The organism is Peribacillus sp. Bi134, from assembly GCF_918698065.1.
GTDB lineage: Bacteria > Bacillota > Bacilli > Bacillales > DSM-1321 > Peribacillus.
This window is the reverse complement of sequence record NZ_CAKKLN010000001.1, coordinates 173015-631807: the sequence shown is the minus strand read 5'-3', so window position 1 is coordinate 631807 and position 458793 is coordinate 173015. Positions and strand designations below refer to the sequence as shown.

408 protein-coding genes, 1 other RNA gene, 31 pseudogenes and 3 riboswitches (1 of these 443 running past the window's edge) are annotated in these 458793 nt (G+C 38.8%); of the genes and pseudogenes, 94 read left to right on the top strand and 346 right to left on the bottom strand.

Annotation, left to right across the window (positions count from 1 at the left end; translation table 11 throughout):
- Positions 1–141: 141 nt before the first annotated feature.
- Both LQ188_RS02975 and LQ188_RS02970 read right to left on the bottom strand, forming a co-directional pair.
- Positions 142–1548 (bottom strand): HNH endonuclease, encoded by a 1407-nt coding sequence (locus LQ188_RS02975; protein ID WP_230175993.1) that lies wholly within the window; start codon positions 1546–1548, stop codon positions 142–144.
- A 134-nt stretch (positions 1549–1682) separates the two neighbouring features.
- Positions 1683–1825 (bottom strand): annotated as a pseudogene (locus LQ188_RS02970) (stage V sporulation protein R); the annotation flags it as partial.
- 289 nt (positions 1826–2114) lie between these two features.
- Here LQ188_RS02970 and LQ188_RS02965 point away from each other — a divergent pair.
- Complete coding sequence (locus tag LQ188_RS02965) at positions 2115–3152, top strand: serine hydrolase domain-containing protein (protein ID WP_230175992.1); 1038 nt, start codon at positions 2115–2117, stop codon at positions 3150–3152.
- Between the two features lie 131 nt (positions 3153–3283).
- On the top strand, positions 3284–3682 hold the full coding sequence (locus tag LQ188_RS02960; RefSeq protein WP_230175991.1) for a hypothetical protein: 399 nt from the start codon (positions 3284–3286) through the stop codon (positions 3680–3682).
- Between the two features lie 889 nt (positions 3683–4571).
- On the opposite strand, the gene LQ188_RS02955 is transcribed toward LQ188_RS02960, so the two are convergent.
- From LQ188_RS02955 to LQ188_RS02890, 14 genes are all read right to left on the bottom strand, one after another.
- Positions 4572–5027 carry a hypothetical protein gene (locus LQ188_RS02955; protein ID WP_230175990.1) on the bottom strand — a complete coding sequence of 152 codons (456 nt, stop codon included), beginning with the start codon at positions 5025–5027 and terminating at the stop codon, positions 4572–4574.
- A 302-nt stretch (positions 5028–5329) separates the two neighbouring features.
- Entirely contained in the window at positions 5330–5644 is a 315-nt protein-coding gene (locus tag LQ188_RS02950) for a hypothetical protein (protein WP_230175989.1), read from the bottom strand.
- Between the two features lie 263 nt (positions 5645–5907).
- Complete coding sequence (locus tag LQ188_RS02945; RefSeq protein WP_230175988.1) at positions 5908–6963, bottom strand: HupE/UreJ family protein; 1056 nt, start codon at positions 6961–6963, stop codon at positions 5908–5910.
- Positions 6964–7062: 99 nt separating this feature from the next.
- The gene (locus LQ188_RS02940; protein WP_230175987.1) at positions 7063–8604 is read right to left on the bottom strand and encodes a phosphoesterase; all 1542 of its coding nucleotides are present in this window, start codon (positions 8602–8604) and stop codon (positions 7063–7065) included.
- Between the two features lie 172 nt (positions 8605–8776).
- Positions 8777–9052: an adhesin gene (locus LQ188_RS02935; protein ID WP_230175986.1), complete on the bottom strand. Its 276-nt coding sequence runs from the start codon at positions 9050–9052 to the stop codon at positions 8777–8779.
- A 16-nt stretch (positions 9053–9068) separates the two neighbouring features.
- Positions 9069–10838, bottom strand: a complete 1770-nt coding sequence (arsA, locus tag LQ188_RS02930) for an arsenical pump-driving ATPase (RefSeq protein WP_230175985.1) — start codon at positions 10836–10838, stop codon at positions 9069–9071.
- A 26-nt stretch (positions 10839–10864) separates the two neighbouring features.
- Positions 10865–11230, bottom strand: coding sequence for an arsenite efflux transporter metallochaperone ArsD (gene arsD, locus LQ188_RS02925; RefSeq protein WP_134783030.1), 366 nt, complete (start codon positions 11228–11230; stop codon positions 10865–10867).
- 86 nt (positions 11231–11316) lie between these two features.
- Positions 11317–11736, bottom strand: coding sequence for an arsenate reductase (thioredoxin) (gene arsC, locus LQ188_RS02920; RefSeq protein WP_230175984.1), 420 nt, complete (start codon positions 11734–11736; stop codon positions 11317–11319).
- A gap of 37 nt (positions 11737–11773) precedes the next feature.
- A complete protein-coding gene (locus LQ188_RS02915; protein ID WP_230175983.1) occupies positions 11774–13072 on the bottom strand; it encodes an arsenic transporter in 1299 nt (432 codons plus the stop codon).
- Positions 13073–13089: 17 nt separating this feature from the next.
- Positions 13090–13437: a metalloregulator ArsR/SmtB family transcription factor gene (locus LQ188_RS02910; RefSeq protein WP_230175982.1), complete on the bottom strand. Its 348-nt coding sequence runs from the start codon at positions 13435–13437 to the stop codon at positions 13090–13092.
- A 360-nt stretch (positions 13438–13797) separates the two neighbouring features.
- Positions 13798–14268, bottom strand: coding sequence for a DinB family protein (locus tag LQ188_RS02905; protein ID WP_230175981.1), 471 nt, complete (start codon positions 14266–14268; stop codon positions 13798–13800).
- A 40-nt stretch (positions 14269–14308) separates the two neighbouring features.
- Entirely contained in the window at positions 14309–15400 is a 1092-nt protein-coding gene (locus tag LQ188_RS02900; RefSeq protein WP_230175980.1) for a nitronate monooxygenase, read from the bottom strand.
- Positions 15401–15434: 34 nt separating this feature from the next.
- A complete protein-coding gene (locus tag LQ188_RS02895) occupies positions 15435–16640 on the bottom strand; it encodes a YbfB/YjiJ family MFS transporter (protein WP_230175979.1) in 1206 nt (401 codons plus the stop codon).
- Between the two features lie 46 nt (positions 16641–16686).
- Positions 16687–17076, bottom strand: coding sequence for a tautomerase family protein (locus LQ188_RS02890; RefSeq protein WP_230175978.1), 390 nt, complete (start codon positions 17074–17076; stop codon positions 16687–16689).
- Positions 17077–17243: 167 nt separating this feature from the next.
- Here LQ188_RS02890 and LQ188_RS02885 point away from each other — a divergent pair, with 167 nt between their 5' ends.
- Positions 17244–18137, top strand: coding sequence for a LysR family transcriptional regulator (locus LQ188_RS02885; RefSeq protein ID WP_230175977.1), 894 nt, complete (start codon positions 17244–17246; stop codon positions 18135–18137).
- Positions 18138–18317: 180 nt separating this feature from the next.
- On the opposite strand, the gene LQ188_RS02880 is transcribed toward LQ188_RS02885, so the two are convergent.
- From LQ188_RS02880 to LQ188_RS02850, 7 genes and pseudogenes are all read right to left on the bottom strand, one after another.
- Positions 18318–19697: an FAD-dependent oxidoreductase gene (locus LQ188_RS02880; RefSeq protein WP_230175976.1), complete on the bottom strand. Its 1380-nt coding sequence runs from the start codon at positions 19695–19697 to the stop codon at positions 18318–18320.
- Between the two features lie 64 nt (positions 19698–19761).
- Positions 19762–20217 carry a MarR family winged helix-turn-helix transcriptional regulator gene (locus LQ188_RS02875; RefSeq protein ID WP_134783037.1) on the bottom strand — a complete coding sequence of 152 codons (456 nt, stop codon included), beginning with the start codon at positions 20215–20217 and terminating at the stop codon, positions 19762–19764.
- Between the two features lie 85 nt (positions 20218–20302).
- Entirely contained in the window at positions 20303–20503 is a 201-nt protein-coding gene (locus tag LQ188_RS02870) for a hypothetical protein (RefSeq protein ID WP_230175975.1), read from the bottom strand.
- A gap of 22 nt (positions 20504–20525) precedes the next feature.
- Positions 20526–21011, bottom strand: a complete 486-nt coding sequence (locus tag LQ188_RS02865; protein WP_230175974.1) for an arsinothricin resistance N-acetyltransferase ArsN1 family A — start codon at positions 21009–21011, stop codon at positions 20526–20528.
- Between the two features lie 278 nt (positions 21012–21289).
- Complete coding sequence (locus LQ188_RS02860) at positions 21290–22369, bottom strand: CopD family protein (protein WP_230175973.1); 1080 nt, start codon at positions 22367–22369, stop codon at positions 21290–21292.
- Positions 22366–22908 (bottom strand): copper resistance protein CopC, encoded by a 543-nt coding sequence (locus LQ188_RS02855; RefSeq protein WP_230175972.1) that lies wholly within the window; start codon positions 22906–22908, stop codon positions 22366–22368. The genes LQ188_RS02860 and LQ188_RS02855 overlap by 4 nt, the downstream gene beginning before the upstream one ends.
- A 9-nt stretch (positions 22909–22917) precedes the next feature.
- Positions 22918–23289: pseudogene (locus LQ188_RS02850) on the bottom strand (class I SAM-dependent methyltransferase); the annotation flags it as partial.
- Between the two features lie 267 nt (positions 23290–23556).
- Here LQ188_RS02850 and LQ188_RS02845 point away from each other — a divergent pair.
- Positions 23557–23727 (top strand): hypothetical protein, encoded by a 171-nt coding sequence (locus LQ188_RS02845; protein WP_230175970.1) that lies wholly within the window; start codon positions 23557–23559, stop codon positions 23725–23727.
- A gap of 646 nt (positions 23728–24373) precedes the next feature.
- Here the strand turns inward: LQ188_RS02845 and LQ188_RS02840 are convergent.
- On the bottom strand, positions 24374–24700 hold the full coding sequence (locus LQ188_RS02840; protein ID WP_230176017.1) for a DUF5661 family protein: 327 nt from the start codon (positions 24698–24700) through the stop codon (positions 24374–24376).
- A 27-nt stretch (positions 24701–24727) separates the two neighbouring features.
- A pseudogene (locus tag LQ188_RS02835) lies at positions 24728–25285 on the bottom strand (cupin domain-containing protein); the annotation flags it as partial.
- Between the two features lie 350 nt (positions 25286–25635).
- On the opposite strand from LQ188_RS02835, the gene LQ188_RS02830 reads away from it, so the two are divergent.
- Positions 25636–25980 (top strand): hypothetical protein, encoded by a 345-nt coding sequence (locus LQ188_RS02830; protein WP_230175969.1) that lies wholly within the window; start codon positions 25636–25638, stop codon positions 25978–25980.
- Between the two features lie 190 nt (positions 25981–26170).
- Here LQ188_RS02830 and LQ188_RS02825 read toward each other — a convergent pair.
- A pseudogene (locus LQ188_RS02825) lies at positions 26171–26704 on the bottom strand (GNAT family protein).
- A 382-nt stretch (positions 26705–27086) separates the two neighbouring features.
- Here LQ188_RS02825 and LQ188_RS02820 point away from each other — a divergent pair.
- The 3 genes from LQ188_RS02820 to LQ188_RS02810 all read left to right on the top strand — a co-directional run bounded on the left by LQ188_RS02820 (position 27087) and on the right by LQ188_RS02810 (position 30019).
- Positions 27087–27419 carry a helix-turn-helix domain-containing protein gene (locus LQ188_RS02820; RefSeq protein ID WP_230175968.1) on the top strand — a complete coding sequence of 111 codons (333 nt, stop codon included), beginning with the start codon at positions 27087–27089 and terminating at the stop codon, positions 27417–27419.
- Positions 27420–27545: 126 nt separating this feature from the next.
- Positions 27546–27911 carry a hypothetical protein gene (locus LQ188_RS02815; RefSeq protein WP_230175967.1) on the top strand — a complete coding sequence of 122 codons (366 nt, stop codon included), beginning with the start codon at positions 27546–27548 and terminating at the stop codon, positions 27909–27911.
- A gap of 1694 nt (positions 27912–29605) precedes the next feature.
- Positions 29606–30019, top strand: a complete 414-nt coding sequence (locus LQ188_RS02810) for a hypothetical protein (RefSeq protein WP_230175966.1) — start codon at positions 29606–29608, stop codon at positions 30017–30019.
- A gap of 141 nt (positions 30020–30160) precedes the next feature.
- On the opposite strand, the gene LQ188_RS02805 is transcribed toward LQ188_RS02810, so the two are convergent.
- From LQ188_RS02805 to LQ188_RS02780, 6 genes are all read right to left on the bottom strand, one after another.
- Positions 30161–30595 carry a helix-turn-helix transcriptional regulator gene (locus LQ188_RS02805; protein ID WP_230175965.1) on the bottom strand — a complete coding sequence of 145 codons (435 nt, stop codon included), beginning with the start codon at positions 30593–30595 and terminating at the stop codon, positions 30161–30163.
- A gap of 85 nt (positions 30596–30680) precedes the next feature.
- A complete protein-coding gene (locus LQ188_RS02800; protein ID WP_230175964.1) occupies positions 30681–31571 on the bottom strand; it encodes a hypothetical protein in 891 nt (296 codons plus the stop codon).
- An 847-nt stretch (positions 31572–32418) separates the two neighbouring features.
- A complete protein-coding gene (locus LQ188_RS02795; protein WP_230175963.1) occupies positions 32419–33645 on the bottom strand; it encodes a Ger(x)C family spore germination protein in 1227 nt (408 codons plus the stop codon).
- A complete protein-coding gene (locus LQ188_RS02790; protein WP_230175962.1) occupies positions 33642–34736 on the bottom strand; it encodes an endospore germination permease in 1095 nt (364 codons plus the stop codon). The genes LQ188_RS02795 and LQ188_RS02790 overlap by 4 nt, the downstream gene beginning before the upstream one ends.
- Positions 34733–36280 carry a spore germination protein gene (locus LQ188_RS02785; RefSeq protein WP_230176016.1) on the bottom strand — a complete coding sequence of 516 codons (1548 nt, stop codon included), beginning with the start codon at positions 36278–36280 and terminating at the stop codon, positions 34733–34735. The genes LQ188_RS02790 and LQ188_RS02785 overlap by 4 nt, the downstream gene beginning before the upstream one ends.
- Positions 36281–37127: 847 nt before the next feature.
- Positions 37128–37742 (bottom strand): SET domain-containing protein, encoded by a 615-nt coding sequence (locus LQ188_RS02780; RefSeq protein WP_230175961.1) that lies wholly within the window; start codon positions 37740–37742, stop codon positions 37128–37130.
- Between the two features lie 1038 nt (positions 37743–38780).
- Here LQ188_RS02780 and LQ188_RS02775 point away from each other — a divergent pair.
- A complete protein-coding gene (locus tag LQ188_RS02775; RefSeq protein ID WP_230175960.1) occupies positions 38781–39812 on the top strand; it encodes an acyltransferase in 1032 nt (343 codons plus the stop codon).
- Positions 39813–40279: 467 nt separating this feature from the next.
- Here LQ188_RS02775 and LQ188_RS02770 read toward each other — a convergent pair whose 3' ends face one another.
- The 3 genes from LQ188_RS02770 to LQ188_RS02760 all read right to left on the bottom strand — a co-directional run bounded on the left by LQ188_RS02770 (position 40280) and on the right by LQ188_RS02760 (position 43938).
- Positions 40280–40921 carry a glycosyltransferase gene (locus LQ188_RS02770; protein WP_230175959.1) on the bottom strand — a complete coding sequence of 214 codons (642 nt, stop codon included), beginning with the start codon at positions 40919–40921 and terminating at the stop codon, positions 40280–40282.
- Positions 40922–41567: 646 nt separating this feature from the next.
- Positions 41568–42545 carry a bile acid:sodium symporter family protein gene (locus LQ188_RS02765; protein ID WP_101222164.1) on the bottom strand — a complete coding sequence of 326 codons (978 nt, stop codon included), beginning with the start codon at positions 42543–42545 and terminating at the stop codon, positions 41568–41570.
- Positions 42546–42549: 4 nt separating this feature from the next.
- Positions 42550–43938 carry an FAD-linked oxidase C-terminal domain-containing protein gene (locus LQ188_RS02760; RefSeq protein ID WP_230175958.1) on the bottom strand — a complete coding sequence of 463 codons (1389 nt, stop codon included), beginning with the start codon at positions 43936–43938 and terminating at the stop codon, positions 42550–42552.
- A gap of 523 nt (positions 43939–44461) precedes the next feature.
- Here LQ188_RS02760 and LQ188_RS02755 point away from each other — a divergent pair.
- The gene (locus LQ188_RS02755; RefSeq protein ID WP_230175957.1) at positions 44462–45250 is read left to right on the top strand and encodes a FadR/GntR family transcriptional regulator; all 789 of its coding nucleotides are present in this window, start codon (positions 44462–44464) and stop codon (positions 45248–45250) included.
- A 159-nt stretch (positions 45251–45409) separates the two neighbouring features.
- On the opposite strand, the gene LQ188_RS02750 is transcribed toward LQ188_RS02755, so the two are convergent.
- On the bottom strand, positions 45410–45589 hold the full coding sequence (locus tag LQ188_RS02750; protein WP_101222167.1) for a hypothetical protein: 180 nt from the start codon (positions 45587–45589) through the stop codon (positions 45410–45412).
- 268 nt (positions 45590–45857) lie between these two features.
- Between LQ188_RS02750 and LQ188_RS02745 the strand changes: the two genes are divergently transcribed.
- On the top strand, positions 45858–46229 hold the full coding sequence (locus LQ188_RS02745; protein WP_096339513.1) for a cyclic-phosphate processing receiver domain-containing protein: 372 nt from the start codon (positions 45858–45860) through the stop codon (positions 46227–46229).
- Between the two features lie 386 nt (positions 46230–46615).
- Here LQ188_RS02745 and speD (LQ188_RS02740) read toward each other — a convergent pair whose 3' ends face one another.
- The 8 genes from speD (LQ188_RS02740) to LQ188_RS02705 form a co-directional block, all read right to left on the bottom strand.
- A complete protein-coding gene (speD, locus tag LQ188_RS02740) occupies positions 46616–47005 on the bottom strand; it encodes an adenosylmethionine decarboxylase (protein WP_157830986.1) in 390 nt (129 codons plus the stop codon).
- A 267-nt stretch (positions 47006–47272) separates the two neighbouring features.
- Positions 47273–48199 (bottom strand): spermidine synthase, encoded by a 927-nt coding sequence (locus LQ188_RS02735; RefSeq protein ID WP_157830987.1) that lies wholly within the window; start codon positions 48197–48199, stop codon positions 47273–47275.
- Between the two features lie 280 nt (positions 48200–48479).
- Positions 48480–48944: a hypothetical protein gene (locus LQ188_RS02730; RefSeq protein ID WP_230176015.1), complete on the bottom strand. Its 465-nt coding sequence runs from the start codon at positions 48942–48944 to the stop codon at positions 48480–48482.
- Between the two features lie 184 nt (positions 48945–49128).
- Positions 49129–50046: an EamA family transporter gene (locus LQ188_RS02725; RefSeq protein WP_230175956.1), complete on the bottom strand. Its 918-nt coding sequence runs from the start codon at positions 50044–50046 to the stop codon at positions 49129–49131.
- Positions 50039–50734, bottom strand: a complete 696-nt coding sequence (locus LQ188_RS02720; RefSeq protein ID WP_230175955.1) for a GntR family transcriptional regulator — start codon at positions 50732–50734, stop codon at positions 50039–50041. Before LQ188_RS02720 ends, LQ188_RS02725 begins: the two co-directional genes overlap by 8 nt.
- Before the next feature lie 690 nt (positions 50735–51424).
- Positions 51425–52243 (bottom strand): methyltransferase domain-containing protein, encoded by an 819-nt coding sequence (locus tag LQ188_RS02715; protein WP_101222174.1) that lies wholly within the window; start codon positions 52241–52243, stop codon positions 51425–51427.
- A 172-nt stretch (positions 52244–52415) separates the two neighbouring features.
- Positions 52416–52871 (bottom strand): HEAT repeat domain-containing protein, encoded by a 456-nt coding sequence (locus LQ188_RS02710; protein ID WP_230175954.1) that lies wholly within the window; start codon positions 52869–52871, stop codon positions 52416–52418.
- A 303-nt stretch (positions 52872–53174) separates the two neighbouring features.
- A complete protein-coding gene (locus tag LQ188_RS02705; protein ID WP_101222176.1) occupies positions 53175–54002 on the bottom strand; it encodes a TrmB family transcriptional regulator in 828 nt (275 codons plus the stop codon).
- A 140-nt stretch (positions 54003–54142) separates the two neighbouring features.
- On the opposite strand from LQ188_RS02705, the gene LQ188_RS02700 reads away from it, so the two are divergent.
- Positions 54143–54772, top strand: a complete 630-nt coding sequence (locus LQ188_RS02700) for a homoserine/threonine efflux transporter (protein ID WP_101222177.1) — start codon at positions 54143–54145, stop codon at positions 54770–54772.
- A gap of 304 nt (positions 54773–55076) precedes the next feature.
- On the opposite strand, the gene LQ188_RS02695 is transcribed toward LQ188_RS02700, so the two are convergent.
- Both LQ188_RS02695 and LQ188_RS02690 read right to left on the bottom strand, forming a co-directional pair.
- Positions 55077–56408, bottom strand: a complete 1332-nt coding sequence (locus tag LQ188_RS02695) for a (Fe-S)-binding protein (RefSeq protein WP_230175953.1) — start codon at positions 56406–56408, stop codon at positions 55077–55079.
- The gene (locus LQ188_RS02690; protein ID WP_230175952.1) at positions 56405–57811 is read right to left on the bottom strand and encodes an FAD-linked oxidase C-terminal domain-containing protein; all 1407 of its coding nucleotides are present in this window, start codon (positions 57809–57811) and stop codon (positions 56405–56407) included. The genes LQ188_RS02695 and LQ188_RS02690 overlap by 4 nt, the downstream gene beginning before the upstream one ends.
- Positions 57812–57925: 114 nt before the next feature.
- Between LQ188_RS02690 and LQ188_RS02685 the strand changes: the two genes are divergently transcribed.
- Positions 57926–58567 carry a hypothetical protein gene (locus LQ188_RS02685; RefSeq protein ID WP_101222180.1) on the top strand — a complete coding sequence of 214 codons (642 nt, stop codon included), beginning with the start codon at positions 57926–57928 and terminating at the stop codon, positions 58565–58567.
- A gap of 64 nt (positions 58568–58631) precedes the next feature.
- On the opposite strand, the gene LQ188_RS02680 is transcribed toward LQ188_RS02685, so the two are convergent.
- The 16 genes and pseudogenes from LQ188_RS02680 to nirB (LQ188_RS02605) form a co-directional block, all read right to left on the bottom strand.
- Positions 58632–59438, bottom strand: coding sequence for an ABC transporter permease (locus LQ188_RS02680; RefSeq protein WP_094246734.1), 807 nt, complete (start codon positions 59436–59438; stop codon positions 58632–58634).
- A complete protein-coding gene (locus tag LQ188_RS02675) occupies positions 59438–60382 on the bottom strand; it encodes an ABC transporter permease (protein ID WP_230175951.1) in 945 nt (314 codons plus the stop codon). Before LQ188_RS02675 ends, LQ188_RS02680 begins: the two co-directional genes overlap by 1 nt.
- On the bottom strand, positions 60346–61506 hold the full coding sequence (locus tag LQ188_RS02670) for an ABC transporter ATP-binding protein (RefSeq protein ID WP_230175950.1): 1161 nt from the start codon (positions 61504–61506) through the stop codon (positions 60346–60348). The genes LQ188_RS02675 and LQ188_RS02670 overlap by 37 nt, the downstream gene beginning before the upstream one ends.
- 18 nt (positions 61507–61524) lie before the next feature.
- Positions 61525–62625, bottom strand: coding sequence for an ABC transporter substrate-binding protein (locus LQ188_RS02665; protein WP_230175949.1), 1101 nt, complete (start codon positions 62623–62625; stop codon positions 61525–61527).
- Between the two features lie 19 nt (positions 62626–62644).
- Entirely contained in the window at positions 62645–63652 is a 1008-nt protein-coding gene (locus tag LQ188_RS02660) for a TAXI family TRAP transporter solute-binding subunit (protein ID WP_230175948.1), read from the bottom strand.
- A gap of 162 nt (positions 63653–63814) precedes the next feature.
- Positions 63815–65191, bottom strand: a complete 1377-nt coding sequence (locus LQ188_RS02655; RefSeq protein WP_230175947.1) for a sigma-54 dependent transcriptional regulator — start codon at positions 65189–65191, stop codon at positions 63815–63817.
- Positions 65192–65215: 24 nt separating this feature from the next.
- The gene (locus LQ188_RS02650) at positions 65216–67159 is read right to left on the bottom strand and encodes a transporter substrate-binding domain-containing protein (RefSeq protein WP_230175946.1); all 1944 of its coding nucleotides are present in this window, start codon (positions 67157–67159) and stop codon (positions 65216–65218) included.
- Between the two features lie 742 nt (positions 67160–67901).
- Positions 67902–68491 (bottom strand): annotated as a pseudogene (locus LQ188_RS02645) (YdeI family protein).
- Positions 68492–68572: 81 nt separating this feature from the next.
- The gene (locus LQ188_RS02640; protein ID WP_230176014.1) at positions 68573–68965 is read right to left on the bottom strand and encodes an SRPBCC domain-containing protein; all 393 of its coding nucleotides are present in this window, start codon (positions 68963–68965) and stop codon (positions 68573–68575) included.
- Positions 68966–69292 (bottom strand): annotated as a pseudogene (locus tag LQ188_RS26790) (metalloregulator ArsR/SmtB family transcription factor); the annotation flags it as partial.
- Between the two features lie 745 nt (positions 69293–70037).
- On the bottom strand, positions 70038–70499 hold the full coding sequence (locus LQ188_RS02630) for a hypothetical protein (protein WP_230175945.1): 462 nt from the start codon (positions 70497–70499) through the stop codon (positions 70038–70040).
- A gap of 312 nt (positions 70500–70811) precedes the next feature.
- Positions 70812–71132 (bottom strand): hypothetical protein, encoded by a 321-nt coding sequence (locus tag LQ188_RS02625; protein WP_063593579.1) that lies wholly within the window; start codon positions 71130–71132, stop codon positions 70812–70814.
- Between the two features lie 356 nt (positions 71133–71488).
- A complete protein-coding gene (locus LQ188_RS02620) occupies positions 71489–71914 on the bottom strand; it encodes an OsmC family protein (protein ID WP_101222189.1) in 426 nt (141 codons plus the stop codon).
- Between the two features lie 674 nt (positions 71915–72588).
- Complete coding sequence (locus LQ188_RS02615) at positions 72589–74205, bottom strand: family 14 glycosylhydrolase (protein WP_230175944.1); 1617 nt, start codon at positions 74203–74205, stop codon at positions 72589–72591.
- 446 nt (positions 74206–74651) lie between these two features.
- Positions 74652–74969, bottom strand: coding sequence for a nitrite reductase small subunit NirD (nirD, locus tag LQ188_RS02610; RefSeq protein ID WP_101222192.1), 318 nt, complete (start codon positions 74967–74969; stop codon positions 74652–74654).
- Between the two features lie 17 nt (positions 74970–74986).
- On the bottom strand, positions 74987–77401 hold the full coding sequence (gene nirB, locus LQ188_RS02605; protein ID WP_230175943.1) for a nitrite reductase large subunit NirB: 2415 nt from the start codon (positions 77399–77401) through the stop codon (positions 74987–74989).
- A gap of 195 nt (positions 77402–77596) precedes the next feature.
- Here nirB (LQ188_RS02605) and LQ188_RS02600 point away from each other — a divergent pair, with 195 nt between their 5' ends.
- Entirely contained in the window at positions 77597–77932 is a 336-nt protein-coding gene (locus tag LQ188_RS02600; RefSeq protein WP_286141290.1) for a MerR family transcriptional regulator, read from the top strand.
- Between the two features lie 180 nt (positions 77933–78112).
- Here LQ188_RS02600 and cobA (LQ188_RS02595) read toward each other — a convergent pair whose 3' ends face one another.
- From cobA (LQ188_RS02595) to LQ188_RS02580, 4 genes are all read right to left on the bottom strand, one after another.
- Positions 78113–78883 carry a uroporphyrinogen-III C-methyltransferase gene (cobA, locus tag LQ188_RS02595; RefSeq protein ID WP_230175942.1) on the bottom strand — a complete coding sequence of 257 codons (771 nt, stop codon included), beginning with the start codon at positions 78881–78883 and terminating at the stop codon, positions 78113–78115.
- Between the two features lie 110 nt (positions 78884–78993).
- Positions 78994–81144: a molybdopterin oxidoreductase family protein gene (locus LQ188_RS02590; RefSeq protein WP_101222195.1), complete on the bottom strand. Its 2151-nt coding sequence runs from the start codon at positions 81142–81144 to the stop codon at positions 78994–78996.
- A gap of 87 nt (positions 81145–81231) precedes the next feature.
- Entirely contained in the window at positions 81232–83553 is a 2322-nt protein-coding gene (nirB, locus tag LQ188_RS02585) for a nitrite reductase large subunit NirB (protein ID WP_230175941.1), read from the bottom strand.
- Between the two features lie 54 nt (positions 83554–83607).
- Positions 83608–84813 (bottom strand): nitrate/nitrite transporter, encoded by a 1206-nt coding sequence (locus LQ188_RS02580; RefSeq protein WP_230175940.1) that lies wholly within the window; start codon positions 84811–84813, stop codon positions 83608–83610.
- Positions 84814–85504: 691 nt separating this feature from the next.
- On the opposite strand from LQ188_RS02580, the gene LQ188_RS02575 reads away from it, so the two are divergent.
- Entirely contained in the window at positions 85505–86047 is a 543-nt protein-coding gene (locus tag LQ188_RS02575) for a ribonuclease H-like YkuK family protein (RefSeq protein WP_230175939.1), read from the top strand.
- 146 nt (positions 86048–86193) lie between these two features.
- Here LQ188_RS02575 and ssrS read toward each other — a convergent pair.
- The 5 genes from ssrS to LQ188_RS02550 all read right to left on the bottom strand — a co-directional run bounded on the left by ssrS (position 86194) and on the right by LQ188_RS02550 (position 91397).
- A non-coding RNA gene (ssrS, locus tag LQ188_RS02570) (6S RNA) lies at positions 86194–86380 on the bottom strand.
- Positions 86381–86503: 123 nt separating this feature from the next.
- Complete coding sequence (locus tag LQ188_RS02565) at positions 86504–87985, bottom strand: UDP-N-acetylmuramoyl-L-alanyl-D-glutamate--2,6-diaminopimelate ligase (protein WP_230175938.1); 1482 nt, start codon at positions 87983–87985, stop codon at positions 86504–86506.
- Positions 87986–88197: 212 nt separating this feature from the next.
- Positions 88198–89451: an MFS transporter gene (locus LQ188_RS02560; RefSeq protein ID WP_101222199.1), complete on the bottom strand. Its 1254-nt coding sequence runs from the start codon at positions 89449–89451 to the stop codon at positions 88198–88200.
- 649 nt (positions 89452–90100) lie between these two features.
- Positions 90101–90982: a mechanosensitive ion channel family protein gene (locus tag LQ188_RS02555; RefSeq protein WP_230175937.1), complete on the bottom strand. Its 882-nt coding sequence runs from the start codon at positions 90980–90982 to the stop codon at positions 90101–90103.
- Positions 90983–91004: 22 nt separating this feature from the next.
- Positions 91005–91397: a sporulation protein gene (locus LQ188_RS02550; protein ID WP_230175936.1), complete on the bottom strand. Its 393-nt coding sequence runs from the start codon at positions 91395–91397 to the stop codon at positions 91005–91007.
- A gap of 663 nt (positions 91398–92060) precedes the next feature.
- Between LQ188_RS02550 and LQ188_RS02545 the strand changes: the two genes are divergently transcribed.
- Positions 92061–92591 (top strand): IseA DL-endopeptidase inhibitor family protein, encoded by a 531-nt coding sequence (locus LQ188_RS02545; RefSeq protein WP_230175935.1) that lies wholly within the window; start codon positions 92061–92063, stop codon positions 92589–92591.
- Positions 92592–92729: 138 nt separating this feature from the next.
- Here the strand turns inward: LQ188_RS02545 and LQ188_RS02540 are convergent, their stop codons facing one another.
- The 4 genes from LQ188_RS02540 to LQ188_RS02525 all read right to left on the bottom strand — a co-directional run bounded on the left by LQ188_RS02540 (position 92730) and on the right by LQ188_RS02525 (position 96715).
- Positions 92730–93722, bottom strand: coding sequence for a hypothetical protein (locus LQ188_RS02540; RefSeq protein WP_230175934.1), 993 nt, complete (start codon positions 93720–93722; stop codon positions 92730–92732).
- A complete protein-coding gene (locus tag LQ188_RS02535) occupies positions 93709–94056 on the bottom strand; it encodes a PadR family transcriptional regulator (protein ID WP_034306796.1) in 348 nt (115 codons plus the stop codon). Before LQ188_RS02535 ends, LQ188_RS02540 begins: the two co-directional genes overlap by 14 nt.
- 160 nt (positions 94057–94216) lie before the next feature.
- Positions 94217–95563 (bottom strand): GntP family permease, encoded by a 1347-nt coding sequence (locus LQ188_RS02530; protein ID WP_101222202.1) that lies wholly within the window; start codon positions 95561–95563, stop codon positions 94217–94219.
- A 6-nt stretch (positions 95564–95569) separates the two neighbouring features.
- Positions 95570–96715, bottom strand: a complete 1146-nt coding sequence (locus tag LQ188_RS02525; RefSeq protein WP_230175933.1) for a glycerate kinase — start codon at positions 96713–96715, stop codon at positions 95570–95572.
- A 301-nt stretch (positions 96716–97016) separates the two neighbouring features.
- On the opposite strand from LQ188_RS02525, the gene LQ188_RS02520 reads away from it, so the two are divergent.
- Together LQ188_RS02520 and LQ188_RS02515 are read left to right on the top strand one after the other, a co-directional pair.
- Positions 97017–98111, top strand: a complete 1095-nt coding sequence (locus LQ188_RS02520) for a sugar diacid recognition domain-containing protein (RefSeq protein WP_230175932.1) — start codon at positions 97017–97019, stop codon at positions 98109–98111.
- 144 nt (positions 98112–98255) lie between these two features.
- Entirely contained in the window at positions 98256–99863 is a 1608-nt protein-coding gene (locus LQ188_RS02515) for an FMN-binding glutamate synthase family protein (protein ID WP_230175931.1), read from the top strand.
- A gap of 221 nt (positions 99864–100084) precedes the next feature.
- On the opposite strand, the gene LQ188_RS02510 is transcribed toward LQ188_RS02515, so the two are convergent.
- Together LQ188_RS02510 and LQ188_RS02505 are read right to left on the bottom strand one after the other, a co-directional pair.
- The gene (locus LQ188_RS02510; RefSeq protein ID WP_230175930.1) at positions 100085–101023 is read right to left on the bottom strand and encodes an MBL fold metallo-hydrolase; all 939 of its coding nucleotides are present in this window, start codon (positions 101021–101023) and stop codon (positions 100085–100087) included.
- Positions 101024–101263: 240 nt separating this feature from the next.
- Positions 101264–101857: a branched-chain amino acid aminotransferase gene (locus LQ188_RS02505; RefSeq protein WP_101222207.1), complete on the bottom strand. Its 594-nt coding sequence runs from the start codon at positions 101855–101857 to the stop codon at positions 101264–101266.
- Between the two features lie 173 nt (positions 101858–102030).
- Here LQ188_RS02505 and LQ188_RS02500 point away from each other — a divergent pair, with 173 nt between their 5' ends.
- On the top strand, positions 102031–103143 hold the full coding sequence (locus tag LQ188_RS02500) for an FAD-binding oxidoreductase (protein WP_101222208.1): 1113 nt from the start codon (positions 102031–102033) through the stop codon (positions 103141–103143).
- Between the two features lie 398 nt (positions 103144–103541).
- Positions 103542–103856 (top strand): annotated as a pseudogene (locus LQ188_RS02495) (transposase); the annotation flags it as partial.
- 244 nt (positions 103857–104100) lie between these two features.
- On the opposite strand, the gene LQ188_RS02490 reads toward LQ188_RS02495, so the two are convergent.
- From LQ188_RS02490 to LQ188_RS02470, 5 genes are all read right to left on the bottom strand, one after another.
- The gene (locus LQ188_RS02490; RefSeq protein WP_230175929.1) at positions 104101–104862 is read right to left on the bottom strand and encodes a uracil-DNA glycosylase family protein; all 762 of its coding nucleotides are present in this window, start codon (positions 104860–104862) and stop codon (positions 104101–104103) included.
- A gap of 348 nt (positions 104863–105210) precedes the next feature.
- Complete coding sequence (glaH, locus tag LQ188_RS02485) at positions 105211–106149, bottom strand: glutarate dioxygenase GlaH (RefSeq protein ID WP_230175928.1); 939 nt, start codon at positions 106147–106149, stop codon at positions 105211–105213.
- Between the two features lie 328 nt (positions 106150–106477).
- A complete protein-coding gene (locus LQ188_RS02480) occupies positions 106478–106819 on the bottom strand; it encodes a DUF3870 domain-containing protein (RefSeq protein WP_230175927.1) in 342 nt (113 codons plus the stop codon).
- Positions 106820–106846: 27 nt separating this feature from the next.
- A complete protein-coding gene (lhgO, locus tag LQ188_RS02475) occupies positions 106847–108064 on the bottom strand; it encodes an L-2-hydroxyglutarate oxidase (protein ID WP_230175926.1) in 1218 nt (405 codons plus the stop codon).
- A 14-nt stretch (positions 108065–108078) separates the two neighbouring features.
- Positions 108079–108753 (bottom strand): GntR family transcriptional regulator, encoded by a 675-nt coding sequence (locus LQ188_RS02470; protein WP_133346415.1) that lies wholly within the window; start codon positions 108751–108753, stop codon positions 108079–108081.
- Positions 108754–109043: 290 nt separating this feature from the next.
- On the opposite strand from LQ188_RS02470, the gene LQ188_RS02465 reads away from it, so the two are divergent.
- Both LQ188_RS02465 and LQ188_RS02460 read left to right on the top strand, forming a co-directional pair.
- Positions 109044–109439 (top strand): effector binding domain-containing protein, encoded by a 396-nt coding sequence (locus tag LQ188_RS02465; protein ID WP_230175925.1) that lies wholly within the window; start codon positions 109044–109046, stop codon positions 109437–109439.
- Positions 109440–109761: 322 nt separating this feature from the next.
- Positions 109762–110472 carry a diphthine--ammonia ligase gene (locus tag LQ188_RS02460; RefSeq protein WP_230175924.1) on the top strand — a complete coding sequence of 237 codons (711 nt, stop codon included), beginning with the start codon at positions 109762–109764 and terminating at the stop codon, positions 110470–110472.
- A 589-nt stretch (positions 110473–111061) separates the two neighbouring features.
- Here LQ188_RS02460 and LQ188_RS02455 read toward each other — a convergent pair.
- From LQ188_RS02455 to LQ188_RS02405, 11 genes and pseudogenes are all read right to left on the bottom strand, one after another.
- On the bottom strand, positions 111062–111634 hold the full coding sequence (locus LQ188_RS02455) for a tyrosine-type recombinase/integrase (protein WP_206665233.1): 573 nt from the start codon (positions 111632–111634) through the stop codon (positions 111062–111064).
- 759 nt (positions 111635–112393) lie between these two features.
- Positions 112394–113365: a UV DNA damage repair endonuclease UvsE gene (gene uvsE, locus LQ188_RS02450; RefSeq protein ID WP_230175923.1), complete on the bottom strand. Its 972-nt coding sequence runs from the start codon at positions 113363–113365 to the stop codon at positions 112394–112396.
- 185 nt (positions 113366–113550) lie between these two features.
- The gene (locus LQ188_RS02445; RefSeq protein ID WP_230175922.1) at positions 113551–114054 is read right to left on the bottom strand and encodes a PCYCGC domain-containing protein; all 504 of its coding nucleotides are present in this window, start codon (positions 114052–114054) and stop codon (positions 113551–113553) included.
- A gap of 772 nt (positions 114055–114826) precedes the next feature.
- Positions 114827–115336 (bottom strand): annotated as a pseudogene (locus tag LQ188_RS02440) (DUF1641 domain-containing protein); the annotation flags it as partial.
- Positions 115329–118292, bottom strand: coding sequence for a formate dehydrogenase subunit alpha (gene fdhF, locus LQ188_RS02435; protein WP_101225344.1), 2964 nt, complete (start codon positions 118290–118292; stop codon positions 115329–115331). The pseudogene LQ188_RS02440 and the gene fdhF (LQ188_RS02435), both read right to left, overlap by 8 nt.
- 176 nt (positions 118293–118468) lie before the next feature.
- Positions 118469–120343: pseudogene (gene pulA / locus LQ188_RS02430) on the bottom strand (type I pullulanase); the annotation flags it as partial.
- A gap of 398 nt (positions 120344–120741) precedes the next feature.
- Positions 120742–122871 carry an ATP-dependent Clp protease ATP-binding subunit gene (locus tag LQ188_RS02425; protein WP_230175921.1) on the bottom strand — a complete coding sequence of 710 codons (2130 nt, stop codon included), beginning with the start codon at positions 122869–122871 and terminating at the stop codon, positions 120742–120744.
- A 764-nt stretch (positions 122872–123635) separates the two neighbouring features.
- Positions 123636–124079 carry a C40 family peptidase gene (locus tag LQ188_RS02420; protein WP_230175920.1) on the bottom strand — a complete coding sequence of 148 codons (444 nt, stop codon included), beginning with the start codon at positions 124077–124079 and terminating at the stop codon, positions 123636–123638.
- Between the two features lie 484 nt (positions 124080–124563).
- A complete protein-coding gene (locus LQ188_RS02415; protein WP_101225347.1) occupies positions 124564–125190 on the bottom strand; it encodes a metal-dependent hydrolase in 627 nt (208 codons plus the stop codon).
- Between the two features lie 498 nt (positions 125191–125688).
- A complete protein-coding gene (locus LQ188_RS02410) occupies positions 125689–126594 on the bottom strand; it encodes a hypothetical protein (protein WP_230175919.1) in 906 nt (301 codons plus the stop codon).
- Positions 126595–126832: 238 nt separating this feature from the next.
- A complete protein-coding gene (locus tag LQ188_RS02405; RefSeq protein ID WP_230175918.1) occupies positions 126833–127726 on the bottom strand; it encodes a selenium metabolism-associated LysR family transcriptional regulator in 894 nt (297 codons plus the stop codon).
- A gap of 133 nt (positions 127727–127859) precedes the next feature.
- On the opposite strand from LQ188_RS02405, the gene LQ188_RS02400 reads away from it, so the two are divergent.
- The gene (locus tag LQ188_RS02400; protein ID WP_230176013.1) at positions 127860–128882 is read left to right on the top strand and encodes a YeiH family protein; all 1023 of its coding nucleotides are present in this window, start codon (positions 127860–127862) and stop codon (positions 128880–128882) included.
- A gap of 23 nt (positions 128883–128905) precedes the next feature.
- On the opposite strand, the gene speD (LQ188_RS02395) is transcribed toward LQ188_RS02400, so the two are convergent.
- The 6 genes from speD (LQ188_RS02395) to LQ188_RS02370 form a co-directional block, all read right to left on the bottom strand.
- Entirely contained in the window at positions 128906–129742 is an 837-nt protein-coding gene (gene speD, locus LQ188_RS02395; RefSeq protein ID WP_230175917.1) for an adenosylmethionine decarboxylase, read from the bottom strand.
- 161 nt (positions 129743–129903) lie between these two features.
- Positions 129904–130566 (bottom strand): ABC transporter permease, encoded by a 663-nt coding sequence (locus LQ188_RS02390; protein ID WP_230175916.1) that lies wholly within the window; start codon positions 130564–130566, stop codon positions 129904–129906.
- 17 nt (positions 130567–130583) lie between these two features.
- Positions 130584–131501, bottom strand: a complete 918-nt coding sequence (locus tag LQ188_RS02385) for an osmoprotectant ABC transporter substrate-binding protein (RefSeq protein ID WP_290370088.1) — start codon at positions 131499–131501, stop codon at positions 130584–130586.
- Positions 131502–131512: 11 nt separating this feature from the next.
- Positions 131513–132166 carry an ABC transporter permease gene (locus LQ188_RS02380; RefSeq protein ID WP_133346510.1) on the bottom strand — a complete coding sequence of 218 codons (654 nt, stop codon included), beginning with the start codon at positions 132164–132166 and terminating at the stop codon, positions 131513–131515.
- Between the two features lie 12 nt (positions 132167–132178).
- Positions 132179–133342 (bottom strand): betaine/proline/choline family ABC transporter ATP-binding protein, encoded by a 1164-nt coding sequence (locus tag LQ188_RS02375; RefSeq protein WP_101225354.1) that lies wholly within the window; start codon positions 133340–133342, stop codon positions 132179–132181.
- 208 nt (positions 133343–133550) lie between these two features.
- The gene (locus LQ188_RS02370; RefSeq protein ID WP_101225355.1) at positions 133551–134726 is read right to left on the bottom strand and encodes an acyl-CoA dehydrogenase family protein; all 1176 of its coding nucleotides are present in this window, start codon (positions 134724–134726) and stop codon (positions 133551–133553) included.
- A gap of 480 nt (positions 134727–135206) precedes the next feature.
- Here LQ188_RS02370 and LQ188_RS02365 point away from each other — a divergent pair, with 480 nt between their 5' ends.
- The gene (locus tag LQ188_RS02365; protein ID WP_101225356.1) at positions 135207–135839 is read left to right on the top strand and encodes a 2OG-Fe(II) oxygenase; all 633 of its coding nucleotides are present in this window, start codon (positions 135207–135209) and stop codon (positions 135837–135839) included.
- A gap of 249 nt (positions 135840–136088) precedes the next feature.
- Here the strand turns inward: LQ188_RS02365 and LQ188_RS02360 are convergent, their stop codons facing one another.
- Positions 136089–136868 (bottom strand): hypothetical protein, encoded by a 780-nt coding sequence (locus LQ188_RS02360; RefSeq protein ID WP_230175915.1) that lies wholly within the window; start codon positions 136866–136868, stop codon positions 136089–136091.
- A 222-nt stretch (positions 136869–137090) separates the two neighbouring features.
- On the opposite strand from LQ188_RS02360, the gene LQ188_RS26785 reads away from it, so the two are divergent.
- Complete coding sequence (locus tag LQ188_RS26785; protein ID WP_286141460.1) at positions 137091–137216, top strand: hypothetical protein; 126 nt, start codon at positions 137091–137093, stop codon at positions 137214–137216.
- A 189-nt stretch (positions 137217–137405) separates the two neighbouring features.
- Here LQ188_RS26785 and LQ188_RS02355 read toward each other — a convergent pair whose 3' ends face one another.
- The 8 genes from LQ188_RS02355 to LQ188_RS02320 all read right to left on the bottom strand — a co-directional run bounded on the left by LQ188_RS02355 (position 137406) and on the right by LQ188_RS02320 (position 143852).
- Complete coding sequence (locus LQ188_RS02355) at positions 137406–137831, bottom strand: VOC family protein (protein ID WP_230175914.1); 426 nt, start codon at positions 137829–137831, stop codon at positions 137406–137408.
- Between the two features lie 1055 nt (positions 137832–138886).
- Positions 138887–139495 (bottom strand): ATP-dependent Clp protease proteolytic subunit, encoded by a 609-nt coding sequence (locus tag LQ188_RS02350; RefSeq protein WP_101225359.1) that lies wholly within the window; start codon positions 139493–139495, stop codon positions 138887–138889.
- A 412-nt stretch (positions 139496–139907) separates the two neighbouring features.
- Positions 139908–140336 (bottom strand): DoxX family protein, encoded by a 429-nt coding sequence (locus LQ188_RS02345; RefSeq protein ID WP_101225360.1) that lies wholly within the window; start codon positions 140334–140336, stop codon positions 139908–139910.
- 71 nt (positions 140337–140407) lie between these two features.
- Positions 140408–141259 (bottom strand): M56 family metallopeptidase, encoded by an 852-nt coding sequence (locus LQ188_RS02340; RefSeq protein ID WP_230175913.1) that lies wholly within the window; start codon positions 141257–141259, stop codon positions 140408–140410.
- Entirely contained in the window at positions 141259–141675 is a 417-nt protein-coding gene (locus tag LQ188_RS02335) for a BlaI/MecI/CopY family transcriptional regulator (RefSeq protein ID WP_101225362.1), read from the bottom strand. Before LQ188_RS02335 ends, LQ188_RS02340 begins: the two co-directional genes overlap by 1 nt.
- A gap of 519 nt (positions 141676–142194) precedes the next feature.
- Complete coding sequence (locus LQ188_RS02330) at positions 142195–142866, bottom strand: NAD(P)H-binding protein (RefSeq protein ID WP_230175912.1); 672 nt, start codon at positions 142864–142866, stop codon at positions 142195–142197.
- Positions 142867–142907: 41 nt separating this feature from the next.
- Positions 142908–143480, bottom strand: coding sequence for a histidine phosphatase family protein (locus LQ188_RS02325; protein WP_230176011.1), 573 nt, complete (start codon positions 143478–143480; stop codon positions 142908–142910).
- Between the two features lie 27 nt (positions 143481–143507).
- The gene (locus LQ188_RS02320; RefSeq protein WP_101225364.1) at positions 143508–143852 is read right to left on the bottom strand and encodes a n-acetylglutamate synthase; all 345 of its coding nucleotides are present in this window, start codon (positions 143850–143852) and stop codon (positions 143508–143510) included.
- A 241-nt stretch (positions 143853–144093) separates the two neighbouring features.
- On the opposite strand from LQ188_RS02320, the gene LQ188_RS02315 reads away from it, so the two are divergent.
- Positions 144094–144615: a DUF2179 domain-containing protein gene (locus LQ188_RS02315; RefSeq protein ID WP_101225365.1), complete on the top strand. Its 522-nt coding sequence runs from the start codon at positions 144094–144096 to the stop codon at positions 144613–144615.
- A gap of 42 nt (positions 144616–144657) precedes the next feature.
- Here the strand turns inward: LQ188_RS02315 and LQ188_RS02310 are convergent, their stop codons facing one another.
- The 14 genes from LQ188_RS02310 to LQ188_RS02250 form a co-directional block, all read right to left on the bottom strand.
- Positions 144658–144936: an HNH endonuclease gene (locus tag LQ188_RS02310; RefSeq protein ID WP_101225366.1), complete on the bottom strand. Its 279-nt coding sequence runs from the start codon at positions 144934–144936 to the stop codon at positions 144658–144660.
- A 15-nt stretch (positions 144937–144951) separates the two neighbouring features.
- A complete protein-coding gene (locus tag LQ188_RS02305) occupies positions 144952–145356 on the bottom strand; it encodes a cytosolic protein (RefSeq protein ID WP_230175911.1) in 405 nt (134 codons plus the stop codon).
- A gap of 63 nt (positions 145357–145419) precedes the next feature.
- Positions 145420–146175, bottom strand: a complete 756-nt coding sequence (locus LQ188_RS02300; RefSeq protein ID WP_230176010.1) for an exodeoxyribonuclease III — start codon at positions 146173–146175, stop codon at positions 145420–145422.
- A gap of 75 nt (positions 146176–146250) precedes the next feature.
- A complete protein-coding gene (cls, locus tag LQ188_RS02295; RefSeq protein WP_230175910.1) occupies positions 146251–147756 on the bottom strand; it encodes a cardiolipin synthase in 1506 nt (501 codons plus the stop codon).
- A 127-nt stretch (positions 147757–147883) separates the two neighbouring features.
- Complete coding sequence (gene glgA / locus LQ188_RS02290) at positions 147884–149320, bottom strand: glycogen synthase GlgA (protein ID WP_101225370.1); 1437 nt, start codon at positions 149318–149320, stop codon at positions 147884–147886.
- Between the two features lie 16 nt (positions 149321–149336).
- Positions 149337–150443 (bottom strand): glucose-1-phosphate adenylyltransferase subunit GlgD, encoded by a 1107-nt coding sequence (glgD, locus tag LQ188_RS02285; protein WP_230175909.1) that lies wholly within the window; start codon positions 150441–150443, stop codon positions 149337–149339.
- A 17-nt stretch (positions 150444–150460) separates the two neighbouring features.
- The gene (locus LQ188_RS02280) at positions 150461–151627 is read right to left on the bottom strand and encodes a glucose-1-phosphate adenylyltransferase (protein ID WP_101225372.1); all 1167 of its coding nucleotides are present in this window, start codon (positions 151625–151627) and stop codon (positions 150461–150463) included.
- The gene (glgB, locus tag LQ188_RS02275; RefSeq protein ID WP_230176009.1) at positions 151627–153555 is read right to left on the bottom strand and encodes a 1,4-alpha-glucan branching protein GlgB; all 1929 of its coding nucleotides are present in this window, start codon (positions 153553–153555) and stop codon (positions 151627–151629) included. The genes LQ188_RS02280 and glgB overlap by 1 nt, the downstream gene beginning before the upstream one ends.
- 257 nt (positions 153556–153812) lie before the next feature.
- On the bottom strand, positions 153813–154826 hold the full coding sequence (locus tag LQ188_RS02270) for a glycoside hydrolase family 15 protein (RefSeq protein ID WP_101225374.1): 1014 nt from the start codon (positions 154824–154826) through the stop codon (positions 153813–153815).
- Between the two features lie 285 nt (positions 154827–155111).
- Positions 155112–155456, bottom strand: coding sequence for a hypothetical protein (locus LQ188_RS02265; protein WP_230175908.1), 345 nt, complete (start codon positions 155454–155456; stop codon positions 155112–155114).
- 366 nt (positions 155457–155822) lie between these two features.
- Positions 155823–155969: an AzlC family ABC transporter permease gene (locus LQ188_RS26925; RefSeq protein WP_363320533.1), complete on the bottom strand. Its 147-nt coding sequence runs from the start codon at positions 155967–155969 to the stop codon at positions 155823–155825.
- A 140-nt stretch (positions 155970–156109) separates the two neighbouring features.
- The gene (locus tag LQ188_RS02260; protein ID WP_230175907.1) at positions 156110–156628 is read right to left on the bottom strand and encodes a mismatch-specific DNA-glycosylase; all 519 of its coding nucleotides are present in this window, start codon (positions 156626–156628) and stop codon (positions 156110–156112) included.
- Positions 156629–156872: 244 nt separating this feature from the next.
- Positions 156873–157088, bottom strand: coding sequence for a hypothetical protein (locus LQ188_RS02255; RefSeq protein ID WP_101225378.1), 216 nt, complete (start codon positions 157086–157088; stop codon positions 156873–156875).
- A gap of 13 nt (positions 157089–157101) precedes the next feature.
- Positions 157102–157446: a DUF2642 domain-containing protein gene (locus tag LQ188_RS02250; protein ID WP_101225379.1), complete on the bottom strand. Its 345-nt coding sequence runs from the start codon at positions 157444–157446 to the stop codon at positions 157102–157104.
- A 449-nt stretch (positions 157447–157895) separates the two neighbouring features.
- Here LQ188_RS02250 and LQ188_RS02245 point away from each other — a divergent pair, with 449 nt between their 5' ends.
- Together LQ188_RS02245 and LQ188_RS02240 are read left to right on the top strand one after the other, a co-directional pair.
- Positions 157896–158183, top strand: coding sequence for a hypothetical protein (locus LQ188_RS02245; protein ID WP_157831144.1), 288 nt, complete (start codon positions 157896–157898; stop codon positions 158181–158183).
- Complete coding sequence (locus tag LQ188_RS02240; protein WP_101225381.1) at positions 158180–159325, top strand: glycosyltransferase; 1146 nt, start codon at positions 158180–158182, stop codon at positions 159323–159325. Before LQ188_RS02245 ends, LQ188_RS02240 begins: the two co-directional genes overlap by 4 nt.
- A gap of 286 nt (positions 159326–159611) precedes the next feature.
- Here the strand turns inward: LQ188_RS02240 and LQ188_RS02235 are convergent, their stop codons facing one another.
- The 15 genes from LQ188_RS02235 to pdxS form a co-directional block, all read right to left on the bottom strand.
- Positions 159612–160511, bottom strand: coding sequence for a sulfite exporter TauE/SafE family protein (locus LQ188_RS02235; RefSeq protein ID WP_230175906.1), 900 nt, complete (start codon positions 160509–160511; stop codon positions 159612–159614).
- 160 nt (positions 160512–160671) lie between these two features.
- The gene (locus tag LQ188_RS02230) at positions 160672–161286 is read right to left on the bottom strand and encodes an NAD(P)-binding protein (RefSeq protein ID WP_101225383.1); all 615 of its coding nucleotides are present in this window, start codon (positions 161284–161286) and stop codon (positions 160672–160674) included.
- Complete coding sequence (locus LQ188_RS02225) at positions 161267–162028, bottom strand: sirohydrochlorin chelatase (RefSeq protein ID WP_101225384.1); 762 nt, start codon at positions 162026–162028, stop codon at positions 161267–161269. The genes LQ188_RS02230 and LQ188_RS02225 overlap by 20 nt, the downstream gene beginning before the upstream one ends.
- Positions 162028–162804: a uroporphyrinogen-III C-methyltransferase gene (gene cobA / locus LQ188_RS02220; protein WP_101225385.1), complete on the bottom strand. Its 777-nt coding sequence runs from the start codon at positions 162802–162804 to the stop codon at positions 162028–162030. The genes LQ188_RS02225 and cobA (LQ188_RS02220) overlap by 1 nt, the downstream gene beginning before the upstream one ends.
- A gap of 19 nt (positions 162805–162823) precedes the next feature.
- Entirely contained in the window at positions 162824–163039 is a 216-nt protein-coding gene (locus LQ188_RS02215; protein ID WP_101225386.1) for a DUF3906 family protein, read from the bottom strand.
- A 20-nt stretch (positions 163040–163059) separates the two neighbouring features.
- Positions 163060–164685 carry a nitrite/sulfite reductase gene (locus tag LQ188_RS02210; RefSeq protein ID WP_230175905.1) on the bottom strand — a complete coding sequence of 542 codons (1626 nt, stop codon included), beginning with the start codon at positions 164683–164685 and terminating at the stop codon, positions 163060–163062.
- Between the two features lie 16 nt (positions 164686–164701).
- Positions 164702–165301: an adenylyl-sulfate kinase gene (cysC, locus tag LQ188_RS02205; RefSeq protein WP_230175904.1), complete on the bottom strand. Its 600-nt coding sequence runs from the start codon at positions 165299–165301 to the stop codon at positions 164702–164704.
- 42 nt (positions 165302–165343) lie between these two features.
- A complete protein-coding gene (sat, locus tag LQ188_RS02200) occupies positions 165344–166492 on the bottom strand; it encodes a sulfate adenylyltransferase (protein ID WP_101225389.1) in 1149 nt (382 codons plus the stop codon).
- A 29-nt stretch (positions 166493–166521) separates the two neighbouring features.
- Complete coding sequence (locus tag LQ188_RS02195; RefSeq protein WP_101225390.1) at positions 166522–167238, bottom strand: phosphoadenylyl-sulfate reductase; 717 nt, start codon at positions 167236–167238, stop codon at positions 166522–166524.
- A 168-nt stretch (positions 167239–167406) separates the two neighbouring features.
- A complete protein-coding gene (locus tag LQ188_RS02190) occupies positions 167407–167550 on the bottom strand; it encodes a YezD family protein (RefSeq protein ID WP_072273036.1) in 144 nt (47 codons plus the stop codon).
- A 170-nt stretch (positions 167551–167720) separates the two neighbouring features.
- Positions 167721–167829: riboswitch (SAM riboswitch) on the bottom strand.
- A 281-nt stretch (positions 167830–168110) separates the two neighbouring features.
- Positions 168111–168644 (bottom strand): NADPH-dependent FMN reductase, encoded by a 534-nt coding sequence (ssuE, locus tag LQ188_RS02185; protein ID WP_230175903.1) that lies wholly within the window; start codon positions 168642–168644, stop codon positions 168111–168113.
- 190 nt (positions 168645–168834) lie between these two features.
- Positions 168835–169422, bottom strand: a complete 588-nt coding sequence (locus LQ188_RS02180) for a TetR/AcrR family transcriptional regulator (protein WP_101225392.1) — start codon at positions 169420–169422, stop codon at positions 168835–168837.
- A gap of 174 nt (positions 169423–169596) precedes the next feature.
- Entirely contained in the window at positions 169597–170343 is a 747-nt protein-coding gene (locus tag LQ188_RS02175; protein ID WP_230175902.1) for an SDR family oxidoreductase, read from the bottom strand.
- Between the two features lie 154 nt (positions 170344–170497).
- Positions 170498–171094, bottom strand: coding sequence for a pyridoxal 5'-phosphate synthase glutaminase subunit PdxT (gene pdxT, locus LQ188_RS02170; protein WP_290370089.1), 597 nt, complete (start codon positions 171092–171094; stop codon positions 170498–170500).
- A 4-nt stretch (positions 171095–171098) separates the two neighbouring features.
- On the bottom strand, positions 171099–171986 hold the full coding sequence (pdxS, locus tag LQ188_RS02165; RefSeq protein ID WP_230175900.1) for a pyridoxal 5'-phosphate synthase lyase subunit PdxS: 888 nt from the start codon (positions 171984–171986) through the stop codon (positions 171099–171101).
- A 135-nt stretch (positions 171987–172121) separates the two neighbouring features.
- Between pdxS and LQ188_RS02160 the strand changes: the two genes are divergently transcribed.
- On the top strand, positions 172122–173513 hold the full coding sequence (locus LQ188_RS02160) for a PLP-dependent aminotransferase family protein (protein ID WP_230175899.1): 1392 nt from the start codon (positions 172122–172124) through the stop codon (positions 173511–173513).
- A gap of 524 nt (positions 173514–174037) precedes the next feature.
- On the opposite strand, the gene LQ188_RS02155 is transcribed toward LQ188_RS02160, so the two are convergent.
- The 8 genes from LQ188_RS02155 to LQ188_RS02120 all read right to left on the bottom strand — a co-directional run bounded on the left by LQ188_RS02155 (position 174038) and on the right by LQ188_RS02120 (position 185677).
- Positions 174038–175369, bottom strand: coding sequence for a D-serine ammonia-lyase (locus LQ188_RS02155; RefSeq protein WP_230176008.1), 1332 nt, complete (start codon positions 175367–175369; stop codon positions 174038–174040).
- Positions 175370–175470: 101 nt separating this feature from the next.
- Complete coding sequence (gene pabB / locus LQ188_RS02150) at positions 175471–177219, bottom strand: aminodeoxychorismate synthase component I (protein ID WP_230175898.1); 1749 nt, start codon at positions 177217–177219, stop codon at positions 175471–175473.
- A gap of 92 nt (positions 177220–177311) precedes the next feature.
- Positions 177312–178334 carry an LLM class flavin-dependent oxidoreductase gene (locus LQ188_RS02145; RefSeq protein ID WP_230175897.1) on the bottom strand — a complete coding sequence of 341 codons (1023 nt, stop codon included), beginning with the start codon at positions 178332–178334 and terminating at the stop codon, positions 177312–177314.
- A gap of 93 nt (positions 178335–178427) precedes the next feature.
- Positions 178428–179426: an LLM class flavin-dependent oxidoreductase gene (locus tag LQ188_RS02140; RefSeq protein ID WP_230175896.1), complete on the bottom strand. Its 999-nt coding sequence runs from the start codon at positions 179424–179426 to the stop codon at positions 178428–178430.
- A gap of 287 nt (positions 179427–179713) precedes the next feature.
- Complete coding sequence (locus LQ188_RS02135) at positions 179714–181960, bottom strand: AAA domain-containing protein (protein ID WP_101225400.1); 2247 nt, start codon at positions 181958–181960, stop codon at positions 179714–179716.
- 230 nt (positions 181961–182190) lie between these two features.
- Complete coding sequence (gene pepF, locus LQ188_RS02130) at positions 182191–183987, bottom strand: oligoendopeptidase F (RefSeq protein WP_230175895.1); 1797 nt, start codon at positions 183985–183987, stop codon at positions 182191–182193.
- A 117-nt stretch (positions 183988–184104) separates the two neighbouring features.
- Complete coding sequence (locus tag LQ188_RS02125; protein WP_286141462.1) at positions 184105–184779, bottom strand: FMN-dependent NADH-azoreductase; 675 nt, start codon at positions 184777–184779, stop codon at positions 184105–184107.
- A gap of 163 nt (positions 184780–184942) precedes the next feature.
- On the bottom strand, positions 184943–185677 hold the full coding sequence (locus LQ188_RS02120) for a YqcI/YcgG family protein (protein WP_101225402.1): 735 nt from the start codon (positions 185675–185677) through the stop codon (positions 184943–184945).
- A 213-nt stretch (positions 185678–185890) separates the two neighbouring features.
- On the opposite strand from LQ188_RS02120, the gene LQ188_RS02115 reads away from it, so the two are divergent.
- Positions 185891–186145, top strand: a complete 255-nt coding sequence (locus LQ188_RS02115) for an alpha/beta-type small acid-soluble spore protein (protein WP_230175894.1) — start codon at positions 185891–185893, stop codon at positions 186143–186145.
- A gap of 122 nt (positions 186146–186267) precedes the next feature.
- On the opposite strand, the gene LQ188_RS02110 is transcribed toward LQ188_RS02115, so the two are convergent.
- Both LQ188_RS02110 and LQ188_RS02105 read right to left on the bottom strand, forming a co-directional pair.
- Positions 186268–187479 carry an iron-containing alcohol dehydrogenase gene (locus LQ188_RS02110; RefSeq protein WP_230175893.1) on the bottom strand — a complete coding sequence of 404 codons (1212 nt, stop codon included), beginning with the start codon at positions 187477–187479 and terminating at the stop codon, positions 186268–186270.
- A gap of 125 nt (positions 187480–187604) precedes the next feature.
- Positions 187605–188492, bottom strand: coding sequence for a R2-like ligand-binding oxidase (locus LQ188_RS02105; RefSeq protein WP_230175892.1), 888 nt, complete (start codon positions 188490–188492; stop codon positions 187605–187607).
- Positions 188493–188629: 137 nt separating this feature from the next.
- On the opposite strand from LQ188_RS02105, the gene LQ188_RS02100 reads away from it, so the two are divergent.
- Positions 188630–189316 carry a LuxR C-terminal-related transcriptional regulator gene (locus LQ188_RS02100; protein WP_101225406.1) on the top strand — a complete coding sequence of 229 codons (687 nt, stop codon included), beginning with the start codon at positions 188630–188632 and terminating at the stop codon, positions 189314–189316.
- Between the two features lie 351 nt (positions 189317–189667).
- Here the strand turns inward: LQ188_RS02100 and LQ188_RS02095 are convergent, their stop codons facing one another.
- Positions 189668–190756, bottom strand: a complete 1089-nt coding sequence (locus LQ188_RS02095; protein WP_101225407.1) for a branched-chain amino acid aminotransferase — start codon at positions 190754–190756, stop codon at positions 189668–189670.
- A 643-nt stretch (positions 190757–191399) separates the two neighbouring features.
- Between LQ188_RS02095 and LQ188_RS02090 the strand changes: the two genes are divergently transcribed.
- Together LQ188_RS02090 and LQ188_RS02085 are read left to right on the top strand one after the other, a co-directional pair.
- Complete coding sequence (locus LQ188_RS02090) at positions 191400–192668, top strand: OFA family MFS transporter (RefSeq protein ID WP_230175891.1); 1269 nt, start codon at positions 191400–191402, stop codon at positions 192666–192668.
- A 502-nt stretch (positions 192669–193170) separates the two neighbouring features.
- The gene (locus LQ188_RS02085; RefSeq protein WP_101225409.1) at positions 193171–194238 is read left to right on the top strand and encodes an AI-2E family transporter; all 1068 of its coding nucleotides are present in this window, start codon (positions 193171–193173) and stop codon (positions 194236–194238) included.
- Between the two features lie 243 nt (positions 194239–194481).
- On the opposite strand, the gene LQ188_RS02080 is transcribed toward LQ188_RS02085, so the two are convergent.
- A complete protein-coding gene (locus tag LQ188_RS02080; protein WP_230175890.1) occupies positions 194482–194934 on the bottom strand; it encodes a YueI family protein in 453 nt (150 codons plus the stop codon).
- 220 nt (positions 194935–195154) lie between these two features.
- Here LQ188_RS02080 and LQ188_RS02075 point away from each other — a divergent pair, with 220 nt between their 5' ends.
- Positions 195155–195898 (top strand): L,D-transpeptidase family protein, encoded by a 744-nt coding sequence (locus LQ188_RS02075; protein WP_101225410.1) that lies wholly within the window; start codon positions 195155–195157, stop codon positions 195896–195898.
- Between the two features lie 400 nt (positions 195899–196298).
- Here the strand turns inward: LQ188_RS02075 and LQ188_RS26780 are convergent, their stop codons facing one another.
- The 11 genes from LQ188_RS26780 to LQ188_RS02025 all read right to left on the bottom strand — a co-directional run bounded on the left by LQ188_RS26780 (position 196299) and on the right by LQ188_RS02025 (position 203578).
- Positions 196299–196421: a hypothetical protein gene (locus LQ188_RS26780; protein WP_260357754.1), complete on the bottom strand. Its 123-nt coding sequence runs from the start codon at positions 196419–196421 to the stop codon at positions 196299–196301.
- 110 nt (positions 196422–196531) lie between these two features.
- Positions 196532–196975 carry a nucleoside 2-deoxyribosyltransferase gene (locus LQ188_RS02070; RefSeq protein WP_363320539.1) on the bottom strand — a complete coding sequence of 148 codons (444 nt, stop codon included), beginning with the start codon at positions 196973–196975 and terminating at the stop codon, positions 196532–196534.
- A gap of 604 nt (positions 196976–197579) precedes the next feature.
- Positions 197580–197900: a hypothetical protein gene (locus LQ188_RS02065; RefSeq protein WP_137020179.1), complete on the bottom strand. Its 321-nt coding sequence runs from the start codon at positions 197898–197900 to the stop codon at positions 197580–197582.
- 110 nt (positions 197901–198010) lie between these two features.
- The gene (locus LQ188_RS02060) at positions 198011–198292 is read right to left on the bottom strand and encodes a DUF4190 domain-containing protein (protein ID WP_101225483.1); all 282 of its coding nucleotides are present in this window, start codon (positions 198290–198292) and stop codon (positions 198011–198013) included.
- A 67-nt stretch (positions 198293–198359) separates the two neighbouring features.
- Positions 198360–198608 carry a hypothetical protein gene (locus LQ188_RS02055; protein ID WP_230175889.1) on the bottom strand — a complete coding sequence of 83 codons (249 nt, stop codon included), beginning with the start codon at positions 198606–198608 and terminating at the stop codon, positions 198360–198362.
- 15 nt (positions 198609–198623) lie between these two features.
- Positions 198624–199274 carry an amino acid ABC transporter permease gene (locus tag LQ188_RS02050; RefSeq protein WP_034307000.1) on the bottom strand — a complete coding sequence of 217 codons (651 nt, stop codon included), beginning with the start codon at positions 199272–199274 and terminating at the stop codon, positions 198624–198626.
- A 14-nt stretch (positions 199275–199288) separates the two neighbouring features.
- Positions 199289–199927 (bottom strand): amino acid ABC transporter permease, encoded by a 639-nt coding sequence (locus LQ188_RS02045; RefSeq protein WP_048687123.1) that lies wholly within the window; start codon positions 199925–199927, stop codon positions 199289–199291.
- 106 nt (positions 199928–200033) lie between these two features.
- On the bottom strand, positions 200034–200861 hold the full coding sequence (locus LQ188_RS02040) for a transporter substrate-binding domain-containing protein (protein ID WP_101225415.1): 828 nt from the start codon (positions 200859–200861) through the stop codon (positions 200034–200036).
- Positions 200862–200880: 19 nt separating this feature from the next.
- A complete protein-coding gene (locus LQ188_RS02035) occupies positions 200881–201609 on the bottom strand; it encodes an amino acid ABC transporter ATP-binding protein (protein WP_230175888.1) in 729 nt (242 codons plus the stop codon).
- 420 nt (positions 201610–202029) lie between these two features.
- The gene (locus LQ188_RS02030) at positions 202030–202440 is read right to left on the bottom strand and encodes a hypothetical protein (protein ID WP_101225416.1); all 411 of its coding nucleotides are present in this window, start codon (positions 202438–202440) and stop codon (positions 202030–202032) included.
- A 235-nt stretch (positions 202441–202675) separates the two neighbouring features.
- On the bottom strand, positions 202676–203578 hold the full coding sequence (locus LQ188_RS02025) for an AEC family transporter (protein WP_230175887.1): 903 nt from the start codon (positions 203576–203578) through the stop codon (positions 202676–202678).
- Between the two features lie 258 nt (positions 203579–203836).
- Between LQ188_RS02025 and LQ188_RS02020 the strand changes: the two genes are divergently transcribed.
- From LQ188_RS02020 to LQ188_RS02010, 3 genes are all read left to right on the top strand, one after another.
- The gene (locus LQ188_RS02020) at positions 203837–204289 is read left to right on the top strand and encodes a nucleoside deaminase (protein ID WP_101225484.1); all 453 of its coding nucleotides are present in this window, start codon (positions 203837–203839) and stop codon (positions 204287–204289) included.
- Positions 204290–204320: 31 nt separating this feature from the next.
- A complete protein-coding gene (ade, locus tag LQ188_RS02015) occupies positions 204321–206072 on the top strand; it encodes an adenine deaminase (protein WP_230175886.1) in 1752 nt (583 codons plus the stop codon).
- A gap of 149 nt (positions 206073–206221) precedes the next feature.
- Positions 206222–207280, top strand: a complete 1059-nt coding sequence (locus tag LQ188_RS02010) for a lactonase family protein (protein WP_101225419.1) — start codon at positions 206222–206224, stop codon at positions 207278–207280.
- A 59-nt stretch (positions 207281–207339) separates the two neighbouring features.
- Here the strand turns inward: LQ188_RS02010 and LQ188_RS02005 are convergent, their stop codons facing one another.
- From LQ188_RS02005 to LQ188_RS01985, 5 genes are all read right to left on the bottom strand, one after another.
- On the bottom strand, positions 207340–208137 hold the full coding sequence (locus LQ188_RS02005) for an endonuclease (RefSeq protein ID WP_101225420.1): 798 nt from the start codon (positions 208135–208137) through the stop codon (positions 207340–207342).
- 94 nt (positions 208138–208231) lie between these two features.
- Positions 208232–208846, bottom strand: coding sequence for a CoA pyrophosphatase (locus LQ188_RS02000; protein ID WP_101225421.1), 615 nt, complete (start codon positions 208844–208846; stop codon positions 208232–208234).
- 285 nt (positions 208847–209131) lie between these two features.
- The gene (locus LQ188_RS01995; protein WP_101225422.1) at positions 209132–210472 is read right to left on the bottom strand and encodes an aspartate aminotransferase family protein; all 1341 of its coding nucleotides are present in this window, start codon (positions 210470–210472) and stop codon (positions 209132–209134) included.
- Positions 210473–210541: 69 nt separating this feature from the next.
- Positions 210542–211999 carry a CoA-acylating methylmalonate-semialdehyde dehydrogenase gene (locus LQ188_RS01990; protein WP_101225423.1) on the bottom strand — a complete coding sequence of 486 codons (1458 nt, stop codon included), beginning with the start codon at positions 211997–211999 and terminating at the stop codon, positions 210542–210544.
- A gap of 195 nt (positions 212000–212194) precedes the next feature.
- The gene (locus LQ188_RS01985) at positions 212195–212743 is read right to left on the bottom strand and encodes a GNAT family protein (RefSeq protein WP_230175885.1); all 549 of its coding nucleotides are present in this window, start codon (positions 212741–212743) and stop codon (positions 212195–212197) included.
- Positions 212744–212864: 121 nt separating this feature from the next.
- Here LQ188_RS01985 and LQ188_RS01980 point away from each other — a divergent pair, with 121 nt between their 5' ends.
- A complete protein-coding gene (locus tag LQ188_RS01980) occupies positions 212865–213821 on the top strand; it encodes a D-2-hydroxyacid dehydrogenase (protein ID WP_230175884.1) in 957 nt (318 codons plus the stop codon).
- A 184-nt stretch (positions 213822–214005) separates the two neighbouring features.
- Complete coding sequence (locus LQ188_RS01975; protein WP_029714163.1) at positions 214006–214206, top strand: cold-shock protein; 201 nt, start codon at positions 214006–214008, stop codon at positions 214204–214206.
- A 219-nt stretch (positions 214207–214425) separates the two neighbouring features.
- Here the strand turns inward: LQ188_RS01975 and LQ188_RS01970 are convergent, their stop codons facing one another.
- From LQ188_RS01970 to LQ188_RS01930, 9 genes and pseudogenes are all read right to left on the bottom strand, one after another.
- On the bottom strand, positions 214426–215280 hold the full coding sequence (locus tag LQ188_RS01970) for a crotonase/enoyl-CoA hydratase family protein (RefSeq protein ID WP_230175883.1): 855 nt from the start codon (positions 215278–215280) through the stop codon (positions 214426–214428).
- A 205-nt stretch (positions 215281–215485) separates the two neighbouring features.
- The gene (locus LQ188_RS01965; protein WP_048679436.1) at positions 215486–216478 is read right to left on the bottom strand and encodes an oligopeptide/dipeptide ABC transporter ATP-binding protein; all 993 of its coding nucleotides are present in this window, start codon (positions 216476–216478) and stop codon (positions 215486–215488) included.
- A 13-nt stretch (positions 216479–216491) separates the two neighbouring features.
- Complete coding sequence (locus LQ188_RS01960; protein WP_057277523.1) at positions 216492–217505, bottom strand: ABC transporter ATP-binding protein; 1014 nt, start codon at positions 217503–217505, stop codon at positions 216492–216494.
- 49 nt (positions 217506–217554) lie between these two features.
- Entirely contained in the window at positions 217555–218484 is a 930-nt protein-coding gene (locus LQ188_RS01955) for an ABC transporter permease (RefSeq protein WP_101225426.1), read from the bottom strand.
- Entirely contained in the window at positions 218484–219413 is a 930-nt protein-coding gene (locus LQ188_RS01950) for an ABC transporter permease (RefSeq protein WP_063235007.1), read from the bottom strand. Before LQ188_RS01950 ends, LQ188_RS01955 begins: the two co-directional genes overlap by 1 nt.
- 133 nt (positions 219414–219546) lie before the next feature.
- The gene (locus LQ188_RS01945) at positions 219547–221181 is read right to left on the bottom strand and encodes a peptide ABC transporter substrate-binding protein (protein WP_230175882.1); all 1635 of its coding nucleotides are present in this window, start codon (positions 221179–221181) and stop codon (positions 219547–219549) included.
- A gap of 695 nt (positions 221182–221876) precedes the next feature.
- Positions 221877–222311 (bottom strand): DMT family transporter, encoded by a 435-nt coding sequence (locus LQ188_RS01940; protein ID WP_137017639.1) that lies wholly within the window; start codon positions 222309–222311, stop codon positions 221877–221879.
- A gap of 154 nt (positions 222312–222465) precedes the next feature.
- Positions 222466–223044 carry a GNAT family N-acetyltransferase gene (locus LQ188_RS01935; protein ID WP_230176006.1) on the bottom strand — a complete coding sequence of 193 codons (579 nt, stop codon included), beginning with the start codon at positions 223042–223044 and terminating at the stop codon, positions 222466–222468.
- 64 nt (positions 223045–223108) lie between these two features.
- Positions 223109–224281, bottom strand: a pseudogene (locus LQ188_RS01930) (FAD-dependent oxidoreductase).
- 394 nt (positions 224282–224675) lie between these two features.
- Here LQ188_RS01930 and LQ188_RS01925 point away from each other — a divergent pair.
- The 4 genes and pseudogenes from LQ188_RS01925 to LQ188_RS01910 all read left to right on the top strand — a co-directional run bounded on the left by LQ188_RS01925 (position 224676) and on the right by LQ188_RS01910 (position 227702).
- Positions 224676–225302 carry a CAP domain-containing protein gene (locus LQ188_RS01925; protein WP_101225430.1) on the top strand — a complete coding sequence of 209 codons (627 nt, stop codon included), beginning with the start codon at positions 224676–224678 and terminating at the stop codon, positions 225300–225302.
- 282 nt (positions 225303–225584) lie between these two features.
- Positions 225585–226466, top strand: a complete 882-nt coding sequence (locus LQ188_RS01920; RefSeq protein ID WP_230175881.1) for a helix-turn-helix domain-containing protein — start codon at positions 225585–225587, stop codon at positions 226464–226466.
- Between the two features lie 327 nt (positions 226467–226793).
- Positions 226794–227033 (top strand): annotated as a pseudogene (locus LQ188_RS01915) (transposase); the annotation flags it as partial.
- A gap of 69 nt (positions 227034–227102) precedes the next feature.
- The gene (locus tag LQ188_RS01910; RefSeq protein ID WP_101225432.1) at positions 227103–227702 is read left to right on the top strand and encodes an exonuclease domain-containing protein; all 600 of its coding nucleotides are present in this window, start codon (positions 227103–227105) and stop codon (positions 227700–227702) included.
- A 196-nt stretch (positions 227703–227898) separates the two neighbouring features.
- On the opposite strand, the gene LQ188_RS01905 is transcribed toward LQ188_RS01910, so the two are convergent.
- The 8 genes from LQ188_RS01905 to LQ188_RS01870 all read right to left on the bottom strand — a co-directional run bounded on the left by LQ188_RS01905 (position 227899) and on the right by LQ188_RS01870 (position 240853).
- The gene (locus LQ188_RS01905; protein WP_230175880.1) at positions 227899–230295 is read right to left on the bottom strand and encodes a YhgE/Pip domain-containing protein; all 2397 of its coding nucleotides are present in this window, start codon (positions 230293–230295) and stop codon (positions 227899–227901) included.
- A 406-nt stretch (positions 230296–230701) separates the two neighbouring features.
- Positions 230702–231700, bottom strand: a complete 999-nt coding sequence (locus LQ188_RS01900) for a nitronate monooxygenase (protein WP_230175879.1) — start codon at positions 231698–231700, stop codon at positions 230702–230704.
- 172 nt (positions 231701–231872) lie between these two features.
- Positions 231873–232622, bottom strand: coding sequence for a Cof-type HAD-IIB family hydrolase (locus LQ188_RS01895; RefSeq protein WP_260357994.1), 750 nt, complete (start codon positions 232620–232622; stop codon positions 231873–231875).
- Between the two features lie 162 nt (positions 232623–232784).
- Positions 232785–233780 carry a cation diffusion facilitator family transporter gene (locus tag LQ188_RS01890; RefSeq protein WP_101225435.1) on the bottom strand — a complete coding sequence of 332 codons (996 nt, stop codon included), beginning with the start codon at positions 233778–233780 and terminating at the stop codon, positions 232785–232787.
- Between the two features lie 286 nt (positions 233781–234066).
- Positions 234067–234819: a hypothetical protein gene (locus LQ188_RS01885; RefSeq protein ID WP_230175878.1), complete on the bottom strand. Its 753-nt coding sequence runs from the start codon at positions 234817–234819 to the stop codon at positions 234067–234069.
- Positions 234820–235411: 592 nt separating this feature from the next.
- Complete coding sequence (locus LQ188_RS01880; protein ID WP_157831147.1) at positions 235412–236830, bottom strand: amino acid permease; 1419 nt, start codon at positions 236828–236830, stop codon at positions 235412–235414.
- A gap of 816 nt (positions 236831–237646) precedes the next feature.
- A complete protein-coding gene (locus LQ188_RS01875; protein WP_230175877.1) occupies positions 237647–238777 on the bottom strand; it encodes a histidine kinase N-terminal domain-containing protein in 1131 nt (376 codons plus the stop codon).
- 243 nt (positions 238778–239020) lie between these two features.
- On the bottom strand, positions 239021–240853 hold the full coding sequence (locus LQ188_RS01870) for a sigma-54-dependent Fis family transcriptional regulator (protein WP_230175876.1): 1833 nt from the start codon (positions 240851–240853) through the stop codon (positions 239021–239023).
- Between the two features lie 515 nt (positions 240854–241368).
- Here LQ188_RS01870 and LQ188_RS01865 point away from each other — a divergent pair.
- Complete coding sequence (locus LQ188_RS01865) at positions 241369–242850, top strand: aldehyde dehydrogenase family protein (protein WP_230175875.1); 1482 nt, start codon at positions 241369–241371, stop codon at positions 242848–242850.
- A gap of 187 nt (positions 242851–243037) precedes the next feature.
- On the opposite strand, the gene LQ188_RS01860 is transcribed toward LQ188_RS01865, so the two are convergent.
- The 4 genes and pseudogenes from LQ188_RS01860 to LQ188_RS01845 all read right to left on the bottom strand — a co-directional run bounded on the left by LQ188_RS01860 (position 243038) and on the right by LQ188_RS01845 (position 248196).
- Entirely contained in the window at positions 243038–243742 is a 705-nt protein-coding gene (locus LQ188_RS01860) for a TerC family protein (RefSeq protein ID WP_101225442.1), read from the bottom strand.
- Positions 243743–244064: 322 nt separating this feature from the next.
- Positions 244065–245552 (bottom strand): tagaturonate reductase, encoded by a 1488-nt coding sequence (locus LQ188_RS01855; RefSeq protein ID WP_230175874.1) that lies wholly within the window; start codon positions 245550–245552, stop codon positions 244065–244067.
- 80 nt (positions 245553–245632) lie between these two features.
- Positions 245633–246646 carry a zinc-binding alcohol dehydrogenase family protein gene (locus LQ188_RS01850; protein ID WP_101225444.1) on the bottom strand — a complete coding sequence of 338 codons (1014 nt, stop codon included), beginning with the start codon at positions 246644–246646 and terminating at the stop codon, positions 245633–245635.
- Positions 246647–246691: 45 nt separating this feature from the next.
- Positions 246692–248196, bottom strand: a pseudogene (locus LQ188_RS01845) (altronate dehydratase family protein).
- A 194-nt stretch (positions 248197–248390) separates the two neighbouring features.
- Between LQ188_RS01845 and LQ188_RS01840 the strand changes: the two are divergent.
- Positions 248391–249257 carry an AraC family transcriptional regulator gene (locus LQ188_RS01840; RefSeq protein WP_230175873.1) on the top strand — a complete coding sequence of 289 codons (867 nt, stop codon included), beginning with the start codon at positions 248391–248393 and terminating at the stop codon, positions 249255–249257.
- A gap of 68 nt (positions 249258–249325) precedes the next feature.
- Here the strand turns inward: LQ188_RS01840 and LQ188_RS01835 are convergent, their stop codons facing one another.
- From LQ188_RS01835 to LQ188_RS01800, 8 genes are all read right to left on the bottom strand, one after another.
- Entirely contained in the window at positions 249326–250567 is a 1242-nt protein-coding gene (locus tag LQ188_RS01835) for an MFS transporter (protein ID WP_101225447.1), read from the bottom strand.
- A gap of 159 nt (positions 250568–250726) precedes the next feature.
- Positions 250727–251728 (bottom strand): substrate-binding domain-containing protein, encoded by a 1002-nt coding sequence (locus LQ188_RS01830; protein ID WP_230175872.1) that lies wholly within the window; start codon positions 251726–251728, stop codon positions 250727–250729.
- 186 nt (positions 251729–251914) lie between these two features.
- Positions 251915–252751 (bottom strand): SDR family oxidoreductase, encoded by an 837-nt coding sequence (locus LQ188_RS01825; RefSeq protein WP_230175871.1) that lies wholly within the window; start codon positions 252749–252751, stop codon positions 251915–251917.
- On the bottom strand, positions 252748–253824 hold the full coding sequence (gene uxuA / locus LQ188_RS01820) for a mannonate dehydratase (protein WP_101225450.1): 1077 nt from the start codon (positions 253822–253824) through the stop codon (positions 252748–252750). The genes LQ188_RS01825 and uxuA overlap by 4 nt, the downstream gene beginning before the upstream one ends.
- Positions 253825–253836: 12 nt before the next feature.
- Complete coding sequence (locus LQ188_RS01815; protein ID WP_101225451.1) at positions 253837–254457, bottom strand: bifunctional 2-keto-4-hydroxyglutarate aldolase/2-keto-3-deoxy-6-phosphogluconate aldolase; 621 nt, start codon at positions 254455–254457, stop codon at positions 253837–253839.
- A gap of 13 nt (positions 254458–254470) precedes the next feature.
- Positions 254471–255490 carry a zinc-binding alcohol dehydrogenase family protein gene (locus tag LQ188_RS01810; RefSeq protein ID WP_101225452.1) on the bottom strand — a complete coding sequence of 340 codons (1020 nt, stop codon included), beginning with the start codon at positions 255488–255490 and terminating at the stop codon, positions 254471–254473.
- Positions 255491–255498: 8 nt separating this feature from the next.
- A complete protein-coding gene (gene allD, locus LQ188_RS01805) occupies positions 255499–256509 on the bottom strand; it encodes an ureidoglycolate dehydrogenase (protein WP_101225453.1) in 1011 nt (336 codons plus the stop codon).
- 26 nt (positions 256510–256535) lie between these two features.
- Positions 256536–257492: a sugar kinase gene (locus LQ188_RS01800; RefSeq protein ID WP_230175870.1), complete on the bottom strand. Its 957-nt coding sequence runs from the start codon at positions 257490–257492 to the stop codon at positions 256536–256538.
- A gap of 393 nt (positions 257493–257885) precedes the next feature.
- Between LQ188_RS01800 and LQ188_RS01795 the strand changes: the two genes are divergently transcribed.
- On the top strand, positions 257886–258803 hold the full coding sequence (locus LQ188_RS01795) for a DMT family transporter (RefSeq protein WP_101225455.1): 918 nt from the start codon (positions 257886–257888) through the stop codon (positions 258801–258803).
- A 377-nt stretch (positions 258804–259180) separates the two neighbouring features.
- On the opposite strand, the gene LQ188_RS01790 is transcribed toward LQ188_RS01795, so the two are convergent.
- The 23 genes from LQ188_RS01790 to LQ188_RS01685 form a co-directional block, all read right to left on the bottom strand.
- Positions 259181–259819: a DUF4833 domain-containing protein gene (locus tag LQ188_RS01790; protein ID WP_230175869.1), complete on the bottom strand. Its 639-nt coding sequence runs from the start codon at positions 259817–259819 to the stop codon at positions 259181–259183.
- Positions 259816–260292 carry a nickel insertion protein gene (gene larC / locus LQ188_RS26730; RefSeq protein ID WP_137017611.1) on the bottom strand — a complete coding sequence of 159 codons (477 nt, stop codon included), beginning with the start codon at positions 260290–260292 and terminating at the stop codon, positions 259816–259818. Before larC (LQ188_RS26730) ends, LQ188_RS01790 begins: the two co-directional genes overlap by 4 nt.
- Positions 260289–261215, bottom strand: a complete 927-nt coding sequence (larC, locus tag LQ188_RS26725; protein ID WP_253074056.1) for a nickel insertion protein — start codon at positions 261213–261215, stop codon at positions 260289–260291. The genes larC (LQ188_RS26730) and larC (LQ188_RS26725) overlap by 4 nt, the downstream gene beginning before the upstream one ends.
- Complete coding sequence (gene larB, locus LQ188_RS01780; RefSeq protein ID WP_101225459.1) at positions 261196–261966, bottom strand: nickel pincer cofactor biosynthesis protein LarB; 771 nt, start codon at positions 261964–261966, stop codon at positions 261196–261198. The genes larC (LQ188_RS26725) and larB overlap by 20 nt, the downstream gene beginning before the upstream one ends.
- Positions 261963–262778 (bottom strand): ATP-dependent sacrificial sulfur transferase LarE, encoded by an 816-nt coding sequence (gene larE, locus LQ188_RS01775; protein WP_101225460.1) that lies wholly within the window; start codon positions 262776–262778, stop codon positions 261963–261965. The genes larB and larE overlap by 4 nt, the downstream gene beginning before the upstream one ends.
- A 175-nt stretch (positions 262779–262953) precedes the next feature.
- On the bottom strand, positions 262954–263586 hold the full coding sequence (locus tag LQ188_RS01770; protein ID WP_101225487.1) for a bifunctional 4-hydroxy-2-oxoglutarate aldolase/2-dehydro-3-deoxy-phosphogluconate aldolase: 633 nt from the start codon (positions 263584–263586) through the stop codon (positions 262954–262956).
- Between the two features lie 13 nt (positions 263587–263599).
- Positions 263600–264556, bottom strand: a complete 957-nt coding sequence (locus LQ188_RS01765; RefSeq protein WP_101225461.1) for a sugar kinase — start codon at positions 264554–264556, stop codon at positions 263600–263602.
- Positions 264557–264577: 21 nt separating this feature from the next.
- Complete coding sequence (locus LQ188_RS01760) at positions 264578–265441, bottom strand: fumarylacetoacetate hydrolase family protein (RefSeq protein WP_101225462.1); 864 nt, start codon at positions 265439–265441, stop codon at positions 264578–264580.
- A 14-nt stretch (positions 265442–265455) separates the two neighbouring features.
- Positions 265456–266415, bottom strand: a complete 960-nt coding sequence (locus LQ188_RS01755; protein WP_230175868.1) for a C-terminal binding protein — start codon at positions 266413–266415, stop codon at positions 265456–265458.
- 34 nt (positions 266416–266449) lie between these two features.
- Positions 266450–267397: a U32 family peptidase gene (locus tag LQ188_RS01750; protein ID WP_230175867.1), complete on the bottom strand. Its 948-nt coding sequence runs from the start codon at positions 267395–267397 to the stop codon at positions 266450–266452.
- Positions 267394–268305, bottom strand: a complete 912-nt coding sequence (locus LQ188_RS01745; protein ID WP_230175866.1) for a dihydrodipicolinate synthase family protein — start codon at positions 268303–268305, stop codon at positions 267394–267396. Before LQ188_RS01745 ends, LQ188_RS01750 begins: the two co-directional genes overlap by 4 nt.
- A 17-nt stretch (positions 268306–268322) precedes the next feature.
- Positions 268323–269471: a galactonate dehydratase gene (gene dgoD, locus LQ188_RS01740; RefSeq protein ID WP_230175865.1), complete on the bottom strand. Its 1149-nt coding sequence runs from the start codon at positions 269469–269471 to the stop codon at positions 268323–268325.
- A 67-nt stretch (positions 269472–269538) separates the two neighbouring features.
- Positions 269539–271008: an alpha-ketoglutaric semialdehyde dehydrogenase GucD gene (gucD, locus tag LQ188_RS01735; protein WP_230175864.1), complete on the bottom strand. Its 1470-nt coding sequence runs from the start codon at positions 271006–271008 to the stop codon at positions 269539–269541.
- A 22-nt stretch (positions 271009–271030) separates the two neighbouring features.
- The gene (locus LQ188_RS01730) at positions 271031–272188 is read right to left on the bottom strand and encodes a UxaA family hydrolase (protein ID WP_230176004.1); all 1158 of its coding nucleotides are present in this window, start codon (positions 272186–272188) and stop codon (positions 271031–271033) included.
- A gap of 4 nt (positions 272189–272192) precedes the next feature.
- A complete protein-coding gene (locus tag LQ188_RS01725; RefSeq protein ID WP_230175863.1) occupies positions 272193–272492 on the bottom strand; it encodes a UxaA family hydrolase in 300 nt (99 codons plus the stop codon).
- Positions 272493–272503: 11 nt separating this feature from the next.
- Positions 272504–273391, bottom strand: a complete 888-nt coding sequence (locus LQ188_RS01720; protein WP_101225469.1) for a fumarylacetoacetate hydrolase family protein — start codon at positions 273389–273391, stop codon at positions 272504–272506.
- A gap of 31 nt (positions 273392–273422) precedes the next feature.
- Complete coding sequence (locus LQ188_RS01715; RefSeq protein ID WP_101225470.1) at positions 273423–274190, bottom strand: IclR family transcriptional regulator; 768 nt, start codon at positions 274188–274190, stop codon at positions 273423–273425.
- Between the two features lie 63 nt (positions 274191–274253).
- A complete protein-coding gene (locus LQ188_RS01710; RefSeq protein WP_230175862.1) occupies positions 274254–276458 on the bottom strand; it encodes a dihydroxy-acid dehydratase in 2205 nt (734 codons plus the stop codon).
- Between the two features lie 64 nt (positions 276459–276522).
- On the bottom strand, positions 276523–277773 hold the full coding sequence (locus tag LQ188_RS01705; protein ID WP_230175861.1) for a lactate racemase domain-containing protein: 1251 nt from the start codon (positions 277771–277773) through the stop codon (positions 276523–276525).
- Between the two features lie 24 nt (positions 277774–277797).
- Entirely contained in the window at positions 277798–278835 is a 1038-nt protein-coding gene (locus LQ188_RS01700) for a TRAP transporter substrate-binding protein (protein WP_311735944.1), read from the bottom strand.
- Positions 278836–278901: 66 nt separating this feature from the next.
- Positions 278902–280179 (bottom strand): TRAP transporter large permease subunit, encoded by a 1278-nt coding sequence (locus tag LQ188_RS01695; RefSeq protein ID WP_101225474.1) that lies wholly within the window; start codon positions 280177–280179, stop codon positions 278902–278904.
- A complete protein-coding gene (locus tag LQ188_RS01690; RefSeq protein ID WP_101225489.1) occupies positions 280176–280703 on the bottom strand; it encodes a TRAP transporter small permease in 528 nt (175 codons plus the stop codon). Before LQ188_RS01690 ends, LQ188_RS01695 begins: the two co-directional genes overlap by 4 nt.
- An 81-nt stretch (positions 280704–280784) precedes the next feature.
- Positions 280785–281801 carry a TRAP transporter substrate-binding protein gene (locus LQ188_RS01685; RefSeq protein WP_101225490.1) on the bottom strand — a complete coding sequence of 339 codons (1017 nt, stop codon included), beginning with the start codon at positions 281799–281801 and terminating at the stop codon, positions 280785–280787.
- Positions 281802–282672: 871 nt separating this feature from the next.
- Here LQ188_RS01685 and LQ188_RS01680 point away from each other — a divergent pair.
- Positions 282673–284409 carry a HAMP domain-containing methyl-accepting chemotaxis protein gene (locus LQ188_RS01680; RefSeq protein ID WP_230175859.1) on the top strand — a complete coding sequence of 579 codons (1737 nt, stop codon included), beginning with the start codon at positions 282673–282675 and terminating at the stop codon, positions 284407–284409.
- A gap of 71 nt (positions 284410–284480) precedes the next feature.
- Here the strand turns inward: LQ188_RS01680 and LQ188_RS01675 are convergent, their stop codons facing one another.
- The 5 genes from LQ188_RS01675 to LQ188_RS01655 form a co-directional block, all read right to left on the bottom strand.
- Positions 284481–285440 carry a DUF4822 domain-containing protein gene (locus LQ188_RS01675; RefSeq protein WP_230175858.1) on the bottom strand — a complete coding sequence of 320 codons (960 nt, stop codon included), beginning with the start codon at positions 285438–285440 and terminating at the stop codon, positions 284481–284483.
- A 75-nt stretch (positions 285441–285515) separates the two neighbouring features.
- Positions 285516–286217 carry an ankyrin repeat domain-containing protein gene (locus LQ188_RS01670; protein WP_230175857.1) on the bottom strand — a complete coding sequence of 234 codons (702 nt, stop codon included), beginning with the start codon at positions 286215–286217 and terminating at the stop codon, positions 285516–285518.
- A gap of 270 nt (positions 286218–286487) precedes the next feature.
- Entirely contained in the window at positions 286488–287174 is a 687-nt protein-coding gene (locus LQ188_RS01665) for a response regulator transcription factor (RefSeq protein ID WP_101225055.1), read from the bottom strand.
- Positions 287171–288619, bottom strand: coding sequence for a HAMP domain-containing sensor histidine kinase (locus LQ188_RS01660; protein WP_230175856.1), 1449 nt, complete (start codon positions 288617–288619; stop codon positions 287171–287173). The genes LQ188_RS01665 and LQ188_RS01660 overlap by 4 nt, the downstream gene beginning before the upstream one ends.
- A gap of 614 nt (positions 288620–289233) precedes the next feature.
- On the bottom strand, positions 289234–291492 hold the full coding sequence (locus LQ188_RS01655) for a metallophosphoesterase (RefSeq protein ID WP_230175855.1): 2259 nt from the start codon (positions 291490–291492) through the stop codon (positions 289234–289236).
- Positions 291493–292212: 720 nt separating this feature from the next.
- Positions 292213–292391: riboswitch (Lysine riboswitch) on the top strand.
- Between the two features lie 132 nt (positions 292392–292523).
- Between LQ188_RS01655 and dapA the strand changes: the two genes are divergently transcribed.
- Positions 292524–293420 carry a 4-hydroxy-tetrahydrodipicolinate synthase gene (gene dapA / locus LQ188_RS01650; RefSeq protein WP_101225060.1) on the top strand — a complete coding sequence of 299 codons (897 nt, stop codon included), beginning with the start codon at positions 292524–292526 and terminating at the stop codon, positions 293418–293420.
- 261 nt (positions 293421–293681) lie between these two features.
- Here the strand turns inward: dapA and LQ188_RS01645 are convergent, their stop codons facing one another.
- Positions 293682–294173 (bottom strand): Lrp/AsnC family transcriptional regulator, encoded by a 492-nt coding sequence (locus LQ188_RS01645; RefSeq protein ID WP_230175854.1) that lies wholly within the window; start codon positions 294171–294173, stop codon positions 293682–293684.
- A gap of 236 nt (positions 294174–294409) precedes the next feature.
- Here LQ188_RS01645 and LQ188_RS01640 point away from each other — a divergent pair, with 236 nt between their 5' ends.
- On the top strand, positions 294410–295324 hold the full coding sequence (locus tag LQ188_RS01640) for a DMT family transporter (RefSeq protein ID WP_230175851.1): 915 nt from the start codon (positions 294410–294412) through the stop codon (positions 295322–295324).
- A 137-nt stretch (positions 295325–295461) separates the two neighbouring features.
- Here the strand turns inward: LQ188_RS01640 and LQ188_RS01635 are convergent.
- The 12 genes and pseudogenes from LQ188_RS01635 to LQ188_RS01575 all read right to left on the bottom strand — a co-directional run.
- Positions 295462–295739 (bottom strand): annotated as a pseudogene (locus LQ188_RS01635) (DNA alkylation repair protein); the annotation flags it as partial.
- 231 nt (positions 295740–295970) lie between these two features.
- Positions 295971–297533, bottom strand: a complete 1563-nt coding sequence (gene sdaAA, locus LQ188_RS26920) for an L-serine ammonia-lyase, iron-sulfur-dependent, subunit alpha (RefSeq protein ID WP_363320530.1) — start codon at positions 297531–297533, stop codon at positions 295971–295973.
- 70 nt (positions 297534–297603) lie between these two features.
- On the bottom strand, positions 297604–298785 hold the full coding sequence (locus LQ188_RS01620) for an amidohydrolase (RefSeq protein ID WP_101225064.1): 1182 nt from the start codon (positions 298783–298785) through the stop codon (positions 297604–297606).
- 14 nt (positions 298786–298799) lie between these two features.
- Positions 298800–300035 carry an MFS transporter gene (locus tag LQ188_RS01615; RefSeq protein ID WP_230175849.1) on the bottom strand — a complete coding sequence of 412 codons (1236 nt, stop codon included), beginning with the start codon at positions 300033–300035 and terminating at the stop codon, positions 298800–298802.
- 162 nt (positions 300036–300197) lie between these two features.
- Positions 300198–302516 carry a helix-turn-helix domain-containing protein gene (locus tag LQ188_RS01610; protein WP_230175848.1) on the bottom strand — a complete coding sequence of 773 codons (2319 nt, stop codon included), beginning with the start codon at positions 302514–302516 and terminating at the stop codon, positions 300198–300200.
- Positions 302517–302738: 222 nt separating this feature from the next.
- Positions 302739–303299 carry an HPP family protein gene (locus LQ188_RS01605; protein WP_101225067.1) on the bottom strand — a complete coding sequence of 187 codons (561 nt, stop codon included), beginning with the start codon at positions 303297–303299 and terminating at the stop codon, positions 302739–302741.
- Positions 303300–303493: 194 nt separating this feature from the next.
- Positions 303494–304026: pseudogene (locus LQ188_RS01600) on the bottom strand (GNAT family N-acetyltransferase).
- Between the two features lie 183 nt (positions 304027–304209).
- Positions 304210–304509 (bottom strand): annotated as a pseudogene (locus LQ188_RS01595) (zinc-binding dehydrogenase); the annotation flags it as partial.
- A 26-nt stretch (positions 304510–304535) separates the two neighbouring features.
- Positions 304536–305714 (bottom strand): sulfate adenylyltransferase, encoded by a 1179-nt coding sequence (sat, locus tag LQ188_RS01590; RefSeq protein ID WP_230175846.1) that lies wholly within the window; start codon positions 305712–305714, stop codon positions 304536–304538.
- Positions 305715–305782: 68 nt separating this feature from the next.
- A complete protein-coding gene (gene cysC, locus LQ188_RS01585; protein ID WP_230175844.1) occupies positions 305783–306379 on the bottom strand; it encodes an adenylyl-sulfate kinase in 597 nt (198 codons plus the stop codon).
- A 12-nt stretch (positions 306380–306391) separates the two neighbouring features.
- Entirely contained in the window at positions 306392–307264 is an 873-nt protein-coding gene (locus LQ188_RS01580; protein ID WP_230175843.1) for a sulfite exporter TauE/SafE family protein, read from the bottom strand.
- A gap of 330 nt (positions 307265–307594) precedes the next feature.
- Complete coding sequence (locus tag LQ188_RS01575) at positions 307595–308314, bottom strand: glycosyltransferase (RefSeq protein WP_230175842.1); 720 nt, start codon at positions 308312–308314, stop codon at positions 307595–307597.
- Between the two features lie 300 nt (positions 308315–308614).
- Here LQ188_RS01575 and LQ188_RS01570 point away from each other — a divergent pair, with 300 nt between their 5' ends.
- The gene (locus LQ188_RS01570; RefSeq protein ID WP_101225074.1) at positions 308615–309694 is read left to right on the top strand and encodes a glycosyltransferase; all 1080 of its coding nucleotides are present in this window, start codon (positions 308615–308617) and stop codon (positions 309692–309694) included.
- Positions 309695–309755: 61 nt separating this feature from the next.
- Here the strand turns inward: LQ188_RS01570 and LQ188_RS01565 are convergent, their stop codons facing one another.
- From LQ188_RS01565 to LQ188_RS01555, 3 genes are read right to left on the bottom strand one after another with little or no spacing between them, the layout of a single operon-like run.
- Positions 309756–310481, bottom strand: a complete 726-nt coding sequence (locus tag LQ188_RS01565; RefSeq protein WP_230175839.1) for a sulfotransferase family 2 domain-containing protein — start codon at positions 310479–310481, stop codon at positions 309756–309758.
- Between the two features lie 35 nt (positions 310482–310516).
- Positions 310517–311230, bottom strand: a complete 714-nt coding sequence (locus LQ188_RS01560) for a glycosyltransferase (protein WP_230175837.1) — start codon at positions 311228–311230, stop codon at positions 310517–310519.
- A gap of 57 nt (positions 311231–311287) precedes the next feature.
- Positions 311288–312193, bottom strand: a complete 906-nt coding sequence (locus LQ188_RS01555; protein ID WP_230175836.1) for an NAD-dependent epimerase/dehydratase family protein — start codon at positions 312191–312193, stop codon at positions 311288–311290.
- Between the two features lie 539 nt (positions 312194–312732).
- Here LQ188_RS01555 and LQ188_RS01550 point away from each other — a divergent pair.
- The 3 genes from LQ188_RS01550 to LQ188_RS01540 all read left to right on the top strand — a co-directional run bounded on the left by LQ188_RS01550 (position 312733) and on the right by LQ188_RS01540 (position 315687).
- The gene (locus LQ188_RS01550; protein ID WP_101225078.1) at positions 312733–313173 is read left to right on the top strand and encodes a hypothetical protein; all 441 of its coding nucleotides are present in this window, start codon (positions 312733–312735) and stop codon (positions 313171–313173) included.
- Between the two features lie 233 nt (positions 313174–313406).
- Positions 313407–314627, top strand: a complete 1221-nt coding sequence (locus LQ188_RS01545; RefSeq protein WP_230175834.1) for a glycosyltransferase family 4 protein — start codon at positions 313407–313409, stop codon at positions 314625–314627.
- Between the two features lie 145 nt (positions 314628–314772).
- Positions 314773–315687, top strand: a complete 915-nt coding sequence (locus tag LQ188_RS01540) for an NAD-dependent epimerase/dehydratase family protein (protein ID WP_230175830.1) — start codon at positions 314773–314775, stop codon at positions 315685–315687.
- 545 nt (positions 315688–316232) lie between these two features.
- On the opposite strand, the gene LQ188_RS01535 is transcribed toward LQ188_RS01540, so the two are convergent.
- From LQ188_RS01535 to LQ188_RS01520, 4 genes are all read right to left on the bottom strand, one after another.
- A complete protein-coding gene (locus LQ188_RS01535) occupies positions 316233–317081 on the bottom strand; it encodes an SDR family oxidoreductase (RefSeq protein ID WP_230175829.1) in 849 nt (282 codons plus the stop codon).
- A gap of 1 nt (position 317082) precedes the next feature.
- Complete coding sequence (locus LQ188_RS01530) at positions 317083–318069, bottom strand: polysaccharide biosynthesis protein (protein WP_230175828.1); 987 nt, start codon at positions 318067–318069, stop codon at positions 317083–317085.
- Positions 318062–319153, bottom strand: a complete 1092-nt coding sequence (wecB, locus tag LQ188_RS01525) for a UDP-N-acetylglucosamine 2-epimerase (non-hydrolyzing) (protein ID WP_101225083.1) — start codon at positions 319151–319153, stop codon at positions 318062–318064. The genes LQ188_RS01530 and wecB overlap by 8 nt, the downstream gene beginning before the upstream one ends.
- 393 nt (positions 319154–319546) lie before the next feature.
- Positions 319547–321262: an ABC transporter ATP-binding protein gene (locus tag LQ188_RS01520; protein ID WP_230175827.1), complete on the bottom strand. Its 1716-nt coding sequence runs from the start codon at positions 321260–321262 to the stop codon at positions 319547–319549.
- Between the two features lie 220 nt (positions 321263–321482).
- Between LQ188_RS01520 and LQ188_RS01515 the strand changes: the two genes are divergently transcribed.
- On the top strand, positions 321483–322709 hold the full coding sequence (locus LQ188_RS01515; RefSeq protein WP_230175825.1) for an MFS transporter: 1227 nt from the start codon (positions 321483–321485) through the stop codon (positions 322707–322709).
- 208 nt (positions 322710–322917) lie between these two features.
- Here the strand turns inward: LQ188_RS01515 and LQ188_RS01510 are convergent, their stop codons facing one another.
- The 8 genes from LQ188_RS01510 to LQ188_RS01475 all read right to left on the bottom strand — a co-directional run bounded on the left by LQ188_RS01510 (position 322918) and on the right by LQ188_RS01475 (position 331609).
- Entirely contained in the window at positions 322918–324180 is a 1263-nt protein-coding gene (locus LQ188_RS01510) for a LysM peptidoglycan-binding domain-containing protein (RefSeq protein ID WP_230175823.1), read from the bottom strand.
- A gap of 176 nt (positions 324181–324356) precedes the next feature.
- Positions 324357–325106: a (S)-benzoin forming benzil reductase gene (locus LQ188_RS01505; protein ID WP_230175821.1), complete on the bottom strand. Its 750-nt coding sequence runs from the start codon at positions 325104–325106 to the stop codon at positions 324357–324359.
- Between the two features lie 340 nt (positions 325107–325446).
- Positions 325447–326904, bottom strand: coding sequence for a cardiolipin synthase (cls, locus tag LQ188_RS01500; protein WP_101225088.1), 1458 nt, complete (start codon positions 326902–326904; stop codon positions 325447–325449).
- Between the two features lie 207 nt (positions 326905–327111).
- The gene (locus LQ188_RS01495; protein WP_054395644.1) at positions 327112–327375 is read right to left on the bottom strand and encodes a metal-sensitive transcriptional regulator; all 264 of its coding nucleotides are present in this window, start codon (positions 327373–327375) and stop codon (positions 327112–327114) included.
- A 171-nt stretch (positions 327376–327546) separates the two neighbouring features.
- Positions 327547–327990: an SRPBCC family protein gene (locus LQ188_RS01490; RefSeq protein WP_101225089.1), complete on the bottom strand. Its 444-nt coding sequence runs from the start codon at positions 327988–327990 to the stop codon at positions 327547–327549.
- A gap of 154 nt (positions 327991–328144) precedes the next feature.
- Positions 328145–328672, bottom strand: coding sequence for a DUF4309 domain-containing protein (locus LQ188_RS01485; protein WP_230176002.1), 528 nt, complete (start codon positions 328670–328672; stop codon positions 328145–328147).
- A gap of 493 nt (positions 328673–329165) precedes the next feature.
- Complete coding sequence (aspA, locus tag LQ188_RS01480; RefSeq protein WP_101225091.1) at positions 329166–330596, bottom strand: aspartate ammonia-lyase; 1431 nt, start codon at positions 330594–330596, stop codon at positions 329166–329168.
- Positions 330597–330619: 23 nt separating this feature from the next.
- Positions 330620–331609 carry an asparaginase gene (locus LQ188_RS01475; protein WP_101225322.1) on the bottom strand — a complete coding sequence of 330 codons (990 nt, stop codon included), beginning with the start codon at positions 331607–331609 and terminating at the stop codon, positions 330620–330622.
- Between the two features lie 229 nt (positions 331610–331838).
- On the opposite strand from LQ188_RS01475, the gene LQ188_RS01470 reads away from it, so the two are divergent.
- Positions 331839–332213, top strand: coding sequence for a helix-turn-helix transcriptional regulator (locus tag LQ188_RS01470; protein WP_230175820.1), 375 nt, complete (start codon positions 331839–331841; stop codon positions 332211–332213).
- Between the two features lie 431 nt (positions 332214–332644).
- On the opposite strand, the gene LQ188_RS01465 is transcribed toward LQ188_RS01470, so the two are convergent.
- The 7 genes from LQ188_RS01465 to LQ188_RS01435 form a co-directional block, all read right to left on the bottom strand.
- Complete coding sequence (locus LQ188_RS01465) at positions 332645–332812, bottom strand: hypothetical protein (protein WP_162878727.1); 168 nt, start codon at positions 332810–332812, stop codon at positions 332645–332647.
- A 231-nt stretch (positions 332813–333043) separates the two neighbouring features.
- Positions 333044–334006, bottom strand: coding sequence for a homocysteine S-methyltransferase (gene mmuM / locus LQ188_RS01460; protein ID WP_101225093.1), 963 nt, complete (start codon positions 334004–334006; stop codon positions 333044–333046).
- Positions 334003–335391 carry an S-methylmethionine permease gene (gene mmuP / locus LQ188_RS01455; protein ID WP_230175819.1) on the bottom strand — a complete coding sequence of 463 codons (1389 nt, stop codon included), beginning with the start codon at positions 335389–335391 and terminating at the stop codon, positions 334003–334005. The genes mmuM and mmuP overlap by 4 nt, the downstream gene beginning before the upstream one ends.
- Before the next feature lie 83 nt (positions 335392–335474).
- Positions 335475–335577: riboswitch (SAM riboswitch) on the bottom strand.
- 224 nt (positions 335578–335801) lie between these two features.
- Entirely contained in the window at positions 335802–336410 is a 609-nt protein-coding gene (locus tag LQ188_RS01450; RefSeq protein WP_230175818.1) for a flavin reductase family protein, read from the bottom strand.
- Between the two features lie 17 nt (positions 336411–336427).
- Positions 336428–337036 carry an alpha/beta hydrolase gene (locus tag LQ188_RS01445; RefSeq protein WP_230176001.1) on the bottom strand — a complete coding sequence of 203 codons (609 nt, stop codon included), beginning with the start codon at positions 337034–337036 and terminating at the stop codon, positions 336428–336430.
- The gene (locus LQ188_RS01440) at positions 337036–337983 is read right to left on the bottom strand and encodes a ring-cleaving dioxygenase (RefSeq protein WP_101225097.1); all 948 of its coding nucleotides are present in this window, start codon (positions 337981–337983) and stop codon (positions 337036–337038) included. Before LQ188_RS01440 ends, LQ188_RS01445 begins: the two co-directional genes overlap by 1 nt.
- Positions 337984–338007: 24 nt before the next feature.
- On the bottom strand, positions 338008–338985 hold the full coding sequence (locus LQ188_RS01435; RefSeq protein ID WP_230175817.1) for a ring-cleaving dioxygenase: 978 nt from the start codon (positions 338983–338985) through the stop codon (positions 338008–338010).
- Positions 338986–339235: 250 nt separating this feature from the next.
- On the opposite strand from LQ188_RS01435, the gene LQ188_RS01430 reads away from it, so the two are divergent.
- Positions 339236–339835 carry a nitroreductase family protein gene (locus tag LQ188_RS01430; RefSeq protein ID WP_230175816.1) on the top strand — a complete coding sequence of 200 codons (600 nt, stop codon included), beginning with the start codon at positions 339236–339238 and terminating at the stop codon, positions 339833–339835.
- Between the two features lie 182 nt (positions 339836–340017).
- On the opposite strand, the gene LQ188_RS01425 is transcribed toward LQ188_RS01430, so the two are convergent.
- Genes LQ188_RS01425 through LQ188_RS01415 form a run of 3 tightly spaced genes read right to left on the bottom strand, consistent with a single transcriptional unit; the run spans position 340018 to position 342355 of the window.
- Positions 340018–341070, bottom strand: coding sequence for an alpha/beta fold hydrolase (locus LQ188_RS01425; protein WP_230175815.1), 1053 nt, complete (start codon positions 341068–341070; stop codon positions 340018–340020).
- Entirely contained in the window at positions 341063–341566 is a 504-nt protein-coding gene (locus tag LQ188_RS01420; RefSeq protein WP_101225101.1) for a hypothetical protein, read from the bottom strand. Before LQ188_RS01420 ends, LQ188_RS01425 begins: the two co-directional genes overlap by 8 nt.
- A 27-nt stretch (positions 341567–341593) precedes the next feature.
- On the bottom strand, positions 341594–342355 hold the full coding sequence (locus LQ188_RS01415) for an SDR family oxidoreductase (protein WP_230176000.1): 762 nt from the start codon (positions 342353–342355) through the stop codon (positions 341594–341596).
- 315 nt (positions 342356–342670) lie between these two features.
- Between LQ188_RS01415 and LQ188_RS01410 the strand changes: the two genes are divergently transcribed.
- Positions 342671–343120 (top strand): OsmC family protein, encoded by a 450-nt coding sequence (locus LQ188_RS01410; RefSeq protein WP_101225103.1) that lies wholly within the window; start codon positions 342671–342673, stop codon positions 343118–343120.
- Positions 343121–343174: 54 nt separating this feature from the next.
- On the opposite strand, the gene LQ188_RS01405 is transcribed toward LQ188_RS01410, so the two are convergent.
- Positions 343175–343426: a YkuS family protein gene (locus tag LQ188_RS01405; protein ID WP_101225104.1), complete on the bottom strand. Its 252-nt coding sequence runs from the start codon at positions 343424–343426 to the stop codon at positions 343175–343177.
- A 98-nt stretch (positions 343427–343524) separates the two neighbouring features.
- Here LQ188_RS01405 and LQ188_RS01400 point away from each other — a divergent pair, with 98 nt between their 5' ends.
- A complete protein-coding gene (locus LQ188_RS01400; protein WP_230175814.1) occupies positions 343525–343659 on the top strand; it encodes a YuzL family protein in 135 nt (44 codons plus the stop codon).
- A gap of 90 nt (positions 343660–343749) precedes the next feature.
- Here the strand turns inward: LQ188_RS01400 and LQ188_RS01395 are convergent, their stop codons facing one another.
- Positions 343750–343911 (bottom strand): hypothetical protein, encoded by a 162-nt coding sequence (locus LQ188_RS01395; RefSeq protein WP_157831130.1) that lies wholly within the window; start codon positions 343909–343911, stop codon positions 343750–343752.
- Positions 343912–344008: 97 nt separating this feature from the next.
- Between LQ188_RS01395 and LQ188_RS01390 the strand changes: the two genes are divergently transcribed.
- On the top strand, positions 344009–344200 hold the full coding sequence (locus LQ188_RS01390; protein ID WP_101225106.1) for a hypothetical protein: 192 nt from the start codon (positions 344009–344011) through the stop codon (positions 344198–344200).
- Positions 344201–344446: 246 nt separating this feature from the next.
- Here LQ188_RS01390 and LQ188_RS01385 read toward each other — a convergent pair whose 3' ends face one another.
- The 3 genes from LQ188_RS01385 to LQ188_RS01375 all read right to left on the bottom strand — a co-directional run bounded on the left by LQ188_RS01385 (position 344447) and on the right by LQ188_RS01375 (position 347117).
- On the bottom strand, positions 344447–345385 hold the full coding sequence (locus LQ188_RS01385) for a magnesium transporter CorA family protein (RefSeq protein WP_101225107.1): 939 nt from the start codon (positions 345383–345385) through the stop codon (positions 344447–344449).
- Between the two features lie 318 nt (positions 345386–345703).
- The gene (locus LQ188_RS01380) at positions 345704–345976 is read right to left on the bottom strand and encodes a hypothetical protein (protein WP_101225108.1); all 273 of its coding nucleotides are present in this window, start codon (positions 345974–345976) and stop codon (positions 345704–345706) included.
- Between the two features lie 61 nt (positions 345977–346037).
- Positions 346038–347117, bottom strand: a complete 1080-nt coding sequence (locus LQ188_RS01375; RefSeq protein ID WP_230175813.1) for a nitric oxide synthase oxygenase — start codon at positions 347115–347117, stop codon at positions 346038–346040.
- Positions 347118–347379: 262 nt separating this feature from the next.
- Between LQ188_RS01375 and LQ188_RS01370 the strand changes: the two genes are divergently transcribed.
- Positions 347380–347703, top strand: coding sequence for a winged helix-turn-helix transcriptional regulator (locus tag LQ188_RS01370; RefSeq protein WP_101225109.1), 324 nt, complete (start codon positions 347380–347382; stop codon positions 347701–347703).
- 140 nt (positions 347704–347843) lie between these two features.
- Entirely contained in the window at positions 347844–348761 is a 918-nt protein-coding gene (locus LQ188_RS01365; protein WP_101225324.1) for an NAD(P)/FAD-dependent oxidoreductase, read from the top strand.
- A 92-nt stretch (positions 348762–348853) separates the two neighbouring features.
- Here the strand turns inward: LQ188_RS01365 and LQ188_RS01360 are convergent, their stop codons facing one another.
- Positions 348854–349000, bottom strand: coding sequence for a lmo0937 family membrane protein (locus LQ188_RS01360; protein WP_157831131.1), 147 nt, complete (start codon positions 348998–349000; stop codon positions 348854–348856).
- A gap of 238 nt (positions 349001–349238) precedes the next feature.
- Here LQ188_RS01360 and LQ188_RS01355 point away from each other — a divergent pair, with 238 nt between their 5' ends.
- Both LQ188_RS01355 and LQ188_RS01350 read left to right on the top strand, forming a co-directional pair.
- The gene (locus LQ188_RS01355) at positions 349239–349559 is read left to right on the top strand and encodes a YckD family protein (protein ID WP_101225110.1); all 321 of its coding nucleotides are present in this window, start codon (positions 349239–349241) and stop codon (positions 349557–349559) included.
- Positions 349560–349729: 170 nt separating this feature from the next.
- Positions 349730–351703 (top strand): S9 family peptidase, encoded by a 1974-nt coding sequence (locus tag LQ188_RS01350; RefSeq protein ID WP_230175809.1) that lies wholly within the window; start codon positions 349730–349732, stop codon positions 351701–351703.
- Positions 351704–351745: 42 nt separating this feature from the next.
- On the opposite strand, the gene LQ188_RS01345 is transcribed toward LQ188_RS01350, so the two are convergent.
- The 7 genes and pseudogenes from LQ188_RS01345 to LQ188_RS01315 form a co-directional block, all read right to left on the bottom strand.
- Positions 351746–352177 (bottom strand): CBS domain-containing protein, encoded by a 432-nt coding sequence (locus LQ188_RS01345; RefSeq protein WP_101225112.1) that lies wholly within the window; start codon positions 352175–352177, stop codon positions 351746–351748.
- Positions 352178–352257: 80 nt separating this feature from the next.
- A pseudogene (locus LQ188_RS01340) lies at positions 352258–353089 on the bottom strand (MBL fold metallo-hydrolase).
- Positions 353090–353661: 572 nt separating this feature from the next.
- Positions 353662–354642: an ABC transporter permease gene (locus tag LQ188_RS01335; protein WP_230175808.1), complete on the bottom strand. Its 981-nt coding sequence runs from the start codon at positions 354640–354642 to the stop codon at positions 353662–353664.
- Positions 354635–355549, bottom strand: a complete 915-nt coding sequence (locus tag LQ188_RS01330; RefSeq protein ID WP_230175807.1) for an ABC transporter ATP-binding protein — start codon at positions 355547–355549, stop codon at positions 354635–354637. The genes LQ188_RS01335 and LQ188_RS01330 overlap by 8 nt, the downstream gene beginning before the upstream one ends.
- A complete protein-coding gene (locus LQ188_RS01325) occupies positions 355546–356337 on the bottom strand; it encodes an SGNH/GDSL hydrolase family protein (RefSeq protein ID WP_230175805.1) in 792 nt (263 codons plus the stop codon). Before LQ188_RS01325 ends, LQ188_RS01330 begins: the two co-directional genes overlap by 4 nt.
- 390 nt (positions 356338–356727) lie before the next feature.
- Positions 356728–357924 (bottom strand): MFS transporter, encoded by a 1197-nt coding sequence (locus tag LQ188_RS01320; protein WP_230175804.1) that lies wholly within the window; start codon positions 357922–357924, stop codon positions 356728–356730.
- 68 nt (positions 357925–357992) lie between these two features.
- Positions 357993–360125, bottom strand: a complete 2133-nt coding sequence (locus LQ188_RS01315; RefSeq protein ID WP_230175803.1) for a PAS domain S-box protein — start codon at positions 360123–360125, stop codon at positions 357993–357995.
- A 374-nt stretch (positions 360126–360499) separates the two neighbouring features.
- Between LQ188_RS01315 and LQ188_RS01310 the strand changes: the two genes are divergently transcribed.
- Positions 360500–361414: a YitT family protein gene (locus tag LQ188_RS01310; protein ID WP_230175802.1), complete on the top strand. Its 915-nt coding sequence runs from the start codon at positions 360500–360502 to the stop codon at positions 361412–361414.
- 85 nt (positions 361415–361499) lie between these two features.
- On the opposite strand, the gene LQ188_RS01305 is transcribed toward LQ188_RS01310, so the two are convergent.
- The 4 genes from LQ188_RS01305 to LQ188_RS01290 form a co-directional block, all read right to left on the bottom strand.
- Positions 361500–361694, bottom strand: a complete 195-nt coding sequence (locus LQ188_RS01305) for a cold-shock protein (protein WP_034307294.1) — start codon at positions 361692–361694, stop codon at positions 361500–361502.
- 842 nt (positions 361695–362536) lie between these two features.
- Positions 362537–362743, bottom strand: coding sequence for a cold-inducible protein YdjO-related protein (locus tag LQ188_RS01300; protein ID WP_061463486.1), 207 nt, complete (start codon positions 362741–362743; stop codon positions 362537–362539).
- Between the two features lie 126 nt (positions 362744–362869).
- Positions 362870–364996: a DNA helicase RecQ gene (recQ, locus tag LQ188_RS01295; RefSeq protein ID WP_230175999.1), complete on the bottom strand. Its 2127-nt coding sequence runs from the start codon at positions 364994–364996 to the stop codon at positions 362870–362872.
- A gap of 156 nt (positions 364997–365152) precedes the next feature.
- Positions 365153–365986, bottom strand: a complete 834-nt coding sequence (locus LQ188_RS01290) for a LysM peptidoglycan-binding and 3D domain-containing protein (protein ID WP_230175801.1) — start codon at positions 365984–365986, stop codon at positions 365153–365155.
- A 257-nt stretch (positions 365987–366243) separates the two neighbouring features.
- On the opposite strand from LQ188_RS01290, the gene LQ188_RS01285 reads away from it, so the two are divergent.
- From LQ188_RS01285 to cotJC, 3 genes are read left to right on the top strand one after another with little or no spacing between them, the layout of a single operon-like run.
- Positions 366244–366477 (top strand): spore coat associated protein CotJA, encoded by a 234-nt coding sequence (locus LQ188_RS01285; protein ID WP_063234475.1) that lies wholly within the window; start codon positions 366244–366246, stop codon positions 366475–366477.
- On the top strand, positions 366478–366744 hold the full coding sequence (locus LQ188_RS01280) for a spore coat protein CotJB (protein ID WP_063234474.1): 267 nt from the start codon (positions 366478–366480) through the stop codon (positions 366742–366744).
- A 12-nt stretch (positions 366745–366756) separates the two neighbouring features.
- Positions 366757–367326 carry a spore coat protein CotJC gene (cotJC, locus tag LQ188_RS01275; protein ID WP_101225121.1) on the top strand — a complete coding sequence of 190 codons (570 nt, stop codon included), beginning with the start codon at positions 366757–366759 and terminating at the stop codon, positions 367324–367326.
- 45 nt (positions 367327–367371) lie between these two features.
- Here the strand turns inward: cotJC and LQ188_RS01270 are convergent, their stop codons facing one another.
- The 5 genes and pseudogenes from LQ188_RS01270 to LQ188_RS01255 form a co-directional block, all read right to left on the bottom strand.
- Positions 367372–368244, bottom strand: coding sequence for a S1-like domain-containing RNA-binding protein (locus tag LQ188_RS01270; protein WP_230175800.1), 873 nt, complete (start codon positions 368242–368244; stop codon positions 367372–367374).
- A 121-nt stretch (positions 368245–368365) separates the two neighbouring features.
- Positions 368366–368662, bottom strand: a pseudogene (locus tag LQ188_RS01265) (response regulator); the annotation flags it as partial.
- Entirely contained in the window at positions 368662–368760 is a 99-nt protein-coding gene (locus LQ188_RS26915; protein WP_363320527.1) for a diguanylate cyclase, read from the bottom strand. The gene LQ188_RS26915 and the pseudogene LQ188_RS01265, both read right to left, overlap by 1 nt.
- Before the next feature lie 12 nt (positions 368761–368772).
- Entirely contained in the window at positions 368773–369021 is a 249-nt protein-coding gene (locus LQ188_RS01260; RefSeq protein ID WP_230175797.1) for a hypothetical protein, read from the bottom strand.
- Positions 369018–369221: a response regulator gene (locus LQ188_RS01255; RefSeq protein ID WP_101225124.1), complete on the bottom strand. Its 204-nt coding sequence runs from the start codon at positions 369219–369221 to the stop codon at positions 369018–369020. Before LQ188_RS01255 ends, LQ188_RS01260 begins: the two co-directional genes overlap by 4 nt.
- A gap of 147 nt (positions 369222–369368) precedes the next feature.
- Here LQ188_RS01255 and LQ188_RS01250 point away from each other — a divergent pair, with 147 nt between their 5' ends.
- Complete coding sequence (locus LQ188_RS01250; RefSeq protein ID WP_230175796.1) at positions 369369–370559, top strand: alanine--tRNA ligase-related protein; 1191 nt, start codon at positions 369369–369371, stop codon at positions 370557–370559.
- Between the two features lie 356 nt (positions 370560–370915).
- Here the strand turns inward: LQ188_RS01250 and LQ188_RS01245 are convergent, their stop codons facing one another.
- A complete protein-coding gene (locus tag LQ188_RS01245) occupies positions 370916–371332 on the bottom strand; it encodes a hypothetical protein (RefSeq protein ID WP_101225126.1) in 417 nt (138 codons plus the stop codon).
- A 77-nt stretch (positions 371333–371409) separates the two neighbouring features.
- The gene (locus tag LQ188_RS01240) at positions 371410–371601 is read right to left on the bottom strand and encodes a hypothetical protein (RefSeq protein WP_034307314.1); all 192 of its coding nucleotides are present in this window, start codon (positions 371599–371601) and stop codon (positions 371410–371412) included.
- Positions 371602–371742: 141 nt separating this feature from the next.
- Between LQ188_RS01240 and LQ188_RS01235 the strand changes: the two genes are divergently transcribed.
- The gene (locus tag LQ188_RS01235) at positions 371743–372264 is read left to right on the top strand and encodes a GNAT family N-acetyltransferase (RefSeq protein ID WP_230175795.1); all 522 of its coding nucleotides are present in this window, start codon (positions 371743–371745) and stop codon (positions 372262–372264) included.
- 40 nt (positions 372265–372304) lie between these two features.
- Here the strand turns inward: LQ188_RS01235 and LQ188_RS01230 are convergent, their stop codons facing one another.
- Positions 372305–374563 carry a UvrD-helicase domain-containing protein gene (locus tag LQ188_RS01230; protein ID WP_230175794.1) on the bottom strand — a complete coding sequence of 753 codons (2259 nt, stop codon included), beginning with the start codon at positions 374561–374563 and terminating at the stop codon, positions 372305–372307.
- A 321-nt stretch (positions 374564–374884) separates the two neighbouring features.
- Here LQ188_RS01230 and LQ188_RS01225 point away from each other — a divergent pair, with 321 nt between their 5' ends.
- Positions 374885–375124 carry a hypothetical protein gene (locus tag LQ188_RS01225; protein WP_101225129.1) on the top strand — a complete coding sequence of 80 codons (240 nt, stop codon included), beginning with the start codon at positions 374885–374887 and terminating at the stop codon, positions 375122–375124.
- A gap of 184 nt (positions 375125–375308) precedes the next feature.
- On the opposite strand, the gene LQ188_RS01220 is transcribed toward LQ188_RS01225, so the two are convergent.
- Positions 375309–375710 carry an RDD family protein gene (locus LQ188_RS01220; RefSeq protein ID WP_230175793.1) on the bottom strand — a complete coding sequence of 134 codons (402 nt, stop codon included), beginning with the start codon at positions 375708–375710 and terminating at the stop codon, positions 375309–375311.
- Positions 375711–376053: 343 nt separating this feature from the next.
- Between LQ188_RS01220 and LQ188_RS01215 the strand changes: the two genes are divergently transcribed.
- Positions 376054–377673 carry an ATP-binding cassette domain-containing protein gene (locus tag LQ188_RS01215; RefSeq protein WP_101225131.1) on the top strand — a complete coding sequence of 540 codons (1620 nt, stop codon included), beginning with the start codon at positions 376054–376056 and terminating at the stop codon, positions 377671–377673.
- 198 nt (positions 377674–377871) lie between these two features.
- Positions 377872–378144: a hypothetical protein gene (locus LQ188_RS01210; protein ID WP_034307327.1), complete on the top strand. Its 273-nt coding sequence runs from the start codon at positions 377872–377874 to the stop codon at positions 378142–378144.
- A gap of 587 nt (positions 378145–378731) precedes the next feature.
- Here LQ188_RS01210 and LQ188_RS01205 read toward each other — a convergent pair.
- Positions 378732–379370, bottom strand: a complete 639-nt coding sequence (locus tag LQ188_RS01205) for a LysE family translocator (protein ID WP_230175792.1) — start codon at positions 379368–379370, stop codon at positions 378732–378734.
- Between the two features lie 266 nt (positions 379371–379636).
- Positions 379637–380269, bottom strand: coding sequence for an FMN-binding negative transcriptional regulator (locus LQ188_RS01200; RefSeq protein ID WP_230175791.1), 633 nt, complete (start codon positions 380267–380269; stop codon positions 379637–379639).
- Positions 380270–380387: 118 nt separating this feature from the next.
- Between LQ188_RS01200 and LQ188_RS01195 the strand changes: the two genes are divergently transcribed.
- Positions 380388–381773 (top strand): PLP-dependent aminotransferase family protein, encoded by a 1386-nt coding sequence (locus tag LQ188_RS01195; protein WP_230175790.1) that lies wholly within the window; start codon positions 380388–380390, stop codon positions 381771–381773.
- 408 nt (positions 381774–382181) lie between these two features.
- Here LQ188_RS01195 and LQ188_RS01190 read toward each other — a convergent pair whose 3' ends face one another.
- The gene (locus tag LQ188_RS01190; RefSeq protein ID WP_230175789.1) at positions 382182–382793 is read right to left on the bottom strand and encodes an FMN-binding negative transcriptional regulator; all 612 of its coding nucleotides are present in this window, start codon (positions 382791–382793) and stop codon (positions 382182–382184) included.
- Between the two features lie 392 nt (positions 382794–383185).
- Here LQ188_RS01190 and LQ188_RS01185 point away from each other — a divergent pair, with 392 nt between their 5' ends.
- Positions 383186–384109, top strand: a complete 924-nt coding sequence (locus tag LQ188_RS01185; protein WP_260358001.1) for a LysR family transcriptional regulator — start codon at positions 383186–383188, stop codon at positions 384107–384109.
- A 116-nt stretch (positions 384110–384225) separates the two neighbouring features.
- Positions 384226–384864 (top strand): HD domain-containing protein, encoded by a 639-nt coding sequence (locus tag LQ188_RS01180; protein WP_230175787.1) that lies wholly within the window; start codon positions 384226–384228, stop codon positions 384862–384864.
- A gap of 460 nt (positions 384865–385324) precedes the next feature.
- On the opposite strand, the gene LQ188_RS01175 is transcribed toward LQ188_RS01180, so the two are convergent.
- From LQ188_RS01175 to LQ188_RS01155, 5 genes are all read right to left on the bottom strand, one after another.
- Positions 385325–386368 (bottom strand): aldose epimerase family protein, encoded by a 1044-nt coding sequence (locus LQ188_RS01175; protein ID WP_230175786.1) that lies wholly within the window; start codon positions 386366–386368, stop codon positions 385325–385327.
- Between the two features lie 272 nt (positions 386369–386640).
- Positions 386641–388035, bottom strand: a complete 1395-nt coding sequence (locus tag LQ188_RS01170) for a sugar porter family MFS transporter (RefSeq protein ID WP_230175785.1) — start codon at positions 388033–388035, stop codon at positions 386641–386643.
- Positions 388036–388351: 316 nt separating this feature from the next.
- Complete coding sequence (gene araA / locus LQ188_RS01165) at positions 388352–389776, bottom strand: L-arabinose isomerase (protein ID WP_230175784.1); 1425 nt, start codon at positions 389774–389776, stop codon at positions 388352–388354.
- A 52-nt stretch (positions 389777–389828) separates the two neighbouring features.
- Complete coding sequence (locus LQ188_RS01160) at positions 389829–390524, bottom strand: L-ribulose-5-phosphate 4-epimerase (protein WP_230175783.1); 696 nt, start codon at positions 390522–390524, stop codon at positions 389829–389831.
- Positions 390525–390546: 22 nt separating this feature from the next.
- Positions 390547–392157 (bottom strand): FGGY-family carbohydrate kinase, encoded by a 1611-nt coding sequence (locus LQ188_RS01155; protein ID WP_230175782.1) that lies wholly within the window; start codon positions 392155–392157, stop codon positions 390547–390549.
- 337 nt (positions 392158–392494) lie between these two features.
- Between LQ188_RS01155 and LQ188_RS01150 the strand changes: the two genes are divergently transcribed.
- Positions 392495–393583, top strand: a complete 1089-nt coding sequence (locus LQ188_RS01150; protein WP_101225144.1) for a GntR family transcriptional regulator — start codon at positions 392495–392497, stop codon at positions 393581–393583.
- A 44-nt stretch (positions 393584–393627) separates the two neighbouring features.
- On the opposite strand, the pseudogene LQ188_RS01145 reads toward LQ188_RS01150, so the two are convergent.
- A pseudogene (locus LQ188_RS01145) lies at positions 393628–393817 on the bottom strand (IS110 family transposase); the annotation flags it as partial.
- A gap of 269 nt (positions 393818–394086) precedes the next feature.
- Here LQ188_RS01145 and LQ188_RS01140 point away from each other — a divergent pair.
- Positions 394087–394263: a small acid-soluble spore protein H gene (locus LQ188_RS01140; protein ID WP_286141452.1), complete on the top strand. Its 177-nt coding sequence runs from the start codon at positions 394087–394089 to the stop codon at positions 394261–394263.
- Positions 394264–394382: 119 nt separating this feature from the next.
- On the opposite strand, the gene LQ188_RS01135 is transcribed toward LQ188_RS01140, so the two are convergent.
- Together LQ188_RS01135 and LQ188_RS01130 are read right to left on the bottom strand one after the other, a co-directional pair.
- Positions 394383–394643 carry a hypothetical protein gene (locus LQ188_RS01135; protein WP_101225145.1) on the bottom strand — a complete coding sequence of 87 codons (261 nt, stop codon included), beginning with the start codon at positions 394641–394643 and terminating at the stop codon, positions 394383–394385.
- 78 nt (positions 394644–394721) lie between these two features.
- The gene (locus tag LQ188_RS01130; protein WP_101225146.1) at positions 394722–395165 is read right to left on the bottom strand and encodes an Lrp/AsnC family transcriptional regulator; all 444 of its coding nucleotides are present in this window, start codon (positions 395163–395165) and stop codon (positions 394722–394724) included.
- Positions 395166–395284: 119 nt separating this feature from the next.
- Here LQ188_RS01130 and LQ188_RS01125 point away from each other — a divergent pair, with 119 nt between their 5' ends.
- Positions 395285–395848 (top strand): cysteine hydrolase family protein, encoded by a 564-nt coding sequence (locus LQ188_RS01125; protein ID WP_101225147.1) that lies wholly within the window; start codon positions 395285–395287, stop codon positions 395846–395848.
- A 225-nt stretch (positions 395849–396073) separates the two neighbouring features.
- On the opposite strand, the pseudogene LQ188_RS01120 reads toward LQ188_RS01125, so the two are convergent.
- From LQ188_RS01120 to LQ188_RS01065, 11 genes and pseudogenes are all read right to left on the bottom strand, one after another.
- Positions 396074–396343 (bottom strand): annotated as a pseudogene (locus LQ188_RS01120) (flotillin family protein); the annotation flags it as partial.
- A gap of 336 nt (positions 396344–396679) precedes the next feature.
- Positions 396680–398215 carry a glycoside hydrolase family 32 protein gene (locus tag LQ188_RS01115; protein ID WP_230175997.1) on the bottom strand — a complete coding sequence of 512 codons (1536 nt, stop codon included), beginning with the start codon at positions 398213–398215 and terminating at the stop codon, positions 396680–396682.
- 105 nt (positions 398216–398320) lie between these two features.
- Positions 398321–399784, bottom strand: a complete 1464-nt coding sequence (locus LQ188_RS01110) for a glycoside hydrolase family 68 protein (protein WP_230175781.1) — start codon at positions 399782–399784, stop codon at positions 398321–398323.
- Between the two features lie 140 nt (positions 399785–399924).
- Positions 399925–401199 carry an ABC transporter substrate-binding protein gene (locus LQ188_RS01105; RefSeq protein WP_230175780.1) on the bottom strand — a complete coding sequence of 425 codons (1275 nt, stop codon included), beginning with the start codon at positions 401197–401199 and terminating at the stop codon, positions 399925–399927.
- Complete coding sequence (locus LQ188_RS01100) at positions 401199–402365, bottom strand: response regulator (protein WP_230175779.1); 1167 nt, start codon at positions 402363–402365, stop codon at positions 401199–401201. Before LQ188_RS01100 ends, LQ188_RS01105 begins: the two co-directional genes overlap by 1 nt.
- Before the next feature lie 5 nt (positions 402366–402370).
- The gene (locus tag LQ188_RS01095; protein WP_230175778.1) at positions 402371–404173 is read right to left on the bottom strand and encodes a sensor histidine kinase; all 1803 of its coding nucleotides are present in this window, start codon (positions 404171–404173) and stop codon (positions 402371–402373) included.
- 258 nt (positions 404174–404431) lie between these two features.
- A pseudogene (locus tag LQ188_RS26775) lies at positions 404432–404749 on the bottom strand (iron chelate uptake ABC transporter family permease subunit); the annotation flags it as partial.
- Positions 404750–405372: 623 nt separating this feature from the next.
- Positions 405373–405725: pseudogene (locus LQ188_RS01080) on the bottom strand (VOC family protein).
- Between the two features lie 254 nt (positions 405726–405979).
- A complete protein-coding gene (locus LQ188_RS01075) occupies positions 405980–407077 on the bottom strand; it encodes a major royal jelly family protein (protein WP_230175777.1) in 1098 nt (365 codons plus the stop codon).
- Between the two features lie 409 nt (positions 407078–407486).
- Positions 407487–407870 (bottom strand): VOC family protein, encoded by a 384-nt coding sequence (locus LQ188_RS01070; protein WP_230175776.1) that lies wholly within the window; start codon positions 407868–407870, stop codon positions 407487–407489.
- A gap of 415 nt (positions 407871–408285) precedes the next feature.
- Complete coding sequence (locus LQ188_RS01065; protein WP_230175775.1) at positions 408286–410745, bottom strand: SpoIID/LytB domain-containing protein; 2460 nt, start codon at positions 410743–410745, stop codon at positions 408286–408288.
- A gap of 189 nt (positions 410746–410934) precedes the next feature.
- On the opposite strand from LQ188_RS01065, the pseudogene LQ188_RS01060 reads away from it, so the two are divergent.
- Positions 410935–412327, top strand: a pseudogene (locus LQ188_RS01060) (IS4 family transposase).
- Between the two features lie 198 nt (positions 412328–412525).
- Here LQ188_RS01060 and LQ188_RS01055 read toward each other — a convergent pair.
- The 3 genes from LQ188_RS01055 to LQ188_RS01045 all read right to left on the bottom strand — a co-directional run bounded on the left by LQ188_RS01055 (position 412526) and on the right by LQ188_RS01045 (position 414968).
- Complete coding sequence (locus LQ188_RS01055; protein WP_230175774.1) at positions 412526–413098, bottom strand: DJ-1/PfpI family protein; 573 nt, start codon at positions 413096–413098, stop codon at positions 412526–412528.
- Between the two features lie 55 nt (positions 413099–413153).
- Positions 413154–413867 carry an iron-sulfur cluster assembly protein gene (locus LQ188_RS01050; RefSeq protein WP_230175773.1) on the bottom strand — a complete coding sequence of 238 codons (714 nt, stop codon included), beginning with the start codon at positions 413865–413867 and terminating at the stop codon, positions 413154–413156.
- A gap of 75 nt (positions 413868–413942) precedes the next feature.
- Positions 413943–414968 (bottom strand): amidohydrolase family protein, encoded by a 1026-nt coding sequence (locus LQ188_RS01045; protein ID WP_048689574.1) that lies wholly within the window; start codon positions 414966–414968, stop codon positions 413943–413945.
- Between the two features lie 516 nt (positions 414969–415484).
- Here LQ188_RS01045 and LQ188_RS01040 point away from each other — a divergent pair.
- Both LQ188_RS01040 and LQ188_RS01035 read left to right on the top strand, forming a co-directional pair.
- Positions 415485–417500 (top strand): sigma 54-interacting transcriptional regulator, encoded by a 2016-nt coding sequence (locus LQ188_RS01040; RefSeq protein WP_230175772.1) that lies wholly within the window; start codon positions 415485–415487, stop codon positions 417498–417500.
- Positions 417501–417748: 248 nt separating this feature from the next.
- Positions 417749–418076, top strand: a pseudogene (locus LQ188_RS01035) (IS3 family transposase); the annotation flags it as partial.
- Between the two features lie 74 nt (positions 418077–418150).
- On the opposite strand, the pseudogene LQ188_RS01030 reads toward LQ188_RS01035, so the two are convergent.
- From LQ188_RS01030 to LQ188_RS01005, 6 genes and pseudogenes are all read right to left on the bottom strand, one after another.
- A pseudogene (locus LQ188_RS01030) lies at positions 418151–418264 on the bottom strand (hypothetical protein); the annotation flags it as partial.
- Between the two features lie 645 nt (positions 418265–418909).
- Positions 418910–419935 (bottom strand): LLM class flavin-dependent oxidoreductase, encoded by a 1026-nt coding sequence (locus LQ188_RS01025; protein ID WP_230175771.1) that lies wholly within the window; start codon positions 419933–419935, stop codon positions 418910–418912.
- Between the two features lie 159 nt (positions 419936–420094).
- Positions 420095–421096 (bottom strand): annotated as a pseudogene (locus tag LQ188_RS01020) (LLM class flavin-dependent oxidoreductase).
- A gap of 31 nt (positions 421097–421127) precedes the next feature.
- Positions 421128–422093 carry a TIGR03571 family LLM class oxidoreductase gene (locus LQ188_RS01015; RefSeq protein ID WP_230175770.1) on the bottom strand — a complete coding sequence of 322 codons (966 nt, stop codon included), beginning with the start codon at positions 422091–422093 and terminating at the stop codon, positions 421128–421130.
- Positions 422094–422113: 20 nt separating this feature from the next.
- Positions 422114–422437 (bottom strand): metalloregulator ArsR/SmtB family transcription factor, encoded by a 324-nt coding sequence (locus LQ188_RS01010; protein WP_098186435.1) that lies wholly within the window; start codon positions 422435–422437, stop codon positions 422114–422116.
- Between the two features lie 1308 nt (positions 422438–423745).
- Positions 423746–424111, bottom strand: a complete 366-nt coding sequence (locus LQ188_RS01005) for a winged helix-turn-helix transcriptional regulator (RefSeq protein ID WP_230175769.1) — start codon at positions 424109–424111, stop codon at positions 423746–423748.
- A gap of 208 nt (positions 424112–424319) precedes the next feature.
- Between LQ188_RS01005 and hxlA (LQ188_RS01000) the strand changes: the two genes are divergently transcribed.
- Complete coding sequence (hxlA, locus tag LQ188_RS01000) at positions 424320–424952, top strand: 3-hexulose-6-phosphate synthase (protein ID WP_098371994.1); 633 nt, start codon at positions 424320–424322, stop codon at positions 424950–424952.
- An 8-nt stretch (positions 424953–424960) separates the two neighbouring features.
- Positions 424961–425144 (top strand): annotated as a pseudogene (locus tag LQ188_RS00995) (6-phospho-3-hexuloisomerase); the annotation flags it as partial.
- A gap of 250 nt (positions 425145–425394) precedes the next feature.
- Here the strand turns inward: LQ188_RS00995 and LQ188_RS00990 are convergent.
- Positions 425395–425829, bottom strand: coding sequence for an OsmC family protein (locus tag LQ188_RS00990; RefSeq protein ID WP_230175768.1), 435 nt, complete (start codon positions 425827–425829; stop codon positions 425395–425397).
- Positions 425830–425986: 157 nt separating this feature from the next.
- On the opposite strand from LQ188_RS00990, the pseudogene LQ188_RS00985 reads away from it, so the two are divergent.
- Positions 425987–426221: pseudogene (locus tag LQ188_RS00985) on the top strand (recombinase family protein); the annotation flags it as partial.
- A 9-nt stretch (positions 426222–426230) separates the two neighbouring features.
- Complete coding sequence (locus LQ188_RS00980; protein WP_230176019.1) at positions 426231–426389, top strand: hypothetical protein; 159 nt, start codon at positions 426231–426233, stop codon at positions 426387–426389.
- A 165-nt stretch (positions 426390–426554) separates the two neighbouring features.
- On the opposite strand, the gene LQ188_RS00975 is transcribed toward LQ188_RS00980, so the two are convergent.
- The 5 genes and pseudogenes from LQ188_RS00975 to LQ188_RS00955 all read right to left on the bottom strand — a co-directional run bounded on the left by LQ188_RS00975 (position 426555) and on the right by LQ188_RS00955 (position 429983).
- Entirely contained in the window at positions 426555–427445 is an 891-nt protein-coding gene (locus LQ188_RS00975) for an aldo/keto reductase (RefSeq protein ID WP_230175767.1), read from the bottom strand.
- A 251-nt stretch (positions 427446–427696) separates the two neighbouring features.
- Entirely contained in the window at positions 427697–428413 is a 717-nt protein-coding gene (locus LQ188_RS00970) for an SDR family oxidoreductase (protein WP_230175766.1), read from the bottom strand.
- Positions 428414–428509: 96 nt separating this feature from the next.
- Positions 428510–429030, bottom strand: a pseudogene (locus tag LQ188_RS00965) (type 1 glutamine amidotransferase domain-containing protein).
- Between the two features lie 145 nt (positions 429031–429175).
- Positions 429176–429405 (bottom strand): annotated as a pseudogene (locus tag LQ188_RS00960) (YitT family protein); the annotation flags it as partial.
- Between the two features lie 212 nt (positions 429406–429617).
- A complete protein-coding gene (locus tag LQ188_RS00955) occupies positions 429618–429983 on the bottom strand; it encodes a winged helix-turn-helix transcriptional regulator (RefSeq protein ID WP_230175765.1) in 366 nt (121 codons plus the stop codon).
- Positions 429984–430213: 230 nt separating this feature from the next.
- Between LQ188_RS00955 and hxlA (LQ188_RS00950) the strand changes: the two genes are divergently transcribed.
- From hxlA (LQ188_RS00950) to LQ188_RS00940, 3 genes are all read left to right on the top strand, one after another.
- Positions 430214–430861, top strand: coding sequence for a 3-hexulose-6-phosphate synthase (gene hxlA / locus LQ188_RS00950; protein WP_230175764.1), 648 nt, complete (start codon positions 430214–430216; stop codon positions 430859–430861).
- A 7-nt stretch (positions 430862–430868) separates the two neighbouring features.
- Positions 430869–431426, top strand: coding sequence for a 6-phospho-3-hexuloisomerase (hxlB, locus tag LQ188_RS00945; RefSeq protein ID WP_048686231.1), 558 nt, complete (start codon positions 430869–430871; stop codon positions 431424–431426).
- A 137-nt stretch (positions 431427–431563) separates the two neighbouring features.
- Positions 431564–432280, top strand: coding sequence for a 3-ketoacyl-ACP reductase (locus LQ188_RS00940; protein ID WP_230175763.1), 717 nt, complete (start codon positions 431564–431566; stop codon positions 432278–432280).
- Between the two features lie 168 nt (positions 432281–432448).
- Here the strand turns inward: LQ188_RS00940 and LQ188_RS26910 are convergent, their stop codons facing one another.
- The 7 genes and pseudogenes from LQ188_RS26910 to fdhF (LQ188_RS00920) all read right to left on the bottom strand — a co-directional run bounded on the left by LQ188_RS26910 (position 432449) and on the right by fdhF (LQ188_RS00920) (position 437743).
- The gene (locus tag LQ188_RS26910; RefSeq protein ID WP_363320538.1) at positions 432449–432670 is read right to left on the bottom strand and encodes an IS3 family transposase; all 222 of its coding nucleotides are present in this window, start codon (positions 432668–432670) and stop codon (positions 432449–432451) included.
- Positions 432671–433017: 347 nt separating this feature from the next.
- Positions 433018–433080, bottom strand: a pseudogene (locus tag LQ188_RS26905) (IS3 family transposase); the annotation flags it as partial.
- Between the two features lie 61 nt (positions 433081–433141).
- Positions 433142–433387, bottom strand: a complete 246-nt coding sequence (locus LQ188_RS00935) for a hypothetical protein (RefSeq protein WP_230175762.1) — start codon at positions 433385–433387, stop codon at positions 433142–433144.
- A gap of 503 nt (positions 433388–433890) precedes the next feature.
- Positions 433891–434022 carry a hypothetical protein gene (locus LQ188_RS26770; RefSeq protein ID WP_290370087.1) on the bottom strand — a complete coding sequence of 44 codons (132 nt, stop codon included), beginning with the start codon at positions 434020–434022 and terminating at the stop codon, positions 433891–433893.
- Between the two features lie 13 nt (positions 434023–434035).
- Complete coding sequence (locus LQ188_RS00930; protein WP_095394836.1) at positions 434036–434269, bottom strand: heavy-metal-associated domain-containing protein; 234 nt, start codon at positions 434267–434269, stop codon at positions 434036–434038.
- Positions 434269–434787: a DUF1641 domain-containing protein gene (locus tag LQ188_RS00925; RefSeq protein WP_063575957.1), complete on the bottom strand. Its 519-nt coding sequence runs from the start codon at positions 434785–434787 to the stop codon at positions 434269–434271. The genes LQ188_RS00930 and LQ188_RS00925 overlap by 1 nt, the downstream gene beginning before the upstream one ends.
- A complete protein-coding gene (fdhF, locus tag LQ188_RS00920) occupies positions 434762–437743 on the bottom strand; it encodes a formate dehydrogenase subunit alpha (RefSeq protein WP_230175761.1) in 2982 nt (993 codons plus the stop codon). The genes LQ188_RS00925 and fdhF (LQ188_RS00920) overlap by 26 nt, the downstream gene beginning before the upstream one ends.
- Positions 437744–438003: 260 nt before the next feature.
- On the opposite strand from fdhF (LQ188_RS00920), the gene LQ188_RS00915 reads away from it, so the two are divergent.
- Both LQ188_RS00915 and moaA read left to right on the top strand, forming a co-directional pair.
- The gene (locus LQ188_RS00915) at positions 438004–438222 is read left to right on the top strand and encodes a hypothetical protein (RefSeq protein ID WP_048683094.1); all 219 of its coding nucleotides are present in this window, start codon (positions 438004–438006) and stop codon (positions 438220–438222) included.
- A gap of 432 nt (positions 438223–438654) precedes the next feature.
- Positions 438655–439668, top strand: a complete 1014-nt coding sequence (gene moaA, locus LQ188_RS00910) for a GTP 3',8-cyclase MoaA (RefSeq protein ID WP_230175760.1) — start codon at positions 438655–438657, stop codon at positions 439666–439668.
- Between the two features lie 184 nt (positions 439669–439852).
- Here the strand turns inward: moaA and LQ188_RS00905 are convergent.
- The 7 genes and pseudogenes from LQ188_RS00905 to LQ188_RS00875 form a co-directional block, all read right to left on the bottom strand.
- Positions 439853–440555: pseudogene (locus tag LQ188_RS00905) on the bottom strand (GntP family permease); the annotation flags it as partial.
- Positions 440556–440700: 145 nt separating this feature from the next.
- Positions 440701–440874, bottom strand: a complete 174-nt coding sequence (locus tag LQ188_RS00900) for a hypothetical protein (RefSeq protein ID WP_230175759.1) — start codon at positions 440872–440874, stop codon at positions 440701–440703.
- A gap of 223 nt (positions 440875–441097) precedes the next feature.
- Positions 441098–442561, bottom strand: coding sequence for an NAD-dependent succinate-semialdehyde dehydrogenase (locus LQ188_RS00895; RefSeq protein WP_230175758.1), 1464 nt, complete (start codon positions 442559–442561; stop codon positions 441098–441100).
- 57 nt (positions 442562–442618) lie between these two features.
- Positions 442619–443914, bottom strand: coding sequence for an MFS transporter (locus LQ188_RS00890; RefSeq protein ID WP_230175757.1), 1296 nt, complete (start codon positions 443912–443914; stop codon positions 442619–442621).
- Between the two features lie 133 nt (positions 443915–444047).
- Entirely contained in the window at positions 444048–445292 is a 1245-nt protein-coding gene (locus LQ188_RS00885) for an iron-containing alcohol dehydrogenase (RefSeq protein ID WP_230175756.1), read from the bottom strand.
- Positions 445293–445409: 117 nt separating this feature from the next.
- Positions 445410–446615 (bottom strand): hydroxyacid-oxoacid transhydrogenase, encoded by a 1206-nt coding sequence (locus tag LQ188_RS00880; RefSeq protein WP_230175755.1) that lies wholly within the window; start codon positions 446613–446615, stop codon positions 445410–445412.
- Between the two features lie 18 nt (positions 446616–446633).
- Complete coding sequence (locus LQ188_RS00875) at positions 446634–448076, bottom strand: aldehyde dehydrogenase family protein (RefSeq protein WP_230175754.1); 1443 nt, start codon at positions 448074–448076, stop codon at positions 446634–446636.
- A gap of 586 nt (positions 448077–448662) precedes the next feature.
- Between LQ188_RS00875 and LQ188_RS00870 the strand changes: the two genes are divergently transcribed.
- On the top strand, positions 448663–449328 hold the full coding sequence (locus LQ188_RS00870; protein WP_230175753.1) for a GntR family transcriptional regulator: 666 nt from the start codon (positions 448663–448665) through the stop codon (positions 449326–449328).
- Between the two features lie 79 nt (positions 449329–449407).
- A complete protein-coding gene (locus LQ188_RS00865) occupies positions 449408–449662 on the top strand; it encodes a topoisomerase C-terminal repeat-containing protein (RefSeq protein ID WP_230175752.1) in 255 nt (84 codons plus the stop codon).
- Positions 449663–450098: 436 nt separating this feature from the next.
- On the opposite strand, the gene LQ188_RS00860 is transcribed toward LQ188_RS00865, so the two are convergent.
- The 3 genes from LQ188_RS00860 to LQ188_RS00850 are packed head-to-tail and all read right to left on the bottom strand — an operon-like array spanning position 450099 to position 451841.
- The gene (locus LQ188_RS00860; RefSeq protein WP_230175751.1) at positions 450099–451235 is read right to left on the bottom strand and encodes a zinc-dependent alcohol dehydrogenase; all 1137 of its coding nucleotides are present in this window, start codon (positions 451233–451235) and stop codon (positions 450099–450101) included.
- Between the two features lie 15 nt (positions 451236–451250).
- The gene (locus LQ188_RS00855; RefSeq protein ID WP_048682441.1) at positions 451251–451613 is read right to left on the bottom strand and encodes a spore coat protein; all 363 of its coding nucleotides are present in this window, start codon (positions 451611–451613) and stop codon (positions 451251–451253) included.
- Between the two features lie 12 nt (positions 451614–451625).
- Positions 451626–451841, bottom strand: a complete 216-nt coding sequence (locus LQ188_RS00850; protein WP_061463532.1) for a hypothetical protein — start codon at positions 451839–451841, stop codon at positions 451626–451628.
- Between the two features lie 188 nt (positions 451842–452029).
- Between LQ188_RS00850 and LQ188_RS00845 the strand changes: the two genes are divergently transcribed.
- Positions 452030–452236 (top strand): hypothetical protein, encoded by a 207-nt coding sequence (locus tag LQ188_RS00845; protein WP_230175750.1) that lies wholly within the window; start codon positions 452030–452032, stop codon positions 452234–452236.
- Positions 452233–452532 (top strand): spore coat protein, encoded by a 300-nt coding sequence (locus LQ188_RS00840; protein WP_048682429.1) that lies wholly within the window; start codon positions 452233–452235, stop codon positions 452530–452532. Before LQ188_RS00845 ends, LQ188_RS00840 begins: the two co-directional genes overlap by 4 nt.
- Positions 452533–452743: 211 nt before the next feature.
- Here LQ188_RS00840 and LQ188_RS00835 read toward each other — a convergent pair whose 3' ends face one another.
- The 6 genes from LQ188_RS00835 to LQ188_RS00810 form a co-directional block, all read right to left on the bottom strand.
- Positions 452744–452914: a hypothetical protein gene (locus tag LQ188_RS00835; protein ID WP_230176018.1), complete on the bottom strand. Its 171-nt coding sequence runs from the start codon at positions 452912–452914 to the stop codon at positions 452744–452746.
- 143 nt (positions 452915–453057) lie between these two features.
- Positions 453058–454440 carry a sigma 54-interacting transcriptional regulator gene (locus LQ188_RS00830; RefSeq protein ID WP_230175749.1) on the bottom strand — a complete coding sequence of 461 codons (1383 nt, stop codon included), beginning with the start codon at positions 454438–454440 and terminating at the stop codon, positions 453058–453060.
- Between the two features lie 206 nt (positions 454441–454646).
- Positions 454647–456422: a sigma 54-interacting transcriptional regulator gene (locus tag LQ188_RS00825; protein WP_230175748.1), complete on the bottom strand. Its 1776-nt coding sequence runs from the start codon at positions 456420–456422 to the stop codon at positions 454647–454649.
- A 407-nt stretch (positions 456423–456829) separates the two neighbouring features.
- Positions 456830–457621 (bottom strand): enoyl-CoA hydratase-related protein, encoded by a 792-nt coding sequence (locus LQ188_RS00820; RefSeq protein WP_101225175.1) that lies wholly within the window; start codon positions 457619–457621, stop codon positions 456830–456832.
- 21 nt (positions 457622–457642) lie between these two features.
- Entirely contained in the window at positions 457643–458128 is a 486-nt protein-coding gene (locus LQ188_RS00815; RefSeq protein WP_101225176.1) for a (2Fe-2S)-binding protein, read from the bottom strand.
- A 4-nt stretch (positions 458129–458132) separates the two neighbouring features.
- Positions 458133–458793, bottom strand: the 3' portion of a protein-coding gene (locus LQ188_RS00810; RefSeq protein WP_101225177.1) for a xanthine dehydrogenase family protein subunit M. The gene runs 215 nt beyond the window's last position; 661 of the gene's 876 nt are visible here — the last part of the coding sequence; its start codon lies beyond the right edge, outside the window; it ends in the stop codon at positions 458133–458135.

The following is a 458793-nucleotide window of genomic DNA, read 5'->3' as shown; positions in this document are numbered from 1 at the left end:
GCTCACTAGTTCTTTTATCAATTAAAGCTTTTTTACCATTTTGTATTGATTTTGCTCCTCCTAATATTAAAATTTGAAAGTTATTTATAAATAATATAAAAAAATTAGGATGAATTAACACCCTTGCTACAAACAAGACCATCATGGATCGACTGCATTTATTAGATCACTCTTTTTCTTAAACAATGACATCTTATATTGTAAAGATTTTTTAGAAGGATAAAGATTTTTATTTGTTGGAAGTTGTATTTTTAAGCCATCTAATGACTGATAATACTCTGATTTCAGTAACGGACTAACCCTTACTAGATAACAATCATCAATTGTGATTAAAGCCTTATCAAACAGTTTATGAATATCCACCCTAAGTAATATTCCATTCTGTATATGATTACTGTCTTCATTTTTATAAGGTTGAATATGACATGCCTCTAATACTTCATACACCGATTCCCCAGTTATTACACACTTACCGTAAACAGACTTCATTTTCTCCCTAAAAGCAGGAGCAGATTCCCTTTTTGTCTTTTCAACTACTTGATTATCACTTTTATCTTCATCATTTATTAATTCAAAATCCTTAATTAAGTAATCAACTTGTTCCCCATATAACTCCTCAACAATTTCACTGTTCACATACATTGTTATTCCAGGATATTGCCCATTTTTAGTCGGCGTAACGTTAAATCTTTCCGCAACCTTACTCCAATCATTTTCATAATTGAATTCATTTATCTTAATTTCACGTTCTATGCTAATATCTACTGCTGCTTTCATCATCCCACTCTGACTTAATGTTTTAGCAGTTACGTTCTTATATTTGAAAACTTCTTTAAACAACTTTTTAATACGCCTTAATATTAAATGACTATGCCTTGCTTCTTTTGCCTTTCTTGCTATACCCCTTATAACATAATCATTCAATATAAGTGGTTGGGTCGGACTTCTAGCCGTTGAGTCACCATTACTTAACATATAATCTTTTTCTTCAATAGCCTTGCTTAACAAATCAATACACTTTTCAGACACTTCAAGAGTTCTCTTATTTTCACCATCTGTCAAATACAAAACGCGTTTATCCCAATCAATATCATCCTTTTTTAAATTTAATATTTCGTTATAATCGTTTTGTCCAAATACGCCTTCAAATAACAATCTAAAAATAACAGCATCCTGAGCATTAACACACTTACCTATAATTTCATCCAATTCCTTTTCAGCAAAAAATTTTCTATGAGTTTTATCAACAAACTGCTTACACCAGTTAGGTTCAACTGATAAAAAAGGATTACTTTTGTCCTCCCTAATATTTTTAAAAAAATCAATATAGTGAAAAAGTCGATAATATATGCCATTTGAAGAATTTCGCGTTTTTGGAGCTAATTTTTTCATGAGTTCACTTAACTCATTTAAATCAAATAAATACAAATCTTTTCCAAGCTCTTGTTCCATAGAAACACTCGCGTTAAAAATCCATGTGTATAAACCTACATAGCTACTACCTTTTATTTCTTCCAGAAACCTCAACTTTTGTTCAATGTTAAACATAACACACCCCTTTCCTTTATTTTACAACAAAGTACCAATAACAGATCTCTCATTTCAAAAAAAAAAGCCATGCATAATAACAATGAAATTAAAGTTATTGCATTATTTATTGATTTATTTCTGTTTGATTGGCTATATTTACGGTGAAAAGAGATGTCAGCTTTAACCTTCCTTATATCAAACATCATCGCCCTGCCAGAGCCTAGTTTTACAACTCTCTTTTTATTTCCTCTATCGGATTATTATAACGCTCTTCAATATCTTCGAAAATTTCGAGTAAAATAGTAAGAATAGCCTTTTTTATCACGAGATTTCATGTACACGATCCTCCTATATAAATAATCAACAAAGGCTTAACTATTCAACAAAATAATTTTTTATTTTAGTCTGCTTAAAAGATGGTTTCAAAATATCTCCGAGCCTAAAAGCCCATTCAAAGACTTGTTTAAGGGTATTGTTGATTTTCTTGATGAACTAACGGGGCAGGTTAGTTCATCATATTATCGATTGTACAAGAAGATACATTCACAATGATTTATAATAATGTTACAAATGGGAGGTCTCATATGAAACTAAAAAGTATAAATATTAACGAGCGTATGGAGCATTACAATGTATCTGGTTTAAGCATTGCAGTAATTGATAATGGCCAAATCAGTAACACAGAATGCTTTGGAGTACTTGAAGCAGGAACGAATAAAAATGTGAACAGAAGTTCTGTGTTTAATGCTTGTTCAATCAGTAAGTTTCTAACATCAATTCTAGTTATGAAATTAACGGAACAAGGTATTCTTGATTTGGACGAAGATGTAAACAAGAGGCTTTCATCGTGGAAAATCCCCCGTAATGAACTAACTAAAAATAATAAAGTTACACTAAGAAATATACTTAGTCATCAATCTGGAATTATTGACCCTGAAGGTAGTTTTACTGAACTTAATTCGATTAAAGGTTTTCCTTCAATGGTTGAACTATTGGAGGGAAGAACATCCTATTGTAGAGTACCCATTGAAGTGAAGTATGAACCAGAGAGCGACTTTCAATATTCAGATGCAGGTTTTGTCATCATACAACAACTATTAGAAGATGTGACTGGCAAACCTTTCAAGGAAGTTATGAATGAACTTATATTTCAGCCATTAATAATGAACAATAGCACATTAGAAATGACAATATCAGAAGAGAAAAGAGAAGATTTTTCTTGTGGTCATAACAAAAATGGAGAATTAGTAGACGGGAAATTTCCGATATATCCTTATCCAGCAGCATCTGGACTATGGACAACACCTTCAGATTTAGCCATTTTGGTTATTGAATTAATGAATTCTTTAAAAGGTGAAAGTAAGATTGGACTTTCTGCAAGTAAAGCAAAAACAATAATTAACTCACAAGGTTGTAAAGAGTGGACTGGACTTGGATTGTTTTTAGATAGTTCAGAACAAGGAATTGAAATTTCATCACTTGGTTGGGGTGTAGGCTTTCAATGTATGATGGTGGCGTATCCTTATTTAGAAACTGGAGTAGTCATAATGACAAATACTGATTTAGGTGTTCATCAATTGAAAGGGATTATTGGAGAAATATATAGTTCCCTTTTCTCTTAAGTGTTTGTTATGGAACTAAATGGTGCGTTAGCTGAAGATCGAAGCTGCCTTAAAGGTACCCTTTTTGCAGGATAATTCCATAAGGAATGCTATTATAAGGCCTAACGAGGGACTATTTAAAGGAGGAAAACATGAGCTTGGATCATGAGTTTTATCTTATTTCTAAGAGTACTGATATAAAAGAGTTTTGGATGCATAGAGAAAAAAACAACAGTGTGATTGACAGTGTTGTCATACATGATGATATGGTTCAATATATCATGGATTCATTAGAATGGATTCCAAGTAAAAACCCATCATTGAACGGAAATCCAATTGACCGAGGTATTAACTATCACGGAGTAACCCTTTTTGATAAGCGGTCTTCTGAAACGTTAATAAGTATTTTTTCGTCATGGAAGAGTCTAATTAAACATGCTCCTGATCAATTTGAACTCACTGGAGAATTCGTTTATGGCGAAGCTGACAATCGGGATGGTGACTATAAAAAACTAGTCTTCAACCGAGATGAAGTGATGTTCACAATTTGAAAAGATCATTTCAATGTCAGAAACTTTATCAAAAGGTGGATATTATCAGTACGGCGGGATATGAAGATTGGTTTAGTATCCTTATAGAACTAACAGGTTTCTATTACATAAATGAATTTGAGCTATGATTATAGCTCTTTTTTATTGGTACTGAAGTCTAATTAAAATTATATAACTTATCTACTATGGATTATTTTACCCTTATGAATAATTACTCTTTATTGTTATTATTTAATGGTTCGAATTATTTTAATATGATATCGTTAATTCACCATTAAGGACTGTGATTTACTGTGAGAGCAATAAATAGAATTAACTTAGTTACAAAGTTATTAATTTTTTTAATTTTTGCTTCCTTTAATACATATATTTGTTTTTTTGCAAAAGACAAAACAGAAGGCATAGTTACTGCGTGTATAGGTAGCTTTCTAGTGATTATAGTTGTAACTATTGGATTTCTTCTGAGGAAGAAGTAAAAGTGAGGAAAAAGAGATGGAGTTAAATGCTATTGCAAGGGGATGTTGGTTCGTAATCATTATTACATATTTTGCCCCTATGATTGAAAATATTTGGTTGAGTTATCTTTTTGTTTTTATCTCCATTGGAATGGGTTTTTATCTATTAGAGAAAATTTCTTACTTCAAGAAGACGATACCAAAGAAAATAGGTTGGATCTTAATGCCTTTGTTTTTTGTCTTGATCATTTTACCAGATTTGTTATGGGTAAGGAATTAAAGGTGCGTTATGTGGTATACCCCATAAGAAGTGTCCAAAAAACATGTCCAAAACCGTACAACCTCCAACGGGTTAAAGAGGGTCGTAAAAAACAAAAAACGGACTTTCGAAAAAGTCCGTTTTTTCATGCACCCGTAAGTAACTCCACTTATATTTAAGGAGTAAAAACGATGGTTTCCTTATATTTTCTTACTGATGCTTTCTTACCATTTTTTAATGTAACAGGTTCATCTTCCCAAGTTACAACACATTCCAATTCTTCTGTTTTTTCCTTAACTAGAAAGTTTGTAAAACTAAAGGTTTGACCAGCGTTCATTATCTCATTCTCCACTTGTGGTGCTAGCCCAAACATTTTCTTGTTACTTGGTTCATTTCTAAAAGCCCCAATATTAACGTTGTATGCTTTTTTGCCTTGGTTAGTCACCAACAAGCTATATACTTCGTATTTCCCTTTTTCACTTTGTGCGAAGTGTTTATCTTTGGATGGTTCTAGCAATTCAACTTTCCACTGTTCCGTTTCTTTAACAGTCGGAACTTTCATTTCAGCATTTACATCCATTGAAAAAAAGAATGTACATAATAACGAGGTCAACATAATTACACTTTTCAAAAATTTCACCACCATATTTGTTATACATTTAATATCACCATACATGAATGAACTATCCATGATTAAGGGTGAGCCTTGAACAATATCGGTAGAACCGCAGAACCTTAGAAGTTTTTTAGGAATTTATTAATGTTGGTGGATGAGTTATGGCTGCGTTCAATTTGGTGAATCGCCGATTCTTGCGATTCATGAATAACTGGGGAGAATAATTCAGTATCGTCGCATAAGACATGTAGTGAACAAATAAAAAAAGACAGTTTACCACGCTGCCTCTTTTAGTATGGGTTAAAGAAAACGAAGAATTATTTAATCTTATCTAGTGAAAGTATTCTATGTTTTAATTCTGAATTCATATCTAAAACACCTATTACAATTTGATTATCTTCCGTCAATGTTATGTATCTGAAATAATCATCATCAGATATCAACAAATCGGTGTCATTCGTCGTTTTTTCCATTTTGGCAAATACATCTACTGTGTACTCAAGGTGAAAAAAATCATCAAATCCCTTGCTTGAGCTACCTACCCAGGTATACAGAAAATCTTTCAGTGTGATTTGTTCAATTCCCGATAATTGTTTCTTGAATTTCAACTTATCTACTGTAACGCTTATCATCTTTCATCACTCCTTAACGAGTCTTAATTATATATATTGAAGTCTCCTCCAACAATACTATTTGCATAACAATCCTTTTACAGTTTAGTTACTAAGGGGCAGGTTTGTTCAAGAAGAATGTTCATATTCTACCTAAAGGCTAAATGTTTGTTTTCTGATAAAATGGTTACCCATGATTTATAGATATAGAGGACTTAATTAACCAACAGACCAACTTTTAAGAAAGATGGTCTGTTTAAAATAGAAGTGAATTAAAACTTTCATCAAAATGCTCTTTGAATAAACCATACGAAACCAAACGCTAATATGGCTACCGACGTTCCAGGGATTACAAATTTAATGGGTTTTAAGGTTAATTTTTTCATCCACAGGATTATTGGAAAGACTAAGGACACGATTAATAGTTGTCCCAATTCAATTCCTATATTGAAAGACAACAGAGAAGTGGCCAGATGGTTTCCATCTAGTCGCATTTCTGATAGGATTCCTGCAAAGCCGAAACCATGAATGAGTCCAAAACCGAAGGCAAGCCATGGATGGTGTTTGGCATCTTTATCAAAAATATTGATGAGTGCAACGTAAATAATGCTTAAGGCAATGGCCGACTCTACAAACCTGCCTGGTAACTGCACAATCTCTAATGTGGCAAGAACCAAGGTTATACTATGGGCGATTGTAAAGGCTGTAATCAAGGAAAGAATGTTTTTAATTGTCTTTGCCCCAAAGAGCAAACTAATGACAAAAAGAATATGATCATAACCTGTAAAAATATGTTCTAACCCAAGCAATAAAAGCTGCTTTATGTTTTGTACGAAACTAACTTCTCCAATCTCAAATTCTCTTGATTCGTACGTAAGAATCTTTTCTTGTTGTTTTCCGTCCATTTTAACGGTTGCAAAGTTTGCATGGCTTGGATCGGAGTCATCCAGGAACATGTTATATTCAACAGTTAGCTTTTTTGGTTTATGTTCCATCATATAAGTCTGGTTAATCACAGCAAACGGGCGGTCTTTTATCATTTCAACATCTGTTTTTTTGACATTTCCCACCATTTTTACACCATCTGCATAAAGAGATATATGCGAATTTATATATTGCTGTACTGTTTTAGAGTCAATTAATTGCTTTGCATCTGTTTCCTTATTTATCGAATGCCCAAGTTCGGTTAGATCCAGTTTAAGCTCGTAATCGAGGTTTTTCTCGTTAACTTCAATGACGGAAAACCCTTCACTGTTATTGCTATGAGCATATGCAGGTGGAGATAGTAAAGAGGTAAACGAAATCATCACAAGGAACATTAAGAACCATATCTTTTTCATTGCATTCACTCCATTCCGATTGTTTCTTTCCCTGATGTTTTAGGATTAAAGCAAAGACGAGGAGTGATAATGCTCCTCGCCCTTTCTTTCTCTTCACATTTACTTAGTGGACTTGATAAATATGGGGTTCGAGTAGAACCAAAGATCTGTCCATGGGTTTTCGCCCTTAGGGTCTTTTTCTGGTTCTAACTGGTCTGTGTTCGTTCCACGTAAACGGATATAACTATCTTTATCAACATCTTTTATCGTATAGGAAATCTCGATATATTCACCGCGTTGCTTCCAATCTTTCTGCGTAAAACGTTTGGCGACTTTTGTTGTAGGATTGGTAGCGGTTGAGCGGTCTTCCACTTTTCCAGTCACCTCTCCTACAATTAAGTCGACCCGTTTTACTTTTGGTTGATCTCCATGAGAATTCGCAGCATTAGGATCTTTTATTCGAACTGTGACTGTTACATCCTTAGACTTCTTACCTGGTAATGTAAGAGTTTCCCCAATAGAGGCCGAATTTCCTTTGGATTTAGAGTACCACCGTGATTTTCCCCCAGCTTGAGCTTTAACATCTAGTTCAGAGACAAGGTCACCTGTTGATACGAATACTTTACCATTACGTAGACTTTCCATGATGTCTTTATAATCTTTCTCTGCTTTTACATACGTTTTTGAGTATTCTCCAGGCCAGAAATCGCTTCCCCCATCACGCCAGTTAACATGCGAGTCAGAAGTAGCAGTAATCCACCAGTGTCTTCCTTCACCTAGCATGGAATCCCATAAACCGCCAACTTTAGCTGTCATTTGATCAAATCCGCCCATGGTTGGGGCGTTTTCGTTTCCATATGATCCACGGGCACCTTTAGGGTCAAGCGAGCCGTCTGAATTGATAGCGGAAGCTTGGTGGCCAGGAGCACCTTCCATACCGATGGAAATGTTCGGCGCTGTGTCGTTCCAATTACGGAATTCCTGCGGTGTATCCTGCCCCCACTCACCATCACCTGTCGCTGAACGAGAAGGATGATGTGCAATTTGAATTGGAGGCTCGTCCATTTGCTTCATATAGTTAAGGGCATCGATCATAGTGGATTCCGTATCTCGGCTACCATCATTTGGATATGGCTCACGCTTATTAAACTTGCTTTCAATGTCATAAAGTGTCTTTGATTCACTATCACCTTTTGGAATGATAATTGAACTGTGATCGGCAGCAGGCGTATCAAATTCCATTCCATAGAACTGAAGAACTTCAGGAACTGCTTGACGAGATTTCAATAATTCTGGGTATGCTTGCTCTAAATTCACCTTGGAATGGTTCGGACCACCATGATCCGTCGTAACCATCCAATCAAGTCCATATTTATGTGCATTCTGAGCATTTTTGACGGTTGGGTATATAGCATCTCCACCTTTAATTGGTTCAGGAGGGTTTTTGGTGTTGTCCCAGCCTACACTCCACTCACTGTGAATATGATGATCCCCTGCGAGCCATGTAGTCCTATTCTGCTTTTTTTCTTCTTTTGAAAATTCTTTTGCTTGTGTTTTTTGATCAATACCATCCTTGATAAAAGGTTGGGTTGTAAAAGCTGTGGTTACAAGAAGTGTTGTTGCGATTAAAGGAATAGCTTTCTTCTTATCACGAGATTTCATGTTCACGTTCCTCCTATGTATATAATCAACAGTTGAATTATAAGGAACCTGTGTATGAATTAAATTAATTGATTGTAAGATTCTTGTTAAAATTTCGACAATTATTTTGCAAAAAAAAATCAGGGGGTAGTTATTCACCAAAGTGAAAAACTACCCCCCTCTTATATTTACCTCAGCAACAGTTACTGCCACCTAATAAAACTAACCCTGCTCCTTCTTGATTTTCTTCCTTGTCTAAGGTAAATTCTTCAGTTGAAGTAATTTGAGAATCAATTGCCACTCTAATTCCGTTAATGGTTTGGATTATATCTGTTTTTTGTGGGGCATCTAAAGATAAGGTCATTTGCGGTCCACAGCAACCTGCGACCGAAGATAGTCGAATTCCTTCTGCACCATTTTCATTTAAAAAGTTCTCTAATAATTGTTTTGCACCATCTGTAATCTTCAAATTAAGCCCTCCTCATTTAATTCATGTAATCTTTCAGCTTTTCATATCCAATCTTTTCTTCTAGCATCCATGGAATAATGACACATTTTCCAGATGACTTATCGTTAACTTCATGAATCCATTCTTTTTCTGCCAATGCTTTCCCGCTTAGTACAGGGTCAATCGTATTTGTAGCATATAGACTCTGATTAATCACCCACCACTGTGGGTTGATATTCGCCCTTCTTAAATCATCTTGTAATCGGGATGCTTCTAACACGGGCGTGGCTTCGGCAAGTGTGACGATCACGACGGAAGTTTCTTCTGCTTTCCTAATTTGAGGAAGCAATTTTGTTACACTCTCAGGGACTTCACCCGTTGACTTGGCAATCTCTTTACTATAAGACTGTGCAGCATCCAACAATAAAAGAGTGTGACCCGTTGGTGCTGTATCAATGACGACTATTTCATTTTCTGATTTAGCTACGACTTCAGCAAAGGCTCGGAAAACGGCTATTTCCTCTGTACAAGGTGAATTAAGATCTTCTTTTAAATAAGCGAGTCCTTCTTCATCTAAATCTGAGCCTGCTTTTGTAATGACATCTGCTTTGTATTTTTCCACTTCTTCTTTTGGATTAATGCTGCTAATCGTTAAGTTTTGATTGAATTGATCATTTTCGAATTGGTAATTCAAGTGCCCCGCAGGATCTGTTGTCGTTAAGTGTACACGGTGCCCCTTCTCAACTAAACCAACGGCAATAGCGGAAGCAACCGTTGTTTTCCCCACTCCACCTTTCCCCATTGTGAAAATAAGCTTTGTATTATTTGATGAGAAATCAGTGATCATTTCATTCAATCTTGGAATATTCGCTGTGTCATCTTCATATGTCACCATCTTTGATGAGATCATGTATTGTTTAAATAAATATCGTAAATTGTCTATCCCTGTTAAGGAAAAAGAAACAAACGGTAACGAATAAACAGCGATCTGTTTTAAATGTTCTGGTATGTGATGCAATGCGTTTCGTTGTCGGTGATAAAAGGCGGATGATACTTCATCTTCTTCAAGGTGTGTTTGAAGAAGCCCATTCACGATAAGTATTTGGTTTTTCACGCCAATTTCTTTGAGTTCATTGGATGCACGGTCTGCTTCAAATAAGGATGAGGCATCAGGTCTTGTAACCAGGATTAATGTGGTTTTACTTGGATTGGAAAGGACCTCTACGGTTTTAGAATAAAGGTCTTTTTTGTCCGCCAACCCTGATAAAGGACCTAAGCATGACGCACCGTGTGTGCTTTCTTCCAGGAATCCACTCCATGCCGTCGGAAGCTGTAAAAGCCTTAACGTATGCCCAGTTGGAGCGGTGTCAAAGATAATATGGTCATACTGATTGACTATGTCAACATTAGTCAGCAAATTGGAAAATTCATCAAATGCGGCAATCTCCACCGTACATGCTCCTGATAATTGTTCTTCCATGGTGGCAACGACCGAATCAGGTAGCTTTCCTTTATATGGACCAACCACTTTGTCACGATACGCTCTCGCTGAAGCTTCTGGATCTAAATTACTGGCAAATAAATTATCAACACCTGGTACGGCTATGGGTGTATTGGTTAGACTGATTCCAAATACATCTTGTAAGTTGGAAGCTGGGTCTGTGCTGATGAGCAACACCTTTTTCCCACTATCGGCTAATGCAACGGCGGTGGCACTAGCTGTGGATGTTTTTCCTACCCCACCTTTTCCCGTTAAAAATAAAAAGGGTGTTTGAATGACATTCTTCGGATTGAAAGATTGAAACATGCTTTTTCCCCTTCTTTCTTTCTTTCTTATTTCAGTTGATTTAAATCAATGGAAAGACGAGCTTTTGGTTTTTCATTTAACTCTTCAGGTTTTACTTCAAACCATTCTCCAAACTCTTCGTTCGTTGGATAACTTCCCTCTTTTACAATCTGATTATTGACTAAAATAATAGGCAAGACGTCAGGTCCTTTTTCATGTAAAGCTTTATTAATCTCAGGGTTGTCTGCGAACTTAGCAGGATCATTGGTTAATTGATAACGTTTGATATCGAACCCTTTCTTTTCTAAAGAATAAACAGCAGATGCCACCCTTGTTAATTCAGGATCAACACTCGGTCCACATACCCCCGTTGAACAACACATCGCAGGATCAAAGATTTCAACTTTCATCACTTGCTCATCTCCCCTTCATATATAATCATTTACTTATGCCATGGATAAAACGAAAGCCGAGTGATTACTCGGCTTTTCAGTTTTATTTATACGCCCGTTTTAGAGAAACGTTCGATTCTTTCTCCGATTTCATCACGAACACGTTGGAAGGTCGCCCATTTTTCTTCATCTGTTCCTTCCGCTCTTGCTGGGTCATCAAAGCCCCAATGTTCACGTCTCACATGCGGTGGCGTCATTGGACATTTGTCTGCCGCATCGCCACATAATGTTACGACAAAATCGGCATTATTTAAAATGTCAGGGTCAATGATATCGGAAGTTTGATTGGTAATATCCATTCCAACCTCGTTCATCGCTTTAACAGCCTTCGGATTCAAGCCATGTGCTTCAATTCCTGCACTTAGCACTTGCCATTCGTCTCCTAGATATTTCTTACCCCATGCTTCAGCCATTTGGCTTCTGCAAGAGTTACCTGTACATAAGAAGTAAAGTGTTTTTTTAGCCATGTTGTTGTTTCTCTCCTTTATGAGTAAAATGATGTATTTAGTGAATAATGAGCAACCATATATACAAGCCAACTAATGTGATGAACAATGTTGGGATGGTTAAGATGATACCCGTTTTAAAGTAGGTTCCCCATGAGATTTTCACGCCTTTTAATGAAAGGACATGCAGCCACAATAAGGTAGCCAAAGAACCAATCGGTGTAATTTTCGGTCCCAAATCTGAACCGATGACATTGGCATAAATAAGGGCTTCCCTAATCGCGCCAGTTGTATGGGTATCAGAAATGGCAAGAGCGTCTATCATGACCGTCGGCATGTTATTCATAAGTGATGAAAGAATAGCGGCGATGAATCCCATCCCGACAGTAGCCGCGAATAATCCTTGATCTGCCGTTACTTGTATAAGGTCAGCTAAAATGTTCGTCAATCCAACGTTTCTCAATCCATACACCACGACATACATTCCAATGGAAAAGAACACAATCGCCCATGGTGCGCCTTTTACAACGGTCTTGGTATTAACAGCTGGACTTCGTCTTGCCATAAACAAGAAGAAAATGGCGATAACACCTGCAATGATGGATACGGGAATGCTGAAAAATTCACTGATAAAATAGCCAACCAGCAGAATGCCTAAAACAATCCCAGACAGGCGAAACATTTTCACATCCCGAATGGCATCGACTGGCTTCTTCAATTGAGCCATATCATAATTCTTAGGAATGCTCTTTCTGAAGTACAAATATAATACCAGGATGCTCGCTACTAATGAAAACAGGTTGGGAACAATCATTCTAGTGGCGAACTCAATAAACCCGATATCAAAAAAGTCAGCAGAAACAATGTTGACCAGATTACTTACGACAAGCGGTAAGGATGTAGTGTCCGCAATAAACCCACTCGCGATGATAAATGGGAAGATCATTTTCTCTTCCAACTTCAAGTTTCGAACCATTGCCAAAACAATCGGAGTTAAGATGAGCGCTGCTCCGTCATTTGCGAAGAACGCAGCGACTAGGGCTCCGAGAATGCTCACATACACAAACATCCTTACTCCATTTCCCTTGGCGGCTCTCGCCATATGTAGAGCTGCCCATTCAAAGAAACCAATTTCATCTAAAATCAAAGAAATAATGATAATAGCAATGAACGCCAACGTCGCGTTCCATACAATACCCGTAACGGTAATTACATCGTTGAAGTCAACAACTCCAACGAGTAAGGCAAGTACCGCACCCCCGCATGCTGACCAGCCGATTGACAATCCCTTGGGTTGCCAGATGACGAATGTCAACGTCAGCAAAAAGATGATACTCGCTAATATAACTGTACCCACTGATGTTCTCCCCCTCGTTAGTCACAACAAATTCGTTTTCCTTGTGCTGTTAATTCTTCTACTTTAAATGCTTGACTTGGCAAATCTTTGATGACCGTTTGAATAAATGAGTAATACTCGGATGTTTGATTTAACGAGTAAAATATCCATTGTCCCCTTCTTGCTTCATTCACAATTCCGTTATCTTTCAACTTTCGTAAATGTTGACTAATAGCAGGTTGGCTCATATCAAACAGGTCTACAAATTCACAGACACAACATTCATGTTCAGACATAATTTTAACCATCGTCAAACGTGTTTTATCACCTAAAAGTTTAAGAACGTTTGCAGTACTTTCTATATCCAACACTTCATTCGTTTGCATGTTATCCCTCCTAGCCTAATCGAATATATAATCAAATGCTTATGTGGTTATTCAATATCATTGTATAAGCATATTCTTATTTAATCAACCATTAACTATTCAAAAAAATAATTTTTAATTTTATTCAGCATAAAAGATGGTTTCATAAAGGGTGTTGTTGATTTTCTTGATGAACTAATGGGGTAGGATATTTTAACAGGAGTACTAATAAAACTTGGAAGTAAGCTGCTGTTAACGGGAAGTATGTTTGATGATAATCTAATCATACGCATTAACACATATAGCACCGTCCATTTTTTTGACGGTGCCAAAATAAAGCTATTTAATAAGTGTTTGAAAGAATAAAACATTTTGTTTGAATTAATGGACATTATTCATTCTTTCATTTCGAATAATTCTTTTGAACGATTTTATTGTAGCGAAATGCATGCCTTCATGATATAAACAAAAACTAAGTAATTCTTCAACTGTTGATAAAGTAAGACCTGTTGACGTAGTGAACGGCTTCTCTACAACTTCTTTTAACCGAAATTCCAATGTTTGTTCGATCCTGTCCACTTGTTTCTCCAATAAATGAATTAGTTCGCTAATCGTTGGTAGTACTTTTTCTCCCCAATCAGTTGGTTTAGTACCAGTACTGAATAAATCGAAAATGTTTTTCTGCATTGTCGTTCTTTCAATAATAATATTAAAAGCGAACTTTTCTTGTACAACATATATATGTCCTAGATTCCATTTGATATTATTATTGAATCCTTCAGGAATGAAAAGTGATGACTCGTCATTAATTTCGGATACGCAACTAATTGTATTTTCTCGAACAAATCTCAATTGTTTAAAGATGTATTTTTTCTTTTTTGCTCCTATGAGTTCACTTTGGAGAAAATGATTGTTTATTTATATTCTCTGCTTCTGCAAGAATATTTTTAATTAATATTTCAACGGTTTCACTTTTTGCTAATCTTGGACTCTGTCCAGACCAGAGGGACATGAAATCCTGATTATTTTGTCCACTGCACGTTTTTCTAATTACTTGAGTTAATAGGTTTTGTACAGGAAAATCGGGTACAGCCAATTCATGCTCTAACATATCTTCAATAAATTTGTTTTTAATACCTCTTGCCCATTTACCAGAAAAGGCACGAGTAAAGGTTGTCTGGTCTTCATCAGCATTCAAAATGGCTTCTTTATGCACTTTATGTGCTCCACTTTCGATACAAGTCAAGAAAGCTGTACCCATTTGTATACCTTGTGCACCTAAGCAGAGTGAAGCCATTAATCCTCTTCCATCCATAATTCCTCCAGCAGCAATAACAGGTATGCTTACATTGTCAACAACCTGCGGAATAAGTGACATTAAACCTACTAGGCTCTCCTGATGACCATTTATAAAGTTCCCGCGGTGCCCGCCAGCTTCACTGCCCTGGATAACAACCATATCCATTCCTGCCTTTTCATTTTCAACGGCTTCCCTAACCGTTGTAGCTGTTCCTATAAGAGTGATGTTATGATGTTTTAACTCATCCATCACTTCCTGTGGAGGAATACCAAATGTAAAGGAACAAATAGATACATTCTCTTCAATGACAACCTTAACTTGTTCAATAAAGCTTTCAAAAATTGTTTTATATTCAGGAATGTCAAAGCTGTCTGTTGGATCTAAATTTAATCGCTTACGAATTGTGTGTAAAAGCTGGTTAGCTGATTGGACTGCGTCAGGGGTTACGTTAAATTCGTTTGGCACGAATAGATTGATGCCAAAAGGGTTTGACGTTAATTGCTTGATTTCTCTAATCTGCTCTCTTGATTGTATGGGAGTCTGATAGCCTGCTCCAATCATTCCAAGTCCCCCAGAATTGGATACCTCGGCTACTAAATTCGAAGTGGTGATCCCTCCAGCCATAGGTGCTTGTATAATAGGGTTCTTAATCTTCAAATGCTTCATCATTTCATTACTTAACATCAATTACTCCCCCAATTTTGTATTTAGATCCTAATTAATTCTCTTCTGTTTGTATTTGAATGGTTGAATTTCTTATGTTAGGGTTGTTCTCGAAATGAATCCCACTTAAAAGCAAAATTGCCCCAAAAAAGACAACACATGCTGCGCCAATAAAAGCAGAATTAAAATCATGTGTGAATGATGATAAGACTCCAGCTAGGGTTGGTCCTATCAACTGTCCAATAGCATAAATAGCAGAAAGAATACCAATAGCCCGACTGCTATTAGATGGACTCATTTCTCGTCCCAATGTTGTAGCCAGGGTCGTGATACCCATAAACGTGGCTCCAAATAATAAAGCACTTATGACAAAACTAGTTTTTGACATCCAAAAGGCTGGCATCGCAATACCCAAGGATTGCAGAACCATGGCAAGCACTAAAGATTTAATGTATCCCCACTTTTTGGCTAGTAAAGACCAAATGAGACAGGATGGAATCGCAGCCAATCCCACCATCATCCAAACTAAGGTGGCACCATTATGAAAGTATGAGGTCTTTTCAGCGATAGATACGATAAACGTTCCTGTAACAATGTAACCCAATCCCTCTAATCCATACGCAATAATCAACCATATAAGCCATTTAGCGGGGGGCACTTTTACAATCATATCTTGTTTATTTTTCTTCTTCACAACGTTGGGGGGTTCATCGAGCCAGATCCATACAAAGATAGCAAGGATTCCACTCACAACAGCTAGTCCTATCCATGTTCCTTCCCACCGAAATAAATGGTTTAAACTCGGAATCAATAGACTGGATAAAAAGATTCCCAAACCTACTCCCCCATAAAACAACCCCGACCAACTGGTTTTTCTTATAGCCGCAAGTTTATCTAACACGATACCAGAGGCTAAGACCAAAACAAACGCACTGGCAAACCCTGATAGAAAGCGAAGTACATTCCATAGTAAATTAGAGTATGTGAGACCCATTAGAGCGGTGGTTAAGATACTGATGATGAGACTTACTCTTAATAAATTGGTTCTATACTTCTTAAACGGAATGGCACCAGCTAAAATTGCTCCAAGCAAATATCCTGCGTAATTACTAGATGCTATATAACCAGCAGTTGTATTTGATAAAGAAAGGTCTTTTTGCATAAGTGGAAGAATGGGAGTATATGCAAATCTTCCAATACCCATAGCAATGATTAAAGAAAATATTCCCCCTATTAAAAAAAGATAAGTTTGCTTCTTCATAGATGCACCTCAATAAAATTGTCTATTATAACCATATCTTTTTTAGTTATAATGAACCTGTTAGAAACTGTGCTTCTCCTAGCCCAAAACTCCAATCAGCATTGCTGTTTTCTGTTATAGAAACCATCAAGTCTTGTGGAGAAATCCCACATTCTGATTCAAGTTTAAGTGCAAGAAGTGAGTATAATGTTTCTTTCTGTTTTTCAGTTCTTTTTTTACTAACAATACTAATAATTACTAAGTCTCTGCTTCTTTTAAACCCCAGTCCAGTATCCTCGATTATTAGCTCATGCGGTGGGTGCTGATGAACTATTTGATAACGATCACTTTCAGGCACTTGGAAAGCTTCCACCATCGCACGATGAGCTGAATCCAATAATTTTTTAAGAGTTTCCTCGTTTCTTCCTTCTACTAAGTCAAAACGTAATAATGGCATTTGTGTGTGTCTCCCCTCAAAAAGTAATAATGTCTTTAGAGTATCCAGTTAAATGTAGGATATTATAAGCATATCTTATCTTTGTTATATGGTATAATACTTAAAATTGATATTCGGTATCACTATTAATGATGGCTAAAGGATATATCCACTAAGGAGAGATTATTTTGGATTTGCATACATTAAAAATTTTCCGAACTGTTGCTAAAATGGGGAGTATTTCTCAAGCAGCAAGAGAACTTCAATATGCACAGTCAAATATCACGATGAAAATAAAGCAGTTGGAATCGGATCTTCAAACAACTCTTTTTTATAGACATAATCGTGGCACTGCGTTAACTGACAAAGGAAGCATGCTGCTAACATATACAGAAAAAATATTCGATCTTATAGAAGAAACCAAAAATATGATGAATGATGATCAAACACCTAGAGGTCCGTTAATTATTGGTTCAATGGAAACAACCGCAGCAGTTCGCTTGCCAGGCTTATTTTCAAAGTATCATAAAGACTTTCCAGAGGTTGATTTAACTTTAAAAACAGGCTCTACCGAACAAAATATGCAAGCAGTACTTCAGAATGAACTTGATGGAGCATTTGTGGCTGGACCCATTAATCACCCTGATCTCATTCAGAAAGAAGTATTCGAAGAGGAACTAATGCTCATTACAGATACAGTTCATCATCCTATATCTTCTATCAAAGATATTCAAACAAGGACGTTGCTTGTTTTTCATACAGGATGTGCTTATAGGGAAAAGCTTGAACAATGGTTACAACAAGAGAAGATGCTACCCAATAAGATAATGGAATTTGGCACTATTGATGGGATCATCGGTTGTGTAGCAGCTGGTCTAGGTATAAGTATGCTTCCACAAAGTGTTGTTTCAAAACAGGTACAAGACGGAATCATTCGACAACACTCAATTCCGAATCTATTTGGAAAAGTCAAAACAGTATTCATTTATCGAAAAGAAAAGTATGTACCTGCGTCTTTAATTAAATTTATCAATATGTTAAGTGATGAGGAGGATTTGTTAGATAATAAAAGGTTAATTTGAGTGAGATATTATCTTCAATGTACTAAGATTGTGAAGAAATTTACTTGAACTAACGGGTAGCTCCATAGGGCCAAAGCAGACACAATAAGTGGCAGACTATCCAAAAACAATTTAATATTGCATCTCGAAAAAAAAGTATCAAATCAAAAGACCAGCCTGGTTTCAGACTGGTCTTTTGATTTATTCGCAACAAGAAGAATTATTTTTAATTTCTAACCTCGCTAGAACGGGGTTGCCACAACAAGAACCATCCTTCGTTTCAGTTGCTGGAATATCAGAATCGCAGGAATTAGATTTCAGATTCACACTGCAAACTCCTGTTTCAGGGAGTTCCAAGTGTACCTCTTTTGCCCCCTCTACATCTCCTGTCAGATATGCCACCACGGAACGGACTTGTTCATAACCTGTTGCCAGTAAGAATGTCGGTGCTCTTCCATAACTCTTCATGCCAACAATGTAGAAGTTCTTTTCAGGGTGCCGTAATTCTTGTTCACCATGCGGCCGCACGGTTCCACAACTATGAATATTGGGATCAATTAGCGGAGCAAGCGCGTCTATGCTTTCCACAGCTGAATCAAGGTTTATCCTAATTTCATTTAAAAAGGATATATCGGGTCTAAAACCCGTACTCACAACGATTTCGTCGATATCACTTAGTGTGAATTCTTCTCCGTCAAGTTCTCCCACCACGGTGATTTTACCCTTTGTTGGATACACTCCGTTAATATGAAAGGGAGTTAGAATATTAATTCGCCCAGACTCCACTAATTGCTGAATTCTAATGCCCAATTCTCCACGAGCGGCCAAACCGTCGTTTTCTTGTCCACCGTACACTTCATGGATCTGTTTTTTCCGAAGAACCCAGTAGATCTTTGTATCCGTAAATTTTTGCTGTAAAGTGGCCAGATCCAATAGAGCATTTATGGCAGAATGACCGCTTCCGATCACCACGGTAGATTTATTTTGATATCTGTTTTCTAATTGTTCGACGTTTGGAATGCCATAGTGGATTTGATTGTGTAATTTTCTCTCGGCATTCGTCCAAATTCCATTTGAAAGGATTGGGTTTGGATTGGTCCAAGTACCTGAGGAATCAATCACTGCTTTCGCTTCAATGACTTTTGTATCACCATTCACTTCTACATACAGTTGAAAGGGAACCGTGTCCCGATTTCCTGTTTTTAATTTATCGTGAGCCTTTTTGGCAACACCGACTACTTTTGCCTGTAACATAATCTTTTCTTTTATTTCTGGAAGGTTACTTAGAGGCAGAAGGTACTCTTCTACCAATTCGCTACCTATCGGCAAAGCTTCTTCGTTAGGTGACGTCCATCCAGCATTCTCCAGCAATTCTTTTGCTACTTTATCGATGTTATACTGCCATGGGGAAAACATTCTAACGTGTCCCCACTCCAACATACTCGAACCAACAGAATCCCCCGCTTCCAATACGATAAACTTCTCCCCTTTTTTTAGTAAATGAGCGGCAGCGGCCAGCCCCACAGGACCTCCACCTATAATTGCTACGGGTAATGCACTTTTATTAAATTGACTCATCATGATTCCCTCCTATATTTTCATTTCTTAAAAAAGTTGTAATTTGCAAGTATTGTGAAAAATTATACTACCCCCAAGGAGTAGTACAACATACGGAAGACTTTAACATTCGATCATTAAGTAATGTCAGAGAACGTACGACTGATTCCTTTTCAAACTCATTCATCGTCTTAAAGATCTCATTCAAGTAATCATTCATTTGTTGATCGATGGTTTGATTGATTTTCACGCCTTCATCGGTCAGAGAAAGGATAGAAATTCTCCGATCTTCCGCATCAGGGGTTTTTGTGACTAAATTCAATTTTATTAGGGATTGGATTTGTCGACTGAACGTCGTAATATCCGTTCCCAATGTTTCTGCAATTTGCTGGATGGAAGCCTTTTTTTGTCGGTTTATTTCATACAGGATATGGCTTTGAACGAGGGATATCTCAATTCCATCAGCGCTGCAACAATTTTTATTTAATAATCCAAAACGTCTTGTTAAGAGTTGGAAGAGACCTCTAAGGTTTTCATTTTCCATTACTTTCACCTCACTTTATTTATACGCTAATTATTTGCATTTTGCAATTATTTGATTCAACTAATCAAAAGACCAGCCTATTTTTTTATTTATCCTTCAGCTTGTTAAAAGCCGTCATGAAATTTAGGTGAGTTTGCTCGCCAAAATAACACGCTTCGCCTTTAAAAAAGTTGGTTTCAATGAATTCTTTTGCCTTTTCCACCACAGGTTCACGAGAAGCTAAAACCAGCTTGAAATAGGCATCAAAATAACCAACAGACAGTACGCTTGAATGGTTCACTGTCATAATCCTCCTACCCCCTAATTGTTTACAGTAATTTCTCCATAGCCATCACATCGACAAATTCCCCGTCTAAAATTCCCTGGTTCTTAAACACTCCCACTTCGCGATACCCCCGTTTTTTGTACAACCCTTGACCAATTTGGTTAAAGGGAAAGGTGAATAACACAATTTTATTGAAGTCATTTTCTTTTGCGAGCTTTTCGATCGATTGCAACAATAAACCGCCAATCCCTTTTCCCCGATGATCTCTTGAGATATAAACGGATAAATCAGCAACCCCATTATAAGCACTTCGATTGTTATATTGATTCAAGGAAGCCCATCCAACGATTTCTCCTTCTTGCTCAGCGACAATTACCTTAAAGCGTCCGATGTGTTTGGCGAACCACTCCTCCATGAAGGCTTGATCCTTCAGTTCCGTTTCTAACGTGGCAATTCTATCCTCAATCCCTTGATTGTAAATTTCTTTGATGGAATCTATGTCCGTTTCCATCGCTACACGAATGACCATACCTTTCCCCCTTCTCCTTTCACTTGTAAAAGTAAATTATTCATTACAAATGTTCTATATCCAATTTATATCATTAATACTTGCAAGTTGCAAGTATAAATTTAAAGTCATAAATGGGATTCTTCGTTTTTAATTAATACGAGTAAAAAGAGCAATGCAATTTACTATTAGAATCACATCGTTCTTAATGTTATAGTTCTTATTTGTTTAAATGCAAAAAAACCTCAGCAATTGCCGAGGTTTTATAGGTTTAGGTTTAATTTCTTTTAATGGATTTTCTACAAGGAAATGGATAGCATCAACCCCATATATAAGGCCGCAATAAAACATATTCCGAATACGAGTCCTAAATAGGGTTTTGCTTTTCTAAAACTTACAACAATCATCGTCAAAAATAAGAGTGAAATTATCATTAACAAGATGGTTTGTAGAGATGGGATGAACTGTATGTACAATGGAGCAATAATTTCTTTGCTTAATAACCATTCTACCCAAGGAGAGGCACCTTCTGAACTTACTGTAAAATCAATTTCATGAGGAGGCATGAGCGTCCCTAATACTCCTGTAAGATAGAAAACAATCATCAGTAAAATGGTTTCACCTATTAGCCAAGGACGTGGGTTGAAAGATGAAAGATACAATGCTTTTTTTACAAGATAACCGTTAACAAATGCAAAAGTGATAACAGGTATGATGCTTATGTGTTTAAGAAGCATCATCTGCCCGTAAGGCAGGACCCAAGATTTCATATAATCCTGTGGTTCCACAAAAGAAAACATTATGATAAAGCCACTTATTAATATTATGACTAAACAGGCGAGAGCAAATGGTGTAAACCATCGTAAAAACCTTAACCAATTGGACTGATTCTTTGAGAACCAAGAAACATGGATGAGTATGCCTGTCCATAATGAGACAATAAGAAAATGTGTCGTGTGAGAGAACAATCCCGACCAAAATGACAACGATGCACTATGGCTAGCATAACCCACTCCAAGGAACATCAGAAATAACAACATTGCCTGTATATATTTTGATCCTTGTACATGGATGGTCATCCATAATAACGTCGCCATAAAACCAATGAAAGTCCAGGCTTTTCCTACCTGAAAGTCAGTAAAGGCGGACAAGGTGGCTTGTTGTAACCCAATACCTTCCTTAAAAAAGGAGATGACTTGCACAATGGGTCCTAATGTAAAAATAATAATACCCAGAGTCGAAAGAAGCAAAACAGGTTTCGGTATCCTAATCACTGGCTTTTTTTCTTCTGGTACAAATTGTAGTGCTACATGCCCCGCAAGAATCGAAAACAATATATAGTTTCCAAATTCAGCAAAAGGGATAAGCATATTCATCATTTGCGCTTCTTCCTAAACAGCAAAACTAGACCTACCCCCAAAATGACAAAAAGAAGGACGGTGACGATGGTTGTTATTGGATTGGATGAGGTTTGATCTTCCTTTTGCACCGCTTCTTTATCCTGCTGTTCATTTTCTTGTTTGTTTTCTTCTGCTTTTGGTTGTGCCGCTTCTTTTTCTTCGTGTATGTGTTCTATTTGTACACTGAATGAAACCTTGCCAGAAATGGGATGCCCATCCTCCCCTGCAATAGTCCAGTCAATGATATACGAACCATTTTCAAGAGGAGCAGAAGGTGTTCCAACCATTTTCTTGCCTTGTACCTGAACTTGAGAAAGTGAAACCTCTTCTCCATCTTTCATGAGTTTCATGGTGCTTAATTCCTCAATAGCTCCTGCAAAGTTCAGAACGGTTTCATCAAGTTCCTCGGTAACCATTTCCCCTTCTTTAGGGTTGGAGGAAGAAAGTTCCGTATGTGCATTGGCTATGGTAGGAATGGATAGGAACATACACATCAAAATAAAGAGTATCTTTTTCATTCTTATGATCTATCCTTTCTTGTTAGCTGTTATTTTTCTATACAACCCATTCATCATAACATCCTTATCCTCTATAATTTCGCAGGCGTTTTCGACAATTTTGAAAACATCATAAAAGTCCATTCCGATATCGGTTCCCATTCCTTTTAGTATGGGGCGTAATACTCTCTGCCCCGTCCTTATTTTTTTTCCTTTTGGTACAAACTTATCAAACACGAGAAACCTGCCATTCTTCTTTAATACTCGTACCATCTCTTTTAATGTTTTTTCCGCATCAGGTACCACCGTAAGAATTAAGTTGGCAACAATAAAATCAAATGTTTCGTTCTCAAAGTCCAATTGCTGTGCATCCATTTCTCTAAACGTGATGGATGGATCGGCATATTTCCCTTGTGCGCATTATGTGGATCAAATGAATGGACATTTACGAGTGATTGATGTGGACGAACGAATACATAGAATACCCTTTTCAACTATTAAAAGTGTGAAAAAGATCTAAATTAAAGTTTGTAAAATAATTAACTTTTAATACAGTAATTTTGCTTGTAAAGATAAAAAGATCAAGATCATAAAAATAAACATCATCAAGAAATATCGATATATAATTTCTAATCAAAGTATCCTCAACAAAAGGAGATAAAAACAATTATGAAAAAGGTGCATACTTTTAGTTTGTATATCTTTGGTATTCTGTTGCTTTTGTTGCTTTTGTTAAATCTTTTGGAAATTAAAAAATTAGATGAGGGAATTTTCCTTCAAGGCATAGAAGGAAAACTTTTTGACATTAATGAAGGAATACGAGAGATAAGAACTGATTAAAAGCATAATTTCCGCAGCACCTCAGAAGAAATATTTTCAGCGACAATGTACTGCATAGTTCATGAGGACTAATCAACTTGGTTAGTCCTTATTTTTTTCATTTGGTGAGTAAATTTTGCTATCACATACCAGCTGGCGCACATAGTACTCCACACTTAATTAACAGAATATTGCGAACAAAAAAACGGTTTTACGATGAATAAAATGAGTTCCCAAGGTACATGTTCATGGAGGTGATCATGTGACAAAGTTGCGAATCATTTTAACAATTCCATACTTGTTATTTGCAATTTTCTTATTCGTGAGAGGAGACATTCCAAGTTACTGCCTTCTTGTAATAGGGTTCTACGCAATGTTTTGTTCCTTCCTTTTGGACTTTTTGGATAAAAAAAAGAAAAAATGAGTCCTTGGTATACCCTGTTTCAGGGTATACCTCACCATTTGACCGCCACCTTAAAATGGGATATTGGCTCCACCCTCATAATGAGGCACTAAATTTCGACATTAAACTGCCCCGATAGTAGCATAAAGAAAAAGCTGCCTAAAAGACAGCTCCGATCTTAAGCTAACGAACCCGTTAGCTTAAGTAAAATATTTCATAAACTCGCTTGAAAAAATGAGTTTTACTTATCATTTAGGTATTCTATTAAGCCATGTTCCAATAAGCTTTTGCTTCTTCCTCAAGCACCTTTAGTCTTTTGTAGTAATCAGGAAACTCGTGAAGATGAGCTAGGGCAATTTTCCCCGTTATAATAGGATCATCACCAGTTACATTTGTTTGGCTGGATACTTTTCCATGTTCAAGCTCGGTATTTACTCCCATCCAAAACTCATCAAAATTAAACTTGCTTTTATTAAAATCAATGCCTAAAAGTAAAGCGATCGCTGCTGCTTCCTCTTTAGAAAAGCTAGTTTTTACAATGTTATTAGTTTGAATCCTATTTGGATACTTTGTTGGACGAGAATAGTGCATATCGCAGTCAGAATGGCGTTCTGCATCCAAAGCATCTGCTTTAGTTACATGAACCGTGCCAAATGGATGTTGTGGAGGTGCGTATATAGAATAAATTTTCAACGGGAAATTACCTGTATTGGTTACATTATGCCATGTTCCAGCTGGTATCATAATGGCAGAATCATCATAAACATTTCGTACAAAGTTTAAATCATCTCCTCTTTTGCCCATTTGAACAATCCCTTGACCTTGTTCAATGCGTAAAAATTGGTCAACGTTAGGGTGCATTTCTAAACCGATATCTTCCCCAGCTTTAAGACTCATCAATGTAACTTGAAAATGATTTCCTGTCCATAATGCGGTACGGTAGTTATTGTTTTGTTTTGTAGCTTCATTAATATTGATTACAAATGGTTTCCGCCCATAATCTTTTAGTCCGATTGGATTTCTTCCAATTGATGATTGAAAAAAATCCAATCGGCTAGCAACATTATGTGTAGTACAGTATTTGGGCTGTATTATATTGTTATTTATTGGTTCATTAAAATAATAAGGATTTGGATATTGATATTGGTGGGGATACGAAAAAGGAGCATCATACATTTTTCTCAACGCCTTCAAAGATTTTTTAAATTATCCTATTCACTATGTTAAGGAAATGTTCTAATACTCAGGGTTACCCAATTAAAGGAATTGATTAGCCGTTAACATTTGCTCAATCTAATGGAACAATTTAAATAAGGAAGTTCCCTTCTTCAACTATCTGCCTCGATAGTTCCATAAGAAAAAGCTGTCTTTAAGACAGCTCCAATCTTCAGCTAACGCACCCGTTAGTTAATTAAGAAAAGCGATTCTGAATACAGTTCATGATGAGTAACTTCATTTTTACTTTACATAAAGATTTTGCATTTGGGCAAAATTATAGAAACAAATTCAATTGGAGAACAACATTTATGATTTTCCTTGCCCTTTTATTAATGTTAGGCGGTTTACTAATTATTAATACTATTTACGCTTATCACACCAAGCACATTGACTCAAATTTTCTATCCACTTTATGGTACTATGTAAAATTTTTACCTTTTTTTCTGTCTGCGAGTATTATGATTGGATACGGAGTGAAGTTTTTAACAAAAATTGTAGATAACTTAACCTTTTCACTTATTGTCTCTAAAGGAATGGAGATACTAGTTAGTGTCGCAATTGGATATATATTTCTAAAAGAAATTCCCAATTGGCGAACAGGGGTTGGTATCACAATTATATTAATTGGTTTTTGGTTTTTAAAAGGAAAATAAGAAAGAGCTTACCTTGATAGGCTCTTTCTTATGACAAGTGTACTTTCGTTAGTTATTCAAGAATATGGCCCAATTGTTCAACAAAGATCAACAGCACTCTTGAACTAACCTGCCAGGTTAGTTCCATTTTAAAAAGGCTGCCGCAGCAACCCTTTGTTAAACTAACGCACCTGTTGGCTAAGAACTTTAATTACCTATTACTTTCAAGTAATGAATAGACATAGGTATCGTGTGCTTCACCATTTTGATACATATATTTCTTCAAAACTCCCTCTTTTTGAAAACCAATTTTAGTTAGTAAATTATTAGATGCTTCATTGTCAATAAATACAACAGCACCTATACGAGTTAACTCCATAACATCAAAGCCATATGAAAGAACTTTAGATATTGCTTCTGAAGTATATCCTTTTCTCCACTGCTCTGGATGGATTTCATACCCTATTTCTGCTCTTTTATGTTTAGGCAACCAAGCATTAAAGCCAATTGTTCCAATTATTCCTTTGGTCTCTTTTCTTTCAATCCCTCAGCGTATGCCTCTTTTTTCATCGTAGTTTTTTGAAAAGAAATCAACGAACTTCTCTGCTTGTTCTATACTTTGTAATGTTTCTTGTCCATAATAACGTGTTAAATTGTTGTTAGAAAAACAAGCAAAAATACCTTCTGCATCCTCTTTTGTTATTTCTCTTAGTATTAGTCTTTCTGTCTCTAATATTGGAAACATTAATAACTCTCCCTTGTTAGGCTCTTATGTATCTTTATTACATATTATACCATATATTTTATTGGGAGATCAGTTCCTGGGATTTGTCTGTTAGTTAGTATAATGTAGCAGAGTAATTCCTATCTCCTTTTACGAACTAATCTCATGTTAGAAAAAAAGTATTCACTAATGCAGCAGTTATATTGCAATTTTAAGATCGATCCTTCTTCTTTAACCAAGATATTTCTCAATGATAGCAAGATTATTTTGTTATAAAAAAAGCTTTTTTTAATACATAAAGGTATTTTGTCCCACCATTCCGAATATGTAATTAAGTTATAGGACTTCCTTTGATGAACATAGAATCTTAGAATAAGTGCTTTTTTTGTGATGGAGGTAGAAAATGATGCTGGAACATTTAGGTCAACAAATTCGGCAGTTAAGGATACGAAAAGGAAAAGGATTAAATGAATTTGCAAAAGAACTTCATGTGTCAGCAGGGTATTTGAGCAATTTAGAAACAGGAAAATCCGACACCATTAAATTAGATATTCTAGAGAAAATTCAAGAAGAGCTAAAAGTATTACCAATCGACTCAACCTCTTCCTTTTCACAACGTATGAAGCGTATTGAACAGCACATTACAGAACTTGAAAAAAAAGATCCACTATATGCTGAGTTTCTACTCCAAAATATTGAGAATAGCATAGAGTGGTTTAAAGAGCGGACTAAATAACTTATTAAACAGTATATGTATAGTTGTACCATTTATTCATAATGATAAACATTCGTTTATCATTATGAATAAATGGTTATTTTTTTGGTTAAACTTACTTTAACAACAACTAAGGAGGCTAGACCCATGAAAAGGATGTCACTAAAAGAAATGTTGGAAAATCTTCATGATGAGCGTGTTTTATCACTGAAAGGCAAGCTTCACCGATATAAAAAAGAGGGTACATTATTTTTTAAGGGGACTATTCATGATATGGATTGGAAAAAGCCGATGGAGCTTTATTGTGCATGGTCTCCAGGTACTATCAAATACCGCAATGCCTTTCCAGTTCCATCATCACACTATTGGAGATTAGTAAACCATCAAAATCCATGGCAACTATTGAGTTCTTATTATCATGATTATTATAAAACTAAAAAAATCCCAAAGAAATGGGCTGGAAATCTGTATGTCTACAAAGGAGAGAAATATATGTGGTTTTTTATAAGGTAAAAGAATTGCTACTTTGATCAATATCTGTGCTTTTGGTAAAATGCCGTTGTTTTCTTTACCTAAATCTTTGTAACAAAGAACCTCTTGTTTAAACTCCCCAATGTTTTTTTGTATGTATCCCCGTTCTTAAGAGATACCTAATTGGGGGGATAAGTACCCATAAATCAGGTATCTCTTGAGAGAAAATTTAAGTTCGAACTGAATCTGTCACGTATGCTTCCGCATTCAATATTCCAATGCTTCATGTATATCCCCATTATCCCATTCGCTAATATTCAATTTCCAATGAAGGTACACCATAATTAAATGATTACAATATATCAATAACATGTCAGTTGTAAAATGATTTTAGTAAGTTTACTGAAGTAACTTTATTAAACTAATTTTATTGAAGTAACCCTAGTTAGGTAACTTCACCTTAGGAACAGTATAATTTATCCTCCTTTTCATATATAGCTCGACCGCTCCATCCAAATAAGATACCTTTCATTGACTTAAGATACGGGCAATAGATCGAGCCATAGTCTCTAAAATGATTTTTTAACCTTATGATATCTTCCACAATTAGCTTTTTTATAATCACTAAGAACTTCTGAACAATAGTTCTCGAAGTCTCCAAAACTTATCTCCTCTGTCTTCCACCCATATTTATTTAGACATCTATATCTTCATCATTTTATTTGAATTAAAATGATGATTATCAGGTCTCAAGCTAGCTGCTTTTCCCACTCCTTGAATGTTTTGTTACACTTCTCTAACTGAAATCATGGTTATTCCACTGAATGTAATTCATGTTGTATTTTTAAAAACAAAGTTCACATTAAAAATGTTCTCATCGGTTAACCATGAAGATCTTTACTTACATAAATTTACTAGAGTATTCACCCTTTTACCGAACTATAAAAAAACATTACTATCCCTTTACCGAACTAGGTATTTCATTTGGGGGATATTCTATATACAAAGGAGAGGAAAACCCTTGATACATATAGGACACGCCTTTCTTCAATCCAAATTTGTCTCGGCAAAGGGATAGTGGAGGGATAAAGAAAAATAAAAAAACAATAGACCACGATTTTGATAATTAATCAATTATATATTAACGCACCCGTTAGCCATCCATGAATCGTAAAAATCGGCGATTCACCACAAAGAATGAAAATGGTTAGGAAGTGTCAATACTGATACTGACCTTAATCCAGTCATCCCTAATCCATAGACTAATTAATTAACGCTCTCCTCTTTTTTTAAACGATTGAGCAGGGTCTTCTTAAGTATTGTCATTTTTCATTCTTAAAGAAACTTATTTTCATGGTAGTTGAATAAACTTTAACCAATTATTAATAAAATCCGTACTAAACTTAAACAAATTTTCTGTTATCTTTGTTTATATAAATGCCCAATTCCAAAAACATAAAGAACAACACAAAAAATAATAATTCAATACTATTCTTTATCAAATTGAAGGTTTTATCTCTAAAATCCTTTATATAACCCTATAAAACAATTTGCATAGAGATATACGCAAAAATTTTATTTTATTCTCCCTGAAAAAAATCCAATTGATATTTATTTTTCTACCATAAACTGTGTTCAATAAATTGCCTCTTTAACTGCATAAGAAAAGGCGATCTATCTTAATGAAGAATCGAGCCCGATTAGTTGAAGTTAATTTTTTTTCGTTATGATTATTAATGGAAAGGGAAGTCGTTAAATATTTCAAGGCTATCGATAACGTGTTTCTGGATGCTGTTGAGATCCGATCTTGTATATTTTTTATGACTTTGGCTCTGAATTTTGGATCTTGGAACATTCGATTCATAGGGAAGAAATACACGAACAATGATATATTAAATCAAGAAACGGCAGCAACTGATGAATCAGAAAATAATGATGATTTAGAGGCCGCAATTGCCAAGGCTTTTTCGGATGACGATGCTCCGAAAAAAAGAGAAAAGATTTTAAAAGGAATTTATCTTGATGAAGATGTTTTGAAAGTTTACAAAAAAGTATCCAAAACTAAAGGGCATGGATGGGGCTCTCAATTGGTATCTGATTTATTAGTACAAAAATTCATAAGACAAGGAATAAAAATAGATACAAAATGAAAAAAAGGCTCGGGAATATTATTCCTGGGCCTTTTTTTGTGCCTGGAAATAAAAACTCCTCCATGTTGGGAGGAAATGAAGTTAGCTCTAGAATTATGTATGTTAGTTCAAATAGTATAAAAGGTTAAAAATATCGAGTAATTAAATTTTTTCTCCGTTTTTTATTGAATCAACTGGGAATTCTTTAGCGATTTCATCATCATTTTTTTGATTTACGGCTAGTTTTTCTAAGAATTCAATGGCGAATTTTAAGTTGTCGTTAGTTAACACTTTTCCATCAATATGAAAATCGTTTGACTGTAATAGTTTTCTTAAATCCTTAGTTGGTTTAGCTGGACTTGGATCGTCGGTTGCTCCAATAAGATAGTCAGCACTTGTATTTAGAACTTCCGAAATTTTAACTAAGGTCTCGAAATTGGGTCTTCTAAATCCATTCTCATATCCAGCGAGTGTCGATTTAGGAATTCCATTTGGATATTTCTCTGTTTTGACTAATAAAGCAAGGTCTAATTGTCTTAAACGGTATTTATCTCTTAGTGATTTTAATCTCTCGCCAAACTTATCCTCATGTGACATAAGGACATTCCCCCAGTATTTTTGAAAATATAAAATAAATTTAAATAGATTTATATATTTCGGAATTACTCTACACGCTTGTTTCTTATTTTTCGTTGAACCTTTCTGCCTCTTTTTCTATATACGTAGATAAATGAATTAAGGAAGAAATAGAGGTAATGATTTGTAGAATGTCTCTTTTCCCAATCTCGGTTAAATCATCAAACCCATGAAGTATCCAATTTCGGTTGTTCCCTTCTCTTTCACGCCACTCTCTTGTGCTTTCAAAATAATTCTTTATAAACCTTAATGCGGATAAATCAGTAGCACTCTGCCAATTATCCTCTTTTTCACTCACTTTTTGCATTAACTTTTTAATGGCATTATGAGAGGAGCTAAACCGTGAGTTCTCCTCATTAAATGGTTCCGCTATTTGATAGATGGTTCTTTCTAATAACTGAAATAGTGGGGAAACCATTACTAAATAATGGTCTCGTTCATAGGCTTCAAATAACTGCTGTGTCAAAGCGGAGTAACCTTTATCTCCTTCATAGTAAGAAAGAAAAAAATTTTTTATGTCGTCATACTCAGTGTCATATAATTCGATGAACAGGGTATCAATATAGTTCTGAACATCTTCTTGTTTCATACCTTCCATTTCTTCCATCAGATTCATTAAAACATCCATTGGCAAGTTATAATGAATAACCCAACCATGTTTACCTAGCAAATCTATTGTTTCATGGACTCCACTCTCAAAGTGGTCTAAAGTAGTAATGATTTCTGGTATTTGCTTGTAAAGACTGGACATAGCTTTTGCTATGGATGACGTATTGATATTTTGCATGGCTGTATAGATAGGCTTCATTTGTTTTTCAACTCTTTCAGCCATCTCCATTACTACTTCGACAATGGGGAATTCAAACTTAGGAATGTATGGATATATTTTTGCCTTTTTCTCGTGTAGTTCCTGCTTTTTATTTTGCTCTTCTGTCAAAGACTCCCTCTCCTTTACCCCTTTACTCCTTTACTTATTCCTACTTTATCAAAAAATGTAACCAAATTAAAAAAGATACCAATTTTAAAATGGGTATCCTTCTATTCTTCCAGTGAATGGGGAATCTAAATATTTCTTCTTCATAGCCCCATTCCAGTGCTTGTGCTATTTTCAATAGACCATGTTCCTTAACATATTTATTTAACTGTTGGTCATAAATCATACCGACCATCATTGTTGGTTTAGACAACCCAATTTTTGTTGATCCATTACTTTGATAAACCGAAATTTTACAAAATCCTGCCCCTATTTTTAATAAGAAAAGGAGTTGAAAATCAATTTGCTACCATACTATTACAAGAAAACAAAGATAAAGAAGATTTAAGAACGTTACAGGAATTATTAGGTCATGAAAGTCTTGCTACCACTAGTAAGTATACCTATATCGATTTTGAACAAAAGAAAAAAGCGATAAATAGTTTTTTAATTGGTTAAATCTTAAAATTTTAAGATTTATAAAAGGAAAGCTTCAACGGTTCTACATGCGGTTTGATGTAAGTGTTCAATACAACAGGCAAACCGTCGAATAATACTGTTTAGAAAAAAAGACTGAGTGACTCAGTCTTTTTATAATCTTTGCCTGTCAGAAGACACCTTGCGTATGGGGTGACAATCGTCATTTTTTTATCGAAAAAAATGATATCCTTGCAGGAAAACAAGGGAGAGGGCCAATAACCAAACCGCGTATTTTGCTTTCTTTCCAACCTCTTTGCCTACGGTTACCCCGTGCTTAAATGTGTAGATAGTAATAAGAAACAGTAAAAGATTTGCCAAAATACCCATGATATCAATCCCTTACACGTTGTCGATTAGTGGGCAAAACTTGTTCTCCGAATTGGTATAACTCCACCTCGTAATGAATGTTGATTGTGGCTTTTGGATAGTTTTCCATCCAATTGTAGGCTTCGTATTGTTTCATAGTGAGAAATTTCCGCCTGGCCATATAATAGAATTCAAAAAGATCCACTTTCAGTTTTTCTTGTGATTTCTTCACCACCTGGTCCGTTTTCCTTTCCAATTCCTTTTCAATATGGCTTTTCAACATGTCTCCATTCTTGGTATTCGTTGAGTAATTAACCAAACTCGGAACAGAAACGAGATCCACTTTCACGGGAACGGACGCTGTAATGACGGGACTTGATTTTTTTGTATTGACTTTTATTTTGGCCTTTTTTTCGATATAAACCCGTGTCCCAATAGTTTTATTTGTTTTGACGGGATCCGTAAAAGCGGTCGTTAATTCATCTACATCCGAATCTTGTTGCAACAGGAGGGTTAACCTCGTTTCTTCACCCGTCAACTTTCCAATCGCTTTTCCATTCTTGAACACAACCGAACCCATGGATTGTGTGTGGCTTCCTGATCGGATGTTTACCTTACCCGCTACATTTTCATCTTCTTCTTTCTTTACCTGTTTATGTCTATTTTTGGCTGTGCCATAAATGGCTAAAAAGGCACCCGCATCGTGCTGCGTATTTTTTAAATACATTTGATACGTCGATAAAGGAACAAATCCCGTCTCTTTCCACCTTTGACCCATCAAATCGTAAAATTTGTGAGGCCTTGTCTCAAAGGGGGTTTTGTTGTGTTTGATGAATTGGGATGCATTCTCTTTTGATACCAAAAACAACACATTTTCTCTTAGTCCCCTTTCTTTTGTGATGGTTTCCGATATATGAAGAAACATTTTATCTTTGGCTAGTTCCTCACCGACGATTAGCGCTTTCACATGCGAGAGGGATACGTTCCTTGTTATGCTTACATTCGCGAGTTGTGTAGCAACCGCAAGGTTCGGGGCAGACAGCGTCACGATTTCAAATGCTTTTTCTTTCTCTGCTTTGGAACGGTCCGTTGAACCGACTTGTGGATTGGCAATTTGATAGGTTACATCGAGCATCCCATTTTTTCCTTTGTCCAAACCCACCACCACAACAAACGCTTGTTCTTCCAGTTCTATTTTATCCCAGCACCCCGTTAATAAGAAAAGGGACAAGACAAGCATCCACTTTTTCATGATTTCCTCTCCTTCCTCTTCGCAAATATCCACATAAAGAAGGGCAAGAAAAAGAAATAAAAGGAACCGAAACGGAAAATAACGTTTTCCCTTATGATGTATTCCGATTCGACAGGATTTTCAGGAAGCATGCCTAGACCGATGAGAAGCGCGGCAAAGGGAATCAAAAGGGGTTCGATTTTTTTGATTTTAAATAAATAGGAAAATAGGGCGGTGGTTATATACAGATAAAATGAAAATCGGATAAACGTCGAAAGGAGCCAAATGGGTAAAAAGATGGTTTCAGGGTTAGCTAAAAATCGTCCTGCCGAAACATTTCTGGTCGTTTCGTGGAATAAATAGGTGATTTCCGTAACCAGCGGCACATCATACAGCATGATATAAAACAAGAAAAACGTGACGAGTTCGAAGCAGACGATGCTAAAACTGATGAGACTCGATTTTTTATAGGTGGAAAAATCTCTAAAATAAGTCATGAAGACAGCAAGGGCCATAATTTCCACGAAAAGCGGCATGAATTTGAACCCTGTGATAAAAATGTTTTCCCATGTTCGTCCGAAAATCGGAAAAAGATACGAAAATTCAAGCCGATCCCAAAGGAGGATAATGAGGAGCAATAACCCTCCTTTGATCACAAAAAGAAAAATGAAACTGGTTCTTGTGATTCCTTCCAGTCCTCTTTTTGCAAGAAAAACACACACCATAAAGAGCAGGAAATAAAGGACGAGAAGGGGCGTTTTAGGAAAATAAAGAGTGGAAAAGATATTCACATAGCTTCGAGTATCCACTGCTGTTCCGATCAGGAAAAGGAGAAAGAAAATCAATCCTACTAGGAAACCTAAGGGTTTTCCGAAAATCATGACAAACACGTCGATTAATCCTTTATCAGGGTATTTCTTCATCACACTTAAAAAAACAAGAAAGGAAAGAAGAAAACAAAGAGCGGAAACGAGAATCGCGATCCAACTGGCCGTTTCCGTTTCGTCGAACAGCAAAGTGGGTGTCATGTCGGCGAACTTTATTCCAATGACGGGCAAAAGTAGCGATATGATTTCTCTTTTTCCGAGTTTATACTCTTTCTTTTGGATCATAGCCCTCTTTTTCCTTTCGTTTTTGAGTTTTCCGTCGCTTTCTTTGGATGCAGAAACATCGGTTTGATTCGTTCCTTCCAGGAAACCTTTCTTCCTATCGTATCTTTAGACGACGGAAAGAAAGGAATGGTGGGTGCCAGGTACGGCACGCCAAAGGAAGTGAGGGTGGATAAATAGGCGACACACATGATCGTCGCCATCATGACGCCAAAAAGTCCCATAAAGGAGGCGAGAATGAGCAGGGCAAAACGCATAATCCGAACCGCAAAGCTGAACGATACATTCGGAATGGCGAAGGAGGCAAGACCCGTTATCGAAACCACGATGACCAAAATCGGCGAGATGATATTGGCATCAACGGCTGCCTGACCTAAAATGAGTGCCCCGACAATCCCAATTGTTGAACCCATCGGCGTCGGAATCCTGATTCCCGCTTCCCGTAAGATTTCAAAAGCCAATTCCATCATGATGATTTCAATAATGACAGGAAACGGGACGGTCTCCCTTGTTGCGGCAATGGCAAGGAGAAGGTCAGTTGGAATCATGGCACTGTGGAAATTCACGACTGCCACGTATAAACTGGGCGTGAAAAGGGCGATGAAGACTGAAAGCAATCGAATCATCCGTATGAAATTTCCATATGCCCATCTTAGGTAATAATCTTCCGACGTGTGAAAAAACGACCAAAAAGTGGCGGGTGCCACAAGCGCGGCGGGTGAATTCTCCATGATGAGAATCATATTCCCTTCCCGTATGAAAGAAGTCGCCCTGTCAGGTCGTTCCGTATAGAGAATGGTCGGAACAAGGGAGTACGCCCTCTCTTCCATATGTTGTTCCAGTACCGACACATCCTCGATATAGTCCACGTCAATTTGGGTCACGCGATGTTTGATTTGATGCAACAAGTCAGGGTCCATCACATTTTTTAGATACATCAGACTGATTTTCGTTTTCTTATCATGTCCGATATAGAGCGTTTCCGTTACTAATGATTCGTCACGGAGCCTTTTTCTAATGAGGGAAATGTTGACGGTTCCTGACTCCACAAACGCCTCATTGGACCCTTTAATCACGTTTTCCGATTGCGGCTTATCCACGCTTCGACCGTCATATTTGGCTGTTTGAAGCGATAGGACGCTTGATGACCCTTCCATCAGGATGATGGTTTGTCCGTCCAATAAAGCGGAGACGGCTTCTTTCCTTTTTATAAGGGTGGAGACTTGATTTCCTGTAAGAATCGTTTTGCTTATCACCTCGGTTAAATCTTCGCCCACTACTATTTGTATCTCCTTTTCTTGCAAAGAAGAAATGGCGTGGTCAATGAGGGTGGCATCCACCATCCCCCTCATAAAAAAAAAGTGGGCGTCTTTATTTTGTGAAGGCACATGTATAGGACGGACTCCAAGGTCGGAGTTATCGGGATAAGAAAAAATGTTTTTCAGATAGGTGCTGTTTTCCTGTAAATTACACGAAAAAATCACATTTTCTTTTTCTGTATTTTCTTCTATTTTAGATTTCTTTTTTCTTGAATGAAAGTTAATCATCACACACCTCTGCCTGCTTTTTACTTAGTATGGGGCAAAGGACTATTAGTTAATCTCGATTTTTATCTTATAGGTGTGCAATTTGGAGAAAAGCCTGTAATAATGAAAAAAACAAAAGTACATCATACTTTTGTTTTTTCCAATTGTAATCTAAAAATCAATAATAGATTCATTATGTTCGCAAGTTAATAAGGATTATTCGACTGAATCCCAGATGCCTTATTCCATATATTATTCATTGATGATCAATACTATATATGCTAACCTTTGACTAGAAGAGTGGGATGTATGATTCTTCCAGGTTCCTATAATAAATAGAATTGGAAACCTATAACTATAAGAGTCTTTCCCAATAAGTGATAGTTCGAATACATAATTATGTGAACTTCCCGATAAGTTAATGTATCAGTACGTTGAATATATATTATGTAAACTAGAATAAAGAATTATACAAAATGATCACAGCTTCATATTCCTCTTTTGTACACAGACACAAAGTTTAATACATTCATTTAGGTCATTAATTTGAGTACATAGTGTTATTAATCCACTTAAAACCTCACTACTTCACTATATCTGTTTTGATATACAAAATCGAGTACATTATAAACAATACAATCAATTTAACTGTAAACACACATACCACCGTTCATAAATTAATGAACGGTGGTATGTGTGTTGCCCTTTCAACCTATACCTCCTCGCTGGATAAAAATTTCCATTCTAGGTAAACGATATAAAGTTCAGAGGGGCGGTCTTTTCTAGGGTTTTAAACCCTTACATTGATGATTCATGTTCTATCTTGCTGGATCGAAAAAGCTGGTTGAATGAATTGAGAACAGATCTGTCAGTCCTGATAGTTGTTTGTTGCCTTTACTTCCTCTTCATAGAGCGTAAGAAAGGAATCCGGCTCGGCACGTCCCTCTGCGATCGCGTTTATACTGTCGACGAATTCTGGTAGAATCAGATGACGCAGAGGCTGGTCTACTTGATTCAATCGTTTGAATGCCTCCCGAGCCAAATCATCCCATTCCTTGTAGCGATGCAGATAATCATCCGGCATCACTACGGTGCTAGACGTCCCTTCCTCCGGTTCACACTCAAACGGTTCGTCTAACCCGAGTGTAGCATAGTCGCATGTGATTTGCTCTCCGGGGAGAATATCCCTCGACGCTAATTCAATCTCATAGACAGTCGATACCACATTTGGACTGAAGCTGTGATTTAAGTATCTGGCATGATCCCAGCACAGCACGTAGCGATCGTCATCGTTGAGGTAGGCATATTTATAGACGATTTCCCTTCTCATTAGCTCAAGCGATTCAATCTCATCTTCCTCGAGGATGATGTCCAAATCATCCAATGCCCAGATGATCGTTCCTTTGGGAATCATTTTTGTGGCAAAAACGCCCACACCAATCTTTTCATTGACAAACCGAATCTCAGTATCTGGATGTATCATTGATTCTGTTCACCCTTTCTCAAAACTTACTATTACAATATATAGCAGATTCGTTTAATTGACTGTTCATTCGTGTATTTTCTCCAAGTTCAATCAGCGGAATTTTCTCCTAGAAAAATGAAATTGGTCGCTTTAATGGAAAAACCACAGAAATTTAGAAATAAACAGAAAAGAAGATGCATGATAACTTTCATCAAAACTTCACCGGAAAATATTGATCTTCATAGAATAAGTGAAGAGTATAATTATTAATGAAGGTGCTTGCGGAAACAAAAGAATTTCTAGCTATATTACTTGATAGGTGAAATTCTTTTGTAATTCATCATCATAGATCATCTTTTGAAAAATTCGAGAATAAAAAGTTTGCAGTAAGCATCGACAAAAAAAGATGGTACTTAAATCTTAATAAGGAGAATTCTCTAATTTGGTGAACTTACAGGAGCTTACAAATTAATACCTAAATATGATCCGACGTTAATAACTAGTGAATTAATGATGGGGAAAGTTAATTTAGCAAATCAAACGATTTTAGATCGAGGAAAAAGAGAAAAGAACGCTTCCCTCCCCTTCATCCCATTGTCTTTCCGTTAATTCAAGACTATTAAGCAATTCTTTAGAGCAGCAAAAACATACAGTAATCCGCTTTTATAATTTAAAAAATCCGCTCTCCGTTGTTCTTCAATATCAGCAGGATCTACACTTTCTAAAAGTTTAGTCCAGCGTTTATACAAAGCTACAGGCATAATATCAATTTACAATCAGAAAGTCCCCCACAATTCCCTTTGTCAAAAGCTCGATTACATGATTTTCTGCTGTTATAGCCAGATTAACACGAACATAGACATTCATATGATTACTATCCGAATGATGAAGCTAATATTACAAACAGTCCACGCTCCTGAACGATTAGCTGTTCATTAATTAAGTCTTACAGTATCTCGGAATTGGATTCAGAAAAAGTAAAATAAATTTTTCTTTGGTGTACATAATATAGGGAATAACCAATGATAGTAAAAGTGTTATGAAAAGGGTGAACAAATGGAAAGAAATAGCGCGATTGACTTTATTAAATTTTTTGCAATTTTTTCTGTTGTAGTCATTCATGTATTCCCAAGGGATAGCCAAATTGGTCTATTTATTCTCGATAACATCTCAAGGTTTGCGGTGCCATTCTTCTTTACTGCCTCTGGTTATTTGTTCGGTAAAAAGATGATACACACAAGGGATTCCATTGATTATTTTAAAAGGTACATTATAAAAATCTTAAAACTGTATTTGTGCTGGCTCTTCTTTTATATGATGTATGATGTTCTTATTCTTTATAAAGCTGCTGCCGATGTCCCAAAGGAATTTGCGCAATACATTAATCAATTTTCATTTCTTGACCTTATATATTACGGAACTGGGACTAGCGGATACCAATTGTGGTTTTTAACCGCATTAATCTGGAGTGTTATCATTCTATTCGGTTTTTTTAAGTTAAATAAAGCAAGGCTTCTTTTAACCATTAGCCTAATATTCAACTTGTTAGGTCTTTTCGGACAATCGTATACGGTGTTCTATGATCTTCCTCTAAGTACACGGGATGCTTTATTCATTGGTCTTTTTTATACAACTTTGGGATTCTTCTTTGGGCATGATAAATTCTTTAAAAAGTCAAGAGCAATAACAGCCAAAAACAATTTATTATTAATTTTGATCTTCTTTACTATCCAAGTGGTAGAAGGATACTTATTAGAAAAGATATTATCAGGAAGTCATGGGGAATATTTTATTTCTACCATCTTTTTAACTGCATTTCTTTTTTTATTTGCATTAAATAATAAAACATTGGGGAAGGATTTGTTCATTACTAAAGTAGGAGGAAGAGCCCTGGGTATATACATTGTTCATGTAGTCTTCATCGATATTTTTGATTTAATTATATCGGCAGCAAAAATGGATCATATATCCGACAATTTATTGTTAAAACTATTTGAGACACTCCTTATAATTTCTATGTCGTACATATCTTATGACCTACTTCAATATTTCAAAAGGAGTTTAAGCAAATTGATAACAACCAGATAGTGAAAAGTTACAACGATAAAGGAGCATGAGTCCTGAAGTCCCGATGCTTCTTCTTAAAATTTACGCTTGAAAAACCATAGGTCCATGCTTTCTTAATACGAGTATACTTACGCGTTGGCTTATAAAAAAAGCACCCTTTTTGACGCTTATTCTTTGGAAATATACTAACAACACTGCCGTTTTAGTCCTTGATGAAATTTTACTGAATTAACATACCCGTTTGTTCAAAAAAATGATCCTTTGCAACCCCTATTTTATTATTTGTTTTCCTTCTACTCCACTAAAGACAGATTATCGTAAACGCTAGTATACGATCCATCTAATAGATATTGTTTAGTTGATATGCATAGGATACTATCCCATACATATCAACTATGCGGTATTTGCTTGAACCAGTTATATAAACAAAAGTAAATGCCTCTCATAATGAAAAAACCTCCAACAGAATGCTGGAGGTTTTTTCATTATCATTTAAACTTATCCGGAAACTGCTTTACAACTCCCGCAGAGATAGTATCCGCCATTAGGATTATATGTGTGACCCCTTCGTCAATTGAAACGATTCTTCCGTTCCAATTTTTTGCTAAGCTTGTAGTTAAATCATTTGTCACTAATTTCAAATGCATATAAAGCAAATTTTTTAGATCTTCATTTTTTAAATAGGGGTTGGCACTGCTAAGGAAAGCTGCTATTTCATCAGCATTTCTATACCATTCTTTGTTTAGCTGTTTCACCAAGACTTCATTTCCGCTTTTAGCCGCATCTACAATCTTTCCCGCAATAACAATATGCTCCTTAAGCAAATCCGTAAGTTTGTTCCCAGCTTTCTCTCCGTATACTGGCTTTATAGCATTTCCAATATCCTCCTGATTTTTCAGAAGCCTGGCCAATACCTGTTTTTGATCCTCCGCTCCAGCTGTCGTTGCACTTGTAATGTAATTACTTGTCCACAATACATGATCAATCCAAAGTTTCCTGAATTCATTTGCGAACTTTACCTCAGATTGACTAACACTTTGCACCTGCGGTTTAGCGTATGCACTGGTTGTTCCAGACACCATGTTTAGAGGAAATAAAAAAATGAAACCCATCAACAATAATATTTTCATAACACCATCTCCTTCCAAAGTTTAAAAACACCTTTTTATTATTGATATATGGGATTTTAATATTCATGATAATGGTTCTACTTACCCTGTTGAACGGTAAATTGGACTTGGATGAGCTCACATCGTCCTATGTAAGCTGTTTTGTTTAAGTTTAGATCATCTATAAAAGTATTAATAAACGGACACTACAACGTCGCAATTTGCACTTAAAATATGATGAATTAATGTTTAAATTAATTGAAACTTCAAGAAAGAGGTGCCAAGAAATAGTGGATTTAATATGGGAGCAAGTTAATATAGAAAATCAAACGAATTTTATATAGAGTAAAAGGGGAATTAGACTCCCCCTTCTTCTCAGTATCTTAATGTCTTTTTGATTGATTCTGTCACTTGGAACTTCCTATAAAAGATAATTTTGTTCTAGTACTTCATTAATTTTTTTTATTGATATTTGTATTCTGCCTGTTAAAGCTATTTACTACACGCTTGATATAGGAGAGCATGAACAGAATGGCTCTCTTATTCATTGATGAATTCTAGAATTCATTCATGGTTTTTTGCCCCTCCACATGCCTTCCTGGACAAAATTGCAGCAGCAAAAAAAATCCCAGCTGGAAGCATAGGATCTTTTTTAACTTAAATATAATTAAAGTTTGTTCTCCACCGGATGAACTGGCGCTTCCTCTATACTACTGTCGTCAGCAGACTTTTTAGACCAGTAAGTCGCGAGAATTGGTCCGGATATGTTGTGCCATGCAGCAGCCAGAACACTTGGAAGTGCCGCCAGAGGACCGAAATGTGCAGTAGCAAGCGCAACGCCCAACCCTGAGTTCTGCATGCCTACCTCAATCGAAATTGCTCTTCTATTCACTTCATCAAGTCCAAGCACTTTCGCTGCTAAGTAACCGAACAGCAGCCCAAATCCGTTGTGAAGCATTACGGCAGTGAAAATCAGGAACCCGGATGCAGCAATGCTAGTTGCATTGCCTGAGACTACTGCGCTTACAATCGTAATGATAGCTGCTACCGAAATAAGCGGTAAAACGGTTAAGCTTTTTTCAACTATTACAGGGAAAAACCGCTTAATGGCCAAACCTAAAACAATCGGAAGAAGGATGACTTGGATAATGGACTTAAACATATCAAAAAAATCAACAGGCATCCATTGTCCTGCGAGCAAAAGCAGAAGCAGTGGCGTCATGATTGGAGCCAGTAAAGTTGATACCGAAGTCATAGCTATCGACAAAGGTACATTTCCTTTTGCCAGATAAACCATAACGTTAGAGGCTGTTCCGCCTGGTACACATCCGAGCAAAACCAGTCCTGCAGCTAATTCTGCTGGTAAATTCATGAGTTTCGCAATAAGGAATGCCACAGATGGCATGATGATAAACTGGGCGCAAACTCCAATTATCACGGGCAGTGGTTTAGTAATGATGATTTTAAAATCAACGGCCTTCAATGTAAGACCCATACCAAACATTACAACGCCAAGCAATATTGTAATATATCCCCCCAATCCCAAAAATGGCTCTGGAAAAATAAAGGCAATGACGGAAATTAAGATAACCCAGACAGCAAAATATTTGCCTGCTAATGCACTGAATGCTTCCAATACTTTCATTTCATCACACTCTTTCTTGCATGAATATTTTACTAGGATTTAATAAATTATCTGGATCAAGGGCTTCTTTAATTTTTTCCATCACAAACAGAGAGTTCCCATGTTCTTTTTTCTGATATTTTTGTTTACCGACCCCAACTCCATGTTCACCAGTGCATGTTCCCTTACGCTCAAGGGCATATAGGACAATTTGTTCATTTAGCTGTTCAGCTCTTTTTAGTTCTTCCTGATTTTTGTTATCGATCATTAAGAGCACGTGATAGTTCCCATCGCCTACATGGCCGACGATCCCACCGGTAAGGCCTAATAAATCAACAGCTTCCCTTGCATGGTGAATTGCACCAGATAGCTCTGAAATCGGAAGGCAGACATCAGTCACCATCAGTTTTTTTCCAGGATTGCCTTGAATATAAGCATAGGCAAGATTATGGCGAGCTTCCCATAGGCGGTTCCTGGCAGCATTATCTGTCTCAAATTCAATATCGAGACAATTATGTTCTGCTACTATTTCTTTAGTGAACTCTACATCTTGCTTCAAACCTGCTTCATTACCATGAAACTCCAAAAATAGTGTAGGCGCTTCGTTATAGCTTGTATCACTATAGAGGTTAACCTGCTTCATTGATGGTTCATCGACAAGCTCCACCCTTGCGATTGGAACACCTGACTGCAAAATGGAAACAACAGCTTCTACCGCATTGGTCAATTCCGGAAATGATGCTCTTGCCGCCATAACGTGTTCAGGAATTCCGTAAACTCTCAACGTCAATTCCGTAAAGCAGCCTAGCGTTCCCTCAGATCCAACAAAAAGACCGTTTAGATGGTAACCAGATGACGATTTAGCGGCCAAATTGCCAGTATGAATAATGGAACCATCTGCAAGAACCACTTCAAGATCGCGGACTTGGTCACGCATCACACCATATTTAACTGATGTCGTTCCACTGGCATTTGTTGCAGCCATTCCGCCAAGAGTTGCATCAGCACCCGGATCCACTGAAAAAAACAAACCGTATTTTTTCAGTTCTTTGTTTAGTTGCGATCGCGTTACGCCAGGCTGAACCTTAACGAGAAAATCGTTTTCACGCACTTCAAGGATTTTATTCATTAGTGAAAAATCAATGGTTATGCCTTGATGGTAAGGTATGACATGCCCCTCGAGGCTTGATCCCAAACCAAAAGGAACCATCGGGATTTTGAACATATTTGCTAATTTCACAATTGCACTTACTTGCTGTGTTGTTTCTGGAAATACAACAATATCAGGAAGACTTACAGCATGATATGACTCATCTCTTCCGTGTAATTCTCTCACAGTCTGGTTTTCTGTCACTTGATTTTCCGAAAGAACTTCCTTTAAAGCTTTGATCAAATTTACACTAGCCGCTTCCATTCAATTCTCCTTCTTTCTGCTATAACCTCTATTTTTGTCCTATCAAAAGTTTTGGTCGCTCCATACCAAGATTTAGTATTGTATTAATAAATGGCTTCCCCCTCCTTACTAACTTAAATTGATATCGCTTCCATTTATGAATGGTTCGACATGGACCATTCTTTATCATTACATAATTGGTCTAACCAATTTTCATTATACTAAATTTTTTGACTTTTTCAACAATTATCCTTTTATTAGAATTCTCCATGCACAAATGCTTATAATGTTAGTGATTATAGATGGTTCCCCACCCGTATTAGCAAAATGAAATCACCTGGAAATGCCAAATGAACGGGAATGACTGAAACTATATCTAATATTGGTCTAACCAATTTTAATGTTTGATTTTTTTAATAATTATTTATTTTGTTATAAAATTGCGCTTCCCCTTGATTCATAAAAGAATGCTTGTTAAAATTATTCGACTATTAGTCGTACCAACATTATTTTAGGGTTGATGTTGAAGGATGTGAAGGAAGTAATGGATTCTATACCAGTTAAATCTCCAAAAGTGTACGAAATCATCTTCAATCAAATTAGGGAATCTTTTATTAGCGGTGAATTGAAACCAGGAGATAAATTACCCCCTGAACGGGAGTTGTCCAACCGTTTTAAAGTGAGTCGAACATCAATCAGAGAGGCCCTTCGAGTATTGGAAATTAACGGAGTCATTGAGGTCAGACCAGGTGATGGGACATTTATCAGAAAATCTGATGTTCAGTCACTGATCGAACAGCTATCCACCTCAATCATCAAAGCTGAAGACAACATGGTCTATGAAATGCTTGAAGTCCGTCGAGTAATTGAAACCGAATGTGCTTTTCTTGCTGCACAGAGAGCAAACTCTCTTGATTTACAAAATATCCTTAAAGCTCTAGAAGAAATGGCACGGTCGGAACATGATGAAGAATTAGGTTTGCGAGCAGATTTACATTTCCACTATAGTATCGCACAAGCCACAAACAATTCCATATTTGCTGGATTGGTCCATACCCTTAGTGATCAAATGAAAGATACTATCCGTGCCACCAGGCGACATCGTTTCGCAAAACCGGGTCATTTTCAAGAAACGCTTCAAGAACATAAAGAAATCTACCATTCTATCGCACTAAAAGAAGCGGACAAAGCCAAGCAATTAATGGATGCCCATATCCTTCGCATTAGAGAACAGATGGCCACGGCTACACTTGAAAGCATTGGAGATGACGCCAAAATTGCTGCTTATCAAAATGAAAAAGACCATCAACGTAATGCTGAAGGTGATAAATAAGCGTCCGCTCGCGATATAACTAACCAGAACATGGAGGTATACCTGATCTTTTTAGGTGATTAATTAAATTTGACATTAAAAAAGCGCCTTTCTCAGAGGGCGCTAAGCTGGTTTTATTATAGTTAAAAAATTGATCCCCTATATAAGTAAATGTTGTTTTTATCCTTTTGACATAGTGTAGTAATCAACGTTACATTCTTTTAGTGCATCATCAATCAATATAAGCTGATCATTAATCATTGATAAGTAGGAAATATGATAGTCATTAATTTGTTCCTTTAACTCCAACAGCAGCGTTTTGTCCCTAAGTACAAGGTAAATCTCGTCTGGATGTAACATATCACTTCTCCTTTTAGTCAAGATATTACCTTTTACCCAAATTATTACAAACATTAACTTTTAGATGTTTTGTACCATATTTAACAAAGGATATTTAGCTGGAGTTGGACAATAAGTTTTTTATTGGAAACCTGTCGTATATTAGTCTTTAACGTCGAATATGCCCCCTTCTTACTTTGTTGTGTTAGACTTAATAGATAAAACCATATTTTCTTGGGTTTAATTGACTTTTCTTAGTCACACATGTATTAGGAAAGGAGTGCATTAAATGGAGAAAATCAGCGTTTTTCTGGATGACTATCGGAAAGCACCCGATGGCTATGTGTTAGTCGAGACTATTGACGAATGTATAGAGCTATTGCAAAACTTTGATATTGAACATCTCTCTTTGGACCATGACTTATTAAATAAAACCAGGAATGGTTTTATGCTTGTTCAAAAGATGGTCAAAGAAAAACTATTTGCCAATCGCATTACTATTCACTCTGCCAATTCAGTGGGCGGTAAAGCAATGTACAACTGTTTAAAGCAAGCACAACAGAATTTAACTATGCCCCCTGCCATTATTGTATCCTTACGACCATTGCCCCTCAAATTCTTCCCGTCAAAGGTACTGCAGCATTATATAGATATACGATAAACCCTTCTAAAACTCAATCTCAATGTTTCGTAATGATTTTATTAAATTTGTTAGTAGGGGTAGGAAAGCTTTCCAAATAACAATATCTTAGAAGGAATTCCAAGTCCTCCCTAATAAGATAAGACCTTTAATGGCAGCAACTTTATTTTATAAGTTGTTGCTATTTATCATGATGGAGTTCACTTTAGTGGATAGATTACTAGTACATGCATACAACAAGTTTCCTGCAGTTTACGCCTATCGCCGCAAACATTTTTATGTATTTGGGAAAGGGAAAAACATTCACCCTCTCCCCTCGCTTGAAATAATCACAACAAGGGATTCGTTATAATCCGTTCCAACACTAATATTACTTTTGAGCTGGTGAGGTTTTTCACGGTTTGTGACTAGTTTTTTTCATTTCGGATTATGCGGACAGACTGCTCTGCCATATACTCCGCTCCTCTGGAAACATTATATACGACTGCGTATTCAGCACCTAAATATTGTAGAATATTTTGTATCTCATGAAATGGATTCTTTTTTCCGCAAGTATAAATATCAATGGCAGCATAATTCTTCTCTGGCCATGTATGAATGGACATATGTGAGGTGGATAGTATTAGCGTTCCTGTAACACCATATGGTTCAAATTTATGAAAGCTGCGATTCAAGACAATCATTTCCAACCGCTCTGCTGTATGATTCAATTGTTTTTCTAGTTCCTTTGCGTCATCAAGAATACTAGATTTACAGTTAAACGCATCAATAATGACATGGAATCCTTTAGTTTCCAATGTTTGTTCCCCCTTCTCTATCAATCAATGGGCCCAAATCACTTAAATCCATAAGTGTGGCACACTCCATTACTATTTAATAATTACAGTTTATGCATGTATGAGTGATTGCGATTGGACAACCTTTTTAAAAATCCGCAAAATCACAAATAATTAAGTCATTTATTTACTTACGGGAGTATGTATAACATTTGGAGATATCTTTAAAATTATTCAAAAATATCGCCAACATAATAAATAAAAGTTGGCGAATCCCTAAAATAGATTTCAATAATCCATTTCCTGCTGATAAAAGCGATGAAGTGTGAGTTGATCAAGTGTATTTACTTCGGCATAGTTACGCCCATAAAGGTGATAATTCTTAAATTGAAACAAAGAAGATAAATCTTTTGGAAGAGTTCCATAGGGGACATTAATTGATAGTTTATCCATGCGTTTCGTCCTGAATTCCTTTGCAGCTATATGAAAGCCCCAGTCACCAAAAGATGGAACGATTGTGTGGTAACTCATGACATCGAACCCAACACTCCCGATTGTCTGTCCTATACTCCAATAAACGAGCGGGGCATCATCCGGTGAATTGGATTGACAGACGAGTACGCCTTCATCTGCAAGGAAACTGTATAGATGGCTAAAAAGCTCTTTTGTGTATAATTTGGCTAAGATTTCATTTGCTGGGTCCGGGAAATCCACAATGATCACATTATATTTGCGAGTATTTGACGAAACGTATTTCTGGGCGTCCTGGATATGAACTTTTACACGTTTATCAAGGAATGATCCCTCGTTAAGCTTTACAATCTTGCGAACACTCTTTGCTACTTTAATGATTTCCGAATCGATATCAACAAGATCAACACGTTTGACATCACTGTACTTGAGGACTTCTCGAAGGGCTAGTCCATCTCCTCCCCCTAAAATTAAGACGCGTTTCCGTTTTTTAGACAGAGCCATCGCAGGATGAACGAGTGCCTCATGATAGATGCGTTCATCCAATGATGAGAACTGCAGTTGTTCATTGAGATACATTCTTATATCTTTAGCTTCCACTACATTGATATCCTGATATTTGCTAATCCTTTCATGAAGGACTTTATGCTTGAGTGCCTTAATTTCCCTGAGACCAATTTGGTCCCAGATATCTCCGCCGTTAAACGTTCGGCTTTCGTCTTGCATCCCATTCTTATTATTCATTTTTAATCTCCTCTTTATCATTGATGTAATGTCTCCGTTAAGGCTAGTATATGAAGGCCCTTGCTAGAATGTTTGCACAATTGTCCCATTAATTTTATTGGGAGATAGTTACTGTCCATGAATCTTAATATAATGACTCACTTGGGATATCAGTAGTGCAGATAGAAGGAATCCTTAATAAAATAGATCACTCCCGGATCAGAATCTAACAGGGAGTGATCTATTTTGGTCCAAAAGCTATAAGCGTTGATTTAAGTCATGATTTCACTTCATTAAAATTTCAGCAGGTCTCCTTTATGCGCTTCGAGCATTTCATCCAGTATTTTTTGGCAATGGTGTCTGATGGTACTAAAGGATTTATGGTCATTGCCACTAAAGCTTTATGATAATCTTCTGTGACAGCTTCAGCAGCGATCCTTTCAAAAGAATTAATTTGCTGGACCAATCCCGGACTGCTACTGGCAGATCGCCAATACTGATTGGTCTTGGTCCTTCTTTGGTGACCAGATTCATTGGCTGATTCATCTGGAATACTCGCTATCGCCCCGTAATTGCGTATATTGACTGGCTGAATATCCCGCTTATCATTGTAAATCGAATTGATGAGACTGCAGGCTGCTTCGCTGTAATACGCTCCACCGCGCTTTTCTAGTTGAGCCGGTTTAACATTAAGTTCAGAATCTCTATACAATTCAAATAGGTCCATTTTCAGTTGTTGAATGACCTCAGTCTGCGTCCCATTTATTGCTGAAGATTCCTTTTCTTCGATAACGGCCTTTGAATAGCCAAATGTTGCGTAATACTCGTAAAATACAAAAAAAGCAATTCACATGAAGTGTAATTGCTTTTTTTAGAAATATATGTTCGTGCTTCATCCACTCACACGGTGGATTATTAATTTTTTTCGCCTAGTTTAATTAGATCTGACATTACTTGTTTTTTACGATGGATAAAATCGTAATGGTGCTAATAATGCAAAGCGTGCCAAGCCACTCGGCAAAGCCGAAGGTTACATTCAGCCAGAAAACGGATATTAAGGTTGCGGATAATGGTTCAACCGAGGCAAATAAACTTACCTCAGAAGCCGAGATGAATTTGGTACTTTCCAAATAAAAATAAAAAGCAATGATCGTACCAAAAATGATGATGAATAAAACCGCTGAAAATGAAGGTAACGTCCAATTGCCTTCAAATGCCCATGGGGGATGGATGATGCTAAAGCATATGCCTCCAATCAACATGCCCCATCCCACAACAATCATCGCTCCCCATCTAGAAAGGAGTTTATAAGGCTGCAATGTATAGAATGCCAATGCAAAGGCTGATGTTACTCCCCAAAATACTGCCCACCCGGAAATGGATAATGTACGTATGCTTCCTCCCGTCACAAGCAAAAAGGTGCCTAAAATCGCTATGATCACAGCTATACTCACTGTAAAGCTTGGAAAACGTTTGGAGCGAATGGCTAAATAACAAGTGATCAGGGCCGGTGCCAAATATTGAAGGACAGTGGCAGTGGCTGCGTTGCCATGTTCAATCGCTGCAAAATATGTGTATTGAACAGCGAGCATTCCCAGAATGGCAAAAAGGATAATATGAAGCGCCTCTTTTTTGGTTTTCCAAATCTCAAAAACTTTCAGCCTTTCATTCTTATAAGCGACACCCAATAAGATGATTCCAGATAGCAACAAGCGTACAACAGTGAGCCACTCAGGACTGAAACCTTGCTGCTGAAACAGATATTGAGCTGCCGTCCCTGACACTCCCCATAACGCAGCGCCAGTCAGTACTAGTGCAATCCCTTTGTTTCTTGAAGGTGATATAGCAACTAAAGTATCATTACTCATTTTTTTCTACCCCGCTTTTTACACGTTCCGTATGGGCTTGAATTCTTAAATAACTTTCTTTCCAATTCTTTTCTATCACCTTAAGAACCATAGTGAGATTTTCATTCCTTAATGCCTGTATAATCTGATCATGCTCCTCAACGGAAAGGTGAACATCACTTACCTGATTGAAATAAAAAAGTTCCATTCGTATAAGTTTTTGTTTAAGTCCCGATAGAATCCGCTTCAATTCATCATTTGTAGAAAGGTTGATGTAAATGGAATGAAAGTCATTATCTTTCTGAACGGCGACTATTTGATTTCCTTCGTCGATTGCTTTTTTCACTTCATGATTGATGGCTTCCATTTCTATTAAGTGTTTTTCTTCAATGAAATCAAAAGCCTGTTCCATAGCCAGCTTTTCCAGTGTCCAAACAATGGAGTATATGTCTAATACCCCATCGAATCTAATAGGGGAAACAATAGTTGAACGGCTCGGCTTGGTCTCGACAAATCCCTCATCCTCAAGCCTTAATAGTGCTTCTCTTATTGGGGTTCTGCTTACTCCCAACTGCTCGGCTAATTCTTTATCGCGTAATTGCTGGCCTGGCGTTAGGATTCCCTGCACAATCCAATCCCGCAAGATCATGTATGCTTCTTCACGTACAGAAGTACGTTTTATTTTTTGAGATGAATTTGTATGCTTCAACGGCTATACCTCCTTAAAATACAGATATATAATATGCAATATATCACATATTGCATGCCGTAGAAAGAAATTATAGAAAATTTAAATCTTTGATCCTTTCTTAAAACATCAAGCACATTTTCACATGATAAAAGGAATCCTTCCATAGTAAAAACATTTCTTTTGGAATGATGAAAGTAATCCTTCTACCATGAGTCCTCGAGCTTTAAGATTTACTACGATTCACTGAAAAAAAGTTCTATTTTTCTGTATATCCATAGTATGTATTTTTAAATTCTTAGAACACTAGACTGAGACTTACGGCATTTTAGTTTAATGCTCCTGGAACTCACAAAGATTAGATAGTTTTCGCAAATGAAATGGATACTTCTTCAATTTACTGTCCATATCATGTGAAATTCGGTGTTTCTAAAAAAATGTCTTGAAAATGTCTTGGTGCTGACCGCACTCATTACATGAATATTCTATTTCCAATGCATCTTCAGTTACTGTATGAACTGTCTCTTTTTTACAAGTTTCACAAAATCTCTTTTCGGATATTTCTTTCATTTATCATTCACACTCCGTTTTATCATCAATTTTTGTAGCCTTGTTAATATTATTTTGCGAATATCCAACAGAAAAAATACCTTTTTCCTGAAGTACCTCAAAAAGAAGGTAAAGAACTCAGTGAAAAAGGTAATCAAATTGTTAATTTAACCTTGGATTCCAATACATCAAAGCTGCATGAAACGGATATTCGTATTCGAAAACTCCCTCTTTTTCCAACACATATTTATTTAAGACCGTTTTTACTTCATCATAAGAAAAATGATCATCAAGAATTTTTGTGGTATTATCTCGGATCACTTCTTCATAGGTGGAATAGATTTTTTTACTTTTCAATTTAACGATCTTACAGTCCGCCAGTATTCCAAGTTGATACAAAACATTCAAGATGTGTATGTAATCCCGTTTTCTTAAATTGATCGTATATCCTCGTTGCTTCAATTCCATATAATGAGGTTTTTCTGGTCCGGTTGTCATACCTACTATCACTAATCGAGCTGCAGAATCATTCATTTTTAATAAGGTTTGACCGATTTCTGTCATACGGTAATAACAGTTAAAACCAAATACTACATCATATTTGACCTTTTTGGTCTCACTTTCCCACTTATCATGAATCAACTCCATGTTTTCGAAACCTTTTTCGTTCGCCTGGGATTCCAAAAAATTAATAATGCTTTTGGAACTATCTATACAAGTTAGCTTCCTGACTTCTTTTGCAATTTCAAATGTATAATTACCCCATCCAGGTCCGATTTCCAATACATGATCATCCTGTTTTAATAATGCCAATAACTCTTGCTGCACAAGTTTTGCATAAGGGTCCGCTTTATGTTGTTTTTTCGCTGCAACCTTGGAAGCCCAAAAAGCTTCTTCTGCAGCATCATCCTTTAGCCTGTTAGGTATGTTTCCTGTATGATCTGCCATCGCCTGTTTCCAAAGTTCAATATAATCTGTCATCTTTTCTCCCCTGAATTCGTATGTATTTATCGGTTTTCAAATTAAAGCAAACAGCCAAATACTTCCTCTTTTAAATATATTAGCATACTATAGCTAAAACTTTGTTTTACACATAAGAAAAAGGAGCAAAAACTTTGCTCCTTTATCAACTATTGCTTATTTGTTTATACTTTTATCTTTTCGATAAAGCTGACCACGTATTTTCAAGCCATTTATCAAAGTCAGCTCCTTTTTCACCCTCATATGTATCATATATATCCATTCTCATCTTCTGGAGTTTCTCTTTGAATTCAGTATATGTGTGATTTTCAGGTAAACTCTTCTTGATCCTGACTAAGATTTTGGTCAAACCTTTAACCAACTCGCCCTTTTTCCTTGCTGGCAATTGAACATTTTCACCTAAACTTTTCAATTGACGGTAGGCGGCCTCTTGAACTTTATATACAGAATCATTACTCATGAGATTTGTGAGAATGTCAATTACTTGTTTATTTTTTGACTGACCTAATTCTTCGATCGCATCTAAACGTTCTCTCCAATTAGATTTGCGATTGGCAGATTTTTTTAATTCCTCATAGTTGGCAGGTAACTCGATACCCTTTGTTTCTTTGTTGTTCAAATGAATCATTTCTCCTTCTGTCTTAGTAATCCGGATATCAAAAATGTTAATCCGATACTACAATAATCCCATTACCAGGAATGGTTTATTACATTCCTTATTATACCCTTTTCTATATTTTAATATAGTTAAATTTGTTATTCATCTGTTGTATCCTCAATCAGTCGGGTGCCGGGGGTGCGATGCTTTGCTTCTACAAACTTACCTGCACCTATAGCTCAATAAGTAGCTTCAACAGTAAAAGGTATAAATCCTGCCTGGATTCATGCCCCATAGTTGACTATGAAGTATGCAGATATTAATAGCACAAATCTAGTCCACGTAATGTTTTTTATAATCTGGATGGATAGAAAACTTTTTACGTAAATCGGCGAGGTTTTCACCAAAACTTTCTTCTAATAGTTCTCTATGCTTCTCCATGATTTCCATCAGATACAAATCATGGATCATAACTTCTGTAATGGGCATCACTAATCCTACATGCATGGTCCATGCTGCACGGCTATCTTTGCCAAGCGAAACAATGCCTGCTACTACTTCTGAATCATCTCCACTGATAACAAGCCATCGTCCGCCATACTCTTCTGTAATTGCATAGCCCATATAATGGAGGTAAACATTAGCAAAATCACAGACGATTTCCCCATATGCAATAATTGTTACATTGACTCCTTTATTTGCTGCCTGTCTCAGTTCATACTCTAATTCTTCGAATTCGTCTTCCCATATCTCTAAAAGTATTCTTTTTTTAGCGGATAATATACAAGCTTTTACCTTATCGAGTATTTCATTGCGTCCCATGATATTCCATATATTTTCACGGTCATTTGCAGAACGTTCAAACTCCGCTAATGATTTTTCTGCCCGTTCAAAATTCTCTTCGGCTTTTATCCGACGGTTTTTTATTAGCTCCTTTGCAGGTACAGGCGTATATTGAGGTGTGTTTCCAGGACTAACCAGAATATCTCCTCTTATTGCAAGACTGTCAAGAATTTCATATATTCTTGAACGTGGTACACCGGAGTTTTTTGCGACTGCATAGCCTGTTAATGGCGATTCTTCCAATAAGGTAAGATATGCTTTCGCTTCATATTCGGTAAAATTTAGATTTTTTAATGTTTCTAAAATGTTTTCTTTCATAATCCCTCCAAAACAACCTTAGTCGCTACCTTTGTAACTAATATTTTAACAAAATCTGTTGACGCTTTCCATTTTCATCTAATATACTTACATAAGTAGTTACTTGAGTAGCAACTAATAAAAAGTAAGGGAGAAATAGTATGGATAGCTTACTTACATACATATCAATTGTTGCAATGATGGTTATTATACCAGGAGCAGATACTATGCTCTTAGTGAAAAACACGCTTAGCCATGGTACAAAAGCGGGACGGTATACGGTTCTCGGAATGGCAACGGGACTTTCTTTTTGGACGCTTATTGCAATTCTTGGACTATCTGTTGTGATTGCAAAGTCTGTGATTCTTTTCAGTGCAATCAAATATTTGGGAGCCGCCTATTTAATTTATTTAGGAATAAAAAGTTTTTTTGCTAAAAGCGTCTTTTCTTTAAAGGAAATTCAAGCACAAGCAAATACACCTGCAAAGCATTCAAATCGGCATAATAAAGATTCCTTTATGCAAGCATTACTTAATAATATTCTTAATCCAAAGACCGTTTTAGTTTATATTACAATCATGCCGCAATTTATCAATTTGAACGGAAATGTAAACCAGCAATTGATTATATTAGCTTTCATATTAACCTTACTCGCTGTATTGTGGTTTTTATTTCTTGTTTATCTAATTGATTATGCAAAAAAATGGATGAACAACTCCAAATTCCAAAAAGCATTCCAAAAATCAACAGGCTTAATATTAATTGGTTTTGGCATAAAAACAGGAATTTAATTTCATTTACCAACACATCTTCTTTGATTCTATCCGTTCAGAAAATTGAACGGTTTTTTTTATAAGTATGTAACGTACAGCTAACATACTGTAAACTAACCTGCACCGATAGTTTTAAAGAAAAAGCTTCCTTAAAATCTTCCATCCGTATATATGGCCCTGCAATATTGATCTGCAAAGACATTTTTCGCCTTACATCATCAATGGAGAATGATCAAGTTCCTAACATAAAAAACGTCAGTATTTTCTCATAAGAGAAGAAAATACTGACGAGTAATCCCTACTATGAAGTTTAAGCATCCTTTCAATCCAAGCCGCAAGCCTTGGCAAGTATTTCAACAAGGTGCATACTTTTCATTTGGTTCGCCGCTCCCTCCCTCTGGATGCCAATGCTCATTTGCATTTGGCATCCAGGGTTAACCGTCACTACGGTTGTTGCTTTGGTTTCTTTTAAGTTCTTCATTTTCTCATCAAGAATTTTCATGGATTCATCAAAGTGGAGAAGATTGTAAATTCCTCCTGATGCACAGCAGCGGTCAAACCCTTCCATTTCCACATAGGAAACCCCTGGTATGGATTGCAATAATGAACGGGGTTCCTTTTGGACCTTTTGAACATTGCGTAAATGACATGAATCTTGATAAGATACGATGCCTTGCCATTCTTCAGTAAAGGGAAGCGGTCCCAATTGATGAAGAACTTGACTGATATCTTTTGATTTTCCCGAAAAAACCCTTGCCGCCCCAGCCCATTCGTGATCATCTGACAATAGATGTCCATATTCAAGAAGCGAGGCGCCGCAGCCTCCTGCGTTATTTACAATGACATCCGCATCTGTTTTCATGAAGGCTTGGATATTCCTCTTTGCCAACGCTTTCGCTTGTTTTATTTCACCTTGATGGGAATGCAGGGCACCGCAGCAATTCTGATTTTCAGGGAGAATGACCTCACAACCCGCTAAGGTGAGCAACTCAATGGTAAGGCGGTTTATTCGTGACATCATGGAATCCATGATACACCCAGTAAAAAAAGCCACCTTTAATTTCGTTTCCCCTTTTGCTGGCATTATCATACCTGTCCGGATTCGTTTGGAGGACGGCTCGATGGCTGGAAGTGCTTGTTCTAAATGTGCAAGGGCAGGGGAAACCTTTTGCAGTACATTTGTTGAACGGATAAGCTTGGATAAGCCTGTTTTTTGATAGAAATGTACTGCACTTCCAATCCTATTCATTCGTTTTGGATATGGAAAAAGATGAACCAATGCCAATTTTTTGATCTTGGTCATATTATTTTTTTGGTTTGCTGACGGGGAGTTTTCAATGGCTTCTTTTGCCGCTTCGAGTATATGTCCGTATGGCACACCAACAGGACAGGCTGTTTCACAAGCACGACAGCCTAAGCATAGGTCGATTGGTTCAGCTAAATCTTTTTGGAAATCTATTTTTCCTTCAGCTGCCATTTTCACTAGATTGATACGACCGCGTGGAGAAGCGGATTCCACACCCATTGATTCATATGTAGGGCATGCCGGTAAACAGTATCCGCATTTTACGCATTGGTTTGTCCAATCATAGGCATCAGAATATAAAGTTTGGAGCGCAGCATTTGACTCATTCGGTTTGGCGGGTAGATTCATGTAACCAACACGACCCTTGTCTGTCCCTTATCTGGAAAAATCTTCCCTGGATTCAGGATATTATTGGGATCCCATGCTTCTTTTATTTTTTTCATCATATTCACCCCTGTTATTCCTAACTCCATTTCCATATATGGTGACTTTAAAGTTCCGATGCCATGTTCCCCGGAAAGGGTTCCGCCTAGTTCGATAGCTGCTTCAAAAATTTCACTGACTGCAAGCTCCACTTTTTTCATTTCCGTAATATTTCGTTTATCAGTAATGATGTTAGGATGTAAATTGCCATCCCCCGCATGGCCAAATACAACCAAGTTCAACCCGTATTTCTCCCGGATCTTGTTTAATCTCACCATCATCGCCGGTATTTGACTGCGTGGAACGGTCGCGTCTTCAGAAATTTTTGTAGGACCCATTTGTGTAATGGCCGGGGAGACCAATTTACGCGCACTCCAAATCGTTTGTCGTTCCTCCTCTGTCTCCGCAATCTTGACATAGGAAGCACCTTCCGCCCTGCATATATTGGCGCATTTATTGATTTCTTCCTCAATCGCCAATGGGTGACCATCTATTTCTATGATCAAAATGGCTTCTGCCTGAAGAGGCAAACCGGAAGGCCGATAGCTTTCAACTGCACGGATGCAAGCATTATCCATCAATTCCAGTGCAGATGGTAGAATTCCTGACGATAAAATGCTGGTAATGGCATGGCCAGAGTCTATCAAATGATTGAAATGGGCGACAAATGTTTGTTTAGATTGAGGTTTTGGTATTAAGCGGATGATTGCCTCAGTAACGATGCCCAAAGTACCTTCCGATCCCACGATCAATCGGGTCAAATCATACCCTGTTACATTTTTTACGGTCTTTCCGCCAGTACGAATGATTTCTCCCGTCGGGGTTACCACCTCCAGGCCTATCACATATTCTTTTGTCGTTCCGTATTTCAATCCCTTTGGCCCGCTGGAGTTTTCTAATAGATTCCCGCCTATAGTGGCTACATTGGAGCTGCTTGGATCCGGAGGATAGAACAAGCCGGCTTCTTCAGCCTTTTTATGAATATTTGCCGTAATTACACCTGGAGAGACAATGGCAAGCATATTTTCCCGATCAATGATCAATTTATCCCGTAAAAGGGTCATATCAAGAACCATCCCCCCTTTAACAGGTAAAGGGCCGCCACTTAGCGAAGTTCCAGATCCTCTAGGGTAAACAGGTATTTTGTGAGTATTAGCCAATTTAACCACTTTACTGATTTCCTCCGCATTTTTTGGCTGTATAACGATTTCAGGTAAATATTCCCCAAAAGAAGCGTCATAGCTATAACAATACCTTTCTGCCAAATCAAGGAACATTCTGTCACCTGGTATTACCTGACTAAGATCGTCCAAGGCTTCTTTCTCCATGCTTTTCACTTCCTTTCTTATTAATAGTAAGTTGGAAAAGAACTATTTGTATGTAATATAATGGAATTTTATGATCCTGCTAGATATAATGATGAAAAAAAGGAGGTTATTTTTTTGAAAATTGCATTGATTCACGCAACCACTACTGCACTAAAACCAATTGAAGTGGCCTTTCGGACAGTTGCTCCGAACATTGAACTCCTTCATTTCATGGACACGGGTCTTCTCCCCTTGATGGAAAAGAGCGGCAAGTTAACTCCGGAAATCACCCGCCGCTTTTCTTCATTAGTGAATATAGCCTATGGGTCTGACGTTTCATGCATCCAACTTACTTGCTCCGCCTTTAATGACATCACTGCAATTTTACAACCTCTATATCCTGTAAAGTTATTTCGTTCAGATGAAGCCATGCTTGATGAAGCACTTCGCTACACTAGCATCGGCCTGGTTTCAACCGTAAAAGAAACACCGATCGCCCTTCAAAATTACTTATTAAATAAGAATCCGGACTGTATGATCGAGTCATTGGTCGATCCAGGGATCATCCATTTATTATCACAAGGAAAAAGAAAGGAACATGACGATCGGGTTAAAAAGATGGTGGAACAATTGGATGGAAAGACAGAAGTGATTTTGCTTTCACAATATAGTATGGAGCATATTGCAAAGCAGGTTAATCCTTCTGTCCCTGTCCTAACGGCACCTCTATTGGCTGCCAAAAGGTGTTTCGATCATTTGAATGGAACGTACAGTTGAGTTTTCTTCGAAAAAAATCAGAGCTTAGCAAGCATGATCGTTTGTCACATCTTATATATCGTTTTTAACCGTTTGTATGATGGGAACCGCCAAAAACTTTCCCGACACCTTGAATTTTTTCAAGTATTACGATTAGAAGGACTGATATGAAAATAACCACGCTTGACACGGATGCAACGATTGGATTGTAGGCATCCTGCATTTGCGAGAAAATCTCGATCGGCAGCGTTCTCATTTCCGGTGATACCATAAAGAGAGAGACCGTTACATTATCAAATGATGTCAAAAATGCGAATAATCCCCCTGAGATGGCCGCGGATCCAATTAGCGGCAGAGTCACTTTCATGAATACTGTTAATGGATTCGCTCCTAGAATGGCAGCAGCCCGTTCGAGATTGTAATCAAATCCACTTAAACCGGTTAAGACGAGCCGCATAACATAAGGTATGCAAATGACGATATGGGCAATTAAAAATCCTGTAGACGTACCGGCAAGCATCATTGGTGTAAAGTACATTAAAAGTGCAATCCCTAAGACTAATTGCGGCACACTTAATGGTGAAGTTAATAGGGCCGTAATATACGATTTTCCAGGTATATCATACTTTGCGATGCCAAGGGCACCCAAAGTTCCGAATATGACGGAGAAAAGGGCAGCTAATGCTGCGAACTTCGCACTGTTCAAAAATGCTTCCAAAAATTCAGGACGCTCCAAAATCTTGGCATACCATTGAAGTGAGAAGCCTTCAGCCGGAAAACTTGGATAATTGGCACTTGTAAAAGAAGCGGGAATAACGACAATGAGCGGTATCAAGATATAGATAATGGCCAACACGGCAACAGCAATCCGCAGGCCGCCAAACGTTTTCATCATCGGAATACCTCCTTGAATTTCCCTTTTTCAAACGCTCTGGTAAATACGGCTACTGATATGACAGTGGTTGCTAATAGAATATAAGAAAGTGCAGATCCGAAAGTCCAATGCAGCAGGTTATTTATTTGATCATAGATGACAACAGGCATCACTGGCACATTGGCTCCCCCCATCAGTGCAGGGGTTACATAAGCACTCATTGACAAACTGAATACGAGAATGCAGCCAGATACGATACCAGGGATACTTAGCGGCAATGTAATCGAAAAGAACCTTCTGAATGGGCTTGCCCCAAGTATGGCTCCTGCCTTATCGAGAGAAGGATCGATATTATAAAGACTCGCAACGATGGATAAGATCATGAAAGGAAGATATGCATTGGAAAGCCCGATCACAACTCCGATTTCCGAAAACAATAGTTTCAATGGTGCATCTATTATGCCAAGGGCCATCAAGGTTTGATTAATCGTTCCGTTAGGCAATAGCAGGAGGTACCAGCCAAAATTACGGACAACAATACTTACCAAGAGCGGTGACACGATCAAGAGAGTGATATACCCTCTGACCCGCGCTGAACTTTTGGCCATCGTTAAGGCTACCGGATATCCAAGAAATAAAGCAACCAAGACCGAATATAAACTGATCTTCACTGTCAGCCATAAAGAAGATAAGTAATAGCTATCGGAAAATAATTGAGTATAGTTTTTCAGGCTATAAACTGCCTCCGCTCCTCCCAGATTATCTGTGGATATGAAGCTTAAATATAAAATGTATAACATCGGGATGACAAAGAAACCGAATATGAAAAGTAGAAGCGGCGTTAAAAGGAGTAATCCTGGCACCCATACTTTCCTTTTCTTGTTTTTAGGTTTCTTTTGCGGCTCAATAGGATTCGTATCCTTTTCTATTTCTTGACTAGCATAACTTCTGATGGGCTCCATCCAATCAACACCTCACTTCCATTTTGCCATGATGAATCGAAAGCGGAAGTCAATACTTGAAAACTTTTCCCCTGTAATAGAACATTGATTTCCCATGAGGTACCAAGATAATTAATTTGGCTGATCTTAGCACGATGGAAATCCAAAGGAGATGTAGATTTTTCATCAAGAGAGACAATTTGCAGTTTTTCTGGTCTAATATAAAGCTTCACCTTATCCCCAGTATTCAAATCACTATCATTTCCCATGATGTTATTTGCATCAACATGAGTGATATCAGGCCCTATCTTGACTGAAACTTTCCGCTTATCCACAGCAGACACATTCCCTTCAAAACAATTCGATTTCCCGATGAATTGAAAGACGAATTCTGTCTTAGGATGATTGTAAATCTCAGTCGGTGTACTGATTTGTTCAATTTTCCCTGCATTCATGACCACGACCCGATCAGACATGGAAAGAGCTTCTTCTTGATCATGAGTCACAAAAATAGTCGTTACGCCAATTTCCTTTTGTAAACGCTTTATCTCGGCCCTGAGTTCATGGCGCAGCTTTGCATCAAGGTTTGAAAGCGGTTCGTCAAGCAAAAGGAGCTCTGGTTCAACTACAAGTGCCCTGGAAATCGCAACACGCTGACGCTGCCCTCCAGATAATTCCCGTGGATAACGATTTTCCAATCCTGACATTTTCACTAATTCAAGCGCTTTACTTATTTTCTTTTTTTGCTCAGCTTTACCGACCTTGCGCAGCTTCAAGCCAAAACTAAGATTTTCATAGACAGTCATATGAGGAAAAAGCGAATAAGTTTGAAAAACCATTCCTAAATCTCGCTTATAAGGCGGAACCTTCGTAACATTATTGCCCTTAATATGAACCTCGCCCCGATCTGCATCGAGGAACCCTGCAATGAGGTTCAAGGTTGTTGACTTTCCGCACCCGGAAGGCCCAAGAAGAGTGAGTAACTCTCCTTGTTTCACCTCCAGGTCAATGCCATTCAGGACAACATTCGCTCCAAATTGTTTAAACGCGCCTTTTATCTCTACATCATTTTTATTTGAACCGAACCCCTGAACTGCCTCCAGGTGCTGCCTATTAATTTCCACATCTTTTTTTAATACTTCCATGTGATCAACACGCTCCTTTTATTTGAGTTTTTTCCCTAATTCAGGAGTAACCTCTTTCGCCCATCTGTCTGACACCTCGGCACGGATTTCGGCAAACTTGGCGAAATCAGGTTTGAATGTTTTATCACTTGCTTCAAGACCGATTGACTCTTCATATTTCTCTGGGATTTTCATGCCTTCTACCGTAGGATAAAATCCTTTTTCGGAAATTAATGCTTGAGCTTCTTCACTGATTACATAGTTGATGAATTCAAGGGCTTCTTTGCTATTAGGCGTATTTTTCACTAGACCTGCGCTGAAGGCTTGAAGCGGCACGCCTTCTTTAGGCACGGCCATCTTAATCGGAATACCTGAAACGGCTAGTTCACCTATGGAATAACTTCCCATGACCGTTACGTCAGCAGCTCCTTGTTGGATTGCTGGCATCATTTGCGTTGAGTTTTTATAAAATGTATTGGAATACGCTGCAAGATCTTTAGCCTTTTCTAGACCCGGCTCCATATCTTCCGTACTGCCGCCGTTTGATATCGCCAGACCATTAAGGGTATTGAAGCCCCAATCATTCGTAATATCTGAAAATGCCGTTTTACCCTCGTACTCAGGAGAAACAAGATCATTCCAGGATTCAATTGATTTTAACCCTTTCTTTTTGAAGGTTTCCGTATTATAAGCTGGTGCAATGACTAAACCGAATGCTGGTGCGGCCGTCTTTTCAACCGGAATGAAACGCGGGTCCACCGATTTCATATTGGGAACATTGGACTCATCAATTGGTACGATCAGTTCCTTCTCCTGAGCGCGAATTACATCAACCGGTACAAAAAGGGCAACATCTATTTGCGGAGCGTTTTTCTGTAATTCCACTTTGGATAGGATTTCACCTGATAAACCGGAAATATAATTAACAGTGATTCCCGTTTCTTCTTTGAACTTTGGTGCAATCACATCTCGGATGGCACTTTCAATGACACCGCCATTACCGGCTATCGTAATTTTCTTCTCTCCTTTTTCCCCTGCACTTGTTTGTACGGATTCCCCCGGTTTTTGTGGAGTGGGGTTACCACAACCCGCAAGAGCGATCAATACTATTATCGATAATAGACTCATCAGTTTTTTCATTGTCATTGCCTCCCGTTTTTCATTGATTTTCAATAATTCCTTGTTCGGTAAAATAATTCATGGCTCCTGGATGAAAATCGAGTGGAACTTGTTTGGTTGCTTCCTCTATTGAAATATCAGAAGCAGCCGGATGTGTATGCTGCAGTTCAGGCAGATGTTCATATAATGTTTTCACAAGATTGTATGCATGAGGGTCAGACATTTCCTTGTAGGTTACCAAGACGTTTTTAATTGAAATAGTTTGGACATTTTTCTTCATTCCCCTGTATGTATCTCTAGGAATTTCATCATGAGTATAAACTCCATATTGTTTCTGAAGACGTTCAATGATGTCTCCTGGTATTGGAATGAAAGATAGCTCCATTTGTTTGGATATGAAAACGATTTCATTATTCGGAATTCCCGAAGAAAAGAAAGCTGCATCAATGGTACCATTTCGTAATGCTTCTGCGGATTGTGAAAAAGAAAGATAAGATAAATTCAATTGATCAGTCGGTAAATCAGATTCTAACAATACCCGCTCTGCAATAAGTCTTGTACCGCTTCCTGCCGTTCCCACACTAATGCGTTTACCAACTAAATCTTCTAAGGAATCCATATCATTTTGTTTAGCAGTAACAATTTGAACATAATTGGAATATAGGGCCGTTAAAGCTCTTAACTTGGATTTATCCGTCTCTGGCAAATCCAGTACATCCACTGTGGTAAAACCAATTTCTGCCCGATGGCGGCTAACCAATTCAGTATTTTCGATGGAAGCATCGGTTACCTGGGTTCCTGACACAGCTCCATTATATTTTTCATACATATTTGATAATCTTTGTCCTAATGAAAAATAAACACCTGTCATATCTCCAGTCCCAATGATTAGCATCCTATTATTTAAATCCTGTCCTTCAGAAGTTAGTTGACTCTGAATCAAGGTAGAAGCAGGTTTAGAAATTTCCTGCTGCTCATTCATAAAAGAACATCCTGTCATGAAACAAAATAACAAAGCGACTTTTATAAAGAGTGCTCCATTCTTCATCGTGGCCCTCCTTTCTTAATGAATTTAGATGCAAATATCATGCCAAGTCGATTTTCTGCTTTAATACGCAAATCCTGCCGATTTTTTGGGTGTTACTCAAGTATAAACCGGCAATTTTTTCCGGTTACACAGAAAAAAATGCCGGTTAACACGATAATCCTGTTATTCTCCTTTTGAAATGAGCTTGATTTTATCACGAAGGCTTCTTTCAGAAATTTTTAAGATTTGAGCTGTTTTTTGTCGATGGTTTTTACAATATTGAAGAGTGGCCGTTATGACCTTTTCTTCTATCTCTTTCATGGAAATGCCAATGGGAATCCTAAAACTGTTAAAATCGTCGTCATTGCCATCCGGCTGGAGAATGAACTTCTGTTCTTGTACATATTGCGGCAAATCGGTTTCTTCCATTCTTTTCGAGTTTGATAGGGCCACAGCATATTCTATAATGTTACCAAGCTCACGGACATTCCCAGGGTAATGATAATCCAGTAAAATTCGACGTGCGGTTGCCGAGAATGTCTTTTCTTCACGATTCATATCCTTAGCGTGCTTTTTTAAAAAATAATCCATAAGGATCGGTAAATCTTCTTTTCTATCTCTTAAAGGCGGCATCGAGATGGGAATGACATTTAGCCTGAAATACAAATCCTCCCTAAATTCCCCTTCCATCACCATTTGCTCCAGGTTTTTATTGGCTGCACTTATAATCCGGACATCCAATGAGATTTTTGTATTAGATCCCAGTGGCGTCACTTCCCGTTCCTGCAATACCCTTAATAATTTAGCTTGAAGTGGAAGGGGCATTTCACTAATCTCATCCAGAAAAAGGATGCCTCCATTAGCAGCAACGAATTTCCCTTCCTTCCTCTGAGTTGCACCGGAAAATGCTCCCTTCTCGTAACCGAATAATTCAGATTCCAGCAGCATCTCAGGAATTGCTGCACAATTGACAATCTGCATGGGATTGTTTTTCCTTCTTCCCAGCGTATGGATGTTTCGGGCTACAAGCTCCTTACCAGTACCACTCTCACCCGTGATAAGAACACTGGAATCAATATCTTTCACTCTTTCTATCATTGAGAAAATACGCTGCATCGCCTTGCTGTTACCAAGGAAGTTACCAAATCTCTTTTGAATCTCTAATTCTTCATGCAATGTCTCCAATTGATTGGAAATCTGTTTGAATTCGGCTGCCCTCATCAAGAGCAAAGAAAGCTCTTCTATATTAATTGGCTTTTCAATATAGTAGTAGGCTCCTTTTTTTATAGCCTCGATGGAAGTTTCAATGGATGAATAGGCAGTCATCATGATGACTGTCACGTTAGGTGCTATTTGTTTGGTTTTCTGTAGGACATCAAGTCCACTTTTATTCCCTATTCTCAAATCAAGTAACACAATATCAAAGTGCTGATTCTCGATCTTTCGAAGACCCTCATCGGGGTCAGTAGTTGTTACGACTTGATAGGAATCTTCCAATGCAAAGCTAAGAGCGGTGCAAATAGCAGGTTCATCGTCAATCACCAATACTTGCATTTTCATATTACTCCTCCTCTTTCCAGGCTTCTATTCGATATATAAAGGTAGTAAAATGGTGAATTTCGTTCCTGAATTAGGATAACTCTTCACATGGATATCTCCGTTATTCTCTTTAATTAGCCTATACGATAACGTAAGTCCCAAACCGACTCCCTTTTCTTTATTTGTGAAAAAAGGTTCGAAAATATGGTACAGTTCCTCCTGTTTCATCCCTTTTCCTGTATCGGATATGGTAATCCGCCCTGTCTTTTCGTTCTCTTTATCAATGGTGATATTAATGGTCTTTTCTTTTGTTTCTTCAACGGCATGAATCGAATTCAACACCAAGTTAAGAAGTACTTGTTGAATTTGTTGTAAATCTATATAAAAAATAAGGTCCTCCTCAATCGTCTGCTCGAAATTTATTTGGTTTTTTTCCATTGTCACCTTATGAAAAGCAAGTAATGATATAAGTTCATGAGCGTGACAATTGGTAATATTTGGAGGTTGCGGACGTGCATATTCAATTAAATCGGTAACAATCGCATTCAAACGATTAACTTCTGTAGGCAAGTGTTCCATTAGAACTTGTCGGAATTGAGGATTATCATATTTACTCGGAAGTAAATCAATGAATGTTTTTATCGATGTCAAAGGATTCCTTATTTCATGTGCGACGCCTGCAACGAGTTGACCAAGAGCGTGCAGCTTTTCTTGTGTGACCAATTTTTTCTCCAATGTTTTCTTTTCCGTCTCATCACTCATGGAAAGCAAATATCCGGTTTGTATATCTTCAGAATTGAACATCTTATGCATCGAATATGAAATCATCTTCTGTTCATTTTCCTCATTAAGTACCAAGATCTGAAAAGAACCCGTGCGATTATTCTCCCTTTGTTCTTGATGTAAAGCTTCGAAATTCTTCATTAATTGTGAATGATTCATAAGATTCAGAATCATTTCCTTGGAAATGTTGAGAATGTCCGATGCCTTTGCATTGCAGCTGGTAATCACGAAATCGAGATCGAATGTGATGATTCCATTATTGATATTGTTTAAGATTTGATCTTTGAATGCTTCAGCGTTAGCGATGTTTTGCCTTTGTTTCTCTAAATCCTTATTTAATAAATGTAATTTTAACGTCTGGTTATGAACGGATTTTTTTAGCTTTTGATTCCATATGTAAATGAATAGTAGGATAAGGGCTACTGCAGTTAAGCTGATAATCAACCAGAATATGAATTGCTCCAGCCTAGCAATTTTTTGATTGGATTGTGGCATGACCCATTTATCAATTATCCCATTGATATTCCGGTTTGCTTTAAGTTCTGTCAGTGTATTATCCATCATGAAAAGAAGCGATTGATTCCCTTTTTTTACTGCAATCGTATAATCCGCCGGTTCAATGACTTCATCAAGAATGATGTAATTCTTTTCTTGGCGGAATTTTTTTAAATAGAAATCAGCAGTCCATTTGTTTCCGATGAATACATCTGCACGGTTGTTCAATAATGTTAAAATACCCGAGTATTGATTCGAAACGGTCGTTAAATTTGTATTCCTCATATTGAGAAAAGTACTGATTACTGGAGTGTTATGGTCAAGGACAACATGTGAATCACGTAGATCCGTTAACGTATGAATTTCCTGTTTCCTTTTACTAGGAATGATTATTGATTGGGACATTGTAAAATAGGATTGAGTGAAATCAAGTCGGTTATCTTTTTCGGTATTATAGGTACTTCCAACAATGGCATCAATTGTTCCGTTACTCAAGGCTTTTTCGGCTTCTTCCATCCTCATCGGAATATATTTGAAATCTACGCCATTATATTTTGCTATTTCCTCCATTAAATCAATATTGATGCCTGTCAGCTCACCAGCTTCATTTTCAAATGAAAATGGAGGAAGAGCACTTTCTCCAGCAATTATAAAAGTCTTTTGTTCAGCAAAAACAGCGGGAGACCAAAGCGTTTGAACATAGACTATCATGCAAAATATACTTAGTTTAAACAGCTGCTTTTTAATTAAGAGCCCTCCTTCTGTGTCAAAATCCTTGCAGTCAGTGTTTCTCGGCTAAAACACCATGATAATATACTTCTCCAATAAGGGCTTGAACCCTTTAAAATGCAAAGAATTCTTGACACAATCTAACAATTTCCAACAAAAAGTTGTGTAATTCTGTCTTAACAAATAAATTTAACCCCAGCAACCTTTGCTGGGGTTTAGGTTAGAGATAGACTTCTTATTTTAAATTAGAAGAAGAGCCAGTTTGCTTTTTTTAAAAATCCAGTTGATTTCAGAATTTCGCTCCCTTTCCGCCGCCTGTCTGCCAAGCTCCCCGACCAAACGTCTGTTTAGATTCTGCTAGCCAGTTATTCGGCAGGAGTGTCGCATATTTCTTCAATCTAATGGGGGTTTCATTCTAAAAAAATGAAGGATAAACATGTCTTTCTTTAAAATCATGGTTGGCATTGAGACACTTCGGAACATATAGATACATTGGCATTTTTATGTTAAAGTAATTTCAATTTCAAGGCTTATTAACATTTGCCGTAACGCTCCAAGATGATAAGCTGAGTGGGCAGTGGTCGCATTTTCATTTGTCAGCCATTTTCCTAAATCGAAATTTCAAAAAAAGCCCAATTTCCCAGTATTAAAATTGAGAAATTGGGCCATTATTTTCATTACTTAGTTTCTTTAAGGATCATTACTTTTTTTCTTATCGAATATACTAATCCTTTAATCCCTTTCCATTGAGAATATTCTGCATACATTTTTCAACTCTTGACTCTCGAGTTTTAGATTGTTTCGGTTGAGAAAAATGAAGAATGTATGCTCTTTGCCGTCCCGGGGTCAATGCTTCAAAAGCAGTTTTCAAGGCAGGGATTTCATCGAATTTGTTTTGAAGTTCTTCAGGAATTATGAATTCTTCGTTCTTTTTAAAATTTACTTCCAAACCGGCTTTTTCAACTTCAATGGCTTCATGAATATAGGCTTTCAGAATGGTTTCCGTTGCTACTATTTCTTGAACATTGGTGAACCGAATCTGGCGCGCCCCCTGTACATTCTCCGTTGGATTAGAATCCCATGGGGATCCTGTAACAAGGAACCTTTGTGAAACAGAAGTGCACAATATTCTTTAAATCCATGTATTAAAACGATGTTTTTTTTCTCAAACGTGTAACAAGGATGCATCCACTTAAATTCTTCGGTCAGGTCACAGTCAAGAACGATATTTCTCAGCGTCTCATATTCGTCCTTCCACTTTTTAGCTTTACTTAAAAATTCATCAACCTTAGGATTCATTCTACTATTTGACATCACGGAACACTCCTCTTTCCGAGCAGTTTGCTTTTCTTATGCGTTAGCTAAAAACTAAAAAACAGGTTAAGAGACTTGATCTTACATTTCCTCTAACAATTTATTAAGATCTTCGCCCATTTTCGCCCAACCATATTTCGCACCATTGAACGCTTGATCTTCTTTTTCGAATCCTGATTGTTCAAGATGTAAATAGGTTGTTCCATCCTCGTGCTTTAATGTCCATGTGACTGTAGTGTTTATCCCGCTACCTACCCAAGTGTAAGATAATCTATAAGGCTCCTCAACTTCAAGAACTTCGGAATCGATAACTAAATTCCACTGTTCATTCCGGAACTGAAATTTATGTCCGACGACAGGTTTAATATCATTAGCCATTACCCACTTCGCAAGAGTATTTGCATCCGTTAAGGCGAGCCATACCTTCTCGATTGGGCTCTTAAAATTAAAATCTTGTGATACTGTTAAATTCATCTTTTGTTCCTCCTCTAATATTTGGTTTAAAAGCAGCATTCTTTCACTCCAGAATTTCCTGTAAAACGATACCCAATCCTCAATTTCCCTCAACGGGGCAGCATTCAGCCGATAACGCGTTTCCCTGCCGATCTTTCTGCTGATTACGAGACCAGCCTCTTTAAGGATTGTCAAATGCTTTGAAACCGCAGTACGGCCCATTTCAAAATGTATAGTCAACTCATTGAGTGGCAATTCTTCCACGTCCGCCAACAAACGTAGCAATTTACGTCTTGTTGGGTCAGCGATGGCTGCATAAATATCACGCTCTTGATTTTTCTCGTTCAAAATCACCCCCCCTTTTAATTGGACACCGATTGGTGTCTTTTATTATATGACACCAATTGGTGTCCTGTCAATTTTAGTATTGACACATGGTATTTGTTTTATTCTCCTATCATCAAGTATATAGGTTCCTTATTTACTAGTTGTTCAATAGATTAAGCTTCAACCTTATTAAATCCTTTTACAACTAAATTTCCCTGTTTGATACAGTACATTTGTTAAGAAACTAACACTTATACATAAATAACCAATTGTTAGCCGCTTTTTTTGCAAAAGATCAGAATCGAAAACGGGCATCCTAAAAAACTTCGTAAGCTTGGAAGTAAGCAGCGATATATCCTCATTGATAAGCAAAGTGGAAAGAATTTAACCGGACTCAATATCAGGCAATGCTCTTAATCATTCGCGAGGGCGGAGGTTTATTATTCCTTGATTCACTAGACAAATTGGGTAGAGATTATGATCGTATCATTCGAGAAAGGAAGTATATCCCCCGATATCCGAAAGCAGATATGAGACACATTTGATAGGAGGAAATCCAGAGGGTGAGGGTGATACGGGGGAATTAATGGTGGACAAATTTTAAATTCTGCTTTCAAGTTGATTGGATCGGGTGTTCGAGACTTCTGCGGGAAAAGCGTGTCCAAGGAGACCCCGTAGGCGCAAGAGCGCCGAGGAGGCTCCCGGACCGCCCGCGGAAAGCGAGTGCCTGAAGAGGAAATCAATTACAAACCCTCGATATAATAAATTATTTGTCTATTTCAAGACTTTTTAACATTTGACGTAATGCTCCAAGATGATAAGCTGAGTGGGCAATGGTCGCATTTACATTTGTCAGCCATTTTCCTAAATCGATTGTATCGATTTCTTTGAAAAGAGTTACATATTCCTTATGTAATCCCTCCCTTATTTCCGCCCATTTCACCTCATCAACTTGAGCAATGGTCCAGCTTGCGTCCCAGTCTTTTTCAAAGTCTGTGCCACTAATCATTGTTCGGATTACCCATAAATAATACCGTGTGTGGTCTGAGTGAGCAGCAATGGTTGATCCATTTATGGAACGTGAAGCGTCTTCTGCGGTTAAACCATCAAGTGTCCCAAAAATCCCTGTATTCGGTCTTGAATCAGTATAATAGCTCCCATCATTTCCCGGTCCTTCAAACGTTTCTTTCAAAAGCATTTTTATCGAACTTTTCAACATCTCGCTCATCTCAAATCCCCCCAATTAATTTAATCGACTTCATTACTTTATAATACACTAAGACAAATCTATAATCGTTTATATTTTGTTAAATTAATCCAGAAATAACGCGAGTTTATAGAATTACTCGCTGAACTGGCATAAGGTAAAGGCTTCCTTTAACAGTTAACAACCCTATATGGTATTGACGCTGCACTTAACATGGTGAATAAAATAAAAATACCTTAAAAAGACCGTTCCTTAAAAAACAGGAACGGCCTTAATTATTTATCTAAAAAATATGATTCAGTTTGATAAGTATAGAATGCTAAGTCTAAAGTTTTAGTAGCTTTTCAATCGCTCCTCCAGGGACACAATTCTAAACTTTAACTCTTGATTCGAGTCTAAGCCCCCTATTACAATTTGATTATCTTCCGTAATGGTGACATATCTGAAGGTTTCTTCGCCGTGAATCTTTATTTTTGTCTCCAATGTCGTTTCCATTTTTGCAAAAACTTGATCTGTGTATGTAAGCGGAAGAAGATCATCTAATCCTTCTTCAGGGCTGCCGAGCCACTTAAACATGAAATCTTTCAATGAATATTGTTCAATCATCGATAAATGATTTTTAAAAATTAATTTGTCAATTGTTATCTCTTTCAACTTAACCACTCCTCAATAGTATCTAAAGTTTATATGGATAAACTCATAACATCAAGGGCATTCCAATGACAAACCATTACATTTTGATTACTTGCTGACTAAATAAACCCTTTCCTTCTAAAAAATGGAGTTATGTTACCTTGAAAATAAATTGGAGAATGATTTTTTTTGAAAATACGACTAGGATTAACATGTAGAGGGATTATTTTCTGAGATTTGCACGTTTTGGTATTGATGATTATCCGTGAAACAAGGATGTTCATTTCAGTCGAAAACAGCCTCCATTTGATTATGAAATGAAGGCTGTTTTTCTTATATGAAAAATGAATAAACTACTTTCAGTTAAAGCCATTAAATTATAATTCTTGTTTTCCTTTAACACCATTTATCGAATAGCTGATTTTAATGTTGGCATTTAATGAGTGATATACTGAACAGTACGTATTTTTTGATAATTGAATTGCACGGACCACTTTATCTTCAGGCAGATCACCCTCTAATAAATAGTGAATATGAAAATCGGTAAACCGTTTAGGATGATTTTCCGATCGTGCCCCTTCTATTTCTATTTGAAAGGCCTTTGTTTCAAATCGCATTTTTTTTAATATCATTACAATATCAATACCTGTGCACCCAGCAAGAGAATGTAAAAGTAACTCCGTGGGTCTGGCTCCGCTATTTTTTCCTCCTGCTTCTTCGGCAGCATCCATCTTAATTTCATGTCCCGACGGAGTTGTGCCAGAAAATGCCAGTTCCCCTGTCCATGTAATCATTGTCTTCATATATTTCAATTCCTCCCTTTCTTGTTGTTTTGTTCTGTTCTAAAAATAGTCCGTATTTCCATTTAACGTAAATGCATTTCATTTAAGTATTTAAAAATATTTCCCCAATGGGGTCAGTGCGTAAATATACAGTGCACTGGGCTTCTGGATTTCTTATACTCTAACTTTTGATGACTTTCCATACCTTATATTCTTCCCACAATACCTAATTAGTTAGTCATACTGTAAAATTTGAACATTGGCCTTAAGGCACTCGCTTTCCATGGGTGGTCTTGCGCCCAGTGCGCCTCAGGACGCGCCCTTCCCGCGGGAGTTTCGAACACTGGTTCCAATCGACCTTTGTATTAAATTTTAGATTGAAACACTCAAAAAAAAAACATTCCAGGTGATTTCAGAAATCCGCTACCTTTCCGCTGACTGCCTGCCAAGCCTTCTCGACGCGAGCGTCTGTGGGGTCTCGGCTAGCCAGTTTTTCGGCAGGAGTGTCGCAAATTTCTTCAATCTATTCAGGGGTTCATCCATATATTTATGTGTAAAAAACAAGATGGATAACTAATTTTACCTATAGAACATGGTTGTGAGAGCTTTTCGAACCGCCATTTTTGGATATAATGGTTTTAAAATTTCGATAGAAACATTTTAAGCTTGCAAAATGAAAGACATCATTTCTTCATTTACCAAGCAGTTTTATAGTTTCCTTCTCCACTCAAAGGAGTTTTATAACTATTATTTTCCCCATCTTGCCATGTGATATTGCCATTTTCATCTTTTAGGACGAACTTGAATTCATAAAATCGATTTTCGGCTAATAGAAATGTTCCACTCCAGCTGCCTTCTGTGCTTTGAGTGAGTTTATATTCGTAATCCTCAGGATTCCATCTGCCTATTTCTCCTCTATCCCCAATTAAGTAAACTCCATGTGTGGCAGGTACATTTTCAACTGTGAATGTAACTGGAATGGACATGCCTTTCAATTTATCAGCCATCATCCTGAACTCATTTGTTGGATTTCCTTCATCGTCGAATAAATAGGACATCCTTAGCAAGGTAAATCCCTCAAAATCATGGTTAAAAACCATTTCTGCTATATTGTCAAAGCCCTCTTCATTGTTGATCAGCGGGAGTGCATTTTCCCCGTTTAATGAAATTCCTTTTTCATTAGCCAAAGAAGCAATATGGGTCACCAACGTCTTAGGAGCGCTATATGAAGGCGCAGTATGTGCATCTTGATCTCCCATTTCCAAACAGGTGAACGTGAGGGCCATCTTCGATTTTTTAAATTGATTCAATAATTGGGAGTAGTTATAATACCCTGCACTATACTCTGCTGAATGCGGCAGTACTGGATCATTCATTTTCCAATGGACGCCTGAGATTTTAGCTCCAATTGGAACGCCAAAGACTTCATCAAAATGTTTATGGGCAAATTTAGAGATTTTTGCAAGATGCTTTTCGAGTGCACCTTGATACCACTGCATAAAGTCGTATCCAAATTGAGTGTCGATTGCTCCGCCCCTGGTGAAAAATTCATCCCCATTTCCTGGCGGCTGAACCTCTTTCCAGTTTTTATACGTTTTGCCCCAGGCAGCATTTAATTTTTTTATTGTTGAATATTTTTCTCTCATGTTAAGCCTGAAATCACGTTTCGCTCCTTCTGTATAAGCTTGGAGCTGTCCCCTTTCAGGATATTCCCAGCCATCAGCATTTTGATAGGAGGGGTATCTTAGTTCCCCAGCTGGCCCTGCACTTAAATATATTTTAGCTATTAAATCCTTCTTATCAGCAAAGTTCACTGCAAAGGATTTATACAATTCGTTGTACTGATCGGCTGTACCTTCCCACCATGGAGCAAGTACTTCCTTATTCCAGAAACCACTTTCACTCTTGAATGCCATGTTTTCTAGAGTGTCTTTATTCCAGAGCCAACTCGGGATGGGATAGTTGCAATCATCCCCCACATTACCGCCGCATTGATGTGTAGACAAAATGGGCACCCATTTTAAACCAGAAGCTTTTACGGTTTCAGCGTATTTTTTATAATAAGTCCAATCAAACTGATTATCTTTTTTACTCTCGACTAATCCCCACCAAATATCTGTCGTTATTGCATATACTCCATTTTCCTTCAACTGGGTTAACTGTGCTTCAAATGCCTCCCAATCTGTTATTTCACCCAATGGGGCCATTACATAAAGCTTGTAATCTGGTTTTTCTTCTGCTATTCCAGGTGTATTTGATAAAGGAACAAAATACAGCATAAAGGTAAAAACGCCAACAGATAATTTGTTCATAAAAACGCCAACCTTCCCCTATAACTTTATTCATTTGTTCATCGAAATCGCTTACATTCATTCGTTTTAATAAAGGAATTCCTATACTAGAAAGTATATTGCCTTTGGAAATATTTATCAATTATTCTGCCAGGGAAATTTAGTTCAAAACACAGCAAAGAAAAAATGGATAGTCTTAGAGACTATCCAGCAGACTGTAGACAAACTCAATGAAAATCGAGTCTGTCTTTAGTTTTTTTATGGTTTGTGCAATGAATGTTGCCTCCAGCACTCGCTTTCTGCGGGCGGTCCGGGAGCCTCCTCGGCGCCTTTGCGCGGGGTCTCCCCTGGACGCGCTTTTCCCGCAGGAGTCTCGAACACCCGATCCAATCAACTTGTTTTAACTTTTAGATAGAACCCTTTTGTCTACAAGATGGATAGTATAAGAGACTATCCAGAGCAGCTGGTTATAAAACGATATAAACATTATCATCTTCTATTTCAACATTGAATGTCCTAACGCAACCATTATCAGGTTTTTGGACTTCTCCATTCTTGACACTGATTTTCCAGTCATGCATCGGGCAAAAGACGTGATCACCACTTACAATGCCTTCCACTAGAACCCCACCTTTATGTGGGCAACGATTTTCAATTGCCCGGAATTCACCATTTGCCAAATGAAAAAGAGCAATTTCATGAGAGCCTATGGTTACTGTTTTCCCCAGGTTTTTTGGCATCTCATTTACTGTTGAAACCTTTATCTTTTGAAGAGTTTTCCCCATTTAGGCTGCCCCCATATTCATTTATTTGATATAGCTGGAATTTTCACTTTTTGGAATAAACCGGTTTGGATTGCATTGCTCTCAATGATTTCTTTCCACGGTTCTTGCAATACGGATAAGGCCTCATCCAAGCGTTGATTAAGCTCCATCCTTTTTTGCTTATCACCAATAATCGCCTTAATGGTATCGAACCCTACACGCTCAACCCAGACAGATGTTCTTTCTAAATAATTGGCAGTCTCTCGATAATGTTGGATGTATGCACCCGTAATTTCAATTACCTCATCACTTGTTTTCACTTTGCATAATAATTCAGCAGCTCTTAAATGGGTTCCGCCGTTGCCGCCAATATAAATTTCCCATGCACCGTCCACTCCGACAACACCAAGATCTTTGATACCGGATTCAGCACAATTACGAGGACATGCCGACACAGCCATCTTAACCTTATGCGGTGTGCCTACACGTTCAAATTTCTTCTCCAGGGCAACGCCCAGCCCAATTGAATCTTGGGTGCCAAAGCGGCAAAAGTTTTCACCGACGCATGTTTTCACAGTTCGAAGGGTTTTTCCATAAGCATATCCAGAAGGCATATCCAGGTCAGCCCATACTTTTGGAAGGTCTTCTTTTTCAACGCCGAACAAATCTATTCTTTGCCCGCCTGTAACCTTAAGTAACTTAACATTATACTTATCGGCAACATTTGCTATTTTCCGTAATTGATCAGGATTAGTGACACCTCCATACATTCTTGGCACAACGGAAAATGTACCATCCTTTTGAATATTTGCATGTAGCCTTTCATTGACATAGCGGGATTCTTTTTCATCTTCATATTCAACAGGATGGATCATGCCTAAGTAATAGTTCAGTGCCGGTTTACACTTCGAGCAACCATCACTTGTATTCCAGCCGAGAACATTCATGACTTCCCGAGTATGGGTCAGATTTTTTTCGCGTATTTCAGCAACAACCTCATCTCTGGATAATGTGGTGCACGTGCATATGGATTCCTTCTGGTTTGACTTACTGAATTCAGCGCCTAATGTCAGCTCGAGAATATCACCGACTAACGGCTTACACCCTCCGCATGATCTCGAAGCACTTGTGCAGCCTTTTACTTCCTCAATACTTGTTAACCCATTAGATTCGATAGCCGTCATAATATCGCCCTTGGTTACTCCATTACAACCACAGATGATTTCCTCATTTGACATCGCAGTGACAAGACTAACACTAGTTTCACTCGTTCCAGCGTTTAAATATTCGGAAACCTCGGCATTTTTATTGATCATGCTCAATAGGTTATTGCTTTCCTTTGTATCCCCGAATAATACCGCACCAGAAATTTTTCCATTTCGAATCATTACTTTTTTGTAAGTGCCATTCCATTCATTAAATTCCTTGATTGATTTAGCTTGTTCATCCTCGAAAATTTCTCCAGCCGAAAATACATCAACACCAGATATTTTTAACTTAGTAGACAGCACTGAACCCTCGTAAGCTTTGTCTTCGAGGCTGCAAATCCTTTTGGCCAATACTTTGCCCTGTTCATATAGGGGAGCGACCAAACCATATACCATTTCACGGTGTTCCGCACATTCACCGACTGCAAAAATATTCGGGATTCTTGTCTCCATATAATCGTTCACGATAATTCCTCGATTGACAGGGATGCCGCAATCTTGGGCCATAGCAACATTTGGCTTAATCCCAACGGCCATGACCACTAAATCGGCGCTGATTTCCTCGCCATCACTAAAGCGCAATCCTTTGACATCAATTTCACCTAAAACCTCCTGAGTTTGTTTCCCAAGATAAAAATTCATCCCCTGGCTTTCAAGTTCCCTTTGCAGCATTTTTCCTGCTGCTGGATCTAACTGTCTATCCATCAAATATTCCGAAAGGTGAATAACATCTACCTGCATACCTAGATTCAAAAGACCTCTGGCTGCTTCAAGACCCAGTAATCCTCCACCAATGACAGCAGCCTTATTTTTGTTTTTTGAATATTCGATCATTTTTTCACAGTCTTCAATATTTCGAAATGCTGTCACTCCTTTTTTATCAGCTCCGTTTATCGGTAAAATGAATGGGATTGATCCGGTAGCTAAAATTAATCGATCATATGCGACTTCACGATTTGCATCTGAATATATGATTTGCTTAGTGGTGTCGATGTTCGTGACAGTTTCACCTGAAAAAAGTGTAATATTGTTTTCTTTGTACCAGTTCCAATCATTTATTGTTATTTCATCTATCGTCGTAGCCCCTTGCAATACATTCGATAGTTGGATTCGATCATAATTCGGATGCGGCTCACTTCCGAAGACAGTCACCTCAAACCTTTCCGGTTGAATTTTCAAAATTTCTTCTATACATCTTACTCCAGCCATACCATTCCCAATGAGTGCCAATTTCTGCTTAGCCATGTTTTGTCCTCCAATAAGATTTTTTTGAAAGGATGATATGATTGATTATAGGTGACGTCACTTTTTATCGCCACAAGTGTGTAATAAAATCTTACATAGTTTTTAAAAATTAATAATTAATGTTAGTTTTTATTACAAATATTCAGAAAATTAGGATATAATATCCTTATTGATCTAGCATAAATCCAAAATGAGGTGATTTTCATCGTCCAGCAAAAAGAAACTTATTTAGACAGAAAAGTAATTTCCATAGGGGTGGTCAGAGAATTAACCGGACTATCCGATAGACAAATCCGTTACTATGAAGAAAGAAAACTCGTTTTCCCCGAAAGATCTAAGGGGGGTAACCGTAAATACTCTTTTTCCGACGTTAAGGCATTAGTGGAAATTGCCGATAAAATAGAGGATGGAGTGCAAACCAATGAAATTAGGCAGGAAAAATTAAAAGAGAACAGAAAAATTGAACAGGAAAAAATGCGAAAAAAAATGCTGCAGGGCCAATTAAATGCACACTTTGGCCTACGCAATTGATTTTCGCTAAGCAACCGCAATTATAAGCCGATTCACTACATACCGTAACTATGCTTATTTCAAACTTCGATTAGCCAGGTAACAAATTCACTTTACATCTATAAAAACTGGACATGATGACTTTCATGTCCAGTTTTCATTTTCATTACAGTAAAAGTTTTTTGGCTAATCATTCCTCTTCTAAGCGAACTCCTTATTTTTTGTCTTCTCTGAAAACCATGATAGCTTCTCGGATAATTTCACCACTTCTCCTATTACAATCATTGCGGGATTGGCAACCTGCTCTCTTGTAATAATCCCCACTATTGAGTCGATTGTTCCTGTAAAAGTTCGTTGAAAACCTGTCGTTCCTTGTTCAATGACAGCGATGGCGGTTTCAGGCTTCTTTCCGCAGGATTGTAATTGTTTACAGATATATGGCAGGTTTTTAATACCCATATAAATTGCAATGGTGTCAACACCATGTGCCAAATGATGCCAATTGATGTTATCAGGTTTGCCGGTCACGCAGTGTCCCGTGACAATTGCGAAGGAACTCCCCCATTCCCTGTGAGTCACGGGAATTCCAGCATAAGCTGGCGCAGCGATTCCAGACGTGATTCCAGGAACTATTTCAAATTGAATTCCGTGCTTTACTAGTACTTCTGCTTCCTCACCGCCTCGTCCAAAGATGAAACCATCTCCCCCTTTTAGACGAACAATCGTTTTTCCCTCCATTGATTTACTAATTAACAATTGGTGAATGTCCTCTTGAGGGACATAATGTTTACCAGGCGCTTTACCGCAATAAATATATTCAGCTTCAGGTTTACCGTATAAAAGCAATTCACGATTTACCAATCGATCATACAAGATGACATCCGCTTCCGCGATGCATTTGATTGCCTTGACAGTAATTAAGTCCGGATCACCAGGTCCGGCACCAACAATATAGACCTTACCTTTTTGCATCCTTTTTCCCCTTTTGTTGTTTAGTCATGAAAGCCCTGTGTAATTAGGCTCTGCTGTTCAATTATGATAAAACCAAAAATACATTATGATGAACGGGAAGAAAACCTCCCTTAATGAGACGTTAACTCAACTATTGGATGAACTTTTACAGCACTGACTTTAAAGCCAGGCATTTTGCATGTCGGGTCTAAATCCTGTGAAACGAGGCGATTGACATTTTGTGAGTCTGCCCAATGAAAAGGAACGAAAATTGTATCATGGCGAATGGTTGCTGACCATTTGCTTCTTACAACAATACTTCCCCGCCTTGATTCGATTTTCACCAATGTATTGTCTGGAATATGATATTTCTTTGCTGTTTCCGGATGGATTTCCATATATGATTCGAAATTTCTGGCGGCTAATGATGAGCTTTTTCTCGTTTGTACTCCTGTTAAATAATGTGACATGATTCTCCCTGTTGTTAAATAAAGGGGAAAATCCGTACATGGCTGTTCTTTTGGAACAAGAGGCACATTATTAACCACAACCATGGCCGCCTTTCCATCCGGATGGGCAAAGGACTTTTCGAATAACCTTTTTGTCCCTTTATGGTCAATGGTTGGGCATGGCCACAATATGCCTCCTTCTTTTCTTAATCGATCATATGTTATACCATAATAATCAGCGGTCCCCCCGCGGCTTGCCACTCTCAATTCTTCGAAAATCTCTTTCGCAGATTGAAAGGGGAAATACTCCTCTTTTCCAAGAGCTTTTGCTATATCACAAATGATTTGCCAATCATGCTTCACTTCCCCAGGGGAGGAAAAACTGGCTTCCCGCAAGGTCACCCGTCCTTCTAAATTTGTCATCGTTCCTTCATCCTCTAAATAAGACGAAGTAGGTAAAATTAAATCTGCCAATCTAGCAGTTTCAGAAACGAACATGTCTACTGCGACAAGAAACTTTAATTTTTTCAAAGCCTTTTTGACAAAGTTAGCATTGGGATTTGAAACAATTGGATTGGAACACATTAAAAACATTCCTGTAATTTCACCTTCATTTATCTTCTCTATCAATTCGTATGCCGATACGCCTTTACGCGGCAAATCGGCTTCATCAATTCCCCATATTCTTGCAATATGTAATCTATGTTCCTCATTTTCAATCATACGATACCCCGGCAGCTGGTCAGCCTTTTGGCCATGTTCTCTTGCTCCCTGCCCATTTCCCTGTCCAGTGATAGCTCCATAACCGGAATTCACTTTTCCAATTTTCCCTGTAGCAATAAGAATATTAAGAAAATTACGAACAGCAGCCGAACCATCTGTTTGCTGTTCAACTCCCCTTGCTGTAAAAATCATTCCTGATTCTTCTTTCCCGAACATTGCAGCCGCTTTTTGAATTTGGTCGATAGGCACCCCTGTCATTTCTGCAATTTCCTCCAACTTTAAAGATGTAACATACTCTTTAACTTCGTTGTAGCCATTTGCACGGTCCCGGATAAATGCTTCATCAGTAAAACCTTCTTCAATGATCACTTTCAATAATCCGTTTGCCAAGGCGGCATCCATCCCTGGTTTTACTTTTAGATGTAAGTCAGCCATTTTCGTTGTTGCTGTTTCTCTTGGATCTACAGCAATGATATATGCCCCATTTTGTTTCGCTTTTTCGAAGTATGGCATGATTGTCGGCTGGCATTCCGCAATATTCGTGCCCGCCAAGATAATGCACTTTGTGAACGGAACCTCTGATAAGCTGTTGGTTAGGCCCCTGTCCATACCAAACGTTTGGCTTGCTGCCGAAGCAGCTGCGGACATGCACAATCGGCCATTATAATCTATATACTTTGTTTTTAAAGCTACTCTTGCAAATTTTCCAAGCAAATATGCTTCTTCATTTGAAATGGATGCACTTCCATATACAGATAAGGCATTTACACCATCTTCCGCTTGAATTCTTGTGAAATTCTCCTTAATGTGATTTAATGCCTCCTCCCAAGATATTCGAATAAATTCACCATTTTTTTTAAGTAATGGGTATTTGATTCGGTCGTTATGCAATGCATGTTGGTGTGCATTCATTCCTTTAATGCATAAGCGCCCCTCTGAGGTTGGATTATCTTTTCCAATCGTCATATACTTTTTTCTTGTCACTATTGTTTGTTCCAACAGCTGCATCTTACATTGCATACTGCAAAATGGACATTGTGTTTCATATCGTTTTTCTGATTGGACCTCTTGTTGCTTCGTGCGGAAATATTTTAATAATAATTCAGTCAAGGCTGCTCACCCTCTACTCTTTGATTTCTTCTGATACAAACATTATCCGTTTATCTAAAGGTAATTCCACTTAGTTCATTCACTCATCTACGCCATTTCCAATCGTTGAGATAGTTGCTGGCTAAGTTCATTATCAAACAAAACTTCTCTAACATGAATTAAACCCACTCGTTCAATCCATTGCCAAGTCCGTTCTAAGTAATTGGCTGTTTCACGATAATATTGAATAAAGCCGATGATGATTTCAATTGCTTCATCATTTGTCCCGGCTACACATAACAGTTCACCGGCACGAATATTACGTCCGCTGCTTCCGCCCACATATATTTCCCAGCCCCTGTCAACGCCCATGACACCTATATCTTTCGTTGTTGATCCTGCACCGTTATGCATACAAGCAGATATGCCCATCTTAATACGATAAGGTGTTGATACATGCTCCAATCTTTTTTCCAAATCTACAGCAAGTAAAAGGGATTGCTGTTTTTCACAAGAGCAAACATTCTCACCGATACATGTTTTGACGTTTTGAACGGTGTTACCATATTTCGAACTTAACGGCATGTCTAAATCAGCCCACACACTTGGAAGGTCTTCTTTTTTCACACCCATTAAATGAATCCTTTGTTCACTTGTTATCGCCACATGAGATATATCATATTTATCTGCAACATTTGCAATTTTTCGCAAGTCTTTCGCATTCGTCATCCCGCCGTACATTTGCGGGATAATAGAGTATCGATTATCACTTTGAACTGTTGCATTCTTTTTTTCATTTATGAAGAGGGTTTGCTGCCTGATCTCGTATTCTGGATGAATCATCCCTAAATAATAGCTAAGGGCCGGCCGGCAAGTTGAACAGCCTCCGTCATTTCCCCATTGAAGAACATCCATCGCTTCTTCGATAGTTTTTAAGTCTTGGAGCTGCATTTTATACACGACTTCATCTTCCGTTAATGTCGTACATGAGCAAAACGCAGTTTGTTTCTCATCCTGAGTAGAGAGATTACTTTGAATATAGGTCAAAAGCTCGGTAACTGCCGGCTTACATCCACCGCAAGAACCGGTAGCCTTTGTGCATTGTTTAACTTGTTCCACTGTTGTTAATCCCTTTTTTTGAACCGCTTCAATGATTGCCCCTTTTGAAACAGCATTACAATTGCACATGATTTCATGATTTGCCATCGAAGCGATTATTCCCTCACCCGTACTTGATGATTGGAACAGTGCACGCTTTTCCTCTGAAGATACTTCTTGGCGCTTTATAATCATATCGAGTAATCGTGAGCTGATGTTTGTATCTCCATACAGCACAGCACCCATTATTTTTTCCCCTTGAAAAACCACCTTTTTATAAACACCATCTAATTCATCTATAGTTGTGATTGATTTCGTTGTTTCATCACCAATGAAATCTCCAACAGAGAATAACTCAACTCCTGATATTTTCAACTGGGTGGACAGGACAGAGCCTTGGTATCCGTTGCATTTCATCTCACAAATATGCTTTGCCAGCACTTCACCTTGTTCATATAGAGGTTTCACCAATCCATAAACAATGCCTTGATGTTCAGCACATTCACCAACCGCATAAATATTTGGGATGCTGGTTTCTAAATAATCGTTTACAATAATGGCACGATTTGTATCAATTCCGCTTTCTTTGGCCAACTGAATATTCGGTCTGACTCCCACAGCCATAACGACCAAATCTGCTTCCAGCTCCGTTCCGTCTTTAAAACGGACGCGCTCTACACGTTCGTTGCCGATTAACTCCTGTGTTTCCTTTTTCAAAAGAAAGTTCATTCCCTGGTTTTCCAACTCTTTTTGCAGCAAAAGTGATGCCTTTGAATCAAGCTGCCTTTCCATTAAATGGTCAGCAATATGAACGACATGCACTCCCATACCAAGGTTTAACAGCCCTCTCGCTGCTTCTAAACCTAATAAACCACCTCCAATAACGACAGCTTTTTTATATTTGCGTGAAGTTTCAATCATCTTTTGGCAATCTTCAATCGTCCGAAATGCAATGACGCCTTCTTTATCAACACCGGTAACAGGAAGAATAAACGGGACAGAACCTGTGGCAATTATCAGCTTATCGTAGTAAACTTCCCGTTCTTTGTCCGTTTTTAACTTCCGAGTCTCTTTATCAATTTTTACAACCGTTTCCCCTGTGAACAATTGGATATTGTTCTTCGTATACCAGTTTCGATCATTTATCGTAATATCTTCAAAAGAAGTGTTGCCTTGGAGCACAGTCGACAATAAGATTCGGTTATAGTTGACGTGTGGTTCACTGCCGAAAACAGTAATCTCAAAAGCAGCCGGATCATTCCTGATAATTGATTCAACACAGCGTAATCCCGCCATTCCGTTCCCTATAAGGACCAGTTTTTGTTTAAACATTTTATCCCCCCAAACAAGTACTGAAACAAACCGATATAATTAGTAAACAAAATTCTAAATCTTAACTGAATTCTTTCCGAGTACCCACGTTTTTTTCCATGAAAGCTGAGCTAGACCCAGGATAAGCAACGCCGCGATTCCAACTGCGGAAAATACTAAAAATCCTGTAGCATATGTGCCAGTAATCTGTTTTAACGTTCCTAGTATGTTTGGAACCAAGAATCCGCCAACACCTCCGGCAGCTCCTACAATTCCTGTGATAAAACCAATTTCTTTAGAAAACCGCTGTGGAACTAACTGAAAGACAGCCCCGTTGCCCATACCGAGAAATAGCATTCCGATGAACAACAGAATCGTAACGACAGTAAGGGAATAAAGAAAACTAATCCCAAACATACATAATGTGAGTCCAATAAATAAAAACATAAGCAGCTTAACTCCACCTATTTTATCGGCAATATATCCTCCGACGGGACGAAAGAAACTTCCGGCGATGACACATAATGTAACAAATTCCCCAGCCCTAATTCGTGTTAGCCCATACTCATCAACAAAAAAGATGCTTAAAAAGCTGGTAAACCCGACAAAGCCCCCAAAAGTCACACTGTAAAGAATACAGAAATACCACGTATCCCTTATTTTAAATACATTGAAATATTCCTTGAGCGGTTTTGCAGGCGGTTGAGATGGTGCGTCTTTTGCGATTAAAATATAAATGACAAACACGATGGTTAAAGGAATCAAAGCTAATCCCATAACATTATGCCAGCCAAGAGACTCTGCAATACGCGGTCCAAACAATGTCGCAAAAAGAGTTCCGCTGTTACCGGCTCCCGCAATGCCCATCGCTAGACCCTGCAAATGCGGGGGGTACCAGCGGCTGGCCATTGGAAGTGCTGCAGCAAAACTTGCACCTGCCACTCCGAGCAAAATCCCAATTAAATAAAGCTCGGCTAAACTTTCTCCGAATAACCAACCCCAAAAAAGCGGAATCATCGTAACAAGCATCCCGCCGATCGCTGTTTTCCGCGGGCCGATGCGATCAGTCAAAAAACCTAGGACGATTCGAAAAAACGAGCCTCCCAAAATCGGAATAGCCACAATCAAGCCTTTTTCAGCTGGGGAAAGCCCGAAATCCCTTGTAATATAGACACCAAGTGCACCTAATAATACCCAAATCATAAAACTGATATCAAAATAAAGGAATGAAGCTAATAATGACGGAGCATGACCGCTTTTTTTCAATTCAGATATTTTCACTTTTCATCTCTCCAATACTTTATTAATTGAATATTCGTTTATTTTACTCTTATAAAAGCAAGATTTCTTTGTTTATGTCAGAAAACATTACACACTTTTTTTGTAAGTTATAAAATGTGAATACTTTGAAGTCGTTATTGGTTAAAATTTAATAATTTCATATCGTTTTTCCTATATAAATCGAATGATAATGTAGTTTACTTAGGTGAGGTGTAGTCCCAAGCTTGTTTAACTTTTCAGTTATGGCAGGAGATATACCAAAGATACCTCCAATAACTTTTCCATTATCTCCATACAAAAAAAGAGAAGCCTAATGCTTAAGCTTCTCTTCCAGACTGTAGATAAACACGTTATTTAATTGAGTTTGTTTACAGTTTTAATATTTGTCCGTTAATTTCCACTCCAGGCACACACTTTTCCCGCAGGGGTCTCGAACACACGCTCCAATCAACTTTGTTATAACTATTATGATAGAACTCCTTTTGCCTACAGTCTTTTTGTTTAAAATAGAAGAAATAAAACTAGAGGTGATATCTATTCAGCGAGATTAGCTTTAAATGATGATTGAATCTTTCATTAGAAGGCGGGTTCTTCACACAGCACGAAATAAGGAACTTTTTCATATGATGTGTTATGAGCGGCATGAGATTAATAATCTGATTATATCCGGGGAAAGGTTGGGTGCAATAATATGAAGCAATATCCATTTCATAACATCCCATTTCAAAATCTTCAGAAAAAAGACATGTCATTTGAAGAGGTATTCGTTCATATTGTTGAGTTCATGAAATTGAACCCTTCCGGTAACTATCGATTAATGGTCGGTACAGATTCGCAAGTACATAAAAAACATACTGTTTTCATTACGGGCATCGTGATACGGCAGGTCGGAAAAGGTGTATGGGGTTGTATAAGAAAAGTGATGATTCCTAGAAGGATGCTGCATTTACATGAACGTATTTCCCAAGAATTGTCGTTAACGGAGGAGATCGTGTCACTGTTTACAGAAGAAAGAAAAAACCAATTAATCGATATTGTCCTGCCTGCTGTATACCAAGGGGCAACGTTCACGATGGAGGGGCATATTGATATCGGGATTGGAAAGCGGAACAAAACCAGTGAGTTTGTAAAAGAAATGGTAGCCAGGATGGAATCCATGGGCGTGGAACCGAAAATCAAACCCAATGCTTTCGTCGCTTCAAGTTATGCCAACCGATATACAAAACAAGAGTAAATGTCTTTAGAAAATGTAATATTCCAAATCAACCTACACTGAATTTGTAAAGGGCTGTGAAAATAAATCAAGACAATTCTTATTGTACGGTATTTGAAAACAGCAAAAAACCGGCCTCAGACCGAGACCGGCTTCAACATTTAAAGATATAAGCCGCCATTGCCGTATTCAGTAAGAAAGTTTTAAACCACCACTCCTCAAAGTGGGTGTTTGCAGAAATAATCCTGTTGTCCAAGTCAGTGACGAGGCATAACATTCCTGTTTCAATATAAAACTCCCTATTACAGCTTAAAGGTTAAAACTTTATTATCATTACGAACAGTGCAGCTTGTATTGTTATAATACTTGAATTCCTCATATGTTACAATGTTAATTATCACCATATTAATAACCTATGGCTGACTAAGGGAATTATCGTCGTATTAGCCCTTTATAATAGCATTCGTTACAATCAAACTATTGATCAAAATAACCGATAAAATCCCCTTCGTCTTTATTTTGCAGATATAATACCGTTTCTTTGTCAGAAATAGTAGGCAGTCCAAAATTTTGTTCATACCTCTCAATTCCTTTACCTGTAATTATAATCCAATCCCCTTCCTTTCCAGCTTGTATCGCCTCCTGTATAGCAAGTGTTCTATCAGGAATAACCTTCCCATTTCCAGCAGAGTAATCGCTTTTCAGTTTATTTAGTGTCGATTCCATCCCCTCCATTCCCTCCGAATTCAGATCATCCATCGTCAAAATGGAAACATCACTATGTTCCGATGATACTTTAACCATTTCAGCCCTTTTGGTTGTATCTCGTCCACCTCGGAAACCAAAGATATGATAAATTTTTTTGGCTCCGCATTCTTTGGCAGTTTGAAGCATGTGATGTATGGCATCTGCAGTATGTGCATAATCGATGACGATTGTCGGTCCATATTCTTTCTTATACATTTCAAACCTTCCAGGCACACCGGAAAATTGTTTCAATGAAGTGAGAATTTCCTTTTTTGAAATTGGAAACATCTTCGCTACGGAATAGGCGGCAGTCGCGTTATATAAATTATGAAGTCCAGGTAAAGGTAACTCAATTTTCACAAAGTCATGATTCTCATTCAATAAAATAAAGGGATTTGTTGCAGTATTATAATTGGTGATGGTTAAATCGAAGCGATTGGATTTTCCAAAGACAAAGGCACTGACGTTCTTTTCCCGTAAGTATTCTTGTAGTCTTTCTCCCCAGAAATCATCCCCATTGATGATCGCAAGACCATTAGGTTTCAATTTTTCAAATAGAAGTAATTTTGCCAGGAAATAATCCTCCATCGTACCGTGGAAGTCGAGATGGTCATGATACAAATTCGTGAAGACACAGAAATCAAATTCAATTCCTTCTAAACGGTATTGAGCTAATCCATGTGAAGACACTTCCATTATGACAACCATGTCCCTACTTGCAGCCAGTAAGGAATTCAACTCCATGCTACCTGGAGTCGTATTATGGGAATCGACTTTGTTTCCATTGATAATATGCTGTATCGTACCAATGACGGAACAGGTTACCCCATTTTCTTTCAATATTTGCTGAAGCATATAACTCGTTGTGGTTTTTCCGTTGGTACCTGTAATTCCTATCATTATTTTTTGCTTGCTTGGATCTCCATAAAACCTTTTGGCGATTAGCCCTAATGCTTTACGGCTGTTCTCCACTCGTAAATAAGGAATTTCCAAACCCTTAATATCGCGATCGCCAATCACAGCTGATGCCCCTAAACGAATTGCATCTTTAATGTAATTATGGCCATCTGACTTATATCCGGTTACGGCAACAAAAAGGTATCCCTTTTTTATTTCTTTAGAGTTATCGGTTACACCTGCGATGGATATATGTTCAACGTCCTTTGGCAAATCCCAGTTGATCGCATCTTTCAATATGTCTTTAAGGATCATTAACTTTTCTCCTTTTTCATTTAAGCTATTCACCTAACTTTTTTTGAAAATGAAATGCATAAGTTCCAACATGCCATTTTTAGTATTTACCAGTACTCTAAAAATAATTGTTAAACCAGAATTTGTTAGTTGAACAGTAAAAAGAAAAGCAGCCGATAAGGCTGCTTTTCTTGGCTATTGCTGTATAGAGGTGTGGGCACACCGCAGGATACTTACGATTGGATTTCCAGTGGTTTGGATTCGGCCTTTTGATTGTACAATGGCAAAATGAAAAACATTCCTATAATAAAAAAGAAAGCGGCGGTTTCAAATATGGCGACGAGTGAAAATTGCTCTTTCAGCACGCCTGCCGCACTCATGGTCAAAACCATCGATCCAGTGAATAATGGGCTTAAAATTCCATTGACCCTTCCGATGAACTCGCCTTCGGTCCTCTGCAATATCAATGTATTGATACCGATTTGGATACAAGGCAGCATTAGTCCATTAAAGAACTCGGCAGTAAGTGTAATCCAAAGATTTGTCGAAAGTCCCATTACCGCTAATCCAATGGCATTCACAAGCATTCCGAATGCTAATAATCTCTGAGGTGCCACTTTTTTGGCAAAAATCATCACCCCAGCTCCGCCTAAAATCATACCAAACCCATTCACCATAAATAACCATTGCAAATTTTCCTTAGGAAGTTCCAGTTGTTCGGTAACGAGAAATATAGAAAGTGGCTGAATGAAGCCCAGTCCAAGCCCGGCTGCCAGAAAACATAATCCTAGCAAACTTAGTTCTTTTTTTCGCAACACATAGCTCACTCCGCTTTTCATTTCCTGCCATAACGTTGTTTTTGCTGTCTCTTCATTCAGTTTTCGATCTTTTGGAAGAAAGGCGAGTGCTCCTGCTGAAAGTAAAAACGCCAGGCCAGTAATCGCAATCGAGATGTTTATCCCGAATGATTGGAAGGCAAATGTACCGAGAATCGGACCTAAAACCATAAATACTGCGAAGACGGTCTGATAAACGGACATCCCTGTCTGAATTTGACTTTCAGGCAAATGCATCTTAAATAGCTTCATGCCTGATGGCTGAGAAAATTGAGAAAGTATCGCCGAAATCAAAGTTGCGAAGAATACCATTTTCCAACTGCCAAAGATAAGCGAGATTAGCACAGCAAATACAGATATTGCACTTAATATATCACACCAAACCATCGTTTTTTTCGGACTCCAGCGGTCCGCAAACGTCCCTCCAATGAATGAAAAAATAAAGATGGGAGCAAATTCCGCTACTGATATCATGGAAATGGCAAAAGCATCCCCGTTTGTCTTTTCCATGACGAATAACAAAACTGCAAAATTCCGTACCCATATCCCTATTTGTAAAAACAGGCCAGAAAAGATAATGGCCCGGAATACACGATTTTTAAAAATGTTAGGTTCCTTATTACTTAATGTTACGGATGTGTTTTTTTCCATATAAAAACCTCCTGTGAGATTTCTGGACAGGAGGCAGTACAATACAAAATTAACAAACTAAAAGATCCCTAATGGACGGAACACAATGATCTTTGTTTGTATTTTAGTACAGACTAATCCTATCCAGAAAAAAAGTTCGTATTTAGCACGCATTTTTTCTCTTAAAGAATAGGATTAAATGATCATTGTTTAAAGGTCACCCTTCCATTTTATGCTAATTCGATAATAATCTATTTAATCTGATAAATCAAGGTGAAATTTATAAATAAAATTTTTTTCAGAAAAGTTTGTGCAATTCCCCGCATAAAAAAAGGCTCCCTTTAAAAGAAAGCCACAGATAGGAGACAACTCGAAAAAAGCAAGATTGCCTTTAGATTTTTTAGTTAAAAACGTTCCAGTTTATTGATCGGGAGTTCGAGACTCCTGTGGGGAAAGCGGTGCAAAGGAGACCTCACAGGCGCAAAGGGCGGACCGCCCGCGGAAAGCGAATGCTATACGGTCCAATCAACGTTCGAATACTTTCTTTATAAGAAGGCGTTTAATATCCTTAAGTTCCCGGGTACTGTCACTAATTTCGGTCCTTTCTTACACTCACCATCATTAGTTCATGATAATTCCCGGAATACCTCAGGCAATTGTGTTTCTTCTTTTAGTTCTCCAACATACGTTCTTGTTTAGGACTTCCCTGCACAAGTAAATGGGAAGATGGCATTAGAATTTTATGCTCATGAAGAGCAGTCATCATTTCAAACCTCACACTCCTTGATGTTTCAAAGTAATCATCAGGTTTCACAAGTCCCACAATGCATAGTTCATATCCAACATATTTAAGATTCGGATTTAAATCCGTAATGCCGATGTATCTAAAATCCTCTTCAGGTGTACCATCCTCTAGCCTTAGAAGGGTCTCACCATACTTCTCATTACAGATAAGGCATATATCCTCCAACAGCCGTTTTACCTTTTCTGGACTTTCTTGGTAGCTTACAGTGATACGCTCAATGATTCGCATTCTCCCTTTATTAAAATTTTGAATTGTCCTGATTTCACTGTGAGGGATTGTCAGCAATTTTCCTGACCATTCCCTGATCTGCATGAACCGGATACCTATTTCTTCAATTGTCCCTGAACTTGTCCCATTGAATGTAACGAAATTCCCCACCCGGAATTCATTATCTGAAAGCCTTACAAATCCCAATAAGATATCCTTAAGCATTTGCTGAGCCGCAAATCCGATAACGACCCCTACAATTCCAGCTCCAGCCATGATTCCCTTTATGTCTATAAACTGTCCAATCAGATAAATGAGGAAAAGTCCTGCTATGCCGTATCTAAGAGCAGACCGGGTAACTCCCTGTATCGTTCTTTCAACTTCTTCCACAAAAAAATTAGATCTTTTAAAGAACCATTCAACCATTTTATTCAAAATATAATAAACGGCCAATAAAAGTAAAGCCAATATAAAAAGCCTCAATAACAAAAATTCTTGCAAATAATCCATAGCCCGCTCTGTAAATTTCAAGACATTCATGTTCCCAACTCCAATTTCACTTTTATTCAGAATCAATTAAAATCCAGTCATCATCTTTGCCTATTATCCCTTTATCAAGGATAAGTCTTGTTTTAAGACGGTAGGAAACCCCTCGTTTATAAGGCTCCTTCAATATAGGAAGACAAAAGTTAAAAGGAATTTCATTGCTTTCCCCTGAATTTATCTCCCTTGAAGACAAAATGGTGCTCGTTTTAAGGATCTCTTCCAATCCGGTAGAATGAGTATCCATGATCAAATCACATTCAATCCTCCTTATTCTTTGCGCAAGGGTACCACCCTTAATCAAGAAATACCCATTTATGCATTCACCAGATTTATACGTATTTTTCGGAAGGATTAAATCTATTTGTGCAGAACCTATTCCTAAAAGTAACAAAGATTTTCTCAGTATCAACTAATACACTCCATTTATATTTATTTGTTTTTCTACTAAACCCTCATGTTTATACATTTCCGTAAGGGCAGCCTGATCTGGACTACAAAAAAACCTTTACCATTTTGGTAAAGGTTTACTAAAAGAAAATAGACCTTTACCAATAGGTAAGGTCTGGCTAACAACAATATGCTGCCAACAACACCGAGAGCAAAGAGCCCCGTAATGACGACGTTGTTGTAAAAGCTACTCCCCTTTGGAGAATGTATTCAAGTATATAATTTATAATACGGTAGGATTAGAAAGTTTGTCAAACCTTTATATTTTATTTTTTTAGGCGCTTCCCGGGAAATTCGAATTCTTTGTACATAACTTGATATTAATGAAAATATAATGAATCAACTTGTCCCGTTATTGAAAAAGAATGATCTTCTGGGTTTTAAATAGGCCAGTTCGTGGAATATGAAGTATGTAACAGCAGTGACCTTCTATTTAAAACGCGTTTTCAAAAAGAATAAAATGAACAAACTATGTATATTTAATGGAAAACTAAAATTATATTTAAAAATTAACAAGATTTCTCTTTTACTTGCGCCAATCATGTTGTAATATAAATGTAACAATTGTAATATTTATTAAACTTTCGTTACATAAGTATCCTATTAGGGATTGGGGAGATTAATTATGAAAAAATTTTTAGGTATGCTATTATCCATTATTTTATTTTTCACTCTAAGTGGTCAGGTTACCGCAAAAACGACATCACAGAATTTGTCTGATGCAAATGCATTAAAGATAGCCGATAATGCCAGCAAACATTTTTGGAATGCTTTACATGGATATAAAACCCGTTCATGTTCACAAAAAACTTTCAATTATAAAGGGACAGAGTATTCATACCTTTGCCAAGAGTTTAATACAAAAGATAAATTGACTACCTACTTAGCAGAGACATTTACTAATAATGCAGTTGAAAAGGGTCTGACCAAATATAATTACATTACCCATAAAGGGAAATTAGCCCGTCCAATCGGAGACGGCTTCAGCATGTTGGAGTGGAGAAAAGCAAAAATTAAATTGGTTTATCAAAAACTGAACGTTAGGTCCTACAACTTAACTGTACCTACAGTCGACGGTGAGTCAGTAAAAAGAACGGTTACCTTTTATAAATCCGGATCCACTTGGAAAGTCAATCAGTTCGATGCAGTTCAATAAAATAAATAGTTGATTTAAATGTAACGCCTCATATGCCTATTCCATATGAGGTGTTTTTCTGTTTTCCCTTTTATCTTGAGAAATCTTTTCACATCATGGAACTTTAAAAACAAAAAAACACAGCTAGGTTGCTGTGCCTTAACGGATTTTTGCCTTTCGAAAGCCTTGATAGGAATCATAGGCGGCAAAAAAGATTGTGATGAGTATGAGACCCCAGTAAATCGAGGTTTTCCAATCATCGATTGAAAATAGTGTTTTTTGGTATGCAATGAATTCGGGGTTCAATAAATTAGGATTACTGATGATGATGATGAAGGTCAGAGTGGACAACAGCTGGTATATAGCATGGAATAAAGCTAATTTCAGGGTCCATTGTCTTAAAAATAATTTATAAATTGCCAAGAGAACCCCAATGATAACAACGCAAGATACCGGCAGCCTATAGGTATTCAATACCTCTTGATTAAAAGAAGGTGTTACGAAAATGAGACTGTCATTTCTTTTTTCATAGACGCCTAACAGGTTTGCTGCATTGAAATAAAGGGCCGCGAATACAGAAAGACCTAACAAACTTGCAAATATCTCGAACATGGAAATCGCTTTTTGCTTTGAAATGTTCGGAATATCTTTTAGGTTTTCCGGTGTCCATGGTTTCAAGTCTTTGGTTAAAGGGGACTGATCTTTTGAAGTATCCATGCGTTCTAAAATGACAAATGAGAGCGTCAGCCAGAAAAACACTTGGATACCTGTACTGATGATACCTGCTATCGCTTTCCCGATTATGGTGAAAACCGCATCCATAACCGTATTATCACCCATTTCCCGAAACGGATTATCCCCTACTAATCCAAAAAGTGAAATGACTGCAGCAATTGGTAAAATCATTTTCAACAGACTGATATAAAAATCATAATAACGCGGTCCAATCAGATGCATCGGCCGATCGCGATAACCACTTGCCAGTGTAACCGGATCTCCTAATTTTAATAGAACCGCTTTCACGTCTTGCTCCGTGTGATCCTCCGGAAGCATATCTGCGATTGTAGATTGAAGCTCAAGCCCAATATCCTCCCGGTTTTTTTCAGGCAGCCTGCGGGTCACTTCCTGAATATAAAGTTCAATCAGCTCCATCTTCTCCCTCTCCTTTTAATAATATATAAAGCTCTTGAGAAGTTTTTTCCCATTCTTCCTTTAACTGAGTAAAGATTTCTCCCCCATAATCACTTAAAGAATAGTACTTGCGCGGTCTACTTTCAGAAGTATCCCAGCTGCTGGTCACCAATTCTTGTTTTTCCAGGCGTCGAAGTAAAGGATATAAAGTACTTTGATCAATGGTAATTCCCGACTTCTCTAAACGCTGGACAAGCGAGTACCCATACTGAGGGGTTTTGAGCTGACTCAGAACAGCTAACGTCAAAGTGCCTCTGCGCAGCTCAGTAGTTAATGAATTCAGTAAAGTGCTCATCCAATCACCTCTTCCCTATACTATGTGACGTACACCATACCTTATACTATGCATCATACACTATTTTAGTTCTTACAACACCATAAAAATTAAAATATATTTAATTTAAAGCATAAAAAAGAGAAGCGTTTCACGCCTCTCCTTTTTGCAAATATTAATATTACACAAGAATGACCCACAATATCATCGTCGTGATAATCGTGACCACTCCTTGTATTAAGGTTGCCATTGTTTGAGCTTTATAGGCATCCGTCACTTTCATCCCGCTAAATTGGGTGACCACCCAGAAGAAGCTATCATTTACATGGCTTACTGTCATCGCACCTGCTCCAACAGCCATGACTACCAATGCAAGAGGAACAGCCCCTTCAATACCCAACGTTGGAAGCATGGGTGCAATCAAAGATGAAGTGATGACCAGTGATGCTGTCGAAGAACCCTGGGCCGTTTTCAGCCCAGCAGCAATTAGGAACGGGACCAACAGGAACAAGGAACCACTAAAGATGCTGCCCATATCCCAACTTTGGATGATGTCTGCAATCCCCGTATTTTTAATGACGGTACCAAATGCTCCGCCCGCCCCGGTAATCAATAAAATTGGCGCAGCATCCAATAAAGCGGCTCCTATCCAGTTTGTTAATGTTTCTTCATCATACTTAGGCAGCAATGTCAAAGCGGAAATTACTCCGACGAGCAATGCGATGACCGGCTGGCCCAAGAATACGAAAAATGCGGCAATCCCCCCTTCCGTCCCAAATAGCGTTAATACAGAACTGGCTCCAATCAGGACAATCGGTAAAACGATCGGTAAAAATGATTGTAAGGCAGAAGGCATCTTGCCGAATGAACGGACAATTTCATCATAATCGTAATCCAGGTCACTTCGGTCATCTTCAACTTCTATCTTGGTCGCTACTTTCATTGACCATATATAACCAGCAAGTGCAGCTGGAATGGCGGTAATAAGACCTATCAAAATGACGGTCCCCAAGTATCCGTCCGCTCCGATATTCCCGGCTGCCGCAATTGGCCCCGGAGTTGGGGGTACAAGTGTATGTGTCGCATACAAACCAGTTGCAAGCGCAACTGACATGGAAGCAACCGCCACTTTTGCGCGTCTTGCCAATGCTTTTCTTAAGCTCGATAAAATAACGAAACCTGAATCGCAAAAAACGGGTATGGATACGATAAAGCCAATCATACTCATGGCAAGCTGCGGTCTTTTAGGACCGACAATCCTCAATACGACTTCGGCCATTCGCAATGCGGCCCCGGCCTTTTCCAAAATGGTTCCGATTATTGTACCGAAAACGATTACAAGTCCAATGCTCGTCATCAATCCGCCAAAACCGCCGTTGATATTCTCAACGATCTGATCCAGAGGCATTCCGGAAGCAAAACCAACAAATAAAGTACCCAATAGAAGCGATAAGAACGGATGCAGCTTGAATTTAGTTGTAGCAAAAACAATTAAGAACACGCCGATGGCCAAAACAATAAATAACATAAAAAATTACCCCCTATTTTTGATCGCTGCCAAAAAAGCCCGCATTACTTGTTCGGCTGAAAATTCCAACAATTCAACTCCTCTTTCCATAGCTTCCTTTAATGGCATGGGAGCGTTCACCAAACTATGAACACTCGTTATTCCGTGGTCATATAAAACTTCAATACCTGTTCCGATCGATCCAGCCAAAACAAATACCGGAATACCATGCTTTTTGGCTTCTTGTGCTACTCCCATGGGTGTTTTGCCTGAAGCAGTCTGGTAATCGATTTGGCCCTCACCGGTAAAGACACAATCGGCACCGAACAATTTTTCACCCAGTTTCGTATACTCCATGACAATATCTATGCCCCTTTTTGTTTCTGCACGGAAAAAGGCTTGAAATGCACCTCCAATTCCTCCTGCTGCACCAGCACCTGCTATATCATGCAAGTGTATGCCTGTTTTGATTTCCACCAAATCAGCCCATGATGATAAAGCTTTATCAAGCATTTCAACCATGTCAGGAGTCGCCCCTTTTTGAGGTCCGAATACCCTTGATGCCCCATCTGGACCGACTAACGGATTTTGGACATCCGAGGCAATCAAAAATTCGGAATCCGCTATTCTGGAATCAAAATCCTCTGTATTAATGTCTGATATCCGTGATAATTCGGCACCTCCGTATCCCAGAGTTTTACCTTCTTCATCAAACACCTTCATTCCCAAAGCCTGGAGCATACCGACACCGCCATCGTTGGTAGCGCTTCCACCAATCGCTAAAATGAACTTTCGACAGCCATCATTCAATGCTTTTTGAATAAGCTCCCCTGTCCCGTATGAAGTAGTGATCAATGGGTTCAACTCAGCTGGATCGATTAGGCACAGACCTGATGCGCTGGCCATTTCAATCACGCATGTTTCCTGATCGCCCAATATTCCATATGCTGCCTGAACGTCTTCAAGTAAAGGTCCTTTAACGGTCACTTCAACTTTTCGTCCATTTGTAGCTGCAACAAGACTATCCATCGTGCCTTCCCCGCCATCCGCCGCAGGAACCAATTCTGTCTCCGCATCCGGCAGTGCCTTCCTGACTCCTCGCTCAATAGCTTTTGAAGCTTCTGTTGCTGATAAACTTCCTTTATAGGAATCTGGTGCAATAACAATTTTCATGCTCAGTTCCCCTTTGAATATATTTTTATATCAATTTAATTATAATCTTCAGAAATATTTTAATCATCGTTCATTCTAAACGAAAATTAGTATGACATATTGGATTTTTTTGGCTATACTATATATAAAAAATGATCTTTCTGGAAAGTTTTCTGTTATTTTCCCATTTTCCTAAAGTATAAGATAGCTAAAGGTTTAAACTATCGACAATCCCCCTTTACATGAAAAATCATAGCTTGTTTGCATGAAATATGATCACCATTCTGTTAGCAAATAAAAAAAATCTAGAAGGATGACTTGAATGCTGACCCAAGAAATTGCAATGGAAATTGTCAAACAAACCACCAATAGACTTAACAGAAATATTAATATTATGGATGATAAAGGAATCATCATCGCTTCCGGAAATCATGAACGCATCGACCAATTGCATTTAGGAGCAATGGAAGTACTGAAAACGGGAAAGCCGTTAATCATTCCCGAAACTGATCGTCATCAATGGGTAGGTGTCCTTCCTGGAATTAATTTGCCTATTAATTTTCAAAATGTAATTATAGGAGTCATCGGGATCACCGGAGATCCGACTGAACTTTTGGAATTCGGCGAATTGGTGAAAATGATAACGGAAATGATGCTTCATCAAGCTTTTATGGCGGAACAACTCGAATGGAAACAACACTTGAAAGAATTGGTATTTGAAGACTTATTAAAGGAAGATATCAATCAGCATTCGATTGATCAGAGACTTGAACTGATTGGAATGAAATTAGAACCTCCCTATCAAGTGGGGGTAATGGAAATGAAATTAAATCCGTTAAATAAGAATGAGCTGATTCAAATGACTGAAACTGTTTTTGGTTCCCATCAACCCCTTGTTGGGTTCCTGAATGTGAATCGGGTTTTCATTCTCACTACGGCGCTTAGCGGAAATAACATTGACAAATGCCTGGATTCAGCCATCAAAAAATTTAAAGCAAAAGGCTTCGTTATACGAATCGGTTTGGGCTCTATTGTGGATAAGGAATCATACATCGTCCACTCTTTCCGCGAAGCTGAAGCGGCACTTTTACTAGGTGAAGCCGATCAAGCTTTAACTAGATATACTGATGTGGAAACAAAAGCACTGTTGGAAAGGATAGATGAGCGGACCAAACAGCAATTTCAGGAAAGAATTTTAGGCAGCTTATCCGAAAAGTTGATTGAGACTCTGCAACAATTTTTTCTTAGTAACTTAAATATTGGGGAATGTGCAAAAAGAATGTATATCCATCGTAATTCCCTTATATACCGATTAAAAAAAATCAAGGACATTACCGGATATAATCCACAGGTGCTGCATGATGCCATAACTTTACAGTTAGCCATTTGGGTAAGCCAATCGAAAAGGAGAAGTTGAAAGAAATTGTGAGAACAATATTGCCTATTTAAATTATTTTCGTTCCATCCCTATAAAAACCTTGCGTTGGAATTCTGTATAATTGATCGAATTACCGAGTAGATTAAAAATACATGATTTTTTTTGCATATCAGGAGGGATTGAATGAGTGGCATCGCAAATCTTTTAATTATCCTTGGATTTACCGTAGTTTTCATCATTATCATCGTTTTGGTCTTACTATTACTTTATATGATTTTCTTTGACCGAATGCAGAAGCATCATGCAATTTTAAGGAATTACCCGGTCCTTGGGAGAATACGATACTTTCTGGAAAAAATCGGACCTGAGATGCGGCAATATTGGTTTAACAGTGATAACGAAGGAAAACCATTTTCCCGCGATGACTATGAACATATGGTAAAAAGTTCAAAATATTTACGGGATGTCATAGGTTTTGGCTCAAAACGGGATTTTGATGAAGAAGGCTTCTTTGTTAAAAATAGCATGTTTCCAAAATTGGCCGAAGAAGAAAAATATGATCGTGAAACTAAAGTGACGACGAAAAGATACATTCTATTGAAAGACCCGCTTTTCTCACAACGAGAAGAAAAATGGGAAGATGAAATATCCTCTGCATTCTTATTGGATGATGAGGACGCCGTGATCATCGGCCCAAACACTAAGAATCCCTTTCGACTAAAAGGTCTTATCGGCATGTCCGCCATGAGTTATGGCTCTTTGGGTAAGAACGCAATCACTGCACTTTCTGAGGGGTTGGCTGCAGCAAAAGGCACATGGATGAATACAGGTGAAGGCGGACTGTCTCCTTATCATCTAATCGGCGGTGTCGATATAATCATGCAAATCGGTCCAGCCATGTTTGGAGTTCGTGATAGTAACGGCGAAATGGATTGGGATGAGTTAAAAAGAAAAAGTGAAATACCCCAAATCAAAGCATTTGAAATCAAATTGGCTCAAGGTGCCAAAACTCGCGGAGGGCATATCGATGCTGAAAAAGTGAATCCGGAAATCGCTGAAATCCGTAAGGTCATTCCGTATAAAGCAATTGATAGTCCGAATCGGTTTCATCAATACCATGACGTAAAATCCATGTGTGATTTTATCGAAAAAATCAGAAAACATACAGGAATCCCGGTCGGTATCAAAATGGTCATCGGCGGCACTGACAGTGTTGAAGAGCTTGCTAGCTACATGAAAGAAACCGGGAAAGGTCCGGATTTCATTTCATTGGATGGCGGTGAAGGCGGCACGGGTGCATCTTATCAGGAATTGATCGATAGCGTAGGCTTGCCGATAAAATCCGCTTTGCCGATTTTAGTATCGACATTGGAAAAATACGGTGTACGCAATCGCGTTAAAATCATCGCCTCCGGTAAATTGTTCACGCCTGATAGAATTGCGATAGCCCTAGCCATGGGAGCAGACCTTGTAAACATAGCTCGAGGTTTCATGATTGCGATAGGATGTATACAGACGATGAAATGCCATTCCAATGCTTGTCCTGTCGGAGTAGCCACCACTGATCCGGAATTGCAAAAAGCGCTTGTCATCGATGAAAAGAAATACCGCGTTGTTAACTTTCTTGTAACCCTTAGAAAAGGACTATTTCGAATCTCAGCCGCTGCTGGTTTAGATTCGCCTATCCATTTTCAACCTAAGCACATTAGCTATAAGGACGATAAAGGAATTGTCACATCCCTTGAAGATATTATGAATGAAGTTAAGGGACAAATAGGTGTCAGGCAATGAAAAATCCACCGCTCATGTTGATGGGTGGTGGATTTTTCTTGAAAACAATTGAATGAAGACATTATAGGCTGCAAAAATGTATCAGGCATGTAATGGGAATATCTCCACTTTTCCCTTCTCCATTAGCTCCCCATGGCGATAATAAACATTAGCTGCAGCAATTTAAGCAGTTTTAGATGACATGAGCTAAAATCAGTTTCGATACGTTGTCATCTAAAATATCAAATGGATTGATAATACCATTTGCCATCACGTTTAAACTTTCTGCATTGGTCATTTAAAAGAAGGTATTCTAGGTGTGCCAATGTTTCACCAACTGCAAACCTGGTCTCGTGAATGGACAGATTTCTAAATAAGATCTGGCAAGCACTATTTACTGAAATCGGCTCTTTCATGTTTTCATGAATAATATGCAAACGGTCCTGATGGTGTTCCAACAATTCAAAAATTCTTTTATTGGCATTTTGAAACGGTTTCCCATGTGACGGGATGACATATTCAACGTCCAGCTTTTGTATTTTTTTCAAAGAATTAAAAAACTCTTCCAATGGGTTGCTGAAACCTTTAAACCAATAAGAAATATTTGGAGATATCCTGGGCAATATATGATCTGTCGAAAAAAGGACACTTTTTTCCTTATTGTATAAGGAAATCAGGCCATCAGAATGTCCCGGCGTGAAAATCACTTCATACTCATATTTGCCAAAGTGCAGTATCATTCCTTCTTCAAGATGATGATTTACGGTAGGATAGGGTTTTACTTGTGGCATGAATCCGCTTTCGTCACTGGATAAGGCCACGGATAAATCGTCTTCCATACCACATGCTTTATAATTTTCTTTAAGCAGATTCAGCGAATCCGCTTCCCAATACGTAGTTCCCGCATGTTCATCCACTTGTGTCATCCAAACATCCGCACCGGTCAATTGTTGTATTGTCCCTGCATACCCGAAATGATCAGGGTGATAATGGGTGATTATAATATCGGTAATATCGTGTTTTTCGATAATCGGGTTCCATAAATCCCTTGTCGTTTTGTTATTTAATCCCGAATCAATGATTGTCCACCCTTTTTCACCTTCCGCTAGGAAACAATGGACATGATCCAACCTAAAAGGCAATGGAATGGTAACTTGAGTTACTTTCAGTTCATTCAGCAAGAATAACTTCCCCTTCCGATGTAACTTCATTTACATAAAACAAAAAATCGAAATTGCTAAAAACAAAACATTTAAGTTTATTAAATAAATGTATATCATTAATCAATTCGACGAATTTTTTCAATTTCCTGTTATCAATATCCAGAGCCAGCGATTAAAATCCAGAAGCAAAGCCTAGGGGCATTGGTTAAATCAAGAAATAAAAAAAACCGCCATTAAAATTTATGGCGGCACCTCGTTTTACATATTTTCCTCGATTGTTTGAACAAGGATAAAAAGAAAATGATAGATTAAATTAAAAGCTTCCTCTAATGTCATGTCTTCTCGGAATCCTTTTATGTTATCCAAGGCTAAATTCACATCCCATAGCCCGTCGCCCTGGTTAAACATTAAACTGAACGAACCTATTTCAGCTTGAAGTTCCTTAGTTAAATACGTTTTTAAAACTTCTCCCATTTTTTTCTGGAATTTCAATCCGAACATCGCGTTATACGTACCAAAAACATCATCGACTTCTAAAGAAAGTGCCTCAACACCGATTAATTCGAACCATTGTGATTCAAAGTAAAGGAACTCATCTTTGTTATTTTTCAAATACTCGATCGGTTGTGATAAAAATGCAGAGTTCTCTTCAGAGATTAACTCTTCGCTCTCTTTATTACTTCGCTCCATATAAGCATCTGTAAAACGGGATGCATTTTCTTTTTCCACTAAAATGATATCATCGGCGATTAATTTATGCTTTTCAACATAATCCTTTTCTTCTTTAAATAACTCAACCTTGTTTTCGATTACGGATTTTGATATGTATGATTCCATTTGTTTTTTTAGCATGATATGTCCTCCTAGTATCTTTTCAAGCTTTCGCAATATCAATCATAGCATATTCACTATAGATAAAATAACTTTGTGAAAGAAATTACAATATCAGTTGTGGCAATCATTTCGTGTCTTCGATATAGTAGTGGTAAGCGTTTATACATATGAGAGAAATGAGATGTTGAATCATGCAAAAAATCATTGTAGTTGGTGCAGGAATTTTGGGAGCTTCCACTGCCTATCAGTTGGCTAAAAATGGGGTTGAAGTGATCATTATTGACCGACAAGATATCGGTCAGGCAACATCTGCAGCTGCAGGAATCGTTTGCCCTTGGATTTCGCAAAGACGCAACCAAGCTTGGTATCTCCTTGCCAAAAATGGTGCGGCTTTTTATCCGGGTTTAATTGAAGAACTTGAACGGGACGGGGAAACCGAGACTGGGTATGCCCAGGTAGGAGCTATAAGTTTACATACCGATGAAGATAAACTGAATGCCATGAAGAACCGGGCTGCAAAACGGAAAGAAGATGCACCGGAGATCGGGACGATCACAATACTTTCTGCAGAGGAAACACGTGCCTTATTTCCGCCTCTTTCCAGTGAATATGCAGCCGTTCACGTGAGTGGTGCCGCCCGGGTGGATGGACGCGCACTACGTGATTCCTTATTGCGGGCATCACAAAAAAACGGTGCAAAACTTATGTATGGTGAGGCCATACTTACATATAACGGTGCACAAGTGACAGGTGTAACACTGGGAGATGAATTCATATCTGCCGATAAAGTGATTGTTTGTGCTGGCGCTTGGGCACCGCAATTACTGAAGCCACTCGGCGTGAATTTTCAAGTCACCTTCCAAAAGGCTCAAATCATTCATCTGGAAACGCCAAATGACAATACTAATGACTGGCCTGTAGTCATGCCTCCCAGTGATCAATATCTTTTGGCTTTTGATAATAATAAAATCGTTGCTGGGGCGACTCACGAAAATACGGAAGTTTTCGATACTCGAATGACCGCAGGAGGACTCCAGGAGGTTTTCGATAAAGCCTTACAAACCGCTCCCGGTTTGACAGATAGTACGTTTGTTGAAGCAAGGGTCGGATTTCGTCCATTCACTCCGGGATTCCTTCCGGTCATGGGTCCTTTGCCTGACTGGGAAGGAATAATCGTAGCCAATGGTCTTGGAGCATCCGGTTTAACAATGGGCCCATATATAGGCTCACTATTGGCAAATCTCGCACTTGATAGAAAAATCGAAATCGATATAGAAAATTATGATGTCAGAGGTGCTCTATAAATTTAGCTTCCCATTACCTAACTTGCTGTATGAACTTCGACTGATCTGAAAATTACTAGATCAGTTTTTTTTCAAATGGTCCTTTTCATAAGAAAAATCAAGGACCTTTAATGGGTCCTTGATCCAGACTGTAGACAAACTCGAGGAAAATCGAGTTTGTCTATTTTTTATGGCTTGTACAATTTGGACGTTAATTTACACTCCAGGCACTCGCTTTCCGCGGGCGGTTGGGGAGCCTCCTCGGCTTTCGCCTGCGGGGTCTCCCCTAGACGCACTTTTCCCGCAGGAGTCTCGTACCTTCCGTTCCAATCAACTTTGCTTTAACTCTTAGATAGAACACTTTTGCCTAGGGTCATTTTTGTTTTAAAATAGAAGTATTAAAACTTGAGGTGATGAAGATGCTTTCTAAACATGATTCTATTCAGCGAGATCAACTTGAAATGATTACTTTAGATCAACTGGTGCCGGCGAACCATTTGGTTCGTAAAATGGAGGCTTCCATTGACTTCACTTTCATTTATGACTTGGTGAAAGATATGTATTCAAAGTTAGGACGCCCAAGTATTAATCCAGTATTTTAGTTGAATTGACATTTATTCAATGTACATTCGGTATTCGTTCCCTGGGTAAACGATTAATATGGCTTACCGCTGGTTCTTAGGCTATGGTTTTCATGATAAAGTACGTCCTACTCCACGTTCGGAAAAAATCATGCTGATCTTTGAAATGAAAAAATAAGATTCTTCTATTTCAAATTATTTTCATTTATTTATTAATATCTGATTCACTTACTTCTTCATAAATAACTTTTAACTCTTCAATAGTAAGTGATTTTAAAAATTCCTCTAGTTCATCCATGTTAATGCCTCCTATAATAAAGAACATTTGTTCTTATTATAATCTCCAAAATATCACTAGTAAATAGTTAATTTTACTATTGAGCATACAGCCCCCTATTTAACCAACGGTCATTCCCTTTGAAAAATAGTGCTGTAACATCTTTTTCATTTGCTCTTTATTTGCTGCAAATTGCTTATGACGATGACCATTTCCTCCAGATGGATGAGGAAATCCTAGAAGCATGTTGTTAGCATCCAAATAATTCTGACCTGCTAAATAATTTAAGACCTTGGAAACATTAACGCCTAAAGGAATAATAAGCGGGCTTTCAATCGTACCTATTTCGGCAGCAAATCCCTCCATTATATTTTTTTTAAGCAACTCGGTCTTTAATATGTTCGGAGTTGTTCCACTGTAGTTTTTACCGTTATAAAAAACTGGATAGGTTAAAACAGAGGTAGTATGAACGAGGTGATTTGCTTCGTTAAAAAGATCCAGTGCGGACGATATGTTTAAGTATGTGTGTAATCCAAGCTCATCTAACATTTGAATCAAATTTTTTCTCATCGTTCCTTCAAAACTGGGATTCTTTTTTACTTCGTTCAGGATCTCTTCATCACTATGTATGTGCCCTTTTGCATTATTTACTGTTGAATAAGATTTTTTCATTTGATGTAATCCAGGAGTGATTCCGACAATCACCACTTTGGCCCGTTCATTTACATATTCAAAAGGTGCGTAATAGATTTCGAGCTTCTTCTTTTCATCTCTTTCAAGCAAAAATTGCTCGCTCAGTATCATTTCATCGGTATAGGCAGCAGGTAAAGCATTAATTAAGTTTTTAAATTGCGTAAAATTAGAAAAATTAGCGATCCCCATAAAGTACTATCCCCTCTTTCTATATATTTTGGCCATATCAGTATATCAGAAATTCAGTTTCGCACCGAACATTGGAGCATTATGAATCTTTTTGAATCCGTATATTCCTTAACGGAAATTGAAAATACTAGTCGTTTATAAAGTGTTGTTTGATCTCTCCATCATGATAAAAACGTAATGTAGTATGCCTGATACCGTACTTAAAAAGTTTTACTCAGACGAGATAAAGTTAAAAGAATGAACCTTTTCAAAAAAAAAGATAAATTGCTTTCCAACCCTTGGGTTGAAAAGAATTTATCTTAAAAATGGTATTTGGGGATGAAAAAAATTTGGGTTTACAAAATGAAACTATTGATTGAATCTTCCGCGCTGGCGAAGCAATTCACGATTCAGGTTCGGATCTTTTTCAAATGCAGCGCGGCCGTGAAGCCAAAATATATTGTTGACGACAACTAAATCTCCAACTGGCAGTTCCAGTTCAAGTACACTTTCATCGTTTTCTAATGAATTGGATAAATCGCGTAAGTATTTGGCTTGTTCAATCGAATCAGGATAAACAAATTGATCGATAAAACATATACCAGGTTTGTTATTATGATTGAAGAATGTTAATCTTTCAATTTCCTGATCAATGTTCTTGCTTTTCGGTGCCTTATACGTGAATTTCTGGCTTGATAATGGATGATTTACATACATATCAAGCTCTTTCCAATCGTCTAGGTGCAATAAGCGTGATTCGCCACCGCGGGCATTTTTTTCGATCATCTTCATCATCAGTAACCAGTCCGTTGGTTCATCAACAAAGGTTCCGTCCGTATGAAGTGTAAATAAACGATAGGCCTGACGCAAATATGAATCACTGCTATCCGTGTCTTGAACACTAAAACGGGCATAATATTTTCCTGACATGGCATCATGGTTTGGAGTTCCGAGCAAGTATGAAATGGCCGTTGCAAAAATGACATATTCATCTGTATTCTCCGTGACACCCTCCAAGCCAAGGGTGAAGCCGCCGGATTCCCGATCATGAACGATGTTACGAAGCAATTCACCAAAGTCTTCCCCCACTTGATCCAAAAGATATGAAGCAATGATGAGTCGTGCATATGGCGTATATTCCAGATGTTGAACAGACTGATTATCCTTGGATACCGTTTCTAAAAAAGCAGCAATCGCCTCTTTTGAAATTTCAATATGATATAAACGGCTGGATTGAGGATGAACTTTCACCTCGTATTTTTCTGTTTTCCTTTCAAACTTCGCTCTCTTTTTTTCTGCAATGTTCATGAATGATTCCTCCTGTTATTTGTAATATAGGTGACAAAGTTAACAGGAATTATAAAAAGCCAGTCGCACATGATCCCCAAATAAAATGGGAATCCAACTGTACAACTGGCTTATATTCACTTCACTGCTCTATGCAAATAGAGTCACAGCGAATATGCAGTTTATGTATGATTTATTTTTCCTGTTTCCAATCATTAAGATCTTTACACGATTCTGAAAAGGTATTTTCCAAAAGGTGTTAATGTCATAATATTGGCTTAATTACATTAAAACGTTTTCCCGTAAAAATGTCAACATCTTTTACAAATTATTCTGATAAATCATTTTACTAACTTGGTAGTTTCGTTTTTTCTGCCGCTTTAATTTGCTGAAAATGGAGATCCAGGTCCTTCAAGGCAGCAATCAATGCATTAGCCGCTTTCCCCCGATAATAAGATTGAATCGATTCTATCGCTTCATCAACACCATCATTTAAACTGATCCCTTTTAATAAACGCCCAATAAATTCCCGTCCATGCTCTGTTGCCAGAGTACAGGAGGCTTCCAGGACAACCCCATATTTAGCATCGACTTCCGCGGTGATGGTCAATGTTTCAAAGACACTTTTCGCTGCCATCCCTTGAGGTAAACGTGCATGACCTGCAATAAAAATTGTTTTACCATTGAACATGAGGCCTCTTCCTCTCTTTAACGAATTTTATTTTGTAAATGCCGCTTCCAATAAGTGTGATTGTTCCGGAATGCGGTTAACAACCTCTTTTCCAATTTCAATTGATGCTGTTGCTGCAGGTGACGGTGCATTACAAACATGAATGGTCCGTTTCCCCATTATAATATGAAAATCATCCACCATATTACCATCATCCTGTAACGCCTGTGCCCGGACTCCGGCAGGTGCAGGGATTAAATCATCTTCTTGAATTTCCGGAATCAATTCCTGCAGGCTTTTCGTAAATTGCTTTTTACTAAAAGAACGGACATATTCATCCATCCCTTCCTTCATGAATTTACTGGCCAGTTTCCAAAAACCTTTATAGCTTAAAACTTCAGTTAAATCCTTCGCATTGAAGTCAGTTTTTTTATAACCTTCACGTTTGAAACTTAGTACAGCATTTGGGCCAGCATCTACTTCGCCGCTAATCATCCGTGTGAAATGAACTCCTAAAAATGGGAATTTCGGGTTAGGTACCGGATAAATTAAATGATTGACAAGAAAGCGCTTTTCGGGCTTCAATTTAAAATATTCACCGCGAAACGGGACAATTTTCATATCAGTTTTATACCCCGCAGCTGCTGCGATACGGTCACTGTGCAATCCAGCGCAATTAATGACTATCCTTGCTTTTATTGTCCCGTTGTTCGTAGCGATGATGACTTCATCAGAATCCTCGTCAATCTTCTCCACCTTTGTATTCAGCTTGATTTCACCGCCGTTGCCTCGGATGATATCCGCCATCTTTTCACTTACCTGACGATAATTGACGATGCCGGCTTGCGGGACGCGAATCGCTCCAAGTCCATTAACATGCGGTTCAATTTCCTTTAACTCTTCCACACCGATTCTTTGGATAGCTAGCTCATTTTGTAAACCGCGTGAAAATAAATCATCAAGAAGGGGCAACTCTTCTGGTTTTGTTGCAACAATGACCTTACCGCAAATATCATGATCAATTCCATGCATCCTACAGAATTCCGTCATTGATTTGCTTCCTTGACGGGCAAACCGTGCTTTGAAACTGCCTGGTTTATAATAAATTCCTGAATGGATGACGCCGCTGTTATGCCCCGTTTGATGATCTGCAACAACAGCCTCTTTTTCAATGACTACCACTTTAGCATTAGGAAACCGCTGATAAAGGGCCATTCCCGTCGATAAACCTACAATTCCCCCGCCAACAATTGCGAAATCATACACAATTAACACTCCTTTTATTGATGATTATTAGTATTCAGCAACTCCATATACGTAATTAAATTGTTCTTAGTCCGTAAGATGTGAAATTCTACTGCTGCCCTTAGTTCTGCAGGATCCCCTCTTAGTGCCGCTTCATATATCATCCGGTGTTCCCGTTGCGTTTCTGGGTAATAATCAATCAGCAAATTCGGCGCAATGGGTGAGATACCCAACGTTTCTACCATTTTTTGAACTCTTGGCCACGGGCACCCTTTTCGGAGGGTTTCATGAAAAGCCGCATTCAAAAGGATATAATGTTCATTGGTTTCATCAGATAACTGAATCCCTTCCATTTCAATCAAAATTCCCTTTAATTTTTCTTTATCCTCCTTTGTTAAATAAGGAAGCGACTTTTCTACAGCAAGGCCTTCAAGCAGAGACCTGGTATGATAAATTTCTTCAATATCATCCCGGGTAATCGGTGTGACGATTGCTCCTTTATGAGGAACCATTTCCACCAACCCCTCCATTTGAAGTTGTGTAAGGGCTTCACGAATGGGCATTCTGCTTACTTCCAGGCGATCTGCCCACTCCTCTTGAATGAGTCGCTCCCCCTTTTTCAACGTCCCATTCAAAATCGCCTTCCTAAGACTTTTCGTTACATTTTTTACGATTGTAGATTTATCTCTTTTAGAATTAGCATTATCCAATTCAGCGTCCACCTTTCGATATTGGATACAATTTAAACTATATCAACTATATAAAGCGATTACAATACTAAATTTTTAATATATTGTATCCAATTTAAATTACACTGGATACAATAAATAGGGTAAACAACTAATTCACATCTGAATATAAATTGGTTCCTCCATTTATATTTAACTTCAATTCACAAAATCCAAACCAGGAACTAACGCCAAAACTTTCCAAAAAATCTCATCATTATGATATCATTATTGTGGTATTCAAATTTATTTAAATAAGGGGTTGCTAGTTAATGAGTAAAGAAGTCTACATGATTGGCGAAATAAGGACTAATAATTTCACCGATAAAAATCTTTTCGAGAAAACCGGATCCCTTTGGAGCAAAACAAATGATTATAATATTGAAAATGATATGAAATATGGGATATACCATCAGTACGAAAGTAACTATCGTGGAGATTATACATTAGCTATAGCCACCGAAACCCCCGTATCGAATGAAAATTTTGTCATTCCAGATCAAGAATACGCGGTGTTTGAGTGTTTACAAGATGAACATTCCATAGGTGAAACCTGGAAAAAGATATGGCAGCTGGAGGAAGAGAAAAAAATGAACAGGAAATATAGCCTGGATTTTGAAAAATATTACCCTGATGGAAAAGTGGAAATACATATTGCGGTTTTATAAAAAGAAGCTACTATGTGAAATAAACCCATAATGGCTATACAATTTAGCTAGCCTTAAGGGCATGAATCGGTCCCCCACCGAGACTCATGCCTTTTTATTTCAGCTTTGTACCCTAGGGATTAATCACGTTATATTGTTCAGTTCATTATAGAGTAGTTTTTTCGGGAAGAACTTCCCTTAAATCAAGTTTTTTGTATCAGGATGCATTAATATCTTATCTGAAGGCTTCAACCGTGATAAAATCAAACAAATATAGTTATCATAATTCATCTATAAAATAGGAAATTGGCAAAAAGTCATTAGAATAAAGGGGAAAATATGAATGTCAGAATTAATCGATTGGAAAAATAGTGCTCGCGGTCATAAGTTCATAGCATCTTTTAGCGGAGGAAAGGATAGTGTCTTAGCCCTTTATAAAGCAATGAAGATTGGAGAAGCTGTAGGACTTATCGTCATGCTGGAGGAAGAAGGAAAACGTTCCAGATCCCATGGAATGCCTCCGGAACTCATACATGCCCAAGCTGAATCAATAGGATTGCCTGTATATACTGCAGCTGCCAGTTGGACTGATTATGAAAAAGTATTTATGCACCTTTTAGAAAATGCTAAAAATCAAGGAGCAGAAGTTTTAGTAACAGGAGACTTGGATATGCCTGCCCATGGCTGTTGGCATGATAAGGTTACGAAGAATGCCGGGTTGAAGCTTGGAATGCCTTTATGGGAAATGAATCATCGTGAAGCTGTCGAAGAGTTCATGAATCTGGGATTTGTAACGATCATCGTAACCGTTAATTTATCATTGGGAATGACAGAGGATGATTTAGGGCGAACGTTAACCCATGAATACGTGAAGGACCTTGAAGCTCGCGGTATTGACCCCTGCGGAGAAGGCGGAGAGTTCCATACGACCGTAATAGACGGGCCCATTTTTAAACAGCCAATTACCGTTCGTAAATGTGAGATAATCAAGGACGGAGAATATGCTTTTTTGCCTTTGGAGCTAGATAAGATGACGAATATGAGTACCTTATAACCGAACTAATTACCTATTTTAGTGGTAACCACTCCATACTGCACACCAATTATGAGATTTTCTATAACGATTGAGGTGCAGTTCGAGTCCTTTGACAGTAGGAGAATATCGAGTTTTAGTTAACATAATATTATTATAGTGACTCCATTTTGCAGCAACCATTCATTTCTGATAACTTTCTGTTTCATTATTTTTTAAACAGGAAAATAACAGAATTTCAGAAAAGTAAATGTTTTTAATATACTAAATCGAGTGACTCTTTATAAAAATCAGTACGGTGGTATCAAGAAAAAAAGACTATGTATTCTAGTCTTTTTTGAGAAGTCATTCGGTTGATTTAAAACTCTGTCCATTACCTGGCCAAAACTCTTATAATTTTCAAAATCCTCAGTGAAGTAGATTTTCCTAGCAAAAGGCGCGTATCCCATTCCGAGTGCCCTTTCACCTATCCACACCAATGATTCTAGTTTTATCTACCCATTCAGATATATCGAAATAATGTTTCCTCTGAAATAACTCCCCATTGAAGGAATGTGATATCCATATAAAAATAATGAGTACTACAGGAGTTGTACTTCGTCCTTTTCAGTTAATAATAGAAATCCATTAATGTTTCGTCCATTAAATCCTGTGTGAGTCCTATGTAAATCATCGTATCTTTTGGATTGGAATGATTAAGGATTTGCTGCAGTAAAGCGATATCCTTGAATTTTTGGTAATGTAAGTAGCCGAAGGTTTTTCGAAGGGTATGTGTACCTACATCCGGAATGTCTGCCATTTCAGCCGCTTTGTTCAGAACCCGATAGGCCTGTACCCTGGTGATTGGACCATTACCCTTTCGACTTGGAAATAAATACTGATCATTTTTCAGGTTCGATTTCCGGACATACTTCCTAACTTCTTTACGAAGTTGAGGATTGACAAGGAACCGCTTAATTTTATCTGTTTTTTGCTCCACAATGACAATATGCGTACCCTCAAGAATGTCTTTCACTCTCAATTGTAAAAGATCCCCTATACGTAACCCGATGTTTATCCCGATTGAAAACATCATATAATCCCTGTAGCTGCAATATTTTAATAGTGACTTTTTCATTTTTTCTATGTGATCCAACCGGCGTATCGGCTGGACATTTTTAATTCTTTGAGAGGCTGCTTGCATGAATGGCTCATTCTCCTTTCCCCTTCTTTCATTGTACGTGAACAGGTGAAAAAAAGGCAAGTTTTATAAATTTTGATACCCGTATAAACCTTGATTTAATGCGTTTTTGAATGTATCAATACAGGTCCTTTGTTACATTCAGAATATTCTTATAAAAACAAACCAGAAAGCACCTATAATCTACCAACCGCCATTAACCGGCTATATAGATTCATAGAGCCTTTTTAACTCCTTCTTGATTAATGACTCCAATAAAGTAAAACAACAGCTTTAAAAGCTAAATATGAAGCTCGTTTTTTATGACTTTTATTATATTTTTGTACATGCACTATTTAAAATAACTATTTTTCTAATTTTTAACATAGTCTGCAAAAAATTTCGATTTCACCATGCTATGGAATATTCGGCCTTGATTTTCAATATATTCCTGTAAAAACAATTGAACCTTGGAGAGAGGCAGCGATTTCTTCCAAAGGAAAATGAAAGCTGCTCAAACAGACAACAGAACAACTATCGTATTCTCAATTATAAAAAAATTGCCACTGCCCCCCTGCTAACCAGATTGTTAATGAAGAAGTTTTGCAATAACTTTTATGACTTTTTACCCCCTCGCTCTTTCTAAACAATTTTTCATTGATAACGGAATTCGAATACAGGAATAGCGACCAATCTATTGACGATAATAATGTTATGTAAACACAGGATATTTGATAAAGAGAATCTTATTTACTTCCCTTTGTCATATATTCCCCCAATCAATTAATGAATATAAAAACTGGCATTATCAATAATCTCTATGTCTTTGTGACTTTTCAGCTCATCCATCAACTGGAAAAGTGCTCCATCCTTCTGTTTTGCTTCAATCATGCAATCCAGCTGTGGTAAGCTTCCCTTTATTTGTTGCAAAAATTCCATGAACATTCCAGTATCCACAAAATCAGCATGTGCTCGAAATTCTTTATCGGACCTTGGACTTGAAATATGCATTTTAGGGGGTAGCTTGGAATTACTCCAGGTATTCAATATTCGGTCCCAATGATCTTTCCAATCTTCATTTGGTATCTGATGTGCAAGGTAATGGTGATAATCAAAAACCATTGGTATGCCTAATTTTTCACATAAATAAAGTGTTTCCGACAAAGTATAGGTAGTATCATCATTCTCAAGAATGACCATTCTTTGAATCGATTCCGGAATCAAACCCCAATTATGGATAAACTGCTCTAATGCCTGTACATGCTCGCCATAACCGCCGCCAACATGCAAAACACAGCGGTGCTCGGGATCCACTCCCATTTTTTTTAATAAAGTAAAGTGCATCCTTAATGTTTTTAAGGATGTCTTCAGTATATCGATATTTGAGCTATTCAAGATGACAAAATGATCTGGGTGAAAATCTATCCTCATTTTTGGGTGATTCTTTATGAATGTTTTTAATTTAGCCAGTTCTTCTGAAATAGGATCTATGTAATCCCATTCTGGAATTTCTGGATGATTGGCTAAAGGGATAAGTTTTGAAGAAAGCCTGAAGAACTGAATATTATTAGCTTCGTTATGAATCAGTAAACGCCAGCTATTATGAAGATTGGATATTGAAATGCGTTCGAGCTTCCTTATCGCTGCATCTCTGTCCTTAATTTTAGAAAACTGAGCAAAAGTCATCGTTTGGGATGGTGAACAGTTTGGCACATGATTACTCATGGCTACATAACCAAGGCGGATTAATGTCAATGTGATAGCTCCTTTCACGTTGAATGTTTAATGGAAGTATTCCCCTATGAGACCAATATTATAAATGTGAAAGCATCCATGACTCCGAGAAATTAAAAAACGGCCTTTTTCCGAATGAATATCGGGCAAAAGCCGTATTTTCCAAACACTCATTTTCGCTTGAATTTTTCATACTTTTTTTGTACTTACACTTCAGGAGTAGGAGTTGGTTTGGCATATCCGTTTTTATATTTTTCATCGACTTTATTCCGGATCTCTTTGACGCTCATACCGTCATTCAAGTCCAATATGGATTGCGCAGCAATTTCTAAGCAAACTCCGCATCTTGTCCCGTGGTCATCCCAAACCACTTCACCATTTTTTTTATTCTCATGGATAAAACAATCGTAATTATTTTTATGGTTAGCTGACTCTCCGCAACCGCAGTAACAAGGTATTTTTTCTAGTAAATCTTTATTTTGTGCAACAGCTAAATAGATTGTCTTCATATCCTCCGGTTTTTCAGCTAAGAAATCCGGTGCTATTTCCTTACTGCTGGTCTCCTCCTGAAGGTCTCCAGATACCGTATGCTCTGAATGTCCTTCATGACTGCTTTCTTTTTTCACAACATTTCCCTCTTCACTTGAACAGCCTGAAAGTATTAATGAAGAACAGATTCCCAAAGTGACGGTCATTAATTTTAGCTTCATTTATACACTCCTTGGTCATTTTCATACTCCCATTTTATGGCATACAAAGGCTTATTACAAGCATAAGGTTCCTAAATATAAGGATTTAAAATGACACGACTTCTTGCATATTTTTAAAGTATTAACCACACACTTTAAGAAAAAAAGAATGAGGTGATATTGTTGTGAGAGCGCCACTACCATCATTGTTAATTTTATTAGGCACATATTTCCTTATTATCCTCCTTGATAACCTACAGGGCTTGAATATATTGCACTCTTTCTATAGCATCAAACAATATTTGATAGTAGGTCGTGGAGAAGATTACTTTCTGCTCTTGTTATTCACCATAATCTTTTTATATTTGATCTTAATCTCAGCCATCAAAAACCGGCAGCCTCCCTCTTCATGAAGCAGCTGGTTTAATTTTTTGTTTTATATATGCGGTTATCAATAATAAAATGGGGATTCCAATGAGTAAGGGTAGATAAAAGCCGATGTTTCCTTATAAGGGAATCATCGGCTTTAATATTTTGGTGGGAATTATTCACCATCTCTCAAGTCAAAGTAAATTCGATTTTACGTCCGTTTCAATAATATTAACGAGCTACTTTATTTCTTACTTTTAGATAAGGCTAGCGGAATGGTTACAAGAGAAACTCCTGCTGCGACCCAAAGCCAGCTAGTGATTCGTTTTTTTTCGCTTCCGCTTTTACTGGGTATACTCGATCCGTATGATTTTCTGGAGGTCGGCCGTTCTATGTCCGCTATTTCATTCGCTTTATGCAAATGCTGATTCTCTGGTAATTGGGTTGTTCTTTCCAAATCGCTTGTATCTTTTCCCATTCCTTTAAGAAAGGTCATCAGAAAAGTCATAGCTTGTTTGACTTCTTGGTCATTCAAGGAACGCAGCAATGATAGGTAGCTTGGCTTTTCCGGCATTTTATCAGACTCTGCCACACGGGCAATCCCTGAATTGATCTTGAGGATAAGCGGTTCAAGCTGCTGAACATTAAGTGTTCCTAATGTGCCAAGTATGAGAAGCAGATTTTTTAGCGTATTTGCCGTTTCTGGGGTGTCTGCTGTCTTGACAAGAATGTTCAGCACTTTGTCCCCTTCCTTCAACAAGCTGTTAACCATTGATAAAATCCCTCGATCCTGCATGCCCTTCATGACTTCAAACGTTTCTTTAATCACTTCTTTATTTTCCAAAAGGGTACGCTCGATATCCTCGAGTTCAATTCTTCTTTTTTCTTCATCGCTAATGGAGATTCGATTGATCACTTTTGTCGCTTTAGCCACGGTTCCTCTCCTCCTTTTTGATCTTCAAGAGGTCACCTGGGAATATATAATCTTCGCGAGCCCATTTTTTTTGTACTTGTACACCTATCTGCGGTTGTGGATTACCATTACGATGGTTGATACTCGGCAATGGATTGTCTCCTTTAACCCTGAGCACTTCCATTTTTGCTTGAACTTCCTTATAGGCAGGAGTATCAGTATCTTTATCTGAATGGCTGCTTGTCAATTGGTTGATTGCCCCGTCACCTGAATCGTTCATTGGCAGATAAACTTCTTTACCTTTTACACGATCCGTAATCAGACATTGCACTTTTGCATTTCCATATGGTGAAGTAAGCCGAACAAGAGTGCCATCCTCAAGCCCTCTATCTTTTGCCAATTCCCGGGATACCTCAAGGAAGACTTTTGGCGTTTTGGAAGTAATGCCTTTTGATTTATAGGTCATGTTTCCTTCATGGAAATGTTCCAATAAACGGCCATTATTCACATGGATATCGAACTCATCCCCAAAGTCAATCGGTTTGGTCCATTCGACTGGAAATAACCTTGCTTTTCCATCAGGGAAAGGAAAAGCTTCCGTGAATAACAGTGGCGTATCTTTACCATCTGGCGTCACTGGCCATTGAAGACTGTTATAACCCTCCAAGCGTTCATACCTTACTCCTGCATATAACGGTGATAGTTTAGCGGCTTCCTCCATAATTTCACTTGGATGCTCATAATTCCAGCCGGCTCCTAACGAATTAGCGACATTCATTATGATTTGCCAATCAGGCTTTGAGTCGCCAAGCGGTTCAAAGACTTGATAAAGACGTTGAATACGGCGTTCCGTATTCGTGAAAGTACCTTCTTTTTCAAAGCTTGGGCTTGCGGGAAGGACGACATCCGCGAATTCAGCCGTTCTTGATAAGAAGATATCTTGTACCACAAAGAAGTCCAGTTTTTCAAATGCTTTATGGACATGATTGATATTCGAATCGACCAGACCCATATCTTCACCCTTTAAGTACATTGCTTTGATGGTACCGGCATGTATCCCTTCGACCATTTCATGATTATTCAGGCCAGGGTTTTCTGGTATTTTTGCACCCCAGGTGTTTTCATATTTCAAGCGGACCTTTTCATCTGTTACTTTTTCATAACCTGGCAGGCGATCCGGCATACTGCCAAAATCGCTGGCTCCTTGAACATTATTATGGCCGCGTAATGGGTAAGTACCTGTTCCAGGTTTTCCGTAGTTGCCTGTTATTAGCATTAGATTGGAAATTGCAGTACTTGTATCGCTTCCTCCTCCATGCTGGGTAACTCCCATGGCCCAAAGCGTTGCAACACTTTCCACATCATGAATGGCCTCTGCCAACGTAATTAAATCTTCCTTAGCTACACCTGTTACTTTTTCTGCATATTCCATTGTGTAAGGTTCCAAAGTCTTGATGTATTCTTCCATTCCATTTACACGATTTTTGATGAAGTCTGTATCTGCCCATCCTTTGTCGACGATATATTTAGACACGGCCGACAGCCAAATGATATCCGTTCCCGGAGCAGGCTGGATAAAGAGGTCGGAGCGTTCAGCCATTTCATGCTTTCTGATGTCCGCCACTATCAGCTTCTGTTTACCTAGTTTATGGGAACGTTTGATTCTTGTAGCCAACACGGGGTGTGATTCGGATGTATTGGAGCCTATGATCAATACAAGTTCGGACTTTTCGATATCCTTTATGCCCCCTGTATCTCCGCCATATCCAACCGTTCTGAATAGTCCTAAAGTAGCCGGTGTCTGACAATACCGGGAACAGTTATCCACATTATTGGTGCCAATGATTCCCCTAGCCAGCTTTTGCATTAAATAGGACTCTTCATTGGTGCATTTGGAAGACGTTATGAAAGCCATCGAATCCGGACCGTGAGAATCTTTGATTTCAGTGAATTTACGGGAAATCAATTCAAGGGCTTCTTCCCATTCAGCTTCCCTGAACGCATCCCCTTCCCTAATTAATGGTTTTGTGAGTCTTTCTTCACTATTCACGAAATCCCATCCGAATTTCCCTTTTACACAAGTCGAAATTCCATTTGCAGGTGCCTCCACTTGCGGTTCGATCTTAAGGATTTTACGATCTTTGGTCCAAACGTCAAAGCTGCATCCTACCCCACAGTATGTACAAACTGTTTTTGTCTTCTTGATCCTTGCATCCCTCATGGCGGATTCCATATCTGAAATCGCTAAAATCGAACCATAACCCGTTTCAACATTTTTCGTGATTTCTATCATTGGTCGAAGTGTTTGTTTGGCAATGCCGGTTAAAAATCCGGCTTCCCCTTCCATTCCCTTTTCCATCATTGCATTACACGGACATACAGTTGAACAGTGTCCACATGACACACATGAAGATTCATTGATCGGAACATTATCATCCCAAATGACACGCGGGCGTTTTGCTTCCCAATCAATGGTCAATGTTTCGGTGACCTGTACATCTTGACACGCTTCAACACAACGGCCGCAAAGGATGCATTGATCAGGATCATATCGATAGAATGGATTCGACCGATCCACTTCATATGGTTTTTGATCAAAAGGAACACTTTGATGATTTACCTTCATTTCCTTAACCGTATTGTGTATTTCACAGCCGCCATTATTATAATCGCAAACCGTACAATAAAGCTCATGGTTATACAATATCTTGTCCATAGCCATGACCTGTGCTTCTTTTACATCAGGTGCAACTGTATCAATTACATCACCATCGTTGATCTTGGTTGAACAAGACCTTACAAGTTCTCCATTAACGCTCACTAAACATGTATCACATGTTTCGATAGGACCTAGGCTAGGATGGTAACAAACATTCGGGACTTCAATGGAGCTATCCGTCAGCATTTGTAATATTGTTTGATTACCTTCCAGACTGGTCTCTGCACCATTGATTTTTATATGCACTTTCTCTGGCAAACTAATCGCTCCCCTCTTACACAACGAAAAAATTCATCATTTTATATTTTCTACCCCCGCACATTTTTTCTCAAACTTGCGAAAGTAAAAAATGGAAGACTCCTTTTAACCAATTTCATATCAGAAATGAACAAAGTCGAAGTGAGACATAGTATTCACTCACTTCGACTTTATCGTCATTGGTTAGATTTTGCTTTCAATACAAAAGAACTTAAAGGGGCAACGGTTATCTTACTCCCTTTAATCCTTTCTATTTCTTCCAGGCCAGCCCGCTGTCCATCCACTAAAACGGTCCAATTATCTTCGTGGGGAAGAGAAATCGTAATCGCGTCCCAATTTGCATTATGAATCACTGCAATTGTTGAATCTTCAGTTATTAAAGAGAATGCAACCACATTTGGCGGAGCATCAAAGAATTGTAAATGCTTTTCTATTTCTTCGGGTGTGCTTAACCTAAAAACAGAATGATTTTTCCTGAGCGAAATTAGCCCTTTCATATACTCCACTTCCCGATCGAACTCCGCTCTTCTTTTCCAATCCAATCGGTTAATCCAATCAGAAGATTGATAGCTATTTTCATCTCCATCCTTCGTGCGCATGAACTCTTGTCCAGCATGTATCATTGGAATTCCCTGTGACAGTAAGACAATTGCCGAAGCTAATTTATGCATCTGTTTCCGTTTTTCTTCCGTCGCATCTGGATTAGTGATGAGAAGTTTATCCCATAAAGTATAATTATCATGTGCTTCAACATAATTGATCACTTGATCTGGTCTTTGATATGTTGCGATATCATCATCATATTTCAAACCACCAGCAATTCCTTTTTTTATAATATCTTCCATTCCTGGTTTTCCATTCACGAATCCTTTATCATGTTCATTCATTACAAACCCTTTTAAACCATCACGGATCGCATCATTAAAATGAGCGATTCCAGGCATTTTAAAAGCATTCTTTTGATTTGCTTTCAGCTCTTGGGCCAAGCGGGTATCCATATCCCAGCCTTCACCCAAAACAATGAGGGTCGGATCAATTTCTGCCAATGCCTTTTTCACTTCATTCATCGTTTCCACATCATGAATCCCCATTAAATCGAAACGGAAACCATCAAGGTTAAATTCCTTCGCCCAATAGGTTACGGATTCAACAATGAATTTGCGCATCATTTTACGTTCAGACGCGGTGTCATTTCCTACACCAGTTCCATTAGATAAGGAGCCGTCAGCGTTATAGCGAAAAAAGTAAGTGGGAACGAGTTTATGGAAGTTTGAGTGCTCCACAGAATAAACGTGATTATAGACAACATCCATGATTACTCGTAAACCGTGATCATGTAAACCTTGAATCATTTCCTTTAACTCACGAATCCTGACTTTTGGTTGATACGGATCAGACGAATAAGAGCCCTCGGGAGCGTTATAATTCTGTGGATCATATCCCCAGTTATATTGTGGTTCATTCAATTTCATTTCATTGACTGTGGCAAAGTCGAATATCGGGATAAACTGAACATGGGTAACGCCTAGATCTTTAATATGATCAAGACCCGTTTTCACTCCTTCTGGACCTTTGGTTCCGGCTTCAATCACTCCTAAGAATTTACCTTTATGATGGATTCCGCTTTCAGGATGAATAGATAAATCCCGTGTATGCAATTCATAAATGACTATGTCCTCAGCTTTTTCGAGAGGTGGTTTATCTCGTGTCCACCTTTCAGGGTTCGTATCTGTTATATCTATCACGACTCCTTTAATACCATTAACAGTAACTGCACGAACATATGGATCGACGGCTTCACTCCAGTTTTCTCCCACTCTCACTTTATATGTATAAATCAATCCATCCTGATCACCGTTCAACTCAATCGTCCAGGTACCTTTTTCCGAACGCACCATCGGAATCTCTATTCCATCTGAATCATCCCAATGTTTATAAGTAACTAGCTTAGCTTCAGATGCAAGTGGTGCCCATAACCGGAATGCCGTTTTATCTTTAAGATAGGAATTTCCTAAATCTTTGCCTTCATAGAAATATAGTTCATCCAATTCCGACGGGTTTACTGGATTAATATTAGCAATCGGCAGGGATTCCAACTGATTTTCCGTTTCATTACCCGTAGGTTTTCGATTATTTTTATTTTCCTCTTCAAAATAAGAAAGTGAATCTTTAATAGGTCATTCCTCCATTGAAATTCCCATTTTAGAACAGGAATTATTAATTTTTATAATCATGAGCGAATTTTCCCTTATGTTATGATTCCACAGGCATTACCCATCAAAACATTCGATCGGCAAATTATGTCGAAAATTCAGAAATCTATATTTTGAGCGAAAGCTGTAGGTCATTTAGCTGAACCTTACCTATCCTTTTATGAAAACGAAGCCAAAAAAGATAAAAAAATGCCTCCATAACAGTTTTACGGTCTTGGAGGCATTTCTAGTACTCTTTATGGTGTTTTAATAATTTTCACAGAGTTATCTTCAACAATTGCAGTGAAGTTCTTAATTTCAGGTTGCTCAAAGATAAAGTCAGTGATGCCGTCTTCAAGCTGTTCTTGTAGAACACGGCGAAGCGGTCTCGCTCCGAAAGTTGGGTGATATCCGAGTTCAATTAGCCTTTGTTTCGCTTCATTAGTTACATCTAACGATAAACCATTTGCAGCAAGTGTTTCGTCAAGCTCGTGAATCATGATATCAACGATTTGCAGAAGATCTTCTTTCTCCAAAGCCGAGAATTCAATGATGCTATCGAATCGGTTCAGGAATTCCGGTTTGAAGAAGCTGCCTAAAGATTGTAGGATTGATGCTTCCTCCACAGCTGAACTTGTACCGAATCCCATTACTTTTTGTTTCTCACCGACTCCAGCATTACTCGTCATGATGATCACGGTATCTTTAAAAGTAACGGTCCGTCCTTGACTGTCGGTTAAGCGGCCATCTTCCATGATTTGCAGGAACATATGCATTACATCCGGATGTGCCTTTTCGATTTCATCCAATAAGATGATGCTGTAAGGCTTGCGGCGAACTTTTTCCGTCAATTGTCCAGCTTCCTCATGTCCTACATATCCAGGAGGAGAACCAATTAATTTAGAAACACTGTGTTTCTCCATGAATTCGCTCATGTCAAGACGAATCATCGCTTCCTTGTCCCCGAATAACTCCTCAGCAAGAGTTTTTGCCAATTCGGTTTTACCTACTCCTGTTGGACCAACGAAAAGGAAAGAACCGGTAGGACGGTTTTTTGATTTTAACCCGGCACGACTTCTTCGAACGGCCTTGGAAACCTTTTTGACAGCCTCCTCCTGCCCGATTACTTTTTTCATAAGCTCCGCTTGGAGGTTAACCATCCTTTCTTGCTCATCTTCTTGGAGCTTACCTACAGGTATACCAGTCTTTTGTTCGATGATGTTTTGAATGTCTTCAACGGTAACGGTTGGCTTAATTGCATCTTCCCCAGCCTGCAATGACTTTTCCAGTTTTTCTTCTTCATCACGAAGAATAGCAGCTTTTTCATATGCTTCTTCTTTTAAGGCCATTTCTTTTTCTTTATAGATTTGAGCCAAACGTTCTTTCATGTTTTCTACTTGGCCGTCTTCGATGGTCAAGTTCAATTTTGAACCAGCTTCATCCATTAAGTCTATTGCCTTATCAGGCAGGAAGCGGTCTTGAATGTAGCGGTTCGAAAGTTCAACAGCCGCTTTAAGGGCTTCCTCACTATATGTCACACCATGATAAGATTCGTAACTATCCTTTAATCCCCTTAAGATGACAAGTGCCTCAGCCGTTGTCGGCTCATTAACGTGTACAGGCTGGAAGCGCCTTTCAAGGGCACCATCTTTTTCAATTTTCCTATATTCTGATAAAGTGGTTGCTCCGACAAGCTGAAGTTCGCCGCGTGCAAGTGCAGGCTTCAGGATATTTCCTGCATCCATTGATCCTTCTGCCGAACCAGCTCCCACAAGTTGATGAATTTCATCGATGAATAGTATGACATTTTTTCTTTCCTGTAATTCGCTGATCAATTGCTTCATACGTTCTTCGAATTGCCCTCTAATTCCAGTATTCGACACAAGGGACGCTACATCAAGCATATATACAAGCTTATTACGTAATTTAACTGGCACTGAACCTTCAACAATCGCTAAAGCAAGACCTTCAGCAATGGCTGTTTTACCGACACCAGGTTCACCGATTAAAACTGGATTATTTTTATTGCGTCTATTTAATACTTCAATGACGCGTTTAATTTCTTCACTTCGTCCGATAACCGGATCTATAAGTCCTGCTTTAGCAGCATCGGTCAAATTTCGGCCATACTCCTCAAGCAATCCTCCGTCATCGCCATGTTCAGCTGAATCCGGTTTTGGTACACCATTATAATTAAATGGATTGAATGAATTTGGAGTTCCGTTAAATTGGAATTTCCCTATATCCATCCCGCCCATAGCTGCTCCAAGTTTGTTTCGCTCTTCTTTATAACAAGTGGAGCACAGTTTCACATCATGCTCCTGACCATTCATATTTAGGTGAACTTGAATATTAGCTTGGTTTACATGGCATTTTTCACAAAGCATGTAGTACTCCTCCTTTAAAAAAAGAATTTAAAAAACTTTGACCTTCTTTGACTTTCTGACTTTATTATACATTGACCTTCTTTGACTTTCAATAATTTTGTTTGGGAATTTTTTTGATAAAAAAGAAATTACCTTGAATTGGTTTGCTAAGCATATTAAACTATCGATTTCCAGTCAAATAAAAAGATTCTATGTATGCCCCTTAGAATATTCAATTAGTATTGATCACCCACTTCAGGACTCACCATAACCTTAAACTATTAACAAAACGCCAATTCTCTTGTCCATGTGCCTCATTCACTCTTATTTTTTAAAACAAAAAAAGACTTTATTAAGTCTCTTTAAGGTTTGTACAATTTTTAAACGTTGGATTTCCACTCCAGGTACTCGCTTTCCGCGGGCGGTCGTGGAGCCTCCTCGGCGTCTTCGCACCTGTAGGGTCTCCCCTTGACGCGCTTTTCCCGCAGGAGTCTCGCACCTTCCGTTCCAATCATCTTTGTTTTAATTTTAAGATAGAACACTTTTGCCTACAGTATTTTTTGTTTTTAAGGAGTATTAATACTTGAGGTGATATCGATACTTTCTTAAAAGTCCCCTTGTTGTTCAACCCATGCCATGCTTTCCTTTCCGCTATAGCTGCTTCAATTCCAATAAAAAATCAAAAAGGTTTCGGAATGAAACCTTCCGAAACCTTTTTGTCTACAAATTGAAAGAGACTTCATTAAGTCTCTTAGCTTTTTTATATTAAGATTGATTTTCTTCTATTATATACGTTTCGCACCAATATACTTTGGCTTCCAATAGGTATTATTGGTTTTAGCGTATGACACTCCTTTAGATGATGAAGAGTGAATGAATTCATTGTTTCCTATGTATATAGCCACATGTGTAGGTTTTTTCGCTTTATTTGGTGCAAAAAACATTAAGTCACCTTTTTGCAGGCTTTTAACTTTCTTACCTTTTTTATATATGTCAGCAGCAGTTCTTGGTAAATTCTTACCAGCTTTTTGATATGAATACTTCACTAAACCGGAACAATCAAAACCTGAAGAAGAAATGCCACCCATTTTATATTTAGTACCTAATTCACTTTTAGCCACTTTAATCGCTTTTGTATGATATGAAGCAGCTTCCACTTGGTCTCCAGCAAAGGATGCGGTTACAAGCGTAATAGCCAATGACAATCCGACGACAATTTTCTTAAACAAATTATTTTACCCCCTGATGTATTTGCTAAACCTAATATACTAGAAAAGGTATATCACTCGCATCACAGGATCTTTACAAATATGTTACATTTAGTAGATTCAGGAAGAATGACCATATAAAACATAAAAATTAGTCGAATGATGTGTCCATTTAGCTTCTCATAGAAAAAACAGTAGTTAGATAACCACTGTGCATTTATCGATAAAGGAAGATTAGGAATGCACTCACCCCGAACCATGATTTAAAAGAGAAAATTAATATCATTCATGTTTTTTGTTTATACGAATGGATCCCGCTCTAGAATGAAGAAATTTGCGGCACTCCTGCAGCAAAACTGGCTAGCCGAGAACCCACAGCCGCTTGCTTTGATGGGCTTGGCAAATGGTCGTGGAAACGGAGCGGATTTCTGGTATCAACTAACTGCAGGCAAACTGGCTCTTCTCCAATTTGTCTACAGTCTGAACAGCGATAAAAAAAACACTGTTAAAATTCTTTTGAGAAAAATGGAAGAAATAATTTCACCCCACGTTTATTAAAAGGTAAACATTTCAAATCTGCAATTAAATGACTTATGTATCCTAATGAACAAGTGGCGAAAATTCCGTCAATCCCCATAAAGGCTTCGAATTGAAAGGCAATGATACCAAAGAAAGCGATACCGGCAATCGAATGGGTATAACTTCTATGTGGTGTAAAGGATGCCAGGATAATATAGACGCCTAACAGCCACAACCAGCTTTCCTGCAAAGATAAACCGCCACCTAAAACCGCTAATCCAGACAGGGTCAGCATATGCCTTTGTCTAATGAATGATGAAATAATGATGATTCCGATTCCTGCTCCTACACCGATCCACTTTTCCGTATTTGTGCCTTCCAATAGACTATAAATGATCATTAATATCCCAATCGTTTGTGCTATCGTTCGGATAAACTTATGTGAAAAAGTAATCCTATTACTTAACTTCCCATCAATATCCATATCGGGCATAAGGCCAGAAACACCCCCAATGCCAACCAAGAATAAAGTGGTGGTCGGATCTGTTTGAAGTGTGTTTGCCGTCAAGAATCCAACTGTGGCCCCTATAGCCATGTGTGCTGTACCGTTCACTGTCTCTCTCCTGTCCCTCAAAGAAGTAATTTGTTCCCAAGAAACGAATGTTTGTTCGAATCCCTACATTCTAACTATACAATATTTTGGGGGAAATTTCTTTAATTCTTGTAAAAAAGCCAGGATAACCAATAATTGGAGCAAAAAAATACTCTTAGTTATACATTAAAAACAATTCTTCTAAATTTCTATAATTGCTTTGTTTAGGTAATTTCCACACTTTAAATCCGCAAAATATTTTTCTCTAAATTGACGTTTTTCATGAAATTTTATCCATCATATGAATATACTAATCTATAAGGGGAGTGATTCAGATAGCTTTTTTAAATGCCTTCAATAATTTTAAAAAAGGGAAAAAGTCTAAGAAAATAAAGAACATGGATTTTCGGGAACAGCATGTTAATAAATCGTCTGAGCTCATTGGGAACAATGAAATTGTCCAGAATATAATTAACAATCACCTTTCCAAAAAAAATAACCACTTGTAGGGTGGTTTTTTTAATTATTATGGGAAATGGTTTCATTCTTTTCCAACTTCTCGCTCGCTTCGTAAATATAGTTATATTGTAAATAGTAATCGTAAATGACGTTTTGCAGGATTTTAAGCAGGGATTTATCGAATGTATCGAATTCAGTTTGATAACTATTTAAGACAGTGACGAATTTCCCTTCCATGTTTTCAAAATAAAAGAGAAGGAAATTCTTGTAATATTCACTATCGCTGTTGCTTTTATTCGTAATGCACGGATCGCCGGTTTGAATGGACTTATCAAGCATCGCTTTGATGGATTTAGGCAGCTTTGCTTTTTTGAACTGGTTCAGGGTATAGATATCATAGGTAAAGGAAAGTCCTAATTGATCGGAATAAAAATCCACGGCACAGTCCAATGTATAGATTAATGGTGTTTTAAAGTCCTTGCTGTTGGCAATTTCCTCTGATATCTCCAATTGAAATTCCTCGGATGTTAAATACGCAGCAAATTTCATCTTTGAACTGCTCATGCTGAATACTTCATAAACGGCTGCATCTTGTTTTTCAATTTCAATTTCGATATTAAAAAATTTAAAGTGTTTTAAACGGTAAAAAGCAATCGGTGCTAATAGGAAAAGCAATATCCAAACTAGGTAAAGAAATAACGTGTTAAAGATGATTTGATAAAATTCAGACGTTACGATCGGTTCGATGATTAACGATATCAATGTATGTTCAAAGCCCTGAGAAACAGGTGGCGCAGGTACAAAGGTTTCCTCTGGCTTTTTCAAAGTTTGGATACCTAAATGAGCCATCGCAACTAGTGTATAAACAAAAATTAAAATTGTTCCAATCACATAAAATTTTGGCATGAATCCAATAATCCTGTCGAAAACAGAAACCCGTTTATCTTTCTGCTCCTCTATAGCCAATGTGGTTGCTCCTTTTAAGATTATTAATATCAGGAAAAGTCTACAGGGACTTAAAACTTCCTGGAGACTGCCTATTAAATTTATATGTTTGCTATTATGTTAAAATACGTAAAATTCGTTTAATCATTGACATATTCCAATTTACTTTCGACGTTTTCATTAAAATTAATAATATTTCGCCGTTAAAAATGCCCAACCTCTTCATTGAAAATGAAAGGTTGAGCAAATGTTTAGGGTTTTATTTAGGACGGCCCTTTATCGCAAATTCTTCGACCTTCCTTAAAAACAACTCCATGGCTTTTGATGCTTCGAAGTCCAACTTTTTCACGATCGAAAAAGGTCTTATAATGGGTTCATTTTTCAAATGAAAGGTTTTCAATTCATTGGACTTCAATTCTTTTTGTACAGTCAATCGGGATAAAAGGGCAATGCCAAGCCCAGCCATCACCGCTTCTTTCACTCCTTGAATACTGGTGAAAATAAAGGTTTTCTTTATGTTTAACTCCAGACTGCTTAGAAGTTTATCGGAATATGTACGGGTCCCCGATCCTTGCTCCCTAAGTACCCATGTTTGGTTTTGAAGCATATTGCCCTCGATGAGATCCATTTGTGAAAGTGGATGATCCGGGGGAACGACAACTATCATCTCGTCATTCATGAATGGCCTGACATCTATATCTTTATAATTCGTTTCACCTTCAATCAAGCCTATATCAAGCTTATTCGAACGTATTCCTTGAATGACATCATTTGAATTCGAGATGATGATTTGTATGTCCACCATCGGATATTGAGCCGCAAATTCTGCTAATACTTTTGGAAGGTAATATTCCCCTATCGTGAAGCTTGCTCCTATTTTCATCGTTCCGCTAACCACGTTATTAAATTCATTTATTTCTCTTTTTGCTGTCTCATAATGATTAAGCATTTGCTTTGCATGTCTATACAAAATTTTTCCCGGCTCTGTTATTTGAACTTGTTTGGGAGAACGATAAATTAATTTTGTTCCTAACTCATTTTCCAGATTCCTTATGTGAAGACTGACTCCTGGCTGCGACAGGTTCAGAATGTCCCCAGCCCTTGAAAAGTTTTTCTGTTCGATTACGGTTACGAATACTTTTAATGGATCCATCGTTACCTCCCTATATACCTATGCCTTTCATTTTATCATAAGTAGAAGTAATCATTGAAATAGCAAAAATATATTTCACTTATTTTTAATTTAGCTTTAAAGTTAAGCCATCAACATAGATGGAGTGATCACACTGGAACAAACAAACGTTGAAACTAAAAAACTCGGTTTTACAAAAGGGATAGCATTGACTTTGCTAATTGCCATTGCAGCAAAATACTTAGCGGAGCTTCCATTCCTTCATATAATGGGACAGTTAGTCATTGCGATACTGATTGGTGTTGTTTGGAAATCACTGATTGGCGTCCCAGCCTACGCCATTGCAGGAACAAATTATTCAAGTAAAGTCCTTTTGAGAGTGGGCATTATCTTATTGGGCATGCGCTTGAACCTAAAGGATATTTTTAATGCCGGTCCGAAAACATTTGCAGTTGGTGCCATTAGTCTGGTATTTGCTATATTAGTAGTTTATGGAATGACCCGCATATTTAAAGTCGAGAAAAAGCTAGGCATATTGACAGCTTGCGGAACGGGTATTTGCGGAGCTGCTGCCATCCTGGCAATTTCCTCCCAAATAAAAGCAAAGGAAAGAGATACAGCAATAGCTGTAGCGACGGTTGCTGTTTTAGGCACAACCTTCACTTTCGGATATACGATCCTATATCCATTATTGGAGTTATCCGATCAAGGATATGGTATTTTTTCAGGTGCGACACTTCATGAAATTGCTCATGTCATCGCTGCTGCAGCACCAGGGGGAAATGAGGCAGTCGACTTGGCAGTGGTGGTCAAATTGACAAGGGTGGCCCTGCTCATTCCCGTCGCCATTTTGATTGGGTTCATCATGAATTGGAAAGACCGATCAACAGTTACCGGAAAGAAATTTTCCTGGAAGTCCATTCAGATACCGTGGTTCATTTTTGGATTTTTATTAATGAGTGCCATTTACTCTACTGGTGTTCCCGAACCTTTAGCTGATAAACTTGTTATGCTTTCCTATATCCTCATGGCTATGGCCATGGCAGGACTAGGATTGAATATTGACCTTGTAACTTTTAGAAAATATGGCGGTAAACCTTTTTTAGCTGGACTGATCGGCTCTATCTTATTGACATGCCTCGGGTATGTATTGGTGCAGGCATTCCATTTAAATTAACTTTTCAAAAAAACAAGCATCCCTTAATCGGCATGCTTGTTTTTTACTATTGGATGCGGAACATTGGCACCATAAAAAATTTCATCCATCTCCGTTTGAAGTCTTTCTATAATTTCTTGCCTTTCCACTTTATTCAGCTTTTCCTCTGTATAACCGAATAAGTAATTATTAATATCGAACCTTTTCAGCTTACATTTTGTATGGAATATATTTTCCTGGTATACATTCACATCAATCATGTCATATAAACCCTTTACTTCATCAGGAATATAGTTTTGAATGGAATTAATATCATGGTCAATGAACAATTTTTGCCCATCTTTATCTCGCGTAAAGCCCCTCACTCGGTAATCGATCGTGATAATGTCGGTATCGAAGGAATGAATGAGATAATTAAGGGCTTTAAGTGGTGATATTTCCCCACAAGTAGAGACATCGATATCGGCTCTGAATGTGCTAATGCCTTCATTCGGATGGTATTCAGGGTATGTATGTACGGTAATATGGCTTTTATCCAGTTGCATGACCACATTATCAGGTAAAGGCCCTGGTGATTCCTCATAAGTCCCCATAGGTACCTCGACGACAGGACCTTCTGAAACAAGAATGGTTACACTGGCGCCTTGAGGGACATAATCCTGTTTGGCCGTATTTAAAACATGTGCCCCTATTAAATCAGAAACGTTGTGCAAGATCTTCGAAAGCCGCTCTGCATTATATTGTTCATCGATATAATCCAGGTAGGCCTCCCTCTCTTCCCTGGTTTTTGTGTAACAAATATCATACATATTAAAGCTTAAAGATTTCGTAAGATTATTAAATCCATGAAGTTCAATACGCTGCTCTGGTGTAAGTTTCATGATTGATTCCCCTTATATTTTTTTAGGACTATCCTTATAGTTACCCTTTTTCTGAAATAAAAAACTAAGTCTGCGAGCCTAAGCTTCTGCCTTTTTATCGATAAGCCAAGAAAAAGCCATTGCATTAACATGCAACGGCTTTTTTATTATCCTGATTTGTTCTATGCAGTATGAATTTTTTTCTTTTTTATCGGTGAAAGAATTCGTTCCAGCCATCCGAGTACAAGATCTGAGAGAATGGCCATCAATGCCGTCGGGATTGCTCCAGCAAGTATGATTGCCGTTCCATTTGAGGCATTCGTTCCCCTGACAATGATATCCCCCAGTCCGCCTGCCCCTACGAATGTACCGACAGCAGTTACTCCAATTGCAACGACAAGCGCTGTACGTAAGCCAGCCATGATGACAGACAGAGATAATGGCAGTTCGACCATTCTAAGTAACTGTAGCTTCGTCATCCCCATTGCCTTTCCAGATTCCAAATAAGCATGATCTATACTTGTAATACCGACATAAGTGTTCCTCAGGATCGGCAGTAAGGAATATAAAAACAATGATAAGATTACTGTATTTGTTCCTAACCCCATTACTAGCATCAAGAGTGCGAGCATAGCCAATGCTGGTGTGGTTTGTATGACATTCGTTATCGAAAATACCCAATTACTCAATTTCTTATGTTTTGCAATGAAAATGCCTATCGGGATGGCTACAATTGCTGCAAATAAAACCCCATAAGCTGACATTAAAAAATGGCGATAAAATTCAGTAAGTACATACATCCAATTCTGTGAATAATAAGTTCCCAGCTGTTGCAAGGTTTCCATTAGTTTGCACCTCCCATTTATTCAAAATATTTATGTGCTTTAAGGAATTCTGAAGCTACGACCGATGGCTCCTTCAAGTTCCCATCAACTTCATAGTTCAGTTCCTGCATGGTTTCAGTAGTGATCTCGCCAATTAACTTGTTAAGTTCATCTTCAATTTCAGGATACCGTTCCAATAATTCTTCAGTAACGACCGGTGAACAGTCATATGGAGGGAAATATTGTTTATCATCTTCTAAGAGCTTCAAATCATTAACCTTAATCCGTCCATCTGAGGAATATGCAAGGACAATATCCATCTGACCATTTTTGACTGCATCGTATACCAAGCCAATCTGCATCGGATAAGTTTCGCCAAACTCCAATCCATATGTATCGACGAATCCTTTATAACCATCCCCTTTTCTTTTCAGCCAAGCACTATCTACACCTAACCTTAAATTATCTGCATCCTTTTCTAGGTCAGATATTTTCTGATACCCTTTTTCCTCAGCCAATTCATTTGAAATCGTAAAGGCATACGTGTTATCGAACCCATAGGAATCAAAAAATTTGAACCCATATTGTTCTTTGAATTCCCTTTGAACAATTTCCAACGCCTTTACTGGATCCTTTTCGATTTCCTGTCCCAGGACACTCGTTAAATCCGTCCCTGTATATCGAGTTGCTGCTATGTCTATATCACCGGTCTCCATCGCTTTTTGCTGAACGAAATTGGAACCTAGATTTTTGATGATTTTCGTATCAAGTTCCGTATTCCTTTCAAGGAGTTGAGCAATCATGTTCGCAAGAATTTCGGATTCGGTCATGCTTTGGGCACCGATCTTTACAGTAGTTTCTGAAGATGACCCTAAACCAGGCAAAGAACAGCCGGTGATCATTAATGAACAAACTAAAAGGGCCATTAAAATTGTACGTCTCATTTTTTTATACATGGTAATCCTCCTCAAGCAACTTCCTTCATACCTTTCAATCCTTTTGGAACGACTTTTCGTTCAATGATCGAGAATACATAATCCACAAGGATAGCCATGATGATTACCGGAACTGCACCTGCGATGATATATTCTGTTTGGTATAAATTCAAACCGATAAAAATGTAATCTCCAAGTCCTCCGCCTCCAATAAAGGAAGCCAAGGTGGCCCACCCGATCAAATAGACGGAAGCCGTACGGATACCAGCCATAATGACTGAAAGTGCCAGCGGGAATTCTACCAGACGAATCCTCTCCCAGCTTGTCATCCCGATGCCGCGGCCGGATTCAAGCAGATTTTCATTCACGCCTTTAATGCCTGTATATGTATTCCTGAGTATGGGTAAAACAGAGTAGAAAAATAACGCAATGATTGCGGGAGTTTTCCCAACACCGAGGAAAGGAATGAAAAAGGCCAGGACTGCTAGGCTCGGCAGTGTCTGCATTATGTTTGCAATTCCGATTATTATCGAAGCGCTCCTTTTCATTCGGGTCAACATAATCCCTAGTGGCACGGCAACTATTATTCCGAGGAAAACAGCGATCATGGATATATATAAGTGCTCCCATGCCTTATAAATCAATTCTTGCCAGTTCGTTTGTAAAAAATTGAGCAAAGCTTCCATCTGATTCACCTCCTAAAACATTTCTGCCATTTCTGCCATTTCTGCCATTTGATTTTCTTCCTCTCCCCAGATGCTGTCATATACGATGTCGACCAATGTTGCCCTAGTGACAATTCCGACCAAATGTTTATTCTGGTCGACCACCGGCACATATTTGAACCCTCGCTTTAAAATCTTCTGAACGGAATCACGGATTAAAGTATCCTGTTTGACTGAGTAGACTTCAGTATTGATGACTTCACTGATAAATTTAGCTTTTTTTCGATATTCACTGATCGTTTCAACATCAACGAACCCTTTCAAAATATTTTGCTCATTAACCACAAGTAAAGAATCGACCCTTTTATCTCGCATTATTGTAATTGCATCGGTGAGGGATTTTTCTTCTGTAATGGATATTGGATTTCGACTCATGATTTGTTCGACCAACTCAACATTCGGTCTTGTTTGAAGCAAACGATCTTTACCGATAAATTCTTCCACGAACTCATTGGCTGGGTTTCTGAGGATTTCATCCGGTGTTCCCACTTGGACGATTTCACCAGCCTTTAAGATGACGATCCGGTCGGCTAGCTTAATGGCTTCATCCATATCATGGGTAACAAAAACAATCGTTTTATCAAGTGTGCGCTGCAAATTTTTAAATTCCTCCTGAAGAGCATCGCGGGTGATTGGATCTAATGCGCCAAAAGGTTCATCCATTAAAATGAGTGGAGGATTGGAAGCAAGTGCTCTGAGAACGCCTATCCTTTGTTGCTGCCCGCCGCTCAATTCGTAAGGATACCTTTCCAGGTATTCAGGCCCCATATCGACAAGCTTAAGCAATTCCAGTGCGCGTTCCTTTTTCTTCTGTTCATTCCATTTTAGAAGTTTTGGAACGAGGGTGATATTTTCAAGAATCGTCATGTGAGGGAAAAGTCCGATTTGCTGGATAACGTACCCAATCTGTCTTCTTAGCTCGACTGGATCTTTATCCATGATATTTTCACCATTAATAAGTATTTTGCCTTCCGATGGTTCGATAAGGCGGTTAATCATTTTCATTGTCGTTGTCTTACCACATCCACTCGGACCAATGAAGCAAATGAACTCCCCTTTTTTAATATCCAAAGATATATTCTTTACAGCTTTCTTTCCTCCCTTATAGATTTTCGATACATTTTCGATTTTTAACATAACAAGCACCTCCATCATTCGCATACAATTACAAATTTTACAAATATATTAATTTTTCATATGCACAGTCTCTTGTACCCATTAGATAAGCTGTATAAACCTTTTTATTTAAAAAACTAGTCATATGTAATTATATTGAAAAAATGTCATAAAAAAACTACCTCATATTAATTGAGGCAGTTGATTGATTTAAAGTATTAATAATGAATTAAAACCCGATATTTTTAGCAATCAGAATTTTTACGGTTTCATCTGTCCCTGTAAAGAATTTTGAAAAAGGAATGTCCCGGTGACGCCGGGTAATATTATCGTCTTCCATATGTCCGTATCCATCATGTAACTGCATGCACTTTTCAGATATTCGCTTAGACATCTCTGTTATCCAATATTTAGCCATCGATACTTCAGTTATGATATTCTCCCCAGTCATATGTTTACAGATCAACCCATCAACAAACGTCCTTCCCAGTTGAATATCGGTCGCTATTTCAGCAATGGTAAACTGTGCATTTTTAAATTTACTTATTTTCTTTTCAAATGCTTTTTGTCCTTTTATAAAATTCATCGTTAAGTGAAGCATGTCCTTCGCTGCTATTAAAGACCCAATCGCACACATTAGTTTTTCCTGTTGCAGTTTTTGCATGATATATGAAAGACCCTTCCCTTCCTCACCAAGGAGGTTGCCAACAGGTACTAAAGCATCATCGAAAAATAGCTCGGCTATGCCTGAACTTCCCTGTCCTGCATTACCAAGCTTTCTTCCTCGCGAAAATCCTGGCGTATCTTTATCAATGAGCAGCAAACTGATACCGTCCTGAGAAGGAACAGCATTAAGATCAGTTTTGCATGCTACTATCATGAAATCAGCTGTAAAGCCATTTATGACAAACGTTTTAGCTCCATTAACATTATAATATCCATCTTTCTTGATGGCAGTGGTTTGAATATCCGCTATTTCCGAACCCATTCCCGGCTCTGTGAACGCAAAGGCGGAAATCATTTCTCCTGTAAAGAACTTTGGTAAATACCTTTGTTGTTGATCTATTGTTCCGAATGTAGCTATATAAGGGGCTACAACATCCGAATGAATGGATATTCCCCCTAAAGCTGAACCAACCATTTCCAATTCCTCTGCCAGCACAACTGAATATCCAAAGTCCGCTCCTATTCCACCGAATTCCACATCAAGCCAAGGACATAAAAACCCATTATCTCCAATCTTTTTCCAAAAGGAGCGAGGTATTCCCCCCTCTTTTTCCCACTGATCATAAAAGGGGACAGCCTCCTTTGCGAGAAATTCACGAATTGATTGTTTAAATAATAAGTGTTCTTCCGTTAGGAAGGAACGGGAATCATCTTTATTGATTGCCAGTGTGCTAACCATAGGTTAACCTCCATTCGCTAATGGGTTTATTAAATACATCAATGTCAAAATAACTTATAATCACTTCCATGAAAATATGTTAAACGCCTCGATGTAAACGATTACAATAACAAATCATTAAACAGTAAAAATGTTCCACAATATTCATGTTCAACAAAAGTATTGAATTCCCTTTAACAAATCTATTTTTTACCATTTTAATTATGTATTACTTAACTGCTTTGAATATGGGCTTTCCATATATTCTACCGAGGTTATTTTTGGAATATTGCCGGGATTACAATAAAACGACTTCTTTTGTAAAAATCAATTATCCCTTTTTTTCGTCAAAATGTTCGTTTTAATTAACTCAATATGGAGGTTAGCAGAATAAGAAACAGTTATATAACAACGTTTATGGTATAATTAACAGAGAAAACGTTTACAAAGAAAGAGATACTAATTGTTCGGAAAATTCATTCTTCTAGGAGTCGATGAAAGTTGACAGTTAAAGAACAAACCATCTTTAATCATATTGGAAATAAAATTATAACAGAAGATCGAGAAATTAACGTAATTGCTAGATTAGAAGAACCTTTAATTGTAGTTTTAGGAAATGTTTTAAGTGACGATGAATGTGACGAACTTATTAGATTGTCAAAAGACAAAATGCACCGTTCCAAAATTGGAGTTACACACGAGGTAAATGAAATAAGAACAAGCAGTAGCATGTTTTTTCAAGAAAAAGAATATGACGTCATAACTAAAATTGAAAAAAGAATATCATCCATCATGAGTATCCCCATTGAACATGGAGATGGTATTCAAATTCTTAAATATACTCCTGGTCAAGAATATAAAGCTCATTTTGATTTTTTCACATCTACAAGTCTGGCAGCAAAAAATAATAGAATTAGCACAATCATCATGTATTTAAATGATGTGGAGCATGGAGGGGAAACTTTTTTTCCTAAACTGAATTTTTCAGTGTCACCGCGAAAAGGAATGGCTGTATATTTCGAATATTTCTATAACGATAAAAACCTAAACGAACTAACTTTACACAGTGGAGCGCCAGTTATCACTGGTGAAAAATGGGTTGCAACACAATGGATGAGGCGACAAAAAAAATAGTCTGCAGCTTGATAATGTAAACGCTGGACTATAAATACCTCAATTTTAGGTGCCAAATGATCTAAGGCACCTATTTGTTCATTTGGAAACTGTTTACTTAAAATGACCAAACGAATGGAATCAAAAAAATAATGTTCCCTTGAACTTCATAGCTTTCTTGATCCTAAACAATTGATTCGTTTCAAAACATACTTTTGCCCTGGAATTCTCGTTAAGTTTGATTTGATTATACTTTTTTTTAAAACGCTCTCATTTACCTTTGTTGCTCTTTCTAAAATTATCGTAATCAGTCTTAATGTAATGAAATACCTTCGCGTTGCCATTATGGTCAGGATGAGTTATTTTTAATAACCCTTTATATTCTGCTAACACTTCTTTATTGCTCGCCATTTTAGAAAGCCCTAATTTTTTACTATAATCATTTGATTGAGCAGTGGAATCAATATTGTAATTATTTCTGATGTTTTCTTTTAATTTTATCAATTCATTACGTAATTCAATATTTTCTTTTAATAAATCCTTTGTTTCATTTTGTAATTCACTTTTCTCATTCTTTAGTATGGCAACTTCCTTTTTGAACATATCCCTTTGCTGAATCAATATTCTTTTTGCAGTTTCATGAAGTTCTTCGATTCCTTCTATATGCTTATCTTGAGTTTGTATTTTCAATTTTAATCGATGTATGATTTCGTCCTTATTTTGATCTATGAAATCATTTATGGCCAGCTTTGAAGCAGTTTCATCGCTTATGTATCCAGTGTTCCTCTTTCCGTTTCCCGCATTTTTAATTTTACCTTCACGAAGCCAGCGCCTAACAGTTTGTATGCTATTACTTTCTTTTATTCCTGCATCTTTTAACATTTCAAATGCTTGATCTGTGTCATCCAATATGTATCCAGTTTCTCTAATCCCGTTTCCTCCCTCATATTTAATCTTACCTTCACGGAGCCAGCGTCTAACAGTTTGTATACTGCTGCTTTCTGTTACTCCTGCGTCCTTTAACAGGTCGAAAGCTTGATCTGTGTTCACGTTGTTCCCCCTTCCCCCTTATTACGCAACGTAATATTACTTCGATTGCTATTAGCCTATTAAAAGGAATATATTTTACAAACAATGCGGCTAATTTATATGCCAATGTTTTAAATGATAGCATAGCCATTTTCTAAACAAAGAACAAACAGATGAAGAATATATGACGAATATCACAGAGAGATAACGATAAGGTATCAAACTTAAAAGTGGGACCAGAACATGGCCCGTAAAATTGTAGATAAAGGGAAAATGACAGCAAGACCCCGTATGGCAGTGAAGAAAGCACGTGAATTGACACGGAGGAAAAGTGTTTTATTTTTGAATCTTTCTGAAGGGGCGGAATGAACTTAGACAGCATAGGAAAAGCGATAGGTATCATACCTATAATTCCATAAGGAGTACCGCAAGCAACACGTGGATTTACAATGTTAAGGATATGCCAATATTAAAAAGCCCAATCTCTCAGGGATATATAATTGAGAAATTGGGTTTGCAACTAAGTCACCAAAGCAGCTGCTATTAGTTAACTAGAGATTATTGTTTACCCTCTGTATACACTTGAAAGGTTACACCGAATTTGTCTGTTACAATTCCATATGCAGGGCTGAAAAAAGCTTCCTGCAGCGGCATTGTCACTTCTCCGCCTTGAGACAATGTTTCAAAGATTCTTTTTGATTTTTCAATATCGTTTATTGAAATACAGATCGTGACTTGATCTCCAGAGTGACTAGGTTGACCTGGAAACGTATCGGAAAACATGAGATCCGTTTCCCCAACCCTTAACATTGCGTGTGCCACAAGATTTTTTGCTTTTTCTGGCAGAGGAAATTCCGGGTTTTCAGGCATTTCTCCAAAAGTTTGATTAAAAAGGACTTTCGCATCAAGTGCTTTTTCGTAAAATTGAATCGCTTCTTTTGCATTTCCGTTCATCATTAAATAGGGGGACAGTCGCATTGTCATAAATAGCTCCTTTTGTTCTAATTTTTGTTAGAAAGCATGAGTAACTTCCAAGCCTCTTTTTGATGTTGTGGACAATAACCATTATTACCCATGACTGTATTTTATAACAAAGAACGTGTGTTCGTCAACGAAAATCACTTGAATACTAACAATTTTTCAGGTGACAGACTGGTTTAAATAAAATATTAAATGATTATCCCACTAGCTTAAAGTGTTTGTTTTGTTCATGACCACATTGTTACAAAAACTGAACCATTCACTTTGGAATTTTCTTCGATTAAACACCAACAGATGCTTTTGCATTAAAATAATCTATTTTTTGTTTGTTATTCATAAAAGCTATAGAAGCAGGAGAAACCACGGTCCTTATCAAGCCTAATGATCATAACACCCAATTACGTTTAATATGGAAGTTCTTGAATCTCATTGCTGGACTAATAGAAAAATCCTTCAGTGTTTCTCTTTTAGCCTTACTTAACTAAAAAAGGAACCTGATGGATTGCATAGACCAATCAATTCTTTTTCTTCCGCAGCCGATTCGTCTTAAAATTCCCCGCCCGGTACATGGTAGATTTTCTCTCCTGCACTTTGCCTACCATATGCAGAGTACCAATAAAAAAATGTAGCGAACAAAAAGTAGCCCCGAAATACACCACTTATGTAGTATATTTTGGGGCTACTTGACGTTTACTTAAATACTGAGTAGTCAGTCTATATTCGGACTATCAGTTCTTTTCATTCCTGAATTTTTGAAAGTTTGTCTAGTCTTTTATCTTTTGTAGCTTAGAATCATGCTAATTTGCCCCTGGTTGATTAATGGCTCTCAGACTAAATTTGTATCCCACTATTATATAAGTTACCCATCTCGTTTAAATTCTCACGTTCTAAAAAAGATGGAAAATAGCTATAGAATGTTGATATAAGAGGTAATTAATCTTGAAAAAATAAGATATTTATTGTTTGTAGTACAGATTTAACTATATAACCGAAAAAAATTAACGCTTTTCTTCTAAAAATAATAGAAACCAATTTCACTTCCCAATTAACTATAAGTATTAAATTATTTCATGTACAATTCCTAAACTCAAACCTTCGTCATTTGCAAACATGTACCATTCTTCATCTTCCTTTTCTGCATACAATTCTTCTGAAATGTTGGTATTTTCCACAACAAACTTCTTAATACGATTATCTAAACGGTCATAGAAATTCATTGTATTTTTAGCCTTCTTAGAAGTTGATTGAACAGACATACTTCCATCATGAATAAGAATTATTGTATTGGGATATGCTTTTCTATAATGTCCACTAATCAACAGTAACGCACCCATAGAAACACAAGATCCTACACCAATGGTTTCAACTTTCGTTTTACTTGATTTAATTGCATCAATGGCAGAAAAACCAGCCACTACATCTCCACCATCAGATGTTACATAAATTTGTATTGTCTTTCTTTTATCTATTGGAATATTTAACTCTTCATCTTCTCGATTCCATTCTTGAATCCAATAAACAATTTTATTTACAATGGTTGTATCCACATCATAATTATAATAAATTTTCCGTTCTTTCAGTCCAAGGTAAAACTGATACTCCTCAAGAGAATCAGGTAAATTCCCTATTATTTCCAAATACTCATTATTGAATTCAACTTTTTTCATTATAAATCCTCCTTAATAATATGCTGTGTTATAGGAAGAAAAAGTGTAATACACAATCATATCTATTTATTAATTTATTCAGCAAGTACAATCTTCGCAACAGCATTCATCATCATTTTAAAGTCCATTATTTTTTAGAACATAGAAAAGTGAAATGAGAATGTAGAACCTTTTACAAAGGAAAAAACACAATAGCCCAATTTTGAAATTCCAAACCATTAAACCCCGACTCGATTTTCTTTATCGATTATTTGCATACAATAGTAGAAAAAATCAAAGGTTCTGGTGCATTTCAACAGAATAACGCTCCATCAAAAAAAAGGACCTAATCGATTAGGTCCTTTTTGACTTTAGTCTATTCGTTTCAATTTGGTGAGCTATAAACTTAACACTGTGATATTGTTTATTTTTATTAACTTGCTTTCATTTCTGAATCTTGTCCTCTTTTAAGATTAGGTAACTTAGAATCTATCGATAGGAATCGACTTCCATTTAAAACTAGATGAAGTGCAATAATCATAAGAACGAGATCCAGTTCGTACCCTGAAGCTTCTCCATTCCCCATAAAACCTGCAGGGAATTTCACATAAACAATTGCACCAGCCATGATGAATACAAGGAGGGCAGATATTATTCTTGTTCCAAGACCTAATATTAAAGCAATTCCTCCAAACAATTCAATAACACCGACTACATAGGCCATAAATCCCGGTATGCCTATACTTTGAAACCATCCTGATGTGTTCTCCAACCCACCTTGGAATTTTGACAATCCATGTAGCAAAAATGAAATTCCCAACATAACTCTTAATAAAAAGGTACCGATCTCTTGTTTATTCATGTCACATCTCCTTTTTTTATTTTACACTACAAAGTGTAGTGCAATGTGGTAAAAAAATCAAGTGAAAGTCATCAGACAATCACTATAGTCATTCCCAAAAGTATAAGCAAAACATAAATAGAAACAAAAATCGTAGTAGTTTCAGCCCTCAAAGGAATTTTTTTATGGGGATCGATTAATTGCTGAAGTCTATAGTTAACTGATTCATTGGAGAAGTGGACAAGGACGGGCGAGGATTTATCAGTGTAACCATGTTTAATTAACTTCAACAAAGCAGTACTTATGCCTAATTCAGTCCCCATTTTATTTATCGCATTTTCATCGGCTGATAATTCACTTATTATTTTGTAATTTTTATGACACCATTTTGTAAGTGGGACAAACCATAAAGCATCTGATATCAACTGTAAAATAAATATTACCAGCGGATGATATTTTTTTTGGTGAAAGGCTTCATGCTCTACTACCGCTTCTAGCTCATCCTGGTCCAATAATTTAATTAAACCAGAACTAAACACAATGAATGGCCGACAAAAACCAAGCGTAAACGCAAGAGGCTGATCAGCATTCACAACTAAGATATCATTGTTGACCCGGTTGAATGTTTCATTTATAAACCTTGTCTTTTCAAAATTTTTGGAAAGAAAAAGCTTTTGTTTAAACCTTCTGGATAAGAAATATTGCTCTGCAATTTTGAAAAGGGTGCTCAATATGCTATAGGATATTATTATACTGAGCAGGGTGACGACTACAAAATAGTATACTGAATCTTCCTTGAATAGACTAAAGCAAAATTTAAAAAAGTTGGCTTTAATATTCACACCAAAAAAGATATGTACCAAAAACGCTCCCATTTGGCACCATACTACACAGGCAATTAAAAGACTCAGGCTTATCACAAAATAAGACTTACTCTTCCACATTATAATTTATCCTTTTTTAACGATTGAATTTTTTGTTCCAATTTTTCAATTAAACCTTGGTCAGCATCTTTCATGGCATCCAGCATATGGCTTATGACCGCTCCACCAAATTCATCGAGCAAATTCTCAGTCAGTTTCTTTGACTGCTCTTCTAAAAACTCCGCTTTGGATTGAACTGGGCGAAATAATGAGAGCCTTCCTTCAGACCTCTTTTCAAGAATGCCTTTTTCGACTAAACGATTCATGACGGTCATTACCGTGTTGAAATTGATAGGTTTGTCAAGTTCCAATGATTGCTGAACCGCTTTGATGCTCTGTTCATCTTTATCCCATAAATATTCCATGATATTTGCTTCTAATGGACCAAAGAAACGATTCAGTCCAACTTCATCATATTTAAAATTTTTAATATTCATCCTTTACCACCTCCCACTACAAATTGTAGTGGATATCACTGTTACAATCAAGTTTCATCTGGAAGATTTGAACGTTATAAAAAAATACAGTAGGCAAACTGGTTTTTCTTCGAGTTTGACTACAGTCTGAAACGAGCCTTTTACAGGCACGTTTCAATAATTAATAGTAATCCTTTGTCCTCCATTTCCTCAAATTTTTTGTATAGATATGAAATATATAATTATATTTGAATGGAGGATTGAAGATGAATATAAAAAAGACAGAAGCTAACGGATGTATCATTGCAACAGCTAATACAGATTTAATAGTACTAACAGATGAGGGGTTTTTTACCCGGTTTTCTTATTGAGCTAATCCAGCTAATGGAAGCAACTTAAAAATCTTTTGACCTTGCTGTTTCTTCTGGTTAACCACCTCTATTACACTCCACTACCTTTTTTCTGTAGCAATGTTCATCCGTTCCTTTTTCCTTTTAAGCGTTTTAGATTAAAAAACGAGCCTTTTGCAGGCTCGTTTCACTAGTTAACCCTTTGTGCAAGTTTCTCTATTTCATGAGAATTATAAAAATGATATCCTTTTGCCGTCGTTTGGGCTGCAGCGTACATTGCAGCAGCTACTTTGTTTGCTTCTATTGCACGATATGGACGTAAAGGGCCTACAAAGACAAATTTCACAAAAGTACTTAGCAGCCCAGAAATCTTTTCACCTGCCCTGAATTCCTCGCGTTCTCCTAGAAGTAAGGAAGGGCGGAATATATGTACAGTATTCATTTCCAAGCGTTGTAGTGTTCCTTCCAGATCTCCCTTGACACGACTGTAAAAAAACTTTGATTTGGAATTGGCTCCCATGGCCGTAATGACGAGTAATTTTTCAACATTCGATGTCTTCGCCATTTTAGCTGCTTCGATTATATAGTCATAATCAACTTTACGAAAAGCTTCCTTCGATTTAGCCTTTTTGATCGTTGTACCCAAACAAATGAAAACATCGGTGACGTTGAATAAATAGGCATACTGGGACAAATTATCGAAATCCACAACATGTCCTGTGCACTTGGGCTCCGTGAATTTCATTTCCCTTCTTGTCAGCAAATGGATTTCACTATAGATTTTGCTGTTGCTTAGCTGTTTAACCAACTGGGTGCCTACCACACCTGTAGCGCCTAAAATCAATGCCGTCTTATTAGTCATGATTTCCCACTTTCCTTCATTAGCTGCTGAATAATATAGGACTAAGATAAATGATGCACTTGATTGAAATCATCAATTATCCAAGAATCGACTTCAAATCTTATCGTACTCAAACATGCATTGAACAAGCGCATTCCATTTGATACGATTGACTCGTTTGACATCAAGCGTAAAATAAAATGAATGACTGCACCATGTGCAACAAGTATAACTTTTTTCTCAGGATACTCCTTCTGAATTCCCTGAAGCCCATTCATCAGCCTGTTTCGTAAAGATTCCTGATTTTCCTGACCAGGATATTCTTTATCAATGAATGCTGACGCCCTTTCAGCTGCTGTCATTCCTTCGGCAACGCCAAAGTTTTTTTCAATGAATTCCTTTTTTTCAATGACCGGGACTTCAATATAATGAGAAATGATATCTGCCGTTTCCCTTGCCCTTTTTAGAGGGCTCGAAATAATCACATCCCAAGAAGCTTCTTTTGACAAGAATTCACCACATTGCCGTGCCTGTATCTTTCCTAGTTCATTTAAAGGAATATCAGTCTGCCCCTGCAGTTTCCCTAGTGCATTCCAATCTGTTTGACCATGCCGCACTAAACAGATAGTAGTAATTGTCCTCAAACCCTTCTATGTAGATTGTTATTTTTTCACTTCTTCAATGATGGAGTGTCCTTCAGTCTGATCTAGATCTGACCATTTCCATTTTTCATGCAAGCGTATCCTGCCATCTGGCAATAATTCAGGAGTGGAAAGACAGCTGCCGCCTCTAATTTCACCTTTTTCATTGATATGATTATACCTGAATTCCAAGGAACCATCCATATTGACAAGCCCTATTAAAGTTCCTTTAACAATCTCACCACCATGATAACTTGCTGAAAGAATTGAGCCTTCTTGTGAATAGTGGAAGGAAGTATTTCCCGATACTTCTCCATTTTCAGAATTGACTAGAGCCTTGAAAATCCTACCATCATAATTAAACATCATCATTCCTCCATATGAATTAATAAGGATAATGATACCAAATTAATCAAAAAATGAATATTCAAAAATCTTATAGGATTGTTAATTCTGTGTCCAGAAAATGACACAAAAAATACATAATATTCCCCATTGAATTCCCCTATTATGATGTGGTTAGATTATGGAAGATGTTACTTATGGAATGAACAATTCCCAAGGTGAAACGTCTAATCAAACTGGAAGATGTTGGTGAGGTGCTCAAGTGAAAGAAATACTTCTGATTCTACTATTACAACTTATTTATGTTCCGATTTATACGTTGCGAACCATTTTCTTAGTAAAAAATATTACCATACTTGCCTCGATACTGGGTATCGCAGAAATGTTAATATACGTTTTTGGATTATCCTTAGTATTTGGCGGTGACCAAAGCATACTCGCCATGGTTGTATATGCAGTCGGTTTTGGAATCGGAATAATTTTTGGTACGAAAATTGAGCAAAAACTTGCCATCGGTTTTATTAATGTAACCGTTAATACTCAAACCAAAAATGAACTTTTGGTAGATACATTGAGGAATAACGGATTTGGTGTAACTCTTTATACGGGCGAGGGCAGGGATAGCAACCGTTATCGGATGGAAATCTTGACAAAACGCAATCGGGAACAAGAATTGATAGCAACCGTTGAAAAGTTTGAACCTAAGGCTTTCATCATTTCATATGAACCACGTTATTTTAAAGGTGGTTTTTTATTGGACCGGTTGAAAAATAAAGCTAGCTGAACCGAAATGCAAAAGCCCATCTTGTTATGATGGGCTTTTGCATTATTTCGTTTTTGATTTTCTAATTCTCACTGCCCTCGTTACCGGCTGTTTTTTGATCCACTTTAAGTATTTTTTTAGTGCTTCATCATCTTTTAACAAAGGCACGGTATATAGTCGGATGGCCAGCTCTCGGTTTGAATACAGTGCGTGAATCTGTTTGTGACAAGATTTACAGAGATAGGCAATGGGTAAATGGCTGCCACCTAATTCTCTAGGTGTTAAATGATGGATGGTCAGTTCTATCTCACCCCTGTCACAAAGCTCACAAGTACCTTTCATCTCATTGATCGGCCGTTAAGGCTTAACGGATTTTCCTTCTTCAACAATATGAAACATCAAATGGGCAAGATGATGGATTGGTCCATACTCTTCATTGGCATCATCTTCTTCATCTTCCACTTCCACTTCATCCATGCCTTGTAAATAAAGTGCCATGAACTCATAAAAATCATTTTTAGTAAAAGAGTAACAATCACTTGGATCCTGATTATCTTCTTCATACTGTAAAACTAGATGAGATAAATCACCCTCATCATCTTCAGCATCAAAAAATACAAAATATCCGATATTTGTATCCAATTCAAATAGTCTGCGAAAACCGCGTGATGTTGCTTTTTCAAACTCAGCCGCCGACAATTTTTGCACTTGCATGCTGTCTACATTATCTTCTTGATGAAAGCCCACGATAAATGTGTTCATAATCAAACCTCCTGTTGAATATGGATAACCATTAGTATCCCCATTTAACCGAATTTATTCCATTTATAGATTTGTTTCCAAGACGACCGGGCAATGATCGCTGCCCATGACATCGCAGTGAATATTAGCATCTATTAAAGAATCCGCCAGACGTTTTGAAACAATGAAATAATCGATTCTCCACCCTATATTCCGCTCCCTAACTTTTGCCATATATGACCACCAAGAGTAGGCCCCTTCCTGGCCTGGATAAAAATGGCGAAATGTATCGATAAACCCTGCATCAAGTAATTCAGTCATCTTTCCACGCTCTTCAGTAGTGAAACCGGAATTTCCAATATTGGATTTTGGGTTTTTTAAGTCGATTTCCCGATGAGCAACATTGAGGTCCCCACAAAAGATAACCGGCTTCACCAAGTCCAGTTCACTAAGATAATCTATCATCCCATTTTCCCATTCGAGACGGTAATCAAGCCTTGATAAATCCCTTTTAGCATTTGGGGTATAGACGTTCACCATATAGAAATTTTCGAATTCAAGTGTTATGATCCTGCCTTCCGGCTCCTCGTCCAGCTCCCCTACACCATATTTCACGGAAAGCGGTTTTTCCTTCGTGAAAATGGCTGTACCTGAATACCCTTTTTTCAGTGCATAATTCCAATATTGATGGTACCCTTCCAACTCAAGTGTAATCTGTCCTTCTTGAAGCTTAGTTTCTTGCAGGCAAAAAATATCTGCATCCACATCTTTAAAGTAATCTAAAAATCCTTTTTTAACACAAGCTCTAATTCCATTCACATTCCAGGAAACCAATTTCATATTCACTTAAATTCTCCTTATGGCCAATTAATTTCTTTACATTTCAACTATACTATTTATCTGCTATTTTTCCCATTAGAGTACATTCGAAAACAATCTGGCAAATGATTCTTTTGAACGTTCCAGCAACCCCCGATTGTTATACCTAATAGGATCTAGTTTGTCACTATCCATCATATCCTCTTTGTAGTGAGTGATGAGATCTTCAATGGAACGGCTGCCCATTAGAAAGACATTCACTTCAAAATTCAGATGAAAACTCCTCATATCCATGTTTGCCGTGCCTATGGAAGCCATATCACCATCTACGATAATAAGTTTTTGATGTAGAAATCCTTTTTTATAAGTGTATACCTCTACACCGAATTGAAGCAGCTCCCCGAAATAGGAGCGACTGCCGTATTGGGTTAAAAACCCATCATTTACTGCCGGAACCATAAGCCTAACTTGTATCCCCTTAATTGCAGCATGTTTAATTGCTGCTTTAATCGCTTGATTTGGTACGAAGTATGGACTTGCAATCCAGATTGATTTTGTGGCGCTAGTAATAAGTGAATAGTAAAAATCACTCATGATTCCCTGTTGTGTATCAGGTCCGCTTGCCACCACCTGGACAGCTCCATCCCCTTGTTCCACTGTATTGTTGAATTCTGGACGCTCTTCTAATACATCTTCCCCACTGACATATTCCCAATCCAAAAGGAAAACAGTATGAAGCATATATACCGCTTCACCTTTAAGGACCATATGTGTATCTCTCCAAAATCCGATCGTTTTATTTCGGCCTAAGTATTCCTCTCCTACGTTTAAGCCTCCAACAAAGCCAACTTCCCCATCTATGATGATTATTTTCCGGTGATTCCTAAAATTAAACTTTTGATTAAAAAAACCATGTTTCAATGGTGAAAAGGGATAAGCCTTTATCCCTGCATTTTTCATCCGTTTAACTTCATTATTTGAAAGGCTTAAACTACCGGCAGCATCAAAAATGAATAAAACTTCAACACCATTTTTTGCTTTTTCAATAAGGATATCTATAATTTCAGTACCAAGCCTGTCGGAACGAAAAATATAATATTCTATATGAATGAACTTTTCAGCTTTTTTTAACTGTTTAATGATTTCGGTGAACGTTTCGTTACCATTTTTCAACACTTCCGTTTGCGATGATGTACTAATGGTGGTCTCAGATGCATTTTTGGCAAAAGCTGCGAATGATTGCTGATGATTATTCAAGAACGATAGATTTGGCGATGATACATGTGTAACAAGACTCTTCCATTCTTCGCGATCTTTTTTCCTTTTACTTCGAAATAAATACCCTTTTAAATAGAGCTGACCTGAAAATAGATAAAACACATATCCAAATACCGGGAAAAACAAAAGTACATACATCCATAAAAGGGTCTCGTGTGCAAATCTATTTTCCAGCATGAGTGAAAACATGGTAATAAACATCACAAAAATATACAATCCAATAAAATATAGCTTCACGTCGAAGCTAACATGAGTGAACAGGATCATATAAACTGCAGCAATCAAAATAAATAAAAATACAAATTCCATTCTTCTTCTTTTCATCGTTTCATTCTCCTACACAGCAATATTTTATATATCTAAACATATACCCATATTTGATGGTAAAAGAAACAAAACACTTACGAAAACAATATTCGTAAGTGTTTTTTGTGTATTACCTATCCAATTATCACTTCATGACAGGAATCAAACTTTCATATAGCTCAATATACTTTCTGGAAGATGATGTCCAACTGAAGTCTAACTTCATTGCACTTTCGGCCATTTTCCTCCATCTTTTCGGCTGGAATTTGTACAAGCCAACAGATTGCTCAATTGTATGAAGCATATCGTGTGCATTATAATTCGTAAAACTGAAGCCATTGCCTTCACCAGTAAATTGATTATATGGGATGACCGTATCACGAAGTCCGCCAGTTTCCCTCACTAAAGGCAGGGTACCATAACGGAGTGCCAATAGCTGGCCGATGCCACATGGTTCGAATTGGGACGGCATCAGGAATATATCAGAACCTGCATATATCTGTCTTGCTAACCCCTCATCAAAATATGTATTGACTGATACCTGATTTGGATATTGGTCAGCTAAATGGCGAAATGCCGATTCATATTGCTCTTCACCCGTACCTAAAAGGATGAATTGAACTCCTTGATTCATTATTTCATGAAAAACATGGAGAATAAGATCTATTCCTTTTTGATCAACAAGCCTGGTCACCATGGATAGAACCGGGACCCCATCATTGACAGGAAGATCCAGTGTTTCCTGTAGCTGACGTTTATTCTCCATTTTATCGTCATAGGAATCGAACGGAACTGCAAGATGTTCATCTGCCGCAGGATTATATTCCTCATAATCGATTCCGTTTATGATCCCTTTAAGGTCACCATTTCTTTTGCGTAAAAACCCATCAAGATTTTCCCCAAAAAAAGGACTCTGAATTTCTTCCGCATAACTTGGGCTTACAGTTGTGACTATGTTAGAGAATGCAAGGCCGGCTTTCAAATAACTGACATTCCCATGGAATTCAAGACCATCGATATTAAAATATAACTCACTCAAATCGAGTAATTCCGCTAAAACAGCTTTAGGATAAACTCCTTGATAGCGTAAATTATGTATGGTAAATATCGTTTTAATATCCTGATAGAATGGATGGTTATGATAATGGGCTTTCAGCAAAACGCTGACAAGGCCCGTTTGCCAATCATGACAGTGTATGACATCCGGTTTTACTTCTAAATAAGGTAAAGCCTCTAAAACTGCACGGGAAAAGAAGGCGAACCTTTCGCCATCATCAAAGAAACCATAACTACCATGTCTTTTGAAATAATATTCATTATCCAGAAAATAATATGTAATTCCGTTAGCAACAAGTTTTTCGATGCCACAAAATTGCTGGCGCCAACCAACTGGAACTTCAATACTCGTCATATGTTCCAATTCCTGTTTGAATCGGTAAGGAAGATCCCCGTATTTAGGAAGGATGACACTTACATGGACTCCCTGTTTTTTCAGCGCTTTCGGGAGCGCGCCTATAACGTCTCCGAGCCCTCCCGTTTTTATAAAAGGGGCGCATTCTGAAGCAGCAAATACAACATTCATTGCCGCACCTCCTCTATTAAATTACTTTCGCTTTTTTTATTACAGTAGGTTGTTTTGAACCAATAACTGATTTTTCACTAGTAATTCTCACTTCTTTATCAGTTATGATATTTTCAACGATAGCTCCTTCTTCAATCACGCCTTTTTGCATGATGATGCTATTTCTTATAATCGCTCCCTTTTTCACCTTTACCCCACGGAAGAGTATACTGTTTTCCACAGTCCCTTCAATATCACAACCGTTGGCTATCAATGAATTGGTAACCTTCGAAGAACTTGAATATTTGGTCGGTGCCTCATGTTTGATTTTTGTATAAACATCCCAAGTATCCCCGAAGAAAGAACGGATTACCGAAGGGTTCAGGAAATTCATATTACTGGAATGAAAGCTTTCAATGGAATGGATGAATGGCATATCTCCAGTAAAATTGTAGCCTTTGACGGTAAAACGATGAAGATTGGCTTTCACGGCGTCTTTCAAAAAGTCATATTCCCCACTCGCAACACAGCTTTTGATCAAATTCACCAATAGCGTTTTACTTATGATGAAGGTTTCCAGACAAACATGGTCACCTGGTCTAGGGATGGTATAAAAGCTAATGTCAGTAATGTCTTCATCCGAATCTACCGAGCAGGTGTGATAGATTGGTTTTTCAATCAATTCCCCTTCATAATCCTTATATACGACCGTGATATCCGCTTTATGTTTTTTGTGATAATCAAGCACTTCATTAAAATCCAATTTGCATACATGGCTGCCAGGGGAAATGATGACAGTATCTGCATCTGCACGTTCGAAAAAGCTGAGATGATCATAAAATTGCTTCATATCGCCTGTTACCGTTTCATCCGGATGGATAGGGGGCAAGATATATAAGCCTCCTGAACGCCGATCCAAGTTCCATTCTTTCCCTGAGCCCAGATGATCCATAACTGAAAGATACTTTTCTTTTGGAAAAACGGCTACTTTTGATACATCTGCATTAATGAGGTTCGACATCGTAAAGTCAATCAAACGGTAGCGTCCACCAAATGGCACGGATGCTACATTACGGTGAGCAGTCAGATCTTTTAAATGTTGTCTTTCATTGATTAAGTTAATAATACCCAACACATTTTCCATAGCATCTTCCCCTTTTTCTAGTTAAGAGTAATCTTTTTTTTGTTTGGATTGATAATGGTCTGATTTTCACCAATTAAGGTAATATCTGATGTAACCGCTGAATTGCCAACTACGGCACCATCTTCGATAACACAATTGCTGGCTATGATGCTTCTTTCTATATGAACATTTTCACCAATCGTAACATTAGGCATGATGACAGAATCTTTTATGGTTGACCCATAGCCCACCTGTACATTATAGGATAAAACCGAATGTTCAATGTTCCCATGAATCATGCACCCTTCATTGATAAGCGACTGACTGACCTTAGCATCCGGTGATATATATTGCGGCGGGTGATTTGCATTGCGGGCAAAAATTTTCCATTGCTGATCATCCAACTGGAAATTCGGCTTATCCTCCAATAAGTCCATATGGGCCTGCCAAAGGCTTTCGACCGTTCCAACATCTTTCCAATAATCATTAAAACGATAGGCATATAGCTTTTTTCGGTCTTCAAGCATCTTTGGAATGATGTTGCTGCCGAAATCATTGGAAGAATTTTCATCTTTTTCATCATTTATTAAATACCGTCTTAAGGTTTTCCAATTGAAAAGGTAAACTCCCATGGAAGCAAGATTACTCTTTGGATACTTTGGTTTTTCATCGAATTGAGTGACTTTATCATCATCATTGGTATTCATGATTCCGAAACGACTTGCTTCCTGCCACGGCACTTGAATGACAGCTATGGTCGCCTCGGCATTTTTTTCGATGTGATAATCCAGCATCTTACTGTAATCCATCTTGTAAATATGGTCACCAGAAAGAATCAATACATGTTCCGGATCATAGTTATCAATGTATTGGATATTTTGATAAACAGCATTTGCCGTCCCTTTATACCATTCACCGCCTTCTTTCCCTTGATAAGGAGGAAGTACGGAAACTCCGCCAACATCAAGATCAAGGTCCCAAACTTTCCCATTACCAACATAATCATTTAGAATCAATGGCTGGTATTGGGTTAGTACCCCAACCGTATCAATACCAGAATGAGTGCAGTTACTTAATGGAAAATCGATGATTCTATATTTACCGCCAAAGGGAACAGCTGGTTTTGCCAAACCGATTGTCAATTCACCTAACCTTGAACCCTGGCCTCCTGCCAATAACATTGCTATCCATTTTTTTGCTCCCATTATTCGTTCACTCTCCCCCGTCTTTTTTTTGTTTGCTTCATAAAAATAGAAATGCCTAATGGAGGTACAGTTATTTCCATGCTGTATGGTTGATTATGGTATGGTTCCTTTTTGACATTAATGGGTTCTTCATTGATTTGACCCGATCCTCCGAAATCGGCTGAATCACTGCTGAAAACCTCTATATATTTGCCTTGGGATGGTACACCTATTAGATATTGAGCATGAGCCTGCGCAGAAAAATTACAGACAACGATGCAATAATCGCCTTTCCGTTTACCTTTTCTCATAAAGGTAATGACACTCTGATTACTATTGTTCGGATCTATCCATTCAAAACCCTCCGGGACATGATCCAATCTCCAAAGTGAGGAAGTTTGCCGATAAAAATCCTGGAGAGTTCGGAAGTAATGGGCCAGCTTTTCGTGTGATTCATATTCCAAAAGCAGCCAATCCAATTGTTCCTCATCTTTCCATTCTATGAATTGGCCAAATTCACTGCCCATAAATAGAAGCTTCTTTCCAGGATGCGTCATGAAATACCCAAAGAGTAACCGTAAATTTGCGAATTTCTGCCAGTAGTCACCTGGCATCTTATTCAATAACGACTTCTTGCCATGAACCACTTCATCATGTGAAAAGGGCAAGACGAAATTTTCTGAAAAAGCATAGAAAAATGAAAATGTTAATAGGTTATGATGATATGGCCTTTCATGTGTTTCAAGTTTCATATAACGAAGGATATCGTTAGTCCATCCCATATTCCATTTGTAATTAAAGCCCAGTCCGCCTATATCGGTAGGAGAAGTTATGAGCGGCCGGTCTGTTGCTTCTTCAGCCATCATTAATGCATTGGGATATTTTTTGAAAACCACTTCGTTAAGTTTTTGCAAAAATTGTATAGCTTCAAGGTTTTCCTCACCGCCAAACTGGTTTTTCAGCTTGACCGGCAACGGATTATCATGATTAAGATAAACCATGGATGATACCGCATCGACACGGATCCCATCTATATGGTATACATCCATCCAAAACATAACATTTGAAATAAGGAAACTGATTACTTCCGGTTTGGTAAAGTCAAAATTGTACGTCCCCCATAACGGGCGATCTGCTCTAGTATGTTCAATTGGTTCATAGAGAGGCGTACCATCGAAACGGGAAAGTCCATGCGCATCTTTACAAAAATGGGCGGGAACCCAGTCAAGGATTACACCTATGCCCTTTTGATGGCAAAGGTTAATTAAATATTTAAAATCTTCAGGTGAACCGTACCGACTGGTTACGGAATAATAGCCCGTGACCTGATATCCCCACGATTTATCAAATGGGTGTTCCATTATGGCCATGATTTCAATATGTGTAAAACTATTATCAATCACATAATCAACTAATCTATCAGCCAATTCACGGTACGTATAAAATTCGCCATCTTCTTTCTGTTTCCATGTTCCTGGGTGCACTTCATAAATGGACATGGGTTTATGATAAATGTTTTCCTTTTTCCTATCGGCTATCCACTTCGAATCTTGCCATTCAAAATTATCCAGCTTTTTAATGACAGAGGCTGTATTTGGTCTGACTTCCGAATAAAAGGCATATGGATCGGCTTTTAGGATACGTTTATTTCCAGGTGTATGTATTTCATATTTATAGAGTTCCCCTTCTTGTAGTCCTGGTACGAACAACACCCAGATACCTGAACGCTCGATCCGTTTCATCGCATGATCTTTTCCGTCCCAATTATTAAAATTACCGACTACTGAAACTTGCTTCGCATGGGGGGCCCAAACGGCAAAGCGTACTCCTTCATTACCTAATGATGTCATAATGTGTGCCCCAAGCATCTTATAGCTTTCATAAAGGGTGCCTTCATGAAACAAATATAAATCGAAATCGCTTGGATAATTCTCTTGCAGCTGGTCCATAATTGTACTCAATAAAACCCCTCCATCAGTATTAACTCGATAGTATTTTACCCATCCTTCCCCAGTTATTATATATATTCGGTAAAAATGGTATTAATCCTTCAAATGGAGGTGAAGTTATTGTAATAAATGCCCGTTTTTTTAATAAATAAAACATTTTTTTGTGAAAAATAGTCATTTATTGTAAAAATATTATTATACCAATAAAACCCTTCCCATTTTTTAGGAAGAGCTTTAAGGTATCAAGTATGAATGCTTCATGTTATTTGTTCAGTTCGAATACTGTGAGTCTTCGTCAAGAATAAATAGGATAATGAGACTGACCATGCCAGAGGAGTATTCCTGTTTGGTATATTACTGCCTCCTATATATAACTCAGGAACTTCCCAATTTTCTGGAATGATCATTTTCGTTTTATCTATATATTCCTTAACTTTGTTCATCATGCCAAGTTCAAGGTAGCATAATCCCAGCCACGGAAGCCCGAAACACCATTCCGCTTCTTGACCGTCATTGTAATAAAGGTCATTCTCATATCTAATGCAACCTTTTGTTCTTTCTAGGCGCCCTGTGACATTCTTCAATATTTTAAGTGCTATTTCACGGTCTACCAGACGATAAGGATAAATTAAGGATAAAAGGGCTAAATCCGTCTCTTTTGAATAACTTTCCCTTGGAAGCAGGAAACGAAGAGCTTCTTCTCCCTTTTTAATGAGTCCTTCCTTGACGTTGACCAGCATTTTGACTGAATTCAAACCGGCAACACATGCCCCTATGCTTGAAGCATGGATTTCGATATTCTCTTCCCACATCCCGTTATCTTCCGCTTGCCAATATTGCAGGCATTCCAAGTAACTGACCAACTTTTGAACGATCTTTAAATCACGTTGATTTCTTATCACCTTTTTCCCATGCCTATATCCTTCACCGACACCCCATAAAAAGGCACCTATCGCATCATTTTGGGCATGGCCCCACTCATCTGGCAGTTCTTTAAGCTCAGTGGAATATCGTGCATGGATATGTTCAAATAGAAATTGGGGTTTCTGTTCCGTATGAATATCTATCTTCCACTCATAGGATTGAAATAAGTCGAATAAAGCATGATATGCTTTCTCGTAACGATTGGACGGATCATTTATAAAAGGTATTACTGTATAAACGACATCCCTTATCCAGACATAATTATAATCATCGGAAACACTTGCAGTATATGCGCCATTAGGAAGCCGCATGCGATCAAGAACCTCTAGGGCACCATTTACATTCATTAATTGAACACCTCCATAGTTATTTGCTTATTCCCATTGTTGACAGACTCCCATTTTCTAAACGTTGGTTGTTTCATTTTTCAATTAAAAGCGCTTTCAATTCAGCTAGCCATAACGACTTTTTCAGAAGTTCATTCACCACAGTTTATGTAATCACTGCCGTTTTTGATAATCAAGCTTCCAATGTTCAATAAAAAAGCGTCATTTGCCTACCCGTAATGAAGTTGCCGTTATGAAATATGTTCTTTGGAAAATAAAAAACCAGTAATGGCAATCCATTACTGGTTATATCGGCCAATCATTCAAATGTTTAGTAGTTATTAAAAGAATAATCGTATCATCATTGAAAGCATGCCAATCATTACCGTACTCCATAGACTTCTCGTAAACATGGCAACCAGGAAAGCTGGTAAAAGCTGAGGCCAATTTTAAAGCATTACCCTTAATTAAAAAAACCTGTTCCGATAATAGAAGTTCTTGAACCAATGACGCCTCCATTACGGCCACCGTACATGCTTTAGCCAATCTATGCCCTTGGAATCTGCATATTACTAATCTTAGCATCAAATGAACGATTCTAAGTATGAAAGTCACAAATGAAGCCCCAAGGATATACCTGCTTATTTCCATCTGTCAATCACCATCCCCTATCGCTGAAGCTATAACCGTTGCAACTATGACGCCAGTACTGCCAGGAAAGAAGAAACCCTAATGCAACAACGATTAATATGCTGCCAAAAAACGACTGCAAGATCTATAAAAAAGTCTTTTTTACTCAATATTCAAAACTAAGAAGGCCGGTAAACATGGCTGTCAGGGCAGAAACCGCTTTTGCTAGTAACCAATTTATATAGGCTTCAAGATTGTACCAAGCATACTAAAATCAAACCGTTTCCTCTTCTGTGCCGTTGTGGCCGCCAACTCCAAATGTTTCATCCGTTAGTAAGGCTCCAGTTATCAGTTTTTGTTTCAAACCTTGCTGCCTGAATTAAGGAGCTAATGCAGCAATAGATGACGACTGTTAACAAAAATATACGTAAAAATCATGGCCGAGATCGGATGACTTGCGGCCATAATCCATGCCGCCATGAATTGTCCAGACCCTGCATAGAGTAAAAGCGACATTAGTGCCACTTCAATCATACTTAATCATGACTTTCTTTCGCGACCCCTTCAGCAAAACCGATACTTAGGTATACAATCCTTTACTCCTTGCCAAAAGCCTACCCCATCATCGGAAAAGTCATCGTTTTTCCAATCCACCCTTATATTAATAAGTGCCTTTAATTGCTTTTCAGCTTGCCAAGCAGAATTGGCAACTCACTATATATTTCGATGATCTCATCTATAGGCATCCTAACTAAGCCGCTGGAAGAAGGGGCAACGAATTCCATGGATTGATTCGATGAAGGTTCTTCTTGCAGCCCCCAAGAGATTTTTCGTAATTGACGGTATTCCTGATAAACACCCTTGCCTACAAAACAGACAAGTCTAGGTTCATACTTTTCAATTTTCCTTTTTAATTGCTGCCTTCCTATTATGTACTCTTCTTTAGTGATATCTTCCGCTCCTTTTGTAGGCCTGGAAACGATATTGGTAAAACCATAACCTAAATCCAGTAATGACGAGTCTTCGGTTGGAGCATATTTCCTTGGTGTCAGCCCGGACTCGAAGAGGATTTTCCAAAAGCGGTTGTTTGGATTCGCATAATGATGGCCAGTCTCGCCTGAACGGATGCTTGGATTGAAACCTACGAACAAAACATCCAAATTTTCCCTTAAATGATCAGAGATGCCTTTCATTTTAAAACTCCTTTTCAAATTCATATTTAATCATTGTACAAAACTGAAAAATAATTAACTACCTTTTCCGCCATTTTCACAACATATATCCAAAATTCAAACACGTTTCTTGTAGAATGTGGGATGATTGTTTCAAATTAATAACTCTAATATTGATGACAAATGATTCCGCTTTTAAATTACAAGCATTTTTCACGTTCAAAAAGAAACAGCCACCTTATAGATGGCTGCTTCTTCATATATCTTATTGTGCGTGACTAACGCGAACAAAGCTTATTTCACTTAGTGGAATGGTTATGATATCAAGATTGCCTTCATAACCTGGAGAGGTTTCTGTTAATTGACAAATATCATCTGTTACTTCAAATAACACTCCCTCGAATAAATCACTGCTCGTTGCCACTTCGACCGTGTTCCCAATGTAATGTTTTAATTGTACATAAAAAATACTAGCTAACAATGCATTCTCCTCCTTATATAGGCTCTCTAAAAGAATTGATGGAATTGAACGGAACAAATACTACAGTTCCCGCAGCTTCAGTAATTACGATATAATTAGTTTGAATTGAACTCAATATTCCCGTTACCGGGGCAAAATCAGTTGAAACCGTTACCGTTCTTCCTAGTAATGCTGCTAAAGCACCTCTTAAATCAATGAATGGATCTCCTGAAGTGTCAGGTGTTCCTGGTCTTGGTTTACCATTTTCAACAAGCCATTTATAGTAGAGATAGTCGTAACTATTCTTTTTACATGGCTTCTCACTTTGCTTCTCACTTTGATTCTCACTTTGCTTCTCACTTTGCTTCTCAGTGCTCATTATTTTACCACCTTTATATTGTCTATTTTATTACCTTCGTCATGGTTCTCTTCTTTTTTCCTTCATCCCCATGCTCTCATTTCTTTACCTTCTCCTTTTTGAAACGGTCCCCCCTTCTTATCTTTCATGCAGCACTGAACTCGTTGTCGATCGATAATGTGAATCCTGGTATGGTTCAAACCGAAAATGAATTTTCGACCTTGCTAATATTTTTGCCTTGATTCGATTTCCCCTGAATTCATTGATCCACCAGATACATTTGATTCCTTTGAGGATCTTGACAATTTGCTGCTGCTTCTATATCGCTTCAAAAGTAGTATATTGATGACTGATGTTTTCGGCTTGGACTAATCAACCTTTTTTTAAATTACTTTACTTTTTTTTGAAGGTTTTACGAAATCATGTCCATTTCTCTAATGAATGAATATGATACGGTTGAGGTGATAACTATGACGAACAAACAAAAAAAGGATTACATAGGCATTGTAATCCCTTCATGTCACAAAAAGTCTGCATTAAAAGCAGAACGTATGGAACAAGCAAAATCCCCTTTTTTCAATTGTTCACTTCCTATTAATAAAGGTTTTTCTGAAGCGGACGATACTAATTGTTGTGCATCAATAAATGAGCCAGGTTCCCACATTAAATTGTTACTTTCACCATTAAATTCAAATAAAATTCATCATCATACAGTTACTGGATCTGATGAATTTTCCCAAAGAGGTAAGGCATCATGAAATCAATAAGAGTCCTGATGGTGTTAGATACAATGGATGTAAGCGGAACGGAAACGCATGTATTGAGTCTTGTGAAGGAATTACAGTCTAAAGGAATATATACAGCAGTTGTTACTGGAAAAGGCAGTATGATTAGCCGGTTACGAGAAACGGGATGTAAAGTTCACCAAATGAATTTCCCTAAAACATTGACGATTAACTCGAATGAGGAATCTCCATTATTGAATAGCTTGGTAGAATTGTTACGAAAAGAACAGATTACACTAGTGCACGGGCACCAAATTATATCCGGCTACCTCTCTGCAAAGGCAGCTAAGCTCTACAATATTCCCTTCGTCTTCACCCTGCATGGGACATACTTCCAGAAATCGGATATAAAAAGTGTGTTACAGTTTACAGATGCTGCGGTTGCAGTTAGTGAACCGGTAAAAGAACATATTCAGCCATTTTTCCCTAAGAATATTTCAGTCATTGCAAATGGAATTGATACAGCCGATTTTTCCCCTTCCCCTTCTTTGGAATTAAGAAAAAAAATGAATATTCCCTTGAATGCAAAAGTAATTCTTTACTGCAGCAGGATAACTCGGCATAAAGCAAAAATCTGCATGCTTTTAATCAAAGCTTGCAGGGATTTAAAATTAAAGGATATCCCCAACCTTCATGTAATCATCATCGGTAACGGCAGCCAGCTCAAGGACATTAAGAATGTGGCTGCGAGCATCCAATCTTTATATAAAGAAGAGTTCATTCATTTCACTGGGGAACAAAAGAATGTGAGAGACTATTATGCACTTGCAGACTATGTTGTAGGTACGGGCAGGGTTGCTTTGGAGGCTATGGCATGTGAAAGACCCGTTATTTCATGTGGAAATCTAGGGTATTTTGGGGAAGTGAATAAGAAAAACTTTCAACAAGCCTGGGAATGCTACTTTGGGGATCACGCTGCAAAACAGACTTGCAGCCAAGCCATTCTTTATCGGGACTTACGCAACCTTCATCAATCAAACGCCGGGGTTCAAACAGGCAGGGATTTAAGGAAATTGGTATTGAAACAATTCGATAGTAAAAAAAATATATTACCGCTAATTGAATTATATGAAAGTACAATTCAATCATTTGAACAGCAGCAGGCCATAAATTAATGGTTCTGCTGCTATTCAATCTCTCACGATGGCCATCTTTATTATAAGGGTTCTATTGATTCTTTATTAGGGGAATAAACTACATAGATATTAGAGGCATAGATCTCTCGATTAATAACAGCCAATAAATGATTCTAGAAAATGAATGAATCTATTAAATAGAGTTTAGAACCTTATTAAAATTTAAAGGCGCTCCCATTTGTCAAATGGTTTAACTCGTAGGTATTTATGTACCTACGAGTTTTTATGTTACGTATCGCAAATTTGATTCTATCAAACTCGGGGTTCAGGAAACATTCTGCCGTTGTTCGATATGATCATGTTTTCTCGCATTGGACATCTTATTGATGGTAAGAAGTATTCCAGAAAGCCATATAATCACGATGCTTGTATAAATATATATGTGTGCTTCAATCGGAATCCATGTAGCTAATAATGTTCGTACATTAATCAAGATAATGAAACCACCGACTAAAACACCCATTAATTGAGCAGGAAGCATCCGGACTAACCAGGCTGCAATTGGTGCAGCAACCACCCCGCCAATTATCAACGCTACGACCCAAAGCCAATTGACTGCTTCCCATCCAAGCGAAATGATAAAACCAAGACTTCCGAAGAAAGCAATGGCAAATTCACTCGTATCTACAGTCCCTACGGCTTTTCTCGCTGTCATTCCTTTTTTTGACAATAAAACAGGCGTTGCAATAGGTCCCCAACCGCCTCCGCCTGTTGCATCACAAAAGCCTGCAAAAAGGCCTAACGGAATGGATTGTTTTGCGGTCAATGGCCTTACGGTTTCATTGTCCTTTGACGGTTTAAAAATAAATAAAAAGCGGAATAAAACGTATACACCAAGGCCAAATAAAAATATGGCAATATACGGTTTAGCTAATTCGGCTGGCAGGTTGCTCAGGAAACATGCACCTACAAATGCACCAACAGAACCTGGAATGATCAAGCGATAGACCATATTTTTATCCACGTTCCCAAACTTTATATGTGAAGCTCCGGAAACTGCTGTGGTCACTACTTCCGATAAATGTACGGATGCTGATGCTACTGCAGGGGCAATCCCGAATGTCAACAATAAGGAAGTGGAACTCACTCCATACCCCATTCCAAGCGAACCATCGATTAATTGGGCTAAAAACCCGATAAAGGCTAAAACGATTAACTTTTTCATGACATTCCCCTTTTTCAACTAAAATAGAACCTAGATAACATCGACCACCGTTTGCCTGTATAGATCATTTTGATCTTTAAGACACAAAGAGGCACCTAACCAAAATGAAATAACATGTTGGTTAGGTGCCTTCAGTTTTTCTGATCAGCCCATGATTTTTTTATTCAGCTTCTACTGGCATAAGCCTAGCTAAGAAACGATATCTTTCTTTTAGGGAATATTTATAAATATCCTCTATTGAATCTTTCAATAACTTAGATTTTTCTTCTTTTGAAAAGGAACCACTTTTAATGATCATCCTTGCTTCGAAAAGGAATTCAAGATAATCTTCATAAGATTCATCATATACTTTACCTAGGTCATTCCGAATTTTTTTTGCGAGAGTTGGACTTGCTCCATTGGTAGAAACACTAATGGAAAGCATGCCTCTATTCAATGTGGCCGGTATATGAAAGTTACCCAGCTCATGATTGCTGATTACGTTCACCAGCTGACTTTGTGATGCATTCTCGTACACTCGTTCATTAACTTCCGTAGAATTCGTTGCAACAATGATTAAAAACGCATCTTTATAGTCAGTCTCTTCCACTTCTTTAAGTAAGACTCGAATCTTACCTTCTTTCTCCAACAGTTGAAAATCCGGGCATATCTCGGGGCTTACGACGGTCACTTCGGCACCAGCTTCCAATAAGGGGCCCGCTTTAAAGTAACCTATTTTACCACCGCCGATGATGACACACTTTCTGTTCTCAATATTAAGCGTAATTGGATACATAGGCTCCCTCCCCACTCACTTCTTGAATTCGTTCCGATATTGCTTGTTCGATCTTTGGATGATAACCTAGATATCGGCAAAGTATGATTTTTTGCTTCCCCTTTTTTTGGAGCTTTTTTATACTATTTTCAATCGACTGCATTAAGAGACCGGTAAACAATAAGTAAGGAATGATAAATACTTGGTTTGATCGAGATTCCCCTGCTAATTCCAATGCTTCTCCAAAGCTTGGAGTGGCAGCTGTCAAATAACATTCTTGCACTCGGATTTTAGGAAACCTGTTCCTTAGCAAATCGGCCAATCGAGACAAATCCCTTTTCACATCGGGATCACTGCTGCCCCTTCCAACCAATAAAACCAAGGAATCCTCCGTAACCCTTACATTTGTTTCCTCCAACCGTTCCACTAAAATGTCAACCATTTTATCACTGACACCAATCGGTCTTCCATATTTCAATTCAACGGCAGGGTACCGTTCTTTCATTTTGTTCAATATGACTGGAATATCATGTTTTGCATGTACAGCCGTTAGCAATAGAACTGGAATGGCAATGATTCTCGTCGCACCTTTTTGTACGCATCGGTCGTAGGCCTCTTCTATCGTAGGAGTTTCCAATTCCAGGAAGCAATACTCCTGAATGGAATTTGGCTGTGCTTGCATACAAACTTTAATAAAATCAATGGCTTGGGCTGAAGCTTCTTTAACGCGGCTTCCATGGCAAATATATAATATGGCTTCCATTAAAAGGCCTCATTCGCCAACATATTTTCGGTTTGTTTTCCTTCAAACCATTTGATTTTTTCCCGTAAATTAACGACATCGCCCACGACTATCATGCAAGGATTGGAAATCTGTTCGTTATTGGCGGTTTCCACTACATTAGCCAACGTACTGACAGCTGTTCTTTGCGTTTTTAATGTCCCCCAATGGATAAGGGCTACCGGAGTTTCTGGATTTTTTCCATGCTCCAAAAGTTTCCCTTGAATATAGGGCAGGTTTTTAACACCCATGTAAATGGCTAATGTATCGATTCCTTTTGCAAGGGATTCCCATTTGATATTATCCTCTTCATCCTTTTTCCGATGGCCGGTAACAATTGCAAAAGATGAAGCGTGGTCCCTGTGTGTAACTGGGATTCCCGCATAAGCTGTAGCGGCGATTCCAGCCGTAATTCCTGGAACGATTTCAAAGCTCACGCCACTTTTGGCAAGGGCTTCCGCTTCCTCCCCGCCTCTCCCAAAGACGAATGGATCTCCGCCTTTCAAACGGGTGACCACTTTTCCCTTTTTTGCATATTTGACCAGGAACCGATTGATGGTATCCTGCTGCAATAAATGATAATCCGGCAGTTTACCACAATTAATCAGCTCTACACCATCTTTTGCATGATTCAAAAGTTCTTTATTGACAAGTCGATCATATAAAATGACATCAGCTTCTTGAATGCATTTTAATCCTTTTAATGTAATTAAATCTGGATCTCCGGGACCGGCTCCTACTAGATATACTTTCCCCATTTATGCATCCTGCCTTCCCTTAGAGAATCGTTTCGAATTCCGATAAAACGAAACCTGCTCCATTTTTAATTTTCCTTTTTTCATATAATGAGATGTCATCCACTTCAGGCATTTTCAAAAAATGTTTTTCCAGCTCGATATCAACAAGGTCAAACGCCTTTTCATCCGAATCGGCAACAATGATGACATGGATTGGTTTTTCCTTGATAGTGACTTCGAAACGGTATAGATTCATGGATTGCTTACCTTCCCCTATTAAACGGCCACTTCCGTTAATATATCATCTAGCTTACTTTGTAACTGGGATATCCCTACCCTTTCCACAAAATCAAGAAAGGTTTCGGATAGAAGTTTTGTTTGTTTGAAAAATAGGATCAGTTCTTTCAGAACATGATAGAGCTGTTCAGCTTCCACTTTCCCTTTAAGTTTTTCATTGAACTTACCGCCTTCATTCAGCGTTCCCCCGACGTATATCTCAAAAGCTTCGACCATCTTTTTGTCCTGGTTTTTCATTTTTATGCCTTGCAGTCCAATTTCGGCGATGGCCCTTTGACCACAATTATTCGGACAGCCCACCATATGCATCCTTACAGGAACATCGAGATCTATTTCCTTGTCCAATGATTCAGAAATGGTCCTCATTCGTTCTTTTGTTTCAACGAGTGCCAGGTTGCAATACTCGATGCCTGTACAAGAAACGGAATAACCAATGAATTTTTTTGGGTGGTATGGAAACCTTTCAAAGATGGATTCCTGTTTTAATTCCTCAAGTTTTGCATCCGGCACATTTGGAATGATAAGATTTTGAGAATTACAGTTGCGGATTTCACCATTTCCATATTTCTTCGCAAGTTCGGCAAACTCAATCACTTCGTCTGGATTTAGTCGACCAACTGGTATATTGACTCCAACATAGTTCAGACCATCTTGTTTTTGTTTATGGATGCCGTAGAAATAACCTGCATTCCATTCCTTCACCGCACTTTCACCCTTTTCAGGAAGCGGACCGGTGTACTCCAGCAATTTTTCCTTGAATTGTTCAGGACCCCAATCAGCTACAAGGAATTTCAAACGCGAGCGATGACGTTTTTCACGGTACCCAAAGTCACGGAATATCGTCGTGATGGCGGCCGCTACTTCGACTGTTTTTTCAGGTAAAATGAATAAGTCAAGTTCTTCTGCCAGCATCGGAACGGAGGATAGTCCACCGCCTACTTTTACGTGAAAACCAACTTCCGTTACTCCATCAATTACTTTAGTAGCCGGATTGAATGAAACACAGTTGATTTCAGCATTTGAAGCATTATGGATATTAGCACTTATGGACATTTTATATTTCCTCGGAAGGTTTGAATAGTCTTCGTTAAGACGGAAATACTCAAATACATCATAAAGTACCTCGCGTGTATCAAAAAGTTCGTCAGGATCGATGCCTGCCAATGCATTACCGATGATATTACGTGTGATATCACCACATGCACCGGCCGTAGTCATTCCGACTTTTTCCAAACGGTTTAATATATCCGGGACTTGTTCGATGGTCAGCCAGTGGAATTGAACGGCTTGACGGGTTGTAATGTCATATACACCCCTCCCATAATCTTTAGCGATGTTAGCAAGAGTTATCTGTTGATCATAGGTCAGGATACCTCCGGGAATAACGACACGCATCATCCAGTAACCTGCTTCTTTTGGCCGTTGCAGGTATAGACCTGCCCACTTGAACATATCCCAATTCTCTTTAGGGATGGAATCAAAACCATTTACAGCGTAATGTGGAATATCATCGAATATCTTCAATCCATCTTTTTCCAATTTCCAGATTTCCGTTTTATTTTTAGCGATTAGTGGATTTTCCGACCAAAATTTCTCGTAAACCATTGCATTTCCTCCTTGATTAGATCGCTTTCTTTGCTGTCAAATAGCCGATTACCTGTTCAACGCACTCTTCAATGCTGTATTGGTCGGATTCTAAAGTGATTTCCGGTTGTTCAGGTTCTTCGTATGGAGAGTCGATTCCGGTAAAATCTTTAATGATTCCTTTACGCGCCTTGTCATAAAGACCTTTTGGATCACGCACTTCGCACTCTTCGATCGGACACTTTATGTATACTTCAATAAACTCCCCTTCATCGAGTAAATCACGTACAATCTGCCGATCTGCCCTGAAAGGTGATATGAAGGCGGTCAATACGAACTGCCCACTATCCACGAATAACTTGGAAACCTCACCGATTCGTCTAATATTCTCGGTTCGATCTTCTTCAGAAAAACCTAAATCTTTATTTAATCCGTGGCGGATATTATCACCATCCAAAACATAACTTCGAATATTCCGATTATATAACTCTTTAGCGACCGCGTTCGCAATCGTTGATTTTCCGGAGCCCGAGAGACCAGTGAACCAAAGAACTGTGCTTTCATGGCCGTTTTGCTTCCGGCGGAGCTCCTTGGTCAATGACGTTTCATGCCAAGTGACATTCGTACTTTTACTCATTAATAATCCCCCTCTTCATGTGGTCCTTCAATTTATGTCCGATCAGTTATAAACTTCATTCTTTTTTAGACCTTCGATCAATACCTCGATGACTTCTTTACGGCTAAAGGTAGCTGGAGGAATTTCTCCGTTACGCAGCATTTCCCTTACTTTCGTTCCAGACAGGATGACATGGTCTTCCTTGCCATGAGGACAAGTTTTAGCGGAAGCCATATTGCCACATTCTTTACAATAAAAACTATGTTCAAAGAATAATAGCGTGATCCCTAACTCATCTGCGTTGAAATTCCCAAAGATTTTTTGAGCATCATATGTGCCATAATAATCGCCCACACCCGCATGATCACGTCCGACGATAAAATGGGTGCAACCATAATTTTTACGGACCATGGCATGGAAAATGGCTTCTCTAGGTCCTGCATAACGCATGGCAGCAGGGAAAACTGCAAGGGAGACGCGATCCTTAGGATAATATTTTTCAAGCAGCACTTTATAGCTTTCCATTCTTACATCTGCCGGAATGTCATCTGACTTAGTGGCACCTACGAGAGGATTTAAGAATAAGCCGTCGACAATCTCCAATGCTGTCTTTTGAATGTATTCATGTGCACGGTGAACAGGGTTCCTCGTTTGGAAGCCGACAACCGTTTCCCAGCCCTTTTCAGCAAAAGCTTTTCTTGTCTCGACCGGGTCCAAATAATTAGCTTGAAACTGCGGACGCTCTATTCTCTTGATCAACTTTATTTCCCCGCCGGCATATACATCACCGCGGTTATATAAATTTTTCACTCCTGGATGCTTCTCATCATCCGTTTGATAAACTAATGTCGCTTCCAATTGCTTATCTGGTGTGTATATATCGGAAACGGAGAGAACCCCGTATGTTTCACCTTCATGAGTCAACGTTACTTCTTCACCTATAGTAAGGGTTTCGGCAGTTTCTTCGGTCAAAGGCAGCGTAATCGGGATGCTCCATACATGACCGCTGCTAAGCCTCATATCCTTGACCACTGTCTCATAGTCACTTTTTGTAAAGAATCCTTTAATTGGACTGTAGGCACCAGTGCCTATCAATTCAAGATCACTTAAAGCAATTTCATCGATTTCGATTGACTTTGTTATTTTACTAATATCATAATTTGGTTCCCAAAGATCGATTAGTGTTCCTCCGTGCGGTAAACTGATTGTCATGCTAATTTCCCCCTATGGTTTCTATTTATTTAAGATAAATGCAATCCGCATTCCGTTTTTTGAGCTCCTTGCCAACGGCCAGAGCGTAAATCATCTGCATTGAAGGCTGGTGCTGTACATGTTTTACATCCAATGCTCGGATATCCATTATCATGCAGGATATTATATGGAAGTCCGTTTTTATGGGCATAGCGCCAAACATCTTTCCATGTCCAATGTATAAGTGGACATATTTTAACTGACTTGAACTTATTATCCTTATTGATATACTCGGTCGAAGCCCTTGTCTCGGATTGCTCCCTCCGCAGTCCCGAAAGCCATGCTGTTGCCGTTGAAAGCACATCGGTAAGCGGAATGATTTTACGGATGTTACAGCACTTATTTGAATCTCTAACCCATAATTCATCCCCATATTCCGCTGCTTGTTCCTCAAGCGTCAAGGCAGGTTTCTTCATTTCTATCGAAAGCTTTGGATATCGCTTTTTCACTTGCTCGATCAATTGATAAGTTTCCTCAAAATGAACATCTGTATCAAGGAAAACTATTTTGGCAGAAGGATTGACCTTCGCCAATAAATCCGTAAGCACGATGCCTTCAATGCCAAAACTGCAAGCATAAATCAGTTCGTTTCCATAATGGTCATTCGCCCATTGCAGAACTTCCAAAGCACCTTTTGTCTCACTGTCTTCGGGAAATACAGGGAAATCCCCAGTGTTGAAATTTTCATAGTTTATTAATGCAGCCAACTTTGTAGCCCCCTCTAAAACTTGCTGTATCAGGTTAGAGTAACTGTTGATCAATACCCGTTGTAATCTTCTCCAGTTTGTTTGACTCTAGGAAAAAGAGACGAATCTAACCAATACTCTCTTTATATCAGTTAAACCCGCCTCTAGTTTTTCTAGTCAGCAGATACCTTATTTAATTCTTAATTTTTCATTTCTTTCCATTTGAATGATTTTACCATCCTGGACAATAAGTGTAATGGACCCATATTTCATAGAATTAAGCATTTCTTGAAGTCGTTCAAATATTTCTTCAAGCTGATTCTCTTTATCCAAGCCTGTTCCTCCTTTAAGAAAATCCGCGAATTTCTTATTTTCACCGCTGATCAAATGAATTTCTTAGATTTATATAATTCCAAACAACCTTACATTGTTATGGTTTGCCTACAACTTTCCAAAAAACAAAAATCTTTCCATGATGGAAAGATCCCAAGGTAAATATCTTTACCTTATCTTCCAAAATGATCAACATTTTGTTGGAGGTAGCACCTTGCATCGACCATGCAGGTTGCTGGACTTCAAAGGGCCAATTCCCTCCGTCGCTCTGGATAAGTTTTATTATTTTAAATATTAACATATATTTAATCCTTGTCAATGGAGTTTTCTTATAAAATAACTTGGTTTAATATTATGGATGAACTGTTATTTTTATACACACTATTCCGATTATGATTTTATGTTCATGTAAATATGAAAATAGACTCGTCTTTTTAGATAAAGCCTCCAAAAAAATGAGTCTATTTTCATTAACAAGCCTATAATTGGCGCCAGTCATCATCTGAAAAAATAATTTCTCGAATTCCAGTCCTTTTAAACGAAGGGATTACTCGAATTCATTAATTTCTTAACTGTATCGCTTCTACAAATTCTTGAACTTGACTCTGGACCCGATCAATTAAATGCAAATCATTTATCGGTTTTTCTGAATTCTGTTTATCTATTTCCTTATCAACAAAATAAATGCCCTGCAGCGGCTCGCCTTTTAATATTGAAATTAATGGTTTAAGTGCATAGTCAATCGCCAATAGATGCCTGTTACTTCCGCCAATCATGATTGGCAGTACTGGCTTACCCTTAAAAGCACCTTCTGGCAGCAAATCAATCAAGGCCTTCAATACACCTGTATAAGAAGCCTTATAAACCGGTGAACCAATAATGACACCTCTAGCTGCTTGAATTTTCTCTGAAAGCTTTAAGATATCTTCGCTATTATATTTGCCTTGGAATAAATCATCTGCTGAGAAATCCGTGATTGAGAAATAAGCTGTAGTAAATCCTTCGTTTTCGACTAATGATTGAATATGTTTTAGTGAAATGTCCGTTCTGGACGGAATAGCCGGACTTCCTGATAAAATTACGATATCGCTCATTTAATATACCCCTCCAATATTACATGATTGCCAGATAAAATCTTCGTAAAGCATTTCGTACAGTATGCATTTATCGTAATAGTCTGAAAAATATAAGTCAAATCTTACACTCTGGACATCTACTCTGAATGAAAAAAGAAACGGTCATATTTACGGCTTGATGCTCATGCCCTTAAATATGACCGTTTCATTATGTATGTTTTTGTTTGCCATGAATACCATATACCAAAAGTTGAGCAATGCTCTTAATTCGTTCAGAAGTAAAATATGGCTCCTTTTTCTGCTGGTGGATCTCATAATGTGTAGATAATGCCAATGTGAAAGAAATGATCCCTACATTAAATAGGATAATATCAGAGATATATTGTATCTCACCACTATCTATTCTCTTCTGTATTTCAATATGCCTGGCATTCGGCTTGAAAATCTGATCTACATATTGCTTCGAAATATCTTGATCGAATTGTGTTTCCCTGAATAGTATCGAAAATTGTTCTTTATTATCAAGAATTTTATTTATCATGGTGCAAACATGATTCTCCACTAAATCATCCGTGGATAGATGGCTAGTCCCATCTTCAGTTTCCTCTTTCTCATCAGGGGTAATTGTAGCTAATAGCAAATCTTTTTTGCTGTCAAAGTATTTGTAAATAGTAGCTTCGGAAACATTGCATGCAGAGGCAATTTCATTCGTTCTTGTCATGTCAAAACCTTTAGTGGCAAAAAGAGTCCGGGCTACATTTATGATTCGTTCTTTCGTTTGCTGCCCTTTTTTCAAAAATATCAACCTTCTTTTATGATGATAAGACCGGTGTCACCAATCTATTTAACATGATATCCCGATGGTATCAATCGGTCAATATTACCTTTGATTCATTAGAATTCAATATTCCCATATATCATAAATAGAAAACATCGTCTAAATTGGGACGAAGTTTTCTTTTACAGAAAATCACTTAAAGGATGCATAGCCATCATCGACCATGACTACACTTCCATTGATCGCATCCGCTTCCTCTAACGATAATAGATAGACGGCATTTGCAACGGCTTCTGGCTTAATTAATTTACCGCGCATTTGACTTGCATTCAATTTATCGATGATTCCCATATCTTTATAGCCTTGAATGATAGGAGTGTCAACCCCGCCTGGCGCAATGCCCACTACCCGTATGCCATAAGCACCCAATTCCAAAGCGGCGGTCTGTGTCATCATTCTTACAGCTCCTTTAGTCGCCTGATAGGCAAAGGTTCCGTGGGAAGCTAAGTAGCCAAACACAGAAGCGGTATTAATAATGACCCCCTTGTTACCTAGCTCCTTCATTTTCCGCCCTGCTGCCATGATTCCAAAGGCAACTCCGTGCTGATTCACTCCAATCGTTTTGAAGTAACCCTCCATATCTTGATTGAGGATCATACCGCCTGCACCGATGCCGGCATTATTAAACATGATATCGATCCTTCCGAATCTTTCCGCTGCTTTTTTGATTAAGGATTCAACATCCTCCTGCTTAGAAACATCCGTTTTTACAAAAATGGCCTCTCCGCCATCCGCTGTTATCTGTTCAACGGTTTCCTGTCCCATTTCTTCATTAAAATCCGCAACAACGACCTTGTCCCCTTTTGCTGCGAATTTCAAACATGTGGCTCGGCCAATACCGCTTGCTCCTCCTGTAATAACTGCAACTCTTGCTGTCATATATATTCCCCTTTCAACACCAAAATTTAGTGAGTGTTTACTTACTTTTTTTAATTATAAAAGTAAAGAATATTTAATTCAAGCAATATGTATTTATATAGGGTTTTGAGCTTTCAAAAGTAAAGCTGTCCTATTAATAGGACAGCTTCATTTTTTAACAGGTTTTCAATTCGGCCTTACTTATGGATGTCTTCACCATTTCAATGAAAAGCTGCATAAAACGATTATCACCTGTTAATTCTGGATGAAACGCACTAACGATGACATGGTCTTGTCTCGCAGCCACTACATTCTCTTCATAAACAGCCAATACTTCTACACCTTCTCCAATTCCATCAGCAAATGGCGCCCGGATGAAAACTGCCTTATAAGGAGTTTCCATTCCTTTGATTGATAGTTCAGCCTCGAAACTATCCTTTTGACGTCCAAATCCGTTCCTTTTCACGGAAATGTCCATTAGTCCAAGATAGGCCTTCTCATCGCCAGTCAATTCATTGGCCGCCAATACCATCCCAGCACATGTACCGAAAATTGGCTTTTTATCTTCGAAGAAAGTTTTGACCGGTTCCATAAATCCATAACGATCCATTAGCTTCCTCATCGTCGTGCTTTCTCCGCCCGGAATGATCAAACCATCGATTTCAAGCAACTGCTCCGGCTTTTTTACTATAACTGCTTGTTCGCCGGCAGCTTTGATTTGATTCAAGTGTTCTTCAACCGCTCCCTGTAATCCCAAAACACCGATAGTTATCATATTACCATCCACGTTCCTGCATCCGTTCTGCCGGAGCTAGTTTGGAAATATCAATTCCTTTCATTGCACTTCCTAACTCTTTGGACAACCGGCCAATCAATTCATAATCCGTGAAATATGTAGTCGCTTGAACGATTGCGGAGGCGAATTTTTCTGGAGTTTCAGATTTAAAAATACCAGACCCAACGAAAACGCCATCTGCTCCCAATTCCATCATCAATGCAGCATCTGCTGGAGTGGCAATTCCGCCGGCTGCAAAGTTAACTACAGGCAATTTACCTGTGCGTTTGATTTCTCTTAAAATTTCAAAAGGGGCTCCAAGATTTTTTGCTTCTGTCATTAATTCATCATCACTCATGATGCTCACTTTGCGAATTTGTGACTGTACCTTTCTCATATGACGCACAGCTTCCACAATATTACCTGTTCCTGGTTCTCCTTTTGTACGAAGCATTGATGCTCCTTCACCAATACGTCGCGCAGCTTCGCCTAAATCACGGCAGCCACAAACGAAAGGTACTGTGAAATCACTTTTTAGAATATGATATTCTTCATCCGCAGGAGTCAGCACTTCACTTTCATCTATATAATCCACTCCCATTGATTCCAGGACCCTTGATTCAACGATATGGCCAATCCTTGCTTTAGCCATGACCGGGATGGACACTGCATTCATTACTTCCTCGACAATACGCGGATCTGCCATTCTTGCTACGCCGCCAGCCGCACGGATGTCAGAAGGAACTCTTTCCAATGCCATGACAGCGACAGCACCAGATGCTTCTGCGATTTTTGCTTGTTCTGCGTTAATGACGTCCATGATCACGCCACCTTTTTGCATTTGTGCCATTCCTCTTTTTACTGTGTCAGTTCCTAATAATTTTTCCATTTTTTTCTTCCCCCTAATATTTGCATTTTTTAGATTTGTTAGGCTTAGTATAAAAAAAAGTTGACCGCATTGAAAGTGTCAGTTTTAATAAATTTAATGGGGTCAGTAAAAATTTATCAAAAAGGTGGCAACAAAATGAATATGCTTTCTTGCGATTTAAATCGGTTAAGTGAAGTACCTTTGTACGAACAATTATATTCATATATTAAAAAAGAAATCATTGATGGCCGTCTTCTTTACGGCACAAAACTGCCTTCCAAACGGAAATTGGCAGAGTTCCTTCAAATAAGTCAAAATACTGTGGAGACTGCATATGAACAATTGACTGCTGAAGGATACGTTGAAGTCATACCAAGAAAAGGGTACTATATTCAAACATTCGAGGATTTAGAGTATACACAAACTAACCAAATAGTGGAACAAATCAATCATAAAGAAGGGGAATTGCTATATCATTTTCATCCCAGCCAAATTGACACGGAACATTTCCCATTTGAAAAATGGAGAAAATACATGAAAAGCAAAATCGATGAATCACATCAAGATCTTCTATTACTTGGGGATTCTCAAGGGGAATATGAATTACGATGTGAAATTGCCCATTATTTGTATCATGCACGTGGTGTACAATGTGTTCCAGAACAGATCATCATCGGTGCAGGAATGGAAATTTTATTACAGCAGCTTGTCCTTCTATTCGATAAAAATGCCATCTATGGTGTTGAAGATCCCGGGTATCACTTGATTCATCGGATTTTACGCAGCTACCCAAATGAAGTCCATCCACTGCAAATTGATGAAGAAGGCGTAAAGGTGAACCAAATTGAAGATTCAAACATCGACGTTGTATATGTCACTCCCTCACATCACTTCCCCAATGGGACAATCCTATCCGTTAACAGACGGACGCGATTGTTGAACTGGGCTCAAGGGGCAGCAAACCGCTATATTATCGAAGACGATTATGATAGTGAATTTCGTTATAGTGGAAAAACAATTCCTTCCTTACAAAGTATGGATGCTGGTGATAAGGTGATTTATTTAGGGTCATTTTCAAAATCATTGATGCCATCAATTCGGATCAGTTATATGGTTCTTCCCGCTCCATTGTTACAAATGCATCAACAGGAATTATCTTTTTACCATTCAACCGTTTCACGGATTGATCAGCATGTGTTGACACAGTTCATGAAGGAAGGGGATTTTGAAAAGCATTTAAATCGGATGAGGAAAGTGTACCGTCGGAAGTTGGATAAAGTGATTGATCTATTTAAACCCCATCAACAAATAAAAATCATTGGAGAGCGGTCAGGATTGCATATAGTCCTCATCGTTAAGAACGGCATGGATGAACAGACACTTATTCAAAAGGCAAACGAAGACCATATTAAAATTTATGGATTATCAACATATTCAATCGAGAAAATTGACGAACATCCTCCAAAAATTATATTGGGCTTTGCAGGGATCCCTGAATCCGAATTGGAAAAAGCCATTCACCTTTTATTGAACTCATGGGGTTTATAAAGAAAAAAGAAGCTCACTTTCGTGAGCTTCTTTAAGCTTGTCGATAAAATGGGATTCGGAAAGGTCTCATTCTGGTTCCTTTCATGATTTTAAACAAGACTTTTATTTGGAATGAAACCATAATGGATTGCACTCTTGCCGAATGACTGGTTAGCCGCGAGGAGGCTGGGCAGGAAGGCTCGGGGACCGCAAAATGCGTTGACGGTCGAATAATGTGTGGTGTAGGTCGAATAAATTGTGGTGTAGGTCGAATAAACTGCGGTGTAGGTCGAATAAATTGCGTGTAGGTCGAATACAGCACGGTGTAGGTCGAATAATGCACGGTGTAGGTTGAATAACTGCGGTGTAGGTCGAATAAACTGCGTGATCGGTCGAATATATTGCGTGTAGGTCGAATAATGCACGGTGTAGGTCGAATAAACTACCTGATCGGTCGAATAAACTGCTTTGGCTAAAAAAACTGCAGGCAAACTCGCTTTTATTCGAGTTTGTCTACAGTCTGATTAATTAACTCTAGTGAATCTTTAACTTTTAGATAAATACTGTTCCATCATATCCTTTGGTACCATGCTCCCGCCGGTCGCCCAGATGATATGTGTGGACTGGTTCATTTTATCCACCAGTTTTTGGTCCATGAGATATTTCTTTCCTTCTGCAGCTTTAAAAAGTTGTATCGGACCGAATGCTCCTGCGAGGGCAGATGGCTCTAAATAATGACCTTCCGTCTCTGCCATTCCCCTGAGCAGATCGAATAACCTTTTATCCTCTATGGTATAGCTACCGCTTAACATGGTCGTCATCATACGGGAAACCAATGCTGAAGGCCTTCCGACAGCAAGACCATCAGCTTCCGTCTTATTATCGATGCCAAAGTCCTGCACCGAGATTTTGTCATGAAGGCCTGTCATCAATCCGAGCGTCATGCATGGTGAATGTGTCGGCTCTGCAAAAAAACAATGTACATTATCTTCAAAGGCTAGCTTGAGCCCATATGTAATACCACCGGGCCCGCCGCCGACTCCGCATGGCAAGTACACAAACAAAGGGTGATCTTCGTCTACTGGTATGGACATATCTTTCAGTTGTTTCTTCAGGCGCGTTGCAGCTGTCGCATAACCTAGCAGTAGATCCATTGAATTTTCATCATCAATAAAATGGCAATCGGGATCAAGTAATGCTTCATTACGGCCTTCTTCTACAGCTTTACTATAATCATCATCATATTCCTTTACAATGACTCCAAGACTTGTTAATTTATCCTTTTTCCACTGTTTGGCATCTGCCGACATATGGACCGTTACTTTGAATCCCAGCTTAGCGCTTATTATTCCAATACTCATTCCTAAATTGCCGGTTGAACCGACTGCAATCGAATATTTTGAAAAAAGCTCTTTGTATTCATCACTTGCAAGTATCCCATAATTATCAGTCCGTTTTAATCCACCATGCTTCATTGCTATTTCCTCAGCACGTTTTAAGACCTCATAAATACCTCCGCGAGCCTTGATGGAACCTGATATTGGTAAATGACTGTCACATTTTAGCAAAAGATTCCCAGCCATTTTAGTTCCATAGGATTTTTCCAAGTTTTTTTGCATGGAAGGAATCTCGACTAGTGGTGATTCAATGATCCCCTCCAGTGGTTCGGTTTCTGGAAAGGCTTTAATTATATAATCGGCAAATCTATTTAATCTTTCTTCAGCAGATTTAACTTGTTCAGCTTGGACGATTGGGTTTTCTTGCTTGTTACCGTAATCTGGATTCGTCCAGAAGACTTCGTTCATCTTTATTACATTATTAAGTATAGGATCCTTCGCTTTCCAATCCATGATCGATAAGCCTGCGATTTTATGCATCTCCACAGCAGTCCCTCCCGGAAATGTAGTTTTCATCATCTACTATAACTCAACAAACAGCAATAAAGATTACAATTTTCACTTTTTTACGAATAATCAGCTTAGAAAGTCAAATTCACTTTTAATTTCCCACGCACACTATTAATAAACCAAATTTCCTCAGCGTTATTAAGGTCAGCTTTTGAAATGGGTTTTTCCTTGATCTCCTTCTTCCTGATCAGGTCTTGACGAAATGTTCCAGCAAGCAGACCTGCTTCCACCGGAGGGGTATAGAGGTCACCATTTATCTTCACCACTACATTTCCGTTCGTGAATTCCGTTATGAATCCTTCTTCATTCCAAAGCAAAACATCATGGAAGTCAGGATTATTCATTTGAAAGCCTTCATATACATCACGATTGGTGGTCTTATGAAATAGAAATGGATTTGCGCTTGATATTGGAGTTTCAGCCAAGATGGCCATAAATTCTGAATCAAGGGGCTTGATTGCTTGTCCAGAGACTTCAATTTCACCATTTTCATGAAGTAATACCCTCACCTTTTGTAACGTCCCTTGATTCATATCCGCATACTTTTGGAGTTGATCTCTAAGATTCAATTCAGGGAACCGGTAATCGAAGTAATCAGCGGATTGTTTCATCCGATCGATATGATCAGTCAACAAATAATATTCGCCATCGCTGAGCTTCATCGATTCCAATAGTTTGTAAGCTGGCCTTTCCACCGTCAATAATTTGGCTTTTAAAAACGCTTCGTCATATTCTTCCGATAGCTCGGAATCCCAAGTGATTCCCCCGCCTACCCCATACTCGGCTTTCCCAGTTTCGTTATCGATCACGACCGTACGAATCGGCACATTAAAGATTGCTTCGGATTCAGGTGTGATGAACCCGATTGCACCGCAATAAACATCACGTGGTGAATTCTCGATATCAGCGATGATTTCCATCGTTTTAATTTTAGGTGCCCCTGTTATCGATCCACAAGGGAAAAGGGCCTTGAATATATCAATGATTGTTGTTCCTGGATTCGTATCGGCCGTAATCGTGGATGTCATTTGCCAAACAGTCGGATATTTTTCAATTGCCTTTAGCTGTGGAACCTTGACGCTTCCTGGTTCTGCAATCATTCCCAAATCATTTCTGAGCAGGTCAACAATCATGTAGTTTTCAGCTTGATTCTTTTCCGAGGCTGCTAACCAGTCTGCATTAAGCTGATCCACTTTCAGTGTCGTTCCCCGCTTTACCGTTCCCTTCATTGGCCGAGTAATCAGCTGACCATCTTCCCAACGGAAAAACAATTCGGGTGAAGCCGATAGGATTCGATGTGTCCCCACATTCAAATATGCACTATAGTTTGAGCGTTGAGCTCTCTTCAAGCGATCAAAGAAAGCGAAGTCATCTCCTTCGAACCTGGATTGTAAACGCATCGTGTAATTGACTTGATATGTATTGCCTTTCTCGATTTCCGATTTTATCCTTTGAAACCCGGAATGATAGTTATGTGAGTCCGTTTCTGATTGCCATTCAGCTAAATTAAAAGCCCCTGTCATTTTTTCAGGTAATTCTTCTTCAGGTTTATCGAAAATCCCGAACCATAATAATGGCATTTTGGCTCCATCTTTTACTTTAAAAGATTTTTCAAAAGCAGGTGCCGCTTCATAGGAAACGTATCCCGCTGCATAATGCCCCTGTTCTATCGCTTCCTGGACTTTTTGGAATTGGGGAATGACATCCTCAATTGTATGGGCGGTGAACACTTTTTTCGGGTTCATAAAATATAGAGGCCTGCTGTCACCTTGTTTATCTGTGAAGTGAAATATTAAGGATAAAGGATCTTCTCGTTTCATTCTTCTCTCCTGACTTTGTTTATGAAGTAAATCGGTATGTATTTTATAAAAAAGCTTGCAGACACGGAATCTGCAAGCTCATTCTTTGACACTTATTTCATTCCAGTAACTTCTGCAATGATTTCATAAGAACGAAGGCGTGCATCCTGATCATAAATGGCAGAGTTTATAATCATTTCGTCCGCCTGTGTTTCATTTAAAAATGCCTGCAACTGCTCTTTTACCTCTTTTGGATTTCCTATGATGGAGGCGTTCAACTGCTTCATGACAATGGCCTTTTCATATTCTGTCCAAAGGCCTTCCATTGTATCAACTGGAGGAGCAAGTTGACCGGGCGTGTTACGTATTAAATTCAAGAACTGCTGTTGATAAGAAGTAGCAATCCTTTGCGCTTCTTCTGTAGTATCAGCTGCAAATACATTGACACCAACCATGACATAAGGTTTATCAAGAACGTCGGATGGTTGGAAATTATTGCGGTAACGGGCTAAAGCTGGTTGAGTATTTTCTGGGGAAAAATGGCTTGCAAATGAAAATGGCAATCCCAGCTGTGCTGATAATGCTGCACTGAAGCCGCTTGAACCAAGCAGCCAAATCGGAATATCCTGTCCTTCGCCAGGGATGGCGCGAACACGGTTATGTTTGGAATCCGCATCTAAATAACTACGGAGCTGCGCCAATTGTTCAGGAAAATCCTGACCGTTATTACGTACATCACCCCTGAGTGCCATGGCTGTATATTGGTCGCTTCCCGGTGCACGGCCCAGTCCTAAATCTATTCTACCAGGATACATTGCTTCCAATGTACCAAATTGTTCTGCGATAACGAGCGGTGCATGATTCGGCAGCATAATGCCTCCAGAACCGACACGAATTCTTTCCGTCTTTCCTGCCACATAGCCTATAAGCACTGACGTTGCAGAGCTTGCGATTCCTGGCATGCTATGGTGTTCTGCAACCCAGAAACGATTATAATTCCATTGCTCCACATGCTTGGCTAATTCTACTGTATTTTTAAAAGCTCCCGAAACTGTACCACCTTCAACAATAGAAGCTAGGTCCAGAACGGAAAAAGAAATGTCGCTAAGTTTTTTTGCATGTTGATCAGCATTCATATCTTCATCTTCTTTCTTTCAATTATGATAAATTGGACGCAAAGCCATCATATAGAAAATGCACACAAAATGCACACAAAATGCTCGAAGGAGTTAACTGTTAAGAATTTCCTTGGCAATCAAACGAAACGAATTAAGCCTATCCTCCAACTTATGAGTGATGGTTATCAGCATGATTTCATCTGCTTGATATTTCTCCTGAATCTCCAAAAGACGATACCTTACTTGTGAAGGGGTACCAAAAATCAGTTTTTCATGCATGGTTTCCATCAGTGCTTTTTCTTTTTCAGTCCAATCATGGTTCCTTACCTCTTCTATGCTTGGAACCTGCTTTCTTTCACCATGTCCACTTTGAATTTTCCATAGTATGTTGCTAAGGGCGATTTCTTTCGCATGTTCCTCCGTTTCTGCGCAAATGGCCGAAACTGTAACAATAGTTTTAGGTTCTTTAACAAACCCTTTTGTTTGAAAGTGTTCACGGTACTGATGAAAGCTTTGAACTCCATCATTTTCACTCATGAATTCACCAAATGCGTATGCAGTTCCATTCTCAGCCGCAAGTTTTGCACTTTTCCCGCTTGTTCCCAAAATCCATGGTTCAGGCGGCACCTTTGGGATAGGAGCAGCAGAGACATTTGAAAATGGATGTTCATTCGGAAATTCATCTTTTAGAAAATTCAACAGTTCTTGAACTAGTTCAGGCATTTTGTAAACATTCTGCAGAAAATTATCGGATAATGCCATCGTTGCTTCGGCAGATCCACCAGGAGCACGCCCGATTCCCATATCAATCCGGCCAGGAAAAAGAGTAGCTAGCATATTATAAGTCTCTGCTATACGGTATGGCTTATAATGTGGAAGCAGCACTGCCCCTGAACCAATCCGGATATTTTTTGTTTGTGCACCAATATAGCTTATCAAAACCTCTGGAACGGAACATGCCAATCCCGGGAGATCATGATGTTCAGTTAACCAGATTCTGCTATAACCAAGTCTATCTCCTTCTTGTGCGAGTTGCAGTGAAGCTTGCAAGGCTTCTTGTGCTGATTGTCCTGATGCAATTGGTGATTGATCCAAAATGCTAAGTTTCATTTTGTTACCTCCTTTCTTGTCTTTCGTAGCTTAATGGTAAATCATAACTATTCGAAAGTCCCCTGAAATGCTTGCTTTGTTATTTTAGTTTGCAGCCTTTAGCAAAAAATATAAGGAGTTGAATTCAAATTGGGGAGTATGGAGCTATCATATATTCTAACGAGGTGTTTGCTTTAATATATTATTGGCGGCAGGTAGATCAAGGACTTGTCACTTTATTCTATCGAGGTCTTTTTAAGTATATATATGTAAATGAAGAAAAGCCCTTATTAAGGGTCTTTTCCGAGCTATTCACTTTTTTTGAATTGAGATAGTAATTCATCTGCCATGATTTTTGAATCCAAACGAGCCGCTATATATGGAGGCTGGACCCGATTATTGGACTCTACGGGCAACCCTAGCCAGACAACTCGTTTATCCAAGATGATAAACGAAAAGGAAACAGGTGAACAAATAAATTGATCAGAGTGGATATCAGGGTTTCTTTTTGCTGAAATGATCGTCAATTTCACTGCAGGGTTTCGTTTCATTAAATATTGCTGCCATTCTTCTGACAAACTGTTCAAATCCGGAACAGCAAAAACCATCTCTAGTTTTGTTGATTCAATATCTTCCTGAAAGTCCCCCAATTTACGGGCATGCATCCATTGTAATTTCGGATGCTGATGTTTAACCCATTTTCCAATGTCTTTCTTTGATACAATCTGATCATTTTGAATTTGATGATCGACAAGCTGACGAAGTGTTTTGCTGCGATAAACGTGTTTGTTAACAAATGAAGTGTCACATACATGTACGAACTTACCCTTAGTCCTGGTTATGGCCACGTTAATGAGCCTTTCACTTTCTCTCCCTGTCAATAACATTCCAGCCCTGTTTTGCGGATAACTATCAACTGTGTCAAAAATCATCATCTCCCGTTCACTTCCCTGGAAACGGTGTACAGTTGCAGCGATGATATCCGCCGTTTGCCGTTCTTTGTCATATAAGTCATCCAATAGTTTTTCCATCAAATCTGCCTGGGCACGATATGGGGCGACATAACCGATTGACCTTGCCCCGCCCACATAAGCTTCATGAATCAGTTGAAAAGATAAAAGCAATTGCCATATATTCATTCTCGAGTGGGATGTCCGTTCAGTGATGCAATATTCCCCTGCTAAGCTAGTATCGAGCAGTGCCGCTGCCTTATTGGCAAATGGTTCCGCCAGCATTATTCCCTCCCTGCTGGTCGCAACACTTTTATGATCGCCAACAAAATTGTTATAGACGACACGATTAGTGAATGCTGAAATATCCGGATGCATGCGGCGCTGTTCCTTTAATAGGAATAAATGGGGATGAAGTTCTCCTTCTTCAACAGACTGGGCCACACCAGCGCGATGAAAAATGTCTTCCTTCAGCCAAAGTTTCACTAGGGAATCACGAGCCGAAGCAATAGGTGGCAATTGTTTGAAATCACCACAAACGATAATATGCTTGGCTAACGCTGCAGCAAAAGCCACCTGAGGTACGTATGCCATACTCGCTTCGTCCAAAATGACCAGATCATACTCCTTTTGATAAACCGTTTCATCATTTGCGGCTTTAGCCAAGGTCGTTCCGATGACTTTTGCTTCTTTTACGAATTGAATCTCTTTTTGGCGGATTTTCTCCAAGACTTTGGCCAGCTTTTTCTCTATCTCAATTAATTGATCTGTATCCCTTTTACTGAAGGACCCTGCCAAGTCATGCTTTAACAGACGTTTCTCTTCGCCAAGCTCTTCTTTTTCTTTAACTAATGTCGGTTCATGTTTACCTAATAATTGCCCTGTAACAATATCATCATGGATGGCTAGTGATTCACCGATTTGAGATCCATAGCGAAGCACATCGCCTTCTTTGAAACGATCTTTCTTTTTAATGAATGACGAAATTTCAGCCATCAAAACATCGACAGCCTGGTTGCTATGGGACAAAACCAGAACTTTTTTATCCTGTAAATAATGATTGGCTACTGTACGAGCCAATGTATAGGTTTTTCCTGTTCCAGGGGGTCCCCAAACAAAAGTGACAGGGTTGAATTTCGAGCGGGCATATAATTCTTTTACGCTGCTTTGTTTTTCAATTAAAGGATGTTTTTGCGGCATGGACGGATCCATCAGGCGCTTGATCCGAAGCCTTTTCCTTTTGCTTCTCTTGATTTCATCCAGGCGGATGATCAATTGCTCAAGCAATTCCCAAGGATCGTGGTATAAAAAGGCTTCATCGATCATATCGCCTAGCGAGCGATCAAAAACAATGATTATACTTTTTCCTTCCGATGAGAGGATTCTCCCCTCTTGCTTAATCCCTCCCCATTCCAGTCGAACGAGGGAACCGACAGGGATTTTTATCGATGAACCTGTTTCGAAATAATAGTTGAAAGAATCGCCACCTGTAAGCAGATGGCCGTTCGAAATCAGGTATTTTGTGCTGCCATATTTTTTCAAATGCAGGATTTCAAGTTGAAGCGCCTGCTGCCATTCTTTTATATAATTAACTGTCGAATTCATTTTTCACTTTCCTCACAAAATATGCCATTGAAGTACAAAGAAACTGGCCCATTGGCTAGGCTCCGAAGTAGGAAATAACGCTGTTACCAAGACTTTTTGCGCGATACCTGTTTCTTAAGCATATAAAATAAGGCCCAATCAATAGATTGGGCCTCTCCTACGCCAATGTTTTAACTATAGCATTTTTTATAAAATCATACCATGGGCTCTTTTGGAAGAAATGGTTTAGATTAGCCTTCTGTCAACTCAGTGAATTGGTCGACAAGATCGCTGAAAATCTTCATTGCGTTTTCGATTGGATCAGGTTTAGTTAAATCTACGCCTGTTTTCTTAAGCAGCTCCAATGGGAAATCGGAACTCCCGCTTTTCAAGAAGGTCAAATAACTTTCAAGTGTTTTTTGGTCCCCTGAGAGGATTTTATCAGCGATGGTGATGGCTGAAACGTAACCAGTAGCATATTTGTAGACATAAAATGGACGATAAAAGTGTGGGATACGTGACCAGCCATACTTCACTTCTTCATCGAAAATTATTTCATCTCCATTATAAGCACGAAATATTGATTCATAGGCTGTATTAAAAACCTCGGCATTTAGAGGTTCATCATTTTCAGCTTTTTCATGTACGACCTTTTCGAACTCCGCAAACATCACCTGTGTGAAGAATGTTCCTTTAAAACTATCTATGAAATGGTTAAGTAAGTGTTTTTTCTTCTGCACGTCTTTTGTAGTCTTAATCAAATGGCGAATCAAAAGGATTTCATTCACAGTGGAAGCAACTTCAGCGACAAAAATGGAATACCCAGCACTTATTTGCGGTTGATATTTTGAACTATAGTATGAATGCATTCCATGTCCAGATTCATGCGCAAGTGTAAACACACTGTCTAAATCATCACGGTGATTTAATAAAATGAAAGGATGAACACCATAAAGTCCTAAATTGTAAGCACCTGACCGTTTTCCAGGTGTTTCCCTTACGTCGATATATCTTTTTTCCTTAAAGGTTTTCAGGATTGTGATATATTCTTCGCCAAGAGGTTTTAGTGCTTCAACCATCAAAGAAAAACCATCATCGTAAGAAATCTCCTCTTTAGCGCCTTCGACTAATGGCACACTTAAATCATAGGCACGCAATTCCTCTACACCAAGCAATTTTTTTCTTAAATGAATATATTTATGCATGGGCCCGATATTTTGTTTAGTAGACATAATCAAATTATCATAAACCTCTTTTGGAACTTGATCTCCAAATAGAGATTTTTCCAAGGCTGATGGATAATTTCTTAGTTTTGAAAGATTCACATTATTCTTGATTGCAGTGGAAAGTGTGGAAGCGATTGTATTCTTCAATTGTACATATGGCTGATAATAGGCGAAATAAGCCTCTTTTCTTTTATCGCGATCATCGTCTTCAATCAATTTGGAATACATTCCCCTTGTCAGCTCTACCCTCTCGCCGTCTTCATTCGTAACTTCCCCAAATTTTATATCAGCATTGTTTATCATCCCGAACGTTTTTTGAGGTGCTGAAAAGGCTTCGCCTATTTGGGAAAGCACCTCTTCTTGTTCTTTCGTTAACACATGGGCTTTATAGCGGAAGGAATCAAGTAAATCCTCCTCAAAATATTTCAAACCCTCGATTTCATTTATGTACCCTTTTAATGTGTGTTCTTCCAGGCTCAAAAGAAACGGCATGAAAAATGCAGAAGCATTACTGATTTTCTGCCCTAACTTACCAGCCCGATCCAATAATGCTTGTGATGAGGTTACCCGAGTATCCAAATCAGCTTGCAGCATGGCAAATACATATAGCTTGTTATAAATGTACCCAAGTTCTTCACTTAATCGTAAATAATCGAACAAATCTTGAGCTGACTGAATCCGACCATCATAAGTTTTTAATTTTTCTGCCATCTTCAGGACTTCTTGATAATCCTTTTCCCAGATAGTTTGATCATCGTAAATATCCTCTAAGTTCCATGTTTCTTCTATTTTTATTTCGTCACGTGATTTAAACGTTTGCATATTATCTGCACTTCCTTTCATCCTTTATAGCTTACCCTTTATTATAATCGACTTTCAGAAAAATCTGCATAGAAAAACCAGTATGCTAAAAATACATACTGGTTTTTCTTTTTACAATTAGAATTTTGCTGCAGTTTCAGCAACTTTCGCCAATCCTTCTGCAACGATATCCTGTGAGCGATCTGGATATTGATTATGTCCTTCGATTACAACTGTTTCTGGGTTTGTTATGCCCCATAAGTTTAAATTCATCGTTACGTATTTCTCTGCCATTTCAGCAGCATCCATTCCAGGCAATGCATAATCTGATCCGCGTGCATTAAGTAAAGCCACTTTTTTACCACCAGCTAAACCGACTGGGCCTTCAGCTGTATATTTGAATGTTGTTCCAGCTTGAGCAAGATAAGAGATATAAGTTACCAATGGTGCCGGAACCGTTGCGTTCCATAGCGGGAAGGCAAATACCACTTTGTCGGCTGCAAGGAATTGATTCAAGTATTGTTGCACGATATCGGCAATCTCCACTTCTTCTTCAGTCAATTCCATGCCTTGGTTGCGTTTATATAGGGCAGTAATCGCTGTATTTCCGTAGTAAGGTAAGTTCAGTTTAAATAAATCCAATTCAGTTATTTCATCGTTACTATTTGCTTCCTTATATGTGTTCAAAAACGTTTCATACATTTTGACACTGATTGCTTGATCCGCTGGACGGTCATTTGATTTAACAAATAATACTTTAGACATTTTTGTTCCCCCAATTGTTATTATTGTATGTTTTTTTAAAAATAGCATTTAATCCAAATATCTCGAATTAACTGCAATTGCTACTTTCACATTATAAATCTGAAAATCTTATAAGGCAAGAAATATGTTTTTTATTTTGCGCGCTTTTATTTTTTTATCCCGAGGCTTTATAAGCAGGACGCGAAAAAAACCGAGAGCAATTTGCCCTCGGTTAAGTTAACTCTTTATGATGGAAGGGGCACTTACCTTTTATCGGTTCTATATCATCCCCTATGAAAAATTGTTTCCATTCATTATGATTTACATCTCCAAAGTGACTGATATCCGGATGTTTAGGAAGGTTATCCCACTTCTCCACTCGTTCACGAACCTTTTCACGTGACATGATTCCCCCTTTTTCCGTTCCCTCCAAGCCCTCAAAGATCATCCTGGGTTGGAATCCAAGTACAAGGCTATTTCCTAAATCACGCGTTTTACGCTGTTTATAAGCAGGTGCATTACCAAAGACAAAGATTGGTTCCCCTGCAAAATGATAGTCCCATAAATAATGCTCGGGATCTTTCGGCTTTTCAATTGGCCAAGGCTTTTCATCCGCTTTATGTAAGTATTGCAGGATATCCCAAAACCTTTTACGGTAAAATTCTATATCACCCTCTATTGATTCAGGCTCCATAAAGACGAAAAGACCGTGCCTGATATATGGTGGTTCCTGAAATAAATCAAGAAAACTTTCCACTGCTTTTGGGAGATTGGACCAATCTTTCTGTGTGATATAAGCATACCGAAGTTCCCCTTTATTTTCAGCTTTCATACCAAAATAACAAGGAAAGGTTTTATCGGTCACTGTATTATGGAATGTTTGATATTCCTTAATTAGCCATTGCGGCACTCGATCGGGATTTGTCATATCTTCTTTTGTTAACAAACTTGAATTAGCAGTCAGCATTATTTTTCTCCTTAAATCGTTTTATTATATGTTACCCGCTTTAAATAAACTAAAACTTCTACGGACCTGTGCACCCTATATAATTACTTCTTTATTTAAGGGATTATGACTTCCTCCAGGTTCATCGGAATTCAATTAAAAAACATTCGATCTGCATGTTAATCATTTTCTTTACAATAGGATAACCTAAGAAAAAAATAGGAGTGGTGCTTAATGGCAAGGAGAAGGAAAATTCTAGTATCTGAAGCGAGAAAAGGACTAGATGATTTAAAAGCAAAAGTTGCTGGTACAAAGAATCCCGAAGAAGCAAAGTTTGAAGTGGCAAAGGAAATTGGCGCACCACTGAAAAAAGACTATAACGGTGAACTGACATCCAAGCAGAATGGAAAAATAGGCGGAAAATTAGGCGGAGGCATGGTCAAGGAACTTGTAAAGATGGCACAGGAAAACTTAGGGAAAAAACATTAACAAGATTCGATCCCGTTTGGTAGTGCTCCCCTTTAAAAGCTCATATATAGAAACTGGACTTAACACGTTGGATGGCATTAAACCATAAAAAAGCCAACCTTAACGGGCTGGCTTTTTTAAAATTAACTAATTCTCACGGGTGAAACTCTTGAAACTACTGACATTATTAATTCCTCCGACATCGGGTAATTAGTGGCAGCTGGATCCGTCCTTACTGCTTTAAGAATTCTTTCCATATCGGATTGGTTAATTTCATAGGCGCTGAAGTCAGAGGGCAGCCCAAGATCGGATAGGAAAACACGGAGCTTTTCCACCACTTTCGCTAAGGTTCTTTTTGAATCTTCATCATGGATTTTCACACTAAAGGCTTCGGCTATCAAATGGGCCTTTGGAAGATATAAATCCGGGGTTGATTCCATTACGACCGGTAATAACACAGCATTGGCCAATCCATGAGGAATACGGAATAACGCCCCATATGCGTGGGCAAAGTTATGAACCGGGATCGCATTCAATGCACTACAAAATGCAGTGATTCCCATCATGCTTCCATGAAGCATTTCCATTCTGGCCTCAATATTCGTTCCGTCCTTTACGGCCCCCTGTAAATTTCTATCAATAACTCGGATGGCCTGAAATGCATAAGCATCGGTTATTGATGTAGCCGCAGGTGAAACGATCGCTTCCATTGCATGTGTCAATGCATCTGCACCAGTAAACGCCGTAATGTCACTCGGCAGTCCGACTGTTAACTCAGGATCTAGAATGGCAACATCCGAACTTAAAAAAACATTGTATATATTCATTTTTACTTTTTTATGTTCGTTATATATGACTGCTATCGGAGATACTTCAGAACCGGTTCCTGCTGTTGTGGCTACGGAAATATGCGGGATATTCATGGATTGGGCTTTTGGAAAACCCTCATACAGATAGCCGCTTGGAATGGCATCTTTAATATCCGTAATTCCTTTGTATAATCCGAATTTCAATGCCTTTGCGGTATCAATGACACTCCCTCCACCGATGGCAAGTATGGCATCGGCATTCACTTCGCGTGCATATTTCAATGCTTCATTTACACATTCACTCGCTGCGTCTTGTGTAACACCCAGAAACTGTCCAACTATTTCAGCTCTGGCACCTAAATTCTCCTGATCAAAAGTTTCGGCAACTTTATTAACGACACCTGCATTTTCCAAGCCCGCATCACTTACGAGTAGAATCCTTTTGGCCCCGAGACCATTGAAAAGGTTTGGAATGAGTGAACGAGTGTTAGTGCCACTGTAAACCGAAGTCCTTAGCCAAAAATTCGATTGAGCGTTTACGTTCATACAGATCACCTCAGATATATTAGTCTATATTCTTAGATAAGGATTGTTTATACCCTGTCTCAGAGTTCCTGATGGCCATTCATTAACAAACATACTAAATAGTAAGCTTTTATCTTTTACCGGCTTTACAAAACCCCATATTCCTTTTCGTTACTTTGATAGATTTCTTCAATCCCCTTCCCTTTTGCCCTGGCTAAAATCTCCATCCGCACCGTCAATTGTTTCATGGTAAAATTCAATATAGCTTGTTGGTCATTGCCAAATGGATTTCCTAACTGATCATACCCCTCCGTATTTAACGCGATGGCCAGAGGAGAAAGTTGCTCCATTCTCTTTTCAACCTGTTTAAAGATATGTGGATGTTCACTGATGATACGTTGCAGCAGGAAGGTCCCATAAGCAATATGGCGCGATTCATCCTTCTTCAAAAGACCCACGCCTTTTAATAAACCAGGCATCATTTTATTAGCTTCAAGCGTCTGATAAAAACCGAAATATCCAGTTTCTGCAAGAACACCCTCGGTAAACATATTATAAACAGTGGCTGCTTCTGCCAATGCTTCAGGGGATTGGTCGGATAAAAGTTTCTCCATCGCTTCAGGCAATATTTCGTAAAAAATCGATTTATAAGTATCTGAATGATAAACTGTCAAATCACCCGTTTCACCAACCTGATCTAATGTATAACGAAAGAACTCCATATGCTTCGCTTCCTCGAACAGAAATGTCGTTAAGTACATTTCTTCTTCAATCCTGCCTTCTTTGGCTATCGTCATAATGAGAGGCAGCAAATCCAAAGTCACCGCTTCTTCCCCGCCCTGAAAAAGTGAAATGATCCGTAATAACACTTGCCTTTCAATATCAGTAAATGACTTCCAATCTTCTTTATCCTGGCTGAAATCAATGTCACGAGGATTCCATATACCGAATCTTTTGGCCTTTTGATAAAGTTTAAATGGCAGGGTATCTTCTCTAAAACTCCGGCTGGTGGTCGTTAAATTCTTTCTTTTCATGGTAATGCCTCCTTAAAATTAAGAACTTTAAACTTTTGTATCCAAGGATTTATTAAATTTGTAAGAGTTTTCATTATATTGTAAGATATTAGTAGCATTTATCCTAGCACTGAAAATGTAGGGAGGAATAAAGTCGAATGCTTGAGGAAACTATGATGAATCATGTAAAAAAGATTTCCCATCAAAAAGATATGGCAAATAAAGCACAAATGATCTTAAAGGGCTGTGTGGATTTTTTTTCATTTCAACGCGCTTCTTTATTCAGTTACTCATGTTTAACAGGAATGGGTGAAGGAATATGTGCATGTACGAGTGAAGATACCTTTTCATTACATAATGTTAAAGAAAATATTCATGATATATATCCCATCCACCAAGCAGTCATCCATAACAAACCCATATACTTAACCATCCAACATGCGAAATCCTCCATCCCTGCAAAATACGTTAAAAGGTTTTCCATCTCTTCATTGGCTATCATTCCGGTAATTGTGAATGACATGGCCATCGGTTTAGTGTTGGTTGATCCCATTCACGCTAACGAGCCTGTTACCAAGAATGATTTAATGAAGCTTTCCCATTATTTAAAATTAGCCGTAGGTTCGACATTGGATTCCGCCCCTCCCACTTACCTTCTAAGCAAACGTGAAGTGGAGGTCCTTCAATATTTAGCCAATGGATTGGGATTAAAGCAAATGGCACCAAAGATGAGCGTTAGTGAATTTACAGTCAGAGATCATATTTCTTCTGCTATCAGGAAATTGGGAGTGAATCACCGGACCGAGGCCGTCGCTGTTGCCATAAGACACAAAATGATTATGTGAAACAAAAAAAACCTTCAAAGAAGGTTTCAGACTGTAAACAAACTCTATAAAATCGAATTTTTTACGGTTTGTACAATTTGAACGTTGATTTCCTCTCCAGGCACTCACTTTTCCCGCAGGCGTCTCGTACCCTCCGTTCCAATCAACTTTGTTTTAACTTTTAAATAGAACCCTTTTGCCTAAAGTCTTCATTTGAGGTGATGAGGAGAGGATGCTTTCTAAAACATGATTCTATTCAGCGAAAACACGGAGGTCTCGTTGAGCCTCAACACTTAATTTTAGGCCAAAATTCAAAGGGAATTTCAAAAGGGGTTCGGAATTTTTAAATTCCGAACCCCTTTTGTTTAAGTCTCATTGAGTCACTTTTTCTTCTACTTTCGTAGTCCAATTCAACTCGTCTGCGACTTTACCTGTTTGGACACCTGTCAGTGTATCATAAAGCTTTCTGGAAAGTTCGCCAGTTTCCCCGCTTTGAACAATCATTTCTTCACCATTCCACAAAAATTCACCAATTGGTGATATGACCGCGGCTGTTCCCGTTCCAAAGGCCTCTTCCAAGTGACCTAATTTATGGGCTTCATGGACTTCCTCCATCGAAATGCGTCTTTCCGACACGGGAAGACCCCAATGTTTCAGCAATTCTATAATGGAATCACGAGTAATACCCGGAAGGATGCTTCCATTTAAAGCAGGGGTGATGATTTCACCATTAATTTTGAAGAAAACATTCATGCTTCCAACTTCTTCGATATACTTTTTCTCCACTCCGTCTAACCAAAGAACTTGGGCATAACCCATCTTTTCGGATACTTCCTGGGCTTTTAGGCTCGATGCATAATTACCGCCCGTTTTGGCTTCACCTGTACCTCCATTAACTGCACGTGTAAAAGCTGACTCCACTGCAATTTTAACTGGATGGATGCCTTCTTTATAATACGAACCTACTGGTGACATGATGATGATGAACTGATACTTATTCGATGGAGATACTCCAAGATAAGGCTCAGTAGCTATAATGAATGGCCTGATATATAAAGATGTCCCTTCTACCTGGGGAACCCAATCCTTATCAACGCTAATTAAAGTCTTTAAGGCCTTCAACGCGAAATCAACGTCGACATCCGGTATGCATAATCGGCTATTCGAACTATTTAAGCGTTGGAAATTCTTTTCCGGACGGAATAAGATAATTTCATCCTCTGGTGTTGCATATGCCTTCAATCCTTCAAAAACGGATTGACCATAGTGAAAAATCATAGCTGACGGCTCCAATGAGAGCGGTTGATAAGGAACAATTCTTGGATCATGCCACCCTTGCCCTTGTGTGTAATCCATAATAAACATATGATCGGTAAACTGCTTACCGAACTCAAGCTGGTCCGCTTGTGGTTTTTCTTTCTTTGTTGTACTAAGCGTGATTTGCATGTCATGTTCCTTCATTACCAAAACCCCTTGTTGATTAAATTTACAAGATTTCACTTCCATAAAATCTATCTTTAATTAGTTTACTCCTATAAGGAATCATAGTTCAAGCCTTTAAGACGAAATTTTCGGAATTTTTTAAAATAAATGGGTTTTTCTTTGATTTCCAGACTATGATTCCTGAAAAAAGAATCAATTATTCCTGAAACCACTAAAAATATCAATTCCGGGTGGTACGCTAAGATGTCTTGAATATTAGATTAATTTTATCAAAATAATCACTATAAAGCCAATGAGAATAATTCTGGTTCATCGCACCTTAAGAGTAAATTCAATCGTTTCCCTTTTTGTAACCAGGAAAATCGATAAATGAAAAGACTTTTGGCAGATTCGTGAATAAAACACCTAAGCTAATACCTGCAAACCTTATATGTATATTAAAATCCTTAGAATATATAACATTTTTAATCCGAATCCATAAAGTATTTTTCCCAACTCTAAGCACAGAGGAAAATTTTACATGAAATTCAATTTAGTAGTTTACTACTAAATAATATTCTTATATACTTATCCCACAAGATAGATAAAACGCATGCAAAACGATATATTATAGATAAAACGCATGCAACTTTCTTATTTTTTAACGAAAAGGGGTAACAACATGACAAAAAACAGATGGTTAATCGCTTTATCCGCTATCGCCATTCACCTTTCCATAGGTGGTGCATACGCATATAGCGTTTACAAAAAACCATTAGTCGAGACTATGGGGTGGTCAGAAACTGAAGTAACGTTAGCATTCACAATAATGATGGCGCTTGCAGGAACTTCTGCTGCCTTCTTTGGCAAATTCGTAGAAAAAAATGGTCCAAGGAAGTCAGCTATGGTCGCTGCCGTATTATTCGGTTTAGGTCAAGCTGGTTCCGGTTTAGCAGTAATGGTTGATTCACTTCCGCTTTACCTAATGACATATGGGGTTTTAAGTGGACTTGGTATGGGGATTGGGTACATTTCACCAGTATCCACTTTAGTCAAATGGTTCCCAGATCGCAGGGGATTGGCAACAGGAATGGCCGTATTAGGTTTTGGTGCCGGAGCACTCATTACAGCCCCAGTAGCTGCAAGCCTTATGGAATCCGTTGGCATTTATACTACATATTATATTTTAGGCGCAGGCTATTTCATATTGATGTTCTTAGGAGCATCCTATATTGCACCTCCAAAGGCCAACTGGCTACCTGAAGGAATGAAGAAAGATATTGAGTCCGGTAAGAAAGAACTGAAGAAAGACCTAAGGCAATTAACTGCAAAAGAAGCGGTTAAAACTAAACACTTCTGGATGTTATGGTCCATGAAACTGATAAATACAAGTGCAGGGATCATGATGATTTCGGTAGCTTCACCTATGGCTCAAGACGTTGTTGGTCTGTCTGTAGCAGGTGCAGCAACATTAGTCGGTATTATGGGAATCTTTAATGGCGGAGGAAGACTTGGCTGGGCAGCAGCATCGGATTATATAGGACGTCCAAATGTTTTCGTCATTTTCTTCATCATTCAAATCGGAGCGTTCCTTTTACTTCCTACCACTACAAATACACTATTGTTCCAAGGACTCATCTTGCTGGTCGTGAGTTGTTATGGAGGAGGATTTTCAAATCTCCCAGCATTTGCCGGGGATTTATTTGGAACTAAGGAAATTGGGGCCATCCACGGTTACCTTTTAACTACATGGTCTCTAGGCGGGGTTTGCGGACCTATGTTAGTTACCGCAATCAGGGAAAGTACGAACAGTTACATCCCCGTATTCTATGTTTTCGCAGCATTAATTGCGATAGCATTTGCCATCTCCATCTGGTTGCGTCTGGACATTAAAAAAATGCAAACAGAACAGAAACAAGGAGTAACGAACACATTCAGTAAAATATCCTAATTTAAAACCTTGTAAAAAGGCATTATCAAGTAAAGTTCCATAACCGGAATTTACCTTTGATGATGCCTTTTTTGTTTTGGCCTAACCGGCGGCTGCTTTTAAAAAACTTTCAGATATCTTTCGGATCGATGTCTTTTTGGAACTTTTTACGATTTATCATCCCAGCAGGATTTCTTGCTGGTGCAGTTTTGCACATTGCTTAAACTTAACCGCAGTAGTCTAGGGAAATGCATTCATTGAGCATATCGACTTATGAACGTGAGGACAGGTAAAAGTCAAAGTGACCAAATATTTTTTTAAAGTTGACTTTCATATTTCAGTGAAAGTCTGTTTTTGTTTGCTTGCCGCTATATTAACAGACTGTATTCCCATTTCCTTCTGGTCAGCTATATCGAAAAAAGTTGAATGATCATTTTACACCAAACAATTAGAACAAGTTATTTAGTTTAACATTAAGCTAAATCAGGGAATCAAGTAAGAGATGGAATTAGGGGGGATTGTCTTGTGGATCAATAAACCGTTTTTCAAATATGCATGCGCGATCATTTTGATTATTTTAATTATTTTTTTACTAGGTAAGATTGATTATGTTCTGCAGCCGCTACAAAAAATCATTGCTGCGATGTTTTTCCCTATTATTGTGGCTGGGCTTTTATACTATATATTACGTCCGGTCGTTAACTTTTTAACTGAATTTATCCCGAGGTCAGCTAGCATCTTTACCGTTTTTTTAATTATATTTAGTATGATTGGGATGGTAGGTTACTTTGGCAGTCCTGTAATCGTTGACCAATTTCAAAAATTATCTGAAAACCTCCCCAGCAAAGTCAAGGCATTGTCTAAAGAATCTGAAGTCATGATTGAAAAAAATGATTTTGGCATGGTCAATATGGAAGAATTGAAAGAAAAAGCGGTCACACATTTGAAAGATTACTCCGAAAAACTCATAGTGAATGTCAATACCATTTTTTCCACGATCACTAGTGTTTTAACAGTATTGGTCATTACACCATTCATTTTATTCTATTTCTTGAAGGATGGAGATAAATTAAGACCATTTCTATTAAAATATATTCCGACCGATGTAGAATCAGAGGGAAACACGATTTTAAAAGACGTCGATAAAACCCTTTCAACTTATATTATCGGTCAATTCATCATATCAATCGTCATTGGAACTTTGATGTATATTGGCTACCTTATTATCGGTCTCGATTATGCACTTGTACTAGCCCTATTCGCCATGATTTTTACCGTTGTACCATTCCTTGGTCCATTAATAAGCATCATCCCTGCCCTCTTCATTGCCTTACAGCAAGACATTGGGCTGGCAGTGAAAGTACTCATTGTCCTTACCGTTGTTCAACAGGTCGAAGGGCACTTGGTTACACCGAATGTTATGGGAAAACGTCTTAACATTCACCCACTTACCATTATCTTATTGCTGCTTGCTGCAGGATCAATATACGGTTTCATTGGCATTTTAATCGCTATCCCCACGTATTCCGTAGTAAAAACAATCATAGGGAATTTCAGGAAGTTTTATAGCTTACGGAAAAGGGTTGCATAATCAGGAATGGTTGTCTACACATTTAATTAAAGACGCTTGAAAAATAAAACAAAAATCATTCATCAACTTTTCAAACTGTAGACAAACTTTAGGATAAGCGAGTTTGCCTGCAGTTTTTTGTTTTTCGAAACGTTCCAGTTCATCCACATATAACAGTAAAAAACAAGAAGGATAACCTATTCTTGATTTTAAATCTCTTTCGTGCCTCTTTTTATAGACAAACTAAAAACGTTGATAATTCTATCAACGTTTGTTTAATAATTTTTTAACAAAGCGCTTGAAAAACGCTTTGAAGCTTTTCTTTTTGATGACTTGCTGGGCATGATATTTCTTCTCGATATGAATTTCCTCTTTGTTTATGGCATTATTTTCTGCCAATACCAGACCCAAATCGGAGTTGTGATCTTTGTTTAGGACAATTTTATAAGGAATATTATGACTCATTGCCAATTTTATATATTTCCCTAAATATTGATAGTCCATCTGACCATTTAAAAACAAATTTGAACGGGGATACTGCTTCATCATCTGCTCTATCTCCGGATATACATTCGTTTCAAAGACTTGGCTTTTTTTTAGTACGATGACGACGCGCTCCCGTAATGTGCCCAGAAATTCCCTTCGTTCACCAGGCTTTATTTCTTTTGGACCATGGATTCCTTGTTCTAGATAGTCCTCCACATTTAGGCGTGACAATTCTTTTCCACCTCCGCTTTCACTTCAATAATGTATGTAATATGGCCAAAAATAGTGCCCATCATTCTTTAGGTATGCAAACAATCAGAAAGTACTCTGGGTTTAAAATACCCATTGTTAGTTTACCCCCACTTTAAAAAATTGTCACTTTAGCCCCACTTCATGCATAGGATAGTATATGTGTAAAAGTAGGTTGCTTAAATGAGGGACGGGGAAAAACATGAGGAAATTAATTGTATTTATATTGATATTCGCCTTTACTTTTGTTGGGTTCAGTAATACTTCAGGTGCGGCAGCAAGACAACTGATTATCATCAATAAAGCCAATAATCAGCTTGCCTATTACGAAAATGATAAGTTGGTGAGGGTATTCATTGTGGCGACAGGAAAGAAAGCCTCCTACACTCCTGAAGGAAAGTTCAAGGTAGTGACAAAGATTGTGAATCGTCCCTATTATAAAGGCAACATTAGAGGCGGAGACCCAAAAAACCCTCTAGGTAAAAGATGGCTGGGGATCAATGCAAGGAACACACCAGGAAATACGTACGCAATACATGGCAATAATGATTCTACAACCATTGGGAAATATATAAGTGCCGGTTGTATTCGGATGTATAACAATGAAGTTCAGTGGCTGTACGATAGGGTGAGAATGAACACTGTAGTCTTGATTGCCAGTTCGAATAGATCATTTGCCACCATAGCTGCCACGAATGGATATAAAGTGAGCGGATCTGTGAGCCTACCTGTAAATACCAACTCTACCCTAAAAAAAGGAAGCAGTGGCCCCCAAGTAATTGAACTGCAAAAAAGATTAACTAAACTTGGATTCAGCACTAAAGGAGTGGATGGGTCATTTGGAAAAAACACCGAAACAGCTGTGAAAAAATTCCAAAGCTCTAAAAAGCTTACTTCTGATGGGATCGTCGGACCAAAAACGAAAAAAGCGCTTGGACTTAAATAATTTTCATTGCCGATATCCACTTTTAGAGGATATCTTTTTTTGTGCTTTAACTTTCCAACCTATACATTATTACCCATATCGTCTTTAATTTCCCACCACCGGTTATTGACTTTATGTTATAATTTATACATCAACAGCTAATCATAATCGCACTGTCATTACATAAAAGGAGGTAATACAAATGTACGATGAAATTCTCGTTAATTCCATTAAAGCAATTTTTGTTATTGGCACCATCTCGATGTTTGTGATATTAGGCTTCGTAAAAGGACGCCGGTTTTAACTTTATCCAATTCTTTAAAATATCCTCACTTGCCTGATTACTTGTATTTTTTTCATACCGGTACTCAGGTTATTTTTAGTCAGAAAAAAAGCATATCCTCTCTGGGCATGCTTTTCCTTACCAATTATCCGTTTTATCTAAAAGTTGATCGATGTCAAATGTATCAAGATGGAATGCAACTGACTCTTCTGCTATCGCTTCAGTGGCTAACAATAATTGGTCGATATCAATAATGGCCAAAACAGTCCTCTCCCTTTTTTAATGGTCTTTACCCTCATTTTTAATACTTTAAACAATTCATTCAAAAGAAATTTTTTTAGAGGGTATCCTTAAAATTTTACATTTGACATTTATTTAAGATGCAGTGAATCTTGTTCAGATCCTTCCGGAGAAAGCGTATGTATCAATTTAACCAGCTTATAAAAGGTCCCGCTGCAGATTGTTACCTCGGGCAGATTATGAAATATTGATTTTTTATTAATATGATAATTGTCTTTCTCAGGCGAATACACAATTATTTTCTTATTTAAAGATAAAGCATAGCCAAGCTCATATAGATTACCTTTTCCTGCAGTTAGGAAGATCAGCATGAAATCGGCTTCCTCAATCCCCTTTTTCTCATATTCTCCAATGCCGTCCGTTATTTGGTTTTTCTCATCATTCGTAATTAAATTCAAGTCATTCACACATGTAAACCCTTTTGAAGTCAATTTCTTGATCAATGATTTGACTTGCTTCAAATTTTTTTCGTCTGATGCTATATAATATTTCACACATACACCTCCAAAATATATAACTATTGATACTTTTTACCTACGTTACCTATACTATACATATTCGTTATAAAGAACGCAATATCCTTTCCCCAAAATTAAAAAATAATTAAATCGAAATTTCAAGCGAAACAAAAAACCATCATTCCTCTACAGGTCATGATGGTTACAGACTGAAGACATCCCCTATGAAAATCGAGTTTGCCTACTGTTTTTTTTAGGGGTTTGTGCAATTTAAACGTTAATTTCCTCTCCACCAGGCTCTCGCTTTTCCCGCAGGGGTCTCGCACACCCGCTCCAATCAACTTGTTTACTTTTAGATAGAACCCTTTTGCCAAAAGTCTTCATTGTTTTAAATAGAATGATTAAAACTTGAGGTGATGGGGATGCTTTCTACTGGATAAATACTTGGGCGTCCTACTCTGAAAACATATTTTTTACCAAATCATAAATGAAAGTGAAGCCAATCCGGAGTATTTTATGCAGTGGTCACTGTCGAGTTCACCTTATACAAAAAATAATATTCTATGTACGTATTAAGTGCCTGACAATCCGGGTTACAAAATTTTCATTGAATCTCAAGAAATACAAAATAAAAACCTTGTCCTTTAACCGGCAAGGTTTTTTATTTTTCATATGTGATATTTTCTATTTCAATCCTGAAGGGTGCAGCCTCACAAATATTGATTCCCCTATCCAGATTTACCTTTTCCATTTCACTTGCATCCGGGATTCTTTTTTTATCGTGAATAAAATGTTCGACCATGGATTCCAGCAGTTCTTGAGCACAAGCTAAGGCATCTACCCGATTCCTACCGCTAACGGAAGAAATAATTCCTTCTCGCCTAAAATCCGGGAAACAAACCTGAACGGAAAAAGAGTCGATAATCAACGGGTGTTTTTCATAATAGAATACGGCTGGGTACTCAAAGATTTGAATGGTCAAAATATCATCCCTTCATACAAAATTTAGGTTTTTATATTAATTATAACATGAATTTCCATTTTATATAGGTTTAATTTACTTTTCTTTGTTTGTCAAGTTAATTTTTGCACTCAATAGGTTGTTATGTCCGTATTTACTGCGAAATAAAAAAACACCAGGAAAATCAGAATCACGAGAACATTCAAGATTATTCCAACAATGCTGCACACTTTTCCAGCTGTCACTAATCCATCTCCAGATTCACCAGTAAGCTTAATTTCTTGTTTACTCTTCGATGCAAATATTAAACCGAGAATACCTAATATGATGCCTATGAATGGAATAAACAAAGATAATACACCCATGATCAATGATACAATCGCTTTGCTATTGCTTCTTTTAATTTCCGACATATATTCCACCTTCTTTCTTCCTTTATATATACGGTTATTAAAAGCAAAAGATTCATTTTTTGTGTATTCATTCATCACTATTATTCCAGTCGATTCCAGAAATCCACGCCTTTTCCGCCGACTGTATGCCAAGCCTCATCAAAGCAAGCGCCTGTGGGGTCTCGGCTAGCCAGTTATTCGGCAGGAGTGTCGCAAATTTCTTCAATCTATTGGGGTTCACAAGGAAATTACATGAAGGATAACCAAGTATAGTTTTATAATCATAGTTAGGAGTGAGACACTTCCGAACCTCGTAGACAAGTAGAAAACGACTCATTTCTGAGCCGTTTTTTTAGGTTCGTTTCAATTCAAGTCTCTGGGCTACCAAAGAAAGGCTATAATTCACAATGAAGTACATGAGAGCCACCAGGATCAAAATCGGTATTAAATACTTTTGACTTTGTCCATATATGATTTGACCATGATGGGTCAGCTCCGGCAAAGAGATGACAACCGCTAAAGAGGTATCCTTTAATAAAGAAATGAATTGGCTGACAATGGGAGGAACCATGCGGCGCAGCGCTTGGGGCAGAATAATATGTATCAATGCCTGTGTATAGCTCAAACCTGATGAACGGGCAGCTTCCATTTGGCCTTTATCAATGGATTTTAGCCCACTTCGAATGACTTCAGAAAGCATGGCTGACTCAAAAATTGTCAAGGCAACTATGGCTGCTGGAATGATTTCCAGTTTAATCCGTATCTCCGGCAAAGCAAAATAGGTAAAAAATATTATTAATAACAGAGGCAAATTACGCACCGTTTCTACAATCAAAGCTAATATTTGTGATAACACCGGCACTTTTGCGTATCGGATTATACCTACAAGACCGCCAATAATGAAACTTAGAATAATGGATATAAAAGCTACCTGGAGCGTTACCCAAAATCCTTCTAATAAAAACTTAAGATTATCTGGTGTATAGGCACCTGCAAAATCCATATCTTATACCTCCCTCAATTACTCTTAGCCAGACGTTTTTCCAAATAACCAACGCCAAAACTTAAAGGAATGGTAAGAATTAAGTAAAACGCTGCAACGAAAATGTACACATCAAACACAACAAAAGTCCTTGAAGAAATCAAATCCCCGTGGTACATAAGATCGAGTCCTGCAACAACGGCTAAAATGGAAGAATTCTTTACTAGATTGATAAATTGGTTTCCTAAAGGAGGAATGACTATTTTAACGGCCTGCGGCAGAATGACGAGCCTCATTGCCTGTCCATAAGTCAGACCTGATGAACGGGCAGCTTCCATTTGACCCTTTGGCACAGAAAGTATGCCTGCGCGAATTGCCTCAGCTATGAAAGATGAAGTGTAAATGGTCAAGGCTAATGTCCCGGCGTATAGTCCGCTTAGTTTAAGACCGAGAAAGAAGAAAAAGGTTATGATCAATAACGGTATGTTCCGAATGAACTCGACATAGGCGGTACCCAGCCAGTTTAGTGGCTTTAATGGTGCAATCCGCATGATGGCAATTAGCACACCAAGAATCAAACTCGCTATCAACGCGACCAAACTCGACATGATCGTATTTTTAAAGCCTAATAAATACATATCCAGATTCTCTGTTAAAATGGAGAAATCAAGCACGGCATACACTCCTTTAACTAGTAAGGATGAGCAAAACGCTCATCCTCATAGACAAATGTTCAAATGTTATTTAAGGTCAGCTTCCCTTATCCATTTGCTAAAATGTTTAATGTTTAATCCATTTATCATGGATTTCATCGTACTTGCCTGAATCTTTAAGAGACTTAAGGGCTTTATTCAACTCTTCAACAAATTCAGCATTTCCTTTTTTCACGGCAATACCATAAGGTTCTTCCGTAAATGTACCGCCAACAAGCTCATAACTTGGATCTTCATCTGCCATTCCATAAAGGATGGAATCATCCGTGGTCAATGCATCACCTTGTCCGGATTTAAGTGCAGCGAACGCTTCGGAATAGTTTTCAAATTCAAGCACTTGTGCTTCAGGAGCTTTTTCACGGATATTTATGGAAGAAGTAGAGCCCTTGACAGCCAATACCTTTTTCCCTTTTAAACTATCAATACCCTTGATATCGCTGCCCTTTTTGACTAATAAAGATTGTCCTGCGTCGAAATAAACATCAGTGAAGTCTACTTCTTTTTTACGATCTTCCGTGATTGTCATGGTCGCTACAATCGCATCGATATCACCATTATTCAATAATGCCATCCTGGTTTTAGAAGTCACTTCTTTAAATTCAACTTTATTCTCATCACCAAGGATTTCTGCTGCAAGAGCTTTGGCAATATCAATATCAAAGCCTTCAACCTCTCCAGTACTAGGATTCTTCAATCCGAATAGTCTTGTATCATTTTTCACCCCAAAAACGATCTTATCCTTTTCCTTCACTTGTGCGAGAACATCTTTTTCTTTGTCTTTGCCTCCACCCTCTTCAGCTTTGTCTGAATCGTTCCCCCCGCCGCATCCAGCTAATAAAATGACAGCCAGTAAGGATAGCAAAGATAATTTTAACCATTTCTTTTTCTTCAACATGTAATTCACCCCTGTTTTTTTAATGATTTAATATACGGCTAAGGAATAAACGAGCCCTCTCTTCACGAGGATTGGCGTAAAACTCAGCCGGTGATGCCTCTTCTAAAACCCTGCCTTCGTCCATGAATACGATTCGATCCGCTACTTCACGGGCAAATCCCATTTCGTGCGTGACCACCACCATCGTCATACCTTCATGGGCAAGTGCTTTCATTACATCCAGTACCTCGCCAATCATTTCTGGATCCAAGGCTGAGGTAGGTTCATCAAATAGCATGATTTCAGGTCCCATTGCCAAACCTCTGGCAATCGCTACCCGTTGCTGCTGTCCACCTGAAAGCTGAGAAGGAAATGAATTCGCTTTATCTCCAATCCCCACTTTGTCCAGATACTTCAGTGCAACCTTTTTCGCTTCCTCTTCGGATTGCCCTAGAACTTTCCTGGGAGCAAGCATGATATTCTCGAGCACTGTTTTATGAGGATATAAGTGAAAATGCTGGAAAACCATACCGATATTCCGACGAAGTTTGTTTATGTCCGTCTTTTTATCCGCTACATTTAGACCATTTATTGAAAGGGAACCTTGCGAAATGGTCTCTAGACGATTAATGCATCGAAGCAGTGTACTTTTCCCTGAACCCGAAGGTCCGATGACCACTACCACCTCCCCCTTCTTAATTGTAAGATTAATTTCTTTCAATACATGGAAATCGCCATAATACTTATTCACTCGGTCAAAAACTATCATAATTAGCCCCCTGCCCAAAACTGAAAATTTATAATAATCAGAATTCTAAAAGCGTAATATATCACTCTCTTAACTCGAAACAAATCTTATGTATAATCCTTTCTTCAAAAATTATTTCCCAATATTTCATAATTCATCGTGAAAAGTCCATTTTTATTGTTATTTTAAACTAGTAATTCAAATAATATATTCAATATTCACATTTTTATTATATATAATATTTCTTAAAATTACCATATAAACTTTAAATTGTTAAAAACGATATTATATTTCATGATATTATTGCTATATTTCATAAAACTGATAAATTTAAACTGATATCCATAAAAAAATTCCCTCTTTTTGTAAAAATGCATTTATTTCCCGAAGGCTTAATACGCTCTTAAAAATACAAAAAGACAGCTATCGCTGTCTTTTTCATCATTCCTTTATCGCGTCTTCAAATGGCGCTGAATATAAACCCCTTGGCGCCAGCATATCCGTATCCGATTCACGGGTTTCCCCTCCGTGAGTATATGGACCTACTGGAAAAAAATCAAACAAATCACTTTCCTTATGTATGATCAAGAAATAATCGTATAAATCATCCATAAGTTCCTGATGTTCATCTATTTTCACGATTTCGCCATATTCATCAATTTCAAAGTTTTCATTTATCGCATCCTGAAGTTCCTCATTATTTGAATACGCGATATAAAAATCAACATCACCGCACTCCATGCATAGCAAGAGTTTTTCTTCCAGTGACTCTTCATAGGTTTTCAGAACGATTCCCTTTAAAATGGCATCAATCTTTCCAGTATTAGTCAGTTCAATTTTAGTCTGGAACATAAAACCCCTCCAATCAAATACAGGCATTAAAAAAAGTAAACACCAGTTAACAAGCTTGCCCTTTAATTTTAAATGAAAATGTTTTGGACACCTAAATCCAAGTCCACAAGTCGTTCACTAACCGCGAGGTCAAAGGTAATTCATATAATCTTTCCGGATCCCTCTTTTAATTAGCCAGGATTCTTCCGCTTCTTGTATATAATAAGTTTGCCCACATAATTAGAATGATAATCTCCTATAATACAAAGAAAAAGATGATTGGAAGCGTAATCAGGCTTAATGATGTACTTATGAACGTAGCACTTGATACGAATTCAGGCTCCGTATTGAATTGGAGCGCATACATCGTAGTGTTGGCCGCCGTTGGCATTGCAGCTACGATGACCATGATATGCCTGACCATATCACTCACTGGCAAGGCAAGAGATAGCAGGAAGGCAATGGCCGGTGACACGGCAAGTTTAAGGAGCAGCGAAACTGATAGCTTCCGATAGGCTATTTTTTTCAGCGAAATGTTGGCCAGCTGCATTCCCAGTGTAATCATTATTGTGGGAATCGCTGCATTTGCAACAAGGTTAATAGCTTCCATAACCGAATTGCTTAAAGGTACGTTAACGAACTGAAATACTGTACCGGCAATGGCTCCATAAACAATTGGCATTCGACATACTGCTTTAATCGCCGTTTGAACTCCGTTACCTTCCGGGCTGCCCTTCGCTGCGAAATAAATGCCGATCGTGCACATTACTAACTGCTGTCCCACCATAAGGATGATTGCATAATCGAGTCCTGCGGCTCCGAATAACAGGAAAATGACGGGTGTTCCGTAATTTCCGTTATTCATGAATGCAGATGCCAATATCATGCCGCTTGTCTCAGTGACTGTATAATTGCGAAAATAAGATATGATGTAGACTACCAGTATAAGAGAAAGACAAAGTACTATCGTGAATAAGAACAGGTAGAAATAATTAATCGTAAATTCTGCGGAATAAAAAGTCCGGAACACAAGAAAAGGTGACATTAAATATAATGCCATCGTGGAAATCGATTTTGTATCAAGTTTGAACTTTTTCTGACCGATGAACCCTAAAACAAAAATACCGAATATCGGTAAAAGAACTCCCAAAAACCCCATGCACTTCACCTTCATAATCTTAATGATTTTCTTTTAACAATATCAGTTTTATTATTATTTGTAAAAATTCTTTTAAACCATTTTGATTGCACATCATATATTCTAACACAAACTGACTTTTCTCTATTTTCAGAAAACAATATTCCATTTCCCCATGCATATGGTATATTGTTTATTATATTTACGTTAATAAACGTAACATCAGTACTTTAGGTTATAAATATATATGAAGGGGTGTTTTTAGTGGATGTAAAATTCATGGAGATGGCTGTTCAGCTTGCATATGAAAATGTATTGGCGAAGAACGGAGGACCTTTCGGTGCTATAATCGTAAAAGATGGCAAAGTCGTAGGCAGAGGATGTAATAATGTGACAACAGCCAACGATCCTACTGCTCACGCCGAAGTACAGGCGATTCGTGATGCATGCAGGAATCTCGACAGCTTCCAGCTTACAGATTGTGAAATATACACTAGCTGCGAACCTTGCCCCATGTGCATCGGTGCTATTTATTGGGCACGTCCAAAAGCCATTTATTACGCATGCACTAAAGAAGACGCTGCAATTATCGGCTTTGATGATCACTTTATATACAAAGAACTTGCCCTGCCAATGGAAAATCGCACGATTGAAATGAAACAATTGTCTTTTAATGACCATGATTTACCATTCCGCACTTGGGAAACCAATACGGAAAAAGTGAAATATTAATCGGATATATTTTGCCAAAGGGGTTACGAATATGAAAAAAAAATTGCTTAAAAGGAGAATTGACGTTGCAGCAGGAAGAACACCAGCAGATTGCGTCATTAAAAACGGGCAAATCATAGATGTTTTCAATGGGGATATCTATACAGGCGACATTGCGATCGTCGATGGTTACTTTGCTGGAATTGGGCATTATGATGGTATTTCACAAATCGATGCTGCAGGAAAATTCGTATGCCCTTCCTTCATTGATGGCCATGTTCATATAGAATCATCGATGGTCAGGCCATATGAACTTGCAAAAATCCTCCTTTTACATGGTGTGACCTGCATCGTTGCAGACCCTCATGAAATTGCCAATGTTTCTGGCAAAAAGGGCATGGAATATATGATTGAACAATCCGCTCAACTTCCTTTTGACTTTTACTTCATGATGCCCTCTTGTGTACCTGCTACGGAGTTTGAACATTCTGGTGCTGTCTTAAGAAGTGAAGATTTAATTTCCTTTTATCAAAACCCGAGAGTGCTTGGTTTAGCCGAAGTCATGAATTTCCCTGCCGTTTCACATACGGAGGAGGATATGCTGCAAAAAATATATGATGCAAATAGACTAGGCAAAAGCATCGATGGCCATGCAGCCGGATTATCCGGACAACAGCTCGATGTTTATATGAGTGCAGGCATAAAAACGGATCATGAATGCACTACTGCGGAAGAGGCAAAAGAAAGACTGCGTAAAGGTATGTATCTTATGATCAGGGAAGGCACGGTTGCCAAAGACTTAATAAACCTGATTCCAGTTATTAACGAGAAGAACTCCCGCCGTTGTTTATTCGTCACCGATGACCGGCACCTAGATGATATTGTATATGAGGGAAGTATCGATCACAACGTTCGACTTTCCATAGATACAGGTGTCCCGCCAATTACCGCCATACAAATGGCGACCATTAATGCAGCAGAATGCTTTGGTTTAAAGGAACATGGTGCAATTGCACCTGGATACAAGGCAGACTTCCTTCTATTGGATGATCTTGATTCCATCAACATCCACTCGGTTTTTAAAGATGGAAAGCTTATCGTTCAAAATAATCATTTACTTAACTTTCCAGATGATAGGAAACAGGTTATTGATGACGGGTTGACGCACTCCGTTCATTTTCATGAAATAACCGAAGATGATTTGGCGATTCCTTTTAAAAATGAGTTCGCTAATATTATTGAGATAACTCCAAACAGCTTGATTACAAAGCATTCGATTGAACCGGTCACACTTAATCAAGATGGACTATTCCATTTCTCCGAACATGTTGATCATTTAAAACTTGCTGTTATTGAAAGGCATCATCTGACCAAACAATTAGGTCTTGGAATCGTCAAAGGGCTCGGGTTGAAATCAGGTGCAATTGCCACTACAGTAGCCCATGATTCACATAATTTGATCATTGCCGGAACGAATGATCAGGATATGCTGCTGGCAGCAAAGGAAATCAAAAAAATGCAGGGTGGATTGACCGTAATCCAAAATGGGGAAATACTCGCTTCCCTTCCCCTGCCAATAGCTGGATTGATGAGTGAATGTGATTATATGGATGTGGTCCATTCATTGAATAAAATCGATGAGGCCCTATTGAAACTCGGTGCTAACAGGCATTTCAACCCTTTTCTTACACTTGCCTTCTTGGCGTTACCTGTCATCCCTGAAATCAAACTGACGGATCAGGGTTTATTTTCCGTTTCTGAGTTTAGGCATATTCCTATCGAAGCCTCAAAGCCAGTCGATTAAATTTGACCCCCTAGTCGGGGTTTTTTTCTTCGCACCCAAAAACCTCCAAAATAAATAGGTTCCAAATCAACAGAATACGGGAAAAGGATATAAGGTATCATCTATGTTAAAATAAAAATAAACACAAATCTTTCTTGGAGGAGATAAATATGGTAAAACATGATCAACAGAACATTATTGGATACATAGGCACTTACACAAAAGGAAACAGCAAAGGTGTTTACCGATTTACTTTAGATACAGCAGAAGGAAAACTCAGCACACCGGTTCTTGCAGCAGAATTGACCGATCCGACTTATGTCGCCATCAGCCAGGACAAAAAGAATCTCTACGCCATTTTAAAAGAATCGGGCAGTGGAGGTGTTTCAGCCTATTCGATTAATGAAGATTCAGGTGAGCTTACCTTCTTGGGGAAACAACTGACACCAAACGGTTCTTCCTGCCATATAAGTGTTGACAGCAAGAAACATGTCTTGGTCACTTCCAGTTATGGTGAAGGCGTGATTGAATCATATCCGCTTCATGACGATGCGACCCCTTTGCCTGTATCATCAACTGTTCAACATAAAGGTCAAGGACCGAATGAAGAACGTCAGGAAAAAGCACACACTCACTTTGCCGGTTTCACACCAGATGAAAGGTTCATTGCTGTAGTCGACCTCGGGATAGATAAAGTGATAACCTATAAAATACATAGTGGGATTTTGGAAGAAGTAAACAGCTTATCTGTTGCTCCCGGCAGCGGACCACGGCATCTGACCTTCCACCCAAACGGAAAATTTGCGTATGTTATGGCAGAATTGGTACCAGAAGTCATTGTTTTGAGCTTCGATAGTCAAACTGGAAGTTTTTCTGAATTACAAACGGTTCGGACCGTCCCGGAAGATTTCAAGGAAAATAACCAAGGAAGTGCAATTCATATTTCTGATGACGGGCAATTCATATATGCTGCAAACCGCGGACATGACAGTATTGCCGTTTTCCAAATCAATCAAGAAACAGGCAAACTGGCATTCGTGGAACTGGTTTCTACCGAAGGTCACTGGCCACGTGATTTTTCATTGGATCCTAGCGGAAAATTCCTGATCGCTTCTAATGAACAATCAGGAAACCTGACACTATATGCACGGAATGAGCATGACGGAAAATTAACATTATTGCAAAAGGATGTTCAAGTTCCCTTCCCTGTTTGCGTAAAATTCTTATAATCTTAAAAAAAGGATTGAAGCTTGTACTACAGCTTCAATCCTCTTTTTTATATTCTTCTTTAATTCCATTTCTCCGCCATTTCGGGAAAATCTATATATGGGTTACGATTACCCTGCATTTCATGTATAGCCTGGTTTCTATGTTTTTCATAAGTGCTGACGGGAAAAAGCTGATGCCATTCCAAAAGCAGTGCCAGGTCGATTTTGCTGCTATCGATGATTCCCTCATATCTGAGTAAAAAATACAAAGTTGCCCTCGCCACGATCCCTTTTCCGTATTCAGGCTCGAATTTACTTTCGTCTGATTTTCCGCAACCCGCTTTTATACCGGCAGCCGATCTCTCAGGGATATAATCCTCAAAATCATGGTATGGATAGTTACTCCGGCTGCTATTACACGTTGGTTCACAAGCGAACAGATGATGCAAATCCCCCCTCATCGGTTCTTTTTTATCGAACCATGATTGAGGTACTACATGTTCACAATTAACGAGAATGTTCTCCGAATTTATTGATTCAATACCTCTTGACAACACTTCCAGTATACGGATATCTTCCTCAATCACTTGTACAGGATCCATCCCTTTACCGGAATACAGACTTTTCAGCTGGCCATTTTCCTGTAAGTCCACCCATGGGTAAACATGACGATGTGGTGAGTAGTTCAGCTGGTTTTTATGGGTTGCCACAAGTAGGTCCTTCAATCCTTCCCGGTCCAAGGAACCATCTTTGTAGTATGCTAGCTTAAGTTCCTGATCTTTGGTTTCATCATAGTATTCGCGGTTTTCATTGTAGTTGACTAGTGCAGCCATTGCCATTTCCCGTTCTTTTTCAAGTACTTCAAAACTATACTTCATCCACTCATCCCCCCGCTTCTATTAAAAACCTAACATTTACCATAATTAAAGCTTAATAGAAAAAGACTGAAAAAAAAAGGTGCTTTAGAAGTGTCTAACGAAGAATTTCAATAAAATGGGTAAGGATTTTCGCCGTCATTCCCCAGATTACCCGACCATTATATAAGTAAAAATATTCTTCCATCTGTTTCGGCTGCCATTTATAATTCTCCCCGCCAACGACTAAATCGTGGGGGAAGTTTTCATGCGGTTCCACTTTATATTCCACATGGTAAATTTCTGGCGGTTTTTCCATGAAAAAGGATAGCGGGACCGTAAAAATGGTTTCTACCTCAGCTGGATTAGGTATTATCCGTTGATGGTTACGAACAAACCCTGCATAAGGATAGACGATCATCCCAAATGGAGATACCAAATAATCGATAGGAAAGACATTATCGATATCTTCTTTTCTCAAATTAAGTTCCTCATATGTTTCCCTTAGGGCTGCCGCCTGTTCATCATGGTCCAGCTTGTCTATTTTTCCGCCGGGAAAACATATATCCCCTGGCTGCCTCCTCAGTTTGTGTGAACGTTCTTCGAAAAGAACATGAATTCCATCTTCTTTCTCTAGAAGCGGTACCAATACAGCATACTTTGAAAAATTCCCACTCCCTAAAATTTCAGGGATATGTAATGTTAGTTTTTTTGTTATATCTTCATTATTCATGTCCCTCACCTCTTCTGACGGTTAATATTGAGTTTCTACCACTCCTTATCATTCCATTTTCGAACATCTGCTATAACTAAGCAAGGAAAACGATTCCAAAATATTGCCTATAATTTCTACTAGATTCCTTTTCCTCTTATTCTTCCTTGATCATAGACAAAAGCACCGTTCAAAGTTCTAAAACGGTGCTAAAACTAAACGCATCAGTCTCATTTAAAAAGCATGTTTGCGTATCAACAGTACACGCGTAAACTTAATTGAATATTCAGGTTTTTCTACTTATTTTCATAGTTCAGCTAGCGTTCGCTTTACCGTCGTTATGATGAATGAAAAATCCTCTTCAGTTATACTAAGTGGGGGAGCAAGAGTCAGGACATTATTGAAACCCGCTACAGTATCACCATTTTTACCTATGATCAGCCCCTTTTCTTTACATGATGCAATCACTTTATTGATTTTGGAAAGTTCGATCGGTTGTTTTGTCAGTTTATCTTCCACTAGTTCAATCCCTACCAACAAACCTTTCCCTCGCACATCACCAACATTGGGATGAGTTTTAATTTCTTCAAACTCTTGCAGAAAACGTAACCCTAACTCCTTAGACCGTTCTATAAGTTTTTCATTTTCATATATTTCAATATTCTTCAAAGCGACGGCACATGCAGCCGGATTGCCGCCAAATGTATTTACATGCCGAAAGCGGTCATATACATCTGAGCCAATATACGCTTCATAAATTTCACGTTTGACGGCTGTAGCGGATAATGGCAGATAAGCGCTCGTAATTCCTTTAGCCATTGTTACGATGTCTGGTTTTACATCATAGTTCATAAATCCGAATCTCTTACCAGTACGGCCAAACCCGCAAATGACCTCATCCGAAATGAGAAGGACACCATTTTTCTCACAAATTTCTTTGACACGTTTCATATAACCATCAGGTGGCATTAAAATTCCGCCCCCAGTGATGATTGGTTCCATGATGACCGCAGCAACCGTTTCGCTCAGCTCCCATGTAATGGTACGTTCAATTTCCGCTGCACTTTTTTCACCGCTTTCATCCTCTGGATTTCTGTAAGAATCCGGCGGTGATACATGAAGAAACCCTGGGGCCAGCGGTTCATATTTGTATTTTCGCTGCGCCTGCCCGGTCGCTGACAGGGCACCCATTGAATTGCCATGATAGCCGCGATAACGCGAAATGAATTTATAGCGTCCATGTTCACCTTTTTGCTGATGATACTGCCGCGCAATTTTAAAGGCAGTCTCATTTGCTTCTGAACCGCTGTTAGAGAAGAAAATCACATAATCCCCACCAAGCCATTCATTTAATTTCTCTGCTAGCTTAATAGCCGGAATGTGGCTATTCGTTAAAGGGGCATAAGGAAGTTCCTTCAGTTGCTCGTAAGCGGCTTCAGCCAGTTCCGTGCGGCCATAACCAACGTTGACACACCATAAACCTGACATCCCATCCAGGAATCGATTCCCATCAACATCCGTAATCCATGCTCCTTGCCCTTTTTTTATCACCATTGCCCCAGGGTTGGGTTCAGCCCCTTTCATATGATGCCACACATATTTACCATCCATCGCTTTAAGATCCTGACCCTGCTTTTCAACCTGCATAAGCTACACTCCTCCTAAAAAGATGTATAAAGGAAGGCCGACCAATTTGAGCCGACCCCCTTTTTCCTATCAGTATCTTGCCGTTAACATTTTCTTTCTAGTGTAAAATTCCACTCCGTCTTTCCCATTGGCATGAAGGTCTCCATAAAATGAACTTTTATAGCCGGAAAATGGAAAGAATGCCATTGGCGCGGGTACCCCAAGATTAATGCCAAGCATCCCTGCATCAATTTCTTCGCGAAATTCCCTGATGGCTTTTGCACTATCCGTATAGAGGCAGGCACCATTGGCAAATTCGGATTGATTGGTCAATTCGATTGCTTCTTCAAGGGTATTGACCCGTACTATGGATAAGACAGGAGCAAAAATTTCATCACTCCATATTTTCATGTTTGTTTTTACATGATCAAATAATGTCGGTCCAACGTAATAGCCATTTTCCTGATCGCCTTCATTCCTGCCATCACGAAGGAGGACAGCTCCTTCTTTCTCCCCGATTTCAATATATTGTTCTGTTCTCTTTTTATGAGTATCACGAATCACAGGCCCCAAGAAAACGTCCTTATCCATTCCATTTCCTATCTTGATGTCATCCGCTGCAGCCTTTAATCTCTCAACGAGCGAATCTCCCACTTCTCCCACCGCAACAACCACTGACGCAGCCATGCAGCGCTCGCCTGCAGATCCGAAAGCGGCATTCGTAATGTTCGTTACCGCATTATCCAAATCCGCATCAGGCATGACGATTGAATGATTTTTCGCTCCTGATAAAGCCTGGACACGTTTTTTATTGGCAGCTGCCGTTTTGTATACATACTCTGCGACAGGCTGGGATCCAACAAATGATACCGCTTTAATGTCTTCATGTTCCAATATCCCATTCACGACATCGTGGGCACCATGGACAATATTGACAACTCCATCCGGAACACCGGCTTCTGTCAATAATTCCACAAGACGGTTGGCCAATAGCGGTGTCCGTTCTGAAGGTTTTAAGATAAACGTATTTCCACAAGCTATTGCCAGCGGGAACATCCAACATGGTACCATCATCGGGAAATTAAACGGCGTAATCCCTGCAACGACACCCATTGGATAACGATACATGCCAGATTCAATACCTGGAGAAATATCAGGAAGCTGGCTGCCCATCATCAAGGTAGGCGCACCTGCTGCGAATTCCACGCATTCAATCCCCCGCTGAACCTCACCATATGCTTCTGTATAGCTTTTTCCATTTTCGATTGTGACCAGCTTTGCAAGCTCATCCCAGTGTTCTATCAATAATTGCTGATAACGGAATAAGAAGCGGGCTCTTTTTGGAACGGCGACCTTTTTCCATTCTTTAAACGCCTTTTTAGCAACCTGCACCGCTTGGTTTACATCTTCCTTTGTTGAAAGGGGAACGATCGCCAAAGCTTCTCCTGTTGCCGGATTAGGCACTTGTTCATGTTTCGATGTTGTGGAATCCACCCATTTGCCACCGATATAATTTTTCAACGTTTTTACTTCATTTATTACTGCCATTAAAGAAACCCTCCATTTCAACACGATTTTATAGTTTCATTATATTTTTCAAACGGACTTTTTACATTAGACGTTTTGTATAGTTTTTGATTCAATATTTGCACATATTGTTTGTTTTTGATTTTCCAATATTTACAATTTCAAAACCGATGTATTTTTCCTTATTTCTTCTTTAATCAGCAGACTCCAAAGCCATCATTCTATAATGGAATATAGCTTTAAGTCTTGATGCTTTCCCTTTACAAACATTCCTTTTCTAATAATTCCCTCAATAGACATACCAGCCTTTTGCATGACGCGTTCTGAACCCATATTTTCAACGAAGCACCTTGCTTGTATACGAACTAGGTTCATATTTTCAAAGCCAAAGGCGATTATCTTTTGCGCTGCCTCCGTCATCAAGCCACTCCCCCAATACTCGGGTGCAAGCACATACCCGATTTCTGCACTATGATGATCAACCTGCCATGAAACAAAATCAATAGTACCAATCAACTTACCACTTTCCTTGTGTTCTATGCCCCATGGAGCGATTTTCTTATCCTCATAATTTTGCAGGATAAACCTGATAAAATCTTTTGTATCACATAGGGAACGATGAGCTTCCCATGTGACGTAACGGGAAACTTCACTGTTGGATGCATAAGCGAACATGTCTTCGGCATCATTCATGGTGACTTTCCTCATGACCAAACGTTTTGATTCTATAATAGGCAGCTGTCCATATATGTCTTTCACGTTCATGAATACACCCCATTCCATTGATTATTAGTATTATAGCAAGATTGTTAAGCAATCGCTTTCCCGATTGAAAGATTTTCAAAACTTACGTATAATTCAGAAAAAAAGATACAGGAGGTTAGTTATGCCAAAAAGAAAACTAATAATAAGCCAAAATTTGAATGAGCTCTTACTACAGAAAATTAAAGAATTGGTTCCCGATTGGACGGTTATCACCGGAAGATCTCCGGAAATATGGAGAAATCATATAGCCGATGCTGAAGTGATCGCAGGCTGGAAAGCGGAAATGTCTGTATCGATTGATGCAAGCGAAGTAAAATGGATCCAGACATGGAGCGCCGGAGTGAATGCTTTACCCCTGGAAAATTTAGAACAAATGAATGTTCAGATTACAACTGCAAACGGTGTTCATGCGTATCCCATTTCAGAGACTATTTTCGCGTTAATGCTTGCCTTAACAAGAAAAGTAGATACATATATTAAACAACAGCAGACAAAGACTTGGCATCACGCAAATATGAAGCAGGAAATTCATGAAAAGACCATCGGAATCATCGGTGTCGGAAAAATCGGAAAGGAAACCGCAAAAATTGCCAAGGCTTTTGGCATGACAGTGTTAGGAATGCGCCATTCGAATAAATCAGAAGAATTTGTCGATGAGATGTTCACACAAAAACAATTGAATGATCTTCTTCCAAGATGTGATTATATTGTCGTGACATTACCTTTGACCCCAGAAACAAGGTATATGTTCGGGAAAAAGGAATTCATGTTAATGAAGAGCTCCGCTTTTTTCATTAATATAGGAAGGGGAAATCTCGTCATTCAAAACGATTTGGTTCAAGCGCTTATGGACAAAGAAATTGCGGGTGCCGGACTTGATGTGTTTGAAACGGAGCCACTTCCTGAGAATAGCCCACTATGGGAGTTGGACAATGTAATCATCACGCCGCACACATCCGGAAATACGGAATTTTACGACCAAAGGCTCATTCATGATATTTTCATGCCGAATTTAAAGAACTATCTAAATGGTAAAAAACCTTCAACAAATTTACTTGATTACAAAAAAGGGTATTAAAAATTGTTCATCGAATGTGTACATAAATAATCTTCCCATGTTAGCTTGCAGATTCCGACATTATCTGTTATATTTAAAAAGAATTATTTTTGTTCGGGAAGATTGATAAGTGAAAAACTTTTCGTCTAATGATTGAGCAAGGGTAGTAACACAATGTGTGGATTCACACTAGGAGGCAACAACAATGGAACAAGGTAAAGTAAAATGGTTTAACGCAGAAAAAGGATTTGGCTTCATCGAACGCGAAAACGGAGACGATGTATTCGTACATTTCTCAGCTATCCAAAGCGAAGGATTCAAATCATTAGACGAAGGTCAAGAAGTTACTTTTGAAGTTGAGCAAGGTCAACGTGGACCCCAAGCTACTAACGTTCAAAAAGCATAATTTTAAATACAATATATAACGGACCCTACTTGTAGGGTCTGTTTTTTTTGATTAAAAAAGCAATCATAAAAAAACCCTATTCACGGGGAATAGGGAACATGAAACAAGTTTAGTAAATGGTAAACCCAGTATAACACACTAAGAATAGAAACCCTAATTTATCCGAAAAGTAAAAATTATCACGCACTTCCCCTGGTTTCCCTGGGCCATTCCATTCAATCATTTCTTATCCACTTCATATGTTCGATCCGTTCCCCAAGGATAAAACGGAGGCATATCACTACTGCTTTTCATCTTGAAATCAGCTTTCCTTTTTTCGAGGAAAGCTTCGATCCCTTCTAGTGCATCCGCTTGTTTTCCGGTCCAATGAATCATTTTCGATTCTATTTTGTGTGATTCAACAGGATGGTTTGCACCGAGCATGGTCCACATTAATTGCCGGGATAACGTCACAGAAACGGAAGATGTATTTTCCGCAATGTCTGTTGCAATTTCCATAGCAGCAGACATCAATTCTTCTGGCTCGACGATCTTGTTTACCAACCTTCCCTCATATGCTTCACTGGCCGAAATCATCCTGCCGGTAAAAATCCATTCGGAAGCTTTACCCATTCCGACAAGCCTGGGTAAGAACCAGCCGCTGCATGCCTCCATCGTTATCCCCCGCCTCGCAAATACAAAACCCATATTTGCATCTGTTGAAGCGATTCTAATGTCCATGGGCAAAGTCATTGTTATCCCAATCCCGACTGCCGCTCCATTAATGGCAGCAATCATAGGTTTCTTCATCTCGAAAATCCGTAATGACAACATTCCCCCTGCATCGCGGTATTCAACCAAAGGAGTGTGATCCATAAACGTTTCTGCACCTTTTTCCAAATCCATTCCAGCACAAAAAGTATCCCCAGCGCCAGTTAATATGACGGCTCTTACGTCATCATTTTCATCTGCTTCATTAAAAGCGCGAATCATCTCCTCACACATCTTTTCATTGAAAGCATTCATTCTCTCTGGACGATTAAGAGTAACAATCATGACACGATCGACGATCTCACTAGTTATCGTGGAATACAATAACAGCCCCTCCTTCTCTCACAAATTGATACATTCAACAGAATTTTATATTTACATATAATTACATTTTATATGTTTTATTTTCAGATTCCTAGTTTTTTATTTTGACATGCTGATAAATAATTTGATAATCGTTTCTATTCTAAAAATATTTTACATAAATGTGTAAAAAAAGACCAGTCGCAAATGCAACTGGTTTTTTTGTTTACCAATATAAATGACAAGCAACGAAATGCCCTGGTTTTTGTTCTTTCCATTCAGGTACAGCACTGGAGCATATCTCCATCGCCTTAGGGCAGCGCGTCCGAAATACACAGCCGCTCGGCGGATTGATCGGACTTGGTACATCGCCTTTAAGGACGATCCTTTCCCGTTTAATAGTCGGGTCTGGTATCGGCACTGCGGATAGCAAGGCCTGTGTGTATGGGTGTAGCGGATCTTTCGTTAAAGAATCACTATCCGAAAGTTCCATCATTCTTCCAAGGTACATGACTAAAATGCGATCTGAAATATACTTGACCATCGATAAATCATGCGCGATGAATAAATAAGTCAATCCCATTTCTTTTTGCAGTTCTTTTAATAAGTTGACCACTTGGGCCTGTATCGAAACATCCAAGGCAGAGATTGGTTCATCACAAACGATGAATTTAGGATTTAAAGCCAATGCCCTTGCAATTCCAATACGCTGGCGTTGTCCGCCACTGAATTCATGCGGAAAACGAGTGATATGTTCCGGACTTAAACCAACCAGCTTTAACAGGTCTTCCACCCGTTTTCTTCGCTCTTTACCTTTTGATATCCCATGAATGGCAAGTGGTTCCCCAATCAATTCCTCCACCTTCATCCTTGGGTTCAAGGATGCGTAAGGATCTTGGAAAATCATTTGTATTTCACGGCGGATATGTGACATTTCCCCGGGTTTGTAATCGAAAATATTTTTCCCCTGAAAAAGAACTTCTCCATCTGTCGGTTCATATAATCGAGTGATTGTACGACCTGCAGTCGACTTACCGCAACCGCTTTCCCCAACAAGACCGACAGTTTCCCCTGGATAGATTTTGAGGTCCAAACCGTCTACCGCTTTAAGCGATTGAGAACCGATAGGAAAATGTTTCTTCAGATTCTTTATTTCAACAAGAGGAGAATTTTCGTTGTATGTCTTTTCTTTTACGGCCTTATTTTTCAGTGAAACCATTGGTTCTCCTCCTTTATACATTAGTCGGTGCTTGTACCTGTGCTGCCTTGGCCATCGGGTGGTGCAGCCAGCATGCGGCTGTCTGACCTTCTTCCACTACTTCAAGCTCCGGATCATGGTCTTTGCACACTTTCATTGCTGATTCACATCTTGGGTAAAATGGGCATCCCTTTGGCGGATCCAATAAATCCGGTGGTGATCCGATAATCGGAACCAACGGAGCCGTTTTTTCCATATCCAGCCTTGGCACCGTTTTAAGCAGACCTCTTGTATAAGGATGCTGCGGGTTTGAAAATATAGCCTCTACCGTACCCGTCTCAACAACCTTGCCTGCATACATGACGACTACCCGTTCACAAGTTTCTGCAACCACGCCTAAATCATGAGTGATTAAAATGATGGAAGTATCCATTCTTCGTTGGATATCTTTCATCAGTTCCAAAATTTGCGCTTGTATCGTTACATCCAATGCAGTTGTTGGTTCATCGGCAATCAGTAATTTCGGTTCGCAAGCAAGGGCCATCGCTATCATCGCCCTTTGGCGCATACCACCTGAAAACTCATGCGGATATTGCTGCATCCTTTTTTCCGGCTGTGGAATACCTACTAGTTTCAGTGTTTCCAACGCCCGTTCGTATGCATCATTTCGGGACATATTTTTATTATGCTTTAAAATGCCTTCCATGATCTGGCTGCCGATTTTTGTCGTTGGATTGAGCGAAGTCATCGGATCCTGGAAAATCATGCTAATTTCATTTCCGCGAATCTTCTGCATTTCCTTTTCACTCATTTTAAGAAGGTCTTTACCGCCAAAGTTTATCGACCCTTTTCCATACTCTGCCGGGGGTGTTTCCAATAATCTCATGATAGATTTCGCTGTAACACTTTTGCCGCATCCGGACTCCCCAACAATCGCAACGGCTTCCCCCTTTTTCACGCCAAAGTTCACACCGCGAACCGCTTGCACTTTACCTGCATAAGTATGGAAGGTGATTTGTAAATCGTTGACTTCTAATAGGTTCTCCATCATCGTCCCTCCTATTCTAGTAATATCAAATCATTATGTTAGGACTCATTTATTTCCGTAGTTTTGGATCTAAGGCATCCTGCAACCCGTCACCAGCCACATTGAACGCGAACATCGTTAAGGAAATCAATATTGCCGGGATTAACAGTTGATAGAAATTCCCTACCAGAATGCTTCCCAGTGCATCACTTGTCAATGTTCCCCAGCTTGCCTGAGGTGCCGGAACTCCCAGTCCCAAAAAGCTAAGTGTAGCTTCGGCAAAAATGGCAGTAGGTACAGTCAACGTTAAATTGACAAGGATCGGTCCCATTGTATTAGGAATCATGTGTTTTCTTAAAGTCCAGCTCGTATTGGCTCCAGAGATTGTTGCAGCATGGATATATTCATTCTCTTTCAGTTGTAAAACCTGTCCCCGTACCAGTCGCGCCATCGGAATCCACCCCGTAATCGACATCGCAATGATGATCGGCAGAATACCAGGTTTTAATACGACCATCATTAAGATAACCATCAATAGGTATGGAATCGCATAGATCACCTCGGCAAACCGCATCATGATATTATCCGTGCGTCCACCGCGAATGGCAGAAATACCGCCATAAAGGACACCAATTAAAAAGTCGATCAGCGCTGCCATCAATCCAATGAACAAAGATATCCTTGCACCGTACCAAGCTCGCGTAAATAGATCCCTTCCTGATGAATCCGTTCCAAACCAATGCTCGCTATTTGGGCTAAGATTCTTATTCTCGAAATCTTGTCCATAATAAGTATATCCGTTAATGTACGGACCAAAAATCGCCATCAAGACCAAGAGGATTATAAGAACAAATCCAGTCATCGCCAGCTTATTTTCTTTAAATCGACGCCAGACGTCAGACCAATATGAAACTGTAGGTCTTGCTATTTTTTCAGCTTCCTTAAAGTTGCCTTCGGCGGGTTGGAACATATCTTCGGTTAAATGCACTTTATCTGCCATTATTTCTTCTCCCCCGTCACTTTAATTCTAGGATCAATCAACGTATAGGCTATATCAACGATGAATATCAATAGAATAAGCACCGCACTATACACAATTGTGGAACCAAGAATCACCGGGTAGTCCCTGTTGGATATTCCCTTTACGAACATATCTCCCATGCCCGGAATACCAAAAATACGTTCAATGATGAAGCTTCCTGTCACGATATTAGCCGTAAGGATGCCCAGAATCGTGATAATCGGCAATAACGCATTCCGAATCGCATGTTTGATTATGACACCGCTCCGTTTCAATCCTTTGGCTTTTGCTGTCAAAATGTAATCCTGCCCCATTACTTCAAGCATGCTTGTCCGCATCAGTCTCGCGATGAAAGCAAGCGGCATCATAGAAAGGGCAATGGATGGTAAAATGGTATGCTGCCATGTCGCCCATGTAGCAACAGGGAATATATTCCATTTAATTGCAAAATAATTGATTAAAATAGTCGCAAGGATAAAGTTAGGAACGGAAATCCCTACGATGGCAATGATCATTGATAAATAGTCAGGCCATTTATTTCTTTTCAGTGATGCCACGACACCCAAAATGAGGCCAAAGAAGATGGCAATCACCAAAGCTTGTGCCCCTAAGTGCAAGGACACCGGAAACCCCTTCAAAATGTAATCATTCACGGAAATGGATGAAGATTTCAATGAAGGACCAAAATCAAATTGAACGACTTCCAATAAATAATTCCCATATTGGGTCAACAACGGCTTGTCCAATCCATAGTGGACTTGAAGGTTTTCATAAACAGCAGGAGGCATGGCTCCTTCTTTTGCAAATGGATTTCCCGGAATCGTATGCATTATGATGAACGTTAATGTAATAACAGCCCATAAAGTAATAATCGCCCATTTAAAACGGTTTAATGTATATCTCAACATGGTAATCACCCCAATCATCGATTTTCTAAGAAGTTGAAAACGGAAATGAATGCATGAAATATTCAAATTCGCAATTGAAAAATGGGGTATGTCCTTAATCGGACATACCTCCCATTTCACTATTATCCTTCTATTATTTTTTATCCGCGTAAATAAAGTTCGGATAAGCGTTAATCGGAGCAAAAACTCCAGTAACATTCGATTTAACCATATATGGTTTTGTATAGAAGTAAACCGGAAGGATCGGCATTTCGTCAATCATGACTTTCTCTGCTTTATGCAAAGCATCCATGCGTTCTTTTGGATCCATTGTAGATTTTGCTTCTTTTAATAAATTATCATATTCTTTGTTTGACCAACCTGCATCATTATAGGCGCCGTCCGTTTCCCAAAGCATGAATGTCATCGGGTCAACATAGTCACCAACCCATCCTGCACGGGAAATTTCAAAGTCACCAGCTTTTTCACGGTCAAGCTTAACTTGGAATTCTGCATTTTCAAGTGTCACTTCAACACCCAGGTTATCACGCCACATTCCTTGAACCGCTTCAGCAATTTTCTTGTGTGAATCTAAAGTGTTATACAAAATTGAAAACTCAGGTAATTCTTTCATGCCTTCTTCAGCAAGTCCTTCTTTTAACAATTTCTTAGCTTCGGTAACATCTTCCTTAAATAGGTTACCTGTATTTTCCTGGAAATCTCCAGATGCATCAGGAATACCCGGAGGGACTACGCCGAAAGCAGGCTTTTGTCCGCCTTGAGCAACATTCTCGGTGATTTTTTGACGCTCGATAGCCATTGAAAGCGCTTTCCTTACTTTAGCATTATTGAAAGGTTTCACTTCTGTATTAAAGTTGTAATAGTAAACGGCAAGTTCTTTGCCCATTTTGAATTCTTTATCATCAGAATTGACCATTTGACCTTGAATATCCACTGGCAGTGGATAAGCGAGGTCCAATTCGCCACTCTGATACATTTGCCATGCTGTATTTTCATCTTCAATTAGAGCAAAGTTAACCGCATCCAATTTGATTTTATCTTTATCGTAGTAATTTTCATTCTTTTCGATTTTCAGGCTTTCTTTATGTTTCCATTCCGTTAATTTGAACGGCCCGTTTGAAACGTGAGTTTTTGCATCCAAAGCCCATTTCGGATTTTCTTCCTGTACCTTTTTATTGATTGGATAGAAAGTATAGAAAGAAGTCAAGTCAAGGAAATACGGTGTAGGCTGTTCCAAAGTAACGACTAATGTATGTTCGTCTGTCGCTTTAACCCCTACGTCCTCTTCCTTCCCTTTCTTACTGTTGTAAGCTTCCCCGCCTTTAAGATAATAAAGTTGGTAAGCATAGTCAGCAGCCGTTTCCGGTTTCAAAGCATATTTCCAAGCATATTCGAAGTCATTGGCTGTAAGCGGATCTCCATTTGACCATTTCAAACCATCTTTCAATTTGAATGTCCAAGTTAATCCATCTTCACTGATTTCCCATGATTCTGCAGAACCAGGTACGATTTTGCCTTCTTCCGTTTTCTTTGTCAGTCCCTCAAACGTATGTTCAAGGATCCATGATTCATGAGTGCCTTGTGCATTTGCAGGGTGAAGCGAACCAGGTTCACTCGAATTGTTTACATTTAATACCTTTGATCCGGATGAGTCACCCGAGCCACCTTCTTTTTCATTCGAAGTTTCCTTCGAACCGCCATTGCATGCCGCAAGCATAAGCATGATGGCCATAAGAAGAGCAAGCACTGAAAATTTAGACTTTTTCAAAAAATATTCCCCCTCATCTTTAATCTTTCTTAGAATAATCACATTTAAGAGATTATCCTTCTAACACCTATTAATCTTTCGTATAGTACAAATAATGTCAGCGAGGAAAGTTAGAAGCAATCATTGCAGGAATTCACCAAAAAACAACTAGCGAACCGTTTGCATAAATCTGTATTTCTACCTATAAAAGCAATTAATGCAGTTTACTAGTTAAAAATCACCCTCTTTTCAACCTCGCTAAGGATACTATACCTCGAATTAAAGATGTTGAATTTTAAGTATATTACGAATAAATCAAAAAATCAATAAACCAGTGAGTACTTTTTCACAATATAGTAATTAATTGCTAATCAATTCGATCTAGATACTAGGTAAATAGAAATGATCACCTGAAAGGACTTCCGACTTCCAGGTGTTTTTCCAAACACCTCTAAATCAGTATTCATATAGGTTCTCTTGTCTATTTATTTCTAAATATTCTAATAATTAATGTTAGGTTGGTTACTAAGACCACCTTCCTAGCAAACCATCCACTCTCAAATAATATATTTTAGTAGGATAATGCATTACTTCATTAAAATATTGAGTTCTTTTTAATCAATATCCAAATAATAGTTAACAACTATAGTAGAATAGAAATATCCCTTCATTCTCCCCTATATGTACCCGTCGTTTCAATGAAAAAAGACCCTTCTTCATTTATGATTAAATAAATATAATGACACGAAAAGTAAACATATGCCTGCCACCTTTTTCGCGTCCAATGGGATGCGTACCCCTCCAAATAAACCGAAATGGTCAATGACAGCCCCGATTAGTATCTGGCCTGCGATAACCCCGACCAATGCAGGTGCCACTCCAATCTGAGGGACAACCAATATAATAACAATGACATAAATAGCCCCTAACAGTCCGCCTATCAATTGCCATTTTGGTACAGAAGCTACCGCAGAAATGTTTCCATTTCCTGCAAACAAAACAATAAATAATAAAGCGAGTGTCCCGATTCCAAACGAAATGAAAGAAGCCTCAATGACCCCCACTTTTTTCCCTAATCCACCATTGATTTGTCCTTGTATGGCAATGGTGATGCCGCCTAGGACCGCAAGCAACGGAAATAGTATCTTCACAATGATTTTGCTCCTTTTTATGTCCACCCGGACTGATTAAATGAATTCGCATTCCATTTTAACATGAAAAATATGTATATTGTCCATTACTGATATAAAATCATCTGCAAATAAAAAACTGGCACTTGGGCCAGCTGCAATCTTCTATATTAAACTAAAATCTATTTGATCCCTGAACACTTTGTTGCCGTAACTGGCAATACTCTATGCTTAACAAGGAAAACACCAGGGCATCATGCGATTGTTCACGAAGAAATAGATAACTTCGGAGGCTGCCTTCTTCTTTGAATCCAAATTTCTTCAATAGGTTTCTGGATGCAATATTATCCTTGAAAGTTAAAGCGGCGATTCTTTGTAGTTTCAATTCTTCAAAGCAATAGCGCAATACTTCGTTGACAGCTTCAGACGCAAGGTGTTTCCTCCAATATTCAGGATGGATTTCATATCCTATTTCGGCGCGTTTGTTGGCTAGGCTCAATTGATTCAGGCCAACGGTACCGATGAATTTGCCTGAATCCTTTAAAATGACTCCCCATCGCATCCCACGTTTGTTTATATAGGCACTTTTAAACGAGTCGATTAAGCGACGGGCATCTTCTAATAGAGTTAAACTTTCTATCCCATCATATTTAGTCACTTCATCTTTAGAGAGGATTTCAAATAGACTCTCAGCATGATGGTGACCTATTTCGATTAAACGCAGCCTTTCTGTTTCCAATTCCTTAAACCACATCAAAGAATCCCTCCGTATATTCAGCTGTCTACTTATTTCTATTCATGAATAAGAGATACCTGTTTTAAAGGACAATACTTTTTGAAAAATTCCTTTCCTTAACGTACAATGCCGAGTCCTCATGTCCACCCTTTGTAATCAAATCCCTGATGATTTGGGAAAGGATGACACTGTAAACCGTTCCATTCCCGCCATAACCCAATAAGAAGTAGCAATTAGGATGGTCAGGATACATTCCTATTGTCGGTAAACCATCATGGGTCTCACCAAAAAAAGCTCCCCAATAATAATCAGCCGAAATCCGATTCTCTAATTCTGGAAACAAATTGACAAGCTGCTTTAATAATTTATCTCTTTTGTTCAAAATCATTGAATCCCTTTTATCCAGATAACCGGTCGATTCATCAAGACCACCAATGATAATTCGATTGTGAGGAGTTTTTCTTGCATATAAATAAGGCCGTGCCGTTTCCCATATCATCATATTATCATGCCATTTAGCTTGATCTGCTATTTGATTGGTTGCGATGGCATACGAACTGAGAATCACTGCATTTTTATCCTTCACCTCTTCTTGGGCTTCATACCCAGTCGCGAAGATGACCGTCTGTGCATGTATCGTATGTCCGGTTTGGGTAAATAACTGGGTTTGATTCTCTTTTAATATCTTCCCATTGATTTTTGTTTTTGAATAGACACGTACGCCTTTCGAAACTGCCTTTTCAATCTATAAATGTGCATGTTTATAAGGGTTGATTTCAGCATCATTATCTGTAACCAGCGCTCCTGCTTTCGGAAACGAAAATTTTCGGTAAATCTCTTTTTCAGTATAATATTCAACAGGGAAATTGCGGGATTTCAGATTATTACATTCTTCTTTAAGCATAGAAACATCCTTGGGATTGGATGCATAGTATAAGCTTTTTCTAATTTTAAAATCCGGGTTTTCCTTTAAACTTGGAACAACCTCTTTCTCAAGTATCCGAATGGCGTCCAAACAAAGCAGAACATGCCGCGTCCCAGCTTCTTCTCCAAAACTATGAATGAGGGATGTTAATGTTTTATCATTTGAATACTGTAAGAGGCCAGTATTCGCAACCGTACTCCCTTCACTTATATCCCGTTTATCGATCAGAACCACATCCAGACCCGTCTCTGCCAAAAAATTGGCACAGTGCGCCCCCGATGAACCACTCCCCACTATACAAACATCACATGAAAGGTCCTCTTCCAGCATTGGGTATTCTTTTGCTTCAAATGTATCTTTCCAAAACAATTTGCCTGCCTTTAAATCCATACAAGTTCCACCCTTAGGATAATTTATTAGTTCAATCAATAGTTACATATAACTATATCGTTTTGATGTTCTTATTGTTTACCCTGACAAACACGGCCTGCAAACGTAAAATGATTCTTTATCTACATGAAATGATCCTACCAATTTATCAAAAAGCCCTATGATTTTGATTTACCATATACTCTCCCAAGTTATATGGACCCGTATTTTGTATGTTCTTATTCGATACCTTTTTCCCATTCCAATAAAGAATGTTAATGAGCTAATTTTACACAAAACTATTTTTATAGCATACTATACTTCCAATCCAGATATTCTACTAGGAGGAATCAAAATGAAGAAAATCATCATTTTATCAGCACTGTCTCTATCCCTACTATCTCCAAAAGTTGCAATGGGAGCCAATACATACGAGGTGGCAAAAGGAGATACCTTAACGAAAATTGCTTCTGAATATGATGTCAGCATTGACGAATTACTCAAAACGAACTCTGCTATAAAGGATGCAAATCAAATTCGAATCGGACAAATCATTAATCTTCCGGCATCCAACACAACAGTAAATCAAAAAGAAAGTCAATCAGTTGAACAGCGGGTTCTTAGTTTGGTTAACGAAGAACGTTCAAAAGCTGGCCTCTCTCCCCTTGAAATGGATACAGACGTTTCCAACGTAGCAATTCTGAAATCTGAGGATATGCGTGATAATAATTATTTCAATCATACAAGCCCGAGTTATGGATCGCCTTTCGATATGATGAAATCCTTTGGGATCAGTTACGAGTACGCAGGGGAAAATATCGCAGCAGGTCAACCTAGTGCGGATGCTGTCATGAAATCATGGATGAACAGCCCCGGACATAAGGCCAATATCCTGAACAAGAACTATACACATATTGGAATTGGGCATGTGACAGGAGGGAAATACGCCCACTATTGGACCCAGCAATTCATTGGAAATTAATAACGTTAGAGGCGGCAGGTTGCCGCCTCTTTTTTTATCCTTATATTTTAAATTTAATGCTTGCTATTATCCGTGAATATATACTTTTCTCACTTTATATTGAAAAGACGTCATATTAGTTTGCTCACTTCAATAATAAAACGCAATTCATAATTTTTGTTGTAGGGATACCTTGGAAAACACGTAAAGTAGTTATTTCGAACCATCTTTCATTATCTTACTGATAAAAATTAAATTATGTTAAAATAGAATTCTAGACATAGGTACAAAGGGGCAATTGTAATGAAAATAGAGGTTGGCTCTGTTATCAACGAATTACGAATAAAACAAAATCTTACAAGGGAAGAACTGGCTAAGGATATATGTGAACCTAATGCCCTGTCAGATTATGAAAGAAGCATCACTTCTCCAACCATTGATGAATTGGCACTTTTTGCGGATAAACTTAAAGTTGACCTGCCGTATTTCTTCACTACCAAAAATGAACCGATTTATAATTACATAGAAACGATAAAACTTTTGATTAACAAATACAAACGGACTCGTAATTATGAAGCAATCTATGAAATCGTCCAAAAAGAAATGGCAACTGCACCGGAAAAATCGATATCATTTTATCAATTCTTAAAATGGCATGAAGGTATCTCTTTTTTTCATTTATACAATGACAAACAAAAGGCTATAGAATTATTGAATGAGGCCATTCATATTACCATGGGTAAACGGGTCATTCTTCATCAACAGGAAATAGAAGTTTTAAATAGTATCGGGATCATCCATTTTAAAACGAAGAATTATGAAGAGGCCATCGCCATCTTCAATGAAGCACTGGAATTTATCGAGAATATTCCCCATGTGAATCAAGAAGGTACCATTATCGTGAAGATCATTCATGGATTAGCACAAACATTGACTGAACTTCATTATTATCAGGAATCATTAAATTATACTCTTAAAGGGATCAACATTTGCAATTCGATAGAATCATTATATTTATATGCGGAACTCCATCTTTTAACTGGTAAAAATCTGGTTCATCTTCAACAACCTGAAGAAGGACTGCACTATATAAAGCAATCCAAGAACATTTTCAGCCTTCAAAAAAACGAAGAATTCGTACAAATTGCCGAACATGAATTGGAAAGCATTTTGCAATGCTTATGAACTTCAATGGATAAAAAAAGATAGAGATTGCTTAAAATCTCTATCTCAGACTGTAGACAAACTCGATGAAAATCGAGTTTGTCTACAGTTTTTTTTGGCTTTACAAATTTGGACGTTGATTTCCACTTCAGGCACTCGCTTTCCGCGGGCGGTCCGGGAGCCTCCTCGGCGCACTTGCCCCTGTGGGGTCTCCCTTGGACTCGCTATTCCCGCAGGAGTCTCGCACCCCCGCTCCAATCAACTATGTTTAAAATTTTAGATGGAACTCCTTTTGCCTATAATCTTTTTTGTTTTAAAATAGAACTATTAATACTTGAGGTGATGAGGATGCTTTCGAAACATAATTCTATTCAGCGAGACCAACTTGAAATGATTACTTTAGATCAACTGGTGCCGGCGAATCATTTGGTTCGTATAATTGAGGCTTCCATTGACTTCAATTTCATTTATGACTTGGTGAAAGATATGTATTCAGAGGTAGGACGCCCAAGTATTGATTCAGTTATTTTAGTTAAACTGATATTCATTCAATATACCTTCGGTATTCGTTCCATGCGTAAAACGATCATTACACTTTCAATAGCTATTCTATGTCAGCTATAATAGAAGAATGTAACCAAACTGGAGGAAAAAAAATTGACTAATAGATTAGGTTTAGTACTCGACGTAGAAACAACTGGTTTACGTCCCTCTTCAGATGAAATTATCGAGCTTGCCCTTATACTCTTTACATACAGCAGTGAAACAGGGGAAATCATTAATCTTGTTGATCAAGAATCATTTTTGAGGGAGCCTCTCTCCCATGGAGCAAGAAGGAATTATGATCAAGCATACAGAATTCATGGGATTCCATACAGCTCCGTCGAAGGAAAAAGTTTTCACGATGAAAAAATTAAATCCTTCATTGCCCGTACCGATTCTATTTTCGCACATAATGCTTCTTTCGATAGAAGTTTTCTCTACCAAATGTATCCGGAAATCAATGATCAAAAATGGTTCTGTACGATGCGGAATGTACCTTGGAAGCAATATGGATTTGAGAATAGTAAACTCTTAACATTACTGCAGGCACATAATATCACCAATTTTCAAACACACAGGGCTATGGACGATATTGCTTATCTAATGGAACTTATGAGAAAACCAGGTCCTTCTGGCCATCCTTATTTAAAGGATGTCATTGCAAAAAATCCGATGAAGAAATATGCACCTGCACCTCAAAAGACAAGGGTATAGCCGTTTCAATAATTACTTCATTGTTCAGGCTGCACCAATGTTTAGTCACAAACAAACCGTTGCCAATTCCGTTAGAAAATGAATGCATATCCTTACGATTGGTGTTATTTTAGGGGCACTTTTATTTTCCTGCATTTCACTTATTACCTGATATTTATCAAAAAACAGCGACCCATGACGGGTCGCTGTTTTTTGATCATTGTACAGTTGCTTCTTCCTGTTGTTCATTTAATGCGCCGTTCAATTTCTTATGCCGATACATAAAGTAAAGTAGTGATAATATTAATGCCGCAACGAGGAATATGGCCAATATGCCAAGATTATGCCACATGAAGCTATAATCTCCTGTTGAAATCACTGCCCGAAAAGCATTAATAGAGTAAGTCATCGGTAAGAACGGTGTGAATCCTTGCAGGAAGCCTGGAACCAATTCATTTGGGAATGTTCCGCCACTGCTTGTCAGTTGAAGAATCAAAATCAATAATGCTATGAACCGGCCAGGATTGTCAAAGGCCGAACCAAGGAACTGAATGATTGCCATGAATGTGCAGCTAGCAAGAATGCTTACTGCAAAAAATAGCGGCAGGCTCGTAACATTGATTCCAAGGCCTAAAATTAAAATCGAGTCCACCAATATGGCTTGACAGATTCCTATGAGAGCCATGACGCTGTATTTACTAAAAAACCAGCTAAATCCACTCGCCGGTTTAACAGCAGGGTCTCTTAACGGGAAAATGATTGTCAGAACGATAGCCCCGATAAATAAACTTAATGAAATTAAATATGGTGCAAAACTTGTTCCATAGTTCGGTACATTATTAATTGGTAATTTATCCACTTTAACTGGGCTTGCAAACATGTCATATACTTCTTCATTGGATTTTATCTTACCTGCTTCGTTTGCCCCGTCATTCAATTCCTCATGTAATTCTGCAGATCCATCTGAAAGTTTGGCGATTCCATCTTGTAACTTTATGGCACCATTCGCCAGTTCTCCCATACCGCTAGTAAGGCTGGATGAACCCTCCTTCAACTTATCCGTTCCCGTAACCAGACCTTTCGAACCTTCGGAAAGCTGTGAGGTTCCACTTGATAATTGCTTGGAGCCATCTTCAAGCTGATCAAGCCCGCTTACCAAGTTATTGCTGCCTTCGGTTAACTGTCCTAGCCCACTCTGAGCGGAATCTATACTATCGCCAAATGTTGTCAAACCAGACACCAATTGACCTTGACCATTTTTCAGTTCATTCGCCCCATTGGCGAGTTTATCCTGAGCTTGCTTTAATTGAGTGAAACCTCCGCTTAATGCACTTGTACCTTCACCTAACTGATTTGCACCATCACTAAGGCTATTTGAGCCTTTAGCAATTTCAGTTGCACTAGCTGATAGTTTCCCTACTCCTTCAGAAACTCCTTTACTACCTTCACTGATGCGGGTTAGAGAAGAAATCACTTCCTCCAAACGCGCTTTTTCTGCAGGATCATCCGCAGCTTCAGATTGTTGTTTCAATCCGGAAATAACCTCATCCAATCCTGCCGACACTTCAGATGCCCCCGCTTTTGCTTCGTTCGATGCTGCGCTCCAATCAGACAATGAACCTGAAAGCTGGGCAGCACCAGCCGCTACACCATTTGCTCCCTCTGTCAACGCGGGCAGCTTTTCTTCTATTTGATTGAAGCCCTCTAATGACTGCTGCAGTCCAGAGGCCAATTCACCAGTTCCCGCTTCAGATTTCTTGGCTCCTTGCAAAAGCTCGGATTGCCCATCTTTCATTTGTCCAACACCAGAGCTGAACTGTTGTAACCCTTGATTGAGTTCTTTCGATCCTGCAGCTGCCGAACCGACCCCATTCGAAAAGGTCAATGATTTTTCAGCTAATTTTTCCAAGTTTTCATGGATTTCGACAGAACCTGAATGAAGGGAATCAATTCCTTCATCCACTTTTTTGGAGCCTTCTTTGGCTGAGTTAATCCCTTCACCAAGTTCACTGGATCCGTTCTTCACTGTATCTGTCCCATCTTTCAATTCCCCAGCTCCATCACTGGCACTTTTGAGTCCATCAGCCACTTCGTTCAAATTATCGAACATTGACTCTGCATAGGTTTTCGTAACGGCTGACGATACCTCCCCTTTAATTCTCTCCGAAGCTGCGTCACCTATTTTAGTCGATATATAGTTGAACCCTTCATTGGACGTATAAATCAAATCAAGTTTTTCCGGATTGTCCTCCTGTAAGGTCGTTGCATTCTTCGAAAAGTTTTTCGGGATTTCTATTTTCATGTAATAATCTTGATTTTCAAGGCCTTCATTGGCTTCTTTTTGACTAACGAAATGCCAATCGAAATCCTTCTTTTCCTTTAATTCCTTGACTAAATCTTTTCCTATTGTAAGTTCAGATTCATTGAACTCCGCACCCTCATCCATATTGACAATGGCAACAGGCAATTGGTCGACCTTACCATATGGATCCCAAAATGCCCACAGGAACGTGCCGCTATATAATAAAGGAATCAGTATGATCCCTATTATGGAAATGAGTATCATAGGATGTTTTATTATGGCTAAAAATTCACCCTTTAAAGATTTAAACACGCCTACCAAGCCCTCCTATACGACGAATATGCCGTTTATTAATCTATCTAGGTGAAAACTGATTGAAGAATGCATAATTAAGTCATTTGCTTCTGCGATATAAATTTAAATTCTTCTTCACCTTGATATATATAATTTTTAAACAATCAATAATAACTGACCATATTGTTCATTTGGTCAGTATCACGAAAATAATATAACATTTATCCTTCTTTTTATCAATATTTTTTCACAATCTTACCTCGTATATTTACTGCTTTTCTCTTTATAGCCTATTTTGATTGCCTTTTTAGCTGATTGAGACCTTATCATGAATTATATCTGACATTATATAGCAAAAAAGGATATCCATAATGGATACCCTTTTTGTTAGCTATATTAGCATAATTAATAAAGCGCTTTCATATCATTTTGATATAATTCCTTTTAATTTTTCGGCCTGCCCGGTCAATTTCTTCAAGGACTCCTGATACTCTTTTTCCAATTGTTTAATGATGCCGGCAGCGGTATCTATTTTTTTAATTGCCCCTACACCATGACCCGCTGACCAAATATCACGCCACGCTTTAGATTCAGATGGGTTGGACATGCTGTCAAAATCGACTTTTTCTTTTTTGGCTAATTGTTCCGGGTCCATGCCTTCCTTTCTTATGCTCGGTTTCAGCATATTACAATTAACGCCTGAAAATGCATCAGTCAAGATGATGTCATCATGATCACAATCGACAAGCATTTCACGATATTCATCATTTGCCCTGCTCTCTTTCGCCACGATAAAACGTGTACCCATATATGCAAGATCCGCTCCAGCTGCCTGAGCTGCCAAAATACTGTGACCAGTACTGATCGATCCGGCAAGCAAAATGATTCCGTCCCAGAAAGTCCTTACGCTGTCCACGAAAGCAAAGCTATTTATCTCACCCGCATGACCGCCGGCTCCCGCAGCAACCAAGATCAATCCGTCCACACCTGACTCCGCAGCTTTTTTCGCAAAATCCACAGAACTGACATCCGAAAAGACCAAGCCGCCATAGCTATGTACGACATCCACCACATGTTTGGGTGAACCTAATGATGTAATGACGATGGGAGGCTGATGCTTTTTGACCAATTCCAACTCTTCTTCAAGCCGGCTATATGTACGGTGGACAACCATATTCATTGCCCATGGAGCAATCTTTGAGCCTGGTTCTTTATCCTTTGCTGCAATCAATGTGTCGTTTATGTCACCCATCCATTGATCCAGTACCTCTATCGGACGCGCATTCGGTGCTGGAAAAGAGCCGATCACCCCATTCAAACAGCATTCTTTCACTAACTCAGGACCGGATATTAAAAACATAGGTGCTGAGATAACTGGTAAAGATAATTGATTCCACCACTGTTCAGGCAAACTTCTAGTCATCCATTAAACCTCCCATTATTAATATATTACCAAAATATAACACTACAAGATTATCATACTTCTAAAATACACAATTTTCAAGAAATTTAATTTAGCAGCAAAAATTTCATTTTCGGCAGCGCCATTTCAATAAAAAAACTGTATATGGATACGTCCCATATACAGTTTCGGTTCAATTTGAAAGCGCCCATTTACGAATTGCCTTAGCCACACCATCTTCTTCGTTTGTCGCTGTAATCCAATCTGCTTTTTCTTTCACAATTTCTTGGGCGTTTCCCATTGCCACACCCACTTTTGCTTCAGAAATCATTGCAAGGTCATTAAGGCTGTCACCCACTGCCATAACATTATCCATAGTAATATCGAGCAATGAACATACGAGCTTTATCGCTTTCGCTTTATTTACGCCCATGGCATTCACTTCAATATTCGTCGGGCTTGAATTGCTTATTTCAAAGTTTCCTTTTGACACCAGTTCATCCATGATGATTTTGCGGATGCTTTCATCATCTGTATCAAATCCGAATTTAAGCCATTGCGAATCATGGATTTTCTCAGGCATTTCAGCCCTGTAAATATTATCGCAGCTTATTGCCCAGAAATGTGTACCATGTTTTTGGCTTAATTCCCACATCCATTGTATGGAATCACTATCGACTATATTCCTTTCCACCAGTTTTCCTTGATTATCGTAAATTTCGCTTCCGTTTACCGTAATGAGAAATGATTGAAGTTCCATTGACTTTGCAAAATCACTGCATGTAGCATAGGATCTTCCTGTGCTCAATACCACAAAAACCCCTTGATTTTCGGCTTCTTTTATCGCTCTGCGATTTTCTTCAGATATCTCTCCTGCCTTATTGAGAAGCGTGCCATCCATATCAAGTGCAACTAGCTTAATATCTTGTTTCTCCAATCTTATTCACCCTTTCATAATCCTTCTTTATGTAACTAAGTCCATGATAGCTTATAATGCATACGCAAGGAAAGTACGTGAATAATTGAACAGGCATTATAAGTAGTGTCGTGATATTTATAATCAAACAAATTTCTTATCATGACACTTTGTATTCTGCCATTCTTTCTACTCCCTGTCTTTTTTAATTTCATTCAATTCTTTTTTTATTTGACCTTCCCATTTTGGGACACCATCATTTTCATCAAATTCTATAATGACATCCGTTACCCCTCTTTCCTTGAATATCTCATTAAATAGCCGATCTTTAATGTCATCCGCTTGGGCAATTGAAATATGGGGATCAAGTTCGACTTCAAGTTCTACATGGAAGTCTTCCCCTTCTTTTAATACCGCCAGTTTCTGTATATCCCTTACGTCTGGATCATCCATGACCATCGTCCCGATTTTTTGTCGCATTTCAATATCGGCTTCCCCAAGAGCCCCTGCAGCATTATCAAGAAAAACCCTTCCAACCACATAGAACATACCGAGACCGATCATGACGGAAGCAACTCCTTCCGCTTGAATGAAAGGCGTGAAGTTTGCTAATAAAATGGCAATTATCGCAAGCACCCCGCCACCGGTCGCTACCATATCTTCCATGAATACTAATTTCGTCGCTGGTTTTGCTCTTTTTAAACCAGTGAAGCTCTTAAATATGACGGCTGCTCCTTTAGCTTCGATTCCAGTCTCATGCACCACTTCTTTCATCGCTTTAAATAATACATATGATTCCAACACAACCGCTAAGAAAAGGACGGACAAGTTAATAAGGATACCAGTTGATTCTGCAGGGTGCAAAATGTGATGAAACCCTTCTTTAATCGTTTCATAAGACATGATTCCGACAATCAATACTGCCCCTAATAATACTAGGTTAACCAAACGTCCAAAACCATCAGGGAATCGATCAGTTGGTGCCTTTTTACTTAGTGCGGAACCAATGAAGACGAAAAACTGATTCGCAGCATCGCCCAAAGTATGTAAAGTTTCAGCAAACATAGCGACATTCCCTGTCATGAAGTAAGCAATCCCCTTTAGCACAGCGATGATACTATTCACACAGGCAGCAATGAAAGCCGATTTATTACCTTGTTTCAATAACTGAAATAATTCTTTCATTTAAAAATCCCCCCTAATCTTTTTATAAATCCATTTTCATAATGTATTATCCCCAACACTGGAATATATGAAACCACAAAAGCGAAACCCTTAACCATACGATTTACGAATAATTTGCATCACTTTGGTTTTTAAGTTGTATCTCCCACAAACGAATATATTCCAGAATCGGACTCATCTATTCTAATAAGTTCACGATGAACGCATCCACTTCTTTTGAAGGCTGATTAATGCATCAAAAAAAGGAGTAAGCGGCGGCTTACTCCTTATCAAGAACTTCAAGCGTTTATCCTTCCTTTTTCACTAACTTAGATGGATTATTTACTTTATAGCGTATTTCTTTATTATATTTTTTGTCGACCACTTTTCCATCAAATTCGATTTCGTCACCTTCTTCGAGTTCAGCTTTTTTCAATGTCTTGCTATATCCACACCAAGCATCGCCGATGGTCAATTCAGGTTCCGTTGTCACTTTGACATTCTCCAAGAGTATGACTTCATCTTCTTCACCAGTAAAATGGTTCATTTTCGCCGTGAACTCCTTGACGGTCGCTGTGAAATGCACTTTTTCCCCAGGTAAGTCCAACTTAGGCTTTGCTGTCGTTTTTTTAGTTTTGGTTTTTGCTTGTTTTGGTTCTTCACTTAGCTGATCGGAGTTTTCCGTAATTGGCGCTTCCATCACCTGCTCAGTTTCACTTGGAACTGCGGCTGTTTCGGAAACCGGGCCACTCAACAATTCTTTTCCGAAACTGGAGCTTTGCATTTCCTTTAAATAGGAAGGGTTAATGCAACTAAGCTTACCATTTTCAAATTGAACGACTACAGTGTCAAGTCCGTTGCCGTATTGTTCATAACCTGCTAATTTGACCTTTGCTTGAAAACTTCCGCTTTTATATACTAGTTCTCTTTTTACCGAACGGGCAGTGAATAATTTCCATTCCAATCCTTTAGCGATATAGTCCGTATCATCTAAAAAAGGGATAAATTCTCCTTTTGGTGCGATATAATGAATCAAATCTTCAGCTGGAGTTTCAGCCACAGTAACCACTCCTAATCTTTTCTATAGATTATATTCTAGCAAAGGATTTCAAAGTTGCAAATGAATGAGTATCGTAATGGGTTGATTGCAGTCATAATCCCCAACTCGCTTAAATCTTTACCATGAAATGAATGCGATCATTTTTGTAACCAGAAAAAAAGCTGCCCACTAAGAGCAGCCCAGACTGTGACAAATTCAAAAGAGCCTTTGCCTGCAGTTTTTTATTTGAAAAACGTTCCAGCATCTCAGAAATCCGCTCCATTTTCCGCCGACTGTCTGCCATGTCACATCAAACCGTAAAAACCATAAAGAAAAACTAGTCTTTAACATGGTTCGGGATGAGACCAGCCTACAGTTTTTTTTCTTAAAATACAATTCAGTTGATTGGAGCGGGTGTTCGAGACTCCCGCTTAGAAAAGCGCGTCCAAGGGAGACCCCCACAGGCGCAAAGAGCGCCGAGGAGGCTCCCGGACTGCCCGCGGAAAGCGAGTGCCTGGAGTGAAAATCAACGTTCAAAGTGTACCCCCAAAAAAGTAAAAACATGAAGGATAATCAAGTTTTCTTTCTTTAATTGATAAAACTACTGTATCCATTACCCTTCCTTAACGTGAATGTTTTTTAGTTTTGCATCTTGTTCAGGAGTAATTACCTTTTTCTTATGATAAAACAGAAAGTATGACCCAATTACTAGAATAGTGAGAAGGGTTGTAAGAAAGAATTGCAATCTCATGGAATCAATGAACGCCTGAGCAACGAATATAATAAATAATACGGCAATGGTCACGTAGGTTAAATAAGGGAATAGCCACATTTTCACTTTGAGTGTCCCGGGATTTTCTTTTTCCGTCTTTTTCCGTAAATATAGATGAGAAAAGGCGATAAAGATATACATGATCATAGTGACTCCTCCAGAGCTGTTTGCGAGGAAAGCAAACAATTTATCAGGAGAAACAAATTTAAATGTCGTGAACACGTAAGCAAAGAAAACACTTGCCATTAACGCCCAAATCGGGATTCCCCGCTTATTCACTCGGGAAAGAATTTTCGGTGCATCACCTTTTTTTGATAAAGAATATAACATACGAGAGCTTGTATAAAGGCCTGAATTCAAAACAGAAAGCAATGAAGTGAAGATTACGATATTCATGATTTGACCCGCTGCCGGCAGGCCTGCCATGTCAAATACGCTGGCATAGGGGGTTTTCAGTAAATCTTCAGCCCCTTGGGGGATTACGAGAACCAACACGGTCACTGAACCAACAAAGAAAAGAAGGAGACGCCATACAACACTGTTTATGGCTCTAATAATATTTTTTTCAGGGTTTTCAGACTCTCCTGCAGCAATGGCAGCTACCTCACTTCCCGATAAAGAGAAAGTAATGAAAATCACACTAAGAAGGACAGGCAGAAACCCTTTTGGTAAAAATCCTCCATCTCCAGTAATGTTTGAAAGGCCTGGTGAATCAAATCCCGGAACAAATCCGAAAATCATGGCGGCACCCAGGAAGAGGAATATTACAATGGCAGCCACTTTCATGAAAGCTAACCAGTATTCAAATTCCCCATAAGCTTTGACTGAATAGATATTCGTAATCGTCATTAATATAGGGAAGGATAGACTAGCAGCCCACATGGGTATACCAGGAAACCAATCATGAATCATAGTACCCAATAACGTAGTTTCTATAGCAATGATGATAACCCAGTTGAACCAGTATAACCAGCCGATCGTGTATCCGGCCCAGGGACCAAATGCTTGATGCGCATATGTTGAAAAGGATCCGCTATCAGGATTTACCACAGCCATTTCACCCAGCATACGCATTATAAGCACGATCATCAATCCAGCGATTATATAGGATAAAATAGCACCAGGCCCAGCTGAATCTATTATTGTTCCGCTTCCGATAAATAGTCCTGCCCCAATTACCCCGCCAATAGAAATCATTGTGACATGCCTGGTCTTAAGACCATGTTTCAATTCATTTGTTTGAAGTGCCACTATTGTCACCATCCTTTAAAACTGTCTAATTTCCGTTTTGTACAGTAAACCATTGCTCATGGGTACCTTAGTAGAAATCTTTCATTCAAAACGATGTTTACAGTGCAGTCCTATTCCCGTTTCATCATTAGTTTTAATGAGGCCAAATTCACGATCGTTATATGTATATTGCACAGCATATACTCTATTAACCGTAACCGCTTTTCGATTTATATTCCCTCTTTACTAACATCAGCACCTCAACTGAAAGTACAAAGAACCTTGCTGTTTTTGCACTTTTTGTTGAGTGAAGTCCTTTTATGTAAAAATATAGATATCCCGCTCTACCCTTTCTTTCCTTACACTTCCTTTTTAATAAAAGCACCCTCTCTCACTAAAATTTTATACATATATAATAAAAGCAATATCCATGCCAAAAAAAGGATAGTTATTTTATTAGGGTTTAACGCTTTTATGTATTTAAAACGATTCAATATTGAATTATTATTTCAATTTTCGATTCATACATTAATTATCGACCCTTTTCGATTCATAAACGAATCAAAAAATGACAATTTATTTGTTTTCTTTTATTATTTCGACACATATATACTGAAAATACAGGGATAAAAAAGAAGATGCTAAAATCCTAATTATGATTTCTTGGCATCTTCCAAATAAATTTATTTACACTGAGAATGATTATATGTAGTTGAACACCGGCAGAACCGGTATGCCCCTCCTTCTAATAATTAAAACTCTATGTTTACAAGCTTCGAAAAAATTCGATATGTATATAATGCTGTATGTAAATTACCCTACTGATATGTATGAAACCCTTATGATTCAGTACTGAACTTCGGGGAAATGGATGCTGAATGTGGTTAAATTTTCATTGGAGACACAATTCATATATCCATCATTACTTTCAATGATCTTTTTACATACGTATAATCCAATTCCCGTTCCTAATTCTTTCGTTGTGACAAAGGGCTCAAAAATAGATTCGATCAATTCACTGGCAATGGCCGGTCCATTATTTGAAATTCGAATTATTCTTTCATTCGCCTCAATTAAAGAGTTTATCCTCAAAATTCTAGGATGTTCCTTATCCTTTAAGGCATCAATGGAATTAATAAAAAGATTCAAGAACACTTGTTTTAACCCATCCTTGCTCGCTGTCATGACGAAGTTTGGATAAATATCTATTTCCACATTAACGCTGGCATCCACAATATTTGCATATGTCAATTCTTGTATTTCTTCAATTAACTTTAATACGGCAATTTCCTCTCTTTGTTCCTCATTAAAATCAGATTTAGAGGTATGGAGGAATTGGGTTATCCTGAAATTCAACTGGTTTAACTCATAATCAATGATATCCAAATATTTCAAGTCAGGATTCTCCCTCTTCAATAATTTATTGAACCCCATGATAGCTGTAAGAGGGTTACGGAACTCATGTACAAAGCTTGATGATATTTGACCCAGTACCGCTAATTTATCTTTGTGGTTTTCACTAATATAAGACTTTTTTTCCTCAATCACTTCATTTGTAAGATTCGTATATCTAGTTACTGCATGGTAGCTGAACGTATCAAAGTGCAGGTTAATGTCATTAATGAATCTCTGCATATATTTAATTGGGATATTGGCGCCAAAAACATTTCTGATTATGATATTTCTTCCCAAATTGATATTATATAGAAAATCCCCAATGTTGATATTTGCTTCAAGACGTTCTTTTGCAACTTGGTAAGCCAATTTTATCAGCACATCTTCAGACAATACCTCCTTGAACGTTTGGATGACCAGTGAGTACATCCCATAACCATTTTCCTTAATTCTATCTTTGTAGGGGTCTATTTCATTGATCTTAATAGTCTCGTTCCATTCATTTAAAAACACAGATTCATTTTCTTCCAAATATTGAATCAATATATGTTTATACTTCTTATGTTCAGATGACAACTCCATACTATTGACCACACTTCCCCTTGCGGAATTTAGTTACTACATCAATAACATCATTCTATATGAGATTTTGATATCCTGCACTTCATTATTTATTGTTTTTTAGGTGAAATGTAGCTTATAAGGAGACAGGTATGCTAGTCCGCATATAGTTACTTGCGATAACAAAGAACCGACCAAATCAGGTCGGGAATCTGAAATTGTCATAAAAAGATCCTTCATATTTTTTTATATACTGTGAGTCTCTTACTTTTGAAAGTTGATTCCATACTTTTTCATTTTTCTATATAGCGTATTACGGCCGATGTCGAGTTGTTTCGCTGCGTTACTGATATTCCCATTTGTTCGTTCCAATGCATTCCTGATAAGTAAGGTTTCTTGTTCTTGAAAGTTTCTTGGTTCTCGATCGGCATTTGCCCCTTCCTCATGCATCATGGAAGAAACAGGACAAAGTGCCGCAACCAATTCCCTTGTAATCGGGCCATTATCAGCTAGGAATGCAGCCTGTCCCAGCACATTTTGCAATTCACGGAAATTACCTGGCCACGAATATTCCAAAATGAATGTTTTAGCTTCGTCAGTAAGTTCGGTATGTTCGCTCTTATAAGGTAAATCCGTTAAAATATATTCTGCTAACAGCAATAAATCTTTACGACTCCTTAGATTTGGAAGTTTTAAAGACAATCCACAAAGACGGAAAAATAGATCTGCACGGAATTCCCCAGCTTCAATTCCTTTTTGTAAGTCTTTGTTGGTGGCGGCAATGACCCTTACATCGATTGGAATGGAAGCATGTCCTCCGACGCGCGTCACACATCGTTCCTGAAGCACACGGAGCAGAGTCGCTTGAGCTTTAAGCGGCATGTCCCCAATTTCATCCAAAAACAGGGTACCGCCATCTGCAGCTTCGAATTTCCCCTTATGCCCGCCGCTTTTTGCGCCAGTAAAGGCACCCTTTTCATATCCAAATAACTCACTTTCCAATAAGTTTTCGGGAATTGCGCTGCAATTGATGGCGATGAATGGTTTATCACTTCTTAAGCTAACCCCATGAATGGATTGAGCGAACAGTTCTTTTCCCGTTCCGCTCTCCCCAGTGATTAGCAGGCTGATATCAAGCGCTGCAGCTCTTTTAGCAATGGATATGGTTTGATTCATTTGCGGATCATTACTTATTATATCGGTAAATTGATAACGATTAGTTTTTAAACCATCAATCAATTTTTGTTTTTTTAACCTTACGATCACGGAGGATTGATGTTCTATTTTTTTACCAAGGGTTTGAACCAGGAATTCCTGGTCCTTAATTGAAACCTTCTGTTCTAAAACAAGTGGGTCTGTACCTGATATTATATTCGATACTGGTTTTTCCATTGTGCCGATAACATGTGACGCCGCTATATTGAGATCTGTAACTTTTCCCTCTTTATCAAGGGTAATTAACGGATCAGGGTATGAATCATATATAAAATAAAGGTTTTTCTCCCTTTTTTGTGTATGTGACAATAAGAGTGCTTGTTTGATGCTATCAGCCACCCTCTGAACTAAACTAATGGAAAAAGGATGATAATTCTGTTGATGACTGCTTAAATTCAGAACACCAAGCAGATGCCCCTCAGGGTGATAAATGGGCGATGCGGCACAAGTAAGGAAATGGTTATCCTGATGAAAGTGTTGACTGCCATGAATTAGTACAGGGTTTTTCTCTACTATGGCTGTTCCTATCGCATTTGTTCCTTTTGATTCCTCTAGCCAATTAGCCCCTTTTCTTAGGGAAACATTATCTGCATGCCGAATGAAAGCTGGATCCCCAACTGTTTCAATGATATATCCTTCAGGAGCAGCAAGTAATAAAATGGACTCCAAACCATTAATCGAGCGATAAACTTCTTCTAAAATGGGAGAAGAATGGTACAGGAGTTCCGCATATCGATCGTGGTATTCGGCCAACTCGAATGCACCAAGCATATCTTCCCTATCCATCATGCTTGGCTGAAGTCCCTTCGAAATGCACCGCTGCCATGATTCTTGAATAAATGCCGGTACGGTTTCTTTATCCGAGCTTATATTAACAGACATTGAATAATCCTCCCGTATGTATAATCCAGTAAATCGGCCACTATTTTTTATTCAATTTCATTAATGAAACTCTATGTAATCCAAAGTTTCAGAGCATTTAGGGTTCGTTCATTCAATTTAATTATAACAGAAAATTCAGATACCCACCAAAATGAAAACGCATTATGCCAACTTCTAATCTTTTTTGTTCCATATTGGTACAACTTCCTGTTCCAATATGGAACAGTTTACCACCTTCCCATGTCCCTCCAGCATCTTCTTTAGCTGGTTTCATTGGTTTTTTGTTATGGCATAAGTCTTGCATAATTACATGTCGAGAAATTGATTCCTTATGATAAGGGGGGAAAGAATTCAAGTAATCCAGTTTTTAAAGATATTCAGACTTGCTGCAAGTCAGTCAATGAGAATAGTATCAAAAACATAAGATTATGCCTGATCCTTTTACTTAGAGGAACGCCATTGTCCGAACAAAACAAATATCGAACTTAAAATCCAAATGAAAAGGGGTATTATACATGGTACAAACTATTAAACTTAATCCGAGAGTGCAGGAATTCTTGAAGGGCACTAAAAAGCTTTTGATTAATGGGGAATTGGTGGAAGCTGCTTCAGGAAAAACCTTTGAGACCCTCGATCCTTCAAACGGCAAGGTTTTAGCGGTTGTGAGTGAAGCAGGTCCGGAAGATGTAGATAAAGCAGTCAAAGCAGCCCGTAAGGCTTTCGACAACGGTCCATGGAAAAAAATGAGTGCATCGGAACGCAGTCGCCTCATTTATAAATTAGCGGACCTCATGGAGGAACATAAAGAAGCGTTAGCACAATTGGATACCCTGGATAATGGTAAGCCGATTGGAGAAACCACCAATGCCGATGTCCCCCTTGCAATTGATCACTTCCGTTATTATGCTGGATGGACCACTAAGATAGTGGGACAAACAATACCTGTTGCTGGGAATTACTTCAATTATACCCGTCATGAAGCAGTCGGGGTGGTAGGGCAGATCATCCCTTGGAATTTCCCTTTACTTATGGCCGCATGGAAATTAGGCGCAGCCCTTGCAACCGGATGTACGATAGTTTTAAAACCAGCGGAGCAAACGCCGCTTTCAGCATTATATTTAGGTCAATTGGCGCTTGAAGCAGGTTTTCCTCCTGGCGTTCTCAATGTTATACCTGGATTTGGTGAAACAGCAGGGTCACCGCTTGTAGATCATCCTGATGTCGATAAAATTGCCTTTACTGGTTCAACCTCAGTAGGGAAAATGATCATGCGTCAAGCTTCGGGAACCGTGAAAAAAATCTCGTTGGAATTAGGCGGGAAATCACCTAATATCATTTTACCGGATGCAGATATGAGTAAAGCCATTCCTGGAGCTTTAATGGGCATCATGTTTAATCAAGGACAAGTTTGCTGTGCCGGTTCCCGCCTGTACATTCAAAAGAAATCCTATGATAACGTGGTAGCTGACTTAGTGTCCCATGCAAAAAACATTAAACAAGGGGCCGGTCTTGATCCATCTACCCAGATAGGTCCTTTGGTATCCAGTGAACAAATGGAAAGAGTCGGCGGTTATATTGAAAAAGGAAAGTCTGAAGGAGCTGAAGTGGTTACCGGGGGTAATTACGGACAAGGAGAGGGGTATTTTGTAACTCCTACAATATTTGCAGGCGTTGAAGACGAAATGACAATCGCTAAAGAGGAAATCTTCGGTCCTGTTGTAGCTGCGATGCCTTTTGACGATTTGGATGATGTGATAAACCGTGCAAATAACTCAGAATATGGATTGGCTGCAGGTTTATGGACACAGGATGTAAAAAAAGCCCATTATGTGGCTAATGAATTAAAAGCAGGTACAGTTTGGGTAAACTGCTATAACGCATTTGATGCAGCTTCCCCATTTGGCGGTTATAAACAAAGTGGAATCGGTCGGGAAATGGGCAGTTATGCTTTGGATAATTATACGGAAGTCAAAAGTGTATGGATTAACTTAAACTAATAAATAGGGTGAATGCTCCATATGCTCATTTGGCTAAGATATCATGATTGAAGTGCATGTTATCGTTTGCTAATTCGCAAAAGGATGTACCAAAGTGCGGACTTTGGTATATCCTTTTTCTTGTTTTGTACTTATATGGCATAGACAAAAAGAAGACCTTTCATTTCGAAAGGTCTCTTTGTATCAATTATCCATTACGTTCGATTTGCATTTTTTCTCTGTTTGCTTTTTCTTTTTCGATATTTTTCTGTCTTGAAATCCCAGCTACCAGGATTCCAATTACCACTATTGCTTCAAATCCATATTTAATGAAGGGATTTGCAAAGTAGTCGTGCATGAAAGGTTCAGCTACGATCATTTTAGAAGCTGTCCAGCCTAGTATTCCCGCACCAATTATTATGATGAATGGGAAGCGTTCGATCAGTTTCAGGATCAAAGTGCTTCCATACATCACTACTGGAATTGATACAAGTAAACCGATCACCACTAAAGTGAAGTTACCATGAGAAGCACCTGCAACCGCTAGGACATTGTCCAATCCCATCAATGCATCTGCAATAATGATGGTTTTTATAGCAGCCCACATAGAGTCTGCAGGCTTCACATCATGTTCTTCTTCATCGATAAGGAGCTTATAAGCAATCCATACAAGAAGTAATCCCCCTATTAAATGCAGTCCCGGCACCTCTAATAGCCAAACAACAAGCAGCGTTGCAATGATCCTTATCACAATTGCGCCGACCGCTCCCCATATTATCACCTTTTTTTGCTGTTCTTTTGGAAGCTTTCTTGCAGCCAATCCAATAAGGATCGCATTATCACCGGCTAGAACCAAATCTATCATAATGATCGCTAAAAGTCCTGAAATGAATTCACCTGTTAAAAAATCCAACACAAATTCCTCCTTTTTACAAAAATAAAGAGACCTCTGCCATAAATGGCAAAGGTCTCGCTAAGCACTAAATGAATTAGGCCAATAAAGCCGGTGGGATTCCCACGTAATGACGACTTTATTTCAGGTTATCCCTGACGCTACTCCCCTTCACGGGAATAAAGAATATGTAATTCTTTTAATATCTTTCCATTAGGAAACTACCAAGAAAAAATATCACTAATTCAGTATACCAAAAATACAAATAAAATAAAGAAAAAAATAATAGATAGTAATGTTATTCATGAACTTAACCTTGTCCAAATCCTTTCAACGGATAATTTCAATCAATCATCCCTTCTAGATATTGGCATAATTCGTTGCCAAGGTTAGGGATACCGCTCAAATCCTTCCCCCATAGATATTGATTACTCAAAGTTGCCTCTACCAATTGTCTAAGCGGGATTTCTTCCCTCTCATAACGAAGCCATTGTTCCCTGAAAAATTCAATTGCCTTTATATCATCTCTAACGACATAGACTTTACCCGCAAAGCTTTTACCAATATAACTCCCCTTGTTTTCGTTAACCCTATAAAATCGGATCAGGCCCGAAAAACCTTTTACGATACAGTCGGGCAGCCTGCCTTTCGCCTTATGATATTCCTCCAAGGTAGGCAGGAGACGGGCCTTGAACTTCGAAATACTGTTCAGCGAGATATCGGCCAGGAGGTGATGTACAAAAGGATTCTTAAATCGCTCAAGAACACTTTCCCCATATTGCATCATCTCATTTTGATCAAAAGGTAATGAAGGAATTATTTCCTTTTCGATGGCATTGCTCAGAAATTGGCTGAATTCCGGATGATCGATTGCCTGTTTTACTTCTTCCAATCCAGATAAAATGCCTAAAGGAGCCAACAAGGTATGTGAACCATTAAGTATCCTTACCTTCCTCATTTGATAAGGTGTCAAATCTTTTACCCAATGCACATTTAAGCCGGATTGTTGTAAAGGAAGACGTTGATCAATACAAGGGTCACCTTCAATAGCCCATAAATGGTAGGGTTCTGCCGTATTTAACAGAGTATCCCTGTATCCCCATTCAGCAAATAGGTTGTCCGACTCATTGGCTGGAAATCCTGTAACGATACGGTCTACAAGCGAGTTTAGGAATAGGTTGTCCCGGTCCACCCACTCCATGAATGGCTTTGGTAAATCCCAATCCCTGCTATGCTTAAGAACATATTGCTTCAATGAATCACCATTTCTCTCTAAAAGCTCACATGGAAGCATGATCAGTCCCTTTTTCGCATCCCCGTTGAAATGCAGATAACGATGATACAAAAAAGCAGTCAGCTTTCCTGGAAAAGATTCAATCGGCTTTCCTTCTTCCAAAGGAATCGGCTGGTATTTGAGTCCTGCTTCAGTCGTGTTGGAAACTACAAATTCCAATTCAGGATTTTCTGATAGTGCTAAAAATTCCATCCATTCTTCATATGGATCAATTACCTTTGAAAAAACGGAAATGATCTCTGTATGTTCCACTTTCCCGCCTTGGTGAAAACCACGTAACATTAATGTATACATTCCATCTTGCCGCTTTACTTCCTCTATTTTCCCTTTTCCGGCGGGGCGGGGCTGGGTAACTGCAATACTTCCCATGAAATGTCCTTGTTTATTACATTCATGAATCATCCAATCAAAGAAGCCTCGAAGAAAATTCCCCTCCCCTATTTGCAATACTTTCATGGGAAGTTCCATCATATGTGAATATTGGGCAGCGTTTGTATCTTTACTCAGATGCTTCAGTTGACTTTTATTTAGGTTCATGATCAAGGAACTCCTTTCTAATAGAAATATCCAATTCGGATTGCGTTTTATGTGGTTTCCTTATGACAGCGTACTAATGTTCATATTTCGACAATGGCCTTGATCACTTTAGCTTCAGGAGTTAACCAACCTTCAAACTGATTGATCATTTCATCCAAATGTGTGCGGTGGGTAATATACTGGCTCATATCCAACAAATCATTTTTCAGCGTATTCACGACATAATCAAAGTCATCCCTTGTTGCATTGCGGCTTCCCATTAATGTAAGCTCTTTACTGTGGAATTCAGGGTCATTAAAGGAAATATCCGCTTTAACCAAACCTACATAAATCAATCTTCCGCCGTGAGCAGGGTATTTAAATGAATCCATCATTGACTTAGCATTACCTGTCGCATCGAATACCACGCTTGGCATATCTCCATTCGTCAATTGGGCTAATTTCTCCATTGGATTCTCCAAAACATTCAAAGTATAATCGGCATTTGCCCATTTGCCGGCAAACGCAAGGCGTTCATCATTTACATCCATTGCGATCACCTTAGCACCCTGTTCTTTAGCGAATGCCATGACTCCCAAGCCAATTGGCCCAGCACCTATTACAAGTGCAAATTCCCCTTTATGAATAGCAGCGCGCCTAACTGCGTGAGCCCCTATACTTAAAGGCTCTATCATTGCGGATTGGTCAAGTGTGAGACCCTCGGTTCTCACCAAATGATTATAAGGAACCGTAATCCACTCACTCATGCCGCCTTCAGCATGTACACCCAACACTTTCATATCCGTACAGCAATTCGTTTTTCCACTTCTGCAAGCCAGGCATTCTCCACATTCCATATAGGGGATGATCGATACTTGATCCCCGACATTAAGCCCAGATTCATTTTCCGGTATCGACTCAATAAAACCGGATAATTCATGGCCAAGTATTCGAGGATAGCTAAAAAAGGGTTGATTGCCTCCATAGGCATGAATATCCGTTCCGCATATACCTATGCGCCGCACACGAATCAAAGCTTCCCCTGAGTTTGGAACTGGTTTTTCCGACTGTATCATCTTAAATTCAAAAGGTTGTTCACAAACGATACTTTTCACTGAATAACACTCCTTTTTAATAGCTTGATAGAAATTGTGTATGTATTAGAGAATGACTCCTTCTTTAAAGATGCTTATCTCCCTATATCCGAATTTTTCATTATTCGTTTTCTTTTTACCTGTTGAAAGCTCAAGAATGTAATGGAATAAATCGTCCTTTAATTCATCGATCTTTTGACCTTCTATCAACCGCCCGGCATTATAATCAATCCAGTGCTTTTTACGATCGGCTAAATCCGAATTCGTAGCTATTTTTACAGTAGGCACGGGTCCCCCAAACGGCGTTCCCCTTCCCGTAGTGAATAGAACGATATGTGCGCCGGCTGCTGCCAAAGCCGTCACCGAAATCAGGTCATTGCCAGGAGAATTGATTAAATTCAAACCATGCTTCTCTACTCGTTGTCCATATGGGCTTACATCCACTATAGTGGCATGGCCCCCTTTTTGTGTACATCCAAGTGATTTTTCCTCCAGTGTACTTATGCCGCCTTCCTTGTTTCCAGGTGAAGGGTTTTCATAAATTTCCTGATCATGGCGAATGAAATACTGTTTGAAATCATTAATAAGGCCAACGATTTTCTTAAAGGTTTCTTCATCCCTTGCCCTGTTCATCAATATCGTTTCCGCTCCAAACATCTCAGGAACCTCTGTCAATATCGTGGTCCCGCCATTTTCCACTATTAAGTCGGAAACCGCACCAACCAATGGATTAGCGGTAATGCCTGAAAAACCATCGGAACCACCGCACTTCAAGCCTATTTTCAACTTTGAAACTGGTACGGTCTGGCGTACGAACCTTTCCGCATATTCCACTAATTCCCCCATTAAACGTAAGCCGCTCTCCAATTCATCTTGAACCTCCTGGGCTTTTAAAAATTTAATCCGATTAGGAGGAAATTCGCCTATGACTTCTTTAAATGCTTCGATTTGATTGTTCTCACACCCTAATCCCACAACTAAAACCCCTGCTGCATTTGGATGTTGAGCCAAGGCTGCCAATAGTTTCTGCGTATGGGTCAAATCATCTCCCAATGAGAACAACCGTAGGGGTGGGAAAAGTGATGAATCCCATCGATTTGACGATCTTTAAACTGCTCATTGCCCATTTTAGCGAGAAGTTCACATGTTTTATTGATGCAGCCTACCGTATTGATTATCCAGATTTCATTCCGGATACCTACTTCCCCATTTTCACGGATATATCCATGGAAGGTATGATTTTGACTTGGCTCATTTGTATCTTGAATGCTAGGTTGATAGGAATAATCCAATATACCATGCAAACCGGATGCTAGATTATGGGTGTGAACCCAATCGCCAATGGAGATATCTTCTTTAGCTTTTCCGATCGAGTAGCCAAATTTGATTACGTCCTCCCCTCGTTTAACCGGTTTCACTAACATTTTATGCCCTTTAGGAATGTCGTCATTTGCCTTGATATGGATCATTCCACTGTCTTCTGTTTGAATCTGGAAGCTCTGTCCTTTATGAATTCCCTCCAAGGAAATAACAACATCATCATTTGAATGCAATTGAACATATTTATTCATTTTGTCCCTCCTTATCATGAGTAAGACGTTCAGAACCAAACGTCAATTCATTCCGAAAGCCCTTTCATTTTTTCCTTGAATTTTTTAATTTTTAAATCTATTTTAATTTTAACATCAATTTATGAGATATAAATTGCGTTTTTTGCTATAAATATACTCATTCTTGTTGTATTATACTTTCAGGAGATGAACAAATGAAAAAAATTCATAATGCATTAAACCATGATTTACTCTTCCCATTCTCATTTGTCTATCAAGATACGAAAACTCCCCAGAATGAATTGTCCGATCATATGCATGACTATTATGAAATTGTTTATGTTTATAACGGTAAAGGGACCTTTTTTATCGGTGATGTGTTTTATGATATGCAGCAAGGGGATGTATTCCTGATCCCGAATAATACCATTCATAGAGCATTACCGAATAAGGACGACCCTGTCACCTCCACCATTATCTTTTTCAGTCCCACATTAATATATAAAGATGTGGTTGATGATTCTTTTTCATATTTACACTTGTTTGATCTGACAAAAAAGAGTAAGAATTACAAAATATCATTGCCGCAGAAGGAACAAGTAAAGTTGGAGGAACAGCTACAGCTCATCCTGCAAGAAACAACTAGCCAATTAATAGGCTCGAGGCATGCTTGTTTGCTGATCGTTCATCAGATCATACTTGATTTATACCGTACCCGGATAAATGGCAAAGAGGATTTATCCGAGGGCAGCTATAGCTCAGAATGGATCAAAGATATTTTAATCTATATTAATGAACATATTGATGAACCATTAACACTGACGGCACTTGCACAAAAAGCTTTGGTCAGTCCCGCTCACTTCAGCAGAGTTTTTAAGGAAACGACTGGAATTGGCTTAATCGTGTATCTAAACACGAAAAGAATCATCAAGGCAAAGGAACTTTTGCTGGAAACGAATCACACCATTGCACATATTGCTGAAATGTGTGGTTTTGAAAGCATGCCCCAATTTTATCGTACCTTTAAGAAATACAATGAAAAGACACCAGCTACATTTCGAAAAGAAAATCGTATTCGCTAGGCGTGCCTAATACAAATGAAAAATGGAAGTGTCTTCCCTTTGGGAGACACTTCCATTCTAACAATCTATTACGCAGGCTTTACTATCGGTCGTACAAAACGGATGACTGCAAGCGATGCAACGATGGCCAATCCACCAGCAAGCAAGAATGCAACTGTGTATGTGCCTGAGGTATCGACAATGTATCCTGTTAACGTCGGTCCGATGATTCCTGCTGTATTTGCCAAGAAATGCATAAAACCTCCAACAGATCCAACATTACCAGGGTCTACGACATCGTTGACGATTGCCCAGTAAATGGCACCAGTCAAATATAGGAAGAAGACGGAAAGTGCTACAAGCGTTACCGCACTGACCGTCGTGGATACAAGTCCGGCAAAACCGATACATACTGCCGATAAGAACAAGCATGTTACAAGCACGAGTTTACGTGAGAATAAAACACCTTTTTGAGCGAATTTTTTAAAGAAGAAATCCGACACGAATCCACCCAAAGCAAGTCCGATGAATCCAAAGATCCAAGGAATCACTGTAATGATACTCATATTTTCCACACTTAGGCCGCGTGCATCCACCAAATAGCTTGGGAACCAAGTTAAGAAAAAGAAGAGAATATAGTTGTAGGAGAAAAAGGCTAGAGCTGTAAATAAAACAGTTTTTTGTTTTAAATAAAAGGTGAATTTCACCTTTCCTTCCGATGTTGCCGCTACATAAGATTTTCCTGTATGTTTCTGTTCTTTTGACTCTTGTGGTTTTTCTTTAACGAACTTCCACCAGCAAATCGCCCAAATAAGACCAATTATCATTATGGCAATGAAAGAAACTCTCCATCCATATGAGATGGCAATGAATCCAACTATTGGACCTGCGATTGCGCCACCAAGCGGAGTCCCGCTATTCGTCAGACCAACGACAGATGCCCGTTGATTTGACGGGAACCAGTTATTCACCATTTTATTGATGGTTGCTGAAAGAGGGCCTTCGCCCATCCCAAACAAGATGCGGATGACTATCATACTGGCAAAACCGACAGCAAGCACAAGTGCACCACTGAATAATGACCAAACAATCATTGCCACGAAAAGCGTAAGCTTTGCTCCCCATTTATCGGACGCCATGCCTCCAAGGAAGTTAAATACGGCATAACCAACTGAAAAGCTACTAAAGATAATTCCCATCTGTGTTGCTGTTAGGGATAAATCATCTTGGATGAACGGAGCTGCAATGGATAGTGCAGATCGGTCCAGATAATTTATTACCCCTGCCAAGAACAAGAAAACGATAACCATTCCTCTACCATTTGAAAACATAAAGAACCCCCCTATACGTTTCTATAAATGCAGCAGCATTTTTGGAAACGTTTCCATTTAATAACCAAGAGTAAAACCTATATGACCCAAAAACTAAATCGGTTTAGAATCCCCGTAAAAAAAGCGCTTTCTTTTTCACAGGAATTCTTACATCCGAATCTAGCAAGAATTCCTTGAAAGCAAAGTCGGTTTCAAGCGATGGACGCTTGTATCCTCTTTTCCTGATTTATTGATTTGACTAAGCAGTAACTCTGCTGCCAAGTTTGCCATTTCAATGGCCGGCTGATTAACCGTTGTGATGGTCGGTGTATAGAAACTGGCATAAGGAACATCATCGATTCCTATGACCGCTATGTCATCAGGTATATTGATTTCGTGCTGTTTCATATAACGCAATACTTCATTAAGTACGATATCATTTCCTGCCAAAATGGCTTGAGGCGGCTTTTCCAATTCGAAAAATTCTGAAAGTGCAACCGGAATTTCATCTGCATTCACAGTTTTAATATATTCTGAATTGAATGGTATCCCATGTGACGCGAGTGAATCCTTGTACCCTTTGATCCGTTCGATTCGAGGACTGATATCGCGTATTATTGAAGTGGTTATGATTGCAATGTTTTCAAAACCCTTTTCAATAAACCGATCGACCGCTAACTTGGAAGCAAGGTGATTATCGAGCATGACTGTAGCAATATCCAATTCTTCGATCGTCCTATCCATGAAAACAATCGGGAATTGATCACTCTTCATACGTTGATATAAATCAAGATTGTCCCCTGTGGGGAAAATGATGATCCCATCCACTTGTTTAGCCCTTAGCATTTCAATATAATTCTTTTCCTTTTCAGGATTGTCATCTGCATTGCAAACGATAATGTGGAACCCTTGTTCATAAAAGTAGTTTTCTATAGCTCTAATAACTTGCGTTGAAAACGTGTGAAGGATATTGGCAACCACTACCCCAACGGTAAAAGTGGATTTTTGTTTTAAACTGCGCGCTATTATATTAGGCTGATAGTTTAACTCTTCTATTGTTTCTTCAATCTTTTTCCTTGTTTTTTCACTCATATATTCATAGCGTTTGTTCAGGTATTGGGAAACTGTGCTTTTTGATACTTTCGCGTGATTGGCGACATCAGTAATTGTAATGGTTTTCATTTCATTCATTCCTGTCGTGTGATTTCAATTTTTTCTGCCTAATACCAAAATGGCTTATATATAAGGAATATTCTATTATAATAAGTAAAGCTTTACAATCACCATCTGATGCAGTAAAAAGACAATTTCCCAACCCGTTGAACTAATTTAAACCTTAACTTGTTCGCCTTTTTATTGGACCTGGCTTCAGACGCCCGAATATGCCATGAAGCCCCCATCGACCGGTACCGTAATTCCTGTGACAAAGCCCGAATAGGATTCATCAACGAGCCAAAGCAATGTACCAAGTAAATCTTCAGGCTGCCCGAAACGCTTCATGGGTGTTGAAGTAATGATTTTATCAGACCTTGCCGTCAGGCTGCCATCTTCATTAAGCAAAAGATCCCGATTTTGCTTCGTCAAAAAGAAACCTGGAGCAATGGCATTCACCCGTAAACCTTCTTCGGCAAAATGGACAGCCATCCACATGGTAAAATTATTTATCGAAGCTTTGGCGGCACTATAAGCTGGTACTTTAGTCATTGGAGCGTAGGCGCTCATGGAAGATATATTTACGATAACTGGTGCTTCCACTTGCAATAATTCTTTTCCAAAAACCTGACTTGCCAAAAATGTACCGGTAAAATTACTGGCAAAAACTTGGGAGAAACCATCCTCATCCAGATCAAAAAATGATTTTCCTTCTGCTTCTTCCCCATATTTCTCTGGAGCAGTAATGGCATCAGGATGATTGCCACCCGCTCCATTTATTAATAGATCCACTCTTCCGAACGTATCAATTATTTTCCCTCTTGCATCCTCCAATGAGGTTCTATTCAAAACATCTGCCGCGATTGATATCGCAGTTCCCCCTGCTTGTTCAATGAGTTCGACCACTTCTTGACCTTTTTCTGCCGTTCTGTTCAATATAGCTATCTTGACACCATGACGGGCCAATTCCACAGCCATTTTGGAACATAAAACACCGCTGCCCCCAGTGATGACTGCCACCCTGTTCGTTAAGTTTTCATGTATGGGGATCATGATTCCCCACCTGATTTACCAGCTTCATATGCATCCCATAATCCGAGCAAATACATGATTCCCAATGCTCGGTCATATAAACCGTATCCAGGGCGGCAATCTTCACCCCATATATGGCGGCCATGATCCGGTCTGACATAACCAGTATAATTTTGCTTATTCAATTCTTCCACGACGCCCTGTATATTGATGGATCCATCCTGGGTATGATGGGATGTTTCCACAAAGTCGCCATTTTCATAAATCTTCACATTTCTTATATGGGAGAAAGGCGAACGGTTTGCATACTTTTTAGCCACTTGGACCATATCATTTTCAGGGTTTGCCCCCATCGAGCCTGTACACATGGTGAACGCATTCGACGGTGAATCCGAAATCGAGATCAGTTTTTCATAGCTCGACTCTCCGGTGATGATTCTTGGCAAGCCAAAAATGGACCATGGCGGATCATCCGGGTGTATTGCCATTTTTATACCGCAAGCCTCGGCAACAGGTAATATTTCTTTTAGGAATATTTCAAGATTCGCCCACAGCTGCTCTTCGTCCACAGTTTTATAAGCTTCGAATAATTCAGAGATTTGATCCATCTTTTCTGGTTCCCAACCTGGTAAAGTTAAATCTGAGGCTTCCGTTACCGTACGAATTAAATCTTGTGGATCTAACGTATCCACTTTCGCCTTTTCATAAAACAGGGCAGTTGAGCCATCTTCCAAAGGATGGAACATTTCAGTCCGAGTCCAATCAAAAATCGGCATGAAGTTATAACAAATGACTTTCACTCCAGCTTCCGAAAGATTCCGGATCGTCTCTTTGTATTTCTCTATATATATCATGCGATCTTCGTTACCCAATTTAATCGATTCATGGACATTTACACTTTCTACGACATCCGTGTGAAAACCAAATGATTGGATATACTCGATTTCTTTTTTAATTTCTTCCTTTTCCCATACCTCACCAACAGGTTTTTGGTGAAGTGCCCAGACGATCCCTTTCACTCCAGGAATCTGTTTAATGTGCTCCAATGAAACGGTATCATTGTCTTTCCCGTACCATCTAAATGTAATGTTCATCATGCACCTCCGTCATTCCGCAATTTTCTGCATGTATTTTCTGCTTAACTCCACTGCGGCCTCATAGCCGCCATTCTGATAGGCTTTGTTCAAGTCACTGCCGATACCGATTGCTACCGCGCCTGCATTAAGCCAGTCCTTCATGTTATCTAAATTTATTCCGCCTGTTGGCATGATCCTTACATTGGGCAGTGGTCCATTAACCGACTTGATGAAAGAAGGTTCGAAATGGTTTGCCGGAAATAACTTTAAAACATCACAACCTGCTTCCAATGATGTAGCCATTTCTCTAATTGTCATGCAACCAGGCATATAGGGAATGCCGTATCGATTACATAGTTCGGCTACTCCATTGACAAAATAGGGACTGACGATAAAATTGGCGCCAGCTAAAATCGCATGTCGTGCCGTTTCAGAATCAAGTACCGAGCCTGCCCCTAAGAGTGCTTCCGTATTTTGCAGTTCTTTGAAAGCTTCTTCAATTCCCGGTGTTGTATAAGTCAATTCGATTGCCCGAACACCTCCTTCTACAGCAGCGTTAGACAGCTGTACCGCCTCTTTTGCATCCTGTCCCCGGATAACAGCTACAACTTTCGTTTCCGTTATTTGATGTATGATTGAGTGTTTATCCATGACTCCTACCCCCTTAATTAAAAACGATGATCGCTTTTCGAACTTGTTCGGGATGATTTTCAACAAAATTAAATGCTTCCTGGATATCATCGAGCGAAAATGTATGGGTGACTAAACCTTCATGTCTGAGTTTGCCTTCATTCAAAAGCTTAACCACTTTTGGAAACTGGTCGGTTTGCAATCTAGATCCTTTCACAGATACTTCCTTTTTAGTGATTGGAAGCTGGGAAATAGCTGAAGGACGTTCATCAAAACCGAGTACGACAATCCGCCCGGCCGTTGACACTACATCAAAGGACAATTCAAAGGTCATCGGCAAGCATACTGCATCAATGACGACGTTGGCCCCTTCCCCATTCGTCCATTCTTCCACTCGTTTTTGAACATCTTCCTTTCCCGCATGTACAGTGATATCAGCGCCGCTTTCTTTAGCGAATTCCAAACGCTCATCACTTAAATCCGTGATCATCACAGATGCTCCTTGAAGCTTTGCCATCTTTAAAATGCATATCCCAATAGGTCCAGCTCCCTGGATTAGCACGGTTTCCCCTTCCTCGACTTCGCCTCTCCAAACGGCCTGTGCTCCAATTGTGTATGGCTCCGCCAATACTATTTCATCCCAAGCTAAAGCGGAATCCACAACATGTAATTGTTTCTCGGGAAGGACGAACCATTCCCTCAACCCACCATCTTCATGCACGCCAAAAACGGAAAGTTTTTCACAAACATTTTGGCGTCCTTTGCGGCAGGCGTAACACTCACCGCAATAACTGATGGGCTCAATAACAACGTGGTCCCCAACTTTTATGCCCGCGACGCCTTGACCTATCTCCACAACTTCTCCCGCTACTTCATGCCCAACGACCCGCGGCAAAGTTGCAAGAGGATTGGTGCCATGGTAAATATGCATATCCGATCCGCAAATCCCGACTCTTTTTACTTTTACAAGGACATCCGTCGAGTTCGAAATCCGTGGTTTTTCAACTTCTTGAATGATAAGTTCATGAGCTTTACGTACTTGAACCGCTTTCATTTCCCCACCTACTTTGTAAGAAATTCATAAACACTTGATGCTATCGTAATACCTTGTTTCAGGTTTTTTTCTTCATTGATTTGTTCGATCTCACCCGGTACATATACGCGATCGAACCCTGGAGCAGGTTCAACCTGTTGCAGCTCTTCGATCATTTGATCCATTTGCTCTAGAAATATATCAGTATCCGTAAAGAACGAAGGATTAATTACACAAAAATAATGTCCCAGCTTCCGTTTCTTATCAAGATCGTCATACATTTTCCCAATGTGCGGGCCAAATGCCGCACCGGCCAATAATCCAGAAAACACATCTACAATTACGGATAGGCCATAGCCTTTCGGGCCTCCGAAAGTGGAAAGGGAAACGACTTTATTCGGGTCTGTGACCGTAGCTCCATTTTCATCCACTCCCCATCCTTCAGGGATTTCCTTTCCCTCTTCCCGTGCCTGGAGGATTTTCCCCAGTGCAACATTGGAAGTTGCCATATCAAGAATAAAGGGTTTCTTCGTTTTGGCAGGAACTCCGTAAGCGATTGGGTTGGTACCAAGAAAAGAAGTTTTCCCTCCGAATGGGACCACAATTTTATCGGTATGTGACATTGCGATTCCAATCAACTTTGCTTCAGCGGCTTTTTGAACGAAATAGCTTAGTGCTCCGCAATGGCTGCTATTAAAAACAGTCACCATGCCCACGCCATTATCTCTGGCCATTTCGATCGCATGGTCCATGGCCACGTCGCTGATCACATGACCAAATCCATCATCTCCATCAACTACACCGGTAACGGGTCCTGTCTTTTGAAAGGAAATCTGTGCATCGGGATTTATTCCTCCTGCCTGTAAACGGTTCACATAATGCTCTGTTCGTAAAACACCATGGGAATTGACATTTCTAAGATCGGCATGAACCAATACTTCCGCGATTTTCCCGGCATTTTCTTCATTTAAACCCACTTTGGTCAGCTGTTGTATGACTAATCGTTTTGCTTCCTCCGCTTGAATCGTTACTGTTGCCATTTCATTCCCTCGTTTCTTTCAGTCATCTATCTTTCTATAACGGCCTCATTCTGTATGAAAGGCATTACTTCATCCAAATACGGTAATCCTTCATTGTCCCCAGCAACAGTTGTGACAAGAGCTCCTACACCATTTGCGAATGTTAATCTTTCATCAATGGATAAGCCATGAAGATATCCGTAAATATAGCCGGCATCATAACCATCTCCCGCTCCAACAGTGTCCAGGGGTATAACAGGGAAGGCTTCTTTTTCATGCCATTCATTTTTGGTATATAGTTTTGAACCATGTTTCCCGTCCTTGATGACAAGTTGATCAATGTCATTCACCTTCGCGAATTTTGCCAAAGATTCTTTTGAGTCAGTTCCGATGATCAATCTTATTTCATCCAAACCTGTAAGCAAAATATCAACATATGGAAAAATATCATAATAAACTGATCTTGCTTCCTCGATTGACCATAGCTTTAAGCGAATATTCGGATCAAAGGAAACAGGTATATTTTTTTGTTTTGCAATGTCCATTACCCTCTTGGCAATATCCACATTTTGGGGATCTATAGCCAAAAATACTCCAGTAAGATGGACTATATCAATCTCTTCAAGCATCTTTTCTGTTATATCTTCCGGTTTTAAAGTTAAAATCGGAGATTGATAGCGGTAATAAAATGTCTTTCCGGAACCATCTTCCCGGATTTCTTTAAAGTTAAGGGATGTTGGATATCCATTTACAAAGGCAACATCACTCATGTCCACGCCTTCCCCACGAGCGAAATTATAGATAACTCTGCCGAACTCGTCCTTGCCTAAACGACTTATCCATTTTGCCCGCATGCCTAGCCTTGCACAGCCAATTGCAAAATTCAGTTCTGCGCCTCCTACTTTTCGCTCAAAACGGGTTACGAATCTTAAAGGTCCTGTTTCTTCCGGATTTAGCGTAATCATGGCGTCGCCCAGCGTTAAAACACCATATTTTGATGACAATACAGTACCTCCTTCTTTCGAACAATCACAAATAAAAAGAAAAACATTTGATCATATCACTTTCATTAAGCTTTATTGATAAATCGATTTAGTTAATTACTAAACCGGTTTGGTAAATCATAAGGAAATTGTAAATGAAAACCCTACCAAAAACAATAGAAAAGTTAGATAATTTGTAATTTTATTTTTATTTGATTATATTTCAGCTAAATTTATGATAAAAAACCATATTAAGGTAAATCAGAAGGGGTTATTTCTTCCCTCTTTTTTTAATGATTAAGAGCTTCTGATTTTTCATCCTTGGGCTTTCAATCAAATTTTACTCTTTGCTATTAATTTAGTGAAAGTTGTATAATATATCAATTGTTAAATAAGTTTGAAAGGTTGTTTGGAATGAGTTTTTTGAAAATATACATCTTACTTACCGGAATAATGATCACGTGGGGGTTAAATGTCTCAGTTATTAAAATTTTAGTTGCGCATACGCAGCCAGTAACGATCACTTCATTGAGAATTTTTACTGCTTCTCTTATCGTCATTATTATTCTTTTCTTCTTTGGATTAATACGTCTTCCTAAAAAAAGTGAACTTCTTTACGTTTTTGGAGGAGCACTTTTGAGTGTCGTTTTTCATCATTATTTTTTAGCCGAGGGATTGACGAAGACTTCAGCCTCGAATGCTGGACTGATTCTGGGCATGGGGCCAATATTGACTGTCATCTTGACCATGATATTCTTTCGTAAAAAGCCCACTTTAATCCGGCTTCTTGGCTTTATATGCGGTGCTCTGGGCGTGAGTTTTACCGTTATGGCAGGAAGTGGAGGACTTCATTCCATTAATCTGGGAGATGTGGATATTCTCCTTTCCATTCTTTCACAGGCACTGAGTTTCATACTCATTAATAAAGCCTCAAAAACAATGGATCCACGATTATTAACCGGCTACATGATGCTTATCGGGTCTTTTATTCTTTTTGCCATCAGCTTATGGAAGGAACCAGAGGGCTTATCTTCACTGGCAACGGCACCGCCATCCATCTGGGGAGCTTTCTTGTTCTCCGCTATTTTTGCCACTGCCCTTGGGCACATGAGCTATAATTATGCCATTGGTAAGGTAGGCGCAGCCGAATCATCGATATTTCTTAACTTAAACACCTTATTCTCTTTGTTAGGGGCAGCATTTTTCCTTAATGAAGCCATAGTTCCTGCACATTTCATTGGACTTATATTCATTGTTTCAGGAGTATTGCTTGGCTCCGGTGCAATAGAAATATGGATTCTTCAACGGAAAAATAAACGCATTTCTGCCTAACGGCTACAGCAAAACCTAGATTTCGTGACTTTCTATATAAAAATACTAACAGATCCTACGACACTGCCATTCTTAAAAAAATGGCTTAGCAGTGTCATGGGGTCTTATTTTTATTGTCCATCCCTTCTTCCAACTACAAATAATTGCAGAATAATAATTGGAGATTCATATCCGTTACAATATACCCAGAAATTTGCTTGGACATGTCCATTGAAGTGTGCCCATTAAAACAAGCCTTTTTGTCAGTTTTCTTTCTGAGAAACCTCCTAGAAGACATATTGTCTACTTAATATTGGTTTTGATGAATTAATAAAAATAAAAGAGACTGTCCATGGGTTACAGACAGCCTGAGATTTCAGTCATGCTTATAAAATAAATCAATTAGCCCAGAGCGCAAACAAACCTTCTGTTACACCCAATTTGTATATATAATAAAGTCCGAATGAAAAACTTAAAGCTCCCGCCAGCTTGATGAAGATTCGGTTTAAAACGATGTCCTTTCCATTCAAAGCAAACGGTATGCCTAGTAAAGTTGTAAAGCACAGCATGCCAATAATAGTTCCCGCGCCAAATATTATTATATAGATGGACCCTTGGCCTATTCCGGTTACGGTCGACATCGTTAGAATGACCATTGCGGCACTGCCCGCGAGACCATGGACGAACCCAATTAAAGCAGACACCAAAAAAGGGCGAAATCTATCTTTGTCGTTCGTGATATTAGGGCTAGCCTTAAATAAACTTTTCGCCCCTAGCATAACAAGCATAATGCCAACACCGAATTCCAGCGTCATGCTTAACGACTCTGGAATCTCCCCTTTCATCCAAATGAACATCATACCTATAAGAAACAGCGTACATGTATGACCTATACCCCAATACACCCCCGTTAGAGTGGAACGCGATAATTTTTTCGTATTTCCTGCCGTGGTTGCTACCGCAATAACATGATCCGGCTCTAACGAATGCTTTATCCCTAATATGAATCCAAATGTAAGAATCGACACCAAACTCATTTCTCTACCACCTCCCCGAGACACTTCCACACTTCTTCATACACCCTTTTAAGAGGTATATTGTTCTGTACGGCAATTTTACGGCAATCTTCATATTCAGGTGCCTGCTGCAAGGTCAATCCCTCATGAATCCCTCTCTTCATCGTCACTTCCCCCCATTGAGTATTCACATTGAAAAAAGAGCGCTCAAGCCGGTGCACGGTAAGAGGGTAGTAGCGAATACCGAGAGTCGTCGTTTCAGCAAATAATATCTTCTTCATTTTCGAAATCACCTGCTGTGAACAGAGAAGTTGCAATAATACCCCCGGTCGATTTTTTTTCATAAAGATTGGTGTATAAAATACATCATTTGCTCCTGATTCAAACAACAAATCCATTACATGCCCAAGCCATTCACCGGAAATATCATCTAGATTCACTTCCATTTTCACCATTTGTTCATCAAGATGCTCATGATCAGGTGGGCGCTTCATTGGATCTCCCCTATAATAATGCGTAGGACGTTCGGATGATTTTCGAATGTTTTTGTTCCCGCACCATAGCCAATCGATACGACAGTCATGGGTGGAAGCGAGCCGAAATTTTCAGCTAAAACCGCAGCGATGGCAGCACCGGTCGGCGTTGCTAATTCAGAACGAATATCGTTTGAGGCAATCGGTACCCCCTTTAATATTTCAAGAGTGGCAGGTGCAGGAACAGGATATATTCCGTGATCAATATGTATATGTCCAGATCCCGTTGGAATGGCTGATGACTGAACTGATTCAATACCTAGCTGATCGATTAAAATTGCAGCCCCGATTATATCTATTATTGAGTCTACCGCTCCCACCTCGTGAAAGTGAACTTTATCAAGAGGAAGCCCGTGTATGTGCCCTTCCGCTTCACCAATCTTCTTAAAAATGGCGAGTGACATGTTTGTTACCGATTCATTAAAGTTCGCCTCATTGATAGCTTCTACAATTTGTTTGTAGGTACGGCTGCCGTGATGGTTGTGAGGTACATGGCTATGGTTGTGTTCATGTCCATGACTTTGTTCATGTTCATGGCTATGGTTGTGTTCTTGTCCATGGTTGTGCTCATGTCCATGACTGTGTTCTTGTCCATGACTGTGACTGTGTCCATGACTTTGTTTATGTCCATGACGGTGTTCTTGTCCATGGCTGTGGCTGTGTTCATGTGTTTGCTCTGATTTACTGGTAAGAAAGACATCAAATTTAGTACTTGTAATGCCATTTTTGACGACCTTCCCCCATGACAGATTATATTCTTCATCTATGTTCAGCTTTTTTAACTCTTCTTCCATTTGTACAGGGTCTGCACCTGCATCAATCAACGCACCAATAACCATATCTCCGCTTATGCCGGAAAAGCAGTCAAAATATAAAGTCCTCATCACTATTGACCTCCTTTTTATGTACGAGTTTGTATATAATGGCTGCATTGTAGGCTGCACCAAATCCATTATCTATGTTCACCACACTTACACCCGATGCGCATGAATTGAGCATCGATAAAAGTGCCGATAAACCGTTAAAATTAGCACCGTAACCAATACTTGTCGGCACAGCAATAATTGGATTCGTGACAAGGCCTCCTAACACACTTGGTAGTGCCCCTTCCATCCCCGCAACACAAACTGATACCGTAGCCCCTCGTATCTCGTCAATATTATCAAGAAGGCGGTGCAGTCCAGCAACACCTACATCGTATATACGCCTGACTGGAATACCTAGAGTTTCGGCCGTCACGGCAGCTTCTTCAGCAACGGACAAATCTGATGTCCCGGCGCACACAATTGCAATATATGAATCAACGGATTTCGGCTTTTCTTTAACCCAAGCAAGTGTCCGTGCAATCTCGTTATACTCAAAGTCACTACATTCCTTTTGTACAAATACCGCTTTTTCCCGAGAAATACGAGTCACAAGCACAGAATCATTCCTTGTCCGCAGCGATTGGACAATCGTTAAAATTTGTTCAGCTGTTTTCCCTTCCCCAAACACAATTTCGGGAAAGCCTTGTCTCCTTTTACGATGATGATCGATTTTTACAAACCCTAAATTTTCATAGGATGCAAGTTTTCCCTTCGCTTCCGCAACTGTCAATGAACCCTTTTGAACCTGCTCCAAAATATCGTCAATCATAACATTTCTTCCTTTTTAAGCGCCATATTCATACTTCCGCTTGTATAGCCCGTGAGATCCATTGATACATACTTATAACCAAATTGCTTCAGCCGTTTCGTGATCGCCGCATGGTATTGAAGCACTCGCGGCATATCATCGGGTTCAACTTCAATTCGGGCAGTATCCTCATGGGTCCTGACTCTTACCTGATGAATATCCAGTGATTTTATGTAAGCCTCTGATTTATCAACTTTGGTCAATTTTTCCTTCGTAATGATATCGCCATATGCTATTCGTGAGGATAGGCAAGCAAATGACGGTTTATCCCAGGTTGGCAATCCGGCTTGCTTGGACAATACTCTTATTTCTTCTTTGAATAAATCGGCTTCTAGAAGAGGTCCCCTGATTCCTTTTTCTTTAGCTGCTTTCATGCCTGGACGAAATTCGTTAGCATCATCAGCGATAACTCCATAAATAATATTATTAAATTCATATTCTTCAAGAATAGGAAGCAGATGGTCAAATAAACTACTTTTACAAAAGTAACAGCGATTCTGATTGTTTTCTTTATATCCAGGAATGGCCAACTCCGAAGTTTGAATGACACGATGGTTGGCACCAATCCATTTTGTTAGCATAATGGCTTCATTCAATTCACTCGACGGATAGGTTTCCGAATCTGCTGTAATGGCTAACACATTATCATAACCCAGAGTATCAATAGCGACTTTTAGCAAAAACGTGCTATCCACCCCTCCTGAAAAAGCGACCACAACCGACTCCATTTTTTGGAGAATACCCTGCAGATTACTGTACTTTTCTAGTAACATAGCACTTTTCCCCTTTCTGGTTTGTCTTTAATTTATCTACTGTCCATCAGCAATGCCACCCTTGATGGAAATTTAACGGATACATCAAATTGGTAGGAATGGAGGAAATAACATACAGTCATACTTTCATTTCCAGCGATTATTGAATTGATATGAATATAAGCGTCGGACTGCATTAGCTTTTTTGTACGATAGCCGAGAATTTTTTTGCCGTTTCTGTCAGCCTTGTGTAATCTTCACCTGTAATCAATTTCGCAGGATTGATCAATGAACCGCCAACTCCCGCAGCGATGGCCCCTGCCTTAAAAAATGAAGCGAGGTTGTCAAGGTTGACACCGCCAGTTGGCATTAGAGGGATGTGAGGAAGCGGCCCTTTAAGATTTTTAAAGTAACTAACACCCAATGCATCTGCCGGAAAAACTTTGATGATGTCAGCTCCATTCTCGTAAGCAGTCAATATTTCGGTTGGTGTGAGCGCACCTGGGATGCTAATAACGCCATAGCGCTTCGCCATTTTAATCGTTTTGACATTGACGGTTGGAGAAAAGATAAATTCCGCCCCTGCCATTATTACCGCACGGGCCGTTTCAGGATCCAATACTGTACCGGCACCCGCTATGATATCATCACCGAACTCCTCTTTCACTCTTTCAATCAAATGGCACACTTTGGGAGTTTCCACTGTTATTTCTAGCGTTCGGATGCCGCCCTCTTTCAGGGCCCGGGCGATTGGTATAATTTGATTGGGGCGTGCTCCGCGAATGACGGCGACCAGCTTCCCATGTTTAAGCTCTTCAAGTTTAGTCATTTTTTCCACCTTTCTACCTCTTCACATCATCAGCGCCGCCACTCATGAACAAAGCGAGGTCGGCACGGGCCGGCAAACCCTCAACATCGCCATTTACCATCGTTGCCATTGCTCCCATGGCATTTCCACGCCTTGCAGCTTCATCTAGCGGCAGTCCATCAAGCAGACCGGAAAGTACACCGGATGCAAAAGCATCACCAGCACCGATGGGATCCACGACCCGTTCCACATAGAATCCAGGAACGTATGTTTTCGGTACAGACGGGGCTGAAATTAAAGAGCCTTCTTTGCCCAATTTAAGTAAAACTGTTTCGACACCGAGTTCATGAAAATGATCGGCAAATTTCTCCGGAGTATGGGAGCCGAATAAAAATTCGGCTTCGGCCACCCCAGGCATGACGATATCACTTTTCGAGGCGTACTTTGTTATGATGTGACGTGCTTCATTTTCATCACCCCATATTTTCAAGCGAATATTCGGATCGAAGACGATTTTTGTTCCGTTTTCCTTAGCAATGCGGATCGCTTTATCCAAGAGCGACTGACAAGAATTCCCTAGTGCAGGGGTAATCCCCGTAATATGGAGATAAGCGGCGTCTTGGATGGCAAGATCAGTTAGTAATTCCGCCGTCATTTTACTAGCGGCCGAATCTTTCCGGTAATAATAAACTCGAGTATCATTCAGCCGTCTGAATTCTTTAAAAAAGACTCCGGTAGGAGCATCAGGGTCTCTTGTTACATAAGAGACATCAACGCCTTCTCCGCGAATGAACGATTGCATGGCATCGCCAAATTCATCCTCACCGAGACGGCTAATCCAGCGTGAGCTATGACCGAGTCGGCTTAACCCGATCGCGACATTGGATTCCGCACCGCCAAACTTCATCGAAAAAGATCTGGCGTGGCGAAGCGGTCCTTCTTCATTCGGGGTAAACACTGTCATTGTTTCTCCGATGGTTACAACATCCATGTCATCATCTTCTTTCTCTTATCATGCTATTACGTGATTAGAAAGCGTACCGATCTTCTCAATTCTGACGTTCATCCGGTCACCGTTTTTCAACCAGATTTTCGGATTCCTTCCCATTCCAACGCCTGGTGGCGTGCCAGTTGCAATCAAATCACCTGGCATTAGCGTCATGGACTGTGATAAAAATGAAATGATTTTCGGAACCGTAAAAATTAGGTTGCTTGTATTTGAATCCTGCATAATTTCACCGTTTAATTCGAGCGAAATCGCTAGATTGTGGGGGTCACCCACTTCATCTTTTGTCACGATAACAGGACCAAATGGAGCAAATGTATCCGCCGTTTTGCCCCTTGACCACTGACCGTCCTGAAATTGCAAATCTCGGGCGCTGATATCATTCATAATCGTGTAGCCAAAGACGTAGTCATCCGCCTCTTCTTCTGACACATGTTTCGCTTCTCTACCAATGACAAACGCAAGCTCTGCTTCAAAGTCGACCTCGGTTGAATTAATCGGGATTTCAATCGCATCATTATGTCCGGCAATAGCATTAGCATATTTCGAAAAAATGACCGGTGATTCAGGAGGCTCCATCCCGGTTTCCTTGCAATGATCAAAATAGTTAAGTCCTACGCAAATGATTTTATCCGGCTTTGCGATTGGCGGCAGGATATTTACTTCTGACAGTTTGAATATTGCATCGTCATTTACCCGTTGCTCGATTAACTGTTCAGCACGTGAACGCAACTCGCTTCCTCGTTCTATAAATTTTTTCATGCAAGCAGGAAATTCTTCTGGACCGAGAGCCGTTAAGCTGATAATTTGATCATCTTTAACAAGACCGATGTGCTGTTCGGTTTGCACGGAAAAAGTTGCTATTTTCATATTTTTCCCCTTTCTTAGGTTAATGCGTATGGTGTTTTTTCCCCTTTTAAGACCTGAACGATATTTCTTGCTGCTTTTTGACGAAGTTCAACCATCGCTTCCTCAGAATACCAGGCGCTGTGCGGCGTAATGATGACATTGTCCATTGTGAGTAGCGGGCTATCGATTCGGACCGGCTCATTTTCTGTCACATCAAGTGCAGCACCTGCAATTATCCCTTTTTCAAGTGCATGGGAAAGTGCTTTTTCATCGATTATCGGTCCACGTGCCGTGTTAATGATGACCGCGTTACTCTTCATTTGTTTAAGGCGCTCCTCATTGATCAGGTGGTATGTATCATCAATTAAGGGCACATGGATCGACAAATAATCGGCTTCGCCTATAATTTCGTCGAGATCCATTTTTTGAACCCCGACAGCAGCCATGTCTGCCGCCGATACGAAAGGGTCATAAGCAGCGGTTTTAAAGCCGAGCGGTTTCACCTTTTCAATGAAACGGCGCGGAATCCGGCCAAAGCCGAGAACCCCAACCGTTTGTTCGTTAAAACGGTGAATCGGGACACACACTTTAAAGTCCCAGTTACCTTTTTTCACTTCCTTGTTTAACAGTGTCACTTTCCGCGCCGACGAAAGTAAAAGTGCCAATGCATGATTCGAAACTTCTTCCATGCCATAATCCGGTACATTGGCGACAGTGATCCCCTTTTCTTTAGCAGCATTGAGATCAATTGTATTGACGCCAACACCATAGCGGGAAATGATTTTCGTGTTTTCAAGCGACTCAATGACTCGGCGTGAGATAGGAGCATATTGATTTAAAATTGCATCCGCTTCCTTTGCCTGCTCCATAACTTGTTCTTCAGTTTTGCATTGCGCTTTGATGAAATTGATATCCAGACCGCTTTCTTGAAAAACCTCTTCTTCATATTTCAAATGTTCAAATTCGTAATCCGTTAATAATATTTTAAAGGTCATTCGGGCTCAACTCCTTTATTGTAATACCAGACATCTATTTCGCTGCTGCCTTTTCAATTTTTGCAATACCGAGCCCTTCTGCACCAAGTTTCGATGTTTTTGCTTCAGGATAGTATCGTTCGATCATTTGAATACCAATTGCGGCACGGCGTACACGTTCTTGAGCGAGTGAGATGTTCGTACTTTCCCATTGTTTCCCTGAAGGGTATACATCAGGATGATTACGCAGACCAAATTTAATGTATACAGGCGCCAATACACGGATAATTTCCGGTATTTCATAATAGCGAAGAAAGCCTCCAAAGGTATCCGGAACTTCAACATATAAATCAATTGGAATGTTTATTGATTGTCGGATCGCTGCAAGTTTAGACAGCGTTAATGCAGGTGGCACGTTGTAGGTATCCGCTCCGATGTCTTCCATTAATTTAACGGATACTGGATTGGCTGAACCCATTTGAACCGATACTTTAACAACAAAGTCTTCCGGAAGCTGTCCGTATTTTTTCATTTCTTTCGTTAAAAGTAGGAGTCCTTCATCCGCAACTAACGCACCGCGAAGACCAAGTGCAGCTCCTCTTTTCAAGTCTTCCATTGCATAAACAAGCTGGTCCGATCCTTCATGGCGGATTCCCTGAGATTTACCTCCTGGCGTAAGCGGTCCCGCACTGACATCCCATGAACCCCTGGGGCCGACAAACAAACTGAGCTCCATGCCGCGCTCTGCTGTCATTTCACACATTTCTTTAATTTCTTCATCCGTTTGAAGCATGATGCCGCTGCCCTGGGATATCCGGTGAATAGTCAAACCGAGTCGGTCAATTTCTTTCAATGTTTCTTTTAGGGCAGCTGGACCTTCTACACTTGGTAGTTCAATGCGGTATTGAGCTCCATCCGGAAATGTTTTCGTTGATGTAGGAAGTTCTTTAAGATCAGTAGATGGGTAGCCTAATTGTTCGAGCAAGTCGCGTGATTCTTTCATTTTTGGATACCTTCTTTCATATCAATATTTTTTAAGAGAGCAGCTACTTTGTCACTCAAATCAGCAGGGTATACATCGCATGGGGCACGGTGTCCAGCCGCAACGTCAAACCAGCGCTGATGAACAGCTTCTTTCATGGCTGTAAAAAATGTCGGACCGTAATTGTACACTTCCATCAGTTTTGAAATCACTTGATGATTTTTCTGGGCTTCAGCGAGATCCCCTTTATGATACGATTCATATAAATGTACGGATATTTCCGGGGCAAAGACAGCGCTTCCATTAATGCTTCCAGCTGCACCAATCATTTGAGCCGGAAGCAAATGCTCGTCAAACGCGGAGAAGACTTTGAAATCACTGCGAACTTTCTTCACTTCCGCGAGCACTTGACGAAGGTGCCCGAAATCACTGACCGTCTCTTTAATACCTGCTATGTTGGAATGATCTTGGGCTAATTTTTTAATCAATTCGATTGATAAATTTTGTCCGGTCAAGAGCGGGATGTTATAAATGAAAACTTGCAGATTAGTATGATTCGCTACGCTGGAAAAATGTCGATATAATTGCTCGTCAGACAGCTTCCAGTAATATGGGTTTACTACGAGAACGCCGTTCGCTCCATGCTCTTCTGCATAAGAAGTCAGTTCATGCACCTCTTTTAATGCGGTATGCCCTACTCCGACCATAACTGGCACTCGTCCGTTAATGTGCTTTAACATTTCGCGTACATATAATTTCCTTTCTTCAGTCGTAAGTGAGGAGAACTCACCTGAACTACCCATCAACAAAATACCGTCAATATTCCGTGAGATTAATAGGTCGATATACCTTCTGTTCAACTCCAAATCCAAGTTCCCAGTTTCATCAAATAAGGTGACTACCGGTGGAACGATGCCATGAAAGTCCATTATTTTTCCTCCTTTTATTACCATTCAGCGATACTCCCGTCTTCATTACGCCAAATTGGGTTTTTCCAATTATGTCCGGTCTCTGCTGCCTGCTTCACTTTTTCTTCATCAATTTCCACTCCAAGGCCTGGTTTATCCGGAATGTTCACATAGCCATTTTCATAATCGAATAATTCTGGATTTTTCATATAATCGAGAATGTCCATGCCTTCGTTGTAATGAATACCAAGGCTTTGCTCCTGAATAATGAAATTCGGTGTCGTAGCGTCCAAATGAATGGATGAAGCAAGAGTCATCGGACCGAGCGGGCAGTGCGGCGCAATTGCTACATCATACGCTTCTGCCATTGCGGCAATTTTTTTCCCTTCTAAAATACCACCTGTATGAGACAGATCCGGCTGAATTATATCGACATAACCATCTTGAAGTAGCTGCTTAAAGCCCCAGCGCGTATACATTCTTTCTCCCGTCGCAATCGGACACGTAGTATGCCAGGCAATCTCACGAAGTGCTTCATTGTTTTCCGGGAGCACCGGTTCTTCAATGAACATTGGACGGTATGGTTCGAGTTCTTTCACAATCACCTTTGCCATCGTTTTATGAATCCTCCCGTGAAAATCCACACCGATCCCAAAGTCCTTGCCAACCGCTTCCCTGATTGAAGCAACGCGTTCGATGACCGCTTCTACTTTCGAAAAGCTATCTATGTAATTCATTTCTTCTGATGCGTTCATTTTGACAGCAAGGAAGCCTTCTTTCTGTTTTTCTATTGCGGCAGCAACTACATCCACCGGTCTATCTCCTCCGACCCATGAGTAGACTTTAATTTTTTGACGTGCTTTGCCGCCGAGCATTTGGTATACAGGAATATCGAAGTATTTTCCTTTTATATCCCATAGTGCCTGCTCAATGCCGGAAATGGCGCTCATTAAAATTGGGCCCCCGCGGTAAAATCCACCTCGATAAAGCGTTTGCCAGATATCTTCAATGTCGTTCGGATTTCTCCCGATCAAATAATCAGTCAGTTCGTTAACTGCTGCTTTAACAGTTTCAGCACGGCCTTCCACGACAGGCTCTCCCCATCCGGAAATGCCCTCATCCGTATCGATTTTTAAAAACAGCCAGCGGGGCGGAACTTTGTATAAAGAAATTTTTATGATTTTCATCAAGCACCTCGCAATGTTTTTTTGAAGAAAGAGAGATTTTCAAAAATGGAAACCTCCCTTGCACTTGTTAAGAACCTTTAATAAAAACCGTTTTTATGGCTGTATAAAATTCTTTCGCCGCTTCACCTTGCTCTCGCGAACCCGTGCTTGATGCCTTCATGCCTCCGAATGGGGCTTGCAACTCTACGCCCGCGCTTTCTGCGTTAATGCGGACAAGACCTGCTTCAATTTCATCAATGAACTCCAAAATTGAGCTAATATTTGATGTGAAGATTGATGCACTCAATCCGTACTTCGTATTATTTGCCAAGTCAATCGCTTCGACAAGATCGGTTGCTTTCATCAGCGCGATAACTGGTCCAAAAATTTCTGCCTGTGCAATCTCCATTTCGGACGTCACGTCTTCAAAAATCGCTGGTGTGATGAAAAAGCCCCTATCATAGTCTCCGCCAGTTAATTTCACCCCGCCATGTATGAGTTTTGCACCCTCCTGCTTGCCTTTTTCAATGTACTCTGTGACCGTTTTGAACTGGCTTTCGCTTGCACATGGGCCCATCCAAATACCCTCTTGAAGACCGTTGCCTACTGTAATTTTCGCTGCTGCCTTTATCAGTTTTTGTTTGAATTCATCATAGACGGACGATTCAACGACTACACGACTTGAAGCTGTGCATTTCTGGCCGGAAGAACGAAATCCACCGCTGATGACCGCCTCGACAGCTTGGTCGATGTTTGCATCTTTCGTTACGATGACTGGATTCTTGCCACCCATTTCAAGCTGATATTTTATGCCGCGGGCGGAAGCTGATTTTGCGACGCTCTGACCGACACTTTCAGAACCGGTAAATGTGATCGCATTTAAAAGCGGATGATCTATGAGTCCTTGACCGATAATCGCCCCCTTACCGGTAATGAAGTTCACTACGCCCTCCGGGAAGCCTGCTTTTGTGAAGCATTCCATCACTTTCGCTGCAGTAACGGCTCCCTCCGTAGCCGGTTTCCATACGATTGAGTTGCCATATACAAGAGCAGGAGCCATTTTCCAGATGGGAATTGCAACCGGGAAGTTCCATGGCGTGATTATCCCGACAACACCAAGTGGGCTGCGTTTCGTAAACATTAGGGCATCTTTATCGGAAGATGGAATAACATCGCCGTCTTTCCGCATCCCTTCCCCAGCATAGTAACGCAGAATTGCAACCCCCCGTGCCGTTTCACCTTTTGCTTCAGGTAACGTTTTACCCATTTCGCGTGTCATCGTTTCGGCAATTTCATCTAGATTTTCTTCCAATATATTGGCCGTTTTGAAAAGGATTTGTCCACGTGCAGACTGCCCGATCCTGCGCCAATCCCTCTTTGCTTTATGCGCAGAAGTTACAGCCTTGTTCAAGTCATCGACCGTTGAGCTTTGAACATAACCAACCGGTTCTTTGTCCGCAGGATTAATGCTTTCGATTGTATTTCCAGAAGATGCATTCACCCACTCATTATTAATGAAATTTTTATATGTTTTCGTTGCAAATGTAGTTGATATCATAGTCTTTAGCTCCTTTTTCGTTTTAGAATGTCGGTCCAATTCTCCATATTCCAAAGTCATGCTGCTTTAATATCTCAGCTTTTGTTAGTTTTCCGTTAGAAACATGTTGAATTTCTTCCATGATGCGCCTGCCCACTTCATCAACGGTTTCTAAACCATCGACGATCGTACCAGCATTTAAATCCATATTTTCATTCATCCTGTCAAACATTGGTGTATTAGTCGAGATTTTTATGACGGGTGAAATAGGAGAACCAGTCGGCGTGCCTCTTCCACTTGTAAAGAGAACGATTTGGGCACCGCCTGCGACCATTCCCGTCAATTGCTCAATGTCATGGCCAGGCGTATCCATCCATACAAGCCCTTTTTTTGTGGGTACCTGGGCATAATCAATGACCTCTTCCAGTCTGGTAGTGCCTGATTTTGTCGCTGCCCCCAGTGATTTTTCCTCGAGTGAGCTGAGACCTCCCTCAATGTTTCCCGGACTCGGATTTCCGGTGCGGATATCTACGCCCATTTGAATCGAGCGGTCTTCCATCATTTTAATAACCGCATAAGCTTTTTTGGCTACCTGGTCGTTTGCCGCCCGGTTAGCAATCAAATGCTCTGCACCAATGAGTTCAGTCGTTTCTGCTAATATTGCAGTTCCCCCCTGCTGAACAACCAAATCGCTTGTACGTCCGACTGCCGGGTTAGCCGATAAGCCGGAGCATGCATCCGACCCACCGCATTCTGTGCCGACAATCAGCTCGCTAAAATCACATAATTCCCGCTGCACCATCGAGGCATCCTGGACCATTTTGACCGCAATTTTAGCTACTTCGGCAATGGTTTGAAGAGTGCCGCCATGTTCCTGAATCGATACCGTTTCCACTGGTTTACCACATTTGTCAATTTCATCTCCAATACGGTGCGCCTGATGTGTTTCACAGCCAAGTCCGAGTACTATGACACCATATACATTTGGATTCATGCCCATTCCCGCATAGGTTCGGGCCGTTTGATCATAATCAGAGCCCACTTGCGCACAGCCATGCTGATGAATGAATGTGACGGTTCCGCTCACCAGCTCTGTTACTCGCTGCGCTGTTTGTGTTGCGCATGTTATCGTTGGCAAAATCAGTACGTGATTCCGGACACCGACGCGGCCATCAGGACGGCGGTAGCCCCAAAACTGCATTTTTTCATTCAGCAATTTTGTCACCCCTTCCCCTCTTTCCTTCTAAATTGTGTACATGAACATGTGCACCAGCGGGAATAAAAGCTGAGGCTGCACCTATGACTTCCCCATATTTAATTATGTCCGCTCCTTGTTCGATGGCTTTGACTGCGAACTTATGTCCAAAACGAATCGGTTCAAGAATGGATACGACAAGTTCTTCCATGCCTTTCTTCACAACTACTGATGTGTTTTCAGGGATTTCGGATAAAGCGACAGCTACACTATCTTTCGCACTTAAGTAAAGTGTTTTATATTCGCTCATTTTGTCACCCCTTAAATTGTTTGAACTGCTTTACTTTGGATAACCGGGTTGTTCAATACTCCAATTCCTGGTATTTCGATTTCAATTCGGTCATCGCCTTTCAATGTAAATTCATTTGGCGGAACCACGCATGTACCAGTAAGTAAAACTGATCCGTCAAAAACAGTATTATCTAAGACTAAATAGTCGACAAGCTCTTCCAATTTTCGTTTCAGTTGGTTTACTTTCGCTTCACCTTCAAATACTTTTTCTTCATTTCGATAAATACGGCACATGATTTTAAGCTCATATGGATCCGTAACAGCCTCTTTTAACAATATTGCCGGTCCAATTGAGCAAGAATTTTTCCATACCTTTGCCTGTGGAAGATAAAGCGGATTTTCACCTTCAATATCTCGGCAGCTCATGTCATTACCCGCGATATATCCGAGTACCGTTCCCTCTTTATCGATGACCAGACCAAGCTCCGGCTCAGGAATTTGCCATTTTGAATCTGAACGCAAGTATACCGGATCATTCGGGCCCACAGTTCTTGCTGCAGTCGATTTAAAGAAAATCTCAGGACGCACTGCATCATAAACTTTGTCATAGAATGTTTGGCGGTCCAGCTTTCCTTGCGTAGCTTCGTAGTTACGTGCTTCCTTGCTTTTTTTATAGGTAACGCCAGATGCCCATACTTCAGGTGCGTCGATAGGAGTTGTTAATTGAAGACCTTCCAGTGGCTGCAGTTCTCCTTCGGCGGCAATTTGTTTTACAATATCAAACGCTGTTCTGTTATCATGACGTGCCGTTGTAATCAACGACATAAAATCCGTAAATGGAAGGTCCACCACATTGTTTTCGTTTGTCACGGCAGCAAGTTGTTTTTTACTTTCTTTTACATAGCGAATAATTCTCATTTTCTAGTTCCTCCTAATTGGCAGGCCTCATTTATATTTTTTGATATTCATAGCCGAGCTCCTGCGAAATTTTACTGCTGCATTCCTTTAAGAGACGTACATAATACTCATGCGTTTCTTCATTTACTTTAGAAGCAGGCATCGATACACTCATTGCAGCGATTACCTTGCCTGAATAATCTTTTATCGGTACTGCCAGACAGAAAATGCCCGGTTCGTTTTCTTCATTATCCATTGAATATCCATTAATGCGTGCTTTTTCGATTTCCGCTAAAAATTGGTCCTTGGATCTAATCGATCTATCGGTCGGTCCTGTATAATCATAGCCGTCCAAGAGTAAATCCAGTTCACTATCCGTTTTGGTTGCAACAAGAGATTTGCCAACTGCACTCGTATGAATCGGAACACGCCGGCCAATACGGGAATAGAGGACCGTTACCCCAGTGCCCTCCACTTTATCGACATAGACACCTTCCTGCCCGTCTAATATGACAAGGTGCAGCGTCAAATTCGTTGTTGCTGAAAGCCATTCAAGATGTTTTCTTGCTACATTGCGCAAATCGAGATGGGTCACGACAACGCTTCCCCTCTCCAATAACTTTAATCCTAGCGAGTATTTTCCATTTTCTTCGCCTTGTGAAATATAGTGATGCTCCTGTAAGGTTTTTAATAGTGAATGAACCGTACTTTTATGTAAATTCATTCGTTTGCTTATCTCTGTTATAGTTAGTTCACGCTCACGCTCATCAAATAAATCCAATATTTTCAAGGCACGCTCCACCGATTGGATGATAGGCATCGTTCCTCACTCCTTTTATCATTCTGTCTACCTTTATCTTATCGGATTTACGACGAGCATACCTCACTTTATTTCTACTTTTTTTTCCTGGATTATAATATCTTGTTCATAATCAAGCACCGCATCCTCAATGACAGCGATTGGAACAACACCATTTGCTGCATCTGTATGTCCAAACATCCTGTTGCTAGCCGCAACCATTTTTTGTCTAACTTTCATCCGCTGCTTGCGTTCAGCTGCCAATGATTGTCTTTCTTCTTTAAAATGATCCGCAAAATCATGAATAACCTTTCCAGAATGAAGTTGAGTAGAATCTACAAAATCAATCCGTCGATCACGAAGCTGAAGGTGAATTACATCCCCTGATTTAAGTAAACCAATGCCGCCACCTTCATACGCTTCCGGTGTCATATGTCCTATGGCAGCACCATATGTGACTCCTGAATAGCGGCCGTCGCTAATGATTGTAGCGATTTTTTTCATAACACGATTTGCATTGATGTGTTGCATTGGTGTAAACATTTCAGGCATTCCGAATGCCACTGGCCCCTGCCCTGAGATAATAACCGCAATTTTCAATGTGCCTGCTTCAACCATCCTGTCAAATAGCTCCCCATAGGTAGCGGTTTTAAGAAGAGACCATTCCGGCTCATTGTTGTATTTAAGAGATTCTAGCAATAGATTATGTTCGAAAAGCTTTTGCTCTTTTATTTTTGAAAGCAGATTTGAATCGAGCAGGCTTTTATTTGCATCATCTTCATTTTCGTAATAAAGGACAAATGCAAGCTTATCATCGAATTGGTCAAGCTGTGGTGTCGGCATACCGCTGATTTTTACAACGGCGCTTTCAAAGAAGTTTCCTTTTAATACATCAACACCGCTGAATCCTCGGCGTGGATTGGATAAAATGACCTGATTTCCCTTTACATTAACCGCTTTTAGGCTATTTGTGATCGAAAGACGTTCTTTCCAGGTTTTTGCTGCGACAGTCGGCGCATCCTGATCCATTGGTACACCATTCTCAATAAGTTCATGAAAAAGTGTTTCCATTCCTCTGCTTTTCCCGCTGCAACACTGCATCGCAAGTGAATAAATGTCCCTTCCTTCTGTCAAACTGTAATCAAATAAGTCAGGAATTGGATGTGAATGATGAATGCGGTCAAGGTCCCATAAACTGAATTTGAATCCTGCATAGAGCATGCCTGCAACAATATGCATCATTAAGTTAGTAGAACCACCCGAAGCGCTGTGAATACAGATTGCATTTTTTATGTTCGCAGCGACAATGTTGGCCACGCCGTAGCGCTCTTCGTTTATCATGCCGGCAAAGCTATCAAGCACCGAGTTAATCTGGCGTTGTGTTGGTGGATCGGTCAACAGCTCCACGGCTGGATGAACGAGACCCATGCCTGCCACTAAATGACGTGAACTATTCCCCGTACCATTAAAGGCACATACACCTCCCTGCCCGTCACATGTTGCAACAGCAAGTCTCATTTCAAAGTATTTATGCTGTTCCTTCGTCAATATTCCTCGTTCATAGGCCCGTTCAAATACACCCTGAAATGCAGTATTCGATGAACATTGCAATATATATGCCATCGTATCTCGTAAATCAACGGCTACATCAGTAGCTCCTTTACTTTCCGCTTTTTTCGCAAGAGTTTCCAATTCTTCAATCACGTCAGCTGGAATCGAACCGCCTTCCAATACGTGAGCAGGTGCGAATGTTGCGAAAAAGGGTGCTTCACCACGGTTTCGGCGAACACGATCAACATGTGCGAGTGCACTTACAACACCAAGAGGCTGCTTATCACACCCTTGAATGACGAATGCACCATGATAACTGTGAGCTTCTAGCTGGTTGACAACCATTTGTGCAACTGCGTTTCGGCTCTGGAGAGAGTAACTCATTCCTTGATTGTTTTGCGCAGTGCCATCACACATCACCGGTGTCGAGAAATGAAACGGCACACCGCCGTTTTGCCAAATGCGGATTGCTGCCCGTGCTGACGTTTGGTAATCCATTATATGGGCCGGATGATCGGACGAACCACCGATTATTGCGATACGCGGGGCATTCCTCTCTAGCCGCATATAAATTTCTTCAAGCGTCCAATCAGGCTTGCCCCCTTCATATGTGGAGCCAAGCGTCAGCTTCGAACGGTCCAACAAACCTGCAACCGTAATGGGTTCATTTGCTTTTCCCTGTACATTATCGCGGTAAGGGTTTATCCCGTTATCAATTAGTGGATATAGGTGTGTCATTTCAGCACTCCTTTTCTGATTTCAAATGAATTCTTCCATTCTCTAAAAATATTAACCAAGGTTTTTAGTCTAGTGCCAATTCTTCTGGTTCTGACAGGATTTCTAAATTTTTGTTTTTTAAAGCTTCTTCCATCATGCTTTCAGAAATCCAAATTTCACCGATTTCAAGCGTGTTATTTATTCTTACGACTCTCACTTTATTCAAATTGAAGGCATTGCACGTTTTGATAGCAGCTTTAACAGCTAATTCCTGCGTATCTAAACACATCGGGAGCTTTACTACATCTGTCACTGTGCTTGTGAGTGCATTGGCATAGCCTTTTTCCCATTCGATTTCATTCATGACGGCCTTCGTCGTCATATCAGCCATGCCGATGCCGTTTGCATTACCGTGAGTTTTTTCAGTAAGTCCAAGTACAACGGTCCGTTTAACCTCTGGCCCACCGGTAGCATATGGAGTGGCGAAGTTACCCGTAATATTCGGATCCATTCCATCCCCTGAAATATCCTTTCCGAGTTCATTTACAATAAGTACGTCAATCGAATCGAAATGGATTTTTGGCATCAATGATTTTGCTTCAAGCAATAGTCCCGGTTCCACTTCCTCCAGTTCCTCTGCTGGGACTGCGACGATTTTCGCTGGTTTATCATAGGCATTTTCAATAGTCGCAAGACCAAATATGATAGGAGCTTTCGCTAAAGAAATTTTTGCCATTTCAGGGACATGTTCCGCCATATACTTAAAGCTATATGCATGTGCAGCTTCGGCTCCCTTTTGCTTGCCTAAACCGATTGTAATCATTTTCATTAGTCCGCTTTCAACCGGTCCACGAAATGCCGTATGTGGTTTTATCCGATTAATGACAATGATTTTATCTGATTCATATGCAAGCTTATCAATATAGACAGGGAGCCCATTTGGCAATTCATCCAGTTTAATAACTTCCATTGATGAAAGTATTGACGCTCCAACCGATTCTTCTGAAATACCCAGTTGAAGCAACACATCAATTTGTCCCTCCGCTGTAGCACCCCCATGGCTTCCCATTGCAGGGACTATAAAAGGATTACCGCCAGCCTCCTTAACGGCAGCCACCGTTTCTCTTACAAGAGTAGGAAGGTCCGCAACCCCTCTGCTTCCTACTGCAATTGCCACCCTGTCATCTTCATTTATTCTTGATAAGACACCTGCTTCTTTTATCGCCTTCTTCACCTCACCAGCTACATCAGCTATATGAGGTGCAAGAAATTTCTGCCTCACTTTGACCATTTTCGGTAATTGGATTTCACGTAAAAGTTCAGAGATAATATCCATTTTCTATCCTCCAAACAGTCTGGATTATTTACCGCGTACTTTTTCAACTTCGCTCATCATTTCCTCTACAAGATCCGGCCCGAATTTCTGGGCATATTCGTCCGTCACTGGTTGGATGGCTTTCTTCATTTTTTCCATTTCTTCCGGCTCTACTTCATTGATTTTCATTCCTTCTTCTTTTAGATACTTAAGTGCCTTTTCATTTTCTTTTTGGTTAACTTCCCGTTGATACTTTCCAGCCTCTTGTGCGGCCTCACTCATGATTTTTTGCTCTTCTTCTGATAGGTCGTCCCAGAACTTTTTACTTACAAGGAATACAAATGGTGTATAAACATGATTTGTAAGACTTAAGTAGTCTTGCACTTCATTATATTTTTGCGTTTGAATTGTTGCGAGTGGGTTCTCCTGCCCATCAACAGTGCCGGTTTCCAGTGCAGTAAATACTTCAGAGAAGGCCATCGGCGATGGATTAGCACCCAACTTTGAAAAAGCATCTAAATGCACTTCATTTTGCATGGTACGAATTTTAAGGCCTTTGAAATCCTCAACCGTTTTAACAGGGTGTTTACTGTTGGTTAAGTTTCGGAAACCATTTTCCCAATATCCCAGACCTACTAAATCATGTTCCGGTAATTTATCCAAAAGTTTTTTGCCTATTGCACCATCAAGTACAGAATAAGCTTCTTCTTCATTATTAAAGACAAACGGGAAGTCATAAATTCCAAATTCCTTAATCATTCCCACAAGTGGAGAGGTTGAAGGAACAGTTACTTCCTGTAAACCACCTTGAAGTGCTTCTGTCATTTTCTGATCATCCCCGAGGGTGGCATCAAAAAAGTTTTGGACCTTCATTTTTCCCCCGCTTTTTTCTTCAACCAGTTCTTTAAATTTCTCCATTCCTTGCCCTTGTGGATGCATTTTACTATTCCCGATTCCTGCTTTGATTGTTCTTTTTTGAATACCGTCAGCTGAAGCGCTTTCATTTTGGTTTCCGCAAGCACTTAATAGCAATACGGCTGGCAGTAAAACCCCCACCGCCAAACGCTTGAACAGATTATTCATTATCATTTTCCTCCTATTAATTAAGATGAATATCAGCATACAAACCGAATTACTAGTTTAATTCCGTTAGGAGGTAAACCATCCTAGAGGAACCAGCACTAAGGAAGGGAACAGAATCAACAAGATCAATACAATTACTTCCACGAGCAAGAAAGGCCAAATCCCCTTCATGATATCTTCCATACTGATCTTGCTTATGCCGCACATGACATTTAATACGGTTCCGACCGGTGGTGTAAGTAAACCTATGGCGTTATTCAGGATAAACAGGACACCAAAGTAAACTGGATCAATACCTGCAGCGACCACCAATGGCATTAATACAGGTGTTAGAATAAGGATTGTCGGCGTCATATCCATAGCAGTTCCAACTACGATGACCAATAAGTTTATCATTATTAATAGAAGGAATGGATGATCCATAAATGGCTCCAGCAATCCAATCACCTGACCAGGTAAATCGGCTACCGTTATCAGCCAGGATGACACGAGTGCCGCGGCGACCAGAAACATGACAACACTCGTCATTTTTCCTGCATGAACAAAGACCTCATACAAATCTTTCATTTTCATTTCTCGATAGATTACAAGACCGACAAATATGGCGTAGACTGCAGCCACCACTGCCGCTTCAGTCGGTGTGAATAAACCGAATTTCAATCCACCAATGATAATGATGGGCAGGAATAGAGCCCAAACTCCTTGACGAAGAGAAGTAAGAATTTCTTTTGTTGAAGCTCGCGGGTTAACGGCGACTTTATCTTTTCGTGCAACAATGGCCCAGGTAACCGTTAGTCCAACCGCTAGTAAAATACCAGGAACGATTCCTGCCATAAACAGCTTTGTAATGGACACTCCACTTGCGACACCGAAAATGATAAAGCCAATACTTGGCGGAATGATCGGGGCAATGATACCACCGGATGCAATCAACCCACTTGACCGGTTCACATCATACCCTGACTTCACCATCATTGGAATTAATATAGCCCCAAGCGCTGCTGTATCGGCAACGGCAGATCCTGATAAACTTGCAAACAACACACTCGCAATGATCGCAACATAGCCAAGGCCTCCCTTGATATGGCCAACCAAGTTCATTGCCATCTCAACGATACGCCGTGATAAACCGCCCCTATTCATCGCCTCTCCTGCAAGCATAAAGAACGGTATGGCCATTAGAGGGAAGTTATCAGCGCCACTGATTAGATTTTGTGCGATTATTTGACTATCAAAAATACCAAGGAAATACATTAACACTACACTACTCACAAGTAAGGCAAAGGCAATAGGTATTCCAAGTCCCATGGCTCCCAGTAAAGATCCGACAAATACACCTATCATCCCTGTTTCTCCTCCTTGACAATCCTAATATCTGAAGCAAATTCATCAGTATGGAGAGAAATTAGCTCTTCTGACTCACTTATCATCACCAATTCTTCGTCTTTAATTTTATTGAAGAAAATCCGATACAAATTGAAAATGATCATGCTGCCCATTGAAACACTCACAAGAATACCTGTCCCATATACAAATGCCAGTGGCATGCCTGTGGCTGGTGCAGTACTATCTATGTTTATCAATGTCATTTTCCAGCTGCCATCCAGGATCAGGAGAAGAACGAATAACATCATCAAATCACTAATAACAAGAACCACTTTTTTCATCTTATTCGGGAGCCGTTTGATGACCATGTCGACACCTAAGTGTTCTTTGTTTTTGAAAGCTCCGATGGCGCCGAGGAACGTCAACCAAATAAAGAGATACCTTGACATTTCTTCTGACCAAGTAATCCCTGAATTAAAGAAATAACGAAGTACTACATTACCAAACACGAGTACGACCATAATTGCTAAAGCTGCTGCCATAATAATGTTCAACGAATTTTCTAGGGTTTTGGAAATTTTATTCACCTATACATCTCCCCCTTCCTATCTAAAGCACCTGCTTCATTCTGCTTTTATTTTTCCTACAAGCTCTTCCGCCCAGTCATTTTCCTCAAAAACTTCATCATAAACAGGTTGAGATGCTTTTAACATTTTTTGTGCAAAATCTTCGTCAGGCTTAGTGAATTTGATTCCATTATCCTTAAGATATGCTTTGTCATCTTCATAACTTTTTTCCATCAAATCAAACTCATATGCTGCCGACTCTTTTGCTGCTTTTTGAATGATGGTTTGTTGCTCCTTTGTCAGCCCTTTATAGAATTTGCTATTGATAATGTAAATATTGGGGCTGAACATATGCTTGGATTCTAGTACATCACTTTGAACTTCATTCCACCCCGAGGATCTCAACGTGGCAATGGGATTATCTTGAGCATCCACTACCTTTTGTTCAAGTGCGGTAAAAACTTCCGAAATTGGTAATGGACTAACATTTGCCCCCAATGATTCACCTAGTTTTATGTAATTCGGAATGTTCGGCATTCTGAGTCGAAGTCCATCAAAATCTTTCATACTCTTAATTGGACGATTACTCGAAAACATCCTAAATCCATTTGCACTCCATGCGAGCGGTGTCACTCCATGCTTTGGATCAAGCTCTTCTGTCAATTCTTCTCCGATAGGTCCATTCAATACCTTCTTTACATGATCGTAATCCCGAAATAGGAAGGGCCATTCCGGAACACCCATTTTCGGAATGTCCGACTGCATAATTAGTCCTGGAACACCCATTTCAATCGTTCCGTTTCTGACGCCGTCATAAAATTCTTTTTCTGCACCTAAAGTACTGTTCGCATAAATCCGAACCTCTAGTTCACCATTACTCTCTTTTTCTACTATTTTTTCAAATTTTTCTCTCAAGGCAATGTTTTGAGGGTGATTTTCAGCAAAATAATTCGCCACTTTTATCGTTTTCTTTTCAACGCCAGATCCACTGGCTTTTTCTCCCTCACCTCCACCACATCCTGATAAAAGTAAAGCTGCTGCAAGAGTTAAGCTTGTGGAGAATACAAAAGGCATTCTTTTTTTCAATAAAAACCCTCCCAAAAGTTTTTTGTAAGCGTTATCATTAATGACTGATTTGAAGAACTTCTCCTCACCCTTGTATAAGCCAAAGTTAAATTGTTTTATATTATAAAACTCCGTTTTTGTTTTATTCGGAGTAAGGAAAACACTTCACTTCTAGTTGCGTTTCAAGTTGATTCATGACATTTTAAACAATTACTTTTAATAACATGAAGGTTAATTTGTTCTACATTATAAAACTCGGTTTTAAAATTCGAAATCTTACGTTGATTATAAGCTTCCAATTTTACTAATGTCAAACCATTTTTTGAATTTTATAACAATTTAACAAAACCTCTATTTTTCACTAATTAATATTTAGAGAATCAACATTTATTAATCATATCCTTTTCAGTCAAGATTTATAAAATCAGAATGGGAAAGATGAATTTTTTCTATACTAAGATATTTATAGAATAGAGAATTGAACATAACTATAAGGTTTCCCTTAAAATACATTCCTCTCCTTTTAATTGAGCTTTTAAGTTTGGAATTTTGTTTTTCCTTCTGAAAAAACTGTCTTTAAGAATTTTTTCTTGTTTGACCTTGCGCTTCATCAAAGTGGTAATCGTTTGTATATTTTAACCCGTGTCTTTCATACAGAAGTTATTTTCCTTTTATAAAGATTTATACTTTTTTCTCTTTTGAAAAGTTACAATCCATTATTTATATTGAGATCATTTCATTATGAACCTCTTTCCAACAGGTTAAAGACTAAAGGGAAAAAAACTCTACCCGAAGCTTTTAAAGGCTCATTAAATATATTCAATTATTACCGATATATAAAACATGGTTAATATATAACACGGGGAAGGAATAAACAAAGATGAATAAACTCAGTACGAAAATAGGTTTTGTTCTTTTAACAGGCATGATCATTACATTAATTGGAAGTTTACTATTGATGTATAAAAGTACAAATGATACGGTTGAGAAAACAATCGCTATGAGCAGCTTAGACATCGCAAGCAACATCGCTCAAGGAATAAATCCAACATATTATGCCGATTTTTTAAGTAATCAATCCGAAACCTCTACATATTGGGAGATACGCGAACAGTTAGACGATTATAAACAAAAAACTGGAGCATTATATGTCTATACATTGGGGATTGACGAAAGTAGCGAAAAAGTCCATATTCTTATAGATGGAATGGGTAAAGAAGATAAAAAAGCATCTCCCATTTCAACCCCCACAACCGTAACTTCATATCAGGATGTAGAAAGCGTCATGAAGGGACAGGTTTCTACCACTTCCATCGTTCATGATCCTGAATATGGTGACTATTTATCCGTTTTTGTTCCCATAAAGAAAGGGGACGAGGTCATTGGAATACTAGGGGTGGATATTGATGCCAGTAAAGTCGATGCTACGACCGGCAAGGTACTGGGTGGCATCCTTCCCCTGATGATAATAATCAATGTAATCTTAATGGCAATCGTTGTAGGTGCATTAATATGGTTCTTGACTAGAAAGTTAAGCCCCCTTCTCAAGGTCAGCATGGCTGCAAAGGAAATCTCAAATGGAAATTTATTATCAGCCAATAAACTGATTAGCAACACAAGGGTTAAAGGAAACGACGAAATAAAGGTTTTAGTGAAATCCTTTGAAGAAATGATCACCAATACAACCATTATTGTCAACTCAATGAAAAACTCATCATACCAGCTATTGGAATCATCAAGTGATATCGAACACAAAATCAAAGAAATGGATACTTCCACACAACATATCGTTAAAGGCATTCAGCAAGTTGCAGGGGCTGCGGAAGTACAATTGCACAGAAGTGAAGAATCATCAAGGGTCATCGAGGAAATGACCATAGGGATACAAAAAATTGCCGAAGCTTCTTCTGAAGTCAGCGAACAGACAAATCATGTTTCAGCTAGAATGTCCATCGGAAATAAAGATATAAATGAACTCTCAAATCAAATTCTGCAAGTAAAAGATGTTATGCTGCAAACAAGTTCAGAAATAAAGAAATTGGACGAACAAGCAAATGAAATTGTGAATATTGTACATTTAATTACGGGAATTGCCGAGCAAACCAACCTGCTGTCATTAAATGCGGCCATTGAAGCTGCTAGAGCCGGTGAACAGGGTAAAGGTTTTGCGGTGGTATCGAACGAGGTACGGAAATTGGCAGTAGGCACCAAGGAATCTGCAATCAATATACAAGAGTCCCTACTTCATTTTAAATCCATCATAAATGAATCAGTGAAAATGATGGAAACCGGTACTAAAGAGGTAGAGGAAGGGACAAAATTTGTCCTGAATACAAGAGAAACATTTAAACAGACCATAAAATCCTTTGAGCATGTTAGTGATCAGATTCAAGAAATATCCGCCATTACAGAGCAAATGGCAGCAAGTTCTCAAGAAATCAATGCTTCGATAGAAGATTTTGCAGGGTTAACAAGGGAAACGGCAGTGGCTTCAAAGCAAGTTGCCCAATCAACCGATCAACAAGCGAAATCCATGGAGGACATCTCCTTCTCCACCTCTTCGATGGTAAGGCTCGCAAATGACCTGGAAACATCTGTTGAACAGTTTAACGCGTAAAAAAATTGAACTACATTCTATTACTATATCAAGAAAGGGATTTTGCTATTAATGCAAAATCCCTTTTTTATTTACTTAGTTGATTTTAGCTTCAAATCACCTTCATAAGGTATATGTTCAACTGTTATCGTTATATCTTTGCCCTCTTTATCTTTACCGATTCGTTTATAAGTGAATTTATTTTCATTAAGCTCCGTAAGTTCAAGAACTGCACCATACTTATTTTCCCCTTGTGAAACATGGGCTCTAATCTTATTTCCATGAACAACATCGTAATAGCCGTAATCACCACGGCTTTCACCGGTTTTAGCATCAAAAAATTCATACTTATTTGTTTTATCATCATATTTTGCCAGACCTAAATAATTCGAGTTATAGCTTGATACATCATTTCCCTTTTCATCCAATGCCACTGTACCTTTCCATGTGGTGCTTGATAAAATTTTGTCTCCATCAACGTCTGTAACTACATCTCCTGTATAAGTTTCCAAATTTTTGTCTGGATCAGTAAAGGAAAGTTCTGTTTCAGTATAGGGAATATGATCGACAAACACTTCTACTTCGTTACCTTTTGCATCTTTGCCCATTCTTTTATAAGTAAACATATCCTTATTCAGTTCAGTTATTTCAACAACGGCTTGGTAACCCATTGATTCTGAAATTAACACTCTAATCTTCCCATTCGTGATAAAGAAAGTTCCTTTATCACCTCGACTTTTTTTAGTATTTTTATCAAAAAATTCATATCTCGATGCTTCATCATCATATTTAGCTAGACCAATGAAGCTTGCATTCTCCTTTGTTAAGTCATTATTATTTTTATCATAAACTTTTGTTCCTTGCCAATTCGTGCTAGTAAGAATTTTAGTCATTTCCTCTCCTGCGGTTAACTTTTTTTCTTGTTTACTCTGTTTTGCAGTTTGTTCCTGCTTCTGAGCGCTTTTATTTTCTTGTGCGTTTGTGTTACATCCTGTTATTGCCAACGTTAGCCCAAGTAGTATAGCTGATGAAATTATTGCTTTTTTATTCATTTTTTCGTCTCCTCATCATATTGTGGTTTTTTTGCAGTGCAATTGATATTACAAATTGAAAGTATAGCGATCTGGTTATTTTGCTCCTGCCTTAAGTAAAATTTGTTCGATTTCCTTAAACCCTTTCTCGCGGGCGTGTTGTAAAGGTGTCATACTGTTATTATCGGGGATGTTGACATCTGCCCCATGATCTATTAGCAATTGAACTGTTTGCTGCTGTTTTCCATCTCCATCATTCAAAATGATTGCTTCTAGCAAAGCGGTCCAACCGAGATCATTCACATGATTCACATCAATATCAGTTTTAGTAAGAAGTTCTTTAATAACCTCAACATAACCATGTTCCGAAGCAGGGATTAAAGCCGTTCCACCATAACGGTTGGTTATAGAGGGGTCTGCACCCGCTTCAATCGCAAGTTTAAGTATATCTACATAACCTTCAGCACCGGCATACAAGAAGGGGCTATTTTTCATTTCATCCTGAATGTTGACGTCTGCACCCGCTTCAATAAGGATTTTTGCCGTCTCTACATCATTGTTATAAGTCGCAATCATAGTGGCGGTTCGCCCTTTCGAGTCCTGTGCATTTATTTCTGCACCTTGCTCAATCAAGCTTCTTATTCTTTCCGTTTCTTTACGTTCTACGGCTTGGATCAATTGTACATTCATTCCCTTTCCTGTCTCCTTTTCTTGTTTATTTAGCTCTACTTCATTATCCAAGACACAGCCTTGAAGGATGAAAAGGCTTCCGATGATAATCGTTAGCCATCTCCACATGAAACACACCATCCTTTCCCTGTTTGTACTTCACAGCCGCAAATGGATTTCCCGTCATTCTTATGTAGCAAATTGACATGTTCTTTAGGTTTCATGATGTTTTTTTCTCCCTTTTATTTTTAGTTGCTTACTTATTCAGTCTTCATTATGTTAATGCTTAACCTTAAACTCCCTCTAAACAATTTCTTAAAAAATGATTAACTTATTAATAAAATTTCTTAATGTTTATAAAAAAAACCGCCACTTCGTGACGGGTCCTTAACATGCTATTTAAACATTAAAGCGATACCCTGCTCCCCAAACGGTTTCCAAAAATTTAGGATGTGCAGGATTTCTTTCAATTTTTTCACGTAGTTTCCTGATATGGACGGTTACAGTCGAAACATCCGCAGCCGATTCCAATCCCCAAATATTTTCATAAAGCTGCTCTTTGCTTAATACTTGATTCGGATGCATGACAAAAAACACCAAAGTATCGAATTCCTTTGTTGTAAACGGCACCACTTCTCCGTTTATGTGAACTCTGCGCGCTGACTTATCTATTGAAATCCCATGAACATAGATTGAATTAGATTTGGGGTGACTTCCTGATAAACGTTCATACCGCGCTATATGCGCTTTCACTCTTGCAACTAGTTCACTTGGACTAAATGGTTTTGTAATATAATCATCTGCCCCTAGACCAAGCCCCCTAATTTTATCGATATCTTCCTTTTTGGCGGATACAAGCAAAATCGGGATATTCTTGACAGCACGTATTTGTTTACATATCTCAAAACCATTCAACCCTGGAAGCATGATATCCAAAATGATTAAATGATAATTTCCTTGAAGGGCCTGTTGGAGACCTGCATCACCAGTATGTTGAATATCAACACTAAAATCATTAATTTCCAAATAGTCCCTTTGCAATTCAGCAATACTGACTTCGTCTTCAATAAGTAATATCTTTTTCACATTTCCTCACCTTTCTTTATGGAAAAAAAGACACTTGTACCTTTTCCTATCTCGCTAGTAGCCCAAATATCTCCACCATGCTCGCCGATAATTTTTTTTGCAATCGCAAGTCCTAAACCACTTCCACCCGTCCGGGAATTTCTAGATTCCTCAGCACGATAAAAGCGGTTAAATATATAAGGCAAAGCAGAAGATTCTATTCCATAGCCATTATCCGTTACTTGTACAACAACATCATATAGTCCTTCATGCAGAGAAATGGAAATGTGTTTTTCATCTTTATTCATATACTTTACACAATTGCTGATCAGGTTGGCCAATACGCGTTTCAGTTTCTCTCTATCCGCTGTCACGTATATCGGTTTATTCACCTGATGAAGTTCAATCTGGATCCCTAGTTGAAGTAAATCCAGTTGAAGTTCTTCTACGTAGTCTTTTAAATACTTATCTAACCTGACCGTTTCAAAAGTGAATGGTTCTTTTTTCAAATCCAACTTGGAAAATAAAAATAATTCATCTATCAATGAATCCATATCTCTTGCTTTTAGGTATACAGTCGATAAATACTTGTCCATTTTCTGTGGGGTGTTTGCTACTCCGTCTTTAATCCCCTCAACATACCCCATAATCGAAGTGATCGGTGTTTTCAAGTCATGGGAAATATTAGAGAGAAGCTCTTTGCGATTTTCCTCATACTGAAGCTGAATGTTTACGGACTCTTTTAACTTTTTTCTCATTTCCTCAAAAGCTCTATTCAATTGCCCGATTTCATCATTCGAAGTCGCCTTGATTTCAAAGTTTAAATCTCCTGATTTTATCCGCTCTGCGCCTTCTTTAAGAATTGAGATCGGTTTGATGATGCTACGTGAAACTAAATAATTTAATAGTCCAATAATCATTACAAACAGTAATAACAATAGAGCGAATAAAATGGGAAAGAGCTCTCGAGTCAGCTCGGCATATGAACTTGCCTTTCTCAATACAAAAATACTTCCTTCACTTTTATCAGAAAAATAAAAATCAAACTTCACATAGGTGAAAAAAAAGTCTTTCATTTTGATTGTGTCCCGCGTATTGATATTCGTTTCTTCGAACTTGGGAAGTGATTGTATCAAGCCTGACTTATCTAGTGTTTGGGACGCATAATCAATGTTTTTACCTTTTCTAACGACAATCTTAATATCTCCATGTTCAATCTTCTTCAGTTGTTCTTCATTTAGAAGCTGCTCAGGATTATTTTTTGCCAAAAGCTTTAAATCGAGAAACACACTCTCCTCTACTGCAGTCAAAGGTTTTTGGAGATAAGATTTTTTGTATAAATGTTCTATCGCTTTTACATCACCTGTTATCGCAAAAATAAGTAAAAATCCAGCTGTTAAAAACAAAGTGATGGAAATAAGGATTACGCCAACGTAGGACAACAGAAATCTCATTTTAATTGACAAATATTTTCACCCCGCTTCGATCTTTCGTTTACTCATTTATAGAAAAGTTGTTTATCTGCTGTTCTTGCATAAAAAGATGTTTCCCACGATAACTTTTTTAGTACTAAAAAAAACATATCACACAAATCTTAAAATTTTCTAAAATACATGGAAAAAATCCTATTCTATTGTCGGTTTACAGTTTTTTTATTTGAAAAACGTTCCAGCTTGATTTCAGAAATCCGCTCACTTTCCGCCGACTGTCTGCCAAGCCTACTCGATGCAAGCGTCTGTGGGGTCTCGGCTAGCCAGTTTTTCGGCAGGAGTGTCGCATATTCCTTCAATCCATTGGGTTTGCAGTTCACATAAAACAAAAAAATCATGCAGTATAACCAAGTCCTTATTTAGTTTTGCCTGCAGTTTCTTTATTTAAAAACGTTCCAGCTTGATTTCAGAAAACCGCTCACTTTCCGCCGACTGTTTATCAAGCTTCCAGCGGGGTTCCGGCTAGCTTGTTTTTTGTTAAAATATTTTTTATTTGTCCAGAGTTTGTGAGACATAGAGAAAAAGCGAACTTCCCCTTAAGGAAAGTCCGCATTTTACAAATATCAAGAAAAGTTCATCTGTTCTTCTCTTTACTTTGGTGAAACGATCATTTGGTCATCCAATCTAATATCGTCAATCGACCAAAACCAATTATTTTTAGCATTATGCATTCTCCATTGTAATTTCATAGAGGCAGCATCTTCAGGAACATTAATCGATTTAACTTCATACTTATTCAAAACATGTCCATTTTTATTATCCGAAGCAGCTTTATTGTCATAAACGAGAACTTGTTGTTTTTCCCCATTATCAAAGACAGCAGTCACTTCAGCTGTTTGCGTTCCTTCTTGTTTATAGTGGGATGCAAATCCTAAGTATAGCTCTTTGGCATCATCAACTTTTATAGTAGGTGAAGTTAATGTACTATCAAAAAAGCCTTTTGCTGCTGGTGAACCGTTATCATCCCATTCATCAGGATCCGCTACTGCTATAACACCTTGACCAAGTTCAAATTTGTTACGCTCCTGGTCTTCTGCTTTTGTCCAAAAGTTCTTTGTTGTGAAGCTCCAACCTTGCCACTCTTCTGTACCAGCTGGCATATTCGAGCTATTCGTAACCGACCAGCCATTAGGAGCTGTATGGCTCCAACCGAGAATGGAACTTGGAATGTTTTCATTCACTGCTGGCTTTAATGCAGACTCTAATTGGTCAAAACTTTCTCCAAGCATCATGTTGACGAATACATTTATATTCTTGGAGCCAATTATTTGGCCTTCCTCGTAAGCAGTAATCTTGAATTGTGATGAACCCGATATCTCCTTGCTAGGTGTAACTTTTATTGTCAACATTTTTTCTTCTGTTCCTGATAGCACATACTCAAGTTCATTGTGCTCCAAACTCCAACCTTCAGGTGCATCAACTTTAATTTTCCCGTTCATACTTTTACTTCCATAATTTTTCACCTTCACTTGGAGTGCAGTCGATTCACCTTCTGTTACTAAAGAAGGAGAAGCTTGTGCCGAGACCATTTCCAGGGCTTTTGTCTGACCATCAGCCAGTAACACCTTTTTACTGCTATTGTTAAATGAATCTAGTGCTTGTACCTTAATTTCATAATCAGTACCTGGCTTAAGTCCAGCAACAGGGAACTCTAAATTCTTTGGCACAGGATCATAATAGAATTCAGAAAATGCGGTGAAATCTGCGTCCATCTCCCCTGTTTCCTTGTTTTTGGCTGTAATGTGATATGAATGTACGAGTGCGTTATCTTTTGCCTGTGGAAATGTTACATTTAAACTTCTTAGTGTAGATTTTTCTTCTACAATCGAAGCCTTATCTTTAACTGCAAAAACCGGTGGTAACTGATCTCGATCGTCTGTATATTTAAATTTATTTTTTTTAGAAGGATTTTTTATTACCCTTGGTTTTCCTGTCCAATCGTCTTTATGAAAGTCACGTTTTTTAATGACAACTTCATTATTATAAACTTCTACAATCATTCCTTGACTAATATCCCGATATCCTTCTGGATGGAACCCTTGAAGTTTACCTGGCTCCAATTCCAAATAACTTACAGAAGACGTGCCAACTGACGTAAAGTCTTTTTGATGAATCGTTCTCGGGTCTTCGAGTGGATAATGAGAATGGCCTGAAAATGTAATAACCTGTGGATGTTTCTTTAAAGTATCATATAAAAGTTCTTTATTTTCCTGAGTTCCCCACAAGTCACTTCCATACACAGTGTCTTTAATGTGTTGATGAAGAAAAACAAAGATTGGTTGGTCCGGATTCTCTTTTTCTGCTGCAGCTAACTTTTCACCTAGCCAGTTAATTTGATTAACGGAATATAAACCATGCGTATTACCATTTTCCGGACTTAACGTAATAAAATCATATCCATTTACTTTTTTATGATAGTAAAGAGAATCCATTCCTGTTTTCTCGAGAAAACGATCTTGTGCCTTTTCAACGGAAAGTCCATTCCAATAATCATGGTTCCCCATTGTAAACATGGATTGGACACCACCTTGTTTCTTCTCATTATAAATGGAGAAGAACTTATCATATTCAGTAGCGTATCCATAGTCCGTTAAATCCCCAACGACAACAAAAGCATTCTGTCTAGGCGCAGCTTTATTTAATTGATCCATGGCTGTTCTGAACTTGTTCATATCAGCTGTTGATCCATCATCAATATGCACATCACTGATTACTGGAAAAACGAGCTCTGGTTTACGTTTATTATCTGAATTTGAAGATTCCGAGAATGCTTGTACACTTGATAAAGAAGTTGTTAATCCTACCGTTACAACTGTCAGCATTGCTGCAAATTTATTTTTCCCTTTCAAAATCAATACCTCCTATTTATCGTTTAGCTAATTATGTATTTTTTAAACAGATCAACAACTATCCTCCTTGTTTATAAATTTTTAAGGTGTTTACCAATTAAAATAGTAACTTTACATTATTAATAAAATATAAGACCAATGTAATTTATATATTAATAAATCAAAAAAGGACTAAGGCCAGTATTAAGTTCCATTCACTTTTGTTTCGTTTTTGGTATTGATTTTCAATTTCTTAATGGGAATGGGGTACTATCCCTCAACTACGTAGTTACCCGTAAAATGGTAATATTTATACAGATGGTAAATGATTCCACAGTGCATAGAAATACCAATTTTCATATGGTAAAGTCTAGAAGAAGGAAAGGAGAGAGGTTATTATAAAAAATTATTAAATATTGTGATGGTAATAACTCTTGTCTTTGGACTGTTTTTTGCGATTGCACCGATGAATAAAGCATTAGCATTGTCCTACGATAATACAAACCCTTATTCGACAGGTTGTGCTTCTAAAAGCTCAATCACCTATGAAACAGAATATATCTATAAAACTATTAATGTAGAGATTACATAATCTAAAAAAGATGAATCCAGCCCTATACCGTATCCATTTTCATTGATTATTCATGTATTCTAAAAAAAATTCTCTAAATTGCCTTGCAATAGAAAGGATTCCTTGTTATATTACAGTCAATTAAATATTTTCTTACTTCATACTTTTGAAGTGAGGATAGAGGAGCAAAAACCATTAGTACACATTTTGAGGAGAATGAGATCCTATGACTATTGTGGAAAGGGGAATTTGCCGAAGCCGAAGGAATCTCATGTTCTTGAAGCTGGTTCTGCTATTGAATAAATACAGGACTGTCATATAGGAAACTATATGGAGGGCTATCTTATGCGCGGAAACATTTTTTTGATAAATATTGTTTCTACTGCAGCAGCGAATCCTCGTTGTTGCTTTTTTGCGTTTACTCCTGAATGGCCCACCACCTCTGAATATTTTTAAAAATCATACAAAAGGGTGTGAAGTTATGAATTTTGGCCAAGTTTTAACCGCAATGGTTACCCCGTTCAATCATAATGATGAGGTTGATTTTAATGCTACGAGAACTTTAGTAAACTATTTAATTGCTAATGGCTCTGATGGATTAGTAATAGCTGGTACAACTGGAGAGTCCCCTACATTAACAACAGAAGAGAAACTAGATTTATTCAAAATTGTTGTTGAAGTTGTTGATGGAAGAGTTCCTGTCATAGCTGGAACTGGCTCAAATAACACGAAAGCTTCCATCAACTTAACAAGGCAAGCTGAGGCAGCAGGAGTCGACGGAATAATGCTCGTTACCCCATACTATAACAAGCCGTCTCAAGAAGGATTATTTCAGCACTTTAAGGCTATTGCCCAATCAACATCTTTACCGGTAATGCTCTATAATATTCCAGGACGAAGTGTTGTAAACATGTCAGTAGAGACGATTGTTAACCTCTCAAGAATCAACAATATTGTGGCAGTAAAAGAGGCAAGTGGTGACTTAGATGCCATGGCACAAATCATAAGCAAAACAACTGGTGATTTTACATTGTACAGCGGCGATGATGGGTTAACATTACCGGTTTTAGCCATCGGTGGAACAGGAATTGTTTCGGTTTCTTCACACATAATTGGTAATGAAATGCAAGAAATGATAAATAGCTTTAAAAATGGTGATGTCCATGGTGCTGCCGCTACACATCGTAACCTTCTTCCAATCATGAAAGCATTATTTGCTGCACCAAGCCCCGCACCAGTAAAATCAGCATTAAATATGCGGGGGTTAAATGTTGGAGGTGTCCGGTTACCATTGGTCCCTTTAAACGATGAAGAAAAAAGAGCACTACAAATGGCTCTACAACCTAGAAACGAAGAAGCTGTTTTGTTAAATAAATAAAGATAATGATTCATTCAGCATACTTTAATACCGTTTTTCTAATTAGAGACCATAATAAACGGGATAAAATTTTAAAAAGCAGTGCAGCTCATAAAGAGTGCACTGCTTTTTAATCGATCCACGGCTCAGTGCTTAAACTGGTAAGAATAATCTTAAATGACTCGTTCCTTGGGATCCAATCTATAAAGGACTTCATTTTCTTATTTCTTCTACCTTTTCTCTCTCTCTTGTTCTATAAAACACGTTCGATAAAGTGTACTTTTACGAACGGGACTTTTCTTCCCATATAGGTAAAACAGTTGAATATTTAATTTCTCTAAGAGCTAGGCTAGTTTGAATTTTTGTTATGCCTAGTTTATTTAACTTTCTAATAAATATTTCTAATTCCTTCCGATCTTTATTAGCCACTTTTAGAAGATAATCATACTCACCAGTTAAACAATGACACTCTAATACTTCTGACATAGAAGCTAATGCCTTTTCCAAAACTTCCAGTTCTTCAGCTTGATGTATATTTGTACTAATAAAAATGAAACATAATAAATCAAAACCTAGCTTCTCCTGGTTTAAAATTGCTACTTGTCCATTAATAAACCCTTCATTTTCCAAACGTTTTATCCTTGAATGTATAGCTGGGGGAGATAACTTGACACGCTTTGCAAGCTCAGTATTACTTAACTGTGCATCCTTTTGCAGTAAATCTAAAATTTGAATATCAACATTATCTAGAACCTTGCTTACGATAGATTCCACTTATAGTCACTCCTTTTACAAATGTTCCAAAAATAGTATCACTTCAATAGCAAAACAAAATTTTATTCTGTTTATCGGCAATATTTATTAATATTATTCTAAGTTTCTTCTATTATACAAAATAATATATTAATAACGATCTAAAATGTTAAAATTATTAATAAATAAATGCCATTGTGCACAATGGCTTCGATCCTTTTACTTAAACAGTGAAAGATGTAAAGGAGCAGAATGAAATGCAATATTATTATTTTTCGTTATTACTTTTAACAAGTTTGTTATGGGGTGGAAACTTTGTCGTTGGAAAGTCGCTTGTCGAACATGCTTCACCGATGACATTGACGAGTTTAAGGTGGATCATTGCTGTTAGTTGTCTTTTGCCAATTGTATGGTGGAAAGAAAAAAAGATATTTCCTCCTCGAAGTGCAATCCTTCCTTTATTTTTGATGGGAATTACAGGTGTGGTTCTATTTAACCTATTGCAATTTGTAGCATTAGAGAAAACATCAGCGACTAATGTTGGATTAATATCAACATTAAACATGATTTCAATTGCTATTTTTTCATTTTTCTTTTTAAAAGAAAGAATTAATATTCTACAAATGTTTTCTATGTTTTTTTCGCTTATTGGCGTAATACTTGTACTTTCAAAAGGAAATATTGATCTTTTCCTTTCATTACGATTTAATACAGGTGATTTATATATGATGGCTGCTGTATGCATTTGGGGAATATATTCCGTTTGTAGCAAATGGGCAATGGTAACGACAACACCCATGATGTCTACGTTATATTCTGGTATATTTGGACTTATAGTTCTTCTACCGTTTAATTTTCCCAAATTTTCAGTGTCTAATATAAATACTTCCTTCATACAATCTATTTTATATACAGGCGTTATCTCAACTGTAGCATGTATGGTACTTTGGAATATTGGTGTACAAAAATTAGGTACAACAACATCAGGTATTTTCTTGAATTTTAATCCTATTTTTACTGCAATTTTAGCTTTTCTATTATTAGGTGAAAAAATGACGTGGATACAAGGAATTGGTAGTGGTATTGTGATTATAGGCTGTTATTTGTTCTCACATTTTAAAGCGAAGGTGATTTTCAAAAAGAATTCTAGACAATCGCAGATTCAAGCATGATATTTTTTCAAAGTCTAAAAACATAATATCTCTGGTGATTACTTTTCTATATATACAAGAAAGCCTGATCCAAGGTGGATACAGGCTCATTTGTTAAAAAAACTTTACGGATAAGGAATAATAAAAAAGTGCTAATTTTAACATCTTACATACTTGCGTTTAAAACCAATCCTTCCTGTTTCGACTTCTTTTTGAATACTTTCGTAAGCTTTTAGAAAGCTGCTTTTTTTCTTGTCAGCCTTTGCGGTCTCGACTGCCTTTTCATGGTGCGGCAAATATGAAATCCCCACGGTGTATAGAAAATTATTCATAGCTGATTTCGTTCAGGCGAATCGTGAATTGTATTTTTCACAAGGTCAAGCATATTGGAAATCTTTCTTTCTGAAAATTCAACGTCTAGTTGATTCCCTGAAAGCACCGTCTAGCTGAAGAGCTTTATTGCACGAGGACTTACGATGCTATGTCCTATGCAGGCATTGGAATTTCCCCTATTAAATTTTGCCCTTAAGATTGGCATCACATTATAGACAAAAGGCATTCGGAACGAATTCATTCCGAATGCCTTTTACGAATTTCATTCGCATATCATGCTTTCTTGCATCAGCGAAAATACGATTACGAGCTTAATTGATGATTTTATAGGTAACTACTTAGTTTGAACCAATACAATTTCGTCAATAGTCGGAATCTCTCTTTTTAATAAAGATAAGAGAGTGTCTTCGATTGTATTGTCGATTTCACAAATTGTTATTGCAGCACCATTGATTTTGGAACGTTCATTGGCCATACGGGCTATATTGAACCCTTTTTGATATAGAATTTCCGATAATTCAGCAATAACCCCTTTTTGGTCAGAATGACGAATAACAAGTGTTGGCCTTTCACCTGAAAATTTAAATGGATACTCATCGAATTCCTGAACCTCCACTTTACCACCGCCTAAAGAGCTGGCCAAAACCTTTACAGTACGTGTGAACCCTGTCAATTCTACGAGAACCGTATTTGGATGGTAGCTTCCAAGCACCCGTTTCGTGAATTCATATTGTAAGCCATTTTCCTCAGCAATTTCCTTTGAATTTGGAATGCCGTCATCCATGGTAGATAACCCGAGCACACCGGCTAAAAGAGCTAGGTCTGTTCCATGGCCTTGATAGGTTTCTGCGAAAGAGCCCATCAGCGAGAACTTTGCATATACTGGATTTTCATTTAGTAGCTGGCGGGCAATATTCCCGATCCGGACAGCCCCTGCTGTATGGGAACTCGAAGGGCCAACCATTACGGGACCGATGATTTCATACGCACTTTGGTATTTTGCCGGCCCACAGCCACTAGTTTTTTCATTTAAAATCTGCTTCTTTAATTTTTGCCCGGTCGGAGTTCCGGCAAGACCGCCTATCCCGGTTTCTCTCAACGATTCGGGCATTTGCTGTCCGACTTCATGCATCACATGGATCACTTCATCCGGCGGGATGACCGAGGCTATCCCGGCTAAAGCCATATCCGCAGCAGCTTGGGCGGTAATTGCATGTAAACCGTTGCGGATGATGCACGGGATTTCCACCAGCCCAGCAACCGGGTCACAAACCAAACCCAGTGAATTTTTCAAAGCAATTCCGACGGCATTTCCAACCTGCATTGGTGTTCCACCGGCAAGCTCTACCAGGGTGCCGGCTGCCATTGCGGTTGCTGATCCTATTTCAGCTTGGCACCCGCCGGCTGCCCCTGATATCGAAGCTTTATTGGCAACAACTAAGCCGAGAGCAGAGGCAGTGAATATTGTCTGTACAAGCTGCTCTCGGGTAAATTTCCCGCTGTCAAGTGCGTGAACAAGGACAGCTGGCAAGATTCCCGCTGAACCAGCTGTTGGCGTTGCCACAATCCGCCCCATTGCAGCATTTACTTCTGATACCGCGAGCGCATTTGCTGCAGCATTCAATGTTTTAGGATTGACAAATGAATTACCGTTTTGGGCATACTGATAAAGACGGTTTCCATCCCCACCAGTCAAACCAGTACGCGACATGACTGGACTCATTGTACCTCTGCGGACAGCCTCCTCCATTACAGTAAATTGTTCTGACATTTTTTCGATAATCGTTTCCCTCGAACAGCCTTTCTGTTGTACCTCTGTTTTGATCATCAATTCCGAAATAGTTGAGTTTTCCTGCTCTGCTTGTTCAATTAACTCTTTTAAATTAGTAAATGACATGTGATCACTCCTATAAAGAAGAAGGTTCCCACGCCGCAGGCATAAGAACCGTCCCCTTTTTCCCTTTTTTTTACTTCTGTCCAAAATATTCCGCAACCACTGCAGCCATTGCTTTTGCCGCGATGATAAGGCTGTCCTCATTAATGACAAATTTAGGATGATGGTGAGGATAAACTGGTCCATTCTCCGGCTTTGCTCCAACATAAAACATACTGCCAGGAATTCTTTGCAAATAGTAAGCAAAATCCTCTGAACCGGACATTGGCGGTGTTTCCATTAATGCTTTGATTTCAGGAATTCCAGCCTTTTTAATCCCATTTACAACCAGTTCAGTCATGGCATTATCATTCACCAAAACAGGGTAATCATGCGAATATATTAAGTCATAGGTAATGTCAAATTCTTGAGCAAGCCCCGCTAGGATTCGCTTGAATTCCGTTTCCACTTTAGCACGAACTTCACTGGACATGGTTCTAACGTCTCCTTCAAGTTCCACGCTGTCCTTTATGACATTAAATGATCCCTTTCCATCAAACGAGCCAATCGTTACCGTCGCCATATCAAAAGGATTGATTCGGCGACTGACAATCGTCTGGGCTGCTACAACAAAATGGCTTGCTGCGACAATACTGTCATTGCTTGTATGCGGCATCGAACCATGTCCGCCTTTTCCTTGGATTTTCACTTTGAAATATGAGCGTCCGGCCTGCATTTCTCCAGAACGATAGTAGACTTCCCCGGTCACCGACGGGGACATTAGGTGAATACCGAAAATACTATCCACACCTTCCAAACATCCATCTTCAATCATGGCAATCGCTCCACCAGGAGGCGTTTCTTCCGCAGGCTGATGCAAGATAACGACGTTTCCTCTTAATTGGTCTTTCATTTCGATTAATGCTTCGGCTAATATCATTAAATAGGCAGTGTGTCCATCATGACCACATGCATGCATAACACCTGGATTAACCGATTTAAAAGGTACATCTGCCTCTTCCATAATGGGCAGTCCATCAAAATCAGCACGCAGGGCAACCGTTTTACCTGCCAGTCCGCCTTCGATTTTAACTACCACTCCATATCCGCCAACATTTGTCCGTATTATTACATTTTTATCTTTATAAAAATCAGCAATATATTGGGCCGTTTTTTCTTCTTTAAAAGATAATTCAGGATGTTGATGGAGATATCTGCGTATTTCAATCATTCTTTCTTTTTTCTCTTCAAGTTTTTGCATTAGTTGATCTAACATCATTTTCCCTCCTATTATTTTTCTGTTTTAACGGTAAGTAAAACTAGACCGCATATTACTACGGCTATTGCCAAGGTGATAAAAACGATAGAGAACGATCCACCAGCCATGGAAATTAAAGCACCGAATGCCATTGGTGCAATAAAGCCCCCAAGCGTTCCACCCGTATTGACGATCCCAATAGATGACCCAATTACTTTCTCAGGCAAAATTTTGTGCGGCCAAGAGAAAATTCCCACAAAAATCGTGGTTAGTAAAAATGTGAGTACATATAAGAAAGCAATGGAAAGGGCCAAGGAATTTGAGAATACTAAACCAAGAAACAACAAGGATGAAAGGACTGAACATACCATTAACAGTAACTTTTCCTTGCCAGCGAAATATTTTGTCAACAATACACCTGCAAATATGGAGGCTAATGTTCCTCCAATAGCGTTCACTGCCAGAATTATCCCTACCGTACTAATGGATAATGAAAATTTTGTCTTTAGGAAAGTTGGCAGCCATGACATATTTCCGTAAAAAGCCACATTCGCCAGCAGCATGGCAACGAATAAAATAATTACATTTCGATTAGAAATCACTGACTTAAAACTAACTTGTTTCTTTTCAATCTTCGTTTTGGCAGTTGGTTGGCTATTTGGTACCAATAAAGCAACCATAAGTAACGCAATGGCAAAAAATGTCCCCAGTGCATAGTAGGCATAGTGCCAATTTAAGTCAATCAGCCGTGCCCCGATTACAAACGCAAAAATTCCGCCAATTCCACTCGTTGACAAAATGAGCGATTGAATAAAAGTTCGTCTTGTTTTCGGGAAATTTTCGGCGATTCCTTTTGAACAGCTTGGAGGATAGCCTGCATGGCCAATACCAGCCAAGAAACGAATCAAAATAAACACCAATAAGCTTCCAGCAAGGCCAAATGCAAATGAAAATATCGTAATGAGCGAAAGCGAAAGCATCAGTACCTTTTTATATCCAATCCTATCTGCGAGCCATCCCCCAGGTATCTGCATTAACGAATAACCCAAGAAAAATAAACTCATTATCAAACCGGTTTGACTTGTTGTTAGATGGAATTGTTCTGCAATTGGGATAATTGCAGTCGAAATCATGTTTTTGTCCATGTAAATCATGGAATAACCAGCCATTAAAGCTGTAGTCAACAAAACTCCACCGGTATTCTTTTCCTTTGATACCGAAAGTTTTGCATCGCTTTGCTTCTTAATCGTTCCTTGAGAAACAGACATAAAAGGCTACCTCCGAATTAATATTTATGTAATCGCTTTCTTGTCTTCATTATAATTTTTTTAACTATTTAAAACATTCCAATCATTGCCGAAAACACACTCCATCATTTGCCCTTTTTCATAACTTGGCTTATCCAAACAACAAAAAAAGACCATTAAGTTTTAACCTAATGGCCTAATTTCAAAGAGATGAATGGCATTTAACGTCAAAGTGGATTGTAATAAGAGCTCCGAGGCAATGTTTTCCTCATAGATTTGCAAATCTGGATAGGCTCGCTGCTTGAGATACGTAATGATCTCTTGATCATAGATATACTGCTGATTGAGATTGAGCCAATTAAAGTAAAATGCACCGTTATTTCTATCGAGAATGTATTTGCGAATTTGATAAGTGCCAGAAGGCAGCCCTGAAATCATGATTTTCTTTTCCTTTGTTAAGGAGCTCAAAAAGAAGCTTTCGACAGAATAAGTGGGATTTACATAGGAATTGTTATATATAGCTAATTGGTACCCTTGTTTCCCCTTCGTCAGTATAAAGTCCTCACCTTCGGCTAAAATTTCTTGCCCAATTTTTGCGATTAAATGCATGTTAAAAAACGCCGGACGTTTTATTTGATAATAATAAAGGAGGGCAATTCCATTCATTGCAATATTATCATTATTCATATTACTATTTTCTAATGAATGGGTATCAATCCAAAATCCCAAACCGGAAATCTCTTTTATAACATCAAGCATGTCTTTAAAAATGAGAGCTGATCGAAAAAAAGTTCCACTTAAATTTACTGTATTACCGTAAAGTGTATTCCAGTTTGTCAAGTAAATTGGTGTGCCAGCCAAGCCAGCTGAAGAAAGGTTTGCTTTTAATTCAATACACGACTTTTTTATATAATCTTTTACTCCCTTGAAGGAACTGTTATCCATATCGGTAAAGTCCAATTGTTCATTTGGATTGCAGCTGAAGCACACCAGGTCAATTTGATCCATTTGCTTTAAAAATTCAGTAACTGGGACTGATAATCCTTTTTCTAAGGAAAATGGTACATGGATTCCAACTTTTGCGGTGGAAGCCCTCTTTTTAACAGTTTGAAGGTATTCTTGATAAAAAGTCCGGGCTTTTTGATCCCACTTGGAGAACACCAATTCAAATTGCCACTTCCCGACAAAGTCATCTCCAAAATAACTGACGGCGTGCTGTAAAAAATCATCTAACATCCTTATATAATCGGGGCTGCTTACGACTTCCTTTTCAATCTCAACGCTAATGAATGGAATTAAACCCAGCCTTTGAAATTCGTTAAATAACGCATCAATCTTATAATAAGGCCCTCCTATTTGCAAAAACGGGTCCATTGTCGTAAAAGCGGGAGATAATAGGTTCGTGAAATAGGCATATTCAAAATGAAGCTGCTCCTGAACAAGCTTTAATTCTGCTTGGACTTCTTCATTTAATGCATATTCCAGCTGTCCAATCACCAGTAATCGCTGGGCTTTATCCCGGACAAGAATAGGCTCTTGCGGAAGATTAATATGTACCGCAGAAACCCCCGATTCTTTCACCGTAACATTTTGGTCTTTTTGCGAAATATACTTGCTCAATTCAATTAAAAAGTGCGGCGAATTCACCAGAGTATATTGTTCGCTTATATTATTTACTTCCTGGAAAGGTTCTTTTTTATGAAGACCACGATATTCTGCAGGTGTTTGATTGTACATTTCCTTAAAAGCCTTGTTAAAAGCTTTCACATTTGGAAAACCATTATTTAACGAGACTTTCATAATGGTATGATCGGTATATAACAGCTCATGAACAGCTGATTTCAAGCGGATTTGTTTTATATATTGTGAAAAGCTGACACCGACAGCCTGCTTGAAATAACGGGACAAATAGTATAGTGATAAATATTGCCGTTTGGCAATCTCTTCTAAAGACACTTGTTTACGATAATTTTTTTCAATAAAAGTAAGGATTTCCCTAATTCTTTCATCCTTCATTTCGATAAATCGATTCTGCCCGAGATGTGTGGTTTTGAAATTTCGGATAAAGAGTGTAACTAACTTGTAAATCAGGCTGTTGATTTCAAGTTCACTTCCATCCTGCTCTTGGTAATGTGCGATCAAAATTTCAGCCAAGAGTTGACGGATCTGATCAAACAGAAGATATAGCCCATTATCCTCTTTGGATGAATGGCAGTCGAAATAACACACATGAATATCCTGATAAAGCTGCTCGATGGAATTTAGGGGAATTTGCAGCAATAATACTACATTATCTTCGTGCCCCTTAACGGTATGAACATCATTAGCATTAATTAGCAGGAGATCATTTTCCGCCAAATGCCAGGAATCTTGATTGACGATAGCTTCAACTTCTCCCCGAATTACGAAAAGAATCTCTATTCCTAAATGGATATGCTGTGAGTGATGGCGAATATTTTGCAAACTGATTTGATAAGAATCTCCTAATGTAGGTTCAGACATGAACATTCACCTTTTTTAATGGGATTTTACCACTCCCCATCAAGCTTTAGCAAATCATTATCATACGTTATTTTATGTAATGTGATGGTAAGTAAGGTTTTTAATTCTATTAGTAAGAAAAAGCGCAGCTCCCCGCTTATTGAAGTAAAGCAGTTATCAAATAAGTGAGGAGCTATAATACAGTCACAAATGAAGCACCCGTTTGGTTAATATATTAATTTTTCAAAACCAGTGCTTTGGATATTGTCTTGTTTGAAATAAGTTATTATAGATCATCGATATAAATACTAATAATAAGGTACCTATTACAATTGAAATCAGGAATCCCCAACCAGCTTGAGAATTAATAGAAACAAGGGCACTTGCCGCTGCGGGGGGATGAACAGTCTTTGTGCAAGTCATTATAATCAATACAATAGCCAATGTTAGACCGATAATGAGCAGGCTTTTACCAAAGAAGCTCCAAATGATAAGAGCTGATGTAGTAGAGATAATATGTCCTCCAATAACATTACGTGGTTGAGACAAGAGACTTTTATGCGCACCAAAAACAATAACACAGCTCGCCCCAAGAGGAGCTAATGCCATAGGGTATCCTAAATGGAAAGCTATAAAACTAATAATGATAATAGCAATGAGCCCACCTGTAGCTGAAACAAAGGAATCCATATAATCTATTCTGTCTTTTTCCCTAGCTTCGCCCTTCATTTTCTTTAAGTATGCTGTTAAACCTATGTTTTGTTGATTGCTCCAACTTTTTTCAAGACTTTTTTCTAATTCCATAATTTATGTTTTCCTCGCGTTTTCTAAGTAAGTCGACAAGTCGACAGGGTTTTTATATATTGTTATCTTACAGGAAAACAATGAACTTTAAAATATATATCTTAATTTTCATTTTTTGTTTTCCATAAAACAGATAACAACTTCCCTTATATCTGTAAGCATTGCGCGAGTGTTCCTAGTACTTTGTTAATTCATTAAGGCTTTACCGATAATAAAGAGTATAGATTAGTATCAAAAGAAACATCATTTTGGTACATATAATCTCTCAATATCCCTTCTTTTTTGAAGCCTAAATTTGTCAGCAACTTATTGGATGCTTTATTTTCAATAAAAACAATTGCTCCAATACGCGTTAAGTCAAGCTCTTTAAAACCATAGGAAATCACTTTACTGACAGCTTCTGTTGCATAACCTTTGCCCCAATAATTTGGGAAAAGTGCATAGCTCAGTTCTGCTCTCTTATGTTCATGGAACCATTCTTGAAATCCAATCGTTCCAATAATGCCATCCGTTCCTTTCAATTCAATTCCCCATTTAATACCACGTTTTTCAACAAAATTCTTTGAAAAATTCGTAAGGATTTGCTTCACCTGTCTATATTTGTTAATGGAGGTTGCCCATAATATCGTAATACATCTGGATTGGAAAAACATTTTAATAAATCCAGTGCATCCCCTTCAGCCAATTCTCTCAAGACCAATCGTTTTGTCTCTAATATTGGAAACATTTTTCCACTCCCTTTGCTAAAACTAGATCTATATCGTTCCAGAGGCACACCTCGTTAACACCGTACGTACTACCCTGACATATATCAGACTTCCATTTTTAAAAAAGGTCAGCCAGGTATACACCGGCTAACCTTATGATTAACGCATCCCTTAGCTTTATAAAAACTTACCTGTTTCATTTATTAGGATTTGCCACCATGTTCCAGTTTCATGGCGATATTTCCCTTCTTGTGTCCTTTCTCTACATATTTATGGGCTTGAACTATTTCTTCAAACTCATAATATCTGTCAATGACCACTACTAACTTCCCCGCTTCAACAAGTTTTTTGAGGAAGTTTAGAGCTTCGGGAGTTTCAGGTGAATTTTGACTCAATATCAGCTTCTTGCCTGTTGTCAATTTTGTCCATAGCATTCGTACACCGGGTAACGGCTTGGCAACATTTAGATAAGTTCCGTCCTTCTTCAGCGATTTTATACAAGCGTAGGTCTCACCGCGTTTACAATAGCTTACTCGCCTTCATTTATCTTCATGCCTCTAATAAGAACTTCAGCCACTTCAGGACGTGTAAACTCAAGTGGCGGGACAAGGCCGTTCCGGAGCATTTCCCTGACTTTGGTGCCACTTAATATAAACCTATCTTCATCTTTGTGGGGACATGTTTTCAGGGAAGCCATATTCAAACATTTTTTGCAGTAAAAGCTATGTTCAAAGAATAGAGGTTTAATGCCAATTTTCAGCGGATCAAACTGGCTAAAAATTTCTTGGGCATCATATGTCCCATAATAGTTGCCTACACCCGCATGATCTCGGCCGACAATGAAATGCGTGCATCCATAATTCTTTCGGACAATTGCATGAAATACTGCTTCCCTGGGCCCAGCATAGCGCATTGCTGCTGGGTATATGGCAAGTAAAACCCTATCCATTGGATAGTAGCCTTTTAGTAAGGCTTGATAGCTTTCCATCCGAACATCCGCAGGTATATCATCTTTTTTCGTTTCACCGACAAGAGGATGCAATAATAGTCCATCAACGGTTTCCAATGCAGTTTTTTGCAAGTATTCATGTGCACGGTGTACTGGGTTTCTCGTTTGAAAACCGACAACAGTATTCCAACCTAAATCCGTGAACATCTTTCTCGTTTCGGAAGGGCTCATATGAAATTCCCCGAATGGCTCATGCGATGACCTATTTATTAAATAAATTGGTCCCGCAACATAGATATCCCCTTGTCCAAACAGCTTTTTAACCCCAGGGTGATTGGGATCGTCTGTTTTGTATACGAGTTTTGCTTCCTCCAGTTTATCGTATTCAAACGTTTCTTCCACCTGTATGATACCAGCAAGTTCTCCGTCATCACTGTATAAAGCGACCTCATCGCCGATGTTCAGCCGGTTTGCCTCTTCCTTCGTGACAGGAAGAGTGATCGGTATCGTCCATGGCAAGCCATTTGCCAGATGCATATCTTTAATGACACTTCGGTAATCTTCTTTTCCCATGAATCCTATAAGCGGGCTGAACGCTCCGTTTGAAATCATTTCCAGATCGGAAACATTCCATTTCGAGATGGTCAGGGACGATAAGGATTTACACTTTTCCAAGTATTCCACACGGTCATTTCTTGATATTTCACGTTGAATCAGTTTCCCGCCATGTGGATCGATACTGGTTCTTTGAACCTTCATTTATAACCCCTCAATCATTTGATTTGGTTTGTTTCATATTCTCTTTTACTAATTCGGCCAAGTCGATGTTAAAGACCATTGTCCTTTAAATAATTCATGACATGCTGCACACATTCTTCAATGGTGTATTGACTGGTTTCAATTAGTACCTCCGGATTTCCCGGTTCTTCATATGGAGCCGAAACGCCTGTGAATGAGGTGATTTCGCCACTTCTAGCTTTCTTGTACAATCCTTTGGGATCCCGTTTTTCGCAGGCTTCGATGGGACACTTTACATAAATCTCAATAAACTCATCCTGTTGTACTTTTTTTCTTACTTCCTCCCTGTCACTCGCATAAGGCGAAATGAAAGTGGCCAACACTACTATTCCGCTATCCACAAATAGTTTGGAGACTTCTCCGATTCGCCTTATATTCTCTTTACGGTCACCAGAGCTGAAACCAAGGTCTTCATTTAATCCATTCCGTAGATTGTCTCCATCTAAAATATATGTCGAAATTCCCATCGCATGCAGTCTTCCCTCGACCATGTTGGCAATGGTGGACTTACCTGACCCTGATAAACCAGTAAACCAAAGAATATAGCTTTTATGTCCGTGCTGAGCTTGCCTTAGCTCTTTCGTAATGGAAAAAGAATGTTGATGGATATTCTCTTGTTTACTCACACTATCTCCCCTTTAATTTTTATGGAGCCCCTTTTTGTTGTTCCGGATGACAAATACCAAAGAACCTGCCCATCCGATCAATATCAGCATATATATGAAGGGGACCCAATGATCCTGAAGAGACCATGTGCCAAGCAGCGTTCGAGCATTCGTCAAAATGATAAAACCCCCGACAAGGATTCCCAATAAATAAGATGGCAATTTCGTAACGATCCATGCAGCAATCGGAGCAGCAATAATCCCCCCTACCATCAGGGAGGTTACCCAAAACCAGTTCACTTCCTGCCAACCTAATGCAATGAGAAACCCTAAGGTTGCGGAAACAGCAATTGCAAACTCACTAGTGTCAACTGTACCGACCACTTTTCTGGCAGGAACACCGTCTTGGGATAATAGGACGGGAGTTGTGATAGGACCCCAACCGCCCCCACCCGTTGCATCTGCGAAGCCCGCTATCAATCCCAATGTGATCGATTTTTTTCTTGAAAGATTAATTGATTTCTTTTCACTTTTTGTCTTAGACGTTTTTAAAAAGCGGAAAAGGACATACACACCAAGAATCAGCAGAAATATCGAAATGTATGGCTTTATCTGATCACCAGGTAAGTTACTTAAAAAGCACGCTCCTGCAAATGCCCCGATAGATCCAGGTATGATTAATTTGTAAAGTGCCTGGCGGTCGACATTCCCGAACTTCATATGTGAAATGCCTGATGCGGCGGTCGTCACGACTTCTGATAGATGAACGGATGCAGAGGCCACTGCCGGTGCGATTCCGAATGTCAGCAACATCGATGTGGATGTAACCCCATATGCCATGCCTAATGAACCATCGATCAGCTGAGCCAGAAATCCGATAAACGCAAATATAATGAGTTTTCTCATTTTCTCCTCCTACAAAGCATTCCTTTTTTATATCGTACCTGTTGTCCCTTGTACTGTATCAACCAATGCACTTACGCTCGTCCACTGTCGATTAACGCAATGAAGCCCTTCCTGACAAAAGCTTTAATTCGTGACAGTCCCCTATTATTAAGGAAAATGAATGATTTCTATAAGATATGCAAAGAGCTTTATGTATGTTATAGACTCATATAAGAATTAGGTAATTTCATTTGGCCACCCTCGAGGACCCGTGATGAAAGTCAAGCCCTTTCAACAACTAAAGGAGGTCCCTGTTTATAAAAACAGGGACCTCCTTTACATCTTGCTCACCTATTGTTGTTTCCTAAGTTCATTTACCAATAATTTTTTCATTTTGGCATGATGTCGATTAACCACCAGTCTATTTTCCCTTTTGATGCAGCCTTCATGCTTTTTAGAGCCCATTTCTGTATGAATCCTATATAGTAATAACGGTTGAGGCACAAAGAGAAACTTGAAATTTTGCAAGATCCGCAACCATAAATCATAATCGTGTGTGTATAGAAGCGACTCATCAAATATTCCGATGAGCTCAAATACCTTCTTGTGAATCATGACCGAGCAGCCATTAATAATATTTCCTCTGATCATTGCTTTAATAAGTTCAAGCTGATTAGGTGGGTATATCCCTATAATCGGAGTAATGATATCGCCATTATCATCAATGCAGTAATAACTAGTATAACTGAATCGTGCATCTTCCCTTACCATTGCTTCCAACTGGATCTCTGTCTTCTCAGGGTAAAAGATATCATCTGAACTAAGCCAGCATACATAATCGCCTGTTGCATTTTTGATGCCGGTATTCAATGCACTGGCCGTTCCCCCATTTTCCTTTTTGATATATGTTATTTTATCTAGAAACGGATCGATTCTTTCTGAATATAATGTAGAGCCATCATTGACTACGATAATCTCAATATTTTTGTAGGTTTGGTTGAACAAGCTCTCCAAAGCTTCATCGATATATGGACAATTATAGAATGGAACAACAATCGATACTTTAGACATTTATGAACCGCCTTTCAATTGATTACCATGTATTTCGTGAGCATCAGGGCTATCCGTTTTATAAAGAAAAACCATTTTTCATATTAATATTTATTTCACACTAATTAAGATATGAACCATTCCCAATCGAGTCATCCCAAATTAAAACGGCTATAAATCCAATTTGTGAATCATACGTATATTACATGGCTCTTTGTCACATCCGTTCAAAATGGATGATTTGTGATAACTTTTGTTTTGAAAGGTAAAGTCCAACCTAAATATGAGACCTGTTGCTCCATTATTTTAAGGAGGGGAATAATGAATATATTGTTTGTTTTTTATGTTCCAAGTGGTGGAGTGGAAACATTAAATCGGCAACGATTTGCCGCACTAAAAGAATACGGTATCGATGCTCATTATCTATATTATGATAACAGAAGGAATTTCTTGAATGACCACAGTGCCCCAACTTTTATTACGAACGATGATGCTGAAATTCAAAAAATATTGGAAGAGGGAGATTATTCCGCTATCGTGGTCGTTTCAGATTTCAAAACTTTACCGAGATTCAGGTCCATGGGGTATAAAGGAAAAATGATTATCGAAATCCAGGGTTACGGTCCAAAACATGTGGCAAGATCGGCTCTTTCAAATGCAATCCCAGATGTCAATGCCCATGCAGATGGATTCCTTAACCCAAAGACTCCTCATATCATGCAATTATTAGATGAACTTTACCCAACGTTCCCAAAGTTCAGTTTTAATAATTGCTTTGATACAAGTCAATTCTGCTACAAACCAACACCTTTAGATGGCTATAGAAAAGTGGCTTGGATAGGAAGGATCGAAGATAATAAAAATTGGAGTGAATTCCTGAAGATCGGTTATCAACTAATTAACAATCATAATCCGAAAATACAATTACTTATGTTCGAAGATCCCACCTTAAGTGACCCTAACGAAAGAGATAAATTCAATAAATTAATAAAACGGTTAAATTTAAGCTCAAAGCTTACTTTGCATTCAAATGTCCCAAATTCCCAAATGGCTGATTTTTTCTCTGAAATTGGGGATTCCGGAGGCTTTTTATGCTCCACTTCAAAAGTTGAAGGTGCCCCTTACGCACTCCTTGAAGCGATGAGTTGCAGATGCCCTGTGCTGACGACGGATTCAGATGGGGTCAGGAGCTCAATCATTCATAATCGAACGGGAAAGTTTTACTCTTTAGGAAATATCGATAATGCAGTCAGAGAGGCAAAGGAATTAATGAATAACCAGACACTAAGGGAAAGCATCCGGTCAAATGCCCTTGAGCACGTCAAAACTCATTTTAGTCCTGATTTGTATGCACAAAACTTCATCAATATGCTGGAGTCCTTAGGAATAGATTCCAAGTGAAAAGAAACCGCCGGAATTTTTTTCATTCCGGCGGTTTCTTAATTGACTATCATATTAGGAACTAGTTTGAGGCGCTTTGTTCCATTTTGAAATTTTCCAATTGCTTTTGCTCGTCTACTGTAAGTGATTGAAGTTTTTCGTAAAGAAGTTTTTTGGCAAAATCATATAATTCCAAATCCAATGCGTTATATTTTCTAATCAAGTTTATTAAGTCCGATGGCACTTCTTTTTTGGCCAAGCGATTTTTAGTAATATTTTTTCTTGTATAATGGATATCCCCCCAGGCATATTCCTTTTTCAGGCAAAAAAGTGTTTCATTGAACAACTCAGTGACTCCCACCACAGAAAATGACTTTAGGTTTTCCTTGGCTTTTTCAATATCAGGGATCTCCTGGCTGCCGCATACCATCAATGTTTGTAAATTGGGTGCTTCAGGCCCTTTGACTACAAACTCCTCCAAGGTCATGTCTTTAACCATTTCATAGCCAGGATAATCCTTCAAAAAATAATAGGAAGAAATGACACGGTCTACCGGGTCACGTAACATCGTAAAATAATTGAATGGCCGTGAAAACTCCTGATGTATCCCATAGAAATAATGACCTGTAATCGCTTTGATATTCCTCTTTTCCGCTTCCGTTAATTCATCCATTTTCATCATCTTCATTTCAAAAGAGTCATGATCATATATTTCGTTAAGCTTGTATTGTTTTTTAAATATTTCATTTAAAGTCGTTCCACCAGTTTTGGGGATATGCATAAATATATCGAGAAGACCTTCAGACATAATGATTCCTCCATTCTAGTTATAAAAATCGTGCACTATAAGTTCTTTAAATTTTTTTTGAGAATGGGCCGGTAATGGGTTTCAATCGTAAGAATATCTTTTAACATCTCAGGTTGGAATCTGCTTGTACCCGATTCTTCATGTATTCTGAACTTCGTTAAGACTTCATCCAAATAATACATTTTATAACCATTTACCAATAAACGAAGCCACATTTCATAATCATGGGTATAACGATGATATGGATTGAAGTAACCAACCGCCTCGAATACATCTTTCTTCAAAACGACAGTACAGCCATTCACGGCATTACGAAGTAAAAAAGCATGGTACACTCCGTTTTCAATATCAGAAAAGCGTTCGCCGGTCCAAGATAGAATGACTTCATCATTTTTGTTTATACTATCAAAATTCGTAAAACTCACCTTTGCATTATGTTCGAGCATAAACGAAATTTGCAGTGACACCTTTTCAGGAAGAAAATAATCATCCGAGCTTAACCATGCGATATATTCTCCCGTAGCAGCATGTATCCCATGATTCAATGCAGTAGCAGTTCCCCCGTTCTCTTTTCTTAAATAACGGATTTGTTCCAAGAACGGCTCGATTTTTTCAGTATAAATTGTCGATCCGTCGTCGACGACAATGACCTCTACATTCTTATATGTTTGATCAAGCGCACTTTGAATGGCGTGATCTATATAGGGACAATTATAAAATGGAATAATGATTGATACTTTCGGCTCCATTGCCTACCCTCCTGAAGAATTTATAGCGTATTTTTTCGAGTGCCTACAATTGATTTATCACTTTTCCTTTAATTCACGATGAAAGGCAAGGATGTCCATTAAAGATGATTCAAGTGGGATATTAGGCTTCCATCCTAAATTCACTAGCTTAATAGGATCGATTGCCGCTTTATTTTCGATTAAATCATTTCGTTTTGAATTGACCTTGATATCACCTGTCGTTACCGACCTAAAGCCTTCTATTATTTCTTCTAAAGAACGATTATTACCTGAAGCAACATCATACGTTCCTCCAGACTGCCCCTTTCTCAAAAGAAAATCATATGCTCTCACTGCATCTCTTACATCCAGAAAATCACGTTGGTCATTCGGATTATCGACTTCAAGGACCTTTTCCATTCCCTTCCTTTCCATATCTGCAATTTTTTTCGCAAATATGGAACATACCCCATTTGAAAATCCAGGTCCAATTAGATTGGCTGGTTTTGCAATGATGATGTCCATGTCATATAAAACCGCCCATGATTGTGCTATAAGTACTTGAAGTGTTTTACTTAAACTATAAGGATGTGGAATGGAAGAGATCGAACCAGGATCAATTTGAAGAGCTGAGCCAACTATCACCATTTTACAGGTTGGACTTTCTTTGCGAATTGCATCAATTAAATATGCAGTGGACATGGTATTTGCCTCCAGAGTCGATACAGGTTCCGACCATGACTCCCCAACGTGGTTTTGTCCAGCTAAATGAAGAAGGTACTGAGGTTTGGTCCTTTTGATGAGGTTCTTTACATCGGTTTCATTTGTCAGGTCACAGCATTCTGCATGTATCCTACCTTCGAAATTCATCTTTTTTCTTGAAACCGCCGTAATATCAAATCCTGATTTCAGGAAGTGTGCGCATGCATGCCTGCCTGTAAACCCACTAGCCCCTGTGATCATTAATTTCCCTTGTTGATTCATTGATTTCTCATCCAATCATTATTGATATTAATAACCGCTTTAATCGACTCAAGGTTATCCAAATATTCATTGATAAAAGGATTCCGGATATACTGGTATTTTCCTGACACACTGGGTCAGCATGAACAATCGCTCGTAACACATCAAAACGTTATTGTTCTATAAATCACCATTAGCAGCTATTTACAAATCCATAGTAATCATAAACACAGTCTCTTATTACACTATGTTTAAACCCCTCTATTGCTATGGGCTGTTCTCACATCTACCGTCAAAAGGGCTTTCACTTAAGGATGAACAATATCTTAAAAGCTGGACTTTTTTTGAGCTGAAAATTGTGGGAATATTCGTTTCCATATATAAGGATATTTTGGAAGTGGATTTTTCAGGAGGGTTGTACATAATGGGTCAATATGCTGCGACAGGAAAATGCCAAACATATTTTTAGTTGAAAATATTCATATTATGAATAACTTGTCTATACAAAAACCTTCTCAAATTAATATGTTAGAGTATTCCAATAAAAGAGGTGTTATAATTTGGGAAAATTTTTAGATGCACAAACTTCACAGAATGCCAGTTATCGTGACTCCATCTCGATACCGGTCACCACTACACCTGCACTTTTCGGCTCATTGGGCCTAAACACTACTGGTGCAGGACCGAATATCAGGGTCGAATTCACTTTCACCGCAACTCTTAGCTCTCTAGCTGCCATATTAACTCCCGTCAACATTGAAATTTATAGAGGGACAGGCGTAGGACGCGTACTGGTTTATTCAGCACAACTAACATTACCCGTTGCAGGTTTAGGTGTTGCCTCCGAAACGATCATCACCCTAGCAGGAGCGGACTTCAATCCACCATCCCCTAATAACTTTTTAGTATATCAATCGTTCATAAGTATACCTGGCGGAATTGTCATCGCACCGACTCGTACTGGCCCAGAAAGCTTTTTCGCAGCTGCATTTTCCAACTAAATACTTCTAAGGGCAATGAAGAATATTAGATTTACCGTGTTTATAATGGTGGCGAGTGCTTCTTGATTGGACAAGTACTCGTTTTTTTATGAAATGATATTCAAAAATATGGGAATCCCTTAAATAAGCTACATAAACCCATGTGATTCGTCTATAGCATCATTTTTTCCCCGAATAGTTATAAAGAGATAACTTAAAATGGAGTATCAAAAGCATGATAGGGGGAGATTACCGTGAAAATATTACTTGCCACTTTTTGGGTAACACCACATGTTGGCGGTGTATGGAACTATATGCAGCAATTAAAGGAAAAGCTTGAAACTCTTGGTCATGAGGTCGATTTCCTAAGCTATGGTGAAAACCATGAATATGTTCATATCATTAACGAAAATCGTAGAATAGATATGGATTCACTGCCTCAAGAAGTATTAATGGAACAACAAGATTCATCCCTCCATAGTGATCCAGTGATTGCTTATTATGCCTCAAAGTGTGATTTTTTTCAGTTTGCCGCTAATAATTTAGGGTTGGAAAAATATGATGTCATTCATACACAAGATATATTTTCGACCGTCTGCATTAACCGGATACGAACCGAAAAAACTGCTCTGGTCGCTACCCTTCATGGTTGTGTCGCTCACGAGCTAAGGAGCGCGTACTACAGCTCCAATACGCAAAAGAAAAGCTACGCAAAACAAGGTTGTGATTATTTTAACCGACTCGAATATGAAGGTGCGACCTCGGCTGACTATACGATCGTAGCCAATGAATGGATGAGAAATATTTTAACGGATGAATTTCAAGTGCCGAAAGAGCAACTTAGCGTTTTTCACTATGGATATGATATCGAATCCTTCTTGAAGCGAACGAACGAAAAGACCGAGATCCAACGCCCAACTGATAAGAAAGTGATTATCTATACTGGTCGCCTGAATGAGTTTAAAGGTGTACATCATTTGATAAGCGCACTCAAGGAATTAAAAAAGACTAGAGGTGATTGGGTTTGCTGGATTGTTGGGGATGGTCCCAAAGAATTGGAGTTGAAAAACAAAAGCAAAGCGGAGGGATTGGAAAGTGATGTGATTTTTATGGGAAGGCGGGATGATGTTCCTTTTTTGTTATCTCTTTCGGATATCTTCGTTCTTCCAACATTGATGGAAAATCAGCCGTTGTCTGTAATTGAAGCACAAATCACCGGAAAAGCTGTCATTGCCAGTGATGTAGGAGGAGTACCAGAAATCATCGAACATGGAATTACAGGTGTATTATCACCTGCGGGGGATGAACAGATGTTAACCATGCATATCAATTATTTATTGGAGAATGAGTCCTATATGAAAACCCTTGGTTTAAATGCCCAAAAATGGGGGCTGGAACATTGGTCACCCGATAAAGCCGTCCAAAAGGTGCTAGGTGTATATGAAAACGCACTTTGCAAAAAGAGAAATAAATGATGTCTACAAGAAAGGTGCTAACCACTTATTGCGTCAGCACTTTTTTTCCTTTTTCCTTTCTTTTTTGGCAATGCTAGGTACCTGTTTAAGACATTTTTGAACGTATTACATACAATACTAAAAACATATAAGAGGAGTATGATGCATGAAGGCTATCGTGACAGGAGGGGCTGGGTTCATCGGTTCCCATCTCGTTGAAGAACTTATCTTAAATGGTGCCGAGGTACATGTATTGGATAACATGATATCCGGACACAAAGAATATGTACATCCAAATGCCATCATCCATACTGAAGATATATGCAGTGAGGCAGCTGTCCAAATCATCGCGAGGGAAATGCCGGATGTCGTTTTCCATTTGGCTGCACAAGCTGATGTGAGCCGTTCCATACTTGAACCCCAATATGATGCTGATGTGAACATTAATGGAACAATTAATATTCTTCGGGCTTGTCATGAATCTTCTGTAAGTAAACTGATCTTTTCCTCCACCTCAGGAGTTTATGGCAATTTACAGAAAGAACTGATTTCCGAAGACGACCCGACAGGCCCCATTTCTTATTATGGATTATCAAAACTGACTGCCGAATCATATATCCGCCTGTTTCATCAGTTATATGGGCTCCCCTATACGATTCTTCGTTATGGAAACGTTTATGGGCCGAGACAAACAGCAAAAGGCGAAGGCGGAGTCGTCGCAGTCTTTTTGGAAAAACTCAAAAAAGGGATGCCTTTAAGCATTCACGGTGATGGTGAACAAACTCGTGATTTTATATATGTGAAAGATATAGTGCATGCTAACATCGCTTCGGTGAATCGTGGTAATCAAGAAACGATCCAGGTCAGCACTGCACAGAAAACATCAGTAAATCAACTATTGGAAATGCTAGCTCAAATTCATGGTTCAAAAGTGAGTACACTCCATTCAGCCGCAAGAACAGGAGATATCAAACACAGCTGCCTTGATAACAAGAAAGCACGGCAATCGCTGAATTGGGATCCAAAGACTGATATTTTCAAAGGGTTATCCGAAACCTATTCCTTCTCGACTAAGAAGTAGTTACAATGATATCCCCCATTCTCCCCTTTAAGACCACTACCACATCGTGTATGGATCGGTACCTTTACACCTCATACCGCTGCTACATTCAAAATTAAAGACGCACTAAAAAATGGTTACGTTTTCAATCTATCATTTCTCCCGAAAACCTAAATTTTCGGGAGAATATCAGTGGTCATTTTTTGGATCGTTTATAAAAAGGATTCCATCGAGAACGATGTTTTTTTAAAATCCTTCGTATAGTATTCATAAGTTGAACAATTTCTAAAGCATTACTCTATTTATTAACTCTTAATAAAATGGCAGCGCTTTCATAAAGATTTCACCTTTACACTCAATAGCTCAACGACTTTCGCCACTTATATTCCCCTCGGGTTTATATAATATCAACTTTACATTTTTGTTTTAAAGAAAAAGACCCCTCGGATAGTTAACTTTTTCATCAAAGCGATGCGAGGTTTCCTACACGAAGAGATCTTTACATAACATGACCATTTTCAGCCTGAACGAAATCTAGTTTTTTGGTCACGGATGGATTAAACCATTCAACCAATCGACTTGTTTTCTTCCTTTTTCCTCATCCAATCTCTTAATTCCACCAGCATTTCTTCGTAAGTAGGCAGTTTGTATTGAAAATCATTTCTTGTATTTTTAATGGTTCGATCTAAATTAATAAATGAATCAGGAATGATTTCCACATCGGTTTTCTTGAAGATTTGCTGTATCAATGTCAATAAGGCCGCTTTTGAGATCTTTTCATCTGAGCCAAGATGATATAACCCAGTAATGTTCTTTTGGATCATCGTGTCCAGTGCCTTAGCCAGCTCGAGAGTCGTTACACCATTCCATAGCACTTTTTCGTATCCTTTTATTTCTCCCTTTTGCTTCATGAACCAAAGAAATAAACCAATTCCATTTTCTTTTAGCTCCGGGCCGATTATGGAGGTTCGTATAGTCAAATGTTTTTCACTAATGATTTCACCCAAATGTTTTGATTGGCCATAAATTGTGGAGCTGTCGGGTACATCATTCTCAGTATAATCACCTTTTGACCCTGAAAATACACAATCTGTACTGATATGAATCAATTTTCCATTATTGCGTTCAGTCAATTTAACAAGCTGATGGGGAAAAACACTATTAACCTGAAAAGCGAGTTTCGTATTATCACTAGCATGCTCATTTAAAATGCCGATACAATTAATCGTAATGTCAGGTTTAACTTTATCCATGATTTCCTCTAGACTCGTTACATCGGTTACATCCAGATATAGTCCCTTATTATCATTCGGATCCCTTGACGTATAGGACACCTGATACTTCGGGTCCTGTGTGAAATACTCCTTTATTACATGGCCTGCCATCCCTTGTCCACCAAGGACTAATACCTTCATGTTAAATAAAGCCCCCGTTCTTTAACATTTCCTCGATCTGGGCTTTATCCATAAGTCCTGTGCCAGAGTTATAGTCTTCTAAACTAACCGGCTGGTATTTAGAATAATGTTCTTTTATCCCATCTATGTGAATGGCCGGCAATATGACATAATACTCATCGTCATAGGCAATCGCCGTTGTGCTTTCATATTCTGAAAGCAGGATCTCATGGAGTTTTTCACCAGGACGGATGCCCAGGACATCTACACCTACATTTGTTTTCCCGGATGCTTCTATCAACACTTCAGCTAAGTCAATAATTTTACAGGAAGGCATTTTCATCACGAATATTTCTCCGCCGACACTTTCAAAAGTAGCCTTGAATACCAATTTTATCGCTTCTTGAATGGTTAGAAAGAACCTTGTCATATTCAAGTCCGTTATCCCGATTTTCCCCTTTTCCTTGATTTGCTTTTTGAATACATGAATGACGCTTCCATTCGTACCCATGACATTTCCTCCGCGGATACATACGAATCTAGTTTTCGTGTTTAATGTATTAGCGTGTATGATCAGTCTTTCCGCCATTGCTTTTGATAGACCATAAAAATTGGATGGATTCGAAGCCTTGTCGGTAGATATATTCACAACAGAATGCACATTACAGCTTATAGCTGCCTCTATTACATTCTGTGTTCCGATTACATTCGTCTTTAATGCTTCAATGGGCTGATCTTCACAAACAGGAACATGCTTTAATGCAGCCAAGTGGAAAATATAATCAACACCTTGGCAGGCTTCCAATAAAGCTTCCTTCTCTTTTATGTCTCCGATAATATAATGCAATTTCGGATTATTATCAAACTCTTGTTTCATTGTGAATTGATTGGATTCATTTCTTGAGAAAATTCGTATTTCACGCGGTTCAAAATCCAGAAGTTGCCTTACCAATTCATATCCCCATGAGCCTGTACCGCCCGTTACCAAAATTGTTCGATTCTTAATCAATTTCATGGCCTCCCAGTATTATTTTAAGCACTTTATCTGAAACGTTTTTATGGTCGTAGCCTTCTGGAAAGGTCCAGTCTTTTTGCTGGTTAACCATAATCTTCACACAATTGACGATTTGTTCAGCATTAATTCCCGATAACATATTGCTGCCTGACTCAATTGTTTCAGGTCTTTCCGTAGTTTTTCGTATCGTAACCGCAGGAACATGGAACAAGCAACATTCCTCTTGGACGGTTCCGCTATCGGTCAGCACACAAAAAGCGCTTTTTTCAAGCTTAACGAAGTCGAAGAAACCAAATGGCTCATGGAATTCAATTAGTGGATGTACATCTAAATTGGGACTGAGTTCAATGCGGGATTTTGTCCGGGGATGTAAGCTGCATATGATTCTTTTTTGATAGGTTTCGGCAACCAAATTAATGCCTTTCATAATTTCCATCAAACGGTCTTCATAATCAACATTTTCGGCTCGATGGGCAGTTACGAGGAAATAATCCTCCTTTTTCAAATTCATTTTGTCCAAAATTCCACTTTGCTCGATCTCATTGTTGTAATGATTCAAAACTTCGTAAATAGGGTTTCCCGATAAATATATCCTTTTGCTGGGGATACCTTCTTTCAGAAGATTCTCTTTACTTTGAGGAGTGTAAGGTAAATTCAAGCTTGATACAGCATCAATGATCTTTCGATTTTTCTCCTCAGGCACTTCCAGGTCAAAGCAACGGTTTCCTGCTTCCATATGAATGACGGGTATTCCCAGTCTTTCTGCTAAGATGGAGCTGAGCCCGGAGTTCGTATCCCCCAACACTAATACTTTGTCTGGCTTTTCTTTTAATAGGATTGTCTCTAAATTCTTAAAGATCGCCGATAACTGTTCGCCGAGTGTTTTCTGTTGATTCAGCAAGACGTAATCGGGTTTCCTTACCTGTAACTGTTGGAAGAATATTTCGCTTAAGGATGTAGTGAAATTTTGTCCGGTGTGTACTAGTATATGTGAATCGGCATACTGATCCAATTTCTTTATAATGAGACTTAATCTGATGATTTCAGGTCGAGTCCCTAAGATGGTCATTACTTTCACGATTTGCACTCCTTACTCTTTTCTGGTATATGGCCTCTCCTTCTACCCTTTATTGTATGCACTGCCAATCCTATTGTTATAGGCTAACCTATTAGATTTCGGTCTATATAAAACAAATAACCGCGTTTATAGACAGCACTTCCAACTCCGGCCAAGACCCGTTTAAAGACTTTTTTTAAATAAAAAAAGACATGGAACGACTCCAAGTCTTTTTTGTTAGAACATCTGCCTTAGTACACTAAGCATTATCATCCTTATGAGGTAAATGTTTCATCCATTTTTCAAAAACCTTGTTTGTTACCCTATGGAATTATGGGAAATCATTCTGAATTGAATTCCACTCCAATCTATTAAAAATGCTATATGTCCTTATGGGGACATATAGCATTTTTATCATTTTTGGAATTGTAATTGATGCAGATTGGCAAAAATGCCCCCCTGCTCAAGTAAGTCATCGTGACCGCCCTCTTCAGCAATTCCTTCTTCCGTAACAACCACGATCTTGTCAGCATTTCGAATGGTTGCCAATCGGTGTGCGATAATTAACGTAGTTCTGTTTTCAGCTAGTTCTGTAAGAGCCTGCTGAATTATTCTTTCCGTCTCAGTATCGAGTGCAGAGGTTGCCTCATCGAGAATTAATATTGGCGGATTCTTCAAAAACATCCTCGCTATTGCAATTCGTTGTTTTTGTCCTCCAGATAATTTCAAGCCACGTTCACCTATTTGAGTTTCATAGCCTTCTGGAAGTCCTTCAATGAAAGTCTCCAAATGGGCTTTCCTTGCAGCATCTTGAATTTGTTCATCCGATGCTCCAAGCATTCCGTACGCAATGTTCTCTTTTACTGTTCCTGTGAAAAGAAACACGTCTTGCTGGACTATGCCAATTTGTGAGCGCAATGATTTTTTCGTCATCTCACGAATATCAATTCCATCAATGGATATTGAACCAGCCTTAACATCATAAAATCTTGGGATCAATGAACATATGGTCGTTTTCCCAGCTCCCGAAGGCCCGACAAAAGCAATGGTCTCACCAGCCTTAATTGTAAGATCAATACCTTTTAAAACTGGCTTTTTGTCTTCATAGTTAAAAGAAACGTCTTTAAAGGAAATATCGCCTAAAAGGGTGGTTACCTCTATTGCATCCTTTTTATCGACGACATCTGGCGCTACATCCAGAAGTTCCGTAAAACGCTTAAAGCCGGCCATCCCTTTTGGATAGAGTTCCATCAACGCACTGATTTTGTCGATCGGCTTAAACAATACGTTAACATATAAGACGAATGCAACCAGTTCACCATAAGAGAGCTGCCCATGAAATGTTAGCCAAGCACCAAGCACCAACACGGCAAGGGTCATAAACCTCGTCATCATGTATATGCCCGATAAGCTAAAGGACATAACCTTATATCCAAGAAGTTTCGCTTTACGGAATCGGCGATTATTAGTAGCAAATCTTTTTATTTCATATGTTTCATTAGTAAAGGATTGTACAACCCTCACTCCTGAGACGCTATCTTCTACACGGGCATTTACATCCGCAACTTCTGTATACATTTTCTTCCAGGCTTTATTCATCTTTAAATTACTTATGACAATTAATAAAACGAGGAACGGTAAAATACAAACCGATACGAGTGCAAGTTTCACATTGATTGTCAACATAATCCAAAATGCGCCTATAAAAGTCATGAAGGCAATGAATAAATCTTCGGGACCATGGTGAGCAAGTTCCCCAATATCGAAAAGGTCATTGGTTATGCGACTCATGATATGGCCGGTTTTCGTGTTATCAAAAAAACGAAAAGATTGTTTCTGCACATGCTCAAATAATTCTTCACGCATATCAGTCTCGATATTGATACCCAATTTGTGCCCCCAATACCCTACGATGAACTGTAAGAAGGTACTAATGATATAAAGGAGGAACAAACCGGCACTTACCGAAACAATTGCAGACCAGTCGTCGCCAGGCAGCAGTGTATCTATGAACCACTGAACAGCTAGCGGAAATGCAAGTTCTAGTACAGCAACGACCACTGCACTGAAGAAGTCAATAATGAATAACCGCTTATGCGGCAGGTAATATGAAGCAAAACGTCGAATCATCAAATTTTTCTCCTTTTTTACATATATTAAGGAGTATAATTCCATATTCAATATTCAGCAAGCATTTGAGAACCCCCTTGTTCATATTATGGTAAAATCATCTATATAAAACAGGCCAACCCGGCTCATGCAATCTAGTAAATTAAGGAGTGAATCCAGTGTAAAAATTATAACCATTCTAAATATCCATGAACTTTATTTTCGCAAAAGGATGGTATATATGAAAAACTCATCTTTTCGATACCTTTGGATCGGTCAGTCGTTTGCAAATCTAGGTGATATATTTTATGTAGTCGGGTTGATTTCATTATTATATACTTTGACGGGATCTGCCTTTTATTTGAGCTTGCTTCCGTTCACTACAACGATTTTTCGATTTATCAGCAGTTTACTCTCCCCCCTTGTCATCGACAGGTTTCCTTTAAAAAGGATCCTTGTACAATCTCAATGGTGGAAGTCCATCTTACTCGTTGGCCTAGGAATCTATATAACAAATTTCAATCATGGTTTTGCTGTTGCCGTCATTTGCTTCATAGCCTCCATTTCATTATTGGATGGAGTCGCTGCCCCGGTCAGCGCAGCTTTGGTTCCTCAATTAGTTCCGAAGGAAGAACGGATGAAAGCGAATGGTTTCTTGAACATGATCACCCAGACCATCTTTGTAGCAGGATGGCCACTAGGTTCCGTCTTATTGATAAGTACCAACAGCAGTTTCATCATTTGGCTTACGGTAATGCTTTTTGCTGTTTCAACGATCTATACAATGAAAATAGAAGTCTCAGAACGAACGACGGACTCTGTTGTTCCGTCAAACTGGGGTTCGATTAAATCCGGATGGGTTTCGATTCGACAAATCCCAACTATCCGTACACTCATTTCCATTGATTTTATAACTACTTTGGCTTCAAGCGTGTGGATGGCTGCCGTTATATATGTATATGTTGAACAGAACCTGGAACTAGGTGAGGAGTGGTGGGGATATATTAACACAAGCTACTTTGTCGGCATGATATTCAGTGGATTGATCGTCATCCGTTTTGCCAAATTACTAGAAAAATATATAGGATTCTTCATCACTTTGGGGATATTTCTCAGTTCAATGCTAACCCTGCTTTTTGGAACTACCAGTATTCCTCCTTTGGCTTTACTGCTGGCATGCCTGTACGGTCTCCCGGAACAAATCCGGGAAGTGATCTACACCAAGCTATTCCAAGACCATGCTTCGGAAAAGACTCTTGCAAAAATTCATGCAGTTTGGGGAGCAGTCATCAATCTTACTTTTGCCGGCTCTGTCTTACTATTAGGCTATATAACGGAAACATACAGTGTAAAAACAACGTTCCAATTTTCTTCCACCCTGATATTCCTTGCCTTTCTTTATGCAATTTTTAAAAAGAAAGACTTACAGGGAAAAAAACACGAGCATTCGATACCAAATCAGTCATAAATATTCCTGGATGATGCATTCCATTCGGTTAACCGTTAAAGTAAAGGAGCCTTGGTTTTCCCTGGCTCCTTTTTATTGGTTCATAGCCATTCGAACGATATTGGCTCCCTTTAATTCTTCTAGATGTGTTTGGCTTTGCCTGATAAAAGTTGCACAACCAAACAAGGGAAAAATATAACACTTCTATTCACCGCCTGCACCCATTCATCTATTTAATAATCAAAATATTCTTTTCTATAAACGCCCAATTCTGAGGGAATTCCAAACCAATCTGCCAATAAGTTGCACCTATCAGTTCATATGCATCAATCATTTCATATTTCGCGCTTATCGATCGAATATCTTCAAACCAAACCACATGATTCGAATTTTCTCTTTGATAAGCATAATTAGGTGATGCCGCAGACGTGTCAAAAGTTATTTCAGCGCCAGTTGCAATAGCAAGATTTTGGGCATTTTGAGCTGATAAAGCTTTCGTCTCGTGGCTTGGTACTACCCAATCGTATCCATACATAGGAAATGCCGACTGCAATTTATATTCAGGAATATTCGTCAAAGCATAACGAAGAACCTCGCCCATCCACCAAAGTGGGGAAATTGGTTCAGGCGGGCCAGTAGGATACCCATAGTCAATGGTCATCACGGCAACAAGATCGGCTACCTCTCCGATCCCCCGATAATCATGGCCGCCTACAATTCGATTATCAGGATTATCCGCTGTTTTTGCGTGTACGTTCACATGAAGGATCAGTTCGTTCAATCCCTCCTTTAATTCTTTTAAAAAAAGCACATAATCGGAACGCCGAGCAGGTGGTATGAATTCGATGTCCATACTGACACCCCCATACCCTTTCTCCCTAACGAATTTCAGCATACTATTGATTAAATTCGCTCTGTATACTGTACTAGCAAGGACATCACCCGCCAAATCAGCATCAAAATCACCATCTTGAAAGTTCCGGATCATCAATAGGGGTGTCACCCCGGTTTGCTCGCATTTCGCGATAAGCGGGAGATCATCACCATCAACGTATGCATTTCCTTCCCTTGTAAACGAATAAGCTACAATGGCTAAATAGGATAATTTATCACCATTCTCCTCAAGTGTTTCAAATACTATTCCACCTGAATTCGGAAAGGCAAAACCCAGCGTAATCAATTGATTTTTGTAAGGGGACGGAATCAAAATTACCGTGCCGACTTTAAGCGAGTTTGCAGCGATTCCTGGATTGGCTTCCATGATTGCCGCTGCACTCGTTCCAAAACGACTGCCGATTCTAGTAAGGGTATCCTGACTTTTAATTAGATACCTTCGGCCCACCGCTTTTTCCTCAGGTATATACAATGCCAGGCCAGGAACCAAAGCTGTTGATTCCAAACCGTTGACTTCAATTAACCTCGATGGTTCAATTTTATTTTTTCTGGCAATTTCCCAAAGGCTGTCACCTTTTTTCACAATAATGATCGTCATTCATAACCCTCCAAACTCCCTCCAAAAAAGTTTATGTTATTCAGGTAATTGGATAGAACGAATTATCATATTTCCTTGAAGATATCCTGCTTTTTTATATAATAAAGGATCACTTAAAAAAGAGGCTGTCCAAACGGACAACCCCACGCTATTTTCGTTTCACATGCTTCCATTCATTAAAGAAAATTCTTAATATCGTAGAACTTCCCATTCTCCAAATCATCCGATTCAAGAAGCTGCAAAAGTATATCTGCCACAAATTCGGGGCTTCTTAACATGCCCTTCTCTTTATATTCATGAAATTTGTCTCGATCGGAAAAGTCCCGTTCGTCTGCTGACCGGATTGTCCCTTGCATCGCCGTATCCATTACTCCAGGTGAAAAAGATATGAGGGACGTAGGGAAAGACGCTTTATCCTGCTCCACCCCTGCAACCCGTGTAAACATTTCTAGCCCCGCCTTAGTACTGCAATAGGCTGCCCAGCCATGATAAGGATTTTTTGCTGCACCTGATGATATGTTCACCATTACCTTCTTTCTGTTCCAGTCCTTTGTCTGTTTAATGACTTCATCAGCCAATACGATGGGTGCCATGAAATTCACCCGCATGCTTGTTTCCAAATTTACCATACCAAGCTCTCCTACCGGCTTTATCGGTTCAATAACGCCTGCATTATTAATGAAGTAAATGTCACTTGTATCATCGACAGCAGCAAGAATCTCATTGACTAAGGAAGGTAACTTTTCAGTTTCATTCAAGTCCATCGAAATAAATGTAAGTTTCTTCCCTGATCGGTCAGCCAGCCGCTGCATTTCAGGATTGGCTGTACGGGAAACTAAAATGCAATGATCACTCGTCTGCAAACATCCTTTGGCGATGGCAGCACCTAAACCTTTTGAAGCTCCTGTGATTATAAACGTTTTCATGACTTTTCCCCCTTTTATGGATATAAACTATTGTACCAAAATAGAGTTCGGAAGGGGCTCATCCCGAACCATGACATTAAGGCAAGACTTGTGATTCTTAATGTGTTTTCTGGTTTTATGAATTTAATTGAAGAAATTACATTCCTCCTAAACAATGGCTAGCCGAGACGCCACAGGCGCTTGCTTTTATGATGCATAGCTGACAGTCGGCTGAAAGGGAGAGGATTTCTGAACAACTGGAACATTTCATAAAGAAAAAAACTGCAGGCAAACTCGCTTTTCTTCGAATTTGTCTACAGTCTGAGCAGACCATGTAGTAATGGTCCGTTTAGTTTAAAAATTATAATATCGGTGATACTAGCCTTGCAATGGACTCTTTAAAACGAATCCACTTGGAACGCTTTTCAAACTCTTCAATTGTAAGCTGCCTGCAAACTTCGACATCCTTATAAAAAATCCTTGTCAGTGTTTCTGCCATTCCTTCATCATAAATGAAGGCATTGACTTCAAAGTTCAATTTAAAACTACGGACATCAATGTTAGCTGTCCCCACCGAGGAGACCTCTTCGTCCACCACGATCATCTTCGCATGAATAAAGCCGTTATCATAGATGTATATCTTAGCTCCCGCTCTTAATAACTGCCCTGCATTGAAAGTTGTTGCCCAATAAACGAAAAGGTGATCAGGTTTATTCGGAATCATGATTTTCACATCTAATCCTGATAAGCTCGCAATCCTGAGTGCATCCAATAAACTTGCATCCGGTATGAAGTAGGGTGTTTGAATGAGAATCGATTTTTTTGCTGAAGAAATTAATTTAATATAGCCATTTTTAATTTGTTCCCATTCAGAATCCGGCCCACTTGTCACTATTTGCAAATCTATATTTCCTTGAGGCTTTACAATAGGGAAATAATGAGGTTGATACGTTATATCATGGTGCTTTGATGCCTGATTCCAATCCAAGATGAAACGGGTTTGAATGGCTTTGACAGCCGACCCCTTTATTCGAAGGTGCGTATCACGCCAAAAACCAAATTTCGGATTAAGCCCTAAATACTCATCTCCAACATTAAAGCCTCCAACATACCCAATTTTCCCATCTATGATGACGAGCTTTCGATGGTTACGGAAATTCAGGCGTAAATTTATAAATTTTAATTTGGATGGAAAGAATGCCTCCACTCGTCCTCCAGCCTGCCTAAATTCCTTGAAGAAACGTTTAGTCATCCCTCTGGAACCCAGCTCGTCATAAAGCAGCCGAACTTTGACGCCTTCATTCGCTTTTTTAGTCAATGCTTCAATGAATCGTTTACCCAAGCCGTCCCTTTGAATGATGTAATATTGTATATGTATATGGTTTTCGGCCGCTTCAATATCTTTAAAAAGCTGGTCAAACTTATTTTTCCCTTCCGTAAAAATATCGACTTGATTATCTTCAGTAAGCACGGCATCATTATTCCGGAGATGCATATATATCAAATCACGATAATTACTTGAAGAAGCATTTCGAAATGGGAAATGATCCGTTGAAAGCTCTTCCATCTGTTTATCAAGGATTTCTTCAATCCCGATCTTCTTCTTGTCCTCCCATTGGAATAAGTGGGCGTGCCTTAAACTTGTTCCAAAAAGGAGATATAAAATAAAACCGACTACAGGCAGAAAATATAACACCAATAACCAAGCCCAGGTCGTGCTCGCTTCCCTTCTTTCAAAAAATATGACAATCGTGGCAAATAAAATATTTAGAATGATGACGAGGCCGAGCAAAACCGATGTAACATGCGTAAATTCCATAGCATACCCTCACTCAATTTTTATCCCTTTAAGGATACCATGCAAATTCTTTATATCAAAGGATTTGCTTATCAGAAATGAAAACAGAGAATTCACAAAAATGGACCTCTTCTTGTAGAGGCCCATTTTAAAAAATACATCCACCCCGGACACTTAAATTTCTCAGATTGGTCAGGTTGTCTTATCATCATCGTCCTAAAAATTACACTACCGGCTTTTCACTAATAAATTCACTGCTTCTTTAACTAGCTCTTCGGGATTCTTTTCTCCGGATTCATTAGCCTCCCGGACGCATTCTACAAGATTGGAACTTACTATTACCCCAATTGTCCTATCGATTGCCGATCTAGTGGCAGATAACTGCGTTACTACATCTCTGCAATCTTTGTTTTCCTCCATCATCTTCAATATCCCACGAAGCTGTCCTTCAATTCGCTTCACTCTATTTTTAACCTGCTTATCATACTCCATGTGATGCCTCCTGCCCCGCCTATTACTTATGAATCGTATCCAGACATCCATTATAAAAACCATTCAATTGATCAAAGGCTTTATAAAGAATATTACAATTTATAATACATACCACTAAGGTATAATTGTCAAGTGCCAATATCCAATAATGACAGCTGCAATATGTAATTTCTATTTTTGTACAAGGAGACTTTGTGCAACTGCCTCAGAAAACTCGATCGTCATTTGGGGAACGTAGGTTTTTAACAAAGCATTGACGATGGGGGCTTTGGCCCCTTTTGCCGTAATCGCAAGGCAGCCTGTCATTTTAGTCTGTCCAATTCCGCACTGTTCCGCTAAAAAATAACCGTGCCCCTCAAATTTTTCATTTAATCCCTTAAGATTAAATGTTACCTTATCAGGTTCAATCCATTCCAATATATTCACTTCAAGTTTAATTTTCTTCTTCATTAATCCCAAATCGCTTTTAAACTCCCAAATAAGTGTCTCCTCACTTATCATCTCATGATTGATATATCCTGGGACAAGAGGTGCCCAACGGTCAATGCTACTTACAAATCCCCATACTGTTTTTATTGAAACAGGTAAAATGATACTATGCACACCTTCTGACAAAGCAAATCCCCCTTAATCATTCTACTTACATCTTTTTAATGTATGGCTGAACAATATTGAATAGAACGGTAAGTTTAGATTCTTAAACAAAATTCTCCCGGTGGTAGCAAAGAATCGCCCCTCTGCAATAAAGGGACGATCCTTTTTTTACTTATTAATCTGACGCGAATTCAACCGTATACATATTCAAGCTTGGATCTGGGTTAATCCAGGCGCTTTCAAACACGAAGACCACTTTATAATTTGCGGAATCGGTATAAGTGACATAGTACATCCCTTCTTGCTCCACTTCACTTACAGGTTCACCAATCAATTCCTTCAGCATGGATAAATGGATGGTTTGCAATTTCGGATCAAAATCATCAATGGCTGTAATCGTCTTTCTACCTGTTGAACCGTCATAGAGGAATCGAACATTACGGCTCCAATAATTGGCTGCAACGGTACTTAAATCTTCCGGTGCCCCCCAGGCTTTTTCCACTTTCTTCAACGAATCACCTACAGAAAATGGTCCACTGCTAATGGATTGTTGGGATTCGTAGGCTAAACCCATGATCTGCCTAATCAAAAGGTCTGGCGTGGATTGCGATGAAATTGAATCTGATGAAGCAAATGCAGCCTGCCCACTAAACATGAGAAATGCGAGCATTAGAAATGTAACGCTTCGGATAAAACGATTCACTTGTTTCAAAGTTACCCTCCTTTTTCACCTGGAAATGACTGATTACATTATATTAAATATCTTGAAAAAAATGAAAAGTTACGTATGTCATTTCATTTGGTTTTACACTCACGATTAATATTCATCGGAACTTTGGACACATACCCTTCGTTCAAAAAAAATCTTTAAATGAAATATTAAAGCCGATTAAGCCATTTCAAGTGAGCCACATTTTCTAAAATAAATTCTCCTGATTTAAAACTTCCCCATCCCCCATAGGTATTCTAAGGGAGATGGTTTTTTTATGAATAGTTAAACACCTACAAGATTTAGATGGACGATCAAAAAAATAACCGAATATTCAGTTTTCAATACTCGCAAGCAGAGTTGACAAACTGTTAGGTAACATTTCATATGTATGTAATTAATGACTATGCCTTAAAACCAACGGTCCTAAAGGCATAGTCATTACATCAAAAATAAGATAGATTAATGCATTCTACTAATATACTGGTTATTGCCGATCAAAAAGAGAAGCTCCCGCTATGCCGGGCTTTGTCATCTCATAAGGATTTAGAATCAGATCCAATTCTTCCTCTGTCAGTACATCATATTGTAAACAAAGTTCGCGAACTGATTTGCCTTTTAATATCGCTTCCCGCGCAATACGTGAAACCACTTCGTATCCAAGGTGCGGATTGACTGCTGTAATCACTCCAACACTTTGTTCGACATAATCTTTTAAATGTTGCTCATTTGCTTCGATGCCTTCTAAACAATAATCTGTAAAGACATTGAAAGCATTGTTCATAATGCTGATTGACTGCAATAAGTTGAATACAAGCACTGGCTCCATTACATTCAACTCGAGTTGTCCTGCTTCTGATGCTAAGCAAATCGTATTATCGTTCCCGATCACTTGGAAAGCGACTTGGTTAATCAATTCTGGCATTACTGGATTTACTTTTCCTGGCATGATGGATGAACCTGGTTGACGAGCTGGAAGTGTGATTTCCCCTAATCCCGCTCTTGGTCCTGAAGCCATCAAACGTAAATCATTAGCAATTTTAGACATATTCATCATACATACTTTCAATGAAGCTGACACTTCAGTATAAGCATCCGTATTTTGAGTTGCATCTACTAAATGTTCTGCTCCTACAAGCGGCAAGTTACTGATCTCAGCTAAATATGTAACAACATTTTCAATGTAACGCGGATCTGCGTTCAATCCCGTTCCCACTGCTGTTGCTCCCATATTCACTTCATATAAATGTTGACGTGATTGACTGATTCGTTTTATATCGCGATCCAACACACGACTGTAAGCCTCAAATTCTTGACCAAGGCGAATTGGCACTGCGTCCTGAAGATGTGTGCGTCCCATTTTGATAACATGATCAAATTGTTTTGCTTTATTCTTTAAGACCGTACTCATCTTGGTCATTGTTTGCAACAATTGCTCTAAAAGTCGTAGTGTTGATAAATGAATGGCAGTAGGGAATACGTCATTGGTTGATTGCGACATGTTAACATGGCTATTTGGACTAACATGTGCATAATCACCTTTATTGTGTCCCATAAGTTCTAACGCACGGTTGGCAACGATTTCATTAATGTTCATATTCATCGATGTCCCTGCGCCGCCTTGAATTGGGTCAACGATGAAATATTCATGCCACTTTCCATCAATCACTTCTTCAGAAGCTTTGACGATAGCGCTTCCAATACCATCATATAACCTTTTGGTATCCATATTTGCTAAAGCGGCTGCTTTTTTAATCATCGCTAGTGCACGAATCATTTCTTCATTGACTTTGTAACCGGTAATCGGAAAATTCTCTACAGCGCGTAGAGTTTGTATTCCATAATAAACATCTGCCGGAATTTCCTTTTCCCCAAGAAAGTCTTTCTCGATTCGGTATGTTCTCTCTTCTATCAACATTTCCTCTTGCCCCTTTGTTTGTTCTAGAATGTGATGTCCTCTGCAATCGGTGTTTCCATCATTTCCTTCACTTTTTTAGGATCCTGTGTCTTGGCTAAAATCCACATCAACTTCGGAATGATGGCTTCTGTATTCATATTTCTGGAACGAATGATGACATTCTTGTTCACTTTTCGTCCAACTTCGTAAATATCCATATCTTCCCCTTCTTCTAAACATTGGGTAGTAATGACTACGGATATTCCGCATTGTACTAACTCATTCAATTTTTCTAAAATATTTCTTCCTTGAAAGGGAATACCACCGCTTCCATAACTTTCAATTACGATTCCCCGACATTGATTTTTCAGGAAATCAAAGAATTCAGGCTTAATACCGGGATGCAGCTTAACCAAAGCAACATCAGTACATAGGGAAGCATCTAACTTAGCTTCCTTATTCTTTGGTGAATGAACTGGCTTTAGATACTCAATTTTATCTTTGAATATGGTAGCAATATAAGGATAGTTAATACTTTCAAATGAATCATAGCTTTTCGTTCTCAATTTAATGGCTCTCGTGCCCTGGATGACTCTACCATCAAAAACAACATATACTCCTCCAATATCTTCACAAGCAAACCGAATTGCATCAGAGATATTTCTTTTGGCATCTGTCTTTTTAAAGGCAATTGGGATCTGAGAACCTGTAATGACGATTGGTTTCCCTAAATCTTGTAACATATATGAGAGCGCAGCTGAAGTGTAAGCCATTGTATCTGTTCCATGGGTAATCACAAAGCCATCGTAATCATGGTAGTGCTCATGGATGGATTGTGCCATTTCTGTCCAATCTTCCGGCTGCATATTTGTACTATCAATATTCATCAAAGGCTTACTATCAATCTTGCATAGTAAATCCAATCCCGGTAGGTGACCTAAAATGTCGTCAGCTTTCATCTCTGGAACCAGTCCATTTTTTCCTTCTAACGATGCAATTGTACCACCTGTAGTAATCAACATCAACTTCTTGATTTTTGACTTCAACTTCTCCAATATACTACCCCCTATATAGCCTCCCTGTTTCACAATCATTCTTATCATTTCAGAAAAGGATGTTTCGCTGCAAATGTACATGTTACGCGTACACCACATGTTATTATAGTCATGTTTCATAGTGAAATCAAGCTAAAATTATTCATTACGCGTACACTTATTTCAATTTGATGTTATAATGGATTTATATAAAAGGAGAGTAATAAGAATGATTTTAAATAGATTGACTTCATTAAGGAAGGTCAAAAGATGGTCTTTGCAATATACCGCTGACAGACTTGGAATCGCCAAGAGTACCTATGCAGGTTATGAATCGGGCCACCGCCGCCCTTCATTAGAAACGATTAATTTATTGGCAGGCCTATATGATACATCCACTGATTACATTCTAGGTCGGGTAGATCATCCAGCTAAAGATATTACCACAGAGTCACCTCAAGTCATGGAATTAACGGATTTACCAAATATGGAGCTAGCAGTTGATGGAATCTCTCTTTCTGAAGAGGAGACGATTCAATTTATCGCTTTTATTAGAGCAAAACGAGAAGTGGAAATAAATCGCGATAAACAAAATGAAACATAGCAGAAATTGGGCTTAAGACTTGTATATGGGGAACGAACCGTACTTCATCAGGTACTTATAATATTCACGATGTACCTGGCATGATTTATATCTAAAACTGTAAAAATTCCAGGGTTTTAACCAGTTAGTGTAGCCGGTTCCGATTAATTAAGTTCGCCCTTTTTAGACGTTACCCTTAATTATTTCTGGATGACAATGCAGGTTATACTTCCTTCTTAGTGACTTAAGACTAATACTAATGATGCGTGATGCGCCAAGCTGAGAAATTTAAGTTTTATTATTTATATAGAAGAAAGTCGGCTTATTATTTAGCTTACTTCCTTTTCCAACAAGGTATGATAGATATCTGTTCCCCTCCTCATTTATTAGTAATGAAAGAAAAAACCATAGCAAAAGCTCATGGTTTTCCCCCCGTATATACATGAAATATATTAAGGCATCTCGTCTTCTTTTTCCCGATTTTTAAAAGCTTCATGTGTGACAATATCCTCGATTTGTTCATACTGCCGGCTGTGTTCCTTCTCTTCGCTAATTCTATTATTAGGTAAATTTCCCGGATGGCCTTTTTCTTTGTGATTAAAATTTTTACCACGGCTCATACTCATTTCTCTCCTTTCTATTCATTGTTTGTTTAGTTTTCCCAAGCACACAAATATTATGATTTAATTTCTCCTATTCCTGTTTTTGAAGCGGTTTCTTTTTCAGCCTAAGAGATATGATAACTCGAATTTGAATAATGAATTCAAAAAGAACAGGAACCGCCTGATTATGACGCTTCCTGTTCCTTTAGTTAGGGTCTATATCATACATACTTTAAAACAGTACAAGGGCTAGGAGGATACCACCACGGAAGGTCGCCACTTTCTTGAAATGTCTTCAATATGATGTGGTGCCGTTCTGCAGCATCCTCCAATTAAACGCGCCCCTGCATGTTGCCATTCTTCAGATTTCAGGTCGAGCCTGTTACATGATTCTTGACCATGCCATGTTTTAGTTTCCGGATTATATGTTTCACCTGAATTCGGATAAACAATGATTGGTTTATCCGTGTTTGCACGCAGCACCTGGATGGCTTCCGTGATACATGAAACTGGCGCACAGTTGATGCCGATTGCTGCAATTTGCTCACTGTCCCCAAACAATCTTGTACATTCCTCGAGTGAAGTACCGTCACTTATCGCTTTTTCATTTTTCAATGAAAAGGATAGCCAGGCATACACTTCTGGATAATCCTTCAATAATGAATATAATACTTTTGCTTCTTGCAGGGAAGGAATCGTTTCAAATGCTAAAAGGTCAGCTCCAGCTTCAATCAACGCTGATATTCGTGAGCTATGGAATGCAATTAAAGTTTCATCCGAAACACCATAGTTTCCTACATATTCTGAACCATCTGCAAGATAAGCCCCATAAGGCCCAACAGATGCAGCAACCAATGGCTTAGGCCTAAGCGTTTGATTTTCTTCCTTCCAAAAATCATCTCTTGCTTTTCTTGCGAGTAAAACCGTTTTCCGGATTAGCTCCAAAGCCTCTTTTTCTTGTATTCCGCGGAGTGCGAAACCTTCAACAGTGGCTTGGTAGCTAGCCGTAATCGCACAATCCGCTCCAGCACGAAAATAGTCAGAATGCACTTGATAAATCACTTCTGGATTTTCAAGTAATACACGTGCAGACCAGAGCGGGTCGTCCAAATCACATCCATGCCTCTCTAGCTCTGTAGCTAAAGCTCCGTCTAAAATCATGACTGAATGATCTCGTAAAATAGCGTCAATTGGGTTAGTTTTAATGTTCATGATTTACTCCTCTTTTCTTTATGGTTTTGTGTCAGATAATAACTTCCATAGCAAATCAAAATAAATGGAATGCCACAATATAGTGCAATTCGTTGTGTAGGATCAAATGCAATTCCTATGCAAGAAGCTAGGCATAGCATAAAAGAAACGATTGGTACGAGTGGATATAATGGCGTTCGATAAGCTAAGTCATTTACTGAATTTCCTTCGTTTATATATCGTCTGCGAAATAGAAATTGCGACATGCTAATACTCATCCAAACTACAACAACGGCTAGTCCAGAAATGGATACAAGCACTATGTAAACAGTATCCGGTGCAATAATACTCGAAAACAGGGCTAAGCAGCCGCCCAACATACTGAAAAGGACTGCATTTATCGGAACTCCCCGTTTTGTCAATTTTGCAAATATTGGTGATATAGTTTCCTTATCTGCAAGTGACCAAAGCATTCTGGATGCCGCATACAGTCCTGAGTTTGCAGCAGACAAAATGGCAGTTAATATAACAAAGTTCATAATATCCGCTGCATATGGCACACCAATCCGTTCAAGAACTGCCACAAAGGGGCTTTCTAATACGCTTGCATCCGAAATAGGCAATAATGCGGATAATACAACGATGGTTCCTACAAAAAAGATAATCAATCTCCATAATGTCATACGGATTGCCTTTGGTATCGTTTTTTCTGGATTCACAGTTTCTCCAGCTGCAATTCCAATTAATTCAGTTCCAGAGAATGCGAAATTCACCGCAAGCATCGTCATTATAATGGCAAAAGCACCATTCGGAAATAAACCTTCACTTGTAAAATTGGAGAATAACGGAGCGGATTGTGAATGAATTATTGGAATGAAACCTAGCATTACCGCTGCTCCCAAAATAATGAAAATCACAATGGCAAATACCTTTATAGACGCAAACCAGAATTCGGATTCAGCGAAAAATTTAACGGTCCACGCATTTAATGCCAAAACCAATATGGCAAATAGTGCACTCCATATCCAGACATTGATTGATGGAAACCATCTCTGCATCAACAATCCTGCAGCCGTGAATTCCGAACCAAGTGCAACTGTCCAAGTTAGCCAATACAACCAGGCTACTGTATACCCTGTCCCAGGACCTATGTATTTAGCTGAGTAGCTATGAAACGCACCTGTCTCGGGCATATGTACTGCCAGTTCCCCTAGACATAGCATGACTAGATAAACCACTAATGCCCCAATCAGATACGAAAGGATGGTGCCAAACGGGCCTGCCTGTTGAATCGTATAACCCGAACTTAAGAATAAACCTGTTCCAATCACCCCGCCAAGCGATAGCATTATTATATGCCGTGCCTGCATTTTCCTTTGAAAATCATGCTTCCTTTTGTTCTCCATTCTTACTCTCCTTTATCTTGCATCCAGAAAAAACGAAAACGCACTCTAAAAAAGAGTGCGTTACTGACAAATAAACACGTACGGTCTTATCTATCAAGGTTTCACCCCCTGGAATTAGCACAGTGTCATTGCAGACCTGTTGCTGAGGTTTCATAGGGCCAGTCCCTCCACCTCTCTGGATAAGAAATTATTTTTTTATAACTTTATCAATCTATGAAAAAATTGTCAAGTTTTGTTTCGGTTTGTAAAGGCTTCCTTTAAAATCCAAACGATCAACGCACCTTTGGCATAGATATGAACTTGTTTTTGGAACAGTCGCTTACATTATAGAATTGTAAATAATGCTAACCGGGAATAATTTTTAAAAAATGACGACACCTTAAAAGATGACGCCATTTTTCTTATATTCCTTAAGGTCTTTCAATTTCAAATAATTCTCCTAGTTTTGTATAAGTATGACCCGCTAATCTTGCTACTGGTTTTAGCCCATTCTGGTCAATTCGGCCATTATGGTAAATCTCCTGCTCTATATGATAGCAGACTATTTTCCCTATCAATAAATCACAACCAGGTTTATTCTTGGAACCTGCCAAAGGTATCGCATGCTCCAATGTGCATTCAAAGCGTACCTTCGCTTCTTGCAATCCTGGTACCGACACCTTATCACTAACAGCCTGAGTGAAATTGGTAAGACCCAATTCACTTTCGTCAGACGGGAGTTCCTCGGCCGTTCGATTTGCATCAGCAACATTGTCTTCATCAGTGATATGAACAACGAATTCACCTGTTTGAATTGCATTTCGGGCCGTGTCCTTCAAAACTCCTTCTTTCCGTTGAACAGAAATGGAAATCATCGGAGGATTGGAACTGACTATGTTAAAAAAACTGAACGGCGCTATATTGATTGTACCGGTTTCGGATTGTGTCGTGACCAGGGCTATTGGTCTCGGTATGATGCTTCCAGTCAAAAACTTATAATTTTCCCGTTCTGTAAGACTTTCAGGATTTACTGAAATCATCTTCATCCCTCTCATTCTTATAAAAAGTTCTTTTGAAACCATGAACTTGCTGCATCAACCTCTGAACGTGTTAACTGATGACCGTAATTTTCCCAGTGAACGTCCACCGCAGCACCCGCTTGCAGTAAAATCCGATTAAGTTCATCAGTTTCTGCTGCGGGGCAAATCGGATCGTTTTTACCTGCAGCAATGAATACAGGTATATCCGATAGGGACGGCAAAGCAATCCCGCGTCTAGGCACCATTGGATGATGAAGAATCGCTCCTTTTAATGCCCCTTCGAAATGGAACATCAAACTTGCTGCTATGTTTGCACCATTAGAATAACCTAATGCCACCACTCTGTCACGATCGAAGTCATATTGTCCGGACGCTGATTCCAAGAAGTCATAAAGCTCCTTCGTACGGAAAATCAAATCTTCTTCATCAAAAACTCCTTCAGCCAGCCGGCGGAAATAACGGGGCATTCCGTTTTCAAGTACATTTCCCCGTACGCTGAGTACGGATGATCCCGGTGAAACCATCTCCGATAATGGCAAAAGATCCGTTTCCGTTCCTCCAGTGCCATGTAAAAGCAAAAGCAACGGTGCATCTGGATTACTTCCTTTTTGAAAAATATGCTTCATCATTTATCCTCCTCTAGTACCCTCGGCACTGCCGGCAGTAACGTTTTCTCCATAATTTCCCTTTTTTCTTCAAGCCAAGGCGGCAGCATTAATTTACTACCCATCGTTTCCTTCGTTTCATCATGAGCAAAGCCAGGTGGATCTGTGGCAACTTCAAAGAGTATGCCTCCATCTTCCCTGAAATAAATGGCATCGAAGTATTGGCGGTCTTTAAAGGGTGTCACGCCATAGCCATGGTTTGCGATATGTTCCCTCCATTCTTTATGATCTTCATTATCGCTTGCACGCCATGCAAGATGATGAACAGTTCCCACTCCGATTTTCCCATTTGGCAAAACCGTTTTTTTAACATCTATCAAATTTCCGATGTCCGATGTTGATTTGAAGCGAATGAAATCGCCCTCTTCCCCCATCTTTTGCAAACCCATCACTTCCTCTAAAAGTTCCATCGTTTTGATCGGTTTAGACGTCAATAATACAGCACCGCCGAATCCCTTGATTGCCTTATCAGCTGGTACACCGCCGAATGACCACTCGCTATTTTTACCTTCTTTACGCTCAACCAGTTCAAGTTGCAATCCATGTGGGTCCTGAAATCCCAGATAATCCTCGCCGAAGCGTGAGATCTTTTCAAAGTCAATATTAAATTTACCCAAGCGCGTTTCCCAGAAGCCCAATGAACCTTCCGGAATGGCATATGTTGTTATCCCCACTTGTCCGGAGCCAATTGTCCCTCGGTATGCCCCAGGCCAAGGAAAGAAAGTGATGATAGTGCCCGGTGAACCTGATTCATCTCCGAAATATAAATGATAGGTGCCTGGATCATCAAAATTAACGGTTTTCTTCACCATACGCATTCCCAGCACTCCAGCATAAAAATCCACATTCTCTTGAGGATTGCCTACAATTGCGGTTATATGATGTATTCCTGCATTTTGCTTTTGCATGCCGATTCCTTCCTTTCCCCTTGATTAATTAGTTGATTTTGTATTCAGTGGTTTTAAATTCGATTCAATATCTTTTCTTTTTGATTCTAAAAATGGCGGCAGGGCAAGGTTCTCACCTAGGTGCTGCTCTGCTTCATCAACTGCAAATCCAGGTCCATCAGTAGCTAGTTCAAATAATATTCCATTCGGCTCCCTAAAATAAAGTGAACGAAAATAAAAGCGGTCCACATATCCAGAGTTCACGAATTTTGATTCACTAATTTTTTCTATCCATTTTCTAAGTTCTTCTTCATTATCCACCCGAAAGGCAACATGGTGTACTCCACCCCTCCCCAACCTTTCCCGAGGAATGTCATTCCTTTCTTCAATATGAAGTTCCGCTCCTGTTCCTCCCTCACCTGTCTCATAAACGACAATTGGATTTTGCCCCCTAATTGCAGATGGGTATGTGCCTGTTTTCCTGAACCCCAATACCTCGGAGAGAACACTTTCTGTTAGTTCAATATTAGGTACAGTAAGTTTTACCGGTCCTAATCCAAGGATGGAAAACTCTTGCGGTACCGGGCTTCCATCCCATGGTGATCCCCCTTGAACACCGTTATTATCCTGATCGGAAACCAGAAGTAGCCTCTGCCCTTCAGGATCTTTAAAAGAAAGAACCTTCCTTTCAAAACGGTTCGATATTTCATCATGCTCAACATTGAATTCCACAAACCGTTTTTTCCAATATCCTAGAGCTTCATCATCTCTCACCCTTAAAGAAATTTCAGAAATGCTATTGTTTCCCTCATGAGTGCGGGCAGCATTGGGAATTTCAAAAAACGTCAATTCCGTACCCGGAGAACCAATTTGATCTCCATAAAATAAGTGATACACACGAACATCATCTTGATTCACCGTTTTTTTGATTAATCGCATCCCTAAGACTTTTGTGTAGAAATCAAAGTTATTTCCCGCTTTAGCTGTAATCGCCGAAACATGATGTAATCCTTTTAATTCCATCCGTACCACTCCTATCTTTTCTTTATAAATCTCCCCTTAAGGAGAGGAATTAATCCGTAAACAATATCTCGAAATCGAGATATTTAACTAAATATATAATACTTTTAATACAAATATCTTGATTTAAAGATAAATGATAACGATAAATTTGTCAACCATTTTCAGACAAATAATTTCACCCGTATTCACTTTTCATAAAATAATAAAATCAGGTCAAAATAAGTCGGTATAATGAATGGAGGTATGATGTATGGCTAAAGACTTTTTTAGCGCAATTGAAGATAGACGGTCTTATTATTCCCTTAGCAAGGAACATGTTGTCCCTAATAAAAGGATTAAAGAAGTTATCGATCATGCCGTTCAATATTCCCCTTCCGCTTTCAATTCCCAAAGTGCAAGAGTGATTGTTTTAACTGGTCAAAGCCACGACCAATTATGGGATATCACGAAAAACACATTAAGAAAAGCTGTCGGTGACAAAGATTTCGAAAAAACGGAAGAAAAAATGAAGTCATTTATAAATGGTTATGGTACGGTTTTATTCTTTGAAGACCAGGCCATTATAACAAGGCTTCAAGAACAATTCAAAACGTATGCCGAAAACTTTCCGATTTGGTCGAACCAATCGTCTGCCATTTTACAATTTGTCGTATGGACTTCCTTGGAAATTGAGGGGTTTGGTGCAAGCCTTCAGCATTATAATCCTTTAATCGATGACGAAGTGAGAAAGACATGGGATATATCACGCGATTGGAAACTCATCGCTCAGATGCCCTTTGGAAAACCCACTGCAGAGCCTGGCGATAAAGACTTCTCACCACTAGAAGAACGAGTGAAATATTATGAATGAGACAATAGGGGCTGGCTCTAAATACCAAGCCAGCCCTTTCATTTATTTCACTTTAGTAATCCGGAAATGTTGCAAAAAATCTTGAAAATATAAATGCCGCAAAGCCTATATATTCTACAACCGGCATGATTTTGATTTCCTCACTGGCGTTAAACATGTACATTTCACTTCCCCCCACTAACCTATTGAATTGGTGAAGAACGCCCAGGTAGCCATTCCTTCAAATAATATGGAAGTCCACCGGAATATTGTTTAGCAGCATGTCCACTTTTCAGTAGGCTATATGTCTTATCCTTACATGTTAAATGCTCCATTACCGGATAAATCATTTCCTGTGGGACCAATCGATCATACTTACTTGCAATGACCAAAACACTAGCATTAATTTTCGATAGCTTCGCTTTTTTCCCCCTTACCTTAAAACCACCATTAACCAAGCGATTTTTTATCAAGAGGTCTTTGGTTATTTGTTTGGCAACTGCGCCGGATAGAGGCACATGCCCATTTACCCACGCATTGAAGCGGCGCCAATTCTTAACGTATTCCTCATCATCCGCTTGATTCAATAACGATAAATACGGTGATATATAGATAGGTGATGTAATTAAACGAATTCCATATTTAACAGCACTGGCTGGAATCGTTTGATAAATATCTATAGTCTCGTTAAAATCCGCTGTTCCTTCTTTTAACGCTTCCTGCCATTGATCAAAAAATTCCGAGGCACTGAAATCCACCGGGGTCACGGAAAGTATCAAATTCTTGATGGGCTCGTCTGCAATGGCAGCATATATTGCGGCTATTGTACCTCCGAGGCAAAACCCCATGACTGTAATTTCTGATGCTCCAGAGTGACGTAATGCACGCTGCACTCCTTTTTGAATATAATCGACGATATAATCTTCGATCGATATGTCACCATCTTCAAAGCCCGGGCTTCCAAAATCAAGCAAATACACATCAAAACCTTCATTTACAAAAGATTCTATTAAACTATTCCCCGGAGATAAATCAAGAATCAAAGGAGTATTGATTAGTGAATATATAAGAAAAACCGGTACATCATATTTTTTTTGTGCTGAGGGATAAAACCAAAGCGTTGATTTGTTTTTTTTCCACACCGCTATTTTCGGAGTCAGTCCCATTTCAGGCATTGGCTGATTGGGAATATCCAATAAATGTTGCAATTTAGTTTTGGGTTCAGATTGATTTTTGGGCACTTTCCGCTTAGCCATTTGAATTCTCCTGACCAACTGAATTGAACTCAGGCAGCTGTGAGCTTAACAATAAGGAGTTATTTATAAAATCAGATAACCTTTTTTTACTCCCTTCCATTTCATTGGATGCCAATCTTGATTTCTTTTTGATGCTGCGGGATGAATTGGCATTGCCTTTATTGCGAATTGAAGAATTACCCCCGACATTCCCGCCCCTATTCTCAACAAGCATAGAGACCAATTCTTCCAACCCATCAATTTTTTCTTCGAGTTGGATGACTAATTTCGCTAAACTCGCCACATCTTTTTTTGTTGGATAATTCATGATGATGGACATTCTTTCTGAGGCTTCCTGAAGACTATTTATTCTTGGTACCTGCATTTGGGCATTGTCGCTTACTGCTTCTATTAACTCACGATTATTTAGCAAATCCTTAATTTTCCCATTAAGCTGTTCCTCTTTTTGTGCGCCTAGTAATTTAAGCCCTTTATAAAAATTTGATTTTCCCACCATATATTTCTTCCTTCCTTTCTCCTCCGTTTACACTAATGCCGATATTCCACCGTCAATGATCAAAATATGACCAACCATATAGTCAGAAGCCTGTGAGGCTAAAAATACGGCAGCGCCCTTTAAATCATCTTCATCGCCAAACCTGCCAGCCGGAGTTTTACCTAATATGTCATAGTTGGATTTTTCAAGAATTTTCTTTGTGATTTTAGTCGGGAAAAATCCAGGTGCAATTGCATTGACTTGGATGCCGTATCTAGCAAGTTTAACTCCTAAATCCTTCGTCATTGTAATAATGGCACCCTTACTGGTGTTATAAGCTATCGTATCCAATAACTCGGGAAACGTCCCGCCAAGACCCGAAACAGATGCAATATTTATGATTTTTCCGAAATTTTGCTGCTTCATGACCTTCGCAACAGCCTGTGAAAACAGGAAAGTACCTGTAACATTGACATTCAATACTTTTTCCCACTTGTCCTTAGGAAGATCCAAAAGAGGACCTGACCAGGACGTACCGCTATTATTTACAAGAATATCAATCGTGCCAAATTGGGCAACCGTTTCCTGAACGACATGGTCGATGGCACTCTCATCGGTGATATCACATTCAAAGGCAACGGCATTAACACCCATCAGTTGCAAGTCTTCACATACCTCCTTACAGACAGGCAGATTTCGTGAAGCAATGACAATATTTGCGCCAGCCTCCCCCAACGCCATGGCGATCTGTTTGCCCAGTCCTCTGCCGCCGCCGGTAATGATAGCCGTTTTATTAGTCAAATCGAACATATTACTCAATGTAGTCAACTTTTCAGCCCTTCCTTAATGAAGTATTATTTATATAAAACCGTCTATATCATTATAGAAAAGCCTATCCAATATTGTGCTTAAAATAGCCTGATGCCTCTGCCTTTTGTTTCATCAACAGTATCCTTTATATCAATAATACCTATCCTTTCGACCGCTACAGTCGGCTTTGAATTGGCATACTGAAAAACTTAATTCGACCCACTGCTGTTATGATTAATCCCCCGAGTGAGCAAAATCGAATACTTAACCTGTTTAAATCGTTTACACTATAGAAATGGTAAGGAGGTTAAAAAAATGACGATACATCACTTTCATTTAACTGCAGAGTGGCCAGGCGGCAGAAATGATATCGGCACAATTCATTCAGGGAATCTACTAACACAGATAAGTATTCCTACTGAAATGGAGGGACCAGGTATCGGCACTAATCCCGATGAAATGCTGCTTGGGGCGGCATCGACCTGCTATATCATTACCTATGCTGCCATGTTAGAGCGAGCCCATATAGAAAAGGTGAGCTTGACCATGCAATCCGAAGCGTTAGTGGATGTTACGAATGGAGTATTCACCTACAAGAAAATCATTCATCGCCCTAAACTTATATTAGTACCGGGCACTTCAGAAAAAGTGGTTGAAAAAGCGAGGAAACTTGCTGAAAAAGCTGAAGCTTCATGTATGATTTCCAGGGCGATCAAAGGGAATGTAGCGGTGGAATTGAATGCGGCAATTTCCATAGCACAGTAGCCGCCTTGAACAAAAAAAGTGCCTAACCCTATATCGGTTTAGGCACTTTTTGAACTATTGAATGGCGTTCATTTTATTTTCAACCTCGCGGCACACTTCATCAGCAGTTAAACCATTTGCCTCAATGATAGACGCTTTAAATGAAGTATCGCTTATACCCATTACATTACTTTCCAAACCTGTTACCACACAACAATCCACGTTATTTGCGTCAGCTTCTTGTTTAATCTCCACAACATCAAAACCTTTTTCACGAAGTGCTTCCTGAATATTCGTTAATGATTCTTCAACACCGATTTTTGACATCAACACACACCTCCTCTACCTTCTAACCTGTCCTTTTCACCTTAAATATATGTATAGGATGCAAAGGAAAAAGGGAAAGTAATATCGAGGTGATAAACATGAATGGAAAAAACAAAAAAGATGCTTCTCAAACCCGTTTAGGGTCTTCTCAGGTAGAGGGGCAAGGCACCACTACGAAAGAAACCGGGTCCTTCACTCAATCCTCTTCACTTAAAAAGCAAAAGCGTTCTTGATAAGAATGCAGTGGAAAACGCTTGGCGGATAAACCAAGCGTTTTTTTTTGCGTATCATGAAGACGGAATTCCATGACAATCGGGCTTCCCTTATATATTTTGCTTTATGATTTCCCGTTGAATCTTTAGATCATTCAATCGATCACCATCAATTGTTTTTGGATCCATTTTTGCTTTATCGGCTCCAGCCGGGTTTAAATCACTTGCCCTTAAATTATTATTGCGAGCTGCTTGCTCGTTCCATTTGGTCATAATGATCTCCTCCTCAGTCCTTATCCTTCCCAATCCTAATAATATTCATGAATACACCCCATCCTTTATTGCCAAGATACAAATGGAGGTGGTTTAATTGGAACCAAACAGACCCGGCAATAAGAATGTACCGGATTTTAAAGAGTTGAACGACCGTATCATCAGAGAAGCATCACAGAGTCCCCGTTTAGTGATTAAAACAAATTTGGACGCAAAGAATGTAAAAGATGAGAACCCTTATTCCGATCGAATTAACAGTGAAGGATTTGCTGATTTTTTTGAGGAATAAGATAAAACCGGCTTGGCAGCCTCAATTTTACGAACCAAATGGTTCGTAGGTAAGGGCCGTAAGGGTTCTATATAAAAGTTAGAACAAAGTTGATTGGAGCGGGTGTACGAGACTCTTGCGGGAAAAGCGAGTGCCTGGAGTGGAAATCATGCTCAAATTGCACAAACCCTAATAAAAACTGTAGACAATCTCGATTTACATCGAATTTGTCTACAGTCTAAAACCGGCTTAATAAGCTGGTTAATTTTAAAAATATTTTTTCTTCCAAAAAATGAATGCCGTCGTCCCCGCCAATGTTATGGCAATTAATAATGTAAATATGAATGCAAACCGATTATGTTCAAACGGCAGTTCCACATTCATTCCGTAAAAACTTGCCACCATCGTCGGAAGCGTCAAAATAATGGTCACGGAGGTTAGAAACTTCATCGCATTATTGACATTATTGGAAATGATTGAAGCGAATGCATCCATCATACCGCTAAGAATGGATAGATACACTTCTGCCATTTCAATTGCCTGAGCATTTTCGATAATTACATCCTCAAGCAATTCTTTATCTTCTTCATACATTTTCAAATAATTAAAACGGAGGATCTTATCAAGTACTACCCGATTGGATTTTAATGATGTCGTAAAATAAACCAAGCTTTTTTCCAAAGCCAGGAAAGTGTATAATTCTTTATTTTTCATGGACTGATGCAATTCACGTTCCGCTTCATTAGTCATCTTGTTAATCTGTTTCAGGTAACGTAAATAATAGGATGAAATCTCAAATAGTAATTGTAAGGCAAACCTTGTTTTCTTATTGGTGAAAAAGCCTTTTATCTTATTGTTTTTGAAATTCGCCAATATCGGTGTTTCTTTCAAAGATACCGTAATGAAACAGTCTTTGGTAAAAATCATTCCTATAGGTATTGTTTCAAAAATCGGTAAGTCGGCTTCGTCCCTTGTCAAATATGGGAAGTCGACAATAATTAAAACATTATCATCCTCTTTTTCAATTCGAGGCCTTTCCTCATCATCCAACGGATCTTTCATGAAATTGATCGGTAACTTCAAAGTCGTGCATATATAATCTATTTCAGATTCTGTGGGCGCGACAATGTTCACCCAGGAACCTTTTGTCATTTCCTCGATCTTGTTTAGGTGTCGGTTTTCATCCGTCTTGTAGATTTCAATCATTTCTTGACCTCCTCTTCTATAGAGAAAGCCTTATTTACCTTCTTCGAGCAGATACTCAGGGAGAATAACAGTCTCGACTTCTAGCATCATATTGGCTTCCTCTTGCTTTCTGGGTTCAGGATCATAAGAACTGCTGCTCACTCGTATCCACTTCCTTTCGATTCTTTAATCTTAATCCTTATTCTTTTAAAGCACAATAACGAATTTAATACCTTGGTTCCCTGTTTTAAATTCGCAATTATCAGTTTTTAAAGGTTGGAAAATATAATAAAAACTACCACAAAAAAACGCTTAGGTTTCCCCAAGCGTCTGATAACTTTATCCATGCTTAGCATTATTATAATAGTGAACACCATACATGGCGCCTTCATCCACCATTTTATTATCGTCATGATCATATGGATCAGGGTGACCTGCCTTTTCAATTACAGGATCTAGCTCTGAAGCCGTCCTATTCCAAAAGCCTAATGTTTTTGTTTTTGCATTGGACCATATGTCCTTCACTTTTCCTCTGTTCGTTTTATTCGATAAAAATGAGACTCCGGCAACTCCGACTCCTAGTAATACCACGTTTCTTCCTAATGCCATCATTACCTTCCCCCTTATTTATTGGCTTGCTATATATATACCCAACGCCAATAAATGTAAACCTTTATTTATATGGAGGAATTTGATAAAAGAAATTAGGTTTCATTATTTCATTATTATATGGCTGATGAAAAACGTGGGTTGTGGCTGGAGAAACAGGCGGAATTAACCAGGTCCAGTCCCCCGTAACTTTCCGGTTACAAGTGGTTTCTTTTTCTTCGAATTTCTTGAATTGTTTAGCTGCTGTATGGTGATCAACAATGCTGACTCCGTGTTTTTTATACGAATAAAGGACTGCTTCATTCAGTTCGATAAGGGCTCGATCTTTCCATAAACTTGAATCACGTTTAATATCCAAGCCCATCCTCTCCCCGATTACCGGTAGCATATTGTAGCGTTCTTCATCAGCAAGGTTCCTGGCACCGATTTCCGTTCCCATGTACCACCCATTAAATGGTGCAGCTGAATACGTAATACCGCCAATTTCCAGCCTCATTCCAGATATGATTGGAACTGCATACCATTTGATTTGAAGATCTTTGAACCATGTCAGTTTAGGGTGGGTGATTTGAACTTCTTTAACGAGGCTTTCAGGTATGACATGTAAACTAGGGGTTTTTCCGTCCAATTGGACTACAAGGGGTAAAATATCGAAACGTCCGAATTTCCCTTCCCATCCCATTGCCATACATTGCTTGGTGAATGCTATTGAACTTGAATCGCCGATTACGCCATGCTCCGTCTCATATCCTGCATATCTAATAAGCTGATGATTCCAAATATCCACTTTTCGATCATGATCTTTTTGTTTGAAAATTGTAATCACAGGTCTGATGCTCCCATTATTCGTTGCATATTCGATATGCTCAAAGAGTGCCGATACAATTTCTTCTTCGCTTTGAATCATCCTTTTATCAATCACCCTCAGCGACTCCCAAAAAAAGCGCCCTATGCAACGATTGCTATTACGCCAAGCTAATTTAGCACCATAAACCAATTCTTCATATGTATGTTCATATCTGCCTGTTTCATCTATTTCCTTTTTGATTTGTTCAATCCTGCCATCCATGTCCTCTTCCGTTTTCGATATTTCCGGATAACTTGTCCTGATAAAGGATACGGCCTCTTGCAGTAAATCACTCATCTTTCCCACGAACCCTTCCATTTGTAAAACTTTGACTTCAATATTAAAATAACATATTTTTCTCGGTATCCCTAAAGAACACATTTTTTAAAAGCGCATTTTTTTAAAATGTGGCAATTATGAGGCGAATTTCTTTTCATGATACTTAAAGTAAGCTCATAATTTTCTTATACTTTAACATCTCTAGTAACTAAATAATTATCGGTAAAGTTGTTACATATGAGGTAAATGCATTATAATATATTAATAATGAGGTGATAAGATGAATAATACGACACTTTGTCCACGATTTGAAAAAGGAATGCAAATCTTGAGTAAACGCTGGACTGGATTGATTGTCAATCAATTACTTAATGGCCCTCAACGGTTTTGTAATATTGAATCTGCATTCCCGATAAGCGGCAGGATTCTTTCCGAACGTTTAAAGGACTTGGAAATTGAAGGTATTGTTAAAAGGGATGTATATCCAGAGACACCGGTCAGGATTGAATATTCTTTAACTGAAAAAGGCAAGGCTCTTGCACCGGTAATGAACGAAATTCAAAATTGGGCACAAGAATGGCTCGAACCAATACAGGAACAATGATACAGGCATTAACTGAAAAGGAGGAAGGTCCGCCAGCTGGCGGACTTCCTCCTTTTTTGTTTAGGCGCCAGCGACTAGTGGTATATTTTTTACAGATAGAATAACACTAGGTTTATTCCAAAATTATGGGCGGTGAATTCATGAAACAAGCAGATTGCATTATTATTGGTGGAGGTATAGCCGGTATTCAGGCTGCTATACAGCTCGGAAGATATAAACATAATATTATCGTCATTGATTCTTCTCAAGGCCGCTCCTCCATTGCCAAGGCTTACCATAACATTCTTGGATGGCCGGATGGGGTAAGCGGTAAACAATTAAGAACGCTTGGCAGACAGCACGCTGAAAAATTCGGTGTCGAATTCTTGGATGATACAGTGACAGCTCTAGAAAAAAAACAGGACAAGTTTTTTATCCAAACAAAGAATGACAGGCAATATCAAGCAAAAATGATTTTTCTCGGTACTGGCATTACCGATAACATTCCTCCAATCAAAAACATCTATCCAACTCTTGGGACATCCACATATATATGCCCTGACTGTGATGGGTATGAGATCATGGATAAGCAAACCGTTGTTCTTGGAGGCGGAAATACTGGTGCGGGCATGGCCCTTACACTTTTATATTGGTCAAAGGATATCATTTACGTAAATCATTTGAAATCAAAAATTGATGATGATTATAAGGAAAAATTGAAGGAAAATCAGATTCCCGTAATCGAAGAAGAAGTTTGTGAGGTTCATGTCGACGACAAACAGCAGCTAACGGGCATAGAATTGGTCTCCGGTAAAATAATCGAGGCTGAAAAAGCATTCACGGCGTTTAAAGGGAACAAACTAAATAATGACCTAGCCCTACAATTAGGTGTGCAAGTCAATGAAAACAAACATGTCTTGATTCATCCCCGGACTAAAGAAACGAATATTAAAGGAGTCTGGGCAGGCGGTGACCTCGTTGCCCATTCAGAACAAGTCACCATTTCAATGGGGGATGGCACCCAAGCAGCAATATGGATTCATAAGAGGCTGTTAGGCCAGCCACTTCCTTACGATTGACAGCATAACGGAAAATTAAAAGGCGGCCTGCTCACCAGGCCGCCTTTCAAATTGTTGTTTTAAACTTTTCCACGTTAGCCTTTGATACATATCTACACTCGATTCCTTCCCTTAAAAACTTTAACCAAAATGAGAATGACCGCGATGATAAGCAAGATATGTATAAAGCCTGCAGCCACTTTAAAAACCAGACCAAGAACCCATAATAATATTATTACACCAATAATCGTCCAGATCATAATCCCCCCCTTTCTTCGAAGTTACATCAAAATTTAGTGCTTACATTTAAATTACCCATATCTTTCTTTAACAAACCCTTACCTATTTTTTTACATAAAACTGTAAATGCTGTAAATGATAATAAAAGAATAAGGAATCTTCCATAAAGAAAAACATTTACAAGGAAGAGACTTTCAGGTTTTAAATGCTCTTCAATTCTTCAAAAGGCAAAAAAACAAAAGAAGGAGTCGTTCATTCATGAAAAAGTTTTTAGTCATCTGTTTAACAGCCTGTTCCCTATTCTTAGTCAACCTGAATCACCCAGCTGCAGAGGAAAATAAAGCAAAAACGGAACGTGTACAATTCACTGATGCTCAAAAATCTGAAATCGCCAAGATCCAAAAGCAGATACTCGCTGACAAAAAGATATTGATCCAAAAATATGTTGAGTATGGCGCGCTATCAAAAGAAGAGGCCGATAAAATGGTTTCACATTTTGAACAACATTATAAAATGATGGAAGAACATAATTTCCAAATACCGCCGCACCGCCCACATACACGACACATGCATAAGTAATTGTAAGTTTTTCGCCTATATATCCTGATGATCCGACCTGACGAAAAGGCCGGATTTTTTTCATTTCTTTCGTCCTTGATAAATAAACCTTACGCGTTTACCATTTACTAAAGGATTTATATTTCTCTTTAGCGAAATACATAACTATGAGAAATGAAAGGGTGAAAAGGATGAACAAAATAGGTATAACAGCAAGAGACTTATTTCACTTGAAATCAGTGACCGATCCAAAGCTATCACCGGATGGCAGTATGGCGGTTTATGTCCAAACCAGAATCGATGAAAAAACGGAAAAATACATTTCCAATCTGTTTATGTTCAGCCTGATTACGAATGAAACAAAGCAATGGACGTTTGGGGATAATCGTGATACATCACCAGCCTGGTCCCCAGACGGAAAGCATATCGCCTTTATTTCAGACAGATCAGGGAAAAAACAAGTCCACATTATTGGGAGCATTGGTGGGGAAGCTCGCCAGTTGACCCATTTCGTTAACGGCGCATCAAAACCTATTTGGTCTCCTTGTTCCACCAAGTTACTGCTTTCTACCGGGTTAAAGGAAGACGAAAACCTTAATACGGATAAGGAAAATGATTTGACCAAAAAAGTTAATAGGTATGACCGGATTAAGTATAAATGGGATGGAAGAGGCTATTTTGATCAGTTATATCAGCAGCTGGTTATAGTGGACATTTTTAAGGGAGAATCCACACTGCTAACGGAAAACAATGTGGATCATCAACCGAATGCATGGTCCCCAGACGGACAGCATATTGCATTCATAAGCGGGGATGCAGAAAGAAGTGATGATGAACTTTTTTCCGATATTTTCATCATGGACCTTGAAACGAAATCTTTAGAGAAGATAACGGATAGTACAGGTTTCTTTAGAGATCCGAAATGGTCTCCAAATGGCGAGCATCTATCTTTCATTGGCCATAATAAAGAATTTGCCGGTGCCACCTTTTCAAATATCTGGTTATATTCCATTTTCGATCAAACGACTCAATGTTTGACCGATGGATGGGACGTCCAAATAGGCGATTCCGCAATTGGGGATTTCCAAATCGGAGCCGTCGACCCAGGTATATTGTGGACAAACGATAGCCAAGGTTTTTACTTTTTAATAAGTGATTATGGAAATACCGGGGTATATTATGGTTCGATTGAAGGAGCCATGTATCCATCAATCCTTGACCCGCAGCATATATACGGCCTGACTATAGATCCCGAAAGCCACCGTGCCGTCGTGGCCATCAGCACACCTGTTCATCCCGGCGATCTCTTTGCCTATAACCTTACCAATGGTGATAAGGAACAAATCAGTTTTGTTAATGAGGATTTTTTGAAGGATAAACATTTGTCCACGGCTGAACCAATAACATTCCAATCCGTTGATGGACTTACCATCCACGGCTGGATCATGAGACCGACCGATTTTGATGGAAATCAAAAATATCCGCTCATTTTAGAAATCCACGGCGGACCGCATATGATGTATGCCAATACCTATGTTCATGAATTCCAGACCTTGGCTAATGAAGGGTATACTGTATTGTTCACTAACCCGCGCGGGAGTATAGGATATGGCCAAGACTTCGTAAATGCCTGCCGGGGAGATTATGGAGGCATGGATTATAAAGACTTAATGGCTGGAGTTGATCACGTTTTAGCTACGTATGATTTTATAGACCATGAAAATTTAGGGGTATCCGGAGGAAGTTATGGAGGGTTCATGACAAATTGGATCATCGGACATACCAACCGCTTCAAGGCCGCTGTGACTCAGCGTTGCATAAGTAACTGGCTAAGTTTTTATGGCGTCAGTGACATTGGCTATTATTTTACAGAGTGGGAAGTTGGCGGCGATATCGTTAACTCTGCTGAAAAATTATGGCAGCACTCGCCATTAAAATATGTCTCCAATGTGAATACCCCTTTACTTTTACTTCACGGTGATAAGGACTTCCGCTGTCCCATTGAACAGAGCGAGCAATTTTTTGTCGCCTTAAAACGTCAAAATAAAGAAGCGGTACTTGTTTCTTTCCCAGATGAAACTCATGAAGTATCCCGAAGCGGATCTCCAAAAATGCGCTTGCAACATGTTGAGGAAATCAAAGGATGGTTCAATAAATATCTTTAAAAATAAAAACTCTGTTAGCAAAAGCTAACAGAGTTTTTGTTTTTAGTGTTGAATTTGGTCTCTGTCTTCGGAAATTGAACTTAAAGCATTTCCCGCCATTGAATTTGTTTGTTGGTGTACAGCGAGATCACCTAATGCCACGACTCCGACCAGCTTGTCATTCTCAATGATTGGGAGCCTTCTGATTTGTTCGGTAGCCATTAACTCCTCAGCTTCCTCCACTGACATATCAGGCGTGCCTGTTACAAGATTGGTGGTAATGACATCGGTAATTCTAGTCGAATTCGGCTTTTTCTCGGCAACACAGCGAATGACAATATCCCTGTCTGTTATAACACCAATTAAATGGTTATTCTCCAATACAGGAATGACACCAACATCATCATTCTTCATTTTGACTGCTGCTTCATATATATTATCTTCCGCAGTGCAACAGTCCACGTCTGTTGTCATGATATCTCTTAAATTAGTCACGGAAATCCCTCCATTTTTCATAAGTTGCTTGTTTATTTTTGACTTCTGAAGAGAAATTATTCATGGAACTCCTTCACGCTTCATTCCACATATTTCCCGTGATCCGGTTTAGCTAATGAATCGAATTCCTTTGCAAGCTTCGCTAAACCCATTTCAAGTTCTTTCCCTTCTACAGGATAACCATGTCCCGTTATGGCAACAGTCGGCTTCAGACTTTCCAATAACCTTACCGATTCCTTGGCAGCCTCCCAATCGGTTGTCAAATACCGCGGCGGGCTTTTCTTTCTCCTGAGTGATAACCTTGTATAGGGAATCTTGCCTGACATTCACAAAAGCATCTCCTGCAATCAAACTTCGGTCACTTTCACGGAAAAGTGATATATGTCCTTTCGAATGGCCAGGGGTGTGAACCCATTTCCAATCGTGAAGCCCGGGAACACTATGATCATCAGGCAATGGCTGAACTTTTTCATCAAGGTTGATTCCCTCATTCGGAAATACCCATGAAATTTTAGCGACCATTCCCCCTTCAACAGTAGGATCAGGTTCGGGGTAATTTTCCTGTCCCGTTAAATAAGGCATTTCTTTAATGTGGGCATAGACAGGAGCATTCCAATACTCCATTAACTCAATCAATGCACCAACATGATCGAAATGTCCATGTGTCAAAATAATCGCGGCAGGTGGATTTTGCGGTCCGTATATTTCTTCAGCAGTTTTCTTTATTACCTCTGCTGAGCGCGGCATCCCTGCATCTATCAATACCCATTTCTCATCTTTGGATGACCCTATAAAAATTACATTAACGATTTGAACGGACAGACAATAAATATCCTCATTTATTATCTGTACATCTCCACTGGAAACTGAAGTCATTGGCATGAATTTTTTATTCAAATGATTATCATCCATTTATAATCCTCCTAATTTGAACATACTGTTTTTTAAAGGATACCCTGTACGAGAAAATAAAAAACAACCTATAATTTATATAGGCTGTTTCAGACAATAAGAAAGATTCGAAAGCGAGTTTGCCTACAGTTCTTTAAAAAAGTTACAGATGATTCCAGCCGGACTTTTTTCGTCAGTTACGGCACCTTTTTTCGACCGATCATGCAGTTTTTCGGCCTTCACTGCACTTTATTCGACCGTCCGCGCAGTTATTCGACCTTCACCGCACTTTATTCGACCTTCACCGCACTTTATTCGACCGTCCACGCAAGTTATTCGACCTTCCCTGCACTTTATTCGACCGTCCACGAATTTTTTCGACCTTCACTTCATTATTCGGACTCTGGAGCCGTTATTTTGCGGTCCCCGCTTTAAATCCGCTCCCTTTCCGCCGACTGTGTTCCAAGCATTTATAGGGGGTCTCGGCTAGCCAGTTAAACCGAGTCTTCTTTTATAATCATGTTCGGGGTGCGAAACTCCCGAACCATCTATGTCAACAAACTGAAACAGCCTATAATTTGTTAGGCTGTTTCTCAGTATACATCCCGCCGGGTAAATACTGTAAAAGATACGATTAAAGCAAGCGCCCACCAAACGAGCAGAGTAATGACGGAGGATAATAAAGTCATCCCTTCAATCGGTGGAGCCGTACCGCTGATGTAAGCGGTCAATTTCAAATTCACCATAAAAAAGTATTTCGCTGATTCCCATGATGAAACCATATTGTTCAATATAGCCCCGGAAATTAATGCAGCCAGCATGATGCCCATGCCTGCAGGGGTGCTTCTCACTAAAACCGAAAGCATGAAAGAAAGGGTTCCTACAACAACCGCCACCAGCCAGACAAGTCCCAAATCCATCAATAGGAATTTCCATTGTTCCACTAACCTTACTTGACTGACATCCACGTCAGCCCCATTCAATTCGAATCCGGTTATTACAGGAGCCCCCCATCCTTGATATCCGAAAACGATACCTGATAAAAGGTAAGATAATAAGGCTGTCATCGCGACGATAATCGAAACTGATAATAATAATGTTACATATTTGCTCAATAAGATTTTCCAGCGCTCCACTGACCTGGTCAACAAAAGTTTGATTGTCCCTTGACTGCTTTCGGAGGAAACCATATCACTAGCCACAATCATGATCAACAGCGGAATGAACAAATCGATTGCATTTTCCAAAAACATGCGTGTAAAGGTGGCTGCGCCTGGTTCTGAGGGATTGATATCATGATCTAGATAATATTGCTGCTGCTTCAGACTAACTTGGAGCTGTTCACGCCACTCATCGAGCATCCTATTCGAGCCCAAACGATTTTGAGTATCAATGATTTGCTGCTGAAGAGCTGAACGCCAATCATCAGTTCCCAACTTCTTCCGCTGCTCTTCCACTTGTTTGTATTGGGCATATGTAAACATCAGCACTAAAATTCCCACGATGATACCGATTATGATTAACCGTTTCTTTGCCAACAACTTCATCATTTCATTTTGAATCAAGTTATTCAATGCCTGCACCTCCGACACCGGTAACTTGCAAAAACAATTCTTCCAATCCCGGGAGCTTTCGATTCATTTCATGCACCCTCACCCCTGCTTGGTTAAGTGCAGCATTCCATTCGGGTGTTCTGAGTTCATCATAGGCTGTAATGATATATTTTTGATCTATGGTAATTTCGGTGAAGCTGCTAAGAATTTCCGCTCCCTTTTGTATAGGTTCCACCCGCCAAAATATCCGCTCCTGCGTGGATAATAAGCTTTCCACCGTATCCGTTTTAATAATTTCCCCCCCTTTAATAATTGCAACCCGGTCACAAAGTTGCTGTATTTCACCTAATAAGTGTGAAGAAACCAGAACGCTCATACCTTCTTCTTCAGCCAACTTTCTGATGAATTGCCGCATTTCACGGATTCCGGCAGGATCTAGACCGTTGGTCGGTTCATCCAAAATCAAGAGTTTAGGGCTGTTCAGCATTGCCTGCGCGATTCCTAAGCGCTGCCTCATACCTAACGAATAAGTCTTCACTTTATCGTGAATTCTCGCTTGCAGACCGACGAGTTCAACAACCTCGATCATTCTTGTTTCATCAACTTCAGGTAACATTCTTGCAAAGTGGAGCAAATTATCCCATCCGCTCAAAAAAGGATACAACTCTGGATTTTCAACGATGCAGCCCATTTGCTTCATAGCCTTCGTAAATTCCTGACGGACATCATATCCGCATATATGGATGGAACCTGAGGATGGCTTAATCAAACCGACCAACATGCGGATCGTCGTCGTCTTGCCTGCTCCGTTCGGTCCTAAAAAGCCGAAAACCTCACCTTCATTCAGCTCAAAATCTATTCCTTTAATAATTTCCCTTTTGCCAATCCTTTTTCTCAAGTCCCTGACAGACAATGTCACCTGTTTCATCGTTTCACATCCTCCCATTTTATTAAAGGAGCAACTCTATCAGCAATTAAACGGTACCCCTTCTTATTAGGGTGAAATTTATCCGAATACAAATAATCATTTACCGACAATTGAAATAAATCAAATGTTGGAACGAAAATTGCATTTTTATAAAGAGCCACAACTTCTGCCGTTTCATTATTCCAGTCACGAACAATGCGGTTCGTATCAAAGTCTTCATCCAAATCTATAAACGGATTATATAGCCCAAGCAAAAAAATGGTAGCTGTATCATTGACTTTATTGATATCTTTAAAAATTTCATCTAAATTTCCCAAGAAATTCTTTTGTGATAAAGATATAGCTTCACGATCATATTCAAGCAGGGTCTGGCCTTTTTGAAATAAATCGTTACCCCCGATTGTAACTAAAATAACATCAGCTGCCTGGATTTGGCGCTTCACTTCCGGTTGTTTCACTTGCTGCACCAATTCTTTAGACACTTGTCCATTAATTCCGAGGTTATGAATGATTGGTTTTCTATTGTACTCGCTCTTCAAATCTTCAACAACAAGTCCAACGTAGCCTTTCCCTGTTTCATCACCTGTGCCGCGTGTCAATGAATCGCCTAATGCCACTACCGTAAAATCATCAGGAAGATCATTTTTAATGGGGGTTTCTTCCATTACTTCTCTATCGGAAGTTCCTTTTCCGTAATGGTCAGTAATCGTCCATCCAAGGCAAAATAAAAAAAACAGTCCGATAAGAGCTGATACGATGGTAGCAGCCAACACTTTTGGTTTGCTCAAAACACTCATCCTTCCATTCATTCTCTACCTTCCATTAAATCATATTATTTCCAAAAACAAAAAACTGATTGTTCTGGTTAAAAATTCCAATTAATAAAAGCCTTTCCTTTTTAAAATTACCAGTAAAAAAAGGCTGAAAGGGGTTACAAAAGGGATTCTATCTAAATTTTATAAGAAAGTTGATTGGAGCGAGTGCCCTAGGTTCCTATCAACGGTTAAAAATCCTTAAAAAACTTTTAATCAATTTGTATACAGTCTGAGGGATTGGATGAATCCCATTCGCATTTTCTGCTTGATCATTTAGCAGGCATTCTCTCAGACTTGTTGAGAGACAAGTAAAAAAGACCTCTTCACCATGAAAGGTTAAGAGGTCCCTCGATATATTTTCCATCATTTTTCTATTTTACCTATGGGTTTTCCCAATACTTTTAATTTTATATCTAACCTCATGAGCCATATTGTAAGCAGCATCCCGATCAGCGTGAGTAAACCATAAAATAAATAGACAGCATATATTCCAGATTTATCCAATATTATCCCGCCGCTGAAGGTACTGAACCAGTTACCCAATCCATTGCCAATGGCGGAATAAAGCGTTATTGCAGTTACTGTTATTCGTGCAGGGACAACTTCCCTGATATATTGTAAAGCTGCAGGAATGAATAAGCCAAGTGAAAACCCTTGAATGATCGAAGTCACATATACGGTAGCCAAACTTGGTTCGGTGAAGTACAAAACCCAGCGGACCAATGAGGCCGTTCCAGCCAATAAGGTAATTGGCAGCAGGCCTATTTTATGAATCCAGGTACCTGCGATTCTCATAAAGGGGATTTCCGATAATACAGCTAAAAGGAAAGCAATGCCAATTCCTGTATATGTCCCTCCCCTTGCCTCTACAAACAAACCATAGTATACATTATTTGCGAGATTAGGACCAAATAGCAGGAACGTTATGGCAAGAAAGATAAGAAACCGTTTCATGGTGATCAATTCTTTCATTCCTCCGAAAAGCTTCACCTTTTCACCAGGTGGCTCTTCAGGCAAACGAAGAGCTAGACTAGCCGCAATCAAAAGACCGAAGAAAAAGGCATAAAATATCACTGAAGGACCCATGAAGGATTCAGATAGCCTTCCCATTACAAAAACGGCCACACCGTAACCAAGTGAACCGAATAAACGGATTTTCCCATAATTCGATTTGATTTTTGTTGTATATTGAAGGGTGATGCTATCTGAAACCGGTATTATCGCACTTTGAAAGATAGCCAAAGCGATTGCGACGGATACGATAAGTAAATAGTGCTCGAACAGTAGGTAGCCTAAACCGAATACACCGGCAAGCAACGATGTAATTGCCAGTATTTTTGCTGGTCTCCCGCTCCAATCACAGACAATTCCCCAAAAAGGTTGAAAAACGATCATCACTATCGGTCCAACAGACATGATCGTACCTATTTCAATACCGGACAAACCAGCCTCATTGGCCAAATAAACGCTTAATAGCGGTGTTAAACTTCCCACTGCAAAAAAAGAAAATAAGTAAAATACCTTCAAGCTAATAATATTGACATGCTTTTGTTTATCCAAATCCAGTTCCCCCACGCAGACAGCTTCTTAAAGTTGTTGATTTCAATCATTGCTTCCTATTATGGATATTAAATAGGGAGCACGATATTAAAGACTGTACCTTTATTGACCTCACTCTCGACAAAGACATTTCCCAAATGGCTTTCTATGATTTTAAAGCTGATCATGAGACCTAACCCATTACCAGTTTTTTTCGTTGTGAAGAATGGTTCTCCCAGTCTCTTAAGCTGCTCTGGCGGCATCCCAATTCCTGTGTCGGTAATGGATATATGCACTTTATCCTCTTTAAGTTCAGTCATGACTTTTATGAACCCACCGTCAGGCATAGCCTCCATACCATTTTTAATGAAGTTCAAAATGACTTGTTTTAATCGATTCTCATCACAACGAACGAGGATCTCTTCTTCATTGAAATCCGAAATTAGCGTGATGTTCTTCTTCCTGGCTTCAAAATCCGTCAAAGATACGACGTTTTGAATGATCGGCACAAGATTCTTCGATTCCAATATCAAGGCCTGTGGTTTGGCCAATTGCAAGAACTCTTCAACTATCTCATTCACACGATTGATTTCGTCCATGATTATTTCCAGATATTCCCGTTTATTTTCGTCCGTTTCATCTAATTGCAAAAATTCCGTATACCCTTTCATGGAGGTCAGCGGATTTCGTATTTCATGTGCCACTCCAGCAGCAAGCTGACCGACAGCGGCTAATTTATCCTGTCGATGGAGCATCTCTTCCGATTGTTTACGCTCAGTTATATCATATCTAAGTGCCAGAAACTGAAATGGCTTCCCTTCTTCGCTGAAAAATGGAACAATTGTTGTATCGACCCAATAAAAACTGCCGTCTTTCGCCTTGTTTCTAATTTCACCATGCCAAACTTTCCGTTCATGGACGGTTTTCCACATATGTTCAAAGAATTCCTTTGAATGGTATCCAGAATTAACTATCTTATGTGTATGGCCTAGCAGTTCATCTCTCCCATAACCGGAAACCTCGGAGAACTTATCATTCACTTCGATAATGACTCCTTTATCATCGGTAATCGCCACAATCAAGGATTGGTTGATTGCATATTGCATATCCTCCAGTTCCTTGATTGACCCCTTTAGTGCATTTTCTGCTTTTTTACGACTGGAAATATCTGAACGGATCGAAATATATTGATATGGCTTACCTTTTTTCATAAAGGGAACGATAGTTGTATCCACCCAATAAACATTACCGTCTTTAGCCCGGTTGCATATTTCACCATGCCATGTTTTCCCTTGGCTGATCGTTAGCCATAGGTCAGCGAAAAATTCTTTTGTATGATAACCAGAATTGATGATGGAATGATTTTTCCCTACTAGTTCATGTTTTTCATATTGTGATATTTCCAGGAATTTTTCGTTAACATATGTAATGATTCCTTTTGCATCCGTGATGGCGACTATCGCCGATTGATCTAAAGCAGAACGGATATCGCTCACAGTATTGTCGCTTTTTGCCAACCGCCTGCCAACTATCGTACTTGAAGCGATCAAGCTGGCAAGGATGAATAATGAAACGAAGCATGTAAGATAAAGCATAAATGGGGTGAGTGGAACAAATTCACCCGTTTCATTTTTCGTGTTCATCGGTAACACTCTTAAAAAAAGGTAATAGCCTTCAATGATTGCCCCGCTCATCAAGAGAGTACTGATTGGCTTTAGCGAGGATTGACTTAATTTATTAAAATAAAATAATATTGCAAGTGCTGCTACAAATAAACTAAAGATACTTAAAAGCGTACTGAAGACCGACAATGGACTAAAGTGCAAAGAATGGTTTAAAGAAGATGTTCCCATTATATAATTGGATAAAATGGCCATCGTAAACATGAAGCCGCAAAAAACGATTTGCAACACTTGTGTCTTATACGATATGGCCAATAACCCAACTCCTGCGAGAGCTATCGCCAATGCTAACGAAAAAATTATTGTAGCAATGTTGTATGCTGCCATTCCTGAATTATCAAGGGTGAATATGACCACAAAATTAAGCGTCCAAATAGCCACTCCCATAGAGCAGCTGCTCCCAATATACACCAGGCGTTTATATTTCTCTATCGTCAGTAATGTTGTCAGTAAATCCAACGCCGTATAGCACGCCATTATTATCAAAAGTACTGCAATCATAAAGAGGACAGGATTTGAAGCCACTATTGATTGTTCCATTTTTTTACTTGACCACCTCAAACGTTCTATTCTCCTATATTGTAATGGAAATCCATAGTACCTCAAAGGTTTTTTATTTCCTTACTCCTATATATTTACACACTGACTATTTCGGTGCTCCTTATATCTCAAGAAAATGCTGGATTCCATCATAAAATCATAAAAATTAGAAATACTATTGTTTTGTAAGGAGTAGAATAGGATTACATGGTATTGACAAGCATTTTCAACCCTGTTTCATCATTGCAGGACATTATCAATAACAAAAATAATTATTCGAGAATATATTAATCAAGAATGTTAATTTCTTTATTTAATTATACCTATAGGTTTATAATTAAATAGAACCTATATAGAGAGAAGGAGTGGGGGGCATGATTATGTCAGACCTGGCAGGTGCAAGTACAACAGAAATTATGCATAAGAAGACCCAGCATAAAAAATTAACACTGAGACAAGTTTTACAAAGAGGTCTACTAATTACAATTGGTGCAGTTTTAATGGCTGTCGGCCTCGAGATTTTTTTAGTGCCGAATAACGTAATCGACGGGGGCATAACGGGTATATCGATTATGTTATCTTACATTACTGGATGGAAGCTCGGAATCTTTCTATTCATTTTGAATCTTCCTTTCTTTTTTATCGGTTATAAACAAATCGGCAAAACCTTCGCATTATCTACCCTTTATGGAATTTTAGTCCTTTCCATTACCACTACATTGCTTCATCATGTACCAGCTTTCACTCAAGATATCCTCCTAGCGTCCGCTTTCGGCGGAATGATTCTTGGCATTGGTGTTGGAATGGTCATTCGATATGGCGGCTCATTGGATGGTACAGAAATACTTGCCATACTCGCTAGCAAGAAGCTCCCTTTTTCCGTTGGGGAGATCGTCATGTTTTTTAATTTATTCATCCTTGGCAGTGCGGGCTTCGTATTCTCGTGGGATCGTGCCATGTATTCGATCATTGCTTACTTCGTGGCATATAAAACGATGGATATCGTCATCGCAGGTTTAGACGAATCCAAATTTGTTTGGATTATCAGTGATGAATTTAATGATATCGGTGATGCCATAATGAATCGCCTTGGACGGGGCGTAACCTTTTTAGCTGGTGAAGGTGCATATTCTGGTGATGATAAAAAAGTCATCTTTTGTGTAATAAACAGGCTTGAGGAAGCTAAACTTAAAGAAATAGTCAAAAGTTTCGATCCATCTGCATTTCTTGCCGTTGGGGATATCGCGGAAGTTCGAGGCGGTCGATTCAAGAAAAAAGATATCCACTAATCATTCACCTGCTTTTTGCTTGATCCAATTGGCAAAAAGATAAAAAAAGCTGAAGGGAGAATCCCCTTCAGCTTTTTTTATGACCTTAATAGTTTCTTGGATTGTTGATTGCTTGAAGCATTCTGGTGCCGGGTTTCATCTCGCTGCTACATAACGGACAAACGTGTTCATCATTACTTGTAAAGTTATCGCGAATCCAACCTTTGCAATCTTCTGATGTACATTCCCACACCTTTGTTTCTTCAGGAATGATTTCTTCCGTATTATTTCTTCTATACATATATCTCACTCCTTAGAATTGAATTGACTCCGTCCTGCATAACAGATCACAAGCCATAAAGATAAAAGAAGAATAGATGGCGTTTAATCTAAATTGTGAGTAAATACCCATTCGCAAATCTAAGTATGATCATTGTTCTTTCAACCAAACTTTTTGAATGGTAAGAACTTGAGATTACGACATGAATTTTTCATATCTCATATCCATTATAACATATATATGCTTTATATATTTGAGGAAAGATTCTAAAAAAGAAAGTAGTCCCCAAAATGAAACACAGTCCCTGACTTACCCTTCAAGATAATCGAGACTGCGCTGTTTAAGAATCCATTTCATATGGTTCTTCCTGCTCGTTCGATGGAACATCGAGCATGAGAGTAATTTTTAATGCCAAAACCTAAAACAATGAAAGCCCTGCCTCTCTCCCATCCATACGGTTCCTAGACCGTGCCTGCGAGAATCAGATAAAAGCTTGTAAGTACATGTTTATTAATTAAAACCGTCCGTAATTCCAATTGGGTAGATTAAATTCCAAAAGACAAATGGTACATAGAAGTAAGTTAATGAAGAACAGAAATGGATCGAGGAAAATACTTGGTGATTACATGTATTTCTTTTTTCTAGATATGTTTAACTTGATTCTACTTCATCATGAAAATGATGAAAAATTATTTTATTAATAAAAATGTTACTTTAAATTACCCTCCAGTGCTTTCTTTTCATAACACTGAAATTTAATGATACCACACATTTTTTTATATGTAAAGCATTAATCCAGAATAAAACCACTCCGCCCTACTTCATTTTAAAATAAAAAATAAAGAGGCTAAGATTCACCTCTTTTATTTAAACGCATTATATTCATTTTCAATTTTAGGAAGTTCCCTGACTTCCTCAACTAATTGACTTCCACACATTGGGCAATCATAGTTTTCCGAGGCAAAATCTTTTCTCATCCAACCATTACAATCTGCTGATCCGCACGCATATACTATCGTATCTTCCATAACGATTTCTGGTTCCTCTGAATTCTTTTTACCAAAATACATGAGCAACCTCCTCTTTTTTATATAAAGAATCTGATTAAAGGCGCGAAATTTCACCTTTTTATCATTCCTAGTATACGCATTAAACCATATTCTTATTTATTCAATGAAGAAATTATCCTAAAAACCTTAACACCTTTCGTTTTCCAGTCCTGCTTTAACCAAGATTGCCTTAATCATAAAGTAGGAAATATGCTCAGGCAGGGCTTCTTTTAATGGTTTCAATTTGTCAGAATCCAATTGTTTCGCAGTTTCCAAAACAAGATTAAAATCTTTCTCCAAGAAAATCTCATCCCAATTGATATCCAAGTGTTCTTCTGCACACTTTAATAAATGATTTTCAATTGAAATGGCAGACAATCCTCTCAATGTCCCTATTTCCTTGATTGATTTACCTTCCTGATATAAGCGATAGCTTTCTAAGTGAGATGGTTTAGTTGCTCTCTTTACCGTTTCCTTTGTAACCATAGTATTCGTTTCTAATTCAGGATGTGCCTGTACATACTCGGAAATCACTTGTAAAAACGCAGCTCCGAAGCGTTCGAATTTCTGCACCCCCACCCCTTTCACTTCCAGGAATTCCTCTTCCGTCCTCGGCAGTTTGACGGCCATATCTTTCAGGGATGCATCGGAAAAAATAATGAATGGAGGTACATTTTCCGTACTTGCCAATTCTTTTCTTAACTGCCTCAACTCTTCAAACAGCCCATGATCAGCACTGATGCTGCTTACTTTTTTTATTTCCTTACGCAGTACTTTTTTCTGTCCCAAAAGCACTTCCCTGCCAGCATTGGTAACTTTAAGAACCGGAAACTGTCCGCCCGTCATTTCGATATACTGTTTTGCTGTCAGGAAATCAATGAAATCACCTACATCCTTCGCTGATTGATCATTGATGATTCCATAGGTTGAGAGCTTCTGGAATCCGAACTCTTCAATTTTCTTATTGCGTGATCCCGTAAGAACTTGGGAAATCATCGTTTTACCGAATCGCTCACCCATTCTCAACATGCATGAAAGGACCATCTGTGCCTGTATAGTTACTTCAACAGAGTCACGTTTATCTGTACAATTTTCGCAATGACCGCAATCTTCAGGGTTTTCTTCTCCAAAGTATCGCAGAATGAAGGCTTGCAAACACCCTTCGGTAAAACAATAATCCTTCATTCTGTTCAATTTCTTCAATTCCTGGGCTTGCCACTCCTGCGAGGGATTTGATTGATCAATCAAGAAACGCTGTATCTGCATATCTTGAGGGGAATATAAAAGGATACATTCACTATCCAAACCATCCCTCCCTGCACGGCCCGCTTCCTGGTAATAACTCTCCATGTTCTTTGGAGTCTGGTAATGGATGACGTATCTAACATTCGATTTATCGATACCCATACCAAAGGCAGATGTCGCTACCATCAAGGGTATGTCATCACGAATGAATTGATCTTGCTGTTCCGAACGGTCTTTTTCATTCATTCCAGCATGGTATCGACCTGTTTTGAATCCCGCTTTTATAAGCTTCGCATACAAGGAATCGACTTCTTTCCTAGTGGCTGCATAGATGATACCCGATTCATTTTTGTTTTTCTCTAAATAGCGCATTAAAAACCGGCCGCGATTTTCTTCTTTCACTACGGAAAAGAACAGGTTATCTCTGGAAAATCCCGTTGATATTGTATGCTGCTCTGTTATTCCGAGCGACTGACATATATCTTCCGTCACATGCGGTGTGGCTGTTGCGGTTAATGCCAGTACTGTCGGAGCTGATGGCATGTTTTTCAATAAGGTTTTGATTTTTAAATAGCTTGGTCTGAAGTCATGACCCCATTGAGATATACAGTGGGCCTCATCGATGGCTACCAATGAAATATCCACATTAAATAAATCCTGTTGAAATGCAGGATTTTCCAATCGTTCCGGCGCCAAATAAACCAACTTATATCTTCCGTGTTTAATATCGTTCATTCTATTGGATGATTCCAACCCAGAAATGGAGCTATTAAGAAACGTGGCATCAATCCCAGTTTGTTCGAGGGCATCTACTTGATCCTTCATCAAGGAAATTAGTGGGGATATAACGAGTGTTACACCTGGTAACAGAAGGGCTGGAATTTGGTAACATATTGATTTACCTCCGCCGGTAGGCATGATTCCCGCCGTGTTTATTCCTCCCAATACCTGTTCGATAATCTGTTCCTGACCTTTTCGGAATGACTCATAACCAAAGTATTCTTGTAAATATTCACGTGCTTTTTCCATCAATTCACTATTCCTCCTATTTACCTTCTAAGGATTTATAAGGATCTACTTCTTCCATTGTACCTGCTTTTCCCGACAACCTAAAGGACAAAAAAAGCAGACACATTATGCCTGTGTCTGCTTTTTAAATATATAAACATGTTTTGCATGGTTAAATTAATTCAGGATTTGCACTTTAACGTTTTTAACGCCCCAATTCACGGCATCCTGTTGGTTTGGAACAAATATGTCCACTCTATTCCCTTTGATGGCACTGCCTGTATCGGCTGCCGTTGCGTAGCCATAACCTTCAACATAAACCTTTGATCCTAGTGGAATGACTGAAGGGTCCACGGCAATTACCTTTGCATCAGGATTAGCTTTCAAGTCCACTCCTGTGGCTGTTGTTCCGCTGCAGCCTTGACAATCAGCCGTATAGGCTGTTGCACTAACAGTAATCTCTTTTCCAGCTTCTGCTTGATCTTGGGATTCATTGTTTGTGTCTGCTGGTTCCGATTGTTCAACTGGTTCAGATTGTTCAACCGGCTTCGTTTGTTCTGCTGGCTTGGATTGTTCTGCTGGTGCAGCTTGCTCTGCTTGTGGAGCTTGCTCTGATTTCTGTGCAGGCTCTACACTTGCAGCTTCGACTTTGTTAGCTGCTGGTTTAATGACCAGCTCTTGATCAGGATGGATTGTATCTGAATTTAAACCGTTCCAAGATTTAATATCATTTACCGCTACATCATATTTGTGTGCAATTCCCGATAATGTGTCCCCTGACTTTACTTTATAATGCTTTTCTTGAGAAATATGTATGGTTTCTCCGGCATAAATAGCGTCAGAAGACAAATTGTTCCAAGACTTAATATCTTCTATTGATACTTTATATGTTTGAGATATCCCCCATAATGTGTCTCCATCTTTCACTTTGACATCCTCTGCTTGTACCGGAATTGTAAATGCACCGGATATTGCAGCGGCTGCCGCTAACGATAAGATTGATTTTTTCATATGTTGTTACCTCCTTGTGAGCTGCTTTATAAGCTACGAGTTAAATCTTAACATAGTTTTTTTCTATACAAAGAACAAACAGATAAAGAATAGATGACAAACATCACAGTAAGATAACGGGACCATAACAAGATTTTATAATATTCTGAAAAAACATCATTTTCCAGATAATTTCCTTTCCAGACCAGGGAAGTCATATTATGCATTACCCAGGCATAAAAATTTAAAGGCTATATCTTTACAAAGGAGGTATTTTTTTGACTCGCGAAAAGACTTTTACCTTAGTTAAGTCATATAAACCTTTCCATAGTAAATTCGATCCGTGCCCGCCTATTGGGAGAAAGTACTACAGGACACCTCCTAATTTGTATATTAATTTCCAACCGCCGAATTTGGAACAGTTCACACCGGAGGAAGCTTTGAAATACGGTACACTTTGGAAATTCTTTTATGATTTTTATGATAATCCATATCGTGAAAGGGAGACATAAATGAATAAGAAACTGGATGATGAATATTATCAGTTGCTTGAACAAATACAGGCTGCCGATTTCGTACTTGTCGAGTTGACTCTTTATTTGGATACACATCCTAACGATCAGCAAGCATTACAGCAATTCAATCAATTTCATGAATACTCCAAACAATTGAAATCAGTTTTTGAGCCTAAATATGGTCCATTATTGGGTTTTGGAAACAGTCCAGGCGGTGAAAATAAATGGGAATGGGGCCAAGGCCCTTGGCCATGGCAGGTATAAGGAGAGATATCTATGTGGGTTTATGAAAAGAAGCTGCAATATCCAGTTAAAGTAAGAGACTGTAATCCTCAATTGGCAAAATATTTAATAGAACAATACGGGGGTGCTGATGGCGAGTTGGCTGCAGCACTCCGATACTTAAATCAACGATATACAATTCCTGATAAAGTGATTGGCCTGCTTACGGATATCGGAACGGAAGAATTTGCCCATCTCGAAATGATCGCCACGATGATTTATAAGCTTACAAAAGACGCCACCCCTCAGCAGATGGCTGCAGCTGGCCTAGGTGACCATTATGCCAATCATGATAGTGCCCTTTTTTATCATGACGCAGCAGGAAATCCATTTACTGCCACTTATATCCAAGCCAAAGGCGACCCCATTGCAGATTTATATGAAGACATCGCCGCTGAAGAGAAGGCAAGAGCAACCTATCAGTGGTTGATCGATATCTCGGATGATCCTGATATCAATGATTCACTCAGGTTTTTGCGTGAGAGGGAAATTATCCATTCGATGAGGTTCAGAGAAGCTGTGGAGATTTTAAAAGAAGAAAAAGGTAAAAAGAAGTTTTTTTAATGAAATTCACATAAAAAAAGCAGCGGAGAAAATCCGCTGCCTTTTTCATTTACGATCTGAAGAATATGTCCAACCATCTTCCTGATAAATCTTTTCTTCTTTCATCAGTTTACCGAGAGCACGCTTGAACGCTCCCTTGCTCAAACCGAAGTGAAACTTGATATCATCAGGTGGCGTTTTGTCGCCATAAGGCATTGCACCGCCGCGATTCATTAAATAAGTGAAAATGACATCAGCATCTTCCCCCATTAAATCTTGTTTAAAGGGGATTAAAGAAACGTTAAGCGTTCCATCTTCTTTACTATCAATGACGCGCCCTTCAACTAATTCACCAAGACGGGGCTCTTCATTGCGTTCACTTTCGTGAATGAAACAGCGGTATCCTTCTTCTGAAATAAAGAAAGACCCAACCATAAGCAAACGATAGACATTTCCCTTAATACTGGTGTTTCGTACTCCTTTTAAAGGAGCTGGCACTGCAATCTCCTGAATTACATCTTCCGTTGCAAGTTTACCAAACAGGCGGTCATTACGATCTGTCTTCAGGGATACATATAGACGATCACCAACCTCGGGCCATAAACGATCAATATTCGGAAGGTCGTCCAGTGATACAAGAATATCTTTGGAAAGACCGATGTCAACAAAAACACCCAGTTTCCTTTTCACATTGACAACTTCCGCCCAGCCATACTGATCAATCTGGATTTCGGGTATCTTCATTGTCGCTGTTAGCCTTGCTTGTTTGTCATGGTAGATGAACACAGTTACTTCATCGCCAATCTCAAGTTCCGTTCCTTCATTCATTTCATTATGATGAAGTAAGACATCTTCTGAACCATCTGTTAAAAACCATCCGAAATCAGCCTTACGTTCCACTTCTAACTCTACAGCCATACCGGCCTGAATTTTTTGCATGTATAAAAATCCTCCTGTAACTTACCTTTACCTACAATTGTACCCAATTATTTATATTTCCAACATATTTGAATTTATCATTTTTTTGTTGTTCTGTATACCTATTACGGTTTTTTATTTTTTAACACTTGCTTTCTTCATGGAATGCCTGCGGAACCAGAATATGCCCTTGTTTACCGTTACTTAATAAAGTATACATGATCACTTTGGATAATTGGCTCGGTTTATACGGTTTAACTAAATAATCCTTTGCTCCCAATGAAATTCCCTTCTCCCTTTCGTCAAGTGCGGTCGATACAAAAACGGGAATCTCATTCAAATCAGCGGAACCTTTTAATTCCCTCAAGTTCGTCCAGCCGTCCAGCTCTCCCTCTTCAAGAAGGATATCCAGTACAATGGCATCAGGAGGTGAGCTTTTTAGCTGATTAAGTCCGAACTGCTGATATTGCTTTTAATGAATTGTGCAAACTCAACCAGTACAAGATCCCCCACCGAGTGTCCGTATTGATCATTCACCCTTTTAAAGTGTTAAAGATCAATGATGCTTATCGTAAAATGACGCCCTGACCGCTTCAGTGTATCTTCAAGAAATCTTCTATTATATACCTGTGTCAACTCATCAATAAGGACCGATTGATCAAAGATTTTCTTCCGCTGTATATGCCTTACTATCTTTACAATAAACTCATCGATATCAATCGGCTTACCAATAAAATCATCCGCACCCATCCTGAATGCTTTTATCCGTTTATGTTTATCGTTCTGAATACTGTTCATGATCTTCGGTATGACATATTTTTCGTTATTAAGATGAATCTCCTGAAGATTTGAAAACCATCCTTTGCAGGCAACTGAATATCAAGAATAAGGCAATCCGGCTGCATTTCAGAATATTGATTTGACGCTTTGACGGGGTCGGCATTCATTATGACCATCCACCCCTTATCCTCCAATAAATCTTTCAATAAAATCAACATGGATAATTGCCATCTTGCACAATTTATTTAGGATTTGTCATAAAGTTTACTTATTTACTTTAACTAATCTTCTAAACCCGCGATTTCAAACTCTGGTATTTCGGTGATATAATTTAAGGATCAACTGAAAGGAAAATGAAATCATACATGACAAAAAAATTGTATTACACGTCCACCAAGACTTCCCAATGGGATACCAAAATTCGGGAGACCATTGAAGAAAATGGCTTTTACTATATCACTCTTGAAGAAACCGCTTTTTATCCCGAAGGGGGCGGTCAGCCTGCAGATACTGGTAAAATAGAAGGAATCACCGTTCTTGACGTTATAAAAGACAATGATGGAAAGATTCTTCATAAGGTGGAGAGACGGCCAGATTCAGAGATCGTTCACTGTGAACTTGATTGGTCCCGCCGCTTTGATCATATGCAACAGCATAGCGGCCAGCATTTACTCTCTGCCGTCTGCAGGGAACTGTTCGACTCTAATACAGTCAGCTTTCACCTTGGGAAGGAATATATAACGATCGATATAATGACAGGATTTCAATGGACTGAAGTACATACGGCTGCTGCTGAAAAGCTAGTTAATCAATATATTATCGAGAATCGCGAAATACTTATCTATTACGTGACAAACGAGCAATTACAGACACTTCCTGTCGTCAAAATGCCTAAAGTTTCAGAGAATATCCGTATAGTTGAGATAGAAGGGATTGAATATAACCCTTGCGGCGGAACCCATTTAGGGCGTACTGGTGAGATTGGCTTAATAAAAATTTTCAAAGCTGAGAAGCAGAAAGAACATACCCGTCTCTATTTTAAGTGCGGCAACAGGGCATTGAACGATTATTCCGAAAGCCTAGGAATTCTTTCAGCATTATCGAATAAGTTCAATACCGGACGTACAGAGATACTGAATAGGGTGGAAAAATTGGAAAATGACTATAAGCAGCTGCTATTGGCAAACGAAAACTTAAAACTTGAAAATGCAAATTTTCTTGCTGACTCACTGCTTGCAGAAAATGGAGGGGGATTCATCTCTCATATTTTCGAAGATAGCTCAATGAAAGAACTGCTTTACCTTGCAAGTACGATTGTAAAAAAGGAAAAGGTTACCGTATTATTAGCATCACGTAAGGAGCAAAAGGTCATCCTTTCACACAGTGGGGACATCCCCTTTCATTGCGGACAATATTTTAAAGCTGAACTCAGTTCGTATAATGGGAAAGGCGGAGGGAACGAACAGACTGCACAAGCAGGTTTTACATCACAAAATGACTTAATCGCATTTTTCCAATACACAGTTAAAAATTTAGGCCATAATCCTGGTGAATAAAACCGTTCCGTAATGATGGCATACGTGGTGAACACGGAAATCATGACTTCTCGGATTGAGAATAGAGAGGACAAATTAATTCCTCTCTCTTGTAGACTAAAGGGCTTCCATCTGAATTATTAAACAAAGTTGATTAGAACGGAAGGTACGAGACTCCTGCGGGAAAAGCGCGTCCAAGGGAGATCCGACAGGCGCCAAGAGCGCCGAGGAGGCTCCCGGACCGCCCGCGGAAAGCGAGTGCCTGGAGTGGAAATCAACGTTCATATTCTGACACTCCCTCAAAAAAATGTAGGCAAGCATAATAAATATCCAATTTGTCTACAGTCTGAAGAGAGGACAAATAAAGTCCTCTCTCTTTATTCTTCCATTTTCAATTTCCCTAACCCGCGTTCTTCAATATGTAGATGGTATTTTTCCTCGAGCTCCATGATACGGATAAACGCTTCCTCCTGATTATATTCTTGGTTTTCCGACTCCTCGGCAAACTCTTTTCTAGCCAAATGATAGGCAAGCTTATCCCTGAACACTCCTTCTTCATACTCATTGATGACTGTTTGAAGTCGATCCTCCAATTCCCGAGTCAAATCATAAATTTCATATTCCTTCACAAACTGTACTCCTTCCACGCCGAAATCTTTGGCAAAGGAATTAATATACTGTTCCATCTCACTAAATTCTTCTTTATTATCTTCAATATCGGAAGCAACCCAATATCCGTACTGAACCATTTTGAATAATGTTTCATACTGTTTCTTGGTAAAATTGATTTTCATTGTCGATACTCCTTTTCCTGTTTCCATACAACAAAAAGAATAAACCGCAATGGAACAAAAGTCCAATGCGGTTTATCTCAATCCAATATTTCCGTTACAGAAAAATAAGCTGCTTTTTCCGTATCTACTACATAATGGCAATCGCCTTTAACTAGATTATAATAACGGTGCTTTTGAATGTTTGAAATCATTTGAGTTGAGTCATCGCCTTCTACCTCATGCTCTAGTTCTTTGCCGCCCGGAAAATAAAAGCCAACTTTCAATTTCATCTTTCTCATCCTTCCCTTCGTCTGGTTGAATCACTCTTTTATTTCATATCCTTTCTCATGCATTTATAAACATAAATAAAATGCTTATTCGCTTTTTCCATGATATTCTAGGGGAAAATACGATATTCAGAAGGTGTTTTTATGAAGATAAGGAAAGCCATGGAACAAGATGTACGTGGAATAGCAAATGTACATATAAACAGCTGGAAAACGACTTATAAAGGAATCCTCCCGGATCAATATTTGTCTTCCATGAATCTGGAAGACAAAAAGAAAAACTGGCTTAGAAATTTAAAGATGCTGCATAATGCCACCTTTGTAGCGGAAAACGCCAATGGGGAAATCATCGGTTTCGCTGCTGGCGGCCCTGAACAAACGAATGATCCGCATATTCAAGGTGAAGTATATGCCATTTATTTTTTACAAGAATATCAACGACAGGGACTCGGCCGAAAAATGATAAAAGCGGTCATACATGAGCTTATGAAAATGGAACATCAGAATTTAATAATATGGGCATTAAAGGATAATCCTTCTTGCGGTTTTTACAGAGCACTTGGCGGTCAAGTGATAGCTGAAAAAACCGTTAAAATGGCAGGCATCGAGCTTATCGAAGTCGGTTTCGGGTGGGAAGATATTCATGATATCCTTTTGCATTTGTAATCATTCCCGAGGAGGGTGGTTACTCTCCACCCTCCCCCTCTCATGTCTCGATAAGGAAGGCTTTTTTCTCATTACCTAAAAAATAAAGCCGGTGCAATGGCCTTGTCATTGTTACGTACAGCAATTTGATATCAAGTTCATTTCCATGGCAATACATTTCTTCGAGGGATATTGCAAATACGACATCGAATTCGAGACCTTTGGCTTGATAGGATGGAACAATCAACGTTTTATCTTTTGGGATGTTTCCCGCTTCATCTATTAAATGAAAGCCTTGATGAAATCCACTTAGTTTCTCGTTTGCCAGTTTGCAATCTTTCATCGTTTTGGCAATAACAGCAAACGTTTTAAAACCTTCTCCTTTAAGGCTTGCGATAAGATCGATCAGATTTTCTTCCCAACCTTCCTTTTCAATGGAAATGAATTCTGGTTCCTTGCCATGACGAACTACAGGTTCAACTTCCGGGAAATCGTATGTTAACATCTGAAGTATTCCATTAGCTCTTTTCATTATTTCAACAGTTGTTCTGTAGCTTTTTTGTAATTCAGTATAAGTCGCCCGAGGGAAAATACGACTGTGAACCTCGTCCCACGTTTGAAGTCCGCGATATGAATGGATGCCTTGCGCAAGATCTCCTACTAGTGTGAACATATCGGTATCCACTGCCGTCTTTAATGCCTGTAACTGCATGAAGCTATAATCCTGTGCCTCATCAATGACGACATTTTTTGCTTTGTTTTCTTTATCGACACCAAAAAGCCGCTCATGAAGATATAATAATGCTCCTAAGTCCTCCATCTCATAACTTTTAGCAGAGAATAATTTATGATTATACTCACATAAAACACTGGCATCTTCAACAGTAAGTTTACCGTTACTGTACGAGGCGAGACGCTCGGGATCTTGGTATAATTCCTGATAGTAATCCAGGAGATCTTTACTTTTGAATTGCTTAAAATACCCTTTTACCGAAGTACGGATCGCCTTTTGGACCTGCCCCATCCTTTCCTCTTTCTTATCGAGGCATTTTGTAACAAAGTCCTTGCGAATGACTGGATCGATATTCTTATAAAGAGCTTTCTCAATTTTGGCATCATAAAAATCAACTACACGTTCAAGGATTGTTTTCTTTTTCAATTTCACTTCATTTTGTAGTATGGCCTTCAGTTTGTCCAGCCTGCTGTATAACGGTAAATACCAATAATCCTCTTCCAATAATCTAATGAACTTCTTAGCGGAATAGAGGCGATATTTATCACAATAAAAATCAGCATCTGGATGAAAGCCCCTGAAAATATCCTTTACATATTCGTCCAATATATATTTAAAGGCAGGGGAACCCTTCAGACCTGATATCCAGACGGCTGAATTAATTTCTTCATCATCATTTTCCAGCAATCGAGTTAATTTATCATCCGCGATAAGCTTCACTTGCTTTCCTATCGCTGCCTGAACATATTCCGAAAATGTAAATTGTTTTACCTTTTCGACTCCCAATTCAGGTAAAGCTTCAGATATGTAATCAATGAAAACCCGGCTCGGAGCAAGAATCATCAATTGACGCGGATCGAACAAGTCTTTATAGTGATAAATGAAATAGGAGATCCTATGTAAAGCAATTGTGGTTTTACCACTGCCCGCTGCGCCCTGAACAATGATAGGTTTATTCAAATCTGCCCGAATGATTTTATTTTGTTCTTCCTGGATCGTGGTAATGATATCTGTCAATCGATTGCTGGAACTTTTGGAAAGGGATTCCTGCAACAATTCATCGGTTGTGGTCAAATCAATGTCCCTTATCTCCTCCAGGATACCTTCTTCTATCATTAGCTGTCTTTTTAAAGTAATGTTCCCGCTGAATGTCTCCCCTTCCGCTTCATATTCTATTTCACCAATCCGTCCCTCATAATACAGGTTTGCAATCGGTGAACGCCAATCGACAATAATCTGTTCCTGGCTTTCCCTCTGATAAAGCGATGCTTTTCCGAAATAAAGGACTTCGCCTCTATCACCGTCATTCCTTTCAAAATCCACTCTTGCAAAGTAGGGTTTTTTACTTGCTTTGCGTAAACTTTCAAGTTCGGTTTTGGACATCTCAAAAAAGTTGGCCGTCGTCAGCAGCTGTGAATATAAGGCTGATTCAGACCAATCGGCATCGCCAAAAGCTTCTTGCATATTCCTCTGAAATTGATCTTTGCTTGTTTCTGATGTTTTGATGACTACATCGATATAACGTTTCGTAAAATCCAGCCGCTGTCGTTCCTTTTCAAAATCAGGGTGATTTCCCAATAAAATCATTCCCCTTCCTTGTGTATTTATCAAACTTAAAATGCCGATGCTAATACGAAATGGACATTTATACTATCAGAAAAGCCAATGGTTGACAAATCTGGAGACATAGAATTATATAGTTGAAATTTACCCCCTCCCTTATATTTCATATAATTCGAAGAATACACTATATATTACGTTGATTTAGAAATAATACGTTGACTTATGAACTGCTGCTATTGTCATCAATTCTTAACATAAATAATGCTAATTTAATGTTTTATCGGAAACTCACATTATATACTTAAATTACAATTACATAATTTTCTTAAGAAAGTGGGTACTGTCATGGAAATAAATGAAAAACAACCAATGCTATCCCCTAAATTAATCCATGAACTTGAAATTTTATCATCCAAAACAAATATGCCTGTTTCTGAATTATTGGAAATATCTGTAGTATCATTGCTGGAAAAAGTGAATAATACCAAAGAACTCAATGTTGGACTAAATAATAAGGAAATGATCTTAAGAAATAAAATCATCATTAATCAAAATAAAGAGGTTCTGAATAACAAAAGCACTTGACCATAGAGGTTAAGTGCTTTTTGGTTCCTAACTGCCACTGTATTAATGGAATAGATATTCTAACGTGGTTTCTAATGTAATATTTATATCTTAATTTGTAATTTCCCCGCCGAAAAATCATTTCTTATTCGGAATTGTAGATTTTCATAAAAAAAAAGCAGCTATTAAACTGCTTAACAATTAATCATGGTTTATTAGATGTCACGTACGTACCTGCTATGAAATCATGTATCGCTCTATGATCTTTCCTTATGCCAACCATGAACGCACTGACAATAAACCCTATCCCAAATGTAATGGCATAAACCAAAGCAGCAACTAAATACCTCAATAGCATTGTGCCTATGCCTAATTTCCTTCCGTCCACCCGTACTATGCGTATTCCCATAATCCTTTTACCCACTGTATAGCCATACCATAATATCGGGACAATCAGCATGTAAAGAAAGTTGAAAAACGTTGAAAAGTTTTCATTTTCCCAATCACCGGTAATCAACCCGAAAATAATCGCTAATGGAAAAGACACTATTATGCCATCCAAAAATCCTGCAAAAAGGCGTTTCCAAAAACCTACTGAATCGCTCATTTAAAATCCTCCTGTTGTGTTAGTTACAGTTACCTATATTACCAATAATAAGGATGGTGCGTAATGAGTCTTTGTACCCACCTAATTCTTTAACAAAAAAATAAAACTTACATAATTGGTGACAATTTATAAGCCAAATTAAATCTCTGTGTAATTTTTGCTTATAAACGTTTGTTTTTGCTAATCTGCCTTTAATTTTCCTAAGAAATAAGATACAATTTAAATGATGCACAGTTTAAAACATACAAGATTGTAAACTGCTGTTTGTATGAATCAGCGTATAACTAATGAAACAAAGTGTTGGACACGTTGAAACAAAAGTATTTTGGAGGAATGTAAATAAATGATTACAGTAAATAATGTTGGTTTACGTTATGGCGATCGTAAACTGTTTGAAGATGTTAATATAAAATTCACTCCTGGTAACTGCTATGGCCTGATTGGTGCGAATGGTGCGGGTAAATCCACTTTCTTAAAAATCCTTTCAGGTGAAATTGAAGCGCAATCCGGCGATGTCCATATGGGTCCTGGCGAACGCCTTGCCGTTCTAAAGCAAGATCACTTCGCTTATGAAGAGGAAGAAGTCCTTAAAGTTGTCATTATGGGACATGAAAGATTATATGAAGTCATGCAAGAAAAAGATGCCATCTATATGAAGGAAAACTTCACCGACGAGGACGGAATGAAAGCGGCCGAACTTGAAGGAGAATTTGCCGAATTAAACGGCTGGGAAGCTGAACCTGAAGCTTCAATCCTCTTAAAAGGCCTTGGCATCACGGAAGACCTGCATACAAAGAAAATGGCTGAATTAAACGGTGGCGACAAAGTTAAAGTATTGCTTGCCCAGGCATTATTCGGTAAACCGGATGTTCTTTTATTGGATGAGCCTACCAACCACTTGGACTTAAAAGCGATCAAATGGCTGGAAGAATTCCTAATCAACTTTGAAAACACTGTTATCGTAGTTTCCCATGACCGTTACTTCCTTAACAAAGTTTGTACACATATCGCGGATCTTGATTTCGGTAAAATCAAAGTTTATATCGGTAACTATGACTTCTGGTATGAATCAAGCCAGCTTGCCCTTAAACTGACTCAAGATGCCAATAAGAAAAAAGAAGAAAAAATCAAAGAGCTTCAAAATTTCATCGCGCGTTTCAGTGCCAATGCATCCAAATCGAGCCAGGCGACATCCCGTAAGAAATTATTGGACAAAATCAGTTTGGATGACATCGAGCCTTCTTCACGCCGCTATCCATATGTCGGCTTTACTCCTGAACGTGAAATCGGGAACGACCTGCTTCGTGTAGATGGAATCTCGAAAACGGTCGATGGCGTAAAAATATTGGATAATGTCAGCTTCACGATGAATAAAGGCGACAAAATTGCATTTGTCGGTAAAGATGAGATTGCTAAAACAACAATGTTCAAAATCTTGGCAGGTGAAATTGAACCGGATAGCGGCTCATTCAAATGGGGCGTTACGACCTCTCAGGCATACTTCCCTAAGGATAATGCTGAATTCTTTGAAGGTGTCGATTTAAATCTTGTCGATTGGCTCCGTCAATATTCTCCTAATGACCAGAGCGAAAGCTTCCTGCGCGGTTTCTTGGGCAGAATGTTATTCTCTGGCGATGAAGTCACGAAAAAGGCAAGTGTACTTTCAGGGGGCGAAAAAGTCCGCTGTATGCTTTCCAAAATGATGTTAAGCGGTTCGAACGTCCTGATGCTTGATGAACCTACTAACCATCTGGACTTAGAGTCGATTACGGCATTAAACAACGGTTTAATCAGCTTTAAAGGATCTATGATCTTCTCTTCACATGATCATCAGTTCATCCAAACTATAGCGAACCGAATCATTGAACTTACTCCAAAAGGTACAGTCGATAAGCAAATGAGTTATGATGAGTACCTTGAAAATGGCGAATTGCAAAAACAAGTGGCTGAAATGTACAAATAATACCTTTATGAAAGCACATCCTTATTGGATGTGCTTTTTTCGTTCCCGATTCTTGCTGCCTGCATTTATTTCATACCTTTAATGTATTGAAGGTATAAAAAACACACTGCAATAAATATAATAATATTCCCTGAAAGATGAGCACTGAATAATTTCATCGATAAAAAGGTATATTGGTAAGGAAGGAGTGAGTTAGAATTGGATGGTCATACTGTGAAGAATATTTTTGATGATACAGGATACCTTTTTTTATATGATAAATTCAGTTATCATTTTTATATATCCGGATTGTTCGATGTAGTGGAACAAGAAAAAGTAATCTCGGATTTTTTAAATTCTTATGGCTTCGATGATAAAAACCCTCTCTTTTTTGACGACTTTTCCTATTACTTTAATTGCTTTCATTATTCCCACCAAAAACAAAGGATGATGAATTACTTGAAAACCGAGTATGACGAACATATTTGTTAAGTATAAAAGTCCAGATAAACTGATCCTGCCTCTTATTAGCGAAAACCATTCAAAAAAGGTAAGAGCATACAAGTAGCTCTTACCTTGGACTGTAGGCAAACTGGATGAAAATCGAGTTTGCCTACAGTTTTTTATGAGTTATAATTTAGACGTTGATTTCCACTCCAGACACTCGCTTTCCACGGGCGGTCCGCCCTCGGCGCCTTTACGCCTGCGGGGTCACACACACCCGCTCCAATCAAATGGTTTAACTCTTAGATAGAACCTTTTGCCTAAAGTCTTTATTGTTTTAAAATAGAATTATTAAAACTTGTGTAATGAGGATGCTTTCTAAACATGATTCTATTCAGCTTATAAAGGGTTCATTTTTGAAGTGATTTTTTCGAAATTTCGAACCCATATGAAAGATGTTTTGACTTCGTTTTCAAATAAAAAAGCAAACTCGCTCAGTTTTGGCAAGTTTGCTTTTTTATAGCTATCTGGTTCCTTATGCAAATAAAACTCCCTCAATAAACTAAAAACTATCTCACGAATGCTCTAGAAGTCATAGGAGTTCATAGTCATATTATTTACCGTTATCTATACTCTTATGTTTTGGAGGGGCTCGCAAAGGCGGAGAATACCCCTAGAACAATATATAAATAACCAGTTATCCGATTCTGCAACTTAGAATTCACTTCACTACCCAGAATCCGCTTTCTAATACTTGCTGCAAGAACTGCATACAGACCATCACTAATAAAAGCTAGGATAATAAATATAATTCCTAAAAGCAAAAATTGAATTGTGACTGATCCAGCAGAAGGTGATATGAATTGCGGAAAGAAGGCTAAAAAAAAGAGTGCTGTCTTAGGATTCATTACTTCTACGAGCGCTGATTCGTAAAATATCTTTAATAACTTTTTGCGAGGGGCTTTTAGAATTTCTGATGTCGTTCGATCGGATGTAGAAAGTAAAGTCTTACACCCCAGATAGATAAGATAAGCAGCACCTAAGTATTTAACGATATTAAAGGCTGTTGCTGATGTCATAAGGATTGCCGAAACTCCTATTGCTCCAGCTAAAACGTGAACAGAACCACCAAGAGATACACCCAGAACTGATACTATGCCCGCTTTCTTCCCTTGATCAATACTTCTTGCCATAATATACAACACAGCCGGTCCAGGTATTATTAACAATGTAGCAGCAGTAATTACAAATAGCCAAATATTTGAAAACTCCATAAAAAGCAACTCCTTGTTGTATTTTTGCACACGCTTTATTGGGCTACTCCTTGATTGGTGAAAGCAAGGTTACACTTTTTTTAAGGTTCGCTTTCATCAAGGAGGCAATTTGTTGCTCATTTAGAAAAGGAATCTGTTCAAACTGTTTTAAAATGAGCTCTTGTCTGTAAGGGATGGCTTTGACTTACCTTTGCTTTCCCTTAAAAAGTGATAAACACCATTTTTGCTTTTAGGGGTGCCACCAGCAAACCCTAGTAATATGCCAATCATTCAATTAACCCTTTACGTTGCTCACGCATCCATTGCGCAACCTGAATTTCCCCTTGTTCATTTGATTTTTCAAGCTCTGTAATAATCGCTTTGTAATCAGTGTCATTACGATTTTGACTCATTTTGGCTGCAGCTTGAATAGATGTGATTTCAATTTCAAAGCCAACTATTCCTTTCATTTCACTCTTAAGCAACTCTGGATCAAACGTTTCCCAGGTCCGGCCATTTTCTCGATGCGACTCATAGTGATTAAGCATAGTATCCAAGGAGGAAATCAGCTCGTCTTCAGTGATTACACGAGCTGATCCATACGCATGTACAGCTAGATAGTCCCATGTAGGAACCTCTTCGCACTTATACCAACTTGATGAAATGTAAGCGTGCTGCCCTTGAAAAATCAGTAACACATCACTATTATTGTCTAAAGTTTTTTTCTGCATGTTTCCGTATGCAATGTGGCCAGTCGCATAGATTTTCCCTCCATCTTCCCGAATTTCCAAAGGAATATGCGTAGCCATGGGACGATGTTCATCAACAGTAATCAATAAGGCAAACGGGTTAGACTTCATAATTTGAACAGCCTCTTCATTTTTCATACGATATTGCTTAGGAAAGTACACATTAATCATCCTTTCAACTTGCATTAGAGTTTTTAAAAATGAATATCCGATAAAAAAATAGTATTATACAAATTGACATGAAAAAAGGTACAATAATAAACAAATATACATGTCAGAGGGAATGCAAATGAATAATACCATTTTTACTTTTAATGATAACTCCCCAAAATACAAACAAATCTACGAAAAATTTAAATCATATATTGAACAAGGAGACATTTTGGCGAATGAGCAATTACCCTCCATTCGTCAACTTGCAGATTCCTTACATGTAAGCCGTAATACAACTTTACTGGCATATGAACAACTTGTTGCTGAAGGGTATATTCGTGGAGAGGGCAGAAAAGGTTACTTTGCAAATGAGTTAGAACCCCTAATATTTCAGGAGCCATTAATCTCTTATAATAAAAAGCAGGCTGAGTCCAAGAAACCTCCGGTAGTTAATTTCAGGGCAGATGCCGTTGATCAAACACATTTCCCACTGAAAATTTGGAGGAGAATTGCTAACCAAATATTAACATTACAGGATAGCTTTCGATACGGGGAACCATTTGGGGAAGAATGCCTGCGCGAACAAATCTCCACATATTTATTCCAATCACGCGGAGTGAAAACAAATGCAAATGCAATTATTATCGGAAGCAGTACCCAACAAATGCTTGTATACCTTGGGCATATACTGAAGGATGAATTCCAGAGTATTATAGTTGAAGACCCTGGTTACGACGGTGCTAGGGAAGCTTTTCAATTCCATCGATTTATGTTTGAAACTTTGCCGGTTTATGAAACAGGTGCTGAACTTTCCCAATTAGAACAAATGAAATCACGATTAATCTATGTAACCCCTTCCCATCAAAGTCCAATTGGAGTAAGCATGTCTATTCAACAACGGCAAATGCTTATTCATTGGGTTAACAAGATTCGTGGATATATTATTGAAGACGATTATGATAGTGAATTTCGCTATACACAAAAACCATTTCCTGCTCTTGCCTCCATTGATTCAGCAAGAGTCATTTATTTAGGGAATTTCTCGAAGTCCTTTCTTCCAGGAATTCGTTTAAGTTATATGGTCTTGCCACAGCCATTATTAAATCGTTTTAAAAATCAGTTTCTTCATTTTGAAGCTACCACCTCCCTGCTTAGCCAGCTTACAATGGCTAAACTTATGGAAGAGGGAGAATGGAGTCGACATATTAAACGAATGCGCCTTGTTTATAAAAGAAAAATGCAGCACTTAGTATCCGCATTAAAAGAGCAATTCGCTCAAAATATATCAATTATTGGTGAACAATCCGGTTTGTATGTATTAGTCAAGGTACATCTGAAGCATTCAGAAGATTGGTTAATTCAACAAGCTTCCTTTCATGGCGTTACGGTGTATCCTACGTCCCTCTACTTCATTAAAAATAACACCGAAGGACCAATGGTTAAACTAGGTTTCAGTAATCTTTCTGTCGATGAAATTGATGTGGGTGTGAAACTCTTAAAGAAGGCATGGATAATAGGATAACTCTATAATTCTTTGAATAAACGAATTGTAGCTATTTTATTTGAATGTTTGGTGTTGCAAAAATAATCTTCATAGGAACCTTTCTAGCATTATTAGTTATTGGATTTGAAGCGAGCTTCACATTTTTATCCTATGCAATGGACACACTTTCTATGGGGACAGCTTATGAATATGGACGGGAATTGGTGCGTCAGGTAGAGCAACATTTGGCATGATTTTATACGAATAAACTGAATATTGGAATATTTAGTTTTTATTAGGAAGGCATTAAGTGCTACTTTAGGTCTAAAACTTGTTACTTAATAGATAAATTGAAGGATAATTTTAAGCCTAATTTCCATCTGAAATTAGGCTTAATTTTTTAACAAATCTACCACAGTAGTTTAATAAGACAAAGTCGGATATCTTTTAATTTTGTAGATTTTTCTTCATAAGAGATGCTACTTGTATATTATCTTGTTGAGAAGTGTTTTCTAGATGCTTAATAATTAATTCTCGACGTTCCAAAGGGTGATTTTGACTTAATTTAGCTTTCGCTTCAATTTTTGTGATTTTTATTTTAAATGCTACAATCCCTTTACTCATTCCTTCGATAAATCTGGAATCTACATCGTTTAAATTGTATGGGCTATCTGGACTTTCATATTTGCTTACCATATCATTTAGAGAATCGAATATGACTTTTTGATCTTCGACAATCCCCATATTTCCATATAAATGGATAGACACATAATTCCAAGTAGGAACTGCCATCGTTGTTTCATACCAAGACGGAGATATATAACAGTGAGGACCTTGGAAAACCGCAAGAACTTGTTGGCATTCCATATCCTTCCATTGTTCGTTTGGAAGGGCAAAATGACCATATAAAGCACTTTCACCTTTATTTAATATGAGTGGAAGATGGGTAGCGTACGGTTCTCCATTGTGTTGAGAAAATAAAGTGGCAAAGCTGTACTTTTCGATAAAATCATAAATTATTTCTTCATCCTTGAGGTGAAAATGTTTAGGTATATACATGATTTACCTCCTCCTTGATAGGGCCTTTGTAATTTGCGGCTATCTCCAATTTTTAAAAATCTTAGTATTATATGAGATATTTTATTATGTAAACTGACATCTTAAAAGGTACAATTATTAATAATTGTACATGTCATAGCTGAGGACCCTTTTGGACCTTCTCCGCGGATATAGCCTGTATAAGATACCGGGCCCGACAGGTTATCCAACATCATAGTGAGTTATTTATGAACCAAAATAACAGATAGCTAATGGTGTTTTTTAATTTTATCCAGCAATCAGTCCAAATTATGGAATAATCCCTTAAAATAAAGTAACTTAATAACTAGATTATAATATTGCAAGCATACAGATAACCAATAATTATTTTCATTAGAAAGGATTGAAATAGTATCGAATTAAGACATTTAGAATATTTTTTAATGGTCAGTAAAGAACTTCATTTTACAAAAGCAGCTGAAAAATTAGGAATTTCGCAACCAACTTTAAGCCATCAAATTAAAATGCTTGAACAAGATGTAGGCTATGCACTTTTTAACCGTATTGGTAAAAAGATTGAACTTACTAAGGTGGGAGAAATTGTACAACAAGAAGCATTAAATATTCAAAATTCCTTACAAAGTATTTCTTCTCAAATTAAAGCACTTACAAAAGTAGAAATCGGGGAATTGAAAATTGCTGTGTTACCAGGAGAAATAACGGATTTGGTATCTACTTTATGTATTAAATTTAACCAATTGTATCCGAACATAAAAGTGTTTGTTCAAAGTACGGATGAAGTGGAAAAGGCTGTTTTAGAGAATCAAGCTGATTTTGGTATTGGTTTTGAATTCAATCGGAATGATATGTTGATGGTGACGAAGTTATATGATGAAGAATTTTACCTGATTAGTAATCAAAGTAATGGAGAGCAGAAGGTTTCATTTTCCGATGTTTTAGACAGTTCTCTTATTTTATTTCCAAATATCCATCAATGCAGAAAAATACTTGATAAAACGAGTCTTGAGGTTGGCAGGCAGATAGAACCTATTGTCGAAACGTCTAGCATTGAAGCTATCTTGAAGCTTGTTCGAAATGGGGTTGGACGCAGTTTTGTTTCGCGTACATTATATGAATTTTATGATACTGAGGATTTATTTTTCCAACGTATTGAAAAACCAACTTTGACTAGATCTGTTTATCTCGTGATGAAAAAGAATCGTTTTATCAATTATGCAGCACGTAAGTATATTAAGTTATTACTATGTGAAATCGAAAGGCTGCGTTTTCATACAGAAAAAGATGAGATAGCTTCTTTGAAAAGTTCTATATTATAGCTTTTATCTATTATTATCATAGAAAAGAATGAATAGATAAATGATAAATTCCTCTTTACAATGAATACAAGTTCATGAGAATGAGAACTATCAAATTGTAAAGGGGATTTTCAATTATGTTTCAAGAAGTAGCAGGTATTAAATTTCCAGATTCCCGATTGGCTAAAGAAGCAGCAGATCTTTTACGCGAGCATGGGGACGACTTGTTGTGGAATCATTCAAATCGTGTATTTTTATTTGGTGCAGTCAACGGAAAAAAAGCGAAGCATAATTATGATTTAGAGTTGCTATATGTTAGTGCATTATTCCATGATTTAGGCTTAACAAAAAAATTCAGAAGTCCAGATTTACGATTTGAAGTAGACGGTGCAAATGCAGCGAGAAGCTTTTTACAGCAGTATCAAATTCCAGATGAGTCGATTCGTCTTGTATGGGATGCTATTGCGTTACATACGACACCTGGCGTTGCAGAACATAAAGAGTCCGAAGTGGCACTACTCTTTTCAGGTGTTGGTTTAGATGTGATGGGAGATGGATTTGAACAATTCCCTGACGACTTGCGTGAAGAAATTATAAAAGCCTTCCCACGTAACAATTTCAAGAAGGTTATTATTCCAGCGTTTTATGAGGGCTTTAAGCATAAGCCAGAAACTACTTTTGGCAATATGAAGGAAGATATTATTGAATATTTTAGACCTGAATATAAAAATAAAAATTTCTGTGATTGTATTTTGCATTCACCATGGAAAGAATAGGGTACAAAAACGCACAACGTAACAGCGAATCGTGGTAGGAAGTTAGTAGCAACAGGAGATTCAACGGTTATTAAATTCCTTCATGTAATGTAACGGGGACAATCGTTAATTTTTGTTGCGGCATAGGATAAGCACCTCCTTTTATTGATACAAGTATCGTACCAGGAGGTGCTACGTATTTAATATGCACTGTTTAAATGGTGGCTTTCCTTTAACCGTAGTTTGCGACCCACTATCCAAGTGTTTACGCTTAGATATAAGTTATCCTCTCTCCTCCAAAACTCAGTTCGAGTGAGTGGTTAACTCTTATTCGGCGGGAATCCCACCCGATATATGTAACGAACTATGCTCGATCGCTCTGACAGGCACCGGCTGCCTATCCTAACTAGCAGCCGAATCGATGTGAAAATATCGAAACCAAATCCACCTAATCAACGCATTAACACACTAACTGGAAACTTCAGCTGAGTGGGGTCCTGACCTCAATTTTGTATTTTGTTTGGGAAGTATAATTTTCGCCTGCTAAAAGAAGAATATCTCCAAAATCCTCAAATTCAATCGCTCCTGGTGCAGCTTGGGTTTCAAATGTTATCCCGCCGTGTTGAATTAATTTTTCTCCGTGCATGAGTGGCACACCTTCCACAAAGTTTGCAGTGTAAATGACAACCGCAGGCTCTTCTGTGTATACCTCGACTGATATTTTCTGGTCAGGACTAATTAATTTTGCTGCAGTTTGATGAAGTCCTGTGCACGTTAGGAAAAATGGATGATCGATTCCTTGAACCTTTTTAACTTCTGCGTCAATTGCTTCAAAGGTTGATTTTAATTTCTTTGGGGTTCGAAAATCATAAGGCGTGCCAATTGTGCTTCGCTTTTCCCCAGTTACCGAGGTATCGTCATTTACTGGTGCAAATTCTTCAGAATAGATTTGTAAGAAATGATCATCGATTGGATTGCTGGGATGCCCTGTTAAGTTAAAATAGACGTGATTGGTCGGATTAAAAATTGTGTCTTTATCACTAGTTGCTTGATAGCTGACTGACCAAATATTTAAGTTGTCTAATGTGTAAGTCACACTTACTTTCAAATTCCCCGGAAAACCATTCTCGCCATCAGGTGAGTGGGTTGAAAAGATGATTGATGCACTTTCATCCGTCTCCTTCACTTCATAATCCCAGATTTTTTCATCGAATCCAGGGCTGCCACCGTGTAATGTATTCCCTAATTGATTTACAGATGTTTGGTAACGTGATTCACCAATCGAAAATTGGCCATTTTTTATTCTTCCAGCGACTCTTCCTATTGTTGCTCCATAATATGTTTCTTTTTTGTAATCCTCAATCGAGTCAAATCCCAATACGATATTATTACGACCCGTTTCCGTTAGGGCGAACAGATTGACGATTCTTGCACCAAAGTTTGTAACTTCCATTCTTACTCCATGTTCATTTTCTATTGTAAACAGCAAGACTTCATTTCCAAACGAGCTTTGTGATGTTTTCATTTTTTCGGCTCCTTCCCTATTAAATTCCTTCATATAAATAAAGCTAAAACACCATGAATTGCACAAAAAGTTCAGCAAACATTTTAATGGTGAAAAGCCGAAGTAGCAACTTCGGCCTTAAGATAAGGGAATCATATGAGTAAATCAACATGTTCATGATGTGTGTGTAGATCATAATAACAGAAGTATTTTCCCTTATGACCCCCTGATTTAAAATGCATGCTTAACTCTCCTATTTGCGTATAGCTTCTTTGAAATCTCATAGGTCTAATTTAAGCACTTTTTCCCTTAGCTTGTTTGCTTTCTCCAATTTTTTCAATTTCCTCCAAAGTATGACCTCGAGTTTCAGGAACGCATGTCCGGATAAATAAAACACCGAGTAAACAAATAGCACCAAAGATTGCAAAAACAGCTTCTTGAGACATCGAAGCGGTCATGATTGGAAATAGCAATCCAACCAAGAAAGAACCAATCCAGTTAAATGATGAAGCTATTCCTGATGCACGCCCGCGAATTACCAGCGGGAAAATTTCTCCAACTATGACCCAGGTTAAAGGAGCCCACGTGAATGAATAAAGTGCTACATAGATACTTAAAAAAACAACCATCATCATCGGATTTGCATTAGGAATTAATATATTCAATATTGCCGGCAAAATAAAGGATAGTCCCATAATAGTTCCGCCTATTGTTAATAAAGTACGGCGATTAAATTTATCAGCAATCATAAGGAATATTAATGAACCTAGTACGAGAATAACCCCTTGAATAATTGGCCACATCAATACTGAGCTGGCTTCATGCCCTGTTGCTTTTTCCACAATCATAGGTATATAATAAAAAATTGCGTTTGCGCCCTGGAATTGTTGAAACGCAGCAACACCCACACCAGCAATTACTAAATAACGGTATTTATTACTTAAAAGTGTACCCCAAGATGCTTTTTGATTTACCTTTGCTTCCTCTTTAACAGTTTCTTGAATTTGTATTATTTCAGAGTCAATTTGTTCTTTGTTAGAGCGAATAAAGCCCAACACCTTACGAGCTTCATCAATTTTATTGTTCTTAATTAAAAAACGTGGTGATTCGGGTAACCTTGACACTCCAATAAATAAGATCAAAGCAGGTACGGCAGCCAAACTAAGCATCAACCGCCATGCCATAGTTCCTGGTAAGTCTTTCAATAAATAAGCGACAATGTACGAAAGTAACATTCCAGAGACAATCATTGTTTGATTAATTCCTGACAGACGTCCACGTAAACGTGCCGGCGCCATTTCCGACATATAGGCTGGGACCAACGCAGAAGCAGCACCTACAGCCAACCCTAATAAAATCCGGGCAACAATCATAAAAAGGAGCCCTTTATGAGGGGATATTCCTGCCAAAATGGAGCCAACAGCAAAAATGATAGAAGATATTAAAATCATTTTGCGCCGTCCTAAACGATCGGAAAGTTGTCCGGCCAGGGCACCTCCAAAAATAGCTCCAAACATCAACGAAGAGGTAATCCAGCCAATGGCACCAGGGTTGTTTTGAAGGTTCCAATCATGTTGCAGAAAAGGTAAAGCACCCGTCATAACGCCGATATCATAACCGAAGAGAATGCCTCCAAAAGCCCCAAAAAAATAAATGAATCCACTTGAGATTTTCTTTTCATTAACCATTAAAATTCCCTCCTCAAGGTTTTAAAATTATATTTTTAAAATCCCACTACTAAAAATATTGATTGCTTTAAAGAAAGTAATAATAGTGTTTTCAAGCTACAAATATATGCTAGTAGAATCGACTTAAAAATTATTGATTAGGATGAATTCTGTGTCGTTATTGTGCTATTAAAACGCTTTCATCTTTTTCCGGAAAACTACGAACACGCTTACAAAAAAAGTGATCATACTAATGGTTACTATTTCCAGACTACAACCTCTGGAGTACCTATTTCTTCCCTCCAAGGAAGCAGAGCCTCCTTGGAGGGAAGAAACATTACTTAATAACTACGTATTCCAAGCCAACAAGTTTTGCATAGGTTATGATTTGGTCTGTTGTTAAGTTCAATGAAACAACTGTATGGTGACCGCCACCATTCTCAAGCCAAGCTTTCACTCCATCTTGGAAGTTTGGCTTCACTTCCCAAAGTACACGGGCCACTGGAAGGTTTGGTGCTGGAACAGTTGGCTCAAATGCAGAAACTTCATTAATCAAAAGTTTATAGTTTGTACCAAAGTCAGCCATGGAAACAACGACACCGTCTCCTGCTTTGCCGTCGAATACTAAACGTGCTGGATCTTCACGATCACCTATACCTAATGGAGATACGACAATTTTTGGTTTGTTACTTGCTAAAGATGGGTCGACTTCAAGCATATGTGATTGAAGGATTGATTCTTGTCCAGCAGCTAATTCATATGTGTAATCTTCCATAAAGCCAGTTGATTGGTTATGGCTCATCACTTTCAGTAAGCGATCAAGTGCTGCCGTCTTCCAATCTCCTTCACCCGCAAAGCCATATCCTTGTGCCATCAAACGTTGGACGGCAAGACCAGGAAGTTGTTTCATCCCATATAAATCTTCGAAGTTCGTTGTGAAGGCCGTGTAACCACCATCATCAAGGAAACGTTTAATCGCAATTTCATAGCTTACCTGTACCTTTACGCTTTTCTCCCAATCTTCCCTACTGTTTGTACCATAATCAAATTCATAAAGGCCTTCGTATTCTGAAAATAAAGCATCAATTTCTTCATCAGTAACCGCATTTACATATTGAACAAGGTCTCCGATTCCAAAATAGTCAACTGTCCACCCAAATTGGATTTGCGCTTCAACCTTATCCCCTTCAGTTACTCCAACGTTACGCATGTTGTCTCCAAAGCGAGCGACCTTAATGTTGAAGCTTTCGTTATAAGCAACCGCTACGTCCATCCATTGTGCAATTTGCTTTTGCACTTCAGGGCGCTCCCAATAACCTACAACAACTTTATTTTGTTTTTTCAAACGGGCATTGATAAAACCATATTCACGGTCACCATGAGCGGATTGGTTCAGGTTCATAAAGTCCATATCAATCGTTGCCCAAGGAATGCTTTCATTGAATTGTGTAGCTAAATGAAGCAATGGTTTTTGTAATAGTTTCGTTCCACGAATCCACATTTTTGCAGGTGAGAAAGTATGCATCCAAGTGATGACACCGGCAACTTCGTCACGATAATTGACTTCTTTCATGATGCTTGTGATTCTTTCTGCACTAACAGCTAAATCTTGCAATACAAGTGGATAAGGTAAAATACCGCTTTCATTTAATGCGTCGGTTATCGTTTGTGCATGCGCCTTGACCTCTGCTAACGCTTCTTCCCCATATAGATGTTGTGATCCTACGACGAACCAAAATTCCTTTTTTTCTGTTGTTAACATAATAATCCTCTTTTCTTAATTCTAATGGTTTGATAATTTAATAGAGTTGATCTTACTTTTGACCGTAATAAGCATATTTTCCATGTTTTCGTAAATAGTGTTTATCCAAAATATTTTGTGGTAATTCTTTTGCAAAATGATTTAAATCCCGTGTAAATAAATTCATTTTCGAAACTTCATCCAACACCACACTATTCATTACGGCGGATTTTGCATCTTTGCCCCAAGTAAACGGACCATGACCATGAAGTAAGACACCAGGAACGGCTAAAATGTCTAACCCACGCTCTTCAAATGTTTCGATGATTAACTTCCCAGTCTCCACTTCGTACCCACGATCAATCTCCTCTTGTGTTAGGTAGCGGGCACATGGGACGGAACCGTAAAATGTGTCTGCATGAGTGGTCCCCATCGCTGGAACATCAAGGCCTGCTTGAGCCCAGATTGTCGCCCAAGTTGAATGAGTATGTACAATGCCCCCGATTTCTTGGTAATACTTATAAAGTACTGCGTGAGTCGCTGTATCTGATGAAGGCCTCAACTCTCCTTCAACAATATTGCCATCTAAATCAACAACGACCATATCACTGGCTTTCATCGTTTCGTAATCAACACCACTAGGTTTGATAACAAATAAACCGCTTTCACGATCAATGGCACTCGCATTTCCCCATGTATATTTCACGAGTCCATATTTAGGCAAGTCCAAATTTGCTTGAAATACCTCTTCTTTCAGTTGTTCTAACACATCAATCCCTCCAGTTTTCCACTCATAACATCAAATTGTCTACAGCGGCCTGCTCAATCACTAAACCCTTCCTGTATCTTTCAATAAATGCTTCAAATCCTTTAACATCTACTTGATCAGGATAAATTTCTTGTCCATCAACCTCTTCGAATACTTTTTTGTCGAGGAAGTCTTCTAAACTTTCTTTTTGATCTTTATTCATCATGTAAGATGCAAGAATCGCCATTCCCCACGCGCCGCCTTCTCCTGCTGTTGACATAACTGATACTGGAGTATTCATTGCAGCCGCAACAATTTTTTGTCCAACAAGAGGGGTTTTAAATAAACCACCGTGAGCCAAAATACGATCAATTGCAACATTTTCTTCTTTTGTCAAAATACCCATTCCGATTTTCAAAGCACCGAAAGCAGTAAAAAGGTGAGTCCGCATAAAGTTTGCTAAATTGAATTGACTCTCAGGTGAGCGAACAAATAATGGTCGCCCTTTTTCTAATCCTGTGATATTTTCACCAGAGAAATAACCGTAGCTAAGCAAACCGCCACCATCTGGATCCGCTTCCAAAGCCTTATTCAACATTACTTCAAATAATTTATTTATATCAACCTTTTGTCCCATTGCCTCAGAAAATTCACTGAACAATCCCAGCCAAGCATTCAGATCACTTGAACAGTTATTCGCGTGAACCATTCCAACGAGACTTCCGTTTGGTGTAGTTACCAGATCAATTTCTGGATAAACTTTTGAAAGTTCTTTCTCTAGTACAATCATCGCAAAAACGGAAGTTCCTACTGAGATGTTTCCGGTACGTTTCCTCACACTATTCGTAGCAACCATTCCAGTCCCCGCATCGCCTTCCGGTGGACAAATTGGAGTGCCTGGTTGTAAATTTCTTGATCTATCCAGGATTTTCGCTCCAATTTCGGTTAATTCACCCGCCTGCTCGCCTGAAATGTAGACTTTAGGAAGAATCTCTTTTAGCTTCCAAGGATAACCTTTCGTCGCAATTAAATCGTCAAACTGCTTGACCATTGATTGATTGTAATCTTGCGTTGATTCATCAATTGGGAACATGCCTGAAGCATCTCCAATGCCAATTGCTTTATTTCCAGTCAATAACCAGTGAATGTATCCAGCCAAAGTCGTAATACAATCAATGCGAGGCAAATGTTTCTCTTCATTTAATATTGCTTGATAAAGGTGAGCAATACTCCATCGTTCAGGAATATTAAATTGAAATTGATCAGTTAGTTCTTTTGCTGCAACACCTGTTGTTGAGTTACGCCAAGTTCGAAACGGAACAAGTAGCTCCCCTGTACTGTCAAAAGCCATATACCCATGCATCATTGCAGAAAATCCAATTGAACCTATTTTTCGAATGGTAATTCCGTAATTTCGTTCAACTTCTTGCTTCATTTCACTATAAGCTGTTTGCAGACCTGTGATAATATCCACTAAGTTGTACGTCCAAATTCCATCTTCCAATAGGTTCTCCCACTCATAACTTCCAGATGCGATAGTTTCATGTTCATTATCAATCAACACCGCTTTAATACGAGTGGATCCAAATTCGATTCCAAGTGAAGTTTCTCCCCCGGTAATCGCTTGTTTAATTTTTAATATATTCGTTTGCACGTTAATCCCCCTTCTGTCAGCGCTTTCAATAAAAGGAGGCGCTTAAATGTATTAACAACCATATTATATTTTTTGTACGTACATTTGTCAACGGTTTATATTATTTATACTTACAACTTTCAAGCGGAATACTCCATCCTCACCTTAAAGTCATAAATTTGTATTAAAGGAAGTTATACGACATGAAATAAAAAGGTAAATAGGGGGGATTTATAACTTTATACAAAAAATAAGATGATTTGTTTTAATTCATTCAAAGTTATGTTAAAATATGTCCGCACAAATATTTTAAGCGCATAAATTAGAATGCAAACAACTATGAAAGAAGTGAGGTTTAATGAAACCAAAGTATCAGGTAATCATTGATGATTTAAAAAATAAAATCCTTACAGGTGAATATAGTGTAGGCGAACAAATTCCTACTGAATCCGTCATGCAAGAAATGTACAACGTTAGCCGACACACAGTACGAAAGTCCATTTTAGAATTATCAAACGAGGGATTCTTGAGAAGTGAAAAAGGATCTGGCACATATGTTAGTAACCAATATCAATCATCTGGTGGCAATTCCAAAAATAAAACGATCGGTGTTATCACGACCTACATTTCTGATTACATTTTCCCTTCTATTATCCGCGGAATTGAAAGAAGATTGAATGAAGATAATTATTCGTTACTATTAGCCAGTACAAATAATGATGTCGAACAAGAAAAAAAAGCCTTGGAAATGATGTTGTCATTTGGCGTGGATGGTTTGATTATTGAACCTACAAAAAGCAATCTATACAATCCCAACATCGCTTACTACCTATTGTTTAAGGAACAAGAGGTTCCATTCATCATGATCAACGCTTATTATGAAGAATTAGAGGTTCCTTTCTTTTGCCTGGATGATGTGCAGTCAAGCTACCTCGCAACAAAAGAACTGATTTCGAAAGGACACACCCAAATTGGAATCATTTCGAAAATGGATGATTTACAAGGAAAGTATCGAATGAAGGGATATATAAAAGCACTTGGAGAAGCCAAATTACGCTTTCAACCAGAGCAATTGCTTTCGTATACTACAGAAACGAAGCTAGACCTATACACAAACTTGAAAGAGTTCCTAAATGAAAATAGAGACGTGTTGACTGCCATTGTTTGCTATAACGACGAGGTAGGGTTGGAAGTAGCAAATGTATGCAGACAACTTGATATTTCTATTCCCGAACAATTATCGATTATTGGCCAGGACAATTCTTATATTGCGAAAAATGCTAATATCAAACTAACGACATTGACACACCCACAAGAACAAATGGGACATGATGCAGCTGATTGGGTCATTAAGAAATTACAAGGAAAGAAGGATTTACCAAACGAAACCTATTATCAACCAGTGTTAATTGAAGGCGAAACTGTCAAAGAGTTAGACATACAATAACCTTAGTGTGTGATGCCTATAGGCTCCACTCCCACAATGGCTGCCTCCATCCATTTTATTAAACCAGCAAATCCATCTTCATTATTTTCAAATGCTAATGGGTCTACGATTACAATTCCACGGGAATTCACTGCCCTAGCCACATGTAATTGTTGGGCAATATCCACTCTAACAATATGGTGTTTATCGGAAATTCTCTCGATTAGTTTGTTTATCTTGCATTTTAAACTTTATATTAGGGTTCCTCCTAGGGTTTTGGGTTAGAGTGATGTCTTACTCCTATCTTACTGAGGAGCCCTATTTTTTTCAAAGCTGAAAAATGACGAACTTCAGGAATGCTAACCTGTTCCATAAGAAAAAGGCTGCCTCAGCAACCTCCCTTTTTGAAGTATGCACTTCTATTAGTTCAGTAAGGATGTATGGGTTCTTGGAAGTATTTTAATAAAACAAGTATCATCTAAGGAAATTGGAACAAATATTATAACTGTTCCAAACCAAATGAGGTGGCTAAACGAACAGTAGAAATTGCTTCTTCGCCAATTATGGCTAATGTAACCTACAATGAGAAAAGTATCTACATTGAGCACGTAGATGAACAAAATGGAACAGCTACAATCCATTCCGTTGATTATCCAAATAAAAAACAGAGTGTTTCTGTAACCAGCTTAAAAGAACAGTAATTTGTCAATATTTCCTCAATACATTAATAAACTTCCACCTTGGTTTGGTGGTTTCATGTTGTTAGATTAAGTTCATTGACCATCTTCTTTAACAATCTTTCCCCTTGTTTAAGTCTACACTATATCTCTTTGCCACCTCTTTGCTGGCGGATTTCTGGTTTTACCCGCATTCCTCGACATTTTGTGAATAATATGATAGCAGATCCTGCTACTACGGTAACTAACGTAAACAACCCATGTTGGCCTGTCATCATCAATACAGGAGCTAAACTAACAATTACGATATCAACCATTCCAATACCAACATAAGCAAGCGCATAATCAACTAGCGTTTTACTTTTCCCTTCTGGATCTACGATACGTAAAAAGACAATTCCCATAGCTACTGTTCCAGCGTCCTACTTGGAACGATTCAAGACGATTGGGATACATTATCCTCCTAAGAATAAAAAAATATATTATATTGTGGCAGTCAACGGATTATGTTGCTTAATCTCTTGTATTGATAGATATATAGAATAGTTCCCATAATCGAGAATTTTATTAAGAAAAAGATTCAATAGTTCTTGAGAGTTAACTTTTATTTTTAAATGGTAACAGCCTTCTCCCGATACTCGGTGAGCTTCAACTATCTCATTTCTATCATTAATAAAACGTATAAATGAATCATGGTTTGCTGTTTTCATATAAATAATGACAAATGCTGTATAAGAAAGTCCTAATTTCATTTCATCGACTATTAGAGAATAGGCTTTAATTACACCATTTTCCTCAAGTTTTTTAATACGATTTCCTACTGCTTGTCCCGTCATATGAATTTGTTCACCTAAGTCTTTCCATTGAATACGTGAATTTTCGGATAATAACCGAAGGATCTGAAAATCAATGTTATCAAGTTCCATAATAAACTCCTTTCACCATGAAATGCATTGATATAAAAGTATTTCATCAAAGTATCGATAGATTTCAATATATCATTTATCATTATATTGTACTAAAATTTTTTAAAGAGGTGGAAAAAATGAGCACAGCTTTAATCATTGTCGATATTCAAAATGACTATTTTCCAAATGGAAAGATGGAATTAAGCAACCCTGAAAAAGCAGCGGCTAATGCTGCTAAAGTTCTTGAATGGTTTAGACAGAATAACAAGGATAATATTTTTCATGTCCAGCATGTCGCAAGTGATCCAGGGTTAGGCTTCTTTCTTCCGAATACGGAGGGAGTTAAACTAAATGAAGCTGTTCTACCATTAGAACACGAAAGCATTATCATAAAACATTTCCCTAACAGTTTTTTACAGACTGAATTAGAAAGCAGATTAAAAGATAAAGGAGTAACAAAGCTAGTGATTGTAGGTATGATGACGCATATGTGTATTGATGCCACAGTCAGAGCTGCAGTGGAACTAGGCTTTGAAACTACACTTATTGAAGATGCATGTGCGACAAGAGACTTATCTTATCAAGATAAGGTCGTTCCAGCTGAACAGGTTCATTATTCGTTTGTCAGTGCACTTAACGGTATGTATGCCAATGCAATTTCGACCGAGGATTTCCTGCAAAAAAAACTAACACAACCTTGAAGCACCAATAATCTTTTATAAGTGGGAGTTTGTTTTAAAAACAAGCTCCCTTTTTTACTGATGTTGTACTTGTTATCCAAGTTATATCATGATGAATTACATGAAAACCGAGTTTTTCGTACATATTTGTTAGATATACTGATCATGCCTTTTATAAGCCAAACTATTCAAAAAAAGGTAAGAGCAAATATGTGCTCTTACCTTTCTTCACTTTATTATTCACTGTTATTCTTCCTTGCCTGCTGCCATATTCATGTTCGCTTCGACATTCTCCTGGCTGATGGTGGTAAACGGTATATTGCGCTTTCCTGAGAAATTCTCAAGCAGGTCTTTGACATCAATTCCCGAGGATGCCTTTAATGACTCCTGCAATGATGCCATTAAATCCGTAGCATAGCCAGTCACTTTATTAGCCCCGCCATTCTTACCGCGTCCACCTGTATCCACTACAGTGATCTTGTCGATATTACTAAGCGGGCTTGCCACTTGTTTTGCTTTTTGTTCCTAAATATCTTACTTCCAATAACTATCCACAGAGGAAATGCTTACACCATTTGATGAGGGGCTGTGTAGGAATTGATTACACCTATATTAATACCAGCATGTGAGGCACCAGGTTTATAGGATGATTCAAGATGAACTGGACTCATAAAAACACTAGAATTTTATTCGAAACAAATAAAGAGCTTTTTTGTGGATCAATAATCAGTATCATATAAACTAATGGTAGGTACTTTACCTATTCGGAAAATGTAGATTCTGAATAAAAGAGTCATTTCTTATAAAAGAATGTATGTGTAATCATATGAAAGGTATCTGCCAAGATGAGGTTCAATTAATCGGATCAAAATGTGTAACCTTCACATTCTTAAAGATCGCTTTGCCGCCCTCGGAGAAGAGAGTAATTCCTTTATCTTCAGCATGAGGGAATATTAAGTTTGAATAAGCAGCCTTTCCATCATCCACAAAAACTTCAATACTCGTTTTATCGACGAGAATCTTTAAATGAACCTTCTTCTTACTGACATCAAATGGTGCAGTACTTTCAACGAACCGATTCGTTTCGTCAGGTTGATCTGTGAATAATCGATTGACATAAGAGTAATTTCCTTCTGCAGAAATGCCTACGTCAACGTGGTATTTTTGATCATCTGACTCCCTGAGCCTAAATCCTGCATTCTTAAAATCCGACCATGAGAGATCTGCCTCTATTTGATAGGCATCTCCTTTAACATCAAGTGTTTCCGAGCCATCCACTTCGATTTCATCAAAAGAATTCGTTGAGCTTGTCAATTCTTTTAATGCTTCTGAAGGCTGTGAAGAAAGATAATACTTGTTCTCGCCTTCACGCTTTAGTTCAATTTGACGGACGATCGAATCCATTCCGTTAAACCCCTCTTTTAATGTCGGCGTATTGTCGGCGTAGGCCCAGTTATTCATCCAAGCGAGGGCATAGCGCTTGTCTAATTTGTCACTTGCCTTGCCATCTTCAAACGTTACTCCGCCATACCAATCGAAACCGTAGTCTAGCCATTGCGGTTCATTGTTATCTGAAAGAAATTCTGTTCCATTAAACGTTCCTGTCCAGTATGCATAGGTGTTGGGTTTCCCTGCTGCTTTTCCGTTTGCACTGACGCCCAGCACCCACTTTACTGTCCCGTCATCAGCGCGGATCTGGTAAAGGTCAGGGCACTCTAAAACTCCAATGTTCTTAGTGAAAAAACTGCTCGTATAGCGCCAATCTTTCAGGTTATCAGACTCATAAAAACCTATTTTCGATCCTTCGGCCATGGTCATGACCCATTTTTGATTCGTGTTATCCCAGATGATTTTTGGATCTCTAAAATCCTTCGTTCCTGGATTTTTCATAATAGGCTCGTCACTGTAAGAGGTAAACGTCTTTCCTTTGTCCGTACTGTACCACAGAAATTGTTCTTGTTTCTGGCCATCCTTAGAGGGTTGTGTTGCGATCGCCACAAAAGCGTCTTTCCCGAACCCAGCTGTATTTTGCTTGTCTACAACGACTGACCCTGTCCATGGATCCCCATTTTGATTTGTATATTTGGGAATGGCAATTCCTTCATCCTTCCAGTGAATCAAATCTTTAGAGGTGGCATGTCGCCATTCTGTACCATTGCCATCCGGGTAATCTCCATTATAGAGGTAAAAATAATGATAATTTCCTTCATAGTAAATGGGCTTCTGTGGATCGTTTTTCCAATGATCAGGAGAAGTAAAATGATAGGCAGCCCGATATGAGTGCTTTTCTGCCTTATTTGGCGGATTAGCTTTTGTTTTATAAAATGAATGAATCAAAATTCCTGTGCTAATAACCATCCATAATCCAAGAACGAATAATCCAACCATCTTATATTTCTTTTTGTTCACTTAAACTCACCACTTTTCTCTTTTAAAATAGAAAAAAGAAAATGCCAAGTTTTCCTGACATTTTCTTTTTCTTTTCACTGGTAACTACTTAACCGTAATCTGGCCTTGTTCAAGAATACTGTCTTTTACTACCGATGTTTTATTCCCTTTAATGTTAAGCTGGAAGCTTGGGGCAAAGGTAGATTTATTGTCTTCAAAATAACCTCTGTTTGTCATGTAGCTAGTCACTACAACATTATCACTGCCTGCCTGCGGGATTGCATAGTGTGCATAGTTCCAAGTGATGTCATATGGATTTAGATCCTGATGCAGGACGATGGCCGTTTTATTTAATGGTTTATATGGGCCAGTTAAGGAATTTGACGTGTAACCTAACATGTAAATATCTTGATTATCGATTCCATCAATGGTCATTTTTGACCCTCTTGAACTTGTGAATAAATACCACTTGCCGTCCTTTTTAAAGATGTTTGGACGTTCGATTTCATCTGTGACCGTATTTGAAACAATCAATGGCTTCATTTCTTTTTTCAATGTATAATCGTCGTTTACTTCAATAATTCCAATTGCACCGTTTGCAAGTTCAGCTAACTCTTTTTTAGGGCTTTGCATAAGTTTGTTTTTTTCACTCTGGAAGAATTTATTGCTGTTGCCATAATAAGCTCTATTGTATAGCGATTCTTCGCCTTGGTAGCCATATTCTGTACCCGTATTTGCTTCAAATACAAGGTATTTGCGGCCGTTGTCTTCTACATAGTGAGGGTCTCTGAAGGTATGATTATCAGCGGAATTTCCGTCCTCTACAAATTTATCTACAGTTTGATAGTACTTGCTGTCTTTGCCTTCATAGATGGATTTGTAATCCTCAACACCATCCACTTTTAATGTTTCAGAATCTGGCTCTGAAAGATTTACTTGAGCGGTTGTTAACGTTTGTTTCCCATAATTTCCTGACTCAGGTATATACGGTTCACGGTTTGTATAGAATAAGCGAACTTCCCCGTCCTCAGTGAAAGTTGCAGAACCTGACCACTCTTCTGCTTGCTCTTTTAGGTAAGGATCATTTGGAACGTTTTTATCATTGTCATCAAATACTCTTCCAGCATTCTTCCAAGCATCAAGGGAGTCGTCGCCCACTTTTTTGTAGAATATGTAGATGAACGTATCACTCGCGTTTTTAGGATCGCCTGCTAATCCAAAAACGATATGATATCCTTTGTACTCTGCAACAGTTCCATCAGCGTTTTGCAATGGCCATGTATCCCACACATCTAAATCAATGGTTTCGCCTGATTCCGTTACTTTTTTGGCAGAAGGGATGTTTTTAATTGTGGATTCGTCAAACTTAGGAACGGCATATCTAGTATCACCGTGCTGATTAATCATCTCTTTCATAGCTGATCGAGTGATTTGTGAAGTATCGTACGTTTCTTTGTAATCTGACGGATCCTTTGGAGCTGCAAATGATTGGGTAACAGTACCGCCGAATAGAATGCCAGTACTGAGTATTCCTGCTGTTGCCTGTTTGGCAAGCCTGCTAAAGTTCATAAGTTCTTCCTCCTCGTTGTTTGCTAGTACAGTAGAATTATAGGCGATTCCTAAAAAGAGAGGTATGCCACATATTGATTGAAATTTAGTCGTATATTGATATCGCAATTGTGGAAGGCAAAAAAAGCCCCGGCAAGAGGCTATTCCTTCGAAAACCTCTCCCAGGACTTCTGATATTCATTGAGCAGCTGATTGCGGTTCAGCTGTTTCCCGACATAGAGCTGAGTCGCGGCTCCGAATTCTTCTCTAATTCCAACAGGGAAGTGAAACCAGTTAGATGGGATGGTGTTCCCATCTTTGTAATTTCGAAGAGTTTCTTCTGCGAGCGGCCCTATATCATCAGTTTTAATGTTCTTAAACGCAGGAATGAATTTGAATTCTTCCGTCATGAAGCGTTTTCCTTGTTCTGACAACACCATCCAATTTAAAAACTTCTTGGCTTCTTTTTTCTTTTCAGGAATGGACTGTTTATTTACGGCCCAATAATTTGGAACGCTGACGACAAGGGCTTCCTTTAAAGGTCGGTCATTAATCGGAATCGGCATAAAACCGATGTTCATGTCAGGCGAAGCTTGATCGATCATCGGCTGAATCCAGTTGCCTTGCTGAATGATGGCTGCTTTTTCGGAGGTAAAAAGATTCACTTCCATTGTATAGTCCGTTGACAGTGGATTATCGTTTCCGTACTTTATGGTGAGATCCAGCAGGGCAAGGAGATCCTTAAATGTTTGATTGGTACTGATTTTTTCCGTTCCGTTATTTAAATTTCTTATAAAAGCATCAGTATCCTTTTGCTGGGCAAAAGCAACATTCATCAGATGGTCGCCCAATTTCCAGTCTTCATAGTAACCTGTTGCAAAGGGAGTAATGCCTGCATTCTGCAGCTTTTCGGTAGCTGCTGTCAGTTCAGAAAGAGTGGCGGGCTGTTCAGTAATGCCTGCTTGTTTAAATAGATCCTTATTATAGATAAAGCCATACCCTTCAAGGTTAACCGGCATTCCGTAAATTTTCCCGTCCAATGTGACCGGCGTCAGGGCTTCTTTGTATGCTTGATTAATCCAGGGCTCCCCTGAGAGATCCTCCAGATAGTTCCGCCACAGCTTGGCATTTTCATAGCCGCTGTTTGTAAAGATATCCGGACCAGTACCGGTCGCCATTTCGGCTTTTAGGTCGGCGAGGTCATCCATTGCGCCTCCAACTGTATGTACCCTGATATTGACGTGGGGATTTTCCCGTTCATAAGCACGCGTCATTTCTTCAAATTGAGTGGAGATTTCCACTTTCGGATTCCTTAAATCCAGCGTGATTTTCCGCTCTGTCTTTTCCGTTTTTTTTGGTGGGGCTGCGTCCTGACATGCAGAAAGAGGCAGGCTGACGGCTCCGATTAACAAAAGGGATAAAAACCTGTTTTTCATCATGTCACCCCTTTAGATTCATGTTGATCGTTCTTGTTCCTGAACTCAAAAGGCGTCATGCCGACGACCTTTTTAAATAGCTTTGAAAAGTAGATTTCATCTTGATAGCCAAGCATGGTCGAGATGGAGTAAATGCTTTTGTCTTTTTCTTTCAGCCACGATTTTGCCTGGCTGATTCTAAGCTCCGTGATGTATTTGGACAGGGTCATTCCGGTTTCTTGCTTATACTTTCTTGAGATATGCTCACGACTTAAAAAGAAGACATTCGACAGCTTTTCAAGACTCAAATCCTCCATATAATACATGTCAACATAGGAAACCATGTCTTCCATGCGGCGGGCGGCATCTATTTCATCCAGACGGTGGATGGATCGGAAGTTTTGTTCCTCGAGCTTTTTCTGCAGAGCCTGAAACGATGTCCTGATATCCGATAAAGTTTTGACCTGCTCTTCAGTTACAAGCCTTACAGGAATATCGAACTCCTGGCTGATCCATTCCTCAACGGAGAGCCATTGATCGCGAATGGTGATAACAAGGCAGAGGTTAAGGTCCGTCTGCAGGGAAAACGCATTTCCTAATTTGCGGTCCGTAAGCTCATCTGAAAGCTTTTGGATATAGTGATCCGGATTGTGCATCTGGTAAAAGGAGAGCAGGGTCAGCTTATAGCCCTCCGATTCAGGAAGAAACTCGGCAAGGCTGATTGGATCTGAACGGTCCCCCAGACATATCGCAGTGGCTAACTGGTTTCTCCGCAGTTTTTTCACATCTTCCAGCACTTCAGCATGTTCAAAGTCATCCTTCCAGGCCTGTACCGATTTTTCCAGTGTATGATTGAAAGCCTCATACTCAATCGGCTTCAGCAGGTAATCAAAGCTGCTGTACTGAATGGCTTTACGCATATAGGAATAATCGTTATATCCAGTAATGAAAATAACTTTCCCTGGATAGGAAATGGAATCCAGCCACTCAATCAGTTCGATTCCGCCCATACCGGGCATTTTCACGTCTGTAAAGATAATCTCCGGGCGTTCTTCCTCAATCAGTGATTTTGCCTCATGGCCATTTTTGGCTTCCAATAGCTTGGTGAAACCGTAAGTTTCCCACTGGCCTAAATGGCGTATGACGTCCCGCACATTGAATTCATCATCGACAATCAGTGCTTTCACCGTATTCATCTCCTTTCCTGAAGTAAGTCTTTATCATTCCCAAGGGCAGTCTTTATCGGGATCCTCATGCTGACGGAAACCCCCTCTCCGTCATTCGAATCTACTTTCATTTCTGCACTTGGTCCATACCCTAGAAGCAGCCTGTCACGAATATTCTTCAGGCCTATATGTTCATGCGAATAAGTCCCTTCGTAAGGGGGTGTATAGATATGTTCCCGTAGACTCTGAAGCTCTTCTTCCGTCAGACCCGGACCATCATTCTCTACAGTAAAGCACAGATCGTTTCCTTGTTTTTCCCCGTTAATGGACAAATGAGCGTTGCTGTAACCTTCCTCATACGTGTGTTTAAAGAAATTCTCTGCTAGGGGCTGCAGAATCATACTTGGAATAGTCATGTCCAAAATGGACTCATCGATATTGATCGAGTAACTTACATCTTCACCAAAACGCTCTGTTTGAAGGGAGAGGTACGCTTTTGTATACTCAGCTTCATCCCGAACCCGTACCCATTGATCTGCCTGCATTGAGTAGCGCATCATTTTGGACAGCGAAGTCAGCAATTGATAGACCTTTGGTGCATTCGACCTGAGGGCAACAGCACCGATGGATTGTAAAGCGTTAAACAGAAAATGAGGATTGACCTGTGATTTTAGCGCCCTGAACTGGTTCTTCCTGTTTTCAATTTCAAGCTTATATTCACGGTCAATGTGGGAATTGATCCGGTTCATCATGTCCTTCATGTGTGACTCCAAATGGCCAATTTCATCGCTTTTGGTATCATCAAAAGGGACATTCATATTTCCGCCTTCAATGGAGCGGACTTTGCTGCTCAGCCTCGTAATGGGACGGGTAATCCTATTTGAGATAATGCCTATCATCAGCAAACCCAGTATTCCTACGCCGATGCCGACCAGGATATTGGTATAGGCGGTTTTCCTGACATCTTCATATAAAGCCTGACTCGACATGATCTTAATCAATTTCCAGCCGTTCAGTGACCCTGATAACTCCTTTGATAAGAGAATATCGTCATCATGCCGGCTCCTATTCCCCTCAAGAAGTTGCTTTTGATCGGTAGGAAGAGGTTTTCCAATCAGGGCATGATCATTTGCATACATGACGCGATCTTTTGAATCAATAAGCAAAACAGAAGAAGCGTCTCCCTGGACAAGGTTATTGCAAATGCGGGCATACTCGCCCAAATCAATGTCGATTGTAATCATCCCAAGAAACTTTTTAGAAAGAACGTCTATAATTTTGTGGTGAAAAGTCATCACCATCGTTTTGTCCGATTTTGGAACAATGGCTGCATTATTGTAATTCTCAAGAGGGTGGGGCGGCTCAATCAAATATTGTGAGTCAGATGTATACAGCTGTTTGATCGGGTCCTGGTTCAGAAAATTCGGCTGATACCTGTGTGTGCTGATCATTGCATTATAGACAGTAAATGACTCATTGTTTTTAGCAATATAGAAACGGATCTGCCGGAATTCGTTTCTCATTAGATAAAAGGTTTCGAGACTCTTTTCCGTGGTCATGGGGCTGAAATAAATGGAGTCTTCGAAGCCGTTATTAAAAATCCGAAACAGATCAGGGTTGCGGTACAGAATATATGGAAAATCAATCATGTCGTCAAAATACTGCTCCAGTTCATCCGCATTCTTCTGAAGCTGCTCCCGACTGTTCTCAAGTTCATGCTGCTCCACACTGTTTTTTGTATAAGTGTAGATGAAAAAAACGGACAGGAAATAGGGCAGAACGATGAAAATCAGCAGCATGATCAATAAACGGCTTTGTATGCTTTTCACAGGAGGCACCCCCTTTCGCAGAAGGCTCTTTTTTTGTCTGATCTTATCTTCTCACTTTAGCATCCTAAAACTATATCAAATGAAAAAACCAAGTCAATCATGCTTAAGTAGGATTCGTGTAAGGGCATGTATCCTTATATTTTGCAGTTCGGGCTTTTATTATGTTCCAATCTGCCCTGCCCCAGAGATTTGAAGATGATAAGGCAAACAAAAAAGCTGAAGACATCTTCAGCTTTTACAAAAATTATGCTTTTTCTCCTACTTCTTCATCAACAAATACATAAAATAAGGAGCCCCTATTAAAGCGATCATAATTCCCGCAGGTATGCCTTCGGGTTCAAGGATGTTTCTTTCGATGGTATCTGCCAGAAGCAGCAGCCAGGCGCGGATCAGAATCGCTACCTTGATTCGCGTTTCTTTCTCTGCCTCGGCGGTCGCTATATCGGCATCCCTCTTCACCTGGGTAATCCTTGGCATTCCGAGCGATTCAAGATATCCATTTTTATCCCGAACATCTTTAATCGTGAACGATACGATGATGAGTCCCATTTTAGCTAGATCCTGCGAGGCTATCCGGAAACAATTTGAACATTATGTAAGATACAAAAAAGAACCACTAAAGAGATCTTAAATTATATTTTTAGTTGTTTAATTTTAAAAAAGTAATTATGCAAAATAATACGTCTAATTCTATTCACTGTAATTTTTTGCATATACTAATAATTAATTACGTCTAATCTGAGTCCGAAAAGCGCTCCCGTAGAATTCTCCACAAACCTTGCTGCTAATTTAAATCATTACAGGAATGCTATTCTGCATAAAGAAAGAGCTGCCTTAAAGACAGCTCCGATTTTAGCCTGTTAGTTCTATAAGAAAAGCGAACCTTATTCAAGAATCGCGCCCGAGAACGAATATAAAAACTTAGTGGGCAGGTTTTCCAAAATTAATACATGTCTACTTCTATGGGCGCAATGCACTGTCACTTTTTATTAATAAAGAAAGTTTCATGTCCATTTGGTGGTTAGAAGTTTCTCTTGTCTCCATTCTGGAAATTGGGGTGATTATCGTGGAATTTCTAAAAGAAGTGTTGAAAGGGATTGTTTCCAGGCAATCTCATATCTCTTTCTCAGCTAAGAAAACCACCCCGCGTAGGAAAAAAAGGGTGGTTCCCGATCAATCTTATTCACCAAACATGGATCCTATTTTGCATTCTCATCAGCTTGATGAATTCCGAATATATTCCCTTCGGTATCAATATAGTATCCTTGCCACGCTATTCCAGGCAGTGCATATTTGGGCAATGCGACCTTGCGTACATTCTCAAGAATTTTGGCTTCCGCTTCGTAATAATTATCGACACCCATTGTACAAGCATCCCCATTAAGAGCTTGGCCAGCTTCCGGCGGAGGACTTTGACGCTGCATCAAAGCACCATTTCCCAGGTTCATTCTCATCGCCAGTCACGCTCCCAAGTAAGGCATTCCTGCGAAATCACTCCAATCTTGAAATGACCATCCAAATACCTCACCTTAAAATTCTTTGCCCGTTCCATGTCATCCACATGAATTTCGAGGTGAACTAATCTTCCCTTGATTACCTCCTAGTTTTGTTCAAAATTTTTCCTCTTACCGTAAGTTGATACTTATGTAGCATCATGCCTATGGTGTTTATTTATTTTTTTAAGTCTAAGATGAAGCAGGCTTTTCAATTTGAGTTAAGTCACTTCTTTATCATAGGACAGTTGCGGGAATATCTGACAAAAAAGGCAGCTCCCTGATGGGGGATAGCTACCTTCGTTTACGATTACTATGAAAAGGTAGGAGCAGGGAATTCATCAATTCTCATACGAAGTAAACTATATGGTTTTTCCCGCAGGTCTCTTCCATAATGAAATCTCGCCTGCCGATGTAATTGATTCACAATGACATATAAGTATTGATCGGGGCCAATCGAAAAAGTATCCGGCCATAAAATTCTGGGGTCATGTGCGATGGTTTCCATTGCGCCATTCGGCAATATCTTCCGGATACTATTGTTTTCATAGTCTCCCGCATAAACGGTTCCTTTTGAGCCGGTGATCATTCCATCAGACGCACCTTTTTCCCCCCAATACTGCACATATTGGGATAAATTCAGGTCCTGTATCCTTCTGTCTCTTAGGGCTTCTGTTGAGATCGAGAACAGCTGACGGCTGGTTAGCGGAGCATAAAATAAAACCTTTCCATCAGGAGAAATCGCTAAACTATCGGAAGCCAATCTAAATGGGAAAGTCGAGCCGTCCGGGTTTCGATTCATCAAAATTTCACCTTCTACTTTCGGTAAAAAATAGGGATCAGGTGAAGTTGATATTGCCCCATTTAACCGTCTAAACGCGTTCCCATTTTCTAAATCTACGACGATAATAGCCCCTGGCCCTCTGGAAGAAGAATCCGTTATATATGCATAGCCTGCTCTTCCAACCCGAAAATCCAAACGGACATCATTCAGATAAGTTGTTGGCAAGACAACATCTTCTGTAAAGGTATATACTCTCCTTATTGTATTCGTGCTTAAATCAACAGCAACTAATTTTGCTCCCCCTTGAATAGGTTCAGAAAAATTTGGTGCCCCTGTATCTAGTACCCAAAGTGTTCCTCTTCCATCAGCAACGATACTTTGGACACTGACGAAAGACATCGTAATATTCCCAGTATTAACTAAATTGGTTTCTACACTGGGATAAGGCTGCAATTCACCCTCAACAATTTCCGCCACAGTAAATTGAACGTCGTCTCCCCATTTCGGAAAGCATACAAAAATACGACCGGTTTCGGAAACGCTGACACCTGTAGGCATAGCCCCATAAAAAGCATGCACCAGTTCAAACTGCCCAAAATATTTTTCCATAGGTAACATAGGTTGCATGATATCCTCCTCATCAAATCCGAACGGATATCATCTATATATGATGAAAATTTTTTGTAGTGCCTGGTTCTTGATAAATTTTTCTATCGTGATGGATGCTGTGGGTTTATTAGTCCAGGAGAAACATGGGAGTTTCGATAAAGTGATTCAAACTTCCACTGGCTCTTCAAAGAGGGGGAATGAGAGCATCTGAATTTACGATTGCAGTCAATTTTAGAACTAACATAAATACTATTATGATTTGCTCCCGTCCAGCAGCCTGGTTAGAAAATAAATCTGTCTCCTGCCATAAGTAAAGGCAGCTTCAGCAACCTGCCTTATTGTAGAGTTGACACAAACTGTGAAGTTAAAAGGAAGTGCGAAAAAACTTAAGTAAAGGGAGTAGTGAGCCGGCTACTCCCTAAGAACATTAACCATTACAAATCATAAGTACATTACCATCTGGGTCTTGAAAGTTAAAATAAGCAAAATTTCCAATACGCTCTATTTCTTTAACAATGGCTATGTTATTACTCTTGATAAATTGGTAAGCTTCGTCTATATCTTTTGCGTAGAAATTAAATAAGACATTATAGGATGGCTTAAATATAAAATTAGGATCAAACGTATGGTCATCTAAAGTTAATCCAGTTTCACTTGTTACAGGAATATTGTAAACAGGTGATTCTACAGAGTCATTATTTCGCGAGATGCCAAGGAGATTGCAATACCATTCAACTGATTTCTTTAAATCCTTAACATGGATAAAAACATTGTTTATTCTACTATTAATAGGAGAACTGACTATTTTCATTGTTTTCCACCTTTCATTGAGCCTTACCTAAAGAAATTCAACAAGTTTCAAAAAATTCCTTTAGAGGTTCATCATAGTTCGAAAACACTGTGCTTGTAGAACTATCCTGCCCCGTTAGTTCATTAAGGGTACCTCCACATTCCCATCAAGCTAAGATATATTTGTATCCCCATAACGAAAAAATTCTATTTTCTATTGATTGATTTTACAGAAAAAGTAGCTCTTTTTTCGTTTTGGAGTGTTTAATATTTTTTATCTTTATGGCGATGCGGTGGGGACCCCAATAAGAGGCTGTTTCAGACTGAATTTACTATCGGAAATGAAATATATAGAAAAAGACCATGACTTTTAAGAATTCATGGTCTTTTTCAGTGCTCACCAAATTTTGATTACGGCTTTTCACTGATTGATTTCGTTATCGGACGTTCGTTAGGTATTTTGCGTGCACATAACCTGTTCCCTTACCGTACTGAATTTTGTACCAAGAGCTACTCTTATTAATTACGGTAACGATTTGGTTTTTCTTCAAAGAGCCAAGAACTTTCCCAGATGTGGTTGGTTTGGAACGGACATTCAACTTTGTAGCATTGACCTTACCAGTCATATTCTTCGCTGCCGGTTTGTTTAAAGTGTAGGAAGTCGTCGTTGTACGTTTGTTCTGGCTTGTATCAATTGCTGTAATGGTAAACGTATACTTTCCGTTCGAAACCTTTGATACATTCCATGATGCACTTTGGATACCGGCATTATTTGTAGCATTATTGGTTAGTGTCGCCACGATTTTGTCTTTTGCATCTTTTACTTGAACGGTTACCTTCGCCCTTTCATTAATCTCATACTTCAAAGCAACATTACTCGTTTTTGAATCATATGAGGTTTTTATATTATTAATGGAAGGTGCCGTTATATCGGGTTTCGTTAAAGTAAATGGAACCGTTGCTGAGCTTTTATTTTGATTGCTGTCGATCGTTGCAATTTCAAATGAGTATTTACCGTTCATAACCTTCGATACATTCCACGATGTCCATTGGACACCGGCATTTTTCTCTTCATTAATGATCGGAGTAGCTTCGATTTTTCCTTTTGCGTCTTTTACTTGCACGGTAACCTTTGATTTTTCATTGATCTCATACTTCAGGAAAACTTTATTTGTTTTTGAGTCATATGAGGTATTTGTATTTTTAATAACTGGAGCCACTGTGTCAGGCTTTGTTAATGAAAATGGAACAGATGCTGAACTTGCATTATTACTACTATCAATCGCTCTAATTTCAAAGGTGTATGAACCGTTACTTACCTCTGATGCATCCCAAATGGCTAATTGCGATCCTGACGGCTTTTGATCCCCTTTGACAAGAGAAGCGATGATTTGCTCTTTTTCATCCTTAACTTCCACTGTCACATTCGCTTTTTCACTTGTATCAAAGGTTATTTTGACTTGGTTTGTTTTAGAATCGTAATGGATTTTTAAACTATTAATCATTGGTGCTGTTTCATCTTTAGGTGCGGGATCCGGAGCTGGTGTTGGAATTGGCGTTGGAATGATAGGTGCCGGTTCTGGCTTGACTGGTTCTACTTCTTCAGGCTCGGGCTTATAAGCTTGTTTTAAGCTTGTCCCTTCATAATAGAAAGCAAGAATCTCGCGATACGTATTTCCCTTTTCGCCAGCCTTTTTCGCGCCATACTGACTTAGTCCGACACCATGGCCGTATCCCTTGCCTGAAACGTTAATCGCATCCCTTGCTGTATCCACTTTGTCTACTAAAAAGCTTTTCATGATGCTCAGACCGATAATGTCTCTAATTTTCGAAGCCGATACATCTTCTAATATTACACTTTGCTGTAACGCTTTCCCTTTTTCTTTCACCATAAATTCAATCTTTATACTTCCTTTACTCACCCTGCTGCCACTTGTTAGTGCGTGAAGGGATAGGTGAGGGACAGCCGTTATTTTAATGTCTTTGCCGGTATATCCATTTTTCTGTAGCCATGCTCTTATATTAGAAATTACTGGTGTTTGTTCAACTTCCTTGGTATTAGCCCACCATGTATCTGCTTTTGTCAAATCTAAATTTGTAAGGTCTATTTGTTGCTTTTTTACACTAAAACTCCACACAGTTTGCGGATCATATGGATCGTCTTTGACCATTAAATATGGTAACTCTGTACCAATCCAAACATTATTGTTGGACTCGGTTTTCCCTCCATTGCTAGAGGAAAAAAGAGCATCTGAACCTATATGTTGTTTTTCACCAAAACCGATGACCTGACCTTCTGTTGCTTTAACAGCTTTTGTTGAGTTTTCGTGCCAAGTGTAGCCACCGTATACCTGGTAACTCATTGTGTCGTCGGGCGTTCTGTTGATGTAGCTCATCGCATAGGTTCTTGCCGCAACAGCCTGTGCCTTTAAGGCTTCCTGATTCCATAAAGCCGGCATTTCAGCTGGAACAACCCCTTTTAAATAATCTTCAAGACCAATTGAGTTATATGGACGGATGAATTTTCCATCTTCCATAATAAAACGTAAATTACCTAAGTATGTACGCCCATTAATCGAAAGTGGACCGTTCCCTGTTTCAGGTTTCACTTCAATCTCAGAAGCTTTGCCTATCTCTTTTGAATCTGTCAGAACAACAATGTCCGTACCGCTGACCCTCAACGTATACTTCTTGTTCGATTCTAGTTTTACATTTGCTAGATTCGTAGTGTACGTGACTTCCGGTTCGACAGTAATCTCGGATTTATTACCAAGATAGCCTTTTAATTTAACCTTAATGATCGGATCGGCTGCCGCCTTAACAGACATTTCTGGAAGTAAAGATAGCATGAGAACGAGTGTAACAAACATCCATATTCCATTCCGTACCTTTTTCATTGAAAAACCTCCTCATAATTTGGAAAATTATTAAAATAATAGTATATCATCCATAATGAGACATTAGTCGATATTTTACTATTTTAGGGGTCCCACCGAATGGCCATTAAGCTAAAGTGAATTTGTATCATCATAACGAAAAAAACGCTATTCTATTTGTAGAAATTTACAGGAAGGATGGCGTTTTCTATTAGTTTTTCTGTTTTAGACGAAATGAATTACTTTTCTCAAGAACTTCAAAACTACTTATCTCCGTCTTCTCTACAACAATTAGCTAAAGAAGTTGGTTTTGTTCAACGTAAAAGTAAATATCAAGCACAAGAATTAATTGCTTTATGTGTATGGCTTAGTCAACAGGTCGCGAGTACGCCACTCGCACAATTGTGTAGCCATCTCGTAGCATCTACAGGTGTCCTCATGAGCCCCAAAGTGCTTAATCAACGATTTAATGGTTCAGCCGTACAGTTTCTTCAACAAGTTCTAGCTAATCTTCTCACTCTAAGAATTCATTCAACACAAGAAATACTTCACCCCTACTCCACGACTTTTAAACGTATTCGTATCCTAGATTCTACAACATTTCAACTTCCAGATAAGTTTGCCTCACATTATCAAGTTTCTGACGGAAGCAGCCATACCGCAGGTGTTAAAATCCAACTTGAATATGAATTATTGAGTGGGAAGTTCCTTCACGTTTATGTAGGAGAAGGGAGAGAAAATGATAAAACCTTCGGTTCAACGAGTCTACAAATCATTCAACCGAAAGACTTATACATAAGGGATTTAGGGTATTTCGACTTACATGACTTACAGAAAATAAATGATGAAGGTGCTTACTATGTCTCACGTTTGAAGTTAAATTCTCGTATCTATCGTAAGAACGATAAACCAGAGTTTTTTCGAAATGGGACTGTGAAGAAAGGTACTCTCTTTATTCAGTTAGACACGGAAGAGCTTATGAATCAATTACGACCTGGACAAACACTCGAAATTTCAGTAGCATACATTGGCCTGTATCAAAAACTACCCGCCCGAGTGGTTATTCATCGACTAACTGAGGCACAAAAAGAGAAAAGATTGAAAGAACAAGCAAAAAAAGAATAGAAGAAGGGCATTACCTATAAAGACCGAAGCAAACGATTAAGTGGAATGAACGTATATATTACAAACCTTCCTTTAGAAGACGTTCCAACGGAACATATCCATGACCTGTATTCGTTACGTTGGCAGATTGAAATTCTATTTAAGAACTGGAAATCTTTCTTTCAAATTGACAAGTGCAAAGAGATCAAAAGGGAACGCTTAGAGTGTCACTTATATGGGCAACTGATTAGCATTTTACTCTGTTCCTCTACCATGTTTAAAATGCGTCAGTTACTTTTAGACATAGAAGGAGTTAAGTGAATATAAATCTATCTATATGATAAAAGACTATTATTTATTGTTTTATCAAGGATTACAAAAGGACACCCAAGAACTATCAAAGACTTTTCTCCATCTGTTTTACCTTTTGGAGAAAAACGGACGGAAATGTCATCGTTATAACAAGAAAACGGTCTTTGATATCTTAGGTTGTCTATGATTATTCGATGTCACAAAAACTCAAAGTTGCCTAATACTTTTTAAGAAACCTATTTGGAAGCCGTTTTAATAAATTCAGCCATAAATATTGTCCAATTTAAAAAGGATTGCCAGTGGCAACCCTTTTTTCTCAATATTAGTATTCTCACCCATATTAGCTTGAAAATAAGGAGGGAATGTTTCAGTCCTTTTGACTTATTTAAACAGAAGCTTCTTTTTTAACATTTAGCAATTTAAAGAATTCTTTCATAAAACCTGGGAGATCTGGCCAAGCATGCCCTGACACGATATTGCCATCAACATGAAGCATTTTTTCCACGTATGTAGCTCCTGCAGCTTCTATTTCGGGTCTACATGCGTTATAAGCTGTCATCTCCCTGCCCTTTATATATTCTCTTATCGTTGTTAATACCAGTTGTCCGTGACAGATAACTCCAAGTGGTTTATTTTCTTTTAAAAAATGGGCGGTTATATCTTGTACTTTTTTATTCATACGAATATATTCAGGAGCACGGCCCCCAGGAATAATAAGTGCGTCATAATCAGTAGGTTCAATCTCTTCAACCGAGGCATGAGATTCAATTTTATATCCCCATTTTTCTGTAAACGTTTCCATTTCAGGCAAAAAATCATGAACAACTGTCTGGAGACTTTTTTTCACAGGTGAGGCAATTGTGCAATTAATATTTTCTTCGATACATCTATAATATGGATAAAATACTTCCAATGCCTCTACAGCGTCACCAGTTATAATAAGAACGTTTTTACTCATTTTTCATCACATTCCTTTTCTGAAATTTTTTAAAATTCCCTTAGCATACTTAAAATTATATTTTCGTCAATGTACTTTCATCAGCAGAAGGCAAATTATATCGAGCCTCTAATAAACCGCGACAATAATGAGCATTAAACTCCATATTCATTCGTGACCCTTTAGCACCTCGCAGATAATCAGCAAACCCTTCTTCAGTTATCTCTTTATCTTCAGGAGTCGTTATGGCTAATTGATTTAAGTAATTCGACGTTTTTTTCTTTTCTAGGTATTTTTCCCTAAGTAACTTCCCTTCTACAGATAAAGGTAGTTCATATAGCTCTTGGATAGATAAATTGAGGATTTCTTTCTTTGACATCCCATTTTGAAGTAAATATCTTATAAGTTTCTCTTGCCTTGCATAGAAAGCTTTTATCTGGAAAGTCTTACGTAATTCATCAAGATCTCCATCAGATAAACTACTAAAGGATTCGCTAAAGGATTTACCTGAAGTTGCTCCTTGGTTGATTTCATCCGAAGCACAGTGATCTAATAAAGTTACTTTAACTTCATTTACCCAGTCTAATTCAGCCACATACTTCAGTATATCTTCGGCCATGATATATGCGAAGTTAGGTGAACACCAGTAAGTTGGTAATCGAAAAACTACTTCGACATCGTTTTCTTTTATTACCGTGTGATCGATAAATCCTAATTCAGTTAAAGGCTGGTCTAATTCTGGATCATAAACTTTATCAAGCATGCTATAAACCTGTTTTTCTTTGTTCATAAAGTTCGATGCACCTCTCTTTTTCAATGATTGATACAAAACTTTAACACGACTCAACTGGTCTATTGATTGAGATTAAACCATTATATGTGAAGCTAGTTCGCACTTTTGTAACTTCGCTTTTTGAGCCTCGATATCAATATTATAGAGTCTGGCTGCATTACCGCCTAAAATTTTCTTTTTTACATTCAAATCAAAAGTTACGCCTGTTTCCTGTTGGATATCTTCAGGAAGCTCAAAATCTACGAATTTTTCGATAAGCCATTTTGGTTCCCATATTCCATAATCACTCCCGAAAAGGATGCGATCCTCATCCAGCCAGTACAATAACTCACTTATGATTTCTGCAAAATAACGAGGACGTTGATGGATAAGTGATATGGCTACAGCTAATCCCCCGTATACATTTTTCTCTTGTGTTGCAATCCAACAAAAATCTTCCAGTCTAGGCAACCCAACATGCTCTACGATAAAATTCAGTTCTGGAAAAGTACTTGCAGCATCATCAACGTCAGCTACATCAAAAGCGTCGCGATTAAGCGGTGTGACCGTTGGACCTTTATGGATATGAATATTTTTTATTCCCAGATCAAGGCATTTTTGCAGATAACGCTGAGACCACGGATCAGACAGCTTATACCCTTTAGAATCGCCATACCAATCAGCTGTATAAAGTTTTATACCTTGCCAACCGTATTTCAATTTCATCGCTTCTAGATTTTCTAACCCGCGCTCACCATGTCGAGGATCAAGCGTCCCATTACATATAAAACGATTTGGATATTTTTTTGAAAGGGCATCATTCACATCAAAATCTCCAAACCCGTTTTTGTAAAACTCCTTAAGATATACCGGTTGAAAAATAGCCATATCAGCATATCCTTTTACAATGACATCCTGTACCAACGTTTCAGAGCCATATTTCTCGAATTTTTCCCTTGGCCAAAAATATTCTTCAGGACTCAAGTTCTTATGATAATCATAGAAACAACTAATAAACTGTTCCCCATGTATGTTTAGCTGGTTTTCCTTGCTTCCATCCCAAATTGCCACATGAGAATCAATAACAAAAATTTCTTCCCCGCTTTTCGTTTTATACAACATTATCACCCCTTCAAGTTTTGCCTTTCTCTTTACTTCATTGCAAATACTGTGCCAAAACTTCCTTCTTTACTATCAAAAATTATTAAATGTTTCTTTAATACAAGCAAGAGTACCTCTATTCCTATATTTATCAGGTTCTAAATAATTGGAAATTTGGAATGATAACTATATATTTAAATAAAAATATTGAAAGTTCTGTATTTTTTCTAATGATATATGGTGCATTAAGCGACACTGTATCTAAAAGTGACAATCGTAATTAAGCAAAGTGCGACACACCTAACTTATAAGTTTGATTAAGAATAGTAGATTATATTTGAGAGTGGGAAAACATAGTGGAGACTAACAAGATTGATAATTTAGATAATTGGTATATAATATGTGTAACTATATTACCAACGTGATGGAGAACTTTTTATTATCAATCACTTAAAAATATTGTAAGCGTTTACTGAAAGGTCAGGGTGATTTCAGAAACATGGCACGTACTTACATTAAAAGGAAGGTACCGGTATGAAGAACCCATATATTTCGTTGGATATTTTCTCTTCACCGAAGACTGAAAAGGATAGAATCGAAAGAGCCTGGGAGAATTTTATATCAGGCCAAAATTTAGTATCTGAAGTGAGATCCTTAACTTATCAATCTTGGGAGCGCTCTATTCGTCATGGAGTACACCCCACCAAAGGGAGAGCCCCACAGGTTCTGTCACAAAATGAAATACAAGAATATCAAACAACCCACACGTTCTTTTCTATTTCAGAATCCCTTCTACCAAAACTTAAAGAATCAGCAATAGATTCAGGTCACTTAATTGTGATTTGTAATCATAAAGGAGAATTATTATATCTAGATGGAGATGCCTCTCTCAAAAAGAAAGCCGAAAATATAAATTTTGCAGCAGGGACTTCATGGTCAGAGAGCTATGTAGGGACAAATGCTATGGGCACTTCTTTGGCTACAGGAGTCCCCATGCAAGTCTTCGCGGGAGAACATTTCTGCCAACCTGTTCACAATTGGGTATGCTCAGCCTCGCCGATTAAAGATCCTGCAACACAAAAGATTCTTGGAGCGGTCAACTTAACCGGTATTTGGGACGTGGTACATCCCCTCTCTCTATCCGCTGTTGTTTCTATCACTCAAACAATCGAAGAAAAGCTCCAAAGCCAGCTCAAATTTGAGCACTTTTTGCTACTTGAACATTATAATGAAACAACTCGTAAAAGCCCCAGTAAAATAGTGGCTGTGCTCGATCGTGGACATCAAGTCATTAAAGCCTCCACCCCATGGTATGACAAAGGTTGGATTGATTACAATAACCGATTAATAAATTCATTATCAGTTTGCAGTGGCACAGAAGGCATGAAAGACGGCTGGATTTTTGAGTCAGTCCCTTTATATCATCAAGGATTCCCTATTGGTTTTATGATACATGCGATTTCAAAAGTCAAACCTTTAAATAAAACGGGATTTAGTACAAAGTACTCCTTCACAAATATGATTGGGAAATCTCCGGAATTCCAATCTGTTATCGATGAGGCGCATACAATGGCCAATCTGGATTTACCCGTTTTAATTGAGGGAGAGAGCGGTACTGGCAAAGAGTTATTCGCCCAATCCATACACGCTTATAGTCATCGATCTGAAGCTGCTTTTGTAGCTGTTAATTGCGGGGCAATTCCAAAAGAACTCGCAGCAAGCGAATTATTCGGTTATGAGGAAGGCACTTTCACAGGAAGTATAAAAGGTGGCCGTGCCGGAAAATTCCAACAGGCTGAAGGAGGAACAATTTTTTTAGATGAAGTTGGCGAGATGCCACTAGATTTACAGGCCATGTTTTTACGCGTGCTTGAAGAAGGAGAAATTGTACGAATGGGTGGAAGAGAACCGATAAAATTAAATGTACGGGTAATTGCGGCAACAAATTGTAATTTAAAAAAAGCCTGCGAGGAAGGCACTTTTCGTAAAGACCTTTACTACAGACTTAATATCCTTTCCTTGGAAGTCCCCCCACTGCGTGAAAGAACAGGGGATGTCCCCTTATTATTAAATCATTTTTTGACAAAAACATGTGCAGAAATTAGGAGACCACCACTTAAAATAGGCGACCAAGACATGTTTGTCTTAGAGCAGTATGGATGGCCTGGGAATGTACGTGAATTAAGGAATTTTGCCTACAAAGTGGCCATAAAGGCAAATGGCAATATAATCACAAACAGTGATTTCCCAAAAGAAATCGGACTAACTAAAAGGATAATAAATTATTCAGCGACAGATCATACACATCAAAAATCGAATAATAAAGAACAGCCATTAATACTTACTAATCCTTCCTCATCCCACGAAGAATCAGTGAGTTATCCAACCTCTTTAAAGCAGCAAGAATTGCATATGATTCTTATGGTACTTAATGAGGCAAATGGCAATGTTACAGCGGCTGCAAAAAAACTTGGCATTCATAGAAGCACAATTTATAGAAAGCTCGGGCGGAATACTAAAAATGAAGGTATATCTAATAACAATGGATAATGAAAAACCAGGATGTCCTTTCTTGATTTCATTATTTTATTGGGAAAATTATAAGTTCTGCCGTTTTTAATTCCTTATTTCACAAAGGATCTGATAATTTAAAATCGTCAGTATAGTTAACACTATTTCTTAAAGGGAAAAAGTATATATATTTTCTGAAGTAAATGATGAACTGTAGAATTTCCACTTCAAAGAGCACCATGATACTTAACTGCACCCCAATTGTTAGACAACATCGAGGTGCTCACATCAATCATAAAATAGTTCTCCGATTGATGAATGAACTAGGATTGAAGTCATTGGTTCGCATGAATAAATACCGTTCGTACAAAGGGAAAATCGGCAAGGTTGCGACCAACATTCTAGCACGTGATTTCAAGGCGGCAAAGTCCAATGAAAAATGGGTGACAGACGTCACGGAAGCTGGGGAAAGACTTAACTTATCGACTATTCTTGACCTGTTTAATGGAGAAATCATCGCCTATAATATCGAATCTCGGCCTGTTTATCCTCGTTTCCAAAATGCAGGATAAAGCCTTTGATAGCTTGGAATCGAAAGATTCACCCATTCTCCATATTAAAACCTATTGCCTCCCAGATTTTCACTTTCTGCTGCTGCTTCTTCACCACGGCCACAAATTACAACATTGGTTGGTGCCTTCCTTGGCAAACGCGACGGCAATTGCTTTTCCAATACCTTTACTGCCGCCTGTAACGACTGCCGTTTTATCTTTTAATCTCAGGTTCACTTTAGATCCAATCATTTCTATGGGCGTCTATTGTTGATTACATATTAACAATAACATCTAGTCATAAACAAATAAACTATGGCTGATTTTCTGCTCTAATACTCAATAAAGGAGGGAAACCACTAAGATGGTTTCCCTTTAAAATGTACCGTCTTGTTTAGTATAAGGTATATTCTTATACTTGCTGAGCAAGGACAATTATCATCACGATTCCCATTTTTTGTTGAACAATTCAAGGAAGCAGAGATGGAATGAGATAAGTGAACTCCCTATACAATAGGAAGTTAGCCAGGGATGCCAGTATAGTACTCCCACATTTTACTAGAAATAGCCAGTTCTTTTTAATCTTTTTTAGATAATGATGTACGGATTTTGTCTTCTTCACCGGCTTGTACTTTTGTACCCACTGAGGTTCCATTATCAATTCCCTCCCTAAAGCGATTAAAGTATTTCAAATGCTTTCATCACTTCATCGGGTGTCCGCAGCATCCCAACACCCATCACAGGAACACGAGCCGACACGCTCATGGATCATAACAACTCGGGATGTCTGATTGTTGATCCGTTCCAAAAGCCGCCGACAGAAATATGGAGATAATCCTGGTCTGCTAACTTGTCCACTAATTGCAACGTTTCTTCTATGGTGATGCCAGTTTTGACCTATTTTAGCTGAGTAATTTCTGCCAATATTTCATAGGAATGGAGGCGGGCCTTATGATCGTAAACCTGGGCGATTGCCATAATTTCATCGGCTTGAATTTCATCCAGAACCTTTTCCAGCTTTTTTTTTACGATTTGAGGACTGCCGACAATCGAAGTTCCTAATTGATTCTCAAGGGCAGCTATTTCATAGTCGCTAGCATAATCATTAATATTATCCACTGGCGGCTGCAATGGGACTTCCTTCCCGCGCATCAAATTCAAGAACTGCTGCTGCAATGTTGTAGCGAGCCGCTCAGCTTCTTGATCTGTATCGGCCGCAATGATGTTTAGCCCTACCATTGCATGCGGTTTGTCCAGTACTTTAGAAGGCTTAAACGAACGGCGGTACAGCTGGATAGCCTGCAGTGTGTTATGCGGCGAGAAATGGCTCGCAAATGCAAACGGCAGTCCAAGCTCTCCTGCCAGCTGGGCACTGTATCCGCTCGAACCTAACAGCCAAATAGGTATGTTTAATCCTTCACCTGGAATTGCTTTAACATGACTATATCCTTGTGCCAGGGAAGGGTCAAAGTAATTCCGGAGCTCAGCCAGCTGCTCAGGGAAATCTTCTCCTGAACTTCTCAAGTCACGTCTTAATGCACGTGCCGTAAGCTGATCAGTGCCTGGTGCACGGCCCAAGCCAAGATCAATACGTCCTGGATATAATGATTCCAGAGTACCAAATTGCTCAGCAATAACAAGAGGTGCATGATTCGGCAGCATAATGCCGCCTGAACCTACCCGGATTTTTGATGTACCTGCTGCAACATGGGAAATAACTACCGATGTTGCAGAGCTGGCGATAAATGGCATATTATGATGCTCAGCGAGCCAATATCGGTTATACCCCAGCTCTTCAGCGAGCCGGGCCAGCTCCAAAGTATTGCGAAAAGAATCAGCCGGCGTCCTTCCATCTGCAATTGGAGAGAGATCCAGGACCGAGAATGGAATATCCGTAATTTGTTTTGTATCATTTTCAGGCATATGCACATCTTCTTTCTTTAAAAATTTCGTTTCAAACCTATAAAAGAATTTACAGGTTGTTTTCTTTGTCTTCTTTTACTGCTTCAATCTAAATCACATTAATTTAACTGATTTAATATCTGCAGAAAATACATCCTTTATTAGACTAGACAATAATGTTTAATTTACTGCAGCCTGAGCCAAAATTTCATAAGAGCGCAGCCGTGCCTTACGATCAAAAATCTCTGTATGATCCATAATTTCATCAGCGTCAGTCTTTTCTATTAACTCATGAGCTGCTGCTTCACACCTGCAGGGTCCCCGATGATGGAAGTGAAAAGCTGTTCTTCAACAGCCCTGCGTTCATTATCGTTCCAAAGCTTGACCATATTATCAACAGGTGGCAAAATGGGCGAAGGCTGTCCGCGGGTTAACAAAAGAAATTTTTGATACATCGATGTGGCAAGCCTTTGTGCCTCCTGTTTCTCATCAGCAGCCACCACTTGAACGGCTAACAGTACATAAGGCTCCTCCAAAAATTGTGACGGACGAAAATAATCCCGGTACAGTTTTATGGCCTCCATCATGTTACCTGGAGCAAAATGTCCCGCGAAAGAGAATGGTAACCCAAGCATTCCAGACAATTGTGCACTATAAAACCCTGAACCTAACAGCCAAATTGGCACATTTTTTTTCGCCTGGAATGGCGTGAATGCTAAATGAACCATTCTTAGTGGCTGTTCCTGTACCATAAAGATATGCGATAAGCTCCTCAAGTCGGGCATCAAATTCAGGTTCACCAGCAACCCTATGCCGCAATACATTTGCTGAATATTGGTCGGTGCCAGGTGCCCGCCCCAATCCAAGGTCGATTCGGCCAGGGAAGAAGGTTTCTAATGTTCCCAATTGCTCAGCCACGGAAAGAGGAGAATAATGGGAATGCAGCATTGCACCTGATCCAATACGCATTTTTTCCGTGACAGAGGCTACTCGTCCAATTACGATCGGGGATGCTGAACTCGCCATTCCTGCCCAATTATGATGTTCAGCAAGCCAAACCGTTTATATCCCCACTGCTCTGTTTTCTTTGCTAGATCAAGCGTGTTTGAAGGGAAAGTCGGCTGATCCTCCCTCGACAATTGGGGAGGGATCTAGCACTGAAAGTTCTATTTTCTTTGTCATAATTCTTCCTCCTTTTATACAATTAAATTTTTTAAAACTGGCCTGTACCTCTATGGGTTGGAAAGTAGGGTAAAACAAATTCTCCAAGTTCCTGGATTACTTCCTCTGGAGGGCGCTTGGAAAAATACAGAACAAACGCCAAATGGTTGACACCAATCGCTTGAAATTGATGAAGTAGATCAACTAAACGGTTTCTTCCTACGGAATAGCCTAAGGGTATGGGGACAGGCATTTCATCGGGATTTTCCAATAAATTGATGAACAAGCTTTGAGAGAAGGGTTTAAAATCTCCTGGAGCATGAACTTCAGTTAAAGCACGATAATCCTGGATAAGCTGCGCCTGTTGAGTAATGCTTCTTGGGTATTGAAGCCACCCATCCCCATTCCTGGCTATCCAATTGATAGACTGATTGCTAAATCCAGTCACCATGGTCGGAATCGAAGATACAGGCTTTGGGATTAACCTCATATCTGTACCATCGATAAGTCCGGCGTGGCTGTGGATTGTCGGCTGATCCTCTTTTAACAGCCGGTCGAGAATTTCGAAATTTTCTTTAAATAACGGACCGCTTTCTTGCTTAGATATCCCTAAAGCTGTAAAGTCTTTTTCCCTGTCCCCTGATGCCACTCCCATAATCAATCGACCTGGAAACAATTGATCAATTGATGCAGCTTCCTTGGCTACCCTGACGGGGTGGCGCAAAGGTAGAACTACACTTCCTGTCACTAACGCAATGTGCTTCGTATAGGCAGCAAGATACGTCAAATAAATCCATAAATCGAACTTTTGGCCGTTATCATCAATATTCAAATCCTGCATCGTAATATCACGGAGCCATAATGAAGCAAAGCCATATTCCTCAATTTTACGGGCAAGCTCCAGCTGATTCTCCATAATCGGATTTTTAGACATCCTGGCAGTCGGGAGGATAAATCCGAGTGTCATTTTGTCTTTCTGGTACATGCTGTTATAGGCACGATGATTTTGAAAACTCACTCTTGGTCCTCCTTAAAAGGTTATATTTTTAAGCCTATATACTTTTCAAACTGTTTAATGGTTTCCTCATTCCGTCGATAATAAGTCCATTGTCCGATTCGTTTCATTTCCACCAGACCGCTTTGCAATAGGATAGATAAATACTGGGAGGTAGTGGACTGTGATAGTCCTACTTTGCTGTGAATATCACTAACACAAACCCCGCCATCAAAGCCTTTTTCTTTGATGACATGGGCCTGCGGGGAAAAGTTATTATCAGGTTCTTTCAACATTTGCAGAATATTTACTCTTATTTGATTTGACAGAGCCTTGAAAATTTCAACTGCCTGTTCGTCATTTATCATATTTGATTCCCGATTCAACGGTGCCCGCCCCTTTCTGATCTTAAAATCTATTTTGCTTGGAATGAGTATAAACTAATCGAACAAAAGGAAATTGATAATTTGCGATATCTCTATATTATTTCCCTTTATACCCAAAATCAAATTTTATGCTTTAGACAGGGCTAGGAAACGGCTTTAAAGGAACTACACAAATTAGCTTAGAGAACAGGTGGCAAAGAAAGAAGGATTATTTTGGTTATTTAACAGGTTTACACCTAATTGTTGAATGGAAAGATTCCCATTTTTTAAAGATACTTGAAGAAATCGAAAAGTTTGGAATTGAATTTTTCCAGCAGAAGATAATACTATAGGAAAATGGAAACATCCTAATCGAATTATTTTAGGGTTTGGGCATCAAAAAATGAAGAAGGCGTAACCAGATTATATCAAGCAATATATAACGGTAAATCCAAAAGTAACAGCCGAACTTCCTTAGAGTAGGAAAATCGGCTTTTTTGATGTCGAATTTTGCTTAGCGTATGATTTCCGCGTTTTGCTACCGGAACCCCTTTATGCATAATCCTACTTTTGAATGTAAGACTAGTTTAATTCTCCCAGCTTGTAGGGTAAAGATGACTGCCTTAATTGAGCATGGCCACATTTTGGACATTTTTCATTAATCTGTAGTGATTGTTAAACATCTTTCACAAACCCTTCGTTGATTTGTTTTGAACATTTCCATGGGTACCTCCTCTCTTTATAAGTTTTGTTAACGCAACAGTACCTTTTGTTCCAAGCCCTTTTATTAAGATTCATCTATTTTCATTTCATTATAGAAGTTAATTATGGAGATACTGATTTATTTAAAGATCTATCACCATTGACAGACTTTTGATGTTCTCATGAGTTTTTTTTCATGCTTGTTATAGCCTTCCCTTAACTTACAATTCTTTGTGCTAAATTAGTATATTACGTATATTTTTTGTGTAAGTACGCACTTTATAATTAAATAGTATCAGTAAAATTGTGCAATGAAGATACCAATTACTGGGTCTTTGTATAATATTCCTAAAAACGAAAAGGTTTTCCCCTCTGAGTAGACACTCCTTCATTAAGCAAACCGTACACCACCATGGCTAGAGATTTGCACCAATGCCGGGTGCATGTGAAAAAGCCAAGGTCAGCGACTATAGAAAAATCGCTAACCTTGGCTTTTAATAACTGATTATTAAATGTTGTGCTTTTCTCTACCTTAATTTGATACGTGACCATATCAAGGTAAAGAAAATGGAGAAAACATCTTTGAATAAGAAAGAGGGGATAGTTTTTCTACTTGATATCCTCTTTTCTTTTTACTTGGCCCCCAACGACATTCTCCATATAATTTTTACCCCAATTATACATCGAATCAAGAATCGGCATCAGGCTTTCTCCTTGTTCTGTCAGAGAGTATTCCACTTTGGGAGGTACAATTGGATAGACTTCGCGATGAACAATAAGATCTTCTTCCAGCTCTCGAAGCTGGTTAACGAGCATTCTTTGAGTGATGCCCGGCATAAGAGTCTTCAGTTCACCAAAACGCTTGGTCCCCTGCTTGCCTAGGTGCCATAAAACAAGCATCTTCCATTTCCCCCCAATAACAGAAAGGGTCAATTCTTTCTCACAATTGAATGTTTTATTCTGTAGCCTTGTCATTCAAATCAACTCCAAATATAAATCCTAAATCACATAGTATACTTTTTAACACTATGTAAAATTAAAGTGCGTACTTACTAAAATATTATACTTAGTATACGATACATTGTACAGTCCATATGAATTTCTTGCTGCGCAATGATTGATTGCCAGAGGGACATACTTACTGTGCAACAAACTAAAACATACTATTAGGAGTGAAGGATAAATGGAATTACAATTGGCACTGGATTTAGTAAACATTCAAGAAGGTATTGAATTGGTTAAACAAGTGGAGGAATATGTTGATATCGTAGAAATCGGTACACCTGTGGTTATTAATGAAGGGCTTAGGGCTGTTAAAGAAATGAAAGAAGCTTTCCCTTCTTTAAAAGTATTAGCTGACCTAAAAATTATGGATGCAGCCGGTTATGAAGTGATGAAGGCATCTGAAGCTGGCGCTGATATCATCACGATTCTTGGTGCAGCTGAAGATATGTCCATCAAAGGGGCTGTTGAAGAAGCCAGAAAACAAGGCAAAAAAATCCTTGTTGATATGATCGCTGTGAAAGATCTTGAAACTCGTGCTAAAGAAGTGGATGCATTTGGCGTCGACTACATCTGTGTGCACACTGGCTACGATCTTCAAGCTGTTGGAAAAAATTCTTTTGAGGACCTTCAAACCATTAAACGTGTTGTAAAAAATGCAAAAACTGCTGTAGCAGGCGGCATAAAATTAGATACACTTCCGGAAGTCATTAAAGCACAACCTGACCTTGTTATTGTTGGTGGAGGTATCACTGGACAAGCTGATATTAAAGGGACAGCTGCCCAAATACAAAAATTAGTAAAACAAGGCTAATATCCATCATGCAGACTTCTCAATATTTAGCTGAATTCATAAAAGAGCTAAATCGTTCAGTAGACTTAATAGCTGATGAAGAAGCTGAAAAACTGGTTAATGGGATTCTTGAATCAAAGAAAGTTTTTGTAGCGGGTGCAGGAATCCGGGCTTATGGGTAAATCCTTTGCCATGCGAATGATGCACATGGGATAGTAGCTTGGTTTATGCCTAAAAAATTTTTAAAGTCTTCAGGTAACTGCATAACACTAGCTCCTTTTTATTTTTTTCAAAGGGGTACCACCAGCAAAACGCAAATTTACAACGTTAAGGAAATACCAATATTAAAAAGCCCAATTTCTCAGCATTAAATTGAGAAATTGGGCTTTTTTTCATACTGTAGATAATGCCTCCATTGTGGAAGATCGATAAATTTGAACAAAAAAGCTTTGGGTGAATCATATCATTTCACAGAAACTTTACCTTGAACTTCAATTTTAACATCTGCTTTTTTCAATATATTTCCGACATCGCACCCTTTATCTGCTGCTTCTGTCGCTCTTTGTGCAGATTGAATTTGTTCTTCTGTCGCGCCAGCAGATAAAACGATGTGAGGATAATGGATAATTTTAAACTCATTATCAGATATACTTGCCTCAGAGTTCACTGTAAATTCCGCCACAGGAAGTTTTCTGCTTTCAAGCACAAATGTCAGTGTTGCTGCATAACAAGTTGTTACAGAAGCAACGAGAACCTCTTTTGGATTTGCTCCGTTACCACTACCTCCTAATGATGTTGGAATAGCGATTTTTGTATCAAGATACTCCGCTTTAAGGGTTCCATTCCCTGTTACCCCACCATCCCAAATTGCATTCACATTTATTTTTATATCAGCCATAATTAACACTCCTTCAATATATTAATTGGATATATATCTTGCCTATTCACGTATGTTTTTACTCGATGGGTATCGCAAACACTTCGTTAAAAGACAGGAAGAACATTTTTTACGTTTTAATCAGTACCTACCAGTCGGTACAAAAAGTAGTTTAACGGATTATGATGTTATTATTCGAGAGTGGAAGTATATTACTCGAAAGTTAAACGCAGATATTGTGGTATTAGAGAATGAGACGCTTTTTGATAGCCGGAAATTCCGGGGAATGGGTGATCTTGGGAAGTTAATGGAGGACCAATTTTTAAGTCTACTTTCTTATGTCGCTGAGCAAGAACGTAAAAAAAAATAGACAACGGCAGGCTGAAGGAATTGAAGTAGCAAAGAATAAGGGAGTGAAATTCGTGCGACGTAAGTACAAGATCAATGCTGATTTCATTCAGGTGTATGATGAGTGGAAATCTGGATTTATTACTTCGACAGAAGGAATGAAGCGTCTTGAATTTAAAGCCAAATACCTTTTATCGACGATTCATTGTCTTCGCGGGACTACAATCGATTAGGCTTTGCCGTCCAATTAGCACTACTACGTTATGCGGGAATAATTCGAAAAGGATATTAAACTTCCCCGATAAAAAAACTGTATGGAATAAATTCTACACAGTTTTTTTGAAATTCCTATTAGATTGTTAGCAACTCCAACAATATTCCCTCTTTAAAGTGAATTTTCAAATAATATCCAATGGCATTTTCCTAGTAGGTTTAGGAAATACTTGATCTATTCTACTTAGATCTTCTTCAGTAAACTCAATTGATGCTGCTTCAGCATTTGCTAAAACATGTTCATCTTGAACCGCTTTTGGAATAGAGATGACGTTATTCGAACGGATGGTCCAAGCAAGAGCGATTTGTAATGGTTGGACATTGTATTTGTCAGCAATATCATGAATAGCTGGATCGTTTAAAAGCTGTCTTCTTAAAGAGCCTCCTTGAGCAAGGGGACTATAGGCCATGATTGGCATGTTATGTTCACGCTGCCATGGTAAGAGATCGAAGTCGATTCCTCTTGAACCTAAATGGTATAGCACTTGGTTCGTCACACAATTTTTTCCATACTTAGTGTTCCATAGCTCTTCCATATCAACCGTGTCAAAATTAGAGACGCCCCATCTTAAAATTTTTCCTTCTTCACGTAGTTTTTCCATTCCTTCAATTGTATCCTCTAAAGGAACACGTCCTCTCCAGTGGAGAAGATATAAGTCCAAGTGGTCTGTTCCTAGTCGTTTTAAGCTATTTTCACATGCTTTTGAAATCTTATCTAAACCTGCATGATGGGGATACACTTTTGAGACTAAAAAGACTTCATTTCTGCGCCCTTTAATGGCTTTGCCAACTAAGCGTTCAGAGTCTCCATTTCCGTACATTTCAGCAGTGTCAATAAGTTTCATACCCAATTCTAAGCCGAGCTGCAAGGCTTTTATTTCTTTGTCTCTCACTTGGGGATTTTCCCCCATGTACCATGTTCCTTGTCCTAGACTAGGTAAAGAAGTGTCGTCAGGCAGGGTTACCACGTGTTTGGCTAAAGCATTTTTAATTTCCGCTCTTTTCTTTTCTTCCATTAGGCTCGACCCTTTCTTTTATGTATTTGGGTATCATAGAAGTAGAATGTTAACGTCTCTTCGTATAAAGTACGCATATATTTAAAATTTCCGCAACCAAAATAACCCTTCTTTGTTGCATGATATGGCCATTTCTGCTTCCGTCTGTGCAAAAAAACAAAGAAGTGAGGATGGCCTATAAGTGTCTGACACTTTGAGTCATCCTCATCTATTCTAAATCATTTTATCAATCGACTTTGATCTCAAATGGATTAGATCAGATGAGCTCCTCCATCGATAAGAACCGATGTGCCAGTTGTAAACCCATTTTTCACTAGGTAAACATAGGTTTCAGCAATATCTTTAGGTTGAGCAACACGTCCGACAGGTAATTGCTTAGCAATCCCATGGTACATATCTTGTCTTTGATCTTCTGGCATTCCGCCGTAAAGAGGAGTGTCAACGATACCAGGTGATACCACGTTTACTCTGATGGGTGCCAGGTCTACTGAAAGTCCTCGTACTAATCCATCGATTGCTGAATTAATGGAAGCTAGAGTCGTTGCACCTTTAGGAGGACGCACACCATATACACCAGAAGTTAATGTAATAGAACTTTCATTATTCAAGTATGGAAGAGCAGCGCGAACCGAAATATACTGCCCCCAGAACTTACTATCAAAAGTCTCTCTTACGGTTGCAACAGGCAGTTCGCTAAAGTGACCCATAGCGCCTTCACCTGCAGTAACCACCAGGTGATCAAATTTCCCAACCTTCTTGAAAAAGTCTGCAACCTTTTCCTCGCTGCGAAAGTCGATTTCATAGCCCTCTACGTTACCACCAAGCTTCACTTTTGCGTCAGATAATTTTGAAGCAGAACGGCTAGCAATAATAACTTGAGCGGATTCATCGATAAACGCCTTAGCAGCGGCTAAACCAATACCAGATGTACCTCCTAAAACAACCACTCTTTTTCCTTTTAATGACAAAGCAATTCCTCCTTTATTCATACGTTTGTTTAACCAACTTGTGGATTCTGATTAAAGAATCCGCAAGTTAGAAATATTTACGTTTTTACATCAGCATTATTTTGCTAAAAGTTTAAGTGATTCACGATTAAATGCTGGAATATCTTTTGGTTCTCGACTTGTTACAATATTTTTGCTGATGACAACTTCTTCGTCTTTAAAATTTGCACCAGCATTTTTCAAATCGTTGCGAATGGATTTATAGCCAGTGATGTCGACACCTTATAAAAGGTCTGTATCGATTAACACTTGTGGTCCATGACAAATGGCAAAAACAGGTTTTCCATCTTGGATAAATGCTTTTGCAAATTCACCAAAACGATCGTCTTCACGCAATAAATCGGGAGAGAATCCACCAGGGATAAGCAACGCATCAAAGTCTGCAGGATGAACTTCATCAATGGATTTATCAATTTTTACGGTTGTGCCTTTTTTACCAGTTACTTGGTTACTTGGTTACCTGATTGTTTGTCAATCGTGATAACTTCATGACCTGCTTCTTTAAAGGCTTGTGCTGGTTCAGTGTACTCCACATCTTCAAATAGGTTTGTTATAAGTGTAGCAATTTTTTTACTCATGCTTCACCTCCTTTCAATGACAAAACAGAAGTAAAAATATTCATTTCTGTGCCATGTTCTGATTATCTTCATTAGAAGTTGATTTTATCTCCGTTGTAAGCCGCGATGTAGATTTTTTTCATATCCTCTACAGATACCTCTATAGAGTTCTAATGACAAAGGTTTTACCCACTTCTTTAGCTGTAAAAATTAAGATAGGAATATTTAAGCCGAAAAATACAACATAAATTGGGATTCCCCAAAAAGCATTGGCCATAATCGATAACGCTGTTACACCACCTTCTACTAGCCCGTTTGGTGCTAACATCGTTTTCTAATCCCATAGCAACGATTGACGCCCCCAAAGTAAAAAACATACTCAACAAATTTTTTCATCATCTCACCTGAAAATATGTATTATTCTTGATTCCTTACTATAAAACAGTTCAGCTAAAATCCTTTACAACACAGGAATATTATTTACCTTTTTCCAGAATGTACTCCTTTATTTCCTTTATGAACTGGATCATTGCAAATAAAAAGACCACAAGTCTTGACTTATTAAAAGTCTACTTGTGGTTTGTAATCCCCTCTTTTTAGTATGATTGCTATTTAATAGACGAACTTTTATTGGCAGGAGTATCCATCACATTCTCCATATAGTTTATACCCCATTCATACATGGAATCGAGTATTGGCATTAAGCTTTTTCCTTGTTCGGTCAATGAATATTCTACTTTTGGCGGAACAACAGGATAGACTTTTCGTTCAACAATGAGGTCTTCTTCTAGCTCGCGTAATTGGTTAACAAGCATTCGTTGAGTAATACCCGGCATAAGAGCCTTCAACTCACCAAATCGCTTCGTTCCCTCTTTTCCTAAATGCCACAAAATCAGCATTTTCCATTTACCGCCAATAACATAAAGCGTTAATTCTTTTTCACAGTTAAACATTTTGTCCTGCATACGTGACATTTGTTTCACCTCCACTTCTATATAGAATAACAGAATATCACATAGTATACTTTTTAACACTATGTAAAAATAAAGTGCGTACTTCCACACTTTTAATATACACATTATACTAACACTGTACCATTGTTAACAAGAACATTGGTTACAGTTGTCAGGAGAAATGAAAGTGAACAACGGGCATTATTACTACTATGCAACAAACTTAAAAAATTATGAGGAGTGAAACATAGATGGAATTACAATTAGCATTAGATTTAGTCAACATTCCAGAAGCAATCGAATTGGTAAAAGAAGTAGAGGAGCATATTGATATCGTAGAAATCGGAACACCGGTTGTGATCAACGAAGGTCTCCATGCTGTAAAGGCAGTAAAAGAAGCGTTCCCTAACTTAAAAGTATTAGCAGACCTGAAAATTATGGATGCTGCTGGATATGAAGTGATGAAAGCTTCCGAAGCAGGTGCTGATATTATCACTATTCTTGGAACGGCTGAAGATATGTCGATTAAAGGTGCTGTAGAAGAAGCGAAAAAACAGGGTAAAAAAGTCCTTATCGATATGATTGCGGTAAAAGACCTTGCTGGACGTGCTAAAGAAGTGGATAATATGGGCGTGGATTATATTTGTGTTCACACGGGCTACGATCTTCAAGCAGTCGGAAAAAATTCTTTTGAAGATCTACAAACCATCAAAAGTGTGGTTAAAAATGCTAAAACGGCCATCGCAGGCGGCATTAAATTAGAAACACTTCCAGAAGTCATTAAAGTAAATCCAGACCTTGTCATTGTAGGCGGCGGGATTACTGGACAAGCTGATAAAAAAGCTACTGCTGCCAAAATGCAACAAATGATTAAAGAACAAACGGTTACAGCAGGTTAATCCTAAGATGCAGACGACTCAATATTTAGCAGAAATCTTAAAAGAGCTTAATCATTCAGCCGACTTAATCTCAGATGAAGAAGCTGAAAAACTCGTCAACGGGATACTTGAATCGAAAAAGGTTTTTGTCGCCGGTGCAGGCAGATCCGGATTCATGGCCAAATCCTTCGCAATGCGGATGATGCATATGGGAATTGATTCTTATGTAATCGGTGAAACTGTAACTCCCAACTTTGAAAAAGAGGATATCTTAATCATCGGATCCGGATCCGGGGAAACGAAAAGCTTAGTATCCATGGCTGAAAAAGCAAAAAGCATTGGTGGTAAAATTGCAACTGTCACGATATTCCCTGATTCCACTATTGGACAGTTAGCAGATATCACCATTAAATTGCCTGGATCCCCCAAAGACCAATCAGAGGGCGATTATAAAACCATCCAACCAATGGGCTCACTATTTGAGCAGACCCTTTTACTTTTTTATGATGCCGTCATCTTGAGATTCATGGAGAAAAAGGGGTTAGATACCAATAAGATGTATGGCAGACATGCCAATCTTGAATAAAACATAGTCCTAAGAATGTAATAACCAAAAGACCGCAAACATACTAAAGAAACTTTGCGGTCTTTTGGTTAGTCTTTAAAACATTATTTTGTTATTATTAACAATTATTCTAAAATTTTTTAAAAAGGATTGATATCATGATTTCATTAAAAGGAAAAACTGCTTTAATTACTGGGGCAGGCAGAGGAATCGGGCGTGCTACTGCGATTGCTTTAGCAAAAGAAGGAGTTCATTTAGGATTGATTGGATTAACGATGTCAAATCTTGAAAAGGTAACCGCGGAACTAGAGCAATATGATGTGAACGTTTCAGCAGCAACAGCAGATGTAGCCGATCTTGAAGCAGTTCATCAAGCTGTTGAACACATCAAATCAGACCTAAGTTCTATTGATATTTTAATCAACAATGCAGGTATAGCTAAATTTGGCGGTTTTCTTGATTTAACCCCTGAAGAATGGGAAAACATCATCCGAGTAAACTTGATGGGTGTATATAATGTAACAAGAGCCGTTTTACCTGATATGATTGAAAGAAAATCAGGAGATATTGTGAATATCTCCTCAACTGCGGGCCAAAAAGGAGCACCTGTTACAAGTGCTTACAGCGCTTCTAAATTTGCTGTTTTAGGACTAACGGAATCACTCATGCTAGAGGTAAGAAAGCATAATATCCGTGTAACGGCTTTAACACCAAGTACAGTTGCAACTGATTTGGCCATTGAAACCAATCTTATTAGTGGAAATCCTGAAAATGTTATGCAATCAGAGGATTTAGCAGAGCTGCTTGTAGCCGGGTTAAAGCTTCATCCAAGAGTCCTAGTAAAGACTTCGGGATTATGGTCAACTAATCCTTAATTGAGAAGCGATCGCCTCTTCTTGTCTATTGGTTAAGAAGTAGGCTAGTTGTAAAGTGTACCCTTTGTAAAGGACATTTTAAAAAAAGGGATTAGGCAGCCTAAAGAAGATGATCTCTGTATATTGTGGAGTGACCCCAGTCAAATAGACTGAAATAAAAAAGACCAATTAAACAACCTGAGTTCTATATTGATATGGACTCAGGTTGTTTAATTTTTTCTGGAAGCGATGATGGTTATAGAATCGAATATACATACTTACAGCACCTCGAACCTCTTCAGAGGTACCGGAAGAGTTCATATAGAAACACTCCGATTTAAAGTGGCTGAAGAAATTCTCCATACAAGCGTTATCCCAGCAGTTTCCCTTTCTTGACATACTGGATTGCATTTTATATTTTTTTAAATAGGTTATTGTATTGGTGGGAAGTTTATTGGTACCCCTGGTCGCAATGCAGAAGAATTCCTTTAACATTCCGTTTTTTCTTTGCTTTTTTTTATTGTTATCTATTACAAGTTTTGTTTTAAGTCGTTTCTCCGGCTGACTTGATAAGAAATGATTTCATTGTTAAAGAGGTCTCATGGCGGATAGGAAAAGTCTCTGTGTATTAAAAATCAAATATGTAATGTCAGTCACCCATTTCTCCTTAGATCTGGATGCATGAAAATCCCTATTAAGAAGGTTTTTAGAAATGACATATGCTTCTTTCTTCCCGTAATAAGGTTTCCTTTTCCGAATCAAGACTTTAACCCTAGCTCCCGCATAAGACGCTGGACACGCTTGTGGTTCAGGTTTAAACCGTAGGTTTAATCCAGCCATACCTTTTCCCCTTCGATACCCATAGATTCCTTTGAGTTTATTTTAGCATCCTATAATTTTTTTCTTAATCTCTTCATCATCCAGTTGCTTTTCAGAAGCGGATATTTTACGTTTTAACCATTTGTAGAATCCGCTTCTTGCTACATGTGCAATTTCGCATAATAATTGAATTGAATAGGGCATAGATATAACATTCCTTTTTGTAAATTGAATTTTTATTTTAACAAATTCCTGCTTTTCAATTTCTTCATCAAGTAATACTTCGCTTTTCTTTGGAAGACAATCCAACCTACCCCCCCCTAATTTTTTATGATTATAACTTTAAATGAACTGTTTCCTAGTTAAACTAACCTCCCTCTATAAACATTGACGTATCAACAGTTTGCACCACTCGGTGTATTAGGGGAATTATTTTTTCATTCTACTAGCTGCCTTAAAGACAGCTCAGATCTTCAGCAAAAGCACCCGTTAGTGGAATACCAAAACTACCTAACATATTGAAGAATTAACTGATATAAGGCTATGCAAGGTCCTAAAATACACGCTTTCATTTTAGATGGATGGTTTCTTTTACTGCGAAACAAGTAAAAGAAACCTAATATAAAACCCAACGGAATCCATAGCTGAAAGACACCTTCTTTTGTACTGCGAGAAAAAATTGGAGCGCTGTAAGTGCTTATCAGAAAGTAAAAGAAAGTCGTAAATCGTTGTGTTTCTAATTGCTGGCTCCGCCTTGCAAGCTATAAAAAAAGGGAATTCCATAATCGGATTCCCTTTTCTCACGTCTTTTTTTAATTGTCAAAATAGTTGAACGCTCGGTCGTTCTGACAGTTTTCACAGACATAAAGAATTCTGGTTCTTTCTGATTCTGTTTCTTCGGTTTCCATTTCCTGCTCACTGCCGCATAATTCACAAATCTGCATAATCTTCCTCCTCTTAATGAGGTGATTTTTGGTTTTCCGTTTTTATATCATAGCCTGAGTCTCTGATGGCCTGTTGAAAATCCTGGAATGAAGCGGCATTTTTGTCATAGCCGATTCTTGCTTCTCCGCTTTCTTTATTTACATCAGCCCGGAGAATGCCCCATACACCGTTTAATGAGCGAATGATTTTGTCGGAATCTTTTTCCGATAGTGGTCCATGAATCTTGATAACACCTTGTTCTTCCATTACCCTTGTCCTCCTTCTGGATGAAGTTCCTGTGAAGGATGCTGTGTAAATGATTCACCCATGCCATGAAGGAATTCAACCATGGTTGTCATCGCCGCTTTGATTTCTGGATCTCTCAAGCTTTTACCTAATTTCCATAAGCTGTGTTTTTCATGGTTTTTGATGCTTTCGCCCATATGGTCAAGGCCTTTTGTAACACCGCCCAGCATAGATTGCAGCTGGTCCGGTTTTAAGGTGCCCATGAAATTGAAAAGGTAAATGGCATTTTTGATGGTGTTATGCATACCAGGCTGGTTAACTTGCTGCATGGCAATAACCCCGACGTCTGTACGATTTTCCAAAATGGCATGAAGCGCATCGAGAATCCCGATTTCCTGCAGATTCTTTAAAATAGCGAGTGCGGAAAGAATCCCTTCTTTGTTATCAGCAAGAGCTTTTAATATTTCCCCGATTGACTGAGCTTGTTCTTCCATCGTATTTGGCACATGTTTATTAATTTGCCTGATTGCTTTCGCCATATGCTTCCCCCCCATTTCCAAATAACTCTTCTATCGCTTGAAAATCGTCACGCTGCCATTTTTCCTCTACCCGAACGCTGATCTGCGGATTCCTGTTACCGAATCGGTGGTTATGCTTAGGCAATGGCGGTTCACCCGTTGCTTCTAAAATCTCCATTTTAACACCAATTTCCTTATATGCAGGAGTATGTGTAACTAGATCATGATAGCTGCTTGTCAGGTAATTGACTGCTTCATCGTCCTCAAAGCTGTTCATCGTGAGGTAAATTTCCTTGCCTTTCACCCGGTCCGTAACAAGCGTCCTTACTTTAACCTGTCCATATGGTGAACTTAATCTAACTAATGAACCGTCACTGAGATTGCGTTCCTCCGCCAATTCGTGCGATACTTCGAGCCATGTGCCAGGTACCTTATGGATAAGTCCTTCTGTCCGGTACGTCATATTTCCTTCATGGAAGTGCTCAAGCAAACGCCCATTGTTTAAATGGAGATCATATTCTTCTCCTGCCATATATGGAGGAGTCCAGTCAACAGCGAACAGCCTTGCCTTTCCATCCGCAAAGGCAAATTTGTCTTCATATAATAGAGGTGTGTCCGTTCCATCTTTATGAACCGGCCAAACCTGGCTGTTAAAGCCTTCAAGACGGTCATAGCTCACACCGGCAAATAGGACAGCAAGACTAGCTGCTTCATCCATAATTTCACTTGGATGCGAATAATTCCAATTGGCACCCATCCGGTTGGCCACTTCCTGGAAAATCTGCCAGTCCGGTTTCGATTCGCCCAGAGGATCAAACACTTTATAGAACCTTTGAATGCGACGTTCCGTATTTACAAATGTCCCATCTTTTTCTAGTGAAGGCGATGCCGGTAATACAACATCGGCAAATTGAGCCGTTTTCGAGAAGAAAATGTCCTGTACGACAAAGAAATCTAATTTTTCAAATGCACTCTGAACATGGTTCGAGTTTGCATCCACAAGCCCCATTTCTTCTCCAAATAGATACAGGGATTTTAATTTTCCTTTGTGGATGGCCTCTACCATGTGGTGGTTGTCCATACCAGGATCTTTTGGAATTTCAACACCCCATGCTTTTTCATACTTTTCTCTAACCTCGGCATTTCCGACTGGCTCATAACCTGGAAACCATGATGGCATTGTACCGAAATCACAGGCTCCCTGTACGTTATTGTGGCCTCTTAACGGATAGGCACCTGTACCTGGACGGCCATAATTTCCCGTAATCAGCAATAAATTCGAAATGGCTGTGCTTGCGTCTGTAGCGCCGGAATGCTGGGTAATTCCCATAGCCCAGAGGATACAGGCTGAATTAGCTTCATGAATCATTGTAGCTGCCTTGATTAATTCCTCCTGCGAAAGTCCTGTCATCTCTTCTGCGTAGCTTAAGGTGAATTTATCCAGTGTTTTAATATACCCTTCTACGCCTGATACACGATTTGCCAGGAACTCTTTATCATGCCAACCTTGATCGATGATGTATTTCGTTACGGCAGAAATCCAGATTAAATCAGAACTAGGCTTAGGATGCATGAGGAAATCCGCACGCTGTGCTAGCTCATGCTCTCTTATATCAGCTACTATTAATTTTTGTCCAAATAGCTTATGAGCCCGTTTTACACGTGTAGCGAGGACTGGATGTGATTCTGCTGGATTTGCTCCAATTACAATAACCAAGTCTGTAGTTTCAATATCCTGGATAGTTCCAGAATCGCCTCCCAACCCTACTGTCCTTAAGAGCCCTGCAGTAGCCGGAGATTGGCAGTATCTAGAGCAGTTGTCGATATTGTTTGTTCCGATAACCGCACGTGCAAATTTTTGCGCCAAGAAGTTTTCTTCATTGGAGCACTTGGAAGAAGCGATCACTCCAATGGACTCCGAGCCATGCTCTTCCTTTATTTCCGTAAGCTTACTTGAAATCAGATTTAACGCTTCATCCCAGGTTGCTTCTTCAAACTCTCCGTTTTTACGAATTAAAGGCTTGGTTAAGCGCTGGTCACTGTTAACAAAATCCCAGCCCCATTTTCCTTTAACACAGGTTGAAATGCCGTTAACGGGAGCTTCATGGGTAGGCTCGATTTTTAAAATCTGCCTGTCCTTTGTCCATACTTCAAAGCTGCAGCCAACACCGCAATATGTACAAACCGTCTTAGTCCTCTTAATCCGTGCTTTCCTCATGGCAGCTTCCACTTCTGATATCGCAAAAATTTCTTTATATCCAGGCTCCACTTCTTTAATTAAATCAACCATAGGCTCTAAAATTGGAGCCGGCAGCTTTGTTAAGAAGCCTGCTTCACCGAGCATGGATTTCTCCATTAAAGCGTTACAAGGACACACGTTCACACAGTGTCCACAGGATACACAAGAAGACTCATCGATTGGAACATCATTATCCCAGATAACCCTTGGTCTTTCTCTTCCCCAATCAATCGCTAAGGTTTCATTGACCTGTAAATCCTGACAGGCTTCAACACACCGGCCGCACAAAATACATTGATCCGGTTCATACCTATAGAATGGATGGGAATTATCCGGAGGGTAGGGTTTTTCTCTAAATTCATATTTCTGATGCTCAATCTCTAGGTATTCAGCAGTATTATGGACGGTACAATTGCCGTTATTATTATCACAAACAGTACAATACAGTTCATGATTTTCTAGGATCCGTGACATCGCTTCATACTGGGCATCCTTAACAGACTTTGACATTGTATCAACCGTCAAACCTGGAACAGCCTTTGTCGAGCAAGCACGGACTAATTCCCCATCCACCTGCACAAAACATGTATCACAGGTTTGGATTGTCCCCAGATCGGGATGATAACAAATGCTTGGAATGTACAATTCATGACTTTGGGCGACTTGCAATATCGTTTGACCTGGCTGTGCTGTTAATTCCTTTTCGTTGATTCGGATGGAAAAAGAATGGTCAGACATGTGATTCCTCCTATCTTGCTGCCGTTAAGCTGAATTATTTTATAAATTAAGCCATACACCAGCAAATGCTGTTGATTCATCCTAGTATTCCCAAAAAGGATATGAATAAAATAAATTATATTTTTACAGCCTTAAAAATTATTCTAAAGCCTCTGTGTATTAATCCTTTCTTTTTTGGCAAGTTTATAAGATGATTTGTTGATAGCGAATCGAGTCTACATATATAAAGAAATTTAACTGAAGGCAGGCGAACCGAAGCTGTGGAAAAAGAAATTCTTTTACAACTAGTTCAATCAATGATCATGTCCTCATCAAAGAAACCAAAATACATGAGCATCTCTACGGTGAAAGTTGCAGATCTCCTAGAAACCTCCATCTCCCATATCGAAAAAGGATTGCAGGAACTTGTACAAGAAGGACGCCTCCGACAATCAAAACTGGAACAGCCACCGCACAACACCATTTACATGCTGCCATAATAGGGGACCGTCCCCACTTCCCGAATTATTTCCCATAGTAAAGTTTTTTTTTTCGCCCTTTTAAACAGTAAAATGGCCCCATCTTGATGGGGTACTTCTTGTATCTTTAACAATAACCGGATTACCTTAAGGTAGTCCGGTTAACTTTCAAGTCGTCTTTCAGAAAACCTAAACCAATCTACAAATTGAAGGTAATGAGGATTTTGAAAGGGTTAAGAATAAGCAAAGAAGCAAAGAGTTTGAGGAGTTTGTAAGAAGTTTTACTGATACTCTTAATTATTTGATGTTAGATGCATATACATTAATAACCTTTTGGGAAGTAGAAAACTATTCATCAGCTCTTTAACTGAAAGTGAACGCCAAAAAGCTTTAGACCGTGGCGCCACTTTTTATGATCTGTTTTTTCAAATACTTGGGGATGGGAGTGGTTAAGTGAACCGGCATATAAAAGATTCATTGGACAGACCACTAAGGGATTTAAGGATTTCCGTCATTGATCGGTGTAACTTTCGCTGCCAGTATTGTATGCCTGCTGAAATTTTTAATGATAATTTTCAATTTTTGCCTAAAAGTGAGCTCTTGTCATTTAAGGAAATCGTAAGGCTTTCTAAAATATTTGCAAGCTTGGGAGTTATAAAACTAAGATTGACAGGCGGGGAACCTTTACTGCGGAAAGACCTTACAACTCTTATTTCAAAGCTCGTCAAAATTGAAGGTATAGAAGATATCGGTTTGACTACAAATGGTGTTTTTCTGAAAAAACAAGCCGGGAATTTGAAATCAGCGGGATTAAAGAGGGTGAATATCAGTTTAGATAGCCTGGATGATGAACTTTTTAAGCAGATGAACGGCAGGGGTATAGGGATAAAGCCTGTCATAGAAGGTATAGCTGCTGCCAAAGAAGCAGGCCTTGGAGTTAAAGTGAATATGGTAGTGAAAAAAGAAATCAATCAATCCCAAATAGTTCCAATGGCACATTTTTGTAAAGAAGAAGGTATTCAATTACGCTATATAGAATTCATGGACGTCGGACATACAAATGGCTGGCAGATGAAGAATGTACTTACAAAAAAAGAGTTACTCGAGATTCTCCAAGCAAAATTCGATCTTGAACCAGTTGAAGAAGATTATTTTGGAGAAGTGGCAAAACGCTTCCGGTATAAGGGAACTACAACCGAATTGGGGTTTATAACATCCATGTCTGAGTCTTTTTGTTCCAGTTGCACTCGTGCTCGTCTTTCTGCTAACGGAAGTTTATATACATGCCTGTTTAATGGAAAGGGGCATGACTTAAAGTCATTGCTCCGTTCCAAGATGTCAGATGAAGAATTGACTTGCTTCATCATTTCACTTTGGAACCAGAGGGACGACCGCTATTCGGATGAGCGGTCAGCGGGAACAGTGAAAAAACAGGATAAAATCGAAATGTCATTCATAGGCGGGTGACAAACAGCAAGTTCTCCTCAATCATAAAGGGATAGCAACGTTTCCATCCCTAATTCAAAAATTTGATTATGGAGGGCTTATTTGTTTTCATACAAAAAAGAGCTGCTAATCAGCTTCTGGTATTGAAGTAAAATATCGTTACTTTAAGTACAATTTATCATGGTCTTCTAATTCCTTTTTATTATTAGACTAATCCAGTTGAGCTGTAGACTAAAATAATTACAAATGCTGCTAGTGTCTTAAAAATTGTAATCACAAAGATATCTCCATATGATTGTTTGTGTGTTAAGCCTGTAACCGCAAGTAAGGTAATAACAGCGCCGTTATGAGGTAACGAATCCATCCCGCTTGATGCCATCGCTATGACACGGTGCATTACATCGGGAGGAATATTATATTGATTAATAGCTTGTATATACTTATCTCCCATCGCACTAAGCGCAATTCCCATTCCACCAGACGAAGAACCAGTAATACCAGATAACTCGTTTGTTGTAACGGCCCCATTTACAAGTGGATTCGTAAAAGTGTGTGAAATACCATCACGTACAGTTGCGAATCCTGGTAATGAAGCAATGACCCCACCAAATTCAGAAGCAGTATTCATAGCTGCTAGTTACGCTCCACCCAATACTGGCATTAATGCCTTGTTGAAACCCCGTTGTAACACGTCCCCAATCGTAAGCAACTGTTGCAATAATACCTAATACTAGAGCTAGTTCGACAGACCAAATACCTGTTACTGTCGCAAGATCTACTTTCCCAAACAAATCTAATCCTATCTTTGAAAAGTCAAATCCCTCTGGATACCATTTCGGAATAGAAATAGTAAAAGATTTATTCGCCACACCCACTAAAACTAGCGGTATAAATGCAAATATTTGTCGTACTGGACTTGTATTAACAACTAAGGAACCGGTAATGGAATTACTGTTTCTGCAGCAACTGCCGTTAATTGTACTTTTACGAACAGGGTAATTATAGCAAACAGGAAAGGCTTATCAAGTTAGGGATGATGGCATCCATATGGGTCTAATATTTTCTCTTCTTCTGCATCATAGTAAAATCCTCATTCTCCGTTAATACATTTGAATCAAGTTCCGGTTCTGTTTCAATTATTTCCACAAAGTCTTTTCTAACATTACCTTTATCTATAAACTCGTCGGTAAACTTGTCAATTTTATTTTTAACTTCTGTAACATTCATCTTTGCACCTTCCTTTGTCACAATTAAGCGAATTTGCATGTTACCAATTCAAAAATTCAGGATATTTTATATTTGTCTTAGGATGTAAAGCAACCTGGCCATAGGTTCTGTAACTGAGGTTTGTTAATCAATGGGGAGCGTGTGTTGAATTAAGTCTTTTTATGAGGTAAATAAGGAAAGGCTTAAGGATTCAACTTCACCTTAAGCCTTTTCTTGCCCTATTTTAAAAACCCATCGATATATATTTTTCTTCTAAATATTCTTCAAGGCCTTGATGGCCACCTTCCCTCCCCATGCCGCTTTCTTTCATGCCGCCAAATGGGGCTTGTGCAACGGTGGGAATGGCGTCGTTGTAGCCGATGATGCCAAACTCCAGAGCTTCGGATACCCTGACTCCCCTGCTTATATTCTGTGTGTAAAAATAAGCGGCCAGCCCGTACTCTGTATTGTTGGCATGCTCGATCACCTCTTCTTCTGTATCAAACGGAATGATTGGCGCGACCGGTCCAAATGTTTCCTGGTATGTGATGAGCATATCCTTGTTCACTCCACCTAGAACGGTCGGTTCATAGAATAATCCATCAGCCAATTCCCCTTCAACTTTTTTTCCGCCACAAAGAAGGCTGGCACCTTTTTCCAAGGCATCTTGTACATGTTCCTCTACCTTTTCCAGGCCATCACTGCTGACAAGAGGCCCGACTTCAACGGTTGGATCGATGCTATTTCCAACTTTTAGAGCTTGTACCTTTTCAACAAAAAGTGCAGAGAATTTATTGATGACAGAACGGTGCACGTAAATTCGATTTGCGCATACGCACGTTTGTCCGGTGTTCCTGAACTTGCTTGCAACGGCACCAGCTGCTGCGGCTTCCAAATCAGCATCCTCAAAGACGATGAACGGCGCGTGTCCTCCAAGCTCAAGGGAAAGTCTCTTGAGCTGCGGGGCTGACTTGGTAACCAGCAATTTGCCTACTTCAGTAGATCCGGTAAAAGATATTTTCCTTACTACCGGGTTTTCAAAAATTTCATCCGAGATAGGTCCGGCACTCCCTGTTACGATACTGACCACTCCAGCAGGCACTCCCGCCATTTCTACCAATTTACCAAACGCTAACGCACTAATAGGAGATTGTTTTGCAGGCTTGACAATGACTGTACATCCAGCGGCCATGGCAGGTCCTACTTTCCGCGTCATCATGGCCAACGGGAAATTCCAAGGGGTAATGGAAGCAACCACTCCAATCGGCTGGCGAATCACCGATAGCCTTTTATTTGCGGCAGAAGCAGGGATCGTTTCCCCATAAATCCGGCGGCCCTCTTCAGCAAACCATTCCAGGTAGCTTGCAGCAAAATCCACTTCACCCCGGGCTTCCGTTAAGGGCTTGCCCATTTCCATACTCATGATTTCTGCTAATTCATCTTTATATTCATGCATAAGGTCATGCAATTTCTTTAGATATTTACTGCGTTCCTGTGCCGTCAGTTTTGACCAGGTTTTAAACGCTTCCTCAGCAGCTGCAATGGCCGCATGCGTTTCTTGGCGTCCTCCATTTGGAATCCTTGCAACCACTTTCCCTGTTGATGGATTTGTTACTGGTAAAGTTTCTCCGTTTTGTGCTGCAGTCCATTCACCGTTCACATACATTTTCAGTTCAGATAAATTGACTAATCCACTAGTTTTCAGCATGAATATATCTCCTTTTTTCTTTGAATTTGCAAACGCTTCATTATATACACAAAAAGATTAGAGTCCTGAAACTTTAGTTCCCCCGTCAATGTCCGTGTTAATGGAAATCCTTTCATTTTTAAGAACGAGGGTATACCCCACAGCAGCAATAAGGCAAATGACTACGGGTATGATCAGGGCTATATTGAAATTATTGAACTTCGCTATTAAGATCCCTGTTGCGACTGGAGCAATCCAGCCAGCGAGATTCCCCACGAAGTTTTGCAGCCCTGCAAGCTTTCCTTCCGCACCCTTTGGAGCAACATCCGAAACAGTGGCCCAGAGAATGCCCGCAGCCAATCCTTCACCGCCGATTGCTATTGAGATATACGTAAGTGCCATTATGGCGCTGTCTGTATAGATAGTCGGTATAATGGCTAATGGAAAAAGCATGCCGATGGTTAAAACAGTCTTTCTTGCTTTGATGGAATTCCAGCCTCTTTTAATCAATAAATCCGACAACACCCCTCCTAGAATATTTCCCAGAAAGGACATGATCCAAGGTAGCATCGTGAAAAATCCGGCTTTTAAAAGAGTCATTTGCCTTTCGACTACAAGATAAGTGGGAAGCCAGGTCATCATTAAATAAGTAAGATAATTATGGGCAAACAAGCCATATAACATAGGGTAAACACTTCTGAATTTGAAGAATTTAAATGGCGAGATGTTTAGTGTCGTCGCTTTTTCGGTTTGAGTTTGCTCCTCTTTGATATAGGCTACTTCGGCCTCGTTTGCAATCTTACTTTGCTCTGGATGGTTTTTGAAAAAGAATAACCAGAATGCCAGCCATACAAAACCGATTGATCCAATTACCACAAAGGATGCTTGCCATCCCCAAGTCTGGATGATCCATGCTAAAATGGGTGTCGTTATGCCAATCCCGATAGCTGTACCAGAATTAAATATCCCGTTTGCAATGCCCCGTTCGTGTGACGGCAGCCAGTCTGAAATAACGCGCGTATTGGTTGGAAACGCTGGAGCCTCTCCGATTCCCATTAAAACGCGGATACCGATCAGTCCGCCAAGCGAACGTCCCATTCCAGTAAACACCGTACAGAGCGACCACCAAACGATGGCAATCGAATACGTTAAGCGTGCCCCCAATTTATCAACGATTACCCCGACCGGGATCTGCATTAAGGCATACGACCAAAAGAACGCTGACCCCAATATCCCGAATTCTACTGCCGAAAGCGAAAGATCCTTCATCATCGAGGGTCCTGCAATGCCAAGAATTGCCCTATCCATATAATTGATTGTTGTTGCGACGAAAAGGAGTACCACTACAAGCCATCTTCCATTGGTCTTTTTCATACGTCACCTCATTAGATAATTATATTCAGGTAGAAAAATGCTGCGGGAAATCCATGTGTCCGAAAAAAGTTAAAAAGGGGAAACTGATTCGAAATCCCCTGAAATTCCAGGTGATTTTCAAATTGAATGGTTTTTATACATTCACGATGGCCGTTTCTGAATTTTTTGCACTGCTTGCATTTCGATTACCATTATTAAATCCTTCAAAGTCCCCCTCATAAGCCTTCTCTATAATCAGTTGGATATCCGATGCCTTCGTCAGCCTTGGATTAACGACCACGTTACCGCTTCGCATGGAATCTTCCACTAATTTCGGTAAAACGTCCAATGAGACTCCAAGCTCTTTAATATTTAGAGGAATATTCATGCTCCGATTCATTTCGATGATAGTTTCGATTGCTTTTTCGGCTGCTTGTGCATTGGATAAACCGCTTACATCCATTCCTAAAGCTATCGCAATTTCTCTATACTGATCCTCACATGCCGGAAGATTGAATCTCATGACGAATGGCAATAGTGCTGCATTTGCGATGCCATGCGGGATATTAAAGACTCCTCCAAATGTATGGGAAATGGCGTGTACATTACCCAGTCGGGATTGTGAAAAGGCTGCACCAGCTAACAAGGAGGCTACAAGCATGTTTTCCCTGCTTTCCATGTCCGTTCCCACAAAGTACGATCGTGTTAAATTTTCACCGATCATCTTAATGGCCTGCATCGCGAAAGCCTTGCTGACAGGGTTGGCAGATTTGGAGGTGTAAGATTCAATTGCATGAGTCAGAGCATCCATACCAGTAGCTGCAGTAATCTCTTGAGGCAAATTCAATGTAAGGGCAGGATCCAATATAGCTAGCTTTGGAAACAGAAGTGAACTAAGTACACCTAATTTAAAAGAGGTTTCCTTATTCGTTACCACTGTCGAATTAGTAGCTTCACTGCCAGTTCCAGCCGTAGTCGGGATTGCTACGATCGGGAGCGGGGGATTGGAAATCTTTCCAACTCCTTCATAATCCAGGATATGGCCGGGATTAGTAGCCATTGCCGCGATGCCCTTGGCAGTGTCAATGCTGCTTCCTCCGCCTACAGCCAGAACCGCCTCCATCTTTTGTTGCTTAAGATACACTGTCCCCTGTTGGATTGTTTGAGCTGATGGATTAGGCTCCACCTCATCGTAAATCTCAAAATAAAGGTTTGCCGAAGCAAGGGATTTTTCAATGCCTTGTAAGAGACCTGCTCCTCTAACCCCTTTATCTGTTACGATCAGCACACTCGATACACCTAAATCCCTAATTAGCTCCCCTGTTTTTCCAGATATTCCGTTACCGCACTCCACCCGTGTCGGCATACTATATGTAAAAGGCATAAGAGACATTTTCATCTTCCTCTCCATTTATATTCTATTAGATGGTGAAATCCTTTCAGGCCCGGTCTGCAGATCCATCATGAATGGTTATGATGCTTAACCTTCCAGGGACACCGTTCCTTTACAAGCAATCTATAAAGCTTTTCTAAGTAATTCTTCTAAACTGTGCTGGGTTGGCATTCTTGGGTTATTCCGAATCAGGCGATCGATTTGGAGGGTTTTCTCAGCAATTTCGGGAATATCCTCTTCTTTGATCCCAATCTCCGTCAGCTTTGTAGGCAGTCCAATTTCCCCAAGCAGGGTAAGCACAGCTTTTGAAGCAGCCAAAGCGGCTTCCTTATCGGAGAGACCATCCGAGTTCACATTGAATGCCTGGGAAATCCTCACCATTTTTTCTGTTTCTACAGCTGCATTATATTCCATGACATATGGAAGCAAGAGCCCGGTCACCTCTCCATGCGGCGACTTCACAAGCCCTCCAATTGGGTAAGCCAATGCATGGGCTGCTGCTGTACCTGCATTTGAAAAGGACATTCCAGCAAGCAGGCTACCCATTAGCATATTGGAACGTGCCTCGAGATTGCTCCCTTGCTGCACCGCAAGCGGCAGGTTTTTTGCAATCAATTCAATAGCTCTGTAGGCGAGTGCATCGCTTATGGGGATTGAACCTTGGAATAAAATGTTTCCTTCTGCCTGGATATATGCAGAAGGTTTGGCTGTGTATGCCTCTATCGCATGTGACAGAGCATCAATTCCGGAACAAGCTGTTACATAAGCGGGAAGCCCTAACGTTAATTCTGGATCAAGCAGAGCAACGGTTGGTCTTAGGTAATTATCCGAGATACCAACTTTCAGGTTATTTTCCACATCGGTCAACACCGCTACAGATGTCACTTCTGAACCGGTTCCAGCAGTCGTCGGAATCGCTACAAGAGGGGCGATTGGTCCAGGAACCTGGTTTTCTCCGCCATAATAGTCCAGGGGATGTCCGCCATGCGCGACCAGCAAAGCGACAATCTTCGCCATATCAATGCTGCTTCCTCCGCCAAGGCCAATTACTGCATCAATATCCATTTGAGATTTAGCAAACTTATAACAGTCCATCGCCGAATCTACCGGAGGCTCGGGTACGACCTGGTCATAGATAACTGTTTCGTAATTTGCATGTTCCAACAACGATGAAATTCTGTCTACGATTCCTGCATTTTTGATCCCTGGGTCAGTAACGAGCAAGATGTTTTTCGCCTTTAATCTTTGAAGGATCACATCCAATTGCCCGATTGCCCCGTTTCCAAATACGATTCTTTCGGTAGAATAAAAATCCCATGTGTTTCTCATATTCCTTACCTCCAAAGTCTAAAGATTGATGACGACAAGTTTTTCGTCTGTCATCTCTTGCACTGCATAATGCGGTCCTTCTTTGCCAATTCCGCTGTCCTTCACGCCGCCATACGGCATGATGTCAGCACGGTATGTAGAAACATCATTGATGATCACACCGCCAAAATGAAGTTCCTGTGTTGCCCGCATGGCTAAAGTGATATCGGATGTAAATAAACCAACTTGTAAGCCGAACTTTGTATCATTGGCCTGACAGAAAGCCTCCTCGATGCTATCGAAAGGAATGATGCTGATCACCGGTGCGAACACTTCCTGGCAGACTACCTTCATTTCCGGTTTCACATCTATTAATATAGTAGGTTCCAGAATCGAATCCCGCCTTTTCCCTCCATATAGCACTTTGGCCCCTAGACGCCCAGCCTCCTGAATCCATTCTTCCGCACGCCTTGCTTCCTTCTCGGAAATCATAGGACCAATGTCCGTGGAAGGATCTGCAGGATTTCCGACCTTCAAGCCCTGTGCCACCTTAACTGCCTTCTCCACAAACACATCGCAAATATCTCTATGAACGTAGATGCGCTGCACAGAGATGCAGGCTTGCCCTGCATTCACATACCCCCGCGTGACACAGAGCTCAACTGCTCTGTCTAAATCAGGGACATCCTTGTGAATGATATTTGGGGAGTTATTCCCTAATTCCAAGGTAACCTTACGAATTCCAGTACTGCTCTTAATGTGTCGGCCTACGCCGGGACTCCCTGTAAAAGTGAACATCGCAATTCGTTCATCCTCCAAAAGGTATTGACCTGTTTCCTGCCCAAACCCGTTAACCACATTCAGAAAACCTGCAGGCAATCCAGCTTCAGAAAAAATTTCTGCGATCTTGCATGCAATGAGTGGCGTCATTTCAGCTGGCTTCAACACGATTGTATTTCCCGCTGCCAACGCAGGAGCTACCTTGTGGATGGTGAGATTGAACGGGAAGTTAAACGGGGTGATCGCACCGATAACCCCAACAGGAACCCTGATGGTGAAAGCCATCTTATTGTCGTTTCCAGACTGGCCCAAAGGAACGCCTGTACCGGCAATCCTTTTTGCTTCTTCCGCTGAAGCTATCATCGTTTGGATTCCTCTATCGATTTCCCCTCTGGCATCCTTCAATACTTTACCGACTTCCTGAACCAGAATCATCGCCAGTTCTTCTTTTCTCTCTTTAGAGATATCCGCTGCACGCATTAGAATCTCGTAGCGTTGATTGGAATCTAGCTTTCTCGTATTAAAGGTTTCCAATGCATTGGTCACCGCTTCAGAAACAATTTCGCGGGATGCCCTGCCAATCCGACCAATTTCTTCTTTGTTATATTTGTTCATAACAGCGATAGTATGTTGATCGGATATCCATTGCCCATTTATGTAATGGCCATAAAATGCATTTTTTCTACTTAGCGATGTGCTCATTGAAGATTCCTCCTTTGAAAAATAACGATCACATTTTTTCACTTCACAGTTATTTCTGCTAATTCATAAATTTCAATCAAGAAAAAGGCAAGCATAAAGCGCTTCCATTTTAAACTTAAGATTTTGCCTGCCCATCAATACTCTTTAATTGTTGTCTATAGAATCCTGCTCAAAATAGTATGTAATCATTTCCGAAAATATATCACATAATATATGATTATGTAAATATTTAAAATTAAAAAGATTCTGTTTTTTTGAATAAAACCTCACTAATAAAGGATTTGTGGATTTAAATAATATCGATAGATCAATTAATTCATGTTAATTTGAATTATTTTATATATAATTTTTTACAAAACGCACGAATATAATATATAATTATCAGTAATAAGGATATTTTTTTGTAGCTATCCAGCAAACTATAGGTCCCCTTATAAACTCTCTATTCTTGATATCAATATGGTTTCGCCTTATCTTATTGATAGGGCTACAATAAGAAAGCTACTTCAGTAATAATTTAAGTTGTTACATCTATATGAAATAACACTCGTTCTCATAGAAATTTTTTTAAGTTAGGGGCATTTCGATGATAAAGGAAAAAGAACGCGGGGAGACAACGGAATATGTCTACAATTTATTAAAAGAAAAGATTTTTGAATGGGATTTATCGCCGGGACAAAAAATCAATATTAGCCATTTAACCCGGGAAATCAACATTAGCGCCATACCTCTCAGAGAAGCATTATCTCGTCTGAACTCTGAGAACTTAGTCATCTTAGAACCAAATAAGGGGTATCGGGTCAGTGACATATTAGATACTGAAAATATGGCGAAAATGTTGGAGGCCCGGATATTACTGGAGACGCATGCGGTCCGGAATATTATCCGCTTAAATAATGTAAGCGTGACGGAAGAAATGGCCGCGCTTACAGATGAAATGTTTTCCACAAACACAGGTGCTTCCAACAAAAAAATACTAGATTTTACTCATTTAGATCAACAATTTCATCATGCCATCATGAACGCTGGAGGAAACCCGTTTTTATTTGAAGCATATAAAGGCATGCACTGTCATCTTCATATAGGCCGGTTTTATCATGTCAAAGGTGAGATCGACCAAAAAGACGCACCATCGGAACATATGGAAATCATTGAGGCCATCCAGACTAGGGATGTATACAGAGCCGAGATTGCGATCTCCAGCCACATACAGGATTCCATAGATCGTTTATTGGAGAGGACAAAAAGATAATACTTGGAAGCTATTGAGGATAACCTTCTTCGGATATCAGTCATCGTAATCGCTTTGATCAAATTTCCGGAATATGCAAGTGGGTGTAAACAACATTCCCATCTCAAATGCATTAAAGAAAGTGACAGAAAAACATGTGAAAGATTTATGCACCAAGAAGAAAACAAGTGTGATCAAAGGGATGAAACCAAAGGCAAAACAAGAGAAGCCTTTTGATGCTTCTCTTGTTTTGAAAGATGATGGTTCGATTGGATTTGAATTTGCAAAAAAACATTTGCTAAATCAAAATAACAAACTAAAATCCCTATTACAATTGATAGGGATTTTACTATGAAAGAGTATATGCCGAATGATTCGCTGAATGAATTCACTTACTGCTATAACCTTTTCTGATATTGTTCTCCAAAGAAAAGAAAAAGTATATGTGATAAATCCAAACGAAAAAAGTAAAAAATAACAAAAACCCTATAACTAATTTGCCCTTTATAGTTTTTGTAGGTCGTGGGTTTTACTTAATGAAAAAAAGAAAGCTTAGAGCACAAAAAAAACGATTTTCCCTTAACGTGGGCAAAATCGTCTTTTCTGGTGCTTAATTTGAATAAGGTAAATGTAGCTCTCAAGTTAGGGAGTTCACTTTTCTAAAATCTTCTTCTATTCGTATTTCATCCAGAAGTAAAAATTACTCCAAAAAGGGTTTGATACCTTCCCTTCTTACTCATAGTCCATTTCCATAATTGCAAATCTATTTTTCCAAATGAAAACAACCATCTTTATGGCTTAAGGACCACTTTAATACATCCATCTGTCCTTGTATCAAACACTTCATACCCATGCTTTGCTTGGTCAATTGGAAGTACATGGGTTACAACATCGCCAGGATCTACTTTTCCTTCTGATATTAGTTTATAAAGGTAGGGCATATAAGGAATAACAGGAGCCTGTCCGGTTTTAATATCCACGTTTCTTTGGAAAATATCTCCTAGGGGGAATCCATTATAACGGCCGCCATAAACGCCTGTTATCTGTATGGTTCCCGCCTTACGCACTGCTTGGGACGCAATTACAATCCCTCCCATGGCTCCCCCATGTAATTTAAGACCCGATGCAAGATATTCCATCGGAGTCATTTTGCCACTCATCCCGGAACAGTCAATAACGATATCTGCACCACCTTTAGTGATTTCTTTAAGGTATTCACCAGCGTTTTCATATTGTGCAAAATTTACGGTTTCGACTTTATTAGTCCTTTTTGCATGCTCTAAACGATAATCTAGATGGTCGACTGCAATCACTCTTTTCGCCCCTTTAAACCAAGCGAATTTTTGAGTGAGTAGACCTACAGGACCACAGCCTAAAACGATAACCGTATCGCCAGATTTGACACCTGCGTGATCTACACTCCAGAATGCTGTGGATGCTGCATCTGCGAGCAACACCAACTTTTCATCTTCTACCTCGCAGTCTTCTGGGATTTTGAATGGGGTGAAGTTTCCATAAGGAACACGCATGTATTCAGCTTGCCCGCCCGCATACCCACCAGTTGTTTCAGAGTATCCAAAAAAACCACCCATTTCCCCATGAGGATTTGAATTATCGCACTGACTTGTAAGGTCGTGGTCGCAATACCAACAGCTCCCGCAGCTAACGTTAAAGGGAATAATGACCCGGTCTCCCTTCTTTACCTTAGTTACCCCTGGTCCAACTTCCTCAACAACCCCCATCGGCTCATGACCAATCACATAATCTGTAGGCATATTGGGAATTAATTGATGAATTAAGTGTAAATCGGAGCCGCAAATCGCTGAAGTAGTGACTTTTACAATAATATCATCTGAATTTTTGATGTTAGGGTTTTTAACTTCTTTAACCTGTACATTTTTATTGCCCTGGTAAGTTACGGCTTTCATGATGCTTTTCCTCCTTTATTTATTCGGCGTTGCGAACATGCCGAGTCTGTCAGTATCATTCGGGAAAAGATTCATTCCAGCGATACTAACCGCCATATCGGCTGATTTCAAATCTAATTCCACCTGTTTACCTACATCGTTCGGATAAAGCCAGCCCTTCCTGATCATTAAATCGGATAACTCACCATGTAAGTCAATAGATTGCTCCATTTGCTGGTACAATGCTTTTCTCAATGCGGGATTCGCTGTTTCGGATAATGCAATACCATAAGTATGAATCCCACTTTTGATAGAGAGTAGAAAATCTAGCGCGAAAGAGGAATCAGCCATTTCCGGCATATGTTCAGCGCCTTGAGGATCTAAAAAATCCATCTCCATTTAAATTTCACCTCATTTTTCATAGTTTGTTCGGGCTTCTGTATAAAAACCCTTTAGCTCGTTTATAGCAGCTATAGATTGTTGTACGTCTTTTTCCATTAATGCTTTTAAGTCATTGTCAAAGCAAATTCCTTGCATTAATTTTGATCTCATTAACCCTATTGTTTTAAGATTTAAAATTTCATGCGTTTCCATGGTTTCATGAAATGCCAAGCTTTCATTTTCCATACGTTCACCTCCCTAATCTATATAACAAAAATACCTTTCCCAGTTCATCTGTTTGTTATACGGATTATTGACCGATACGTAGTTTATTTCGCAAAGTACACGTTACCTTTGCAAATGATGATGAATAAAAACTTTTGTATTACGAAAGATATGTAAGTGAATTCTCAAAGAAATGGAGGGAAAAAATCATGACGAAAAATTTAGGACTGCATGAAACTCTAGAGGCGCACGAAATTTTAACTTTCAAGAGTCTTTGTCTAACAAAGTCCTCTACAATGAGCAGTTTAGTGCAGGATACAGAACTACAAAATATTCTATTAAAAGACTCGAGGACTGGGACACAAGATATTCAAATACTGCAGGAAATTCTGACGAATCGAGGGGAACAGCAATGACAAATTTTTTGCAAAATATGGCAGGTATGGGTGGCATGACTGATCAGGTGATTGCAACGGACTTCTTAATATCCGCAAAATCTGGAATTAGAAATCTTGCTTTTGCCATTACAGAAACAAAAACACCTGAATTGAAAGCAGCCTTAAGAGAACAGCTTCGTGTTGCTGTAGAAAGACACGGAGAGATAAGTAACTATATGATTTCAAAAGGTTACTATCATCCACATGATTTAAGTGAACAATTACAAGTTGATTTAAATACAGCAAATACAGCCCTAAACCTTCCTCAACAATAAAGTCAACTCATGGATGTGAAAACAGACAGATTACACAGAGGTACGGGCAAATGGAAAAAAAGCAATGAATTTCTCGAACTTGAGATACATTGCTTTTTTTAGGGGTATATTATAGAAAGTCCTTAGCAAAACAGGGGAAATAATGGTAATGTTGATGATCCAATCTATAAGCTGTTCTGTTTTAACGAATTTTACTTCTTTTTTAATAGGGTTAAATCGATTTCTTCATGCCACACTCTGCATTTACGAATATATACATAGTTCTTAACCGAACTTTCAAACTGAGCTTTACCGCAATTGTCACAGCGACCACTAACGTATAATCTTCGTAGTCATAAATAATTATGGTGTCCTTTTTTTCCTCTAGAATTTCTTCAGACAAAGTAAAATCTCCCTGTTCAATAGCCCTACGATGATACTCAACACTCAACACTTTAGGGACTTCATCTAGCTGAGAGTGTACAACGACTATCTTTTCCATCTTAGACCCTGGAGAAGATGAGACTTTCCCCCTATGAGTAGATGTTATAGACCATGTTTTTTCATTTTGCGGATTAAGGTCGTATGCGAAACGCCCAATACCTTGGCAGCCTTGCGAATACTCCCTTCCCGCTGAATCATGCTCTCGATTAGATTTTTCTCCACAGACTTAAATAAGTTACTTTTGGTATCCTCATTTCTTAAGAGTTTTGATAGACTGACTCCCGTATGTTGTTTTGCAATAGGCAAATCCTTCGGTTCTATTACATCGTTTTTAGTGGTTAGGACAAGTCGCTCTGTAATATTTGACAATTCTCGGATGTTGCCTGGCCAGTGATATGCGCAAAGAATATCCATAGCATCCATCGTAAATGATTTATTCTTATTATATTCCTCATTAAAATTTTGGAGAAAATGGCCGATTAACAAGGGGATATCATCCTTTCGTTCCCTCAATGCTGGAGTCTGGATAGGGATGACATTCAATCGGTAATATAGGTCTTCCCGAAATTCCCCTCTCAGGACCATAGATTCTAAATCCCTATTGGTCGCTGCCACAATTCTTACATTAACCTGAATCACCTTCGTTCCACCGACCCGGGTAAACTGCTGGTCTTGTAGCACACTTAAAAGTTTCGCCTGAAGATATAAGGGGAACTCCCCGATTTCATCCAAAAATAAGGTTCCTTGATCAGCAAGTTCAAATAATCCTGGCTTCCCATCCTTTTTTGCACCGGTGAAGGCACCGGTATCATAGCCAAAGAACTCAGATTCCAAGAGATCCTTAGGGATGGCCCCGCAGTTCACTTTGATGAAGGCACCGGAATCTTTCCGCTTACTTGTCTCATGAATTTCCCTAGCCAAGACATCTTTTCCTACTCCAGATTCACCCAACAGAAGTACTGTTGAGTCAGTTGGACCGATATGGTGAATAAGGTCGATAATTTCCTTCATCATCCGGTTAGCGGTGATGATTCCCCTTTTGGAATGGTGCTGTCGAAGTGATAAAAGTTCCATATAATATTTTGCTGAAAGCCTCTCTATTTCTTCTACCTTTTTCTTCATAATTATCTGATCGGTTATATCATGGGTGATGGATAACACCCGAATCAAACGGTTTCCTCCATCAAAGATAGGAATTGCAGTAACCAAGACAGTCCTTCCGTTCTGATACTGTTGGAAATCGGTCACCGTTTGTTTTTCCTGAATAGCCCTCAATGTGACTGATTCTTTTTGGAAGATTCCACTTTCCACAATATCCCTTATATTCCGCCCAGCATACGCTTCGCGAGGTAAACCACTTAATTTAAGCATGGACTGATTGACCAATAGAATTTTCCCTTCCTGATTCATCGCCAAAATTCCATCATGAAAATTCTCCACAATTGTCCGATATAATTCTAAATCAGGTATCCCCGTAAACTCCATGTGCTCCTCCTACGATCCAAATTGTATAGTTATAAACCATTTCCAGTTACGCTTATGTGTCACCTGTTAGCCCTTTCTGAAACGGCTTCTTTATACAGTACAAAAGACATGTACGACAAGCAGAACAAAATAACGACGAATATGAATCTCAATATATAACCGAATCCAAAACGAACAATAATTAGAATAGTAATGTACATAGTTCTTTAGCGTATCGCATTGAGGGTAACCCCAAACTCTTTCATCTTTTTGAGAACCATTGTATGAGTGACACCTATGGCCTTACCAGCTTTTCGCACTGATCCATATTTTTTCAGGGCTTGGATTAGCGCTTCCTTTTCCAGATCGACCAGGTTGCCTCCTTCTGCAGGACCGTAACAAGACAGCTTTAGGATTTGCAAGTCTACCTCAGGTTTACCTTCTTGAATCTTCAGTTTATTTTCTATCTCGTTACATCCACTTACTATATTTGGAAGATGCTTCAATTTAATGACCTTGGCACGGCAGGTAAGCACTAGTCGTTCCACTATATTGGATAACTCCCGAACATTCCCGGGAAATTTATACATTAACAATTGATCCACAACTTCTTTTGATAAGCGTTTTGAATATTGATGTTTCTCATTAAATTTCTTCAAAAAATAACCAAGTAGCGGAGTAATATCATCCTTTCTTTCCCTTAGTGGGGGAATTGTTATTGGTATGATATTCAACCTATAATAGAGATCTAGCCGAAATGTTCCTTCCTCCACCATTCTTTCCAAGTTTCGATTGGTTGCAGCAATAACCCTTACATTAATTTTGATCGTTTGTGTTCCTCCAACTCGGATAAGTTCCTGTTCCTGAAGAACCCGCAGGAATTTTACCTGCATGTCTAATGGCAACTCTCCGATTTCGTCAAGGAAAAGAGTTCCGTTATTGGCCAATTCAAAAATACCCTGCTTACCTGCCTTTTTTGCCCCTGTAAAAGCACCCTGTTCATATCCGAACAACTCTGCCTCTAATAGATTAGGAGGAATCGCTCCACAGTTTACTTTCACGAATAATCCTTTTTCAAAACGCAAGCTGTTTTCATGTAGCACTTTGCCAATGACCTCTTTCCCAACTCCAGATTCCCCCAGCAATAATATAGTAGAATCGGAAGATGCAACATGATAGACAAGATCAAGTACATCTAGCATTTCTTGGCTATAGGCTATCACTTCTCCTGAACTTTTTATATTTTGAATGCGCACCTGTTTGAGCTCGGTTGGGTAGCGCGAAGGTAAATTCTTGGATTCAGCAAGTTGCTCTTGAAGTCTAGTTAAGTCCGAGACGTCCCTGACGTTTGCCAGAACCCGGATCAATTCTCCTTTTTGGTTGCAAACCGGCGTAGCTGTAACCAGAGTATATATTCCAGTATTTTTATACTTCTGAACATTTGTATATGATCTTCCTGATTGTAGCGTCTTCATCACCACAGAATCGTTCAGAAATAGGCCTTTATCCACCATATCGTTCATGTGCGCCCCGACCATTACCTCCTTGTTCAGTAAAGTGATCTGTTCAAACTCCTTATTGATATGCAGAATATAACCTGTCTCATCTGTTATCAATATTCCATCATAAGAATTGTCTATAACGAGCATCAACTTATTTAATTCATCCTGCAGGCAACGATGAATCTCATTCCATTTGATACTGCCGTAATAAAATCCATCCTTTACAACAGGAATAATTTGTTGGGTGTTGGAACACGGTAAGCCGTAAATCACTTCCGTCCCGTCGACTGAAACACAGTCTTTATCAATGTACTCTTCGACGATTCGGTTTAAATCAGTATTTAGTAAATCCCTTGCATGAATTATTCCTATGAAATTTTGACCCGACAAAACAGGAATCTCATTTAATTGTGAAGACTTCATGTATTCAGCCGCTTTCCAGATAGGATCTGCACTTTGAACGACAGGAACATTTTGTTCAATACGATCTAACCAGTTCATGTATATCACCTTTTTTATTCTTTTCGTCAGATTAAGGATATTTGGAATTGTTTCTAGTTAAATAGATGTGTAGAAATGAAGCTCTTATATATGAGGACGGATATGAAAATTAACCTAATAAACGCCATCGTGAATAATATAAGTATAGTAAACAACCTCTTAAAACAATAATATTATTACTCTTCAAATAGGTATAACTGTATATCATTCGATAGTTCATTGGTCAACTAAGGATAGAAGATTTTTCTTTTTGATTATTTTAAATATCCAAAGGTGTAAGTCCCTGTAAGGAAGTCAAAAGGAACAAAAAAAGATTGTAGAGAGAGTAATACCACGCTTTCTCTACAAGCTGGGAAAGAACGGATTCAGGGGTTTCTCAACACCTCAGTTGACTTACTATCCATTATTTACTTTCCTTTAAAAATAGGTTTTCTCTTTTCTACGAACGCATCTACGCCTTCTTTAAAGTCTTCTGTTGTGCGAAGGAGGCCGTAGGCTTTCCCTTCCATTTTCAATCCGACTCCCAGCGGACTTTCTTCAGAAGCGTTCAACACTTCTTTTGCAACACGCTGAGCAAGCGGAGAAAATTGAACAAGCTCCTCAACTAACGAATCCACTGTTTGTTGAAGGTCCCCTTTGGACACTACTTGTGTTAATAGACCCCATTGATACGCTTCATTTGCAGGAATTTTTCTGGCACGCATGATCATGTCCTTTGCTCTTGTTAAGCCCACAATCTTTGCAATTCTCTGTGTACCTCCACTCCCAGGAATCATTCCTAGGTTCATTTCTGGAAGGGCAAGCAGGGTATCTTCCCGTGCAATCCTGAAATCACAGGCCATCGCAAGTTCTAGGCCTACACCGAACGTATATCCCTGCAGCTGAGCGATGACAGGTTTTGGAGAGCGTTCAGGAGCAGCCACGTTTTCGGCTAAATGGGAAAGCTTTTCTTGATGGGTCGCCATAAATTCCGGGATGCTTCCTCCTGCACTGAAGCATACATCTCCTGCTCCTTTGAGGATAATGACACGCACTTCATCATCTTGATTCAAACCATCAAAAATCTCTGTCAGCTGTTCTCTGCCGAGCATACTGATATAATTCATTTTCTCTGGACGATCGAACACGATTGTTGCCGTTTGTTTTTCTGCATTTTTCTCTACCCGAATATGGTCATACGTTTGCTCTGTTATAGTCAATTGTTATTTCCCCTTTTCTATTTAAGATGAGATCGCTGTTTTTTTATTTACAATGGTTTTCTCGATGGCATTAATGATACCGTCATACCCCGTGCAGCGGCATAAATGGCCAGAAAGCATTTCTTTGATTTCCTTGGTAGAGGGATCTGGCTTTTTTTCAAGATAATCTGTTGTAGACATTAAGATACCTGGTGTACAAAATCCACATTGAAGACCGTGGCATTCGACAAAGTTTTTCTGTAGATCTGTCAACTCACCATTATTTGCTAACCCTTCAACGGTTTTAATTTCGTCTCCATCTATTTGTACAGCAAACATGAGACAACTTCTCACAGCTGTGCCATTTACGTGTACGGTACAAGCACCACAAACACCGTGTTCACATCCAACATGTGTTCCAGTCAGTCCGCATACATCTCGGATAAAATCACTTAATAGCATTCGTGATTCCACTTCTTCTTGATAGACTTTGCCATTAATAGTTACTTCCACTTGATGACGTCCCATTTCTCTACCTCCTTGCCCTTTCAAAGGCTTGTGTTAACGTACGCTTCGTTAAAACTTTAGCAAGATGTGTTCGATACTCTGCTGAAGCATGAAGATCTGATTCGGGCTCAACTGCTAATTCTACACTTTCAACTATTTTTCCTAGCAAAGAATCGGACAGTGTTTCCCCTATCATGAAGTCTTCTGCATCCTCTATTAACAAAGGAATGGCCTCAACTCCGCCAAGGGCTAATCTTATGGATGAAATCTTGTCATGATCATCAACTGTCATATAGCAAGAAGCAGCAACTAACGCGAAGTCCCCATGCCTCCTGGCAATTTCCTGAAACGAATACCCTCGTCTACCTCCAATGATTGGAATATTAATCTCCGTTAAGATTTCTGTAGGCATAATATCTGTCGTCAAATAAGTAACAAAGAAATCTTCTGCACTAACGTTTCGAACCTCATCCTTTGATGCAATTTGCACTGAACCGTTCAGTGTTAGCAAGGCAAGCGGGAGCTCGGCACTTGGATCGGCATGAACAATGCTTCCGCCTATAGTTCCCCTATTCCTTGTTTGCACATGTCCAATTTGGGTAATTGCGTCGGTTAATAGACCGCAAGTATTGGCTACCATTTCAGATTCTTCTACTTTACTTTGTCTTGTTAAAGTGCCTATTTGA

Excerpts from the sequence above, each read along its gene's own strand:
- LQ188_RS02975 (WP_230175993.1), bottom strand. The coding sequence starts at position 1,548 with ATGTTTAACATTGAACAAAAGTTGAGGTTTCTGGAAGAAATAAAAGGT.
- LQ188_RS02965 (WP_230175992.1), top strand. The coding sequence starts at position 2,115 with ATGAAACTAAAAAGTATAAATATTAACGAGCGTATGGAGCATTACAAT.
- LQ188_RS02960 (WP_230175991.1), top strand. The coding sequence starts at position 3,284 with ATGAGCTTGGATCATGAGTTTTATCTTATTTCTAAGAGTACTGATATA.
- LQ188_RS02950 (WP_230175989.1), bottom strand. The coding sequence starts at position 5,644 with ATGATAAGCGTTACAGTAGATAAGTTGAAATTCAAGAAACAATTATCG.
- LQ188_RS02945 (WP_230175988.1), bottom strand. The coding sequence starts at position 6,963 with ATGAAAAAGATATGGTTCTTAATGTTCCTTGTGATGATTTCGTTTACC.
- LQ188_RS02940 (WP_230175987.1), bottom strand. The coding sequence starts at position 8,604 with ATGAAATCTCGTGATAAGAAGAAAGCTATTCCTTTAATCGCAACAACA.
- arsA (WP_230175985.1), bottom strand. The coding sequence starts at position 10,838 with ATGTTTCAATCTTTCAATCCGAAGAATGTCATTCAAACACCCTTTTTA.
- arsC (WP_230175984.1), bottom strand. The coding sequence starts at position 11,736 with ATGGCTAAAAAAACACTTTACTTCTTATGTACAGGTAACTCTTGCAGA.
- LQ188_RS02910 (WP_230175982.1), bottom strand. The coding sequence starts at position 13,437 with ATGCAAACGAATGAAGTGTTGGATATAGAAAGTACTGCAAACGTTCTT.
- LQ188_RS02900 (WP_230175980.1), bottom strand. The coding sequence starts at position 15,400 with ATGTTAAGTAATGAAATGATGAAGCATTTGAAGATTAAGAACCCTATT.
- LQ188_RS02895 (WP_230175979.1), bottom strand. The coding sequence starts at position 16,640 with ATGAAGAAGCAAACTTATCTTTTTTTAATAGGGGGAATATTTTCTTTA.
- LQ188_RS02890 (WP_230175978.1), bottom strand. The coding sequence starts at position 17,076 with ATGCCATTATTACGTTTTGACTTAGTAGAAGGAAGAAACGAGGAAACT.
- LQ188_RS02880 (WP_230175976.1), bottom strand. The coding sequence starts at position 19,697 with ATGATGAGTCAATTTAATAAAAGTGCATTACCCGTAGCAATTATAGGT.
- LQ188_RS02875 (WP_134783037.1), bottom strand. The coding sequence starts at position 20,217 with ATGGAAAATGAAAACCTTAGAGGTCTCTTCCAACTCTTAACAAGACGT.
- LQ188_RS02870 (WP_230175975.1), bottom strand. The coding sequence starts at position 20,503 with ATGACAGTGAACCATTCAAGCGTACTGTCTGTTGGTTATTTTGATGCC.
- LQ188_RS02865 (WP_230175974.1), bottom strand. The coding sequence starts at position 21,011 with ATGGTCATTCGTGTAGCGATGGAAACGGACATAGATTCCATCAAAGAA.
- LQ188_RS02860 (WP_230175973.1), bottom strand. The coding sequence starts at position 22,369 with ATGATGAATATGCTTATCCCTTTTGCTGAATTTGGAAACTATATATTG.
- LQ188_RS02855 (WP_230175972.1), bottom strand. The coding sequence starts at position 22,908 with ATGAAAAAGATACTCTTTATTTTGATGTGTATGTTCCTATCCATTCCT.
- LQ188_RS02845 (WP_230175970.1), top strand. The coding sequence starts at position 23,557 with ATGAAAAAGGTGCATACTTTTAGTTTGTATATCTTTGGTATTCTGTTG.
- LQ188_RS02840 (WP_230176017.1), bottom strand. The coding sequence starts at position 24,700 with ATGCACTATTCTCGTCCAACAAAGTATCCAAATAGGATTCAAACTAAT.
- LQ188_RS02830 (WP_230175969.1), top strand. The coding sequence starts at position 25,636 with ATGATTTTCCTTGCCCTTTTATTAATGTTAGGCGGTTTACTAATTATT.
- LQ188_RS02820 (WP_230175968.1), top strand. The coding sequence starts at position 27,087 with ATGATGCTGGAACATTTAGGTCAACAAATTCGGCAGTTAAGGATACGA.
- LQ188_RS02815 (WP_230175967.1), top strand. The coding sequence starts at position 27,546 with ATGAAAAGGATGTCACTAAAAGAAATGTTGGAAAATCTTCATGATGAG.
- LQ188_RS02810 (WP_230175966.1), top strand. The coding sequence starts at position 29,606 with ATGGAAAGGGAAGTCGTTAAATATTTCAAGGCTATCGATAACGTGTTT.
- LQ188_RS02805 (WP_230175965.1), bottom strand. The coding sequence starts at position 30,595 with ATGTCACATGAGGATAAGTTTGGCGAGAGATTAAAATCACTAAGAGAT.
- LQ188_RS02795 (WP_230175963.1), bottom strand. The coding sequence starts at position 33,645 with ATGAAAAAGTGGATGCTTGTCTTGTCCCTTTTCTTATTAACGGGGTGC.
- LQ188_RS02790 (WP_230175962.1), bottom strand. The coding sequence starts at position 34,736 with ATGATCCAAAAGAAAGAGTATAAACTCGGAAAAAGAGAAATCATATCG.
- LQ188_RS02785 (WP_230176016.1), bottom strand. The coding sequence starts at position 36,280 with ATGATTAACTTTCATTCAAGAAAAAAGAAATCTAAAATAGAAGAAAAT.
- LQ188_RS02780 (WP_230175961.1), bottom strand. The coding sequence starts at position 37,742 with ATGATACATCCAGATACTGAGATTCGGTTTGTCAATGAAAAGATTGGT.
- LQ188_RS02775 (WP_230175960.1), top strand. The coding sequence starts at position 38,781 with ATGGAAAGAAATAGCGCGATTGACTTTATTAAATTTTTTGCAATTTTT.
- LQ188_RS02770 (WP_230175959.1), bottom strand. The coding sequence starts at position 40,921 with ATGAAAATATTATTGTTGATGGGTTTCATTTTTTTATTTCCTCTAAAC.
- LQ188_RS02765 (WP_101222164.1), bottom strand. The coding sequence starts at position 42,545 with ATGAAAGTATTGGAAGCATTCAGTGCATTAGCAGGCAAATATTTTGCT.
- LQ188_RS02760 (WP_230175958.1), bottom strand. The coding sequence starts at position 43,938 with ATGGAAGCGGCTAGTGTAAATTTGATCAAAGCTTTAAAGGAAGTTCTT.
- LQ188_RS02755 (WP_230175957.1), top strand. The coding sequence starts at position 44,462 with ATGGATTCTATACCAGTTAAATCTCCAAAAGTGTACGAAATCATCTTC.
- LQ188_RS02750 (WP_101222167.1), bottom strand. The coding sequence starts at position 45,589 with ATGTTACATCCAGACGAGATTTACCTTGTACTTAGGGACAAAACGCTG.
- LQ188_RS02745 (WP_096339513.1), top strand. The coding sequence starts at position 45,858 with ATGGAGAAAATCAGCGTTTTTCTGGATGACTATCGGAAAGCACCCGAT.
- LQ188_RS02735 (WP_157830987.1), bottom strand. The coding sequence starts at position 48,199 with ATGAATAATAAGAATGGGATGCAAGACGAAAGCCGAACGTTTAACGGC.
- LQ188_RS02725 (WP_230175956.1), bottom strand. The coding sequence starts at position 50,046 with ATGAGTAATGATACTTTAGTTGCTATATCACCTTCAAGAAACAAAGGG.
- LQ188_RS02715 (WP_101222174.1), bottom strand. The coding sequence starts at position 52,243 with ATGACAGATTATATTGAACTTTGGAAACAGGCGATGGCAGATCATACA.
- LQ188_RS02710 (WP_230175954.1), bottom strand. The coding sequence starts at position 52,871 with ATGATTCATTTGAACAACAAAGAAACAAAGGGTATCGAGTTACCTGCC.
- LQ188_RS02705 (WP_101222176.1), bottom strand. The coding sequence starts at position 54,002 with ATGAAAGAAAACATTTTAGAAACATTAAAAAATCTAAATTTTACCGAA.
- LQ188_RS02700 (WP_101222177.1), top strand. The coding sequence starts at position 54,143 with ATGGATAGCTTACTTACATACATATCAATTGTTGCAATGATGGTTATT.
- LQ188_RS02695 (WP_230175953.1), bottom strand. The coding sequence starts at position 56,408 with ATGAATCTACCCGCCAAACCGAATGAGTCAAATGCTGCGCTCCAAACT.
- LQ188_RS02690 (WP_230175952.1), bottom strand. The coding sequence starts at position 57,811 with ATGGAGAAAGAAGCCTTGGACGATCTTAGTCAGGTAATACCAGGTGAC.
- LQ188_RS02680 (WP_094246734.1), bottom strand. The coding sequence starts at position 59,438 with ATGAAAACGTTTGGCGGCCTGCGGATTGCTGTTGCCGTGTTGGCCATT.
- LQ188_RS02675 (WP_230175951.1), bottom strand. The coding sequence starts at position 60,382 with ATGGAGCCCATCAGAAGTTATGCTAGTCAAGAAATAGAAAAGGATACG.
- LQ188_RS02670 (WP_230175950.1), bottom strand. The coding sequence starts at position 61,506 with ATGGAAGTATTAAAAAAAGATGTGGAAATTAATAGGCAGCACCTGGAG.
- LQ188_RS02665 (WP_230175949.1), bottom strand. The coding sequence starts at position 62,625 with ATGAAAAAACTGATGAGTCTATTATCGATAATAGTATTGATCGCTCTT.
- LQ188_RS02660 (WP_230175948.1), bottom strand. The coding sequence starts at position 63,652 with ATGAAGAATGGAGCACTCTTTATAAAAGTCGCTTTGTTATTTTGTTTC.
- LQ188_RS02655 (WP_230175947.1), bottom strand. The coding sequence starts at position 65,191 with ATGAAAATGCAAGTATTGGTGATTGACGATGAACCTGCTATTTGCACC.
- LQ188_RS02650 (WP_230175946.1), bottom strand. The coding sequence starts at position 67,159 with ATGATAGTCTATGTTCAAACGCTTTGGTCTCCCGCTGTTTTTGCTGAA.
- LQ188_RS02640 (WP_230176014.1), bottom strand. The coding sequence starts at position 68,965 with ATGAATTTAACAGTATCACAAGATTTTAATTTTAAGAGCCCAATCGAG.
- LQ188_RS02630 (WP_230175945.1), bottom strand. The coding sequence starts at position 70,499 with ATGAGCGAGATGTTGAAAAGTTCGATAAAAATGCTTTTGAAAGAAACG.
- LQ188_RS02620 (WP_101222189.1), bottom strand. The coding sequence starts at position 71,914 with ATGAAGACAATGATTACATGGACAGGGGAACTGGCATTTTCTGGCACA.
- LQ188_RS02615 (WP_230175944.1), bottom strand. The coding sequence starts at position 74,205 with ATGAACAAATTATCTGTTGGCGTTTTTACCTTTATGCTGTATTTTGTT.
- nirD (WP_101222192.1), bottom strand. The coding sequence starts at position 74,969 with ATGGGGAAAACTCTTCAAAAGATAAAGGTTTCAACAGTAAATGAGATG.
- nirB (WP_230175943.1), bottom strand. The coding sequence starts at position 77,401 with ATGGCTAAGCAGAAATTGGCACTCATTGGGAATGGTATGGCTGGAGTA.
- cobA (WP_230175942.1), bottom strand. The coding sequence starts at position 78,883 with ATGCAAAAAGGTAAGGTCTATATTGTTGGTGCCGGACCTGGTGATCCG.
- nirB (WP_230175941.1), bottom strand. The coding sequence starts at position 83,553 with ATGTTTAAACAAAAACTGGTCCTTATAGGGAACGGAATGGCGGGATTA.
- LQ188_RS02575 (WP_230175939.1), top strand. The coding sequence starts at position 85,505 with ATGAAGCAATATCCATTTCATAACATCCCATTTCAAAATCTTCAGAAA.
- LQ188_RS02565 (WP_230175938.1), bottom strand. The coding sequence starts at position 87,985 with ATGATCCTTAAAGACATATTGAAAGATGCGATCAACTGGGATTTGCCA.
- LQ188_RS02560 (WP_101222199.1), bottom strand. The coding sequence starts at position 89,451 with ATGGAAAAAAACACATCCGTAACATTAAGTAATAAGGAACCTAACATT.
- LQ188_RS02555 (WP_230175937.1), bottom strand. The coding sequence starts at position 90,982 with ATGAATGTCTTGAAATTTACAGAGCGGGCTATGGATTATTTGCAAGAA.
- LQ188_RS02545 (WP_230175935.1), top strand. The coding sequence starts at position 92,061 with ATGAAAAAATTTTTAGGTATGCTATTATCCATTATTTTATTTTTCACT.
- LQ188_RS02540 (WP_230175934.1), bottom strand. The coding sequence starts at position 93,722 with ATGGAGCTGATTGAACTTTATATTCAGGAAGTGACCCGCAGGCTGCCT.
- LQ188_RS02535 (WP_034306796.1), bottom strand. The coding sequence starts at position 94,056 with ATGAGCACTTTACTGAATTCATTAACTACTGAGCTGCGCAGAGGCACT.
- LQ188_RS02530 (WP_101222202.1), bottom strand. The coding sequence starts at position 95,563 with ATGTTATTTATTGTTTTGGCCATCGGCGTGTTCTTAATTGTTTTTGCT.
- LQ188_RS02525 (WP_230175933.1), bottom strand. The coding sequence starts at position 96,715 with ATGAAAATTGTTATTGCACCAGATTCCTATAAAGGAAGTTTATCAGCA.
- LQ188_RS02520 (WP_230175932.1), top strand. The coding sequence starts at position 97,017 with ATGCTGACCCAAGAAATTGCAATGGAAATTGTCAAACAAACCACCAAT.
- LQ188_RS02515 (WP_230175931.1), top strand. The coding sequence starts at position 98,256 with ATGAGTGGCATCGCAAATCTTTTAATTATCCTTGGATTTACCGTAGTT.
- LQ188_RS02505 (WP_101222207.1), bottom strand. The coding sequence starts at position 101,857 with ATGCTAAAAAAACAAATGGAATCATACATATCAAAATCCGTAATCGAA.
- LQ188_RS02500 (WP_101222208.1), top strand. The coding sequence starts at position 102,031 with ATGCAAAAAATCATTGTAGTTGGTGCAGGAATTTTGGGAGCTTCCACT.
- LQ188_RS02490 (WP_230175929.1), bottom strand. The coding sequence starts at position 104,862 with ATGGGGATCGCTAATTTTTCTAATTTTACGCAATTTAAAAACTTAATT.
- glaH (WP_230175928.1), bottom strand. The coding sequence starts at position 106,149 with ATGAACATTGCAGAAAAAAAGAGAGCGAAGTTTGAAAGGAAAACAGAA.
- LQ188_RS02480 (WP_230175927.1), bottom strand. The coding sequence starts at position 106,819 with ATGTTCAATGGTAAAACAATTTTTATTGCAGGTCATGCACGTTTACCT.
- LQ188_RS02465 (WP_230175925.1), top strand. The coding sequence starts at position 109,044 with ATGAGTAAAGAAGTCTACATGATTGGCGAAATAAGGACTAATAATTTC.
- LQ188_RS02460 (WP_230175924.1), top strand. The coding sequence starts at position 109,762 with ATGTCAGAATTAATCGATTGGAAAAATAGTGCTCGCGGTCATAAGTTC.
- LQ188_RS02455 (WP_206665233.1), bottom strand. The coding sequence starts at position 111,634 with ATGCAAGCAGCCTCTCAAAGAATTAAAAATGTCCAGCCGATACGCCGG.
- LQ188_RS02445 (WP_230175922.1), bottom strand. The coding sequence starts at position 114,054 with ATGAAGCTAAAATTAATGACCGTCACTTTGGGAATCTGTTCTTCATTA.
- LQ188_RS02425 (WP_230175921.1), bottom strand. The coding sequence starts at position 122,871 with ATGCTTTGTGAAAAATGCCATGTAAACCAAGCTAATATTCAAGTTCAC.
- LQ188_RS02405 (WP_230175918.1), bottom strand. The coding sequence starts at position 127,726 with ATGGATCCATTAAAAGTATTCGTAACCGTAATCGAACAGAAAAACTTT.
- speD (WP_230175917.1), bottom strand. The coding sequence starts at position 129,742 with ATGAAACTTACACCAGAGCAGCGTATTGAACTTCATGGATTTAATAAT.
- LQ188_RS02390 (WP_230175916.1), bottom strand. The coding sequence starts at position 130,566 with ATGGAAACCTTGCAACAGCTGGGAACTTATTATTCACAGAATTGGATG.
- LQ188_RS02385 (WP_290370088.1), bottom strand. The coding sequence starts at position 131,501 with ATGTATAAAAAAATGAGACGTACAATTTTAATGGCCCTTTTAGTTTGT.
- LQ188_RS02380 (WP_133346510.1), bottom strand. The coding sequence starts at position 132,166 with ATGGAAGCTTTGCTCAATTTTTTACAAACGAACTGGCAAGAATTGATT.
- LQ188_RS02375 (WP_101225354.1), bottom strand. The coding sequence starts at position 133,342 with ATGTTAAAAATCGAAAATGTATCGAAAATCTATAAGGGAGGAAAGAAA.
- LQ188_RS02370 (WP_101225355.1), bottom strand. The coding sequence starts at position 134,726 with ATGGTTAGCACACTGGCAATCAATAAAGATGATTCCCGTTCCTTCCTA.
- LQ188_RS26785 (WP_286141460.1), top strand. The coding sequence starts at position 137,091 with ATGGCCCGTAAAATTGTAGATAAAGGGAAAATGACAGCAAGACCCCGT.
- LQ188_RS02355 (WP_230175914.1), bottom strand. The coding sequence starts at position 137,831 with ATGACAATGCGACTGTCCCCCTATTTAATGATGAACGGAAATGCAAAA.
- LQ188_RS02350 (WP_101225359.1), bottom strand. The coding sequence starts at position 139,495 with ATGAAAAAAGTTGAATTCAATAATGAGTATTTGGAAATAATAGGGAAT.
- LQ188_RS02345 (WP_101225360.1), bottom strand. The coding sequence starts at position 140,336 with ATGAATAAACAAGAGATCGGTACCTTTTTATTAAGAGTTATGTTGGGA.
- LQ188_RS02340 (WP_230175913.1), bottom strand. The coding sequence starts at position 141,259 with ATGTGGAAGAGTAAGTCTTATTTTGTGATAAGCCTGAGTCTTTTAATT.
- LQ188_RS02335 (WP_101225362.1), bottom strand. The coding sequence starts at position 141,675 with ATGAATATTAAAAATTTTAAATATGATGAAGTTGGACTGAATCGTTTC.
- LQ188_RS02330 (WP_230175912.1), bottom strand. The coding sequence starts at position 142,866 with ATGACTAATAAGACGGCATTGATTTTAGGCGCTACAGGTGTGGTAGGC.
- LQ188_RS02320 (WP_101225364.1), bottom strand. The coding sequence starts at position 143,852 with ATGTTTAATTATGATGGTAGGATTTTCAAGGCTCTAGTCAATTCTGAA.
- LQ188_RS02310 (WP_101225366.1), bottom strand. The coding sequence starts at position 144,936 with ATGAAAGGTACTTGTGAGCTTTGTGACAGGGGTGAGATAGAACTGACC.
- LQ188_RS02305 (WP_230175911.1), bottom strand. The coding sequence starts at position 145,356 with ATGAACACATTTATCGTGGGCTTTCATCAAGAAGATAATGTAGACAGC.
- LQ188_RS02300 (WP_230176010.1), bottom strand. The coding sequence starts at position 146,175 with ATGAAATTGGTTTCCTGGAATGTGAATGGAATTAGAGCTTGTGTTAAA.
- cls (WP_230175910.1), bottom strand. The coding sequence starts at position 147,756 with ATGAAAAGAAGAAGAATGGAATTTGTATTTTTATTTATTTTGATTGCT.
- glgA (WP_101225370.1), bottom strand. The coding sequence starts at position 149,320 with ATGAATGTTGTATTTGCTGCTTCAGAATGCGCCCCTTTTATAAAAACG.
- glgD (WP_230175909.1), bottom strand. The coding sequence starts at position 150,443 with ATGGAAAATGTGTTGGGTATTATTAACTTAATCAATGAAAGACAACAT.
- LQ188_RS02280 (WP_101225372.1), bottom strand. The coding sequence starts at position 151,627 with ATGGGAGCAAAAAAATGGATAGCAATGTTATTGGCAGGAGGCCAGGGT.
- glgB (WP_230176009.1), bottom strand. The coding sequence starts at position 153,555 with ATGGACCAGCTGCAAGAGAATTATCCAAGCGATTTCGATTTATATTTG.
- LQ188_RS02270 (WP_101225374.1), bottom strand. The coding sequence starts at position 154,826 with ATGAATGTAAATGGTGCCCTAGAGGTTCTTGATCGCATGCGGCTTCCT.
- LQ188_RS02265 (WP_230175908.1), bottom strand. The coding sequence starts at position 155,456 with ATGGAAATAAGCAGGTATATCCTTGGGGCTTCATTTGTGACTTTCATA.
- LQ188_RS26925 (WP_363320533.1), bottom strand. The coding sequence starts at position 155,969 with ATGATTGAAGTGGCACTAATGTCGCTTTTACTCTATGCAGGGTCTGGA.
- LQ188_RS02260 (WP_230175907.1), bottom strand. The coding sequence starts at position 156,628 with ATGAAAGGCATCTCTGATCATTTAAGGGAAAATTTGGATGTTTTGTTC.
- LQ188_RS02250 (WP_101225379.1), bottom strand. The coding sequence starts at position 157,446 with ATGAGCACTGAGAAGCAAAGTGAGAAGCAAAGTGAGAATCAAAGTGAG.
- LQ188_RS02245 (WP_157831144.1), top strand. The coding sequence starts at position 157,896 with ATGACGAACAAACAAAAAAAGGATTACATAGGCATTGTAATCCCTTCA.
- LQ188_RS02240 (WP_101225381.1), top strand. The coding sequence starts at position 158,180 with ATGAAATCAATAAGAGTCCTGATGGTGTTAGATACAATGGATGTAAGC.
- LQ188_RS02235 (WP_230175906.1), bottom strand. The coding sequence starts at position 160,511 with ATGAAAAAGTTAATCGTTTTAGCCTTTATCGGGTTTTTAGCCCAATTA.
- LQ188_RS02230 (WP_101225383.1), bottom strand. The coding sequence starts at position 161,286 with ATGTATCCAATTACGCTTAATATTGAGAACAGAAAGTGTGTCATCATC.
- LQ188_RS02225 (WP_101225384.1), bottom strand. The coding sequence starts at position 162,028 with ATGGAAGCCATATTATATATTTGCCATGGAAGCCGCGTTAAAGAAGCT.
- cobA (WP_101225385.1), bottom strand. The coding sequence starts at position 162,804 with ATGGGGAAAGTATATCTAGTAGGAGCCGGTCCCGGAGATCCAGATTTA.
- LQ188_RS02215 (WP_101225386.1), bottom strand. The coding sequence starts at position 163,039 with ATGAATCTATACCGTTTCGAAGTCACTATCAAGGAAAAACCAATCCAT.
- LQ188_RS02210 (WP_230175905.1), bottom strand. The coding sequence starts at position 164,685 with ATGGTTTACGAGAAATTTTGGTCGGAAAATCCACTAATCGCTAAAAAT.
- cysC (WP_230175904.1), bottom strand. The coding sequence starts at position 165,301 with ATGAGTAAAAGTACGAATGTCACTTGGCATGAAACGTCATTGACCAAG.
- sat (WP_101225389.1), bottom strand. The coding sequence starts at position 166,492 with ATGACAATCAGTTTACCGCACGGAGGAACACTAATCGATCTTTGGGAA.
- ssuE (WP_230175903.1), bottom strand. The coding sequence starts at position 168,644 with ATGAGCGATATCGTAATTTTATCAGGAAGTCCGGCTATTCCGTCCAGA.
- LQ188_RS02175 (WP_230175902.1), bottom strand. The coding sequence starts at position 170,343 with ATGACAGCAAGAGTTGCAGTTATTACAGGAGGAGCAAGCGGTATTGGC.
- pdxS (WP_230175900.1), bottom strand. The coding sequence starts at position 171,986 with ATGGAAAAATTATTAGGAACTGACACAGTAAAAAGAGGAATGGCACAA.
- LQ188_RS02160 (WP_230175899.1), top strand. The coding sequence starts at position 172,122 with ATGAATATGCTTTCTTGCGATTTAAATCGGTTAAGTGAAGTACCTTTG.
- LQ188_RS02155 (WP_230176008.1), bottom strand. The coding sequence starts at position 175,369 with ATGCATAAAATCGCAGGCTTATCGATCATGGATTGGAAAGCGAAGGAT.
- pabB (WP_230175898.1), bottom strand. The coding sequence starts at position 177,219 with ATGAAACGAGAAGATCCTTTATCCTTAATATTTCACTTCACAGATAAA.
- LQ188_RS02145 (WP_230175897.1), bottom strand. The coding sequence starts at position 178,334 with ATGAATGCTGATCAACATGCAAAAAAACTTAGCGACATTTCTTTTTCC.
- LQ188_RS02140 (WP_230175896.1), bottom strand. The coding sequence starts at position 179,426 with ATGAAACTTAGCATTTTGGATCAATCACCAATTGCATCAGGACAATCA.
- LQ188_RS02135 (WP_101225400.1), bottom strand. The coding sequence starts at position 181,960 with ATGAATTCGACAGTTAATTATATAAAAGAATGGCAGCAGGCGCTTCAA.
- pepF (WP_230175895.1), bottom strand. The coding sequence starts at position 183,987 with ATGCAAACGTTTAAATCACGTGACGAAATAAAAATAGAAGAAACATGG.
- LQ188_RS02125 (WP_286141462.1), bottom strand. The coding sequence starts at position 184,779 with ATGCTATTTTTAAAAAAACATACAATAATAACAATTGGGGGAACAAAA.
- LQ188_RS02120 (WP_101225402.1), bottom strand. The coding sequence starts at position 185,677 with ATGCTGACTGCTAATTCAAGTTTGTTAACAAAAGAAGATATGACAAAT.
- LQ188_RS02115 (WP_230175894.1), top strand. The coding sequence starts at position 185,891 with ATGGCAAGGAGAAGGAAAATTCTAGTATCTGAAGCGAGAAAAGGACTA.
- LQ188_RS02110 (WP_230175893.1), bottom strand. The coding sequence starts at position 187,479 with ATGAACGTAAACGCTCAATCGAATTTTTGGCTAAGGACTTCGGTTTAC.
- LQ188_RS02105 (WP_230175892.1), bottom strand. The coding sequence starts at position 188,492 with ATGAAAAGAAAGAATTTAACGACCACCAGCCGGAGTTTTAGAGAAGAT.
- LQ188_RS02100 (WP_101225406.1), top strand. The coding sequence starts at position 188,630 with ATGCTTGAGGAAACTATGATGAATCATGTAAAAAAGATTTCCCATCAA.
- LQ188_RS02095 (WP_101225407.1), bottom strand. The coding sequence starts at position 190,756 with ATGAAGGAACATGACATGCAAATCACGCTTAGTACAACAAAGAAAGAA.
- LQ188_RS02090 (WP_230175891.1), top strand. The coding sequence starts at position 191,400 with ATGACAAAAAACAGATGGTTAATCGCTTTATCCGCTATCGCCATTCAC.
- LQ188_RS02075 (WP_101225410.1), top strand. The coding sequence starts at position 195,155 with ATGAGGAAATTAATTGTATTTATATTGATATTCGCCTTTACTTTTGTT.
- LQ188_RS02060 (WP_101225483.1), bottom strand. The coding sequence starts at position 198,292 with ATGTCGGAAATTAAAAGAAGCAATAGCAAAGCGATTGTATCATTGATC.
- LQ188_RS02055 (WP_230175889.1), bottom strand. The coding sequence starts at position 198,608 with ATGAGTCGTTTTCTACTTGTCTACGAGGTTCGGAAGTGTCTCACTCCT.
- LQ188_RS02050 (WP_034307000.1), bottom strand. The coding sequence starts at position 199,274 with ATGGATTTTGCAGGTGCCTATACACCAGATAATCTTAAGTTTTTATTA.
- LQ188_RS02040 (WP_101225415.1), bottom strand. The coding sequence starts at position 200,861 with ATGTTGAAGAAAAAGAAATGGTTAAAATTATCTTTGCTATCCTTACTG.
- LQ188_RS02035 (WP_230175888.1), bottom strand. The coding sequence starts at position 201,609 with ATGATAGTTTTTGACCGAGTGAATAAGTATTATGGCGATTTCCATGTA.
- LQ188_RS02030 (WP_101225416.1), bottom strand. The coding sequence starts at position 202,440 with ATGTTCCAGACTAAAATTGAACTGACTAATACTGGAAAGATTGATGCC.
- LQ188_RS02025 (WP_230175887.1), bottom strand. The coding sequence starts at position 203,578 with ATGGGGTTTTTGGGAGTTCTTTTACCGATATTCGGTATTTTTGTTTTA.
- LQ188_RS02020 (WP_101225484.1), top strand. The coding sequence starts at position 203,837 with ATGGAGATGGCTGTTCAGCTTGCATATGAAAATGTATTGGCGAAGAAC.
- ade (WP_230175886.1), top strand. The coding sequence starts at position 204,321 with ATGAAAAAAAAATTGCTTAAAAGGAGAATTGACGTTGCAGCAGGAAGA.
- LQ188_RS02010 (WP_101225419.1), top strand. The coding sequence starts at position 206,222 with ATGGTAAAACATGATCAACAGAACATTATTGGATACATAGGCACTTAC.
- LQ188_RS02005 (WP_101225420.1), bottom strand. The coding sequence starts at position 208,137 with ATGAAGTATAGTTTTGAAGTACTTGAAAAAGAACGGGAAATGGCAATG.
- LQ188_RS02000 (WP_101225421.1), bottom strand. The coding sequence starts at position 208,846 with ATGAATAATGAAGATATAACAAAAAAACTAACATTACATATCCCTGAA.
- LQ188_RS01995 (WP_101225422.1), bottom strand. The coding sequence starts at position 210,472 with ATGCAGGTTGAAAAGCAGGGTCAGGATCTTAAAGCGATGGATGGTAAA.
- LQ188_RS01990 (WP_101225423.1), bottom strand. The coding sequence starts at position 211,999 with ATGGCAGTAATAAATGAAGTAAAAACGTTGAAAAATTATATCGGTGGC.
- LQ188_RS01985 (WP_230175885.1), bottom strand. The coding sequence starts at position 212,743 with ATGAACGTGAAAGACATATATGGACAGCTGCCTATTATAGAATCAAAA.
- LQ188_RS01980 (WP_230175884.1), top strand. The coding sequence starts at position 212,865 with ATGCCAAAAAGAAAACTAATAATAAGCCAAAATTTGAATGAGCTCTTA.
- LQ188_RS01975 (WP_029714163.1), top strand. The coding sequence starts at position 214,006 with ATGGAACAAGGTAAAGTAAAATGGTTTAACGCAGAAAAAGGATTTGGC.
- LQ188_RS01965 (WP_048679436.1), bottom strand. The coding sequence starts at position 216,478 with ATGGTTTCACTGAAAAATAAGGCCGTAAAAGAAAAGACATACAACGAA.
- LQ188_RS01960 (WP_057277523.1), bottom strand. The coding sequence starts at position 217,505 with ATGGAGAACCTATTAGAAGTCAACGATTTACAAATCACCTTCCATACT.
- LQ188_RS01955 (WP_101225426.1), bottom strand. The coding sequence starts at position 218,484 with ATGGCAGATAAAGTGCATTTAACCGAAGATATGTTCCAACCCGCCGAA.
- LQ188_RS01950 (WP_063235007.1), bottom strand. The coding sequence starts at position 219,413 with ATGTTGAGATATACATTAAACCGTTTTAAATGGGCGATTATTACTTTA.
- LQ188_RS01935 (WP_230176006.1), bottom strand. The coding sequence starts at position 223,044 with ATGTGGTTTAAGGAATTGGAAACAGAAAGGCTGCGTTTAATCGAAATA.
- LQ188_RS01925 (WP_101225430.1), top strand. The coding sequence starts at position 224,676 with ATGAAGAAAATCATCATTTTATCAGCACTGTCTCTATCCCTACTATCT.
- LQ188_RS01920 (WP_230175881.1), top strand. The coding sequence starts at position 225,585 with ATGAAAATAGAGGTTGGCTCTGTTATCAACGAATTACGAATAAAACAA.
- LQ188_RS01900 (WP_230175879.1), bottom strand. The coding sequence starts at position 231,700 with ATGACTAGAAGTTTGCCTGAACAGTGGTGGAATCAATTATCTTTACCA.
- LQ188_RS01890 (WP_101225435.1), bottom strand. The coding sequence starts at position 233,780 with ATGAAAGAATTATTTCAGTTATTGAAACAAGGTAATAAATCGGCTTTC.
- LQ188_RS01875 (WP_230175877.1), bottom strand. The coding sequence starts at position 238,777 with ATGGAGTTGTCATCTGAACATAAGAAGTATAAACATATATTGATTCAA.
- LQ188_RS01870 (WP_230175876.1), bottom strand. The coding sequence starts at position 240,853 with ATGTCTGTTAATATAAGCTCGGATAAAGAAACCGTACCGGCATTTATT.
- LQ188_RS01865 (WP_230175875.1), top strand. The coding sequence starts at position 241,369 with ATGGTACAAACTATTAAACTTAATCCGAGAGTGCAGGAATTCTTGAAG.
- LQ188_RS01855 (WP_230175874.1), bottom strand. The coding sequence starts at position 245,552 with ATGAACCTAAATAAAAGTCAACTGAAGCATCTGAGTAAAGATACAAAC.
- LQ188_RS01840 (WP_230175873.1), top strand. The coding sequence starts at position 248,391 with ATGAAAAAAATTCATAATGCATTAAACCATGATTTACTCTTCCCATTC.
- LQ188_RS01835 (WP_101225447.1), bottom strand. The coding sequence starts at position 250,567 with ATGTTTTCAAATGGTAGAGGAATGGTTATCGTTTTCTTGTTCTTGGCA.
- LQ188_RS01830 (WP_230175872.1), bottom strand. The coding sequence starts at position 251,728 with ATGAAAACCATTACAATTACTGATGTCGCCAATCACGCGAAAGTATCA.
- LQ188_RS01825 (WP_230175871.1), bottom strand. The coding sequence starts at position 252,751 with ATGATCCCCATACATGAAAACTTAACGAACAGGGTGGCAGTCATCACT.
- uxuA (WP_101225450.1), bottom strand. The coding sequence starts at position 253,824 with ATGAACATTACATTTAGATGGTACGGGAAAGACAATGATACCGTTTCA.
- LQ188_RS01815 (WP_101225451.1), bottom strand. The coding sequence starts at position 254,457 with ATGGATAAACACTCAATCATACATCAAATAACGGAAACGAAAGTTGTA.
- LQ188_RS01810 (WP_101225452.1), bottom strand. The coding sequence starts at position 255,490 with ATGAAAGCGGTTCAAGTACGTAAAGCTCATGAACTTATCATTCAAGAA.
- allD (WP_101225453.1), bottom strand. The coding sequence starts at position 256,509 with ATGGCAACAGTAACGATTCAAGCGGAGGAAGCAAAACGATTAGTCATA.
- LQ188_RS01795 (WP_101225455.1), top strand. The coding sequence starts at position 257,886 with ATGAGTTTTTTGAAAATATACATCTTACTTACCGGAATAATGATCACG.
- LQ188_RS01790 (WP_230175869.1), bottom strand. The coding sequence starts at position 259,819 with ATGAGTTTGGTGTCGATTCTTACATTTGGATTCATATTAGGGATAAAG.
- larC (WP_137017611.1), bottom strand. The coding sequence starts at position 260,292 with ATGAAGCGCCCACCTGATCATGAGCATCTTGATGAACAAATGGTGAAA.
- larC (WP_253074056.1), bottom strand. The coding sequence starts at position 261,215 with ATGAGGACTTTATATTTTGACTGCTTTTCCGGCATAAGCGGAGATATG.
- larB (WP_101225459.1), bottom strand. The coding sequence starts at position 261,966 with ATGATTGACGATATTTTGGAGCAGGTTCAAAAGGGTTCATTGACAGTT.
- larE (WP_101225460.1), bottom strand. The coding sequence starts at position 262,778 with ATGTTACTAGAAAAGTACAGTAATCTGCAGGGTATTCTCCAAAAAATG.
- LQ188_RS01770 (WP_101225487.1), bottom strand. The coding sequence starts at position 263,586 with ATGACTAAACTTGAAGAGCTTAAACATGGGAAGCTGGTCGCCGTCATT.
- LQ188_RS01765 (WP_101225461.1), bottom strand. The coding sequence starts at position 264,556 with ATGGATGTTGTAACCATCGGAGAAACAATGACAGTGTTTACCCCGAAT.
- LQ188_RS01760 (WP_101225462.1), bottom strand. The coding sequence starts at position 265,441 with ATGAAAATAGCAACTTTTTCCGTGCAAACCGAACAGCACATCGGTCTT.
- LQ188_RS01755 (WP_230175868.1), bottom strand. The coding sequence starts at position 266,415 with ATGACCTTTAAAATATTATTAACGGATTACGAATTTGAACATTTGAAA.
- LQ188_RS01750 (WP_230175867.1), bottom strand. The coding sequence starts at position 267,397 with ATGAAAGAATCACGCGACTTGCTCGAACAATTAGGCTACCCATCTACT.
- LQ188_RS01745 (WP_230175866.1), bottom strand. The coding sequence starts at position 268,305 with ATGGACTTTCATGGCATCGTTCCACCGGTAGTCACCTTATTTGATGAA.
- dgoD (WP_230175865.1), bottom strand. The coding sequence starts at position 269,471 with ATGAAAATCATAAAAATTTCTTTATACAAAGTTCCGCCCCGCTGGCTG.
- gucD (WP_230175864.1), bottom strand. The coding sequence starts at position 271,008 with ATGATATCAACTACATTTGCAACGAAAACATATAAAAATTTCATTAAT.
- LQ188_RS01730 (WP_230176004.1), bottom strand. The coding sequence starts at position 272,188 with ATGCAGTTTTGGGGCTACCGCCGTCCTGATGGCCGCGTCGGTGTCCGG.
- LQ188_RS01725 (WP_230175863.1), bottom strand. The coding sequence starts at position 272,492 with ATGAGCGAATATAAAACACTTTACTTAAGTGCGAAAGATAGTGTAGCT.
- LQ188_RS01720 (WP_101225469.1), bottom strand. The coding sequence starts at position 273,391 with ATGAGAATTATTCGCTATGTAAAAGAAAGTAAAAAACAACTTGCTGCC.
- LQ188_RS01715 (WP_101225470.1), bottom strand. The coding sequence starts at position 274,190 with ATGCCTATCATCCAATCGGTGGAGCGTGCCTTGAAAATATTGGATTTA.
- LQ188_RS01710 (WP_230175862.1), bottom strand. The coding sequence starts at position 276,458 with ATGACACACCTATATCCACTAATTGATAACGGGATAAACCCTTACCGC.
- LQ188_RS01705 (WP_230175861.1), bottom strand. The coding sequence starts at position 277,773 with ATGGATATTATCTCTGAACTTTTACGTGAAATCCAATTACCGAAAATG.
- LQ188_RS01700 (WP_311735944.1), bottom strand. The coding sequence starts at position 278,835 with ATGAATAATCTGTTCAAGCGTTTGGCGGTGGGGGTTTTACTGCCAGCC.
- LQ188_RS01695 (WP_101225474.1), bottom strand. The coding sequence starts at position 280,179 with ATGATAGGTGTATTTGTCGGATCTTTACTGGGAGCCATGGGACTTGGA.
- LQ188_RS01690 (WP_101225489.1), bottom strand. The coding sequence starts at position 280,703 with ATGGCAGCAGCTTTAGCAATTATGGTCGTACTCGTGTTTGGTAATGTA.
- LQ188_RS01685 (WP_101225490.1), bottom strand. The coding sequence starts at position 281,801 with ATGCCTTTTGTATTCTCCACAAGCTTAACTCTTGCAGCAGCTTTACTT.
- LQ188_RS01680 (WP_230175859.1), top strand. The coding sequence starts at position 282,673 with ATGAATAAACTCAGTACGAAAATAGGTTTTGTTCTTTTAACAGGCATG.
- LQ188_RS01675 (WP_230175858.1), bottom strand. The coding sequence starts at position 285,440 with ATGAATAAAAAAGCAATAATTTCATCAGCTATACTACTTGGGCTAACG.
- LQ188_RS01670 (WP_230175857.1), bottom strand. The coding sequence starts at position 286,217 with ATGTGGAGATGGCTAACGATTATCATCGGAAGCCTTTTCATCCTTCAA.
- dapA (WP_101225060.1), top strand. The coding sequence starts at position 292,524 with ATGAATTTTGGCCAAGTTTTAACCGCAATGGTTACCCCGTTCAATCAT.
- LQ188_RS01640 (WP_230175851.1), top strand. The coding sequence starts at position 294,410 with ATGCAATATTATTATTTTTCGTTATTACTTTTAACAAGTTTGTTATGG.
- sdaAA (WP_363320530.1), bottom strand. The coding sequence starts at position 297,533 with ATGTCATTTACTAATTTAAAAGAGTTAATTGAACAAGCAGAGCAGGAA.
- LQ188_RS01620 (WP_101225064.1), bottom strand. The coding sequence starts at position 298,785 with ATGTTAGATCAACTAATGCAAAAACTTGAAGAGAAAAAAGAAAGAATG.
- LQ188_RS01615 (WP_230175849.1), bottom strand. The coding sequence starts at position 300,035 with ATGTCTGTTTCTCAAGGAACGATTAAGAAGCAAAGCGATGCAAAACTT.
- LQ188_RS01610 (WP_230175848.1), bottom strand. The coding sequence starts at position 302,516 with ATGTCTGAACCTACATTAGGAGATTCTTATCAAATCAGTTTGCAAAAT.
- LQ188_RS01605 (WP_101225067.1), bottom strand. The coding sequence starts at position 303,299 with ATGGAATTAGAAAAAAGTCTTGAAAAAAGTTGGAGCAATCAACAAAAC.
- sat (WP_230175846.1), bottom strand. The coding sequence starts at position 305,714 with ATGAAGGTTCAAAGAACCAGTATCGATCCACATGGCGGGAAACTGATT.
- LQ188_RS01580 (WP_230175843.1), bottom strand. The coding sequence starts at position 307,264 with ATGAGAAAACTCATTATATTTGCGTTTATCGGATTTCTGGCTCAGCTG.
- LQ188_RS01575 (WP_230175842.1), bottom strand. The coding sequence starts at position 308,314 with ATGTCTAAAGTATCGATTGTTGTTCCATTCTATAATTGTCCATATATC.
- LQ188_RS01570 (WP_101225074.1), top strand. The coding sequence starts at position 308,615 with ATGAATATATTGTTTGTTTTTTATGTTCCAAGTGGTGGAGTGGAAACA.
- LQ188_RS01565 (WP_230175839.1), bottom strand. The coding sequence starts at position 310,481 with ATGTCTGAAGGTCTTCTCGATATATTTATGCATATCCCCAAAACTGGT.
- LQ188_RS01560 (WP_230175837.1), bottom strand. The coding sequence starts at position 311,230 with ATGGAGCCGAAAGTATCAATCATTATTCCATTTTATAATTGTCCCTAT.
- LQ188_RS01555 (WP_230175836.1), bottom strand. The coding sequence starts at position 312,193 with ATGAATCAACAAGGGAAATTAATGATCACAGGGGCTAGTGGGTTTACA.
- LQ188_RS01540 (WP_230175830.1), top strand. The coding sequence starts at position 314,773 with ATGAAGGCTATCGTGACAGGAGGGGCTGGGTTCATCGGTTCCCATCTC.
- LQ188_RS01535 (WP_230175829.1), bottom strand. The coding sequence starts at position 317,081 with ATGAAGGTATTAGTCCTTGGTGGACAAGGGATGGCAGGCCATGTAATA.
- LQ188_RS01520 (WP_230175827.1), bottom strand. The coding sequence starts at position 321,262 with ATGATTCGACGTTTTGCTTCATATTACCTGCCGCATAAGCGGTTATTC.
- LQ188_RS01515 (WP_230175825.1), top strand. The coding sequence starts at position 321,483 with ATGAAAAACTCATCTTTTCGATACCTTTGGATCGGTCAGTCGTTTGCA.
- LQ188_RS01510 (WP_230175823.1), bottom strand. The coding sequence starts at position 324,180 with ATGACGATCATTATTGTGAAAAAAGGTGACAGCCTTTGGGAAATTGCC.
- LQ188_RS01505 (WP_230175821.1), bottom strand. The coding sequence starts at position 325,106 with ATGAAAACGTTTATAATCACAGGAGCTTCAAAAGGTTTAGGTGCTGCC.
- cls (WP_101225088.1), bottom strand. The coding sequence starts at position 326,904 with ATGGAATTTACGCATGTTACATCGGTTTTGCTCGGCCTCGTCATCATT.
- LQ188_RS01495 (WP_054395644.1), bottom strand. The coding sequence starts at position 327,375 with ATGGAGTATGATAAGCAGGTTAAAAATAGAGTGAAGCGAATTGAAGGA.
- aspA (WP_101225091.1), bottom strand. The coding sequence starts at position 330,596 with ATGTTGATAGAAGAGAGAACATACCGAATCGAGAAAGACTTTCTTGGG.
- LQ188_RS01470 (WP_230175820.1), top strand. The coding sequence starts at position 331,839 with ATGATTTTAAATAGATTGACTTCATTAAGGAAGGTCAAAAGATGGTCT.
- LQ188_RS01465 (WP_162878727.1), bottom strand. The coding sequence starts at position 332,812 with ATGAGCCGTGGTAAAAATTTTAATCACAAAGAAAAAGGCCATCCGGGA.
- mmuM (WP_101225093.1), bottom strand. The coding sequence starts at position 334,006 with ATGAACATTAAAACTAACCCAATTGACGCTATTTTACGAGATCATTCA.
- mmuP (WP_230175819.1), bottom strand. The coding sequence starts at position 335,391 with ATGGAGAACAAAAGGAAGCATGATTTTCAAAGGAAAATGCAGGCACGG.
- LQ188_RS01450 (WP_230175818.1), bottom strand. The coding sequence starts at position 336,410 with ATGATTTCAGTAAATCCTGAAAGTCTTACAGAACGGGAAAATTATAAG.
- LQ188_RS01445 (WP_230176001.1), bottom strand. The coding sequence starts at position 337,036 with ATGAAGCATATTTTTCAAAAAGGAAGTAATCCAGATGCACCGTTGCTT.
- LQ188_RS01440 (WP_101225097.1), bottom strand. The coding sequence starts at position 337,983 with ATGCAAAAGCAAAATGCAGGAATACATCATATAACCGCAATTGTAGGC.
- LQ188_RS01435 (WP_230175817.1), bottom strand. The coding sequence starts at position 338,985 with ATGGAATTAAAAGGATTACATCATGTTTCGGCGATTACAGCTAAAGCG.
- LQ188_RS01430 (WP_230175816.1), top strand. The coding sequence starts at position 339,236 with ATGGCTAAAGACTTTTTTAGCGCAATTGAAGATAGACGGTCTTATTAT.
- LQ188_RS01425 (WP_230175815.1), bottom strand. The coding sequence starts at position 341,070 with ATGGCTAAGCGGAAAGTGCCCAAAAATCAATCTGAACCCAAAACTAAA.
- LQ188_RS01420 (WP_101225101.1), bottom strand. The coding sequence starts at position 341,566 with ATGGTGGGAAAATCAAATTTTTATAAAGGGCTTAAATTACTAGGCGCA.
- LQ188_RS01415 (WP_230176000.1), bottom strand. The coding sequence starts at position 342,355 with ATGTTCGATTTGACTAATAAAACGGCTATCATTACCGGCGGCGGCAGA.
- LQ188_RS01410 (WP_101225103.1), top strand. The coding sequence starts at position 342,671 with ATGACGATACATCACTTTCATTTAACTGCAGAGTGGCCAGGCGGCAGA.
- LQ188_RS01405 (WP_101225104.1), bottom strand. The coding sequence starts at position 343,426 with ATGTCAAAAATCGGTGTTGAAGAATCATTAACGAATATTCAGGAAGCA.
- LQ188_RS01400 (WP_230175814.1), top strand. The coding sequence starts at position 343,525 with ATGAATGGAAAAAACAAAAAAGATGCTTCTCAAACCCGTTTAGGGTCT.
- LQ188_RS01395 (WP_157831130.1), bottom strand. The coding sequence starts at position 343,911 with ATGACCAAATGGAACGAGCAAGCAGCTCGCAATAATAATTTAAGGGCA.
- LQ188_RS01385 (WP_101225107.1), bottom strand. The coding sequence starts at position 345,385 with ATGATTGAAATCTACAAGACGGATGAAAACCGACACCTAAACAAGATC.
- LQ188_RS01380 (WP_101225108.1), bottom strand. The coding sequence starts at position 345,976 with ATGATGGCATTAGGAAGAAACGTGGTATTACTAGGAGTCGGAGTTGCC.
- LQ188_RS01375 (WP_230175813.1), bottom strand. The coding sequence starts at position 347,117 with ATGAGTGATTTACTGCAAGAGGCCGTATCCTTTATCAGGACAAGTTAT.
- LQ188_RS01370 (WP_101225109.1), top strand. The coding sequence starts at position 347,380 with ATGAATAATACGACACTTTGTCCACGATTTGAAAAAGGAATGCAAATC.
- LQ188_RS01365 (WP_101225324.1), top strand. The coding sequence starts at position 347,844 with ATGAAACAAGCAGATTGCATTATTATTGGTGGAGGTATAGCCGGTATT.
- LQ188_RS01360 (WP_157831131.1), bottom strand. The coding sequence starts at position 349,000 with ATGATCTGGACGATTATTGGTGTAATAATATTATTATGGGTTCTTGGT.
- LQ188_RS01355 (WP_101225110.1), top strand. The coding sequence starts at position 349,239 with ATGAAAAAGTTTTTAGTCATCTGTTTAACAGCCTGTTCCCTATTCTTA.
- LQ188_RS01350 (WP_230175809.1), top strand. The coding sequence starts at position 349,730 with ATGAACAAAATAGGTATAACAGCAAGAGACTTATTTCACTTGAAATCA.
- LQ188_RS01330 (WP_230175807.1), bottom strand. The coding sequence starts at position 355,549 with ATGAAACAGGTGACATTGTCTGTCAGGGACTTGAGAAAAAGGATTGGC.
- LQ188_RS01315 (WP_230175803.1), bottom strand. The coding sequence starts at position 360,125 with ATGGAACAATCAATAGTGGCTTCAAATCCTGTCCTCTTTATGATTGCA.
- LQ188_RS01310 (WP_230175802.1), top strand. The coding sequence starts at position 360,500 with ATGATTATGTCAGACCTGGCAGGTGCAAGTACAACAGAAATTATGCAT.
- LQ188_RS01305 (WP_034307294.1), bottom strand. The coding sequence starts at position 361,694 with ATGTATAGAAGAAATAATACGGAAGAAATCATTCCTGAAGAAACAAAG.
- LQ188_RS01300 (WP_061463486.1), bottom strand. The coding sequence starts at position 362,743 with ATGTATTTTGGTAAAAAGAATTCAGAGGAACCAGAAATCGTTATGGAA.
- recQ (WP_230175999.1), bottom strand. The coding sequence starts at position 364,996 with ATGGAAAAAGCACGTGAATATTTACAAGAATACTTTGGTTATGAGTCA.
- LQ188_RS01290 (WP_230175801.1), bottom strand. The coding sequence starts at position 365,986 with ATGAAAAAATCAATCTTATCGTTAGCGGCAGCCGCTGCAATATCCGGT.
- LQ188_RS01280 (WP_063234474.1), top strand. The coding sequence starts at position 366,478 with ATGAATAAGAAACTGGATGATGAATATTATCAGTTGCTTGAACAAATA.
- cotJC (WP_101225121.1), top strand. The coding sequence starts at position 366,757 with ATGTGGGTTTATGAAAAGAAGCTGCAATATCCAGTTAAAGTAAGAGAC.
- LQ188_RS01270 (WP_230175800.1), bottom strand. The coding sequence starts at position 368,244 with ATGCAAAAAATTCAGGCCGGTATGGCTGTAGAGTTAGAAGTGGAACGT.
- LQ188_RS01260 (WP_230175797.1), bottom strand. The coding sequence starts at position 369,021 with ATGAACAGTATTCAGAACGATAAACATAAACGGATAAAAGCATTCAGG.
- LQ188_RS01255 (WP_101225124.1), bottom strand. The coding sequence starts at position 369,221 with ATGTTGATTTTATTGAAAGATTTATTGGAGGATAAGGGGTGGATGGTC.
- LQ188_RS01250 (WP_230175796.1), top strand. The coding sequence starts at position 369,369 with ATGACAAAAAAATTGTATTACACGTCCACCAAGACTTCCCAATGGGAT.
- LQ188_RS01245 (WP_101225126.1), bottom strand. The coding sequence starts at position 371,332 with ATGAAAATCAATTTTACCAAGAAACAGTATGAAACATTATTCAAAATG.
- LQ188_RS01240 (WP_034307314.1), bottom strand. The coding sequence starts at position 371,601 with ATGAAATTGAAAGTTGGCTTTTATTTTCCGGGCGGCAAAGAACTAGAG.
- LQ188_RS01235 (WP_230175795.1), top strand. The coding sequence starts at position 371,743 with ATGAAGATAAGGAAAGCCATGGAACAAGATGTACGTGGAATAGCAAAT.
- LQ188_RS01230 (WP_230175794.1), bottom strand. The coding sequence starts at position 374,563 with ATGATTTTATTGGGAAATCACCCTGATTTTGAAAAGGAACGACAGCGG.
- LQ188_RS01225 (WP_101225129.1), top strand. The coding sequence starts at position 374,885 with ATGGAAATAAATGAAAAACAACCAATGCTATCCCCTAAATTAATCCAT.
- LQ188_RS01220 (WP_230175793.1), bottom strand. The coding sequence starts at position 375,710 with ATGAGCGATTCAGTAGGTTTTTGGAAACGCCTTTTTGCAGGATTTTTG.
- LQ188_RS01215 (WP_101225131.1), top strand. The coding sequence starts at position 376,054 with ATGATTACAGTAAATAATGTTGGTTTACGTTATGGCGATCGTAAACTG.
- LQ188_RS01205 (WP_230175792.1), bottom strand. The coding sequence starts at position 379,370 with ATGGAGTTTTCAAATATTTGGCTATTTGTAATTACTGCTGCTACATTG.
- LQ188_RS01200 (WP_230175791.1), bottom strand. The coding sequence starts at position 380,269 with ATGATTAATGTGTACTTTCCTAAGCAATATCGTATGAAAAATGAAGAG.
- LQ188_RS01195 (WP_230175790.1), top strand. The coding sequence starts at position 380,388 with ATGAATAATACCATTTTTACTTTTAATGATAACTCCCCAAAATACAAA.
- LQ188_RS01190 (WP_230175789.1), bottom strand. The coding sequence starts at position 382,793 with ATGTATATACCTAAACATTTTCACCTCAAGGATGAAGAAATAATTTAT.
- LQ188_RS01180 (WP_230175787.1), top strand. The coding sequence starts at position 384,226 with ATGTTTCAAGAAGTAGCAGGTATTAAATTTCCAGATTCCCGATTGGCT.
- LQ188_RS01175 (WP_230175786.1), bottom strand. The coding sequence starts at position 386,368 with ATGAAAACATCACAAAGCTCGTTTGGAAATGAAGTCTTGCTGTTTACA.
- LQ188_RS01170 (WP_230175785.1), bottom strand. The coding sequence starts at position 388,035 with ATGGTTAATGAAAAGAAAATCTCAAGTGGATTCATTTATTTTTTTGGG.
- araA (WP_230175784.1), bottom strand. The coding sequence starts at position 389,776 with ATGTTAACAACAGAAAAAAAGGAATTTTGGTTCGTCGTAGGATCACAA.
- LQ188_RS01150 (WP_101225144.1), top strand. The coding sequence starts at position 392,495 with ATGAAACCAAAGTATCAGGTAATCATTGATGATTTAAAAAATAAAATC.
- LQ188_RS01135 (WP_101225145.1), bottom strand. The coding sequence starts at position 394,643 with ATGGGAATTGTCTTTTTACGTATCGTAGATCCAGAAGGGAAAAGTAAA.
- LQ188_RS01130 (WP_101225146.1), bottom strand. The coding sequence starts at position 395,165 with ATGGAACTTGATAACATTGATTTTCAGATCCTTCGGTTATTATCCGAA.
- LQ188_RS01125 (WP_101225147.1), top strand. The coding sequence starts at position 395,285 with ATGAGCACAGCTTTAATCATTGTCGATATTCAAAATGACTATTTTCCA.
- LQ188_RS01115 (WP_230175997.1), bottom strand. The coding sequence starts at position 398,215 with ATGGTTGGATTATTCGTTCTTGGATTATGGATGGTTATTAGCACAGGA.
- LQ188_RS01110 (WP_230175781.1), bottom strand. The coding sequence starts at position 399,784 with ATGAACTTTAGCAGGCTTGCCAAACAGGCAACAGCAGGAATACTCAGT.
- LQ188_RS01105 (WP_230175780.1), bottom strand. The coding sequence starts at position 401,199 with ATGAAAAACAGGTTTTTATCCCTTTTGTTAATCGGAGCCGTCAGCCTG.
- LQ188_RS01075 (WP_230175777.1), bottom strand. The coding sequence starts at position 407,077 with ATGCAACCTATGTTACCTATGGAAAAATATTTTGGGCAGTTTGAACTG.
- LQ188_RS01070 (WP_230175776.1), bottom strand. The coding sequence starts at position 407,870 with ATGAAAATAGTCAGTTCTCCTATTAATAGTAGAATAAACAATGTTTTT.
- LQ188_RS01065 (WP_230175775.1), bottom strand. The coding sequence starts at position 410,745 with ATGAAAAAGGTACGGAATGGAATATGGATGTTTGTTACACTCGTTCTC.
- LQ188_RS01055 (WP_230175774.1), bottom strand. The coding sequence starts at position 413,098 with ATGAGTAAAAACGTTCTTATTATAACTGGTGACGCTGTAGAGGCATTG.
- LQ188_RS01050 (WP_230175773.1), bottom strand. The coding sequence starts at position 413,867 with ATGAACAAAGAAAAACAGGTTTATAGCATGCTTGATAAAGTTTATGAT.
- LQ188_RS01040 (WP_230175772.1), top strand. The coding sequence starts at position 415,485 with ATGAAGAACCCATATATTTCGTTGGATATTTTCTCTTCACCGAAGACT.
- LQ188_RS01025 (WP_230175771.1), bottom strand. The coding sequence starts at position 419,935 with ATGCCTGAAAATGATACAAAACAAATTACGGATATTCCATTCTCGGTC.
- LQ188_RS01010 (WP_098186435.1), bottom strand. The coding sequence starts at position 422,437 with ATGATAAATGACGAACAGGCAGTTGAAATTTTCAAGGCTCTGTCAAAT.
- LQ188_RS01005 (WP_230175769.1), bottom strand. The coding sequence starts at position 424,111 with ATGACAAGGCTACAGAATAAAACATTCAATTGTGAGAAAGAATTGACC.
- hxlA (WP_098371994.1), top strand. The coding sequence starts at position 424,320 with ATGGAATTACAATTGGCACTGGATTTAGTAAACATTCAAGAAGGTATT.
- LQ188_RS00990 (WP_230175768.1), bottom strand. The coding sequence starts at position 425,829 with ATGGCTGATATAAAAATAAATGTGAATGCAATTTGGGATGGTGGGGTA.
- LQ188_RS00975 (WP_230175767.1), bottom strand. The coding sequence starts at position 427,445 with ATGGAAGAAAAGAAAAGAGCGGAAATTAAAAATGCTTTAGCCAAACAC.
- LQ188_RS00955 (WP_230175765.1), bottom strand. The coding sequence starts at position 429,983 with ATGTCACGTATGCAGGACAAAATGTTTAACTGTGAAAAAGAATTAACG.
- hxlA (WP_230175764.1), top strand. The coding sequence starts at position 430,214 with ATGGAATTACAATTAGCATTAGATTTAGTCAACATTCCAGAAGCAATC.
- hxlB (WP_048686231.1), top strand. The coding sequence starts at position 430,869 with ATGCAGACGACTCAATATTTAGCAGAAATCTTAAAAGAGCTTAATCAT.
- LQ188_RS00940 (WP_230175763.1), top strand. The coding sequence starts at position 431,564 with ATGATTTCATTAAAAGGAAAAACTGCTTTAATTACTGGGGCAGGCAGA.
- LQ188_RS26910 (WP_363320538.1), bottom strand. The coding sequence starts at position 432,670 with ATGCAATCCAGTATGTCAAGAAAGGGAAACTGCTGGGATAACGCTTGT.
- LQ188_RS26770 (WP_290370087.1), bottom strand. The coding sequence starts at position 434,022 with ATGCAGATTTGTGAATTATGCGGCAGTGAGCAGGAAATGGAAACCGAA.
- LQ188_RS00930 (WP_095394836.1), bottom strand. The coding sequence starts at position 434,269 with ATGGAAGAACAAGGTGTTATCAAGATTCATGGACCACTATCGGAAAAA.
- LQ188_RS00925 (WP_063575957.1), bottom strand. The coding sequence starts at position 434,787 with ATGGCGAAAGCAATCAGGCAAATTAATAAACATGTGCCAAATACGATG.
- fdhF (WP_230175761.1), bottom strand. The coding sequence starts at position 437,743 with ATGTCTGACCATTCTTTTTCCATCCGAATCAACGAAAAGGAATTAACA.
- LQ188_RS00900 (WP_230175759.1), bottom strand. The coding sequence starts at position 440,874 with ATGAATGTTACAGAAGTTAAAAATAAAATTGACAAGTTTACCGACGAG.
- LQ188_RS00895 (WP_230175758.1), bottom strand. The coding sequence starts at position 442,561 with ATGCTGAAAACTAGTGGATTAGTCAATTTATCTGAACTGAAAATGTAT.
- LQ188_RS00890 (WP_230175757.1), bottom strand. The coding sequence starts at position 443,914 with ATGAAAAAGACCAATGGAAGATGGCTTGTAGTGGTACTCCTTTTCGTC.
- LQ188_RS00885 (WP_230175756.1), bottom strand. The coding sequence starts at position 445,292 with ATGAAAATGTCTCTTATGCCTTTTACATATAGTATGCCGACACGGGTG.
- LQ188_RS00880 (WP_230175755.1), bottom strand. The coding sequence starts at position 446,615 with ATGAGAAACACATGGGATTTTTATTCTACCGAAAGAATCGTATTTGGA.
- LQ188_RS00875 (WP_230175754.1), bottom strand. The coding sequence starts at position 448,076 with ATGAGCACATCGCTAAGTAGAAAAAATGCATTTTATGGCCATTACATA.
- LQ188_RS00870 (WP_230175753.1), top strand. The coding sequence starts at position 448,663 with ATGATAAAGGAAAAAGAACGCGGGGAGACAACGGAATATGTCTACAAT.
- LQ188_RS00860 (WP_230175751.1), bottom strand. The coding sequence starts at position 451,235 with ATGAAAGCCGTAACTTACCAGGGCAATAAAAATGTACAGGTTAAAGAA.
- LQ188_RS00855 (WP_048682441.1), bottom strand. The coding sequence starts at position 451,613 with ATGGAGATGGATTTTTTAGATCCTCAAGGCGCTGAACATATGCCGGAA.
- LQ188_RS00850 (WP_061463532.1), bottom strand. The coding sequence starts at position 451,841 with ATGGAAAATGAAAGCTTGGCATTTCATGAAACCATGGAAACGCATGAA.
- LQ188_RS00845 (WP_230175750.1), top strand. The coding sequence starts at position 452,030 with ATGACGAAAAATTTAGGACTGCATGAAACTCTAGAGGCGCACGAAATT.
- LQ188_RS00840 (WP_048682429.1), top strand. The coding sequence starts at position 452,233 with ATGACAAATTTTTTGCAAAATATGGCAGGTATGGGTGGCATGACTGAT.
- LQ188_RS00830 (WP_230175749.1), bottom strand. The coding sequence starts at position 454,440 with ATGGAGTTTACGGGGATACCTGATTTAGAATTATATCGGACAATTGTG.
- LQ188_RS00825 (WP_230175748.1), bottom strand. The coding sequence starts at position 456,422 with ATGAACTGGTTAGATCGTATTGAACAAAATGTTCCTGTCGTTCAAAGT.
- LQ188_RS00815 (WP_101225176.1), bottom strand. The coding sequence starts at position 458,128 with ATGGGACGTCATCAAGTGGAAGTAACTATTAATGGCAAAGTCTATCAA.